Annotated in this window: 380 protein-coding genes and 1 pseudogene (1 of these 381 running past the window's edge); 156 read left to right on the top strand and 225 right to left on the bottom strand. The window is 48.9% G+C overall.

The features are described 5' to 3' along the window. From recA to BUQ78_RS06915, 13 genes are all read right to left on the bottom strand, one after another. Window positions 1-1,146, bottom strand: a complete 1,146-nt coding sequence (gene recA / locus BUQ78_RS06975; RefSeq protein WP_074199743.1) for a recombinase RecA — start codon at window positions 1,144-1,146, stop codon at window positions 1-3. A gap of 3 nt (window positions 1,147-1,149) precedes the next feature. Then, window positions 1,150-1,758, bottom strand: a complete 609-nt coding sequence (thpR, locus tag BUQ78_RS06970) for an RNA 2',3'-cyclic phosphodiesterase (protein WP_074199742.1) — start codon at window positions 1,756-1,758, stop codon at window positions 1,150-1,152. Continuing rightward, window positions 1,721-2,971, bottom strand: coding sequence for a nicotinamide-nucleotide amidohydrolase family protein (locus BUQ78_RS06965; protein WP_074199741.1), 1,251 nt, complete (start codon window positions 2,969-2,971; stop codon window positions 1,721-1,723). Before BUQ78_RS06965 ends, thpR begins: the two co-directional genes overlap by 38 nt. Before the next feature lie 29 nt (window positions 2,972-3,000). Next, a complete protein-coding gene (locus BUQ78_RS06960) occupies window positions 3,001-3,462 on the bottom strand; it encodes a phosphatidylglycerophosphatase A family protein (RefSeq protein ID WP_074199740.1) in 462 nt (153 codons plus the stop codon). Next, window positions 3,452-4,759: a 30S ribosomal protein S12 methylthiotransferase RimO gene (gene rimO / locus BUQ78_RS06955; protein WP_074199739.1), complete on the bottom strand. Its 1,308-nt coding sequence runs from the start codon at window positions 4,757-4,759 to the stop codon at window positions 3,452-3,454. Before rimO ends, BUQ78_RS06960 begins: the two co-directional genes overlap by 11 nt. Continuing rightward, a complete protein-coding gene (locus BUQ78_RS06950; RefSeq protein ID WP_074199738.1) occupies window positions 4,759-5,613 on the bottom strand; it encodes a helix-turn-helix domain-containing protein in 855 nt (284 codons plus the stop codon). Before BUQ78_RS06950 ends, rimO begins: the two co-directional genes overlap by 1 nt. 3 nt (window positions 5,614-5,616) lie before the next feature. Beyond that, window positions 5,617-6,309 carry a ribulose-phosphate 3-epimerase gene (rpe, locus tag BUQ78_RS06945; RefSeq protein WP_143228351.1) on the bottom strand — a complete coding sequence of 231 codons (693 nt, stop codon included), beginning with the start codon at window positions 6,307-6,309 and terminating at the stop codon, window positions 5,617-5,619. After that, complete coding sequence (locus tag BUQ78_RS06940) at window positions 6,288-7,406, bottom strand: PASTA domain-containing protein (protein ID WP_074199737.1); 1,119 nt, start codon at window positions 7,404-7,406, stop codon at window positions 6,288-6,290. Before BUQ78_RS06940 ends, rpe begins: the two co-directional genes overlap by 22 nt. 12 nt (window positions 7,407-7,418) lie before the next feature. Continuing rightward, window positions 7,419-8,735 carry an RsmB/NOP family class I SAM-dependent RNA methyltransferase gene (locus BUQ78_RS06935; RefSeq protein ID WP_074199736.1) on the bottom strand — a complete coding sequence of 439 codons (1,317 nt, stop codon included), beginning with the start codon at window positions 8,733-8,735 and terminating at the stop codon, window positions 7,419-7,421. Further along, window positions 8,732-9,430: a DUF6391 domain-containing protein gene (locus BUQ78_RS06930; protein ID WP_014807596.1), complete on the bottom strand. Its 699-nt coding sequence runs from the start codon at window positions 9,428-9,430 to the stop codon at window positions 8,732-8,734. Before BUQ78_RS06930 ends, BUQ78_RS06935 begins: the two co-directional genes overlap by 4 nt. Before the next feature lie 95 nt (window positions 9,431-9,525). Beyond that, on the bottom strand, window positions 9,526-10,221 hold the full coding sequence (locus tag BUQ78_RS06925) for a zinc metallopeptidase (RefSeq protein ID WP_041459815.1): 696 nt from the start codon (window positions 10,219-10,221) through the stop codon (window positions 9,526-9,528). Window positions 10,222-10,276: 55 nt separating this feature from the next. Further along, window positions 10,277-11,404 carry a DegT/DnrJ/EryC1/StrS family aminotransferase gene (locus tag BUQ78_RS06920; RefSeq protein WP_014807598.1) on the bottom strand — a complete coding sequence of 376 codons (1,128 nt, stop codon included), beginning with the start codon at window positions 11,402-11,404 and terminating at the stop codon, window positions 10,277-10,279. 39 nt (window positions 11,405-11,443) lie between these two features. Further along, window positions 11,444-12,109 carry a GntR family transcriptional regulator gene (locus tag BUQ78_RS06915; protein WP_014807599.1) on the bottom strand — a complete coding sequence of 222 codons (666 nt, stop codon included), beginning with the start codon at window positions 12,107-12,109 and terminating at the stop codon, window positions 11,444-11,446. Window positions 12,110-12,271: 162 nt separating this feature from the next. On the opposite strand from BUQ78_RS06915, the gene BUQ78_RS09995 reads away from it, so the two are divergent. Next, a complete protein-coding gene (locus BUQ78_RS09995; protein ID WP_074199735.1) occupies window positions 12,272-12,481 on the top strand; it encodes a hypothetical protein in 210 nt (69 codons plus the stop codon). On the opposite strand, the gene BUQ78_RS06905 is transcribed toward BUQ78_RS09995, so the two are convergent. After that, the gene (locus BUQ78_RS06905) at window positions 12,431-13,795 is read right to left on the bottom strand and encodes an aminotransferase-like domain-containing protein (RefSeq protein WP_074199734.1); all 1,365 of its coding nucleotides are present in this window, start codon (window positions 13,793-13,795) and stop codon (window positions 12,431-12,433) included. The genes BUQ78_RS09995 and BUQ78_RS06905 overlap by 51 nt on opposite strands. A 120-nt stretch (window positions 13,796-13,915) precedes the next feature. Here BUQ78_RS06905 and BUQ78_RS06900 point away from each other — a divergent pair, with 120 nt between their 5' ends. Further along, window positions 13,916-14,761 carry an HAD family hydrolase gene (locus BUQ78_RS06900; protein WP_074199733.1) on the top strand — a complete coding sequence of 282 codons (846 nt, stop codon included), beginning with the start codon at window positions 13,916-13,918 and terminating at the stop codon, window positions 14,759-14,761. Here BUQ78_RS06900 and BUQ78_RS06895 read toward each other — a convergent pair. The 8 genes from BUQ78_RS06895 to BUQ78_RS06860 form a co-directional block, all read right to left on the bottom strand. Next, on the bottom strand, window positions 14,735-15,736 hold the full coding sequence (locus tag BUQ78_RS06895) for a bifunctional heptose 7-phosphate kinase/heptose 1-phosphate adenyltransferase (RefSeq protein WP_074199732.1): 1,002 nt from the start codon (window positions 15,734-15,736) through the stop codon (window positions 14,735-14,737). The two genes, BUQ78_RS06900 and BUQ78_RS06895, sit on opposite strands and share 27 nt — an antisense overlap. Window positions 15,737-15,744: 8 nt before the next feature. Beyond that, the gene (locus tag BUQ78_RS06890; protein ID WP_074199731.1) at window positions 15,745-17,220 is read right to left on the bottom strand and encodes an AMP-binding protein; all 1,476 of its coding nucleotides are present in this window, start codon (window positions 17,218-17,220) and stop codon (window positions 15,745-15,747) included. Then, on the bottom strand, window positions 17,213-18,415 hold the full coding sequence (locus BUQ78_RS06885) for a M20 metallopeptidase family protein (protein WP_074200196.1): 1,203 nt from the start codon (window positions 18,413-18,415) through the stop codon (window positions 17,213-17,215). The genes BUQ78_RS06890 and BUQ78_RS06885 overlap by 8 nt, the downstream gene beginning before the upstream one ends. A 43-nt stretch (window positions 18,416-18,458) precedes the next feature. Next, window positions 18,459-19,829 (bottom strand): hydrogenobyrinic acid a,c-diamide synthase, encoded by a 1,371-nt coding sequence (locus tag BUQ78_RS06880; protein ID WP_074199730.1) that lies wholly within the window; start codon window positions 19,827-19,829, stop codon window positions 18,459-18,461. A 448-nt stretch (window positions 19,830-20,277) separates the two neighbouring features. Next, window positions 20,278-21,198, bottom strand: coding sequence for an RluA family pseudouridine synthase (locus tag BUQ78_RS06875; protein WP_074199729.1), 921 nt, complete (start codon window positions 21,196-21,198; stop codon window positions 20,278-20,280). Beyond that, entirely contained in the window at window positions 21,173-22,966 is a 1,794-nt protein-coding gene (locus BUQ78_RS06870) for a PEP/pyruvate-binding domain-containing protein (RefSeq protein WP_084532281.1), read from the bottom strand. The genes BUQ78_RS06875 and BUQ78_RS06870 overlap by 26 nt, the downstream gene beginning before the upstream one ends. Before the next feature lie 15 nt (window positions 22,967-22,981). Next, window positions 22,982-24,682, bottom strand: a complete 1,701-nt coding sequence (locus BUQ78_RS06865; RefSeq protein ID WP_014807610.1) for a PEP/pyruvate-binding domain-containing protein — start codon at window positions 24,680-24,682, stop codon at window positions 22,982-22,984. A 6-nt stretch (window positions 24,683-24,688) separates the two neighbouring features. After that, a complete protein-coding gene (locus tag BUQ78_RS06860) occupies window positions 24,689-25,906 on the bottom strand; it encodes a 2,3-bisphosphoglycerate-independent phosphoglycerate mutase (RefSeq protein ID WP_074199728.1) in 1,218 nt (405 codons plus the stop codon). Between the two features lie 183 nt (window positions 25,907-26,089). Here BUQ78_RS06860 and BUQ78_RS06855 point away from each other — a divergent pair, with 183 nt between their 5' ends. Together BUQ78_RS06855 and mnmE are read left to right on the top strand one after the other, a co-directional pair. Beyond that, window positions 26,090-27,301, top strand: coding sequence for an aminotransferase-like domain-containing protein (locus BUQ78_RS06855; RefSeq protein WP_074199727.1), 1,212 nt, complete (start codon window positions 26,090-26,092; stop codon window positions 27,299-27,301). A gap of 84 nt (window positions 27,302-27,385) precedes the next feature. Beyond that, the gene (mnmE, locus tag BUQ78_RS06850; protein WP_074199726.1) at window positions 27,386-28,774 is read left to right on the top strand and encodes a tRNA uridine-5-carboxymethylaminomethyl(34) synthesis GTPase MnmE; all 1,389 of its coding nucleotides are present in this window, start codon (window positions 27,386-27,388) and stop codon (window positions 28,772-28,774) included. Window positions 28,775-28,794: 20 nt separating this feature from the next. On the opposite strand, the gene BUQ78_RS06845 is transcribed toward mnmE, so the two are convergent. Then, entirely contained in the window at window positions 28,795-29,325 is a 531-nt protein-coding gene (locus BUQ78_RS06845) for a flavoprotein (RefSeq protein ID WP_074199725.1), read from the bottom strand. 25 nt (window positions 29,326-29,350) lie between these two features. After that, window positions 29,351-30,574, bottom strand: a complete 1,224-nt coding sequence (locus BUQ78_RS06840; protein ID WP_318259555.1) for an MFS transporter — start codon at window positions 30,572-30,574, stop codon at window positions 29,351-29,353. Window positions 30,575-30,945: 371 nt separating this feature from the next. On the opposite strand from BUQ78_RS06840, the gene BUQ78_RS06835 reads away from it, so the two are divergent. From BUQ78_RS06835 to trpA, 6 genes are read left to right on the top strand one after another with little or no spacing between them, the layout of a single operon-like run. Beyond that, a complete protein-coding gene (locus BUQ78_RS06835) occupies window positions 30,946-32,331 on the top strand; it encodes an anthranilate synthase component I family protein (RefSeq protein WP_074199723.1) in 1,386 nt (461 codons plus the stop codon). Further along, window positions 32,324-33,349, top strand: coding sequence for an anthranilate phosphoribosyltransferase (gene trpD, locus BUQ78_RS06830; RefSeq protein ID WP_074199722.1), 1,026 nt, complete (start codon window positions 32,324-32,326; stop codon window positions 33,347-33,349). Before BUQ78_RS06835 ends, trpD begins: the two co-directional genes overlap by 8 nt. Next, on the top strand, window positions 33,346-34,095 hold the full coding sequence (gene trpC / locus BUQ78_RS06825) for an indole-3-glycerol phosphate synthase TrpC (RefSeq protein ID WP_074199721.1): 750 nt from the start codon (window positions 33,346-33,348) through the stop codon (window positions 34,093-34,095). The genes trpD and trpC overlap by 4 nt, the downstream gene beginning before the upstream one ends. Next, on the top strand, window positions 34,092-34,718 hold the full coding sequence (locus tag BUQ78_RS06820) for a phosphoribosylanthranilate isomerase (protein WP_074199720.1): 627 nt from the start codon (window positions 34,092-34,094) through the stop codon (window positions 34,716-34,718). Before trpC ends, BUQ78_RS06820 begins: the two co-directional genes overlap by 4 nt. A 23-nt stretch (window positions 34,719-34,741) precedes the next feature. Next, entirely contained in the window at window positions 34,742-35,926 is a 1,185-nt protein-coding gene (trpB, locus tag BUQ78_RS06815; RefSeq protein WP_074199719.1) for a tryptophan synthase subunit beta, read from the top strand. A gap of 2 nt (window positions 35,927-35,928) precedes the next feature. After that, window positions 35,929-36,717, top strand: a complete 789-nt coding sequence (trpA, locus tag BUQ78_RS06810) for a tryptophan synthase subunit alpha (protein ID WP_074199718.1) — start codon at window positions 35,929-35,931, stop codon at window positions 36,715-36,717. Window positions 36,718-36,754: 37 nt separating this feature from the next. On the opposite strand, the gene BUQ78_RS06805 is transcribed toward trpA, so the two are convergent. From BUQ78_RS06805 to BUQ78_RS06765, 9 genes are all read right to left on the bottom strand, one after another. Then, window positions 36,755-37,552: a putative hydro-lyase gene (locus tag BUQ78_RS06805; RefSeq protein ID WP_014807622.1), complete on the bottom strand. Its 798-nt coding sequence runs from the start codon at window positions 37,550-37,552 to the stop codon at window positions 36,755-36,757. Beyond that, complete coding sequence (locus tag BUQ78_RS06800; protein ID WP_074199717.1) at window positions 37,549-38,322, bottom strand: LamB/YcsF family protein; 774 nt, start codon at window positions 38,320-38,322, stop codon at window positions 37,549-37,551. Before BUQ78_RS06800 ends, BUQ78_RS06805 begins: the two co-directional genes overlap by 4 nt. Before the next feature lie 19 nt (window positions 38,323-38,341). After that, on the bottom strand, window positions 38,342-39,409 hold the full coding sequence (locus BUQ78_RS06795) for a 5-oxoprolinase subunit C family protein (RefSeq protein ID WP_074199716.1): 1,068 nt from the start codon (window positions 39,407-39,409) through the stop codon (window positions 38,342-38,344). A 66-nt stretch (window positions 39,410-39,475) separates the two neighbouring features. Beyond that, complete coding sequence (gene pxpB / locus BUQ78_RS06790) at window positions 39,476-40,156, bottom strand: 5-oxoprolinase subunit PxpB (protein ID WP_318259553.1); 681 nt, start codon at window positions 40,154-40,156, stop codon at window positions 39,476-39,478. A gap of 69 nt (window positions 40,157-40,225) precedes the next feature. Further along, window positions 40,226-41,458 (bottom strand): NRAMP family divalent metal transporter, encoded by a 1,233-nt coding sequence (locus BUQ78_RS06785; protein ID WP_084532279.1) that lies wholly within the window; start codon window positions 41,456-41,458, stop codon window positions 40,226-40,228. 25 nt (window positions 41,459-41,483) lie between these two features. Then, entirely contained in the window at window positions 41,484-42,029 is a 546-nt protein-coding gene (locus BUQ78_RS06780; protein WP_074199715.1) for a macro domain-containing protein, read from the bottom strand. Between the two features lie 151 nt (window positions 42,030-42,180). After that, complete coding sequence (proS, locus tag BUQ78_RS06775; protein WP_074199714.1) at window positions 42,181-43,620, bottom strand: proline--tRNA ligase; 1,440 nt, start codon at window positions 43,618-43,620, stop codon at window positions 42,181-42,183. 23 nt (window positions 43,621-43,643) lie between these two features. Next, the gene (locus BUQ78_RS06770) at window positions 43,644-43,892 is read right to left on the bottom strand and encodes a glutaredoxin family protein (protein ID WP_014807629.1); all 249 of its coding nucleotides are present in this window, start codon (window positions 43,890-43,892) and stop codon (window positions 43,644-43,646) included. 28 nt (window positions 43,893-43,920) lie between these two features. Continuing rightward, on the bottom strand, window positions 43,921-44,838 hold the full coding sequence (locus BUQ78_RS06765) for an AEC family transporter (protein ID WP_074199713.1): 918 nt from the start codon (window positions 44,836-44,838) through the stop codon (window positions 43,921-43,923). 121 nt (window positions 44,839-44,959) lie between these two features. Between BUQ78_RS06765 and BUQ78_RS06760 the strand changes: the two genes are divergently transcribed. Together BUQ78_RS06760 and BUQ78_RS06755 are read left to right on the top strand one after the other, a co-directional pair. Further along, on the top strand, window positions 44,960-47,233 hold the full coding sequence (locus BUQ78_RS06760; RefSeq protein ID WP_074199712.1) for a DEAD/DEAH box helicase: 2,274 nt from the start codon (window positions 44,960-44,962) through the stop codon (window positions 47,231-47,233). Further along, window positions 47,230-48,384: a ribonuclease H-like domain-containing protein gene (locus tag BUQ78_RS06755; RefSeq protein WP_074199711.1), complete on the top strand. Its 1,155-nt coding sequence runs from the start codon at window positions 47,230-47,232 to the stop codon at window positions 48,382-48,384. Before BUQ78_RS06760 ends, BUQ78_RS06755 begins: the two co-directional genes overlap by 4 nt. A gap of 72 nt (window positions 48,385-48,456) precedes the next feature. Here the strand turns inward: BUQ78_RS06755 and BUQ78_RS06750 are convergent, their stop codons facing one another. Together BUQ78_RS06750 and larA are read right to left on the bottom strand one after the other, a co-directional pair. After that, window positions 48,457-49,836: a sodium:solute symporter family protein gene (locus BUQ78_RS06750; RefSeq protein ID WP_318259552.1), complete on the bottom strand. Its 1,380-nt coding sequence runs from the start codon at window positions 49,834-49,836 to the stop codon at window positions 48,457-48,459. A gap of 4 nt (window positions 49,837-49,840) precedes the next feature. Further along, on the bottom strand, window positions 49,841-51,100 hold the full coding sequence (gene larA, locus BUQ78_RS06745; RefSeq protein WP_074199709.1) for a lactate racemase domain-containing protein: 1,260 nt from the start codon (window positions 51,098-51,100) through the stop codon (window positions 49,841-49,843). 156 nt (window positions 51,101-51,256) lie between these two features. Between larA and BUQ78_RS06740 the strand changes: the two genes are divergently transcribed. Next, on the top strand, window positions 51,257-51,739 hold the full coding sequence (locus BUQ78_RS06740; protein ID WP_074199708.1) for a ribonuclease H-like YkuK family protein: 483 nt from the start codon (window positions 51,257-51,259) through the stop codon (window positions 51,737-51,739). Here the strand turns inward: BUQ78_RS06740 and BUQ78_RS06735 are convergent. The 7 genes from BUQ78_RS06735 to BUQ78_RS06710 all read right to left on the bottom strand — a co-directional run bounded on the left by BUQ78_RS06735 (window position 51,736) and on the right by BUQ78_RS06710 (window position 58,303). Beyond that, window positions 51,736-51,936, bottom strand: a complete 201-nt coding sequence (locus BUQ78_RS06735; protein ID WP_014807643.1) for a heavy-metal-associated domain-containing protein — start codon at window positions 51,934-51,936, stop codon at window positions 51,736-51,738. The two genes, BUQ78_RS06740 and BUQ78_RS06735, sit on opposite strands and share 4 nt — an antisense overlap. 30 nt (window positions 51,937-51,966) lie before the next feature. Further along, window positions 51,967-53,778 (bottom strand): oligoendopeptidase F, encoded by a 1,812-nt coding sequence (gene pepF, locus BUQ78_RS06730; RefSeq protein ID WP_074199707.1) that lies wholly within the window; start codon window positions 53,776-53,778, stop codon window positions 51,967-51,969. Window positions 53,779-53,801: 23 nt separating this feature from the next. After that, window positions 53,802-55,961 (bottom strand): heavy metal translocating P-type ATPase, encoded by a 2,160-nt coding sequence (locus BUQ78_RS06725; protein WP_074199706.1) that lies wholly within the window; start codon window positions 55,959-55,961, stop codon window positions 53,802-53,804. Between the two features lie 127 nt (window positions 55,962-56,088). Continuing rightward, complete coding sequence (locus BUQ78_RS06720; RefSeq protein ID WP_014807646.1) at window positions 56,089-56,409, bottom strand: hypothetical protein; 321 nt, start codon at window positions 56,407-56,409, stop codon at window positions 56,089-56,091. A gap of 14 nt (window positions 56,410-56,423) precedes the next feature. Next, window positions 56,424-56,573: a hypothetical protein gene (locus BUQ78_RS10040; RefSeq protein ID WP_159432095.1), complete on the bottom strand. Its 150-nt coding sequence runs from the start codon at window positions 56,571-56,573 to the stop codon at window positions 56,424-56,426. A gap of 79 nt (window positions 56,574-56,652) precedes the next feature. After that, window positions 56,653-57,114 carry a hypothetical protein gene (locus tag BUQ78_RS06715; protein ID WP_074199705.1) on the bottom strand — a complete coding sequence of 154 codons (462 nt, stop codon included), beginning with the start codon at window positions 57,112-57,114 and terminating at the stop codon, window positions 56,653-56,655. Window positions 57,115-57,262: 148 nt separating this feature from the next. Further along, window positions 57,263-58,303 (bottom strand): homoserine dehydrogenase, encoded by a 1,041-nt coding sequence (locus BUQ78_RS06710; protein WP_318259649.1) that lies wholly within the window; start codon window positions 58,301-58,303, stop codon window positions 57,263-57,265. A 300-nt stretch (window positions 58,304-58,603) separates the two neighbouring features. Here BUQ78_RS06710 and BUQ78_RS06705 point away from each other — a divergent pair, with 300 nt between their 5' ends. From BUQ78_RS06705 to BUQ78_RS06675, 7 genes are all read left to right on the top strand, one after another. Next, complete coding sequence (locus tag BUQ78_RS06705; RefSeq protein WP_014807650.1) at window positions 58,604-59,269, top strand: bifunctional 4-hydroxy-2-oxoglutarate aldolase/2-dehydro-3-deoxy-phosphogluconate aldolase; 666 nt, start codon at window positions 58,604-58,606, stop codon at window positions 59,267-59,269. A gap of 17 nt (window positions 59,270-59,286) precedes the next feature. Beyond that, the gene (locus BUQ78_RS06700; protein WP_074199703.1) at window positions 59,287-60,315 is read left to right on the top strand and encodes a sugar kinase; all 1,029 of its coding nucleotides are present in this window, start codon (window positions 59,287-59,289) and stop codon (window positions 60,313-60,315) included. A gap of 21 nt (window positions 60,316-60,336) precedes the next feature. Next, a complete protein-coding gene (gene uxaC / locus BUQ78_RS06695) occupies window positions 60,337-61,770 on the top strand; it encodes a glucuronate isomerase (RefSeq protein ID WP_074199702.1) in 1,434 nt (477 codons plus the stop codon). Window positions 61,771-61,799: 29 nt separating this feature from the next. Beyond that, on the top strand, window positions 61,800-62,792 hold the full coding sequence (locus BUQ78_RS06690; protein WP_074200193.1) for a TRAP transporter substrate-binding protein: 993 nt from the start codon (window positions 61,800-61,802) through the stop codon (window positions 62,790-62,792). A 157-nt stretch (window positions 62,793-62,949) separates the two neighbouring features. Then, entirely contained in the window at window positions 62,950-63,435 is a 486-nt protein-coding gene (locus tag BUQ78_RS06685; RefSeq protein ID WP_074199701.1) for a TRAP transporter small permease, read from the top strand. Beyond that, window positions 63,435-64,733: a TRAP transporter large permease gene (locus tag BUQ78_RS06680; RefSeq protein WP_074199700.1), complete on the top strand. Its 1,299-nt coding sequence runs from the start codon at window positions 63,435-63,437 to the stop codon at window positions 64,731-64,733. Before BUQ78_RS06685 ends, BUQ78_RS06680 begins: the two co-directional genes overlap by 1 nt. Before the next feature lie 27 nt (window positions 64,734-64,760). Further along, window positions 64,761-66,284, top strand: coding sequence for a tagaturonate reductase (locus tag BUQ78_RS06675; protein WP_074199699.1), 1,524 nt, complete (start codon window positions 64,761-64,763; stop codon window positions 66,282-66,284). Window positions 66,285-66,334: 50 nt separating this feature from the next. Here BUQ78_RS06675 and BUQ78_RS06670 read toward each other — a convergent pair whose 3' ends face one another. The 6 genes from BUQ78_RS06670 to cysE all read right to left on the bottom strand — a co-directional run bounded on the left by BUQ78_RS06670 (window position 66,335) and on the right by cysE (window position 73,249). Beyond that, window positions 66,335-67,834: a UxaA family hydrolase gene (locus BUQ78_RS06670; RefSeq protein WP_074199698.1), complete on the bottom strand. Its 1,500-nt coding sequence runs from the start codon at window positions 67,832-67,834 to the stop codon at window positions 66,335-66,337. Between the two features lie 13 nt (window positions 67,835-67,847). Beyond that, on the bottom strand, window positions 67,848-68,615 hold the full coding sequence (locus BUQ78_RS06665; protein WP_074199697.1) for an IclR family transcriptional regulator: 768 nt from the start codon (window positions 68,613-68,615) through the stop codon (window positions 67,848-67,850). A 95-nt stretch (window positions 68,616-68,710) separates the two neighbouring features. After that, a complete protein-coding gene (locus BUQ78_RS06660; protein ID WP_084532273.1) occupies window positions 68,711-70,075 on the bottom strand; it encodes a sodium-dependent transporter in 1,365 nt (454 codons plus the stop codon). A gap of 108 nt (window positions 70,076-70,183) precedes the next feature. After that, a complete protein-coding gene (gene brnQ, locus BUQ78_RS06655; protein WP_074199695.1) occupies window positions 70,184-71,497 on the bottom strand; it encodes a branched-chain amino acid transport system II carrier protein in 1,314 nt (437 codons plus the stop codon). 142 nt (window positions 71,498-71,639) lie between these two features. Then, complete coding sequence (gene cysK, locus BUQ78_RS06650; RefSeq protein ID WP_074199694.1) at window positions 71,640-72,557, bottom strand: cysteine synthase A; 918 nt, start codon at window positions 72,555-72,557, stop codon at window positions 71,640-71,642. Further along, window positions 72,557-73,249, bottom strand: coding sequence for a serine O-acetyltransferase (gene cysE, locus BUQ78_RS06645; RefSeq protein WP_074199693.1), 693 nt, complete (start codon window positions 73,247-73,249; stop codon window positions 72,557-72,559). Before cysE ends, cysK begins: the two co-directional genes overlap by 1 nt. A 377-nt stretch (window positions 73,250-73,626) precedes the next feature. Between cysE and tpx the strand changes: the two genes are divergently transcribed. After that, a complete protein-coding gene (tpx, locus tag BUQ78_RS06640) occupies window positions 73,627-74,142 on the top strand; it encodes a thiol peroxidase (protein ID WP_074199692.1) in 516 nt (171 codons plus the stop codon). Window positions 74,143-74,223: 81 nt separating this feature from the next. Here tpx and BUQ78_RS06635 read toward each other — a convergent pair whose 3' ends face one another. From BUQ78_RS06635 to ilvE, 6 genes are all read right to left on the bottom strand, one after another. Continuing rightward, window positions 74,224-74,679, bottom strand: a complete 456-nt coding sequence (locus tag BUQ78_RS06635; protein ID WP_074199691.1) for a hypothetical protein — start codon at window positions 74,677-74,679, stop codon at window positions 74,224-74,226. A 28-nt stretch (window positions 74,680-74,707) separates the two neighbouring features. After that, entirely contained in the window at window positions 74,708-75,787 is a 1,080-nt protein-coding gene (gene buk, locus BUQ78_RS06630) for a butyrate kinase (protein ID WP_074199690.1), read from the bottom strand. A gap of 14 nt (window positions 75,788-75,801) precedes the next feature. After that, a complete protein-coding gene (locus tag BUQ78_RS06625; RefSeq protein ID WP_014807666.1) occupies window positions 75,802-76,725 on the bottom strand; it encodes a phosphate butyryltransferase in 924 nt (307 codons plus the stop codon). Window positions 76,726-76,748: 23 nt separating this feature from the next. Beyond that, complete coding sequence (locus BUQ78_RS06620) at window positions 76,749-77,654, bottom strand: bifunctional enoyl-CoA hydratase/phosphate acetyltransferase (protein WP_074199689.1); 906 nt, start codon at window positions 77,652-77,654, stop codon at window positions 76,749-76,751. Continuing rightward, on the bottom strand, window positions 77,654-78,760 hold the full coding sequence (gene buk / locus BUQ78_RS06615) for a butyrate kinase (protein WP_200779699.1): 1,107 nt from the start codon (window positions 78,758-78,760) through the stop codon (window positions 77,654-77,656). Before buk (BUQ78_RS06615) ends, BUQ78_RS06620 begins: the two co-directional genes overlap by 1 nt. A 73-nt stretch (window positions 78,761-78,833) precedes the next feature. Continuing rightward, window positions 78,834-79,709: a branched-chain-amino-acid transaminase gene (gene ilvE, locus BUQ78_RS06610; RefSeq protein ID WP_014807669.1), complete on the bottom strand. Its 876-nt coding sequence runs from the start codon at window positions 79,707-79,709 to the stop codon at window positions 78,834-78,836. Between the two features lie 194 nt (window positions 79,710-79,903). On the opposite strand from ilvE, the gene BUQ78_RS06605 reads away from it, so the two are divergent. Beyond that, window positions 79,904-80,725, top strand: a complete 822-nt coding sequence (locus tag BUQ78_RS06605) for an aminotransferase class IV (protein WP_074199687.1) — start codon at window positions 79,904-79,906, stop codon at window positions 80,723-80,725. Between the two features lie 10 nt (window positions 80,726-80,735). Continuing rightward, window positions 80,736-81,344, top strand: coding sequence for a DedA family protein (locus tag BUQ78_RS06600; RefSeq protein WP_074199686.1), 609 nt, complete (start codon window positions 80,736-80,738; stop codon window positions 81,342-81,344). A 140-nt stretch (window positions 81,345-81,484) separates the two neighbouring features. Here the strand turns inward: BUQ78_RS06600 and BUQ78_RS06595 are convergent, their stop codons facing one another. Next, window positions 81,485-82,087, bottom strand: a complete 603-nt coding sequence (locus tag BUQ78_RS06595; RefSeq protein ID WP_074199685.1) for an AAA family ATPase — start codon at window positions 82,085-82,087, stop codon at window positions 81,485-81,487. A 309-nt stretch (window positions 82,088-82,396) separates the two neighbouring features. On the opposite strand from BUQ78_RS06595, the gene BUQ78_RS06590 reads away from it, so the two are divergent. From BUQ78_RS06590 to BUQ78_RS06570, 5 genes are all read left to right on the top strand, one after another. Beyond that, on the top strand, window positions 82,397-83,458 hold the full coding sequence (locus tag BUQ78_RS06590) for a D-alanine--D-alanine ligase family protein (RefSeq protein WP_074199684.1): 1,062 nt from the start codon (window positions 82,397-82,399) through the stop codon (window positions 83,456-83,458). A 6-nt stretch (window positions 83,459-83,464) separates the two neighbouring features. Further along, window positions 83,465-84,499 (top strand): D-alanine--D-alanine ligase family protein, encoded by a 1,035-nt coding sequence (locus tag BUQ78_RS06585; protein WP_074199683.1) that lies wholly within the window; start codon window positions 83,465-83,467, stop codon window positions 84,497-84,499. Beyond that, window positions 84,444-84,953, top strand: a complete 510-nt coding sequence (locus BUQ78_RS06580) for a GNAT family N-acetyltransferase (RefSeq protein WP_014807675.1) — start codon at window positions 84,444-84,446, stop codon at window positions 84,951-84,953. Before BUQ78_RS06585 ends, BUQ78_RS06580 begins: the two co-directional genes overlap by 56 nt. Then, window positions 84,940-86,256 carry a lysine 2,3-aminomutase gene (gene kamA, locus BUQ78_RS06575; protein ID WP_074199682.1) on the top strand — a complete coding sequence of 439 codons (1,317 nt, stop codon included), beginning with the start codon at window positions 84,940-84,942 and terminating at the stop codon, window positions 86,254-86,256. The genes BUQ78_RS06580 and kamA overlap by 14 nt, the downstream gene beginning before the upstream one ends. A gap of 84 nt (window positions 86,257-86,340) precedes the next feature. Continuing rightward, window positions 86,341-87,309, top strand: a complete 969-nt coding sequence (locus BUQ78_RS06570; RefSeq protein ID WP_074199681.1) for an ADP-ribosylglycohydrolase family protein — start codon at window positions 86,341-86,343, stop codon at window positions 87,307-87,309. 55 nt (window positions 87,310-87,364) lie between these two features. Here the strand turns inward: BUQ78_RS06570 and BUQ78_RS06565 are convergent, their stop codons facing one another. Then, window positions 87,365-88,294: a LysR family transcriptional regulator gene (locus BUQ78_RS06565; protein ID WP_074199680.1), complete on the bottom strand. Its 930-nt coding sequence runs from the start codon at window positions 88,292-88,294 to the stop codon at window positions 87,365-87,367. Between the two features lie 165 nt (window positions 88,295-88,459). Here BUQ78_RS06565 and BUQ78_RS06560 point away from each other — a divergent pair, with 165 nt between their 5' ends. Genes BUQ78_RS06560 through BUQ78_RS06545 form a run of 4 tightly spaced genes read left to right on the top strand, consistent with a single transcriptional unit; the run spans window position 88,460 to window position 93,472 of the window. Next, window positions 88,460-90,409 carry an aconitate hydratase gene (locus BUQ78_RS06560; RefSeq protein ID WP_074199679.1) on the top strand — a complete coding sequence of 650 codons (1,950 nt, stop codon included), beginning with the start codon at window positions 88,460-88,462 and terminating at the stop codon, window positions 90,407-90,409. Window positions 90,410-90,413: 4 nt separating this feature from the next. Next, window positions 90,414-91,457 carry a lactonase family protein gene (locus BUQ78_RS06555; protein ID WP_074199678.1) on the top strand — a complete coding sequence of 348 codons (1,044 nt, stop codon included), beginning with the start codon at window positions 90,414-90,416 and terminating at the stop codon, window positions 91,455-91,457. Window positions 91,458-91,487: 30 nt separating this feature from the next. After that, complete coding sequence (locus BUQ78_RS06550; protein ID WP_074199677.1) at window positions 91,488-92,753, top strand: SLC13 family permease; 1,266 nt, start codon at window positions 91,488-91,490, stop codon at window positions 92,751-92,753. 14 nt (window positions 92,754-92,767) lie between these two features. Then, window positions 92,768-93,472, top strand: a complete 705-nt coding sequence (locus BUQ78_RS06545) for an RraA family protein (RefSeq protein ID WP_074199676.1) — start codon at window positions 92,768-92,770, stop codon at window positions 93,470-93,472. A gap of 64 nt (window positions 93,473-93,536) precedes the next feature. Here the strand turns inward: BUQ78_RS06545 and BUQ78_RS06540 are convergent, their stop codons facing one another. From BUQ78_RS06540 to BUQ78_RS06485, 12 genes are all read right to left on the bottom strand, one after another. Further along, a complete protein-coding gene (locus BUQ78_RS06540) occupies window positions 93,537-93,968 on the bottom strand; it encodes a pyrimidine dimer DNA glycosylase/endonuclease V (protein WP_074199675.1) in 432 nt (143 codons plus the stop codon). 127 nt (window positions 93,969-94,095) lie between these two features. Continuing rightward, window positions 94,096-95,859, bottom strand: coding sequence for a GmrSD restriction endonuclease domain-containing protein (locus BUQ78_RS06535; RefSeq protein ID WP_074199674.1), 1,764 nt, complete (start codon window positions 95,857-95,859; stop codon window positions 94,096-94,098). A 29-nt stretch (window positions 95,860-95,888) separates the two neighbouring features. Continuing rightward, window positions 95,889-96,668: a hypothetical protein gene (locus tag BUQ78_RS06530; RefSeq protein ID WP_074199673.1), complete on the bottom strand. Its 780-nt coding sequence runs from the start codon at window positions 96,666-96,668 to the stop codon at window positions 95,889-95,891. A gap of 31 nt (window positions 96,669-96,699) precedes the next feature. Further along, window positions 96,700-98,694, bottom strand: a complete 1,995-nt coding sequence (gene pglZ / locus BUQ78_RS06525; protein WP_074199672.1) for a BREX-3 system phosphatase PglZ — start codon at window positions 98,692-98,694, stop codon at window positions 96,700-96,702. Further along, complete coding sequence (locus BUQ78_RS06520) at window positions 98,687-101,488, bottom strand: DEAD/DEAH box helicase (RefSeq protein WP_074199671.1); 2,802 nt, start codon at window positions 101,486-101,488, stop codon at window positions 98,687-98,689. The genes pglZ and BUQ78_RS06520 overlap by 8 nt, the downstream gene beginning before the upstream one ends. Then, entirely contained in the window at window positions 101,479-102,807 is a 1,329-nt protein-coding gene (locus BUQ78_RS06515; protein WP_143228349.1) for a YopA family protein, read from the bottom strand. Before BUQ78_RS06515 ends, BUQ78_RS06520 begins: the two co-directional genes overlap by 10 nt. Before the next feature lie 3 nt (window positions 102,808-102,810). Further along, window positions 102,811-105,930, bottom strand: coding sequence for a DNA methyltransferase (locus BUQ78_RS06510; RefSeq protein WP_084532269.1), 3,120 nt, complete (start codon window positions 105,928-105,930; stop codon window positions 102,811-102,813). A gap of 45 nt (window positions 105,931-105,975) precedes the next feature. Then, entirely contained in the window at window positions 105,976-109,773 is a 3,798-nt protein-coding gene (locus tag BUQ78_RS06505) for a DUF6079 family protein (protein WP_074199669.1), read from the bottom strand. A 46-nt stretch (window positions 109,774-109,819) separates the two neighbouring features. Next, window positions 109,820-110,263: a BREX-3 system P-loop-containing protein BrxF gene (brxF, locus tag BUQ78_RS06500; protein WP_318259648.1), complete on the bottom strand. Its 444-nt coding sequence runs from the start codon at window positions 110,261-110,263 to the stop codon at window positions 109,820-109,822. Between the two features lie 464 nt (window positions 110,264-110,727). Next, the gene (locus BUQ78_RS06495; protein ID WP_074199667.1) at window positions 110,728-112,707 is read right to left on the bottom strand and encodes a trypsin-like peptidase domain-containing protein; all 1,980 of its coding nucleotides are present in this window, start codon (window positions 112,705-112,707) and stop codon (window positions 110,728-110,730) included. Between the two features lie 113 nt (window positions 112,708-112,820). Further along, window positions 112,821-114,191, bottom strand: coding sequence for a sensor histidine kinase (locus tag BUQ78_RS06490; protein WP_074199666.1), 1,371 nt, complete (start codon window positions 114,189-114,191; stop codon window positions 112,821-112,823). Then, a complete protein-coding gene (locus BUQ78_RS06485; RefSeq protein WP_245529552.1) occupies window positions 114,188-114,871 on the bottom strand; it encodes a response regulator transcription factor in 684 nt (227 codons plus the stop codon). Before BUQ78_RS06485 ends, BUQ78_RS06490 begins: the two co-directional genes overlap by 4 nt. Before the next feature lie 370 nt (window positions 114,872-115,241). On the opposite strand from BUQ78_RS06485, the gene BUQ78_RS06480 reads away from it, so the two are divergent. The 13 genes from BUQ78_RS06480 (at window position 115,242) to BUQ78_RS06420 (ending at window position 129,551) form a co-directional block, all read left to right on the top strand. Beyond that, window positions 115,242-117,842 carry a glycosyltransferase family 39 protein gene (locus tag BUQ78_RS06480; RefSeq protein ID WP_074199665.1) on the top strand — a complete coding sequence of 867 codons (2,601 nt, stop codon included), beginning with the start codon at window positions 115,242-115,244 and terminating at the stop codon, window positions 117,840-117,842. A gap of 11 nt (window positions 117,843-117,853) precedes the next feature. Then, entirely contained in the window at window positions 117,854-118,873 is a 1,020-nt protein-coding gene (locus tag BUQ78_RS06475) for a GHMP family kinase ATP-binding protein (RefSeq protein WP_074200191.1), read from the top strand. A gap of 2 nt (window positions 118,874-118,875) precedes the next feature. Beyond that, on the top strand, window positions 118,876-119,877 hold the full coding sequence (locus BUQ78_RS06470; protein ID WP_074200190.1) for a GDP-mannose 4,6-dehydratase: 1,002 nt from the start codon (window positions 118,876-118,878) through the stop codon (window positions 119,875-119,877). A gap of 114 nt (window positions 119,878-119,991) precedes the next feature. Continuing rightward, the gene (locus BUQ78_RS06465; protein ID WP_084532265.1) at window positions 119,992-120,732 is read left to right on the top strand and encodes a glycosyltransferase family 2 protein; all 741 of its coding nucleotides are present in this window, start codon (window positions 119,992-119,994) and stop codon (window positions 120,730-120,732) included. A gap of 17 nt (window positions 120,733-120,749) precedes the next feature. Continuing rightward, on the top strand, window positions 120,750-121,022 hold the full coding sequence (locus BUQ78_RS06460; RefSeq protein ID WP_245529553.1) for a lipid-A-disaccharide synthase N-terminal domain-containing protein: 273 nt from the start codon (window positions 120,750-120,752) through the stop codon (window positions 121,020-121,022). Next, a complete protein-coding gene (locus tag BUQ78_RS06455) occupies window positions 121,006-122,493 on the top strand; it encodes a glycosyltransferase family 39 protein (RefSeq protein WP_074199664.1) in 1,488 nt (495 codons plus the stop codon). The genes BUQ78_RS06460 and BUQ78_RS06455 overlap by 17 nt, the downstream gene beginning before the upstream one ends. Window positions 122,494-122,676: 183 nt before the next feature. Next, window positions 122,677-123,450, top strand: a complete 774-nt coding sequence (locus BUQ78_RS06450) for a DeoR/GlpR family DNA-binding transcription regulator (protein WP_074199663.1) — start codon at window positions 122,677-122,679, stop codon at window positions 123,448-123,450. Beyond that, complete coding sequence (gene pfkB / locus BUQ78_RS06445) at window positions 123,447-124,391, top strand: 1-phosphofructokinase (protein WP_074199662.1); 945 nt, start codon at window positions 123,447-123,449, stop codon at window positions 124,389-124,391. Before BUQ78_RS06450 ends, pfkB begins: the two co-directional genes overlap by 4 nt. Continuing rightward, window positions 124,388-124,852, top strand: a complete 465-nt coding sequence (locus BUQ78_RS06440) for a PTS sugar transporter subunit IIA (protein ID WP_074199661.1) — start codon at window positions 124,388-124,390, stop codon at window positions 124,850-124,852. The genes pfkB and BUQ78_RS06440 overlap by 4 nt, the downstream gene beginning before the upstream one ends. A 19-nt stretch (window positions 124,853-124,871) precedes the next feature. After that, entirely contained in the window at window positions 124,872-126,263 is a 1,392-nt protein-coding gene (locus tag BUQ78_RS06435; protein WP_074199660.1) for a fructose-specific PTS transporter subunit EIIC, read from the top strand. Between the two features lie 269 nt (window positions 126,264-126,532). After that, window positions 126,533-127,564, top strand: coding sequence for an ABC transporter substrate-binding protein (locus tag BUQ78_RS06430; RefSeq protein ID WP_074199659.1), 1,032 nt, complete (start codon window positions 126,533-126,535; stop codon window positions 127,562-127,564). A gap of 205 nt (window positions 127,565-127,769) precedes the next feature. Further along, a complete protein-coding gene (locus BUQ78_RS06425) occupies window positions 127,770-128,684 on the top strand; it encodes an ATP-binding cassette domain-containing protein (RefSeq protein ID WP_318259547.1) in 915 nt (304 codons plus the stop codon). 18 nt (window positions 128,685-128,702) lie between these two features. Next, window positions 128,703-129,551, top strand: a complete 849-nt coding sequence (locus BUQ78_RS06420) for an ABC transporter permease (RefSeq protein ID WP_074199657.1) — start codon at window positions 128,703-128,705, stop codon at window positions 129,549-129,551. Window positions 129,552-129,692: 141 nt separating this feature from the next. Here the strand turns inward: BUQ78_RS06420 and hydA are convergent, their stop codons facing one another. Beyond that, complete coding sequence (gene hydA, locus BUQ78_RS06415) at window positions 129,693-131,051, bottom strand: dihydropyrimidinase (protein WP_014807703.1); 1,359 nt, start codon at window positions 131,049-131,051, stop codon at window positions 129,693-129,695. A 102-nt stretch (window positions 131,052-131,153) separates the two neighbouring features. Here hydA and BUQ78_RS06410 point away from each other — a divergent pair, with 102 nt between their 5' ends. From BUQ78_RS06410 to BUQ78_RS06395, 4 genes are read left to right on the top strand one after another with little or no spacing between them, the layout of a single operon-like run. Beyond that, window positions 131,154-132,314 carry a metallophosphoesterase gene (locus BUQ78_RS06410; RefSeq protein ID WP_074199656.1) on the top strand — a complete coding sequence of 387 codons (1,161 nt, stop codon included), beginning with the start codon at window positions 131,154-131,156 and terminating at the stop codon, window positions 132,312-132,314. A 23-nt stretch (window positions 132,315-132,337) separates the two neighbouring features. Next, window positions 132,338-133,126: an exodeoxyribonuclease III gene (gene xth / locus BUQ78_RS06405; protein WP_074199655.1), complete on the top strand. Its 789-nt coding sequence runs from the start codon at window positions 132,338-132,340 to the stop codon at window positions 133,124-133,126. Between the two features lie 35 nt (window positions 133,127-133,161). After that, window positions 133,162-134,055, top strand: coding sequence for a DMT family transporter (locus BUQ78_RS06400; protein ID WP_318259546.1), 894 nt, complete (start codon window positions 133,162-133,164; stop codon window positions 134,053-134,055). A gap of 44 nt (window positions 134,056-134,099) precedes the next feature. Then, window positions 134,100-134,468: a hypothetical protein gene (locus BUQ78_RS06395; protein ID WP_014807707.1), complete on the top strand. Its 369-nt coding sequence runs from the start codon at window positions 134,100-134,102 to the stop codon at window positions 134,466-134,468. Window positions 134,469-134,521: 53 nt separating this feature from the next. Here BUQ78_RS06395 and lpdA read toward each other — a convergent pair whose 3' ends face one another. The 16 genes from lpdA to BUQ78_RS06315 form a co-directional block, all read right to left on the bottom strand. Beyond that, complete coding sequence (gene lpdA / locus BUQ78_RS06390) at window positions 134,522-135,919, bottom strand: dihydrolipoyl dehydrogenase (protein ID WP_074199653.1); 1,398 nt, start codon at window positions 135,917-135,919, stop codon at window positions 134,522-134,524. An 87-nt stretch (window positions 135,920-136,006) separates the two neighbouring features. Beyond that, entirely contained in the window at window positions 136,007-137,464 is a 1,458-nt protein-coding gene (gcvPB, locus tag BUQ78_RS06385; RefSeq protein ID WP_074199652.1) for an aminomethyl-transferring glycine dehydrogenase subunit GcvPB, read from the bottom strand. Next, window positions 137,461-138,804, bottom strand: coding sequence for an aminomethyl-transferring glycine dehydrogenase subunit GcvPA (gene gcvPA, locus BUQ78_RS06380; RefSeq protein WP_074199651.1), 1,344 nt, complete (start codon window positions 138,802-138,804; stop codon window positions 137,461-137,463). The genes gcvPB and gcvPA overlap by 4 nt, the downstream gene beginning before the upstream one ends. Beyond that, window positions 138,804-139,199: a glycine cleavage system protein GcvH gene (gene gcvH, locus BUQ78_RS06375; protein WP_074199650.1), complete on the bottom strand. Its 396-nt coding sequence runs from the start codon at window positions 139,197-139,199 to the stop codon at window positions 138,804-138,806. Before gcvH ends, gcvPA begins: the two co-directional genes overlap by 1 nt. A 29-nt stretch (window positions 139,200-139,228) precedes the next feature. Then, window positions 139,229-140,326 (bottom strand): glycine cleavage system aminomethyltransferase GcvT, encoded by a 1,098-nt coding sequence (gcvT, locus tag BUQ78_RS06370; protein WP_074199649.1) that lies wholly within the window; start codon window positions 140,324-140,326, stop codon window positions 139,229-139,231. A 166-nt stretch (window positions 140,327-140,492) separates the two neighbouring features. After that, the gene (locus tag BUQ78_RS06365; RefSeq protein ID WP_074199648.1) at window positions 140,493-141,863 is read right to left on the bottom strand and encodes a V-type ATP synthase subunit B; all 1,371 of its coding nucleotides are present in this window, start codon (window positions 141,861-141,863) and stop codon (window positions 140,493-140,495) included. Between the two features lie 5 nt (window positions 141,864-141,868). Further along, complete coding sequence (locus BUQ78_RS06360; protein WP_074199647.1) at window positions 141,869-143,647, bottom strand: V-type ATP synthase subunit A; 1,779 nt, start codon at window positions 143,645-143,647, stop codon at window positions 141,869-141,871. Window positions 143,648-143,660: 13 nt separating this feature from the next. Next, entirely contained in the window at window positions 143,661-144,278 is a 618-nt protein-coding gene (locus BUQ78_RS06355) for an ATPase (RefSeq protein ID WP_014807715.1), read from the bottom strand. After that, the gene (locus tag BUQ78_RS06350) at window positions 144,275-144,586 is read right to left on the bottom strand and encodes a V-type ATP synthase subunit F (RefSeq protein WP_074199646.1); all 312 of its coding nucleotides are present in this window, start codon (window positions 144,584-144,586) and stop codon (window positions 144,275-144,277) included. Before BUQ78_RS06350 ends, BUQ78_RS06355 begins: the two co-directional genes overlap by 4 nt. A 1-nt stretch (window position 144,587) precedes the next feature. After that, complete coding sequence (locus tag BUQ78_RS06345; RefSeq protein WP_074199645.1) at window positions 144,588-144,992, bottom strand: ATP synthase subunit C; 405 nt, start codon at window positions 144,990-144,992, stop codon at window positions 144,588-144,590. 24 nt (window positions 144,993-145,016) lie between these two features. Continuing rightward, entirely contained in the window at window positions 145,017-146,972 is a 1,956-nt protein-coding gene (locus BUQ78_RS06340) for a V-type ATP synthase subunit I (RefSeq protein WP_318259647.1), read from the bottom strand. Continuing rightward, the gene (locus tag BUQ78_RS06335) at window positions 146,972-148,066 is read right to left on the bottom strand and encodes a V-type ATPase subunit (RefSeq protein ID WP_074199643.1); all 1,095 of its coding nucleotides are present in this window, start codon (window positions 148,064-148,066) and stop codon (window positions 146,972-146,974) included. Before BUQ78_RS06335 ends, BUQ78_RS06340 begins: the two co-directional genes overlap by 1 nt. Beyond that, window positions 148,063-148,407 (bottom strand): ATPase, encoded by a 345-nt coding sequence (locus BUQ78_RS06330; RefSeq protein ID WP_074199642.1) that lies wholly within the window; start codon window positions 148,405-148,407, stop codon window positions 148,063-148,065. Before BUQ78_RS06330 ends, BUQ78_RS06335 begins: the two co-directional genes overlap by 4 nt. An 18-nt stretch (window positions 148,408-148,425) precedes the next feature. Next, a complete protein-coding gene (locus BUQ78_RS06325; RefSeq protein ID WP_074199641.1) occupies window positions 148,426-149,049 on the bottom strand; it encodes a V-type ATP synthase subunit D in 624 nt (207 codons plus the stop codon). Between the two features lie 34 nt (window positions 149,050-149,083). Next, window positions 149,084-151,279: an FAD-dependent oxidoreductase gene (locus BUQ78_RS06320; protein WP_074199640.1), complete on the bottom strand. Its 2,196-nt coding sequence runs from the start codon at window positions 151,277-151,279 to the stop codon at window positions 149,084-149,086. 28 nt (window positions 151,280-151,307) lie between these two features. After that, the gene (locus BUQ78_RS06315) at window positions 151,308-152,321 is read right to left on the bottom strand and encodes an alpha-hydroxy-acid oxidizing protein (RefSeq protein ID WP_084532261.1); all 1,014 of its coding nucleotides are present in this window, start codon (window positions 152,319-152,321) and stop codon (window positions 151,308-151,310) included. A 75-nt stretch (window positions 152,322-152,396) separates the two neighbouring features. On the opposite strand from BUQ78_RS06315, the gene ade reads away from it, so the two are divergent. Then, a complete protein-coding gene (gene ade / locus BUQ78_RS06310; protein ID WP_074199639.1) occupies window positions 152,397-154,190 on the top strand; it encodes an adenine deaminase in 1,794 nt (597 codons plus the stop codon). A 72-nt stretch (window positions 154,191-154,262) separates the two neighbouring features. On the opposite strand, the gene BUQ78_RS06305 is transcribed toward ade, so the two are convergent. From BUQ78_RS06305 to BUQ78_RS06270, 9 genes are all read right to left on the bottom strand, one after another. Then, on the bottom strand, window positions 154,263-155,246 hold the full coding sequence (locus BUQ78_RS06305) for an ornithine cyclodeaminase family protein (RefSeq protein WP_084532259.1): 984 nt from the start codon (window positions 155,244-155,246) through the stop codon (window positions 154,263-154,265). A gap of 15 nt (window positions 155,247-155,261) precedes the next feature. Beyond that, entirely contained in the window at window positions 155,262-156,203 is a 942-nt protein-coding gene (locus tag BUQ78_RS06300) for an MBL fold metallo-hydrolase (RefSeq protein ID WP_074200186.1), read from the bottom strand. 114 nt (window positions 156,204-156,317) lie between these two features. Next, the gene (locus tag BUQ78_RS06295) at window positions 156,318-157,475 is read right to left on the bottom strand and encodes an NAD(P)/FAD-dependent oxidoreductase (RefSeq protein ID WP_074199638.1); all 1,158 of its coding nucleotides are present in this window, start codon (window positions 157,473-157,475) and stop codon (window positions 156,318-156,320) included. A gap of 1 nt (window position 157,476) precedes the next feature. Beyond that, window positions 157,477-157,764, bottom strand: a complete 288-nt coding sequence (locus tag BUQ78_RS06290) for a (2Fe-2S)-binding protein (RefSeq protein ID WP_014807728.1) — start codon at window positions 157,762-157,764, stop codon at window positions 157,477-157,479. Then, entirely contained in the window at window positions 157,761-158,276 is a 516-nt protein-coding gene (locus BUQ78_RS06285; protein WP_074199637.1) for a 4Fe-4S dicluster domain-containing protein, read from the bottom strand. The genes BUQ78_RS06290 and BUQ78_RS06285 overlap by 4 nt, the downstream gene beginning before the upstream one ends. Continuing rightward, a complete protein-coding gene (locus BUQ78_RS06280; RefSeq protein WP_074199636.1) occupies window positions 158,273-159,382 on the bottom strand; it encodes an NAD(P)/FAD-dependent oxidoreductase in 1,110 nt (369 codons plus the stop codon). Before BUQ78_RS06280 ends, BUQ78_RS06285 begins: the two co-directional genes overlap by 4 nt. Continuing rightward, the gene (locus BUQ78_RS06275; RefSeq protein ID WP_014807731.1) at window positions 159,379-159,711 is read right to left on the bottom strand and encodes a (2Fe-2S)-binding protein; all 333 of its coding nucleotides are present in this window, start codon (window positions 159,709-159,711) and stop codon (window positions 159,379-159,381) included. Before BUQ78_RS06275 ends, BUQ78_RS06280 begins: the two co-directional genes overlap by 4 nt. An 82-nt stretch (window positions 159,712-159,793) precedes the next feature. Beyond that, window positions 159,794-159,910, bottom strand: a complete 117-nt coding sequence (locus BUQ78_RS09990; protein ID WP_143228347.1) for a MetS family NSS transporter small subunit — start codon at window positions 159,908-159,910, stop codon at window positions 159,794-159,796. After that, complete coding sequence (locus tag BUQ78_RS06270) at window positions 159,907-161,406, bottom strand: sodium-dependent transporter (protein ID WP_074199635.1); 1,500 nt, start codon at window positions 161,404-161,406, stop codon at window positions 159,907-159,909. Before BUQ78_RS06270 ends, BUQ78_RS09990 begins: the two co-directional genes overlap by 4 nt. Before the next feature lie 434 nt (window positions 161,407-161,840). Between BUQ78_RS06270 and BUQ78_RS06265 the strand changes: the two genes are divergently transcribed. Next, on the top strand, window positions 161,841-162,848 hold the full coding sequence (locus BUQ78_RS06265; protein ID WP_074199634.1) for a proline racemase family protein: 1,008 nt from the start codon (window positions 161,841-161,843) through the stop codon (window positions 162,846-162,848). 80 nt (window positions 162,849-162,928) lie between these two features. On the opposite strand, the gene BUQ78_RS06260 is transcribed toward BUQ78_RS06265, so the two are convergent. From BUQ78_RS06260 to BUQ78_RS06250, 3 genes are all read right to left on the bottom strand, one after another. Then, a complete protein-coding gene (locus tag BUQ78_RS06260; RefSeq protein WP_074199633.1) occupies window positions 162,929-163,846 on the bottom strand; it encodes a glycyl-radical enzyme activating protein in 918 nt (305 codons plus the stop codon). A gap of 22 nt (window positions 163,847-163,868) precedes the next feature. Further along, window positions 163,869-166,295 carry a trans-4-hydroxy-L-proline dehydratase gene (gene hypD / locus BUQ78_RS06255; protein ID WP_074199632.1) on the bottom strand — a complete coding sequence of 809 codons (2,427 nt, stop codon included), beginning with the start codon at window positions 166,293-166,295 and terminating at the stop codon, window positions 163,869-163,871. 102 nt (window positions 166,296-166,397) lie between these two features. Continuing rightward, on the bottom strand, window positions 166,398-167,693 hold the full coding sequence (locus BUQ78_RS06250) for a dicarboxylate/amino acid:cation symporter (protein ID WP_074199631.1): 1,296 nt from the start codon (window positions 167,691-167,693) through the stop codon (window positions 166,398-166,400). A gap of 223 nt (window positions 167,694-167,916) precedes the next feature. Between BUQ78_RS06250 and corA the strand changes: the two genes are divergently transcribed. The 3 genes from corA to BUQ78_RS06235 all read left to right on the top strand — a co-directional run bounded on the left by corA (window position 167,917) and on the right by BUQ78_RS06235 (window position 171,038). Next, window positions 167,917-168,975 carry a magnesium/cobalt transporter CorA gene (gene corA / locus BUQ78_RS06245; RefSeq protein ID WP_014807759.1) on the top strand — a complete coding sequence of 353 codons (1,059 nt, stop codon included), beginning with the start codon at window positions 167,917-167,919 and terminating at the stop codon, window positions 168,973-168,975. A 60-nt stretch (window positions 168,976-169,035) separates the two neighbouring features. Beyond that, a complete protein-coding gene (locus tag BUQ78_RS06240; protein WP_074199630.1) occupies window positions 169,036-170,589 on the top strand; it encodes an L-serine ammonia-lyase, iron-sulfur-dependent, subunit alpha in 1,554 nt (517 codons plus the stop codon). A 77-nt stretch (window positions 170,590-170,666) separates the two neighbouring features. Continuing rightward, a complete protein-coding gene (locus BUQ78_RS06235; RefSeq protein ID WP_318259544.1) occupies window positions 170,667-171,038 on the top strand; it encodes a radical SAM protein in 372 nt (123 codons plus the stop codon). Window positions 171,039-171,065: 27 nt separating this feature from the next. Here BUQ78_RS06235 and BUQ78_RS06230 read toward each other — a convergent pair whose 3' ends face one another. From BUQ78_RS06230 to BUQ78_RS06215, 4 genes are all read right to left on the bottom strand, one after another. Beyond that, window positions 171,066-172,754: a recombinase family protein gene (locus BUQ78_RS06230; RefSeq protein ID WP_200779698.1), complete on the bottom strand. Its 1,689-nt coding sequence runs from the start codon at window positions 172,752-172,754 to the stop codon at window positions 171,066-171,068. Window positions 172,755-172,773: 19 nt separating this feature from the next. Continuing rightward, on the bottom strand, window positions 172,774-173,442 hold the full coding sequence (locus BUQ78_RS06225) for a recombinase family protein (protein ID WP_074199629.1): 669 nt from the start codon (window positions 173,440-173,442) through the stop codon (window positions 172,774-172,776). Window positions 173,443-173,775: 333 nt separating this feature from the next. Then, on the bottom strand, window positions 173,776-173,943 hold the full coding sequence (locus BUQ78_RS10035) for a hypothetical protein (protein ID WP_159432094.1): 168 nt from the start codon (window positions 173,941-173,943) through the stop codon (window positions 173,776-173,778). A 450-nt stretch (window positions 173,944-174,393) separates the two neighbouring features. After that, window positions 174,394-175,908, bottom strand: a complete 1,515-nt coding sequence (locus BUQ78_RS06215) for an ISLre2 family transposase (RefSeq protein ID WP_084532255.1) — start codon at window positions 175,906-175,908, stop codon at window positions 174,394-174,396. Between the two features lie 397 nt (window positions 175,909-176,305). On the opposite strand from BUQ78_RS06215, the gene BUQ78_RS06210 reads away from it, so the two are divergent. From BUQ78_RS06210 to BUQ78_RS10185, 4 genes are read left to right on the top strand one after another with little or no spacing between them, the layout of a single operon-like run. After that, entirely contained in the window at window positions 176,306-179,407 is a 3,102-nt protein-coding gene (locus BUQ78_RS06210; RefSeq protein WP_074199628.1) for a site-specific DNA-methyltransferase, read from the top strand. 2 nt (window positions 179,408-179,409) lie between these two features. Then, the gene (locus tag BUQ78_RS06205; protein WP_074199627.1) at window positions 179,410-181,173 is read left to right on the top strand and encodes a GmrSD restriction endonuclease domain-containing protein; all 1,764 of its coding nucleotides are present in this window, start codon (window positions 179,410-179,412) and stop codon (window positions 181,171-181,173) included. Further along, complete coding sequence (locus BUQ78_RS06200; protein ID WP_074199626.1) at window positions 181,170-184,361, top strand: DEAD/DEAH box helicase family protein; 3,192 nt, start codon at window positions 181,170-181,172, stop codon at window positions 184,359-184,361. The genes BUQ78_RS06205 and BUQ78_RS06200 overlap by 4 nt, the downstream gene beginning before the upstream one ends. A gap of 2 nt (window positions 184,362-184,363) precedes the next feature. Further along, window positions 184,364-184,450, top strand: coding sequence for a M48 family metalloprotease (locus tag BUQ78_RS10185; protein WP_404792230.1), 87 nt, complete (start codon window positions 184,364-184,366; stop codon window positions 184,448-184,450). 59 nt (window positions 184,451-184,509) lie between these two features. Here BUQ78_RS10185 and BUQ78_RS06190 read toward each other — a convergent pair whose 3' ends face one another. Together BUQ78_RS06190 and BUQ78_RS06185 are read right to left on the bottom strand one after the other, a co-directional pair. Next, window positions 184,510-185,109, bottom strand: coding sequence for a tyrosine-type recombinase/integrase (locus tag BUQ78_RS06190; RefSeq protein WP_159432092.1), 600 nt, complete (start codon window positions 185,107-185,109; stop codon window positions 184,510-184,512). 918 nt (window positions 185,110-186,027) lie between these two features. Then, window positions 186,028-186,861, bottom strand: coding sequence for a helix-turn-helix domain-containing protein (locus tag BUQ78_RS06185; RefSeq protein ID WP_074199623.1), 834 nt, complete (start codon window positions 186,859-186,861; stop codon window positions 186,028-186,030). 288 nt (window positions 186,862-187,149) lie between these two features. Here BUQ78_RS06185 and BUQ78_RS06180 point away from each other — a divergent pair, with 288 nt between their 5' ends. Then, window positions 187,150-187,617, top strand: a complete 468-nt coding sequence (locus BUQ78_RS06180; RefSeq protein ID WP_318259543.1) for a radical SAM protein — start codon at window positions 187,150-187,152, stop codon at window positions 187,615-187,617. A 276-nt stretch (window positions 187,618-187,893) separates the two neighbouring features. On the opposite strand, the gene BUQ78_RS06175 is transcribed toward BUQ78_RS06180, so the two are convergent. The 11 genes from BUQ78_RS06175 to BUQ78_RS06125 form a co-directional block, all read right to left on the bottom strand. Continuing rightward, window positions 187,894-189,522, bottom strand: coding sequence for an N-acyl-D-amino-acid deacylase family protein (locus tag BUQ78_RS06175; RefSeq protein ID WP_074199622.1), 1,629 nt, complete (start codon window positions 189,520-189,522; stop codon window positions 187,894-187,896). 82 nt (window positions 189,523-189,604) lie between these two features. Next, the gene (locus tag BUQ78_RS06170) at window positions 189,605-190,342 is read right to left on the bottom strand and encodes a gamma-glutamyl-gamma-aminobutyrate hydrolase family protein (protein WP_074199621.1); all 738 of its coding nucleotides are present in this window, start codon (window positions 190,340-190,342) and stop codon (window positions 189,605-189,607) included. Window positions 190,343-190,378: 36 nt separating this feature from the next. Next, complete coding sequence (locus BUQ78_RS06165) at window positions 190,379-191,260, bottom strand: ABC transporter permease (protein WP_014807764.1); 882 nt, start codon at window positions 191,258-191,260, stop codon at window positions 190,379-190,381. A 30-nt stretch (window positions 191,261-191,290) separates the two neighbouring features. Then, on the bottom strand, window positions 191,291-192,211 hold the full coding sequence (locus tag BUQ78_RS06160) for an ABC transporter permease (protein WP_074199620.1): 921 nt from the start codon (window positions 192,209-192,211) through the stop codon (window positions 191,291-191,293). Window positions 192,212-192,294: 83 nt separating this feature from the next. After that, window positions 192,295-193,872 carry an ABC transporter substrate-binding protein gene (locus BUQ78_RS06155; RefSeq protein WP_074199619.1) on the bottom strand — a complete coding sequence of 526 codons (1,578 nt, stop codon included), beginning with the start codon at window positions 193,870-193,872 and terminating at the stop codon, window positions 192,295-192,297. A gap of 51 nt (window positions 193,873-193,923) precedes the next feature. Next, complete coding sequence (locus BUQ78_RS06150) at window positions 193,924-194,889, bottom strand: ABC transporter ATP-binding protein (protein WP_074199618.1); 966 nt, start codon at window positions 194,887-194,889, stop codon at window positions 193,924-193,926. Between the two features lie 20 nt (window positions 194,890-194,909). After that, a complete protein-coding gene (locus BUQ78_RS06145; protein WP_074200184.1) occupies window positions 194,910-195,875 on the bottom strand; it encodes an ABC transporter ATP-binding protein in 966 nt (321 codons plus the stop codon). 279 nt (window positions 195,876-196,154) lie between these two features. Further along, window positions 196,155-197,504 carry an SH3 domain-containing C40 family peptidase gene (locus BUQ78_RS06140; protein ID WP_074199617.1) on the bottom strand — a complete coding sequence of 450 codons (1,350 nt, stop codon included), beginning with the start codon at window positions 197,502-197,504 and terminating at the stop codon, window positions 196,155-196,157. A gap of 7 nt (window positions 197,505-197,511) precedes the next feature. After that, the gene (locus tag BUQ78_RS06135; protein ID WP_074199616.1) at window positions 197,512-198,867 is read right to left on the bottom strand and encodes an APC family permease; all 1,356 of its coding nucleotides are present in this window, start codon (window positions 198,865-198,867) and stop codon (window positions 197,512-197,514) included. Between the two features lie 5 nt (window positions 198,868-198,872). Beyond that, entirely contained in the window at window positions 198,873-200,777 is a 1,905-nt protein-coding gene (locus BUQ78_RS06130; RefSeq protein ID WP_074199615.1) for an aldehyde ferredoxin oxidoreductase family protein, read from the bottom strand. Window positions 200,778-200,787: 10 nt separating this feature from the next. Beyond that, window positions 200,788-201,498: a TIGR04076 family protein gene (locus BUQ78_RS06125; RefSeq protein ID WP_318259542.1), complete on the bottom strand. Its 711-nt coding sequence runs from the start codon at window positions 201,496-201,498 to the stop codon at window positions 200,788-200,790. A 404-nt stretch (window positions 201,499-201,902) separates the two neighbouring features. Here BUQ78_RS06125 and BUQ78_RS06120 point away from each other — a divergent pair, with 404 nt between their 5' ends. From BUQ78_RS06120 to aroB, 10 genes are all read left to right on the top strand, one after another. Beyond that, window positions 201,903-202,937 carry a TRAP transporter substrate-binding protein gene (locus BUQ78_RS06120; protein WP_074199614.1) on the top strand — a complete coding sequence of 345 codons (1,035 nt, stop codon included), beginning with the start codon at window positions 201,903-201,905 and terminating at the stop codon, window positions 202,935-202,937. 13 nt (window positions 202,938-202,950) lie between these two features. Then, window positions 202,951-203,436 (top strand): TRAP transporter small permease, encoded by a 486-nt coding sequence (locus BUQ78_RS06115; protein WP_074199613.1) that lies wholly within the window; start codon window positions 202,951-202,953, stop codon window positions 203,434-203,436. Beyond that, window positions 203,433-204,722 carry a TRAP transporter large permease gene (locus tag BUQ78_RS06110; protein ID WP_074199612.1) on the top strand — a complete coding sequence of 430 codons (1,290 nt, stop codon included), beginning with the start codon at window positions 203,433-203,435 and terminating at the stop codon, window positions 204,720-204,722. The genes BUQ78_RS06115 and BUQ78_RS06110 overlap by 4 nt, the downstream gene beginning before the upstream one ends. A 30-nt stretch (window positions 204,723-204,752) precedes the next feature. Next, on the top strand, window positions 204,753-205,493 hold the full coding sequence (locus tag BUQ78_RS06105; RefSeq protein WP_074199611.1) for a M15 family metallopeptidase: 741 nt from the start codon (window positions 204,753-204,755) through the stop codon (window positions 205,491-205,493). A gap of 129 nt (window positions 205,494-205,622) precedes the next feature. Then, window positions 205,623-205,805 (top strand): hypothetical protein, encoded by a 183-nt coding sequence (locus BUQ78_RS06100; RefSeq protein WP_074199610.1) that lies wholly within the window; start codon window positions 205,623-205,625, stop codon window positions 205,803-205,805. An 85-nt stretch (window positions 205,806-205,890) separates the two neighbouring features. Then, window positions 205,891-206,934: a 3-deoxy-7-phosphoheptulonate synthase gene (gene aroF, locus BUQ78_RS06095; RefSeq protein ID WP_074199609.1), complete on the top strand. Its 1,044-nt coding sequence runs from the start codon at window positions 205,891-205,893 to the stop codon at window positions 206,932-206,934. Beyond that, window positions 206,916-207,785 carry a prephenate dehydrogenase gene (locus BUQ78_RS06090; RefSeq protein WP_074199608.1) on the top strand — a complete coding sequence of 290 codons (870 nt, stop codon included), beginning with the start codon at window positions 206,916-206,918 and terminating at the stop codon, window positions 207,783-207,785. The genes aroF and BUQ78_RS06090 overlap by 19 nt, the downstream gene beginning before the upstream one ends. Further along, window positions 207,772-209,079 carry a 3-phosphoshikimate 1-carboxyvinyltransferase gene (gene aroA / locus BUQ78_RS06085; RefSeq protein ID WP_074199607.1) on the top strand — a complete coding sequence of 436 codons (1,308 nt, stop codon included), beginning with the start codon at window positions 207,772-207,774 and terminating at the stop codon, window positions 209,077-209,079. Before BUQ78_RS06090 ends, aroA begins: the two co-directional genes overlap by 14 nt. Beyond that, a complete protein-coding gene (aroC, locus tag BUQ78_RS06080) occupies window positions 209,076-210,245 on the top strand; it encodes a chorismate synthase (RefSeq protein ID WP_084532251.1) in 1,170 nt (389 codons plus the stop codon). The genes aroA and aroC overlap by 4 nt, the downstream gene beginning before the upstream one ends. Then, complete coding sequence (gene aroB / locus BUQ78_RS06075) at window positions 210,238-211,905, top strand: 3-dehydroquinate synthase (RefSeq protein WP_074199606.1); 1,668 nt, start codon at window positions 210,238-210,240, stop codon at window positions 211,903-211,905. Before aroC ends, aroB begins: the two co-directional genes overlap by 8 nt. A gap of 14 nt (window positions 211,906-211,919) precedes the next feature. Here aroB and pheA read toward each other — a convergent pair whose 3' ends face one another. From pheA to BUQ78_RS05915, 32 genes are all read right to left on the bottom strand, one after another. After that, on the bottom strand, window positions 211,920-212,996 hold the full coding sequence (gene pheA, locus BUQ78_RS06070) for a prephenate dehydratase (RefSeq protein ID WP_074199605.1): 1,077 nt from the start codon (window positions 212,994-212,996) through the stop codon (window positions 211,920-211,922). A 31-nt stretch (window positions 212,997-213,027) separates the two neighbouring features. Further along, on the bottom strand, window positions 213,028-213,984 hold the full coding sequence (gene pilM, locus BUQ78_RS06065; RefSeq protein ID WP_074199604.1) for a type IV pilus biogenesis protein PilM: 957 nt from the start codon (window positions 213,982-213,984) through the stop codon (window positions 213,028-213,030). A 193-nt stretch (window positions 213,985-214,177) separates the two neighbouring features. Beyond that, window positions 214,178-214,552 (bottom strand): hypothetical protein, encoded by a 375-nt coding sequence (locus BUQ78_RS06060; RefSeq protein WP_074199603.1) that lies wholly within the window; start codon window positions 214,550-214,552, stop codon window positions 214,178-214,180. A gap of 6 nt (window positions 214,553-214,558) precedes the next feature. Next, entirely contained in the window at window positions 214,559-215,446 is an 888-nt protein-coding gene (locus tag BUQ78_RS06055) for an Mrp/NBP35 family ATP-binding protein (RefSeq protein WP_074199602.1), read from the bottom strand. A 15-nt stretch (window positions 215,447-215,461) separates the two neighbouring features. Beyond that, window positions 215,462-216,571, bottom strand: a complete 1,110-nt coding sequence (locus tag BUQ78_RS06050; protein ID WP_074199601.1) for a DUF362 domain-containing protein — start codon at window positions 216,569-216,571, stop codon at window positions 215,462-215,464. 4 nt (window positions 216,572-216,575) lie between these two features. Beyond that, entirely contained in the window at window positions 216,576-217,997 is a 1,422-nt protein-coding gene (locus BUQ78_RS06045) for a DUF362 domain-containing protein (RefSeq protein ID WP_074199600.1), read from the bottom strand. Between the two features lie 228 nt (window positions 217,998-218,225). Beyond that, window positions 218,226-220,049 carry a secretin N-terminal domain-containing protein gene (locus BUQ78_RS06040; protein WP_074199599.1) on the bottom strand — a complete coding sequence of 608 codons (1,824 nt, stop codon included), beginning with the start codon at window positions 220,047-220,049 and terminating at the stop codon, window positions 218,226-218,228. Continuing rightward, window positions 220,016-220,621 carry a hypothetical protein gene (locus tag BUQ78_RS06035; protein WP_074199598.1) on the bottom strand — a complete coding sequence of 202 codons (606 nt, stop codon included), beginning with the start codon at window positions 220,619-220,621 and terminating at the stop codon, window positions 220,016-220,018. The genes BUQ78_RS06040 and BUQ78_RS06035 overlap by 34 nt, the downstream gene beginning before the upstream one ends. Before the next feature lie 6 nt (window positions 220,622-220,627). Then, window positions 220,628-221,137 (bottom strand): hypothetical protein, encoded by a 510-nt coding sequence (locus BUQ78_RS06030; RefSeq protein ID WP_074199597.1) that lies wholly within the window; start codon window positions 221,135-221,137, stop codon window positions 220,628-220,630. Further along, window positions 221,121-221,732: a PilN domain-containing protein gene (locus BUQ78_RS06025; RefSeq protein WP_318259538.1), complete on the bottom strand. Its 612-nt coding sequence runs from the start codon at window positions 221,730-221,732 to the stop codon at window positions 221,121-221,123. Before BUQ78_RS06025 ends, BUQ78_RS06030 begins: the two co-directional genes overlap by 17 nt. Before the next feature lie 5 nt (window positions 221,733-221,737). Further along, window positions 221,738-222,118: a hypothetical protein gene (locus tag BUQ78_RS10140; protein WP_318259536.1), complete on the bottom strand. Its 381-nt coding sequence runs from the start codon at window positions 222,116-222,118 to the stop codon at window positions 221,738-221,740. A gap of 197 nt (window positions 222,119-222,315) precedes the next feature. Next, window positions 222,316-223,275, bottom strand: a complete 960-nt coding sequence (locus BUQ78_RS06015; protein WP_074199594.1) for a PilW family protein — start codon at window positions 223,273-223,275, stop codon at window positions 222,316-222,318. Beyond that, window positions 223,253-223,609, bottom strand: coding sequence for a type IV pilus modification PilV family protein (locus BUQ78_RS06010; protein ID WP_074199593.1), 357 nt, complete (start codon window positions 223,607-223,609; stop codon window positions 223,253-223,255). The genes BUQ78_RS06015 and BUQ78_RS06010 overlap by 23 nt, the downstream gene beginning before the upstream one ends. A gap of 15 nt (window positions 223,610-223,624) precedes the next feature. Next, window positions 223,625-224,140, bottom strand: a complete 516-nt coding sequence (locus tag BUQ78_RS06005) for a type II secretion system protein (RefSeq protein WP_074199592.1) — start codon at window positions 224,138-224,140, stop codon at window positions 223,625-223,627. A 149-nt stretch (window positions 224,141-224,289) separates the two neighbouring features. Continuing rightward, a complete protein-coding gene (locus tag BUQ78_RS06000) occupies window positions 224,290-225,510 on the bottom strand; it encodes a type II secretion system F family protein (RefSeq protein ID WP_074199591.1) in 1,221 nt (406 codons plus the stop codon). A gap of 14 nt (window positions 225,511-225,524) precedes the next feature. Continuing rightward, window positions 225,525-226,601 carry a type IV pilus twitching motility protein PilT gene (locus tag BUQ78_RS05995; RefSeq protein WP_074199590.1) on the bottom strand — a complete coding sequence of 359 codons (1,077 nt, stop codon included), beginning with the start codon at window positions 226,599-226,601 and terminating at the stop codon, window positions 225,525-225,527. Window positions 226,602-226,614: 13 nt separating this feature from the next. Further along, window positions 226,615-228,312 carry a GspE/PulE family protein gene (locus BUQ78_RS05990; protein ID WP_074199589.1) on the bottom strand — a complete coding sequence of 566 codons (1,698 nt, stop codon included), beginning with the start codon at window positions 228,310-228,312 and terminating at the stop codon, window positions 226,615-226,617. A gap of 369 nt (window positions 228,313-228,681) precedes the next feature. Continuing rightward, complete coding sequence (locus BUQ78_RS05985) at window positions 228,682-230,439, bottom strand: NfrA family protein (RefSeq protein ID WP_074199588.1); 1,758 nt, start codon at window positions 230,437-230,439, stop codon at window positions 228,682-228,684. A gap of 19 nt (window positions 230,440-230,458) precedes the next feature. Further along, window positions 230,459-231,106: a cyclic di-GMP-binding domain-containing protein, MshE-related gene (locus BUQ78_RS05980; protein ID WP_143228343.1), complete on the bottom strand. Its 648-nt coding sequence runs from the start codon at window positions 231,104-231,106 to the stop codon at window positions 230,459-230,461. Between the two features lie 32 nt (window positions 231,107-231,138). Further along, the gene (locus tag BUQ78_RS05975; protein ID WP_074199586.1) at window positions 231,139-232,308 is read right to left on the bottom strand and encodes a glycosyltransferase family 2 protein; all 1,170 of its coding nucleotides are present in this window, start codon (window positions 232,306-232,308) and stop codon (window positions 231,139-231,141) included. A 310-nt stretch (window positions 232,309-232,618) separates the two neighbouring features. Then, window positions 232,619-233,341 carry an ABC transporter ATP-binding protein gene (locus BUQ78_RS05970; protein WP_074199585.1) on the bottom strand — a complete coding sequence of 241 codons (723 nt, stop codon included), beginning with the start codon at window positions 233,339-233,341 and terminating at the stop codon, window positions 232,619-232,621. 2 nt (window positions 233,342-233,343) lie between these two features. Beyond that, window positions 233,344-234,105 carry an ABC transporter ATP-binding protein gene (locus BUQ78_RS05965; RefSeq protein WP_074199584.1) on the bottom strand — a complete coding sequence of 254 codons (762 nt, stop codon included), beginning with the start codon at window positions 234,103-234,105 and terminating at the stop codon, window positions 233,344-233,346. Window positions 234,106-234,110: 5 nt separating this feature from the next. Then, a complete protein-coding gene (locus tag BUQ78_RS05960; RefSeq protein WP_074199583.1) occupies window positions 234,111-234,944 on the bottom strand; it encodes a branched-chain amino acid ABC transporter permease in 834 nt (277 codons plus the stop codon). A gap of 13 nt (window positions 234,945-234,957) precedes the next feature. Next, window positions 234,958-235,839, bottom strand: coding sequence for a branched-chain amino acid ABC transporter permease (locus tag BUQ78_RS05955; protein WP_074199582.1), 882 nt, complete (start codon window positions 235,837-235,839; stop codon window positions 234,958-234,960). Between the two features lie 85 nt (window positions 235,840-235,924). Further along, window positions 235,925-237,076 (bottom strand): ABC transporter substrate-binding protein, encoded by a 1,152-nt coding sequence (locus tag BUQ78_RS05950; protein WP_074199581.1) that lies wholly within the window; start codon window positions 237,074-237,076, stop codon window positions 235,925-235,927. Between the two features lie 99 nt (window positions 237,077-237,175). Beyond that, entirely contained in the window at window positions 237,176-237,562 is a 387-nt protein-coding gene (locus tag BUQ78_RS05945; protein ID WP_074200182.1) for a secondary thiamine-phosphate synthase enzyme YjbQ, read from the bottom strand. Between the two features lie 42 nt (window positions 237,563-237,604). After that, complete coding sequence (locus BUQ78_RS05940; protein ID WP_200779696.1) at window positions 237,605-237,997, bottom strand: type II toxin-antitoxin system PemK/MazF family toxin; 393 nt, start codon at window positions 237,995-237,997, stop codon at window positions 237,605-237,607. Further along, complete coding sequence (locus tag BUQ78_RS05935) at window positions 237,961-238,194, bottom strand: hypothetical protein (protein ID WP_014807823.1); 234 nt, start codon at window positions 238,192-238,194, stop codon at window positions 237,961-237,963. Before BUQ78_RS05935 ends, BUQ78_RS05940 begins: the two co-directional genes overlap by 37 nt. A gap of 104 nt (window positions 238,195-238,298) precedes the next feature. Continuing rightward, entirely contained in the window at window positions 238,299-239,528 is a 1,230-nt protein-coding gene (locus BUQ78_RS05930; protein WP_074199579.1) for an ABC transporter permease, read from the bottom strand. Next, a complete protein-coding gene (locus BUQ78_RS05925) occupies window positions 239,525-240,238 on the bottom strand; it encodes an ABC transporter ATP-binding protein (protein WP_074199578.1) in 714 nt (237 codons plus the stop codon). The genes BUQ78_RS05930 and BUQ78_RS05925 overlap by 4 nt, the downstream gene beginning before the upstream one ends. A 33-nt stretch (window positions 240,239-240,271) precedes the next feature. Next, entirely contained in the window at window positions 240,272-241,441 is a 1,170-nt protein-coding gene (locus tag BUQ78_RS05920) for an efflux RND transporter periplasmic adaptor subunit (RefSeq protein ID WP_084532247.1), read from the bottom strand. After that, on the bottom strand, window positions 241,438-242,730 hold the full coding sequence (locus BUQ78_RS05915) for a TolC family protein (protein WP_074199577.1): 1,293 nt from the start codon (window positions 242,728-242,730) through the stop codon (window positions 241,438-241,440). The genes BUQ78_RS05920 and BUQ78_RS05915 overlap by 4 nt, the downstream gene beginning before the upstream one ends. Before the next feature lie 136 nt (window positions 242,731-242,866). Between BUQ78_RS05915 and BUQ78_RS05910 the strand changes: the two genes are divergently transcribed. The 4 genes from BUQ78_RS05910 (at window position 242,867) to BUQ78_RS05895 (ending at window position 247,542) form a co-directional block, all read left to right on the top strand. Next, window positions 242,867-244,090 (top strand): aminotransferase-like domain-containing protein, encoded by a 1,224-nt coding sequence (locus BUQ78_RS05910; protein ID WP_074199576.1) that lies wholly within the window; start codon window positions 242,867-242,869, stop codon window positions 244,088-244,090. Window positions 244,091-244,240: 150 nt separating this feature from the next. Beyond that, complete coding sequence (gene fbp / locus BUQ78_RS05905; RefSeq protein WP_074199575.1) at window positions 244,241-245,341, top strand: fructose-1,6-bisphosphate aldolase/phosphatase; 1,101 nt, start codon at window positions 244,241-244,243, stop codon at window positions 245,339-245,341. A 66-nt stretch (window positions 245,342-245,407) separates the two neighbouring features. After that, the gene (gene panB / locus BUQ78_RS05900; RefSeq protein ID WP_074199574.1) at window positions 245,408-246,265 is read left to right on the top strand and encodes a 3-methyl-2-oxobutanoate hydroxymethyltransferase; all 858 of its coding nucleotides are present in this window, start codon (window positions 245,408-245,410) and stop codon (window positions 246,263-246,265) included. A gap of 14 nt (window positions 246,266-246,279) precedes the next feature. After that, on the top strand, window positions 246,280-247,542 hold the full coding sequence (locus BUQ78_RS05895; RefSeq protein ID WP_074199573.1) for a hypothetical protein: 1,263 nt from the start codon (window positions 246,280-246,282) through the stop codon (window positions 247,540-247,542). A gap of 98 nt (window positions 247,543-247,640) precedes the next feature. Here BUQ78_RS05895 and BUQ78_RS05890 read toward each other — a convergent pair whose 3' ends face one another. The 9 genes from BUQ78_RS05890 to BUQ78_RS05850 form a co-directional block, all read right to left on the bottom strand. Further along, complete coding sequence (locus BUQ78_RS05890; RefSeq protein ID WP_041459828.1) at window positions 247,641-248,210, bottom strand: Fe-S-containing hydro-lyase; 570 nt, start codon at window positions 248,208-248,210, stop codon at window positions 247,641-247,643. Between the two features lie 16 nt (window positions 248,211-248,226). Further along, window positions 248,227-249,072, bottom strand: a complete 846-nt coding sequence (locus tag BUQ78_RS05885; protein ID WP_074199572.1) for a fumarate hydratase — start codon at window positions 249,070-249,072, stop codon at window positions 248,227-248,229. Window positions 249,073-249,172: 100 nt separating this feature from the next. Further along, the gene (locus tag BUQ78_RS05880) at window positions 249,173-250,294 is read right to left on the bottom strand and encodes a sodium ion-translocating decarboxylase subunit beta (protein WP_074199571.1); all 1,122 of its coding nucleotides are present in this window, start codon (window positions 250,292-250,294) and stop codon (window positions 249,173-249,175) included. Window positions 250,295-250,320: 26 nt separating this feature from the next. Next, complete coding sequence (locus BUQ78_RS05875) at window positions 250,321-250,782, bottom strand: biotin/lipoyl-containing protein (protein ID WP_014807843.1); 462 nt, start codon at window positions 250,780-250,782, stop codon at window positions 250,321-250,323. A 30-nt stretch (window positions 250,783-250,812) separates the two neighbouring features. Next, window positions 250,813-251,229, bottom strand: a complete 417-nt coding sequence (locus BUQ78_RS05870) for an OadG family transporter subunit (protein WP_074199570.1) — start codon at window positions 251,227-251,229, stop codon at window positions 250,813-250,815. A 13-nt stretch (window positions 251,230-251,242) separates the two neighbouring features. Further along, window positions 251,243-252,802: an acyl-CoA carboxylase subunit beta gene (locus BUQ78_RS05865; protein WP_014807845.1), complete on the bottom strand. Its 1,560-nt coding sequence runs from the start codon at window positions 252,800-252,802 to the stop codon at window positions 251,243-251,245. Between the two features lie 21 nt (window positions 252,803-252,823). After that, complete coding sequence (mce, locus tag BUQ78_RS05860) at window positions 252,824-253,225, bottom strand: methylmalonyl-CoA epimerase (protein WP_041460049.1); 402 nt, start codon at window positions 253,223-253,225, stop codon at window positions 252,824-252,826. Between the two features lie 48 nt (window positions 253,226-253,273). Beyond that, window positions 253,274-253,693: a coenzyme B12-dependent isobutyryl CoA mutase small subunit gene (locus BUQ78_RS05855; RefSeq protein WP_014807847.1), complete on the bottom strand. Its 420-nt coding sequence runs from the start codon at window positions 253,691-253,693 to the stop codon at window positions 253,274-253,276. Window positions 253,694-253,712: 19 nt separating this feature from the next. Then, complete coding sequence (locus tag BUQ78_RS05850) at window positions 253,713-255,395, bottom strand: acyl-CoA mutase large subunit family protein (protein ID WP_074199569.1); 1,683 nt, start codon at window positions 255,393-255,395, stop codon at window positions 253,713-253,715. Window positions 255,396-255,671: 276 nt separating this feature from the next. Between BUQ78_RS05850 and BUQ78_RS05845 the strand changes: the two genes are divergently transcribed. Continuing rightward, window positions 255,672-256,058 carry a hypothetical protein gene (locus tag BUQ78_RS05845; RefSeq protein ID WP_074199568.1) on the top strand — a complete coding sequence of 129 codons (387 nt, stop codon included), beginning with the start codon at window positions 255,672-255,674 and terminating at the stop codon, window positions 256,056-256,058. Between the two features lie 48 nt (window positions 256,059-256,106). On the opposite strand, the gene BUQ78_RS05840 is transcribed toward BUQ78_RS05845, so the two are convergent. Then, window positions 256,107-257,309: an FprA family A-type flavoprotein gene (locus tag BUQ78_RS05840; protein WP_074199567.1), complete on the bottom strand. Its 1,203-nt coding sequence runs from the start codon at window positions 257,307-257,309 to the stop codon at window positions 256,107-256,109. Window positions 257,310-257,339: 30 nt separating this feature from the next. Beyond that, a complete protein-coding gene (locus tag BUQ78_RS05835; protein ID WP_084532245.1) occupies window positions 257,340-257,978 on the bottom strand; it encodes an HAD family hydrolase in 639 nt (212 codons plus the stop codon). A 206-nt stretch (window positions 257,979-258,184) separates the two neighbouring features. On the opposite strand from BUQ78_RS05835, the gene BUQ78_RS05830 reads away from it, so the two are divergent. Continuing rightward, entirely contained in the window at window positions 258,185-259,462 is a 1,278-nt protein-coding gene (locus tag BUQ78_RS05830) for a Glu/Leu/Phe/Val family dehydrogenase (RefSeq protein WP_041459829.1), read from the top strand. 101 nt (window positions 259,463-259,563) lie between these two features. Then, window positions 259,564-260,193, top strand: a complete 630-nt coding sequence (locus tag BUQ78_RS05825) for a TenA family protein (protein ID WP_014807853.1) — start codon at window positions 259,564-259,566, stop codon at window positions 260,191-260,193. Here BUQ78_RS05825 and BUQ78_RS05820 read toward each other — a convergent pair. From BUQ78_RS05820 to BUQ78_RS05795, 6 genes are all read right to left on the bottom strand, one after another. Then, window positions 260,190-260,771, bottom strand: a complete 582-nt coding sequence (locus BUQ78_RS05820) for a uracil-DNA glycosylase (RefSeq protein ID WP_014807854.1) — start codon at window positions 260,769-260,771, stop codon at window positions 260,190-260,192. The two genes, BUQ78_RS05825 and BUQ78_RS05820, sit on opposite strands and share 4 nt — an antisense overlap. 47 nt (window positions 260,772-260,818) lie before the next feature. Next, entirely contained in the window at window positions 260,819-261,997 is a 1,179-nt protein-coding gene (gene sfsA / locus BUQ78_RS05815) for a DNA/RNA nuclease SfsA (RefSeq protein WP_014807855.1), read from the bottom strand. 427 nt (window positions 261,998-262,424) lie between these two features. Beyond that, a complete protein-coding gene (locus BUQ78_RS05810) occupies window positions 262,425-263,354 on the bottom strand; it encodes an ABC transporter permease (protein ID WP_014807856.1) in 930 nt (309 codons plus the stop codon). A 6-nt stretch (window positions 263,355-263,360) separates the two neighbouring features. Beyond that, window positions 263,361-264,425, bottom strand: a complete 1,065-nt coding sequence (locus BUQ78_RS05805) for an ABC transporter permease (RefSeq protein WP_014807857.1) — start codon at window positions 264,423-264,425, stop codon at window positions 263,361-263,363. Between the two features lie 15 nt (window positions 264,426-264,440). Further along, window positions 264,441-265,946, bottom strand: coding sequence for an ABC transporter ATP-binding protein (locus tag BUQ78_RS05800; protein ID WP_074200179.1), 1,506 nt, complete (start codon window positions 265,944-265,946; stop codon window positions 264,441-264,443). Between the two features lie 91 nt (window positions 265,947-266,037). After that, the gene (locus BUQ78_RS05795) at window positions 266,038-267,120 is read right to left on the bottom strand and encodes a BMP family ABC transporter substrate-binding protein (protein ID WP_014807859.1); all 1,083 of its coding nucleotides are present in this window, start codon (window positions 267,118-267,120) and stop codon (window positions 266,038-266,040) included. A gap of 202 nt (window positions 267,121-267,322) precedes the next feature. Here BUQ78_RS05795 and gpt point away from each other — a divergent pair, with 202 nt between their 5' ends. Next, window positions 267,323-267,811 (top strand): xanthine phosphoribosyltransferase, encoded by a 489-nt coding sequence (gene gpt, locus BUQ78_RS05790; protein ID WP_014807860.1) that lies wholly within the window; start codon window positions 267,323-267,325, stop codon window positions 267,809-267,811. A gap of 22 nt (window positions 267,812-267,833) precedes the next feature. Here gpt and BUQ78_RS05785 read toward each other — a convergent pair whose 3' ends face one another. From BUQ78_RS05785 to BUQ78_RS05775, 3 genes are read right to left on the bottom strand one after another with little or no spacing between them, the layout of a single operon-like run. Next, window positions 267,834-268,406 (bottom strand): biotin transporter BioY, encoded by a 573-nt coding sequence (locus BUQ78_RS05785; protein ID WP_014807861.1) that lies wholly within the window; start codon window positions 268,404-268,406, stop codon window positions 267,834-267,836. Between the two features lie 32 nt (window positions 268,407-268,438). Then, entirely contained in the window at window positions 268,439-269,068 is a 630-nt protein-coding gene (locus tag BUQ78_RS05780) for an IMPACT family protein (RefSeq protein ID WP_074199566.1), read from the bottom strand. Window position 269,069: 1 nt separating this feature from the next. Continuing rightward, a complete protein-coding gene (locus BUQ78_RS05775; protein ID WP_074199565.1) occupies window positions 269,070-269,555 on the bottom strand; it encodes an HIT family protein in 486 nt (161 codons plus the stop codon). A gap of 123 nt (window positions 269,556-269,678) precedes the next feature. Here BUQ78_RS05775 and BUQ78_RS05770 point away from each other — a divergent pair, with 123 nt between their 5' ends. The 5 genes from BUQ78_RS05770 (at window position 269,679) to BUQ78_RS05750 (ending at window position 272,941) form a co-directional block, all read left to right on the top strand. Beyond that, complete coding sequence (locus BUQ78_RS05770) at window positions 269,679-270,158, top strand: Fur family transcriptional regulator (protein WP_014807864.1); 480 nt, start codon at window positions 269,679-269,681, stop codon at window positions 270,156-270,158. Beyond that, complete coding sequence (locus BUQ78_RS05765; protein ID WP_074199564.1) at window positions 270,155-270,997, top strand: metal ABC transporter solute-binding protein, Zn/Mn family; 843 nt, start codon at window positions 270,155-270,157, stop codon at window positions 270,995-270,997. Before BUQ78_RS05770 ends, BUQ78_RS05765 begins: the two co-directional genes overlap by 4 nt. Continuing rightward, window positions 270,998-271,783, top strand: coding sequence for a metal ABC transporter ATP-binding protein (locus BUQ78_RS05760; protein ID WP_074199563.1), 786 nt, complete (start codon window positions 270,998-271,000; stop codon window positions 271,781-271,783). After that, entirely contained in the window at window positions 271,731-272,588 is an 858-nt protein-coding gene (locus tag BUQ78_RS05755; protein ID WP_318259533.1) for a metal ABC transporter permease, read from the top strand. Before BUQ78_RS05760 ends, BUQ78_RS05755 begins: the two co-directional genes overlap by 53 nt. Window positions 272,589-272,698: 110 nt before the next feature. Beyond that, entirely contained in the window at window positions 272,699-272,941 is a 243-nt protein-coding gene (locus tag BUQ78_RS05750; RefSeq protein ID WP_074199562.1) for a thioredoxin family protein, read from the top strand. Between the two features lie 111 nt (window positions 272,942-273,052). On the opposite strand, the gene BUQ78_RS05745 is transcribed toward BUQ78_RS05750, so the two are convergent. After that, window positions 273,053-274,213, bottom strand: a complete 1,161-nt coding sequence (locus tag BUQ78_RS05745; RefSeq protein ID WP_074199561.1) for a permease — start codon at window positions 274,211-274,213, stop codon at window positions 273,053-273,055. A gap of 33 nt (window positions 274,214-274,246) precedes the next feature. Then, on the bottom strand, window positions 274,247-274,588 hold the full coding sequence (locus BUQ78_RS05740; protein WP_074199560.1) for an ArsR/SmtB family transcription factor: 342 nt from the start codon (window positions 274,586-274,588) through the stop codon (window positions 274,247-274,249). A 215-nt stretch (window positions 274,589-274,803) separates the two neighbouring features. On the opposite strand from BUQ78_RS05740, the gene BUQ78_RS05735 reads away from it, so the two are divergent. From BUQ78_RS05735 to BUQ78_RS05700, 8 genes are all read left to right on the top strand, one after another. Then, the gene (locus BUQ78_RS05735; protein WP_014807872.1) at window positions 274,804-275,721 is read left to right on the top strand and encodes an ABC transporter permease; all 918 of its coding nucleotides are present in this window, start codon (window positions 274,804-274,806) and stop codon (window positions 275,719-275,721) included. After that, window positions 275,714-276,571, top strand: coding sequence for an ABC transporter permease (locus tag BUQ78_RS05730; RefSeq protein ID WP_074199559.1), 858 nt, complete (start codon window positions 275,714-275,716; stop codon window positions 276,569-276,571). Before BUQ78_RS05735 ends, BUQ78_RS05730 begins: the two co-directional genes overlap by 8 nt. Window positions 276,572-276,577: 6 nt before the next feature. Further along, on the top strand, window positions 276,578-277,546 hold the full coding sequence (locus BUQ78_RS05725; protein WP_014807874.1) for an ABC transporter ATP-binding protein: 969 nt from the start codon (window positions 276,578-276,580) through the stop codon (window positions 277,544-277,546). Further along, window positions 277,530-278,501, top strand: a complete 972-nt coding sequence (locus BUQ78_RS05720; RefSeq protein ID WP_014807875.1) for an ABC transporter ATP-binding protein — start codon at window positions 277,530-277,532, stop codon at window positions 278,499-278,501. The genes BUQ78_RS05725 and BUQ78_RS05720 overlap by 17 nt, the downstream gene beginning before the upstream one ends. A 27-nt stretch (window positions 278,502-278,528) precedes the next feature. Beyond that, window positions 278,529-279,638, top strand: coding sequence for a beta-aspartyl-peptidase (gene iadA / locus BUQ78_RS05715; RefSeq protein WP_014807876.1), 1,110 nt, complete (start codon window positions 278,529-278,531; stop codon window positions 279,636-279,638). Between the two features lie 34 nt (window positions 279,639-279,672). Then, window positions 279,673-281,232 carry a glutathione ABC transporter substrate-binding protein gene (locus tag BUQ78_RS05710; RefSeq protein ID WP_014807877.1) on the top strand — a complete coding sequence of 520 codons (1,560 nt, stop codon included), beginning with the start codon at window positions 279,673-279,675 and terminating at the stop codon, window positions 281,230-281,232. Window positions 281,233-281,699: 467 nt separating this feature from the next. Next, entirely contained in the window at window positions 281,700-283,334 is a 1,635-nt protein-coding gene (gene serA / locus BUQ78_RS05705) for a phosphoglycerate dehydrogenase (RefSeq protein ID WP_014807878.1), read from the top strand. After that, window positions 283,331-283,972, top strand: a complete 642-nt coding sequence (locus BUQ78_RS05700; protein WP_318259532.1) for a histidine phosphatase family protein — start codon at window positions 283,331-283,333, stop codon at window positions 283,970-283,972. The genes serA and BUQ78_RS05700 overlap by 4 nt, the downstream gene beginning before the upstream one ends. Window positions 283,973-283,992: 20 nt before the next feature. On the opposite strand, the gene BUQ78_RS05695 is transcribed toward BUQ78_RS05700, so the two are convergent. Genes BUQ78_RS05695 through rsmG form a run of 5 tightly spaced genes read right to left on the bottom strand, consistent with a single transcriptional unit; the run spans window position 283,993 to window position 287,353 of the window. Continuing rightward, a complete protein-coding gene (locus tag BUQ78_RS05695) occupies window positions 283,993-284,784 on the bottom strand; it encodes an SDR family oxidoreductase (RefSeq protein ID WP_074199557.1) in 792 nt (263 codons plus the stop codon). 20 nt (window positions 284,785-284,804) lie between these two features. After that, a complete protein-coding gene (locus tag BUQ78_RS05690) occupies window positions 284,805-285,035 on the bottom strand; it encodes an AtpZ/AtpI family protein (RefSeq protein ID WP_014807881.1) in 231 nt (76 codons plus the stop codon). Next, window positions 285,025-285,906 carry a ParB/RepB/Spo0J family partition protein gene (locus BUQ78_RS05685; RefSeq protein WP_014807882.1) on the bottom strand — a complete coding sequence of 294 codons (882 nt, stop codon included), beginning with the start codon at window positions 285,904-285,906 and terminating at the stop codon, window positions 285,025-285,027. The genes BUQ78_RS05690 and BUQ78_RS05685 overlap by 11 nt, the downstream gene beginning before the upstream one ends. Further along, the gene (locus BUQ78_RS05680; protein ID WP_014807883.1) at window positions 285,882-286,655 is read right to left on the bottom strand and encodes a ParA family protein; all 774 of its coding nucleotides are present in this window, start codon (window positions 286,653-286,655) and stop codon (window positions 285,882-285,884) included. The genes BUQ78_RS05685 and BUQ78_RS05680 overlap by 25 nt, the downstream gene beginning before the upstream one ends. A gap of 5 nt (window positions 286,656-286,660) precedes the next feature. After that, on the bottom strand, window positions 286,661-287,353 hold the full coding sequence (rsmG, locus tag BUQ78_RS05675; RefSeq protein WP_014807884.1) for a 16S rRNA (guanine(527)-N(7))-methyltransferase RsmG: 693 nt from the start codon (window positions 287,351-287,353) through the stop codon (window positions 286,661-286,663). Window positions 287,354-287,414: 61 nt separating this feature from the next. Between rsmG and BUQ78_RS05670 the strand changes: the two genes are divergently transcribed. From BUQ78_RS05670 to BUQ78_RS05650, 5 genes are all read left to right on the top strand, one after another. Next, window positions 287,415-288,152 (top strand): Rossmann-like domain-containing protein, encoded by a 738-nt coding sequence (locus BUQ78_RS05670; RefSeq protein ID WP_014807885.1) that lies wholly within the window; start codon window positions 287,415-287,417, stop codon window positions 288,150-288,152. Window positions 288,153-288,219: 67 nt separating this feature from the next. Beyond that, window positions 288,220-288,663 (top strand): PPC domain-containing DNA-binding protein, encoded by a 444-nt coding sequence (locus tag BUQ78_RS05665; RefSeq protein ID WP_014807886.1) that lies wholly within the window; start codon window positions 288,220-288,222, stop codon window positions 288,661-288,663. Between the two features lie 54 nt (window positions 288,664-288,717). Beyond that, window positions 288,718-289,506 carry a thermonuclease family protein gene (locus tag BUQ78_RS05660; RefSeq protein ID WP_318259530.1) on the top strand — a complete coding sequence of 263 codons (789 nt, stop codon included), beginning with the start codon at window positions 288,718-288,720 and terminating at the stop codon, window positions 289,504-289,506. A 61-nt stretch (window positions 289,507-289,567) separates the two neighbouring features. Further along, window positions 289,568-290,044, top strand: coding sequence for a hypothetical protein (locus BUQ78_RS05655; RefSeq protein ID WP_014807888.1), 477 nt, complete (start codon window positions 289,568-289,570; stop codon window positions 290,042-290,044). Window positions 290,045-290,087: 43 nt separating this feature from the next. After that, window positions 290,088-293,405, top strand: a complete 3,318-nt coding sequence (locus BUQ78_RS05650; RefSeq protein ID WP_074199555.1) for a translocation/assembly module TamB domain-containing protein — start codon at window positions 290,088-290,090, stop codon at window positions 293,403-293,405. Window positions 293,406-293,450: 45 nt separating this feature from the next. On the opposite strand, the gene BUQ78_RS05645 is transcribed toward BUQ78_RS05650, so the two are convergent. The 11 genes from BUQ78_RS05645 to larE all read right to left on the bottom strand — a co-directional run bounded on the left by BUQ78_RS05645 (window position 293,451) and on the right by larE (window position 305,132). Beyond that, a complete protein-coding gene (locus BUQ78_RS05645; protein WP_074199554.1) occupies window positions 293,451-295,043 on the bottom strand; it encodes an MBL fold metallo-hydrolase RNA specificity domain-containing protein in 1,593 nt (530 codons plus the stop codon). A gap of 22 nt (window positions 295,044-295,065) precedes the next feature. Further along, on the bottom strand, window positions 295,066-295,743 hold the full coding sequence (locus BUQ78_RS05640; protein WP_074199553.1) for a nitroreductase family protein: 678 nt from the start codon (window positions 295,741-295,743) through the stop codon (window positions 295,066-295,068). A 97-nt stretch (window positions 295,744-295,840) separates the two neighbouring features. Beyond that, window positions 295,841-296,359, bottom strand: a complete 519-nt coding sequence (locus BUQ78_RS05635; RefSeq protein ID WP_074199552.1) for a TlpA family protein disulfide reductase — start codon at window positions 296,357-296,359, stop codon at window positions 295,841-295,843. A gap of 4 nt (window positions 296,360-296,363) precedes the next feature. Beyond that, complete coding sequence (locus BUQ78_RS05630; protein WP_084532239.1) at window positions 296,364-297,068, bottom strand: cytochrome c biogenesis CcdA family protein; 705 nt, start codon at window positions 297,066-297,068, stop codon at window positions 296,364-296,366. 108 nt (window positions 297,069-297,176) lie between these two features. Beyond that, the gene (locus BUQ78_RS05625; protein ID WP_074199551.1) at window positions 297,177-298,154 is read right to left on the bottom strand and encodes an ABC transporter ATP-binding protein; all 978 of its coding nucleotides are present in this window, start codon (window positions 298,152-298,154) and stop codon (window positions 297,177-297,179) included. After that, entirely contained in the window at window positions 298,151-299,143 is a 993-nt protein-coding gene (locus tag BUQ78_RS05620) for an ABC transporter ATP-binding protein (RefSeq protein WP_041459832.1), read from the bottom strand. Before BUQ78_RS05620 ends, BUQ78_RS05625 begins: the two co-directional genes overlap by 4 nt. Window positions 299,144-299,152: 9 nt before the next feature. Then, window positions 299,153-300,034, bottom strand: a complete 882-nt coding sequence (locus BUQ78_RS05615; RefSeq protein WP_074199550.1) for an ABC transporter permease — start codon at window positions 300,032-300,034, stop codon at window positions 299,153-299,155. 12 nt (window positions 300,035-300,046) lie between these two features. Continuing rightward, entirely contained in the window at window positions 300,047-300,973 is a 927-nt protein-coding gene (locus tag BUQ78_RS05610; RefSeq protein ID WP_014807897.1) for an ABC transporter permease, read from the bottom strand. 53 nt (window positions 300,974-301,026) lie between these two features. Beyond that, on the bottom strand, window positions 301,027-302,658 hold the full coding sequence (locus tag BUQ78_RS05605) for an ABC transporter substrate-binding protein (protein WP_074199549.1): 1,632 nt from the start codon (window positions 302,656-302,658) through the stop codon (window positions 301,027-301,029). 553 nt (window positions 302,659-303,211) lie between these two features. Then, window positions 303,212-304,327 carry a nickel pincer cofactor biosynthesis protein LarC gene (gene larC / locus BUQ78_RS05600; protein WP_074199548.1) on the bottom strand — a complete coding sequence of 372 codons (1,116 nt, stop codon included), beginning with the start codon at window positions 304,325-304,327 and terminating at the stop codon, window positions 303,212-303,214. Beyond that, window positions 304,314-305,132, bottom strand: coding sequence for an ATP-dependent sacrificial sulfur transferase LarE (gene larE, locus BUQ78_RS05595; protein ID WP_074199547.1), 819 nt, complete (start codon window positions 305,130-305,132; stop codon window positions 304,314-304,316). Before larE ends, larC begins: the two co-directional genes overlap by 14 nt. Window positions 305,133-305,267: 135 nt before the next feature. On the opposite strand from larE, the gene BUQ78_RS05590 reads away from it, so the two are divergent. Beyond that, window positions 305,268-308,879, top strand: coding sequence for an AsmA family protein (locus tag BUQ78_RS05590; RefSeq protein ID WP_074199546.1), 3,612 nt, complete (start codon window positions 305,268-305,270; stop codon window positions 308,877-308,879). Between the two features lie 19 nt (window positions 308,880-308,898). Here the strand turns inward: BUQ78_RS05590 and BUQ78_RS05585 are convergent, their stop codons facing one another. Then, window positions 308,899-309,873 carry a threonine ammonia-lyase gene (locus BUQ78_RS05585; protein WP_014807902.1) on the bottom strand — a complete coding sequence of 325 codons (975 nt, stop codon included), beginning with the start codon at window positions 309,871-309,873 and terminating at the stop codon, window positions 308,899-308,901. 149 nt (window positions 309,874-310,022) lie between these two features. On the opposite strand from BUQ78_RS05585, the gene BUQ78_RS05580 reads away from it, so the two are divergent. The 5 genes from BUQ78_RS05580 to BUQ78_RS05560 all read left to right on the top strand — a co-directional run bounded on the left by BUQ78_RS05580 (window position 310,023) and on the right by BUQ78_RS05560 (window position 314,406). After that, window positions 310,023-311,108, top strand: coding sequence for an HD-GYP domain-containing protein (locus BUQ78_RS05580; protein WP_014807903.1), 1,086 nt, complete (start codon window positions 310,023-310,025; stop codon window positions 311,106-311,108). 35 nt (window positions 311,109-311,143) lie between these two features. Next, entirely contained in the window at window positions 311,144-312,142 is a 999-nt protein-coding gene (gene cobT / locus BUQ78_RS05575; protein ID WP_014807904.1) for a nicotinate mononucleotide-dependent phosphoribosyltransferase CobT, read from the top strand. Then, complete coding sequence (cobU, locus tag BUQ78_RS05570; protein ID WP_014807905.1) at window positions 312,139-312,696, top strand: bifunctional adenosylcobinamide kinase/adenosylcobinamide-phosphate guanylyltransferase; 558 nt, start codon at window positions 312,139-312,141, stop codon at window positions 312,694-312,696. Before cobT ends, cobU begins: the two co-directional genes overlap by 4 nt. 94 nt (window positions 312,697-312,790) lie before the next feature. Next, window positions 312,791-313,537, top strand: coding sequence for an adenosylcobinamide-GDP ribazoletransferase (locus BUQ78_RS05565; protein WP_014807906.1), 747 nt, complete (start codon window positions 312,791-312,793; stop codon window positions 313,535-313,537). A 59-nt stretch (window positions 313,538-313,596) separates the two neighbouring features. Further along, complete coding sequence (locus BUQ78_RS05560; RefSeq protein ID WP_014807907.1) at window positions 313,597-314,406, top strand: Cof-type HAD-IIB family hydrolase; 810 nt, start codon at window positions 313,597-313,599, stop codon at window positions 314,404-314,406. On the opposite strand, the gene BUQ78_RS05555 is transcribed toward BUQ78_RS05560, so the two are convergent. The 3 genes from BUQ78_RS05555 to BUQ78_RS05545 are packed head-to-tail and all read right to left on the bottom strand — an operon-like array spanning window position 314,387 to window position 317,735. Beyond that, entirely contained in the window at window positions 314,387-315,559 is a 1,173-nt protein-coding gene (locus BUQ78_RS05555) for an aminotransferase class V-fold PLP-dependent enzyme (RefSeq protein WP_014807908.1), read from the bottom strand. The two genes, BUQ78_RS05560 and BUQ78_RS05555, sit on opposite strands and share 20 nt — an antisense overlap. A gap of 31 nt (window positions 315,560-315,590) precedes the next feature. Next, window positions 315,591-316,712 carry an MGDG synthase family glycosyltransferase gene (locus BUQ78_RS05550; RefSeq protein ID WP_014807909.1) on the bottom strand — a complete coding sequence of 374 codons (1,122 nt, stop codon included), beginning with the start codon at window positions 316,710-316,712 and terminating at the stop codon, window positions 315,591-315,593. A gap of 15 nt (window positions 316,713-316,727) precedes the next feature. Next, window positions 316,728-317,735 (bottom strand): DHH family phosphoesterase, encoded by a 1,008-nt coding sequence (locus BUQ78_RS05545; RefSeq protein ID WP_014807910.1) that lies wholly within the window; start codon window positions 317,733-317,735, stop codon window positions 316,728-316,730. Window positions 317,736-317,774: 39 nt separating this feature from the next. Between BUQ78_RS05545 and BUQ78_RS05540 the strand changes: the two genes are divergently transcribed. The 8 genes from BUQ78_RS05540 to BUQ78_RS05505 all read left to right on the top strand — a co-directional run bounded on the left by BUQ78_RS05540 (window position 317,775) and on the right by BUQ78_RS05505 (window position 326,293). Further along, complete coding sequence (locus tag BUQ78_RS05540) at window positions 317,775-318,578, top strand: metallophosphoesterase family protein (protein ID WP_074199545.1); 804 nt, start codon at window positions 317,775-317,777, stop codon at window positions 318,576-318,578. 326 nt (window positions 318,579-318,904) lie between these two features. Beyond that, on the top strand, window positions 318,905-320,242 hold the full coding sequence (gene dnaA / locus BUQ78_RS05535; protein ID WP_143228341.1) for a chromosomal replication initiator protein DnaA: 1,338 nt from the start codon (window positions 318,905-318,907) through the stop codon (window positions 320,240-320,242). 206 nt (window positions 320,243-320,448) lie between these two features. After that, window positions 320,449-321,606: a DNA polymerase III subunit beta gene (gene dnaN, locus BUQ78_RS05530; RefSeq protein WP_074199544.1), complete on the top strand. Its 1,158-nt coding sequence runs from the start codon at window positions 320,449-320,451 to the stop codon at window positions 321,604-321,606. Further along, the gene (gene recF, locus BUQ78_RS05525; protein WP_014805917.1) at window positions 321,596-322,657 is read left to right on the top strand and encodes a DNA replication/repair protein RecF; all 1,062 of its coding nucleotides are present in this window, start codon (window positions 321,596-321,598) and stop codon (window positions 322,655-322,657) included. The genes dnaN and recF overlap by 11 nt, the downstream gene beginning before the upstream one ends. Beyond that, window positions 322,658-324,547 (top strand): tRNA uridine-5-carboxymethylaminomethyl(34) synthesis enzyme MnmG, encoded by a 1,890-nt coding sequence (gene mnmG, locus BUQ78_RS05520; RefSeq protein WP_014805918.1) that lies wholly within the window; start codon window positions 322,658-322,660, stop codon window positions 324,545-324,547. Beyond that, window positions 324,544-325,029 carry a DciA family protein gene (locus BUQ78_RS05515; RefSeq protein ID WP_014805919.1) on the top strand — a complete coding sequence of 162 codons (486 nt, stop codon included), beginning with the start codon at window positions 324,544-324,546 and terminating at the stop codon, window positions 325,027-325,029. The genes mnmG and BUQ78_RS05515 overlap by 4 nt, the downstream gene beginning before the upstream one ends. A 31-nt stretch (window positions 325,030-325,060) precedes the next feature. Next, window positions 325,061-325,843, top strand: coding sequence for a cell division protein FtsL (locus tag BUQ78_RS05510; protein WP_074199543.1), 783 nt, complete (start codon window positions 325,061-325,063; stop codon window positions 325,841-325,843). Between the two features lie 57 nt (window positions 325,844-325,900). Further along, window positions 325,901-326,293, top strand: a complete 393-nt coding sequence (locus BUQ78_RS05505) for a class II SORL domain-containing protein (protein WP_014805921.1) — start codon at window positions 325,901-325,903, stop codon at window positions 326,291-326,293. 63 nt (window positions 326,294-326,356) lie between these two features. Here BUQ78_RS05505 and BUQ78_RS05500 read toward each other — a convergent pair whose 3' ends face one another. From BUQ78_RS05500 to pstC, 7 genes are all read right to left on the bottom strand, one after another. Further along, window positions 326,357-327,058, bottom strand: coding sequence for a transglycosylase SLT domain-containing protein (locus tag BUQ78_RS05500; RefSeq protein ID WP_014805922.1), 702 nt, complete (start codon window positions 327,056-327,058; stop codon window positions 326,357-326,359). A gap of 185 nt (window positions 327,059-327,243) precedes the next feature. Then, a complete protein-coding gene (locus BUQ78_RS05495; RefSeq protein ID WP_074199542.1) occupies window positions 327,244-329,010 on the bottom strand; it encodes a sensor histidine kinase in 1,767 nt (588 codons plus the stop codon). A gap of 6 nt (window positions 329,011-329,016) precedes the next feature. Next, window positions 329,017-329,706 (bottom strand): response regulator transcription factor, encoded by a 690-nt coding sequence (locus BUQ78_RS05490; RefSeq protein WP_074199541.1) that lies wholly within the window; start codon window positions 329,704-329,706, stop codon window positions 329,017-329,019. Continuing rightward, complete coding sequence (gene phoU, locus BUQ78_RS05485) at window positions 329,703-330,395, bottom strand: phosphate signaling complex protein PhoU (RefSeq protein WP_014805925.1); 693 nt, start codon at window positions 330,393-330,395, stop codon at window positions 329,703-329,705. Before phoU (BUQ78_RS05485) ends, BUQ78_RS05490 begins: the two co-directional genes overlap by 4 nt. Before the next feature lie 36 nt (window positions 330,396-330,431). Continuing rightward, on the bottom strand, window positions 330,432-331,205 hold the full coding sequence (gene pstB, locus BUQ78_RS05480; protein ID WP_074199540.1) for a phosphate ABC transporter ATP-binding protein PstB: 774 nt from the start codon (window positions 331,203-331,205) through the stop codon (window positions 330,432-330,434). A 16-nt stretch (window positions 331,206-331,221) separates the two neighbouring features. Continuing rightward, the gene (gene pstA / locus BUQ78_RS05475; RefSeq protein ID WP_014805927.1) at window positions 331,222-332,085 is read right to left on the bottom strand and encodes a phosphate ABC transporter permease PstA; all 864 of its coding nucleotides are present in this window, start codon (window positions 332,083-332,085) and stop codon (window positions 331,222-331,224) included. Next, window positions 332,076-332,954 carry a phosphate ABC transporter permease subunit PstC gene (gene pstC / locus BUQ78_RS05470; RefSeq protein ID WP_074199539.1) on the bottom strand — a complete coding sequence of 293 codons (879 nt, stop codon included), beginning with the start codon at window positions 332,952-332,954 and terminating at the stop codon, window positions 332,076-332,078. The genes pstA and pstC overlap by 10 nt, the downstream gene beginning before the upstream one ends. Before the next feature lie 183 nt (window positions 332,955-333,137). Here pstC and BUQ78_RS05465 point away from each other — a divergent pair, with 183 nt between their 5' ends. Next, window positions 333,138-334,586 carry a leucyl aminopeptidase gene (locus BUQ78_RS05465; protein ID WP_074199538.1) on the top strand — a complete coding sequence of 483 codons (1,449 nt, stop codon included), beginning with the start codon at window positions 333,138-333,140 and terminating at the stop codon, window positions 334,584-334,586. 41 nt (window positions 334,587-334,627) lie between these two features. On the opposite strand, the gene BUQ78_RS05460 is transcribed toward BUQ78_RS05465, so the two are convergent. The 3 genes from BUQ78_RS05460 to BUQ78_RS05450 all read right to left on the bottom strand — a co-directional run bounded on the left by BUQ78_RS05460 (window position 334,628) and on the right by BUQ78_RS05450 (window position 336,624). Continuing rightward, entirely contained in the window at window positions 334,628-335,263 is a 636-nt protein-coding gene (locus BUQ78_RS05460; RefSeq protein WP_074199537.1) for a M48 family metallopeptidase, read from the bottom strand. A 173-nt stretch (window positions 335,264-335,436) separates the two neighbouring features. Beyond that, the gene (locus BUQ78_RS05455) at window positions 335,437-336,240 is read right to left on the bottom strand and encodes a family 1 encapsulin nanocompartment shell protein (RefSeq protein WP_014805931.1); all 804 of its coding nucleotides are present in this window, start codon (window positions 336,238-336,240) and stop codon (window positions 335,437-335,439) included. Between the two features lie 21 nt (window positions 336,241-336,261). Beyond that, window positions 336,262-336,624 (bottom strand): encapsulin-associated ferritin-like protein, encoded by a 363-nt coding sequence (locus BUQ78_RS05450; protein ID WP_014805932.1) that lies wholly within the window; start codon window positions 336,622-336,624, stop codon window positions 336,262-336,264. A 148-nt stretch (window positions 336,625-336,772) separates the two neighbouring features. Here BUQ78_RS05450 and BUQ78_RS05445 point away from each other — a divergent pair, with 148 nt between their 5' ends. After that, window positions 336,773-337,675, top strand: coding sequence for a DMT family transporter (locus BUQ78_RS05445; RefSeq protein ID WP_074199536.1), 903 nt, complete (start codon window positions 336,773-336,775; stop codon window positions 337,673-337,675). A 114-nt stretch (window positions 337,676-337,789) separates the two neighbouring features. Further along, window positions 337,790-338,926: a M20 family metallopeptidase gene (locus tag BUQ78_RS05440; RefSeq protein WP_074199535.1), complete on the top strand. Its 1,137-nt coding sequence runs from the start codon at window positions 337,790-337,792 to the stop codon at window positions 338,924-338,926. 67 nt (window positions 338,927-338,993) lie between these two features. On the opposite strand, the gene BUQ78_RS05435 is transcribed toward BUQ78_RS05440, so the two are convergent. After that, the gene (locus BUQ78_RS05435) at window positions 338,994-339,494 is read right to left on the bottom strand and encodes a GNAT family N-acetyltransferase (protein ID WP_084532237.1); all 501 of its coding nucleotides are present in this window, start codon (window positions 339,492-339,494) and stop codon (window positions 338,994-338,996) included. A gap of 16 nt (window positions 339,495-339,510) precedes the next feature. Next, entirely contained in the window at window positions 339,511-340,467 is a 957-nt protein-coding gene (gene murB, locus BUQ78_RS05430) for a UDP-N-acetylmuramate dehydrogenase (protein ID WP_074199534.1), read from the bottom strand. A gap of 215 nt (window positions 340,468-340,682) precedes the next feature. Here murB and nuoE (BUQ78_RS05425) point away from each other — a divergent pair, with 215 nt between their 5' ends. The 4 genes from nuoE (BUQ78_RS05425) to BUQ78_RS05410 are packed head-to-tail and all read left to right on the top strand — an operon-like array spanning window position 340,683 to window position 346,448. Further along, window positions 340,683-341,162 carry an NADH-quinone oxidoreductase subunit NuoE gene (gene nuoE, locus BUQ78_RS05425; RefSeq protein WP_074199533.1) on the top strand — a complete coding sequence of 160 codons (480 nt, stop codon included), beginning with the start codon at window positions 340,683-340,685 and terminating at the stop codon, window positions 341,160-341,162. A gap of 10 nt (window positions 341,163-341,172) precedes the next feature. Continuing rightward, a complete protein-coding gene (locus tag BUQ78_RS05420; protein ID WP_074199532.1) occupies window positions 341,173-341,574 on the top strand; it encodes a thioredoxin domain-containing protein in 402 nt (133 codons plus the stop codon). Between the two features lie 26 nt (window positions 341,575-341,600). Then, window positions 341,601-344,735 (top strand): FAD-dependent oxidoreductase, encoded by a 3,135-nt coding sequence (locus BUQ78_RS05415; protein ID WP_074199531.1) that lies wholly within the window; start codon window positions 341,601-341,603, stop codon window positions 344,733-344,735. 12 nt (window positions 344,736-344,747) lie between these two features. Beyond that, entirely contained in the window at window positions 344,748-346,448 is a 1,701-nt protein-coding gene (locus tag BUQ78_RS05410; RefSeq protein WP_074199530.1) for a 2Fe-2S iron-sulfur cluster-binding protein, read from the top strand. 151 nt (window positions 346,449-346,599) lie between these two features. Here the strand turns inward: BUQ78_RS05410 and BUQ78_RS10065 are convergent, their stop codons facing one another. Further along, complete coding sequence (locus BUQ78_RS10065) at window positions 346,600-346,758, bottom strand: hypothetical protein (protein WP_014805941.1); 159 nt, start codon at window positions 346,756-346,758, stop codon at window positions 346,600-346,602. Between the two features lie 333 nt (window positions 346,759-347,091). Here BUQ78_RS10065 and BUQ78_RS05405 point away from each other — a divergent pair, with 333 nt between their 5' ends. From BUQ78_RS05405 to BUQ78_RS05375, 7 genes are all read left to right on the top strand, one after another. Beyond that, complete coding sequence (locus BUQ78_RS05405; protein WP_014805942.1) at window positions 347,092-347,298, top strand: hypothetical protein; 207 nt, start codon at window positions 347,092-347,094, stop codon at window positions 347,296-347,298. After that, window positions 347,295-349,232, top strand: a complete 1,938-nt coding sequence (gene gyrB / locus BUQ78_RS05400) for a DNA topoisomerase (ATP-hydrolyzing) subunit B (RefSeq protein ID WP_143228337.1) — start codon at window positions 347,295-347,297, stop codon at window positions 349,230-349,232. The genes BUQ78_RS05405 and gyrB overlap by 4 nt, the downstream gene beginning before the upstream one ends. A 64-nt stretch (window positions 349,233-349,296) precedes the next feature. Continuing rightward, a complete protein-coding gene (locus tag BUQ78_RS05395) occupies window positions 349,297-351,468 on the top strand; it encodes a methyl-accepting chemotaxis protein (protein ID WP_014805944.1) in 2,172 nt (723 codons plus the stop codon). 99 nt (window positions 351,469-351,567) lie between these two features. Beyond that, window positions 351,568-352,767 (top strand): M20 family metallopeptidase, encoded by a 1,200-nt coding sequence (locus BUQ78_RS05390; RefSeq protein WP_074199529.1) that lies wholly within the window; start codon window positions 351,568-351,570, stop codon window positions 352,765-352,767. A gap of 28 nt (window positions 352,768-352,795) precedes the next feature. Continuing rightward, window positions 352,796-353,764, top strand: coding sequence for a threonine ammonia-lyase (locus BUQ78_RS05385; RefSeq protein WP_074199528.1), 969 nt, complete (start codon window positions 352,796-352,798; stop codon window positions 353,762-353,764). Next, entirely contained in the window at window positions 353,734-354,249 is a 516-nt protein-coding gene (locus BUQ78_RS05380; protein WP_074199527.1) for a 2-thiouracil desulfurase family protein, read from the top strand. The genes BUQ78_RS05385 and BUQ78_RS05380 overlap by 31 nt, the downstream gene beginning before the upstream one ends. A 66-nt stretch (window positions 354,250-354,315) precedes the next feature. Next, entirely contained in the window at window positions 354,316-354,936 is a 621-nt protein-coding gene (locus BUQ78_RS05375; RefSeq protein WP_074199526.1) for a nitroreductase family protein, read from the top strand. A gap of 46 nt (window positions 354,937-354,982) precedes the next feature. On the opposite strand, the gene BUQ78_RS05370 is transcribed toward BUQ78_RS05375, so the two are convergent. Further along, the gene (locus tag BUQ78_RS05370; RefSeq protein ID WP_143228335.1) at window positions 354,983-355,867 is read right to left on the bottom strand and encodes a VIT1/CCC1 transporter family protein; all 885 of its coding nucleotides are present in this window, start codon (window positions 355,865-355,867) and stop codon (window positions 354,983-354,985) included. Window positions 355,868-355,948: 81 nt separating this feature from the next. On the opposite strand from BUQ78_RS05370, the gene BUQ78_RS05365 reads away from it, so the two are divergent. Next, on the top strand, window positions 355,949-356,707 hold the full coding sequence (locus BUQ78_RS05365; RefSeq protein WP_074199525.1) for a fumarylacetoacetate hydrolase family protein: 759 nt from the start codon (window positions 355,949-355,951) through the stop codon (window positions 356,705-356,707). A 110-nt stretch (window positions 356,708-356,817) separates the two neighbouring features. On the opposite strand, the gene BUQ78_RS05360 is transcribed toward BUQ78_RS05365, so the two are convergent. Beyond that, entirely contained in the window at window positions 356,818-358,050 is a 1,233-nt protein-coding gene (locus tag BUQ78_RS05360; RefSeq protein WP_074199524.1) for a dicarboxylate/amino acid:cation symporter, read from the bottom strand. Between the two features lie 4 nt (window positions 358,051-358,054). Beyond that, window positions 358,055-358,897 carry a diaminopimelate epimerase gene (gene dapF / locus BUQ78_RS05355; RefSeq protein WP_084532235.1) on the bottom strand — a complete coding sequence of 281 codons (843 nt, stop codon included), beginning with the start codon at window positions 358,895-358,897 and terminating at the stop codon, window positions 358,055-358,057. Window positions 358,898-358,995: 98 nt separating this feature from the next. Between dapF and BUQ78_RS05350 the strand changes: the two genes are divergently transcribed. After that, a complete protein-coding gene (locus BUQ78_RS05350; protein ID WP_074199523.1) occupies window positions 358,996-360,768 on the top strand; it encodes a methyl-accepting chemotaxis protein in 1,773 nt (590 codons plus the stop codon). Here the strand turns inward: BUQ78_RS05350 and BUQ78_RS05345 are convergent. The 3 genes from BUQ78_RS05345 to BUQ78_RS05335 form a co-directional block, all read right to left on the bottom strand. Next, complete coding sequence (locus tag BUQ78_RS05345; protein ID WP_074199522.1) at window positions 360,765-361,775, bottom strand: HD domain-containing phosphohydrolase; 1,011 nt, start codon at window positions 361,773-361,775, stop codon at window positions 360,765-360,767. The two genes, BUQ78_RS05350 and BUQ78_RS05345, sit on opposite strands and share 4 nt — an antisense overlap. Window positions 361,776-361,959: 184 nt before the next feature. Next, window positions 361,960-365,574, bottom strand: coding sequence for a UvrD-helicase domain-containing protein (locus BUQ78_RS05340; RefSeq protein WP_074199521.1), 3,615 nt, complete (start codon window positions 365,572-365,574; stop codon window positions 361,960-361,962). After that, entirely contained in the window at window positions 365,564-368,443 is a 2,880-nt protein-coding gene (locus BUQ78_RS05335; RefSeq protein WP_074199520.1) for a PD-(D/E)XK nuclease family protein, read from the bottom strand. Before BUQ78_RS05335 ends, BUQ78_RS05340 begins: the two co-directional genes overlap by 11 nt. Window positions 368,444-368,650: 207 nt before the next feature. On the opposite strand from BUQ78_RS05335, the gene BUQ78_RS05330 reads away from it, so the two are divergent. The 8 genes from BUQ78_RS05330 to BUQ78_RS09950 all read left to right on the top strand — a co-directional run bounded on the left by BUQ78_RS05330 (window position 368,651) and on the right by BUQ78_RS09950 (window position 375,153). Then, a complete protein-coding gene (locus BUQ78_RS05330) occupies window positions 368,651-369,541 on the top strand; it encodes a YitT family protein (RefSeq protein WP_014805957.1) in 891 nt (296 codons plus the stop codon). Window positions 369,542-369,617: 76 nt separating this feature from the next. After that, window positions 369,618-371,183, top strand: coding sequence for a Na/Pi symporter (locus BUQ78_RS05325; protein ID WP_318259524.1), 1,566 nt, complete (start codon window positions 369,618-369,620; stop codon window positions 371,181-371,183). Next, window positions 371,180-371,914: a phosphate signaling complex protein PhoU gene (phoU, locus tag BUQ78_RS05320; protein WP_014805959.1), complete on the top strand. Its 735-nt coding sequence runs from the start codon at window positions 371,180-371,182 to the stop codon at window positions 371,912-371,914. The genes BUQ78_RS05325 and phoU (BUQ78_RS05320) overlap by 4 nt, the downstream gene beginning before the upstream one ends. Before the next feature lie 4 nt (window positions 371,915-371,918). Next, complete coding sequence (locus tag BUQ78_RS05315; protein WP_014805960.1) at window positions 371,919-372,620, top strand: 4Fe-4S double cluster binding domain-containing protein; 702 nt, start codon at window positions 371,919-371,921, stop codon at window positions 372,618-372,620. 6 nt (window positions 372,621-372,626) lie between these two features. After that, window positions 372,627-373,544, top strand: a complete 918-nt coding sequence (locus BUQ78_RS05310) for a dihydrodipicolinate synthase family protein (protein WP_074199518.1) — start codon at window positions 372,627-372,629, stop codon at window positions 373,542-373,544. A 27-nt stretch (window positions 373,545-373,571) separates the two neighbouring features. Beyond that, window positions 373,572-373,922, top strand: a complete 351-nt coding sequence (locus BUQ78_RS05305; RefSeq protein ID WP_074199517.1) for a P-II family nitrogen regulator — start codon at window positions 373,572-373,574, stop codon at window positions 373,920-373,922. A 47-nt stretch (window positions 373,923-373,969) separates the two neighbouring features. After that, the gene (locus tag BUQ78_RS05300) at window positions 373,970-374,869 is read left to right on the top strand and encodes a cation:proton antiporter (protein WP_084532233.1); all 900 of its coding nucleotides are present in this window, start codon (window positions 373,970-373,972) and stop codon (window positions 374,867-374,869) included. A 17-nt stretch (window positions 374,870-374,886) separates the two neighbouring features. Beyond that, window positions 374,887-375,153, top strand: a complete 267-nt coding sequence (locus BUQ78_RS09950) for a cation:proton antiporter (protein WP_143228333.1) — start codon at window positions 374,887-374,889, stop codon at window positions 375,151-375,153. 75 nt (window positions 375,154-375,228) lie between these two features. Here the strand turns inward: BUQ78_RS09950 and BUQ78_RS05295 are convergent, their stop codons facing one another. Next, window positions 375,229-376,110: a DMT family transporter gene (locus BUQ78_RS05295; protein ID WP_074199516.1), complete on the bottom strand. Its 882-nt coding sequence runs from the start codon at window positions 376,108-376,110 to the stop codon at window positions 375,229-375,231. A gap of 123 nt (window positions 376,111-376,233) precedes the next feature. Further along, window positions 376,234-376,788, bottom strand: a complete 555-nt coding sequence (locus BUQ78_RS05290) for a rubrerythrin family protein (protein WP_014805963.1) — start codon at window positions 376,786-376,788, stop codon at window positions 376,234-376,236. 163 nt (window positions 376,789-376,951) lie between these two features. On the opposite strand from BUQ78_RS05290, the gene BUQ78_RS05285 reads away from it, so the two are divergent. Beyond that, window positions 376,952-378,139, top strand: a complete 1,188-nt coding sequence (locus BUQ78_RS05285) for an MFS transporter (RefSeq protein ID WP_074199515.1) — start codon at window positions 376,952-376,954, stop codon at window positions 378,137-378,139. On the opposite strand, the gene BUQ78_RS05280 is transcribed toward BUQ78_RS05285, so the two are convergent. The 6 genes from BUQ78_RS05280 to BUQ78_RS05255 all read right to left on the bottom strand — a co-directional run bounded on the left by BUQ78_RS05280 (window position 378,111) and on the right by BUQ78_RS05255 (window position 384,794). Next, the gene (locus BUQ78_RS05280; protein WP_404792005.1) at window positions 378,111-379,055 is read right to left on the bottom strand and encodes an oligopeptide/dipeptide ABC transporter ATP-binding protein; all 945 of its coding nucleotides are present in this window, start codon (window positions 379,053-379,055) and stop codon (window positions 378,111-378,113) included. The two genes, BUQ78_RS05285 and BUQ78_RS05280, sit on opposite strands and share 29 nt — an antisense overlap. Beyond that, window positions 379,052-379,816 (bottom strand): ABC transporter ATP-binding protein, encoded by a 765-nt coding sequence (locus tag BUQ78_RS05275; RefSeq protein ID WP_074199514.1) that lies wholly within the window; start codon window positions 379,814-379,816, stop codon window positions 379,052-379,054. The genes BUQ78_RS05280 and BUQ78_RS05275 overlap by 4 nt, the downstream gene beginning before the upstream one ends. After that, entirely contained in the window at window positions 379,813-380,991 is a 1,179-nt protein-coding gene (locus BUQ78_RS05270; RefSeq protein WP_074199513.1) for an ABC transporter permease, read from the bottom strand. Before BUQ78_RS05270 ends, BUQ78_RS05275 begins: the two co-directional genes overlap by 4 nt. Further along, on the bottom strand, window positions 380,991-381,971 hold the full coding sequence (locus BUQ78_RS05265; RefSeq protein ID WP_014805968.1) for an ABC transporter permease: 981 nt from the start codon (window positions 381,969-381,971) through the stop codon (window positions 380,991-380,993). Before BUQ78_RS05265 ends, BUQ78_RS05270 begins: the two co-directional genes overlap by 1 nt. A gap of 5 nt (window positions 381,972-381,976) precedes the next feature. Continuing rightward, window positions 381,977-383,575: an ABC transporter substrate-binding protein gene (locus tag BUQ78_RS05260; protein ID WP_074199512.1), complete on the bottom strand. Its 1,599-nt coding sequence runs from the start codon at window positions 383,573-383,575 to the stop codon at window positions 381,977-381,979. A 64-nt stretch (window positions 383,576-383,639) separates the two neighbouring features. Further along, window positions 383,640-384,794: an oxidoreductase gene (locus BUQ78_RS05255; RefSeq protein ID WP_074199511.1), complete on the bottom strand. Its 1,155-nt coding sequence runs from the start codon at window positions 384,792-384,794 to the stop codon at window positions 383,640-383,642. A 125-nt stretch (window positions 384,795-384,919) separates the two neighbouring features. On the opposite strand from BUQ78_RS05255, the gene BUQ78_RS05250 reads away from it, so the two are divergent. From BUQ78_RS05250 to BUQ78_RS05235, 4 genes are all read left to right on the top strand, one after another. Further along, window positions 384,920-389,467: an acyl-CoA dehydratase activase-related protein gene (locus BUQ78_RS05250; protein WP_074199510.1), complete on the top strand. Its 4,548-nt coding sequence runs from the start codon at window positions 384,920-384,922 to the stop codon at window positions 389,465-389,467. A gap of 121 nt (window positions 389,468-389,588) precedes the next feature. After that, entirely contained in the window at window positions 389,589-390,098 is a 510-nt protein-coding gene (locus BUQ78_RS05245) for a transcription repressor NadR (protein WP_074199509.1), read from the top strand. Window positions 390,099-390,122: 24 nt separating this feature from the next. Beyond that, on the top strand, window positions 390,123-390,305 hold the full coding sequence (locus BUQ78_RS05240) for a hypothetical protein (protein WP_074199508.1): 183 nt from the start codon (window positions 390,123-390,125) through the stop codon (window positions 390,303-390,305). 2 nt (window positions 390,306-390,307) lie between these two features. Further along, window positions 390,308-391,759 (top strand): sodium:solute symporter family protein, encoded by a 1,452-nt coding sequence (locus BUQ78_RS05235; protein ID WP_074199507.1) that lies wholly within the window; start codon window positions 390,308-390,310, stop codon window positions 391,757-391,759. 2 nt (window positions 391,760-391,761) lie between these two features. Here BUQ78_RS05235 and proC read toward each other — a convergent pair whose 3' ends face one another. Beyond that, window positions 391,762-392,589 carry a pyrroline-5-carboxylate reductase gene (gene proC / locus BUQ78_RS05230; RefSeq protein ID WP_074199506.1) on the bottom strand — a complete coding sequence of 276 codons (828 nt, stop codon included), beginning with the start codon at window positions 392,587-392,589 and terminating at the stop codon, window positions 391,762-391,764. Window positions 392,590-392,736: 147 nt separating this feature from the next. Between proC and BUQ78_RS05225 the strand changes: the two genes are divergently transcribed. The 6 genes from BUQ78_RS05225 (at window position 392,737) to BUQ78_RS05200 (ending at window position 396,489) form a co-directional block, all read left to right on the top strand. Further along, window positions 392,737-393,012, top strand: a complete 276-nt coding sequence (locus tag BUQ78_RS05225) for an acylphosphatase (protein WP_074199505.1) — start codon at window positions 392,737-392,739, stop codon at window positions 393,010-393,012. Between the two features lie 8 nt (window positions 393,013-393,020). Further along, window positions 393,021-394,031, top strand: a complete 1,011-nt coding sequence (locus BUQ78_RS05220; protein WP_074199504.1) for an NAD(P)H-dependent glycerol-3-phosphate dehydrogenase — start codon at window positions 393,021-393,023, stop codon at window positions 394,029-394,031. 60 nt (window positions 394,032-394,091) lie between these two features. Continuing rightward, on the top strand, window positions 394,092-394,265 hold the full coding sequence (locus BUQ78_RS05215; RefSeq protein ID WP_014805978.1) for a 4Fe-4S binding protein: 174 nt from the start codon (window positions 394,092-394,094) through the stop codon (window positions 394,263-394,265). A gap of 62 nt (window positions 394,266-394,327) precedes the next feature. After that, window positions 394,328-395,623, top strand: coding sequence for a CCA tRNA nucleotidyltransferase (locus BUQ78_RS05210; RefSeq protein WP_074199503.1), 1,296 nt, complete (start codon window positions 394,328-394,330; stop codon window positions 395,621-395,623). 96 nt (window positions 395,624-395,719) lie between these two features. Beyond that, entirely contained in the window at window positions 395,720-396,073 is a 354-nt protein-coding gene (locus BUQ78_RS05205) for a carboxymuconolactone decarboxylase family protein (RefSeq protein WP_014805980.1), read from the top strand. Window positions 396,074-396,276: 203 nt separating this feature from the next. Continuing rightward, a complete protein-coding gene (locus tag BUQ78_RS05200; RefSeq protein WP_074199502.1) occupies window positions 396,277-396,489 on the top strand; it encodes a trimethylamine--corrinoid methyltransferase in 213 nt (70 codons plus the stop codon). A gap of 47 nt (window positions 396,490-396,536) precedes the next feature. Here BUQ78_RS05200 and BUQ78_RS05195 read toward each other — a convergent pair whose 3' ends face one another. Together BUQ78_RS05195 and polX are read right to left on the bottom strand one after the other, a co-directional pair. Next, on the bottom strand, window positions 396,537-398,267 hold the full coding sequence (locus BUQ78_RS05195) for a putative bifunctional diguanylate cyclase/phosphodiesterase (RefSeq protein WP_074199501.1): 1,731 nt from the start codon (window positions 398,265-398,267) through the stop codon (window positions 396,537-396,539). Between the two features lie 10 nt (window positions 398,268-398,277). After that, window positions 398,278-400,020 carry a DNA polymerase/3'-5' exonuclease PolX gene (gene polX / locus BUQ78_RS05190; protein ID WP_074199500.1) on the bottom strand — a complete coding sequence of 581 codons (1,743 nt, stop codon included), beginning with the start codon at window positions 400,018-400,020 and terminating at the stop codon, window positions 398,278-398,280. 132 nt (window positions 400,021-400,152) lie between these two features. Between polX and BUQ78_RS05185 the strand changes: the two genes are divergently transcribed. The 7 genes from BUQ78_RS05185 (at window position 400,153) to BUQ78_RS05155 (ending at window position 407,737) form a co-directional block, all read left to right on the top strand. Continuing rightward, a complete protein-coding gene (locus BUQ78_RS05185) occupies window positions 400,153-401,040 on the top strand; it encodes a DMT family transporter (RefSeq protein WP_074199499.1) in 888 nt (295 codons plus the stop codon). Between the two features lie 124 nt (window positions 401,041-401,164). After that, window positions 401,165-401,680, top strand: coding sequence for an NADH-quinone oxidoreductase subunit NuoE (gene nuoE / locus BUQ78_RS05180; protein ID WP_318259523.1), 516 nt, complete (start codon window positions 401,165-401,167; stop codon window positions 401,678-401,680). Beyond that, on the top strand, window positions 401,655-403,523 hold the full coding sequence (locus tag BUQ78_RS05175; protein WP_074199498.1) for an NADH-ubiquinone oxidoreductase-F iron-sulfur binding region domain-containing protein: 1,869 nt from the start codon (window positions 401,655-401,657) through the stop codon (window positions 403,521-403,523). Before nuoE (BUQ78_RS05180) ends, BUQ78_RS05175 begins: the two co-directional genes overlap by 26 nt. Further along, entirely contained in the window at window positions 403,516-404,259 is a 744-nt protein-coding gene (locus BUQ78_RS05170) for a 2Fe-2S iron-sulfur cluster-binding protein (protein WP_074199497.1), read from the top strand. Before BUQ78_RS05175 ends, BUQ78_RS05170 begins: the two co-directional genes overlap by 8 nt. An 82-nt stretch (window positions 404,260-404,341) precedes the next feature. Beyond that, window positions 404,342-404,818 (top strand): 4Fe-4S dicluster domain-containing protein, encoded by a 477-nt coding sequence (locus tag BUQ78_RS05165; protein WP_014805988.1) that lies wholly within the window; start codon window positions 404,342-404,344, stop codon window positions 404,816-404,818. Continuing rightward, window positions 404,818-406,632, top strand: a complete 1,815-nt coding sequence (locus BUQ78_RS05160) for an aldehyde ferredoxin oxidoreductase family protein (protein ID WP_074199496.1) — start codon at window positions 404,818-404,820, stop codon at window positions 406,630-406,632. Before BUQ78_RS05165 ends, BUQ78_RS05160 begins: the two co-directional genes overlap by 1 nt. 127 nt (window positions 406,633-406,759) lie before the next feature. After that, window positions 406,760-407,737: a cation diffusion facilitator family transporter gene (locus BUQ78_RS05155; RefSeq protein WP_074199495.1), complete on the top strand. Its 978-nt coding sequence runs from the start codon at window positions 406,760-406,762 to the stop codon at window positions 407,735-407,737. On the opposite strand, the gene BUQ78_RS05150 is transcribed toward BUQ78_RS05155, so the two are convergent. The 3 genes from BUQ78_RS05150 to BUQ78_RS05140 all read right to left on the bottom strand — a co-directional run bounded on the left by BUQ78_RS05150 (window position 407,734) and on the right by BUQ78_RS05140 (window position 410,030). Continuing rightward, the gene (locus BUQ78_RS05150; protein ID WP_014805991.1) at window positions 407,734-408,243 is read right to left on the bottom strand and encodes a ferritin family protein; all 510 of its coding nucleotides are present in this window, start codon (window positions 408,241-408,243) and stop codon (window positions 407,734-407,736) included. The genes BUQ78_RS05155 and BUQ78_RS05150 overlap by 4 nt on opposite strands. 79 nt (window positions 408,244-408,322) lie before the next feature. Continuing rightward, on the bottom strand, window positions 408,323-408,589 hold the full coding sequence (locus BUQ78_RS05145) for a MoaD-like domain-containing protein (protein WP_074199494.1): 267 nt from the start codon (window positions 408,587-408,589) through the stop codon (window positions 408,323-408,325). 37 nt (window positions 408,590-408,626) lie between these two features. Next, window positions 408,627-410,030: a sensor domain-containing diguanylate cyclase gene (locus BUQ78_RS05140; RefSeq protein ID WP_074199493.1), complete on the bottom strand. Its 1,404-nt coding sequence runs from the start codon at window positions 410,028-410,030 to the stop codon at window positions 408,627-408,629. A 165-nt stretch (window positions 410,031-410,195) separates the two neighbouring features. Here BUQ78_RS05140 and BUQ78_RS05135 point away from each other — a divergent pair, with 165 nt between their 5' ends. Continuing rightward, the gene (locus BUQ78_RS05135) at window positions 410,196-410,396 is read left to right on the top strand and encodes a hypothetical protein (protein ID WP_014805994.1); all 201 of its coding nucleotides are present in this window, start codon (window positions 410,196-410,198) and stop codon (window positions 410,394-410,396) included. Window positions 410,397-410,426: 30 nt separating this feature from the next. On the opposite strand, the gene BUQ78_RS05130 is transcribed toward BUQ78_RS05135, so the two are convergent. Continuing rightward, window positions 410,427-411,485 carry a homoserine dehydrogenase gene (locus tag BUQ78_RS05130; protein ID WP_318259522.1) on the bottom strand — a complete coding sequence of 353 codons (1,059 nt, stop codon included), beginning with the start codon at window positions 411,483-411,485 and terminating at the stop codon, window positions 410,427-410,429. 174 nt (window positions 411,486-411,659) lie between these two features. Further along, a complete protein-coding gene (locus tag BUQ78_RS05125) occupies window positions 411,660-412,145 on the bottom strand; it encodes a ferritin-like domain-containing protein (protein ID WP_014806001.1) in 486 nt (161 codons plus the stop codon). Window positions 412,146-412,393: 248 nt separating this feature from the next. Between BUQ78_RS05125 and ppdK the strand changes: the two genes are divergently transcribed. Then, window positions 412,394-415,057, top strand: a complete 2,664-nt coding sequence (gene ppdK, locus BUQ78_RS05120) for a pyruvate, phosphate dikinase (protein ID WP_074199491.1) — start codon at window positions 412,394-412,396, stop codon at window positions 415,055-415,057. On the opposite strand, the gene tsaA is transcribed toward ppdK, so the two are convergent. Together tsaA and BUQ78_RS05110 are read right to left on the bottom strand one after the other, a co-directional pair. Then, a complete protein-coding gene (gene tsaA, locus BUQ78_RS05115; RefSeq protein WP_074199490.1) occupies window positions 415,058-415,483 on the bottom strand; it encodes a tRNA (N6-threonylcarbamoyladenosine(37)-N6)-methyltransferase TrmO in 426 nt (141 codons plus the stop codon). Beyond that, window positions 415,480-415,959: a methylglyoxal synthase gene (locus BUQ78_RS05110; protein ID WP_074199489.1), complete on the bottom strand. Its 480-nt coding sequence runs from the start codon at window positions 415,957-415,959 to the stop codon at window positions 415,480-415,482. Before BUQ78_RS05110 ends, tsaA begins: the two co-directional genes overlap by 4 nt. An 84-nt stretch (window positions 415,960-416,043) precedes the next feature. Here BUQ78_RS05110 and BUQ78_RS05105 point away from each other — a divergent pair, with 84 nt between their 5' ends. The 3 genes and pseudogenes from BUQ78_RS05105 to BUQ78_RS05095 all read left to right on the top strand — a co-directional run. Further along, a complete protein-coding gene (locus BUQ78_RS05105; protein ID WP_074199488.1) occupies window positions 416,044-417,396 on the top strand; it encodes a chloride channel protein in 1,353 nt (450 codons plus the stop codon). A 66-nt stretch (window positions 417,397-417,462) separates the two neighbouring features. Beyond that, window positions 417,463-418,749 carry a diaminopimelate decarboxylase gene (lysA, locus tag BUQ78_RS05100; protein WP_200779694.1) on the top strand — a complete coding sequence of 429 codons (1,287 nt, stop codon included), beginning with the start codon at window positions 417,463-417,465 and terminating at the stop codon, window positions 418,747-418,749. Continuing rightward, window positions 418,733-419,726, top strand: a pseudogene (locus BUQ78_RS05095) (aldehyde ferredoxin oxidoreductase family protein); it runs 920 nt beyond the window's last position. The gene lysA and the pseudogene BUQ78_RS05095 overlap by 17 nt, the downstream one beginning before the upstream one ends.

Genomic DNA, 419,726 nt, shown 5'->3' with positions numbered 1-419,726 from the left:
CTAGGCGTCTTCGGGGCTCTCTACATCTAATTCCAGAACTTCTTCATCGTCCAACGGCGCCTCTTCCGCTTCTTTAACCTGGCCTTCGATAACTTCGTCTTCTGCGCCCCTAGGTGGCAGCAAGTTTACCAGCCCGGCGTTCTCGGCAACGATCGTCTTAACCTCACGAGATATCTCCTCCATGAGCTCGGGTTGTTCTTCTAGCAATTGGGCTACCTTATCCTTGCCCTGCCCCAAGGTTTCGCCCTTGTACGCAAGCCATGAACCCTTCTTCTTGATGACATCCATATCTATTGCCATATCCAAGACTGCCATTGCCTTAGGAATTCCCTTGCCATATATTAGGGACGCATGGGCAACCCTGAAGGGGGGAGCTTGTTTGTTTTTGACCACCTTGATCCACAGTTCATGTCCAATTATACTTTCCCCCCTTGTAATAGACTTTCCCCGCCTAACCTCTATACGAACTGAACTGTAAAATTTCAGCGCCCTTCCACCGGTCGTAGTCTCCTGAGCTCCGCCATATCCTGACATTCCTATCTGCGCTCTCAATTGATTTATGAAGACCACGATGCATCTGCTCTTGGAGATGGAGCCCGCAAGTCTTCTTAGGGCATAGGACATCAGCCGGGCCTGTAAGCCCACCTGGGTCTCTCCGATCTTACCGTCTATCTCAGCCTGCGGAGTCAGTGCAGCAACTGAATCCACGACAATGATATCTACCGCACCACTTCTAACTAGGGAATCCAAAATATACAAAGCCTGTTCACCGCTATCCGGCTGAGATATGAACAGGCTTTTAGCATCAACACCAACGGAGATGGCTAGAGACGGATCGAGGGCATGTTCTGCATCGATAAAGGCAGCAACTCCTCCAAGTTTTTGTGCTTCCGCTACGGGATGGAGAGCCAACGTGGTCTTACCCGATCCCTCCGGCCCAAAGATTTCAATGATCCGTCCGCGGGGCAGTCCCCCTGTTCCCAAAGCGATATCAAGTGGCAATATACCAGTCGGAATGACGTCAACTGACGAGACGTTGCCGTCACCTAGTCGCATTATGGCTCCGTCTCCGAATTTGCTCTTAATATCGGAAATAGCTTGTTGAAGTATGTCCTCTCTCGTCTTTGAACCTTCCTTTTTAGCCATATCTTATACGGCACCTCCCAAATAATACCGTGCCAAGGGAGTATAAATAGCTCCCTTAGGCGTTAGATCGCTTTTCATAAAAGTCAACGTCTTAACCTGCCAGGGAAGACTGGGAAATTCCATCGAAGAAATAAAGTTTAAAAGCGAGGCGGTTACATCGGATGGTCGCTTTACTCTGGCTAAAGTTAGATGTGGAGAAAAAGATTTGTCGTCCTTGCGAATTTCCCTAAAAGTGGAACACACCTCTTCCGCTAACAATTGAACTTTTAAGAGGGAAGATACATCCCCCGAGACGCCTAACCATAAAACCCTAGGACGTTTTAAGCTCGGAAAACCTCCTACGCCCGACAGCTCAAGCAAAAACGGTGCAATTTGACAATGCTCCAGTCGGTCTTGCAATTGCTGGGATAGAAGCTCTACTGTCGACATGGACAAGTTTCCACAAAATTTGAGAGTTAGATGAAGCGCCTCTCTGCTCACCCAGCTTAAGTTAGGCGCAAAGGTTTTGAGCTTTTCAACTAATATACCAATCCTATCCTTTAATGAATCATCTAATTCAATACATATGAAACATCTAATTTGACCCTTCGTTTCTTCCGCTTTTTTCGGCAAGGTCCTTTAACTCCCTCCAAACAGCTTCTAAGGCTATGTTGTTGCTCCAAAGACGTATGGTCTCCCTGTCTCCCTGAAGATGCCTCGTCCATGATTTGCACCTTTGAAAGCACGTCACTGCAAAACATACAGTACCGACGGGCTTGCGTTCGCTACCCCCCGAAGGACCAGCGATACCCGTAACAGACGCCGAGCAGTTCGCTTTAAAGATATTGGCCGCTCCACGGGCCATCGCAACTGCGCACTCCTCGCTAACAGCTCCAAATTGCTCTATAACTTCCCTAGGAACGCCCAAGACAGCCTCCTTGGCCTCATTGCTATAGCAAACGGCACTACCCGCAAATACCGACGAAGCCCCAGGTATTCTCGTAACGGATTCTCCTACCATGCCCCCCGTGCAGGATTCCGCAAAGGCCAAGCTGATGTTCAATTTAGAGGCAAGTTTAACAACGGCATCTTCCAAGGAGGAAGCATTTTCTGGCAAGATGTCACCCTTCATAAGTTTCATTAATTTACCCTGCAATGTCGCAACTATGTGCTTTGGTCCTTTAATCGCCACTGTGACAATATTGGGCTCGGGTAAAAACATAACATTGGCAGGAAATTCTCTAATAATGTTGGCTATATGGTCTTTTAATTTGATTTCCGGCCACCCCACCACTTTACACAGGCCTACACATACCTCATCATCTTTTTTAAAGAAATCCAACACAACGCGAGCCATCTCCCTGAACTCCTGAGGCACTCCAGGAAGGGCAAAGATCTTTGTACCTTTGAAATCTATCGAAAATCCAAGGGCAGAACCTAAAGGATTTAAGATTGGTTGTGCACCACTTGGTATGTAAGCTTGCCTTTCGCCTGACCTTTCAAGGGACTCTTTTAACTCAGCTGGATATCTGGAGATGATCCGATCATAAACATCTTTTTCTGCCACTAGCGGTAAACCCAAAAACTTAGCAATGGCCTCTCTTGTGCGGTCATCATGAGTAGGGCCTAATCCCCCCGAAATCACAATCAGCGCAACCCTTCCGGCCCATCTATCTAGCATATCCACTAAAACTTCTTCTTGATCAGGTATTACTTCCATTGCAACGACATCTTGACCGCGGAGCATCAGTTCGGCAGATAGCCAAGAGATGTTGGCTTCTTTTTTAAGCCCAGCGATCAGTTCGTCGCCTACGGCAATTAAGACTACATTATTTCCTTTGAGCATTAAGCTACCTCTTTTTCATTTATTATTTTTTACCCTGCAAATATAGCCACAAAGCCCCCTTTAAAGTAAAGCCAGTCCACCGCGAACAAAATAAAATTTGCCATCATGCCTCCTACAACATCGTCTGCCATTATGCCCCATCCTCCCGGGGCTTTTTCGCTCCACGAGATTGGGAAGGGCTTAAATATATCCAATATCCTAAATAAAAACAAACCCGCGATTATATAGCTGGGGGGGTATCCATATAGGGCTATCCAAGTTCCCACGACTTCATCGATGACAACTTCCTTCGGGTCTATCTCGCCCCTATTTTTTGAGTATACATCCGATACGTAAATTCCACTCAACATGACAAGTATTATTGCCCATAAAGGGATATGAACGAAAAACAAGGGGATCGCGGCCACACAAGATCCCAACGTACCCGGCATGGATGAAATTCGACCGATTCCCCACAAAGTCGCCATCTCTGTAAATGCATTACCCTTCATCAAAAATGACCTCAGCTTCCATATCATGTTCAGAAACGGAGACAACTTTCGCGTTTACAAAAGACCCAGGAACAAGGTTATTGGCATTTTTAATTACAATTACACCGTCAACCTCGGGTGCTTCCCTGTAGGATCTCCCTAAAGCATAACCATCATTACTGTGATTTTCCTCCACCAGGACTTTGAGGGTCCTATTCAGAAAACGCTCCTGACGTCGAAGTGACAAGAAGGCTTGCAATTCCATCAACGTATCATATCTCTCTTGTTTGATCCTTTCAGGAACTTGTCTCCCTAAGGTCGCTGCTTCGGTCCCATCCTCGGGCGAGTATAGAAATGCACCAACTCTATCTATCTCCATATCTTCAAGGAAGCGCAAGACCTTTTCAAACTTGCCTTCGTCCTCACCCGGAAAGCCAATTATGATAGTGGTCCTCAAGGTAAAATCTGGGTCTATACTCCTTGCGTATGAAAATATCTTTCTCAAATCCTTCTCGGTGACCTTGCGATTCATGGAAGAAAGGATTTCATCGTCGACATGTTGGATCGGAATATCGAGGTACCTTAAAACCTTTCTGCATGAAGATATAAAATCAAGCATCTTTTCATCGATATGAGCGGGATGGAGATATAAAAGCCTTATCCATAAATCTGACGGCAGGTCTTTATCTAGAATGTCAAGCAATTCGGTCAAATGAGATTGACCATCAATCTCCATGCCGTAAGCAGCGAGATCTTGCCCAACCAGACAAAGTTCCTTCGCCCCCTGAGAGGCTAAGAACTGGGCCTCTTCTACAATCTCTTTAATCGGTCTACTCCTTAAAGGACCGCGAATTTCAGGTATGGTACAGTAACTGCAACGATTGTTACACCCTTCTGCAATCTTGATATAACGACTCCACTTGACGGTTTCAGGGATAAAGCCACGTACACAGGACGTGCTTGGCTTATCCTTTCCCAAATAGGCCAATACCTTATCCCACTCTTCGGCCTTCGCCCAAATATCCACAGTAGGGAATTCTTTTTTTAGGTCATCCCCGTAGCGATTCAAAAGACATCCCAAGACCCCGATCTTTTTCGCTTTCCCTGAAGCTTTTAGCTCTTCAAGCCCCAACAGAGCGTCTATACTTTCCTTGACTGCCGGCTCTATGAAGGCACAGGTATTTACTAAAACTATGTCAGCAGCATCCAAAGAATCAACTATCTCAAACCCTTGAGAGGTCATCATGCCGGCAAGCTTCTCGCTATCGACCTGATTTTTAGCGCATCCTAAACTTAGGATAAATACCTTATCTCCCATTAATCGACCTTCACGACCTTCCCATCGATTTGATAAATGAGCATAGCAGGAACAGGGCCTTTGATCTTATCCGACATTTCTGGCGTCTTGCCCATCCATTTTATATCCACCGCAGGGAAATTTCCAAAGCGAACTTTCAGGGGTTCATCTTTAGTTTCAAAGGTCTTGGTCTCATCGCGCTTGATGGTCCCTTCGAATACTTTCTTGTCTCCCTTGAGCACTCGAACCCAACAGTTCCCCCTTGTGGCTTTAATTTCCAAGATCTTTGCAGGTTCCTCTACGGGTTTCTGCGCTCCTTCATCTTTTGGCAAAGACGGCAAAGGCAAGTCCTTTGATTCTACTGTCGAGGGCAGGCCACCTTGAATCAGCTCTCGAGGCATCTCAGTGGCCTGCTTTGTCGAATCATCGGACGACACTACTTGATCTTGATGCTTCATGGCATCAAGCACATGTTCCTTTCGGGCATAAAGAAGTCCAATGCTCGTTATCAAAAGAACTATAAGAATAGCGTAAACCCACCACTTTGAGGCAGCCCTGAACCCCTTGGGAGGTGGTGTATAGGTGCCCAATACTTGCGAGATCTCCACGTTCTCGCCTAAAGCGATGAGCGCATCGTAGCGCGGCCAAAGCTCCTTCAGACCAATGTAGTTGAGGTATTCCTTAATAAAGTATCTGGCAAACACCTTTCCAGGAAGTTTCTCTATGTCGCCGCTTTCAATGGCCAAAATATGACCGCGAGGAATTTTAGTGTCCTTGACAACCTCCTCTACCGATAGGCCTTTGCTTTCTCTGGTGCGACGTAAAATCTCGCCCAGCTCGACCAGGTCTTTGCCTTGAAGGTCATCCTCACCCATAGTTTATTGGAACACCTCCATTACACTTTCTCGCATACTTTTTAAGGCCCGAGCAGGATCGCTGCTGCCAAACACTGCACTGCCAGCAACAATTACATCGCATCCATAGTTCACGACAGTCGCCACATTATCTATTCCAAGGCCTCCATCCATCTCGATCAAAAAATCAAGGCCATTTACCACCCTTTCCCTATAAAGCCATTCTACTTTCTTGAGAACCTGGGGGATGAACATTTGTCCCCCAAATCCGGGATTTACGGACATGACTAAAACCATATCGACAAAAGAAAGGATGGGTTCAACCCACTCTATCGGAGTACCAGGATTTACGGCAATGCCACATTTCGCTCCTCCATCCCTGATGCGCTGTAACACTCTGTGAACGTGAGGAGTGGATTCGATCTGTATGGTTAAATAATCTACCCCCAAGGGTAGGAACAGATCGATAAAGTTCTCCGGGGGTTCGACCATCAAATGCACATCGATGGGCCACTTTATCTCCTTTTTAGCCTTGAGGGCAGCCACAAGCGACGGCCCATAAGAGAGATTAGGGACAAAATGTCCATCCATGACGTCAACGTGCAACCAGTCGCATTCGCCCTTTAGCCTCTCGATATCAAGAGCTATATTTAAAGGATCGGCAGATAGAAGGGATGGCGCTAATATCACCTTTCTCAAAAGTACCTCTCCTCCCAAACAAATTCTCCTCCCAAATAAACAGTAACTACCAACTGATCCGTATAGGGTATATTAAGGGTTATGTATTCGCCGCCTTTTACATCTTTACTGAAAACCGTCCGCTCGCCCTGCTTGTCTGTAGCTTTAATTTCTAACTTTAGAGGTCGCGACAGCGGCGGTACTGGATAGCGTACTTTAGCTTGCTTGTTCTCCTTTTGTTCGCCTGTTTCTTTATCTTGAGGTGCTTGAGGTAACGGCTGAACCGGTTTAGCAGGTTTCGCCTGCTCTTTTTGTGCTGCACTATTTTCCTGCTTTGGCTGCTCGGATTCCTGCACCGCAACAGGCTTAGACACAGCAGGTGCCTTCTCCTGCTGTGCAACTGCTATCTGCCTTTGAGGCGCCCTGCCGCTTGATACAACCAGAGTAACTTGGCTTCCCCCCGTAACCTGGGATCCCCCTTTAGGCTTAGTCGCCATGACAATATCTCGCTCAGTAGAGGTGGTATCAACGTACTCGACGTTCTTCGCAAATAACCCCGCCTCGCTCAAGACCTTCTTTGCCTCATTTACGTTCATCCCTGCCACATCAGGCAAAGGAAATACATTACCCTTTCCCACATTTGGTCCAAGGCTCACAAGGACATTGACCCTGGTCTTCATGGGCACTAAAGAAGGTGCTGCAGGGCTTTGGGCTATCACCACTCCAGGCGGAACATCCTTGTCGTAAATGCGAACTACATCTCCCGCGACAAAGCCGGCCTCTTCAATTTTTTTTAGAGCGCTTTCGTATTGCATTCCCCTTATATCTGGAAGCGCAAATCGCTCGCCGCTGCTGCTAACCTTCAATATGGCTATCCTGCCACGCTTAACTTTCTCTCCTGCCTTGGGCAACTGCTCCAGTACTACTCCAGGTTCCCCATAGGAATCGACCTCTTCTACCTTCGGCAGTAATCCCAGCTGCTGCAAGCGCTCCATAGCCACGATGGCACTCTCTCCCGTAAGATCTGGCATCATTACCGAGCTGCCACCGAAGAAGACAAAATACAGGATCGTCAAGCCACTGCATATTAACACCAGTAAGACTGCCAATAGCGAGAGGCTAATCCAGCGCCTCATCTTTTTCCCTCCTCAGCGTTTCATCAAAATGCACAGAAAGAAACCATCCATCCAAGGACTGCTTGGCCATATATAGTAACCGAAGGGTCGTCCCCTTTGCAACGGGAAGCTCTTGCCATCTATTTCAATCTCGATGACTTCAGGTGCGGAACACAGGACTTCCCCTACGACCATCTCGTTTTCCTCCCTGAACATACTGCAGGTACTGTAAACTACAATCCCGCCCGATGCAAGGAGGTCAATAGCGCGTTTAAGCAAATCTTTTTGAAGACGAGAATACCCGGCCAATTTACCTGAGGAAAGCTTCCACTTTCCCTCGGGATGCCTGTTCCATGTTCCGCTTCCAGAACATGGGGCATCTAGCAATACGAGGTCTGGGATTGCATCCGGTACAAGAGACAAGGAGTCTCCGGCTTTCCATATGGAACGCTCAAGCACGCCCAACCTTTTTAATTCCCTTCGTCCGGCATTGACTTTATTTTTAGATATATCCCATGCTTCGACAATGGTATTTTGTGTCCTTTCCAGTATATGGCCTGTCTTTATACCACGACCGGCACACATGTCCAAGATCAGCCTTTTACCGGCACTCAACAAAACTGCCTGTTCAGATATGAAGACGGAGGATTCAGTTTGTGGAGTCCATAGCCCTTCGTCATATCCGACAATGGAAGGAGGAAGCCCAAAAGACGCACTCCTCAATACATAAGAAAAATACGGCGATGGCCAGCTTCTAATCCCCACTTTCAAGAGCCGCGAAACCATTTCTTCAGCCGATATATCGGGCGATAATCTAAAGGATAGATAGGGTTTAACGACCTGCGACACAAACAACTTTTTAGCGAGTTCCTGCCCCCAGGTTTCCGCCCACCGGCGTGCCACCCATGGGGGCAAACCCCAGAGCAACGCTTGATCAAGTAAGTTTTGGCTGCTCTTCAATTCCTCGATCCTGCGCCCTCCGTCAGCAAGAACCCTTCTAAGCACCGCATTGACCAGTCCTACATCATTAGGCTTTTTTTTCTTCACTGCTTCTACAAAGGCGTTTACCAATGCCTGCGGGAAAAAATGCTTGATTTCCAACAAACCGGCACATCCCAATATCAAGGCATCTCCAGTTAGTGGAAATAACGATTCAAACGGCCTGTGCAGAAAAGATTTAATTATATCCACCCATAAGCTGTAGCGACGCATGGCACTATAGACCAAGGTAGAGGCTAACCTTCGTTCCCCTTCCGATAAATCCGTACTGTAATTTCTTAAAGCCTGCGAGAGAAACATGCCGCGTCGCGATTCCTCCCATATGGCAAGAGCTGCCTCAACGCCCTTCACGGATCTATCACCTCAACGCTCACACCCTCACCCGGCTGTCTAGTCAATATGAAGAGCTCTGAGGGCATCATGAATTTTATTCCAAAGAAGCTTGCGGGATTTGATCTTACCTCTATGCCCTCTATCGTCATTCCCTTTACATCCTGGCTTGTGGTAATGTAATATTGTGCGATTTTACTAAAAGACACACCAAATAGGTGAGCGCACAATATGGCAAGCAATATATAAACTAAACTCAAATGTTTAGTCGCTATCAGCAAACCCACAAACACTATGGCAGCCAACGTATTGGTGACAACTATCGTCGTGCCACACCTGGGATGGACGGCTAGTTTCCTTTCACCCTGGCTCAACCTTAGCAACCCTTCGCGGGCAGCTGCCAATACCAGATAGGGGTCCATTATCCCTTTCAAGGTAAAGCCGTTATCGTATGCCATTCCAGCTATATTTGTGGGTCCGTAACGCTCTTCTATGACGTTAACTGTGGCATGTTCCAAAGCATGGTTACGTCTAACTTTCTTGTTGAACAATATACGCACCAGCTGCCCTGGACCTAAAATTAACCAAACGAACGACTGAGCGGCAAATCCAAGAGGAACGAAGACCAACAGAAATATCAACAAAAAGAGCAGCACAAACCCTAAAGCCCAAGGAGCAAAAAATAGCAAAAGCAGAAACAATATAACGACTGGCATAGTTAATCCTCCGCAGATAATATAAGGGGTGACAATCACCCCTTATATTATCACAAACATTTTAAAAAATAGCCTCGATATATGGACGTGAGCCGTCATCTTCTGTCAACCATATCCCTAAAGGCAAGCAGACGCAAAAGCTGAGCTACTGCCATAACTGTCGCGGCAACATAGGTCAGCGCCGCAGCATTCAAAACCGCCCTGGCGCCTCCGATTTCATCTTGAGCCAGCAAACCAGTATCCGTAAGATAACGCAGCGCCCTTGCGCTGGCGTCAAACTCCACGGGTAAGGTTACCAAGTGAAACACTATTACGGCGACGAAAAATAAAATGCCAACATTCATCAAAACAGGAGCCCTGAAGATCAACCCTATAAAGAAGAGAGGAAAGGCCAAAGTTGTGCCTAAATTGGCTGCCGGGACGATAGCATTACGCACCTTTAAGGGCTTGTAATCATAGGCATCCTGTATGGCATGCCCAACTTCATGTGCAGCAACGCCTATTGCTGCTATGCTAGGGCTTGCATACACGCTTTCGGACAATCGCAGGACCTTGGACCTGGGATCGTAGTGATCCGTAAGTGATCCATGTATCCTCTCTATCGGGACATTAGACAAACCAAAGCGATCCAACAAAACGCGGGCAGCCTCGTAAGCCCTGACTCCCCTTCGCGAATAAACCCTCGAAAATTGGCTAAATGTTCCCTGCACCTTTATCTGGGCCCATATGGCCAATAGCAGGGCTGGAATCAAAATTATGAACGTCGGATCAAAGAACAACGGAAAATACATCATTTTCACCTCCTGTCACTTGCTTGAACCCTCTTCATTTCATTGACAATGCTTGCTATCTATAAAATTTGGCAATTGTTTTTACCACATACTCCTGTTCGTCGGGCGTCAATTCAGGGTACATGGGCAAAGCCAAACTATCCTGGCTAAGTTTCTCGGCTTCCGGAAAATCACCCCTTCGGTAGTCAAGATATTTAAACACCGGCTGTAGATGCAACGGCAAAGGATAGTAGACCCTGGTGCCAATTCCGTTCTCATCAAGATATTTCGACAAATCGTCTCTTCTTTCACAGCGGACAACATACTGGTGATAGACGTGATAACTGCCCTCGTCTTCACTGGGAGCCTTGACGAATTCCGAAATTTTATAAACATTGAATAAAAGGCGATAGCGCTCTGCAATTATCCTGCGTTTCCTGTTCCAATCGTCGACATGCCGCAACCTGCATCGCAGTACGGCAGCCTGAATAGCATCCAAACGGCTGTTCATGCCTAACTCCTCATGAATATATTCGCCCGAACAACCGTGCGCTCTAAGCCTTTTGATCCGTTCCGCCAACGAACTTAAGTTAGTGGTCACCAGGCCTCCGTCTCCATATCCCCCCAAATTTTTAGTGGGATAAAATGAGAAACAACCAAAAGTACCTATAGTGCCGCAACGTCTTATCTTGCCGTCGATCTTGCGCCAGGCCCCAAAGGATTGGGCACAATCCTCTATTAAATGAATGCCTTTATCCTTTAACAAAGGCTCCAGCTTCTCCACCGGCGTCATCAACCCAAATAAATGAACGACGATTACTGCCTTCGTACGAGGCGTAATATATTCAACAACTTTATCTGTATCTATATTATAGGTCAAAGGATCGATATCGACGAATACAGGCTTCGCCCCTAATTTTGCTATTGAACTAGCAGTGGCAAAAAACGTATAAGGCGTAGTAATGACTTCATCTCCTTCTTTTATGTCCAAAGACATCAGAGAAAGGAAGAGAGCATCCGTCCCAGAACCGCAACCAACGGCATGAGCCACCTCCAGATAAGAGGAAACCTCTTTCTCGAACTTTTCGACCTCTTCGCCCAATATGAACCTTTGCGATTCCAATACTCTATCCAGAGCTTCTTTTATCTCATCTTTCATTGACTCGTAATTTCTTTTTAAATCGAAAGCCGAAACGTATTTCATAAAGGTATTATCCCCTTTCAGTTTCCATCGAAATTAGAATTAGCGGTTCTTTTTGTCGTACAGCAATAAGGAATTAAGAGTATTTATGATATGTTCCTCCATGGTCTTCTCGGCGCGATTGACGTCTCTTTCTTTAATAGCGTTTAATATTTCCTTATGTTCCGCCAAGCTCGTCCGTATTATTTCTTCTACAGGAGGCTCAGTAAACACGGTATAAATGCTAATGCGCGCTATGCAATTCTTTATAAAGTCCTCCAGGACGTTATTGCCGCTCAATTGAGCGATAATGCGATGAAACTCCTCATTAACTCCCAAGTACTCTTCAAAATCACCACTTCGAAGGGCCTGCTCTTCCTGCTTAATGGCCTCCTCCATCTCGGCTAAATAAGTGGGATTGATATTTTTAACAGCCAGTCTTACGGCCATTGTTTCTAAAGCATTGCGCACCATGAACGTATCCTCGAGGTCTTTTTGTGTAGGCGATACGACTTTAGCCCCTACGTTTGGGATAACCTCGAGCAACCCTTGGCTTGCCAACCGACGCAAAGCTTCCCTAACTGGCGTCCTGCTTACGCCCAAGCTAACCGCAATATTTACCTCTGCCAAGTGCTCGCCAGGTTTGATCTGCCTCATCAATATCTTATGAAGCAATTCATCGTAAACATAATCCGCTGACGTAGTGTAAAGTTTTTCTTCTCTTAACATGCATATTCCTCCCACCATTGTAAATTGCATCCATTAAAAAGAAACATCCTTATGATCCTTCATGACCATTTAATGTATAATACAATACAAATTCTCGATCGCATGTATTGTATCAGAGAATCTAAATGTACACAACTACGTAAATTTACCGGAGAAGAGAAGATGGTACAAACATTAGTATTGATCTTATCGATATCGACAGTGGTATTCATCGGTTACGCCGTTGCAGGAATCAGCAGTTTTTTCTACGGTGTTGGGAGATTGGACTTAATAGCCTTGGGCTTAATTGGCGGCCTAAGTTCTGGTGCGTGTGCTTTGCTTTTATGGCTTAAATTCATGCTCCCACGATCTACGAAGACGGGAAAGGACTGAGGATATATCACTTGGCTTTAATGCGCTAACGGAAAGCCTAACGGCTTCTATATCTTCGCTGTTTACAGAAAAAACACGACCTGGCACTATCGAAATTCCTTGGGCCTCGGCCTTGCTGGCTGCCTGGCTTCCCTTAATACCTGGCAGGCGAACCCATAAATATATTCCCCCCAGGGGCATTTCAAAAGTAGCTATAGGAATGTTTCTGCTTAGCTGTTCGCAAAACAGCCGCATACGCAAAGAAATTTGGTTTCGTACAAAATCAAGCGCTTCATATAGACCTCCTTCATTTAGAAACACGAGCGCGAGACATTGAACCAGGGATGACACCGAGCCGTAAAAGATCCTCTTTGCCACAAGACACCTATCCATGAGCCATTTGGGCAATAGCAGATAGCTAATCCTAAATCCGGGGAAAAGTGCTTGGCTAAACGAACCCAAATAGGCTACGTTTTTTGTGTCCTCCATGGCCTTAAGTGCCGGTACGCTTTCCTTGCCGTACCTCAGCTCTCCATATGTATCGTCCTCTATTATCACCAAGGACGTTCTTCGAGCCTGTTTGAGGATAGAATCCCTCTGTTCGAGAGAAAGTGTGCGCCCTGTAGGATTGTGGAAACTTGGGATCAAATAAACTGCATCGCCTTCAGAAGCGTTTTTCAACGAAGAAACCGGATCATCCAAGCGCATTGGACATATCTCCAAGTTATTCTTTGACGCCAATTCCAAGACCAACGGGTAGGTGAGCTCCTCCACGTAAATTTTCCTCGCACCACTATCCTTGATGGCAGCCATAAGGAGAGAAAGCGCTTCTAGCCCTCCGGCTGTGACCAATACCTCGTCTGGACGAGCCGGAATTCCCCTCAAAGCAGCATGCTTGACCAGCGCCTCTCTAAGTTCTGGTAATCCGGCCAAAGGTGGCGGCAACAGCAAATTTTCTCCGGCTATAGAGGACAATTCTCGCAGGGGCTTGCACAGAAACTGCACTGGCAATAAACTCTCATCTGGAAGCCCAGAAGATAAGTCCGCTATTGTCCTTTGGGTCATGGGATTGTTTTTGTCCGATGGCTTGCTGCTGTTGCGACAAACGTAACAACCACTTTTTCCGACTGTCGTAATGTATCCTTCCTTTTCCAGAAGGATCATGGCTTCGTTGACAGTCGTCCTGCTCACTCCTAAATCAGTTGCCAATTGCCTGGTACCTGGCAGTTTGTATCCTTCGGGCAAGCTCCCGCTTGCTATCATGCGCTGCAGGTGTAGGGCAATCTGGCGATAGAGAGGGACCTCGGAACTTCGATCTAACGGTATCTCCAACATGATGAATAACCAACCCCCAAAGTGCATAAGGTCTTTCATTGTATATTATCAAACGTGACGTAATGGTAAAATAACGGATGCATGAGAAGCAACCTATGTTGTATAAGGACGTGATGTAATATGTATAAATCGGCACAAAACTATGATGCATTGATCTTCGATATGGATGGGGTACTCATCGATACTACCTATTCTTATCCCATGGTGATAAGAATAGCCGTTCAATGGAGTTGGCGCTATTTACTTGGCAGGGATGTTGACTGCACTGCCTTTTCTTACGATCACTTCTATGCCAGCAAAACGCATCCTGCATTCAACGATGATTACGATATAGCATGGGCACTTTTATCAATAGCTGCTTCCAAGAAAACCAAATCGCTGAAAGAGGCATTCCCGACAATAGAACATTGGAAAGAAATACTTCGAAGCATTCAGGGCGACGAAGTAATTTCATGGGTATACGCAAATTTTCAACGATCTATCCCTAGGGAAGTCGTGAGGCAATTATGCGAGGAAATTTATTTTGGAAGAGATGAATACATTGCAATGAATGGCAAATCACCAATATACTACAGCGGCAGAGGGCTTTGGCGACGAGAAAAACCCATGGTCGGCAATCATTGGAGGAACTTGCATCTGCCCGTCTGCATCTTCACGGGAAGACCGTGGAAGGAATGTTTACTTGGGCTACGGTTGCTTGGATGGGAAGATATGCCCAGGGAAAGAATATTTACATTGGACGATGGAATGCCGAAGCCTTCGCCCGAAGGTTTGATCATGCTGTCTACTAGGGTAAACGCAATAAATCCGATAATCTTTGGAGATACAAAGAGCGACTTGGAAGCTGCCAGGAGGTATGGCAAGGGGAAATTCATTCATATTGGAATAAGCAAACTTCCAGATGAATTAACCGCAAATTTTGAGGACGTAAAATCAGCTTTACGTGAGCTTGGGCTTGTCAGCTAGATCGACATCTGCGGCAAAATAGGCTTTCAATCTCTGCCATTCAGGCGTAGCTTCAACCTCTTCCGGCGTTACCACGGCAGTGCCCATCTTCTGAACGACGAGGCCTGCAGTTAAAGTCGCAAATTCACAAGCGACACGCCATGGCAACCCCAAACCACGGGCAACGGCCACAGAGGCAACGACAGTATCGCCTGCTCCGGAAACATCGTAGACTTCTCTTGCACGGGCAGAGAAGTAAATTGTTTCGTCTCGACTTGCAAGCACCATGCCTTCATCTCCAAGCGTAACGATTACAGCTTCCATGGCAAGGGTTTCTCGCAACATTCGAGCACCATCTCCCGGGGTGAACCTCTCGTCAAACTTTCGGCCCAACAATAACTCAGCTTCAGCTTTATTGGGCGTCATCGCGGTGGCGCCTATGTAACGCTCTTTATGCTGAGGTTTTGGGTCGACTATAATAGGGATACCCCTTTCAATGGCCCACTTAATGCATGTCTTAGCGATCGTTTCGCTGACTATGCCCTTTGCATAGTCGGAGAGGACCAGCACGTCTGCATCCAGCGACGGCAAAACGCTCAGTAACTTTGATGAGATATCGCAATAACGATCATCGACGTAGCTATCCCAATCTACCCTCACTATCTGCTGAGAACGTGCCAGAATACGCGTCTTTCGTATAGTGGGGATATCAAGCGCCAATGGCGTGCACATGTTCACATTAAATCGACCAAGAAGAGATTCAAGCATGCTCCAATAGACATCTGCTCCCTTTGGCGTTATAAGTAAGGCATCATGCCCAAGGGCAGCAACGTTAGCTGCCACATTGGCCGCTCCTCCGGGCCTATATTCCTCCTCAACGACCTCTACAACTGGCACTGGCGCCTCCGGAGAAAGCCTGCTGGCACGCCCTATTATGTAATGATCTATCATCACATCTCCAATTATCGCTACCTTGCACCTCTTGGCCTTAACCAACTACACCACTAACCTTCCCGCAAGACTGATCTCTTGGCCTTTCCAAGGGCAGTTTTAGGCAAATCGTTCACGAATTCGATTACCTTCGGTATTTTATATGAAGCCAACATCTTCCTGCAATGAGACCAGATATCCCTTTTAGAGGGCAATTTATCTATATAGGGCACTATAAAGGCCTTGACCAGCTGTCCGCTCATGCTTTGGTTTATTCCTACGACGGCCGCTTCCTTAACCGAAGGATGCCTTAAAAGCACCTCTTCTACTTCCTCCGGGAACACCTTAAAGCCACCGACCATGATGACATCGCTCTCTCGAGAATGCAGTTTTATATAGCCGTCGGAATCGATGGAAACTATATCTCCCGTGTTAAACCAGCCATCTTTAAATGACAGATTGGTCAAAAGCTCGTCACTAAAATAGCTACGAGCAACGGATATGCCACGAATCCAAAGAACGCCCTCATGACCTGGTGGCAATTCATTACCATCAGGGTCGCATACCTTTGTTTCTACTATAGGTAAGGCCGGGCCTACCGTGCCAAGCTTTCTGGTAGGATAAGACCGGTTGACCGCCACTACAGGGGATGCCTCGGTTAAACCGTAGCCTTCCAAAACCCCTATCCCCAAATATCTCTCGAGGGCTTCATCTAAATCAACTGGGAACTTATCGCCACCAGAAATTGCGACTTTAATACGCCTTGGTAAACTGGCACCCTGAAACACTGCCGATACAATGAACTGATACATCATGGGCACCCCAACCAATACATTGGTCTCAGAGTTTCTGATCGATTCCAAGACGTTTTTGACGGGCATGAAGCTCGGGAGCATGCATTGAGATAAGTTCAGCAATAACGGCAACAAGCCGCAAATGGAAAATCCAAGAACGTGAGAATCAGGCAACGCATTCAATAAAGTGTCGCCTTCTTCTATGGGCTCAACCTGTTCCATACAGGTCATGGTGTTGGCATATAAGCTTTGATGGCTCAAGGGAACGGCCTTTGGCTTGCCACCAGTCCCGGAAGTGTAAAATATCACCGCGGTATCCTCCTCTCCGGGACGTAAGGCAAGGACATCCACAGATGTCTTATAGGGAGAATCAGAAGGGGCTACTGCCCATGGTATAGCAATATGGTCAAGCGCTGGCATTATGTCTGTTCGCTTGTCCGATATAACTACCAAGGAAGCCTTTACATGCTCCAGTGCATTTGTTATTAGGCTTGCCGACTCACGCATGTTATAAGGTACAATTGCCCCTCCAAGACGCCATGCTGCCAATGTATGAGCCCAAAAGGAAGGGGTGTTTGGCATCACTAGTGCAAGATGCATTTTTGGTCCAAATCCGCTATCGTGAAGCTTTTCAGTCGTAGCTTCCACAAGTTCCCAAAACGCCCTTCTAGACCACCACACTCCATTAAACCATATAGCTTTATCCCACGGAAATCTGCGACATATCAATTCTATTTCTTTATCTAGCCTATCCAATCTGTCCTTCCTCCGCAATGCCCATAGTGGATAGACGAAAAGCAAGATAAGCTTCCCAACCAGAGGCAAGGGAAAGCAATTCTTCGGGCACATCATATTTTGGATGATGCAACCAATATTTGCTGCCTGTACCAAAGAGCATGAAACAAGACGGCACTATCTGGGCGTAAAATGCGAAGTCTTCCCCTGACATCAAAGGTTTTTCTAGAATCTCTACGTTATCCTTGTCCATGTACTCAAAGGCTATGCTCAAAACTATATCAGTCAAATCTTTATCGTTCACAACCTGAGGATAGTTCCTATGATATTTTATAGTTCCAAGGCCTCTAAAGGTTCGTGCCAAAAGAGGAACGATATCCTCCAACCTGCTTTGCAAAAAGTCGCGCACCTCAGGATTTAAGGCACGTAGTGAACCCCACATATCCACCTGCCCTGGAATGACGTTATAAGCATCGCCCGCTTCTAATCGCCCAAAGGAGATTACGGCGCTTTCCGTCGGGTCTATTTCCCTGCCTATTAGACCTTGAACCGCAAATATCAGATGTGCTACGATTGTCCAAGGATCTACGGCAAGATGCGGCGCAGCCACATGACCTCCTACGCCCTGCACTGATACATGAAACCTGTCAGAAAGTGCGGTCATAACTCCATGTCTCAACAACAACTTACCATAGCCATACTTTGGCCAAAAGTGAAATCCTAAGGCATGTTTTATTTTGTATGTATCCAATAAACCGGCCTCTACCAGCCGCCTCGCTCCGCCACCAAGGCCCTCTTCAGCCGGTTGGAAGACAAACACAATTGGCCTGACGAGCATGTCCCTGTGATTTGATAACAATTTCACTGCGCCAAGCAAAGCCGCCATGTGAGCGTCGTGTCCGCAGCCATGCATTACTCCCGGGATGCACGAAGCAAAGGGAAGGTCCGTTTCTTCCTGTAGAGACAGCGCATCCATGGCCGATCTGAGCATCACCGCGTTATCGTCGATCTTTCCCCTGATCTTTCCAACCACAGCTGTGGTATCTCCAAAACCTCGAGTCACCTCAACTCCCGGGGTGCTCTCCAGAATTTGGATTATTCTCGAAGATGTCACCCTCTCCTCGAAGGCAAGCTCAGGAAAGACATGAAAGCCCCGTCTCCATTCGACCAACTGATCGAATAATTGTATAGCCTCTTCTGAAAAATGCTGTTTCATCCTTGTTCCTTCATTTTCTTCTTGCATATCCATCCTCGCCAGATTACGAATTTAGCAGTTCAACGGTCGCTTCAGGGTTGCTCCAAAACTCAGCCCTCACCGATAAAATAAGGGCACCCCTTGTTTTCCAGCAATCTTCAGTTGGGGCTTGCGCTCCTTCCTGCCTGATCATCCAAAGAGGCACTCCATCAAAATCCCTTATGTTTAAGCCATACCATGACGGACGATACCCCCTAAACGATCTTCCTGGACGCCCCTCAGAAGGTGCACTTTCGATCCGAACTTTATAGCATATATTGGAGTAATCCTCATAGTGACCTTCATAGGAAAAGAAGGAAAGCCCGCTCATCACGCTTTCGTTTGGAAAGCGGAAGGCCTTTCCGAATATCGGCGACGAACCTCCCTCTACGATCAACTTACCCTTAAAAACAGACGCAGCAAGCGCCTTAACAAGTGAAACATTATCTGCAATATCCTTCAGGAACAGATAACCGACACCATGAGGAACATATACGAAATCGAAGTCATTATAAGCTATTTTGTCTTTAAAATCGAGAGAAATCACGTCAAAACCACATGCACCTAACAGCTTTTCGTTGTTATCGCCTCCTAAAACAAGGGCCGGATGACGGATTACCCCAACTCTACGAGGTCGCCCAATTGTCGCAAATTTTTGGACATCTACATTGAATTGAGGACAGCACTTCGCATGGGCTATGATGACTCCCCAATCGATTTGTCTTTCCATCGCGGCTAAACGAGCGGCTGCCGTTTTAATCGGGAACAAAGACTGCAAACCATAAGCTTGATCAAGAAAGGAGGTCAACTTGGGCCTTTCCTTTAAGATAAAGCTTGGAACATATCCCAAAGCAGTCCAGGGGAGATCTCTGCCCATGGAAAGCTCGAGCAACTGATATTCTCTGGGGTTTGGAACAGAAGTAAATGCAATCGCATTAATCAATGAATAGGCGGATTTAGGTAGATCGCGAGAAAACCTTACTACCCTTCTAGCCGTGAAGGCTGAGGACCCTTTCGAAATGAATATCGGGATCACCGGACAATCTAATTGTTCGGCTATCGTCAAGAGGTTTTGATCGATCGCAATATTTTCATCCTGAGGTTCGCCAAGGGAGGCAAACAAAACATTAAGGCTACTGGCATCTGCTGTAGCGACAAAAAGTTCCCTCAGTCGTGCGGGACTATCAACTAAAAAGGTGTCCAGTACGGTCACAGGCTCACCTAACAGGCTATGCAAAAGGGCCACAAGATATTCATCTATGCCCACTACAAATGGCTTTATCCTGTAGCCCTTTTGCTGCAAAGCACAAGCGATGATAACGCTAGGGATCATTGCCTCATCTTTTTCATTGGCCAATATTATTCTAGGTATATAAACGCCTTTACTTTCGCTCATGCTTAAAGTCTATCACATGTGCATCAATTTTAGTGCGCCCGCCAGGAAAGCTTGTTGCCTTTGATAATCTAACTAAATGTCAGCGGAACAACTAGATGCTGGCAATGCAACGGATTTTACCAGCAGTCTTGATCCCCATATTGAACGCAACACATCGACATCTATCTTGTCGTCCTGGAATTGCATTCCCCTTGGGACCCATAGCACCAAATCCCCATCGGCCACTTGAATGTAATCCTCAATATTTTGAGGCTTTCCGCCCTCAACGAGGGCAGCATAGTAAGCCGATCAGCCTCGCCCAACTCTTTGAATGGAGATGTAGCCTTCGTTGCCAAGTTCCGAAAACTTTTTGCGGGCTGCCTCGGATAAGGAAATAACTAACTTTCCAGTATCTTCCATGTCATTCACCCCCATGTAATAATTGCCGTCAACTAATTATAACATATACCTAGTATGGTATATTAGGGTCAATTTGAAAAAGCTTCAAAGTTTCCGTCATATCTTTGGGGACGTGAGCGGTGAACTTTTTCCCAGACAAATAGTCCAAATCGCTATCGTGCATCAAAAACTCAAGGACGTGAGCATGTAACATAGGCCTCTTTACGCCCTCCTTATAACCGCCATACTTAATGTCCCCTATGATGGGATGTCCGATGTACGATAGATGTGCCCTTAATTGATGAGGTCTTCCCGTAAGCAACTCCAACTCGACCAAAGAAGCTCTTTCGCCTGCATATAAACTTTTATACATCGTAATTGACTTCTTGCCATCACCCTCGCAGGCCACCGACTTTAGGAAGCGTTCGTCCTTTTTTAACGAGACGTCAATTTCGCCCTCCCCAATCAAAGTGCCCTTCACTATAGCCAGATATTTTTTAATGACCTTTCTATCTCTAAACAGCTTCGTCAAAGCCCTTAACGATGGAAGATTTAGAGCGAGCACCATAACGCCGGACACATTCCTGTCCAATCGATGGACGGGGGTAGGGGCAAATTCGCCTTTATGCCTATTTATTAAGCCAATGGCCCTGTTTACCACGGAATCTTCACCCCTAGATGCCGGTTGACTTAAAAGACCGCAAGGTTTGTTTATAACCATGATATTCTCATTCATATACACAACATCCAAAGCCCCCTTGCTAGGGCCTAAGGAGGCCTTTTGGGGCACATGATCCTCAAAGGGCACATGAACCCGATCTTTTTCGCCTAGACGATAGGAGGGGATAGCCTTGCTTCCGTTAACCCTAACCTCCCCCGTTCTAATTGCACGCATGATGGCACCCAAAGGGATATGGGGATAATTTCTTCGCAAAAACCTGTCTAACCTTACGCCATCAAAGTTCTCATCTATTATCCACGTCTTTCCCATTACGCCCATCTTCCTCCGCGACAACGACACCAACGTTTTTGGCACAACTCATGTAAACGTCGAATTTGCCCTTATATATCCTGATGCCCAAGCCCGGCAGCCTTTCGCAGGGAGTCGATTCGAACCAATCTTCATTAAATACATTGTCCTTCTCTCCGGCAAAGACGGGCATATAGAGAACATTGTCCACTTCCAAGTCTGAATAAAAATGCGTTCCGTAGGATAGTTCAGGCATAAACCCTAGGGTGGGGATGCCCACTTCTACAATACACTTGCAGTTCGTCAGTTCGTTGTATTGAATGGGAACCCCCAGAGCTGGGTTGCTGGATCCAACCCTACCTGGAGCTACTAATATATATTGATTTGGACCAAGTTTTTTATTTATTTCACCTATTATCCTGGCTATTTCATATTTGTTTGTCGCAGTGACATATATCTTATGATCCACGTAAATCAGATACGGGATGCCCTTGGCCTGTCCATCGGTAACCATTCTATCGGCTTTAAGGATGATCTTCTTTCCGATCAAATTAGCATCGTCCAGGTTAACAGTCTGGGATTCGACCCACAGCGGTCTGGCTTGAAGAAGCTCCAACTTTTTGGCCTTGGGTTCGTAAGCAAACTCCACATCTACCGGAGCTCCAATGGAATGTTCTAAGCAACCCAGAAGCTTTCGCATTCTCTTGAAGAAATCGTAGTTGTGCTTTGTAAACCTCTCAAAGGTAATGCAGACCTTGCTCGTGTCGTCGACATTATATTTACTGTACGTTAAATCGAGATTCTCCCAATAACCTTTCTCATCTTCTTCTCGATATACCTGAACGTATTCTCCAAGTTCTTTGCCGTAATATTTCCAAAGATAGTCGAGCACCCCGGGGTCGTTAATGTTATAGGTTACGACATCGCCTTTTATGCCGTCGATCATCTGAAAGCATTCCTGGGCATGTCTCATGACGTTGTAGGGATTATGGCCCTCAGGCCTGAGGCAGGGATTGGTAAGGGAAAATATTCTAGCGTAACCGCGCCTGGTGCTCATCGTGCCCAAACCGAAGACAAGCCTTATTAATCCGTCTTCAGCCTTTAAGCGAGTGCTCCATCTTCTTAAATTGAGAGAATATCCCACCCCAGCTGTCGTTGGGAAATAATATCGACCCCTCCATTCTCCGGCTGCCCGCATGAGTATGATACCCATCTTGTCCTCACCAAGTCCGTGTTTGCATCGATATTCGACGGCAGTAGGGAAAAACGTCCTGGCGTATATGCGCTTTATTTCGTTTTCCACGAGCAAAGTTCGCCTGGCTAAATCTCCCTCTGCATGCAACAGCCTAGATCTATATTTACCGGCAAAGGAGTATTTGAGAGAATCCTCCAGCAACGAGGATGACCGTACCGCAACGGGGAAATTAACTTCTGACAAAAAATAAGCCAAGCGCTGCCTTACGTAAGGAGGAAGTTCATAGGCGAGAAACACCTTTTCTATCTCATCGGGATCGCTTTTTATGATATCGTTTAAATTTTTTATCTGCTCCAAAAACTCCTCAAAAACCTCGACACTTATGAAAATGGATTCCGGCATTTCGACGCTAGCCAATTCCTCATCTCCGCTATCGCGAAGCACTTTCATACCAAAAAGAAGCGATCTTCCCTTTCCTCCTATGTGGCCCTCACCTACTACAGAGCCTGAAAACCTTGCGTCCTTTAAGGGATCCCACGAAAAGTAGCGAGCTAATTTATCCTCTTGCACTCTATCTGAAGCTCCAAGCTCCACAACTTTATACCTCCTTTAGGTCTCATCGACGACGATCCCCACCTCTTGTTCACCATTTAGGTAAACCCCAAAACTACCCTCGTAAATTCTGACTGCCCCATGTCTTTCGCTTATAAAGGGATGGCTGTTTAGCCATTCCACATTATATATGTTGCCCTCTTCTCCGCAGAAAATCGGTAAATATAGAATTTTATCGGTATCCAGGTCGAGGAAAAAGTGAGAACCGTAAGACAACTCGGGCATAATGCCTGCATTTGGAACGCTTAATTCAACAATACAACCACAACCGGATATCTCTCCGTATGTAACGGGGACGCCGAGCAATGGATTAGTGCTTCCCCATCTTCCAGGACCCACCAATATGTACCTTTCGCCTGACAACTTTGCGTTGATCTCGCCTATGGCTCTTGCCACTTGAAAGTAGTCCCCTGAGGACATGTAAAGCTCCGGGGCTACAAATACCAAATGACGGATGCCGGTCAATTTGCCATTGGATATCATCCTATTGCCCCGTAATACGATCCTTTCTTGCGACACCTTTGGTATCTCTACGTTTTCCCACTCCTCAAAGGTGGCCAAGGGTCTCATCTGAACGAGGGCTAAATGATCGTCTTCCGTATCGTATGTAAACTCCAAATCTACTGGTAATCCTGCCCTTTCTTCCATGACCTTCAACAACGAGCGTATTCTCACAAAAAACCTTGAGAAACGCCTAGGAAATCCAGAAAAGGTCATGACCGGCCGTAATCCATTTACATCTGTCGCCCCATGTAACCAGTAAAACATTTCCCCATCGCTCAACTCCAAAAAAGCGGAGGCGTTCTTATGATGGGATTTGATGTGATCCAGTGCGAGATCTATCTTGCGGGTGGAAAAAAATCCCTTTTTCATGTCGATATAGTCGAACTCATCTTGAGCGTGAGCTATGACATCGCTTGTTTTGCTTCCCTCAACCTTGAGCCCAAGGAAGCTTAAGTAAAAGACCTTTGCATTGGCCCTGGCAACCGCTTTGGTCCCCAAGCCGAAACAGAGACGCAGTAGGCCGTCATCCTTCTTTACCCTGGGGCTGGGACGACGATATACCTTGGAAAAGGCGACACCCGCTAACTCCGGATAATACAATTCCTCACGTACTTTTCCTACTATGGGCTGTATTATCACAGCCATCCGTTCCTGTGCCAACTTAATCCCGTGTTTCCTGCGATATTCCTTTGCGGAAGGGTTAAATGTAGATGCATAGACCAACTTAATGGCCCTCTCAAACCTGTGTAACCCGTATTCCTTATCTCCGCTGTTTCCAAAAAACCTGGTCGAATATTTTCCCGCAAACGAATATGCCAAATCGTCCTCCAAAACGGAGGAAGATCTAACCGCTATCGGAGTCCTTATGTCGGACAATATCAACGTAAGGGTATCTCGCAAACTATTCGGGAAGCTGGCAGCTTCAAAGGCCCTCTCGATCTCCTCGAATGTTTGAGCCCCCCTTACTATGGGCTCCAAATTGTTGCGCACCATAAAGTCATTGAATGCCTCTGTAGTTAAGACGTAAGTTATCTCAGGGAAACGCACCTGGTCTTTCAAGGGACTTGACTGCAAAGTCTCAACTGCAAAGGCCACGCCCTTGGCCTTGCCGCCCACTTCTCCGTCTCCTATCAGCCAATTCCTGGAACGATAGAATTCCTTGCCGTCATAACTTGCATATGGTGCGCCGCTCATCTTGACTCATGCTCCATATTTGGCCAACCTCAATCCATGGGCTAACATCAAACCCATAAGATGGTATGCAGGCATTATCCCAAGCGTACCGCTAGCACATGTTCTTTCGCCAAAGGCCGCACCACCGCTGGGTCGAACAAAGGGGCTGGACAGCAACACCGGCACGGGATGCCACGAATGGCTCTTCAGTCGACTGGGAGTGCTGTGATCCCCCGTAACCACCAAGACGTCAGGCTTTAGCTCCAACGCCTTAGGAAGCAGCGAATCGAACCTCTCGATGATTTCCCTTTTGGCATCGTAATTGCCATCCTCACCGTAACTATCGGCGTATTTAACATGCACGTAAAAGAAATCATATTTGTCCCATTGCGACGACAAAGCCTCAAAAAGGCCTTCGAGGCTATGCTCCCTATCTACCACATCGACTACATCCATGCCGACTAAACGTGCTATGCCCTTATACATGGGATACGTAGCAATGGCAACCGGCTTGATCTTATACAATTGGCTTAGCATTGGCATATGGGGCGCTTGAGAGAACCCCCTGAGCAGGCATCCGTTAGCATGCTCCTCTTTTGCCAACAATTCTCTGACCCTCTTGATGAACTCGTTAGCTATAGTGGCCATCAAGTTTCCCCTGGCAGAGGAGGGATTTGCCCACCTCATGGGAAGGCCATTCTTTTGGGGATCGGCATCTTCCACCTCTTCGGACAAATTATCTCCCGAAAACACGACGACGAACCTATGCTCTTCACCGGGATATAGCCTCACCTTGACCCCGCGTATCTCTTTTATGTTTTCTGCTAGGAAGGATATTAGCTCTTTGTTCTTTTCTGTCGATATACGACCTGCCCTTCTGTCCAAGACAACATCGCCAGGTCCCCAGGTGGCAAAGTTTCCCCTTGCACACACTTCCTGAGGGGCAACATGAGCCCCCACCCCCAAGGCCTCAAGTATCCCCCGCCCAATACGAAACTCAAGGGGGTCATATCCGAAGAGCGCTAAATGTCCGGGACCGCTTCCTGGCGTAATGCCCGCCTCAATCATCTGCAACAACCCGGTTTCGCTTTTAGCGGCCAACTTGTCCAAGTTTGGCGTAGAGGCCGCTTCAAGCTCGGTCTTACCGTCCTTGCCAGGCAAGCCGCCAAGTCCATCTATCACAAACAGCACTAACTTCGTCTGATTTTCCAGGACCAACTCGCTAAGCAGATCCATTCTTTTCATCGGTTTACAAGCACCTCCTGAGGTTTGAGTGTTTATGATATTTTACACCATTTTGGGCACGGCAAAATACTTCGACTGCCTACTAGATTGCATGCTATAAAAATTGCATGTTATAATATTAAGTGATTTCCCAATATTGGTTAAGTTAGGGTTGATCCATAATAATTCTAGGAGGCGAAAGTTATGAGCGCTTGGGAAAAGTTGTACAGCAAACGGATAAGCACTTTGAGGCCTTCTCCGATAAGAGAAATGTTGCATGTGATAAGGCAACCTGGGATGATCTCCTTCGCGGGGGGCAACCCCGATCCCCAATCCTTCCCCGTTGACCTGTTTTATGAGTGCGCCAGCATCCTTAAGGAACAGGGCAAAGATGTGCTTCAATACGGTACAACCGAGGGATATGCTCCATTGAAGGAATTTCTCTGCTCATGGTTGGCACCTAGGATGGGTCGATCACTTTCGCAAGACGAACTGTTGATAACGACCGGATCAACCCAGGTAGTGGACTTGCTTTGCTGGGCTCTAATCGACAAGGGAGACCTGGTGATAACGGAAGAACCCACCTTTGTGGGAACTACTTTGACCATGCACAATCATGGCGCTCATTTTCTGACCGTTCCATGCGATGCCGAAGGCATGTTGGTAGACCAGCTACCGAACAAGATAGAGGAGGCCCTATCCCAGGGAAAACACGTAAAGTTCATCTATACCATACCCAACTTTCACAACCCGCTCGGCTGCACGATGTCCTTAGAGAAACGGAAAAAACTGGTCGAGATAGCCCAAAAATATGGAATCGCCATACTGGAAGACGATCCTTACGCATACATCCGATTCGAAGGAGAAGATCTGCCTACGCTGTTTTCATTGGATGACTCCGGACTAGTCATACACGCCTGTACCTTCTCGAAGATACTTGCTCCCGGAACGCGAGTGGCATGGGCGGTGGGCAACAAGGATATCATCAGAAAGATGGCCATCTTTAAGCAGGGCACCGATCTGTGCACAAGCGTCGTAGCTCAGGCTTTGGTTTACGAGTATTGCAAGAGGGGATACATCGACGAGTATCTGCCTCACATAGTAGATCATTACCGCAAGAAGAGAGATAACATGGAAGAATGCCTCAGGAAACACCTGCCGCTGGAAGAAGTTTCGTGGGTAACCCCCGGAGGAGGCTTCTTCTATTGGCTTCAGATGAAGACGATAAAGACCGCAGATCTGTATCCCAAGGCATTGGAGAAAAAGGTCGCCTTCGTGCCAGGAGAATCGTTCTATCCTAACCAAAATGGCGGAGAGCATGAGTTGCGCATGTGCTTTACCTTTGCATCCCCGAAGGATATGGACGAAGGGATAAAACGCCTTGGGGAAGCAATGAGGGAGCTTTTGAAGAAATAGCATATTACCCAAGGTTTATTGCTGACTTTAAAACATGCGGTATAATCGTTAGGAAAAATCTTCCGAGCGAAAAGGGTATATCGGTTGTCTAAAAGCAGCTTCTTTGATTATAACGATACAATTGCTTCCATATCTACCGCCTGGGGGGAGGCCGGAATAGCGATAGTGCGCCTTTCCGGCCCCCAGTCCTTAGATTTGGCAGAGAAGGTCTTCAAGGGAATTAAGCCCCTAAAGGATACTCCCCCAAGATACATGAGAAACGGTTTTTTGATTGACGAAAACGGCGATTGCTTGGACGAGGTGTTGGGGGTTTGGTTTAGGGCTCCCAAAAGCTACACCGCCGAAGATGTGGTCGAAATACACTGCCATGGCGGGTTGCTAGTTGCATCAAAGTGCCTCGACATGCTCCTATCCCATGGAGCTCGCCTCGCCGAGCCCGGCGAATTCACCCAAAGGGCCTTCTTGAACGGAAGGATAGATCTGACACAGGCCGAGGCCGTGCTAGGCATAATAAAGGCCAAAAGCGACGAGGCGCTTCGTGCCGCCGCAAGGACCCTTCGCGGGGAGCTGTCAAAACGCATAGAGGTCGTTTACGACTCTCTGCTCGATCTATCGGCTAACCTTGAAGCTAACCTCGATTTCCCCGAGGAGGACATACCCTATCTATCACCTGACGAGGTTTTAAAAAGGCTGAACGAAATATCCGCAAGCCTTAGGGATTTGGCATCACGCTGCAAGGTGGGCAGGACGTTAAGAGACGGCATAAAAGTTGCGATCGTGGGGCGCCCGAACGTAGGCAAATCCTCCATATTCAATGCCTTGCTTGACGAGACACGGGCGATCGTAACGCCGATTCCAGGAACAACCAGGGACATCGTAGAAGGCATGATAGTTCACAGGGGCATCCCCATAACCTTCATGGATACTGCCGGATTAAGGGTCACTGACGATATCGTGGAATCCATCGGAGTGGGCATGGCACAAAGGGCCCTCAAGGAAGCGGATTTGAAGCTATGGATCATTGACGGCAGCGAATCGCTTATGCAGGAAGATTTAAATTTGGCCGATGAGATAAAAAACCATCCCCACATAGTAGCCATCAACAAGGCAGATATACCACAGGCGATATCGCAAGAAGACTTGGTGGCCATCCTCCCCGATAGCGAGATAGTGGTTCTTTCTGCCTTCGACAAAAATGCCATCGTAGAACTCAAAGAGCGCATTGTAAGAAAGCTGATCAAAGACTCTGCCATAAATGAAGGTTTTAACGCAACTGCAAGACAAATAGACATGCTAAAAAATGTCCAAGCCTGCGTTGACAATGCAATAGCTTCTCTTCATGCAGGAGAGCCTGAAGAATTAATAGCTTCAAATTTGCTTGAGGCCAAATATTATCTGGACAGGCTTCTTGGAAGAAGCTTCGACGAAGACCTGATTCATGCCATATTCAGTCAGTTCTGCGTCGGCAAGTAAATCGTTTTAAATCAAAGGAATTATAAAATATAAATTTCCAAGCTAGATCTCAGTTTCTCAACGTCATCTACCACCGTAACCCCCGGAAATTCCTTAAGCATACTTACGTTTCGCATGTCTATCGGCCTCGGATATACCATTATCCTTTTGCCCGAAGGGGTCACGGACTCTATCTCGCAGGATACGTCACTTGGCAATACGACTATGGGCACCTTAGATTTACCCGCTTGAGCAAACAGGTTAGTGGGTAGGGAATCGGCTATGCCCAATGCACACTTTGCCACCGTGTTTGAAGTAGCAGGCGCTATGACTAACACGCTGTATCTACCCGCAGCAAAGGCACCACAGCTTGCAGAGGATGCGCTCTGATCATTTACTATATCAATACTTTCTCTGAGCAGGTGATCGTATAATCCATACACCTTGATTACTTCCAGACCTGCTCTAGAGACAAAAAGGTTTATGTCGCTTTTATATTCGGCTATAACGTCAATGCACTCCCTTAAAAAGTGCCCCGCGCCCGTGACAACCCATGCTACCCTCTTTATCAAGATAATACCTCCCCCGTGAACTTGCTCACTTAGCCGTCTCCCGTGCAAAGATGTGAAAGATGCAAGCAATAGATATCACGAATGCTGCATTTATGAGGATTGGCCTTATAAATCCCCCGATATCGGCTAACCAACCCAAAGTGACAGGGCCTACCACAAACCCAATGTCACTGATTGCCCTATATAATCCCATCCCGATGCCGTATTCGTCGCGAGACAAAGTATCGGCGACGTAAGCAGATATGACAGGACCTGCCATCCCTATCCCTACCCCCATAACCATGGCGCTAATCAGCAAATAGCTGTAATTCTTACTAAAGGCGACCAAGACCAGCCCAATGCCCAAAAGGATGCATCCAGGCGTTATCAAGGTCTTCCTTGGCAACCTGACAGAAAGTTTGCCCACGATAAACAAGGCTATAAACTGAAAAATTGTGACGATCGTGAGGACTGTCCCTATTAGGGAAGCCGAAAGGCCAATCCTGTCGGCACCAAGCAAGGGGATGAGCTGATTTTGCGTCCCGGTGCGAGTAAAAAATATGCTAAAGGTCACAAGTGAGCCAAGCAGAAATTCCCTTTTCTTAAAGAGCTTTATTATGCCTTTAAGGATGGTCGCTTGTTGTTTTACATCGTCTTCTTTATCGTTAATCTCAATATCATCATTAGATATTGCCTTTGCTGCCTTGGGCGACTTCGTCTCAGGCAGCTTCACGTAAGCCCAAATGGTCGCCAAAGCAGCCATAAATGAATATACGATAAACGGGGCCCTAATTCCCCATGCATCGGCTATATAACCGCCTACCGTTGGACCTAATCCCGCCCCGATAAGGATTGCTCCCTGATAAAAGCTCATCATGGGTCCCCGTGTCCTTACATTGCTAATATCGGCGAGCATGACCATCGCGGCAGTCGTATATAAACCCGATCCCAATCCCTGCAGGAACCTAAAACATAAAAGCTGTAAGTAGCTTCTTGCCATGCTACAGCAGAAGGATGCGACCCCCAATAAGGCAGGCCCCAGCACCAACATGGATCGTCTGCCAAAGATCTCAACCAGGGAACCGGCAGGTACGTCAATCGCTATTCTTGCCAGACCGAAAACCGTTATCAATAGGCCGACCATGGTTATATTGACGCCAAACGATCTGGCATAGTGAGGCAATATGGGGCTTACAATGCCGATGCCTATCATCATGATCATGGCTATGGTACACAACACCAACAATATCTCTTTTCTTTTGCGCAACACTACACCTCCAACGCAAAATAAAAAAATAACACTGCATAATTCGTCATGAATTACGCTTGAAAACAAATTTGGCCTTGACAAATATAACGGGACCATGATAAATTTTACCCAACCTGACGAAAGGGGCAATAGCAAATATGTCCATGATCGATAGTTTTAATAAAAAGAACAATAATTGGTGGTGGCAGGCTCACTGAGTCTGCCACCCGCGGCCTAAATAGATTTTAAGAGGGCCAGGGAGGCAGATCCCTAAAGGATCGGTCTTCTTGGCCCTCTGTTTATACCCAAAGTTCGATAACCGGAGGGCTCGTCTAAAGGACCCTCCGGTTTTATTTTTAGACAAAAATTTGGCAAATAAGGAGTGACGATTGATGCAGACGCAAAATGCAAAGAAAGAAAAGATCGAAACGACCTGCTCATGCAGTTTAGGATCAACAAGAGCTGTAAGCCTTTACAGGACATTGAGAGGCAACGGACCTTCTTTTCTCATGGAGTTAGGCGATTTCGCGCTTTTGGGGGCCAAACCTAAAAAGATATTTCAGGTAGAAGGCGATGTGACCATCGTAACGGATCAAGATGGCCATACAAGAAAACTGCCTAAGGAGGATTTCTTTGAAGCAGTCGACAATTACATGCAGGAACACAAAGTTGCGGATGACGAGCTTTTGCCCTTTAACGGTGGTCTTTTAGGCTACATAGGTTACGACATCGCATCTAATGCCCACCTATCTGCCTATCCTGGCGCTTTTTTGTTCGAGCCTTCCGTTTATTGCGTTTTAGAGAGATCCACCGGAAGGATAATCCACTGCAACCAAACCGGCTTATTCGATGACGCTCCCGTTGAACCGCTGCAGGCAGGCGATAAATCCGCAAATGCTCTTCTTACCGGCCAGCTTGACGGCAAGAGCCCTGTGGAGATCGAGTCTTTCCCACCCAAGGACGATTTCACATCCATGGTTGCAAAAGCGCTTAAGCGCATTGGAGATGGCGAGGCAACGCAGGTAGTCCTGTCCAGGCAGATTAGGACGAAGGAGTACGTAAACCCCATGACGTTATATGAGGCCTTAAGGCAAGTCAACCCCTCTCCATACATGTTCATCATGGAATTCGACGGAAAATGTCTAGTAGGCTCATCTCCCGAGCTTCTTCTAGGGGTAAGGGATGGCCAAGCTCTTACCAGGCCCATTGCCGGCACGAGGCGTCGCGGAAAGGACCAGGGCGAGGACGATTTTTTTGAGATGGAGATGCTCTTCGACGACAAGGAACGCCAAGAACATTTGCTTTTACTTGAGCTTTCCATGAAGGAGTTCGAAAATATGTGCTCGCCTGAAAGCATCAAAGTATCTAAATATTTCGAAGTGGAAAGGTACAGCAATGTCATGCACCTGGTATCTCAAGTCGAGGGAAGGCTCATGCCAAACGTTACGGCAACGCAGGCGTTAAAGGCGTCCTTCCCCGCCGGCACAGTAACGGGAACCCCTAAGGATGCGGCCATGAAGATCATCGACGAAATGGAGTTTATTCCAAGAGGCCCTTACGGTGGAGCTATAGGCTACATCGGATTTAACGGCAATTTGGAGATGAGCATCCTGATCAGGACCTTCATGCAAAACGACGAAGGTTTGACAATTCAGGCCGGAGCAGGGATAGTCGCCGGCTCCAATCCGGAAAGGGAATTTATGGAAACTCAAAACAAGGCTAGAGCCTTGATACAAGCCTTAAAAGTCGCAAAAAACAGGAGGGATAACAATGCTTAGGGGCTATATAGAAAAACTTGCGGCAAGACAAGATTTATCTTACGAGGAAATGCACGAGGCCATGATGGAGATCTTAGAGGGGACCGCCACGGAGATAGAGGCGGCAGGCTTTTTGGTGGCGCTCAAAAGCAAGAAAGAGACCGTCGAGGAAATCACTGCCGCAGCAAACGTCATGCGACAAAAGGCAATCAAGGTCAAGGCACCTTCGACGGCCATAGATACTTGCGGTACGGGCGGAGACGGGGTGGGGACGTTTAATATATCCACTATAGCCTCCCTGGTTGTCGCAGGCGCAGGAATACCGGTGGCAAAACACGGCAATCGCTCCATATCGAGCAAAAGCGGCAGCGCCGATCTAATGGAGGCCTTGGGAGTAAGGATCTTGTCGTCTCCCGAGGAGGCAAATGCATCTCTATCACATGTCAATTTCGGTTTTCTCTTTGCGCCGCACTTTCATAAGGCCATGAAAAACGTGGCAAGGACCAGAAAGGAGCTGGGCGTAAGGACGCTTTTTAACCTGCTTGGGCCTTTAAGCAACCCCGCCTTCGTCAATTACCAAATAATGGGCGTATATGACGACTCCCTGATAAGGCCTCTTGCAGAGGTGCTGATGAACCTCGGCCTGAAGAGCGCCATGGTACTGCATGGTCACGGAGGATTGGACGAGCTTTCCTTGAGTGGGCCTAATCACGTCGTATTCTTCAAGGAAGGAGAAATGCAGGAGTTCTACATATCGCCCGAAGACGTCGGCTTAAGGCAAGCCCCAATATCCAGCCTGCTTGCAGGCTCGCCGCAGGAAAACGCGAAGATCGCCCTGGAGATAGTAAACGGAAAAGAAAAAGGGCCAAAAAGGGACGTAGTGGCCTTAAATGCAGGAGCTGCATTCCTGGTCGTTGGAGCGGCGAAAGACTTGGCCGAAGGGGTCAAACTTGCCCTTCGCGTCATCGAAGAAGGCCTTGCCGCTGACGCCCTTTATAGAATTGTTAAGTTCACAAATGGTATAGGTGAAGCGGCATGATACTGGATCAAATAGTAAGCAAAAAATACGAGGAGCTAATGAACATCAAGGCCCCAAAAAGGTCCCTCTACGACGCTTTGTCTTGTGACGACATCTCGATAATCGCAGAGATAAAAAGGGCTTCCCCAAGTGCCGGTGCAATAGCCGAAGACGTAGATGCGGCAAATAGGGCAAGGCAGTACGAAGCAGGCGGAGCCAGGGCCATATCGGTTGTGACGGAGAGGCATTTCTTTAAAGGGGACCTGAAGATGCTTCAATTGGCAAAGGAAAGCTCCAACCTTCCGATACTGCGAAAGGACTTCATGTTTGATGAGCTTCAGATATACGAAAGCCTCTTTGCCGGAGCCGACGCCGTGCTTTTTATAGTTTCCATCTTGAAGGGCAATAAGTTATGCGACTTAGTTAAGCTTGCTCAAGACCTGGGCATGGAAACCTTAGTAGAAGTGCATGACGAAGATGAGCTTACAGAGGCACTGAAAAGCGATGCAAAGGCCATAGGTTTCAACAACAGAGATTTAAAGACCATGACCGTCGATATGGGAAGGTGTGAATCCCTGATAAAGGCCTTTCACTTGCTAGAACCGGGAAGCGAAAGGAAGCTGGTCGCCGAAAGCGGGGTAAGGACCAAAGAGGACGTAAAAAGGCTGCAGGAGTTGGGCTTCGATGGAATTCTCATCGGCGAGACGCTCATGCGTTCATCTAATCCGACAAGTCTGCTAAAGGAATTATTAGGTGATACTAGATGAGGTTAAGGGTGAAAATATGCGGACTGACCAGAGAAAGGGATGTAACAGCGGCAGTAATGGCAGGAGCTGATGCCGTGGGCTTCGTTTTGGCTCCCAGCCCCAGGAGGGTTGACGTTGACAGGGCAAAAAAGCTTGCAAGTTCCGTTCCTCCCTTGGTTGTCGTCGTGGCAGTGGTAAGTGACCCTTCCTTCGAACTAATGGATGAAATAATAAGTAGCAAAGCGTTTGACTTGATCCAATTTCATGGCAAAGAAGAACCAGGCTTCATATCGAACTGTCCTTTAAGGTCCATAAAGGCAATTGCCATAGAGGGAGAGGAAGACCTGAAGCTCATTAGTCGCTACGAAGAAGTTGCAAATTTCATAATGCTTGACGCTAAACGGGGAAAGCTAAGAGGGGGCACAGGTACTACCTTCAACTGGCAGTTGATAAGGAATTTTAACTTCAAAAAGCCCTTCATCTTGGCCGGCGGGATCGGCCCGGAAAACGTCGAGCAGGCGGTAAAGCTTTTAAGTCCAAGCGCAATAGATGTAAACAGCTCGCTTGAGGTATCGCCAGGAGTAAAAGATGAATCAAAGATAGTGGACTTAATGAAAAAAGTTAGAAAACTCAACGAATTTTAAAACAGAAACGGGAGGGATATAAATTGAAAGTTAAGGGATATTTTGGCAAATTCGGCGGGAGATTCGTGCCCGAAACTTTAATGCCGGCACTGGAAGAACTGGAAAAGGCTTACCTGGAGGCGAAAGACGACCCGTCCTTTATATCACAGTATAACTATTTATTGAAGGAATACTCAGGAAGACCGACGCCGCTTTACTATGCCGATCGCCTTTCCACCTGCCTTGGGGGCATAAAGCTTTACCTGAAGCGTGAGGACTTAAATCATACTGGCGCACATAAGATCAATAATGTGATCGGCCAGATACTCCTTGCCATGCGCATGGGCAAAAAGAGGATCATAGCCGAGACTGGGGCGGGCCAGCACGGTTTAGCCACCGCCACTGCTGCGGCCAAGTTTGGATTGGAATGCCACATCTACATGGGAGTCGAGGACATACACAGGCAGGCCTTAAACGTATATAAGATGAGGACGCTGGGGGCAGAGGTAATACCCGTCGCCTCAGGCAGCATGACGCTTAAGGATGCCACCAATGAGGCCATAAGGGACTGGGTGACCAACGTATCGACCACCCATTACGTGATAGGCTCGGTCGTTGGCCCCCATCCGTACCCAATGATGGTGCGCGATTTCCAGCGCATCATAGGCGATGAGACGAAGGAACAAATCCTTGAGAAGGAAGGCCGTCTTCCCGACATGTTGGTGGCCTGCGTGGGCGGAGGGAGCAACTCCATGGGCATGTTTTATCCCTTCGTTGACGACAAAGAGGTGAAGATGGTGGGCGTAGAGGCAGCAGGATACGGCATAGAGACGGGCAAGCACGCCGCAGCACTTACGGGAGGAAGCATAGGCGTGTTGCATGGATCCAAATCCTACATCCTCCAGGACGAATACGGCCAGATAGTGCCTGCCGTATCCATATCGGCGGGGCTTGACTACCCAGGCGTTGGGCCTGAGCACAGCTTCTATCACGAGACTGGTAGAGTGTATTACACCTACGCCTCAGACGACGAAGCCATAGAGGCCTTCAAGCTCCTATGCGAGACTGAAGGCATAATCCCGGCACTTGAAAGCGCTCATGCCCTTGCTTACCTGATGCGCGAGCATAGGAACATCAAGCCAGGTTCGTTGGTCGTCTTGTGTCTTTCGGGAAGGGGAGACAAGGATATGGAGGCATTGAAGGGAAAACTTTTTAAGGAGGAAGAGTAACCATGAGGACGATAGCCGAAGCTTTTGATAGTGGTAAACTTCTCATCCCTTACATCTGTGCCGGCGACCCAAACCTTCACACGACGGCACAGATCATAAAGGAGCTTGATAAACTCGGAGCAGGGATAATAGAGGTAGGCATGCCCTTTTCTGACCCCTTGGCAGACGGTCCCGTCATTCAGGCGGCATCCCAACGGGCCCTAGCCAGCGGAACGACCATGCCGAAGATATTCAAGATGCTGAGCGAAATAAAGGGCCTCAGCGCACCTATCGTGTTAATGGGATATATTAACCCAATAATGAAATACGGTGAAAGCTCATTTGTAAGAGACGCACTGGCCTGCAATGTTTCTGGCGTCCTCATACCGGATCTCCCCTTCGACGAAGGCAAGGAATTTTACGATATGTGTGCAAGCGAAGGTTTATGTCCGATCTACATGGTCACGCCCAACACGGACGACGAAAGGCTGGGTCAAATCGGAAGGGTAGCCAAAGGTTTCTTGTACTGCGTATCCCTCCTTGGCATAACGGGAGATGCGAGAGGGCCCATCGATGAAATAAAGTCGTACATGGAAAGCGTCAGGACGCACACATCCGTCCCGCTTGCCCTTGGCTTTGGGATAGATAGCCCAGAAAAAGTAAAGGCCGTAAAACCTTACGTAGACGGCATAGTCGTCGGAAGCGCGATCGTAAAGATAATTGCCGAAAAATCAGCCCTTGGGGAAAGGGCAATTAAAGACGAGGTATCCACCTTCGTGTCAAGTTTTTTAAGGGCCCTAAGGGAACAGTAAAAGCAAAGGCGAGGGTTTCCCCTCGCCTTTAAAATCATCAAAATATGGCGTAGTCTGAGTCCTTGGGGTCGCATACGAACATATGGCCCGGCGCATGGGTTATCGCGAAGGGTGGCTTGCTTGCCATCAAGGCTGCCTGCGGCGTCACCCCACAGGCCCAAAACACCGGGACTTCGCCATCATTAATTGGAACGGAATCGCCGAAATCCGGTTTATTGACGTCCTTGATGCCTATGATCGACGGATCTCCGATGTGCACGGGAGAGCCGTGCACTGCTGGAAATCGTCCCGTCGTCAATACGGCCTTGGGCACCTGACAAGCAGGGATTGGCCTCATGCTCACCACCATGGGGCCGGAAAGCCTTCCAGCCGGAATGCATTGAATGTTAGTTATGTACATGGGGACGTTGCAACCGCATTCGATATGACGAACGGGTATCCCGGCATCGAGCAATGCGGATTCAAAGGTAAAGGAACACCCCAGCAAAAAGGCCACAAGGTCATCGCGCCAGTAAGAGACTATATCCGTAGGCTCATCTATAAGCTCGCCGTCTTTCCAAACTCTGTACTTGGGCAGGTCGGTGCGAAGGTCAGCCCCCCTGGCCACAAGCCTAGGCTCGGGGTCCCCCGGTTCCGTTATATCAAGCACTGGACAAGGCTTCGGATTGCGCTGCGCAAACACCAGAAAATCGTAAGCCCAATCTTTGGGCAATATGACCAAATTTGCCTGCACGTGGCCCTTGGCCATACCTGCGGTAGGGCCTTTCCACTCCTTATTCCTTATTGCCAGCCTTACCTCCTGAGGGGTCCTTTGAGCGTAATCTACGGCCCTCATTGTTTTATCACCTCTGATATGGGCACTATCTTTATACCTGCTGCTTGCAAGCCCTTTCTGATTTCGGTGGCCATCTGAACAGCTTTGGGAGAATCGCCGTGCAGACAGATGGAATGCGGCTTGAGATCTATGATCTTACCATCAATGGTCTCGACTTTGCCTTCCTTAACCATGCGAACCACCCTGGCCACTGCCAAGCTGACGTCATGTATCATGGAACCTTGGACCTTACGCGGGACTAACGTACCATCCGCCTGGTAAGCCCTGTCGGCAAAGGCCTCCGCAGCGTAAGGCACACCAACTTCAGCCGCAGCTTTGTCGAACTCAGAATTTGCCAACCCCAGCAGGATCAAACCTTGGCCGGCATCCTTTACGGCCTGTGCAATTGCTACAGCCAAGGCGTGATTTTTGGCAGCCTGGTTATAAAGGGCCCCGTGAGCTTTGACGTGCTGGAGCTTAACTCCCACTGCATTGCATGCCGCCTGCATTGCCCCTATCTGATATAGCGTGTAGGCATAAGCTTCGTCAGGCGTCACATCCATGTTCCTTCTGCCAAAACCCATTAAGTCGGGATAACCGGGATGGGCTCCTACGGCCACTCCCTTTTCCTTGGCCGCCCTTACAGTGGCAAGCATGACCATCGGATCGCCGGCATGAAATCCACAGGCTACGTTGGCAGAGCTCACAAAGTCCAATACAGCTTCATCATTTCCCATCTTCCATGCGCCAAAGCTTTCACCTAAATCGCTGTTCAAATCTATGAAATACATCGAAAACACCTCCTTAATTTTAGTCGAGTTCCTCCACGATCACATCGTAGGTTCTCCCGTCCACCCTTAATGCCCAGCGTTCGCTAACCCTGGGCTTTGGCGACCCTACGGGAACAACCCGGCGGGACCTGTAAGAGGCACGTAACCTTAGCAACTCTTCAATTTGCTCTCTTTCTGCCTTTGTCGCAGCGATGGACTCCTCCAGGGATATGGCCTTAAATCGTACGGTCTGCCCTGGAATGCGCTGGGCAAGGACGGCTATATCGGGCGTGCTAAGGACCGCTATCTTGGTATAGCCTCCAGTAGTTTGCCTGTCGGCCAACATGCATATGGGCTTGCCATGGCCGGGTACCTGAACGGCGCCCAAGGGTATGGCATCGGAAATGATATCTGCTCCTGCTTTGTGTTCTATCACCGGCCCCTCAAGCCTGTAGCCCATCCTGTCAGCCTCATTAGTTATCGTATATTCAGATTCAAGAAACGTCTTTAATCCCTTCTCGGTAAAGGCGTCGTCCTGGGGGCCTAACACCACCCGCAAAGGCAGTTCTAATTCCCTCTTGGGCCTTAAGCGCTCAGGGCAGGCAAGGCCTACTGAAAGCCATGTCAACGGTTTAAGCGGTCCTGTAGAGATGCGATCTCCAGCCTTGAGTGCCCTACCGTTAAACCCTCCTACCCCCGCTCTCAAATACGTCGACTTACTTCCCATCACTATCGGCACGTCCAGACTTCCTGAAACGCACAAATAGGCCCTACACCCATGCCCCTTTGGAGCAGACAGCGCAATGGTATCTCCGGCTTGCACCTTAACAGATTGCCACAGCGGCGCTTCAACATCATTTATGGTAAAATTTATTTCTGCTCCAGTCACGGCAATGAGCCCTTCGCCCTCGAGCACTGCTAGGGTCGGGCCCATTAAAGTTATCTCAAAGGCCGCTTCACCGGGATCATTTCCCACCAATATATTGCCTATCTTTAAAGCCTGAGGATCCATAGCTCCCGCCACGGGCATGCCCTTGCCCTGGTAACCCCAGCGGCCCAGGTCCTGAACGGTCGTAAGGAGCCCTGCGGATAAAACTTCAAAGATCACTTGGCATCACCGCTTTTCGTCAAGATTTCCGGCTTATATGTTCTGGCGGCAACCTGCGATGCTATTTCATCGTATTCCTTGCGGTCTATACTCCGAAAGCGCACCCACATTCCCGCGTCGATCAAAAAGGGGGGGCTGACCTTCCGGATCAAAGAGCTTCAAGGGCGTTCGGCCTATCAGCTGCCAACCGCCCGGGCTATCTATGGGATATATGCCGGTTTGTTTTCCCGCTATGCCAACGCTTCCAGCGGGTATTACCTTTCGAGGCTCCTTCAACCTTGGCGTGGCAAGGCTCTCATCCATCCCGCCCAAGTAGGAAAAACCGGGCGTAAAACCCAACATGTAGCAATAGTAATCCACCGCGGTATGACGCTTTATTATTTCCTCTTCAGAAAGCCCCGTGTGGTCGATCACGTTTTGCATATCGGGGCCAAATTCGCCGCCATAGCATACGGGGATTACTATGATCAGCCCACCCTTGGGGACCTCTCCTTTGGTGTCTGCCGCTAATTTTTTAAGCCTTTCAAAGAAAGGAGCTACATCTCCTACCCTAACGGGGTCAAAATAAACCGTTAAGGAGCGATAGGTGGGGACCAGTTCCACAACACCGTTAAACTGTCCGCGGTCTATGAACTGACGAAGCTGTTGTACTCTTGCGTTGACCTTTATATCTATACTGTCACCAAACTCTATGGTCACAGCGCTATCGCCAGCATACAAGACCTTAGGTTCTAGATATTCAGCCAATTTACACACCCCTTACTTCATCAAATAGGGGTAAGGAGGCGTTTATAACATCCCTTACCCCTAAACATTTTACTTAAACATAGTAAATATCTTCCCGAGCGATATAATGCCCATCCATAGAGTAATTGCCACCATGAAATATCCGGTAATAGTGAGCCAGATGGGATGCTTGTAATCTCCTACGACCTCTTTTTTATGTGCCGCCAGCAGGATGGACAGAAGGGCCAAGGGAAGTATAAGCCCATTTACCGAGCCGGCGAAGATGAGCAAAGTAACAGGCTGGCCGATCGTGATCAGGATTGCCGTAGAAATTATGATGAACCCGATGATCCACCATCGGTTATTTCTTTGAATATGCTTAAACAGGGTTTGCAAGAAGGATATGGACGTAAATGAAGCACCAACAACCGATGTTATAGCGGCAGCCCACAATATAACGCCAAATATCCTATATCCGATCTCTCCAGCACCAAGCCTAAAGGCAGAAGCAGGAGGGTTTGAAGGGTCTAGGGAATGGCCTGCCCACACAACGCCCAGGATGGCCAGGAAAAGAAGTATACGCATAACTCCCGTTATGATGACACCGTTCATTGCTCCGCGTGTGACGTCTTTGACCTGTTCTGGACCACAAATTCCGGCGTCCAAAAGCCTATGGGCTCCGGAAAAGGTGATGTAACCTCCGACCGTACCCCCTATCAAAGTTATGATAACCATCCAATCTATCTGAGACGGTATGAAGGCTTCCTTTACGGCTACGCCGACAGGGGGCTTGGTGACAATGGCCGTGTATAAGACCAGGGCTATCATGATAAAGCCAAGTATTTTAGTGAACTGATCCATCGCCCGACCCATTTCCTTATATAGGAACAAAATAATGGCTATGAGCGCGCTAATGATAGCGCCCCACGTTATTGGTATGCCGGCTATCACCTTTAAGCCCATAGCCGCCCCGCCAACGTTGCCGATGTTAAACACCAATCCTCCGATGGCGACTAAAAAGGCGATGAAATATCCTAGGCCAGGGAAGACTTTATTGGCCACATCTTGAGCACGCATCTTTGAAACGGCCAATATCCGCCAAACGTTCAATTGAACGATCAAGCTCACGATAATCGAAAGCAAAATCGCGAAGGCAAATGAGGCCTTCAGCTTTTCGGTAAAAACGGCTGTCTGCGTCAAAAAGCCAGGCCCTATCGAAGATGTAGCCATCAAAAACGCTGCTCCTAGCAAGACGCTTAACGTTTCTTTTCTGCTCTTCTGCTCCTTACTGGTCATGCTATTCCTAGATTCCTGCTTAGACACAAGATCCACCTCCTGCAGATTTCGATCACGCCTTCTTGGCAACAATTTGCTCAAGAACACGTCCAAACGATCGAAGGGCATCGTCGTCGTATAAGTAAATGACTATTTCTTTCAAGGACGTGTCTTCCTCCTCGATGTAGTAGAATATCTCCTCCAACATCGCTAATGCACATGCATCATAGGGAATCGATCCGGCACCTGTGCCGAGGGCAGGAAAGGCAATGCGCTCTATCTTTAACTCATCGCATCGCATCAAAGCACTTTGGGTCGCTTCCCTAATCATCTTCTCGCTGGTCTTGAGATCCTGACCCATCACGACCGCATGGATGACGTAATCGACATCCAGCTTTCCGGCACCCGTCACTACGGCTTCTCCCACTTTGACAGGGCCAATCGACATCGCTTCCTTTTCTATCTCGTCACCTCCTTTCTTTTTTATGGCCCCAGCCACGCCGGAACCCATCCAGAGATGGTTATTGGCAGCGTTGACGATCGCATCGCCATCATAGGTGGTTATATCACCCTTATAAAGCTTTATTGTAACTCCCTTAAGCTTAGCCTCCGTTATCATGCTTCTATCCCTCCCCAAGGGAAACAAACTATTCTTCGTGCTATCAAGACGCTACCATGCATATATATATATGATAGTGCATTTCGAAGGAACAGCGTAGGCGAATCAGGTTTTAGCCAAATTTAGCCAACCAAGTTTGACGTGTGTTAACCTAATATGCCTTGGCAAATATGGCGAGCCTGCCTCCGGGCTTTTTCGTGTAAAAGCAAGTCCCTTCGCTTGAATCGTCCAATAAAAAGCATCGAACGGTAGCCGTCGTGGCCTCCTTGATTGCCCTTTCGTCCTCCGGAGTTCCGGCAAAATAGGCCTTTATGAAGCCTCCCTTTTTATTTAATACTTCCTTAAACTCATCAAAGGAACTTACCTGATATGTATTGCTCTCGCGGAAAGCTTTTGCCCTTTCAAATAATGACCGCTGAATTTCGTCTAAAAGCTTGGGCACTTCGCGCTCCACGGCATCGAATGATATATTTAGGACCTCTGCCGTATCCCGCCTGACGGCGCGAAGACACGAAGAGCTCATCTCGGCCTCGCCCAGCTCTAACCGTAGAGGCACGCCCCTCTGTAAATGATAAAAGAACCTATCGCCCGGCCTCATATGAAATTGTGTATCCAGTATGACCCGGTTTCTCCCCAATAAAGCTGTCAGCTTGTCTACGATCTTTTGAGCCTCCGGCAACATGATATCTTGCAATCGATTTTGATCGGGGCTCATTGGTATGACGACCACCTTTATCGGTGCAACATTGGGAGGGAGCACAAGGCCGTCGTTATCGGCGTGAGTCATTATGATGGCACCTATCAGGCGAGTCGATGCCCCCCAGCTTGTCGTCCATGCGTATTCAAGCTCTCCGTCTCTATTTTGAAACTTTATGTCGAAAGCCTTAGCAAAGTTTTGGCCCAAGAAATGGCTAGTGCCGGCCTGTAGGGCACGCTTATCGGTCATCATCGCCTCACAGGTATATGTGTTTTCGGCACCAGGAAATCTTTCTCCTTCCGACTTTTCTCCAACTACCACGGGGAGGGCTAACACCTCTTCCATGAAGGATCGATATACCTCAAGCATCCTGAGAGTCTCTTCCATGGCCTCTTCTCTAGTGGCATGGGCTGTGTGGCCTTCCTGCCAAAGGAACTCCGATGTCCTTAAGAACAGCCTGGGCCTCTTCTCCCAACGCAGCACATTACACCATTGGTTAATTAATATAGGAAGATCTCTCCAGGACTGAACCCATTTGCTGTACATGTAGCCTATTACCGTTTCCGAGGTGGGCCTTATAACCAATGGTTCTTCCAGTTCTTCGCCTCCCGCATGGGTAACAACGGCACATTCCGGCGAAAAACCCTCGACGTGTTTTGCTTCCTTTTCCAGAAAGGAGCTTGGGATCAATAGCGGAAAGTAGGCATTCACATGTCCAGTTGCTTTAAAACGTTCGTCGAGCTGGCTTTGTATCGATTCCCAAATGGCATATCCGGTGGGGCGAATGACCATGCACCCGCGTACGGGGGCATAGTCGGCCATCTCGGCAGCCTTTATCACATCCAAATACCACTGCGAATAATCCTTTTCGCGGGGCGTTATATTTCGTGCCATCTCCATCCCTCCGTAATTTAGCGCTATAGACTTGCGATTCCCTCGTCCTCCAAAAGGTCGATGAGGCGTTCCTTGTTAAATCCGACTACAAACCTATCTCCCACCTGAACTACGGGAACGCTCAATTGATGGGTACGCCTGACCAATTCCATGGCTGCCTCTCTATCGCGGCTTATATCAACAACCTGATACTCAATTCCTTTTTCCGATAAGATTTCCTTGACCTTCTCGCAGGCAGGACATGTCGGACTGGTGTAAACCTTGACATGCATTGCAAAATCACTCCTCGTTTTTATTGTCCTAAAATAAAATGTAAACCCATATGGGAACTACCAATATGGAGATAAATGTACTTGTAGCAATAAGTTCTGCTGCGTACTTATGATCCATACCCATCCCCTTGGCTACGATAAACGTATTAACAGCCACGGGCATGGCAGAAACTAGTATAACAGCGTTTCGGACGTTATGGGCAACCGGCCACACAAAAAACAACGACATTACCAAAAGCGGATAAACAGCCACCTTCATCAGCACATCTACCCAAGTATATTTTATGGATGTCACCATCTCTCCCAATTGTATGCCCGCACCCAATGCTATTAACGCAAGCCCCGTGGCGGCCTCGCTCAACATCTTAAGCGATTCATCCACCCATAACGGCAATTTAATTTGTAGCACTTCGGCACAAAATAAAGCAAGGATGCTTGAAATTATAAGGGGATTTTTCGACAGCTCTTTAAGCGTCCCAAAAAGAGTATCGAGATTTAATTTCCTGTAAAAACCTATTTGCCCAAAGGCAACTGACAAAATATGGTAGCCAACTAGCGACAGGCCAAGATATTTGGACACAGCCGTAACGCCCACGTCTCCCATTGTTAAAGAAACAACCGGAATGCCCATGTAAATGTTGTTAGATCTCATGCAGGTGAGGAGAGAAACCCCAAGCCTTGCTGGATTTTTTTTCCACGGAGACGCTACAAAAGATATGAAAGGCATTATCAAAAAGGACAGATATACAGCATATATCAAATTAACATCTTCTTTAGCAAATCCCCCTGAATAAAATATGCTCCTGAAGATAAGGGCTGGCAAAACTACCCAGTAAAGCATGCCCTCCAGGTTGCTGTTGTCGCCCTTGATGACTCTAAGGCGGCGCAAAGTCCATCCTACGCCCATGATGACGATCAAAGGTAAAACGACAGTCACGTATTGCATGCAATATCGTCTCCTCTCAAGTACAAATAAGGCTCACGTTAGAAATTATAGTGTACCTTTGCGAAATAAATTTAATCAATCGCCAACTAATGCTAAACTTCTATAAGGGGGTGGAAGCATTTTGGAGGCTTTGTTCCGTAAGAAAGATTTAGCGGCATTCCTAGAAACGTTAAAAACCTTTCCGGGCGAGATCACCAGTTGCGTGACTTTGTCCGCAAAACAAGCCAAATTTGACTCGTGGCCAGCCGTAAACCCTAAATTAGTCGCGACATTAAACGAGCTTGGCATCGAAAAGCCTTACTCTCATCAGGCCAGAGCGATAAACCTTGCCCTATCGGGGAAAAACGTAGTCGTGGTCACTCCCACGGCATCCGGCAAAACCCTATGTTATAACGTGCCGGTGATAAATTCGATCATGGAAGATAACTCTTGCAGAGCGCTTTACATATTTCCCACAAAGGCGCTAAGCCAGGACCAATTGACTGAAATTAGCGCAATAACCAATAAACTGGGCGTGCCCATATCCACTTTTACCTACGATGGCGATACGCCACCACAGGAGCGTGCAAAGGTCAGGGCCGCGGGACATGTCGTCGTGACCAATCCCGACATGTTGCACACGGGCATCTTGCCACACCATACGAAGTGGATAAAGTTGTTCGAGAACTTGCGGTATATAGTCATAGATGAGCTTCATACCTACAAAGGTATATTTGGGTCGCATCTATCAAACGTCATAAGGAGGCTCAAGAGGATATGTTCCTTTTACGGTTCCAGCCCCACATTCATATTGTGTTCTGCAACCATCTCAAACCCTTTAGAGCTGGCCGAAGCCCTCATAGAAGAACATGTCGAGCTGGTTGCGGAAGATGGTGCGCCTAGGGCTGAAAAACAGGTATTAATTTACAATCCTCCTCTCATCAGCAAAGAACTCGGCATAAGAGGTTCTTCCTTATTGGCCACGGCAGAGATCGCAGCGCAAGCAATAACAAATGGCATCAGCACTATAGTCTTTACCAGGTCAAGGCTTAACGTGGAGCTCCTGCTGACATACATCAGAAACAACTTAAGGGACCTACGTATGGACGAGAACCTTGTAAGTGGCTATCGCGGGGGCTACCTCCCCAATGAGCGCAGGAAAATTGAGAAAGACCTTAAAAACGGGAACATCCTCGGCGTAGTGAGCACAAGTGCCCTAGAGCTGGGGATAGACATAGGAAGCCTGTCTTTGGCCGTCATACACGGATATCCTGGCAGCATATCGTCGGCTTGGCAACAGATCGGAAGAGCAGGCAGGCGCTCTGGAGGTTCGGCTGCAATTTTAGTCGCCTCATCCAATCCCCTTGACCAATTCATAGCTGCAAAGCCGGACTACTTCTTTGGAGGCTCTCCCGAATTGGCCAGGATCAACCCCAACAACCTCTACATATACGTTGATCACGTCAAATGTTCAGCCTTTGAGCTAAACTTCGCCCAAGATGAACCGTTTGGGAAGACCAACCCCAGAGAAGTCCTTGAATACCTTACACAATATGACGTCTTGCATTTTGCCGGATCGCGATACTTTTGGCAGTCGGATTCATTCCCCGCGCAAGGGATATCGCTACGAAGCGCCACGAACGAAAATTACACAGTGATAGACGTGACTGAAAACCACAAGCCCAAAGTCATCGGGGAGGTCGATAGACCTAGTGCTCCCATGTTAATACACCCCGAGGCTATATACTTTCATGACGGCAAGCCGTATCAGGTCATCGAGCTGGACACCAAGGGTTTGCGCTGTTATGTAAAGCAAGTCTCTGTAGATTACTATACTGATGCAGATTTGGCAGTCCGATTGCAAGTCTTGGATGTCTTCAAGGAAGAGGACCAATGGGGATTGGGCGAGGTATTGCTAAGCTTTCGTCCAACGGTGTATAAAAAGATCAAGCTCATGACGCATGAGAATGTGGGATACGGCCAAATCCATATGGACGAAGAGGAGATGCACACCACGGCCTGCTGGCTCAAGTTGGAAAAACAATACAGCGAGGCATTAGGAGAGGAAAATTTAAGCTCTGGTTTACTTGGGGTATCCCATCTATTTAGGGCGATCGCGCCGCTTTTTCTAATGTGTGACCGAGGCGATATTAGCGTCCATCACATGGTGCGCGACCCGATGTTCGAGAAACCGGTCATTTACATAGCAGATAACGTCCCCGGTGGCGTTGGGCTTGCCGAAGGAGCATTTATGCTAAGGCAAAAACTGATAAATGCTGCCCTTGAGGCCATAGAAAGCTGCCCTTGTGAGAACGGCTGCCCTGCTTGTACGGGTGCATTGGGTGCAACGATCAGGGCGAAAACCCCAACAAAAACCTTACTAAATATCTTAAGATCGCAGGCTGATGTCAAATGAACGCGAGTAAGCCATTTAACCTTGAAGAAATATTTGCCAGGTTAAAGGTCAATAAAAGGGATGAACCGAAAGAAGTATTAAATCTTCCTCCCGGTCGCTTCCTAGATGAAGGCGTATATCTTTGCGAGGCAATACACGATACTACTAGCATAGTTGACGAATGCGAACGGAAAAGATGCATAGAAACGCTATCTTCATGGGGAGGCGGAGAACCTTTGGTCTTTTTTGACCTGGAGACCACGGGGTTATCCGGAGGAACAGGGACTTATGCCTTTTTGGCAGGCATAGGAATTTACCAAGAGGACAGCTTCATTGTACGTCAACTGTTCCTGTGCTCACCAAAATATGAGCAGGCTTGGCTCTCGAGGTTGCTGGACATAATTCCCAATAAACCGGCCTTCGTTACATACAACGGGAAAAACTTTGACCTCCCGTTGATCAACACCAGGCTTTTGTTATCTAGGATGAAACCCTTTGAAGAGACAAAACATCTGGATCTGCTTTATCTTGTAAGAAGGCTTTGGAAGAGACGCATAGGTTCCTGTTCCCTCTCCAACGTCGAAAGGCAAATCTTAAATATCGGACGAGAAAGCGACGATATTCCAGGTCGCTTTATACCGGATCTCTACATGACATTTCTCAAGACGGGCGATGCTACCATGCTTAACGGTGTCTTTTACCACAACGAGATGGATATACTCTCCTTGTGTAATTTATTTTACAAGGTTGCCTTTGTCCTTTCCGGGCAAAGCCATGACCCCTATGAGGTAAATTGCGCTGGAGATGCCTGGTACCGCCATAATCTAGACCAGGCAAAATTACTTTGGGCAAAAGCAGCACAGCTGGAGCCTCCGGCTACGGAGGCCCTTTGGAAATTAGCCATGGAAAATAAAAGACGGAACAATTATCATGAGGCACTATCATTACTCACGAAGCTCTACGGCATGGGTTATAGAAAGATAGACGTAGCCGTGGAGATCTCAAAGATATACGAACATCAACTGAAGGACGCAAAGGCAGCCCTATCGTGGGCCGACAAGGCTATGATGGATTTCCTCCAATATCGTCCCCTTGCTCTGACATGGCAAAATAGACTGCCTGATCTCTCAAAGCGCCTAGAGCGCTTGAAAAGGAGACTGGGTGCGTCTTGATTAGATGAACTAGAATCACAAAAAATAAGAGACCCCAAAAATGGGGCCTCTCCTCTTTTAGTGCATCAAGATCTATTTACTTTTTGTGATCAAGGAAACCACCACAAATATCACGAGGGATATAAGTGCCGCGAATATCTCGACGGGAGCTCCAAAAAGCGAAACTCCGCTAAGAATTCCCCACAAAGCCACTATCGATCCAATTATAAGAGATGCAAAAGCCCCTGTGCGTGTAGCCCCCTTCCACAAGAATCCCCCGATGACGGGGACGAATACACCAGCAGTATACATCGTATAGGAGTATATCAAGGCATCAATGATGCCCGGAACTATAAGCGCAATGATAAGCGCCAAAACACCAATGACAAAGGTAAATATGCGCGATACCCTGAGAAGCTCTTTCTCATGGTCCACTTCACTAAGATGAAATATTTCTATCCAAAAATCTTTAACTATATGAGACGTCGCCGCAGACAGGAGCGAATCGGCCGTAGACATTATTGCCGCCAAGATAGCTGCTAAAATTAACCCTCCAAGAAGTGGACCCATCAAATTTTGAAGGACCCATGGAACTGCCATAGAGGGATCCTCTAAATTCGCCAGGGCCCTCGCGCCCATGCCCATAAGGGCTGGGAAGAAGCTTACTATCACCAGAACGATGCCGCCAACCAAAGACGAAACCTTGGCTGTTTTACCATCCTTAGCAGCAAACAACCTTTGATAAAAATCCTGCCCAATTAAAGTGTACATTACTGTCGGCAGGAGTAACCACATAATGCCTGCCGTCCCCATGCCCCAGAAGCTCATGTATTCCGGCCCAACTGCCTTCGCCTGAAGAAGCGCTTTTAACCCCTCATATCCTCCAGTATGGCCAAGAACCATGTTTGAAGCGAGTATCACGCCCACAGCTGCCCAAGTCATCTGTATTAAATCAGTTAAAGTCACGGCCCAAAGTCCGCCGGAAGTCGTGTAAATTATAAAGACAAGAGTCGCCACAACAGCACCGGTGTTTCCGGTTATTCCCAAAATGCCCAAGGCCCCTCTTGCCGATAGGACTTGGGCAGCCAATATGCCAACTAAAGCGACTAATGAAAGAAGCGATCCCAAGACACGAATCGTCTTTCCGCCATAGCGTCTCTCTAAATAATCGGGGACAGTATAGAAGGCAAGATCTCGAAATCTCCTTGCAGTCACTAAACCAAGGATGATCAAGCCTATGCCGCAAGAAACGCCGTACCACGCACCTGACAGGCCATACTTAAAACCATACTCTCCACCGCCCATCACCGCACCGCCACCAAAATGAGTAGCCGCAAGTGTGGCCGAGCATAAAATAACACCAAGCCTCCTACCGGCCAGCAAGAAATCGGTCATTCCCTTTACGTAAAACTTGCCAGCCCACCAACCAACCAACAACATCAAGGCCATATAAGCGATGACTATCAATAGCACAATCTCACACCTCCTTTATTTTTACATGGACCGCGTTCCCCGTTGGAACAAATAAAGCCTTTCCCTCAAAATTCGTTCCCGCAACATGCCTTAAAGCCTCTTTTACGTCGTTCGTAATGAGCCCCGGAAATGCAACGTCTTTGTTTTGGGTAACTAAGGCACATTTTCTGTTTTTAAGTTCGTAAACGGTCTTTGTGGCTATATAAGCAGGTATCGTGAAATCCTCCTCGAGTTCATCTATGGCTGCATCGAAGTTATCCATGGCAAGACGCATGAAACGGTCAAATACGGGCGTTCCCATTCCTTCTTCTAGGCCGGCTACAAGAACTATTCCCCCGCTTTGTCTTAAGCCATCGTAAACCGCAGTCAAAGCCTTGGTCGCCTGATAGAGATCCAGGTCGTAGGGATACCCTCCGCAGGACACGATAGCGACATCTGCAAGCTCGTCGATCCATATCGTTTGAAGAGCTTCCGCCTCCCTGACACCCCTTTCCCACGCTTTAAACGCATCTCCTGTCACGTATGAATAGGGCCTTCCCATTGCATCCGTTACAACGTTTAAAAGAAATGATTTTTTGTCAGCCAAAAAAATCCTGGCATACTCCTCCATATCCAACGCTACAGGATTTTCTTCCAACTCGCCAACTTTAACCTTCTCGTGAAACCTTTTTTCAACCAATCCCAACCTATGATTGGCTTGCACGGACTCCCTTGCGCTTACGCCTGGAATTATAATTTTTCTGCCGCCCGCAAAGCCTGCCAAATCATGATAGCAAATGCCCCCCAACAGGACTACAAGGTCCGCCTCAAAGACATGTCTTTCTACCTTTACGGGGGTACCTCGACTTGTGATTTTTCCCGTATCAACGATATTTTCCCTAGATACGTGGCAAAAGACATTATCGTTTGGCCTTCTGCCCTTGCCTAAGACTGTCTCTTCTTCCGCTACGGACATCTTCCTGTGCTGGCCGGCAGCGATGACCCATGTCACCTTATCTATCCCTGTCTCTTCAAGACCTTTCCGAATGGCACTACACATGGCAGGTATATCCTGCCATGATCTAGTTATATCCGGCACTAATATAGCAACATTATCAGCATCTTCTGCAAGCTCTTTAAGGTCTAAAGAACCTGTGGGACAATTCAGTGCATCGCTAGCGCTAACCGCTCTTATTTCTCCTGCTAAAGTTGCGGTTTTAAGCAATTGGATAGGGCACTCCCACGAAATCTCCTCCCTACCAGTTTTTAAATTCAACGTCGTCATGTTCGTTCACCTCCGAGCACTATTAGATTAACATAAAAAGGGCCGTCTGCATATTTTGTAAGACCGTTGTCCCTGGTTGATGTCATCCAACTCATCGAGGTGCGTTTAAGGTATAATTAATGGCCGAGAGGAACAAATCAAAGGAGATGGGTAAGATTGTTCATCAGCCCTACTTATGGCCCCCTCAAAATAGAGCAGGTAATACAGCGCATTTGCACATTTATGGCAAAGGAGGGATCGTATCGCATAATTGTAGGGACAGACTCTCAACCTTTATCGGAAGGAACGCTCTTTGTCTCTGCCATCGTTGTTCACCGAATTGGTCGAGGTGGCATTTACTTTTATCGAAAAACCTACGAACAAAGGCCTTACTCCGTCAAGGAGCGCATTTTAACAGAGACTTCCATGAGCTTAACTTTGGCAAGCGAAGTCTTGCATCTTCTTTCGCAGGACGTGGTGCTTTTTGAGCACTACAGACAGCTTCTAGAGATCCATCTCGACGTGGGAGAAAAGGGACTTACGAGGGAAATTCTCAACATGGTTGTGGGCATGGTGAAAGGAAGCGGCTATATAGCCCATATTAAGCCAGAGGCATTCGCCGCTTCCTGCGTGGCAGACAAACATACAAAAAGCGGTTAGCGTTTTAGCGTAGCCTTATAGCCCACCTCATCTAAGGCTCTTATGACGCTTTCGATGTCGTCCGTTTCTACGAGTACCTCTTTGTTGTCAAGGTCCACCCTAAATTTGGAAATGCCAAGCTCTTCCAGCGCCCCAGATATGCGTTTAACGCAATGCTGACAGGACATGTCCGGGACATTCAACGCAAATTGTGCCATGATTCAACGCTCCTCTTTTTAATAAAATTATTAGCCTATAAGGCCCATTAAAACATCCAGATCTTCCTCGAACTTTTTGCACGTCAACTCTAGCGGCCTAGGCGACGTCATGTCCACTCCTGCAACTTTTAGGGCATCCACGGGGTCCATGGAATCCCCCAAAGAAAGAAACCGCAAGTACCTGTCCACGGCAGGCTTTCCCTCTGACAATATGGCAGTAGCTATTGCTCTGGCAGCCGAATAGCCCGTAGCATACTGATAGACGTAGTAAGCGGTGTAAAAGTGTGGTATCCTGGCCCATTCAAGCGGCAATTCCTCATCAATAAACAGCGTATCGCCGTAATGTTTTTCATACAAACTCTTCCATATAGCGCTAAAATCCTCGCTTGTAAGAGGATTACCCTTCTCGATGCGTTTATGCACTTCAAGCTCAAATTCGGCAAACAGCAGCTGTCGATACACGGTCGTGCGCACCTGTTCCAAGCCATAGTTTACGAGGTAGGCCTTTTCGGCCTTATCCGCTGCCCTTTTTATGAGATGTTCAAGAAGCAATATCTCGTTGGTCGTCGAAGCTACCTCCGCCGTAAATATGCTGACCCCGGAATATACGTAAGGCTGGCTTTTAAAGGTAAAATGCGAATGCATGGCATGCCCCATCTCGTGACCTAGGGTAAATACATCTCTTAAGGTACCATTGAAGTTCAAAAGCACGTAAGGGTGCACACCATAAACCCCCCACGAATAAGCCCCGCTCCTCTTGCCTTTATTTTCGTAGACGTCTATCCACCTGTTCTCGAATGCCTCAAGAAGCACCCGGCTGTATTCTTCACCCAAGGGGGCAAGTCCCTCGATGATGATGCTTTTGGCATCATCATAGCTAAAGTGGGCCTTCGGTTCCGGCAAAAGCTGCACGTAGAGGTCGTAAAAGTGCATCGCATCTAAGTTTAAGGCCTTCCTCTTAAATGTCACATATCTGCGCAAGGGATCAAGCCACTGGTTTATCGTTTCTATTGCTTTTTCGTAGACTACTATAGGGATGTTTTGAGGATACAAAGAAGCCTGGAGAGTATTTTCGTATTTCCTGGCCTTGGAGTAAAATACGTCCTTCTTCAAACTGCCCAGGTAAGTGGCCGATAATGTGTTTTTAACATTCCCGTAACTTGAAAAAAGGCCTTTAAAGGCGTCGCGACGAACGCGCCTGTCGCTGCTGTGCAAAAAGTAAGAATATCTTTCCTCGGACAGCTCCACTTCTTCGCCCTTTTCATCCTTGATCTTAGGAAACTTCATATCGGCATTAGTGAGCAATGAAAATACCTTTTCCGGCACTTCGCCAACGTCCACCGACATTGCAAGAAGCTTTTCACCCTCGTATGACAGGATGTGTTCCTTTAACCGCATTATCCTCTCAATCTCGACCCTGTAAAGCTCGAGTCCGCTTTCTTCCTTCATAAACTCGTCTATTCCCTCTTTGCCCAACTCCAATATGCTGGGCACAAATGACGAGACTGCCTCCGCAAAATGAAGGTACACAGTCGATGCCCGCTGCACCATGGCCTGGGCCTCGAGATTCCGTGCGTCTTCATGGCTTTTAAAGGAAGCATAGGCATAAAGCCTACCAAGCCTTTCAGCTATTTCATCCCTCGTTTGCAATCCTCTCAAAAGGGATTGCGCAGAAGACGTCAAGGCTGTACCCATCTCCTTTAAATTTTCGATAGCACTTTCTAGACAACGCGCCTCCTCGCCCCATGCATCATTATCGGGATATAAATCTTCCAATCTCCACTTGTACTTTTCTTCTATCTCATTTCTTTCCGGTACCGTAACGCTTCTTTTCTCGCTCATTGCTATGCCCCTTTCCTTCGATGCTACTTAATCCTCAGGGAATTAATTATCACGGATATGGAACTTAAAGCCATAGCTCCTTCGGCAATTATCGGATGAAGCAAGCCCGACATGGCTAAAGGTATAGCCACTACATTATATCCAAAGGCCCATTTAAGGTTTTGCCTGATAACCCTAAACGTCTCCTTAGAGATCTCGATAAGGCTCACGACTTTGGCTGCACCGCCCTGCAATATCACTACGTCGGCACTATCGATGGCAAGGTCGGTCCCGCTTCCCATGGCCACGCCGACATCCGCAGCCTTCAAAGCTGCAGCGTCGTTCATGCCATCTCCTGTCATCATGACCTTCTTGCCGGTTGCCTGATAATCTCTTACGATGCTCATCTTATCTTCGGGGCGAACGCCCCAATGGACCTCATCTATGCCCAACGCCTTTGCCACCGTTTTGGCGGTGATCTCATTATCCCCCGTCACCAGGACCACTTCGATGCCCATGTCCTTTAGACATTTTACCGCCTCGAAGGAATCCTCCCTAATGGGATCGAAAATAGCTATATATCCCATTATAAAGCCATCCCTTTTAACCTCGACGACAATATAGCCCTTTTCGAGCAAAGCCTCATAGACGCTTGCATCTGCGGGCCTGCCCACTTCGTAAACACGACCGTCAACCTTGCCTTTTACGCCCTCGCCAACTATCTCTTCAAATTCCTCAATTTTTACGTCGAACTTTTTAAGTTCCGAAATGGCCTTGCCCAGAGGATGGTTGGACAAGGACTCCAAAGCTCCTGCGATGTTGGCCGCTTCATCCTCTAGGTTATGGTCTACCACCTTCGGGGACCCCAACGTGAGAGTGCCCGTCTTATCGAACATGACTATGCCGATGTCTTTAGTCGTCTGTATGGCCTCACCATTGCGTATTACAAGGCCATGACGCATGGCCTTGCTGGTGCCCGTTACCAATGCCATAGGAGTGGCAAGTCCCAGGGCGCAAGGGCAGGCAATTACTATCGTCGTAACGAATACGAATACGCCAAAGGATAAAGGATCATCTACCCTGGTAACCCAGGGCAAAATTTGACGTGCCATATCCAAAAAGCCAGCCCACTTATCCATATTAAATGCCCATAATACGCTGGATATGACGGCAAGCATCACCACTACCGGTACAAACACATTTGTGACCCTGTCCGCAAAGGCTTGAATCGGGACTTTAGAACCCTGTGCCTCCTGAATCAGCGATATCATCTGCGACAAAAAAGTGTCTTCTCCTACCCGATCAACTCGTACCTTAAGCAAGCCCGAAAGGTTAAGCGATCCCGAAATCAACCTGTCGCCAGACCTTTTTAATGCGGGGACGGGTTCCCCGGTTATCATTGACTCATCGACCGAAGAGATGCCGTCTACAATCTCCCCATCCACAGGTACGCGTTCGCCAGGTTTCACCAATACGAAAGACCCCTCTTTAACCGCCTCAATCGGAACTGTAATTTCGCTTCCATCGTCGGTCAACAACAGTGCTTCCTGTGCCTTAAGCTTGAGCAATGACTTTATTTCCTTAGTCGCCCTGTCCCTCAGGCGCGATTCTATGTAACGTCCCGTAAGATGAATGGACATGATCATTGCACCTACGCTTCCAAAGGAGACTTCAAACAGCCCTGCCATAGCTAGCAATGCAGTTAGAAAAGACATGACGGATCCCAAAAATACAAGCACGTCCATGTTGGCATGAAAATGAGTCAAGGCGATCCATGCTCCCTTGATGGTTCTCCGCCCGGCAACGAATACCACCAAAGCCGAAGCCAACACCTCAATGAAGGAAAACCATGGCATGTGGTGGCCGGCCATGTGCAAAAACATGAGCATCATCAATGGCGCTGTCAGCGACCAAGCCAAGATTACGCTTCGTTTAAAGGCTAAAAAACGGCGAACTTCAAAGTCCTCCCGAGATTCGTAGGAAACGCCGTAACCTGCTTTCTTGACGGCTTCCTCTAAAATTACCTGAGGTACATCTTTTTCAAGGATCACGAACGCCGTCTCAGTAGCAAGGTTGACGGCGGCAAATTTGACACCGTCGACCTTCATCAGCGCCCTTTCGACTATCATCGCGCATGTGGCGCAGGTCATGCCAGTTATGCGGAAGCTCCTCTTTTTTTCTTCGGTCGATGTTGTCGATATCATCGAAAGATACCTCCAATTAGTATTTAAAGTTTATAGGATAGTTTAACATTATTAGATATGCCTAACTATTCATCAGATTTTAAGGCAAGCTTGGATCTCTTTCAAGCTTGCCTTCCTTGAGAAAACCTTAAGAAAGAGGCTCTACGTTTTTTATTAATATGTACATCTTTCCGCTTCCAAGGGAAGATCGTGCCTCCCCCTCAACATAAATTGGAGCACCATCCTCAAGAGAGCATAAAATTTCTTCTATCCTCGGATCATAAGTGCGAAGAAGAAGGTAGTCATGTCTAGGCTCGCCGTTAATGTCGATGAAATCCCTTCTGATGGAACATTGAAAATACCTGCCACACCGATTTTCTTTGATTGATTCGCCGCTGAGGAAATGCAAATACCCCGATATTTTGACCTCATTTACGTCCATTTTTTCCTTGAGCGTTAAATTCTCCACCTTTAACCCCTCCTTCATGATAAAAAATTGGAGAGGGCAATCGTCTGCCCTCTCCATGCACACACATCTACCTTTGTATTTCCTAAGGCGCTACCAACGCCCTTGCATCCGCTCCTCTTGGATGCGTTAAAAGCTTTTTTAAACGTCAGTAACGCCTCCTTCATTCAAACGCCTCCTAAGGTAACCTCTGACAATATAGTAACCTAGATTCGGAAATTATCCAAGTACCTTAATTATAATCCTTTATTGAGCTTTGCTACCGCTTGAAGTCGATTTCTTCTGCCATTCATCTATTTGTTTTAGCCACTGTTCAAATTGCCACCTTGAAATGTCCGTCCTAAGGGAAATCATCTTCTCGTGGAGCTCCTTGGCTTTCTTTTGGTCGACCTTGTCTTCCAAGAAGAGCATCCTCAGCTCCAGTTGAGCACGCTCAAGGTCGCGCATCTTCTGAGCAATCTCCGCCGGAACTTCTACCCTCGATGGAAACTTCCTAAATTCGCCTTTAGGACCCACATTGCCATCCCCATACCAACCGGGACCTTCAAACATGTAACCCGGCCCGGCGCACCAGCCATCCCACATCATCGGTCCTCCCCAACCGGCACCCCACATATGCCTTGGCCCAGAACCATAGAAAGCGAAAGCCGAGCTTCCAACCAATACCAGAAGCAAAGCCCCCATCACGGGAATCCAAAATCTCTTCACGATCCAACACCTCCGTTTAATCGATCTTTAATTGTCCGCTTATATGATAGCAACTGTGTCTCGGGAGGCCTCAGCATTATGCGGTATACCCTACCTGGTAAAAATACTTAATGGATTGCCTGCCGTTATATGATAACGTATTTAAGTACTACGCATTTTTAAACCTGTGTATTGCCAGCATATCGGATAAAAGGGCTTGCCCCGTCTCGATCCTTCCCGCTCCGGGACCGATTATCGTCACTTCCCCCAAATGGTCAGTGGCTATCGTCAAGGCATTTGTAGGCCCCATTACGTTGCCCAACGGATGCGTCATGGGAATAAGGTGCGGAGAAACGCTGGCTATGACATCGTTACCTTGTCTTTTCACTTCTGCAATCAACTTAATTCTCTTGCCCTCATTTTTCGCTTTCAATACGTCTTCCCTCGTGATCTTGGTTATGCCCTGTCTTGAGACATCCGTGATCTTAATCTTGGCTCCAAAAAAGAGATTGGCCATTATGGCTGCTTTTACGGCAGAATCCCACCCCTCCACATCGGAAGTAGGATCGGCTTCAGCATATCCAAGCTTTTGCGCCTCCACCAGGGCTTCGGGATAATCGTATCCCTCTTCCATCTTGCTCAGGATGAAATTTGTCGTACCGTTTACTATCCCGGCAACCGATTTTACATCACATCCACTCATGCATTCCATGACCATATTTATGCAAGGCGTCCCGGAAAGCACTACGGCTTCGTACCTTAGGTAAACGTTATTGTTTTTGGCAATCTGCTCCAACTCATCTACTGCCAACGCTATTGGGCCCTTGTTTGACGTCACGACGTGGGACCCGACGGATAACGCCTTTCGTATATGAGATAATCCTGGTTCTCCCGTCTCAAGATTGGTGATTGTCGCCTCGGCAACAATATCCGCTTTTGCCAACTCTATCAATTCCAAGGTGCCCTTGTCTGTAAACTCGGGTCTATTCTTCAATGACCCCTTTTGGGCCATTTCTTTCAAGATGGCATCTAAGTCTAACCCCTCTTCATTGTATAGCGAACCTCGAACGGGATCGGCTATGAAACTTACGATGAATTCGAAGTCGTATCGTCGTTTAAGGATCTCTTTCTTGCGATTCAATATATGAGCCAAACCTTGGCCCACGTTTCCAAATCCTATGATCCCGATCTTCCAAAGCAAAGCACGCACCCCCTGCACTCGAAACTTAATGATAACTAACATTATTGTTTATATTAACTCAAGAAACACAATAAAAGCAAAATAAATGGCGATGATTTCGTCGACCAACCTCCCCAAAGCATTTTGCGACATCTCAGCTCCTATGCCTCATCGCTCAATGGCTCCACATAACTTCTATTTGGGATCATTTATCTAATACCCTATTTAGCTTGACATATATAGTAAATTTATTTATCATGATGTTGTTTCATGATAAGGTTTTATGTACCATAGTATGAAATATCGTAAAAAATTAAGGAGGTATTTAAATTGTTCATCAAGAAATATACTATTTTGGAAAAAATTCATGAGAAGGGCATAGTGGCCATTGTGCGTGCAAGGAATGGCGAAGAGGGCTTGAAACTAGCCAACGCCATATTTGAAGCAGGTATCCCTGCAATAGAGATAACAATGACAGTCCCAAACGCCATCGATATCATGCGGGACCTCGCCAAAGAATATGGCACGAAGGGGCTAATATTGGGTGCAGGTACTGTCCTGGATCCCGAAACAGCTCGCGCCTGCATACTAGCTGGAGCCGAGTACATCGTGGCTCCCAACCTCAATGAAGATCTCATAAAGCTTTGCAACCGCTATTCTGTGCCCTGCATGCCCGGCGTGGGAAGCGTCACGGAAATGTTAAGAGCCATGGAGCTTGGGGTAGACGTAGTAAAACTGTTCCCGGGAGAAGTGCTGGGGCCAGATTTTATAAAGGCTGTATTGGGACCAATCCCCAACGCCAAAATTATGCCGACCGGCGGCGTAAGCATCGACAATTTAGAAAAATGGTTTAGCGCTGGTGCTTTTGCGGTTGGCATGGGATCAGGCATTACCAAGCCTTTTGGGGTCGAGGGCGATTATGAAGCCGTAAAGCGAGTGGCAAAGGAAGTTGTGGAAAAAATAGCCGAGATCAGAAAGAAAAAAAATAAATCTTAAGGAGGGCAGCACATATTATGAAAAAAATAGTCACCTTCGGCGAGATAATGCTTCGCCTATCACCTCCAGATCATGAAGTTTTGCTGCAAAGTCCCGTTTTAGAAGCTACCTTTGGCGGAGCAGAGGCAAACGTTGCAGTATCCTTAGCTAACTACGGCGAATGTACGAGCTTTGTAACGGCATTGCCGAGTAACCCCATCGGACGGGCCGCCGTCATGAATTTGCGCTCCTTCGGTGTCGACACGTCTCACATAATATTCAAGGGCGAAAGGATAGGCATATATTACGCACAAAAGGGATCATGCTTTAGACCGTCGCAAGTCATCTACGATCGCGCCCATTCCGCATTTTCCGAAATCAAGAGCGAAGACCTGAATTGGGATGTTATATTCAAAGATGCCGACTGGTTTCACGTTACGGGCATCACTCCAGCCGTCTCAGAAGGCGCAGCCCAAGCCACATTGGATGCCGTAAAAAAGGCAAAGGAAATGGGCATAACTGTTTCATGCGATCTAAACTACAGGAAAAAACTATGGAAATGGGGCAAACAGGCACCCGAAGTCATGAGGGAGTTGTCTAAGTACCTTGACGTCATGATAGCTAACGAGGAGGACTGTCAACTGGCCCTTGGGCTCGATGCCCATATCGATGTCACAAAAGGTGCTCTGGATCCCGAGGCCTACAAGGGGATAATAAATACGGTCTTCGAGCTATACCCTCAACTCAGCTACATGGCTACGACACTACGCGAAAGCGTAAGTGCTGACCATAACAACTGGTCTGCGATCCTTGCGACAAAAAATTCCTTCCTGGTGAGCCGCAAATACCAAATCACGGACATCGTAGATAGAGTTGGAGGCGGTGACTCCTTTGGCGCTGGGCTCATATACGGGCTAAGACATTTCAAGGAACCTAAGGATGCCCTGGAATTTGCGGTGGCAGCTTCAGCCCTGAAGCATACCATACCTGGCGATTTCAACAGGGTTACCAAGGAAGAAGTATTCAGCCTCATGGGCGGAGACGTTAGCGGAAGGGTGCAAAGATAAGAAAAGAGGTAGAAGGCTGACATGACAAGCAAAATTTTCATTAACGAAGATTTCTTGCTGGAAACAAAGGCGGCACGAAAGCTTTATCATGAGTATGCAGAGTCAATGCCGATCATCGATTATCACTGCCACCTCCCAGCCGAGGACATCGCAACTGACAGAACATTTGAAAGCATCACTCATGTATGGTTAGGCGGCGATCACTATAAGTGGCGAGCGATGAGAACGTGCGGCATCAATGAAAAATATATAACGGGAGATGCCTCTGACGAGGAAAAGTTTAAAGCCTGGGCTACAGTGGTTCCCAAGCTCATACGCAATCCACTATATCATTGGACCCATCTCGAATTAAAACGAATATTTGGCATCGACGAATTGCTCAATCCAGATACAGCTCCCAACATCTACAGGCAGTGCAACGAATTATTACGCCAAAAAGTTTTTTCAACGCGGTCTATCCTGGAAAGGTTCAGAGTTGAAGCACTGTGTACTACAAATTTTCCAACCGAGGATTTGAAACACCATAAGACCATTCGAGATACTCATTGTAAGACTATGGTGCTTCCATGCTTTAGACCTGACAAGGCCTTAAACGCCGATTGTCCAAAGGAGTTCAATGATCTCGTGGACTCCTTAGAGAGATTGACAAACCTTTCCATCAACTCCTTCGAAAGTTTTATCGAATCGCTTTGGAAGAGGCACCAATTTTTCCACGAGAATGGCTGTCGAATATCCGATTACGGCATAGAAACAGTGTACTCTGCTAATTGGACCCAGGATGAGGTAAATAAAGCCTTCACCCACGTTCGATCTGGTCACCCGTTAGAGGGAGAGACTCTTCTGAAATTTCGTTCCGCGGTGCTCTATGAGCTTCTTTTGATGGATTATGAACAAGGATGGGTACAACAACTTCACCTTGGAGCAATGCGAAATAATAACTCGAAAATGATGACCCTGCTTGGCCCTGATAGTGGATACGATTCTATTGGGGATTTCGAACAGGGGACGCCTCTGGTTCGCCTATTAGACAAGCTTGAGAAATCGGGCCATCTTGGCAAAACCATAATCTACTGCTTGAACCCGAGGGATAACGATCTCATTGCATCGATAATCGGATGTTTTCAAGATGGCATCACGCCAGGCAAAATTCAAATGGGATCAGCATGGTGGTTCAATGATCACAAAGATGGCATGACCAAGCAGATAGAAGCCCTCTCCTCTATCGGCGTCTTGTCAACCTTTGTTGGAATGCTGACCGACTCCCGTAGTTTTTTGTCATATCCAAGGCATGAATATTTCAGGCGAATATTGTGTAATATTTTGGGGAAAGAGATGACTTCAGGTGAACTGCCGGAGGACTATGAACATATTGGGAGTATAGTACAAGATATATGTTATTTCAATGCAAAAAGATATTTTCAGTTGCATGAAGCATATAATACCATAAAAAAATAAAAAAATATAAGATAGGAGGGATTGTTATGATGAAAAAGTTTGTTATATTTGGTGTCGCAATAGCGATAGTGGCCCTTGTATTCAGTTGCAGTCCAGCATTGGCAGCTCAAAAGCAGATCGTAATGCGCCTTGCAGAAACACACGCCCCTGATTATCCCACCACAAAGGCCGACTATGAATTTGCTCGCTTAGTTGAAGAAAGGACTGGAGGCAGGATCAAGATCGAGGTTTATCCAAGTGCTCAGCTAGGTGAGGAAAAGGCCGCAATAGAGGCAGTACAATTTGGCGCCATAGATTTCAATCGCACTAGCATATCACCCCTTTCAGCTTTTGCTCCAAATTTAATCGCTCTTCAAATGCCCTACCTGTACAGAGATGACGAGCATATGTGGAAAGTTCTCAACGGGCCAATTGGAGAGAATTTCTTGAAATCATTAGATGCATTCAATTTAATCGGGCTTGGATGGTATGACGGAGGCACAAGACATTTCTACAACTCCAAGAAAGAGATTAAGTCTGTGTCAGATTTGAAGGGAATGAAGATTCGCGTTCAGGAAAGTAAGTTGATGACCGATCTGGTTTCCTTCCTTGGGGCCGTCCCTACGCCTATGCCATTCGGTGAGGTATATAGTGCGTTGCAAACAGGGGTAATAGACGGTGCCGAGAACAATATACCGAGCTACTATTCCACCAGCCATTACGAAGTTGCAAAATATATAACTTTAGACGGTCACAGCCGAATTCCGGAAATAATAATAGCGAGCAAATCCTCCTGGAATAAGCTTTCGAAAGAAGACCAGGAGATAATCCGACAGGCTGCTAAGGATTCCACTCAATATCAAATCAAGCTATGGAAGGAATTTGAGAAGACGGCACAAGAAAAGACAAAGAAAGCAGGAAGCATCTACACTGTATTGACCCCTGAAGCCCTTGCGGGATTTCAGAAGGCCGTACAACCAATGTATGATAAATTAAGCCCCGAGGTAAAAGAAGTAATATCCCAGATCAAGAACGTTAAATAACCGAATAAACGAAAGACTTCCAGAGCAAATCTCTTGTCATGATAGACGAGAGATTTGCTCTGGAGTGCCGGACAAGTAGTCACATAAAGTGAATGATGCAACCATCAAGAGGGTTTTATGGACACCATGTCAAAATCAGGGAGGTTAGCATCGATAAATGGATAAAGTCAGTAAGATATTCGGGTTTGTTGATAACATATTAATATTATTAGCTAAGATCCTGCTTGCCTTCATGGTTGTAATCGTCTCCATAAATGTTTTTATGCGGTATGCCTTAAATACAGGAATAAGGTGGACAGAGGAAATATCATTAGTTTCCGTGGTCTGGTTTACTTTTATCGCTTTGGCTCATGGCGTTAAAGAAAAACTGCATATTAACATGAATTTGCTGCCTTCTCGCATAGCAAAAAAATATGAAGCACTTCTCAACAAGTTCACTGACATTGTAATTTTATTTGTAGGATATGTGATGCTTTATTATGGGATAAAGTTGGTAGAAGTCACTTCCCATTCAATACTTCCTGCGTCAAATTTGCCTGCAGCGATACTTTATTTCCCATTAATCATATCTGGGATATTAGTTATCCTGAACTGCCTACTCGATATTTTAGGCCTTAATAAACCAGAGGGAGGTCGCAACTAATGCCAGAATTGACAATAGCCGCGTGGATTTTACTCGGGTCCTTCGCATTATTGTTGATCCTCAGAGTTCCTATTACATTTGCCCTTGCTGCATCATCTATCTTTACAGCTATATATCTTAAGATCCCCCTTATGGCAATTATCCAACAGATGGTACAAGGTGTTAACTCCTTTTCGCTCCTTGCAATTCCATTTTTCATAATATCGGGAGAGATCATGGGTGAAGGCGGTATCTCTCAACGCTTGATCAACTTTGCAAATCTCATTGTTGGAAGATTTCGGGGAGGACTGGCGCTGGTCAATGTATTAGCGAGTATGTTCTTTGGTGGAATTTCTGGATCAGCTGTAGCCGATGTATCCTCTATAGGAGCTATTCTCATACCAATGATGAAAAAAGAAGGATATGACTCCGACTACTCTGTCGCGGTCACAGTCACTGGAGCATGCCAGGGCATTCTAATCCCACCAAGCCATAATATGATAATATATTCACTTGCTGCTGGCGGCGTGTCTGTAGGGCGTCTATTTTTAGGTGGATTTATCCCTGGAATAACATTAGGGATAGTTCTGATGATTCTAAGTTACATAATAGCTGTCAGACGCAATTATCCTACCGGAAGAACCTATTCCTTTAAGGAAGCGATTTTAGTCACCAAGGATGCTTTGCTTGGCATATTTACGGCTGTTATCATACTTGGCGGCGTCATTTCTGGCATCTTCACGGCGACGGAATCGGCAGCTATCGCCTGCGTATATGCCTTTATAATCACATTCTTCGTATATAGGGAAATACCCATATCGCGAATGAGCAAAATACTTTACTCTTCCTTGAGAACGCTTGCCATGGTTATGAGCCTTATTGCTTCAGCAAAAGCCTTTGGATGGTTGCTGGCATATTTAAAAATTCCAGCCCTTGTTACCGCATCTCTATTGAACATAACTTCCAATCCAATTCTACTATTGCTACTTATCAATGGACTGCTGTTGCTATTAGGATGCATAATGGATATGGCTCCTCTTATATTAATTACAACTCCAATTTTATATCCAATAGTGGTAAATAGTTTGGGGATGGATCCGGTGCAATTCGGGATAATGATGATGCTTAACTTGGCAATAGGCCTTTGTACTCCACCGGTGGGCTCTGCTCTTTTTGTCGGTTGCGCCATTGGTAAAATCCCCATTGAACGGGCCACAATAGCGATGCTGCCCTTTTATTTAGGCATGATTGTGGTTTTAATGTTCGTCACATTTATGCCGGCCATGAGCATGTTTATCCCAAACCTGCTCATGCCATAATTGCCATAATTTATACGGAGGATAAAGATGCATAAGCTTACACGTAACCTATTAAAAAGCATACATTCTGATGAAATAATTTTACCCGATGAAAAAACTCTCAATTTGCCAGTAAAGGTCTTACAATTCGGCACAGGCAATTTCTTAAGGGCATTTGTCGATTCGCTTCTACAAATTGCAAACAACAAAGGCTTATTCAACGGCCGTGTTGTCGTAATTCAATCCACATCTGAAGGCAGGGCGGATCTGTTAAATGAGGCAAATGGCCTTTTTACACACATAGCCCGCGGCATATATAAGGGACAACCAAAAGAGGAGATAAGGATCGTAGGAACTATCGACAAGGTCCTCAAATCAAATGACGAATGGGACAAAGTCCTTCATGTAATTAAGGATCCCAACATCGGCATTGTGGTATCAAATACCACCGAAGCTGGCATAAGCATATCGCCCGATGATCGCTTTGACGATGATCCGCCCTGTTCATTCCCCGCCAAGGTAACAAGGTTACTTTATGAACGATATAAGGCGTTAGGAAAAGATAAGGCTAAACTTATTTTTATCCCCTGCGAGCTTATAGACCGCAATGGCGACATCCTAAAACAATGCGTATTGAAGTTGTGTCACATCTTCGGATTAGAAAGAGAGTTTATCGATTGGGTCAGCACTGAATGCATTTTCTGCTGTTCGCTGGTAGACAGGATTGTAACGGGTTATCCAAAGGATGAGATAGAGGACCTCGAAAAACGACTAGGGTATGAGGACAAGAACCTTGTGGTATCCGAATTATTTCACCTTTGGGTCATAGAAGGGCCAAGTTATCTAAAGGAAATTCTTCCCTTAGATAGGGTAGGGTTAAACGTCGTCTTCACCGACGATATTGCTCCCTACAGAACGAGGAAAGTCCGAATCTTAAATGGGGGACACACATCCACCGTTACTTTAGCCTATCTTGCCGGATTAAACTACGTAAAGGAAATGGTAGAACATCCCATTATAGGCAAATATTTGAAAGACCTGCTTTTCGAAGAGGTTGTACCCACGATACCCGGCGATAGATCGGAGATCATGGAATTCACACACGAAGTGCTAGAAAGGTTTAAAAATCCCTTCATAAAGCATGCCTTGATCGACATTACCCTAAACTCTACTAGCAAGCTAACCGTTAGAATTCTACCGAGCATCATCGATTTTTACTCCATGCGCAAAAAATTACCCAACCGCCTTCTCTTGTCAATTGCTGGGTATTTGCGCTTTTATAAAATAACCAGGGCGGACGGAAAGGCCTTTTTCGGCAGGCGCGACAACGGCGAGGAGTATCCCATCAGGGACGATCGTGAGATACTGGAGCATATGAAGAATACATGGGGCAAATATGATGGATCGTTAACTTTAGATCAGTGCCTCTCTCTCACAAAAGAAGCTTTGTCCCATCCAAAACTAGAAGCTCAACATTTGCTGGAAATACCCTCGGCTGCTGAGAAAATCGCCACATATCTACACAACCTTTTAACTAAAGGGGCAATAAGCACGATCCTCGATATTGATTAAAACTAGAGGCGGGAGAATATTGCATCTCCCGCCTTCCATTTTCTCCCCAACTATAACGTTACTCCATCCTTCCAAATGGCTATTTGCTTGAAGCCATTTTCTTCGCTTTTTGTCCTCTCTCCACTTGCAATATCTATCACCTTACGAAGAAAATCGCGCAAAAGTTCCTCCATCGCAACCCCTTCCAAAAGTGATCCCGCGTTAAAGTCTATCCATCTTTCTTTTCTGCGGTATAGATCGCTGTTGGTGGATACCTTGACGGTAGGCACAAATGTACCGAAAGGCGTACCTCTGCCTGTCGAAAAAAGGATCATATGACATCCTGCAGCGCCAAGAGCCGTTGAAGATACAAGGTCATTTCCAGGACTTTCAAGCAGGTTTAATCCATTCTTTTTAACGCGATCACCATAAAATAGTACGTCCACGACAGGCGCTCTGCCGCCCTTTTGGACGCAACCCAAGGATTTTTCTTCCAAGGTCGTTATGCCTCCTGCTTTATTGCCGGGAGATGGGTTTTCGTAAACAGGCTGCCCATGGGAGATGAAATATTCTTTAAATCCGTTGATCAGCTTGACGATCTTTTGAAAGACCTCCTCGCTTTCCGCCCTTTCCATCAAAAGCCTTTCGGCGCCAAACATCTCCGGAACTTCCGTAAGGACAGAGCTACCGCCTGAGCAGATGAGGAGATCAGAAAACGCTCCAAGCAAAGGGTTGGCGGTTATGCCCGAAAATCCGTCAGAGCCACCACATTTTAATCCTACAACTAAAGACGAAAGTGGTACATCTTCACGCTTGTCTGAATACGCCTTCTCGACAAGCTCACAAATGATCGCAGCGCCAGCATCAACTTCATCGTCTACTTCCTGTGCTATAAGGAAACGAACTCGTTCCTCGTCAATACCATTTAGGTGTTCCGAAAAGGACTCCAGGGTATTGTTCTCACATCCCAATCCTAATACCAAAACTCCGCCTGCATTTGGATGCTTAACAATTGATGAAAGTATCTTTTGCGTTTTTTCTAAATCTCCACCCAGCTGCGAACAACCAAAGGGATGAGCCATTACATTAAAATCATCGAGCAAGCTTGCATAGGGGCTCCCTTTAAGACGGCGTTTGGCTTCGTTCAGGATGAGATGACCTACTTCATTTATGCAACCGACCGTTGGTACTATACATATCTCGTTTCTTATTCCTATACAACCGTTTTTACGAATGAAAGCTTTAAAATTTGGTGTAGCAAAAGAGTCGGGACAATGTAAATATTGTTTTGGTTCATAGACATATTCTTCTACGCCTTCCAGGTTGGTCTTAAGATTATGGGTATGAACATGTTTCCCCGGCTGGATCTCCTGCGTCGCCCTTCCAATGGAAAATCCGTACTTGATGACGTCTTCGCCCTGCCTTATGAGCTTGATGGCCACCTTATGAGCAGGGGGTATCTCATCTTTGATAAGGAGGCTTTGCCCGTCGATCTCGACGACGTCATCGATGTTCAACCCTTTCAATGCAACTGCGACATTATCATTTCCAGTGATTCGCAATACTGACATTGTCATCCACCTTTTAACGAATGCTTGGGATCGAGCTCAACGCCTCCGAGACCTTTGCCGCCACTTCCTGGACCTTCCTTCCGGCTTCAAGCATCTTTTCCGCGGTGAATCTGTAAGCCGGGGCGGAAACGCTTATGGCTCCCACTGGGCGCCCGTTTTGTAATACGGCTGCACCAACGCAACAAATCCCCTCTTCATTTTCCTGCAGGTCCTTGGCAAATCCTTCCTGCCGGATCTTAGACAACTCCTCGAGCAACCTTTCCTTGTCGACAATGGTATTGGGAGTTCTAGGAACGAGAGTTACTTTATTCAAATATTCGTCAATCTCTTCCTTGGTCAAGGCGGACAAAATTGCCTTGCCTGCTGCGGTGCTATAAAGGATTAAGTGAGCCCCTATGCGAGAATGCATTCTGACAGGATGAGGCGTATCCAATTTTTCTATGTAGTAAGCCTCTTCTCCGTCGAAGGATATAAGATGCACCGTCTCCCTCGTGAAGTCCCAAAGTTCCACTAAATAAGGCTTAGCCATCTCAAGCAGCACATTTTGCGCCTTATAGGCGCTCGCCCAAAAGAGCACGGCAGGCCCGATTGCGTATTGGCCGTTGTAGCGAACCACCAAGGAATGTCCTTCCAAGGTGTTCAAGATCCGAAAGACGGTGGTCTTAGGCAGGGAGATCCTATCGACAATATCCGACAGGCCGACAGGTTGTCCGATATCGGCAAGACAGTTCATGACATCCACTGCTCGGTCCAAGACTCGTATGTTGACAACGCCAGGCATTTAGATTCCTCCACATGGAAAATTATTTCATTTATGATATAGTTATATAATATCCCACACGGCAAATATCATCAATAGCGGAAATAAGTCCGGCCTTAGCCCACCCTGAAAAATTGATAATAACCCATCACGAATATAAAAAGGATCGCGAAGGGCAATACATGGGTCATGTAGCCCCTAAGAGTCTCTGGAAACTTTGGCCCTATGCCAATGTTGGCCTCCCTAATAAAGTTATGCCATCCCCATCCTCGCTTAAGTGTGCAAAACAATACAAATATGAGGGACCCCAACGGAAGCAGGTTGAAACCGACAATGAAGTCCTCCAGATCAAGTATTCCCGTATTGCCGCCAAGTGGGTGAAATCCGCTCCAAGGCCCGAATCCCAAGACGCAAGGCAATGAGGCGATGAACAGGACCACGATGCCCACGTAAGAGGCCTTCTTCCTGCTCCACTTCCACTCGTCCATGGCGAAGGCTATGAGGTGCTCAAATACTGCTATCACAGTGGTCAACGAGGCAAAGGATAAGAAGATGAAAAAGAGCGTCCCCCACAACCTTCCTCCCACCATCGAGTTGAACACGTTGGGAAGTGTCACGAATATCAATCCAGGCCCTGCCCCGGCGTCCACTCCAAAGGCAAAACAGGCAGGAAAGATCACTAAGCCAGACATCAGGGCCGATAGGGCTCCAAAAAATATGACGTATATCGATTCGCCCATAAGGGCACGATCCTTGCTCAGATAACTTCCGAAAATCGTCATGCTTCCTATCCCTAAGCTCAGGGAGAAGAACGCCTGGCTCATCGCTGCATAGACCGCTTCCCAATTCAGCTTGGAAAAATCCGGCTTAAGATAAAAAGCCAGTCCTTTTTCTGCGCCTGGCAGCGTAACAGAACGCACAATGAGAACTATCAAGAGCAGGAAAAGGCCTGACATCAATACTTTGCTTGCCCGCTCTACTCCTGCCTGCAATCCTATCGAACACACCATAAAACCCAATACCACCGTCAAGGCCATCCAGATGGTCACTTCCGGGACATTTGAGATAAAGGAATTAAAGAAGGCTCCTACCTCCTGCGGTGTGAGCCCTGAAAGACGGCCTGCGGCTGAATAATAGATATAAGCCATACCCCATCCCGAAACAGTCGTATAAAACATCATCAAGATTAAATTGCCCAAAACGCCCACGTAGCCATAGATATGCCACTTTGTACCTGCAGGCTCAAGTGTCAGCATTGCTCCAGCCAAGTTCCTTCTGCTTGCCCGTCCCATTGAATACTCGCACACCATGATTGGAAGCCCCATGACCATGAGAAAGATGACGTAAAAAAGCACGAATATCGCCCCGCCGTAACGACCCGTAATGTAGGGAAACCTCCATACGTTACCCAAGCCAACCGCACAACCAGCAGACACGAGGATGAAACCCAACCTTGTTGCCAACTGCTCCCTTTCAGCCAAAAAACTCACTCCTTACTTTAGAGATACTTATCTCCACTCACAAACAAACCCCCAAAGATTCTATCCTTGGGAGTTTGTTTGTGAGTGGCTATTCAATTTTTCGGCATTTTAGGCACAGCTTTCGGAACCTTTTATGGCCAAGACAATCCTGTCTATGATCAAGCCTATCGAAAATCCTAACGTAGCGGATACCAACCAACCGAATCCATCACCCACAAGAGGTATCAGGGAAATCATGTCTTCCCAGAAGGAGAAGTTAACGCCTATCGCAGAAAGGCCGTCATGCAGGCTTACCAGCAAGGTGCCAGCCAGGGCAGCGATATAGGCATATCTGCAGGAGTCGTTAAACACTGGAGAAAGCAGGTTCATGAACAACAATACTATGACGATGGGATATACAACCACTAGAATTGGCACAGCGAACTTTATTATCCCGTCTACTCCTATGCCGGCAAATAAAGCACTAAAAATTGTAGACATGATTACCACCTGAAGGTAGGTTACCCTATTTCCCGACAGCTTGCTGAAAAACTCGCCAGTTGCAGCAGTCAACCCCACGGCCGTCGTCAAGCAGGCAAGAGCTACAACTATGCCCAAAGCCACCAGCCCAAAATCGCCCGCAATTTCAGCCACTATCGTGATAAGTAAGGTAGTCCTGGATACATCCTTGGGCATAAAGGACACAGTCGCTCCAAGGTACATCAATCCGCCATATACTACTAAAAGTCCCAAAGCTGCTATCATGCCCGATAAGATAGTGATCTTGGTGGATGAACCGACGCCATAGCCTTTTGCCTTTATGCTTTGTACTATGATTCCCGCAAATATGACAGCTGCCAGGGCGTCCATAGTTTGGTATCCTTCGACGAAACAAGAGGTGAACGGGTTATTCAAAACTTTAGGAGACAAAGGTGCGCTTATGGGGTGAAGAACTCCTGCAATTATGATGAAAAGCAATAAAATGAGCAGGCCAGGTGTCAGTATCTTTCCTATTACATCTATAACCGAGGACTGCCTCATGGAGAAATAAAACGTCAATGCAAAATAACCAATGATCGGAATATAGGGATTTATGCCGGGGAAAAATGGTTTTATGGCGATCTCAAAGGTAGTCGCGCCGGTACGTGGAATGGCAAGAAGCGGGCCGATGCAGAGGACCACCAAGCTTCCCAGCAAGAGACTAAACATCTTGCCGCCTTTGCCCGCAAACTTTTCGAAGGAACCATCGTATTGCGACATGACCATGACTCCCAATAAGGGAAGACCTATGCCAGTGATGCAGAAGCCCAACATCGCAATCATCCACTTTGTCCCGTATAAAGACCCGAGATACGGCGGAAAGATGAGGTTACCCGCCCCAAAAAACATGGCAAACAAGGCAAAGCCGGTCACGATTACGTCTCTCATTTTGATTCTCTCCATTTACCATAAGACCCCCTTGTAGAAAAATTAATTTCAATTGACCGAAAGGCATGAATTGTATATACATGCATACTGCACTCAATATAACAAATATATATTCCCCGTGCAAGTGAAACGCATATTTTAGTGCAACCTAATTATTTCATCCCCTATACGCGGGAGTGCTCAAATACTTGTCGCCTCTATCGGGTGCAACGGTCGCCACAATAGAACCTTCCTTCAGACCTTTTAAGACCTCCATTGCCGCCCAGACATTTGCACCGCTGGAGATGCCCAAAAACAGGCCTTTGCTTCGCGCTAAATATCTCGTCATCTCCAAGGCATCCTCATCTGAAACCTTTATGACCCTATCAACTAGAGAGAGGTCCAGATTTTTAGGCACGAAGCCGGCTCCTATGCCCTGTATTAAGTGAGGACCGCTGCAACCTCCGCTTAGTACAGAGGATCCGGCGGGTTCTACGGCAATGACCTGCATGTCAGGAAATACCTTCTTTAGTACCTTGCCGATACCCGTCAAAGTGCCTCCCGTCCCTACTCCAGCGACAAAGGCCGCTATCTCCCGGCCCTCCGTTTCCATGATTATTTCCGGCGCGGTCGTAACCATGTGGGCCCAGGGATTGCCGGGATTTGAGAACTGGTCGAGCATGACTGCGCCGGGAAGTTCTTTCACTATCTCTTCGGCCCTCCTTATGGCTCCTGCCATGCCCTCTGACGCAGGCGTCAGCTCTAGTTTTGCTCCGTAGGCGGCTAAAGTTGCCCTCCTTTCCAGGGACATGGATTCAGGCATGGTCAGTATGACTTGGAGGTTCAAGGCAGCTCCAAACATAGCCAGGGCGATACCTGTATTGCCCGAGGTTGGTTCAACGATGACGGCATTTTCTTTCAGTTTCCCGGAACGCTCAAAATGCTTGAGCATTCCCCATACAGCCCTGTCCTTTATGGACCCTCCCACGTTGCTGCCCTCAAGCTTCAAAAGTACATTCCCCTTGACGTGTGATAATTTAACTGAAGGGGTGCGGCCGATTAACTTTCTAAAGAAAACATCATCCACTGATATCATCATGCAACCTCCTGTTTATTTTGTATGCTGAGCTGATCTTGCACATTTCTAAGCTCCTCTTTCAACAGCTTCAGCTCCTGTTCCATCTCCTCTATTCGCCTCAAAATGGTATTCGCCAACTGGACATTAGCCGTGGCTTCGCGCAGCTTAAATCCCTTATGCTTGACCATGAAGGCAGGAATTCCAACGACAGTGCTGTCCGGCGGAACATCCTTTACGACCACGCTGCCGGCACCGATCTTGGAATTTTTGCCGATAGTTATATTCCCAAGTATTTTAGCTCCCGCACCTATGAAGGCTCCCTCCTCGACGGTGGGGTGGCGTTTCCCCTTTTCCTTGCCGGTACCGCCCAGCGTTACTCCATGAAATAACGTTACGTTGTCCTTCACGATGGCGGTCTCGCCTATCACCACTCCCATGCCATGGTCTATAAATACCCCTTTACCTATTTGTGCTCCCGGATGTATCTCTATTCCGGTCCACCAGCGAACGATCAACCCCAAAAACCTGGGCAAGATGGGTATGCGAAGCCTTGTATGTAAAAAATGTATTAACCTATGCGCAAGTATCGCCTGAAAGCCCGGCGTGCACAAGATAACCTCAAAGAATCCTCTAAGTCCGTCGGGTATGGCGGGGTCTCTATCCTTAACAGCCTGAAAATCAGATTTTACGGTTTGCCATATCTTCCCCATCGTCTATCAATACCTCCTGCAAACTCAAAAATTAAGAGGGCTTTCGCTATGGCGCGAAAGCCCTCTTATACAGGTCTATCTATCTTTGTAATATAATTAAAGCTTGTCTTCGGCTTTGGCCACAGCGCTCATATTGCCGCGGCCACCACGCCGCGGTAGATCAGGAAGCGATCCACCGACAACAACAAACGCCGAAAAACAAGCTATTCTTACCCATTTCTATCTCCCTTGCTCCTAAGCTTAATTCTGAGTTTAAATTTAACTTAAGTCCTGCGCTTTCGTCAAGTGGGTATGCAAGAAATTTGCCTGGACCATTTAATTAAAAACCTTTATAATTTAACTTGAATTGGAATTCACATAACGTGGAGGTGATTCAATTGGAGAGAAGGGGAATAGTCACCATGCACGGCAATCCCGTGACCTTGATAGGTCCCGAATTAAAGGTTGGGGATAAAGCCCCGGATTTTGTTGTCTTGGATCAAGACATGCGAGAGGTCAAAAAATCGGACTTTGCAAACAAGATCAAGGTCATATCCGTCACGCCTTCGTTGGATACTCCGGTATGCGACATGCAGGCCCACAAGTTTGAAGACGAGGCCACGTCACTGCCAGAAGACGTAGTGGTATTAAACATATCCATGGACTTACCCTTTGCGATAAAGAGGTTCTGCACCAGCGGCAACATAAAGAAGGTCATCGCGCTATCCGATCATCGGGATGCCTCCTTTGGGACCAATTGGGGGGTTTTGATGAAAGAGCTCAGGCTCCTCGCAAGGGCCGTGTTCATAGTGGACAAGGACGATACCATACGCTACCTACAGATAGTGCCAGAAGCGACACATCAGCCGGACTACGATGCTGCCTTAAACGTCCTAAAAAGCTTGATAAAATAAACATTTTTGCGACAAACAAACAGCGATAAAAGAGCGACGTAAGCCCACGGATCAAATGTGGAGCTTACGTCGCTTTCTAGTTTAAAGGGTAATCCGTACCAGCCAGCCAAAAAGTGTATCCAAAAATCGCGGGTTAATGATGAATTCCGCAAGTAACCCCATCGGAATTATCGACCTTAAGGCAACCCAAAGGTCTATCGCTTCTTCTTTTCTGGCAATATAGCCAAGCGCTCCCTCTCCACAGATGAAGCCCAACCCCATATAAGCCCATCCATGCAGCTCCGATTGCGTCGAGTATTCGAAGATCTTATATGCAACCCATGCAGACCAGGAAGATTGAATGAACACCTCAAATACAAACAGCAACCCCAGCAAGAACTTTTGATACGTCACAGCCCACTTTACATCCGCAGGCACTTCGTCATAAAAGTGCTTTTTAAGCCAAAGGACGCTTCGTGGGATCACGGCAACGTAGGCCTTTGGAAATATAAAGGAATACATCAACATCACGGCCAAAAACTTCACCATGGCTGGCATGGCCCAGCCCTCCTAAGTATTTTCAGCACTAGTAGGCATACTCTTTCGCTTCTTCCTCGCCCGTCAATACCCTTAAAGCTCCTTGTGCCAAGGCGAGCATCTCGTCCTCGCCCGGATACACGAATATAGGAGCTATAAAGCTCACGCGCCTGGTTACCAGGTCCACGAAGCGATCGCTGTAGGCGATGCTTCCGGTTATGACTATCGCGTCTACCTGCCCCGAGAGCACTGCTGAGTACTCTGCTATAGCCTTAGCAACTTGGTATGCCATGGCATTATAGACCAACTCGGCCTTTTTGTCTCCGGCAGCTATCCTTTTTTCCACCTCGCGCACGTCGTTAGTGCCGAGATGAGCGACCATGCCCCCCTGGCCCACCAATTTCTTCAGCATCTCATCCAACGTTACCTTGCCGCTGTAACAGTAATTCACCAACTGACCGGCAGGCAGCGTTCCAGAGCGCTCGGGCGAAAAAGGACCCTCGCCATCTAAGGCGTTATTTACATCGACCACTTTGCCGTACAGGTGTGCACCTACAGAGATGCCACCGCCCATATGGGCGACTACAAGCCTAAGCTCCTCGTACTTTTTCCCCAGCTCCTTGGCTACCCTTCTGGCGGTAGCCTTTTGGTTCAGGGCATGGAATATGGATTTCCTCTCTATCTCGGGAAAACCCGATATCCTGGCCTCATCGCACAGCTCATCGACCACGACAGGGTCAACTATGAAGCAGGGCTTTCCACCGGCTTCTTTGGCTAACCTGTGGGCAAGTATTGCCCCTAAGTTACTGGCATGGACGCCGTATTTGCAGGCGCGCATCTCCTCTAGCATGAGATCGTTAATGCGATACGTCCCCGCAGGAATGGGGTGTAGCAGGCCGCCACGCCCCACAAAGGCGTCTATATCCTCGAGCTTGGTGCCGTGCGCACGAAGCGCTCTCTTTATCTCCTCTAACCTAAAGCCTTCCTGCTCTATTATGTTGCTAAAATTTTTCAACACATCTATGTCATATCTCTGGGTATCACGCCAGCACTCCCTATCTCCTTCGAAGTATGCAATTTTAGTGCTCGTCGACCCCGGGTTGATGGCCAATATCCTAGGCAATCCCATCACGTCACGTCCCCCTATTTTCGACCTTTATAGGCAGCCAATGCCACAGCAGAGGCTATGGACAACAGCTTCGTCTCAGCGCTGTCGGCACGGCTTGTAAGCACTATCGGCGCTTTGGCTCCCAGGACCAAGCCTGCCGTCCTGTTCTTCGTCAGGTAAACTATCCCCTTTGCGAAGATATTGCCCGCCTCGATGTCGGGAACCAATAAGACTTCGGCATGCCCTGCCACCTCCGAGACAATACCCTTGTGCTTCGCCGCCTCTACGCTCAAGGCATTATCGAGCGCCAAAGGACCGTCTATGATGCATCCCTTTATCTGGTTTCGCCTGTTCATCTGAACCAACGCTGCAGCGTCCAAGGTGCAGGGCATGTCGGGGTTGACCACCTCGACGGCGGCCAATGCCGCGACCTTGGGAGTTTCTACTCCAAAGGACTTGGCCAACTCCACGGTGTTTTCGACGATCTTGACCTTGGCGTTAAGGTCGGGAGCTATGTTGAATGCCGGGTCGCAAACAAAAAGAATGCGATCCAGACCTTCAACCTCATGGATATAAACGTGCGAAAGCAGTGAGCCGGTCCTCAATCCCTTTTCCTTGTTCAACACGCCTCTTAAGAAATTGGCAGTCGATATCATGCCCTTCATGAGTATATCGGCCTTGCCTGATGAAACTATCTCCACTGCCGCAAGGGCAACACTTTCTTCGCTGCCGCGAACGTCTTCCAGCTGGAACTTAGAAAGGTCGACCCCAATCTCTTCGGCAATGCTCTTCATCTTGTCGGTATTTCCGACAAGTATGCAATCCGCGATGCCCTCTTTGCGGGCATGATCGACAGCCTCCAAGACCTCGCTGTCCTCGGCCAAAGCAACACTTACCCTTTTGGGACCTACTTCCCTCGCATAGGACAAAAGCTCTGTTAGAGAACGTAACTGTTTCAACTCGACAAACCCCCTATTTATGCTTAATTTTTAGCCAAGACCGCACCCAAGGCTATTGACAGCGCCTTCGTCCTGGCAGTATCTCCACGGCTGGTCAGCACCACCGGAACCTTTGCGCCCAACACGACGCCCGCACCCGCACCGTTTGCCATGAACAAGATTACCTTTCCAAGGAGATTGCCGGCCTCTATATCCGGAACAAGCAGTATGTCTGGGGAGCCTGCCACCTCCGAGACAATACCCTTGTGCTTCGCCGCCTCTACGCTCAAGGCATTATCCAGCGCCAAAGGACCGTCTATGATGCATCCCTTTATCTGGTTTCGCCTGTTCATCTGAACCAACGCTGCGGCGTCCAAGGTGCAGGGCATGTCGGGGTTGACCACTTCGACGGCGGCCAATGCCGCGACCTTGGGAGTGTCAACCCCCAAGGCATGATAACAGGAAACCGCGTTGTTCACTATGGCTAGCTTTTCCTGAAGCCCCGGATAAGTGTTTAGCCCACCATCCGTCAATCCTATAACTTTGCCTAGCCTTGGTACCTCAAACAAGAACAGGTGAGACAGCAAATTGCCGGTCCTAAGGCCCCACTCCTTGTTCAAGACCGCTTTAAGAAGGGTAGACGTCTTTATGAATCCCTTCATCAATAGATCTCCCTTGCCGGAGGATACGGCCTGAACTGCTTTCATCGCCGCTTCTTCATCGTTTGTAGCCGGAATGACCTCAAAGGAGGAGACGTCGATGTTCCTGCTTTTGGCAACTTCGGATATTTTATTGGGATCACCGACCAATACCGCGTCGACGATTCCTTCGCTGCTGGCCTGCTTGACGGCCTCCAACACCTCACCGTCTTCGGCAGCAGCGATGACAATCTTCATCACCTTGCCACTTTGAGCCCTTTCGAACAAAAAGTTCAGATCTTTAAACGACATTAGACCACCTCCTTCTTGCTGTAATTTTCCACAACTTGAGCGTAGGAGGCAGCTTTTTCTTCGCCCCTTAAGACCCTTAGGGCATTTTCAGCCAATGACTTCATCTCGTTTTCCCCCGGGTATACCAGTACTGGCGCTATCCACTGAACTCTTTCGGTGACCATGGCTACGAAGTCCTCATCGTAAGCTACGCCCCCGGTCAGGATGATGGCGTCCACCTTGCCCTCAAGCACAGCAGAATAAGAAGCGATCTCCTTGGAGACCTGCCATGCCATGGCCCGAAAAATTAGGCTGGCCCTTTCGTCGCCTTGGGCGATGAATTTTTTGACCTCTCGGACATCGTTGGTCCCTAAATACCCCACAAATCCCGAGCCTCCGGCTAATTTTCTGCGAAGCTCCTTCACGTTGTACTTGCCGCTATAGCACAGCCTTACCAGATCACCTGTCGGTACCGTTCCGGCACGTTCAGGTGAAAAGGGTCCGTTTTCGTTTGCATTATTCAAGTCAACCATCCTGCCGTCCTTATGGGCGCATATGGTAAAGCCTCCGCCCAAATGGGCAACTATAAATCGAAATTTTCGCCAATCGCCGCCCAATTCCTTGGCCGCCTTGCGCGCAACGGACTTGACATTCAAGGTATGAGCCAACGAATACTTGGGAAGCTCAGGCAAGCCGGTAATCCGGGCGATATCGTCAAGTTCATCGGTCGCCACGGAATCCGCTATGAAGGCAGGAATTTTCCTTGGCCGCGCTATAGCGCTCGCCATAAGGCCGCCAAGGTTGGAGGCGTGTTCCCAGGGCTTACACCGCCTCAAGTACTCTATCAATACATCGTCAACCTCGTAAACTCCTCCCGGCATGGGTGGATCCACTATGCCTCCACGCCCTATCACGGCATCGAGATTGTCGTAGGAATACCCCATTTCTGTGACGGCCTTTTCAACGGCATCCAACCTATAATCCAGCTGTTGTATCACATTCTCAAAGCGGGATAGCTCTTCGGGACGGTGGGATATGCTCTTTCTCCATACTTCCAAATCATCCTCATACCAGGCTATCTTCGTGCTAGTGGACCCAGGATTTATTACTAATATATTGAAGGCCAAAACCATCCCCCTCTCTCGCCAAAAAGGCAAGGCCACCCGGCGGGGAGCCTTGCCTGCTTTAAGCGCCTACGGTTTATTTGTATATGGGATATCCTTCCGAGAGCACCAGTTTGCGAAATTCCTCTCTGAGCTTTTCGGTAACAGGCCCGGGTTTGCCGTCGCCGATCTTTCTGCCGTCAACCTCGACTACGGCGACCATTTCTGCAGCGGTTCCGGTCACAAAGGCCTCGTCGGCAGTGTAGACGTCATATCTCGTAAGGAAGGTCTCTTCGACGGGATAGCCCAACTTCTTCGCCAGCTCTATGATGGCATTCCTCGTGACGCCTATCAATATTCCCGTCGCCGGATGAGGCGTCTTTACAACGCCCTTTTTGACCAAAAAGACGTTGTCGCCGGAGCCTTCTGTCAAATATCCTTCGCGGCTCATGCAGAAGCACTCCTGTGCGCCGGCAACTACGGACTCTATCTTGGCCATTATGTTAGGCAGGTAGTTGCAGGTCTTAACTTGAGGAGGAAGCACCTCGCCATAGTTTTTTCTAGTCGCGGCTGTCGCGGCTTTGAGGCCTTTCTTGTAAAACTCCTCGGGATAAAGGGCAATCTGATCGGCTATGCATACTATAGTGGTCTTTTTACAATTTCTAGGATCCAGTCCCAGGTCTCCTACGCCCCTGCTCACGACTAGCCTTATATAGGCATCCTTGAGCTGGTTTCTCCTGCAGGTCTCGGCACAGACTTCCATCATTTCCTTTTTTGATATGGGGATGTCCAACCATATTGCCTTTGCCGAATCGTACAACCTGTCGATGTGTTCCTCCAGCCTGAATATCCGACCGGCATAAGCCCTTATGCCCTCAAACACTCCATCACCATACAAAAATCCATGGTCAAATACGGATACCTTGGCTTCTTCTTTGGGCAAAAACTCGCCATTTACATAAACTACGGTCATTTCTCTGCTCCCTCCTTCAAATTTGGTAGAATCAAAGGAACTACGATCTATATATTATAATAAAGTTTGCTAAAAAAGTCGCCAGATGCTCCAAATCATGACCTTTTGGCGATGTTCAAAAGGGCCGTTATTAGCTACAATAGCCTTTGGCAAGGATAACCTAATTATATCGCATGCAAAAGAGGGGAATCGAATTGAAGCTGTGTTATTACAATGACGAATTTAAATCCATTGAAGAAATGAGTTTGCCAGTGAGCGACTTGATGATACAGAGGGGAGTCGGAGTTTTCGACACAATAAGGACATACAGAAAAAGGCCGCATGCCTTGTCGATCCACTTGAAAAGGTTAGAGGAGTCCGCCAAATCCATAGGTATCGAACTGCCCGTGGGCAAGAAGCGACTTGCCGAGATTATCCGCGAGGGCATAGACAGGATGGAAGGCGAGGTTCAAATGCGGGTGTATGTCACCGGCGGAGATGTCTTTGCTGACGGCATATTCCCGCACCCAAGGTATTTCATAATATTTGAGCCCTTGGAGAAAGCCCCAAAGGAAGATTACGTCAATGGAGTGGTGTTACATCCTATCGACATGGAAAGGCCGTTCCCGCACATTAAAAGCATATTCTACCTGCCCGCCTACATAGGACGAAGACAGGACAAGGATGCCATGGAGGCCTTATACTGCCCCGCGGGAGAAATAACGGAGTCCTCAAGCAGCAGCTTTTTCATGGTGATCGACGGCAAGATAGTCACCGCTCCGACAGAAAGGGTTTTAGACGGTGTGATGCGCCAAATCGTAATAAAGCTTGCCAGGGAAGCGGGATTAGCCGTCGAGATGCGTTGCCCGCTGCTTTCGGAGGTCCCAATGGCTCAGGAGGCGTTCATAACGGGCAGCATCAAGGAAATACTTCCCGTAAGAAGGATCGGCAGCCAGCGAATATCCCAGGTGAACGGGCCCATTAGCCAATACCTACAACATCTTTACGCCCAAAGGATCGAGGATTACCTCGAATGAGGTAAGGGGAATGCTTGAGTCCATCGTCAACTTCTTGGTAAATACCATAGGTCATCTCGGCTATCCCGGAATAATAGCCCTGATGTTCTTGGAGTCATCCTTTTTCCCCTTTCCAAGCGAGGTCGTGATACCGCCGGCAGGATATCTAGCCGCGGAAGGGAAGATGTCGCTTATAGCAGTGATCGCATGTGGCATCCTTGGAAGCTTGCTGGGGGCGATCTTCAACTACTATTTTGCCCTTAAGGTGGGAAGGTATTTCTTCATAAAATACGGCAAGTACTTCTTCGTGAGCGAAAAAAGCTTGTCCAAAGCCGAACGCTTCTTCAAGCGACACGGAGCCATTAGCACCTTTGTCGGGAGGTTACTGCCCGGCATCAGGCAATATATATCCCTTCCTGCCGGCATAGCGAGAATGAGGATAGACGTGTTTTGCCTTTATACGTCACTAGGGGCCGGCATATGGGTGATAATCCTTGCGCTTCTAGGATACTACATAGGCAACAACAAGGAGGTATTAAACGAGGCGCTTCATTCAGTCTCGATTGGTTTGATATTATTCTGCAGCACAATAATAGTAATATATGCATTAAGATACAGGGCAAAAAACAGAAAAAGCTAAGATCTGAAAAACTACACCATGAGGCAGGCATGTATTTGCCCCGCAAACTCTCAAGCTTTACCTTTTCTTTGTAAAGGTCAACTACCTTTTGGCTATGATGGGCCCCAAACCTGATTCTACATTATGCTTTATCGCGTTGTTCAAGACCTTTGAAAGGCCTGGTCGCCTGCTTTTGGCACTTTCTGTCTTATGATCACGATGGCGTCAAACTCGTCTCGTCTTGGAAATTCGACCTTGCTGAAGCAGCTTATGACCACGTGGTCAGGGATGGCTAAGGCCTTATCCGGCCTGTTTTTATGTCTATGTAAGATCTCTTCCAACGGCAGCGCAAAAAATATGGCCACGTTGAACCTTGAAGGCAGGATGAAGTCGGCCCTGGACAGGCTCGTTAAGTTCATCCTATCCACGTAAACTACGTGCTTGGTGCTTGACTTTAACATCTCTATGGCCTTACTTCGAACATGAGGTTCCTTCGGCTTAAGGGCTTCGTATATCTTATCGAAGCCAACGTCGCCCACTTGCGGGTACAGCTCGCGAAACATGGCCTTTCTAATCTCGTCTTGGGAAATTACCTCATAATCGCGAAGCCTGCAAGCCAGATACAGCCCAAGGGTGGTCTTTCCACACCCCTGAGGACCTATGGGCAACAAGGCGACAGGTTTTGACGAAGCTATGGCAAAGGCCTTCGTCGCAACTGCCACATCGAAGAACGATCTTACCTTTATTATCCTCGATTCTTCCATAAAATCCTCCCATAAACCCGTTGCAAATTTTGAAGATAGGTTCTATAATTCTCGCTGAAAAACAAATATATCGCTAAATACGGCATGTTCCCTCAAAAGCGAGGGAATTTTTTACTTGAGATTCGCCTTGTATATTTTAACATCTTTTATTATAATTTCGTTTCAAAGAAATTATTCATAAAACCGACGAAGGAGGCGATCTTAAAAAGGAACAGTTTCATAAAACTTTACAATAATGAGATCTCAAGCTTTTTAGCAGTCCCTTTAAGGGGCTGTACCTTAAACCTCAAGAAGAGGTGAATTTAAAGGATGGATGATAAAGAATCGAGTCAAGAGGTACCCCTACCAGTTAGGGTCATCGGCATTATCTTCAATTTAAGAAAACCTACCTCCGAAGGTGATCCCGATGATCTATACGAAGAGTACGACTCTCAGAGCACCGTAGATGCCCTGGCTAGCGAAATTGAGAGCTTTGGTTTTAAGACGACCCTCTTTGAGCAAAATGAAGAATTGTTTCGTAAGCTAACTACAAATAGGCCTGATTTTGTCTTCAACATCGCCGAAGGAACCGGTGTCGGCAGAGGAAGAGAATCTCAGATTCCCTGTCTCCTTGAATCCCTTGGCATTCCCTACAGCGGATCAGACCCCGTATCCCTTGGCATATCGCTCGACAAATACCTTACAAACCTCGTATTGAAGCACGAGGGCGTTCCCGTGCCATCTGTGGCGCTTTTCCGCGACGAAGCCGATCTGGATAAGGCAGATCACTTATTTCAAAGGGATGGCCAAATCTACATAGCGAAGCCGCGATGGGAAGGCTCATCCAAAGGCGTGTTCAAGGACTCTCTGTGCAGGAACACAGAGGAGCTACGCAAAAACGTCTTAAGGATATTTGAGCGATACAAACAGCCAGCTGTCGCTGAGGCCTTTCTACCCGGCGTTGAGATAACCGTTGGAGTTATCGGTAACGGTAGCGATGCCCGTGCCATCGGCATGATGAAGATAACCGAACGCAAGCCTTCAAATGATGGTATTTTTCTGTATTCGCTGGAGCACAAAAGGGATTGGCAGGAAAAGATACTCTACGAAGGACCGGAGGCCATCGACGAGAACGTCCGCAAACAGGCTGCTTCCGTCGCGATCGATGCATTTCGCGCACTGGAGCTTCGGGATGTCGCTCGCATAGACATGCGCATGGATGAATCAGGCATCCTTCGAGTCATCGATATCAATCCTTTGCCGGGCCTTTCCCCCTACTACAGCGACCTACCCATACTTTATTCGTTAAGCGGGGGCAACTATCACGACCTCGTATCGAAAATCCTGGAGGCTGCTTTTAAGCGCTACCGACTCTTTCATGAGGGAGCGTGAGGTGTGATGAGAGTGTTGATTGTTACGGCCAAAGAAGATACAGACAGGCCAGATGTGTTGGATACGCTCAGGTGTAGGGACTCGGTGGCTGGTGCTTTAGCATCCAACGGCTACATCGTCGATACTCTGGAGATCACCAAAGAAGATTTTGGCGATCCGGACAAACTTGAAAGAAAGATATTACGCCATGGCCCGGACTGCATATTCAACCTGTTTGAAGGATTTTCCGACGACAGCATGAAGGAAGTCTCCTTTGCCATGTTTTTGGAATCTTTAAACATTCCCTTTACCGGCAACGGCTCGACCGCCCTTTATTCGTCCTTGGACAAATTCCTGGCAAAGCAGCTCTTGGCAAGCGAAGGCGTGCCCGTACCGCGAGGCAAGTGCATAAAGTCAATCCTTTACGACTTAGATAAGTTGCCCTGCCCTGCTTTTGTTAAGCCGCGCTTTGAAGACGGTAGCGTTGGCATTGACGACAATTCGCTGATCGTCTCCAGGGAACAGTTTGCTGAGGTCCTGCCGCACAAATTGTCGGCCTTTCCTGCCGGCGTGATAGTCGAAGAGTTTTTGGAAGGACGCGAATTTAACGTTGGATTGGTAGGACACCCGCCATACGAAGTGCTGGGCATATCGATGATAGATTACAAGGACTATCCGGGAATCATGCCTTTTTTGGACTACAGATCCAAGTGGGATGAGTCAAGCCAAAGCTACAAGATCACCCCTGAAAACCCGAAGTTCATCACAGAAGAGATGAGGCAGCATCTGATTTGGATCGCCAGGCGTGCAGGTATTGCGCTTTCATGCAAGGGCTATTTCAGGGTCGACATGAGGGAAAAGGACGGGCGCATTTGCATCATCGACGTAAACCCCAACCCCGATTTAAACATCGACAGTGGCCTTGCGAATCAATGCAAAAGAAGCGGCTTGCCTTACGACGCCCTCGTCTCCTACATAGTCGATATAGCATTAAGGGAGGATAATCATGGACTCGCAAGAGAGACGGTATGCGAAGTACTTAGAGATAGCGCGGGCTACTAAGGCATTCAACGAGGCAGAGATAGGAGTGCTAGAAGAGGTGCTTCAAGACTGCCTCGTCGAGCAAAGCGAGGAAGGCTATATACTGCTTGCCGAACAGGATAAGGGGGAAGACGTCGCCTTTTTGATATACGGCAAAACGCCTATGACCGAGTTCACTTATGACCTTTATTGGATCGTCGTATCCCCTTCATATCAGGGCAAGGGAATCGGCAGACGCTTGGTGAACAGAATGGAATCTCTGATCCTGGCAAAAAGGGAGAAGGCAAACATAAGGCTGGAGACCTCGGGCAGCAAGGCTTATAGCGGCCAAAGGTCCTTTTATGAGGCCTTGGGTTTCCGCGTATGCGGTCGCATCCCTTCCTTTTACAGGGAAGGCGATGATTTAGTAACTTTCTATAAATTTATATCAAAAAATAATCCTTCGGGAGGCAAAGAAGGCAATGAGAGACTATAGGGAAATATCCCTGTGGAAGAACGTAACGCCGGAAGAGTGGAACGATTGGCATTGGCAGCTCTCCAACCGCATCACCGATATTGAGGCTTTAAGCGAGATCATCACCCTTACACCTGAGGAGAAAAAGGCCCTAAACGACGACCTTTTGGAACTGCGAATGGCGATCACCCCCTACTATGCCACCCTGATGGATCCAAACGACGTCAACTGCCCCATCCGCATGCAGGCCGTCCCGACTTCCAAGGAAAGATACACCGCGGAAGAGGACTTCTACGACCCCTTGGCGGAAGACAGATACGCGCCGGTCCCTGGGTTCGTGCACAGATATCCTGATAGGGGAATACTTTTGGTGACCGACCAGTGCTCCATGTACTGCAGGTTCTGCACCAGGAGGCGATTTGCGGGCGAGGTGGACAGGCCGAAAAGCCGGGAGGAAATTCAGGCAGCCATAGATTACATCGAAAGGACCCCCGTGCTTAGAGATATACTGATCACCGGCGGAGATCCTCTGACCATGGAAGACGAAAACCTGGAGTGGCTTTTGATGAGCTTGCGCCGAATACCTCACGTCGAGATCATAAGGATAGGGACGCGTGTTCCGGCAGTGATGCCCCAGAGGATCACGAGGTCTTTGGTCTCCATGTTAAGGCAGTTTCATCCGCTGTGGATCAACGTCCACTTCAACCATCCTAAGGAAATTACGCCCTATTCGACCAGAGCCTTAAACATGCTCGCCGACGCAGGTATACCGCTTGGCAACCAATCCGTGCTGCTTCGTGGCATCAACGACTGCCCATACATCTTCAAGGAGCTGTTTCACAAGCTTTTGGTGAACAGGGTTCGTCCATACTACATTTACCAATGCGATTTGTCTCGAGGAATATCTCATTTTCGCACCTCCGTCGGCAAGGGCATCGAGATCATAGAATTCCTGCGCGGACATACGACAGGCATGGCCGTTCCCACCTTCGTTGTAGATGCCCCCGGGGGAGGCGGCAAGATACCGCTCATGCCAAACTACCTGCTGGCCCAGGGCGAGCGAAGGGTTGTGCTCAGGAACTTCGAAGGGACCATCACGGTATATACCGAGCCGGAAGACGCCAGCTCCCACTGCCATGGCTGCAAGGAGATATGCATGAGGCAGTCGATGTCTTCAGGCGGAGGCGTCTCGGAGTTGCTCGAAGGAAGCAGGCTGCAGCTTGAGCCGCAAGTACTCAAGAGGGAGGAACGGAGGCATCAGTGGATGGAGGAAAAGAAAGATCAGTCCCTTAACACCTCTAAGCCAGAATGCCCGTTCCTTTAGATCAATAAACAACACTAGGCCAGGTTAAGTCTTCCACCTCGAAGACTACCCTGGCCTTTATCATAAATTAGGAAGTGAGCATCCATGAAAAAAGATAAGGTCATAGGCGGTTTGCTTGGATTATGCATCGGAGATGCTTTAGGCGTGCCCGTGGAGTTTCAATCAAGGGAAAAGCTTAGAAGAAATCCCGTCAAAGACATGATGGGATACGGAACTCACAACCAGCCGCCGGGCACGTGGTCAGACGACAGCTCTCTTACCTTTTGTTTGGCCGAATCGCTTTGCAATGGCTTTGACCTTCGAGATATCGCTGACAAATTCGTCAAATGGATGTATGAAGGTTACTGGACACCATGGGGCGAGGCCTTTGATATTGGAGGTACAACTCAAATCGCCATCTCACGCTTAAAGAAAGGAGTTGATCCCCTAGAAGCTGGACCTACGGATGAACGCAGCAACGGCAACGGGTCGCTCATGAGAATTTTGCCGTTGATATTTTATGTAGAGAAAATGGATGAAGAAGAGCAATTTGAAATCACTCACCAGGTCTCGCGCATAACACACGGACATATAAGATCGCAAATGGCATGCGGAATATACGTTCAATTCGGGATCAATTTGTTTAATGGCGACGCTCCTGAAGCAGCTTACGAGAAGATGAAAGATGCCGTTTTGAAATATTATTCTAAAGAGCCATACATTGAGGAGTTGAGTCATTTTAGCAGAATCCTTGCATCCGATATTTCATCTCTGCCGATTGATTCCATAAAATCAAGCGGTTATGTCGTAGATTCACTGGAGGCCTGTCTATGGTGCTTCCTAAATAACGATTCCTACAGAGACACTGTCATAACGGCAGTAAATCTCGGTGGAGATACGGACACCATTGGCGCCCTTGCCGGCGGATTGGCCGGAATATACTACGGCTATGAAGGCATCCCCAAGGAATGGATAGAGAAGATCGCCAAAGTCGATGAAATAATTCGGCTGGGAGAAAGGCTGTATGAGGCGATTTATAGTAGTACATATAGTAAAGGGTGGCAAGAAAACTAAAGCCCGTAAACTAGGTCATGAAAGTCTTTCACTCACAGTTATTTTTTGACCTCCGTCATTTCAAGTTCTTATTCGTGCTAACCTTATTGCCTATGCTTTGAACAACTTTACTTACAAGATTCTTGTCAAGGTATCCTTCCTTATAGGCAATGCCGATGTCTCGTTTACTAAGTTTAGATTTCAGCGGATAGAAACTAACTTCTGATTTTTCGATATTAATGCTTTGGAATATAGTGCTAGGCAAAAAAGCAACCCCATAATTATGTGTTACCAACGAATAGATAGTATCCAGGTTTTCGGACTCTAAGATAGCTTTTGGCTTAAAACCATACGATGTACAAATTTTATCCGCCAATACCCTCAACTTTAGACCTTCCTTAAGTAATATAAATGGAAATTCTTTATATAAAAATAAATTAATATATTTCCCATCAAAAGCATTAGGTAACAAGGAAAATGCATCTTTATTTCTCTTATTAAAAGTAAATAATATTTTTTCTATGTATATAGGAGTAAAATGAACTGATTTATTGTAAATAGGAGCTGGAAATATCCCAAAATCTAATTTTCCTTGATCAATAAGGTTTTCAAGAAATTTTGACTCACCTTCAATAATTTTAATTCGATAAGATGGTAAGTTTTGCTTTAAACCATCTATAAGGAAATAAAGGAAATGCTTGCCGTAAAATTGGGAAACACCTATGCTAATTGTATCTTGTGGGTTTGCTCTAAAATGTTTTATTTGGCGTTTCAAATTATCCACCTGTTTTAGTATCTCCCTGGCCCCTTCCACGAAGATGACTCCGGCAGGCGTGAGCACGACCTTTGTGCGATCCCTATAAAACAGTTCCACCTCAAGTTCACATTCCAATCTTTTTATGGCTTGACTAAGGGCGGGTTGGCTGACATAAAGCTGTTCGGCAGCCTGGGTGAAACTCTTTGTTTTTGCAATGGCCAAAACATATTGAAGCACTTTCTCATCCATCTTTGTTATTTAACCCTCTTTATCGTACTGCAATTACAATATATTGATATTGCTCCTTCAATAATAACATTTTCTTATAAGATAATTATAACTTAATATTATAAAAAAACAATATTTCCTGTTAAGATGCAAAAGACCAAACAAACAAGGAGGATGATAGCTAACATGAAACAGAACATGGCACAAAAGTTAATTACTTCACATCTGTGCAGACCAGCAGATTTGATTATTGGACAGGAGCTATTGCTGAAAGTTGACCAAACGCTTACGCACGATATAAATGCCGTCATGACCTATCTGGCTTTTGAATCCCTGGATTTGCCAAGGGTGCGAACTAAACTATCCGTCAGCTACATCGATCATAACTTACTTCAAATCGATAATAAGACCCCGGATGATCACATCTATTTACAATCTGTCGCCAAAAAGTTTGGAGTATACCTTTCGAAGGCAGGTAATGGCATTTGCCATACTATCCATTACACCCGACTTGGCAAACCTGGTGAGTTTCTTTTAGGAGGAGATAGTCACACTCCTAGCTGTGGGGCTTTAGGAATGTTGGCTATAGGCGTAGGGGGGATGGACATCACCACAGCCATGGCAGGGTTCCCTTTTAGACTAGAGATGCCGGCAATAGTTAAGGTTAACCTAGAGGGCAACCTTAATCCAGGCGTTTCGGCTAAGGATGTAATTTTAGAAATGCTCAGAAGGCTTACCGTCAAAGGCGGAATAGGTAAGATATTTGAGTTTACTGGCGACGGCGTCAAAACACTTTCCGTCCCGGAGCGCGTGACCATAGCCAACATGAGTGCAGAATTGGGCGCAACCACAGCCATTTTCCCGGCAGACGAAACAGTAAGGGAATTCCTGAAAGCACAGAAAAGGGAAACCGACTATAAAGAAATATTGCCCGATAGTGGTTGCAAGTACGATGAGGAGATAACCATCGATTTAAGGGCCCTTGTACCCCTTGTGGCCTGCCCTCATCTTCCAGATAATGTAAAAACTGTCCGCGAAGCGGAGAAAAAACCCGTTCAACAGGTATTTATAGGGAGTTGTACGAATGGCTCATATAGTGACTTCAAGAAAGCTGCACTGGTATTGAGAGAGGAAAAGGTCGACGAAAACGTCAGCCTGGTCTTCGGCATAACTTCCCGTCAGATTTACTTAAAGTTGCTGGAGGATGGATACATATCAGAATTGCTGAACGCAGGGGCTCGTTTCACAGAATTTGCCTGTGGCCCCTGTTGCGGTATAGGCATAGCGCCTCCATCCAAGGGAATCTCCGTCAGGACATGTAATCGTAACTTCAAGGGTCGAAGTGGCACCTCCGACGCAGAGCTATATTTGGTAAGCCCGGAGGTGGCTGCAGCTACAGCTATTAAGGGAACACTTGCTACCCCGGACGAGGTTATGGGAGATCTTTCTGTTCTTGCATATGTACATGAACCGAACGAATACCCCGTTAACGATAATTTGCTGATTCCTTTTGCGAAAGATGGAAGTGAAGTTGAAATTACGCGCGGTCCAAACATTAAGCCTCTTCCGGTCAATACCCCACCCAGCAATAACCTTACCTGCAAGGTTAGCCTAAAAGCTGGCGATAATGTCTCCACGGATGACATAACCCCAGCAAGTGCCGAGTTTTCGTCAATGCGCTCAAACATACCGGCCCTGGCAGAGTTCGCCTTTAACAGATATGCTCCTGACTTTGTATCACGCGCTAAAGCTTATGGACAAAGCATTATAGTCGGTGGCGTCAACTACGGACAGGGATCGTCGCGTGAACACGCTGCCATCACCTGTATGTTTTTGGGTGTCAAGATGGTCATTGCAAAATCCTTCGCGCGAATTCATAAAAGCAATCTCATAAATCATGGCGTTATTCCGACTGTTTTTGAAGATCCAAGTGATTATGATTTTATAGACCAAGAAGATGAATTAAATATTGAAAATTTGCTACAACAGATAAAAAATAAAAAAATTACAATTAACAATCTGACAAAGAGAAGGAATTTTGCTGTAAATTTAGATATATCAGATTATTATGTAGATATTTTGCTACACGGTGGCTTACTGTTGTTCATAAAGGCTCAATTGCGCGAGGGGGAGTAATTCCATGAAATATGTGTATGTCGGTTGCAGGACTACTAAGACTCGTAATGCCAGAGGAAGGGGCATTTCGCTATATCAAGTTCAAGATAACAAGACCTGGAAGCTGGTAGAGATCACTCCAATTTTGGAAAATCCTTCCTATTTAACTATGGATAAGACTAAAAATTATCTTTACACGGTCCATGGAGACCTTAATGCAGTAAGTGCCTTTAAAATAGACAATGAAGGTAAATTACAATACATTAATACAGTTAGCTCTCAAGGCAAGAATCCCGTATTCATAACGCCGAACAGAACAAACAAATTTCTTTTTGTAGCTACCCTCCAAGGTGGCACAGTGACTAGCTTACCGATAAACAGTGATGGTAGCTTGGGAGAGGCTGTATACGTAGAACATTTGCAAGGCCTTACCGAAACGAGCGTTTCGCATGCTCATCAGTGTTTATTAGATAAAAGCGAGAGATTTCTTTTCGTACCTACCCAGGGGCGTAATGTTGGGTTCGAACGGCTTTGGGTTTTTGAAGTAAATGATGAAACTGGAAGATTATCTCCTGTTTGCTTTATAGATGCCAGAAAGTTCTCGGAACCCAGACATGTTGCTATCCACTCTGATAATACAAAAGTTTATCTAATCAATGAAAAAGGAAACTCAGTCACTTACTACGATTTCGACGACAAATCAAGGAAAATCGAGCCACTACAAATTATTACATCACTGCCGGAAACATACACCGGAGAAGGACAGGCAAGTGCTATATTGGTTCATCCTAACGGAAAATTTCTTTACGCTTCCAACAGGATTCACGACAGCGTTGTATGTTACAGAATCAACAGACAGACTGGGTTTCTTGCAACTATTCATTTCACACCCACCCTAGGCAAGACACCGCGCTTCATGACCTTCAACGAGGACGGCAACAAATTGCTTGTTGCAAATGAGGACAGCGATACGATCAGGATATTCGATGTTAACTCAAAAACAGGGGAACTAGTTTACACTGGCCATTCAATTGCCACCGGAAGCCCTACGTGTATCGTTTTTAAATAGAATAATACCGCAATGAAGGAGGAGTTGTTTATGAATGTGGGATTGCTTTCGATAGTTTTGCTGTGTGCGGCTATTGTTATTGGCTTCGTTCGTAAAGTTAACATCGGGTTGGTTGCGTTACTATTTGCCTTAGCCTTAAGCAAATATGCCGGCATACCAGAAAAAACAGTAATTCAAGGGTTTAATGTCAACTTATTTATCACATTGATGGGCCTGACTTTACTATTTAGCATACTCAAGACAAACGGAACTATCGACATAATGGCTAAAAAGATCGTATCGCTTGCTGGTAATAACAAATATTTAATCCCAGTTATGGTCTACTTGGTGGGTTTTATACTTACAACCATAGGTCCAGGCGCCATTCCCATGTTGGCCATTATGCCAGCTTTTTCCATTCCCATAGCCATCGCTAAGGGGTATAACCCGGTAATGCTTGCGCTGATCGGCTCATTTGGCATATTCAGCGGCCGCATGTCTACAATCACTCCTGAAGGCATTTTGGTATATAATTTGCTTTCAAGTCAAGGCATAGACATTACACAGGCAATAAAGCCGATGTATATGAACATGATTATTACTGGTATTGTTTTATACATAATAGCTTTTATTTACTACAAAGGATTTAGTGTAAAAATTTTGCGTGAGGACAATGATAAAGAACAAGAACAAAAGCTTAATAAACAACAATTTTTATCATTGGTTGGACTAATAGTAATGGTTATTCTGGTAATTTTTGGAAAGTGGAACGCGGGACTAACTTCATTTGCAGTTTCTGCGGTGCTACTTACCTTAAAAGCTGGTGGCGAAAAAGAAAGCGTAGGTGGTATTCCCTGGGGCACCCTTCTTATGATTTCGGGGGTTAGTTCGATGATGGGTATGGTTGTAGAAACTGGCGGAATTAAGACTCTAACAACAGCTTTGGCTGCCATAATGACCCCAAACACATCTCCTGCAATTATGGGAGCTACAGCGGGAATCATGTCGTGGTTTTCTTCAGGATTAGGTGTCGTTTTCCCAACACTTATTCCAACGGTCACCAACGTAGCACAAGTAGTAGGCAATGTTAATCCCATTGAGCTGGCCTCTATGGTGGTAATTGGGGGTACAGTAACAGGGGTAAGCCCTTTGTCAACAACAGGAGCCCTTATCATTGCTATGATGCTGGCGCTTGATGAAAAGGTCGGCAAATTCGATAATATGAAGCTTTTTATCGAACTATTTGCATGGTCTGTTGTAGCGCTTGTGGTTCTGGTCATCCTTGCCCTGTTAGGGGTTTATAAAATTTTTCTGTAGGAGGCAGATATATAATGTTAAAGGTAAAAAATTTCGGTGAACCGTTAGAGCATGATATATTAAATCGATTAAACATACTCTCTACTGCTGAAATTTGCGATGGAATGTCTGAATTTAATGTGACTCGTTGCGGAAGTATAGACGCAGGTATTACACCTGTCAGCAAGAATAGACACTTCGTTGGCGTTGCTTATACGGTAAGAGCCGTTGGCGGAAACACATTTCCAGTGCAATATGCCATTTATAATGGCAAACCTGGATATGTACTATTAGTGGATACGGGGGAATATCGAGATGGTCCTTATCTGGGTGAACTTATGGCCACCGTTGCAAAAAACATTGGCCTTGTCGCCGTAGTGATAGACGGTTTCATAAGAGATTCTGATGCGATTATGCAAATGGATTACACAGTGTTCTGCAGAGGATTTATGCCATGCAAACCATCGAAGTTCGATGATGGCGAGATTAATGCTGCCATATCATGCGGCGGCATTGACGTGGCCCCGGGCGACGTCTTGGTGGGAGATTGTGATGGCGTCGTAGCAATACCAAGGATTAAATTAAAAGAAGTTTTAATGGCATCTGAAAAGAAACACCTTGCTGACAGCGAACGCAAAAGGAAAATATATGACTTTTTTGCAGATAATCAATTTAATCGAAAAGGCTTAGATGTAAGACTTATAATGCCTGAAGAGGTAAGAAAATTGGTTAGAAAATAGCTTATCATATTGTCTTACTTATAATTGTCACAGGATGACTCAATAGGTCACACATTTTGCCAATTCACCTTATCGCTTCCCAGGGTTCAACGGGACCGGGAACGACCTTCATCAAAGGGTGAACGTCAGGAACTTTTATTGAACAAAGCAAGCTATACCGACTTATAACTCTTGTCTTGAGCTTGGCCAACAAATGCTTCCATTCGTAGCAAATCTGCCCGTCGGTCACGGAAATTAGCTGACATCTTTCGACGGGCAACAGCTTATTCTCGTCGAAGCAATAGTTTCGCGCACGACCCTCAAGGAGCACGAAATGTAAATAGGCATTTATAGCGCCCACAGGATCCGGTTGAGCGCGAAAACGTGCAAGCTGGGGATGATGGACGTAACCGCGAGTCTTTCCTTCCAATACCGCCTTGGCGAGCAGCCCCTCCCGCCACAGCGCCACCAGCCCTTTGCTGTCAAGATAACGAGGATGCAGCGACCAGATTCTCATGGATGATTACCTATTAGACGGGCATGTAGGTATGCATTTAAATTAGCATGAGATATCGCCAAATTCATTGTCTTGTATCCATTTTATGGCATCCCCTATAGAGTAAAAAGCCCCTCTAGAGCATTGCTTATATATTTTCTTTCAATTTCATAAATCCCCTGCGAATGATATCAGCCATTAATTTTCTACGCTCATTTAAGAAGGTCGTATGTTCCATTTCATACCATCTTTCGGGCAGCGCATGCAACGTATACATTTTTTGCAGTTCTTCACCGGTAAATCTGGCCTCAATTTGAGGCACATAATCCTTGGGTGCTTTATCCGATATGGCTATATTGTCACGCCATTCCACCAAGGCGTAGTTAGCCGTCTGATAAATAAGACGCTTCTCTCGAATGCCAATTTTCTGCAAATATCGCCGAGGAAACAGATGATGACGTTCCAGGGCTTTCTTTTTACTTTTAATGGTTGGATCCAACAATTCAGAGACCTTCATCTTAGAGTACAACACATTGGCATCAAGAAGGCAAAGCGCTGCATAAAAGGCAAATTGGCCAGTACTGCGAGCGGCAGCTGTCTCTAATTCGTTAGGCAGGGTCACTTCCCAATAGTCTCTTGTAAAAATGGCATTTATTTGTTGATCCAGCACTTTCACAAACCCTTCAGCTGTATCGATCGCCCGTAAGAGCGCTAAATCCTGCTCCATACGACTTTCTGGAGAGCCGGTGTAACGTCCCGTAAGAGCTACCATAAAAAACCAGCGAGCCATAACTTCTCTCAGGTAATAAGGGTCTACGCAATAATCCATCTTACCGATCAACCACATTGCATATGTATAGACTATTGCCATTTCGGAGGAGATGAGCTTACCGCTTTGATAACCGGCACGCTTTAGCACCTTAAAGAAATCGTGCCAATTTTGGAGGTTCAAAACACAATCCTGAGCTTCTCTCAATGTATCAAATTGTTTTTCTCTCTGCTCTACAGAAAACTGCTGAGTTTGCAAATCCTTCCCGCGCAGTAGCGAATATACGTGCTCTAACCTTGCTCGACGAAAACCAAGGGCAACACTAGGCCTTAACAACTGATCAGGGCTAGGAGTAAGGTAATGGTTATATGGTGATGGACGATTATCAACTGGTGGTTTTTTAGCCTGACGGCAAAACTCCTCCAACTGTTTTCGACCATCATCCCAAAACACCGACATAAGTGTAAGAATAAAATCAGCCTGATTAAGCGGTGTACCCTTGCTATTGATGCGAACAAATATTTCTGCAACTCTATCTTCATCAACAGAAGAAGATATTTCCAACGCAGTAAGGGGATAATCTAAGAGCTTTTCTAACCGTGTGATTGAATTTGCTATTTTTGTTCTTTCTTCATCGGCAATTTCACGATTTGCTCCAAGACGATAAAAGAATTTATTTATAAACGTATAACTGCTCATTTCCGGTTTCCATATCTCGCTTATATCGGAAATCCATTTCACATCACTTTCAATGACAGGGTTTGTAACTTCAAATCTTTCTTCTATGGGGTTAAAGGCAATACGAATACGAGCATGACGAAAATCTTTACTTACAATAGGAACTGCCTTAGTTACTGTGTATAATGAAGCCAATCGTTGTTGGCCGTCTACTATTAACAAACGAGGGGCTTTTTGCTTTTGGCCAGTCCCTATGACCTTATGCTCACCGGGGAAGCCATTCTCCCAAAATAAAAAATAACCTATCGGATAACCACGATACATTGAGTCAAACAAGTCCCGCACTTTGCTGCTTGGCCAAACAAACGGTCTTTGGATATCGGGTAGCCCAATCTCTCCTATATCAATATCCTCCACAAGCTTCTTGAGGGTATAATCGACCTTTTTAAAAACAACATCCGGCATATTGACACATCCTTTATTTATTAATTTTGCTAGTTAGCCTTGCCTATTACCAAAAAATCTTGACCAATTCCAACTGAGAAAGCATCGAGGCGCCCTGAGGCCTTGACCAATTGACCAGCTGACACTGGGTTAATAAGAAAGGGAAATAAACTTGGTGAGTTAAGTATGGTATCCAACATCAACGGGCCCCCTTGGTGGACATGCAAAAAAGCCTCGACCAGCCAAGCAATAACCCTTATGTCATTAATGGCAAATGAAAGTCCTGGGACATAAATCCCCCTATTTGCAGTTCTACTAAGCAGACCCCAATCGGCAAGGCTAAGAAATATCTTTTGTACAGCCAGAGATACTGCACCTCGTTCTCCATATTGCTCGCTAATGCGACGTTGCACTTGGCCGACTGACGTTGTACCTTGAAGTCTCAGCTGCCTTCCTATATGCATTGCCACAGCACTCCAAAAAGGATATGCTGCCATGGTCATACCCCAATGAATTATTACATGCTCTTCACGTGGGATATGCGATAAAATTTCCAGGCCATCGTCTCTAAGACAAATCAGATGGATGGGAGGACGAACCCATACTTTCCTTAAAATAGCAATTGTTTTTTCCCTACTGCCACCTTTAACGTTTTTACCACCATAGAGCTTATTGTCTAGTAACCTTTGAAGGGCATCATAAATGGATGACTCGTCGTTTCCGGCAAGGACTAAATTAGCTGTTCTTTCCAGCCACTCTAGGCGTATCAGCCTACTAAAACCAATTTGTGAAAATCTTTTTTGTGACGTTAGCTGGCCGTTATGTGGCACAAACTCACCCCCATGAAAGGATCCGCTCGTTTTATGCTCGTTCAACCTCGATAAATGGGGCTATAACTTCCTCGATGCTAATGCCGCCATGACTTACAATCACATCGTCTTTACGAATAAAGGCCGCCCTGCTTGGTGCAATTAAAGCATAATAATCTTCTGGGAGGCCAATAGACGGCCATTCCAGTGAATCGGGAAATGACATTTTGCACTTTGTTCTTAAACTTAGATCGGAATATATACGAACACGCTCTCCCCGCAATTCTGCAGTTACCCCTTCATTAGGACAACCAATTCCCTTGGCCTCGATGTTCCCATGATCTGATGTAATATATACTTTAAAATCATTATCTATTAAAATGCTTAAAAGGTCTCTCATGAATCCCTGCTTAGTCCATTGCCAAATCTGATTATGCATGCCAGCAGTACCTAACTCCATTCCATGCATTATACGATCAATCTTATCTACGACCAAACCAGCTATTCGTAATCGATCTTGTTTTAGAACCTCATAATGTTTATTAGATATTTCATTACCTAACCCTCTGATGTAAGCTGTATCATTGGCACTAAGTCCTTGCTCTGCCCAGAATTGAGCCCAAAGATTCGATTCCCTATCAGTCGTTCGAATGTTTGTCGGAAAGAACATGGGAGGTTTCCCAGCAAATGCCGCTTGTCGAGATACTGACGTTAAAGTTGGTATCCACGCAAAAACCGCAGACTCTCTAAACTGCAATCTTGAATCCAACTCTTTTAAGACATTACGTAATGTTATCCATTGATCTAAAGCAAGGCCATCAATTAACAAAAGGGCTATTTTAGTGCGCTTATCCCCTGCTAGATTTCGCGCAAGGAATCTAGGAATATGATGTAACATTACTGGAGATGCCGGCGAAAGATTTATAAGGCTCGCATAACGCTTCAAAATCCAATCTTGAAACATTCCATCGATCTTTGATTTTAGTGCATCCATGCGTTCTTTACACGTATCAGGTAAACCAAAGTCTGATGTAAATTCTAAGGCTAAAAGTTCAGCCCATTTATAGGCAAAGTGAAGCCACATCTCATGCCGCATATTATCCTTTAAGTTTTCTTCGACGGAATCCATCAATCCAACAATGCGACGATAATAGCTTTCTTCAGGGTCAATTGTTACGCCAAATTTTATCCAGTGTTCTTTAGGTAATTGCGCTTCTCTGCAAGGAACAGGATGAAGTAAGCCTTCAAGAAATAGGTCATCAATATAAACGCGAATTTCCTCATGATCAAATGGCAAAAGGGCCGGGCCCGAAAACCTTAATCCATATCTTGAAGGATCTTCACAAACTTCATTGCCTTTTAATGCTAGTGTATTTAAAAATATAGGCCATCGTTCTTGAAGAAATGCAAAAAAGGCCTGCCTATCCGAAACGATAATATCTAAAGGCCAATCTTTGAACATCTCATTCTGCTGAAGAAACTGAATAAGGTACTCATCAACGATCGGCGGAATTCTCATGCCGAGGTAATGTCGACGAAGCAACACCAAAAGCAGATCCTTAGGCTCTTTAATAAACTCCGGGATTATTTCAAATACGTAGCGAAGTATGAAACTTTTAGTAGCGTTATCCCCCAATCGTCCTGGCGAAAACTTATCTTGAGCTTGGAATAAAGCATCAAGGTAAATGAAATCAAGTGTCGCAACAACTGGATAGCTTAAATTTGGGAAAATATCAGCCAAGGAAATCGAAACCTTGCGTCCAGCTTGTAGTAAGTCATATGGCAATAAATCTAGTTCATTTGAAGTCAACCTAAGAACAGCCATTGAATCGGTCTCTTCACCATTGTCCCAACGAGAACGGAACTTGGATTCATAAATGTACCTAAATGCAACATTATCATCAAAAGGTATCAGATCAAAACCCCTTGCGCGCATTTCTTCAAAGATGTCCTCTTCAAGCAACAAATCATCAGGATCTGCAACTAATGTTAGGCGTGCGATTTGAGGCTGAAACTCACTAAGGATTATATCACGCCAACTAGCCATCGGCGGTTTCTCCTTCTATGCGAGCCATTAGCACAGGAACCATTTCCGGCATAACCTTTGCTTTAAGTTTAAGCTCCTCATGGAAATATCGTTCCTCTCGTTCCAAGATCTTCAGGCGGTGATTACGTACCTGTTTTAGACCAATTCGCATTATTATCCTACGTCGTGCATCAAAGGCATACTCGCCCTTTTCTTGCTCCCAGATAAGATGTCTTTTATGGGCCTGGAGCAGTTCATCATAGATAAACTTGCCTTGTTGTTCTCCTGCCTTCCAAAGTTGCTCAAAAACCAGGCGAGAACTGTCAACATCCATGTGACAAATTATCCGGGGATATGTGCTTAATAATTGATCCCAAATATGCCTGGCGGTGGGAATAAATATCTGACCACCATCAGCTAAGAATAAGGGCATGACCCTATAACGATTCCAGTCAGCAGTAGAGATTGAAATTCGCCATAGCGACCAAAAACCAACTATCTCCAATGGAAGGCCTTGAACAGCAATTATCGGTATTGGTTGCCCTGGCACAAATGGCGGAAGATTCATGGTCAGAGCTCTTATCTTGGGGTCCTCAAAGGTGAGATAGTATTTTGACGGATTTTTTATCATTTCTTCTTTGTCAAATACAACATTAGCCATTTTCTCATTGTCTGGCCAAGTTAGATCCCATGCGCCATCTTTTTTCTCAGCCATGCCACCATTGGCCAAAATATAGTTTATCGTCATTTGTTCTACCCAATATGGAAAGGGATGAGCCAACAACTGTTGTGCCTCCCGAGGGTTTAAATCTTCAGCAGATCCAAGCAAAGAGGCACTCTGTTTTGACTCCATAGCCTGTTGTCGAATGCTTTTTACCACCTCGTCAACCTTGGTCTCCACATTTTCTGGATTCAGTATGGCTTCGACGTAAAGATCATCGAACATCTGGCCTGCTTGGGCAGAATCAAGTACATCAGCAGTCTTGTCTATGCCAAATTCTTGAAATATGACATCCAGCTTTTCTTCCAACACCTCCCGAACTCGCTTTTCCACGGAGTCATCAAATACAAAATTAAAAGCTCTAACCATACGCGACTGGCCGATGCGATCTACCCTGCCAATACGCTGTTCCAAGCGCATTGGGTTCCAGGGGATATCGTAATTTATCACCACGTGACAAAATTGGAGATTAAGGCCCTCGCCACCAGCGTCCGTCGAAATTAGAACACGCACATCTTCCGCAAAAGCTTTTTGCACTCGAACACGCTCGTCCATATCCATAGAGCCATTAAGGCAGGCCGCAGAGATGCCCCTCTCCGTTAAAAACTCGTAAAGCATCTCCTGAGTTGGCACAAACTCTGTAAAAACCAGCACTTTAAGACCAGGATCACCTTCATCAGCCTGAAGTCGGTAAATCCAGCTAACAAGCGCTTCAGCCTTAGCATCGTAACTTTGGCTTTCACAATCTTTGGCTAAATCTAAAAGACGGCTTACCTCCGTCTTTTCATCCTTTAAAGCTTCGGACCGAAGTCTAATGGCTATATCTATTTGCTCCTGACCATCCAAATCGGCCCAATCTTCCTCTATAATAACTGGGGATAATGATAACTGTTCAAGCGGCTCTTCAAGCACTTCGAGACGCCTTTCAAGCGACGTGCGAATAGCTCGCGTACTCGATACTACCAATCGTTGCATTAAAATCATTAGAAATCCAATATAATTGCGCTTTTCAAGCTTCGCTCTGTTATAGCCTTTGCGGACATATTTAGTTACTTCTTCATAAAGCAATTTTTGCTGCCTGTGACAATTTTCCCAAGAAACTGACACTAAATGTGTATATCGCGGCTTGAATAGCGGCTGACCTTGCACATCTATGGCTTTACGCTTCTCCGTTCGAATTACATACGGCTGCACCCGATCTTTAGATACGCTATTTACATCGGGAAATGCTTGGGCATCTAGGAGCGAAAGCAGCCTATGGAAAGCATCCGTCTTACCTTGATGCGGCGTAGCGGAGAGCAAAAGCAAATAAGGAGCAGCTTTCGAAAGTCCCAAACCAAGTTTATAACGAGCCACCTGATCCGTGCTGCCGCTTAAACGGTGTGCCTCGTCTACTATGACCAGATCCCATCCGGCAGAGATCAGATTCTCGAAGCGTTCTTTATTATACTCAGCAACCTGTTCCATCGACCATCCGCGTCGGTTATCTAAGGGTTTCACTGAATCCATTGAACAGATCACTTGAGGATGAATTTGCCACAGGTTTTCTTGACTAGCTATTCGTCGATAAGCAGAAAAGTCGCTTGGTATGATAAAACGAAACTCTTCTTTAAAATGAAAGCGCATCTCGGCTATCCATTGGGCTACTAACCCTTTAGGTACAACAACCAAAGTGCGCTTAACTAAGCCACGGAGCTTTAACTCACGCATTATGAGCCCTGCTTCAATGGTCTTGCCAAGCCCAACTTCGTCCGCCAAAAGGTAGCGAACCCAATTCGAGGAAACAGCTTTAGACAGGGCTTTAACTTGGTGAGGCAATGGGATGACCTGTGATTCTATTGGCGCAAGCAAAACATCTTGAGTCAAAGCATCGACAACCTTCGCTGCGAAAGCAAGATAGGCTATCCGGTGTTTATTATCGATTGTAATTTCACTTAACGGTTTAAGCTGTGAAGCTGATATACGAACAACAGCATTTTTATTAGGCATCCAGACACGGCAAATAGTCTCGCCCCAAAGCGTCTGGGTTTCAATTACACGGCAAAGGCCGTTATAATCCGAGTTGTAGTACCATTCTGTATTGTTTATTTCCATGGCACATCCTCAATTTCTCCAACCCAACGTTGTTTTAATCTGTTTCCATAGGTGCTTGTATAATTACAAATTGCCAAAATGCTCATCTCTAGGTACCACAAGCCTAAATTCCACGCTTCATAGTAAGCAGTATCATAACGGCCTCGATGTTTATGTTCTGGATGAACAAGTGAGTTCCTAATCTCCGTAAGAGCATGAGGAGCGTCTAACCATTTTATCTGTTTTGAAAGAGAAAAACATTGCAAATTATGAGCTTCAACTGGTATATCAAGAGGTATCCTTAAACTCGAAAACAACAAGCGCAACTTATCCGATGCCCAAATATTTTTAAAACCATCTACTGACAGAAGTTTTTTGTCCTTCACCACATATTCATAGGATAGCCTTTCAAGAGCTGCTTGGGTTAAAATGATACCTGCATCCACTCCTCGAGATGGGTTATTGGCGTTCAGGTACCAATAAACAACTTCGCGTAATGCTTCTTGCCAGCTGTCATCAGCCCATCTTTTCATAAAATTAGGAAACAACTCGACCAACTGATAAGAATTATATGGATCAAACCAAGTCACTGGTACAACCCACGGCTCTTTGGGGGAAGACCACAATTCCCAAACTCGATTCCCAGCATTGTCAAATCCTACAGCACATATAGGCTCGCACCATCCCCCCTTAGCAAAGGAAAGAAAAAATCGAAGTGCATATAAAAACTCTTTTGCCATTTTTCCCGTAAATTGAGCATCATTGGTTCTCGTAATGCAGCCAATGTGAGTTAAACGATATCCCCCTCCTTCTCTAAGCAACTTAATGTTCTCATTTGTAGAAATAAGAGATTTCAATTCAACTTTCCAATCATCACAAAATAAATCCATACGTTGAATCAAGTAACCTTTTTCTTCGCTTTGTTCTACGGTTTTCCTGTTACCAATTAAGTCAACAAAATTAAATAAATGAAATAAAATCCATTTTATTTGGGTCGAGTCATTTCCGATACAGTTTATGGGCTCTAACTTCGGACAACACTTTACGTTGAATTCATCAGATGTTAAATTTAAATCTCCTGAAAGCTTTAAACACTCAACTTTGATGTTATTAATGGTAAAAAATGAAATTTCTTTTAATCTATCTTCAAATGGTACATTATGAAAATGGCCATAGAAGTTAACGCTAGCTTTCGGCAAAAAGTCCAAACGAACTTCACCATCACCTACATAGATATTCCCATCAATACATATCTCAACCCGCCCACAATATAACTGTATGCTATGCACATCAGCGTTAAAATCATACGCAGGTTCTAGTGTTGGTATGTTAGTGTTCATCAATCATTCAACTCCAAAGCGCATGCGCGCTTGATCGTACCACATCAACAATTTTGGGTCTTCTTGAAGTGCACTTTCTGGGATTTTGCGCGCTATGGCGATGATGGTTGCGTAATCGCGTTCTTGCCAAGCCTTCTTGAAGCCGGCACGAACAGCTTCGAGTCTAAATACCCTAAGTCGTTTCTGTTTGGAATCTCTGTATTCCTCAAATTCGCGCAATAAGGCACGCTCACGAAGCCTCTCTAAATCGCTCGCTTTATTTGGATCGGGGACATACCAACGATCCTTTGCACGTTTTATAAGCTCTTGGTTTTCAGTGTATAATTGGCCATTTTCTTCCCTCGAACTACCTCTTGCTAGCTCTTCTTGTATGATTTTGCGCAAATCAGCGCTTTGTTTCATCCAAGAAACTATTTGCGCAGGAATTGGCCCTTTCCCGTCATAGCGAAGAAAGTTCTGTTCCAAAATTTCCAAAAGTTCAAGCGGTTTTTCGTGTTTTTGCCAGCCGCCAATCTCCTTTATGAACTGCGGATGTAGTTCCTGGAAACTTTGCGGCTTTCTGTTGAGATTTATCTTAAGCCATTGAATTGCAGAGGATTCATCGGTAACGGCAAGCTCAAGCTGCATAACCTCTTTGATTTTCATGCGTTTTTTGTCATATTCCACTACCTGGTCAGGCAAGAAATACATGCCATCACGTTCCGGAAATCGTTGGGCAAGGCCTTCGTAAAACTCGGCTGCAGAAAGTGGTACAGTAACTCCACGCTGGACATGAAAAGCCACCATTCTGTCGAAGAGTAAATAGTTTTGACGCTCGGCAATGACCTCTGCCTTGCCGTCCTTGGAGATGAATACCGGAAGCTTTTTTAAATGCATGCGGACGAAGTCCCAGACACCTTCTTCGCTGCCAGCCTCAATTTTGAAACGTTCTTCCAAACCTTCGTTAGGTTTATAACATGAAATTATGATATCTTGCTTCACTGAACCTGTTTGCGTTACCTGATTAAAAGAGCCTTGTTTTTTGTCAAGTGTGCGAACATCTGCAACCACAAACCCAGCCACTTGTAAGGCTTCTTGAATGGCGTTCCATACGCTGTTTTTAGAGTTATGAAATTCCACCGTCATCCAACGACCAGGCTTAAGCACCCGATAATATTCTTTGAAGCACTCCGTCATAAGTCGTTGGTATTCCGGTAGTCCCTTTCCTTGAACCTTATTTTCGATGGCCTCTGGTTTGTTGTTGGTGAAAACTCTGAGCCATGCTTCCCACAAGAAATTAAGCTCTGAATACATCAAATTTCCACCAAAAGGAGGGTCAGTGAAAATATAATCTATATATTGATCTTTTATTATCAAAGTTGAAGATGAATGAGTTGCCAAAATATTAATATGTGCTTTTGTTTCAGATAGGGCACATGCTTGCTTCCTTCTTTTTGCTTCAAAAAAATAAAGAGGGTTATTTTCTCTAGATAGTGCAGGAATATATAAAGTGCCTGACAATACGCTCATTGGAAAAGACCAATTACCATGTTTCACACGTTTACCTAACCCATGATCAAGAGAATTAAGCCAATAATGTAAAGATAAGGTACTAATCATATTAACTCGATGCCGTAAGGCCCCCAGCACCCACAAATTTCGCTTCGTATAGAAATGATGCACGTGGGTAATACCAATACGAAGTGGCTCGCCAGTTTTGTCGCCTTTAGGGATTGGGTCTGTAGGGAACCAATAGGGAATATCGAGCTGTTCGATCTTGTCAATAAGCGCTATATCAAAGTCATCGGGCGCTTTCTCGTAGCGCTTTTTGCCCACCCTATAATTTATGAGCACCGGAACTTGCTTTGCCTGGCGGATGGTCTTGCCAATGGCGCTATCATATTTGGTCACCCAGGCACGATCCATGTTGCGCTTGGTGAGCAAAGCACCGCAATGTGGACAAGGAAACTCATTGTAGACTTTGCCGGCATTTTTGTCCACGGCAGATTCCCAGAAAACGACTTCCTTTGTACATTCTGGACATATAAACACGTCAGACCAAACCGTATAGTTGATCTGTCCCAGGTTTGGGATTGCACGAATTAGTTTTCTGGCTTCATCGGCGGTTTTACACATTTTAAGCTCATCAGCCCAAATTTCTGCTTTGTCAGTCTCCCCCTGAGGCAATGTAGCGTACATCCAGCCGCATTCTTCTTCAACTTCACGTAGAATACGTTTAGCTTCACGCTCAAAGGCTTTGACGTCTACCGGAGTGTTATAGTTATAAGCTATGAATGTAGCAGCTGGCGACAGATCATTTAACACTGCGTATCTAGCGCCAAGTTTAGAAAAAGGTTTCCACGCGCTTTTTCCGTTATCCTCTGTTTCCTGTTGGTACACTATCCCCTGATCGTCCACCATATAACCAAGAGATTCCACTGTGTTGCGGTCACCGCAAAGTTGAGCCGCCACGCCGGTCATTCCCGTGCCGCAAAAACCATCAAAGACAATATCGCCCGGTTCAGTGTAGTGCAGTATATATCGCATGATTGCTTTATGTGGCACCTTTGTGTGATAGGAGTGAGCGTTATAGATCGGGTCATTTTTGCCCTCGCTTACATCGGCTGCGAAGGGCTCGCGATGGTAATTACTGCTTTGCGGATCATATGATTTGCCATGACATCTGATGAAATCCTCGATGAATGGATTAGGGCAGGCCGTATAATAAGGCGGGTCGGAAAGGCGCAAGATATCCTCGATCTTGCCGCGAGGGAAGCCAACCTCGTCTTTATAAAGCGTTAAAAGATCCACATCCCGGCTTCCGCGGCGGGAAATTCGTGCCGCTTCGGCCATGCAAAGGGCAAGTTTATTTATGCAATCATCGTCGCCAACGGACCAATGTTCGAGCGACTTCAAACGAGATATGGTGTCATCTAACGTAGTAAAAGGAACGCCTTTAAGCTTGGCATTTAATTCTTCCAGTCCTTTGTGAAGCAGATCAAGGAAGTATTCCCGCCGCTTTTCGTCATTTTCAAATGTAATACCCAGGCAACTTATAGAGGCACCTAAGTCCACCTTGCCAGAGGGCATAGATTCTAAATCAAACAAGATCTGTTGACGATGTTGTCTTGTTTTTTCGCTCACTTAAATCATGCCACCTTCCATGAAAAGTCATATAACTTATAGACTTTACTCTAATACTATCCTAACCTTGTTGGGCTCTTTACCCCTGGCGAGCTCTGTCAAATAGGCTTCAAAACGTTTCTTCATTTCATCCAACGTCACCGGCGAACCGCCTGCAAGGAGGGCTTGGTGCAAATCTTCTATCTTGACTTCGATTTTCACAAGACCTGACAAAACTTCCTGTATGGCGCGAATAAAATCCTTGCCCAGCACGTCGGGCAATCGTCTTTCTTCCATAAATTTCTCAATTTGTTTTCGATCCTCCGGTTTCAGCAAATCGAGGTTATTCTGAACTGTTGGGTCTTCTAGGTTGGTTAGCAACGTAACAGTCCATTCGTTAAACAAATTATCTAGTCTCTCATCTAGGGATTCAAGCTCAATAGCTGCAGATCTGAGGGGCGTCTCTACCGCCGGCCGGAAGGAACAATATGGACATTCCGGCTTTACGACAAGATCATGTTCGGTAAGCTTAAAGCAGCTTTTTAAGCTGATCAAACGTCCTTCAAGCTCTATCAGTTGAGATTGTGGCATGAGATCTATGCTGGCTAAGTCACGTAGTGCTTTTAACCGCTCGTCATTATTCATCAGCTCTTTTTTTCTTCTGTCCTCGTTCACGCCCAATCTAGCCTTGGTGTGCATATCTAGATAAGCATTGATGTAGGATTCTTTAAGGTTGGTCAAATCTCGCCATAGCTTTGGCAATAAATCACCACTCCCACAATTCAGCCTATCGCCTACTGCATCCATCCATTTACTCTTAATCGAAGTTATTGTTTGGGCTCGAATTTCTCTTGCCTTCTTGTTCCATTCGTGGTCCTTTGGCATAAGCTTTTCGGCATTAGATAGATATGAAACTATATCTTTCAGATCGTTTAGTAAATCCCGCAAAAATTCGACCTGCAAAAGAGATTTTAAATTATCCTCGTAACGTTTAATTTCTTGCACTTCGTCGTAATGAAAGTTTTTGAGCTTGCCAGACGTATTAAAAGCTCGTAAGCTTTCCAAAAAACTTTTCATTTGTTCAAGTGCCGAGGAGTATTCCCGTTGTGCCGATTCGTCTAAAATATATTCACCCCAAAAGGTAATGCCTTGACGTAATGTTTGTTGGGCTAAAACAATCCGCTCCAAATACTCGTTTACCTTTTTTTGCATTTCGACAACCGGATCATCTTTGCCCAGAGCGATGAGTCGAACCATGCCCGGCGTCAGATCTAGCAATTCAAATAAGGCTCCAAGGGCCGGCAAGTTCCACTCCTTTGGTCTTTCTATGTGTTTAAAATTGACCAGTTCGCTTATTGGTTCAGCGGCCAATTCGGACAAAGCTGTCGCATCAAATTTCCTGCCGGGGATCGAAAGGACAATATCTCCGGAGTAAACCAAAGCGGCCAAAAGCACTACGACCCATTCGGGTTCTAAGCGATAACCTTTATCCAGGGCAAAATACTCCACATCGTTAAAACTCTGGATAAGCTCTGAACGGTTTACCACCTGGCCATGGCCTTTTTTACCAAGGATATCCAAGATGTGCTTTGCATATCTGGATTTGGCCGGATCAAGCCTTTCGCCATCTAACAACTCTAGGGCATCTAGCACCGCAGTTGCTTGCTTGGTGCGTTGCCCAGCTATCGCGCGCAGAGCGTCTTGTACCGCCCGTTCTCGGTTTTGACTTGTGATCGGTACGCTAAATCTTGGATACTCTGGGGCTTGATCTAGAAAATGCGCAGATAACATAGTGCCAGCAACGACATTAACCAAGTCGCGAAAGCCAAAACTGGAGGTATCAGGCGTTTGCAAATAATGTGCAACCTGGTGAGCTCTCGCCCCTAATTCGCTTGAGGCATTGGAGACATAGCGTAATGCCTCATCAAAGCTTTTGGTACTACCGCGGTAAACTACGCTGAAGACATTGATGGCATTTTTTTGTAGCCACATGACAATCTCTTTCCAAAATCCTAAGGCCTTGGATTTATAGATATTTACGGCATTGCCGCTGGATATGGAGGCCAGATCCAAAGCTGCAGCATATCTAGCTAACATTACCTTAAAGTTTTCATCCACGTTAGTCAAACGGAAAAATATTTCGTCTGCCTTCTTTTCGTCTTTAAAGTATGGCGGATCAAATGGTTGAATGAAGTAAATGTAAAAATCACGCGGCGGCACAGCAGTCGAGCGTTCATTGGGAGCTCCAAAGAAAAGATAACCCTTCCTCGCGACATTTCGCTCGGGCCACAACAGCTCATGTTCCCATATTTTATACCCAGTCACGTAGGTAGGATTGTCTGTCTTCTCCATCAAGTTCTTAAGGGCATCGTAGTAGCCCCGATCCAAAGCATTATCATCTATGCTCTCAGATCTCCTTTCAATGATCGCATCGTAGTCCTCTGATTTCTTAAGGTCGAGATACCATTGATTGTTATCTTTGTTAAATGAGATGAACTGACCGCTGACAGTCTTTTTAATTTCGTTAAGTATCATTTTAATGTGAGTTAATAAGTCGTCCGCTGGCTCTCCTCCTAGTTCTTCTATACCTGGCTGATAGAGGCAAAGCGTATCGCGCAGTTCCTCGGCGGTGGCACCCAAAGGTGCGTAAATGTCGCCAGTCGTTAGTCGATGAACGGAAAGAGCGTGGATTATCTTAATGGCCAATGGTCTATATTGTGGGCGCGTGAAGGCCTGTTCTACCCTGGACTCCAAAGTTTGACTAACATCGATAACTTCCCTAACATCTGGTATAGCACGAAAGGACGGATCGCTTTTAATGGTAGCCCAATAGCTGTCGTACGCTATAATTCCCGGTCGGTCCGTAGGTACTTCTTCTGCAATAAGATTCTTTATGGTATAAGACAAAGTCTTAAGGATTTGCCGCTTCTCTATTATCCTAATTTGTTCAAATACATCTATATAATCCGGATGAATAGGGAAAAGGCGCACGAATTCATCCATCCGCTCGTTCATGCGGCCATAAAATTTTGCGAAAGGTGTAAGATAACTGCGTATCCGTACCTGCTGTTCTGCCGTTTTTTTAAGTAATCGTTCAGCCACGACAAACTTAATATCCTTTCGAAATATGACTATTTGTTCAAAACGACTCTTTACCCAACTAAGTTGTTCAGCCACATTAGCGAAACGAGGGTTATCAAAAATTGCTTCCTGCACGCCAGCTATAAAACGAAAACGCAAATATTTGCATACCTCGCCAATTTCGCGTAAAAAGCTCAGATCTGAAATCAATTCTTGGTCCCTTCTGGTACGTAAATAATCTAAAAGCTCATCTACAACTAAAAGAAGGCCATGGTCCGGAAACACCGTTTGGAACGAAGCCATCATTTCCTCGAAAGCTTGTTTGTTGGTTGGTATTTGGCTAGCATCTGGGAATGTATATGTAATGCCCATATCCTTTAGAGCGTCCTCTAAATAGAATGTGACAATATCTCGCAAAGACATCTTGGTCGATCCTATCTCTCTGCGAACCACTTTGAATTTACCGGCTATGGTTTGCGCCGATGTCGCAACTTTTTCGTTGTTTAAAGCAGAAAGAAGGGTTTCATGCTCGGCAATACTGGATATTACTGACATCAAATGAGATTTGCCAGTACCGTAATTGCCTACAATCAACAAAGCTTTGTTATCCGAAGGGCTATCGAATTGTAGTTGGGGAAACACAATGTTCGTAAGCTTTTCTGCCATCTCATCTGATATGACGTACGTACTGACTAATTGCCGGGCCTTCGTAAATTCGTTGGCATCACGCAACTGAATCACAGTTTCGATGGGCTCAAATTGAATTAGGTCTCTATATTTCATTTCCAATTGCCCCCTAAAACTCGTTTTTATTTTTAATTACATCATGTTATCTCATATTGACTACTAGAAAGCTTTCAATAGGATAACGATGATATTCCGGATGGCCAGGGCTAGCATAAATCAGATGACCACTTGTAATCGATCCATTCCATGTGGACACAACAGTGACATTTCGAGATATCCCTTGAAGTAAACGTAGAGGGTCATGCTTCAAGTGAACATCAAAGAGAAGCTCTATATTATCAAGCAAAACTAAATCTCCGTTAGTTAGATCTATTATTTCACTAATAAAATCCGGTAATTTGAGGATACGCTTTCGTTCGGAGAGATCAAGTAACCGGCGAGATAGGCTAAAGTTTACATTTATAAGCGGGGAGGATTTATTTATAGAAATTTGTTTCATAATATTTGTCTTGCCACTACCTGCGGGACCTACTAATAGGATTAAGCGATAATAGAGCTGATGAACTTCGTCAATCTTTGATAGGATTTGACTCGTTATTGATTCTATCGCCCTTCACTCCTTTATAGCATACGTTATTACATATTGTTGTAGGCGCCTATAGTTAGCGAGCTAAGTTCACAATATCCAGAAACTGCATAATTTCCCTGAATGCAAACAAATCTTCCTTCAATAATTCCTTGCACTGCTATACACACTTGATTGTAATTTACAATCACCTACATCCAATGTCAAGATGATAGAAAAAAGCAATAACTGAACATTAGAATTGAATTTTATCTTGTGCGTGCAGTGGGATCTGTTCCTGCCAAATATTTTTATGGCTTTTCGGTCCACCTCGCATAATGACTGATGGTGTATCTATGTAATCAAATAACCACCCGACTTTATCAGTCAACCCCAAAATTTTCTCATCGCTACGGAATTGTTAAATCCATAACGTGCGAAGTTGTTCTTGTCCCTTCGGTGATGGCAGCCTGATTAGGCGCAATTTATTGTTGTTTCTGCGCTTTTATGACATTTATTATCCCTGCCAAGGCATCGAGGCGAGCCAGAGGGTCTTGTATCGTTTGAGCGACCTTTAGGCTCGCGTCAAACTGTCCTGCCCGGGCCATAGTCATTGCTACCTCGGATAACGTATTTGACCTAACGCTGGCGTCTGCAATCCTTTGAGCTGCTTGCAGCGCCTGATCGTACTGCCCGGCCGATGCCATCGCTTCTGCAAGGAGGAAAAACACATAATTCCCGGATTGTTCGCTTTTGTTTTCGTTAACGATACCTTCTGCTATTTGTAAGGCCTTGTCGAACTGTTTGGCCTGTGCAAAGGCCTGAGCAGCAATGGAAAACGAAAAATTGCGTTCATATCCGGCTTTTATGCCCTGTGCCGTTTGCAAGGCCAGGGTATATATTTGTTCTGCAGGTTCCCGCTGTCCGGCCATTGCCATGGCTGCCGCAACGCACGAAAGCCCTTGGCAACGTTTGTACGGGTCTTTGATTTCCTGGGAAACCTTTATGGCTTGGTCGAATTGCCCTGCTTTCGCCATCTCCTTGATAATGTTCAAAAGCGCTGATTCACGCCAACGCACGTCCTTGGTCCCCTTGGCAGTTTGCAGAGCTCTGTCGAACTGTCCGTCCTTTGCCATTTCCTCGGCAATCCAGGCAAGGTACTTGTTATCACCGCCTTTGGCTACTTGCAATGCCTTATCAAAATCGCCTGATTTTGCCATGACTCTGGCAACTTCGCCGATCCACCCCGAACGTTCATCTTTATCTTTTAGGCTTTTGGCCACCTGCAGGGCTTGATCTGCAATATGCTTGGCGCGCTCCCTTTGTCCGGCTTCAACCATGACTCCAGCGATGCCCACAAGGCCATAACAGCGATAGAGTAAGTCGCTGACCTCCTGGACAACCTGTAACCCTTGGTCAAGCTGCCCAGCTTTAGCCATCGATATGCCAATTTCAGCCATTGCATAGGAACGACGATCAACATGAGGTGAGATCGAAATTCCTTTGGCAACCTGCAAGGCCTTGTCGAACTGCCCTGCCCTCGCTAAGCTTTTGGCAATCTCCATTACCGCCCATGACTGGGATTCCTTGTCGCCAATTTTTTGAGAAAAATCCATAGCTTTGCTGAAAGTTCCGAGGGCACTATCGGTCTGTCCCGCCCTTGCCATCGCCTCAGCAATCCTCAAAAGTGCTATCACTAGATTGTCTTCACCAGGTTGAGGCGTTTGGATGGCCTCTTTGTAAGTCTTATACAGCTCGGTCTGGGCGGTGGCAAGCGCAAAGGGCGCAAAGGAATCCCCTGACAAGGGTTGCACCTCTGCCTTGGCTCCTTTTAAAAGCTCCTTTGCGACGTTAGAAGGAATGGCTATGCTTACGACCTGCCCTCCCTCTAGGGGGCAAAAGGAGGCGATACCTATGATCTCTGCCTTCTTGTTAAAGACCGGTGCACCGATGCTTTCTTTGGTAACGGGTGTGGTGATTTGTAACGTTTTAAGTCCGCTCTTTAACTCTCGAAAGGCACTTACGACTCCGGTGCTTATCTGGCCTGCCGCAGACGGCATTGAAGAGATGACACAAATTGCCTCTCCCAACTTGACCTTATCGGAATCGCCAAGGGATATAAAGGGCAAATTGTTCCCCTCTGCCTGAAGTATTATCAAACCCTTGTCGGCATCGGCTGCAATAAAGCCTTTAACGGTCAAAAAGGACCCGTCGCTGCGTCGTACCAACAGATTCCTTTTGCCGGCGATAGCATTAAAGCTGGTCACTACCTTGCCGTCTCCGCTTATGATGAAACCTGAGCTTAGAGGCGTGTTTTCTGCCCCCTCTTCGCCGGCGGACATGACAGTTACGATTGCAGGCAACGCCTTATCCGTAAGCTCTGACCAATCCGTTATCTCCTGTGCCGCTGACATGCCGGTAAAGATTGCAACAATTAAAATCCCCAAGGCCATCAACCGTTTCATAGAAACGCCTCCTCGATCCTATTTAAGGTCTAAATTCTTTCCATTGAAAAACTCGAACCTTGGTCTTTATCTTCGCGCCTTGACATCACATCAAGCAAAGCAATCAGTAACCATTATCTCGCATTATATCCGGGCAGTCGAACAATAACGCGCGTCCTTACACCTGGTTTGCTTTCAATATCGACCTTTCCCCTATGAAGCTCAACGATCCTTTTTACAATGGGCAATCCCAAACCAGATCCTCCATAATCTAAGGATCTCGATTTCTCGACCCTGTAAAACTGATCAAACACCTTGGGCAGATCTTCTTCCGGCACTCCCGGCCCGGTATTTTCAATAATTACTACCGTCTCTGCGACCTCCCGTTCAGCCCTTATCGCTATCTGTCCGCCATCCTCGTTATATTTAATTGCGTTGTCTAAAAGATTTGAGAAGGCACGACGTAATTTTTCCTCGTCGCCTTTGACCCACAGATTTTCCGGGAGATTGACCTCCATCGTGATGCTGCGTGCGTCAGATAAAAGTTGGTAATCCTCTATTAAAGCCGAAAGCAATTCGGTTAAATGTACCGGCTTTAGATCGAGGCCGGAAAGGGTTTCCAGTGATGACATGTCAAGAAGATCCTTGACTAACCGCTCCATTCGCAACACTTGATGGTTCAATCTGAGAAGGTTATCCCTTATCGAAGGAGAAAGGCTGTCAATATCCGAAGAGCAGATTTCGCCGATGGCCAATCTTATGGTAGCAAGCGGGGTTTTAAGCTCATGAGATGTATCGAAAAGAAAGTTTCTCTGTCTCATGAAAGAATACTGCAATCGGTCAAGCATCTGATTTATCGTCAGCGCCAGTTCGTTAAACTCATCCCCTTGCTCATTTACGGGAAGCCGCTGTTCTAGATTCTTCTCGCTTATATCTCGTGCCAAATCTTTCATTTGACCTATGGGTTTTAGTATTTTGCCCGTTACAAAGTGACTGATGAGGATCAAAATTAAAACAGAAAAAATGAGGCCAAGTGGGATACCCCAAACCAGCTCTCTTATCTCTTCCTCAACCTTTCCCAAGGAACGACCGACTTGAACGATGTAATCTTTATCGCCTAAGAAAATCGGAAAGGCCCTAAGCCTGAACGCTTCGACCTTGCTTTTACCGTAGGCATCGTTTACGACTACATCTCTTATGGTGACAGCAGAGTTTGGTTTTACCGAAGGAAGCCTGACGAAGTCTGCCAGGTTTGAGCGAAAGATGACTTTGCTGCTTTGTCGGTCGTAAATCACGATCCAGTACCCGTCATCTATATGCAAATTGGGCTGTCCTTTTTCGTGTTTCAACAACTCTATAACCTTATAAGCTTCCTCCTCAAGCATGGAATCTAAAAGCCTGAACGATTGCTCTACAAGCTCATAAAACACCACGCCGGAGAAGAGAAAGCCTGACACCAAACCTGTTCCGACGATGAGAAGCATAATCCTTCTTCTTACGGTCATTGTTCACCATCTTCGATCATATAACCAACGCTGCGTACGGTCTGAATGATTTTATCGTTCCCGGCATCACCGAGTTTACGGCGCAAATTTTTAATATGAACATCTATGAAATTAGACATGGTAAAGGGATCAAAGGCGTCCCCCCATACATGTTCAGCCAAACTGAAACGTGATACGACCCTATTTTTGTTGTAAAGCAAAAATTCTAAGATTAAAAACTCTTTTTGGGTGAGATCTATCGGCTCTCCATCTTTCGTGACCTTACGGCTTACCGTGTCTAACCTCAGTCCTTTGGCATCCAAAATCGCACTATGCCGGCCTTCGGATCTCCTCAATAAAGCGCGAACGCGCGCAAGCAATTCGTCGATAGAAAAAGGTTTTGCCAGATAGTCATCAGCTCCGAGATTAAGCCCTTTGACCTTGTCCTCCACGTCCCCCTTTGCCGTAAGCATTAACACCGGAATATTGATCCCACCTTTTCGCATTTGCTCAAGCAAACTCAACCCATCTATATGGGGCATCATGACGTCCAGTATCACCAAATCGAAGACGGCATCATAAAGCTTATCCATGGCCTCGATTCCGTTGCTTGCAGTATCTACCGTGTAGCGCTCGCTGGCCAAGATCTCTCGAAGTTGTTCGAGGAGAGAGGTATCGTCGTCTGCTATCAAAACCCTCATCATGTCACTCTCCTGGAGTAATGTTAACGTTAATTATATACCAACGACTTGCCAGGTAATTTTGCCCAATTCGCAACCGCAACTTCATAAAATTCGATCTTATCGGTCGGCCTTTTAGCATCCGCATCGTTATGAGGGTTACCGAAAAAATGACAAGGGGAGCCATCCTTCCATATTTATATCAACGGCAACCCGATTGAACGAAGCGCGCAATGCAACGAAAGCACCCTGACACAGGAATTTTCATGGGCTCAAGGCGTCAAGATAACCGTTTTGCGATCCCTCAAAGGCAATCTTCACGAAAACTTCATCATCGGGCAGTTAAAATCAGCTTCGTATTTTTTGGAATAAATATTTGGAGGGATTGAATTTGTCTAAGGTATCGGTCATCGTTCCCACCATAAATGAGGTCGGAAATATCGATGATCTCCTTTGCCGCATTTTCGCGCTTAAGGATAAGATTTCATACGACCTTGAAATATTGGTAGTAGACGACGGTTCTACCGACGGCACGCGCGAACACGTCCTGAAATGGCAAGAACATCGCCCCGTACGCCTCATTGCCCGCGACGACGACAAAGGCGTGGCCAAATCGGTAATAGCGGGAGCCCGTGCAGCCACCGGTGATATCCTGGTGGTCATGGACGCCGACTTGAGCCATCCGCCAGAGGCCATACCCGACCTGGTCAAGCCCTTATTGGAAGGCACATGCGATATGACCATAGCAAGCCGTTACATAAAGGGAGGATCCACGCCCGGATGGCCCTTCTGCAGGAGGCTGGCGTCCTTTATCGCCACTGCCATAGCAAGGATCTTCGTCGACGTATGTGACCCCATGTCCGGCTTTTTTGCCGTACGTCCCCAACTGCTTCGCTCGCTCGATCCTGAGAAAGCTTGCTTTAAGGTGTGCATGGAGGCGCTCATAGCAGGAGGTCCATCCTTAAGGGTAATTGAGGTTCCCATAACTTTCAAGGACAGGGCAAGCGGATATTCAAAGATCAATCTCATAAAGATGGGATGGTCTTATCTGTGTCGGCTGACTGCCTTAGCCGGAGGCAACATGTCGGCAAAAAGCGGCATTCGCTTTGGGATTGTAGGCCTTCTTGCCATGGTCCTCGATCTTTTTGTATTTTCTGTTCTTATCGCCTTAAAATTTCCCATTGGACAATCTCACGTGATTAGCTTTTTTGCCTCGACTGTATTTAACTTCACGTGCAACGCCAGATGGTCCTTTGCGCAAGACAATACACAAAGGCTTTCTTTCGCCGGCTTCGGACGTTTCCTGCTTTTGGCCTTGGCGTCTCTGTTTTTGCGGGGAGGAGTGCTTGCTACCTTAAATCAATTGTTGGGATGGCCACCCTTATTAGCCGTGATTGGAGGGATCTTTGCTGCCGCCGTCTCAAATTGCGTGGGGAATGCCTTCTTCGTGTTTCCTCTGAAACCTAAACATAAAGGGCTTCGCTGGCGGGCTGTATCTGTCATATTTCTGATTTATGCCATAGTGTTGCGCCTGTTTTATATGGGAGTGATGGAGCTGATTTATGAGGAAGCATACTACTGGAATTACGCTCAGCACCTGGACATAGGCTACCTCGACCACCCTCCCATGGTGGCCTGGATCATAGCCCTTTTTACGTCCGTCTTCGGCAACGCTGAATTTGCCGTAAGGATAGGAGCACTCCTTTCCTGGGCAGTCATGGGGACGTTCGTCTTTGCCCTCACGCGAAAACTCTACGGTAGGGGAATTGCCTTCGTCTCTCTCTTCTTAGTGGCAGGACTCCCCTTTTTCTTTGGGATAGGCATGCTTATGACGCCTGACGCTCCCCTTGCTGCCTGCTGGGCGGGGACGCTTTACTTCTTGGCCAAGGCATTTTTTGACAAACGACGTTCATCCTGGTGGGGCGTCGGCATTTGTGGCGGGCTGGGACTGCTTTCCAAATACACCATCGTCCTTCTGGCACCGGCAAGTTTGTTGTTCATGGCCATAGACCCGATGTCTCGCCAATGGTTAAAGAAAAAGGAGCCGTATTTAGCTGCCATCCTTGCTCTTTTGATCTTTTCGCCTGTCATCGTCTGGAACGCCAAACATGGATGGGCATCTTTCGTCTATCAGGGATCTGGCAGGTTTAACGGTTCCTTTAGGTTCTGTCTGCTCCAATTTCTGGGTTACGTAGCCGCGCTCCTTACGCCTGTCGGTTTGGTCGCTGTTTCTGGCACCTTTTTGGGCAAAAAGGGCGACCGAAGATCTCGGTTTTGCATGATAATGGCGCTCTTTCCTTCATGTTTCTTTTTGACCTTCAGTTTGTTTCGAGAAGTCAGGCTGAACTGGACGGGACCTGCCTGGATTTGCCTAATTCCTTTAATGGCATACCAGATTATGGAAAGTGATACTCCATCTCGAATTATTAATTTTCTAAGAAAGGCCTGGATCCCTACCATCGTAGTTGTCTACCTTATCTTTGGAGCAGCTTTGCACTACTTCGTTTTAGGTCTACCCTTTGCTGCTTACCCCCGTGATCTGCCCTTACTTGGATGGAGCGATCTGGCCAGGCAGGTTGAGGCCATAGAAGACGAGCTTGAGCTGTCTACGGGACACGAGCCCCTGGTGTTGGGCATGGACAAGCACAAGATTGCAAGCGAACTTTCCTTTTACAGGACGAAGTTGGCAGGCAAAAGCCGTGACCGCGGTGAGGGCGTAAGATACACGGCCGGTCCCAACTTCTTCGGGCACGAAAGCCTGATGTTCAAATACTGGTTTCCCAAAGACAAAGGTTTACGTGCTTATAGTGACGTGATTGTGCTGGTCGGTCCGGATCCCAAGAGTCTATGTTTGGATGAATTGGTCGAAGATGGCTGGAACGTAGGAAGCGTAAAAGAGCTGATCGTACGAAAAAACGGCATTCCTGCTGGATGGTACTACTATGCCATAGCACGATCGACGAGCGCTAATTTTATAGGTGCTTTAAAGTGAGGCTGGAAGACATGTTGATAAGATCAAGGGTTCCTTTGAGGATAAGCTTTGGCGGCGGAGGGACTGACGTCTCCCCGTACTGCGAGAGACGCGGAGGCGTTGTCATGAATGCCACTATCGATCGATACGCTACCGTGAGCCTGTCTCCGCTCGTCGATAAGACCATAGAGATAGAAAGCATAGATTACGATGCGGCCCTGAAATACGACGTGGATCAATTTTTGGCTTACGACGGACATCTCGACTTGATAAAGGGCGTAGTTAACTTCATGAGAAAAGCTTACAACGTCAGCCATGGTTTTAGGTTAAGGATACATAACGATGCTCCTCCCGGTTCAGGTTTGGGATCATCTTCTGCTGTTTGCGTCGCAGTCGTCGGGGCATTTAGACATTGGCTCAACCTTCCCATGACGCCCTACGAGGTAGCTGAGATGGCTTACCAAATCGAAAGACATGAACTGGGCATTAAAGGCGGCAGGCAGGACCAATACGCTGCTGCCTTCGGCGGCTTTAACTTCATAGAGTTCAACGGCACGAAGACGATAGTCAACCCCTTGAGGCTGCGAAATGACGTGGTCTGCGAGCTCAATCATAGGCTGATCCTGGCCTACGTGGGAGGCTCTCACGATTCGTCGAAGATCCTGAGTTCTCAGATAAAGGATATGGCCTCGGGCAACGAGGAGACATTAAAATCACTTGACAGAGCCAAAGAGCTTGCCATAGCCATGAAGGCTGCGCTGCTCACTGATAATCTCGACGATTTCGGCCTTCTCTTAGATGAGGCATGGGAATCAAAGAAACGTTTTACCGCAGGCATAACGACCCCGAAGATCGACGCCATCTACGAAAAGGCCAAATCGGCCGGTGCTTTGGGAGGAAAAGTCTCGGGAGCTGGTGGCGGCGGGTTCATGTTCTTTTTCGCCAAACCGGACAAGAGATATGCAATAACTAAAGCGCTTCAGGATGAAGGGGTAAAAACAGTCAATTATTCCTTCACTGATATGGGATTATACAGCTGGGAGGTGCGATGATCTTGATCTTAATAACAGGAGCCGGCGGAATGATAGGAAGTCATCTCATAGACAGGCTCTCTTGCCTTGTGGGAAAAGACAATATCATAGCTTCTTATTACAAACCTACGATTGATATGAAAGAAATCGAGGGTAAGGCCATATTTGTGGAGACGGACGTACGCTACTTCGAGGATCTCTACAGAATTGTCGAACGATATAGGCCAAATTTCATATATCATCTGGCAGCCCAAAGCTTCCCTGCCCTCTCGTGGGACAGGCCGCAAGAGACCTTGGAGACAAACGTCATAGGCACTGCAAATTTATTCGAGGCGATAAAGCTCATACGAGCCAAAGATTTCTACGACCCTACTGTGGTCGTGGCATGCTCCAGCGCCGCTTACGGCTACGTAAGCGAGCAAGAAGTCCCAATAAAGGAAGATCACGCCTTACTTCCCCTGCATCCGTACGGAGTAAGCAAGGCCGCCCAAGATCTCCTTACATATCAATATTGGGCCACATATGGCATCAAAGGCATAAGGGCCAGGATATTTAACACAACGGGTCCGAGAAAGACAGGCGACGTATGTTCAGATCTTACCTTTAGAGCAGTCCAAATAGAAAAGGGCAGCATCCCACCCATGCTTCGGGCAGGAAACACAAAAAGCCGCAGGGCCATACTTGACGTCAGGGACTTGGTTTCCGCCCTTATCCTGCTTGCCCAAAGGGGCATGCCCGGCGAAGCTTACAACATCAGTGCCCAGAAAGCATATGGAGTTGATGAGATTATAGAAATCATTGAGAAAGAGCTGAATGCTTCCTTCGATGTGCAAATAGACTCGACGCTGCTGCGGCCTAAAGACGAACCCATAATACTGGGGGATTCGTCAAAGCTCATATTAGCCACAGGCTGGAGGCCCAAACATGACCTTGCCGCCACTGTAAGGGATATGCTTCAGTATTGGCGCCAAAAGCTACAGGCGGGCCTTGACAGCAACAAATTAAAGCCTGTGCTTGCACATTAAGGGAACCATGGTTAAGCTCTCCTCAAATTTGTTGGTACATTTAGTATATTCGGTATATAATGTTTTTCCTTAAAAGTGCTCCAACTATAATTGGTATCAGGAGATAGATGTGCTGTGACAAACGACAAGAAAGTTTGGGGTAATTTAATATCGATCGTCATCCCCATAAAGGACGAGGAGCCTAACATCCTGCCCCTGGCCGATGAGATCGAAGAGGTGTTTAGCGACGTAAAGTGGAACTGGGAATGCCTGTGGGTAGATGACGGCTCGGTGGATGGAAGTGTTCAAGTCTTAAGAAAATTGTCCAACGACAGGCCGCGCCATCGCGTCATATCCTTCGCAGCAAATGCTGGACAATCTGCTGCCCTTTGGTGCGGATGCCGTGCAGCAAAGGGAGACATAATAGCCACCTTAGACGGCGACGGACAAAACGATCCCCACGACATACCAAAGTTGGTGGCGTTAGTGGCAAGCGGCAAATGCGACATGGCAAACGGCTACAGGCAAAACAGGAAGGACAATTGGGTCAGGCGCATATCGTCCCGCATAGCCAACGGCTTTCGAAATGCAATGACGGGAAAGACCGTAAGAGACGTCGGCTGCTCTACGAGGGCGTTCAGAAAAGAGTGTGTTCCGTATTTCCTCCCCTTCAAGGGGATGCATCGTTTTATACCCACCCTTGCGATGATTTATGGTTTTACTATCGCCGAAGTGCCGGTAAATCATCGCCCCAGGACGAGGGGAAAGACGAAGTACTCCATATGGAACAGGTTATGGGTGGGGATATTCGACACTTTTGGGATTTTGTGGATAAGAAAGCGCGCATTTAGGGTTAAATTACGAGAAGACAAGTAAGGTGATAGTTAATGCACATGAACGGTCTGTTGATCCTGGGCTTCGTCGCCCAGGGGCTTTTCGGGGCAAGGTTTTTCGTGCAGTGGCTTGCAAGCGAGAAGGAAAAACGAAGCGTCGTTCCCTTTTCCTTTTGGATATTGAGCCTCGTAGGGGGGATATTGCTTTTCATATATGCTGCAGCAAGGCATGACCCCGTTTTCATGGTTGGGCAGGCCAGTGGGGTATTCATCTACATACGAAACATATACTTCATCCTAAGAGAACGTAAAGAAATTGTCCACGCAAAGTAAAACTTCCTCACGCAGGCAATTCCTCTTCGTAGTCCTTTTGGCATTGCTTGCCTCCATAGCCTTTCAGGGAAGCAGAGGCTTATACGAGACCACCGAAGGAAGGTACGCTGAAGTGGCCCGCGAGATGTTGCGCAGCGGAAATTACCTTGAGCCGACACTGCTTGGCCTTCCGCACTGGAGTAAGCCTCCGCTGACCTATTGGGCCATAGCTCTCGGGTTGAAGATCTTTGGCGTCAATACCTGGGGCGCGCGCTTTTACCTGGTCATCTCATTCGTATTGACTGTTATATGCGTATGGAAGATAGCGCAAACCTTGTGGGATAAAAAAAGCGCTTACTTGAGCGCACTGGTATATACAAGCAGCTTAATGCCCCTGGTCTCCTCAAACGTCGTCTCTACGGATACGCTGCTTGCCCTGTGGGAAGCTTTAGCGATCTTCGCCTTTTGGAAGGCCGTTAGGACTCAAAGCAAAAGATGGACCGTCCTGGTATGGCTTTTTTTGGGAATGTCCTTTATGACCAAGGGTTATCCGGGACTTCTTCCGCTTTTGGGAATGATTCCTACACAAATTTACCTTAGGAAGACTAGGGGCGCCCAAGTCCCTCGTCTTCTGATCGCAAGTGGAATGCTCACTTTCATAGCGGTTGGGTTAGGATGGTATATCTTTGAAGCCATAAAGCACCCATACCTGGTGCCCTATTGGTTGGGCTACGAAGTGGTCGGTCGTTTTTCCGAAGAAAGTGAATTTCATAATCCTCACTTTTACCAGGCCTTTGAGATATACATTCCCACGTTGATATTCGGCACTTTGCCATGGAGCGCGTTGTTAGCATGTAAATTTAAGGCCACAAAGGACATCGTTAAATCGGCACTGTCGAAAAATGCATTGTTCAAAAATCCTCAAAACCTGTTTCTTTTTTCTTACCCGCTGCTGTCGCTGGTCCTGTTTTTCATGGCTAAGTCCAAGCTTCAGCTTTACATATTGCCGCTTTTTCTTCCCCTGTCCTTGACCATGGGACGGGCACTGGCGGCTTTTTTAGATCTCAACGTGATAAAAAAAAGAAGCACAATACGAATCCTTGCCATATCCGGTTGCATCTTCATCGTGGCGCTCAAGGCCCTTTCGGGCACTTCCGTCGTCTCCTCACCCCACGACATGAAAAGGCTTAGCGCGTGCATTGATGAAGCCGTCGCCGCCAGGAGTTTTCAGCTTCTTGTAGTCTACGATAAAAAACTGAACGGCCTTGCCTTCTATAGAGATGAGATATTGGATCACATAAACCCCGGCATGTCGGAGCAGCTGTCAGAAAAGGTCATTGCAGCGTTTCGCAATGGCAAAACGCCGGCAGTGTTGCTTCGGGCAGACAATGTAGACTTGGTATCGGATGCATTGAGGCGATCGGGAATACCCGTTACCGTAAAGGACCTGTATGGAGGTTGGATGCTCATCACATGTGAGCAACGATCGTAATCGAGCAATAACGAAACTACCATTAATTAAAACGCTAAAAGCAGGACAGACGATACTTAAGACATCTGTCCTGCTTTTTATTTTTCATCAACTTTCTATAAAAGGGTATTGCCTTTTTGAAAGAGGCGTAATATAATGATCACAAACGATCATAAATAATCAAAAACAATCAAGGTGATGGCGATGTTCGCAGAGGAAAGAAGGGCCGCCATAGTAAGCAAGATCAAATCGGGTGCTCCAATATACGTGGCAGACCTGGTTCAAGAGTTCGGCGTCTCCGAGGCCACGATACGCAGGGACCTGGCAGTGCTCGAGAAGATGAACCTGCTCAAGCGAACTCACGGCGGGGCCGCTCCTCCCAATTACAGCCTTGAACCCACCTTTCAAGAGAAGGAAATACAAAACCTCAATCTTAAGGCCGCCATCGGCAAGCTGGCCGCTTCCCTGGTGAAAGACGGAGAAACCATATTGCTTGATGCTGGCACCACCACCCTGCAGCTCGCCTCAAACCTTCGCGGACGAAGGATAACCGTGGCCACCAACTGCATAGACGTGGCAAATGTATTTTTAGACGACCCACACGTAGAGGTCTGGCTGCTTGGGGGAATACTTCGAAAGGGACCTCGTTCCCTTGTAGGTTTTTTGACGAATGAGTCGCTGCACAAGTTGCGCTTCGACAAGGCCTTTCTGGCCGCAAACGCCGTTGACATCGAGTTCGGCGTGACCACGCCCAACATGACAGAAGCCGAGACAAAACGACAGATGCTACTTGCCGGCAAGGAAAAGATCCTTGTGGTAGATCACTCAAAACTAGACATGCAGGGCCTGTGTAAGATATGCGACTTAAACGAGCTTGACCTGCTCATAACCGATGCAGGGGCAGAGGAAAGGCAAATAGAGCAACTCAAGAAAAAGGTAAGGGTAATGATCGCTTTCGAAGGAGGTGACAGGAGGTGACATCGATTGTAACGGTTACCCCGAATCCGGCCATAGACCATACGATATTCATCCCCAACTTCACTGCCGGGAAGGTCAACAGGGTCAAGAATGAACGAATGGACGTCGGAGGCAAGGGATTTAACGTGGCCTCCTTCCTCAAGGACTACGGCATCGACGACGTGGTAGCCACAGGCTTCTTGGGAAAGGAAAACAGTGATTTCTTCGAAGGATTCCTAGCGGAAAGGCAGATCGAGGCAGATTTTGTGTACCTCGACGGGAAGACGCGCACCAACATCAAGATCGTGGACGAAGAAAAGCAGGAGATAACCGACATCAATTTCCCTGGCCTATTTTGCAACAGACAAAGCGGCGATGCCCTAAAGCGCATGCTTGGAAAGCTTGCTCTCACCAATCAATGGTTCGTCTTGTGCGGCAGCCTTCCGCCAGGCCTTCCAGACGACTACTTTGCCCACACTGTAAGCATGCTTAAATCCATGGGCAAATTTGTGGCTCTGGATACCAGCGGCCAGGCCTTAAAGGAGGCCATCGAGGCAAAGCCTGATCTCATAAAGCCCAACATTTCAGAATTTTGCGAGATTTTGGGCTTACAAAATCCTTCCTTCGACGAGATAGTTCAAGGATTAATGGCATTGGCATCTTCGGGCATCAAGACGGTCTGCCTGTCCGCCGGAGAAAGGGGTGCGCTTTTTGCTGAAGACGGCAAAGTCATTTTGGCAAGGCCGCCAAAGATTGACGTCTTAAGCACCGTAGGGGCAGGAGATGCCATGGTGGCAGGCCTCATAGCAGGAGCGCTGTCGGGGCAATCCTTGACGGAACGGGCAAAGCTGTCTACGGCCTTTTCCGCCTGCGCGCTGACCAAAATGGGACCCGGGCGCACCACGCGGGAACGGGTCAGCTCGATCATGAAGGACATAACGATAGAGGAGGTAAGGATATGAACATAAAGGATTTATTGTCAGAAAAAAGGATATTGCTTGGTTTAAATGCCGGCACGAAGGAAGAGGTCTGGAAGGCTATGGCCGAAAGGATGCACGAAGAAGGCATAGTGGAGGACGTGCAGGCTTACCTGGATGATGTGGCCTCAAGGGAAAAGCAGGGGACAACCGGCGTTGGCTTTGGCGTGGCCATCCCCCATGCAAAATCTGATGCCGTAAGGCAAGCAGGTCTTGCGATGGCAAGGACGACAAAGGGCATAGACGTCGGGTCTTTGGACGGAACGCTTGCCGATGTATTTTTCCTGATCGCTGCCCCAAAGGACGCCGACAAAATTTACCTTCAGACGCTTTCAAAGCTAGCAAGGCTGCTTATGCACGAAGAGTTCAGGGAATCTTTAAGGAAGGCCCAGGACTCCGGGGAAGTAATCGACACCATCGAAAAGATGGAAGAAAAAATAAGTTAGCCCAAAGGAGGGACATGACATGGCAAAGATAGTAGCCGTGACGGCTTGCCCCACGGGGATTGCCCATACCTACATGGCGGCCGAATCGCTGAAGGTGGGAGCGCAAAAGTTGGGACACGAGATAAAGATCGAGACGATGGGCTCTGCGGGCGTCGAAAACAGGCTGACCGATGACGACATAAGCCAGGCAGATGTTGTCATCATAGCGGCAGACACGAACGTGGATACGGATAGGTTCGCAGGAAAGCCCATATATATGACGTCTACGGGATTGGCCATAAAGGACGGCGGCGCCGTCATCAACGAGGCCTTAAGCAAAGCTAAGGTTACCGTAGCAAAGGAAGTAGCCAAGATAGAGGAGATAAAGGCCCAAAGATCGGCGCAAAGGTCAGGCGTGTACAAGCACCTCATGACGGGCGTTTCCTACATAATACCCGTCGTGGTGGCGGGAGGTTTGTGCATCGCCTTGTCGTTTGCCTTTGGAATACATGCCGCAGAGCAGGAAGGCAGCTTGGCAGCTGCGCTCATGAGGATAGGCGGCGGAGCGGCGTTTGCCCTCATGGTCCCGGTCCTTGCCGGTTATATCGCCTACTCCATAGCCGATAGGCCAGGTCTTACTCCGGGCCTCATAGGCGGTATGCTCGCAAGCCAGATAGGAGCCGGGTTTTTGGGCGGGATCATTGCTGGATTCATAGCAGGTTACGTAGCGCTTGGCCTGAAGAAATCCATAAAGCTTCCAAAAAGCCTCGAAGGGTTGATGCCCGTCTTAGTCCTGCCGCTTATTTCTTCCTTAATAACCGGACTTTTGATGATTTACGTGATAGGAACTCCCGTAAAGGGCATCATGGACTGGCTGACCTTTAGGTTAAACACCATGAGCACGACCAACGCCGCGATATTGGGGTTGGCATTGGGAGCGATGATGGCCGTTGACATGGGAGGGCCGGTCAACAAGGTGGCTTACGCCTTCGCCGTTGGATTGCTTGGAAGCAACACCTTTGAGCCCATGGCCGCCGTAATGGCTGCAGGCATGACGCCTCCCTTGGGGATAGCCTTATCCACCTTCATCGCGAAGAACAAATACACAAAGGAGGAAAGAGAGGCAGGCAAGGCCGCATTGGTCTTGGGGATGTCCTTCATAACTGAGGGTGCCATTCCCTTTGCGGCAGCCGACCCCTTGAGGGTAATACCTTCCATAATAGCCGGCTCGACCGTAGCGGGAGCTTTGTCCATGTCCTTTCACTGCGCCTTGAGGGCTCCCCACGGGGGTATATTCGTCCTTCCCATCCCTAACGCCGTCGAAAACCTCGGGTTTTACATCATAGCCATACTTGCCGGCTCGATCGTAACGGCCTTGCTTGTAAGCTTGTTAAAGCCCAATAAGAACGTTAACGTCGTAAATGCAAAGTAAAAAGCGCGAGGTTACGTAGCATACTTCTTACAATAGGTGGCCTCTGAATAGAAGGCCACCTATTGTGTACGATTAACTTGACAAATATTGATATTATTGTATTTTAAAATGTGTGATCACAATCAAATCCACTTTCAATTGAATCTGGTCAGTCATAAACCGCATATATTACAGTGAACGTAATAAAAATCCAATTATCGGCAATTTTTTATCCGTCACTTCTTAATTAAAGAACATAAACTTTTGTCATGAATTAAGGGGGTATTTGCATGTCAAAAAAGGCCGTTGCCGTACTAGCTCTAGTGGCGATGTGCTTTTTCTTTGTTCTCTCTTTTCCGGCAACATCGCCTGCCAAAACGAAGAGCATTACCTTTGGCGATTTTAGCTGGGATAGCGTGCAAATTCATAATCGCATTGCCGGTTATGTATTGGAAAAGGCCTATGGATACCGCGTTTCCTATAGCTTTGGCGAAAGTCTTCCCCTGTTGCTTGGAATGGCACGAGGCGATGTGGATGTATCCATGGAAATATGGTCGGACAATATTGAGGCATGGGGCAAATATGTGGAAAGCGGCGAATGTTTGGATTTAGGTCCGACCTATCCGGATGCCGGCCAGGGTTGGTATGTGCCCACATATGTCATTAAGGGCGATCCCGAAAGAGGCATAGAGCCAATGGCACCGGACCTAAAAAGCATTGAGGATCTTTCGAAATATTGGGAACTTTTCAAGGATCCGGAAAATCCTGATAAAGGTAGGTTTTACAATGGCCCCACAGGTTGGGTGGTTAGCTCTATAAATATAAAAAAACTGCAATCATATGGATTGGACAAGTATTATCAATCTTTTGAGCCAGGCTCCGACGCAGCTCTCTCCACTGCAATATTAAGCGCCTATAGAAAAGGTGAGCCCATATTCTTCTACTATTGGGAGCCTACTCCGATCCTTGGCCTTTTTGACATGACTAAAATCGAGGAACCGCCATATGATATCAAGTTATGGAACGAAAAAAACGGCTACAGATGCGACTTTCCCCAATCGAAAGTACATGTAGGAGCGAGTGCAAAATTATTGCAGAAAGATCCCTTCGTCATATCGTTTTTAGCAAATTATGAAGCGACGATCGAACAGACAAACGAAGCACTTGCCTACATGTGGCAGAATGAGCTGCAACCTAAGGATGCTGCCATATGGTTTTTGAAAAAGTTTCCCGAGCAATGGGAGCAGTGGTTTCCGATTTCTGGTGATCCTCATATAGACAAGCTGAAAGAGGCATTGGACAAAGAGATCGTTAAGGAATAGATCTTAAAATTCGTTGATCGAGCTAGATTTTAGTTTATGAACTTAAATTCCCGTCGTAAGAGGCGGATTTGATAGCTCAATACAATATGAAAATATTATAAAGATACTTGGGTGGTTTGGGTGGGATAAAGTTTGATCGGTTATTTTGATCAAATTTTATCCCTATTTGTTTTTTTGAAAGTCCACGAAAATGGGAGGGATGTGGATGAACAAGATTAAATCTATAAATGCCATTTCTCCGGTCCTTGAAGTAAAAAACCTGTGGAAGGTGTTTCCCAAAGGACAACGTTCAAAGGGGAAGAAGACATTAAACATCGACGTTCACGATCACGTTACGATTTCGCAGATGGAAAAAGACGGCAAACTTGTGGTGGCCGTGAGGGATGTCTCTTTCGAAATATATCCTGGAGAGATTTTCATCGTCATGGGGTTGTCCGGCAGCGGAAAGTCAACCCTCATACGCTGCCTAATGAGATTGATAGAAGTCACGGCAGGTACAGTTAAAATTAATGGCCTGGATGTAACTTCCTTAAGCAAAAAAGAACTGGTGAAACACAGAAGGTATCAAGCCGCCATGGTTTTTCAGCACTACGGTTTGCTTCCCCACAAGACAGTGCTGGATAACGTTGCCTTCGGCTTAAAGCTTCGAGGCGAACTGAAAGAGGAGAGATATCGAAAGGCCAAAGCTGCAATAGAAAGAGTGGGCTTGGAGGGATGGGAGAATTATTATCCTGCCGCATTGTCTGGAGGAATGCAGCAAAGGGTAGGAATAGCCCGCGCACTGGTCATGGATGCCCCTGTCCTGCTGATGGACGAGCCCTTTAGCGGTTTAGATCCTCTTATCAGCAGGCAATTGCAGGACGAACTGTTGAGGCTGCAGGAGGAAATGAAAAAAAGCATAATGTTTGTTACCCATGATTTGTCCGAAGCTTTGAGGTTGGGCAACAGAATGGCCATCATGAGAAAGGGAAGCATAGTTCAAATCGGGACGCCCGATGAGATCGTTTCAAATCCGGCTGATGATTACGTAGCTGCCTTCGTTGCCGACGAAAGACGGACGCTGGAAAAGACTAAATTGAGCCTGGGAAGCAAATTGGCAAGTGCGCCTGCAAGCTCGTGACGAGGAGGTGAAGATAATATGTTTCCTGAGCATTTTACTTTTCATGTAGCGGAACAGGTCAATAATTTCGTAGATTGGCTGTTAGACTCATACGCACCTGTCTTTGACGCCATTTCTACCGGTATCCTCACTATGTTGCTAAGGATAAACGAAATACTGCTGATGGTCCCTTGGTGGCTGTACATGGTCATAGTTTTCGTGGTGCTCTTTACGGCCACAAGAAAGGTTGTTGCTTCGTTGACCCTGGCCATCTTGCCTTTGTTGATTGGTGCCTTCGGATTATGGGCATTGGCGATGGAATCTCTGTCCGTCGTGCTGACGGCGGTCATAATTTCACTGCTGATAGGCGTCCCCGTGGGGATACTGATGGCGGAGATCGACTGCTTTGCAGTTATTCTCAGGCCGATCTTGGACGGCATGCAGACTATGCCAAGCTTTGTGTACTTAATACCGGCCATGATGCTCTTTGGCCTTGGCAAGGTGCCTGCGGTATTGGCCACCTTGATATATTCGCTTCCACCGGTCATAAGGCTGACGAATATGGGTTTGAGGCACGTACCTAAAAACATTGAAGAGGCTGCGTTGGCTTATGGCGCAACGAAGTGGCAACTGCTCAAGGAAGTGAGAATTCCATTGGCCATGCCCTCCATACTAACTGGAGTTAACCAAACAACGATGATGGCTTTAGCCATGGTTGTCGTTGCCTCGATGATTGGAGCCAGGGGATTGGGGCAGGAGGTGTTACTCTCCATAAACAGGATAGACATAGGCAGAGGATTTGAAGCGGGACTATCAGTTGTCGTTATGGCTATAGTCATCGATAGGGTGACTCAGTCCATCGCGAAGAAATGGGAGCCGCCCAGATAAAACCATGAATGGAAGAGCAAATAGGGGCAGAATCGCGATTGTTGCGCAAGCAATCTACTGACGCGCCTGCTTTGGGGAAAGGGCCTTTTGGGTACTTCTTTGAAGCCCTCGATCACGAACTGCCCCTTTGCAATTTACGTTTCAAACGCGCCTTGCCAAAAACCTTCCCCTTCCTTCGGTTCCGGTAAAAACGCCGTCGTTGTAGATTACCTCTCCACGCGACAGGGTCGTGCGCACCTTGCCCTTTACGGCCATGCCCTCGTAGGGACAAAAATCGACGTTCATGTGGAGGTTGTCAACGCTCATGGTCCACTCCTCGTCGGGATCAAATATGACTACATCCGCGTCGGAACCTATATGAAGCGCTCCCTTCTGAGGGAAAAGCCCGTATATCTTGGCCGGGTTTTCTGCAAAAAGCCTGACTAAGGCATCGACCGAAAGGCCCCTTTTCGATACCCCCTCGCTAAAGATCAGGGGCAACGCCGTCTCCACTCCGGGCAACCCGTAGGGCAAATCGGTAAATCTACCCTTCCAGGCCTTTTGCTCCCTGGTGAACGGGCAGTGGTCCGTCGCTATCATGGAAATTTCTTCCTCTATCAAGGCATCCCAAAGGACCTGCGTGTCGTGCGATGATCTCAAGGCCGGAGAGGCAGAATAGAGGTAGCCGTCAACACCGTCATAGACGTCCTTGGTGAGCAGCAGATATTGGGGGCAAGTTTCTGCCGTCGCATTTCGATAAAAGCTTTTTGCCCTCCTAAGGGCTTCCAAGCCTAGAGCTGAAGAAAGGTGCACGATATGTACCCTTGCCCCCGCCTTTTCGGCCAAATAGACCACGTCGCTTACGGCCGTCGCCTCACAAAGAGGTGGCCTCGCCTTCGCCAGAGTAGCCATATCGCTAAATTCATCGTCCCGGAGGGAGCTCATGATGCAGTTGATGATCTCTTCGTCCTCGGCGTGCACGATGGCCAAAGCACCAAGCTCTCCGATCACCTGAAATGCCTCAAAGAGCGCCCCTCTGTCGGTCCTCCTGCCGGAAGAGCCGTAGGCGGTGAAAAACTTGAAGCTCGTGACGCCCAATTGGATCGCCTTGAGCATCTCCCATGCCCTCGACTTTCGCCAACCGATGACCTCGGCATGAAGGGCATAATCTATGTAAGATCTCTTTGCATCGACGAGCCTTCTTTCTATATCCTCCGGTATGGAAGACTGACTGCTGCCGACGGTGAAATCAATGACAGTGGTCACGCCGCCGCAGGCTGCGGCCTTGGTGCCCGAGGCAAAGGTGTCGCTTGAACGGGTACCGGAGACGGGAAGCTCCATGTGAACATGGGCATCTATGGCACCCGGCAGGACGAGCATTCCCGAGGCGTCGATCACGCGCTTGCCCTTTAAGTCCTGCCCTATTGCTGCAACCCTTTCGCCGCTTATGGCTAGGTCTGCCTTGGATGTCCCCATCGGCCCTCCTACTATTAGACCCCCCTTTATCACCACGTCATACATTTCAAAACCTCCATTCGTTGACTAAAGCAGATGCTTAATAGTTTTAATGCCGCTGCTTATCTTTCTTATTGGCATTATACTATCACGTAAAGGGGGAGTTACATGGGGCTTGGTTTAATATTTTTTATCACTGTGGTGCTTTCGATTTACTCTTTAACGAACTACTATATTTTCATCCATATCGCCCCTTTATGCCATACTCCTGCCGGCAAGGCGGTTGCCGTGCTATTGATTTTGCATATTATCGCATATCCTTGTAGCCGCATACTTCAGGCTATAGGATCGACGGGGGCTTTGACTGAGATATCTGCAGGACTTACGGCGATCGGCTCCTACTACCTCGCCTTCATGACCTATGCCTTCTTCCTGGCCTTATTTGAGGATATCTACAGATTCTTTGCATCGCTATTCTCATTTCTTCCCTTGCTGGACAGTACGTCAAGGGCCGCCCTTTGGAAGTTTGGCATCTGCATAATAATTACACTCGTGGTCTTTGGCGGCATAAATGCCAAAAGGCCAAGGGTCGTCACGCTAGATATCGAAATGCCATGTAACGGCACAAGCTCAAGATCTCTTCGCGCAGTGGCGGTATCCGACATGCATGTGGGGCCCTTCATGAGAAATTCCAGGATCAGGGAACTGGTGGACAGGATAAATTCGCTGTCCCCCGACGTGGTCTTTTTTGTGGGAGACATAGTGGACGAAAGCGTATCGGCAGCCATTGAGGAGGGGCTCGCCGATGAGCTTAGAAATATAAAAGCTCCCTTGGGAGTTTACGCTTCTGCCGGCAATCACGACCATTACGCCGGAATTGATGCCGTAGAAAAGGCGCTAGGACAAGCAGGAGCAAGAATGCTCAGGGATGAATTTTCCGTAGTGGGAAATGCGTTTTTGCTCGTGGGCCGCGAAGATGCCACGGCGAGCAGATTTGACGGCAGCACGCGCCAGCCGCTTTCGAGCATCCTAAAAAACGCCCCAAAGGATTATCCCGTAATCGTCTTGGACCACACCCCCGTTGGCTTAGATGAGGCGGCCTCTTTAAATGTGGCCCTGCAGCTTTCGGGCCATACGCACAATGGCCAGATTTGGCCCTTTAACCTCATCACGGGATTGGTATTTGAAAAAAGTTGGGGTATTTTACGTAAAGGCAACACCATTTTTTATGTATCATGCGGTTATGGTACATGGGGACCTCCAGTGCGCCTGGGATCCGTGCCGGAAATCATATTGCTAAACTTGAAGTTCGGCCTAAGGGACCGGTAAAAACTAGATAAGGAGGTAATAAGATGTCCTTTTTTACGATTGCTACGTTTAATGTGAATTCCATCAGAAGCAGGCTTCACATATTGGAAAGGTGGCTTCAAAAAAATCCGGTAAACGTGCTTTGCCTTCAGGAAACCAAGGTGACCGACGATCAATTTCCCGTAGGGGCCTTCGATTCTTGGGGATACAACGTGTTTTTTAGGGGCAGGAAGGCATATGCAGGCGTTGCCATAGCATGCCAGGACGAGCCCAGCGAGGTTATCTACGGCTTTCCCGATGGCCACGACGGCAAAGACGACGATCGGCTGATCATGGCCCGCTTCGATGACCTGTGGGTCATAAACACCTACGTTCCGCAGGGGAAATCCATAGACCACCCCGATTATCAGTACAAAAAAAATTTCTTCAGGCGATTCCTGGACATGTTAGAATCCGGTTTCAAGGACGACGACAAGATACTTTGGGTAGGCGATATGAACGTAGCTCCCGAGGACAAGGACGTGACCAACCCCGAGACCAAGAGAAATCACGTCTGTTTCCACGAGGAGATCAGAGACCTCTTCGACACTGTCAAATCATGGGGTTTCGTAGACGTATTTAGGAAACATCATCCCGAGGAAGGACAGTTCACCTTCTGGGACTATCGCGTTAAAAATGCCCTGGAGCGAAACATAGGATGGCGCGTAGATCACATATTGGCCACAAATCCCGTTGCCGAGCGATCGGTAGACTGCTACATAGACAGGGAACCACGCGGTTGGGAAAGGCCGTCGGATCATACCTTCCTCGTGGGCATCTTTGATATTCAATAAAACACGTTAATGCCATGAAGAACACATCAAGCCCCATGCATGGAGTACTTTTGGTCCTTGGTGCAACGCTCATATGGGGAACGAACGGCCCCGTCATTCGTTTCATTAACAGCTTCGGGGTTGGTCCCCTTTTGATCACGCTTTTTCGCATCACCGTAAGCACTTGCATAATCATGTCGATCTGCCCCAGGCCGCGTGCCCAGCTTATAATTCCGCGCAGGGAGGAGATCACCAAGCCCCTGTTTTGGCTGAGCTCTCTGGGACTGATCAGCTCAAATCTTGGCTTGAGCATGGCTTTCTTAAGGATATCCGTCGGCTTAACTTTGATCCTATACTATACTGCCCCAATTTGGGCCATGATAGGAGCCTGGATCATAGCTCGGGAACGTCCCACCGTGGTCCAAATTCTGGCCTTAATCACATCTTTATCGGGAGTCTGCTTCGCCGTCTGGGACCCTGGGGAGGGATTGAGATTCGACCTCATGGGTATAGCCTGTGCCCTTGCAGCCGGAGCGGGGTATGCCCTGTACTTGCTCAACGGCAGGTTCGGATTGGGAAAAGTGTCGCCCTTTAAGGCCTATTTGCAAAACTTCATGTGGGCTTCCGTAATTTGCTGGATCGCAGCGATCTGCTCAGGAGAGGTATCGACATTGTTTAAAGCCCCCTTAAAGGCCTACATTGGCCTTCTGTACATGGCGCTTTGCACCTCAACGCTGGCCTTCGGGATGGTCTCAAGGGCCCTTAAGTACATGTCCAGCTCCATAGCGTCTGTCATATCCATGAGCGAGGTCCCGCTGTCCATGATGTGGGCCTTTATATTGCTAGGCGAGAGGCCAGAAAAAAGCGCCATTTTTGGCGGCATCTTCATATGCATTGCCGTCATATTGCTGTCGCTAGAGCCTTTATTTTATTGCAGGGATAATCGATAAATGTTATATTATATGTAACTTCGAGTGCAAAAGAGGTGAGGGATATGGGACACTACTGGAAGATCAAATGTCCGGTTTGCGGAGCCGAGACCATGTCCTCAAAGGAGGAAGGGCTCAAAGTCGAATGTTCCCACTTTGGCAGATTTGTGCCTGAGCAGTCGCTCGTCATTTACTACAACGATCTTGGGGAGGAAATCCCGGTAAGGCTCGACGACGTAGGCCAAGCTTGCTATAAATTTACGTGTCCTATTTGCAGTGAGAACATCGAGGCCTGCGCCACCATGGGAGCACATCAATATTACGTGAAGACCAATTGCACTCATTTCATAACGCTGAGGCGAGGCGAAAACGACAAGATCACGGCCATCTTTTACGACTCCTTCAACAACGCATATCCCGTGGAGGTCGGATAGCGCTTTACAGTTAATCCCTCCTCGACTTCATGTGAGGAGGGATTAACTGCCCTTTAACGCTTCTTGGGCAACTGATGAATGGCCTCTTCGTTTAATGCCATGACCGCTTCGTGAAAGACCTCCGCCAAAGTGGGGTGGGCATGAATGCAGGAGATAAGCTCCTCCACCGAAACGCCGGCATGCATAGCAATGGCAGCCTCGTGAATTAAATCGCTTGCGTGAGGGCCAACGATGTGAACGCCGGCCAAATGTCCATCGTCATAAGCCAGCACTTTGACCAAGCCCTCCTCCTCGCCCATGGCGACAGCCTTGCCGTTACCTCCAAAGAGAAACTTGCTGACCTTATAGCTAACCTTTTCCCCTTGAAGCTCCTCCTCGGTCTTTCCTGCTGTGGCCACTTCAGGGATGGTAAACACTGCCGCCGGTATAACGCCGTAGTTGACCTTGCCTGGCCTGCCAAAGATGGCCTCAACGGCAGCCTTGCCCTCCTCCGAGGCCACATGGGCGAGGTAGGGCGGCCCAATTACGTCACCTATGGCATACACCCCTTCAGCCGAGGTCCTGTAGAACTCATCGACGACTATGCCCTTGGGCCCAGTCTTGACTCCTGCCTCTTCCAAGCCAAGGCCGTCCGTATTCGGGACGTTTCCCGTGGCGACGAGCACAAGGTCGGCATCTAAGGTCACGGCCTCCTCGCCTTTCAAGGCGTGGACCGTCAAGCCCTTTTCGCCCTCCTCGATGCGATCGAGGAGGGTTCCCTCGTAGAAGGTTATGCCCCTTTTCTTCAAAAGCAGCGTCAAGCGCTTCGATATCTCGCCGTCCATGAGGCGAAGCACCTTGCTTCTTACCATGACCGTAACTTTAGACCCCAGGGCATTGTAAATGCTTGCAAATTCCATGGCTATGTAACCACCGCCGTATACCAAAAGCCTGCCGGGGAGGCCCTCGTAGCCCAATAACTCCTTGCTGGTCATGACGCCCTTCAAGTTTATACCGCAAACTTCAGGAACGGCTTGCTTCGAACCTGTAGCTATTAGGACGTTTTTGGACTCAAGCTCAAGCGACTCTCCGTCATTGCGCTTCACGATGACCTTACCATTGCCCGCAAGCCTTGCCCTGCCGTTTACGACGTTTATCTTGTAGCCTTTAAGCAGTTGGCTGACCCCGCCGGTAAGCTTGTCGACAGCCCTGCGCTTCCAGGAATGTACCTTTGCCATGTCTATTGCAGGCTTGCCCGCAACTACGCCAAAGTCCTCCATTCTGGCCGCCAAAAGCGCGGTGGCAGCGCTTTGATACAATGCCTTCGTGGGAATGCAGCCGTAATTAAGACAGGTACCGCCAACTTTGTCTTCCTCGATGACGGTAACCCTTGCTCCAAGCTGAGCGGCCCTGATGGCCGCCACATACCCCCCGGGGCCGCTTCCGATCACGATGAGATCGTTTTCTGCCATTGAGATAATCTCCTTTCATTTAAAAACGCAAAGCGTTCGCCCGTAAAACCAAGAAACGGCGAACGCTTTGCAAATAGTTACGTATTATTACTTATCGAAATCCCACTTTACGATGGGCCTCTTTGCCGCCGTGACCTCGTCCAGGCGGCTGATGGGCGTGGTCTTCGGCGAATCCTTTACGACCTCAGGAGCTTCTTCTGCTTCCTTCGCTATCTTGATCATGCACTCCGCGAAGGCATCCAGTGTCTCAAGGCTTTCCGTCTCCGTGGGTTCCACCATCATCGCCTCGGGGACGATGAGCGGGAAGTACACAGTAGGCGGATGGAAGCCGTAATCTATCAGCCTCTTGACCATGTCAAGCGTAGTGACGCCTGTGGCCTTCTTCTGTTTATTGCCGGAGATGACGAACTCATGCTTGCACCAGCGATCGAAGGGTAAGTCGAAGTAATCGCGAAGGCGTTTCATTAGGTAATTGGCGTTAAGCACGGCGCATTCTGCCGCTTCTTTCAAGCCCTCGGGACCCATGGTCAGTATGTAGGCGTAGGCCTTTACCATCACGTTGAAGTTTCCGTAGAAGGACCTCACCTTTCCTATGGAAAGTGGCCTATCGTAATCCAGGTAGTAGCGATCGCCATCCCGTTCTACCACGGGGACGGGCAGGAAGGGTACAAGCTCTTTCTTGACGGCGATGGGGCCAGACCCCGGGCCTCCGCCTCCGTGAGGGGTGCTGAAGGTCTTATGGAGGTTCAAGTGCACCACGTCAAATCCCATGTCGCCCGGACGCGCCTTGCCCAGATTTGCGTTGAGGTTGGCGCCATCGTAGTACAAAAGCCCGCCTGCGTCATGTATTATCCTTGCGATCTCCGTTATCCTTTCCTCGAACAACCCCAGGGTGTTGGGGTTCGTCAACATGATGCCGGCTACTTCGTCGCTCATGAGCTTCTTCAAGTCCTCCACGTCGACGTTGCCGCGCTCGTCGGACTTGACTTCCAGCACCTCGAAGCCGACCATGCTGGCTGAAGCCGGGTTCGTGCCGTGGGCGGAATCAGGTATTATGATCTTGTTTCTCTTGCCCTCGCCTCTGTGCTCGAGGGCAGCCTTTATGATCATCAAGCCCGTCATCTCGCCGTGCGCACCGGCGGCGGGCTGCAGCGTGGCCCTATCCATTCCGGTGATCTCGCACAACATCCCTTCCAGGTCGTAGATGAGCTTCAGGGCCCCCTGGACGCTTTCTTCAGGCTGATAAGGATGTAGCTTGAGGAAACCCGGCAGGCGCGAGACGGATTCGTTCACCTTCGGGTTATACTTCATCGTACACGACCCGAGCGGGTAAAAGCCTAAGTCGACGGCGTAGTTGAGCTGAGACAGCCTGGTGAAATGTCGAACCACGTCTACCTCAAATACTTCGGGCAACCTCGCGTCGACCTTCCTCGCAAACTTTTCCGGGATCTTTTCGTCGGCTTCAGGCACATCGCAAGCGGGAAGAGAGTAGGCCTTTCTGCCTGCTTTGGAGAGTTCGAATATGAGCTCTACGGGCTTTTTCATAGCGCTTCACCCCCTGCGATATCCACAAACCTGTCTATCTCTTCCTTCGTCCTGCGCTCCGTAACCGCGATAAGCCATCCTTGACCGATCTCCGGGTAATGACACGACAGGTCGTAACCTCCGATGAACCCCTGCTTTAGGAGCGCGTCGTTAAGCTCCTTCACGGGCTTAGGCGAAAGGACGACGAATTCCTTAAAAAACGGCGCGCTAAAGGCTCGCTTAAACCCGCGCTTGACAAGCCCTTCCATGGTGTAGTGGGCTTTATTGTAGCAAAGGCTTGCCACTTCCTTCAGGCCCTCTTTGCCCATCGCCACCATGTAGACGGCGCCCATGAGGGCACACAGGCTCTGGTTGGTGCATATGTTAGAAGTCGCCTTCTCGCGGCGTATGTGCTGTTCCCTCGCCTGCAAGGTCAAAACGAAGCCGCGGCGACCCTGGGTGTCCACGGTCTGCCCGACGATTCTTCCCGGCATCCTGCGAAGCAGCTTTTCCGTCGCAGCCAAAAAGCCGAAATGGGGCCCTCCAAAGGACGGCTGGTTGCCCAGGGCCTGGCCTTCGCCGGTGACGATGTCGGCACCTAAATGGCCAGGAGCCTCAAGCATGGCAAGGGAAATGGGGTCTGCGCTCACGATCATCATGGCACCTTTGGAGTGGGCTGCCTCGGCTATGCGGGCTATGTCCTCGATTACTCCAAAGAAGTTGGGGCTTTGTATCATGACGGCAGCTATTTCGTCGCCCAATTTGCCTTCGAGGTCCTTAATGTCTACCTGTCCGTCTTCGTAGCCGAACTCTTCTACTTGGACGCCCCTAAAGCGGGTGTAAGTCCTTAGCACCGCCCTGTATTCCGGATTCACCGCCTTAGAGCAAAGCACCTTTTCTCTCTTGGTGGCAGTGCAGGCCATGAAGGCCGACTCTGCAAATGCCGAAGCTCCGTCGTACATGGAGGCGTTTGTGACGTACATGCCCGTGAGCTCGCATATCATGGATTGATATTCGAAGATGGCCTGCAAGGTTCCTTGGCTAATCTCGGGCTGGTAGGGGGTGTAGGCCGTGTAGAACTCTCCCCTTGACGCTACGGCATCGACCACTGACGGAACGAAGTGATCGTAGACGCCCGCTCCCAAAAAACAGGCGCAGCTGTCGAGGTTCAAATTCTTGCCGGCCAAACCCTCCATGTGCTTTACCAGCTCATCTTCTGACATGGGGCCGGGAATGTCGTAGATGCCCTTCATCCGTACTTCCTTGGGTATATCTTCAAAGAGCTCGTCAACGGACTTGACGCCCAATGCCTCGAGCATCTTTTGTTTATCTTCCGGCGTATGGGGAATGTAATTCCACATTAGGCCATCGCCTCCTTCTCTTGCTCGCAATGCTTGGCGTAGCTTTCGGCGTCAAGAAGTGCGTCCACCTCCTCGGGGTTGGCCATTTCGATTAAGGCGATCCAGTTTTTGTAGGGGTCCTGGTTGAGCAATCCCGGTTCCTCTTCCAAGGACTCGTTGGCATCTACCACCTTGCCAGAGACCGGCGAATAAACGTCAGAGGCTGCCTTGACTGACTCGATGGAACACAGCGCGTCTCCGACTTCCACATCCGAGCCGACCTCGGGAAGCTCGACGTAAACTATGTCTCCCAAGTGCCTTTGGGCGAAATCGGTTATGCCGACGTAAGCGTTTTTGCCCTCTACCCTAACCCACTCGTGCGTCTTCGTATACTTCAGATCCTTCGGAATGTTCATTTCCCATGACACCTCCTGTTTAAATTTTGCTAGCGTTTGTAGCGTCTCTTATAGAAAGGAGTTTCCACTACTTTGGCAAGCTTTTCCTTTCCCCTTATATCCACATAAACCTCTTGGCCGATCTCCGTATAGCCCATGTCAAGTAAGGCCAAGGCCAGATATTTTTCGAGGTAAGGAGCAAACGATCCGGAAGTGATGGTGCCTATCCTTTTACCCTGCAATCTCACCTCGTAACCATGCCTTGGTACTCCCTTTTCGACCATCTCAAGGCCTGCAATCTTGCGCTTCAAGCCCTTTTCCTTCTGCTCAAGCAGCTTGGCCTTCCCTATGAAATCCTCCTTTGTCAATTTGACGAAAAAGCCCAGCCCGGCTTCAAGCGGCGTTATCTCCTCGGACAACTCCTGCCCGTAAAGCGGCAGGCAGGCCTCAAAGCGCAACGTATCCCTGGCGCCAAGTCCCGCCGGAAGCAGGCCTTCGTCCTTGCCCGCCTCAAGCAACTTGTCCCAAATGCTGCAGGCATCGGCTGGAGAGAGATAAAGCTCAAATCCGTCCTCGCCCGTGTACCCGGTTCGCGAAAGCAAAAGCCTTGCGCCACCGACTGAGGCGTTATCCTTAAAGGTGTAAAACTTCATGTCGCTCAAAGGAACATCCGTCAGCTTTTGTAAAATGGCTTCTGCCTTGGGCCCCTGCAGGGCAATTTGAGCGTAGCTGTCCGATACGTCTTCGACCTTTACGTCGAACTTCTTCGATTTGTCCAAGATCCACTGATAATCCTTGTCCTTGTTGGCTGCGTTCACCACCAATAGAAAGTGGCTTTCGTCGTGCATGTATATCAGCAAGTCGTCTACTGCTCCCCCATGTTCGTAGCACATGGGGGAATACATGACCTTCTGTGGCACTAACTTAGTCACATCGTTGGTAACCAGGTAATCGATGAACTTCAAGGCATCTTTGCCCTCGACCGTTATTTCGCCCATGTGGGATACATCAAATAGGCCGGCGGCGTTTCTGGTGGCCAGATGTTCCTCGACTATTCCGCTGTACTGCACCGGAAGAGCCCAGCCGGAGAAATCGACGATTCGACCGCCCAGTGCGACATGCTTATCATAAAGAGGCGTCTTTCTCATTTTTCCGTTCCCCTCCTACCCTCCATATTTGGCCTTCCCCAGTTCCTGCATCATTTGAAGATCTCTTAATTATTATAACAAAGCAAAATCACATTTTTAACGACTACACAGAGATTCCTCGCCTTACGGCACCAACAACGGGCATATAATAAGGGATGGCAAACCCTTACCGCGACAATCTTTCCTCGACTTCCTTTACGGTTACCCTCGTCAGCTCGCTTCGAGGAAGCATCTTGAGCAGCTTCCATCCTATATCCAGAGATTCGCCTATATCCCTGTCCTCATCGTAGCTTTGTTTTATAAAGGTATTCTCGAAGGACTTCCCAAAGTCCATGTAGGAGATGTCTATTTGGCTAAGCTCATCTTCCCCGATGACGCTTGCCAAGGCCCTGACGTCTTGGACCCTGCTGTAGGAAGCATACAGCTGGCTTGCAAGGTTGGGGTGATCTTCCCTGGTGTAGCCCTTTCCTATGCCGTCCTTCATGAGCCGCGAAAGGCTGGCTAAGACGTCTATTGGCGGATATATGCCCCTGGAATCGAGCTCCCTCGACAAAACTATCTGACCTTCCGTTATGAAGCCCGTGAGGTCCGGTATGGGGTGCGTGATGTCGTCGTTGGGCATCGTGAGGATCGGAATTTGTGTCAGGCTTCCCTGGATCCCACGCAGGACTCCGGCCCTTTCATAGAGCGATGCCAGGTCGCTATACATGTAGCCAGGATAGCCCTTACGGCTTGGCACCTCGCCTTTGGCGACGCCTACCTCCCTTAAGGCCTCACAGTAATTCGTGATGTCGGTCATTATCACCAATACGTGCATATTGAGCTCAAAGGCCAGATACTCTCCCACTGTCAGGGCAAAGCGCGGCGTGGCTATTCGCTCTATGACGGGGTCGTCGGCCAAGTTCAAGAAGACCACCATGTTTTTGGCGCGGCCCTTCTCGAAGAGCTCCTCCATGAAGTAGGCGGCATCGTCTCGTTTCACCCCTATTCCCGCAAAGACGACGGCGAAATTCTCCTCGCCCACCAGTTGGGACTGGTTTGCAATCTGCACGGCAAGCCTGTTGTGCGGCAACCCGTTTCCGGAAAAGATGGGAAGCTTTTGGCCTCTGATCAAGGTGGCCAATACGTCTATGGCCGATATGCCCGTCTGGATGAAGTTTCTGGGATATATCCTTGCCATGGGGTTTAGGGGAGAGCCGTTCACATCTCTGCTAAGGGAAGAATAAACGGGCCCGCAACCGTCCCTGGGCTCCCCAAGTCCCGAAAAAACCCTCCCGATGATAGAGGGAGACAGCTTCATCTCAAGCGGCATCCCCAAGAAGCGCACGGCCGTGCTTTCTGGCACAAGGTCAGAAGTGCCGCTGAAGACCTGCACGAGGGTCGCATCTTCGCTGGTCAAGACGACCTGGCCCAACCTAAAGCTGCCGTTTCCCATCCTGATTTGGGCCAGCTCCCCGAAGCCCACGTCTGTCGCCCCTTTTAGCAGGACAAATGGCCCGTATATTTGGTCCACTCCTATATGATCTATAAAGGGCATCTGTATCACCTTCCCCTCGCTGCAAGACGTTCGCTGCCGGTCTTTTCCAAAAATGTATCCAGGTCCTGTCGTATCTTGGGCAACTGAACTTCCAGCTCCTCCGCAGACAGTTCCTTGAGGTGCACGAGGTTGGTGACCACATCTCCGCTTCGCAATAGCGAGAAGGGAACTCCCTGCCTCACCAAAGCCAAGGCCTTATCGTAGAAGTACATGATCAAGGAAAGGATGGCAAAGCCCTTGGAGGGCGGTGAATAGGAATCAGGACCAAAGGCGCCCTGCTGCAGGTAGCCGTTTTTTATCAAATAGGCCGTAAAGGTTATGAGCCTTTCGCCGTCCGGCAGGACGTCTTCTCCCACGAGGCGCACCACCTGCTGGATCCTTTCGTCCTCTGCCAACAGCTCCTTTGCCCTGTTTCGAAGCGCGCCCCAACCGGAATCCACGTTCAACGAAAACCAATCCTCGACTTCGCCTACGTATTCGCTATAGGAATCCACCCAGTTGATCGCTGGGAAATGCCTGGCGTTTGCCAAACTCTTATCCAATGCCCAGAAGCATCTTACGAATCTCTTCGTGTGCCTGGTAACGGGCTCAGTGAAGTCGCCTCCAGGAGGCGATACGGCACCAATTATAGTTACGCTTCCCATGTCACCGTTCAATGTCACGACCCTACCGGCACGCTCATAAAATTCGGCAAGTCGGCTGGGTAAATAGGCCGGAAACCCCTCCTCTGCCGGTATTTCTTCCATCCTTCCGGAGATCTCCCTCAGGGCTTCTGCCCATCTGGAAGTAGAATCGGCCATGACTGCGACGTCATAGCCCATGTCCCTGTAATATTCAGCCAAGGTAATTCCCGTGTAGATCGACGCTTCCCTGGCTGCCACAGGCATGTTGGACGTATTTGCCACCAAGATGGTCCTCTCCATCAATGGCCTGCCCGAGCGAGGGTCCTCCAGCTCCGGAAATTCCTCCAGGACTTCGGTCATCTCGTTGCCCCGTTCTCCGCAACCTATGTACACCACGACCGTAGCCTCGCTCCACTTGGCCAATTGGTGCTGGGTAACGGTCTTTCCCGTGCCAAAGCCTCCGGGAATCGCGGCAACGCCGCCCTTTGCGATCGGGAAAAATCCGTCTATGACGCGCTGTCCGGTTATCAAAGGCTCCTTAGGCGTCAAGTGCTCCCTGCAGGGCCGTGGGACCCTGACGGGCCAACGCTGAACCATTGTGATCTCGATCTCCTGACCTCGGTTATCCCTGACCTTGGCCACGACAACATCGGCCTTATAGGTGCCCTTGGGCAACACAAAGGTAAATTCCCCCTCGACGGCAGGCGGTACCATGATCTTGTGGACGACCAAAGGCGTTTCCTTAACGGTAGCCACGACCGTACCCGGCGTTGCTACATCTCCTATCTTGACGGCAGGTTCCAACTCCCATAATTTATCCGGATCTATTTGGGGCACCTTTATCCCCCTGGGGATAAAAATGCCGCCCTTTTCATAAACGGCTCCCAGTGGCCTTCCCACTCCATCAAAGATATTGCCGAGCAATCCCGGCCCCAAGGCGATGGAAAGCGGTTCTCCCCTGCCAAATACCGGTTCAGCCACCTTAAGTCCCTGAGTATCCTCGTAAACCTGTATGGTCGCTTCGTCTTCATCTATGCGTATGATCTCGCCCATCAATCGCAAGTCGCCGACGTAAACCATCTCGTGCATGGCGAACTCTCGCATGCCCCTGGCCGTAACCACAGGACCGTTTATTAAGGTAATTACGCCCTGTTTTTCCAATTTTGTTCCTCCCCTATTGCCAAATTGCCATCAGCCTTTCGGTCAACGTATCGCTTAGCTCCGCGACCTTCGTTTGCCAGTCGGAGTTGACCTGCCTTTTTCCTATATCGTCGATCAACCAAAGTCCTCCCAGGATGGGAGCCGGCGCAGGATCGAACTTCATGTCGATGTGAGGTCGAAGCTCATGGCTTTTTGCCACGATCGTCTCTCCAAGCGGAGAGTCGATCGCTGCAAGCTTTAGGGAGCCTTGTTTGAGATCGACAATCGCCTCCTGTGCCTCAAAAAGGAGGCCTAAAAGTATCATCCAATGATCCTCCCTGGACCTTAAAGCCACAAGCTCGTCCAAGAACATGGCCCTGGCCTGAGTTATCAACCTGTTTTGAAGGCGCAGCCTTTCTCTGGAGACCTCCCTTTCGGCAGCCAACAACTCGCGACGCCTTATCTCTTCGGCCCTACGGCGTGCGTCGTTTATTATCAGATCTACTTCCTGCTCTATCTTGACCAGCTCTTGGGAAAGCCACTCGTCAGCTTCCTGCTGGGCCTTTTGTGTGATCTTCATGGCCTCGGCTTCAGCTTTGTCCAAGATGAGGTCCCTTAAAGCGCTCAACTTTTGCGTGTCGACTTCGCTCACTCTATCTTCACCCCGATCGCCTCATGGAGGTATTTGGTTAGAAAATCGGCCTCTCTCGTCGTTCCGTGCCTATCGGGGATCTCGACCACAAGCGGAAGCTTTGCCTTTTCCCTTAGGTCTCTTATCAGATCGGGTATGGTCGCCGCTGCCTTTTCGGTGATGAGAAGTATGCCCACATCTTCCATCTGCAGCGCTTCCTGTACTGCCCTTGCAGTCTCTTCGGGCCCGTGAGCTTCCTCACCTGCCACTCCGGCCAAGCGCATCCCGACGAGGGAGTCGTGATTGTCGCTGATCAAATGCGCCCTCATTTCACATCCTTCCCAATATGAGCAGGGCGATGATAAGCCCGTAAATGGCAATCCCTTCTGCCAGTCCCAAGAAGATCAAGGTTGAGCCAAGCATTTCCGGCTTCTCGCCGACCACGCCCAAGGCCGAGGAGCCCACGATGGCCACTGCAATGCCTGCCCCCAGACATCCAAGGCCGGCTGACAGAGCAGCTCCAAGATACCCCCACCCTGAAACGCTCGCTGCATCACCCTGGGCGTAGCTTACCGCCGGAAATATGGTCAAACAAAAGCCAATGCCCATGGCCAATGCCGTCAAAAATACGAAAGCCCTCAAAAGCCCTTTGCTATTCCTTGCCTTTCTTTTGCCCATGATTGCTCCTGTGCAGACCAAAAGGACAACCGCCATAACGACCAACTTAACTCCCATAACGTTCATCCCCTTCTTGAAAGATTACATTTGACTACGGCTGACAGACTCGCCGGTCTTTTCCCATCTGACGGGCTTGAAAGAAACGCCGCCACCCTTATAGAACTTGCTGAAGAACTCGTAGTATTCCAACCTCAAAGTCTGAATGAACACGATAAGTCCTTCCAGGCCAATTATCACGACGTTGCCTATAACCAATATGGCTATCTTTGCAAAGAATCCTCCCGGCAATGCAGTAACCATATCGGACAGCATGAACACGGCCAGCGACAACCCCACGTGGTTCAAGGCAAAGGCGGCCAAACGCAAAAAGGAAATGGTATTGCTCAAAAAACTGAGCAAGTTGTGAAATACCTCGAATATGTACAACCCCCCGCGCTCGTTCTCCGAAGCCGATACCCTTTCCTTGAGCAGGATCCTTGCCAGCAAATCTCTCAATACCATACATCCAAGCAAGATGCAAAGAAGAAGCGCTAACAACCAGCCGGGAACCGGCAATGGCTTATGAGTCATCACCGCATATATGGCCCAGGCAGCGGTCAAATAAAAAAACAACCCCGCCATGCCCCTTCCGTCGAAGAGCATTCGGCCAAAGTCGCGCTGTCTGTAACAAACTATCATGTTTAATATCATCCCGAAGGTAACTATTGAAACCCCTATTATCAAAGAAAGCGAAAGCATCTTCCCCATATCCTTCATTGGAGACATCCAGATGGCCGGTATTATGTCCTCGAAGCCAAAAATGCTTCCGTAAAGGAAGCCGAACAACACCGAACTGCAGCCGGCAGCCTTGAGCACGGTAGCCAAGGACTTGCTCATCTTGCGCTTCTTTTGAAGCAGATGGGCAACCAAACCCAGCACCAAGCCATGGCCCACATCCCCGAACATGAAGCCGAAAAACAAACAGAAGGTAACGGCAACGAAGAAGGAGGGGTCGATCTCGCCGTAGGAGGGCAAACTGTACATGGCCACAACGTGCTGAAAGGCCCTTACCAAGGGCAGGTTTCGCAGATACGTAGGGACCCTGATCTCGCTATAGGGAAGGTTCTTTTCCTCCTCGATCATTATCGTCGTCTTCGGAGCCTGATGCTCGATCAAGCCTTTAAGCTGCGCTAACATGTCCTCGGGAATCCATCCCGAGAGCACGTAAATATCGCCTATCTCTCCCCTTCCCCTACATAGGTCATATATACGCTGCATGGTATAAACGGAGGAGTAAAGCCTTTCGAGCTCCTTCCTCTGTTCGTCCAGGAATTTTTTTGCTGCCATCGATAAACCTTCTATGGCCTTGAGCTTGTTTCCTATCCTTCTTTGCAGGGCCTCCATTGGGTTGTCCGAAATAGTCTTTAGCACTTCCTCGATGGAATAACCCTTGAAGTATACGGAGTCCAAGAGCTTTTCGGCCCCTTCCCTGTATTCGGGTATGGCGAAGGCCAACATCCACGTCTCCTGGTGCCAACTGTCAAGCTTCATGACTAACATGGGAACGGATTGTATGCTTTCTTCAAGGCGCTTGAAGTTGTCGTCGGACAACTTGCCAAAATACATGATTAAATTTTCCGTATCCAGAAGCTCTTTGGGGTCCATCTTGTTCTTGACCAAAGCATCGGCACAGACCAATATTGCCCTGAGCTTGTCCACTTCCTCCTGAAGGGAAGATTTGCGCTCTGCCCAGAGGCGCAGCTTTTCGGTTACCCTGCGCACTTCTGCCCTCATCTTCTCGTATGTCTGTTCCTTAGTCACGGGAACAGGATACGGTTCAGGCAAGCTTTCGCCGGCAGCTTGCCAGACGTATCCCATCTCTGACAGCAGCTCGTCGTAGGGATTGTCGGTAGCTGTCTTGACCTTGGACCTCAGGGTCCTATCGCCCAAAATGAGGTCAAGCGACAGGGGCTGAAAACCGCCTAGTAAGATCATCTGGTTGGCTACATACTCCATTTCGTCCTTGGGACCGATGAGAGTCACGGCCAACATCTTCATTATCGCCAAGACAAAGCACCTCCCGGTATCAGAGGGCGCGTTAAAAAGGCTGCAGCAATTCGCCTGTTATAATCGTATCTCACGTCCTCGATGATGGTGATGATATCCCTCACCTCAAATTCCAGCAACATCAAATAGGCGATCACGGTATGAAAAGAAGGAGATCCCTTGCGAAAGGTGGATAAAGCCCTTTCGCGCAAGAACCTCTTCATATCCCTTTCCAAGGCAAGCTCGTCGTTGGGCGGCTCCGTGCCGAACGCTCGCAAGTAATTAGTAGTAGATAAGACGGACCAAAAGGCCTCCATGTCGTCGCAGGAAGCAAGCCTGTTTATGGTCGGCCCCTTAACCTTGAAGCGCACCGGCAGCAAACGGTTTACGATCTCCTCGCGACTCATGGCGTAAAAGCGCTTAGCCCTGTAACAAAAGTAAACGTTAAGCACATCGACCATGCTTCCAAGCAAATTTAAGACCTCCGGCCGCTCGAGCATCGGCAAGCTTAAGGCCGAGCGATAGATGTTAGATATAACGTAAGCATCTATGGCCGTCTCGCATGAATATAGGTTTCCTCTTCCCTTTAGCAGCCAGTCTACGGGCTCCCTCAAGACCGCATAATACTTCGTGCCCCTTAACGTCTTTATGAATTCCTCGAAATCCTTGCAGGAGATCAAGGCCTCAAAGGGCAAGGTCACGAAGGGTAACCCCTCATAGCCGGATCTGAGCGATTCCCTCTCGCCTCGACCGGCAAAGAGCCATCGCATGACCTGCTTTAACAAACCTGCCTGAAACCTCTCCACCCATGCCCTCAGAAATCTTTTTCTTGCGCCCCCATAGTAGGGCAAAAATGAAGCTACAGCGTAGAGAGGAACGGCAAGTAAGGCATGCTCAAGCTCTGCCCTATGCACGGTGGCAGCCATAACTGCCTCGAGATACTTGGCATACCCTTCCGTCCTCTTGAGGTACCCCGCTATCTCCTGTGGAGAATCACACTCAAGCAAAGCCCAAAAATCGTTGTCATCCAACATCCTGCCAAACAACACATGGGCCTTCGCTCCGGTGGATACGCATTCGCCAGCGGATATGGGGGAGTAGCTCATTTACCGGTCGCCTTCTGCAGGTATTTATTCACCAATTCAGCCACGAGGCCCTGTATTATGGCCGGAGCGTTCTCGTTAAATCTGCTTTCCATACGTTCCAGCTCCTGACGTCCCAAAGCCTCGATCTGTTGGGCTTCCGCTTGAGCGGATGCTCTGGCGGAATCGACTATGGCCTTTGCCTGCTCCTTAGCTGCCTTTAACCTTGTCTCCCTCTCGGAAGCCCCTTTTCGCTTGGCCTCGCCCACTATTTCTTCAGCCCTTTTTTTAGCTTCCTCTATTACGTTTTTCGCCTCAGCGTCTGCGCCTAAAAGTATCGCCAAAGCTTCCTGTATAGAAGCCATCTTTCATGCTCCCTTCCCTCACCGTTTCTCTCCCAAGTTTTCCTTTGCCTTTTTCATTCGTACAATATCTTCCCTTTCCCCTTCCTCCAACACATTTTCTATATACGCGATGGAGGATTTGTAGAAGGGTATGGCCACCTTTTCCAGGGCGTTCACCCTCTTGTGGGTCTTTTTGATTTGCACCGCCAACCTGTACACGCTTGTCTCCACGGCAGCCAGGCGGGAGATGAGCTCCAGCACCCTTCTAAAGGCACTATAGGCGATGTCCAGCGACCCGGTCGTGCCGTAGAATGAATAGCTTGGTTTTAAGCCGGCGTTGATGGGATCGATTTCGGGAATCTCTACCCCCATGATCGATTTGAGCCTTATTATGAAGTCCTTCTCCTCGGGCACGGCCATGGCAATATCCTCGACGACATCTATGCCCATGGATATGTTCGCCTTCCCCAGGGCCTTATAGGCATCGGAAAACACTGATGCCATCTCCTTTTGCAGTTCCTTGGCATCGTCGATGTGTTTGACCAACTCCATCATGAGGATTTGCCTTTTTCTTTCAAGCAGATCGTGCCCCTTCTCTGCCAAGGCTGCGGCACGAACCATTCTCATCAAAACGCCCCTGGTGGGCGCCACCTTAGAAGCCATCGTCTATCCCGCTCCTTTAACTACCTTACCACTCTTACCAGCCCGTCAAAGCCCTCATCGCTATCTCTAAGGCCTCTCCCCTTGTAATCGCTCCGGTCGGATCACCACACGGGTCCTTCAAAAACGGGGATAGCTTCCTGTAAGCCCAAGCTATCTTTTCCTTATCGGTGGTGATGGGTTTGGGAGCTTCCGAGGGATAAAGGGCTTCGGACAAAGCAAGTATAAACTTTCCTCTGGGGATCGGTTCATCGCTCATACCACTGTGTAAAACGACCTTGCGCTGACTGCCTAGGTCATCCAGTATATCACTAATCATTCCGTTTGCAACTCTCCAGCTCAAGGGTTCATCCACTCCAAATATGCCCTTGGTCCTGCCTTTCTTTGAGGCCTGCAGCATATCATTGTAGTTATCGACCCTTTGCGCGGCAAAGGTGGGCAAATTTTTTGGCTCCATCCAACCCCTTATAGTTGCCAACTGAACGGCAGCCCAAAAGGGGTGATCGGACGGGACGTCTTTGTAAACGCATAAGGCCAACCTGTCCCCCGATTCCAGAAGCAATCTCTGCACCTTTAATACGCTCACATCCCTGGGTTGGACGCCTTCCTTGACGGCCAGGGCCGCTATCGTGCCCACGGCCTGCCCTGTAAGCATGGTTATCGGCTGCAGCCTAAGCGCACCTGAGGCCAAACGGCTCATCGACAGGTTCTTTTCGGCCACTAAAAATCCGTCCAGCTTTTGAGGTATGAAAATTTCAAAAGGCACCTGAAAGGGGCCCAGGGGTTTATTTTTTGCTATTGATTCCTTGGTCTCGCCAAATTCGGCCTCAAACTGTTCCGTTTCGTCTGCTCCATGTAGATCCAACACGTAACGGCCCACCGCCACAGAGTTGCGCAACTCCCTGCCCTCGTTTCTTATGTAGCTCTCGGAGTTTTCCCGCAACTCCCGAGATGTCAAAGTCTTAACTCCTATGAGCCTTCTGCTTTCCCGCACGTAAGGGCGAGGCGGAAAATGCCTGACGATAGAAGCATATTCCAAGGGAACGTAGTCCTTTAGCCCCTGATATGTTTCGTCTGACTCAAAGATGTCCGATGCCACGGACCAATCGCAACCAAGCTCATTTTGTAGGTAGTAAATGAAGCCAATCGTCACCAGCATCGCCTTGGCATCGGCTTGTTTCCTGAAAGTAGGGTCTTCAAGATATGCAACCGGAAGGCCGCTTTTTCCCTTGTAACCTGCCTTTCCGGGATAGTCGTTGGCCCAATTGACCTCGGTCTTAGTGAGTAATAACCAACTAAATGGGCTTGATGCATCTGCGTTTCCCGGTGCCGAACTGTCGGGCAAACCTCTATAGGCATGATGTGTGGGCAGATCTACCGGAAACTTGAGGGGGTATTTCTTGAACGTAAAGCCGTCCCTTGCCACGTAGGACTTGAAGGTCTCCCTCATGTCATTGTAGCCTGGAGGAGGGGTCTTTACTTTAAGCTCATCCGGAACGCCACCGGGGTAGTGTTTGATCACGGCTACCCATGTGATGTCCTGCACCCTGGCGTCTTCGTCAAGTTTGCTAAACTCACCGTCGACGACGTTACGGCCAACCCTGTAGCCAGCGCCTGCAAGGGGAAGCAGATCGCCGTATTCGGTCGCATCTATCAATATCTTACTGTTGCACACAACCTTTTTGCCATTGACGTCAGCCACAATGCCCGTAACGCTTTTGCCGTCGCTTGATTTGAGCACTTTTTGTACCTTTGCCTTGAAGAACACATCTAACCGGCCCGGCTTGCCGTCGCGGGTTGTCTTGCCATCTCGAACATCTTTTATCATCTGAGCTAAGACGTAGTCTGCAACTGTGGGCTCGAAGGCCACAGTTATGGGCGTCCAGTAGCACGTACCCACCGATTTGCCCAAGGAAGCGTAATGTTTTAATATGGCATCCAGAAACTCGCCGTAAATTCCCCACCTAACGCCGTACATGTCATCCATAGTGGAGACAGCGGAGGCCACCATTTGGCCGCCAAGGACGTTCGTTTCCTCAAACAAGGCCACCCTTGCCCCCAATCGACCCGCCTGAACCGCTGCTGCTACACCCCCGGTACCTGCGCCTACCACTATGACATCGTAGTCTCCCTCCTCTGCGGCCTGGGCCATATACGGGCAATTTGCCACAAGGGCCATAATGACCGCGAACAGGGCAAATCTCATAAAAAAGCACCAACGCTTCATAACCATGACGGCATCAGTCCTCCAGTTTTAATCTTCAGTTTCCCGATATACAATGAGAGACTTCCCTTACGCTTGGACAGGATGTTAGCATCATCGCGACGGACAGCTCCTGTGCCAATCTCTCGTAAAGGAGCCTGACTCCTTCCTTGCCACCTCCAAAGACACCCCAAACGACTGGGCGTCCCACCAACACTGCGCTGGCCCCACAGGCCAAAAATTTCAACACATCGGACCCAGTCCTTACGCCTCCATCGGCCAATACGATACATCGACCCCTAACCCTTGAGGCTATTCCGGGAAGAACGGATATCGTGCCCGGCAGGTCGTCTAATACCCTTCCGCCATGGTTGGACACCACTATGGCGCTGGCACCTGCATCGCAAGCCATCACAGCTTCCTCTTCGGCCATTATGCCCTTAACTATCACCGGCAGATTTGAACTTTCGCATATCCTTTTAAGGATGTTCGGATTTAAAGGACGAACCAACTCGCCCGATCTCCTCATGTTGACCAACCCGGCTGCATCTACATCGATGCCCACGGCCAAAGCTCCCGCTTCTTCAGCCATCTTGATTCGTCTCATTATTTCGTCAAATTCCCTTGGCTTTATTATGGCAATGCCTTTACCTGCTTCCCTTAAGGCCGCTATGGTATCGTCATAAAGATCTCCCGGGCCGTCTCCTATCATGGCGATCGTGCCCGCCTCCATGGCACCAACCAGTTGAGCCTGCGCGAACTCCTTTTCGGCTATCTTGGCGGCGAAGTTGACCTTGGCGCCGGCGACGGCCGCCCCAATGACCGGCAACGCCAATTTTTGTCCAAAAAGCTCAACTCCCATATCGGGCTTGTCAACGTCATGAAGCAGCTTCATCTTAAACTTTAGCCCTCGAAGTGCCTCGTAATTGTTCTTCGCGCTGCTTCCAGTGCCTATGCCGCCTATGCCCGGCACTTTTCCGGCACAGGCCTTCATATCACAGACGGGACACAGATGACATATCCCCTTCAACGATTCCCTGGCCCTTTCTAAGACATCTTCCCATCTCAACAAAAATCACCGTGCCTTCTGCTTGTCTTATAATAGTATTAATTATTTTAAACTAAGGAACCGAAAAGGGGTGACAATATGCCGAGGTTTTTGGGAAGAAATGCTCTTTACGAGGTTACACGCGACCTAACGCTTGCAGCCCAAGGCAAAATAAAGGCAGATACCGTGATAAAGGGAGGACTTGTGGTAAATGTCTTCACAAAGGAGATATTGCCTGCAGACGTAGCCATATACAAAGGGCGCATCGTCCTCGTCGGGAACGCGGATCACACGATCGGCCCAAATACGAACATTATAGATGCTTCTGGATTTTATTTGACGCCGGGACTTCTTGACGGCCATATGCATGTAGAGTCCAGCATGGTCACGGTGACGCAGTTTGCCAGGGCAGCGCTTCCTTGCGGGACTACCACCATCTTCATGGATCCCCACGAGATAGCAAACGTCTTGGGATTAAGGGGCGTCAAGCTGATGGTGGACGAGGGCAAAAATTTGCCGCTAAAGGTGTTTGCCACCATGCCATCGTGCGTGCCGTCCGCTCCCGGATTCGAGGATGCCGGAGCCGTCATCACGCCAAGGGAGATAGCCGAGGCCATGAAGTGGGACGAGATAATAGGCTTGGGCGAGATGATGAACTTTCCCGGCGTGTTAGCGGGCGACGAAAATGTGCACGAGATGCTTAAAATAACGATGCAGTCAGGAAAGATCGTAACCGGGCATTACTCCATACCCGAAACGGAAATAGGCTTACAGGCTTACGCGGCCTCCGGCGTGGCATCTTGCCATGAAGGGACAAGGAAAGAAGATGCCTTGGCCAGGATGCGCCTGGGCATGTATAACAAGATGCGAGAGGGATCGGCCTGGCAGGACATAAAGGCCACTATCAAGAGCTTGACCGAGACCTTCGTAGACGACAGAAGGGCATTGCTCGTCACCGACGACACTCACCCTCACACCATACTGACGCTTGGCCACATGAACCACGTAGTAAAAAGGGCCATCGAAGAGGGCATGAACCCCATTAGCGCCATACAGATGGCCACTATAAACACCGCCGAGTGCTTCCGCGTAAGCCACGAAATAGGAGCAATAGCTCCAGGAAGATGTGCAGATATTCTTTTCCTTAGAGACTTGGCCGATTTTAACCCAGAGATAGTCATGACGGACGGAGAGATTGTTGCCCGGGAGGGCAAGTTGACGACGGAACTAAAAGCTCCAAACTATCCCGATTGGGCGCTTAACTCGGTACATCTAAAATATGAGCTTTCAGCAAGCGACTTCGAGATCAAATACGGTGGGCCTGAAAAGGAAGTAACTGTCAGGGTAATCCAAGTGGTCGAGGCAAGGGTAAATACCTTTCACAGAACTACGAAGCTTAAGGTTCATGACCAAAGGATAGAAGCCGATCCTTCCCAAGACCTGGCCAAGGTCGCCGTTGTAGAGCGTCACGGCGGACCCGGCAACATGGGGATTGGCTTCGTCAGCGGGTTTAGCTTGAAGCGGGGGGCAGTGGCTTCCACCGTGGCACATGACAGCCATAACCTTTTGATCATGGGCACAAACGACGCCGACATGGCCTTTGCGGGAAACGTCCTGCGCAAGTGCGGCGGCGGTATGGTCGCCGTATGCGACGGCAAAGTGCTGGCCTTGGTCGAACTTCCCATAGCAGGCTTGATGTCAGACAAACCCGTGGAAGAGGTGGATGCCCATGTCAAGGCCTTGGATGAGGCATGGCGCAAACTAGGATGCACCATGGTGTCACCCTTCATGACCATGGCTCTGCTTTCGCTTCCCGTAATTCCTGAGCTTCGAATAACCAACAGGGGATTGGTCGATACCTTGAACTTCAAGTTCGTAGATCTGATCGTCTAGTCAATAAGCCGCGGCGAAGGCTTAACATATATTTTAGCCCTCGCCGCACGTAAATTATAATTTAATATTTTACTATATCTCAATCCACTGGCCGATGCCCTTGTCTAAAGCCTTTTCATAGGCCAATTGGGCTGTCATCACGTCGTGACTTGCGATGCCCATGAGCACGGCGCCGCGACGGCCTTTTCTCACCGGAGTTTTCAAGCCGGCACAAAGCTCGCCCATGTCCGCGTAGATCTTATCCTTTGTCGGATAGCCGTCCTGGAAGTAAACTCCCTGCTCCTGTGTCCAAAGGTATTGGCCGGTATCGTCGCACACGAATACGTCTGCCTCCGCCATTACGGGAGCGCAAAAGGACGAGTCGTAGTCCACGGCAATGGCCAGCACATCTTCCTTGAGACATTCGGCGCGAATGTATCTCTTGGGGCATTCGACGATCGGGGTACAGGTGACGACCACGTCGGCATCCGCAACTGCTTCTTTGGGACTGTCGCAGGCGACGAATTGGCATTGCTTAAACAATGGGGACATGTCCTTGATATAACGTTCTATTTGCGAGGGAAACACGTCATATACCCTGACCTGCCTTACTTCTTTAAACACCTCCATCAAGGCCATGAGGTTCATCCTTCCCTGCACACCTAGACCTATCACCGCGATCACCTTTGAGTCGGGGTCGCCCAGGTATTTAGCACACACGGCAGAGGCGGCCCCTGTGCGATAGGCTGTTATCCAAGACGCGTCCATTATGGCCTTTACCAGCCCCGTATCGCTTTCGTTCAAGCACATGATGCCGCTTATATAGGGAAGCCCCTTCTCTTGGTTGGACGGATAGCCTGCTACCCACTTGATGCCTGAAGCATCTACCTCCCCTCCTATGTAGCACGGCATGGCATGGATAAAACAATCCTTTCTGGGATGTATGCCTATCTTCGCAGGCATGCTCACCTTGCCTTCTCCCTTCAGCCTAAACCCGCGCTCCACGGCTTCTATGATATCGGCCATCCTTATGTTCAGCTCCTCAAGGGAACTCCTAGATAGCATTAAAGACCTCAACCCAATTCCCTCCCCTTATATTGTTTTGGACAGATAATCCAAAAAGCCATTGATTGAAGAAAGGATGTTGCCCATTTCTCGAATTTTGATGTCCTCAGGCAAATGTGAGAAATCGCTCAAAAGAGGATCCCGTTCAATTAAATAACACGCCACATCCTCCGGGTCGACAGGCAATCCCTGATGGTCGGATAAGTAGTCGCAAATCAAATCGTTCCAATGCAGGAGTTGCCTTTCCTCCAAATCGAGGAACTTATTTACCTCATCAGTATAACCAAAGTGAGCATAGCACATAATGCCTGCGTCCAAAGCCTTTAACTCCTTTATGCTTGAAAGAGCGCTGTCAAGGTAAAATTTCGGCGGCGTCGCCGGGCGCAATATAAACGTGCCGTCGCTAACTCCAGGGTAGGCGAATCCCCTTTTGTAATACGTTCCTGCGGCTTCTCCTGCGAAGAGGACCTTTAATCCAAGATCGCAAAGAAACGAATAGTGATGGGATGCATGACCTGACGTTTCAATCTTAGTTATGCGATCCAATCCGACATCTTCCGGCAAAAAGCAGGACTCGTTTACGGCAATGGGCCTTCCGTAAGCCAAAGCTACGTCACCTAACACATCAACGCTTGATTTCCAAAGACGATCGGGGTTTACCAAGTGCTTCTTTCCTTTTGGATGTACCAAAACCCTGGCAGAGCCAAAAACTTCAAGCAGCTGTCCTAGCCCTCCCGAGTGATCGAGATGCACGTGCGTCAGTAAAATCAAATCCAGCTTCGATATGCCGAGTCCCTCGATATTCTTCATCAAAACAGGCACAGTCGAAGCCGGACCAACGTCGACTAACGAGACTCTATCCAAAGTTTTGTCCACGATGAGCCAGCTGCTTAAGAAATGATGAAATCCCGCTAGGTTGTCGATGGGCAGATCTATCAAGGTGATATTTACGCCTTCTCCAATGTTCAACGTAAACCTGTCGTGCACAAGCTTTTCGTCGGCTATTTCAAGTCATCCTTTCTGCGTATAAAATTTAGGGATATCATGATTTAGATTTTCATGATATCCCCTTATTTTACGCCCTTACACTACGGCGGGCTCCTCTATCAATTCGCCCTTCTCGAAGCGATCATAATTCAATACATCGATCGGTATGGAGGTCGTTCCCGTGACGATAAGCTCGGCAAGGAGCTTGCCTGAAATGGGACCGAACATGAACCCATGCCCCGAAAAGCCCGCTGAGATGTAAAATCCCTTCACTTCTTTGGATTCCCCAATGACGGGCTGCTTGTCAGGCGACATGTTGTACATGCCGGACCACTGCCTTACGACCCTTACTCCTCCAAGCTTTGGCAGCAGTTTGACTATCACCCTCGACATATGCTCCAGGAAGTTCCACGTGTTTCCAAGGGAGTAATCCTCAGGGTGCCCCTCAGGGCTGCAGCCGCCTATTATTGAACCTATAGGCCTTTGTTGTATGTAATAATTGCCGGAAAAGCTCATGAGCATGCAGGGGCAAACTCCGAATTCAACGGGCTCCGTGACCAATATCTCATGTCTTTCGGAATAGAAGGGAAGCTTAATGCCTGCCATGGCAGCGATATGCTGCGAGTAAGGGCCGGCCGCATCCACGACTACCGGGGCATCTATCTCTCCCCTTGTCGTAACGACACCTTTGACCTCACCGTCTTTCACCTTTATGCCCGTACATTCGGTGAACTTATAAAACCTCACACCTCTCTCGCTTGCAGCCTTGTGGTAGGCTATGGTCGTAAGGAAGGGATCGGCATGGCCGTCTCTGTGGTGATAGGTAAACCCAACGGCATCTTCTGCCGAGAGGGTCGGGCATATCTCGTATGCCTCTTCTTTGCTCACAACCCTTGAGGTGATGCCTAAGCTGTTTTGAAGTGCCACATTTTTCTTTAACTGCTCAAATTCGCTTTCTTTATAGGCAACCATGAGGTAGCCACCCTGATGAAGGCCTATGTCCATTCCGAGCTCTTCATGGAGGTTTTCTAATATCTCGAGGGAGGCTAATCCCAACTGACAGTTCATCTTCGTTCCCCACTGAGCCCTAATGCCGGCAGCACACCTTCCCGTCGAACCTGCCGTTGGAGTATCCTTTTCGAGAACCACGACATCTTTCATGCCCAACTTGGCCAAGTTGTAAGCTATTGAACACCCCTGAATTCCGGCGCCAATCACTACGACATTTGCCGTGTTCTTCCATTCTTCGGGCATCTTATTTGTCCACCTCCTCGGCTAAAAGCTCAAGTTTAACCGGCTTGGAAGGCGGACGAAAGGTTCCGGGATCAACCTGACTTACCGGGACGTTTTTCATCTTGGCTATCTCCCTCAAGATTATCTCCCTGCATCCTCTGCCCTGACAGGGACCCATACCTACACGCAGGATGTGTTTGAGCTCGTCGAAGGTGTCGTATCCTCTTGCGATCCAGTCCCGTATTTCCCCCATGGTTATCTCTTCGCATCTGCATACGATTACGTTTCTTTCCTTTTCTTCTTCTGTCATCTGCTCCTCACCACCCTTATGGCCCTTATCTCCATCACAAGGGATTTGGGCACTGCCACGTGTACGACCTTGGTCTTATCCTTCCAGGGCTCCATGATCTTCAAGACCTTCCCCTTAGAAACGACCTTGCCCTCGCGGTTTAGGCATTCGACCTCTTCCCCTTCGTCAGGCAACGGCAACATCTCATAGGGCAGCTTAAGTAGGGCCTCTTCATCGCCACCGTAAGTAAGATCTGCGACGAAACAGGCAAGTCCGGGACATTTAGCGACGCACATAGCGCATCCTGTGCACTTTTCGTAGTCAATCTGCGGCGTATCGTTTATGTCGGCAAACTCCTTTATCGCACCGGTGGGACATCCCGTATGGCAGGGGTTGCAGGGAATCCTTTGGGGGCATTCCACGATAACTAGGCCGTTTTTCTTCTTCTCCCATAGATCCTTAGGAGGCTGGTGTTTGCCATACATCTCCGGAGGAAGCACTCCGCTGTTGAAAAGCCTTTCACCCTGGTTCATCTTTCATTACCTCCGAAATCATCCGTTAAAACTTGAGCGATGCCTTCTCTAATCTTGACGCCAGTCTCGCCGTTTCTTAAGGCATTTAGCCTTTCCCAGTAAACGTCAAGTTTCTCCAGGTATTCTTCTTCCTTAGCGTAACCAAGGTCGTAAGCCATGCTGAGGCCCGCGATGCGACCTTCCACCATGGCGCTTGAGGCCTCTTCTATTCCAGCGGCGTCGCCCGCCACCCATACGTTTGGGTTGCTCGTGCGCATGGATCTATCTCGAAGAGCCACGTGCCCGCAAAGCTGAGGGACGTATTTCATCTCGCATCCCGCTTGCCACAAAAGCTCGCATGTGGGATTTAAACCGACTGCCATGCATATGACGTCGCAATCGACGTGAATTTCCTCCCCTATAAAGCCACATCCTGGGCTTATCTGCTGTATTATGGCACCTTCTACTACGTCTTTACCCAAGGCCTCTTTGATGGAGTGCTCCAGTAGGATGGGAACGCCAAGCCTTCTGACCTTGGCCGCATGCACCCAGTATCCCCCTATCCTTGGCATCGCTTCGACTATGGCCGCTACCTCTACCCCCGCTTGAAGCAGCTGGTAACTTACTATGAGTCCTATGTTTCCCGCTCCAACCATGAGCACCCTTTTGCCCGGCACCACACCGTAGACGTTCATTAAGGTCTGCACCGCCCCCGCACCGTACACGCCGGGGAGGTCATTGTTTGGGAAGGGTATCAGGCGTTCTTGTGCTCCCGTGGCCACCAAGATCTTCTTGGGCAAAACCTTAAAGTAATTTTCCTCGCCCTCCATGCAGTTGACCACGCCATCGTCCTTGTAGTAGCCCAGGGCCGTGCAATTGGAGTAAGTCTCGACCCTATTGCCGTATCCTTTAAGTTCGTCTAGCAGTATATCGGATATGACAAACCCCCGTGTGCCTGCTCGCTCGAATGCGGAACCGAAGAACTTGTGCGTCTGTTTTATCAGTTGGCCTCCAAGCCTTAGATCGCTATCTACGATCATGACATGAGCGCCGTAGGATGCCGCCTCGGCAGCTGCCGATAACCCAGCAGGTCCCCCGCCTATCACTAAAACCTCGGTGTTTTTCACTTCAGATCACCTTCGTGATTGAGCTTAATCTTGCCCTTCCCCCGCTGCACTTCGATTCGCATGCCCTCTTTAAGGGGCGTTATGCAGGTTCGCACGTTAGGCACTCCGTCCACGACCATAAAGCAGGAAGAGCACTTGCCTATGGCGCAAAAAAAGCCGCGAGGCCTCTTCATCTCGGGCGTCTCGCGGTATACCTTAATCCCGTTGGCATGAAGGGCCATGGCTATAGGCTCTCCCTCGAACCCCTCCATCTCCTTGCCCTCGAAGGTAAACCTGACCAACCTGCCATGGCGAAACTCCAGTACCGGGTGTTCCCTGATCAGTTCCAAGCTTGCCACCTCCTGATTATACGAAGCATTTATAAATTAATTCGTTTGGTCGCCTTGTTTTATATAAATATACACCAATATATCATTTAGTTTGAGCCTTCTTGCGCTCGCTGGAAAAAGCCACATTCATAAAATACAAAGTTCCTCCCCATACCAATCCCAATATCACTATCATGGTAATAAGGCTGCCCGTGCTCATGATCTTGCTCCCCCTTTAATAGGCTCTCCCATGACCTCCACTTTAACGACCTCATCATTATTTATAATGGCTTTCGCTAAAGTATTGTTGAACAGCATAAAAATCACTATTACCAATGCCCACTGCAGGAACATCGTTCCTGGGCTATAGGTCTCAAAGGGGTTCCACCACGTCGCAGGATACCAAGTAAATTGCTGATACGTCCACCAACCGCATACGATGGTAAACATCGCTGGGAAGCAAAGGATGCACCAATTCCACCATTTCCCCACGTACAGCTCTGAAACGGGGTTGATGATTTCCTTCCTGACCTTTTCTACTCCATATTTCATCATGGCTATGGCGACAAAAAGACCGCTTACCAGAAGTCCAACTCCCCACACCTGGTCTTGGTTATTCAGGAACTCCACATTTATGGCCGACGGCAAGCCTCCCAAAAAACATAAGGCCACTACCACAGATGCAGCCTTTCTCCTGGACCATCCTGCATCTATAAAGTAGCTTTTTATGCCAACTTCGTACATAGCATAAAGCGAGGTTACCGCAGCAAAGGTCATGGCGAGGAAAAATAAGGCAGACACTAATGTTCCGGCAGGCATCGTGGGAAGAAGCCTCGCCAACCATATAAACGTAAGGCCGGTATTGCCTGCACCTATGGCTTCATATAGATTTTCAGGAGCAAGGGCATATATGGTGGGTATCACCGTCATGCCGGCCAATAAAGCAGCAGATGTATCAGCCAAGCCTACCATAAATGCATTGCAGGCAATGTCTTCCTTTTCACGGCTGTAAGCAGCATAGGTAGTCATGAAACCCCATCCGGCTCCGGTGGACCAGGCCGCTTGCGTAAATGCCTCAAGCCACACCCTACCGTTTAATAACTTGCTAAAGTTTGGGTTAAACAGGTAATTTAAGCCACCAGCAGCACCAGGAAGTGTCAAAGCCCTTATCATTGCTATTATCAACAATACAAATAAAGTCGGTATCATAAGCTTGGAGGCCAATTCTATGCCCTTGTTGACGCCTCTAAAAACTACCACCGCAGCAATAGCTACAGATATGGCATGGTAAAAAATGCCCTGCCAAGGAGAAGAGATAAAGCTATTCCACACCAATTCCGTATCCACGCCAGGCCTCAGGGTCGTTATGCTCAATACGAAGTATTTAATTGCCCATCCCATCGTGACGGAATAATAAGCCCCCAGGGCAAGACATACAAATGCATGCCATCCGCCCATCCATGTGTACTTCTTGCCCATGAAATCCCGAAAGGCGCCTACAGATCCTTTTCTAGTGTGCATTCCAAGGCTCATTTCCGCCATGAGCAAAGGCACGGCCCACACAAAGACTGCAATCACATAGGCCACCATGAAAGGTCCACCGCCATTAGCTGTAGCAACCCTTGGAAATCGCCATATATTGCCTGTCCCTATGGCTTGCCCCATGGCCGCCGTGACAAATCCCAACCTCGTCATAAAGGCATCCTTATCGCTCATTTAGCATCCCCCTCTCTTGTCTCTTCGGCTAAATAATGCCTTCCCCCATAAATATGCCTAGCGATATCCCAGCGAACTTACCTCGATCTATCCCCCCTTTATTCGCTCTTCTAATAAAAGCTTGAATGTCAGCATACTTTATTGGCCGTTGCTTTGTAATGTTATTTCGACGAGATAAGGAGTTAAATTGAATAACTATAGAGCAAGCTCTTATTCATCTGTCAGGGTTGCAATGAGTGATACATATTCTAGGTACATGGGGAAAATCTTCGACTTCCGATTGACGCTGTCCAAAATAGGTCGGAATATTCATACTAATCGCACAATAAAAAATATACTATAATGTATTTATTGCTCAATATAATCCTGCCCAATCCAACTGTCAAGACCAATAGAGGACCGAGAGAAAACCCAATTAGAGGAGGATTGAGCTGATGAAGATTTCCCGTTCAATAATTGCGGTCGATTCCCACACCATGGGAGAACCGACAAGGGTGATCATCGGAGGCATTCCAAACATTCCCGGTAAAACCATGTCCGAAAAAAGGGAATACATGGCATCCAACCTGGACTATTTGAGGACCGCCTTGCTCCTTGAACCGAGGGGTCATAGCGATATGTTCGGAGCGATAATGACCTCTCCAACGACACCTGATGCGGATTTCGGTGTGATATTCATGGAAAGCGGCGGATACGTGAATATGTGCGGACATGGAACCATAGGTGTATGTACGGTCGCAGTCGAGATGGGAATGGTAACGCCAATTGAGCCCATTACAAACATAACATTAGATACACCTGCAGGTATCGTCAAAGCCGGGGTTGCAGTCTCAAATGGCAGGACAAAGGGAGTGACCTTTGAAAATGTCCCTGCATTCTTATACAAAAAGGACGTATTAGTAAATACACCGTCATTTGGCGAAATAAAGATGGATATCGCGTTTGGAGGAAACTTTTTTGCCCTGATCTCAGCCGAACGGTTAGGCCTGAAGATCGAAAAGCCATATGCCCAAAGGCTGATCGATGCTGGGATGGAGATACTGGAATGTGTAAATAATTCCATCCAAGTCGGGCACCCTGAAAAACCGCATATAAACACGATCGATCTGGTAGAGATATTCGAAAAAGTGCCACAAGAAGGCGTGCATTACAGGAACGCCGTAATTTTTGGCGAGAAGTCGCTCGACCGCTCCCCCTGCGGTACGGGAACCTGTGCTAAGATGGCCTCCCTTTTTGCCCGCGGGGAACTCAAAATTGGCCAGGAATTCATAAACGAAAGCATACTGGGCACACAATTCATAGGAAGGTTAAAGGGAACGACAAAGGTCGCAGGCCTAGATGCAGTGATCCCTGAAATCACAGGTAGGGCCTTTGTGACCGGCGTAAGCCATTACATGATAGACGACGAAGATCCACTAAAATATGGGTTTACCTTGCGATAGACAGATCGTGCAAACCGTTAAAAATAAGGCCTCAATGCCGGTTAACAGCTTTGAGGCCTTATTTTCTTTAATCTTTAAATTTAAAGCTTAACGTACAGACCTATGTCCTCGAACTTCCTTTTGATCTCCATTAACCTTTCCCGCGAAGGGGATTTGTGAACCGTCATCTTGTAGTCCTTATCGAGCCTGTTGTACTTTTCGCTTACGTCATGGTAGGGAAGGAGGTCTACTTCCCTTAAGCCCTTTAGAGTCGAGATAAATTCGACCATATCCTCTACATTGTCAGGCGTGTCGTTTATCCCTGGGATCACAGGAAAACGGAGTATTATGTCCTTTGCCCTGCCGTAGTTCACCAAAAAGCGCAAGTTTTCCTTGATCTGAGCGTTCGATACGCCCGTGTATTTGATATGTTCCTTTTCGTCGATTAGCTTAAGGTCATACAGAAAAAGGTCCACGTAATCCATGACCAAAGCTAAAACTTCCTGCGGCGCAAATCCAGACGTATCAAGCGTCCTATGAATGCCCATTTTCTTGCATTCCTTCAACACCTCAAGCAAAAACTCATGCTGATACAACGGCTCGCCGCCAGAAAAGGTAACTCCACCGCTTGAATTATCAAAGTAGAGGACGTCTCTTTCTATCTCCTTCATGAGCTCGCCCACGGTGTACTCCCTTCCCACAAGCCTTAGGGCGTCACTCGGGCAAGCAGCAGAGCAGTTACCGCACGCTATGCATAGATGTCTGCTAACTCTGGGGCTTTCGTCGAACTCGATTGCCCCCATAGGACACACTTCAGCACAGGTGCCACAGTGCATGCACTTATACTCGAAGTACATCAACTCCTTGCCAGAGTCTATTCCCTCAGGATTATGACACCACCAGCACTTCAAAGGACATCCCTTGAAGAACACTGTCGTCCTTATGCCGGGTCCATCGTGTATGGAGTACCTTTGAACGTCGAATATCAATCCAAGACAACTGTTCTTTACTTCATTCATTTGTCGTAGTTTTCTCCTTTGTTTAAACCTGCTCGTATTCAGTCCTCGCTATTATCTCTTCCTGCAAGCCCTTGGGCAAATTGACGAAGTAATCGCTGTAGCCGGCGACTCTCACCATGAGGTCCTGGAAGTCCTTGGGCCTTCTTTGTGCTTCCTTGAGCAGTTCGGTGCTTACGACGTTAAACTGCACGTGGTGTCCGCCCATCATGAAAAAGGTCCTGATCAACTGGGCCAGCTTCTTAACGTTTTCTTCCCCTTCGAGCAGATCGGGGCTAAGCCGTTGGTTCAGCAAGGCACCGCCTGTCTTATCCCAATCGCATTTTGAGACGGACCTGAAAACGGCTGCAATGCCCTTCCTGTCGCTTCCCTGTACGGGCGATATGCCTTCAGACACCGGGAAGCCTGCCTTTCTGCCGTCAGGGGTAGCGCCTGTGACTTTGCCAAAATAGACGTGAGCAGTGGTAGGCAGAAAGTACGCCCTCTTTGACGCCCTCCTCATGGGCGAGGGAGGATAGCTTTCGATCATGCTGACGACCTGGTCCACCAGGTCTTTGGCTATCTTGTCGGCATAATCGTCATCTTCGCCGTATTTGGGAGTTTTGTTCAATATGACCTGTCGCAACATCTCGTATCTGCCGGCAAAGTCGGACTTCAAGGCGTCGAGCAGTTCGCCCATCTGCACAGCCCCTTTGTCGAAGACGTGATATTTGACAGAGGTCAGGCTATAAGCAATGGTGCCGAGGCCCACCACCTGGAGGTACTGGGTATTGTAGCGTGTGCCGCCGCAGTTGTAGTCCTTTGCCTTTTCCACGCAATCGCAGATCCAAAGGGACATGAAGGGAACGGGAAAATGCTTGGCAAATATGGACTCTATGATGTCATTTCCCTTCATCTTGATGTCCATAAAATACTTAACCTGCTTCATGAAGGCATCCCACAGATCATCAAAGGTCTTAAAGTTTCGGGGATCTCCAGTGCTTAAGCCCAGCCTTTTGCCCGTTCGGGGATCGATGCCGTCGTTTAGGGTGATCTCAAGTATTTTGGGCAAGTTGAAGTATCCGGTTAAAATGTACGATTCCTTTCCGAAGGCTCCGGTCTCCACGCATCCGCTTACGCCTGCTGTGCGGGCATCCTCCAAGGATTTGCCCTGCCTTAACATCTTAACGATGACGCCATCGAAGTTGAAAAATGGAGGTTCGCCAAATCCAGGCCCCACCACCTTTAGCGCCTTTGTGACGAAACGTTCCGGATTTCTGACGCTCACCTGGACAGCGGTATTTGGCTGCAACGTCCTCATCTCGTCTAAAACTTCAAGCAATAAATAGGAAACTTCGTTGACGCCGTCGGAGCCGTCCTCTTTAAGACCTCCTATGTTTATCTTCGTGAAGTCGTTATAGGTAAAGCTTTCCTCTGCCGTGACGCGCACCTTTGGCACTGCCGGCTGATTGTTGATCTTTATCCAGAATGCCTCGAGCAGCTCCTTTGCCTGATCCCTGGTAAGCGTCCCATCGGCAACTTCCCTCTCATAAAAGGGATATAGGTGCTGATCCAGCCTTCCGGGGTTGAAGGAATCCCAGGGATTTGTCTCGTACACTATGCCCACATGGACGAACCAATAATGCTGCAAGGCCTCCCAAAAGGTCCTTGGCGCATGGGCAGGCACGTGATCGCAAATTTGGGCCATCTTCTCAAGCTCGGCCTTTCTTTTGGCGTCTCTTTCTAATTTGGCCAACTCTCGTAGTCTTTCGGCATACCTTTTAGCATAGATCAATATGGCGTCAGCTGCGATGTCCATGGCCTTTAGCTCTTCCATTTTATCGTAGTAAGCTGGGTCTGCTGGGTTTAGTGCGTTCATCTGTCTTTTTATATCTTCTTTTATGTCCAAGACGCCCGACGTGAATATCTTTTCTCCGCCGGCGCTGTGACCGGGCGCCCTCTGTTCCATGAACTCGGTCCATATGCCAGCCTCGTAAGCTTCGATCCATTCCTTGGGGAGGCTGCTAAAGATTATCTCTCTGGTCGTCTTGCCCTTCCAAAAAGGTATGATCTCCTCCTCATATATCTTTTTTGTATCCTCGTCGACCCTGTAGGGCATGTTTTCCCTTGTGTCCAAAACTTCCAGATCCTCGAGGTCGTGGGTACATATCTCTGGGTATGTCGGCACCTCCTGAGGTCCTGTGCCACGAAGGCCTACTATGAGCTGCCCGTCTTCCACGGGAAGGCTTACTCGCTCCATCAGATACTTGAAGGCTAGGGCGCGTCTAACGGGTTCGGACTTGCCGTCAGCTTGACCGCTTTTGTAAAACTCGGTAACAAGCCTGGCCCGTTCGCTTGATATCTTTACAGGAGCGCTGACGCTTTCTTCCCTGAGCTTCGCAATGCGCTCGCTTATAGGCCTTATCGCTGCCCTTCTTTTTGCCATTTCCATTTCCACTCTTACTTCGGACATTTTACATGCCTCCTGATTATCTATAAAATGAACTAATTATATAGTAATTTGTAAATTTTATAATCATTTCTAATTTGGTTATATTATACGCCCCCTTAACCCCTACTTCCACTTTTCCCAATCGATCAGACCTTCGCTTTTGGCGACTATTGTGGTTCCAGCAAGGTCGCCTGTGACGTTTATGCAGGTCCTGCCCATGTCTAGAATCACGTCTATCCCAAGAACTAGGGCAAAAGCTGCTGCAGCTACCGTACCCGGCTCAGGATTAATTCCCAACATATTCATCGCCGCCAACAACATTACAGGGCCTGATCCTGCAATCCCTGCCGTACCTGTTGTACCAATAGTTACTACTATAGCAAGCAATACTTGCTGCGCCAATGTAAAATGAATTCCCATCGCATTGGCCACGAAAAATATGGAAAGCACCTGGTAGTAAGCTTCCCCGTCAAGATTTATCTGCGATCCCAAAGGCAGGGTAAAACCACACACTGATCTGGATATTCCCATCTTTTCTTCTGCCGTCTTTATCGATAGCGGCAAAGTTGCACTGCTGCTTCGCGTGGCGAATGCCATTAGCATGGGGTCCTTAACCTTGGCAAAGAATTTGCGCAAGTCCACTTTAAACAACATCAAGAAGAAACCATAAACTACGAGAACCTGAAAGAGGTAGCCAGAGTAACAGGCAGTGATCAACTTCCCAAGGCCACCTATGATATTTAGGCCCCTTTGTGCAAATAGAACGGCTATTAAGGCAAAGACGCCTACTGGGGTATACTCCAGAACACCTTGCGTAATTTTAATCATGATCTCGGCTCCGCCTTCACAAAAGGTGTAGACTGCCCTCACGGCATCCCTCACCCTGGTGTCCTTGCTATCCCTGAGGCATGAGATCGCAAGGCCAAAGAAAATGGCGAAGATCAAAACTTGCAAATATGACCCTTTCGCAAAAGAAGCTATTACATTATCGGGAAATAAATTTAAAAACACATCACTTATCGACGTATCCCCAAGTTTTGTGCTGTTATTTGCTACAGACTCACCAACTGCAAAGGTCATGCCCAACCCCGGCTTAAAGACATGAGCCAGGAGCAGGCCAAATGTCGCTGCAAGTAAAGTGGTAAACAGATAATAACAAAAGATCTTTTTCGCTATATTGCCTATCTCAAAGATAGACGTAGACCCGAAACCTACAACGATTGCAAAAAAGATCAGAGGAAGCACGACCATCTGCAGCAACTTAAGCATCAGGTTTCCCAAGGGTTCAACCACGGTGATGCTCGGCCCTATGATCAGCCCCGCAAAAATGCCCAACGCAAAGCCGGCTAAAATCCTCCACACCACCGGTACCCTGAAGTACCAACCCAGAAATCTCTTCTTCTTTCCCGCATCATCCATTTTGACTCCATGCCCCCCAATCATTTAGTACATCATGTATACTGTGTATTATATTACAGTCACCTATCGTCCTGTGTCAATATAAAATTACAGGTTCGTTGTGGGTTAAAATAAAGGGCGTAGAGTATTTGCCGACAACCGCATCACCAGCTCTTGTCTTAGAATAGCAGTATGATGAACTTATATATTGCATCATTTTATTGTAACAAATGGAGGTATCGATGTGAAAAGATCCAAAAAGGAGATCGGCAAAAAGGTCGGGACTCCACCGGGAACGCTCATATACACTGGCGACAAAAGGGAAGAGTTCGAGATAACTGCGATAGACTACAATGCCAGTGGATACAGAAAAATAAAGGTCAAGGATATAGACGAGTGTGCATCATTTAAAGATCCTTCTACTGTCACATGGATAGATGTTGTGGGGCTGCACAGGGTAGATGCCGTAGAAAAGATCGGCAAAATTTACAACCTGCATCCCCTTGTGTTAGAGGATATCCTAAATATTCATCAGCGATCCAAAATAGAGTACTTCGAAGATTACATCTTCATTGTCCTCAAGATGTTGAACTACGACGACAAATCGCACGAGATCGAAAGCGAGCAGGTCAGCATGGTGTTGGGAGACAGCTTTGTCTTTACCTTTCGGGAAAGAAAACTGGACATCTTTGACCCTATACGCGAAAGGATAGAAAACGACAAGGGAGCTATCAGAAAGAGGGGCGCCGATTATCTCCTCCATGCCTTAATCGATATCATCGTCGATCACTACTATATAATCCTCGAAAAGCTGGGAGAAGAGATTGAAGGCCTGGAAAGCGAAGTGATCACAAACCCCTCCCAAGATACCGTACAGGCAATACATAAGTTTAAAAGTAATTTAATTAACATGAGAAGGTCTGCATGGCCCTTGAGGGAGGTTTTAAGCCAGCTGTCGAAGGGAGATTCACATTTAATCACTGAAGCACTCATATACTTTAGAGATGTATACGACCATACCATTCAGGCAATAGACACCGTTGAAATGTTTCGGGATATGACAAGCAGTTTGCTTGACATATATCTTTCGAGCATAAGCAATAAAACTAACGAGATCATGAAGGTTTTGACCATAATAGCCACGATATTCATCCCTTTGACCCTGATTGCGGGCATTTACGGCATGAACTTCAAATACATGCCGGAGCTGGAATGGAGATACGGTTATCCCATGGTGCTAATCGCGATGTTGGTCATCGGCATAGGGATGGTGGTGTATTTTAAAAGAAAAAAGTGGATGTAATAGATTTCTTCCTAACATAAGGCTTATGTCCGAAATATGATTCAAATCGGAGGCAATCAAATGAAGAAGCGCGTAAGCATCCTTAATGACGTAATTGGCCCGATAATGAGGGGGCCGTCCAGCTCGCACACGGCAGGGCCCTGGAGGATCGGCAGGATAGTAAGAGACTTATTGGGGGAAAATCCTGGTGAAGTCATTTTCTGCTTTCATCCAGCAAGCTCAATGGCCGTATGCTACCACGACCAAGGCAGCGATTTGGCTTTCATAGCCGGCATATTGAACCGCGATTTAACTGATCCAGACTTTCCGCGCATGCTTGAAATAGCTCAATCGGAAAACATAAAAGTTTCTTTTAAGCTCAAAGCCTTTCCTGAAGCAGACCACCCCAACAGCACCCTGATCGAGGCAACAGGGGAGAATGGAAAGAAGTTAACTGCGCATGCCCGTTCAATAGGAGGAGGCTCAATAGAAATAGCTTCTATAAACGGGATACCCGTAAAGATCACCGGAGATCGCTACGAGATGATATTGATACTAGGCCTTTCCATCAAAGGGGAGGACGAAGAAAAACTTGTAACTGCTCTAAAATCTTGGGACAAAGAGGCAAAAAAGATCGTCGCGGCCTCCAATATAGCGCTTTATGCAAGCTCACCCCTTGAGCCTCCTGCCGGCATATCCGACAATACTGGCGTAATTTCTTCATACCTTGCCAAACCTATTCTTTTCCCCTTAAAGGGCAAAGAGGCATTTAAAGACACCTTCGAACTTTTAAACCTGGCAGAACGAGAAAAATTGACCTTAGGGGAAGCAGCTCTTTTTTACGAGGAGTCGCTCTTGCAAATGCCGGCAACCCTACTAAACGAAGAAATGGATGCGAGGCTAAGGGTGATGCTAGAGTCAGCGCAAGTTGGGCTTACCAGCAAGGATTTGCCGATGAAGCTGCTGACTCCAACGGCGTGGAAGGTGTACGAATCGGAAAAGGAGGGCAAACTTTTTGTCGGTGGAATCCATTCCCACGCTGCCACAAGGGCTCTCGCCGCCATGCACGTTAACTCATCCGGAGGCGTAGTGTGCGCATGTCCGACAGGTGGCTCGGCAGGCGTAATACCGGCAATATTATCAACTCTCATAGAAGACTTTGGATTAGACAAAAAGAAAGTTTTAGATGCGCTTTGGGCTGCCGGAGCGGTGGGGTTGGCTTTGGCCAGGCGCAGCACGTTTGCTGCTGAGGTTGCCGGTTGTCAGGTGGAGATCGGCGCAGCAGGTGCCATGGGCGCTGCAGCAGTAATCGAAGCAGCAGGCGGCACGGCCAAGCAAGCCTGCGATGCCGCCGCAATAGTGTTTCAAAACATCATGGGCTCTGTCTGCGATTTGGTCCAGGGCATCGTGGAAATCCCCTGCCACACCAGAAACGCAGCCCTTGCCTCACAAGCTCTTTTGTGTGCCGACCTGATACTTGGAGGTTACGAGAACTTCATTCCTTTGGACGAGACCATCGACGCCGTCCACAGTGTTGGAGAAATGCTTCCTGCAGAACTGCGCTGCACGTCCCGGGGCGGGCTTGCATGCTGTCCTTCGGCACAAAAGCTTATACGGAAAGACCGCAACGCTTAAATATTCATTTAGTATAATTTGACCAACTATAGCATACAAGGAGCAGAAATTTAGCTCCTTTATTTGAGGTGCTTTGCATGAAGCAGGACAAAAAATTTCTAAAAGAGCTACCGGAACGCTTGGAAATGGCTTTGGAAATTTTGTCGAACTGTGAACTGTGCCCCAGGAAGTGCCACGTAAATCGCTTAAAAAGCGATAAGGGCTTTTGCAAGACGGGAAGAAATGCCGTCGTAAGCAGCTACGGACCTCATTTCGGCGAAGAAAAAGTTTTAGTAGGAAGATTTGGCTCAGGCACGATATTTTTCACACACTGCAACATGGCATGCGTGTTTTGTCAAAATTACGACATCAGTCAACTTGGCAAGGGCAATGAGGTCTCCGCCCAAGAATTGGCTGACATCATGCTTGAGCTTCAAGGGACGGGTTGCCACAATATTAAAATATTATAAACGGTTTTAAGCATAAACGGTTTTATGCTATTCGCTCAGTTCTGCATGGTTCTTTAGGTATAGCACCCGGAGGTCTCGGCTTCCCCGAAACTTAATTCGCACCTTGTCAATATATTTGCTTTTCATAATCTTAACAATGCCGGGTTCTTCGGTTTCCTGTATTTCCTGATAAGGTTCCTGAAGCGGATAAATTTTAATCCATTCAATAGATTTCTGAATCTGCTGGCGCAAGCGCAAGCGTAGTTCAATTCGCTCTGTCTCACCTTGGGCGGAATTTAATAACTGATATATTTCTTTAGCCTGTTCAATGTCTTTTTCCAGCCCGGCCTTTTGTTGCCGTAATTCCGTTATTTCCCGTTCAAATTTCTTATTCTCGCTCTCTAACCTTTCTTTATCATCAAAGGCCTGGGATAGCTTCTTTTCAAGCTGTTCCCTGATTCTGCTGTCCTTTGTTCGTCCGATGGTGTCGGAGAAGTTCTCCACTTTACTGTCAATTTCAAGCAGCCTCTGCCTATTAACTGTTAGAAGTTTTTCTAACTCATTTATTCTGGCCTGGGTTTCATCTTCCCCCGGTATTAGCTGGCTGATGTCCAGTTCCTCGAAGTTATCAAAAAATAATTGCTCAAATTCCTCATATCGAATAGGTTTAGCAGTACAGGTTTTCAACCGCCTAGAAGCATCACAGACTAGGTATTTCCTGCTTTTTGGCGGTTTGCCTTTGTTTATAAAATGCATGGGATAACCGCATAAACCGCATTTAATGACATGGGTGAAAAGGTTTGAGACTTTACCCGTCCTGCCTCCAGCATTGCCTTTTTTCTCTGCATTAGCTTGTAATTGAGCCTGCACCTGGTAAAACAATTCCTTATCAATGACTGGTGGAAAATAATCCGGTATTGGGTCGCCTATGGGTTGCCTCTTGCCATCAACTAATTTATGTGGCTGGAATTCCCCAATAACAGCCTTGGTCCTTAGAATTTTAGTGATGTAGCTTTTTCTCCAGCCCCCGGTTTTATTACGGCCTGTTTTCGGTGGTTTCCAGACATTTGGGTCTTCGTTAAGCTCTCTCTCAATTCTTCCCGTCCCTTTACCGGCCAGTTTCTTACGGTAAATCAATTCAACTGCTTTGGCTGCTTCAGGGATTAAGATAAATTTAGTTCTGTCTTGAGAAAGTTTTAGCCACGCTGGGGCTTTTGCGGTCAGCTTTTTGCCTCCATTGCCGGCTTTACTCCTTTTGTTCTCCCAAACGGCTGATATACGTTTAGACTTGGTTTCTGATTCATCGTGTGCCCGGGCCATATAAGTGATAGAAATTATAAGCTGTGCCCAGTTCTGATTAATGCTTTCCTGGTCATATTCCATCCCGTCTTGCAGTGTTACGATTTTAATTCCTGCTTTAATGATACTTGTAAACTGATTAAGTGCATCAAGGATTTGCTCCCTAGAAAGCCTGTCCAGGTTTTCTACTAGCAGAACCGAACCTGGAGGGATTTTCCCTTCTTCCACCAATCTGAGGAATTCCCCTAATGCCCCTTTAGTGCGATGATGCCCTTTATAAGCAGATAGTCCTTTATCAGTTAGTTTTAATGTATCGTCTAGGATAAGGCCATGCTGTTTGCAGTATTCTTCGGATAACTGAATTTGACGCCGTAAGGAATCACCTTTTTCTTGCTCTGGAGAGGAGAAACGGATATAACTGAAAGCCCGTGGTTGCACCGTTATTTTCCCTCCTTCCTTACGGTGTAGGCGTCAATTTGTCCAGGCCGTGCCTCTTCAGCCAGTTAGTCAGGGTAGCCGGGGTAACGCCATAGCGTTCTGCTATGAAAATCTTTTTTGAGCCGTTCTTTAGCAATGCAACGATTTCCGGCTTGAACTTATCCAGCTTTGACTTGCCAGGGCCTTTGGGCCTGCCTAGCCGTTTTCCAGATGCTTTAGCTGCGGCCAGTCCTTCCTTTGTCCTTGCAGATATTAAATCCCTTTCTATTTCAGCAAACAGACCTAACATTGTCCGCATAACTTTTGATTGTATATCGTCCCCGTTTAGCTGGAAGTTTTCTTTGACAGAAAAAACTTTAACTCCTTTATCCTTTAATTCGTTTAAGACTTCTAAAACCTCAACTAGGGAACGTCCTAGCCTGGACAATTCAGGGACAATAAGGATGTCACCCTCTGACATTGATTCTACCAAATCTTTCAACTTTCTTTTTTTCCAGGATTTTAAGCCTGAGATTTTCTCCTCCACAAATTCAACCTGCCCCAAGAATCCCTTTGAATTGGCAAAGGATAATATATCAGCCTTATTTTTTTCCGTGTCCTGGTCAATCGTTGAAACTCTTAAGTAGCCGTAAATTCTAAATTGCCTTAGCCTCGGGTGAGCCTTCGTCTTAATCTTGGTAGTAGGCATATTAACCCCCCTTTCATCTTCCTTTTTTGACATAATTAGGATTTTTTAATTTAATTATAAAGGAAAAGAAAGAGAAAGTCAAGCCTTTTTTCAGTAATAGATTCAATAATTTATATGATCGTTTTGTTCAAAACGTTTTCGGCTAGTACAAAGTACAATTTGGTAGTATAAATAGGGGCAAGGTTCTTTCCAATTCATTTCTCCCAGTTTTCATATCTCTCACGACTAACTTGTGATGTCTGGAATGAATCTCAATTCGCTTTGAGGTAGGATTTTCGTAAACCTGAATTGGCTGGTTTTGATTTTGTTTCTCTTCCATTGCCCTCCTTCCTTTCATTCGGGTATTCGTTTTGGACAAGGTTCTTCGTTGTAGCGGTATTTTTTAGGTTTTGTCCCGAATTCTGCGCAGGTAGCATAATCCAAGGCGTTCTTGCAATACGCACACTGCGACATTTCAGCTATGACCTCGCCTTTCTTCCATCTGAATTTATCCTCGGGCATTGTATCACCTCGTTCAACTTTTCGCTTTCTAACTATATTATACCTTTTCTTGTCCGCCTCCTTTAATGGAGGCACCTACTCCAGGTGGAGTAGGTGCTTTTTCCATGCTATTCACACTCTTTCATTTCATTAATGTCCAAATACTGCATTTGCCGCCTCCGGGTGGGCAGCTGAAACTATTTCCCGTAGCCGGGCCTGGCTGTAATGTTTTGCAACTTCCGGTAAGGGTAACGTTTCGCCACAAACCTTCTTCCGTGTAGCGGATTTCTTTGCCCAATCCTGGATTATCTCTTTTTCTTCCTCATACTGCCGCCAGGCATCGTCAAGGTTAGGGTCATTTCCCCGAATGTAGGTTTTTACTTTACCCTGCCGGCAAAGGTTTAGCCACTCTTCCACGCTATGCGTACGCGTCAAGCTTTAGTAGGCGAGAGACCTCGCCACAATTGGTGTTCATAAAGCTGTGCTGAAGCCGCTGAGGTTCCGTAGAGCTATCACCCAGGGTTTCGTAGAGTACCCTAAGCTAGGCATTGCTACTCTCAGCCATTCACCTGGTGCTTCATGGCCGCTAGTTATCACTTGCTGGCGCAACCTGGGAACAGGATTAAGAACATCATTCTCGGGATGACGGTCTAGCCATTGGAATAGTTGATCGTTGCTGCGAAGCATTAGCAGCGATGCCATTGCACAAGCGCCAATACGGCTCCACAGCATGCCTCGTTTCTTCATGCGGTTTGCTACCTTCTTGTCAACCATTGTTTCTGCTGCACCCATCCCGTGAAGCCTTATTCCCTCATACTCATTGCCTAGGCGGTGACGGTAGTCCAACAAATGCTCTGGATACTTCTTAAATAGATTGAGTAGTTTCCCGTAAACCTCTCGACGTTTTTCCGGAATCCTCGGAGCCATCGCCTCAAGAGTATCTACGAATACGGTTACATCTCCCCTATCTAGTTGTGCCAACAAATCATTAGCAGCCTTTTGACCTACCGCAAGACGAAGGTCCCTGATGAGATGGTACCTATCAAGTTGGACTATAGCATCAGCAAAATAATCCTTAGCTGTCTTCTGTATCCAGTCCGCTCCATCTCCGTTAATAACAATCTGAGTATCCGTTAGGTCGTATGTTTTCATCAGCTGTGCTGTAACCGTCTCCCAAAAATCGTCTCCACCATTAAACAGGCCTATCACAGTTGTCGCTTTCTTTAACTTGCGCCGCTTACCCAATTCTTCCCAGCCCTCATGAATCGCAGCCAGTTTCAGTTCTAGTTTCGTGGTGTCTGCGCCCTGACAGTTAACTATAATGCCATCTGCTTCAATGAACAGCACGGGCACCTTTCTTAGCTCGACGTTCTCCACTCTCTGACCAGCTACAAATAACAGCTCTTTTGATTGCTGCAGCACTTGGCTTTGTAATTCACCATATCGGCGAACCTCATTGTGAATGGTGGTATGGCTAATCCTTGGGAAACCGGCTTCCTCGAGCATCTCCGATACTTCTCGAAAACTTAGGCGCGTAGCAGCCGACACTATAAGTCGCAATAATCCGTGGGTTACACGCCGGCGAGGTTGGATATTCAGTCTCTCGTTCAGCAGAAAACGAGCTTTACTGCCTTTCTTCTTGCCTCGCTTCTTTGAGGCATGAACGTATAGGCGACGGTGTATCACAATGTCTCCTATCAGTGTGGAAAGCGTCCTACGCCTCTTACCCACGCATTTGTAGTGTTTGGGTTTTTGCGCCAATAAGGCGTCATCAAGGGCCTCTATCAATGCAACAAACAAATGGCGTGCTACAGCCAAACAGGCTTGCTCCAAAGTCTTGATATCCTCTACAAAATCCAGTACACTAGGGTTGAGGGCGATGTCTACGCCTCGCTCTTCATGAGACCTCGCTCCTTTCTGTCTATCTGTTGGTGCGAGGTCTCTATTTTTATCTCCACACGCGTTTTTCCTGCCACCGCCTACCAAAACTTTACGCTAACGACAAAGTTAGACAAGGGATTGCACATGCTGCTGCTCTTCATTCTATTCTTTGGAATGAAATTGAATATCGATGTAGAATATTATAACGAGCATATTGGTAACGACGATGTTACAGCTATAAATGGAAATGGTAATAGTTAAAGGCCTGATGCGGTTTCTTCCCCGAGAGAGTAAGGGGAAAAACATAGGGGGGTAAGTAAGACACGTATTGGTAATGCAGCCATCCTATTGGTCTTGATAATGACTATTGAGGGTAAGGCTACGGGCAGGATGCTTTGAAAATCGTCTAAATAGGTTTTCGTTGTGCCCATCATCCCGGGCCTGGTGGAGAAAGGCCGGGAGAAGTCAAGAAAAGGAAGAAGGAAAGGCAAGGTGAACAGCGATGAGCACTCCTCAGACAAAATTCCAACAACTTCTGCGTGAGCTATTTCAATTTGATTGCGCTGACCTGGATTTTGGCATCTATCGCATCATGAACTTCAAGCGGGCAATCATCGAGCGCTTTATCTCCGAGGACCTGCCGCGCTTGGTGAACGATGAGCTAAACAAGGGGGCACTGGCTGCGCAAAGTCAAGCTACACAAGAGCTGGATGCTGCCCGGAAAAAGGTGCTGGAAGCGCTGGGCGAAGATGCCCTCGATGCTGATGGCAACTTAGCCGAGAAATACCGTGAGACAAAGGCAGGAAGAGAATATCTTGTTGCGCAGGAACGGGCTAGATACGCAAAGGGCCGTCATGCTCTGGAGACGGCTATCTACAACCATCTTTATTCCTTTTTCAGCCGCTACTGGCAGGACGGCGACTTCATTTCCAAGCGCCGTTACTCCAAAAAGGAACGCTATGCCATTCCCTACAATGGTGAGGAAGTCTATCTCTACTGGGCCAACCACGACCAGTATTACGTCAAGACCGGTGAGCACTTCACAGATTATACATGGAAGGCTCCCAATGGCGTGACTGTACACTTCAAGCTAAAGACTGCCGACGTGGAACAGAATAACATCAAGGGTGAAAAGCGCTTCTTTCTACCGAGATTGGACGAAATCACCTGGGACGCCAGCGCAAGCACCCTTACCATTCCCTTCGAGTTCCGCCCGCTTAACCAGGAAGAGCAGAATACCTACGGCAAGAGGAACCAGCAGGAGGCCATTATTGCCGAAGCGCTGGAAAAGATTTCAAAGCGTCTGCTCAAGAACGCCCCTGAGGCTTTGGCAGCATTGATTGCCGAAAAGCACCGCACCGACGGGACGGCAGTAACCCTGCTGGAACACCACCTGCGCCAGTACACCCGGCGCAACACCAGCGACTTTTTCATCCACAAGGATTTAAAAGGCTTCTTATCGCGGGAACTGGACTTTTACCTGAAAAACGAGGTGCTCAACTTGGAGGAGATGGAAGCCGCGGGCGAGGGGCTGGCCGAGGGTTGGTTCCAACTCATGCGTCTGATCAAGCGCATCGGCCTAATCATCATTGAGTTCCTGGCACAGATAGAAAACTTCCAGAAAATGCTCTGGGAAAAGAAGAAATTCATCACCGAGACTTTTTGCGTCGTCGCCGTGGGCAATATTCCGGAAGCGTTCTATGAAGAGATTGCCGTCTGTGACGCCCAGTGGAAGGAATGGGAGGAGATGCTGCGGTTGGATGCCCTGCCCCAGGACATGTTTTCAGGGGACCGGGTAACACCGGAGGGCAGAGTGGTGTTCCTGAAGACCCATCCTTCCCTGCCGCTGGATACCCGTCACTTTACTCCAGATTTCACCAACCGCCTGTTGGCGAGTTTTGACGATTTGGATGAGATGACTGATGGTCTCTTGGTACACTCCGAAAACTGGCAGGCGCTCAACCTGCTCCAGGAGAAGTATCGTGAGCAGGTGAAGTGTATTCATATTGATCCACCGTACAATACCGCGACGAGTGGATTCCTCTACAAGAATGATTATCAGCACTCAAGTTGGTTGGCAATGATGTGGGATCGGCTATCAATTGCTAGCACGCTGTTGACGGATGAAGGTCATTTTCTCTGCCATATTGATGAAAATGAGTTTGAACGGCTTGGGCTTCTCTTTGATTGTTCTGGAATTCCTGACGCTGGTACGGTTATTTGGGACAAACGCAATCCGATGACTGCAGGACGTGGCATTGCTACTCAACATGAATACATTATCTGGAGATCCGCAATCAATAGATCCATTTATCAGCGAAATGTCAGCATCCAAGCAATGCTGCGCACAGCACAATCAATCATCGCGAAGCATGGTGGAGTCACAGACGAAGCTCGCCGGGAATATACAGAGTGGGTGCGGAAGAATCCAAGACTTACTGGTGGTGAAAAAGCCTATTGCTACCTTGATGAGCAGGGAAGGATTTACCAAAGTGTAAGCTTGAGAGCACCAGAGCCTCGTACAGACCCTAAGTTTTTTCAACCACTAATTCATCCAATTACAGGTAAGCCGTGTCCGGTTCCTCCCAATGGGTTCTCCCGCACACCAGAAACCCTCCGGGCAATGGTCGAACGAGGAGAAATACTCTTTGGCCCGGATGAGACAACCCAGCCTCGACAAAAACGCTTCTTAACTCAGGATTCCCAGATGCAGATGCGCTCGGTTATACAGGATGCAAAGAGAGGAAAAGGAGACTTGGAACCCCTGGGGCTAGATTTCCCTTATTGCCATCCTGTCTCTCTTTATGAAGAACTGGTAGCTGCAGCAGCCCCTGAAGATAGTGACCTAATCCTCGACTACTTCGCCGGCTCCGGCACCACCGGCCACGCGGTCATCAATCTTAACCGCGAGGACGGCGGGCGGCGCAAGTTCATCCTGGTGGAGATGGCGGATTACTTTGATACCGTTCTACTGCCGCGCTTAAAGAAAGTCACCTTCTCGCCGGAATGGAAGGACGGCAAGCCCAAACGCGTGGCTACGGCAGAAGAAGCCGAGCGGGGTCCGCGTATCATCAAGGTAATACGCCTGGAATCTTACGAAGACGCCCTCAACAATCTATCCTTCGACGAAAGCGGTGGGCAGGTGGCAATGCGATTCGAGGACTACCTGCTGAAGTACATGCTTCGTTGGGAGGCACGCAAAAGCGAAACCCTGCTGAATGTGGAAAAAATTAGCAAGCCCTTTGACTACTGCTTGCACATATACCGCGATGGCGAGACTCGTGTCCAGAAAGTGGACCTTCCCGAGACCTTCAACTATCTCATCGGGCTGGACGTGGCAAAGCGGCAGTTGCTGGACAATAACGGCCGTTACTACCTGATTTATCGCGGCGCGACGCGCGAGGGCAAGCGCACCGTGGTCATCTGGCGCGAAACCGCAGGTTGGACAGAGGAAGATTACAAACGCGACCGTGACTTTGTGGCCAAGCACAAATTTACCGAGGGTGCGGACGTTATCTATGTCAACGGCGATTCGCTCATCCCCGGTGCTCAGGCGCTGGAAGGTGTGTTCAAGGCAAAAATGTTTGCAGGCGTGGAGGGATAGGTATGGCAGAAGTACTCTTCAAGAAGGTTGATTATATCCTTAAGAAACTGGTTGAAGATATATCTATGGGAGAAATCGGGCTTCCTGATATTCAGCGTCCCTTTGTTTGGCCGATGACCCAGGTACGCGATTTGTTTGACTCGATGTATCGCGGCTTTCCCATTGGTTATCTTCTCTTCTGGGAAAATGGTTGTTCTGATACCCACCGAACGATTGGTGCTGCTCCAAAACAAAAGGTGGCGCGTCTGCTCATCGTAGATGGCCAGCAAAGGTTGACCTCATTATACGCAGTTATGAAAGCCGTACCCGTGATTACAAAAGACTTCAAGTCCCAGCGGATAAAAATAGCTTTTCATCCGCTGAGTGAGAAATTTGAAGTCTCTAATGCAGCGATTGAGAAGGATGTAGAGTGGATTCCTGACATTAGCATTTTATGGCAACCCGATACGAAACCGCATGCTTTCAAGAGAAAATTCCTTGAGAAATTAGGAAAACGGCGCCCCTTGACCGTCGAAGAAGAAGATATAATTCATGAGAGAATTGACCGACTGATCAAACTGGAAGAATATCCACTCACCGCGCTGGAGATCTCCTCTTCCGTTGACGAAGACAAGGTTTCAGAGATCTTTGTGCGTATCAATAGTAAAGGGACACCTCTAAATCAGGCCAATTTTATTCTTACCTTGATGTCCGTATTCTGGGACGAGGGTCGCAAAGAGCTGGAAGAATTTTGTCGGCGCAGCAAAGCACCCTCCCCGGATGGCAGTCCTTCACCTTTTAATCATTATTTACGCCCAAATCCTGACCAGCTGCTGCGCGTAAGCGTGGCACTGGGGTTTCGCCGCGCTCGCTTAGAGCATGTTTATTCCCTGCTTCGAGGGAAGGACCTGGAAACGCGGCAATTCTCCGATGAACAGCGCGTAAAGCAGTTTGCCTTATTGCAAGAGGCTCAGGCATATGTTTTGGACCTTCAAAACTGGCATGAGTTTTTCAAGGTGCTGAAAAGGGCAGGATACCCCTCCGATCAACTCATCTCCTCGCAAATGGCTGTTCTTTACACTTACGCATTGTGGCTTATAGGGAAGCGGGACTTCAAAGTAGATTTGTACCGTTTGCGTGAAGTGATGGCACGCTGGTTCTTTATGGCAACGCTCACGGGGCGTTATACAAGTTCGCCCGAAGCGCGGTTTGAACAGGATATGGCCTTACTGCGCAGCGCAAACACAGCCGACGACTTTGTCCGCATTCTAGATGAGCAGATTAGCGCCGTCTTGACAAAAGACTATTGGGAAGTAACCTTGCCCAACGAATTGGAAACCGCTGCTGCCAGGAATACTGCGCAATTTGCCTACTATGCCGCGCTTTGTCTGTTGGAAGCGCGGGTCTTGTATTCGAAGATGAAGGTGTCCGAGTTGCTAGATCCTACCACGAAGGCCAAAAAGACTGCTTTGGAACGTCATCATCTCTTCCCCCGCAAATACTTGCAACGAATAGGGGTTCGAGAAAAGCGTCTCATTAACCAGGTAGCAAACTATGCTTTGGTGGAATGGAGCGACAATATCAAGATTTCCGACAGAGCTCCCAGGGACTATGTGCCGGAACTAGAAAAACGCTTCGCTTCCGATGAACTTCAACAGATGTATGATTGGCATGGATTGCCTTCAAACTGGTACGAACTTGATTACGAGGATTTCCTTAAGGAACGAAGGAGACGAATTGCTCTTATTATAAAATTCGGTTTTGAGAGGTTGGTGGTTGGCGCATGAGCAACGGGTCAACCCAATACCAAAAACTCGAAAACCGCCTCCTCCTGCTTTCCTGGCTCAACAGCCTGTTGGGTTATGAGAAAAACCGTGAACTGCTGGAGGACATGAAACAGGCTGAGGAAGGTTTTGATGCGCAGGGGCGCAGCCATATTTACTACCGCCTCATCTCGCGCGGCAGCAAGCTCAAAATCTCTGCCGATGACCTTGCACGCTATGACGACAATATTCGCGCGCACCTAGCAGTCATTAACGCCTGCCGCACCCAGCCCATTACCCTCCGCTATTTTCAATACCTGGCAGCGCTGTACACGGAAATCGTCCTCGACCGCCTGTTCAACCACAAAGCGCAACTCCTGGCTGATCTGAACGCCTTTGTGTGCCAGCGCAACGCAAAGAAATTGCCCAGCGAGCCGCAGGACGAGCCCTTCACCGAAACCGACCTGACCAAGCTGGCTTACTGGATGGCTACAGGTAGCGGCAAGACGCTGATTCTGCATCTTAACTACTATCAATTCCTGCACTACAACAAGGAGCCGCTCGATAACATCCTTCTGGTCACGCCCAACGAGGGCCTGAGTGAGCAGCACCTGGCCGAACTTGCCGCTTCCGGTATTCCCGCCCGCCGCTTCGATCTCAACCACGGCGGCTTGTGGAGCGACAGTAAACACACCGTGCAGGTTATCGAAATCACTAAACTTGTTGAAGAAAAGCGCGGTGGTGGGGTTAGCGTGCCGGTAGAGGCATTCGAGGGCCGTAATCTGATCTTTGTGGACGAAGGGCACAAAGGCTCCGGCGGCGAAGCTTGGCGCAAGTACCGCGATGCACTTGGCGAAACAGGTTTCACCTTTGAATACAGCGCAACCTTTGGGCAAGCTCTCTCGGCGGCGCGCAACGATCCGCTTACTGCCGAATACGGCAAGGCCATCGTCTTTGATTACTCCTACCGGTACTTTTACGGGGATGGCTACGGCAAGGACTTTCGTATCCTCAACCTGCAGGATGAGACCGACGAGGCCAAAACCGATCTGCTCCTTCTGGGCAACCTGCTCTCCTTCTATGAGCAACAGTGCCTGTTTGATGAACAAGCCGAGATCCTGCGTCCATACAATTTGGAAAAGCCGCTCTGGGTGTTTGTCGGTAGCACGGTCAACGCTGTCTATAGCGAGAACAAACAGAAGCGCAGCGATGTGCTAACTGTGGTGCGTTTTCTCCATCGAGTGCTGGCAAACCGCGACTGGGCGGTCAAAGGCATCGAAGAACTCCTGGCGGGAAAAAGCGGTCTCGTTACGCCAGATGGGATAGACCTGTTCGCCGGGCGCTTCCCGTACGTGCGTGAAACTGGCCTTACCGCCGAAGCCCTATACGATGACATCCTGCGGCGGGTCTTTCACTCCCCGGCCGGTGGCGGTCTGCACGTGTGCGACATTAAAAGTGCCGCTGGCGAGCTGGGGTTAAGGGCATCCGGCGCCGAGGAGTATTTCGGTCTCATCTACATTGGCGACACCGCGGAATTCAAAAAACTGGTGGAAGCCGATGGCGCCGGCATCACACTGGAGGAAGACGCTATCGCCTCCTCGCTCTTTACGGATATCAACCACCCCGACACGCCGGTTAATATTCTTATTGGTGCCAAGAAATTCATGGAAGGCTGGAATTCCTGGCGCGTCTCCAACATGGGACTTCTCAACATTGGACGACGGGAAGGTTCACAAATCATCCAACTCTTCGGGCGCGGTGTACGCTTGCGCGGGAAAAACCATTCTCTAAAGCGTAGTGCTGCCCTTCCGGGCAATCATCCACCGTATATCAAACTGCTGGAGACACTCAACATCTTTGCTGTGCGCGCTAATTATATGGCTCAATTCCGTGATTATCTTGAACGAGAAGGGGTAGAGACCGAGCCGCTGGTTGAACTACCGCTCCCTATATGGACCAACGAACAGATGCTTCAGCGCGGGCTGGTGCTACCGCGTCCTGAGAGCGGCCGTGACTTTGCTACCGAGACGATACTCCTGCTCACCCCTGATGAAAACATCCGCCTGAGGGTGGATTTATCGGTCAAAGTGCAGGTACTGGAAAGCGGCGCGGTGGGCCTGCAGGACGCTCGCGCCCAAAGCGAATATAAGGCGACCACTATCCCGTCAGAAAGTCTGACATTGGTGGATTGGGAACAGGCCTACCTCGAGCTGCTAGACTACAAGGCGCGCAAGGGCTGGAGCAACCTGGTCATTCGTCCCGAAACCCTGCGCGCTATCCTAGAAAAAGTTCCCTATACTCTGAAGGCAAGTGAAGCCGTGTTCCGTCCTCGTACCTTCACTGACCGCACCCGTTTGCAAGAAGCGGTCACAGCCATTCTGCGCAAGTACCTGGACACCTTCTACCGCCGAGCTCACGAGCGCTGGGACAGCCAAAACTTGATCTATCGCCCCCTTGACCTTGATGATCCCAACTTGGCTCTCAAACGTCCGAGTGTGCAGGAAAAAAGAGCCGCCTACATCGTGCGCGTACCCCATTCACACAGAGACATAGTTACCGCCATCGAAAGACTATGCGAAGATATGGATAAACTTATTAAAGAAGAAAACAGTGGCTTGCCACGCCTCTACTTCGACCGGAGCATCTATCTGCCTCTGCTTCTCAAAAAAGGCAGTGTGCTCACCGCTGACCCACCGCTGCTGGAAGAGAGTGAAGAACGCTTCGTCCGTGACCTGAAGGACTACTGGGAGGCTGAAAAGGATAAGTCGCTGGCGGGAAAGGAAATCTTCCTCCTGCGAAACTTGAGCAGAGGAAAGGGCGTGGGTTTCTTTGAAGAGAGCGGTTTCTACCCTGACTTTATCTTGTGGATTGTGGATGAGAAAAAACAGCGCATCGTCTTTATCGAGCCGCACGGCATGTTACACGCTAAGGCTTACGAGCACGATGAAAAAGCCAGTCTGTGGGAGCGCTTACGCGAGCTAGGAAAGGAGGTAGGGCGAAGAAGCGGTCGACAGGATATTACGCTAGATTCATTCATTATCTCAGCTACGCCCTACGATGACTTATACAAGCGCTACGATGATGGTAGTTGGGACAGAGACAAGTTTGCCCAACATCATATCTTGTTCCAGGAACGGAATCAGGACTACGACTATCTCCGTAAGATCTTCCATGGCTATTGCATCAACCAGCAGATTTCAGGGCTGAAGTAATTGTGCATGAACTGCTGCACCTTAAAGTGCCAAACCATAACCTGTTATTCAAAGCTCTTCTTAAAGCGTACTTAGACAGATATCGGTAGTATAAAAGGCCCTTGGGAAATACTCCCTGGGCCTTTTACTATTAAGTGGAGATTAATGCTTATGACTTTTTGGTTGAGCCTCTTTTGCCAGGCCTTATACTTCGTCTGACCAGTTTGATTACAGGTGAAGCAATCTTATGCTGGTTTTCTATATCCATTTGTGCTAGTTTTACATAACGCGACGTCATAGCCATCGTACTATGTCCCATTTCGTACTTTAGGGCAAACTGGTTACCGCCGTTTCTAAGAAACATGATGGCAAATGTATGGCGTAGAGAATATGGTGTCACTTTAACGCCTATCTTTTTGCTGTACATGTATAACCGTTTAGTCCACATATGGGTTGTCATTGGAAGGCCGGTAGTGAAGTAGAATATCATATTGCCCCATTCTTCGGGAGTCATGTTAATCACTTCGCCTATGGCAGCAGCCGTAACAGGGGATATTGGAAGAATCCTCGCTTTCTTCACTTTGGAATACTCTTTGCGGACGTGCACAATCAACTTATCCAGATCTACGTCATCAACCGTGAGGCTAAGTGCTTCCTTGGGTCGTATACCCGTATCGAGAGTAAGAAGAATAAGGGCATAATCACGCAACCCTGTATAGGTCTTCTTGTCTATAGCTTTAAGCAGTTTTTCGAGGGTAGACTCATCCACATGGCGTACAGTTTCACCATCGTCTTTGCGTTTTTTGAGGCCAAGGTCTTTGAGTGGGTTGGATCTTAAATACGACTGTGCGACACAGAATTCAAAGAACGCATGGAGGTTAGAATAAGGTCGGTTGTAGGTAGCCGGCTGCTTATCCGCTTTAGACTTGAAGTATTCGATGAGAGCATCGTATAGCTTAGGATTCGTGATAACCAGGTTAACACAAAAATAAGCCATCAAATTTGCTCTATTTTGCTCTATAGGCTGTGGGGAATACCTTTTATATGGGGAAGGCTTTTCAGCGGCTTAAAATGGCAAAAAATTGGCAGTAAATCGGTGCATAGGCGGGGGCGATGCATAGCCGGGCCGGGGTCAATGCATAGCTAGGCCGGCGCAGGACTGTCGGAGCCTTTATATGGGACTGGCCGGGCTGCTGAAAGCAGGATGGCGGAACCCACTAATATTTTTCATGGAAAGAATATTTTTGTTTGTAATGGGCCGAACTGCTAAAAGCAGTAATGGCTGAATACATTTATTTATTGGAGGAACCTATATAAATCTTTATTGGAGGAAACTTTGTAAATCTTTAATTGGAGGAATTTGATTTAATTAATCATCCATTGAATTTTAGTTCAATGCATAAATAAATTCTAATTTAATTCTAAATAAACTTTGTAAATCTTTAGTGAAGGAATACTATCTTTTCTTTAATGGAGGAATACTATCTTTTCTTTAATAGAAGAATCTCACATTCTTTGAACTTTCCAAGTTCAAAGCCTAATAATTCTAATAAATTCTAATTTAATTCTAAATAAATATTCTATATATATGGTTAAGTTTTAATAGGGCAACCCTTAAATTTTAATAGGGCAACCCTAAAATTTTAATAGGGCAACCCGTAATTTTTAATAAGGCAACCGTTAAGTTTTAATAGGCGATTTTAGACGTTAAGGTTTTGTGTCTTAACAGACGTCCAGGTTTTAGATAAACTTTCGTCCATTCTCCAACCCTCTCAATCAATTTATATCGTTCTAGTTCCTCCAATATTGGGGTTAGATTCGTACGTTCAATTTTAACTAGCTTACAGAGTTTAGAAAGGGAAATATCGCAGACGTCCCATTTACGGTTGCGGATATAATCATCGTAGTTAACCCCGTTCCAATCCCCACCGTAATTCTCCCCTTCGATAACAGAATATAGTTCAAGATCCTGCTTCGCGACAGCACGCAGGGTCAAATAAAGAACCTTCGCCCTTGGTTTTAGCTCAGCCCATATTCCGTTATCAATAATGCAGTTATAAAAATAGATTGCATCCCCACGTTGTTCGTTTGCTTCTAGCTCAGGCCTACGATAAAAGGTCACTTTATAGACGTAGAAGTGGCGGGGGCCATCTGTAACCTTTTCTTTTGTTAGCAGTCCGGCGTTCTCCAATTCCTTCAAGGCATTGCGGACGCTGTTCTCGCTCACTCCTGCAAAGCGGGCAATATTTTTCTGCGATATTTGGAAGGCTTCATCCTTCTCAAAATCGGCCTCACAGCAGAGCACCGGATAAACAGCCAGGGCCGCTTTCGATAAGCCTAGCTCTTGTATCACGCTTTTAGGAATAGCCCGGAAGCTATTCATATTTATATCCTCCTTGTCTATGAACTTCGCCTCTTTCGTAGCATTGTACCGCTGGTTGAACACCTCCTTTTGGAGTTGCTTTCTTTTTGCTTCCTGGTTCCTAATGTCCCGAATGACTTTCCCTTTCATAGATTTCATATTTCGTCTCCCTTTCTGTCTCCCTATTTTTGAAATTGTTGCCGGGGAAGCGGGGAGACTTCGCTTGTCAGCCAGTTTGCAAGGCTGGCCTATCCCCGGCAAAAATTTTATTCTTCCTATTGCGTTTTTACGCTTCGGGCGATATAAAGCCTTAACCTTATTATACAGTCCTATTCATTTTCGCTTAAGGCTTTATACTATAAAACCATATATAACATTAACTTGGTATCTCCCACGCACTGCGTCGCCCAAATATTGGAAGCCCTTCTTATCGCCTTCGAGGAGGGTTTGAAAATTCCCATCGTCTACAACACGGGCGGCTACGATTCCGTCGATACTTTGAAGTTGCTCGATGGGATCGTCAACATATACATGCCGGACATAAAATACGGCGACGACGAGACGGGCAATCGGTACTCCCAGGTCCCCAATTACTTCACAGTTGCGAAGAAAGCTGTCAAGGAAATGCACCGACAGGTGGGAGATTTAAAGACGGACGATAGTGGAATTGCCGTAAAAGGGCTTTTGGCGAGGCACTTGGTGCTTCCAGGCGACCTTGCCGGCACGGAAAAGGTGATGGAATTTTTGGCCACCGAAATTTCTACCGAAACCTTCGTAAACATAATGGACCAGTACCGCCCTTTATACATGGCTAGACAGTATCCCGAGCTTTCAAAGTCCATCAATCGCGCTGAGTTTCAAAGGGCAGTGAAGATAGCGCAAAGATACGGTATTCGTCGTATATGCGAAAGATGAAGCTTCCTTGACCATGGACTGGAAAGCTCAGAAGCAATAATGAATTTTACCCCTATAAATCTATACTTAAAAGGCTTTTTACATTAACTTTGATTTATTAAGTATTTTTCTTTATTTTGCTCCACTTTTAACCTTAAACTTGAGCTTTAAAAGGGCCATCGATTTCGAGGCGATGATGTCAAGGAATTCAGCCATAAAATAATTGCTCTTTCCGGACTCGTGGCACCGCCATGCTTCTTACGATAAGTCGTGCCTCAATTCCAGGCATCCCACGCTTCAACCTGTTTTTTTCTGAAGGACCACACCCGGCAATCGTCCGGTATGAGCATCTCGATTTATGACTACTTTGCCGTTTACGATGACATGCTCGATGCCCTGAGGGTACTGGTGAGGGTTTTTAAAGGTAGCGGTATCGATAATTTTGTCCTGGTCAAATATGGTTATGTCGGCAAAATAACCCTCTTTAACCGCTCCGCGCCTGTGTATGTGAAATCTTTCAGCCGGTAGTGAGGTGGATTTTTTAACGGCCTCTTCCAAAGTTAGCACTTTCTTTTCTCTTACGTAGCGCCCAAATATCCTCGGATATGTGCCGTAATAACGCGGATGCACAGAACCCTTGCTCAATTCGCCATAGGTTGCGCATGCCCTTCCGTCGGTTCCAAAGCATGCCCTACAGTGTCGCATGATGTTAATCAAATCCTCTTCGCACATGGCGAAATATATGCACTTTACGGCCGCATCTTCATCGATCAACAGTTGGATTACGGCTTCGTAAGGAGAGCATTGCATGTCTTTGGCAATCTCTTTTATGGTCATACCTTCATACTTTTTATTCTTCTCGCTCTTTAACAACGCAATTTTGACACATTCATCCCAATCGTCGCAGATCATTATCGTTTCCCAATCTTTTATCCCGTCTTTCATATCCATAACGGCCCTTCGCCTCGCCTTTTCGTCCTTGAGCAAGTTCACCATTTCCTTGGGGCCATCTTTTTTCGCCCACGGCGGGACTAAGTCGATCAGCCCACTGCCAAAGGCCGTATAGGGGTAGACGTCAAATCCCACATCCAAACCATCGTTGTAGGCATCGTCAATCAATGCTATTGCTTCGTTAACTTTGCCCCAATTGGGTTTATAGGTGGCTTTCAAGTGGGATATCTGAATCCTCGCCCGGGTTTTTCTGGCTATTGCTATGGCATGTTTGACGCAGGGGATTAAATCTTTGCCTTCATCTCGCATGTGAATGGTATATATACCATCATACTCCTTAACCAACTTGCACAACTCTGCTATTTCATCCATTTCCATGAAATTTCCTGGTTCATATTGAAATGCCGTGGATAAACCATAAAAGCCATTATCCAGCTCGTGCTTGAGGAGGGCTTTCATCCTATCCATTTCGTCATGCGTTGGCCTTCTCTGTTCAAACCCCATTACGCCGACACGAATCATTCCATGGCCCACCAGGGGGGCTAAATTGAAGGACATCCCATTTCTCGAGGAATAATCCAAAAAACTTTTTTGACTTTCCCAATTCCATTTTTCCCTCATCTCATCGCTCAAAACTATGGTATTCGCTAAATATTGGAGTTGGTCGTCCTTATGTTCTGCCGTGATTGGCCCGGCGGTAAACCCGCAATTTCCAACCACCTCAGTAGTTATGCCCTGCCTTATTTTGCTCTCTCCGAAGTTGTTTATGAAAATAGTAAAGTCAGAGTGGCCATGGGCATCAATAAAACCTGGAGATACTATAAATCCTTTAGCATCAATATATTCTTTGGCCTCATCTTTAATTTCGTCATGAATTTTACATATGTACTCGCCTTTAATCCCGACATCGGCAACGTACCCCTTTTTACCCGTTCCATCTATGATCGTACCGTTTTTTATAACTATATCGAGCATTTTATCCCTTCCCAAGAAAGTCAAAATATTGACTCATGTATTTAGTTCGATGCTACAGGTTGCTTGTCTGCTAATTACGACGCTATCGTGATTGTTTATAAGTTTGAGCTTTTTTTATGAAAAAATCGATGATCCTTTTTGCCAACTCGCTGGATAAACGCATTTCTTCGGGATGAAATTGAGTCCCCCAAACAAAGGGATCAACAGTCGATTCGATCATCTCGATCACTCCGTCATCTGAGATCCCGCTTGCTACAAACCCTTCAGGCACAAAATCTATACATTGGACATGAAAGCTGTTGACCATCATGCTGTCGACCTGTACAACTTGTCTAGCTTTGGTATTATCCATAATCTTTATGCTATGCGTAGGGCGATCGCCAGGCTCTTTTTGCCGATGGCCCTGCAAAAAGCAAGAATAATTCATCTTTCCCCCGAACACTTCAGCGATCATCTGGCAACCGCGACATATCCCGAATATGGGCATCCCTTTCTCGCGGGCATGGAGCAATAACTCTTTCTCAAATTGGTATCGTATTGGCTGCTGTTCGATCAGTGTCGGTCGCGTTGGTTTCGAGGGCATCCCCACTACGCTACCTCCCCCGCTTAGCAACAACCCATCAATGACTGATACGATGTCCATTGCCACTGCTTTTAGGATTTCTTCATTGCTGACGATGGGAAGAACAAAAGGCACGCCCCCAGAATCCAAAACAGCATCGACATATTCCTTTCCAACGTATAGGTAACCATCTTGGCTCTCGTCGGAAGACCACGTCTCTACAGACCATGCGCAGCTTACTCCGATTAAAGGCTTCAATCTAATCTATACACTCCTTATAGTTATTATCTATATCTAGTTTCGAAGCCTTGGATCTAGCGTATCTCGCAAGGCATCCCCAAAGAGATTAAAGCCCATAACCACCAAAATGATCATCACTCCCGGGAATACCGTTATCCATGGGGCATCGAAAAGAAAAGAGCGACCAGAACTCATGATTGAACCCCAACTAGGCAGAGGGGGCTGTATCCCTAAACCAAGGAAGCTGAGCGTTGCCTCAACTATTATTGCCTTAGGCACTTCAAGGGTCGTTAAAACTACCAATGGGGCCAACGAATTGGGCAGTATGTGACGGAATATAATTCGCACATCCGAGTAACCCAGGATCTTGGCGGCCTCTACAAATTCTTGGTTTTTTAAAGACAGGAACTGACCTCTGACAATTCGGGCAAAGGACCCCCAAGACGAAAGCGCGATTGCCAAGCAGACGTTAAACAGCCCCGGACCAAGTATCGCTATTATGGCAATGGCCAACAATGTCATGGGAAATGCCAGGGCTATATCGATCAATGCGCATATGACGCTATCAAGTGTCCTACCGTAATAACCGGCGACGCTTCCCAATACTAAACCTGCCAGCAGCGAAATTCCAACTGCCAAAAAACCCACTTCCAAGGATACTCTGGAGCCATAAACTATCCTGCTATAAATATCGCGTCCGAATTCATCGGTACCAAATATATGGGCCTTCGATGGGGGCTGTAACATCGATGGAAGATCCTGCTTGGCAAAATCGTATGTAGCTAACATTGGGGCAAACAGAGCGCATAAAAACATTAATGCTATGATAATGAGCCCAAAAACAGCAGCTTTGTTTCGAAACAATCGCTTCATCAGGCCATAAAGGGCGCTATCGTTCTCAGCAGGTCTACTGGTATTTACGATTTCTTCAGCCATATGATCGCCACCTTAATCCTCATGGGGACTTCATCTTAGCTTTATTCTGGGATCTACGATAGCATACAAAACATCCGCGAAGAGGTTCCCCAGTATTATGCATGTCGTCAAAACAATCATTGTTCCCTGCACGACAGGGTAATCGCGAGCCAATATGGAGTCTACCATCAACCTTCCCAATCCTGGTCTTGCAAAGACGATCTCCACTACAACGGACCCGCCAACTACCCATCCGATGCGCAACCCAAACAGGGTAATGATCGGAATGAGAGCGTTTCTCAAGGCATGTTTGTTAATCACTACTCTTTCAGCTAGCCCTTTGCTTCGAGCAGTACGTATATAATCCTGACGAATGACCTCGAGCATGCTCGATCGCACCATTCGCGCAACCAAAGCGGCATCAGTTATACCTATCGTTAACGCCGGCAAAATAAGATGCTTCCACGTCCCGTAACCAGAAATGGGGAAAAGCCTCAACTTGAAAGCCACTATATAAAGGAGCATGAGCCCAAACCAAAATGTTGGCATTGAAATGCCAATTAAAGAAACTGCCATGAGCGAATAATCTGTAATCGTATTTCTCTTCAATGCGGCTTTGATACCTATTGGTATTGCGATCAAAAAGGATATCACTAAAGCCGTTATGCTTAATTCCAATGTTACAAAAAATCTCTCAGCTATCAGCTCTGAGACCGGCTTATGCTGAATTATCGATTCTCCAAGATCTCCATGCAATAGGGATTTCATGAAGCCAAAATACTGAACTACCAGGGGCTCATCCAAACCATATTGGTGACGTATATTTTCCCTAACCTCTGGCGTAACATTGGGGCCGACGATCAAATCTATCGGATCTCCAGGAGCCAGATGAAGCATGGAAAATATTATGATCGTCATGCCCAACAAGGTTAAAACAAGAAACGTCATACGCCTAGCAAAATAGCGCAACATTATGACCACTCCTGTTGCTTTCACTGGAGGAAGGAGATGGCACGTGATCTCCCTCCTCCAGTGAACCGAATTTAAAACAAGGTCTATTTCGTCTTAATGTCGATGCCGTCGCTATATTGAATCATCCATGGATGAATCTTGAAGTTTATCACTTCTTTACGCACAGCCAACATCATATCCGGGATATAGATGGGACACCATACTGCCTGCTCGATGAGATGTCTTTGTACTTCCTTATACCCTTGCGCCCGTTTTTCCCATGTAGGAGCAGACGCTGCAGAGTTGATCAATTCATCCGTCTTTGGGTCGCACCAGCGAGAGTGGTTCGGGTATGGAAATTGCGACGACAACAAGAACCAGTCTAGAATATCCGCATTAGGCCAACTATATAGACGAATGAACAAATCCTGTTGACCTGCCTTCAACATGGCCACATAGCTTGCGCTGTCATATAGCTGGATCTTGGCCTTGATGCCCACATCGGCTAGTTGTGCCTGAAGTACCTCGGCGAGCCTTTTCGATGTGGAGTCATTCTCTGCAGACAGGGTCGTCTCAAAGCCTTTAGAGAATCCTGCCTCTGCAAGCAGGGCTTTTGCCTTAGCGGGATCGTATTTATAACCCAATTTTTCGCTTTCAGCAAGATATTCGTCCTTTAGGGCCGGGGGAAGATAGCCATATGCCGGCGTTGCGTGGCCATTGAAGATGTATTTCACTATCGTATCCCTATCGACAGCATGGTTAATGGCCCTCCTCACAAGGACGTTATCGAAGGGCTTCTTGTCGCATGCATATGCAAGATATCCCAGCCTCGTTGACTGTTCAGTAAAAATATTTATCTCGGGATTGTTTTTTAGTTTATCAACCTGGAGCGGAGGCACATCGCGGAGGACATGAACGCCACCGGTCACCAATTCCATGATGCGCGAACTTTCTTCCGGGATCGTTCGAATGACCAGCTCATCGAAGAGAGGTGGCCCTTGATTTGACATCCATTCGGGACCCCAATGGTAGTTAGGATTCTTAACGAGAACTATCCTGTCCCCACGCACCCACTCCTTGAACATGAAGGGCCCCGTTCCTATGACTACTTTTATGCCGTAATCATCTCCGTACTTGTCATAACAACCAGCCTTCTGTATTCCTGATGCTGTGTTTGATAGATTGAAGAGCAAATTCGGGAAAGGATATTTTAAGAAGACTTGCACAGTATAATCGTCGACAATTTTGACCTTGTCGATCGCCTTCAGATCGCCTGCGAAAGGAGATGCGGTCTTGGGATCCTTTATTGTATCGATCGTCCACTTCACGTCCTTGGCAGTAAATGGAGTCCCATCATGGAAAGTGACACCTTGACGCAGGTGAAAGGTCCATACCAATCCATCCCCAGATACATCCCAACTTGTCGCGAGGCCCGGACGGTACCCAAAATTGTAATCCCTCGACACAAGGCGATCGTGTAAATAGATCAATGCATCGGAATACCACGCCGCTTTTATAGTATCCAGAATGTCAGGATCTCGGTCCATGGCTTGAACGATCACCTTTTTTTCAGCCGCCATCGTGGGTGGCCCCATGAGCATCATGCCAAAAACCCCAAAAAGCAAGATCAACATAGAAGCTACAAAAACAGGTACCCTTAAAAACCCCTTCATCTTACCCATATTCTCCTGCCTCCTTCCTTTTCTGACACCAGTTTTACTTGCCCCTAAAAGTTAAGCATAATGACAAGCTACAAAATGATTATCTCCCTTCTCTATCAGAGGCGGCTCATCAATTGCGCATTTTTCCTTGGCCTTAAAACACCTAGGATGAAATCGACACCCCTCGGGAGGCGATAAAGGACTTGGGACATCTCCCTCAAGAATTTTGCGCCTACCCCTCATCTCCGTTAAGATATCTGGAATTGAATCCAGTAATGCATCTGTATATGGATGAAGAGGGCTTTCAAACAACCTATCGGTCTCCGCGATTTCAACAATTTTCCCAAGGTACATGACGGCAACTCGTGTGCTTATGTGTCTCACAACGCTCATGTCATGAGATATGAACAAATAGGTCAAGTTAAACCTTCTTTGAAGATCCTCGAATAGGTTTATAATTTGAGCCCTGATGGAGACGTCCAACGCCGAAACCGGTTCGTCACAGACGAGAAACTCGGGATCTATGGCCAAAGCCCTGGCGATGACAACCCTCTGTCTTTGTCCTCCGCTTAATTCGTGAGGGTATCTAGATCGGAAATGGGCTGGTAATCCAACCGCATCCATAAGCCTGATGACTTTATTCTTTCTTTCAGATTTGGTCGCTTTTTCGTGAACGATTAACACCTCTTCTATCGTTTCCCCAACCGTCAACCTTGGGTTAAGGGAACCAAAGGGATCCTGAAAGACCATCTGGGCCTTTTTACGATACCCCTTAAGTTGCCTTTTATCGTAGGAAAGTATGTTATCGCCACGATAAAATATCTTGCTATCCCTTTCAGCTTCCACCAGCCTCACAATGGACCGACCCAGGGTAGATTTGCCGCAGCCGCTCTCACCAACTAGGCCTAATACCTCGCCTGCCATAATTTCCAAATTGATGCCATCGACGGCTTTTACATATTGCTTCTTTCCAAATAGGCCACTTGATGCCGAGAAGTAAACTCTCAAATCTTGCAACTTGAGCAAACTATCGAGCATAACATCAGCCCTTTCTCATTTCATGGGATGCTATGACATCGCACAAGTCGATCATCAATATTTACAAGGGGAGGTTCGACGTTTTTGCAATCACATCCTGCATAATCGCAACGCGGGGCAAACTTGCAACCCGAAGCTATTTCTTGAGGTGACGGAACTGTACCTTTAATTGGCTTGAGCGGCCTTCTGGGTCCCCTGATGGTGGGCAAAGAAGCCAAAAGCCCTTTTGTATAGGGATGAAGCGGATGCCTTAGAACATCTTTCGTCTTCCCATACTCTACGATACGTCCACAATACATTACGGCCACGTTATCGGCGACTTCATTGATCACCCCAAGGTCGTGTGTAATGAACAACACGGCCGTGCCCATTTTTTCTTGAAGGTCCAGTATGAGTTCGAGAATTTGGGCTTGAACCGTTACATCTAATGCAGTTGTAGGTTCATCGGCTATCAATAAACTTGGATTGCAGGCTAAGGCCATGGCGATCATGACGCGTTGTCTCATGCCACCGCTTAGCTCGTGTGGATATTGATGCAGTCGCTTTCTGGGGAGAGAGACTTTGCAAAGGTGCAACAGGTGTTCGCTTTTCTCTAACGCTTCTTTCTTGGATGCTCCCTGATGAAGCATAATTGCTTCAGAAATCTGAGCTCCAACTGTAAGAACGGGATTTAAGGAGGTCATCGGTTCCTGAAAAATCATGGAGATCTCGTTTCCACGGATCTTCCTCATCTCATCCTCACTCTTAAGCATGAGGTCTTCGCCTTTAAATAAAATCTCTCCATCGATTATCTTTGCAGGGGGTTGGGGGATTAAACGCATTATCGAAAGGGCTGTAACGCTCTTGCCTGACCCTGATTCTCCCACTATTCCTAAAGTTTCGCCAGGCTGAACGACGAAACTTACAGAATCCACCGCTGGAATGACAACATCTTCAATGTAAAAATAGGTCTTTAGGTTCCTAACGTCCAACAGCGGCATTTCCATGCAGGGACACCCCCAAATTAACGGATATATATATCCGTTCTCGGAAATCATACATCTGAATATCCTCCATGTCAAGCAAAAAGGAGAATCAACAACAATTAGTTCATACTGTTGCTATAATAATATCTTAACTTTAAGGTTTAATGTTATTCTTCCAGGAGCAGCGAGCTCTTCATGAGCCAACTCTTTGGAAGCTGATGATATTCGTTAAAAATTACGAAGATTTACTTCATATCATAATACTAACGCGGCATCTGTTCTTCTAGTAGAGATGAACGCTTACAGTATACCCGCCAATCCCGTTATGTTGTTGATCAAGAGGTCCTCCGATCTGATGTCCGGAAAATCATTTCCGATATCCAGGGTGCTGAATATAGAACGGCCTATGACGTAACGGCCCTCCTTGCCCTTGACTTGCGTCTTAAGCCCCCAAAGGTTATGAAAAACTACGACCTTTCCCCTGTAGGTGCCGACATAAAGCATGATATGGCCAGGCTTGTAGAGCAAGCTCGCAAAGGGGGTCCCCCTCTCGATTATGAGCCTTTCCTTTTGAAGGGCCGTCAACCCCTCAAGGGAGATAAACACCCCGCTTTCTGCCTGCGCCTTTGAGTTCCTGGGCAACCACACGCCGAAGGGCAAGAAGAAATCTCTGGTAGTGGCCGAGCAGTCCCTTTTGCCGGACAAACCACCCCAGCCGTAGCTTTCTCCGATCATCTCGTTTATGATCGCGGCAGCGTTCCACTGCGTAAACTCCAGAGGCCACCTCCTTACTGTTTCCCTTGGCAAGCGAACGCAGTCGAACTTGGCAAATCCCCTTTCATCCCTGCCTGTCGGCACAAGCACTTCAAGCTCATATAGCAACTCCTTATTTAGCGGGAAAAGGGCACCTATTTTGACGTTAAAAAGAAAACGGCCGTTTTCGCTTACCGCTTCGTTATCCTTTACCACTGCCGCCATCGGCATCGACAAACACCCTTCGATTGCTTCCCTGCTTACAAGAGCAATCTTTTCGGCGTCGACCCAACCTGCGGCAAAGGAAGTTTCAACGTATGCCCAGGAGTTGTCAGCGGAAAAATGCGAGATCCTGATCGGCTCTCCTCCGTTTACATGAGATACCTGCCCATAGTCGAAGGGATATCCTTCGCCGGGAAGCTCGGGCGACAAGAAAATCGGCTCATACGTAGGAAATAGCCTAAGGTCGACCTCCGCAAGCGTTATGCCTGGGGCGTCTACGCCGCCAAAGGCTTCGACCTTGACCTTGTCGTATAATTCGTCAAACCACCCTTTTTGGCGCAAAATTCCGGCTTCATCGTAAACCCCTCCGGGCAGGTAAGCTCTAAAGGGCCAAAGCAGGTCTTCTTTTAAGTGCCTAAAGCCTCCTTCCGTCCAGGGAAGAAAAAACCTGCCTCTTGCACGGTCAGCCCGCATTGCCTGCTCAAGGCTCGGCAATATGGGCTGACCAAAGTCGTCGTTTAGATAATAAAAGGGGTTCTGCGAGACCTTGGGCGACAAACCTTCAAGACCTTCGAGCTCAGAAGGACAGAATAAGAAGCTTAAAAGCAAGGCGACTGCAACTATCGCGCAATGCCAATAGGTCAGCCATTTCACGCCAAGCCTATCGTTTGCCATTATGATATCAGCTCTTTTCGGCTCCCTTTAAAACCCTTTCGCCGCGAAAATTCCTTGCCATGCCATATATGAACACTCCCGTCCCGACGACGGCGCAAAGCAGGATCAACGGCCACGTCTGGATGAGCATCTTATAGCTGAAAGCTATCATACAACAAACGGAAAATAAACCACATACCACGATCAGAAGTCTCCTTGGGCGGAAGAGGGCGCTATCGTAAAGTTTTTTGTTTATGAAGGGAAGGGCTATCAAGGCCACGCCATGAATGATGTAAAGTATGAAGATGGATTGCAGGGTGACGGCAAGGATGTAGTCCAAGGTCTTGGTCAAAAGGAGGGCCAGCGCGACAAGCGTGCTTATGGTAAGGGCAACGTGGGGGGTATGAAACTTCGGGTGCACCCTGGATAAAACAGGAGGTATTACGCCGTCTTCGGCAAGCACCAAGAGGACCCTGGGCGGAGCCATGAGGGTGGCATTAATGGACGTGGTAAATGCCATGAGGGCCCCCAAGGCCACTATGCCGGCCGCGCCAAAGGGAAGGTATGTGGCAGCCACGTCGGCCATTGCCGATTTAGATTTGGCAAGCTCACCGTAAGGCAGCACCCCAAAGGCAACGAAGGCCATTATCACGTATATCGCCACGGTCAGGCTTATGCCCTTGAAAAACACCATCGGTAGGGTTTTTCTTGCTTCCCTCGTCTCTCCGGCAGCCTGGGCCAACGCTTCAAAGCCCGCATAGGACATGAAAAGCGGCGCCAAAGAGCCCAGAAAACCCTTTAACCCAAAGGGGAAAAGCGGCCTGTAGTTTGAAATTTTTACGTGAAACAGCCCGGGCACGACCAGGATGACGATGGAGACGAGCAAGACGAAGCACATGATCGTCTGAACATTTCCGTAGTACCTGACTCCGACCAAATTTACCAGGTAAAACAAGAGCAGTATTCCGCATGCTACGGCAACGGGGTTTGCTTTCTTGACGAAGAACGTGGCATATTCCCCAAAGGACAGCGACAGCACCCCCAAAGCCCCCATAAAGGCAATCCACTGAAACCATACGGCCATGAAGGCAGGATAGGTCTTCCCGAAGGTCTCCTGTATGTGCAGGTAAGCGCCTCCCGGCCTTTCCCCCAAGGGCGTGCTCAAAAACACCATGTAGGCCATGGCCGTCGACAGTATCACAGGATAAAGGGCCAAAAAAGACAGCGGCACGGATGGCCCTGTCATGCCTCCGGCCGTACCTATCACCACAAATATGCCCGAACCTATCAATACGCCTATCAACGTGGCGTATCCCTGCAGTTTGCCAAGCTCCCTAACAAGCGCTCCCGAACCGTTCAAGACTTCCTTTTTGCTGTTTTCCACGTCAATTACCTCCTTAAAACCAAGCTTTCGTCTAAGACGCCGTTGACCAAATGCAGAATGCCCAGCCTCTTCAAGGTGCTTTCCTTGGGGATGCCGCTATTTATGTCCCATCCCCTTGATTCGTAATACTCGTCAAGCATGGGATCGAGCTCTACCACGCTTCCCGCAGAAGGGCCGCTTTCTTCCGGCAGCGGTTCTTCGGTAAACCTTTTAGGCAATGTATCGTCGGCACGCGTAACGCCGTGCGAGACAAGATACATCCTTTCAAGGTTCACGATCCTTTCGCCGATAAGCCTTATCTCTTCCGGATCTAGCTTTATCCCGGTAGCCGCATGAAGAAGCGTCGACATCCTGTCGTAGGACAGTATCTCCATGTTCACCAGCGTGTTTTTGCATGCATTAAGGCAGTCGGCGATGGCGCAACGTTCTTCGTAGTCCTTGACCACCCTGCCCTTGCCTTTGTACCTGAGCCTGAAGGCAGCATCTTCCGTCCCGTACAACTTTCTGGCGGCTTCCGCGTCCTCGCTGAACTCAAATGACGGCTCAGACCTCAAGTGGTCTCCCCCGCGGCTTGCCACGGCAAGGCCAAGGGCGTAACCCTTAAGCCCTCTAGGGTCTGCCTTGAATATCTCCAAGCCCTTCACGTGCATAACCAGCTCTTCTCCCACGCCCAACTTTCGGGCCGCCTCGACCGCACCGTCGCCCAGCAAATCTCCTATGCCTTCCCTGCGAGCGATCTTTTCGATCAATGCATATACCGCTTGCATGTTTCCAAAGGAAAGATCCAGGCCGTCTACATCGGAGCTTGATATTTCGCTCCTCTCATAGAGCTCCATCAAAAAGGCGATGGCCTCTGACGTGGTGATCACGTCCATCCCCATGCGGTTACACATATCTACGGCGATAAGCCCTTCTTTGAGGTCGGGGTTCCCGACCTTGGACGTAAAGGCAGCAAGCCCCTCGAATTCCGGGCCCTCGCTTGCCAGAATCGTCTTGCCTTTTTCATCGATTCGAACATATCTGCTGCAGGGAATGATGCAGGAAAAGCAGGCCTTTCCCTTGATTTTTAGGGTATCGGCAAGCCTTTCCCCACTGACCTGATGGATGGCCTCAAACCTTCCCGTACGATAATGGCGAGTACACAAACATCCCAGCTGGTTCAATGAGGACATCAATGCCGTCGTGCCCAGGTAAATTCTGCCCTTGTACTGAGGATGAACCAATATCTCCCTTTTTATTTCGGCAATCAGATCGTCGAACATGTCGGGCAAGGCGACCTCTACCGGAATCGTTCCCCGCACGGCTATGGCCTTGACGTTTTTTGACGCAAGCACCGTTCCCATGCCCGTCCTGGCGGCAGCGCGCACCAGATTGCAAAAGATTCCGGCGAACTTAACCCCCCTTTCGGCTGCGGGGCCTACGGCTGCCACCTGCACGCGGCTGTCGCCCAGCTCTTCTATGATGGCCTTTTGGGTATCGGGGATATCCTTTCCCCACAGGTTTGAGGCGTCACGAAACTCACAAGCTTCATCGTGGATGAAAAGATACACGGGCTTTGAAGCCCTGCCTCGCAATACCACCTGATCGAAGCCCGCATACTTAAGCTCGGGCCCAAAGAAACCGCCAGCGTTTGAGTCGCCTAGCAACCCCGTCTGGGGAGATCTCGCGGTAAAGTTAACCCTGCAGCTTCCGGGAAAGGAAGTCCCCTCCAACGGACCTATGCCGATATAAAGCGCGTTTTCGGGGCCCAAGGGATCGACATCGCGAGGCACTTCCTCAAAAAACCTCCTGACGTTAAACCCCCTACCCCCGAGAAACGTTTCGATCAAGATCTCCGAAAGTGGCTCCACCTTCGCCGTTCCGCTAGTAAGGTCCACGTCCAAAACTTTGTTTCTGTATGAACCCTTCACTGTTCGTCACCTACCTCTCCCGTACTTCCAGGGCTTTAGCCACACACTCTTTGACGCATTTGGGATCTCCTCCGCAAAGGTCGCATATCATGGGAAGGCCGCTTTCGGGATGAAACCTTATTGCCCCAAAGGGACACGCCTTGGCGCAGCCTTTGCACCTTATGCACTTATCGCCGTCGACCTCTACCGCCCCTGTAGCGGCGTTTCTTTTAAGCGCTCCCACGGGACATGCCAGTACGCACCGTGCCGTGCCGCACTGATGACAGGCTATGGGCTCGTCTTTGCCCGTCAACTCGTCCTTTTCCACCCTTATGCGCGACATGTCGGGACAATAAACTCCTTCATGGACAAAGCTGCATGTCAGTTCGCAGACCCTGCATCCCACACACTTTGAGGGATCAGCCACTATGCGAAGGGGCAGATCTTGTGTTTCCGACTTTGGATGCGAATTAGCCCCCAGCGGCTCAATGCGATACACCACTCCCCCCTTGGGGTCGGGGCAAATGATTTTGTTCGTATGGGGAACCCAATCGTTGTCCTCGACGATATTCCTTTGTTTCAGCGGCAAAAGGGGCATAAGGCTTTGAAGCGCCCACAGGCAAACCTTTCCCCCTTCCGGTATAACTATCGCTCCTCCCCTTACTTCGAAGTAATCTCCGGGCTTCATCGGCAGATCGCAAAAGCCCCTGACTTCTTCCACGACAACCTTTAGATCGACCATTGCTACATTCCCCCCCTTAAAAAAAATTAAGAGGGCCATTTTCATGGCCCTCTTAACGTCAGCTTAAAATAAACTAAGGGCCACGTAAGCGAACTTTATCGCCCCGTGGCCCCAAAAAGAGCTACGGCGGCGGCTTTAACGCCACCACCAATCTCCAAATATTCTTTTTACTTCCACATGACGACACATACTGTCTAAAATCATCTAAATTCTCCTGACCCTAAATTCGAACACTATGCCAAACGGTTAGTTTAGAATATATCAGTGCCAAAGGGAAAATACAAGGGGGAAACCTTAAAAAATTTGTGGCAAGTTTTGGCCTCCATTGACCGGCATTGCATAAATTCATTATAATGATTTTAAACTTGCTCACGTTACAAAAATACATAAGAGGAGTGGTAGAAATGAAGCGTGTTGTTATCTGTTTACTCGCCGTCCTGTCTATGTTAGCAATATCGGGGTCTGCTACGGCAAAGACGCTGACGATCAAGATGTCTTACAACGGCCCGCCCGACGAGGTAAATAACGCCGTCCACTATTACGCAGTCAACTTCAAAAAGCTCGTAGAGGACAAGCTTGGGGGCAAGATCAAGATCGAGCTTTACCCCGACAGCCAGCTGGGCACTGAAGAGGAACGCATGCAGCTTTTGACAAAGAGCGGGCTTAACCAACCCATCATAAACGTTGCGTCATACGCCGGCATAGCTCCCGTATTGCCTGAAGCCTACGCAGCATCGATTCCCTTCATGTTCGACAGCTACAAGGCGGCCCACCGATTCTTCGACTCCGGCAAGTATTGGTCAAAGGTAAAAGAGGAGTTCAAAAAACGCACTGGCGCCGTCCTGCTTGAGGCAGTGGAAGAAGGAGGATTTCTTGCCTTTACCAACTCAAAGCGCGAGATTAAAAGCCCCGACGACTTCAAGGGGCTTAAGTTCAGGGCAATGGACGAAGGCCAAGTGACGCTTTATAAGGCCTTTGGCGCAAGCGGCATACCCATCCCCTGGACGGAGCTGTACATGGCCTTAAAAACAGGCATAGTCGACGGTCAGATGAACCCCGCCACCTACATCATCATAGGAAGCCTTTACGAGGTGCAAAAATACATGACCTTGGCCAACATTCAGTATTCAGACCAATTTTTGGTGGTAAACGGCGATCTTTTTGACGGACTGCCCGAAGCCGACCAAAAGGCGATAGCCGAAGCAGCCCATAAGGCCAACGTGATGACCAGACAAATGGTCGAGTCCCAAGACGCTAAACAGATAAAGTTCCTCGAGGAAAAGGGAATGAAAGTTTATGCCCCGAACGAAAAGGAAATGAACGCCTTTAGGTCAAAGGGGCAGCCGGCTTACATAGAATGGCTAAAGGCCACCGTGGACGAAAAGTGGCTAAATATGGCGCTGGAAGACGCGAAGACCGCAAATGAGGCCGTAAAGTAAGGATCCAGCGGATATGACGAAGGACATTTTGCCTAAGCTGTCTGCGGCCATAGAGCGAGCATGCGCTTACATCTCGTGCTCGCTCTTGGCCTTAAATATATGTGACATCCTCATGGGCGTCGTCTCAAGGTACCTATTTCACACTTCCTTTATATGGACGGAGGAGTTGGCGCGATACACATTGATATGGATGGTCATGGTGGGGGCAAGCTGCGCACACGTTCGAGGAGATATGATGGCCATAGATTTCATCCTGCCCAGGCTTCCCGTGAAGCTGCAGCGCATCTTCAACGTGCTTAAGTTCATCATAGGCGTTATCGTGCTGATGCTGATCGTTTATTTCGGAGCCCATAACGCAATTGGAACCTGGAACATGAGGACGATGGGCTTAAAGATCCCCAAAACCATACCGCTTCTTTCCCTGCCGGTGGGCCTTGGAATACTGCTCGTGGAGTTTGTCATCTATAGAAAAGAAGTCGTGGGAGGGGACGAGAGATGAGTCTGCTTCTTTTGCTGCTGTTCTTCTTTTTTCTCATGTTAATCGGCCTTCCTCTTTACCTTGCGCTGCTGTCGGTCGCCTTTGCAGGGATAGCGGTATTGGGTGACGCATCACTTCTTCCCGTAGTAAGCCAGCAGCTCTTTGGCGGGATGGATTCCTTTACCCTGATGGCCATCCCCTTTTTCGTCCTGGCTGGATCTTTGATGAACAGATCGGGCCTGACAGATAAGCTCATAGACTTTTCCAAGCTTCTGGTGGGCTCCATACGCGGCGGGCTGGGATACGTAAACATAGTTGCAGGCATAATACTGGCAGGCGTAAACGGGTCAGCAGCTGCAGATGCTTCTGCCCTCTCTTCGATCTTGATTCCGGCCATGAAAAAGGAAGGCTACAACCAAGGTTACGCTGCAGGCCTTACCGCCGCAAGCTCTCTCATAGGCCCCATAATACCTCCTTCGATCTTCATGATCATTTACGCCTCCATGACCAACACGTCCATCGGCGGCTTATTTGCTGCCGGCATCGTTCCGGGGTTACTCTTGGGTTTGGCTTATGCGGTCATGAATTACTTTTATTCCTTCAGATATGGCGCCCCAGTCTCGAGCGGCGAAGAAAGATCGCAGGCCAAGAATATATTAACTCAATCCATAACCGGTCTACTTGCGCCGATAATCATCATCGGCGGAATCGTCACAGGCGTCGTGACCCCTACGGAATCGGGGGCATTGGCCGCCGCTTACTGCCTCCTGATAGGGCTGTTTCATACCAAAAAGCTCGACAAAGGGGCAATTTTCGGGGCCCTTTACGAGACGGTGCGCACGACCAGCTCCATATTTCTAATCATGGGCGCAGCCCAGGCGGTAGGATGGCTGCTCAAATGGGAAAGAATACCGCAGCATTTTGCCGGGCTACTTGCCGGAGCCGGACTTGCCTCGAGTCCCATTTTACTCATGTTGACCTTCAGCGCCATCATATTCGTGGTGGGTTGCTTCATGGAAGAAGTGGCAACCCTGACACTTCTTACGCCCATATTTTATCCGCTGGCCATGCAGGCAGGCATTGACCCGCTGCATTTTGGCATCGTCATGACGCTAAACGTCACCATCGCCCTGGTAACCCCTCCGATGGGTGCGTGCAACTACATAGTCTCGGCCGTGGGCAAGGTGCCTTTAAGCGAGGTATTGAAGTTCATATGGCCCTTCATAGCTGTCTCTCTCATTGTCCTCGTTTTAATCATACTATTTCCCGTTATAACTATATATATACCTAAAGCTCTGGGGCTTTGATACTAGGTGCTCCGAAGGAGAAGATGATACATGCACGAAGCTGCTATTCCAATCGTTGATAGCATCAAATGGCAGGAGATATGGAAAATCCCCATAATGGAATCGGGGGAAAAATTGATCCCGGCCAGCTACATCCCGGAGAAAATTTTATGCCGGCCCCAGTACTTCGTTCAGGGCATAGATGGCGCAGTACCGGAATGCTTTATGAGGGAGGGAGCTTTCGCTGCCCTTCGTAAAGCTGCAACCCTATTGCCAAAGGGGTATCGTTTGGTAATTTACGATGCCTGGAGACCCTTTAAGGTCCAGCAATCCTTGTTTCTTAAGTTTTCCGAGGAGCTCAGGAAAGAATGCCCAAGCGATACAGATGACGAGTCTATATTCGATATGGCCTCCCGCTTCGTTTCTCCCCCAAAAAACGACCCCGATAAAGTATCTCCCCACATGACGGGGGGAGCCGTCGACGTTGGCCTTGTCGACGAATGTGGGCTTTCATGTCCCATGGGAAGCGAATTTGACGAGACTTCCAAGCGCTCCGTCACGCATTACTTTGAAGAAAAGCTAAGAAATGAGGAGCTGATGCCCGAGGAGCGGGAATATCTGTTCAACAGGAGAATTTTGTATAATGCCATGATAGAATCCAACTTTATAAACTATGCAGATGAATGGTGGCATTATGACTACGGCAATCAGAACTGGGCAGCGTCAAAGGGGGCAAGCTTCGCCTTTTACGGCAAAATTTCATTAGAGTTCAGGTGGTCAAAATTTGATTAAGGCCCTTAACAGGCCGATCTCAATTGCAAAACATGCATGACATTTCAAAATCCTTGTTGACAAACTATGACATGTCGTATAACATAATTGTCAACCTAAAACTTTGCGAAATGGAGGAGGCGCTAAATGATGATAGGTGAACGTTTCCTAGCGGCATCAGGGCAATGTGTCAGTGCCATCAGTAGCATGTGCGCCTCCATATCCGGCGGTTATTACTTTAGCGACGGCCAGTGGCGTTATTATTACGCTTCTGGCCAATTTTCTTATGGAGACCGACCGCCGGGCGGGAAGCAGTATCGTAATATAGTATAGTAAAGTATCATATTAGCAAGACAATCCGGGGTTCGGTCTCAAGGCCGAACCCCGGATTTTTTATTTCAAGAAGGAGGGAAAAGAAATGACAGCAACAAGGGCGATCATAACGACGAAAAGAGGGGCATCCGCAGGAAGGCTGCTCATGAGATTAGACGAGGCAGGCATCGGGGCGCGCATAATCAAAGATGGCTGTGAAGCCATAGTGCTGGCCGAGGGCTTGATAAACGAAGGCAAGCTGCAGGAGATGCCGGAGGTAGCCAATTTCACCATAGCAAAATCCCAGTTCCCGCTGGCAAGCCGCGAATGGCTGCAGGAAGAAAGCACCGTAGAAATAGCCCCCGGAGTGGTCATAGGTGGCGGAAATGCCCTGGTCATAGCGGGACCCTGTGCCGTCGAAGACAGGGAACAGATCGTTAAAACGGCACAGGCCATTAAGAAATCTGGTGCGATGGCCCTCAGGGGTGGCGCCTACAAGCCGAGGACTAACCCCTACTCCTTCCAGGGCCTGGGCGTCGAAGGTTTGAACCTTCTTTCAGAGGCAAAAAGGATTACGGGCCTTCCCATAGTCACGGAAGTCATGACCCCCGAGGACATCGACCTGATGCTTCCCCATGCCGACATACTGCAGGTCGGCTCGCGCAACATGCAGAACTTCTCCCTGCTAAAGGCCCTGGGCAAGGTCGACAAGCCCGTCCTCCTTAAGCGCGGGATGATGGCCACCGTGGACGAATGGCTGCAGGCTGCAGAATACATACTCTCCGGCGGGAATTTCAACGTCATACTGTGCGAACGCGGGATAAGGAGCTTTGAAAAAAGGACGCGCAACACCCTGGACTTAAACGCCGTGCCCTTGATAAAGAGCCTTAGCCACCTTCCGATCATAGTCGACCCTAGCCACGGCACGGGCGACAGGGCCTTGGTCCCGAGCATGAGCCTGGCTGCAATGGCTGCAGGAGCAGACGGCCTCATCGTAGAGGTACACCCCAACCCCAAGGAGGCCGTAAGCGACGGAGACCAATCGCTGGACCTCGAGGAGTTTGACGACCTCATGAGATCCATAAAGAGGCTGCTTTCTGCCATTTCGGGCAAATCTCTGGAGTGTTCAAAGTGCAGTGTAGCAGCGTAGGGATCATCGGCCTTGGCCTCATCGGAGGCTCAATTGGGAAACGCCTTCATCAATGCGACTGGGCAGAACATGTGCTTGGCTGGGACAGGGACGAACATGTCGTAGGACGCGCCCTTGCCTCCGGGGCGATCACCGAAGCATGCAGGCCGGAGGAAATGGTCCAAGAGGTCGATCTTTTGATTCTTGCCACGCCGCCAAGCCAAATGGTCAATTTAAGCCAAAGGATCGCTCCCTGCGCTGATGAGAAGCTTAAAGCGGTAACTGATACCGCGAGCACCAAGCATTCGTTGTCAAGGGAATTATCCGTCATCTGGAAGGAAAGATACGTAGGGCTTCATCCTATGGCAGGCAAGGAAAAGGGCGGCATAGACAACGCATCTGCGGATCTTTTTGCAGGCGCCGTGTGCGCATTGGTGCCTACCGCTTCGTCAAGCAATAAAGCCGTAGAGCTGGCTAAAGACCTAATTTGCGCCTTAGGCTCGCATCCTGTAATCGTAAGCTCCGAGGAACACGACGAGATAGTGGCAGTAACGAGCCACCTCCCCATGTTTTTAGCCACAGCCCTTGCGGCACTTGCGGGCACAAGGGCGTCTCAACAGGAAGAGCTTCCAAAATTCGTAGCCGGCGGCTTCAGAGACACGACCAGGGTGGCTTCATGTCCCCCCTGGCTCATCGCTGACGTATGGGAGACGAACAAAGGCTTTATAAGCCAGGCGATAAAGGACTTCATGGACATTTTGTCGGAGATGTCGAAGATGGACCCAAAGGAACTGCTTAAGTTTGCAGCCAATGCAAAAGAGTCGAGAGATGCGCTATTAGCGCAACGAGGTGAGATGAATGATAGAAATTAACCCCACCAGCCGAATCAATGGCGAAATTCACGTGCCCGGCGACAAGTCCATATCGCACAGGGCGGCCTTCCTTGGTGCCCTGACGAGGGACGGCGTAGAGGTATCCAATTTCTCCCCCGGACAGGACTGCGCCAGCACGCTGGCATGCCTTGAGGCGATGGGATGCGCCGTTGAGCAGGACAAGGCACTTAACACGGTAAAAATAAAGGCACCGGCAGGTCTCAAGGAACCGAAGGACGTGCTCGACGCCAAAAATTCCGGCACCACGGCCCGCCTTTTGCTAGGCCTTCTGTCGGGCATCCCGAATTTATTTGCCGTCGTGACGGGAGACGAAAGCCTGAAAAGACGACCCATGGGGAGAGTGGTAAAACCTTTGGTCGCCATGGGGGCAAAAATCGACGGCCGCGAGTTTGGCGAAAGGCTTCCCCTGGCGGTCAGGGGAAGAAAGCTTAGCGGCGGCGTTCACGCCCTTCAGGTGGCAAGCGCTCAGGTAAAGACGGCCATACTGCTTGCCGGTCTGGGCGCACAGGGCGCAACGACAGTCATTGAACCTTCCCCCACGAGGGACCATACCGAGATAATGCTTGAATACTTAGGTGTCCCAGTACTTAAAGACGGCCTCAAGGTCACGGTGTATCCTACAAGCTCCATTCCGGGCGGAAGCTGGAGGATACCGGGAGATTTCTCGGCGGCAGCCTTTTGGATAGTCGCCGCCGCAATAACTGCAGAAAGCGAGCTTCGCATAAAGGAGGTCAACGTAAATCCCACCAGGACAGGGCTTCTGAAAGTGCTTGAGAGGATGGGGCTTGATCACGCCATCGAGGACGAGACCTTGAGCGGAGGGGAAAGGACGGCCACCGTAGCCGTAAGATCCTCCCGGCTTAAAGGCACGACCGTCTCGCCCGAAGAGGTCCCCTCTCTCATCGACGAGCTTCCCGTGCTGGCCGTGGCCGCCACCCAGGCCGAAGGGATAACCGAGATAAGGGGAGCAAGGGAACTGCGGGTAAAGGAAAGCGACAGGATACATGCCATGGCCATAAACCTAAAAGCCCTTGGAGCCCAGATACAGGAGACGGATGACGGATGGATCATCAAAGGAAGAACTGCCCTTTTGGGCGGCAGGGCAAAAAGCTTTGGCGATCATCGCGTAGCAATGGCCATGGCCGTCGCCGGCCTTGTCGCGACAGGACCGGTTTGCATCGAAGATGAGGAATGCGTCAGCATATCCTACCCGGGCTTCTTCGACGACCTGACCGAACTTACGCAAACATGCCTTAAGGAGGTTTCATCATGAGCCTGCGCATCTTGACCTGCGGTGAATCTCACGGGAAGGGATATCTCATCATCCTTGAGGGAATGCCCTGCGGCCTTGCAATATCAAAGGAGCTTATCGAGCAGGACCTCGCCCGCAGGAGGCGCGGATATGGGCGCGGGGAGCGCATGAAGCTTGAAAAGGACGAATTCGAATTTTTCGGAGGCGTCAGGGGAGGACATACAACGGGAAACCCGATCGGGGTCGTCCTTCGAAACAGCGAATGGGAAAAGTGGATAGGCGCCATGGACCCCTTCAAAGTTGACAAGGAAGAAGCGGCACAAAAGGCCGTGACGCGACCGAGGCCCGGACATGCCGACTTTGCGGGCATGGCAAAGTTCGGATTTGAAGAGGCAAGAAATGTCTTAGAGAGGGCAAGCGCAAGGGCGACAGCTGCCTGGACCGTGGCAGGCGCGATCTGCAAAATCTTTTTAATCGAACTTGGAATCACCGTAAGAAGTGCCGTTACGTCCATAGGAACGGAAATCGCAGATTTGCCGGAAAGCGACGAAAAATGGGCCGAGGCATACAGCTCAGACATGGGAGTTGCAGGACGCAATGTGGAAGCCCGACTTAGAAGGGCAATAGATGAGGCTGAACAAAGCGGCGACTCCCTTGGCGGAACCTTTGCGGTCGTCGTAAAAAACGTCCCGGCAGGCATAGGCTCCTACGGCGAATGGGACAGGCGCTTGGACGGCCGGCTGACCCAGGCTTTGATGGCAATCCCTTCGGCCAAGGGCGTGGAGATCGGGGGAGGTTTCGAGCTTTCAAAGAAGCCCGGAAGCGAGGTGCACGATGAATTTGTCCTCTTATCGGACCAATGGGGGCGAAGCACGAACAACGCCGGCGGCATCGAAGGTGGCGTAACAAACGGTCAGGACATCCTAGTTCGCGTGGCCTTAAAGCCCATCCCCACGCTTAAAAAGCCACTTCACACCTTTGACGTCCAAACCAAGCAGGGCGCCACTGCCCACGTGGAAAGAGGAGATGTCTGCGTCGTGCCGGCTGCCTGCGTCGTAGGAGAGGCCATGACGTCGCTGGCGCTTGCGCAAGCCATATGCGAGCAGTTTGGCGGCGACAGGATGGAAGACCTGAAAGGTCGTCTCAAAGAACATATAGAACGGACAAGGAGGATGCTTCATGCATAATGTGACGGCAACCCAAACGGTTGAAACGATAAAAAAAGATAAACCGGATCTAAAGGGGACTTCATTCAGGTTGTACCTCGGGGGATTCATGGCCGCCGGCAAGACCTCCGTGGGAAGCAAGCTATCGGAGCTAACGGGATTGCCCTTCCTGGACACCGACGACCTGATAGAGGCCATGGCAGGCATGAGTATTGCAGAAATATTTGCCACCTGCGGCGAAGGCCATTTTCGCGAGCTTGAAAGGCGCGTGCTCGACGAGACCTTTAAGCTCAAAAACGTCATAGTAGGCCTGGGCGGAGGCGTGCTCGTCAACCCCGAGAACAAGGCAAAGATAATGGCAAACGGCACCCTGATAATGCTGGATGCAGCCGTGAACACCATAATAAAGCGCGCATCAAACCAACCGGGCAAAAGGCCGCTTTTAAGGGAAGACAACGTAGCCGAGCTGTTGAACAAGCGGCGCGATGCCTACAAGGACGCGCACTTTCGCGTGTCGACCGACGAGATCTTAGTCGACGAGGTGGCTTCGCTCATAGTACAGGGCCTCGGCCTTGATGTGGCCAAAGACATGCCAAAGACAAGATGTGAGACCTTGCAGGTAAAGACGAAGGGCGCGAGCTATCCCGTGATCGTTGGAAGAGGAATACTCACCTCGGATAAGGCCTTAAATGACACCCTTGAGGCATTCCTTGGCATTCACAGCGGAAAGCCCTTCATAATAAGCGATCCCATTACGTTTACGATGTTTGCAAGGAAGATCAAAGAGGCTTCGGGCTTTCACCTCCTCCCCCGAGGCGAGGAAGGAAAGACCCTGCGCCAGGTTTCGGCCATCTACGAAAAGTTGAGCCAGTGCGGAGTGGACAGGAAGGGCTTAATTCTTGCCGTAGGCGGAGGCTGCGTGGGAGATGCGGCGGGCTTTGCCGCCTCCACATGGATGCGGGGCATAGATATCGTACATATCCCCACCACCCTCATCGCGCAGGTGGACAGCTCCATCGGGGGAAAGACGGCCGTAAACCTGCCTGAGGGCAAAAACCTCGTAGGCACGTTTCATCAGCCCTGCTGCGTCATCGTCGACGTCAATTGCCTCCTGAGCCTCCCCGACGAGGAGTTCAGGCAGGGGATGGCAGAAGTCATAAAATACGGCCTCGGAGAGGACCGCGAGTTTTTCCGCTGGCTTTCGGATAACAGAAGATCGATCCTTGAAAGGGATCCGGATACATTGCTTGAAATGGTAAAACGATGTATCGAGCTCAAGGCCTCGATCGTCAAAGAAGACGAAAAGGAAACATCCGGTGCAAGGACGCGCCTGAACTTGGGCCATACCGTGGCCCACGGCTTGGAGGCATCTTCGGGCTACAGCGAAATAAAGCACGGAGACGCCGTGGCCATCGGATTGGTCGTCGCCGCTCGCATGGCCGTCATGCTCAACCTATGCCGCGACGAGACCTTAGCCGAGCTGCTCGAACTGCTCGAGTTCTTCGGCCTGCCAGTCAGGCCCGACAGGCCCTTCGATGAAGTCGTCGCCTATCTGATGAAGGACAAAAAATTCGTGGGCGGAAGGCCCACGATGGTACTTCCCACTGAAGGCGGAAAATGTAAGGTCCTTCAAACCTCGTTAGAGCTTTTAGGGGACGCCTACCGCGCAACGACGTGCTAAACCAAGAGGGCAGCTTACACCCTTTTGATCTGCGGATAGGAGCCCAACACCCGCAGGCGCTCGACCCTTGACTTCATGATATTGAGGGCTTCTTTGACGTTTTGGCTTTCGATGTCGCCCTCGAAGTCCACGAAGAAGAAGTACTCGAAGGGGTTTCCGGGAAGCGGGTGCGACTGTATGAGCGTAAGGTTAAGGCCTGCCAGGTATAACGGCTCCAAGGCCTGAAACAGTGTGCCGGGCTTGTGGGCGACGTTAAAAAGTATCGATGTCTTGCTCCTCTCGGAGGGCCTGGCAACGGCGTGCCCGATGAGCCAAAACCTCGTGGCGTTGTAGGGCTGGTCTTCTATGCCCTCCTCTAAGACCTTCAATCCGCTTAGCTCCGCCGCAAGCCTTCCGCATATGGCAGCGCTTTTCTTGGTTGTTCTTGCCAGGTTCGCCGCAAAGCTGGTGCTAGACGTGGGTATTTGCCGCGCCCCGGGCAAGTTTTTGTAAAGCCAGTTCCTGCATTGACCGAAGGGCTGAGGATGGGAGTAGACTTCTTCGATATTTGCCATGTCCTCTTCCATGCTTGCCAGGACAAGCCTTATGGGGATCTGCCCCTCGCCCATCACGGAAATGCCGGGCTCGGCCGCGGCAAAGGCGTCCAGCGTGGAATAGACAGTGCCCTCCGTGGTGTTTTCCACGGGGACAACCCCAATGCCGGCCTTATCCTTCGATACATAGTCAAACACCTCGGCAGGATTTTCGACGAAAACCACGTCCACGAACCTGCCCAAAAATGAGATCACGGCCTCGTGGGAAAAGGAGCCCTCAGGGCCCATGCAGGCCACCCTGGTCGGCTTTTGTACGGACCTGCAAAAGGATATGACTTCCCTGAACAGCAAGCTCACAAACCTGGGGTCCAGGCCTTCGGCCAAACGGCAAAGCCGCTCTATCACCTCGGTCTCCCTCACGGGATCGTAGATGCAATCTCCGCCCTTGACCTTGCCTATCTCCTTGGCCAACTTCACGCGCTCCTCCAGAAGGCGAAGCATCCCCTCGTCCACTGATTCTATCCTCTGCCTTAGTGCATATAGGTCCTCATTCGACACGACAATGCCACCTCACCGGTATTTCATGCAATTATACAATATCTCTGAGGGCCAAGCCCAGCGAGGCCTCCCAGCCGCTTCCCTTGGGCCGCTCGTGGTAAGAAAACGTCCCCCAAGGATCGAGCAAGGATACCTCAAATCTAAGGGCAGACCTTAAGGCATCGAGCAAGATAAGGTCTCTTTTGGCAGATGAGACCAAAAACAATTTATTTATCTCAAAATGGGGATAGCATCCGCTAAGGTAATCCACGGTAAAGTTGATCTCCTTTGCGGCGTTTTGGACCAAATCCTCGAAGGCCATTTGGCGGCCTACCATTACAGGCCTGAAAAATATCTCGTTTCCTCTGTAGCCGAGCGCTATCAATGATATTGTCCCTCCAGGGAAAAAACATAGCTGCCATTCATCCTTAGATACGGCTGAAGCGTCGTCTTTGTCCTTAAATTGAGCAAAGGCGCTCCTAAAAAGCGCCACCGATACGGGCTCCAAGGCCGTCGGGAAAAAGCCGGCTTTAGTCGTAGCTTTCATGATATTGTCTACAAATGATTTGCTGGATGCCACAACAAGATACTTCTTAAGCGGTCCTTTATCATATAAATCGCCACCGTAGGGAAAACCCACTTCCGCCGCATCGTAGTAAGCTTCTTCGCCGGAAAGGGGAAAGTGTTCCTCAAGTCGCCAACGAAGCGATTTTTTGACATCATCGAAGATCATGTCGCCGGGAAAATCCAAGAAGCAGGCGTAGCTATCCCTCATCGGGATCCCGAATGCAGCCCTGATTTTGCCAAACCTTCCTATCTTTCGCTTCAATTTTTTAAGCGCAGTATAAAGGAAATCTACATCGGCAACGCTTTCGGTGCATATGGCCTTTTTTGAGAGGTAAACCTTGGCCCGCGAACTGCACCAGACCGAGGTGCCTTGCCTTTGGAGCTCCACATAGCGAAGCCCTTCCCCTGTGATGGATATGCCGCAGTGGAGGCAGCTTTTCATGAGATCACTCCTGTTCGAAGATGCTGGGTAGATCATAACATCACATGGCATATCCAGTCATCAGGTCTTTTGTATACTTAGTACAAATTTTTACCGCATATCGATTGACGAACCCTACAAAAAGCCGCAAAGATAAGCTTCCACTATGTTATGGAAGCTTCGTCTTTACCGGCAAATTACCTGAAGGCAGGCATCACAGCTTTATGCCACAATATTTTTCTAGCGTTAAAAGATAATCCCGAAGTTCGCGGAAATCCTCGTGGAAGGCGGTTATCCCGTAGAGCTCGAACTGATTGTAGGCATCGCTTTCAAGGGAGCTTATGAGCCATAAAATCTGCCTGGCTACGTCGAAGGCCCGCTCGTCCCCCTCGTCGTAAGCCCAATATTCGGCCAATAGATCGGCGGCGTTGAGCGAGGCCATCCCCTCGACGAACTGGTCCAACGTGATCTCGTCGGTGTTCAGGCGATAAAGCAGCTTCAGCGCTTCCTTGCCCATCCCCATTACGGAACGGATGAAATCGCTGTCGTTTCCCTTTTCCCCTTCGCTTGCATCATTAACGTAGCCCATGACACATCAATTCTCTCCAAGGGATTCCATCAATTTCGATACGATCTTGTCCATGGCCTTGCTGAAATCGGAGTCGGGCTTTTCGTCGACAAAGGGGACACCCTCGTCGACGCATTCCCCCATCTCAAGCTCTATGGGTATCTTTCCCCAAAAGGGTATCTCCATGAGGCGGGCAAGCTTTTCTCCCTGCCCCTTGCCGAAGGGATACATCTCCGTGGCACAGGACGGGCATTTGAGCCAGCTCATGTTTTCCACCAGGCCAAGCAAAGGAACCTCCAGCTCCCTGGCGGCGCTTATGGCCCTGGTGCAGACCATGGTGGAAAGCCCCTGCGGGGTCGTCACCACTATCATGCCATCCAGCTTGGGTATGGACCTCATGACCGTCTGGACCTCGTCTCCCGTTCCCGGTGGAAGGTCTACCAAAAGGAAGTCAGCCCTTCCCCAGTTGACCGATGCGATGAGCTGCCGTATGGCGCGCATCTTGTGGGCTCCCTTCCACATTATGGGCTGATCCTGCGATGCCCACATGGAGGCCACCGAAACGACCTTTATGCCGTTGGACGACAATAAGGGATTAAAGCGAAGGTCATGATGGCCGGGGTGATCGTGTTCGCTTACCACGTCCATCCTGCCGTACAGCCCCAACGCCTTGGGCACGGCAGGCCCGTGAAGGTCGGCGTCGAAGATGCAGACTTCGTAACCCTTTTTCTTCAAGGCCGAGGCCAGGTTAACGGTGACGACGGTCTTGCCCACGCCGCCCTTGCCGCTAAGTATTGCTATTTTATGACGAATGTCCTTCAAGGCCATCGCCATTGGGCCTTTGGCCTTAAGGGCCTCTTCCCTCACCTTCGATTTCATGGCCTCAAACTGTTCTCTTTCGATGTCGGCGTTCATGATCACACCCCCGCTTTACGCCTTACGGATCTCAAAGCTGTCGCTTCCCATGCCCAACTTTTTAGCATAGGCGATCATAGATGTCGGGTCAACCCCGGTTATGCGAAGCAGCTTGTCATCGCTCGAACCCAGGCTTTCGCTTTCCTCGGCAATGCTGCCCCGAATGCCGGAAGATTCGTCCAAGACATTCAAGGTGGCGCTGTCGAGGGCCACGGGGTCATGGGACATCAAAATTCCCCTGTCCGAGACGAAGGGGACGTCCGAAAAGGGATAGCAATCCGGGTAGGGACACACGTCCATCAGGATGTTTACATAATAGACCTTACCCTGCAATGCCCCTGTGACGGCCAAGGCGGAATCGACGACGCGCCTTTGAAAGCGCCTGGCCGACCGGCCGTCTATGACGACTGCGCCTACGGGGCATGCGGCCGTGCAGTAGTAGGCGCAGCCTTTGCACCTTTTGTCGTCCAGGGAAGGCCTGTCGTCCTTCAAGCGCACTGCATCGTGCGGGCAATGTTTTTCGCACTGCCCGCACCCGTCACAGCGATCCTGCACAAATAGAGGGCGCAAGGGAGCATGGATCCTTTCCTTTCCCCTCAAAGACGCACAACCCACTCCGCAGGAAACCAGCGCCCCGGACAGGCCGGCAAAGGGATGGGCAGTAACGTGAGAGATTACGACGAGCGCCTGCGATTCCGCAACGGCCCTGGCTATCTCCACCCCACCGAGCTCCTCGCCGTCGACCTGGACAAGCATCTCCTCCTCGCCCGTATATCCGTCGGCCAGCATGGGGCTTTTGCCCAGGCTTGTCACGTCAAAGCCGTGCAGCACCACCGCCTCAAGCCACCTGCGGCCCACTTCCGAGGCCTTTGAGCCCATGCTCAAGGTATCGACCAACAGCGGCTGTCCTCCCAGGGAGTAAACCACGTCGACCACTGCCTTGACGAGCAAGGGCCTCACATATCTGAGGTTATCCCTTTCACCGGCCTCGAACTTAACGGCAACCAGCTCGCCTTGGGAAAATAGGCCCTGAAGCTCGCCTTTTTTCAAGGTTCCCTTGAAGCGCTCGAGCAGCCTTGAAGAGCTGCACCGCTCCCTTGCGCCCACAAAATTCACGACAGACATGTGGTTAGTCCTTTCCTACGGCGTCAGCCCATTCCTTGACGGGAAGTTTCTTCAGATATTCCTTCCTGTCGCCTGCCTTGAACTCCTCATGGCTCGGCTTCTCCTCAAAGGGAACCCTCTTATAGGGCGCAGCCTCGAGCACGAAGTCGCGCTTCTTCCACATCTCCCGCTGGATGAGGGTCGTAGGCGTCGGCCTGATCTGCCACTTTGCGATGTGCTCTTCGTTGTAGGGAGGCGTGTAGGGCACGATCTCGTATTCCATCTTGCCCAATCCGTTTTTGACTCCTGCGGTAAGCTGGTATCTTGGAGACGTGCCTTGAGTGATCGCGAACTTGTCCTGTCCCTGTTTGTAGCCGCCCTGGACGTTTTCGAGGGCCTTGTTGGCACCGCCGGGATAGGCGGGAGCGGCATCGATCATGTCAAGTATGGCGGCATCTATGGCTACGGGGTCCTTGGAGGCGAACACGCCGATGTCGGGAACAACTGGAAGCGTAGCCCAGGGGATGCAGTCGCAGTTGGGATCCACGTCTATGCAGTAGGCCATATGTCCGACCTTGCCCTCCTCGAAGGTGAGCATGACGCCCTTGGCCGCATCCGCCATGGCTATCTGCGCATAGGGGAAGTAATCGGGGGTGAAGACCATGCACTCATGCCCCGTGAACATGCACGTTATCTGACAGGAATAGCACAGCCAGCACTTTTCCGCATCGAAGTGATGTCCCTTTTCGTCGATGTGATATGCTCCCCTGGGGCAGGAATCCTCGCACAGCTTGTGGAAGGGACAATCCAGGCCAAGGCATTTCTCGGGGTGCCTTGCGGGCCATCCCAGGAAGTCCTCGGGGCTTCCCCAGTGGGCTAAGTGTTCGTGATACTTGCCCCGTTTGGACTGACCGCCTATGCCGATGTTCTTGATGCATCCGCCGAAGGAAGCGACGGGGTGCCCCTTTGCGTGGGCCAGGTTTATCATGGCGTCAGCATGCGCTATGGCTGCAGCGACGTAAGCCTCTTTGAGCAGGACGCCCGTCGGGACCTCCACCCTCACGTCGTCATCTCCCGAAAAGCCGTCGGCCACCACGACGGGGCAGCCCATGGAGGCCTCGGTAAATCCGTGCCTTGCGGCTGTCTCAAGCGCGAGGTTTCCGATGAACCTGGAGCTGTAGGGATGATAGGTAAGCGTAGTCGTGTCGCATACGAAGGGCCTTCCACCGCAGGCCTTGACCTCCTCGACTATGGCTGCAACCAGCTCGGGACGCAGGCACCTTGTCCTGTTCCATTCGCCGAAGTGTATCTTTATGGCTACGCTGTCTCCTTTTTCGATGCATTCGTTGAGCTTGGCTTCGTAAAAGAGGTCCTTTGCCTTTGCGACGAGAGACTCCACCCAGTTTGCCGCGTTGGCGTCGGCAAACCACACCTTCTCCTTTGCCATTTCCAATCCCCCCTCAGAAAAGGCATGAAAATGTAATTTCTGTTCATTTATTTTAACACCAATTTATATCCAGGTAAACTATGATACTGGCAAAAGAACGATGCGGTCTTATGCAGCCATTTCATTTGGATATCAATCGTCATCACAAAGCCTTTAGATACGAAAAAGGCCCCCTGCCTATCGGCAAAGGGCCTCTTGCAAACAACCTGCTTCATCAAGGGAGCAACGTCACTTCTTTGTGACACCCGGGCTCAAGCTTCCAAGCTCGCTCATCTCTATGGCGGTATCCGGAACGTCAAGGATGTATGGCACCACGACAGTGACGACCTCAGATTCCTCGTCGCGCTTCGTGCGGGTCTTAAATATCTCCCCCAGCAGAGGAATATCGGACAGTACAGGAACTCTGGAAACCGTGTCGGTCTTTTTCTTGTCGAAAAGGCCGCCAATCACGAAGGGCTCGCCATTTTTCACCCTGACCATGGTGGTGACGTCGCGGGAGCTCGTGACGGGGACTTCCTCTCCCATGCCTCCCGACCTCCACTCCACCACTTCGCCGGTCGAGATGGTTACGTTTATGGTGACCGTGTTGTCCCTGCCCACGACGGGAGTAAAATCGAGCTTAGGACCAACTCGCTCCTCGTTGTATATCGGGTTACCAGCATCGTCGCGTTCGGATATGTATTTGACGTTGGTGGTCAACGCGATCGAGGCCTTCTGCCCGTCCACGGTAACGACCGAAGGGCTTGCCAAAATATCTGCCTTGTTGGATTCGACCAGGTTTCTTATGCCAACATCCAAAAGCCTGAGCGTGCCGTTGGTTATGTCAACGAGGCCTACGTCCTGAGGCGAGGTCGGCCTGTCGTCGTCGGGATCGAACTTGTCGGGTTCGCTCGCATTGGCATAGCCTATGGAGCCGCCGCCCGCCCCGTAGGAAAACCACCAGTGCTTGTAGACGGCATCGATGATGCTTTCAAGCTCCTTCCTGCCTGTGTCCCTCACTTCAATAAGGCGAGCCTGAAGCATGACCTGACGTCCGGGATGGTCTATCCTTTGAAGCAAATATTCGGCATCCCGCAAGTTGTCCGGCCTTCCCGTCACGTACACGGTCCTGAGCCTCTCGTCAACTGTAACGTTAGTGGCCCCGACCATGCTTTGAAGGATCGTTGGGACTTGCTTAGGATCGGCATAGGCGATCTTAAAGGACCTCGTCTGCTCCATCCCCAGCGACTTGCCAAGGCTTTCGGGGGTACCAAAGATCACAGTGTTTCCCATGACGGCGTAATTCAAGTTGTTCATCCGCATGACGTAGGACAGGACCTCGCGAAGCGGAGCGTCCTTTACGCTCAGCGTGACGGTGTTTGGCGGCACGGACGGATCTATTATCACGTTCAATTTCATGAACTTCGCAAGCAGCCTCAAGAGGTCCTTAAGCTCCGTATCCCTAAGCTCAAGCGTCACCGGCGACGTGATGGACATGGGATCCTTCGGGCCTGTCTGGAGCGCCAAGGGAAAGGGATTTTCCTCTTTCTTGGGAAGCTCGCTCACTTCCTGGCCGGGAACCCTAAGCTGCAACCTGTAAAGAGGCGCAGGAGGCGTGCCCGTCATCTCCTTCACCTCGAGAAGCTGGGTGGTAAAAAGCCGCAGCTCAAGCCCGCCTTCCACGTTGACCACTTCAACCCCGTTTAAAAGGGGAAATGCGTAGCTTCTCGTCCACCTCTCGGCCGGTATGGAAGCTCCCTCGAAGAAAAATACCATGTGGCCCGAGTCGGAAGTCGTTATCTTCGGAGCGGGCAAATTGACCCCCTTTATCTCGATCAAAAGCAAATTCGACCCTGCCTGATGGATCACGATTCCTCCAAATACAGCCGCATTTTCGGCAAGCTTCCCGTTTTTATCGTCGGCTGCAGTCGTGCTCGAGGACGTTTGGGCAAAGGCCTGCCCTGACATGAAGCTAGCGACAGCAAAACAGAAAAGCATGGCAGCGACTATCAGAGCAATTTTTTTCATCATCATAACGCCTATAACCCCAATTCCATGCTCGTTCCTGCCCATAATACCACCACCTTCGTCTGGGTAATGCTCACTACCCTGCCCCGTCCGTCTCCGAACCTGTAACCCGGCGAGACTATAAGGCCGTCGCCCTCGCCCTCGATGTTCATCAGCGCCATCGGCCTTTTATCCAATATCATGATGGCGCGAACTTCCATGTGGGGAGGCAAATACACTTGCTCCACCGCCAAAGAAGGAGCCTTATCCCTTTGCGCAGCCTCCTTTACCACCGCCTCTTGCACTACCGGCATCGGAGGCTCGCTAAAGGCATGCCTGGTCAGTGTTGAAGCTAAATCAGCCATACCCAAGTTTATTGATCGTATATCTGCAATTTCCTCAAAACCCTTAACAAGATCTACATGCTTTTGATCCAGCTCAATCGCTGATTTGGCAATCGGTATCTCGATAAAGGTCAAGCGAGAAGGCCAGACAATTTGTTTGTAGAGATATATTGACCATCCAATTCCTGCGACGAAGCAAATGGCCAAAAGGATGCGCAAAAAGCGCATGCCCTCGCCCCCATAAAGAAGCTCTTGCCACAAAGAATAGAGACCATCTTTCCAGGCTCCTCTCACAACCTTTCACTTCCTATGTATAATGGTTTCTATCAATATATCTGCCCTTACGCAATCCTTGTCTTTTTCAGTTATTTCCAAAGAAGAAAGACGCATGATCATCTTGCTATTCCGCATTCGGGAAATAGCATCTAGTAACTCGTAGCAATCACCCTCGCATGTCACTCTAACTGCCGTCACGTAATCAGCGCAAGACCGACTAATGGGATTTATTGCTATAATCTTTAGGCTGCTGCTTGCCATAATCCCCTCTAATGCGGCGAAAAAAGCAACATTGTCTGTCGGAAAAGAAAACTGGAACGTTCCTACTTTTTGAACAACATCTTTATAGGCAATAAGCAAAGCATACTTTCGCGATATAGCCTCTCTTAAGGTTGCCTTTTCTTTAGATAGACTTGCTATGGCCGCCTTTTTTATTATGATGTTTGAACATAAAGCATATTGAAACCATAAAAAACTTCCAATTAAAAGGCAAAAGACGAAAATGATGAGCGTTTTTTTAGTGCTTATCTTCATCGCCTTCAGCTCCCTTGACAGGATCCTGAATTGAAACAAGGTCTTCTAAAATGCAAGAAAAGTTGAACTTTACTGTAGTATGCCCTTGAACTTCTAAGTTCCTCTCTTCCCCCTTTGAAGTCACCAAGGGACTTATAGATCTAACTACATTTACATTAAGAAGCTTTAAAGCAAAGGCAGCTATATCGTTTTCGGCAAAGGCATAACCATTTACGTCAGCTCTTCCCGAAACAACTTTCAAACCTGTAAGCCATACATTATCTGGCAATGCAGCCACAAGAGCAGTAAGAAATTCAATGGAAAGGATATCTTCTTTCAGCAGAGTCAGAGCGTTCTCATAAAGGTCCAACTGTGCGTCAACTTCCGCTAGATAGCTATCCAACTTCTTATTCTCGAGGATCAGCTTTTTTGTATCGGCTTCAAGGATTTGCCTTTCCGTTGCAAGTCTCTTCATAATAAAAAAGTCATAGATGATTACAAAACACGATACGACCACAAATACAACAATTAACGTCAAAGCAATAACCCTTGAAAGGTCAATCTTCTTTCCTTCGACCACCTTGATTTCGTTCGGCCTTAGATCGACATTTACCATCACGACTACTCCCTTATTGTAAATGCCTGTTCAATGGTGCAAGTTCTTTCTTTATATGTAGCGGTACATCGTATAAGATAAATCCCTACATTGTTTTTAGTAATATATTTGTCCATCCATTTTTTGTCCTCACTCTCGAAGACATCATCACCTTCCTCGACCTGCGGGCGAATACGCGGGGGAAATCCCTTTTCATAGGCCAAGTCCAAAGCGGGCTCGTAGGCCAGGTCGTAAACTACCACACATTTCTTGATCCCGTATTCGGTCGTGATGTTAAGAATTCCTCTATCCGTTGATCCAACCTTGGCTATAAGCGCTTCGTAAACATGAGCAGCGTCGTCAGGTTTATCGTTTGACGAAAGCAATCCGTCACCATTTTTGTCCACCCAGCGAGGAAATCTTCCTGACTTCACGTTTGAATTAACCCATCCTTTCCCTTCCTCAATGCCGTTCACTGCGGCATTATAAAGAAGATTGCCCATCATCATCTGGTTAGCGCTTAAATAATAGTTTCCAACAATATAAAAACACGCTGCCACTAAAACGCTTGTTAAAGAGAATGCTATCAAAACCAGAGGTAAAACTACTGCCTTTCTTCGAGCCAGTTTCTAACCCTCCAGGAGGCAGCCATAGCAATCAATCTATAATGCCTATCCTCATCAGTTATAGTGTCATTAATAGGCCAACCGCTGACATCGCCCTGTGTGATCTGCCTCGAAAATCTATGATTTCCTCTGATTAACAAATAAACCGACAATATCTTGCTATACTCATCAAAAGAAAAAAGCACTTGAGATATGCTGTCTGCTATGGGTTGTGCAGAACCACGCGTTACATCCTGGAGGCAAAAACTTGGAGATGCCCCGCCGGGGAAATCAACATAGGCACACAAAGCCCGGACATATTGAAGCTCCGAGAAAAGTGGTATCAAATCTCTACGGGACGCCATAACGGTTAAGCTTTTATTAACATTATTTATGGCCTTAATGAGATAGGGTGTCTCGCAACCTGAAAATGTAACCCAGCAGTCAGTGCCTATCAAAGTGGTTGCTGCCCTCAATTGATCACCTGGACATGGTGAGGACAATTTAAGGGAAACCTCTTGTCCCGCCTCAACATCGCGTTCGGTCAATATTCCGATGCTCGAATCTAAAGAGTAAACGATGCCCATTTTTTTGAAATATTTTGTCTCCTTCCCATCAACTGCTTCACATAAAAAGACAGGCTTGTTCCAGCCTACAACGACCTTTTGCAGGGCGCCTTTAACCAAATCCATCGAACCAACTTTAAATGTTGAGATAAAGACATCAGGAGTATTTGGCATGAACAAACCTGCACGAAGCACAGGTAGCTCCAATTGAGATAAAATCATTTCTCCGCGTTGACGAGCCGTTACAAGGTCTGTTACCTGATCTAGCTGTTTGAGAAAGAGCGAAACAAGCTCCGCTACAGAGATGCCAACAATAGACGCAATGACGATAGACGCAAGTACTTCAACTAGCACAAAACCCTTGCGCAATCTAAGTTGAGATGTTGTCTGCACCAGTACTCACCTGTCTTATGATCTCAAGCTTGCTATGCCCATCGTCCCAGGTAATAGTAAGCTTGACTTCCCTAAGTCCATGTAGTGGATTTCCAATAGTCCAGGTCATGTTATAGCAATCCACTATTTGAGATCCGCCGAATAACTCGGTTGACCTTTCTGCCTCAAGCTCATCTAACTTTTGCAAGGCAAGCAACATGGCTCGTTCCCTAGCGGCCGAAGTTGTATAAAGCTTATTTATTGCTGCAGACATGGCTGTCATTGGTATCAGCGCGACAAGGATAAAGATCATCGCCACCAAAGCTTCTATCAGCGAAAAACCGCGCCGTGTCATATCAATTCACAATAGCTATTGGACAATTACATAGATCACTTTGTTGCTATCATCCCCACCTTTGAAGGTAGCAAGCGACTGAGCGTTATTGGTCTCAACTTTTTCAAATAGACCCACAGATTCCGCTTGCTCAGCTAACTTCTTTATCACGCCCTCTCTTACGCCAGATAAGTTATATCCTAATAACCAAACATCCCTATCATTGAGCGTAATTGTTTCAAATTTATAATTATCGTTAGTAGATATCGGTTTATCAAGATATCTATCGAGATAGGTATGAGCTTCACTCTTCCAAGTATTGACGTTAGCTCCATTTGGATCATCAACGACCCACATCATAGCTGCCACCTTTGCATTTTTAAGATCACTCGCTATTCTCGTTGCTTCGGCAATATCTCTGCTTCCTCCAGCTACTAGAGCCATCCCACTAGCTAATATTCCAATGATTATCATGACAACCAAAATTTCAACAAGAGTAAAACCTTCTTTTGATCTGCTTTTTTTAAACTTTCTTATGACATTGCTGTTCAATTAAATCATCCTTTCTCAAGAAAATATTAAATATTGTTATACAATAATATAATAATCATTTATATACTGAATAGATTGATATTATATTATATATGTTGTAAATAATATTATATGTCTTAAAATATTTTTTATATAGGATATATTATCAACTAAAAACCATTTAGTAAACCCTGAATTGAACCAATTATGGGCATGAATACGGCAAACACAACCAAGGCCACCACTCCGCCTACAGAGACTATAAGCAGGGGTTCAAGTATAGACGTAAGCCATTTAATCTTTTCATCAAGCTCAAACTCAAACCAATCAGCCACCTTATCCACCATTATCTCAAGCCTGCCCGTCTGCTCGCCTATGGCCATCATGTAGGTGGGTAGTGGGGGTATAATTGCTATCTTTTTTGCCGCTTCACCAAGAGAAACACCTCTTTTTGCCTGGTCGGCCAGTTGTGCAAAGGCATCTTCGACGAGGACACTTCCCGAAACACCTCCCGTCATTTCTAAGGCCGAAAGAATAGGAACACCTGCTTGGACAAGGGCAGCAAATGTCCTAAACGTCCTGACTAGTACTGTCTTTTTCCATATATCACCGAAAAGGGGTAGCCCTAGCCTTAAAGCATCGAGCCTTGCCTTAGTCTCTTTTCTTCTCGAAAGGATGTATATTCCCAAAACCAAAAACAAAACTATAAATAGAGGCAAATACCAGTAACAGCTCAACCATATGGAAAAACCCAAAATAACCTTGGAGGGCAAGGGGAGCTGGACGTTTAAGTTCGCAAGGACACTGGCGAACTTCGGCATTATCACCGTGACTAACAACAATACGACGAAAAGGGCAAAGCACATAACCACAGCCGGATAGATCGAGGCAGACAGGATCTTTTTCCTCAGCTCATCCTGGCGTTCTAGGAAGGTTGCAAGCCTGTCTAAGCTTGACTCTAATATCCCCCCCTCCTCCCCGGCCCTAGCTATAGCAATCATGAGATTTGAAAATTCCTTTCTTGTGGCCATAGCAACGTGTAGGGATGCGCCCTTGTCGACCATTATCTTTATATCCCTTATGGCTTGGGATAAGCGATAGTTTTGAGTCTGTTTTGCTATCATGTCCAAGGCGCTGCCCAAGGTAATGCCTGCCTGAAGCATAGTGGCCAACTGTCGAAAAAATATGGCCTTATCCTTCAGCCTTACAGGTGGCATGATTTGCAGGCTATCCCTTAGAATCTTACCCCTTGATGTCCTAATCTTCACGATTTCTATGGGATAAAATGATCTTTCTTTCAACCACTGAATAACTTCAACTTCGGAACAGGCTTCAAGATTTCCCCTAATTATCTTTCCTTCTTTACTCCTTGCTCTGTAGCTGTAAGCCATATCGCTTGACCTTTCTATAAATAAAGCATCCTGTTAAATTCCTTCCGCTCCAAGGCGTAAGAAGCAGCAAGATCTTTGGGCAGTTTGCCCTCTTTTACCAAACGGATTAGGTCCTGGTCCATGGTGTGCATGCCCTGGTCCAGCCCTGTTTGTATGATGTTTTTTATGCCATGGATCTTCCTTTCCCTTATGCAATTGCACACTGCCGGTACAGCCCACATCAACTCCGTCGCCACTATTCTGCCGCCTTCCAAAAGTGGAATGAGTTGTTGTGAACAGACTCCTATCAAGATGTTAGCCAGCTGCAGCTTAACCTGGTCCTGCTGATAAGCCGGGAAAATGTCCAAAATCCTGTCAATGCTTTGGGAACTATCGGGGGTATGAAGCGTGCTCAATACCAGATGTCCTGTTTCGGCTGCCGTTATGGCGGCCCTTGTCGTATCCAGGTCTCTCATCTCCCCTATCATTATGACATCCGGGTCCTGACGCAAGGTCCTTTTTAGTGCTTCTGCAAAGCTTGCAGCGTCCACTTCTATTTCCCTCTGATGTATCAGTGATTTCACCGAGGTAAACATATATTCGATTGGGTCTTCTATGGTTACTATATGGCAGTTCCTTGTTAAATTTATCTCCTGTATTATGGCCGCAAGGCTGGTAGATTTACCGTGTCCCGATGGGCCCGTGACGAGGAAAAGACCTCGGCGTTTTTTCGCCACTTCCTGAATTTGAGATGGAAGGAGGAGATTTTTTATGAGGCGAATCTCTTGTGGGATGAGCCTTAAGACAATAGCAATATTGCCTCTCTCAAAGAAACAATTTCCCCTAAAGCGAATGGTTTCTCCATTGCCTAAAGGAAAATTAAAGCTGAAATCGAGTTCCTTTTCGCTGTAAAAACGCTTAAACTGAAGATCAGAGATCAGCCTGGATAATATCATCTTGACATCCTCAACCGACAACGGAGGATGATCGATGCGACGTAGCTGTTCGTCTACACGAAATATAGGAGGAACATTTACGGATATATGAATATCGCTCGCATTTCTCCTTGAGGCTTCTGAGAACAGGTCTTGGATTTCAAACCGTAGTGACATTATAATACCTCTGTCATCTCAATGTTATCGACAGTACTTCATGAGGGCTAGTTATTCCCTGTATTACCTTTCTTGTGCCTGAAGCGCGCAATGTGGTTATGCCTTCTTCTATGGCAATCATGCCGAGCTCATCTGAAGAAGTGTTCTTCATTACGGCATGCTTCAGCCTTTCTGACATTTTCATTATCTCAAAGATCGCCGTCCTTCCCCTGTAGCCCGTGCCGCGGCATTCATCACAGCCCACGGGCTTGTAGACGGTCGTGAAGCCGTCAAGACCCAGGCTTTCGGCCACGTCCTGCGGCAGCTCGTAGGGCGCCTTGCAGCGGGGGCATAGCTTTCTGACCAGCCTCTGCGCCATCACGGCGACCACGGAAGAGGACACGAGGAAGGGGGGAATTCCCATGTCTACCATCCTTATGATGGAGCTTGGGGCGTCGTTGGTGTGAAGCGTCGACAGCACCAAGTGTCCCGTGAGGGCCGCCCTCACTGCTAATTGGGCCGTCTCGGTATCACGCATTTCACCTACCAATATTATGTCTGGATCCTGACGTAAAATGGACCTTAAGACAGTATCGTAGGTAAGGCCCGCCTTTTCGTTTATCTGCACCTGGTTGACCCCCGCAATGGTGTACTCGACGGGGTCCTCCACCGTCGTGATGTTCACGTCGTAGGAGTTAAGGGTCTGCAGTATTGAATAAAGGGTGGTCGACTTTCCGCTCCCCGTCGGCCCCGTTACCAATATGATGCCGTAAGGTGCCCCTATGATCTTGTCCAGGACCACTCTCTCCTCGGGATCCAGCCCGAGCTTTTCCAGGCCCACCATGGCCGTGGCCTGATCGAGCAAGCGCATGACCAGCTTTTCGCCGTAAATGGCGGGAAGGCTCGAGACCCTTATGTCGATGCGCCTGCCCGCTGCGCGAAGGAACATTCTCCCGTCTTGAGGATGGCGCTTCTCAGCAATGTCCATGCCAGACATTATTTTTATGCGCGACGAAACAGAGGCGTGAAGATGTCTGGGAAAGGTTAGCATATCAAATAAAACTCCATCTACCCTATATCTGACCCGTGTCTCAGCTTCGAAGGGTTCCATGTGGACATCGGATGCGCCTGCTTCGACAGCCTGCCCCAATACGGTGTTAACAAGCTTTACCACGGGAGCATCGTCGATAGAACCTGCTTCTTGATCCTTCGACAGATCGAACTCCGTTTTTACTTCTTCGACGACCTCGATCAAAGCTTGCTCGACGCTAGACTTGACGCTGTAAAAACAATCTATCGCACGTTTGATATCGGAAAGGGTGGCTATCATTATGTCAACATCCATTCCTGTTGTCATCCTTATCTCATCAAGAGCCAATATATTGAAAGGATCTGAAACAGCCAAGACTATCCTGCGAGAATTTTCGTCAATATAGAGAGGAACTAATTCAAGCCTCCTTGCCATATTTTCGGGAATGGCATCAACTGCCTCTTTCATAGGATGAAACATGGATAGAGAGACAAAGGGCAAGTCCGTCTGTTTTGAGATGGCCTCGATCAAATTTTTCTCCGTAATCCATCCATTTTTGACGAGAATTTCGCCAAGGCGGAGATTAGTAACACTTTGCTCCTTAAGGGCCATTTCAAGTTGTTCTGCATGAATACAATCTTGCTCGATCAATATTTGGCCTAATTGGAGTTTTTTATGCCATAGTGTACTTTCGTGAGTCATTATAAGTACAAAATCCCCTTTCGAGGTTTAGATGCAAAATATATACCAAATATTTGGCATCGTGGCAAGTAATTTATGGCTCTATTTCAATTCCTGCAGGGGAATTTTAGGGGAAGAAGCCAATATCATATATTTTGTGTAATATCAATATATAATATCGTCTTATAGCTTGTAAAAAGCAATAACTAGCAATAGAAAAGATTATATCAAATATGATGAAGCTACCATAATCCAGTGAAATAGTTCTGGCCTCAGAAAAATTATCTACATCTATGAAAATGAAATTAGGAGGTATGATAATGATTAAGTACAATATATTTTTAAAGAGATTTTATTTTAAGGAAGGATTTATGATAAAATTTTAAACCATCAAAAGGCATTGGTTATCCTGATGGATAGGCCTTCAGCCCTATCCGCATCGCTTAGCTTGAAACGGTATTGAAAGATGATGTCGAGGTACGAACGTGGCGCATGATAATCGTCTTCCCTGTACCATATCCTCCACATCAAGCCCGGGCCAATGCTCAAGGCCCATTCCTCATCGGATGAATCGATGCCCTCGAAGGCAATAGGATCGCTGTCGTAATCGCCGCGGAAAAAGAGGTGAGGCGTAAAGACGGCCTTTCCCCTTTCCCCTCCCAAACGCGTGCTTCTGCCAGCCCTACACTCTACCACCCCAAAGGTCCGCCCTTCATCCAACAGGTGGGCTACCTCGCCGTAATAAAAAAGATAATCCCAACTGGGATCCGTCACGTTCAAATCGGACCCTTTGTCCCATGAATAGCCCATGCGGACCTGCCAGTCGTTAGGCTCGTCCTGCTTCCAGTGCCTTTCCAAGGCGATGTTCAAGTTTGCGTCGCCCATAGGCTTGTACCTGATGCCCAGAACGTACATCCCCGTATCCCAACCTTCATTGTCGTTTTCGGCGCTCAAGGTCAACCCGTAAGACACATACATGGACAACTGCCTGCCATTGTCGTTTATCATCTGATAGTAGATCTCCTGCCACATCTGTTGAGTTTCGCCTCCGGAGACGGTCCTGCCCAAAATATAGCCGGGGTATCCGTTCTCCTGGTAAAAATAAGATGTGTACATGCCCCATCGTCGTTCCAAGTTGGAGTTCTCGCGCCGAAGGGAGTAAATCCAGCCCTTCGATTCCTCGTCATTTTCGCCGCGGTTTCTGTACGCTTTGATGCTCCTCGTAAAATAATGCATGCTCTTTCTGTTGTTGCCTGCGCCTTTGAAGGCGTAGGCGGCATCGGCCAAGGCTTCGGGAGACGCCCCGCAGTTATCGGACAAGGCCTCGTCGAAGAGCTTTGCAGCCATGTCGTCCTCGTCAAGGTCTACAAAGAGGTAGGCAAGCGAAAGCAGCCTGTACTGGGTAGCCGACCGGGGGTACAGGGACATGGCCTCCGACATCAGCTTCGCCGCGGCCTCAAGGTTGCCCTGAGCTTTTTCGTGTTCTCCAAGCGCCCATAGCACTTCCGCCCTCTGCGAATCCGATTGGGCCATGCTGGACAACCTGTCCATATAACTTCTTAACCCGCTGCCCGACACTGTGTTTGAGACGAGCCGTGCGACGCCGTAAAACACCTTCGGGTCGTCATGATTGGCCATATATTTTAACGCCTTACCGGCATCGTTAAGCTCGATGGAGAGGTTAACCAGGCTCAAGCGCACGTTTTCTCGAGCATCCTCGGAAAGGTCGTCAAACTCGAGGGCCCTTTCAAAATCCTCAAACGCCCCTTGCGGATCGCCCAGTTCAAGCGACAAATAGCCCCGCGTCGAATGGGTATAGCCGTTACGCAGGCCTCCCAAAATTGCCCTGGTGACCTGCTCTCTTGCCTCCAGGGGCTTTCCCTCTTTCCTCAGTATTTCCGCATAAAGCATTCTGAGGGAGTGGTTTTTGGGATCTTTCTTCAAAAGCTCTTCGGCAAGGCCCTTTGCTTCCTCTGTCCTGCCCGCTTCGTAAAGGTCATAGGCAGAAGGCGTGGAGGCATGTGCATGCGTAAAGATGTCGGGCAATAAAAAAAACAACGCAAAGGCAAAAACGGCAAGCAACCTCAGCATATCCTTGCCGTGAATGCAGATACATGGTGCAATAAGATGTCTTTCTGCCCTTCTCATGAATGGTATCATCCCTATATTAGTTTTGATTGCTCATTTCCATGTGAGCAAGATCACCCAGTATATTGAGCATATCGCTTTCCTTCATCAGGCAAAACTTTAGTGGCCCCGTCCAGTGCTTCTTTATTTCGTTCAGGCATTCCTGCGCAACAGCCCTGGTGACGGCAACCCGAAGCGTCCCATCCTTCTCGATCGAGGCCGGAAAGACGAGATAATCGGCGCATAACTTCTTGGGCAATACATCTGCTATCGCTGCCACATTGATCTCATGGGGGGATACCAACGGCAACCCCAACTGTTCGGAGAGCGCCTTAAAAAGGGTATCCTCGTCGATCAGCCTGTGCTTCATCAATATTTCTCCCAATAACTTGTTGCTTTCCCTTTGCTCATGCAATGCAGCCCGTAAGTCCTCTTCCCGCAAGGACTTCCACTGCAATAGGATATCGCCCAATTGTCTTCTGTAGGTGACGAGCTGTTCCTCGGTCGGGTAGACGTGCTGCGTTTTATCCCACACCAGGGGCTTACCCGATAAAAGATGCTCGCCGAAGAGCTTCAATGCCCTCAATGTAGCGCAAAAATTTATAAAGTTGACCACAAAAATTCGTGGTATGCTTAAAAGCGATTGCTTCCAACCGTAAAGCAAGAAGACAAACAATGCGCGGTGCAATAATCTGTTTGCCAGGAAAAATATGTTAAAGATCAATAATGTTCTAGGGATAGCATAGTTATATGAAGGCAAAAATTAAGCCTAAGACCAACAAACAAAAGCATGTAATTGATAAACAATATATTGGCCAGGAAATTAACGAAAGAGGTAAATAAGCCCTTACGGTCCCTGTACAGAAAGAACTTATCGAATATATCTCCACGCCAGCCGAACGTCTTGGCTCCCTGCAATGCAATGCCCAGTATCCAGCGACTTTTCTGCCTGACGGCCGTCCAAAAGGTGTCAGGGAAATACTCAGATACGGATACGAAAAGCTTCCTTGTCCTCCTTATGCCCTTCTTGCCCCGGACAGCGATTGGGAAATATAAGATAATGCCACCCATTCCCGCCTCCGCCAACGTCAATCCGACTGCGTAATCTTCTGTCAGAGAATCAGTGGGGAAAGGACTGCCTCCGTTTTTCTGTTTCAGAAAAGATATGGCGCGCCGGCTAAAACAGGTACCCACCCCAGCGCTTGGTATGGTCTTGGTCAGTCTTTCTCTGACTAAAAGGTCCTTCAAGTGCCACTCGCTGAATTCGTCCATGTAAGTGCACGCCACGAAATCCTTCCATGAGCGCTCCAGCGCCGTGACCGGAATTTGTATCATGTCCTTTCGAGGGAGCAGATAGTTGAAGAGCTTCAGCTCCAGGGGGTGGACTATGTCCTCGCTATCGTGCAAGACATATCCCGAAAAGCTTATTCCGTGCTGCACTTCATAGGAATGTATCTCACGGACGACGAAGTTAAGACAGTCCGCTTTGTTGGTAGGTCCCGGGTGAGCCACCGTGGCTTTGACGACCTTCTGACATTTTTCCGATATAAGATCAACTTCGCGCGAAGTCTCCGGGTCGTTTACATAGGTGCCGCAAAAAATGACGTAGCGATCGTAATCCAGATGTTTGACCGTCGTCTCAAGCATCTTGCCGATCACTCCGGCTTCCTGCCACGCCGGGACCATGATGGCAATCCACTGCTCTTCTTTTTTGTATAGATCCTCAACGGTCAGACGGGGATATTTGGTATATACAAAAAGCCTTCGGTAGATTTGCCTCGTCCAATAGAAGATGTCCACCAAGAGGTCTTCTATGCCCCAGATGAATATGAGATACAGGCATAAAATAAAGGCAGCATGAAGGATCCCGTAATAAAAACTTACAACCATAACTTCCGCCACACTCTCTTTCGCATTCAAGCTTCATAAAACAAAGGCCCCATTGCAGCGCTTGATTTAAAATCAGCGCCTCGATGGGGCCGGTCGCGCTACTCTCTCACCCTTCGCTCTTGCGCCCGTTTAGGTAGATGCAAAGGGATCATCGTTTCCCCATATAATCGCCCATAGTTTCGTGTTAGGTGATATTAACACTATGTATACTTATTTGCAATGGGCAAAATTAAAAAAATTCTAAATAAATAATCCTTCATTTAGCATAAAGTATCAACACATATCGGACAACGCGTGGTTCCTACGTCCGCTATTTCTTGAGCTTGCCCAGGTAGGCGGCCGTTACGTCGGGGTTTACCAGCAGGTCCTGAGAGCGGCCCTGAAGCACGATTCGACCCGTCTGCAGGACGTATCCCCTGTTGGAAAGCATGAGGGCCTGCCTGGCGTTCTGCTCGACCAAGAGTATGGTCACTCCCTCCCCGTTGATGCGCTTTAACTCCTTGAATATATCCCTTATCAGGATGGGGGCAAGGCCCAGGGAGGGCTCATCCAAGAGAAGCAAACGGGGGCGCGACATCAAGGCCCTCCCGATGGCGAGCATCTGCTGCTCTCCGCCGGAAAGGGTGCCCGCGTACTGGTCCTTTCTTTCCTGAAGCCTTGGGAAAAGGCCGTACACCCATTCTAGGTCTTCTTCAATTTGACGCATGTCCTTCCGCGGAAAGGCCCCTATCATCAAGTTTTCCTGGACGGTGAGGGGGCTGAATATCCGCCTGCCCTCCGGCACCAGCGATACGCCTTGGGCCACGACCTGATAGCTCCTTTTGGCAAGGGGCTTGCCGTCGAAGATCGCCTCTCCTGATTCCCGGCGCACCACTCCCATGATGGCGTTAAGCAGGGTCGATTTGCCTGCTCCGTTGGCGCCAATGACGCATACTATCTCGCCCCTGTAGACTTCCATCGAGACGCCGTGAAGCGCCCTGATGGCCCCGTATGTGACGGAAAGGTTTTGAACGGACAAAAGGGGTTCGGCCATGTCTATACCTCCTCCCCCAGGTAAGCGGCAAGCACTTCCGGGTGGCTCTGTATCTCGGCGGGGCTTCCCTCGGCGATCTTCGCCCCGAAGTTCATGCACACTATCCTCGGGCATATCTCCATGACGAGCTCCATGTGATGTTCTATCACTATGATGGTTATCCCAAGCTCCTCGGAGATGCGCCGTATCAGGGCGTTGAGCTCGTCAACCTCCTCGGGGTTCATGCCCGCCGCAGGCTCGTCCAAGAGCAAAAGCTCCGGCTCCAGGGCTAGGGCTCGAGCTATCTCGAGCTTTCTCTGGTGGCCATATGGAAGGGTGCCTGCAGCCTGGTGGGCCCTGTCGGCTATGCCTACCAGTTTCAAAAGCTCCATGGCCCGTTCCATGGCCCTTTGCTCGCAGTGCCTCCATCTGCCGAGGTGGGTCAAGGCTTCAAGGAAGGAGTAGGATTCCTTTCTGCATGCCGTCATGACGTTTTCAACGCTTGAGGCCCTGGGAAAAAGGCGCAGGTTCTGGAAGGTGCGGGCAATCCCTTTGGGGATTATCTCGTGGGGCTTCATCTGTGATATGTCTTCCCCCTTGAAGGCTATCCTTCCCCCGTCCAGGGGATAAAGGCCCGTGATCAGGTTGAATACGGTGGTCTTTCCGGCCCCGTTTGGCCCTATCAACCCAAGGGTCTCGCCCTTTTCAATCGAAAAAGACAGGCGATCGACGGCCTTAACGCCTCCAAAGAACTTGCTTACGTCTGAAAGTTCAAGCAAAGCCACCGACGTCACCTCTTTCTCCGCAGGTTCCACAGCTCTTTGGATCCCATGATGCCCTCGGGCCTCAACACCATGATGGCCACGAGCACCCCGCCGTAGATGAGCATACGGTACTGCGATATGGGACGAAAGAGCTCGGTGACGAGCGTAATGATGACGGAAGCCAAAAGCGTTCCGCTCAAGGAGCCCAAACCTCCAAAGACAACCATGGACGTAAGCTCCGTCGACTTCATCATGTCAAACATCACGGGCTGAATGAAGGACATAAATCCGGCAAGAAGCGCCCCGGCAACTCCGCAGTAAAACCCGGAAACAGCCAGGCTCAAGACCCTATAGCGGGCCGTGTTGTACCCCAGAAGGGAGGCGGCCAGGTAATCGTCGCGACAGGCCTTGAAGGCCCTGCCGTAACGGCTGTTTATCAGGTGTACCATGACGATGGCCATCACCAAAAAGAAGGCCACCGCCACAGGCAGGGTGGTGAAGCCCTCAATGCCGGGGTAACCTCTGGCACCGCGAGTCACCGACTGCCAGTTTTCCAGGATAAGCCTGATGGACTCAACCAGGCCAATGGAGGCTATGGCGTAGTAGTCGCCCATCAGCTTCAAGGTCGGTATGCCTATGAGGTAGGCCACGACCATGGCAAGAAGCCCCCCCGCAAGTATCGCCAAAAACCAGTGGACGCCGTGTTCGACGGTCAGTATGCCGGCCGTGTAGGCACCGAGGGCCATGTAGGCGGCATGTCCAAGGCTAAATATGCCCGTAAAGCCCGTGAGCAGCGATACGCCCATGACCGCTATGGAGTTTATGCACAGAAGGATGATTATTCCGCCAATGTAGCCCATACATCCATCCTCCTCAGACCTTTTCCGTGGGCTTTTTGCCGAAAAGCCCGGTAGGCTTTACCAGAAGCGTTATCACCAAAAGGGAGAAGACGACCAGGTCTCGAAGCTGGCTTGATATGAACCCTGCCGTCAGCATCTCGGCAAGCCCGAGAATCAGGCTTCCGACGACCGCCCCGGGAAGGGACCCAAGGCCCCCCACCACGGCTGCCACGAAGGCCTTTATGGTGATGCCGCCGAGCTGCGGATAGAGGGTGTAGCGTACGGACAAAAATATGCCGCCCACCGCCGCCAGCACTCCCGCCACGAAAAACACGATGGATATGAGCATATTCACGTTTATCCCCATGAGGCCTGCCGTTTTGAGGTCAAAGGCCGCTGCCCTTATGGCAAGCCCCCATTTGCTCTTTACTATGAAAAGCTGAAGCCCCGTCAAGAATACGAAGGCCACGACCAAGGAAAGCAGATCGAAGGCGCTGGTGGTGGTTAGCCCAAAGAGGTGCACGGGGTTGGTGGGTATGACGGGCGGAAGGGCCCTGAAGCGCCCGCCCGCGACTATGACGAATATGTTTTCAATCACTATGCTCATGCCAAGCGACGCTATGAGAAGATAGAGGGTAATATTGGTGCGCTCCCGTATGGGCTTGTAGGCTATCCGTTCGGTCAGGACGGCCGCTATGCCTGCGCCAAGCAAAGAAAGGCCGCCTGCCACCCAGATGTTGTTTCCCAGAGCCGTCAAGGTGTAATAGCATATGTAGCCGCCGATGACCAAAAAACCGCCGTGGGCAAAGTTGGAAAAAAGGAGTATGGAGTATACTAATGAGTACCCCACGGCTATCAGTGCATATACGGAACCCAGAGATATCCCGTTAATGAGCTGTTGGGCCAGCGTTCCCAAAGGCCTTCACCTCGTCTCAGTCTTTTTAAAAAGAGGGGCGAGGAGCATTCGACCCCGCCCCGGTAAGGCAGTTTCAGCGATCTTATTATTGCGGCCTGATCTTCTTGAAGAACCTGGCCTTGCCGTCCTTGCAAACGAGTATGACGGCGTCCTTGTCCTTGGGGTTGTGGTCCGTAGGGTCGACGGTAAGCACGGCGTGATGGAGCTGAAGGTTAGTGGTGTTTTCAAGGGCGTCCCTGATGGCCTTGCTGTCGGCCTTGCCGGCCCTCTTTATGGCGTCGGCCAGCCAGTACACGGAGTCGTAGGCCAGGACGCCGTTTACGAACTCCTTGCATTCGTCGTTGTACTTTTTCTTGTAGGCCTCAAAGAAGGGCTGCATGGCGGGGTCCTCGGGGGCCACGTGGTTGACCCAATAGGTGCCCTCCATGGCATCGCCGGCTATGTCCCACATGAACTCGGCATATCCGTCGCCGCCGATGATCAACAGGTCCTTCATGCCCAATTCCCTAGCCTGCTTGATTATTAGCGCCATCTCCTTGCCCATGTTGGGAAGCACCAGGACGTCAGCTCCGGAGTTCCTGATCTCCGTCAGCTGTGCCCTGAAATCGACGTCAACGCCGCCGCGGAATCCCTGATCGCTGACGGTCTGGCCGCCATATTCCTTGAAGTACTTCATGAAGAACTCGCGAAGGCCCTGAGAGTATTCATTTCCCACGTCGTAGAGTATGGCTGCCTTTTTCTTGCCCATCTCCTTGGCCGCAAGGTAGGCCAGAACAGTTCCCTGATAGGGGTCGGTGAAGCATATCCTGAAGGAATAGGGACGCACCTTGCCGTTGTTGTCCACCGTCACCAGGGGGTTGGTCGAAACGGTGCCGATCTGAGACACCCCTGCTCGGTTTACCACCGGTGCCGTGGCGATGTTTATGCCGCTTCCGTTGGCCCCTATTATGGCGAGCACCTTATCCTGCTCTATCATCCTGCGCACGGCGTTCACGGCATCCTCCGCCCTGGTCCTGAAGTCGTAGGGCACTATCTCGAGCTTCTTTCCCAACACGCCTCCCTTGGCATTGATCTCCTCTGCCGCCAATTGGGCCGATTTCAGCTCCGTCTGCCCGTAAGCGGCCCAGTCGCCCGTGAGCGCGGCCAGATAACCTATCTTGATGGTATCCTGAGCCATCGCCGCAGAGGCACCGAACATCAATGCAGCCATCACCAAACCCGCTATGATCCTCCTCACACAATCACCCCCGTATTCTTGATCATTTCATGATGAATCGGAATAGGGAATCCTTTTACTATTGTAAGAATTTATAGCCCACCAGGTCAACAAGCAATCTCAAGTTAGGGTCACATAAAAGCTCCTGTTTCTTGGACCGTCGAACTCGCAGAAAAATATGCCCTGCCAGGTGCCAAGCATTAAACGACCATCATGGATGGGTATGACCTGCGAGGCGCCGATGAGGCTGGACTTTATGTGGGCGTCGGAGTTGCCCTCGAGGTGGGAGTAGTCACAATCCTTGGGAACCAATACCTTAAGCTGCTTTAATATGTCCTGCCTGACGTCGGGATCGGCGTGCTCGTTTACCGTAACGGCCGCCGTCGTATGGGGGACGTAAACCACACATAAGCCCTCCTTTATGCCTGAAGACCTCACGTCCTCCTCCACCGTACGCGTAATGTCTATCAGCTCCTCGCGGGCCTTTGTGCGCAAGGTATGGGTCATAAACACCTAAAACACCTCCGTAAAAATGTTTCATACCGCAGCCTATACATCCAGGCCAAAGACGACCTTTAGGGCCTCGTCGATCTTTGACATCGCGTCCTCTTCAAGCTCGCCGCGCACCCTGACAAGGCGCTCGGCGTAATCGACGGGCCTGGTCTGCAGGCAGTCAGCGACGGATTTTTTGGTCAGCCCGTTTCGGGGGGTCGGATCTATTTCAACGTTTGTGATGATCCTGGCCTTCTTTTCGCTCCAGGCCGTTATGGGCACCACCTGAATAACGGGAACGCGCTCGTTGTAAACGTCGTTGGTAACGACCACGCAGGGACGAACTTTCCCCGTCTCGGAGCCCTTCGTGGGATCAAGGTCGATGTCTATCACCATCCCCCGTTTTAACACGCTCATGACGGCCACTCCGCGGTGTTTGCCTTCATCCATTCTCGGGTCTCGGCGTCCTCTTCGTAAACTTGGGCGTAAAGGGCCGCCGATTCGCGCAAACGTCGATTGGCCATATCCTTCACATATAGATCCAGGGCAAAACGAACCATTTCGCTTTTGTCCTTGAATCCGAAGCGCTTGAACTGTTCAAGCAATCTGACGTGCGATTCATCGAGTCCAACCTTGACCTGTTTCATGTGAACCCTCCTTTAGGCCCTATAATTAGGCCCAATAAATAGTGCCATTTGTAATTGTTATTATAGGGTCTAGGAAATCGAGGGTCAAGCCGGCACCACGCATATCATTCGTACCGAAGTGCCTCTATGGGGTTTAAAAGCGAGGCCTTGTAGGCTGGATACAGGCCGAAGACGATGCCGACCATGGCGGAAAAGCCGAATGACAAGGCCACGGAGCCAGGAAGCACCACGGTCTGCCAGCCGAAGGCGTGTGACAGCACGTAGGACAGCAGCGCCCCCAAAAAGACCCCCACCGCTCCGCCGGTCATGGAAAGCATCCCCGATTCCACCAGAAACTGAAGCATTATGTCCCTTGAAGTTGCACCTACGGCCATGCGTATGCCTATCTCCCTGGTGCGCTCGGTGACCGAAACGAGCATTACGTTCATTATGCCGATGCCGCCCACCAACAGCGATACCGACGCTATGGAGCCCAAAAGCAGCGACATAACCTTCATGGACTCTTGGGCTGCCTCCATGGCCTGCTGCATGTTTCTCACGGTGAAGTCGTCGTCCTGTGGATTTGATATCTTATGGCGCTGCCTCAAAAGAAACGTCACCTCTTCCTGCGCCTTGGACATCAGATCCTCGGACCTCACCTTGACCGTTATGGAGGAGACCATGTCTGGCCTTGGCATGCCAAAAAGCCTCTTCTGCGCCGTCGTGACGGGAACCATGACTACGTCGTCCTGATCCCTGCCCCAGCTCGACTCGCCCTTGGACTCGAGCACCCCTATCACCTGAAAGGGTATGTTTTTTATCCTGATCGTCTCGCCGACGGGGTCGGAATAGCCAAAAAGCTCTTCCGCCACGGTCGACCCCAGTATGGCCACCTTGGCAGCGCTTCTCATGTCCTGATTCATGAAGGGGCGCCCCGACTTCAGCTGCCAGTCGTTGACCACAAATACTCCTTCGGTGACGCCTGAAATTTGGGTTGACCAGTTTTGGTTTCCGTAGACTACCTGTGCCGTGCCTGAGTACTGGGCCAGGACCTCTTCCACGGAGGGACATTCCTCCCTTATGGCCATGGCGTCGCTAAGCGTCAGCGAAGGGATGCTGCCGGCGCCCATACGGATGCCGCCCGAGGTAACGGTGCCGGGCCGTATTACGAGCAAGTTGCTTCCCATGCTCGACATGACGTTTTTTATCTGCATCGTGGCTCCCGCACCCAGGGCAAGCATCGCTATCACTGCGCCCACCCCTATTACAATGCCAAGCATCGCGAGGCCCGAGCGCATCTTGTTTGAAACTATGGCCCTAAAGGACACCCTGGACGTTTCGATCAAAGATATCATCGCAGGGCCACCTGCTTTTCTTCCTTTTCCTCCGATTCGTCGCTCGATATGAGGCCGTCAAGGACCCGTATGATCCTCTTGCCGTATTTGGCTATGTTGCTGTCGTGGGTCACCAAGACTACGGTTATGCCCCTGGTTTCGTTTAAGCTTTGAAGCATCTCCATGACCTGGGCGCCGGTCTTCGAGTCCAGGCTTCCCGTGGGCTCGTCGGCCAAAAGAAGCGGGGCGTCGTTTACCAGGGCGCGGGCTATGGCAACCCGCTGCTGCTGACCTCCAGACATCTGATTTGGCCTGTGGTAGGCCCATTCAAGCAGCCCGACCAGCTCCAAGGCCTGATTGGCCTTTGCCTTTCTTTCCTTGGGGGACACGCCCGCATAAAGCATGGGCAGCTCCACGTTTTCCATGGCGTTCATCCTTGGAAGCAGGTTAAAGCCCTGAAACACGAAGCCAATGTTCCTGTTTCTCACATGGGCCAACTCGTCCCTCGTCATGTTGGCTATCTCCTTGCCGTCCAGGGCATACCTTCCCGAAGTGGGGACGTCCAATGCGCCAAGTATGTGCATGATGGTCGACTTTCCTGACCCCGAAGGGCCCATGATTATGACGAACTCGCCCTTATCCACCGTGAAGGAAACGCCCTTTAGGGCCTCGAACTCCACGCCGTCCATCCTGTAAACCTTTCGTACGTCTTCGACTTCTATCAATGGCATCTCAATCTTTCCTCGCTGTCGTCCTTCTTTGACCTAAAAAGGAGGCCTCATACCGTTCGACTTCTTCGCCGAAGCCGATGAGGAGTTTGTCGATTCGCCTATCACGATGAGGTCGGTCTCCTTCAGATCGCCGCCTGTTATCTCCACATAGGAGCCGTCGGTTATGCCGGTATTTACGTTTTTGGGAACGGGACTGCCGCCTTCAAGCACCCATACGACCTTGCCGCGCAGGGTCTCGCCCGTGTAATTTGACGGCCTGTACCTGAATGCCGAGCTTGGGACCGTTAAGGCGTCATCCTTTTTCTCTGTGATTATGGTGACGTTTGCGGTCATCCCGGGCTTGAGCATCAGGTCGGGGTTTGCCACGTCGATTATGACGGGATAGGTCACCACGTTTTCTTCCACGCTTGAGGCTATCCTTACCTGCCTTATGGTGCCCGAAAATAGGGCGTCAGGGTAGGCATCGACCGTAAAGGTGGCATCTTGGCCTTCCCTTACGTTCCCTATGTCGGCTTCATCGACGCTCGTCTCTATCTGCATCTTGGTCAAATCCTGGGCAATGGTAAAGAGCGTAGGCGTCTGATAGCTTGCCGCCACAGTTTGACCAACATCCACCTCGCGGGAGACCACGATACCGTTAACGGGTGAACATATCCTGGTATAGCCCAGGTCTGTCTCGGCCTTCTTTAAGGCGGCCTGCGTCTGGTATACGTTGGCCTCCGCCTCGCTCACTCCCGCAACTGCCAGGTCGTAGTCGGTCTGGGCGGAATCGAGATCGCTTCTTGCTATTAAGTCCCTATCCCAGAGCATCTTCTGGCGGTCTAGGTTTCTTTTCGCGTCATCAAGGGTGGCCTTGGCCTTCTGAAGCGATGCCTTGGCCTGCATGAGGTTGGCCCTGGCCTGCTCGACCTGGGCCTCAAAGGTAGAAGGGTCTATCAGCGCTATGAGCTGCCCCTTTTTGACGACGGAGTTGTAATCCACGTAAATTTCCTTTATGGTGCCCGACACCTGCGTTCCTACGTCCACGGTGGTTACGGCCGAAACCGTTCCGCTTGCGGTGACGTGGGCCTCTATGGCGCGCCTCTCCGCTGACACCGTCTCGTAGGACAGCTTTTCACCCTTGTCGAACATGTTGCGGCCAAAAACAGCAAAGCACACGACCGCCGCTGCCAATGCGATAGATATGGTCCTCTTTTTCTTCAAGGCATCTTCTCTCCCATCGCGCTTTTAAGCGTAATCTCCGCCATCCTGTAGTCGTAAAGGGCCTGTATGTAGCTTTTTTTGGCGTCGCTTAAGGCCACAGTGGCATCGGTAACTTCTATGGGGCTTCCCACTCCTGCCTGATATCTGCCCAGGGCAAGGTCCAAGTTTTCCTGCGCCTGCTTCACGGCCAGCTTTGCGACTTCCACGCTTTCGCCGTACTCCACCAGGGAAAGATAGCCCTGCTCGACCTCGAGGGAGATGTCGTTTTTCATGGACTCGGTGGCCAAGTTGGCCTGCTCCAGGTTTGCCTGAGCTTCCTTGACCTTATACTCTACAAGGTGGCCGTCAAAAAGAGGTATGTCCATGGTTATGCCGAAGTTCCAACCCTCGTCCAGGGGAAATTCCCTGCCCTCGAAGTTGTAGGCCGCATAGGCCGAAAGGGATGGCGACAACCCCTTGGCGGCAAGCTTAAGGGATTGCTGCGCGGATACAGCGCTGTGCTCCTGGGCCTTGAGGTCGGGCCTGTTTGAGAAGGCCTTCTGCAGGGCATCGCCTTTCGTAATCTCGTAGACCTTGAAGTCCATGTCGTCGGCTATGTCGTAAGGGGGAACGTCCATAAGGCCCATGGCGTTGCTCAGGCTCTTCCAGGCAATCTGAAGCGACGACCTGGCCTTTATCAGCTCAAGGCGAGCGTTGCTCAAATCCACCTGCGCCTTCGTGACGTCAAAGCGGGGTGCTGTGCCCGCCTCGTAAAACCCTTGGGCTTGCTTTAAGTGCTCCTCGAACTGCTTTACCGTCTCTTCTGCCACGGCCACGTTTCTTTTGGCGGCAAGCACGCCGTAGTAGGCCTCGCATACCCCGTAGACTACGGTTCTTTGCTTGTCGCCGGCCTCAAACTCGGTCACCGTAACGTTTTCCTTCTCCAAGCCTATTTGCGTTTCCCTCTTTCCGAAGTCGGTTATGACCTGGGATACCGACACGTCGCTTGAGTAGTCGGAGTAAGTGCTTGATCCTGCGGGGGAGCTCCTCGAGTAATTCGTCGAGGCAGAGAGGGTGGGATAGTTCTGCGAAGAGACCTGCCCCACTACGCTTTGTTGTGCTTCGACCTTCTTTTGGGCACCTATGACGTCCGGGTGTGCCTGAAGAGCTATGTCGATGCACTGCTCCAAGCTCAAGGTATCGCCTTCCCGGATGAGCGCGTCCTGCCCCAACATGCCTTGAGGCTTGCCAACGAGCAGGGCAAATGCTGCGACCGCTGCCAGTAGATACTTATTTAAGCCCTTCAACATCGTTGCTCCTTTCTTTCTATCTTTTTCCGTAATTTTATTTTAATATTTATATGACGTAATCCGCAGTTCAACTTACGTCGAAATTGGCCGATAAAGCGTATGCCGGCGGCAATTTTACACGAAGGAGTGAGGCGAATTGGACATCAGGTCATTGCTTGGCAAAAGAGTGACGGAGAGGATCAAACCTTCTGCCATCACGGAGATGATGATACTCGTAAAGAAACACAACGCAATCTCGCTGACGGCGGGAGAGCCCTCAAGCGACGTATATCCGGTGGACCTTCTGAGGGAAAGTATCGAAAAAGCTTTGAGGGACCCCGGAATCCTCAGCTACTATCCCCTTTCCACGGGCATAACGGAGCTTAGGGAGTGGATAGCCGAATGGATGAAGGAAGACGAACTTTTGCCGCAAAGCTACGGCGGGGAAAATGTGATAATGACCAACGGGTCGCAGGACGGGCTTAACCTGGTTTCCGAGGCCTTTGTAGAGCCGGGCGACACCGTGCTGGTCGAAAATCCCACCTATCCGGAGGCCCTTCTTGCCTTCGGCAAGGAGGGCGCAAACTTCGCAAGCGTTCCCGTGGACAAGGACGGCCCTATTGTCGAGGAGATGGAAAAAGTCCTTTCCAAAGGCAGGGTCAAGATGTTTTACACCATAGTCAACTTTCAAAACCCGTCGGGGTGCGTAACTTGCGATGAACGAAAGAGACAAATATTGGAGCTGGCTCGCCGATACGGCTTTTTGATCATAGAAGACGACCCCTACAGATACCTGAGATACGAAGGAAATCACGAAGGAAGCTACATAAAGATGGCCCAAGACGAGGACATGGTCATTTACCTGGGCAGCTTTTCAAAGATAATAGCGCCCGGCATAAGGTGCGGCTTCATGGTCGTGCCATCAAAGATCGCATCTCAAATGGGAGAACTTGTGCTTGCAACGAAGCTGTCCCTTCCGGCATTCCTGCAAAGAGCAGTTTTCGAGCTGCTTTCATCCCTTGACATGAAGGCTCACCTTGCGCATTTGAGGGAAACCTACGTGGCAAGAAGAAACGCCCTGGACGCCTCCCTGGCGGATAACGCAGTACCTCAGGGCATGACCTACGACCTTCCCATGGGAGGGTTTTTCATATGGGCCCGTGTGCCGTGGCTGAAGGACTGCTTCGACTTTGCCAAATATGCGGTGCTTGAAGAACATGTAGGCGTCGTTCCGGGGGCTGCCTTTTTCCCCAACACTACAAGCGCGGACAGCTCGACCCTTCGGCTGTCCTTTGCGAAGACGCCGCCCGAGATCGCGCGCGAGGCCGGACTGCGGCTGGGCAGGGCTTTGGAGAAATACAGGGCAAAATGTGAATATTAAAGCTATTTAGCTTGCCCTATCGGTTTCAGTGAACCTTGCCTTTAAACTGCCTTCAAGATTTGCGCAATTTAGTATAGAATGATTGCGTAAAGCTTTCGCATGACCTTAGCTTTGCGTCTTGATCACAAAATCGAAAAGGGGGAGAGCACATTGAGAGTAACCCTAACAGCGATCAAGGCCGACATAGGAAGCATTGGAGGGCACATTCGCCCCAGTGCTTCGCTGCTCAAGGAAGTGGAAAGGTCTCTTCAGCCTCATCTGGGCAGCGATTTCATCGATTTCCGCCTTTCCTACACGGGAGACGACATCGCCATATTGATGACCCACACTCACGGCACGGACAACCCACTCATCCACCAGATAGCCTGGGACGCCTTCAAGGCTGCCGCCGACGTGGCAAAGAAAGAGGGCCTCTATGGTGCGGGACAGGACCTGCTAAAGGACGCCTTCTCCGGCAACATAAGGGGGCTTGGGCCCGGCATCGCCGAGATGGAGTTCGAGGAAAGAAAAAGCGAGCCTTTCCTGCTTTTTGCCGCCGATAAGACCGATCCCGGTGCATTCAACCTGCCGCTTTACCTTGCCTTTTGCGATCCCATGTACTGCAGCGGGCTGCTTCTTTCGCCGAACATGTTCAAGGGGTTTAAGTTTGAGATCATGGACGTCGCATATACCGAGGGCGACAAAGTAATAGCTCTCTTCGCTCCTGAGGAGCTCTACGACATCGCGGCGCTGCTTCGAGATCCTGAGCGCTACGTGATAAAAGCCGTCTACTCCAGGACGACCGGGGAAATAGCGGCCGTCGCCAGCACTACAAGGCTTCACAACATAGCGGGCAAATACGTGGGAAAAGACGATCCAATACTTCTAGTCAGGGCACAGGGCAGTTTTCCCGCCACGGGAGAGATACTTGAGCCCTACGCTCTCGTTCCCTACGTGGGCGGATTTATGAGGGGAAGCCACCAAGGGCCTCTCATGCCCGTCAAGCGAAACAGCTCCGTGTCCTTCTTCGACGGTCCGCCAATCGTAAGCTGCACCGCCTACTGCGTAAAGGATGGCAAGCTGTCCGAGGAGGCCGACGCCTTTGACCATCCCTTCTGGGATTACGTGAGGGAGATAGCCTCAAAAAAGGCGATAGAGCTGCGCAGGCAAGGATTTTACGGAAACGCCATGCTGCCCTACGGGGAACTTGAATACGGCGGCATAGTCGAAAGGCTCAAGGCCTTGGAAGGCAAGTTCGAGATCAGGCATTAACTGCAATCCGGGCGGGAGAAGGCCTCCCGTCCGGATAATTTTAATTAATAGAGGAGGAGAAGGGTTATGTCAAAGAAATCACGTTTGGACTTTATGAGGATGAAGGAAAAGGGCGAACCTGCCGCATGGATAACTGCTTACGACTTTCCCACGGCATCCTTTGCCGAGCAGGCAGGGATGGACATGATCTTGGTAGGAGACAGCTTGGGGATGGTATTGCTGGGCTACAAGGGAACCGTGCCCGTGACGATGGAGGAATGCATCACCTGCTGCAAGGCAGTGCGAAGGGGCGCACCCAATACATTTTGCATAGGGGATATGCCCTTCATGTCATACCAGATATCCGACGAGGACGCCGTGTATAACGCCGGAAGGTTTTTGAAGGAAGCCGACATGGACGCCGTTAAGCTCGAAGGCGGAAGAAGGGTCATTACGAGGATAAAGGCCATTGCCGACGCAGGGATCTTGGTCATGGGACATATAGGCTTAACCCCTCAAAGCTCAGGTGTCCTTGGGGGATTCAAGGCCCAGGGCAGGGACCCCAAAAGCGCCAGAGACCTAATAATGGACGCCCGAGCCATAGAGGAAGCTGGGGCCTTCGCCCTACTTCTTGAGGCGGTGCCGCCGGAGCTGACCGAATTCATAGCCAAGGACCTTTCCATACCCGTTTACTCCATAGGAGCGGGAGCTCCCTGCGACGGACAGCTTCTCATATGCGGAGATATGTTAGGTTTGTTTCAGGCCTTCACTCCCAAGTTCGTAAAGAAGTACGCAAACGTCGCGGAAGTTGAGACAAACGCCTTCAAGGCCTTCATAGAGGACGTAAAGAAGGGCAAATTCCCGGAGGATCAGCACTGCTACCACATACTGCCCGAGACGGCCGAGGAATATCAGAAGATGCTTGAAGAGTTGAAGAGAAGGTAAGGAGGGTTAAAGCCATGAGTTGCGGAGGAATTTTTTGTGAGGAGGCTTTAAGGAGCTTAAACTGCTACCTCGCTGACCCAAACAGCAAGCTGGTAAGGGACATATCTAACGTCATCAAGAAGTATGGATCCCCTTCTGAGATAAACGAAAGGGCCTGCGAGGCAAGAAAGGTGCCGAATTTGCTCCAGCGCTTGAGCAGGATCAACTCGCCCTACCTAAAGGACCTGGAATGGTTGATGGAACAAAAAGACCGCAGGGCCTTCGTATCTCTAAGCGAGTTTCGGGCAAAGGTGTTGGGCGAAAAGGCCTCATCGATGCAGTTCGACGAGTCAACTGCCGTCACCCTTGAGATCAGCGCCCTTCAATACTTCCCCTGGTTCATAAGCGAGGCAAAAAGGGCCATAGAGAAGCGCGAGCTCATGCCCGGACGCTACATAAGGGTAAGGAACATGAAGGAGCAGGAGCACGATAACGGCGACATCATGGCCGTCGCGGCCGCCACTCAGATCGCCGGCGCAAGCTGGGTCGAGACGTTAGATACCAAGGGAACCGACGGATCGAACATTCACCTGGGAGGACCGCAGACGCTCACGGGATATTTCACGGGCGTCGGACAGCCCAACGATCATCCTGTTCAATGGGTGGACGAATACCTATATTACGCTACCAACTACGGCGTGCGTGAGGTCTTAAACGTCAACCCCGGCTCGGTCCTTGCGGGGATGATGCTCTACCGGCTTGGGGTCGACATCAAGTTTAAGATATCGGTCTTCATGGGCACCGATAACCTTTACTATCTCTTTATAATATTTGCCCTGGCCAAGATGCTTGCCCGCGAGGACGGCTCTACGGCGCTGTCAGGGATAAACGTGTCCAACTCGGTAAATGCCAAGACACTCCTTGCCATGGCGCAGATGCGCAGGGACTTGGGGCTGGAAGATAAGGTCAGGATAGAGCACCACATAACGGAGGCCTACAAGAGCATAGTAATACAGCCTTACTGCCGAAGAGACGACCTGCTTTTGGCAGTAGAACACGGCATACCCAACATCTCGGCAAAACACGAGGGAGGCGACCCGGAAGACGAGGTCAAACTGGACCATCCTTCCGACATACTCGACTACTTCAGGGCCAAGGCCGAGGTTGAGGAGGCCGGAGACCTCGAAAAGTTGGAGCAAAACTACATCTACAAGCACATCGCCCTGAACCGCACGGCCGAAGAGCTCACCAAGAGAGGATTTTCCTTCGTAGCCGCAACGGGATTGCACTCGAGGTAATTCAGCAAGACTTCAGGCGCCGCATTCCTTCAAAGGTGCGGCGCCTTTTAAAGGGAACGGAACCTATGAGATAACACGAGATCAAGACAATCGCAGGCCTAAACATCCTCGCCTCCCGCGGAAAACCACCTTTTGGGCCCAATGGAGTACAAGTCGTTGCCCTCGCAATCGATCACCACTATGAGGGGGAAGTCCTCCACCAGCAACTCGTAAATCGCCTCAGGCCCCAGGTCTTTGTAAGCAACGGCTCTGGAGGCCTTTACCCTTTTGGCAAGAAGGACCGCAGCTCCTCCCGTGGCGCCGAAATACACGGCCTTGTTGGCCTTTATCGCAGCTATCACCTCTTGGCTTCTCTTTCCCTTGCCGATCATGCCCTTCAGGCCCATGCTAAGCAACGTCGGTGTGTACCTGTCCATACGCCCGCTTGTCGTAGGCCCTATTGAACCTATCGGGGTCCCGGGCTTAGCTGGGGCAGGGCCTGCGTAGTAGATGACCTGACCCTTGATGTCGATGGGAAGTCCTTCGCCGCTGCGCAAGGCTTCCGTCATCCTTTTGTGGGCAGCGTCGCGAGCGGTGTAAATATAGCCCGACAAAAACACCCTTTCTCCCATTCGTAAATGCCTTAAGACGTCATCTCTCAGAGGGGTTTGGATCCTTTTTGCTTCCATCGTGTACACACCGTCCTTACAGGCGACCGACTGCGTGTCGCAAGGCGTTGCATGAAACGTTCACGGCCACAGGCAAACCTGCGATATGGGTCGGCATATATTCGACGTGGACGTCAAGGGCCGTTATTTTTCCTCCATATCCTCCGGGCCCCAGGCCCAAGCCGTTAACTTCCCCAAGGAGCCTTTCTTCCAGTCTTGCGTAACGGGGATCTTCGTTTCTGCTCCCAATCGGCCGAAGCAAAGACCTTTTTGCCAAAAGGGGAGCACTTTCGAAATTGCCGCCTATGCCCACTCCTATGATAAGCGGGGGGCAGGCATTTTGTCCCTTTTGGGCTATGACGCTTGTTACGAAGTTGACCACCCCCTCTTCCCCATCAGCGGGAGATAGCATAGCCAATGCAGAGGCGTTTTCGCTTCCCATGCCCTTAGGAACAACCGTAATTTCGACTTCGCTTCCCTGAACCAGCCTGAGGTGTACTATTGCAGGCGTGTTATCACCCGTGTTTTTTCTATCATACAAGGGATCGTTCACGACGGACTTCCTAAGATAACCCTCTACGTATGCCCTGCTCACCCCTTCATCGATCGATTCCTGCAGGCTGCCGTCTACCAAAACTGCCTCCTGTCCCCAATCCACAAATACCACAGCCATGCCGCAGTCCTGGCATAAGGGCATCTTTTCATCTTGCGCCAGTTTGATGTTTTCAAGCAAATCTTGCAAGACGGCCAACCCGTAGGGCGAAGCTTCCAAGGCCTCAGCACCCCGCAGGCTTTCCTCAAGGTCAATGGGGGCATAAAGGTTTGCTTCGATCGAAAGCCTCTTTACTAACTCGGCAACCTCCTTAGAGCTTATCCTTCTCAAAAGTCAACTCTCCCTTTTAAAAACACCCGGAAAGAAACGGCCTTTCCGGGTGTTTTTGATAATTTACTGTGCGATCAGCTTTCTAAATAAGTATTAAATTTTAAGAAAGCAGCGTAATCATGACTCCGGCAGCCACAGCTGTGCCTATTACTCCTGCTACGTTAGGCCCCATGGCATGCATCAACAAGAAGTTGCCCGGGTCTTCTTTCTGGGAAATTCGCTGAACGACCCTGGCTGCCATGGGAACAGCTGAAACCCCTGCAGCTCCTATCATGGGGTTTATCTTCCCGCCGGACAGCACCTTCATTATCTGTCCGAACAACACACCGCCGGCCGTACTGGATGCGAATGCTACCAACCCCAAGAGAATTATCTTTATGGTGGCAGGCGTCAGAAATACTGCCGCTTCCATAGTGGCTCCCACGCTAATCCCCAAAAAGATGGTGGTAGCGTTAAGGATCTCGTTTTGGGCGGCTAAGGACAGCCTGTCGGTGACGCCACATTCCCTGAGCAGGTTGCCGAACATCAACATGCCTATGAGCGGAACCGATGCGGGAAGAATCAGGCCAGCTATGATTGTCGTGATCAAGGGAAACAATATGCGCTCGCGCTTGGATACAGGCCTAAGCTGCTCCATCCTGATGCACCTGTCCTTCTTGGTGGTGAGCAAGCGAATCACGGGCGGCTGTATTATAGGAACCAAGGACATATAGCTGTAAGCGGCAACCGCACAGGCCCCCAGCAAATGTGGAGCCAATTTGGCGGCCACATAGATCGTGGTAGGGCCATCCGCTCCGCCGATGATGCCTATGGGCGCTGCCTCTTTGACCGTAAAGCCCAAAGCCACGGCTCCAAGCAGCGCGATAAAGACGCCCAACTGAGCAGCAGCGCCAAGCAAAAACGTCACGGGATTTGCAATGAGGGGACCAAAATCCGTGAGGGCACCTATACCCATGAATATTATTATCGGAAATATCTCGTGCTCAATGCCAAAAGAAGTGTACCTTAAAAATCCACCTTCGCTGGTAATGCCTGACAGCGGCAAATTTGCCAGCAAACATCCGATCGATATCGGGACCAGCAAGAGCGGTTCAAAGTCCTTGCCTATGGCAAGATAGAGCAAGATCGCCGAAACGCCGATCATTATGACGTTTCCCCACGTTAACCCCACAAAGCCGGATTGGTTGAAGATGCCTAATAACGCCTTTAAATATACTTCCATCTTTTATTGACCCCCCCTTAAAAGGGCTAACCCAGCACTACCATAGGATCGCCGGTATTGACATTGTCACCTTCTTTGACTCTTACCTCCTTGATCACGCCGTCGGAGGGGGCCAATATCTCGTTTTCCATCTTCATGGCCTCCAACACGAGCATATTAAACCCTTTCTTAACCTGCATGCCCGGCTGCACGAAGACCTTTAAGATTTTCCCTGGCATGGGCGCTGAGATCAAGGTGCCTCCTGCGGGAGGTGTAGGAGCAGCAGGTGACGGTTTAGGGGCAGGAGCACTCGGCTGTACGCTCGGAGCCGGGGCCGCAGCCACAGGTACCGGCATTGGAGCAGCTGCGACCGGCTGAGAAGGAACTGCAGCAACGGGTGCGGGAGCCGGTGAAGCTTGAGGATAATTTGGCGCCATCGATGCTCCAAGCTCTTCTACTTCCACTTCATATACCCTGCCATTCACGATTATCCTGTATTTTTTCTGCATCTGTTCTTCCCCCTAAAGTTTAATGCTGATTTATTCTATTCCCTCAAGGCTTTCGAAGAATGAAGCCTTTCGCCATAGCCCTGTCCGCGGCGGAATTACCCTTCTTACGGACTTGATCTCGAAGGGAGCCGAGCTGTATGCTGCTATGGCAGCGCTTATGGCAGCGATCTCTTCTTCCTCTATACCTCCTATCACCTGCGGCTCGGTTGCAGTCGGCCATTCGGTCGACACAGCCTGCATGACAGGAGCGGAAGTCTCACTTGAAGCCCCTTCTCCGCCGGAGTACACAACTTCGCCCTTTTTGCCCGATCCCCTGTCGGAGCTGCCGACAAACTTGATGGCCACTATTAGAAGGGTCAATCCACCCAATACGATAAATACCACGCTGAAAGCTATGATGGAAAGCAACAATCCTCCGTACAATCCGTTTTCAAAAGCCGATGTCATCGGTCTCACCGCCTTAGTTCGGCATTATGCCGTGCTTTCGCTTGGGACGAAGTTCCCTCTTGGTCTCGCTGATCAACAAGGCCCTGTAGATCTCCCTGCGGGTCTCCTCGGGGAATATGACGCGATCCACGAAACCCCTGGAGGCCGCAACGTAGGGATTGGCAAAGGCTTCCTGGTATTCCTCTATTTTTTGGCGCCTCACCGCTTCCTTGTCCTCAGCCTGTTCTATTTCCTTCTTAAAGACTATGTTGGCCGCACCCTCGGCACCCATAACAGCGATCTCGGCTTGGGGCCAGGCCAAAACAACATCGGCGCCCAAGTCCTTGCTGCACATGCCAAGGTAAGAGCCGCCGTAAGCCTTTCTTAAGATCACGGTTATCTTTGGCACCGTCGCCTCTGAGTAGGCATAAAGCATCTTTGCTCCGTGGCGTATAATGCCACCGAGCTCCTGAGTCTTGCCAGGCAAATAGCCGGGAACGTCGACGAAATTGACGACGGGTATGTTATAGGCATCACATATCCTGATGAATCTGCTTGCCTTGTCGGAGGCATCTATATCCAGACACCCCGCCAGGTGACGTGCCTGATTGGCAATTATCCCTATGACCCTTCCGCCTATCCTCGCAAAGCCGGTAACTATGTTTTGTGCCCAGTAGGGCTGGACCTCAAGGAACTCGGCGTTATCGACGACACGTCCTATGACGTCTTTAACGTCGTAGCCCTTGTTCGGATTGGTCGGCACGATCTCCCTCAAGCCCATGTCTATCCTTTCGGGGTCGTCGCCGGTATCGACGAAGGGGGGTTCTTCCATGTTGTTGCTGGGAAGATAGGATAAGAGCTTTCTGACCTGAAGGAAGCAGTCGTCCTCGTTAGGGGCAAAGAAGTGGGCAACCCCTGATTTTTGGTTATGCGTCATGGCACCGCCTATCTCTTCGCTGGTGACGTCTTCGCCCGTCACGGCCTTTATGACGGCAGGCCCCGTGATGTGCATGATGCCAATTTTATCGACCATGAAGATGAAATCCATCAAGGCAGGGCTATAAACGGCACCGCCGGCGCTGGGTCCGGCAATTATGGATATCTGAGGTATTATGCCGCTAGCCTTTACGTTCCTGAAGAAGATGTTTCCGTAACCAGAGAGGGAATCGACTCCCTCCTGGATTCGCGCGCCGCCCGAGTCGTTTATACCGATCACCGGCGCTCCGTTAAGCAGGGCCATATCCAGGACCTTGCAGATCTTCTTGGCGTGCATCTCGCCAAGTGAGCCGCCCATGACCATGAAGTCCTGGCTGAAGACGTAAACGGGGCGGCCCTCAATGGTGCCGTACCCCGTAACGACCCCGTCTCCGGGGATCTTTCGGCCTTCCATCCCAAAAAGCGAGCAGCGATGTTCCACATGCTCGTCGAATTCCACGAATGAGCCGGGGTCGAGCAATTTGTCTATCCTTTCCCTGGCAGTCAGTTTGCCCCGTTTATGCTGCCTTTCGACGGCTTCCTTGCCCTCGGGGTAAAGCACCCTTTCCTTTCTAGCCATGAGTTCCTCGCAAAGCTGGTCTATCGTCTTTTCGGCCATCGCTGTGCCCTCCTTATAGATCTAACGCTGGGATATCTCGAGCAAAATGCCGCCCGTGGCCTTGGGGTGAACGAAGGCGATCCTTGCGCCACCAGCCCCGCAACGAGGCTTCTCGTCTATGAGACGAAGGCCCTTGTCCTTCAGTTCCTTCAAAGCCGTCTCTATGTCCTCCACTCGCAGGGCTAGGTGATGTATGCCTTCGCCTCTGTTTTCTATGAACTTTGAGATGGGGCTGTCGGGCGAAGTGGGCTCCAACAGCTCGATCTCCGTACCGCCGAGGGGCAAAAAGGCCGTGATGACCTTTTGTTCTTCGACCTCCTCCCTGCCGGTACATTTGATGCCCAAAGCATCCTCCCAAAACTTCAAAGCCTCGTCAATGGATTTAACCGCTATCCCTATGTGGTCCACGCCTACTACTTTCATCTCGCGATCCACTCTCCTTCCCGGCACGTCCATCATGAGCTGATGCAACTAAACGCGTTCCCTGGATCTTCTTTCCTGGACTGCACTTTGAAGCCATTCTATTATCTCGGACGTCGGGGTCCCCGGTCCGAAGACAGCCTTTACCCCCATCTCCTTGAGAATGGGCACATCGTCATCGGGGATCACGCCGCCGCCGAAGACTATGATGTCATCGGCTCCCCTTTCCTTAAGAAGTCGTATCACTTCTCTAAAATAATGTTCATGCGCTCCGGACAGTATGCTCAGGCCAATAGCATCTGCGTCCTCCTGTATGGCCGTGGCGACGATCTGCTCGGGGGTCTGTCGCAAACCGGTATAGATGACCTCCATGCCTGCGTCCCTTAGGGCCCTCGCCACCACCTTGGCTCCCCTGTCGTGTCCGTCAAGTCCCGGTTTTGCCACTATTACGCGTATCTTTTTGTCTTCCATCGTCCCTGCCTCCATATATTTAGAGGATTATGCTTTCTTTATATTCTCCGAATTCTTCCCGCAGTACGTTGCATATCTCGCCCAAGGTGGCGTAAGCCTTAACGGCCTCCAATATCTTGGGCATGAGGTTTTGCGATTCGTCCCGGGCAGCCTTCCTGATCTCCTCAAGCACATCGCCAACTTTGACGTTATCCCTGCGCTCCTTGAGCGCCTTGAGCCTTGCGATCTGCTTTTCGGCCACGGAAGGATCTACCCTCAATATCTTGCGGGATTTGCCCTCTTCCTCGATCTGGAATTTGTTGACGCCGACGACGATCTGTTCGCCCTTCTCAATAGCCCGCTGATAGGCATAGGCAGAATCCTGAATCTGCTGCTGCACGTAACCTCTTTCGATGGCGACCAGCATGCCGCCCATCTCGTCGATCTTGCTTATGTATTCCTGGGCCCTTCTTTCTATCTCGTCAGTGAGCCACTCCAGGTAATAGCTTCCCGCAAGGGGGTCTATGGTGTTCGTCACGCCCGATTCGTAGGCGATGATCTGCTGCGTCCTTAGCGCTATGCGAACGCTGTCCTCCGAGGGCAACGCCAGGGCTTCATCGAAGCTGTTGGTGTGAAGCGACTGCGTTCCGCCCAACACGGCCGCCAAGGCCTGGATGGTAACTCGTATTATGTTGTTTTCCGGTTGCTGAGCGGTGAGGGTACTGCCAGCCGTCTGGGTGTGGAAACGCAACTTTTGCGCATCGGGGTGAGTCACGTCAAACCTTTCCTTCATTATCTTGGCCCAAAGCCTCCTGGCGGCCCTGAATTTGGCTATCTCCTCCAGGAAGTCGTTGTGGGAATTGAAGAAAAAGGATAGCCTTCGTCCGAAGACGTTGGGATCCAAGCCCTTCTTGACGGCAGCTTCGACGTAGGCTATTCCGTCAGCAAGCGTAAAGGCGACTTCTTGAACTGCCGTCGAACCTGCTTCCCTTATGTGGTATCCGGAGATGGAAATGGTGTTCCACTTGGGCACGTGTTTGCTGCAAAACTCGAAGATATCGGTGATCAGGCGCATGGAAGGCTTAGGCGGGAATATATAGGTTCCCCTTGCTATGTATTCTTTCAAGATATCGTTTTGGATCGTGCCCGACAGTTTATCGATGGGGACGTTCTGTTTTTCGCCGACGGCGATGTACATGGCAAGCAGTATCGAAGCGGGCGCGTTGATTGTCATGGACGTAGAGACCTTATCCAGGGGTATGCCGTCGAACAGGGTCTCCATGTCCTCGAGGCTGTCTATGGCCACGCCCACCTTGCCCACCTCGCCCTGTGCCATGGGGTGGTCAGAATCGTATCCTATTTGCGTCGGCAGGTCGAAGGCCACGGAAAGGCCCGTCTGGCCCTGCTGCAGAAGATATTTATATCTCTCATTGGACTCCTCGGCGGAAGCATAGCCGGCGTACTGGCGCATGGTCCAAAAGCGACCCCTGTACATCGTGGGCTGAACGCCTCTGGTATAGGGATATTCTCCGGGAAAATTGAGATCCTCAAGGTAATCCATGTCTTTGATGTTTTCCGGCGTATAAAGCCTCTCTACCGGTATCCCGCCACAGGTGGAAAATGTGCCCTTGCGCTCGGGGTATTTTTGAGTGACCTTTTTTACTTCTTCCTCGTATTTAAGACGAGTTTCAGATATCTTTTTCAGTTCCTCTTCCTTGAACATTAAGTCCACCCTCCCAAGAGATTTCGCCATTACACAATTTACGCATTTGTATCTATTATTCCGCACATTTTCGCCCTTTGCAACATTTAGGAAATATTAAGACAATTCTGACTTCTATTTGTAATCGAAAGTTCAGGTGCCGCAAAAACGATGCTATCATATAAACACTGGTAAGTCCACATTTTACCCAGTGTCAAGGCTTACCAAGTAATTGGTCAATTAATGTGATTAGATGACATTGCTTGTGAAAATAGAGATAAAGGAGGAGTTATTAACATGTCCGTAATCGAATGTTACCTCTGCGGTAAGGGTTTCGTCACGACCGGACCGAAGATATGTCCCGCCTGCATGAAGCGCTTGGATGCTCTTTACATGGAAGTCAGGGACTACATCAGGGATAATCCTCATCTGAGGCTAAACGTAAGGGAGCTTGCAGATGCCATGGACGCCGACCCCCGAGACATCCAGGCCCTGGTCGACATGGGACGCCTTGAGCTTGAGGGAGAGGGAAGCGACAGCGAACTGCTCTCCGAAAAAGAAAGGCTGCTTAAAGAGCTGGAAAAACACCTGAAAGAGGATAAGGGCAGAAAAACCGCGAGGATCAAATATGCTGCCGAAAAATATGGCAAGAAGGAAAATAAAAAGGAGAAAGACGATCAGTAGGATCATATAAAATAAAAGCCGCTCGCTCAAGGGCGAGCGGCAAAAGCCTTACTGACACGCCTTTAGCCGCTGGGCCATATTCTTTCCCAGCTCCGCGGCCTTGGCGTAATCCTCGTCCTTAGGCGAGGACTGAATCACCACTTCCGGAGAAAGCAGCCCCCACTTCCCCGACGTTTGAGCAAAATCCTTCAGCCTCTTCATGATGCCGGGACTCCAGGTGTAATTGCCCATGATGCCTATGAGGCGATTTTTCATCTTCTTGTTCTCAAGGTGTGCCATCAAGTCCGCTATGGGGGGAAAGGGCATCGTATTGTACGTGCAGGAGGCCAGAATCAGGCCTCTGTAACGCCATATGTCGCGAATGATGAAAGAGACATGATCCCTGGCTGCATCGTGCACTATAATGTGATTTATTTCCTCCCTTGCAAGCTCCCTGGCAGCAGCGTTTGCCAATTTTGCAGTGTTTCCGTACATCGATCCGTAAACTATCACCGCTCCACATTCCGTCTCATGGCGGCTCCATCTGTCGTAAAGCCTGATTATGTGCTCAGGCTTGCTCCTGTGTATGGGGCCGTGGGAAGGGGCAACTATCTTGATATCCACGCCGCCCAATTTGGCGATAGCTGCCTGCACCTGGTCGGAGTAACGACCCACTATGTTCGAAAAATATCTCAATATCTCTCCCTCATAATAAGACATGTCGACCTCATCGTCGAAGATGCCGCCTTCCAGGCAGCCGAAACCGCCGAAGGCGTCGCAGGAAAACAATGTCTTGGTGGCCTTATCGTAGGTCATCATGGTCTCCGGCCAATGGACCATGGGGGTCAAAAAGAACTTTAGCACATGCCCTCCTAAGTCGATCTCCTCCCCGTCCTTGATCTGGACGATATCGTCGGTCACCGAGTAAAAGTTTTCCAGCATCTTTACCGTCTGACCGTTGCAGATGATCTTAAGGCCGGGATATAAGGTCTTCAAGATCTTTATGGATCCCGAGTGATCGGGCTCCATATGATTTACCACAAGGTAATCTATGGGCTTGTCCTCTCCAAGAAGGCGCTTGACCTTGGAAACAAGGTCGGTGAGAAAGAAAGCCTTAACGGTATCTATGAGCGCAACCTTTTCGCCAGTGACCAGATAGGAATTGTAGGCAACCCCTCTTGGAAGAGGCCACAACGCCTCGAACAGGTCCGTCTCTTTGTCATTAACCCCCACCCAGTAAATGCCCTTTGCGACCTCTACTGCGTTATTCATTCGAGATCATCCTCCTCTCTTAAGGCCTATCTAGCATATCACCTTGCCCTCAAGCTCAGGCAAGCGGGAGCAAAGCTCCTTTAGGAAACTGTCCTTATCGACGTAAAGGATGCCCCTTATGCCCAACCTTTCGGCCAATTTAATATTTTCATCTTTGTCATCCACGAAAATTATACGATCCGGATCGACCTGCAAAACTTTCAAAACATCATCAAATATGCTACCGTCGCGCTTGCACTTGCCTAATCTGTAGCTGTTAAAGACATGATCGAACCTGTCGTAGAAGGGCGTCTCTTCGTTTACCTCTTCCACCCAATTTGTCTGGTCCGTGAGCAATACCGCTTTAAAGCCGTCATCACGAAGCCTTTGGATCAATTCCAGCATCCAATCCCTCAAAACGAACCTCTTCAAGACCTCGTTTCGCAAATCTTCGTCGGATACCTCGCCAAGGCTAAATCTCCTTTTGAAGGCAGCCCAAAATACTGCCTCCGGCACTCTGCCACAGATGTATCCCGATTCGTAGAGTATATCGGTGGCGGTATCAAGCACACCTTCAGGATCCAGACCGTATTTCCCGGCAATTGCCTTCATACCCTCTATGAATCCCTCCTCGGCAACGACGCCGCCGAAGTCAAACATTGCGACAGAATATTCTTTATTGTCACGCAAATTTCAACACCTCTTGGTTTTTTTGTTGTATTAGTTATAATTGTAACTGATGTCATCGCATGCATAAACGAATAACGATCAGGCAGACGTGATAGTGATAACATTTACCATCGCATCAAGTCCATTTTTTATTTTACAATAGGGCTACAATGGGCAAATTGCCCGTTTGTGTCTATATATTACACACATAACAGGAGGGGTCAATGATGGCCGTAAAAAGGCGTAGCTCGCATGATGTCCTTCTTTCCACAGCCCTTGAGAACTTTTACAACGCAGCAGAGGAGATGGGGCTGGAGGACGATTTGATCGAGATACTCAGCCGTTCGGAAAGAAGGGTTTGCGTATCCATACCGGTGGAGATGGATGACGGTACAGTCAGGGTCTTCGACGGATATCGCGTAGTCCACTCAAGCGCCCTCGGACCTGCAAAGGGCGGCATTCGCTTTCATCCTCAGGTGTCCTTGGATGAGACCGAGGCATTGGCTTTCATGATGACATGGAAGTGCTCCCTGGCCGGCATACCTTACGGCGGAGGCAAGGGCGGAGTATGCTGCGACCCGCTTGAGCTATCCCTAAAGGAAAAGGAAAGGATCACCAGGACCTTTGCAGCTAGGATTGAGCCCTTCGTCGGTGCCTGGAGCGACGTTCCTGCTCCCGACGTAAACACAGGGCCTCAGGAAATGGTGTGGTTCATGGACACGATAAGCAAGATAAGGGGGCATCTCGATCCGGCCGTATTCACGGGGAAGCCCGTCTCTCTGTGGGGATCCAAGGGCAGAAATGCCGCTACAGGCCTTGGCGTTGCCACATGTGCATTGGAGCTGCTTCGCGTCATGGGCAAGGACCCCAAAACAGCCACGGCAGCCGTCCAGGGCTTCGGAAACGTGGGCAGCTTTACGGCCAAATTCCTCCACGATGCCGGTGTCAAAGTCGTTGCCATCTGCGATATAACCGGAACTTACTACTGCAAGGACGGCATTGACGTGAACAAGGCCATGGCCCACACCCAAAGCAATCCCAAAAAGCTGCTTGAAGGCTACACCCAGCCCGGCCTTGAGAAAAGAGGCCCCGAGGAAGTGCTCTTCCTGGACGTCGACGTACTGCTTCCCTGCGCCATGGAGGGAACCCTCAACAAGACGAACGCCGACAAGGTCAAGGCCAAATACATCGTCGAGGGAGCAAACGGCCCGCTTACGCCTGAGGCCGACGAGATACTCAAGTCAAAGGGCATACCCATCGTGCCCGACTTCTTGGCCAACAGCGGCGGCGTAATAGGGTCTTACTTCGAGTGGTGCCAGAACCTGGCAGGATTCTTCTGGAGCGAAGAGGAATACAACCAGAGACTGGTGACCATAATGAAGTCCAACTTCCAGAGGGTATGGGAATATTCCAAGGAAAAGAACGTCCTGATGCGTCGCGCTGCCTTCATGGTCGCCATAAAACGCGTAGCGGATGCCGTTAAGATGAGGGGAGTATTTCTGTAATACTTAACTTCCCATTGGTTATCTGATTGCGAAAGCCCCATCCCTTTGTTATAAAATGGATGGGGCTTTTATGTAATTACCAGTTAAAGGGGGAACAAGAGGTGCCCGAAGGACTCTCCAAGACGCTTTGGGAAGAAAACATGGATATTGCCATGTCATGCTTAAACCATCCCTTTGTCCGAGGGATAGCTTCAGGCAATTTGCCCAAGGATAGGTTCAACTGGTACGTGGGACAGGATTACTTTTACCTTCAGGCCTTCGCGAAGGCCTTCTGCCTCGCCGTGGTCAAGGCACCCGACGTGGAGGGAATGAAGGCATTTCACGAGCTGGCCGGAGGAGCATTGGGCGAGATGAGCCTTCATATAGGATTTGAAGAAAAATTGGGCGCCAACGTCAAAGCGGTCATCCCAAGCAGGGCGACGCGCATGTATACCGACTTTTTGCTGGCCACGGCATGGGAAAGGGATGCCGGCTTAATTGCTGCGGCCACTACGCCCTGTAACCGCCTATATGCATGGCTGGGCCAAAACCTCATGAAGGGCGCAAACAAGGACAACCCCTACATCGACTGGATATTGACTTATTCAAGCAAATCCTTCGAGGAGCTTGCCCAAAAGACGGAGATGCTCATCGACCGCTACGCCAAGGACGACGACATAACGCGCTCCATCTATCGCTACGCCATGATATGTGAGTATGAGTTTTTCGACGCAGCATGGAAGCATGACTAATTAAGCTCATGTAACAAAAATTCGCCAAACCCCTCGAACAAGTCCACCGTCGGATTCCAGAGGGTGGACCTGTATATGAGAGATGCCGGATGGGGAAGGGGAAAGATAATGTAATCTTCCACATACAACGGTTTCCCGAACATTTGAGGGATCATGGAGTTCTTTTCGGGTCTGGGGATGCCAAAAAGGTGCATAATGCCCTTTGTGGCCCATTTGCCCAGAGGCACTATGATCCCGGGCCTTACCAAGCGAAGCTCCTCTTTGAGGTAGGGAAGGCAGGCATATACTTGACGCCACTTCGGCCTTCCGTAACGGGGCAGAGGGCATTTTAGCAAATTCGTCCGCCAGCAGTCGTAAAACTTGACCCCTCCCCTTCCAAGAAGATAGCGCAAAAAAGACCCCGTCACCCCCCAGAAGGGCCTGCCGTTTATCTGCTCCGCATCGAAGGGGGCCTGCCCTACTAAAAGGATGCGGGCACCTGTCGGCCCCTCCCCGGGAACGGCACCCTTTCGGTTTAAGGCCAAATCGCACCTGTTGCAGCTTTTTATCATAGACGCCAAAACTTCGACATCACACATGTTCGACAATGCCCTAAATTTATCCCATTGCTCCTTCGCGTAAAACTTTATCCCTGTCCTTGGGCCTTTATTTTATCCCAAAGCCTGTCGAAGCGGAAATATATGAGCATATCCATAAACTTCGACGTCCTTAGGGGGTGGATCGGAAAATAAAAAAGATGGGACCTGCAGCTGCAGTCGCTTGAGCCAAAAGCTTCCACGGCGCAGCTTGATATTGCCGACAAACGGGATGCCAGCGCGCATTCTACGTCATCCTGCGTCCTCACGGGAAGGCTCAACACGGACTTGGCAACCTCGCACATGAAGTCCACGTGCCAGTGATGGGCCTTCGTCTTCCTGGAATGCCTGTTGACCCTGGCCGTCAGGTTTCTGGCAGCCGAGCCCACGTAGGCGTAAAAGCCGGGTCGCAACTTGATCTTTCCCAAAGAGCCGACCTCGATATCGTGAAATTCGTCGAACTCAAATATGGTTATGTAGGCTCCCTCATCTTTGGCTTCACCTTTCAAAAAATCCCAGGGAACCAAAATATCCTCCGACAACAAGCGAGGCGTCATGTCATCGTTCCAGCTTAAGCCTATAGGTATCACATCTATTGCGTCGCGATGTGCGATCAAAGAACGGGCAAATTCCAGGTCCGTATGATAATCAGGGACGAACGCCTCCGGCTTGGCGGAATTTATCAAAAAAAGTATTGCTGCCTTCCGGCCTTGCCCTGCCAGCGTGGCCAACTCTTCAACGTGTTTTTTGCCCCTTGCGGTCACAGCGTCAGGAAAGGCCGCCACGTGACGTCCGAAAAGCGTACAGGACTTAACTTCAAGAAAAACCTCTTCTCCCCTCATCTTCAGCAGGAAGTCTATGCGACTCCTGCCAAGGGCGACTTCCCTTTTTACGATTTCCGCACCGGCAAACCTGGATATAAAGCCCTTGCGCAGCAGATGCTCGACCACGTCGTTTGCCAAATGGGTATGGAGCAAGACCCAATCGCCCAAGCGCCTGGCAGCCATAACGGTATAGGGCAACTCCCCTTTCGAGGGGACAAGCAGCAAGGACGTTCCGGGCAAAAGTATCTCCCACAGCCTTCCCGGGTTGGGCAGGTAGGCAAAGGTGGTACAACCCTCCATATCCACCTGGACCACGAAGCGATTCCGTCTATTCAAGAAACGTCCCGTTATCAGAGGATCTTCGCAAACTTTAAACCCTCCATTTATTAAAGCTTTCGATCCCATCGATCCGCCCTCCTCATTAGGTCAATATTGATCAACTATTTCTTACGCTTTATACGGCAAAATTTGCCAAGAAATTCTCCAAAACGTCACGAGCCATCATATACCCTTAAGCTAATCAAGGCCTTGATCCATGGGCATGCTGCGCAGGATAAGAATACCAAGGGCATATGGAAATCTTTAATTATACAGTGCCATGTTTGTCGTTGATAAGGATGGCACATTAGCATTTATACAGGCGAAAGAGCAAAAATGAGATCTAGGCCATTTGATCCGTGATTGGAAAAGACATATAAAGCGTAAAAAGAAACTGACCAATGTTGACTTTTTAAGGCCACAAACCCAGAATAACCATAATAACTGAACAAAATACGAAGATGGCGCCGCCCGATAGAGCGAAGCGGCGCCATCCGATCTTCCACGATAAGGGCTATTCCCTCTCTTCCCTGTAAAAGGGCAAGCCCAACGCCCCGGGAGCGCCCAAAAACCTGCCCTTTCCCTTTGAGATCGATATGATTACCAGCACGGCTATGGTGAGAATGTAGGGAAGCATCATCAGCAGAGGTGCAGGAATAGTAGTACCCCCAGCCTGTATCCTCATCTGAAGGGCCTCTACCCCACCAAAGAGGTATGAACCCAAAGCGGCCCTAAAGGGATGCCAGATGGCAAATATGACCAGAGCAACGGCTATCCAACCCCTTCCTGCTGTCATGAGGTCCACCCACATGTGGCTGTAAACGACGGACATATAGGCCCCGCCTAAGGAAACGAACCCTCCTCCAAGAAGGGTCGCAATATATCTTACTGCCGAGACCGAAATGCCGGCAGCTTCCGCAGAAAGCGGGCTGTCGCCTACCGCCCTGATCATGAGGCCAAACTTCGTCCTGAAGATCAAAAACCATACGACAAACACCATTATGTAGGAAAGATAGACCATCACGTCCTGGCTAAACAGCACAGGCCCCAACAGGGGAATGGACGACAGTCCCGGCAACGCCAAGACGTTAATTCCCTCTATGGTCTCTCCCACGTAACCCCTCCCGAGCAAGGAGCTTACCCCCGTTCCGAACATGGTCATGGCAAGGCCGGATATGACCTGGTTTGCCTTCAGCGATATACATAAAAAGGCATGTATGAGGTTAACCAGGATGCCCACCAAAAATGCGACCATCAGGCCGTAAAGGCAAGAGCCCGTATCGTACGTCACGATGAATCCCGTAAAGGCACCTATGAGCATTACCCCCTCCAACCCAAGGTTTAACACGCCCGATTTTTCGGTAATTATCTCGCCAAGGGTCGCGTATAGTATCGGGGTGCCGCTTCTAACGGCAGCTGCCAAAATTGGGACGATCAACTCCATCGCTGATCACCTCTTCTTGAAAGTAAGGCTTATTCTGTAGTTCCTGAAGAACTCCCCTCCCAGCAGGAAAAACAATATTAATCCCTGGAGTATCTGGACGCTCGAAAGGGGAAGGCGCATGGCAATTTGCAGGTTCTCTCCGCCAACGAAGAGGGCTCCAAACAAAAAGGAGACGAAAATTATCGTGACGGGATGAAGCCTTGCAAGCCAGGCAATTATTATGGCCGTGTATCCGTAGCCGATCGCAAATCCGGGCTGCAAACGCCTGTGCAGACCCGCCATTTCGGCCATTCCGGCAAGCCCGGCTATGGCACCGGATATGAACATCACCAACATAACGTTTCGTGCAGACCTTATGCCGGCATAATCTGCTGCCTTAGGATTTTGTCCGCTGACCCTTATTTCGTAGCCCCATACGCCTTTCCTTACGACCACCCAAATGAGAACTGCAAGGACTAGAGCAAAAAATATGCCGGCATGGATTCGAGTACCGAAAAATTGCGGAAGGCGGGCGCCCTCAGGGAAAAGGGGCGTCATGGGAAAACCCAGGCTGGTCGGATCTCGCCACGACCCGTAGACGAAATACTGGAGCAAAAGTATGGCGATATAGTTCATCATCAAGGTCGTTATGATCTCGTTGACGTTCCACTTGGCCTTTAAAAACCCCGCAAAGCCGCCCCAGAGCCCCCCTGCAATGGAAGCGACGATCCCCATGGCCGCCAACATTATCAAGGGATTATCGATATCCATGTACCTGACCAAGGCCGTACAGGCCAAAGCCCCCAAGACGAATTGACCCTCGGCTCCTATGTTCCAGACCACCATGGTAAAGGAAAGTGCAACGGCAAGGGAGCACATGGTAAGGGGAATGGTCTTTGCCACCGTCTCGCTGATCCCGTAAAAGTCACTTAGCGACCCCTTTATCATCATCCCGTAGGCCTCAAGGGGGGAGACGCCCAAGAAGTGCAACACCACTGCTCCACTGAAGAAGGCAAGGACGATCGATGCCGAAATTATAAGGGTCTCTTGCCATTTGGTTATATAAAAGCGCTTTTCGATCTTTATCCTCATCGAACAACTTCCCCCTCAAGAGTTGGATGAAATGCCTGCCATCATAAGCCCAATCCTTTCAATGTCCCCTGCCCCGGGTCCTTCCAGGATGCCCATGATCTTTCCCCGGTAGATAACAGCAAGTTCGTCGCTTAAGGCCAGAAGCTCGTCGAGGTCCTCCGATATGAGCAATACCGCTGCGCCCTCGGCCCTGGCCGACATGAGCTTTTCCCTCACGAAGGCCGTGGCCTTGACGTCCAGTCCCCATGTGGGTTGCATGGCAACAAGCAGCCTAAGGTTATCGGAGAGCTCCCTTGCCAAAATCAGCTTCTGTTGGTTGCCCCCCGACAGCATTCTCACGGGCACGTCAAGCCCGGGCGTAAGTATTTCATAGCTTTCCACCAACGACTTGCTGTGCCTATGAACCTCATCCCAATCTATAAAAAAGCCCTTGCTGTAAGGGGAATGCCAATATTTTCTAAGGGCCACATTTTCAGCCACGTTCATGTTCGGGACCAGTCCAACACCCTTTCGATCGGCCGGAACGTATTTGACACCCAGATCTACCATGTGCCTCGCGGAGGCCGAAGTCACATCCTCGGTCACCAAATATAGCTTCCCACTCTCGATCCTTCGCATGCCTGCCAATGCTTCTGCAAGCTCTCCCTGGCCATTACCGCTGACGCCTGCTATGCCGAATATTTGCCCCTCCCTTAAGGTAAAAGAAACTCCGTCGACGGCAACTAGCCCCTTGTCATTTCTGACGACTAAACCTTCCGCTATCAAGATGGGCTTACCCTTCGTTGCGGGGCTCTTTTTTGTCCTTGGGATCTCGCCCGTATCGGATGAGCCAACCATCATCTCCGCCAACATTTCCGGAGTGGCTTCCCGGGCATTCAGGGAGCCGACGACCTTCCCTCTTCGCAACACGGTTATCCTGTCGGAGATCTCGAAAACTTCCCTTAACTTATGGGAGATGAAAATTATGCCGTAGCCTTCTTTCTTCATGTGTTTAATTGTTGAAAATAGATGTTCGATCTCCTGGGGGGTAAGCACCGAGGTCGGCTCGTCCAGGATCAATATCTTGGCTTCATGATAGAGCATGCGCAATATGGCCACCCGTTGCTGTTCGCCTATGGAAAGGGTCCATATCGGCGCACTGGGGTCAACATCAAGACCGTAGCGCTGCGAGAGGTCCTTGATCCTCTCGCAAATGGCGTCTTCGTTGACTACAAAGGGCAGATCCTTGCTTCCCAATACCAAGTTTTCCCACACGGTAAGGCTTGGGACCAACATGAAATGCTGATGTACTATGCCGATACCTCTTGATATGGCGTCTCGCGGAGAGCGAAATTCGACCCTTTGGCCTTCCACCTCTATGGTCCCCTCGTCGGGGTGATACAATCCGCACAGCACGCTCATGAGCGTGCTTTTGCCGGCTCCGTTTTCCCCAAGAAGGGCGTGGACCTCTCCGCCCCTTAGATCGAAATCGACGCAGTCATTTGCCTTCATCCCATAAAAGGATTTGGTAATTCCGCGCATCTTCACTAAATATTTGTCCTCCACCCGTAACACCAACCTTAAGGGGCATGCAAAAAAGCTGCATGCCCCTTTTAGATTTTTGAACTATTTATTATTTAGGAAGTTCACCTTCAACGCCCTCGACAAGCCAGTTCATGGAAAGCAAATCCTGATCCGTCAACCTCTCGCCCTGCTTTACCCTGAGCTTGCCCTGGTTGTCCTTGATGGGCCCTTCAAATACGTCCCACTTGCCGGAGATTATGCGCTGTCTTTCGCTTTCTACGAGCTTTTTGGCGCTGTCGGGAACGTCCTTGCTGTAGGGGGCAAGGCCGACCATGCCTTTATCCAGGCCCCACCATATGTTCTCGGGCTTCCAGGTTCCTTTGATGACCTTATCTATGGTGTACTTATATACGACGCCCCAGTTCCAGACGGGAGCCGTGAGGTGTTTGGTGGGGGCATATCTCGACATGTCGTTGTTGTAGCCCACCACATAGACGCCGGCTTCTTCCGCTGCCTGGGGAACGGAGCCGGTGTTAGCATGCATCGCAAGCACATCCGCCCCGGCATCGACCAAGGCCTTGGCTGCTTCCTTCTCCTTGCCGGGATCTATCCACGAGAAGAGCCACACTACCTTTATCTTGGCATTAGGGTTGGCCTTGCGCACTCCCAGGGCAAAGGCGTTAAGCCCCCTCACCACTTCAGGGATGGGGTGTGCGGCCACAAAACCGATCACGTTTTTCTTCGTCATGCTTCCGGCTATGAGTCCGGACAGATATCTAGCCTGATACATGCGGCCGAAGTAGACGCCCACGTTATCGGCCATCTTGAATCCGGAGCAGTGCATGAAGATCACGTCGGGATGTCGGGAAGCAACCTCCTGGACGTAATCCATGTAGCCGAAGGAAGTGGCAAAGATGACCTTGGCACCGTTCCTGATGAAGTTTTCCATGGCCCTTACGGAGTCGGGCCCCTCGGGCACGGACTCGACGTACATGGTCTTGACCTGAGGAAAGGCCTTTTCTACATCAAGCCTTCCAAGGTCGTGCATGTAAGTCCATCCGCCGTCGCCTATGGGACCGTTATAAAGCCATGCCGCTTTGAGCTTGTCGGCAGGTACGGCCTCAAAGGCCATGAGGGGGGCGCAAAATAGGATGACTGCCAGAAGAGCAATTGCCGGGAAAAACCTCTTCATCATTCCTCAACCTCCTGTTGTGAATTATGTTATAATCTTTATGCTAAAATTTTACCGTCTTTTTTGGCTCTATTCAATTAAGTAAATCCTTTAATAACACTATACCAAAAGCTTGCGTATATAGCATGTTTCTTCGATCGCCTTGAATGTCAACAGGGTATACATTGCTTTTTAAAAGAAAAAAGTTAAGAGGGGATGCAACATGGCTGACAAAAATCGCTACAGAAGAACCTATCCAGTTTCTTGGGATCAGCTTCACAGGGACAGCCGGGCGCTCGCTTGGCGACTCATAGACAGCGGCAGGTCGTGGGACAAGATAATCGCCGTCGTTAGGGGCGGTTTGGTGCCGGCTGCGATAATAGCCAGGGAATTGGACATACATTACGTAGATACCATATGCGTATCGAGCTACACGCTAAGACAGCAGGGAGAGCTCAAGATAATAAAGAGCATTGAGGGCATAAACGGAGAAAATGCCCTCATCATTGACGACCTTGTCGATACGGGAAAGACCGCCAGGATCGTAAGGCAGATGCTCCCCGATGCCCATTTTGCCACAGTTTACGCCAAGCCCGACGGAAAGCCATACGTTGATACATATATCACCGAGGTAAGCCAGGATACGTGGATACTCTTTCCTTGGGACTCCGAGATCCAGTTCGTAGAACCCCTGATCCAGCAAAAGCCATAAGGGAACCCTGCAGGCTAAGGCTTCAAGCCTTGCCTTTAGCTTCCGCACCAGCCTTTATCCTTGAAAGCTGCGGCACCACCCGATAGGCCACTATGGTCGCCGCAGCTGCCTTTAACCCGTCAGCAAGAAGGAAGGGAAGCACCCCTATTTTAACTGCTCCGATGAAGGATATGTCTTTTCCCACTATGAAATTCAAGTTAAGGAACAAGCCGATCGTCCCGCAGGCATATATGGCCAAAAGGCCCACCACGGAAGAGCCAAGGAGCCCAAGGAGGCTTGTCCTTTCTTTTGATACCTTACCCGCTGCGTAGGAAGCCAGAATAAAGCCCGCCAAATAGCCAAAGGTGGGCGAAAACAATATATGCGGACCGCTTGCGCCGGCAAAGACCGGCAGGCCCATCAATCCCATTAGCAGATAGGCAGCCTGCGACATGGCACCCAATTTTGGCCCCAGGCACATGCCGGAAAGCAATACGAAAAGTACCTGGAGAGTCATGGGAACCAAGGGAAAGGGAATACGAATCCAGGCTCCTATTGCCGTCAGACATACGAACAAAGCTGCCGACACCAGGGACCTTGTCTTTAAATCGGACATAAAGCCATTCACCTCCGAACAAATCGGGAAACTTAATCGTCAAGCCATTTCCAGGTAAATATGATGCCCTGCCCCGCCAGGCTCAAAAGCAACCGCTCTGCTTCTTCGACGTTAGGCAGAGAAATCTCGCCGCATAGGCGGACATTTTCTCCATAAGAAACCCGCCATGCGGCATCTTCTGCTGCAAGCGACTTAAATTTGAAGCGAATGAGGCCTTCTTTGTCATATGGGAGCTCTATCAATAGAACTTTGCTCTTGAATCTGCGAACCGCTCCCGCCGCCTCTATGGCCATCCTCGCCGTTTGGCCGTAAGCCTCTATGAGACCCCTGACTCCAAGCTTTATCCCTCCAAAGTACCGCGTGACGACGACCACAACATTTGTCAATCCTGCTCGCTCTATTTCGCCCAATATGGGCTTCCCCGCAGTTCCGGAGGGCTCTCCGGCGTCAGAGCAATGTCTTTGTGGCACATCCGCTCCAACCCTGTAGGCCCAGCAGTTGTGCGTCGCATCCAAATACTTCATCGATATTTCCCTTACGATCTCTTTGGCCTGCTCCACGGATCTGGCAAGCCTGGCGTGGCCTATGAAATGCGATCTTTTGATCGTAAACCTTACCTCGCTGTCCTTTTTAGGTTCGAGATAGACGTAACTTTCTCCCACCTTACCCTTCCCACGCCTCTTTTAGCTTTCTGTAAGTCACGTCTAAGGCCTCAGGTATTACCTTCGTCTCCCCAATCACGGGCATGAAGTTCGTATCGCCTTCCCATCGGGGAACGATATGCACGTGAACGTGTCCTTCAAAGCCTGCACCTGCTACCTTACCCATGTTTATCCCTATGTTAAAACCATGTGGCGCCATGACCTTCTTCAGCAGCTTTATGCACCTTTGGACAAGCTCGTTTATCTCCAGAAGCTCTTCCCCATCAAGGTCATCGTAGTCTCCGCAGTGGCGGTATGGGGCGACCATCAAATGGCCCGTGTTATAGGGAAAGGCGTTCATCATGACAAAAGCCCTTTTGCCGCGATATAGGATGAGCCTCTTTTCGTCGTTGTCCTCCTTGGTGAAGGCGCAGAAAATACAATCTATCTTCTCGGAACTCGACTGATTTATGTAGGCCATACGCCAAGGTGCATGAAGTACGTACATAGTCCTTACCCTCCCTTAAATGTTTCACGTGAAACATTTTTGTCTAAAGCAATCTAAGCCCGACTGGATTATAACACGTTCAAAGCTACATTACCGCCAGGGCGACTCCCACAGAAGGCATGTTTGCAAATCCTTTGCAAACTATATAAAATTAAGGACATGGAAGACGGGGAAGTTTTGCGCATCTTGGAAGAAAAGGGCTTACCGGTTACGAGGCAGCGCCTGGCCATATTAAAAAAGATCCTGGAGATGGGGTGTCACTTCACTGCAAGGGATCTTCATATCGCACTGGATGAGTCAGCGAAGGCCGTTGATCTTGCTACCGTATACCGTACCTTAAAGGCCTTTGAAGAGGCCGGCTTGGTGACATGCGTAGCAGAGATGGGCAACTGCCGTTATTACAGCGGGACGCATGCCGGAGTCATTCCCCATGCGCACTTTTGCTGTAAGGGATGTGGCAGGCTCTTTTGTCTGCCACCGCTTGAGGTGACGGCTTCCAGGGAGATAAGGTCCTTGGAGAAGATGGGATTTGAGGTACATCAATTGGTCGTCACCATAGAAGGTTTGTGCGCGCAGTGCAGAAGAAGGGAGGAAGGAAAATGAAACTAAAATTACAGATTGATATGTTGCTGTCCATTATCGCCATCATTCTTGTGGCGTCCCTTGCGCCGGCAGCGGAAGGGCAACCCCAGCTTATGGCATTCACATCGGTACCGCCCATTGCCTATTGCATAGAACGCATAGGCGAGGGAAGGGTTCAGGTATACTCCATGATAAGCCCGAGCGACGATCCCCATACCTTTGAGCCCAAGCCGAAGCAGATGGCAAGCTTGTCTAAGGCAGGCATATATTTTTCGACGGATTTTCCGTTTGAAAGGGTCATCTTGCCCAAGATCAAGTCCTCCAACCCGAATTTAGCAGTAGTAGATGTCGGATACGGATTGCCCGGCTACGGGAACGAACAGGACCCGCATATATGGACGTCGCCGCTTGCCATGCTAAAGATAGCAGACAACGTATACCGCGGAATTATATCAGCAGACCCGAAGGGCGCAGAAGTCTACAGAAAAAACTTCCAGGATTTCTTGGGGGATATCGTCGCCTTAGACATCAAGATATGGGATACGCTGAAGGGTGTCAGGGGCAAGAAATTCGTGGTCTTTCATCCTTCGTGGGGACGTTTCGCCAAAGATTACGGACTTACGCAAGTTCCAATCGAGGTAGAAGGAAAGGAACCGAAGGGTGCCGATCTGGCCCGCCTCATAGAAGAAGCGAAGGCCGAAGGGGTTAAAGCCATATTCGTATCGCCACAACATTCGAAGAAGGGCGCCAAAGCGGTCGCCGACGCGATAGGAGCCAGGTTGACAGAGATAGATCCTCTGTCAAAGGATTGGGCCAACAATCTATTGTCGGTTGCAAATACCTTTGCGAGGGTGTTGTAGATGGGCCTTCAAGTTGCTTCGCCCTATGATATCCTCTTTGATGACGTTTGGTTTTCCTACAATAACTCCCCAGTCCTGCGAAGCGTGTCGTTTTCGGTTCCCCAAAGGGAGTTTTTGGTCATAATAGGGCCAAACGGGGGAGGCAAAACCACCCTGCTAAAGCTAATCCTGGGACTTTACGTCCCCCAAAGGGGCAGCGTAAGGCTTTTGGGAGGATTGGAGCCGACGCAGTGCTCGTACCTTCTGGGATATATCCCCCAAAACGCAAACATCAACCTGGACTTCCCCGTAAGGGTGTTGGACGTAGTGTTAATGGGCAGGCTTCGGGGATTAAAGTGCTTTTACACCAAGGAAGACAGAAGGATGGCACAGGAAGCCCTGGAGATGATGGGCATGAATGAGTACGCCCATGCCAGGATGAGCGAGCTTTCCCAGGGGCAGCGCCAGCGCGTGCTCATAGCGAGGGCGCTAGTTTCCAAGCCCAAGATCCTGCTTTTGGACGAACCGACGGCCAGCGTCGACGTGGAGGCACAAAGGATCCTCTATGATAAGCTGAAAGAACTAAACAAGGGCATCACCATAGTGCTCGTAAGCCACGACATGACGGTCATCACAAGCTACGCCACGGCCGTGGCCTGCGTCAACGGCACGGTTTACTATCACGATTCAAACGAGATAACCGCGGAGATGTTACAGATGGCCTACGGTTCCTGTCCCGTCGAGCTGGTGGCCCATGGCATACCCCACAGGGTGTTGGCAAAACACGACGGTGATCACGATGCTTGAGGCCTTGCAATACGACTTCATGCGCTATGCGGTGATTGCCGCCGTGCTTGCGAGCGTCATATGCGGGATAACCGGCACGATCGTGGTGAGCAAACGCCTGGTCTCCATGGCCGGAGGAGTGGCCCACTCCGCTTATGGTGGCATCGGCATGGCCTTGTTCTTCGGTTTCTCGCCGCAACTTGGAGCCTTAGGTTTTGCCCTGGTTTCTTCCTGCTTCATGGCATGGATTACGCTTCGGGCAAAATCGCGGGCCGACACCATAATAAGCATCATATGGGCGGTAGGCATGGCGATCGGCGTGATATTTTCAGACCTCACGCCCGGCTACGGAGCAGACCTGATGAGCTACCTATTTGGGAGCATATTGATGGTCACTAAGGGCGACATAATATCGATGGGCTTGCTGTGTCTTATCCTCTCTGCCTTCGTGCCTACATTTTACGGCCAGCTATTGGCCTACTCTTACGACGAGGAATACGCACGCACAAGGGGCATACCCGTCACTTTTCTGCACTTTGCCGTAATAGTGCTGATATCGTTTTCCGTCGTGCTGATAATCCGCATAGTAGGCCTTATCTTGGTCATTGCGCTTCTTTCCATTCCGCCCTACATAGCCGAAAGGTTTTGTCGTTCCCTGGCCGGAATGATGATAACTTCGACCTTACTAAGCCTCATCTTTTCGGTGTCCGGCTTGATGGTGGCATACAAATTTAACCTAACGTCAGGCGCAGCGATAATCGTGATCGCAGCGATTTGCTACTTTGCGACTGAGGTGGCATCTAGACGCAGGAGAGGGCAACAGTGAAGCGCAATATCCGAATGCCGTGGATTGTGTATTGACTAGCCAGGATCATCATGTAGATAATATGTGATATAATTGTCACATATCTAACGGACAAGGGAGTTGATTGCAAGTTGAAAATACAAGTGCTTGGCACGGGGTGCCCTAAATGTAAGAAGCTTGCCGATATGGCCGAAAAGGTTGCAAGAGAACTTAATCTCGACTACGAGCTCGAGAAGGTTACGGACATTAACAAAATAGTATCCTTCGGTGTCATGATCACCCCAGCCTTAGCGGTTGACGGCAAGGTCGTTATTGCAGGAAAAGTTCCGTCGGAAGAGGCATTAAAAGAGACATTAAAAAATATTTGTGGGTAATTAGATGATCTATAAGCATATTGTATAGATGAGCCTGCCTTTTGTTGCGTTAAATTCCTTTATCAGGGCAGGCTCATCGACATATAGAATATATTTGTTTAAAAATTCCGCTTATTCAAGGCTGCCATAAATCATTCCAGCCAGCGAAGAAAGCAGCACCACAAGGGCTACGTACGTAAGGGTCTTTTTGGTCCCCAGTACTGTTTTTATTACCAGCATGCTTGGCAATGATAGAGCAGGGCCGGCTAAAAGAAGGGCAAGTGCCGGTCCTTTGCCCATTCCTGCGCCCAAAAGACCCTGTAATATCGGCACTTCCGTTAGCGTGGCAAAATACATTAAGGCCCCAACGATCGAGGCAAAAAAATTAGAGAAGATCGAGTTGCCACCCACCAGATAAGAGACGTAAGCGCTCGGGATGATGCCTTCCCGTCCGGGACGTCCGAAAAGAAAGCCTGCGATCAGTACGCCGGCAAAAAGCAATGGCAATACCTGAAGCGCATATCCCCAAGTTGCTCTGAACCAATCAGATATTTCCTCTTTGAACCATTTTCCCGCCGCAAACACTACATAGGATAGGCTGATCAATGCTGCTGTCCATTTAACGCTATGAAGTTGCGCCCAAAAACCTGCATCCACCTTAGGAGCTGCAATGTTTGCGAATATCAAGAAGCAAATCATGCCGGCCATAACTGATGCCGGCTGCCACAAAGGACGAGATGCACTGTCTTCGACTGAAACAGCGAAAATTTCCCTTCTTTGTTCTTCGTCCTTTCTAAATATAAATGACATCGCCAGCCCAATTACTATGCTGAAAGAAATCGCACCGATAGCTCTGGCCAAGCCCATCTCGAAGCCCAACACCCTCGCCGTTAAAATTATGGCCAACACATTGATAGCAGGTCCGGAGTAAAGAAATGTGGAAGCAGGGCCTATTCCGGCCCCCCTGGCGTAAATTCCTGCAAACAGAGGAAGAACGGTGCAGGAACATACGGCTAAAATCGTGCCCGATACTGCTGCAACCGAATAGGACACGAACTTGTTCGCACCGCTTCCAAGATATTTCATGACGGACTGTTGGCTGATGAAAACGGAAATGGCACCCGCTATGAAAAAAGCAGGAACTAAGCAAAGCAGGACATGTTCCCTGGCATATTCATGAAGCATCGCCAGCGCCTCCGAAGCTGCGGCCGATACCCTGGGTGAATCTGCCGGTATAAAGTAAAAGAAAAGAAATGCGAACAGTATCAATGCGAATTTTTTTCTGTCGCTCATCGAAATATCCCCTTTACCGCCCGTTTATCCTTGTTAAATTTCGTTGCCGTCCTTGGAGCATGAACATTTGGAACAAAATTGAATTTCAACCGGATCGCCCAAAATGGCATGTTCAATGCATTGAAGCATGGGAATCAAGCAAGGCAATTTAAGACTGTAATAGATGTATAATCCGTCCCGCCTTTGCTCTATAATTCCCAAATCTTTCAGGATGGCCAAGTGTTTGCTGACAGTAGTTCTGTCGTAATCAAATAGGCTTGCAATTTCGCAGGCACACATCTCCCTTTCGCCCAACATTTCGATGATTTCGATGCGAATGGGATGCCCCATGGCCTTTAAGAGCATGGCCTTTTTGCGTTGGGTTTCGATTTCCACAGTTAATCCCTCCCGATAAATATGTGGCAATATTATCACATATAATGCAAGTGCGCAATTGGCATTCGAACCAAGACAGCGTCAATTTCACCATGTTTTTAAAACTCTTCGTGCATACTCTTGCTTGCCGGCGTTATTCTCTAGTTGCCTTTAACGACCATATCGGCCTATAATTAAACGACGTTAAAGCAATAAGTTGAGACAGGGGGACTTATATGATAAAGTTCATCGTCAGAAGACTTATACTTCTCATCCCGGTCTTAATTGGCGTCTCCGTCATCGCTTTCCTCATGTTGCACTTGGCACCTGGAGATCCGGCGAAGTTACTCGCCGGGCTTGAAGCTTCCGCTGAAGACGTTGCAGCCCTACGGGTGCGTTTTGGCCTGGACAAGCCACTTTTCGTCCAATACTTCATGTTCTTGAAGGGCATCTTCGATGGCAGCCTCATATCGCTCAAGTACGAGATGCCCGTAGTTAACGTCATAGCTCCGAGGATTTTAAATACCCTAAAACTTTCTTGTGCAAGTATTTTAGTGGCCCTAACCGTCGGGATGATAGCCGGCATACTTTCAGCAGTCCGTCGGCATTCCATCGTGGACTATATCGCTACAACTATGGCCCTTCTGGGCGTATCGATGCCCGTGTTTTGGTGGGGACTCATCTTGATAATGATATTTTCGGTGTATTTGATGTGGCTTCCATCCGGCGGCATGGGCGACCTAAGACATTTGATACTGCCGGCGATCGTGCTTGGTACCTCTTCCGCCGGAGTTATAGCTCGCATGACCCGTTCCAGCATGATGGATATCCTAAAGCAGGACTACATAACGGCGGCCAAAGCGAAAGGATTGCCCTCAAGAATAGTGGTCTATCGCCACGCCCTGAGGAATGCGCTGATACCGACGGTTACCGTAGTGGGGCTTGAATTCGGATATATGCTTGCTGGAGCTGTGCTCACGGAGACCGTATTTTCCTGGCCTGGGATAGGACGCTTGATAGTCGATTCCATCATGGCCAGAGATTACCCCGTGGTACAGGCTTCCCTCGTTTTGGTGGCCGGCCTTTTCGTCATGGTCAACTTAGGCGTAGATATTCTTTATGCCTTTCTGGATCCGAGGATTCGCTATGACTGAGAAGAAGATCAAACACCCCGCGTTTGCCATATGGAACCAACTGAAGAAGAACAAAATAGCCGTGATAGGGCTTATCATAGTGTCCCTTTATGTATTTTGTGCCATCTTTGCTCCCTACATATCCCCTTACGACCCGACCAAGCAAAACCTCGCCGAAAGCTTTCAGTCGCCAAACGTCAGGCATTTACTCGGTTGCGACGATTTTGGCAGGGATATATTGTCCCGCATCATCTGGGGAGCGCGTATATCGCTACTGATACAGTTAAGCTCTGTCGTCCTGGCACTTATTATCGGGATATTGCTCGGTGCCCTTGGAGGATATTACGGCGGAAAGATCGACGAGGTAATCATGCGATTTATGGACATACTACTCGCATTCCCAGGAATGCTTTTGGCGTTGGCCATTGTGGCCATGCTCGGGCCCAGCTTGAGGAACCTCATCATTGCCATCGGCGTTTATTCCGTCCCGCAATTTGCGCGCATCACAAGAGGAGCAGTGCTGGCTGTGAGAGCGAACGAATACATCGTTGGAGCAAAGGCAATTGGCGAAAGCGATGCCGCGATAATTCTCCGATACGTCTTGCCAAACGCCCTTTCCCCTATTATCGTTCAAACTACGCTTCGCATGGCTACAGTATTGCTCACGGCCTCTGGCCTTGGCTTCCTTGGCCTTGGGGTACAGCCACCGAATCCGGAGTGGGGCACAATGCTTTCAAGCGCCAGGATGTATCTGCGAGCGGCTCCCCACGTGGCCATTTTCCCAGGCCTTGCCATCATGATCACGGTGTTGGGATTTAATTTCCTCGGAGACGGCCTGCAGGACGCCCTAAATCCGAGGCTCAAGGAGTAGAAGCAAATGGAACCGTTGCTTGAAGTGAGAGATCTTGCTACGTACTTTTATACCGACGAGGGTACGGTTAAAGCTCTTGACGGGGTCTCTTTTTCGATCGGGCAAGGAGAGATATTGGGCCTCGTAGGGGAGACGGGCTGCGGAAAGTCGGTCACGGCTACATCGATAATGGGACTTATTCCTTCTCCACCAGGCAAAATTGTACAAGGAAGCATTCTTTTCAATGGCAGAGAGTTGCTCTCCTTGTCGGAACAGCAAATGCGCCATATTAGGGGCAAGGACATCGCCATGATCTTTCAAGATCCGGCAAGTAGCTTAAACCCAGTATTAAGGGTGGGATTCCAAGTGGCCGAAGCTATATGGGCACATACTGGCACCCCCATTCGAAAGGGAATCTTAAGGGCAGCAGAGCTTTTCGGTCTGGTCAACATCCCGGACCCTCAGAAGACGGTCAACCGCTATCCCCATCAGCTCTCCGGGGGCATGAAACAGCGCGTCATGATAGCGATGGCCCTTTCGCTAAATCCAAAACTTTTAATAGCCGACGAACCAACCACGGCATTGGATGTCTCAATTCAGGCCCAAATCTTGAGCCTGATAAAGAGATTACAGCGGGATTACGGAAGCAGCGTCCTTTTGATCTCCCACGATTTAGGGGTCATTTCCACAATGGCTCACAGGGTAGCAGTCATGTATTCTGGTTTGATCGTCGAGCAGGGTAGGGTGGAAGATCTTTTTCAAGATCCCCTGCATCCCTATACGAAGGGGTTGCTGGCAGCTATTCCAAGGGTTGACGAGGATAAAGACGAGCTTGCCGTCATCGAAGGGACATTGCCGAACCCTACCGATCCACCTTCCGGATGTCGTTTTCATCCGCGCTGCTCCCTTGCGACGGATGCGTGCAAAATAGAAAGGCCTCCCTTAAAAGCCGTGAAGCCTGCCCATGAGGTTGCGTGCCATGTCTACGCTCGTTAGCACTGAGGGCTTGTGCAAGTACTTTCCAATAGGGAGGGGAATCGTACGATCAAAGCCTATTGGATGGGTGAGGGCCGTCGACGGCGTTTCCTTTTCCATAGATGCCGGCAAGACATTGGGCCTGGTAGGCGAATCAGGCAGCGGCAAGTCTACCACGGGATTGCTACTTTTAGGACTCCTTGAACCCTCGGCAGGCAGCATCATATTCGATGGCAGGCCGATTGACGAATTTTTAAAAGACAACCCTAAACAGTTCAGGAGACGAGTCCAGGTGGTCTTTCAAAATCCCTTTGCTTCGCTAAATCCACGCATGACCGTAAGGGACATCGTAGGTAGAGGAATGAAGCTCCATGGCTTGGCAGAAAGTGAAAAAGAGCTCACAGAAAAGGTGGCTGCTTTACTTGTCGAGGTAGGGCTGAGAGAGGAACATTTAAATCGCTACCCCCATGAATTTTCCGGCGGTCAAAGACAGCGCATAGCCATCGCCAGGGCACTTGCCTTAAATCCCGAGTTTATCGTCCTGGACGAACCCACCAGCGCCCTAGATGTGTCAGTACAAGCCCAGATATTGAACCTGCTTAAAAAGCTCCAGCGATTGCGAGGGCTCACTTACCTCTTCATATCCCATAACTTGGCCGTGGTGAGACACATAAGCAACAACGTGGCCGTCATGTATTTGGGTAAGATCATGGAAAGCTCGCCCAAGGGAGAGCTTTTCTCACAGCCCCTGCATCCCTACACTCAGGCGCTTTTAAGCAGTATCCCCAAGATTTCCTTTCCCCCTGAGGACATAGAGACAAAAGTCATCGAGGGAGACATACCAAGCCCGGTAAGCCCTCCATCCGGCTGTCCCTTTAACCCTCGCTGCCGCAAGGCAGCTGACATTTGCAGGGAAATAATGCCGGATTTTAGGGAAGTGAAGGCAGGTCATTGGGTAGCCTGCCATTTAGTCTAAAATCTTAAAGAAGAAGGTGGAAAAGTCATGCTGTTGTTGAAGAATGCCCGTGTCTTTGCGCCTCAGGATATGGGAGATGTCGATATATTTACTGGCGGCGGCAAGGTGTTGGCCCTGGGAAGCAACATCACCTCTGTACCTGCCGAGACGAAGACCATGGATCTTTCGGGCTTCATCGTTACTCCAGGCCTGATAGATCTTCATGTGCACTTCGCAGGCGCAGGCGGGGAAGGCGGCCCTATCTTCAGGGCAGAACCTTTGAGCTTATCTTCGCTTCTTGAATCCGGCATAACTACCGCTGTAGGCTTGCTGGGAACGGACGGATACGCCAGAAGCGTCATGGAGGTGTTGCAGAAAGCTTACGCTTTGGAAATGCAGGGCATATCGACGTATATATTTACCGGTTCATACAAAATTCCACCGGTAACCATCACAGGAGATGTCGCCACAGACATCATCGCCATAGAAAAGGTCCTGGGTTTAAAAGCTGCCATAGCAGATCATCGCTCTTCACACCCAACAGTAGAGGAGTTCATCCGCCTTGCCTCTCAAGTACGCGTGGCCGGAATCTTGAGCGGCAAGGTTGGGATATTTCATCTGCACGTCGGGACATATCCCGACCCCCTTTACATCGTCCGCGAGACCAATAAAAGGACATCGATCCCGCTGTATCACTTTCTGCCGACTCACATGAACAGAAACGAGACAGTCCTTGGCGAAGCGCTAAAATTTGCACTCGATGGAGGGAATGTTGATTTTACGGCTACAAGTGACATGGAACATCCTCAGGCTTGTGAAGCCATAATTCATCTTGTGGAGGCAGGAGTGCCCTTGGATCGCATTACTGTGAGCTCGGATGCTGGCGGAAGTTCGCCGCTTTTCGATGCGGAAGGGCATCTGCTGGATGTAAAGATAACTACGCCCGAGGACTTCCTGAAACAGTTCTTGCACTTGGTCGACTTAATGGGACCTGAAAAGGCTATTTCCGTATTCTCCACAAATCCGGCACAAAGGTTGGGACTTGGCAAGAAGGGCAAAATTGCCGTGGACCTTGACGCAGACTTACTGATATTTGACAGCGAATGGAACCTAAAGGGAGTGATAGCTAAGGGCAGACCAATTTGGAGTAAAATATAAAATTAATAGTTTAGTTAAAAAGGAGGGGGTAGAAATGAAGCGTTATTTAATTGTGTTGCTATGTTTGACCTTCGCTATATTTTTAATGGTCTCACCTGCAACAGCTGCAATGAAGCTTACAATAGGACAAGGCGTCGAACCAGTCGCGTTAGATCCTGCCAACGTGACGGATAATCCTTCGGAGGAGGTTTGCCACCATATCTACGAGGGGCTTGTCGGGTTTGACGAAGACATGAACATAATTCCCAAGCTAGCCACGGATTGGAGCGTTTCCCAAGACGGCAAGACATGGACCTTTCATTTGAAAAAGGGCGTCAAATTCCACTCCGGTGCTGCCTTTAATGCCCAGGCCGTCAAAAAAAGCTTCGACAGGATACTTGCCGGCGGATTGAAAAGGAGTTCCCTTTATCAACCAGTCATCAGCAAGGTAAACGCAGTGGATGAATACACCGTACAGTTCGTGTTGCCCCAACCCTTCGGTCCTTTCCTTCACACCTTATGCCATACGGCAGGGTTGATAGTAGACCCGACACTGATCGATGCCAAGGCGGACATAGGACGAAAGCCCTCGGGCACTGGCCCCTTTAAGTTCAAAGATTGGGCCGTGGGCGATCAGATAAGGCTAACTGCTTTCGACGGCTACCATGGAGGCAGGCCAAAGCTCGATGAGCTTGTCTTTAAGGTAGTGCCTGAAGACACCTCTCGCACCATGATGCTGGAGACGGGAGAGTTGGATGTTGCCGAGAGGCTTTCTCCCTTCGACATAGAACGCCTCAAGGCCAATAAAGATATAGTGGTTAAGATAGCCCCATCCTTGCGCGTCATCTACATAGGCATGAACTGCCAGAAGGGCGTCACAAAGGACGTTTTGGTACGCCGTGCATTCAACTATGCCGTAGATAAAAAGGCCATATGCGATAACATCCTAAAGGGCATGGGAGTGCCTCTGGATACGCCTCTGGCCCCAAAGACCAATGGCTACGCCGAGGTCAAGGGTTATTCTTACAATCCACAAAAAGCCAAAGAGCTCCTAGCGGAGGCAGGCTGGAAAGATACGAACGGCGACGGGATCCTTGACAAAAACGGGAAAAAGCTTTCCGTCAATTTGATGACTCCCCACGGGCGCTACCTGATGGACTATAAGGTTGCGGAGGCAGTGCAGGCATATCTGAAGGATATCGGCGTGGATGCAAAGCTTGTCACCATGGAGTGGGGTTCCTACCTCGCAACGCTTTCCAAACCTCTTGAGGAAAATAACGTTGATATGTACTTGTTAGGCTGGTCACCGTCTACCGGAGATGCGGATTGGGTGCTGCGCCCACTCTTCCATTCCTCAAACTGGTCTCCTAACGATAACAACAACTTCTACAAAAACCCCGAGGTCGATAAACTGATAGAAGAAGGAATGAGCGCCGTAGATCCGGAAAAACGCAAGGAGATTTACAGGAAGGCGCAGGAATTGATAGTTCAAGACGCTTCATGGATCACCTTATACTGGATGAATAACGTGACTGGCTACCGTAATTACGTCAAGGGCTTAAAGATCATTCCGCTCGAGATGACCTTCGCACATCAAGCCTATATCGAACGCTAAAAACTCATGAGGTATGGGAAACGAGGCTTGCAACTGCCTTGTTTCCCATACTATACATATGAAATGGATGGGCACGAATGAGCTAGCATTCCAGCATTAAAGGAGGGATGCGACATGCTCAAGGAAGAAGATGTGATCCATGTCGATCCTTAAGATCGGAAATTCCTTAGCGCCGAGTAGGTAAACTTAAGACCCCTTGACAACTTTTAGCAAGAGTATTATAAAAACATAAATCTCAATACGATGGCAGGTCGTAGCTATGATGATGAATCGAAATGCAGTTTGCGGATCATGCGGCGGCAGTTGTTCCCGATCTTGGTCTTCCAGCCAAGATAGAGAAGGGTGTTGCTTTTGGCCGCGTGATCAGGTGTAGCGTAATTTAAAGTTTAAGCTAAGCTGTTAAAAGGGCCGGAGGCGATACCTTCCGGCCCTTTTCTTATTCTTCCACAAGGAAGGTGGCAAAGGCGATGCATAGGGTATTGATCACGGAGCACATCCACGAAGAGGGCTTAAGGGACTTATACGAAGCGCCGAACATTGAGACGATCGTTAGACTCGACTTATCTAAAGAGGAGCTTTATGAGGCCGTCAAGGACGCAGACGCATTGATTACGAGAAGCGGCACGGCCGTCGATGCAAAGTTGCTCGATGCAGGTAAAAACCTAAAGGTCGTTGCCAGGGTAGGAGTGGGAGTTGACAACATCGACTTGGAAGCTGCCAGCAAAAGAGGTGTAATAGTGCTGAACTCTCCGACGGGAAACACGCTGGCCGCCACAGAACTGACGATGGGCATGATTATCGCCGTGGCAAGAAAGATCCCCCAGGCAAATAACTCCCTGCGGAAAGGGGAGTGGAGGAGGGAGAATTTTCTTGGGACGCAGCTTTACGGCAAGACGCTTCTAATAATAGGGCTGGGGAGGATAGGTTCTTCCGTGGCCACGAGGGCAAAGGCCTTGGGAATGGAAGTCTTTTGCTACGACCCTTACATAAACGCGAAGAAGGTAGAAAACCTTGGGGTAAGGCGCTTAGATGACTTACATGGTGCTTTGGCGCTTGCAGACTTCGTAACCATTCACGTGCCTTTAACGGGCGAGACCAAAAACATGATAGACGACGAAGCCCTGAGATCGATCAAAAAGGGAGCTTACCTGATCAACTGCGCAAGGGGAGGGATTGTGGACGAAAGGGCATGTGCAGAGGCGCTGAAGGAAGGTAGGCTGGCAGGAGCGGCCTTCGACGTTCACGCAGTCGAACCCCCAAAGGGAAGCCCGCTTTTTGACCCCGAGATAGCCGCCAAGGTGGTGCTAACCCCCCACATAGGGGCCAACACCAAGGAAGCCCAACAGGCTGTTGCAGAGATAGTGGTAAAAAATTTGATCAAGGCGCTAAACGGCGAACCTTACGAGAACGCCGTGAACATCCCCTACATGGAAAACAGGATGACGCTACAGGAAAGGGAATTTCTGTCCCTTGCAAGGAGGATGGGCATGATCGCCGCCTGCGTGGTCAAGGAGCACATAGCCAAAATGACCGTTACCATGGCGGGCCCCTTATTTGAGGAATTCGAGCTGAATCTGCCCTTTGAGCTGCCCTACAGATACATGCCCTTTACCACGGCCGCACTGAAGGGGTTGCTCGAGGTCAGGCTTGGCCCTGAGGTAAATGCCATGTCGGCACCGCTTTTGGCCAAGGAGCAGGGCGTCAGTATCTTTGAAAGCCGCACCGAGGCAAGGACGTACAAAAACATCCTCTCCGTGGAGATCAAGTCTCAAAACAAGGCGTTTTCCATGGACGGCACGGTGACCGAGGAGGGCAAGAAGCGAATAGTTCGCGTTGACGGTTACGAGATAGACTTCGTGCCGGAAGGTTGGATACTGCTTTTCTCGAACCACGACAGGCCTGGCGTCATAGGAAAGATAGGAACGCTGCTAGGAGACTATAATGTTAACATAGCGAATTTCGCCCTGGGCAGAAAGAACGGAAGCGGGCTTGCCATAGCAGCCCTGCAGCTGGACAGCAGCGCACCCAGGGAGATAATGGAAAAGATCCAGAAGGATGCTGATTTGTTGTGGGCACATCTCATAAACCTGAACGGGGAGTGAGGAAGTTGCGATATTATCTGATACGACATGGAGAGACGACCTGGAACGCCAGGGAAATATTTCAGGGAAAGCAAGATGCGCCATTGAGCGAGAAGGGCCTGATGCAGGCACAGCTTACATCAAACATTGCCACAAAGATAGGAAAAGCCACCGTATGGTGCAGCTCGCTTTTGAGGGCCAGACAAACAGCCAAGCCCCTGGCAGAAAGGGGCGGATACGAGATCCTCATCGATGATGGCTTGATGGAGATAGACCACGGCGAGTGGGAATGCCTGCACGTCGAAGAAGTAAAGCGCCTCTATCCGGAGCTTTTTGACCTGTGGCTCAGGCAGCCCGACAAGGTCTTGATGCCTGGGGGCGAGAGCCTGAAAGACGTGCAGGGACGTGCCGTAAAGGTGCTGGACAGGATAAGGCAACGAGGCGAAGTACAAGCCATCATCGTAACCCATGACGCAGTCATAAAATGCCTGCTGTGCCATTGGCTCGAGCTTCCCTTGTCGGGCTTTTGGCGTTTTAGGCTTGCCAACTGCAGCGTATCCATAGTAGAGGAAGAAGATGGAAGGGCCACCGTTCCGCTCCTTGGAGATATATGCCATCTGGAAAGCGGCTGGAGGTGGTCTAAGCAAAGATCGCTATGAGGCCGTCGCTTGGCATTTTCCTACGGAACCGCCCTGAGCATCCCTCCGTCGGCGACGATGGTCTGTCCCGTTATATAGCTGTTCGCCTCGGAACAAAGGAATGCGCACAATCGACCGTACTCCGATGGATCCCCATATCTTCCCATGGGGATTTGGCTTACCATGGCGGCACGGACTTGCTCCAAGGGCAGTTTTTTCTGCTCTGCCACCGCCCTGTCAAGCTGCTCTATGCGATCCGTTTGAAACCTTCCTGGGCCCACGGCGTTCACCAATATGTTGTATTGGGCAACTTCCCGAGCAAGCGTCTTAGTCATGCCTATGACGCCCAGGCGAAATGTGTTTGATAGCATCAAGTTGTCTATAACCTCTCGCACTGACGAAGACGTTGAGTTTACTATCCTGCCCCAACGCATCCTCTTCATGTGGGGCAAGACTTGCCTTATGGCCCTCACATAGCTTAAGAGGTTCAGCTCAAAGGCCCTTTGCCAGACGTCATCGCCAAAGTCCTCGAACTTTCCGGGGGGCGGACCGCCGGCGTTGTTGACCAATATATGGACGGTACCGTAGCGTTCTATGACAAAACTAACCAGATTCTCGATGTCACGAGCTTTGGTAACGTCGCACACGTAATGCAGCGGCTCGTTTCCGGTGCGCTCTTTTATGTCCATCCTGGCAGCGATCAGCTTGTTTTCGTTGGTAGAGGTTATCACTACCTTTGCCTTTTCCCCTGCAAGCTCCGTGGCGATCGCCTTGCCCAAGCCGGAACTTGATGCCAATACAAGGGCTACCTTTCCTTCAAGTCCAAGATCCATCCGACATCCCACCTTTTCTTTTACTTTGATCTTTTGACCTGGTCTATAACGGATTTGACCATTGCCCAGCACTGCTGAAACCCCAACGCTGCACCAATCAAAGCCCCCAAAAGGGGAAGCGATTCGCTCAGACCGTACTTTTCTGCGATACGAAGCCCAAGATAATAGCCGAGCAATATGAAGCCTGCGATCAAAAGCCCGGAGGAGACTATCTTGGCAAATATCGCTATGTCCCTGAAGTCAATCTTCATCAAATAACGTCTCCAGGTGGTTTTTAAGCAGATCTATCAGCTTATTTGCCTTACTGTCGTCGAGACCTCCTATGATCAACCTTGTCTCGTCGTTAGACCTTTTAAGCACCACATGAAGCCCCAGGCTTTCGCCAATGGGCAGCTTCACCGATGATGATCTTTTTTGCTTGGTCATTCCATTTTGTTTTAGCTTCCCGATCTCTTCTTCCAACCTTCGAACGGACCAGGACATCTCTGCTGCCCTTTTTGCAAGCAGTATCTGGTCATCGCTTGAGTCAATCACCAAAAGGACCCTGGCATGACCTTCGGACAGCTCTCCCTTGTCAAGCATGTCCTGGACTTGCGAAGGCAGGTCGAGGAGGCGAAGCTTGTTGGTCACGGCAGGACGACTCCAGCCCAAACGGGAAGCCATCTCCTCATGGGTCAAACCGAAACGTCTTGTCAATTCAAAAAGCGAGCGAGCTACTTCAACGGGAGAGAGGTCCTCCCTCTGCAGGTTTTCCACCAACGCCACTTCAAGCGATTCGCTGTCGCTTAAATCGACAATCACGACGGGCACTTCCGCCAGGCCTGCAAGCTTAGCAGCCCTCCACCGCCTTTCTCCAGCGACTATCTCGTAGCGGTCGTTTATGCGCCTTACTATGATGGGCTGAAGCAGGCCGTGTTCCCTTATCGAGTCGGCCAGGGACAACAAACTTTCGTCCTTGATATTTTGCCGAGGCTGAAATGAGGAAGGGACCAGCTCATCGACGGAAAGAAGCGTATTTTTTCCTGTCTCGCCTTCCTCTTTTTCAATGGTCGGTTTAATGTCCCCGGAGGAGGCAAATAATGCCTCCAATCCCTTTCCTAAGGCCTTTTTTTGTTTAGCCATCTTTCTTCCACCTCCTCGGCCAAGGACATGTAAGCCATGGCACCGATGCACTGAGGGTCGTAGTAAATTACGGGCTGACCGAAGCTTGGGGCCTCCGAAAGCCTGACGTTTCTAGGGATGACGGTCGAAAATACGAGATCGGGAAATTGCCTTCGAACCTCGTCTGCCACCTCCTTGGAGAGGTTGGTCCGGCCGTCGTACATGGTCAGGATCACTCCGCCAATGCGTAGCTTTTCGTTAAGATGGCGCTTAACGAGCTCTATAGTCCCAACGAGCTGAGATAGCCCTTCGAGGGCGTAGTACTCACACTGTATGGGAACGATCACCGATTCCGCGGCCACAAGGGCATTTACCGTCAAAAGGCCAAGCGAAGGAGGACAATCCACAAGTGCCAGGTCAAAGCCGTCAATCTTCGATAAGGCCTTGGCCAATCTGCTCTCACGACTCAGCAATCCCACAAGCTCCACCTCGGCCCCCGCAAGCTCGAGCCTGGCAGGCAGGACGAAGACTCCCTTCCACTGTGTGGGGAAAACTGCCCTTTCAGGGCTTAAGTCATTTATGAGGACATCATAGACGCTGCAAGATAAAGTGCCCTTATCAATCCCCAGTCCGCTGGTGCTGTGACCCTGCGGATCCATATCCACGATAAGGACTTGCCTCCCCCTGTAGCCTAAGGCAGCAGCTATATTCACGCACGATGTGGTCTTGCCCACGCCACCCTTTTGATTCGCAACGGCTATAATCCGCAAAAACCTCACCTCCACCATGGCCTTTTTTCGGGAATCCCAACCCTTCGAGGCAATTTCATCTCCGCATCACGGCTCTTTTGCCACGTAAAGATAAAAAGCTCCCTTTCGTCCAGGTCGTACTTCCAAACCTCAAGGCCGGACCATCCAAGCTTTCCTTCCCTGCCGTAAAACTCCCTAAGCTCCTCGAAGGCACGCGGGCCCTTGAAGGCCAGGCACCTCCCCCCCTTTTTTACGAGGGGGGAAAAATATTCGAGCAAAATCCCGAGATGCGACACCCCGCGCGCGGCAGCGACATCGTAACGTTCAAAGTTTGAGAGGGCAAACTCCTCGACCCTGCCGCAGCATACCTGAACGTTTTTAAGCCCCAGATGCTGGATCATATCGCTTAACAGCTCGCATTTTTTCCGTATGCTGTCTAAAAGCACCACCGAAAGGTCGTTCCTGCATATGGCCCAGACAATTCCAGGCAATCCCCCTCCTGTCCCCACGTCCACGACCCAGGCATTACCGGGCAAAAGGGGCAGGGCCATGGCACAATCCATAACGTGAACATCAAATATCTCAATTGGGTCGTCGGAGCCGGTCAGCCTTGCCCGTGCGTTGGCCTTGGCCAGGATATGGGCGTAATACATGAGTTTTTCCTTGTTTTCATCTATGAGGTTTGCTACGATGCCTGAGTCTATCTCCTTTAACTTCATCTCCACTATACCTTTCACCTCATATCGATAATATAATATTTTGCAAAAAGGAGGTATAGGATTGCGAATATTCGATGCAATCCTAAGGGGGCTCAAGGATTTTCCCGACGGAAACGTGAGCGATATCGTCCTTGGATGGTATGGGAGCGTCGTCGTGCTCAAAGACGGTCGTTATGGCCTGGGCTCCGTGCCTTCCGCCAAACATCTTGAGACCTTTGAGATTTCTTCCCTTCAGACTCGACATCTCCTACGGCTGTCCGCCCAGGAGCTGGCCGAGCTTCTGGTCTCTCCCTACCCGCAGGAATTCGCCATAGCAAGCGCAGCAGCATCGGCACTGGCATCCATAAAGGTCCCGGGCATACCTCTGGAGGACTTCCTGGAGAGCTTGAACTCCAAGAAGCTATACATAATAGGATACGAGCGGCCGCTTGTCCTCCTATTTAATAATCTCAATTTAAAGCCCTGCGTCTTGGATGATTTGTCTCGAAAGCCCGGCGTACTGCCATCTTGGGTGGGACCTCACCTCCTAAACGACGCCGATTGGCTATGGATAACCTGTCAAGCTCTGAGAGACAGGCAAATGTTATCGCTGGAAAAGTTGATAAAAAACACGAAAAAAGTAGTCCTCCTGGGCCCCGGCGTGCCATGGTTGCCCGATGTCCTGAGGGCCATGGGGATCAACTTCGTAGCGCAACCTCGTCCATTGCAGGATAAGGCCAGAGAGATATTTAACTACATAGCAGCGGGCGGCAACTACTGGGATCATGAGCTTTTCTCATGGGAAGTCCATCGACTATAGTGCCACGAATTTTGTGATAGCATAGAAATAGGAGAGGAAGATTAACGTTTGGAAAGGGGATGTTGCCATGTCCGGCAAAAGCATCTACGTGCGCAACGACAATTATCTTATAGTGCGACTCAGAGACGGCGACGACTTTTTTGAAAGGCTTACTGCCGTCCTGGAGGAGGAGAAGATCAGGTCTGCAATTTTGGTATCGGCAGTGGGGATGATGAGGGACGTCGAAATAGGGTGGTTTGGGGGCGAAGAATATCAAAAAAGAACCATGAGTGAGCCGATGGAGCTTCTTTCAATGACGGGATCGGTCAACGCGAAGGAAGATGGGAGCTTATTTATGCACCTCCATGTCGTGCTTGGCAGTTCGGAACTTAACACCGTTGGAGGACACCTCTTTCGTGCCACCGTGCACCAGACTAATGAATTGGTGTTTCTGCTCCCGAGGGGCATAACCTTGAAGCGCCTCAAGGAAGGCGAAGGGTTGTTGCGACTATTTCCCGAGCTTAAACGATAACTGAGATTCTAGAACATGGGTAGGGCGCGCAAGGCAACAAAGGCGAGAGGCAGGATGAGGTTTGACCGAAAGGCGCTTCTCGCCTTCTTGTTCATCTGTCTTTTACTGCTTTTCAATGACCTGGGCGAGGATCAGGCGCTTGTGGTCGATGTCATCGACGGCGATACCATAGTGGCACTGACCGATCGGGGACAAAGGGAAACGATAAGGTATCTGCTCATAGATACTCCGGAACTCCACCATCCAAATCGAGGCAGGGAAGAGCTGGGGGAGGAGGCCAAAGGCTTTAACGCATCGCTCGTATTAAATAACAAAGTTAGGATAGAGTTGGACAAACAGGAAAGGGACAAATACGACAGGCTGCTTGCCTACGTATGGGTAGATACGAGCCAGGGGGAAAGGATGGTCAACGAAGCGCTCGTGGAGGAGGGGCTTGCCTTGCCCTACATCATCCCGCCAAACGGAAAATATTTAAACGCCATCATGGAGGCGACCAAGCGTGCGCGAAGCAGAAACGTGGGGCTTTGGAAGAGGGCACAGGGCAGGATATTTACCCCCGATCAGATTTACTCCGAATTGCCCTACCTGGCAGGCAGCTTCGTTACGATAAAAATTAAAATCGATAAGATCGAAAAGTCAGGCTCAAGGTGGATATTATCGCAGGGGAAATCCAAATGCCGCCTGGTCATCTACGACAACAATGAATATCTGCTTCCCGTCAAAGACTCCCTGATCGGAAGAGAGGTTAAGGTCGTTGGCAAGGTAGCGGCTTCTCATGCGGGAGCTGAGATAGTCATATCAGATCCTGCCCAAATTATCTCGAAAAGCCCTGCAGGTGAGTAAAATTACGGTATCCAATCAACGGGCTGTACATGGTAAGATAGCATTATGGAGGCGATTAAAAATGTTTAAACTGATTAGCAGTAAAAAAGGTGTTGTCCTGTGGGTATTTCTTTTTTGCATACTGTCGCTGCTGGCGCCCGATATAAGCCTATCTGCAAATTTCTTCAGCGAACTTGACATCGACGAAGTATCATTGAAGGGGCATAAGCTTCACATTAAAGGGCATACCGACCTGCCTCCGGGGTCCAACCTTCATATAAAGGTCTCCATTCCCAATTTGGACGACAACAAGGGAAAGGATCACGACGTAAAGGTCCATATCACGCCGGGGAACTTCTTCGTAATGATAGACCTGCCAAAGGAATGGAATGGGGGCGGCATTAAGTTTTTGACCCTAAAGGCAATCTTCGATCCCCATGAACAGCCCAAAAACGTCAAGGCTCAGGTAGGCAAGAATGGGGAAAACCTGAAAGGTCCCAAGGTGAAGGCAGAAAATGGCAAGAAGATAATGATAGCATTTAAAAACGTAATTTTTTGATGAGCCGATAAGGACCTGCCCTATATTGAGGTGATAATTTGTCATGAAAACCAGAAATAAATACCTATTGATCGCATTGGCAGCTGTCATAGCCATCGTTGCGCTAGCTGTGGCTGGTGTTAACATGGGCACCGGTATCGTCAAGGAAATGGCGCCAAAGGCAGCAAAGGACGCTTTAGGCATCGATTTGACCTTGAAGGCCGTCTCCGGCAACCCCATAAAGGGCTATTCCCTTAAAGGAATTGTCCTATCGAAAGGATCCGAGGAGATATTGTCGATCGATCAAGTTGGAGCCAGGCCCAGCCTCACCTCCCTGATCAAGGGAAAGGTGTACCTGGCCTCCCTAACCTTAAACGGAGCCCATTTCGATTTCGATAAAACTCTTAAACTTGCAAAGAGCTTTAAACCATCTGGGGCCGGCGAGGGGTTGCCCCTGGGCTCGATTTTCATAAAATCCAGCGAGATAAAGGGGCCCTTTGGCACCATTGATTTAAAGGATGTCGAGATAACGCCCCATTTAAACGTGATCAAGGCCAAGCTTGACGCCTCGTACAACGGTCTGTCCGCCAAGGGCAACGCCGCGTTATCGATCATAGATGGGGTAAAAATTGAAGAGCTTAACCTCAAAATAGCAGAGGGTGAAATTTCTCTCTCGGGACCTGTGGGTCCTGAGCTAGGAGTAGAGGGGACGATCAAAAACCTCGACATTGAGAGAATAAAGGACATCTGGGCACCCCTAAAAGATCAGAAGCTGGCGGGAAAGCTTGGAGGGCACATCAAACTAACGGGCAAAATACCCGACATACGGGGAACCGGCGATATAACCTTTAATGACGGCATGCTGGTTGGCATCCCCGTGAAGCGGGCAAGCGCCAACTGGAAATACGAGGGGGAATCCATTTCCTTCAGCGACATAAGCGCTGACGTCTTAAACGGCACGGTCAGCGGGGGGCTTGCCATGTCATTGAGAAACCTTCCTCCCCATTTGAACTTAAATCTCCAGGCCAAGGGGATAGATTTAGATACCATAGCAAAAAGCTATCCGCAGGTTTCGGGCATGCTTTCAGGAACACTTGACTCCGTGGCGACAAACCTATCCGGGATGCCCATGACGCTTTCCGGCAGCGCCTCCCTGATCGCAAGCAATCTCACCGTTAAGGGCCAGCCCCTGAAAGACGTTAAGGCTACCCTGCAAATCAAAGAGGGCAAAAGGATAAATATCAATGCTTCTTCGCGCTGGAACGATGCCCCCATAAAGGCAGTCGGTTATGTAGACCTTCCCGGGGGACCTTCTGTGGACCTGACCCTGTCATGGCAAAGGGCATCGATCGAAAGGATAAAAGCCCTTTTGCCGGCCTTAAAGCAATTGCCCATAAAGGGATACCCGTCGGGCGAAATTGCGGTAAGAGGATCGCTTAAGGACATGTCCTTACTTGCAATTTCCGGCAAGGTCTGGTCCGACAGCCTTACGGTTGCAAAGGAGGAGATCAAGTCGCCTGTAGCAAACTTTAGGTTTAAGGGCAACGAATTAAACATCGATGCTTTTTCCGCCTCCTGGCGTAAGGCAAGCATAAAGGGCAAAGGCGTAATTTCCGGTTTGCCTAAGGCCGCCACCTTGAACGTTGAGGGAAACGTCCACGGATTGAACGTATCCGACCTGGATCAATTCGTACCTCAACTATCTCAATACAACATCTCCGGAGTCATTTCGTCGCAATGGACGTTAAAGGGGCCCTTAAACTCCCCCGAACTTTCGTTGGACTTCAATTCCGACAGGCTATCCCTTTCAGGGATAACCGTGAAGGGTATCACCGGCAGCACGAGCTTGAAACCACTCGCTAAACCAATTGCAGGCATAAGTGCTTCCATAAGGGCTTCGTCCTTAGGGACCCCTTCCTTTGCGTTGCTGCAAGACCTATCAGTCTCCATAGACGCAAGCGCCGACAAGATAAACATCGGCCAAGCCAAGGGAAACCTTTTGGGCGGCGAGCTTCAAGCCTCCGGCCAAGTGACGATGCCGGCCGGCAAAAGTCCGCAAATCACCCTGACAGCCACGGCAAACAAAATCAAGCTGTCGCACGTCAAGGACCTTGGTTTCGCCTTTCCCCTGGAAGGAATGACCGACGTGAAGGCCAACATTACGGGCTCAATACCTGACCTCTTGATATCGGCAGAAGCCTCTTCCCCGGAGCTGACCATAGCCGGCTTTGTCCTATCAAACGTGGCTGCAACTGTGGAAGGCTCTCAAAAAGCTCTACAGATTAAGTCGTTAACCGCTAAGGCAGGAGGAGGCAGTTTGACGGCGAGCGGAAGCGTCAACTACGACAAGGCCGTAAATTTGAAGCTCGATTTAACCGGCAACGGATTGGATCTGAAGGAGCTATCTAAAAAGATCGATGAGAAGGACAAATATAAGATAAACGGGACTATGGACATAACGGCCTCCGTGACCTACGACGAAAAGGGCCTTAAGGGACATGGGGAAGCTAAATCTCCTCAAGCCGGCATTTATGGGCTTAAGGCTACCGACATAAAGGTGCCCTTCTCATTGGCAGATAACAAGCTGACATGTCAGAACATAAGCGCCAGCTTCTACGAGGGCTCAGTGGCGGGAGTAGGTTCCATCTCCCTGGCAAGCACCAAGTGGGACGCCTCGGCAACCGTTACGGGCACAAACCTAGACTTGCTTTTGCACGACCTCTTCCCCCTGGAGGGGCATATAACCGGAAAGGCGAAGATCCAATTTAAGGGCAACGGGCTTTTGGGCAAACACCTTGACGGCAGCGGCTCGTTCAGCGTCAGCGAAGGGCATGTTTCTGATTTTAAGATTGTAAAGACGATAGCCAAGGCTTACGGCAAGAGCACCATAGACTACAGGTCCATTGAAGGAAGATATACGCTAAATTCCCTGGCACTGACGCTGCTTCCGGGCACTCAGGCTTACGCTCCCAAGGGAGATCCCATGTATACCTACTTTGGGGCTGACGGCACCGTCAAATACGACGGCAAGCTCAACCTATCCTGCTATGGCAACCTTAACGTCCAGGCGATCAACGCCATCGTGGGCGGCATAAAAGGCGGAGTGCTCGCAGCAGAAAGCCTGGAGTCCGCCCTGGAGGGGTTCTTAAGCGGTTTGTTGCAGGCAGGACAAAAATCCGATTACAGAGACGTAGCCTTTAAGCTGACAGGTACGATCAAATCTCCAAAGATATCGAACTTCAACGTCTCAAGGCCCGAAGGCGAAACGGAAAGCTCACAGGACATCACATCCATACAGGGTGAGACGCCTGGCGAAACGAAACAGGAAAGCCCTGAAGACGTGATCAAAAAGACGATACTTGAAAAGATATTCAACCAGTAAAGCTAAGGGGCCTGTGGCGGGGGATATGTCCAAGGCCCCTTAGCTTTACTGCTTTACCTCAGATGCCGCCCTTCGGTTAGCTATCTCCAGCAACACCTTGGCCGACAAAAGCAGCGACTTTACCTCTTCCGAGGCCTCCGCTTCTCTCAGGGCATCGTTTAGGCTCGCCAACAAAAGGTCCATCTCCTTGACCATCTCCTGCAGATCCGGGGTCCTTTCTGAAGGCGCCTCCGTCCTTCTTTCAACGGTAGGTCTTCCTCGGGTAAGCAACATCTCATAGCCCATTTGCGGGACTATGACTTCGTAACCTAGCTTTCTAATTTCACTTGCCAGGGAGTTCGAGGCGTTCCTTTCGCCGTGGGTCACTATGAATATGGGCTTCGTCTTAAAGTTCGACGCCCAGGCAATGAGGTCGTCCTTCCCCGCATGGGCCGAAAAACCGCCAATAGTATGCACTTTACATTTAACTGCGACCTCCTCGCCAGCCACCTTCACGAACCTGGCCCCATCTATGATCAGACGCCCCAGGGTACCAGAGGCCTGATATCCAACGAATATCAGGTGGCTTCGCGGGTTCCAGAGGTTATGTTTGAGGTGATGGACTATCCTTCCTCCATTTGCCATCCCGCTTCCCGCGAGAACAATGGCGAACGAAACGTCGTTGATCATCTTGGACTCCTCAGGCGTCGTCACTTCCCTAAGGCCCTTGGGGCTAAAGGGGTCGGTATTTTTCAAAAGCCTTTCCTGGATTTCAGCCGAAAGCAGGGAAGAATATTTTCTGTAGACATCCGTGGTCTTGACGCCCATGGGAGAGTCAAAATAGATTGGTATATCCTCCTTTAATATGCCTGTCTCCTGGAGGACGACAAACTCGTAAAGCAGCCTTTGCACCCTGTCAACCACGAAGGTCGGTATCAAGATCTTCGAGCGATCCTTTAGGGACTCCTCGATGATAGAGGCAAATTCCCTCCTCGTGTCCTCGAGGTTTTTGTGGTTTCGGTCCCCATAGGTGGACTCTATTATCACGTAGTCGGCGTCGTTGATGACGGCAGGGTTCCTGTCCAATACCGTGACCTGTTGTCCCAGGTCACCGGAAAAGACCAGCTTGACGCTTTCCTCACCTATCCAAACTTCGATCATAGAGCTACCCAAGATATGGCCAGCGTCCCTGAAGCGGGCCTTGACCTTGGGAGCAACCTCGTATATATCATCATAAGAAAGAGGGGCAAAGTACTCCATCGCCCTATCAATGTCTTTCTCCGTAAACAGCGGAGATACGGAAGGAAGCCCCTTTCTCCTGTTTTTGCGCGTCTTCCATTCGGCTTCCTCGCGCATTAAACGTGCAGAATCCCGCCATAAGATCTCGCACAGCTCAAGGGTGGGCGTCGTCGCGTAAATCTTTCCCTTAAAGCCCCGCTTTACAAGAAGGGGGATGCGGCCCGAATGATCCAAATGGGCATGGGTAAGCAAAACAGCGTCAACGGTGGTCGGGTCAAAGGGGAAGGGTTCACTGTTTCTTCTATCTTCATCTCGACCCTGAAAGATCCCGCAATCCACCAGCAGTTTGCTTCCATCATGCTCAATGAGATAATTAGATCCGGTCACCTCTCCGGCGGATCCGTAAATGCCAAGTCGCATCTTTATGTCCCCCTTTCAGACATCAATCGTTGAAGAAATTTGCGTATCTTTCAAGGGAGACGACCTCGTCAAAGGGCTTGCGCGGCCTGGGCTTTGGATCCTCTGCAGGGTAGCCAAGGGTTACCAAGGTCAAGATCGTCATGTCCTTAGGGATGCCGAGGTCTAGGCGAACCTCGTCATAAAGCTCCCTGTTTATTGCCGTAACCTCATTGGCAAAGGCACCCACGATGCAGCTGCCGACGCCTTCGTGTCTGGCCTGGAGTATCATGAAGGCAATTGCCAAGGAGATCTGTTCATACAGCCTGGCGATCAGCACCTCTTCGCCCCTCAAAAGGGGGTTATAGGCGGGATCATTTAAGGACCTTTTTACCCTCTCCTCGTCGAAGCTTTGACCCAGAGCCTCAGACAGGGCCTTCATCTGCCTTATCCTCTGCTCCCTGGACCATGCGCTGCGATCACCGCAACAAACGATCACCGTGTCAGCCGTCTCGACGAAGCGCTGTCCTACCGCCAATTGGCGCAGCTTCGACTTCATCGTCTTATCCCTTACTGCAATGAAATGCCATGGCTGCACGTTAGACCAGCTTGGAGCACGCCTTGCCGCATCCAGGATCCTTTTGAGCACGTCATTTGGAATGGGGCGTTGCTCGTACCTCCTGATACTCGCCCATCTGGCTATCTCCGGAATAAGCTCGCTCATTGGCCTCATCATCTCCTCATCTAAACTAAACCTTACAATAAAAGTATAACACAGGGAGGAGTGCTGACTTGGGTCATTGATATATTATGTATACATATCAATCAACTTCAAACTTTTTGACCATATCCTCGAACTTCAAAGGGCCTACGTGCATATCCTTCACCACCAGATTCTCGTCGAGAAAGTAACTGGTAGGGATGTAACGCACCAGATACGTTTCGGCCACAGAGCCCTCAACGTCCAGGTAAATCGGGAAGGTCAGGCCTTGCTTCTTCACGAACTCCTTGACGGCATCCTTGGACTTTTCCGAAAGGGTAAGGTTAATTGCGACGATATGCACCTGTTTGCCATATTCCTCAAAGAATCGCTCAAACTCCGGAAGCTCCGACTTGCATGGAGGACACCACGTGGCCCAAAAGTTGAGCAATACCGGCTTTCCCTTTAAATCGGAAAGCTTAAAGGGATTGCCGTTTAAGTCGACCACTTCAAAATTGGGCGCCACACGCCCCTTCTGGACAAGTGACGAAGCGCTAGCTTCATAGACAAAGCATATAGCGAACAGCAACGAAAAAAGCAATACAGATATCGATAGATTAACCGCTCTTATGGCCTTCATGACATCAACCCCCTGTAAAATAAACGGCATACCTGGAAAAGAAATCGAGGTACATCAAGGCTCCAACGGCGACCAGCATCGCGCCAGCGATCTTTTTGACGTATATCAGCTTTGTCGTATGCCTTTTTATGAAACCTTCAAACCAATCCACAAATAGGGCCACTACCAAAAATGGCAATCCAAGCCCCAAGGAATAGGCAAGCAACAGCAACATGCCTACCGAAACCGTATCGCTGCTGCTTGCCATGATCAGTATGGAAGCCAGTATGGGGCCGACGCAGGGAGTCCAGCCGGCAGAAAAGGCCATGCCCATCAAAAACGCCTTGACCCAAGAAACCTTTGGCAGCTTTATCCCTACAGATCGCTGCCGATCCAGCGACAACAGGTCAAACAGGCCCATCATGTAAAGGCCCAGAAGAACGATGAAGGCGGCGCCGACTTTTCTTATCAAAAGCTGGTTTTTGATCAAAAGCCTTCCCAAGGCCGTGGCAGAGGCTCCAAAGAGGACGAACACGACGGAAAAGCCTGCGACGAAAAGGAGGGCATGGGAAAAGGCCTTAAGCCTTCTTGCGCCTTCTCGCCGGCCAGAAACTTCAAAGGAGTCTCCGGCCAAGTAGGCGATGTAAATAGGTATCATGGGCAAAAGACATGGCGACATGAAGGACAACAATCCGGCCACAAAGGCAATCCCAAAAGACAGGTTTGACACTGCTTCATCCTCCTATACCTAGGATAGGTATATTATAACATTTAAAAAAGAGCCAGGGCTTCGGCTCTTTTTTAAAATTTTTAATATCGTTTGCTCCCCGTCCGGGGCTTATCTGCAATGCAAAAAGCAGGCCACAAAATGACCATTTCCAACATCCACTAAGGAAGGTTCTTCTTTTCTGCATTTTTCCATGGCATGCTTGCACCTGGGGTTAAACCTGCAGCCCGATGGAGGATTTGCCGGCGACGGAACGTCTCCTTCCAGGATGATGCGTTGACGTTGACGTTTGGGATCGGGAACCGGTATAGCAGAAAGCAAGGCGTGAGAGTAGGGATGCAAGGGGTTGTCGAAAAACTCCACCTTAGATGCCATCTCCACGATCTTTCCCAGGTACATGACGGCAATACGATCGGATATGTGCCTTACCACGGCTAAATCGTGGGATATGAACAGATAGGTCAGCTTAAGCTGTTCCTGAAGATCCTTTAGTAAATTCAATATTTGGCTTCTTATTGAGACATCCAGAGCTGATACCGGCTCGTCGCAGACGATAAACTTCGGCTTCAAAGCCAAGGCTCGCGCGATGCTGATCCTTTGGCGTTGTCCTCCAGAAAATTCATGGGGATACCTGAAGCGATGTTCCGGGAGCAATCCGCATCTCGACAAAACTTCAGCTATATAATCATCGAGTTCCTTTCTGGAACATAGGCCATAATACCTTACCGCTTCGCCAACTATCTCGTTTACGGTCATTCGGGGGTTTAAGCTGCCGTAGGGGTCCTGAAAGATGATTTGCATTTTCTGCCTGACGTCACGAGGATCATGGCGCAATTTAACGCCGATTTCCTCACCCATGAAAAAGGCCTCACCGCCTGTCGGTTCGAGCAAGTGAAGTATAGTTCTTCCCATAGTGGTCTTTCCGCAGCCGGATTCTCCAACCAACCCCAAGGTCTCCTGGTCGTCAATATGGAAGGAAACATCATCTACGGCACGAACGTACCCAACTGTCCTCCTGAATACTCCCCTTTTAATGGGAAAGTATTGCCTTAAGTTCTTAACCTCCAAGAAATGAATCCCTTGGGTCATCGCGAGGCACCTCTGTCGGTAGATTTTGATTCGTACAAAAAGCATCTCACCGCACGCCCGTCCTTAAATACATAAAGCGGAGGCATTTCCTCGGAACATTTTGATAAGGCCCTGTCGCAACGGTTATGAAAACGACATCCTTTGGGAAATTCAAATGGGCTGGGCACAAAACCCGGTATCACGTGGAGTTTATCAAGGTCTTTATCAACTCTCGGAATTGAGGAAAGCAGCCCCCGGGTGTAAGGATGTAGCGGTTCGTAGAAAAGAGGAACTACGGGCGCTTCTTCCACTATCAGCCCTGCGTACATGACGACCACCCGTTGGGCCATCTCAGCTATGACGCCAAGATCATGGGTTATCAACATTATGGCCGTGTCGAACTCCCTCTGCAGATCGTTCATAAGGTCCAAGATTTGGGCCTGAATCGTAACGTCCAAAGCGGTGGTCGGTTCATCGGCGATGAGCAGTTCAGGCCTGCAGGCCAAAGCCATGGCTATCATGGCCCTTTGACGCTGTCCTCCTGAAAGTTGATGGGGGTATTCGTCAACCCTGCGACCCGGATCGGGCATGCCAACAAGCTGCAGCATCTCGATTGCCTTGGCCTTGGCCTCCCTGCTGCTCATGCCTTGGTGAAGCATTAAGGGTTCCATTATCTGATAACCAACCGTCAACACCGGATTCAGGCTCGTCATGGGCTCCTGAAATATCATCGAGATCTTGTTACCCCTTATTTGCCGCATCCTGTCTTCCGTGGCGTCAGTTAGATCTTCCCCCTTGAAGATGATCTTCCCGCCAGCTATCCTGCCTACAGGCTTAGGAAGAAGCTTCATTACCGATAGGGCTGTCACGCTTTTGCCGCATCCCGACTCTCCCACTACGCCAACGGTCTCTCCAGGATCAATGTTAAAGGTCACTCCTTCGACGGCCTTCACAAGACCTCTGTCCGTATCGAAATACGTCTTAAGATCCTTGATCTCCAGCAAGCTCAACGACCTCACCTACCTTTTGAGCCTGACGTCCAAGGCGTCCCGCAACCCGTCTCCAAGGAAGTTGAAGGCAAGCACAGTGTAAATTATCGCAAGGCCCGGAAATATGGCCCACCACCACTTGCCAACGCTCAGATATTTTTGGCCCTCGGAAATCATGAGGCCCCAACTTGGAGTCGGAGGCTGTGCACCAAAGCCCAAAAAGGCCAAGCCGGCTTCGGTTATGATGATGCTGCCCATGCCCAGCGTTGCCTGCACTATAACGGGAGCGATCGCGTTGGGAAGGATATGTTTAAATATTATGGTCCTGCGCGGCAGACCCAAAGCCTTAGCGGCCTCAACAAATTCCCTATCTCGCAAGGATATGAACTGCGCCCTGACAACCCTAGCTATGCCAACCCAATTTACTAAACCTATGGCAATATAGACGACCCTGAGACTGGGACTTTGAAAGACCGCTATCACGGCCAAGACGAATAGCAAAAAGGGAAAGGCGAACACGACGTTGATAAGCCATGATATCAGATCGTCGACCCACTTGCCTATATACCCCGCCATTGCCCCCAATGGCACGCCTATTAGAAGCGAAACTACGGTAGCAAATATGCCTATCTGAAGGGAGATCCTCGACCCGTATATTATCCTGCTTAGTATATCGCGACCATATATATCGGTACCCATCAAATGGCGCAGGCTCGGAGGGGCAAGCCTCGCTTGTGCGCCCTCGCTCCATATCAGCTGCTCTATGGGATCGTATGGTGCGATAAGGGGAGCAAAAATTGCCACCAAGATGACCGATAGGGCCATGACCAAACCCACCATGGCCAATTTATTCCTCTTAAACCTTAGCCATGCCTCATACCAAAGACCGCCTGATTTGCTCTTTTTAGTCATGTTAAAATCACCTTAGTCGTAACGTATCCTGGGATCTATGAACCCATAGGAGATGTCGACGATCAAGTTGGCCACCAAAAATATGACGGCCATAAAGATGACAGTGCCCCTTATCATCGGAAAATCTCGCGCCACCAAGGCTTCGACTGCCAGCCTCCCCACTCCAGGCCAAGCAAATATGGTCTCGGTCAAGACCGCCCCGGAGAGCAAATCGGCCACCTCGGTGCCAACTATTGTCACTACGGGAATGAGGGCGTTCTTCAGGGCATGCCGCATGACCACAGCTCTTTCGTGCAACCCCTTCGCCCTTGCCGTACGAATGTAGTCCTGGGTCATCACTTCGAGCATGCACGATCTAGTCAGCCTTGCGATGAGGGCCGCAGGTCTAACGCCTAGCGTGATGACCGGAAGTATAAAATATCGCCAATCCCCAGGAACGTATCCGACTCCCGGTATCAAATGAAGCGTATAGGCAAAGATCAATAAAAGCAGCAACCCTACCCAAAAGACGGGTGCACTGATGCCGGATATGGCGATGAACATAGCCGAATAGTCAAATATGGAATACTGCTTGACGGCAGATATTATCCCGGCAAGTATCCCTAATATGGAGGCCAATATCATGGCCCAAAAAGCCAACTTCAGCGTAGCTCCGAAACGCGTCATTAAAGCATCAACAACCTTTTCATTATTTCGGTAAGATACGCCAAGGTCACCTCTCGCTAAATCCTTTAAAAATCTTACGTATTGCTTATGGATGGGAAGGTCCAATCCCAAATCCGCCCTGATACGGGCCAACGTCTCCGGATCACCCCTTTGTCCCATCATTAGCCTTGCCGGATCTCCGGGCACGATGGCCATAAGAATGAACACAATGGTAACGACGCCCCATATGACGGGAACTGCATATAACAGCTTTCTAACTACGTAAGAGAACATTCGCCTGCCCCCTATCTCGATTAGAGGCGGGCTAGCCCGCCTCTAATCCGTCCTTATTTCGCGATCCAAACCACGTCAAGCGGAGTGCTGTAGTCTCCAAAGGCCGGAAGGTGCACGTTCTTCAGCCGTTCTTGGGCAAGTAAGCTGGTAGTGTAATGGAACAAGAACAACCAAGGCGCATCGTTAACAATAATCTGCTCAGCCTCCTGGTAGAGCTTCATTCTCTTGTCCCAATTTGTCTCGACTCGCGCCTGGGCAAGTAGCTCATCTACCTTTGGATTGCTGTAGAACGAGTAATTCCCCTTGGATCCATGGTTGGAGGAGTGCAATAGGACGTAAAGGAAGTTATCCGGATCGGCATAATCGGCAACCCATCCCATCCTAAACATATGGGTCTCACCACGCTCACACAAATCCAAATGCACTCCCCAGTCTAAGACCTTTATGTTGATGTTGATGCCAACTTGCTTCAGCTGTGCCTGGATTGCCTCCGATATGAGGGTATGTCGAGGATCGTTGTTGACGTTCAAGTCTACGGTTATTCCCTTGGGGTATCCTGCCTCCGCCAGCAATTGCTTTGCTTTCTTGGGATCGTATTCATATCCCTTCAGGTTAGGGTTGTATCCGGGCATTCCCGGCGGAAGGATACCCTTGGCCGGAAAATAACGGCCATGTATGACTAGCTCGTTTATGGCCTGCCTGTCAACGGCATAGTTGAAAGCCTGTCTTAGCTTTAGGTTGTCCTTAAAGGGAGGTTTGGCATTGTTGAAGCCATAATAATATGTCCCAAGCTCAGGACGTTCTTGGAGAAGATGTGGATATTTGGCCTTTATTTCCTCGTAATACTCATCAGGGGGTGCAGGAAGGACGTCTATGTTTCCTTTTTTAAACTCTTCGTAAGCTATGGTGTTGTCCGGAATTATGACGACCTCCACGCCGTCAAGATAGGGAAGTTGTCTGCCGGCAGAGTCCTTCTTCCAATAATCAGGGTTTTTCTTGTATACTAGTCGTTGATCGTGATCCCAGCGTTGAAGTATAAAAGCTCCGGTGCCGACAGGATGGAAGTTAAACTCCTTTCCCCATTTTTCTGCATCCTCTTTAGGTACGACCACAAAGGTATTGTATGCCAGAACGCTTAAAAAGGGAGAAAAGGGGTAATCCAGATCGAACTGGAGGGTGTAATCGTCTATGACCTTGATGCCCGTCCACTCCTTGGCCTTGCCGTCCACGAAGTCTTTGTACCCCTTTACCATGTCGATGAAATAAGCACGGGGAGAATTGACCTTAACCAGTCTCTCGAAGGAGTACTTCCAATCTTGAGCCTTTACCTCGCGTCCGCCGTTCAAGGTCGGTTTGCCCATCGATTCCCTGTGGAATTTGACACCCTTCCTTAGGTGAAACGTCCAAGTTTTGCCGTCGGGACTGGCTTCCCAACTTTCAGCCAGTCTAGGAACGATCCTTTTGCCGTCGGGATCATTATCGACCAGCATGTCGAACATAAGATATACATTTCTAGAAGAACTAGTATCCGTCGACATTGCTGGGTCGAGTTTCGGCGGATCGCTGACCTCACGCCACCTTAATACGCCACCATACTTGGGTTCCTGAGCCACGGCCCCCGAAACCAAGAAGGCCACCGAAAGACAGACTGCGGCTACCAACAACAACGCTAACCGCTTTCTCATAAAGCTTCGCCACCTTCCTTTTATGTTTAAAGCCTATTGCGTTAAAACTCTTTAAATAAGCCAGGGCGGCATATTTATCACGGCATTGGATATTGGCCCTCTAGCAATTCGCCAATCCAGCTCCATGAGCAGTGGACTTAAGTAACGCTCAGCGCTATATAGGCAGGCAGGATCTCGATATGAAAAAGAACTAACAATATGTTCGGATGTTGATACGTCGAATTGCACGACATTTCAATTGAAATAATGTATTACTGCATGTATCTATTGAGGTTGTAAGTAATCTTAAGGGCTTTTATTTAAATTTAACTAACTTAGACTATGAGCTTATAATATTAAGCCTGAATAGAAAAGTCAATATATTTTGAACAATGAATGTTGCAACGTTATTTTTACCACTATAAAGAGCATTTTTAAAAATCGTCTAAATGTTCAGTGCTTGTCAGAAAACAAGCATGCATATTACATATAACTAATGATATGATTAATCATAATCAAATTACCGTTATGGTAAAAATTATTGAAATATCGACCAAATCTGGCCGATTACGGCCTACTTTTGGTCGCCGTACGGCAAATCGTCGAAGTCTATCTTCTCCTTTTGAAGGTCTCCGTGGCGCGAGACCTTGACCCGCACGAAGCCCTCACCGTGCGGTATTTCCTTAATGGATCGATCCATTTTCACCCTGGAGACCGGCCAGTACCTTACCCCGATCGTAGTGGTATGTTCGAACAAAGCCTTAACTGCCTGATCAATTTTTCCGGCATCCACTAAAAGCCTTAGCACAAACACGGGCCTGTTCTTTTTGCCCAATCCCTGAAGCAGATGAACCTCCATTGATAACTCCTGCAGCTTCCCTATGGCATAACCGATCTCTTCGCCCGTTATATCATCCATGGTGGTCTCGATCAGGACCGTCTCCTCAAAGCTCTTATCTTCGACGAGGGTGGCCCTCAAGACGTTTGCCACCTCAAAGTCCCTGCTTCCGGCACCATATCCGACCTTTTGCGGCACCATGGACGGAAGGGCCTTGCAAAAATCAGCGGATACGGCAAGAAGGGACACCCCCGTAGGCGTCGCCACCTCCCCTTCTGCCATGCTTCCGACTAAGGGAATCCCCTTATCGGATGCGATGGCAGTCACGGCAGGAACGGGCACGGGAAGAAGGCCGTGACAGGTATTTACGGTTCCGCTTCCGACACAAACGGGGGTGGAAAACACCTTTTGGGCTCCAAGGCTTTCAAGGAGCATAAAGTACCCCAAGCAGTCTATGATGGTATCGAAACTTCCCGCCTCGTGCAGATGAACCTCATCAACATCCTCACCGTGTACCCTCGCCTCGGCTTCGAGCAGGCATAAGACCGCTTCTTTTGCCTTTTGCCTGGCCCAGCTTGAGGCGCCTACCTCCTTTGACGTTCGATCTAAGATGTCGAACATCTCGTGTCCGTGCCTAGCATGAAAGTGTTCGTCGAGCTCTATCTCTACCCTCGTGGACGCTATGGCCCTCTTTTTTACCCTTTCTTTTCTGATAGATATGCCCGCAAGCCCTTCGACATCTTTCACATGCGCGAAGCGCTCAAGCAAAGAAAAATCCCCGCCCAAGTCCACAAGTGCACCCAAAAGCATGTCTCCGCTTACTCCCGATAGGTGAGGTTCAAACACTATCATGCCTAACGCCTCCCATTAAAAGATCCATTTTGCCGCTTTTATGGCCATCAAGGTCAAGCGCGACTACAGAAAAGCCCACACTGAATAACGCATTTTTAATATTATCCTTCAATGCCCACGCCTTTTCCATATCGTCCGGCGCTACCTCAACTACGGCCACACCGGAATGGTAACTTCTGACGCGCACGTTGCTGAGCCCCATAGACATCAAACAGCTTTCCGCTTCCGCTATCCTGGCTATCTCATCTTCGTCCAACGTCGTAAGATATGGAAACCTGGTGGCCAAACAGGGCGATGAGGGTTTATCCCAAAAGGGCAGTCCGAACTCCTGGGCCAATCTCCTTATCTCCCATTTTTCAAGGCCAACCTCCTTCAAGGGGTGTAAAACCCCGTCTTCTTCCGCTGCCTCTAGGCCCGGCCTGTATTCGCCCACATCTGAGGCCGTTACACCGTCCATTACTACGAACTTTTCAGGCTCTAAATTCTTGAGCCAACTTTTCACCAACTCGTCCCTGTGCCTTCTGCAAAAATAGCATCGCCTCGGATGGTTTTGCCTTATCTCCGTCACATTCAAGTCGTCAGAATCGATTATGTGATGGGGTACGCCGAAGGCCCTTGCGACCTTTGATGCAGCATCCACCTCTTCCTTGGAAACCAGCATGGAGGAAAAAGTTACGGCTATTACGTTGGTCTTGGCCTTAGTGCAGGCGTAGGTTAAAAAGGAGCTATCCGTGCCACCCGATAACAATACGACGGTGTTGCTGAAATTGCTTATGTAATCCAATAAACAAACCCATTTAGACATCCCTACATCCCTCTTTTTCGTTGCGGGAATTACTTTAGATTGTATTATACATTTCCAGTATAATGATGAATATAATAGGGTCCGTGATGGGTCCAAATATTTTAGGCCGACCTGCCCGGCCAAGGGTTGTTTTGAATGTTGAAAATCAGGCTTCAGGGAAAATTCATTAAAATACTTGCTGTCCTTATTTGCATTCTAGTGCTTTATTTTGGCTTCGCTGCTATGGAATTGTGGAAACAAAGGGGCGACTTGGGGGCATCCTTCGTTGCCCAGCAATTTCAAAACGCAGTCAAAGCTTCAACAGGCGCAGATCTTCTTTTTGCGTCATTTTCCGGAAACCCCTTCACGGGTTTCGTGGCCAAGGACGTAAAATTTAAGCTGGACGACAGGACGCTCGATCTGGCTGAGTCCATAAGCATAAGGTTTTCGCTTAAATCTTTGATAACCGGAAAGCCCTCGATAGGCAACATCACGGTAAGCTCCGCAAAGGTCGCCACCGACGATTTCGTCAAGTTGCTTGACTTGTTTTCCGCAAACGATGAAGCCAAGCGAAAGATATCGGTCGACGAAGTGGCTTTAAACGACGTGCAGATATTTGGCAAAAGAAGGATTCACATCGAAAGTGCACATCTTAAGCTGAAAAGTAGCCCGATGGCCTTCGACCTTCGAGGTAAGGTCGACTTATTGGGTTTATATGCCAAGGGTAATCTCCTAATTACTGATGGACATGCATACTTGAGGGACTGCGCAATTCAGACCGGGCACGGAGGCAGGCTTTCCTTGGAGGGGGAAATAGCTCCGTCGTTTGAATTAGAGGGAAACCTTAGAAATGTAAGCACTGACGAAATAGTGGCCATACTTCCCAAGTTCGCTTCAGCCAAACCCAAGGGCAACATCTCAGGACGAGCAAAGTTCACCTCAAACGAAGGACGCCTTAAAGTAGAGGGACATTTCGACGTACCCTCAGGAGAAATCGTGGGCATTCCGATAAATGACGCCTCATTTTTTCTGGTCTATGCCGATAAAGTCCTTGACGTTAAGGTGCTTCAAGATCGCTCCTTCGATTCCGACTTGGCGGGAAAGATTGTGGTGCGCTTTAACCCCACAAGGCTAATGCTGCAATTGAACTCCAAGGAGGCATCGATAGAGTCGTGGAAAAAACGCTTCAACTGGCTTTCTTCCCTCAATGGAGTCGTTAAAGATGTCACCCTGTCCTTGGAAGGCCCGCCCAAGGAGTTGTCCGGCAAGGTTGCCTTTAAATCTTCGAGCCTGAAAGCATTAGACTACACCTTGTCAAATGCCGAAGTCATAGCCGAGATCTCGAGCAATGCCATCGGTTTTAAAGGGAAGGGCATCTGGCAGGATATGCCCATAAAGCTTCAGGGAACGACCTCGAAGGGTGATTCGTTAGAACTCAACGCCCTGATAGAGGCCAAGGATGTGGACGCAAACAGGCTTAAAAGCTTCGTCAAGCTTGATGAGGCCATTGAGCTGCAGGGACGCCTCGACGTGTCTTTAAAGCTACAGGGCAAGCCCGATAGACATGACATAAGCGGCGCCGTGCAGTCCGGCAACCTGAAGATCAATGGCACCGAATTAAAGGACCTCAAGGCCGATTTTGAATCGAAAAAGGATAGATCCCTGGTCATATCGTCTTTGCGGGCAAAGGTATATGATGCACTACTAAATGGCAAGGGCAGCATCAGCCTTACATCCTCCGAAGCGGTCATAGATATATCCGGCGCCCTTGCAAATTTGGATGCGGGCAGGATCATCGATGAAGGAGAGCCAAGGATCTCCGGAAACCTGACGGCAAAATGGCAAGTGCTAAAAAAGGGTGGCGCCATGCTCGTGTCTGCACACGTCGAAGCCCCGGTACTCAAGGTTGGTGATCTTTTGGCTTTAAGTGACTTATCGGCCGACTTAAAGTCTGCCGACGATGGCTTTGACATCTCGGGCCAAGGCAGTATGCTTTCGGGCAAGGTCGACTTTTCCGGAAGGATGAGGAGGATCAACAAGATCCCCTCCGTGGACATATCCGGAAGATTTGACGACGTGAGGCTTTCGTCAAAAAGATTTCCGCTGGAAGGGTCGCTAAACGGGCCGTTTCACATAATGGGACAAGGGGGAAAGTTTACGCTTTCAACAAGCTTTGCAAGCGATAAGGTTGAGATGAAAGGCATCCCGCTGAAAGGCCTAAAGGGTCAAATCGAGGTAGATGGCTCCCATATGGTCATAAAGTCGCTATCCTTTGGCCTCTACGACGGGCAAGTGGAATTAGCGGGAACCATGCAGAAGGATTCCCTGGATCTGGAAGGAAATTTCAACGCCGTAAACCTGGCACACCTTCCCCTTCCTCCTGAATGGTTTTCCCAAGGTATGACCGCCGGGACGGTAAGTATAAAGGGCAGCTTAGATCATCCTCAAATAGCAGCGAAGGGCATCATCAGGGAGGCGGCGATTGACGGTTTTTCCTTTGAGAGGGTCAATTTTTCGGCAAAAAGCGATTTGACCAATTTCGAGGTGGAAGAAATAGAGGCATACGATCAGGGAGGAGTTTTAAAGGCAAAGCTTCGAGGCCTTTTCCGACCCCGGCCAAGTTTTGAATTTGAGATACATGGAGACAACATACCGGCAGATTTGCTGGCATGTGCCTTTTCTTACAATCTAAAAGGCAGTTTTAAGGGCATGACCCACTTGCATCTTTCCGGCAGTTACGACAACGGCTTAAAATTGCATGGCGAAGTTAAGGCAGGCAAATTATCTCTTCTTGGCATCGAGCTCGAAGATCTAAATGTGCCCATACGTTTATCGAACGATGCATGCCAGATCGACACGCTGAAGGCAAACATATCGGGCGGAACGTTACAGATGCGCGTTAACGCCAAGAGGAGCAAGCCGCTGCGTTGGGAGGCGGCAATTTCCGCAAAAAATATCCCCCTCGAACCCCTGGTTTGCGGCATCCTGGGAAATTCCTTTGCAGCAAAGGGCAATGCGACCATTTCGCTCGACCTCAAAGGCGAGGGCACAAGATCGGTAAACGTCTCAGGCTTGGGCAAGATGGAAATTACCGACGGCCAGATCGCTGGGCTTCGAGAGACAAACAATAAGGTATTAAAAGACCTGGGCCTGGACAGTTTCAAGTTTCAGCGATTCTCCCTGGATTTCAACGTCAACGGACCTTCTTTCTACATTTTACCGGGAAGCATGATAACGTCCATGCCCAATGACTCCCTGTACCGATATATATCCTTTGACGGCGTCATAACCACGGGCGGCAAAATAGATCTGTACTGCCTCGGAAATATAAACGTGAAGGCGCTGAACGCCCTGACACAGGCGTTAAAGAGGGTAGCTACCCTGGAAAATCCGTCGGAACAAAGGGTGGCACAAAACTTGCTCGAGGGCTTCATTGGCGGTTACTCTGCAAAGGACTTCAAGGACATATCATTACGCGTGAACGGCACATGGCCTTCTTTGACACTTGCACAATTGCGCGTGGACGAACCCTTGACGAGCAAGAATTCCTCTCCCCGTTTTGTGGACGATGACGAGGATGAAAAAAGCATCAGGCTCTTTTTTACCTTCCCGACCGGCAAGGGTAAATCTCCTAACTATGACTTCGGGGATCAGTTCATATCGCAATTGCTGCAGGGGCTTTTAGGCCAACTCTTCTCCCCCGATACACAGGCAAACGAAAAGAAGGGCACTTTCACGACGGCCGATGATTTAAAGGTGGAACACTAACATCGGCCGCCATGCGAAGTTAAAGGGTGACTTTCTCCAGTATATTCATCAGGACCTCATGGTCAATATTGCCACCCGATATAACCACGCCGACACGTCGCCCTTTAGCAGAAACACGACCCGACAGCAAGGCCGCAACACCCACGGCGCCGGCACCCTCTACGATTTGATGATGCCTGCGGTGAAGAAAGGCTATGGCCTTGGCTATATCGTCTTCCGTAACGGCCATGAAATCGTCCACCCTGACCCTGGCCAAATCCAACAGGGATTGAGGGATGGAACCGGTGAGACCATCGGCAAGGGAGTCCGAGTAAGTAACATCTATGACCCTGCCCGATTGCCATGAGACCACCCACGGCATGGAGGCCACTGACTGCACCCCTACAATCCTGATACCGGGAGATAGGGCCTTGGCGATCGTGGCTATGCCGGAAATCAACCCTCCCCCTCCGGCGGGAACCACCAGCATATCGAGGTCCGGCACATCGAGCAACATCTCCAGCCCCACCGTTCCTGCACCACAGATTATATGGTGATCTTCGTAGGAAGACACATAAGTCAGCCCTTCACTCCTTGCCAGCTGTCTGGCGGCCTGTTCGGCATCGTCGTAGAGGTGCCCTACGACACGAAGGTCTACGACATCGCCTCCCAAGCGCTTGATAGCCCTCTGTTTGTTCGCGGGGCACACGCCAGGTACGAAGATCACGGCCTTGACGTTGAGCATCCTTGCAGCTATGGCAACGCCCTGCGCATGATTGCCGCTAGAAGCCGTAACCACTCCCCGCTCGCGCTCTTCCTCGGACATATGAAACATCTTATTGAGAGCTCCCCTTATCTTAAAGGAACCGCAGGGCTGCAGGTTCTCCCACTTCAAATAGACAGAACCGCCAGCTATGTCGCTCAAATCCAGGGATTTCTCAATTGGAGTATGCCTAACCTTTTCCCTTAAAAATTGCGCAGCCAACAATATATCCGTAGCCTTTGGCCAGATCATCTTTTTCCTTTTCTCCTCTTAATTTATAATATGTATGAAGGTTTTTTCGACAGTTCATGATAATATTATATTAATCATAATCCTATGTCAAAACTATAAACTACAATCGATTATATCCGATCTTCAGGGACAGAGGTGATCCCTATTTAATGAAGCTGGTAAGTTCCGATAAACTTAAAGCAGGAATGGTGGTCGCAAGGCCAATAATTTCCGACACGGGTACCCTTCTTTTAAACAGCGGCATCACCCTCAACGAGCGGCTAATAGAGCTGATCAAAAGGAGGGGCATCCCCTTTTTGTACATAAAGGACGAGAGGGTAGACGTAAAAGCAGAGCCCCTCATATCTCCCGAGGACATGGCGAGGGCAACACATACGATAAAGAAGGCCTTTGAGGCAGCATTGCAAAATAACGTCAAAAGATCTCTACCCTTCGACCTCGAGGACATTAAAAACCTGGTCTTTAATATCGTCGACGTGATACTGAAACAAAACGATCTGGTGGTCCACCTCATCGACATCAAGAACGCCGATTCCTACACCTTCCAGCACAGCCTTCAGGTCATGACGATATCATTGATGATCGGGAAAAAAATGAATTTGACGAAGAGCCAGCTTCATAACCTTGGTATGGGCGCAGTCCTGCACGACATAGGAAAGGTCGCAATCCCGAAAAATATTTTGAACAAAGAAGGGCCATTAACTCCTGACGAGGTGGAAATATTAAAGGCGCACCCTCGCATCGGTTTTGAGCTGTTGCAGGACAACTCCAAAGTCTGGCCGACCGCCAAGGCAGTCGTGTTACAGCACCACGAGAAGTGGAACGGCACGGGCTATCCTAAAGGCTTGGCCGGAGAGGAAATACATCTGTACTCCCGAATAGCCGCCCCTGTGAACGTCTACGACGCATTGGTATCGAAAAGGCCATACACGAAGTCGCTTCCTCCCCATGAGGCTTACGCCTATGTCAGAGAAAACATGGGGGTATTATTCGATCCCGAGGTATGTAAGCAATTTCTCGATATAGTGGCGCCATACCCGATCGGAACATGGGTGAGGCTGTCCAGTGGTTATACCGGACTGGTGGTATCGGTCAAGCAGGGGATGGTGCAATATCCCGATGTTACCGTGTTTTACGATGAGAACATGAAGCCCCTTAAGGAACCGGTAACCATATCGTTGGCAGAGAACGCTATCCTGTCCATACAAGAGGTAGTCGAAGAGCCAACCCCATGATTTAATCATAAATTTCATCAAAAGGAGACTTTGCAATGTTCTTATTGTGCATCGCCAATACCGATCTGAGCAAGATACCTAACCTTTCTGCAGCGGGAGCAAACCCAGAGGCCATAAAGTACACGGTACCCTGTGATGCCGAATTCCTGTTTTGGGGAAAATGCCTTTCCACCTCGGCACTGCCCGTGGACCCCGAAGGTCATCCGACACCTGCCATTTTTTCCAGGGCAGCCCGCGAAGAGGCAAATTTTCCGGTCATGGTGTTAAGGGCCGGAAGTTTCCTGCCACCCAAATGTCCCTACGTCGAGATGGGTTCAAAACCAGGGTCAAACCCGCTGGAAAATCCCGCAGTGGATGAAGTGGAAAAGATATACTCATGGGCCAAGGAGCTGGGCAATGTTTTGGCCTCCACTAACCCACTGCTCGTGATAGGAGAGTCCATTCCCGGTGGCACAACTTCCGCTTTCCTGGTCTTAAAGGCCCTTGGTTACGACGGGATGGTGTCCTCCGCAAGTCCCCATAATCCCTCAAACTTGAAGCTCGAGGTTTGGGAAAAATGCTGTAGCAAATATGGGATAAAAGAGGGCGGTTTTAGGGGAAGAGGCCTAGAGGCTGTGGCGCTTTTAGGCGACCCGATGCAGGCAGCAGTCTCGGGGCTGGCAATGGGCTCATATGCCAAATCAAGGTTGATACTTGCGGGCGGAACGCAGATGCTTGCCATTGCTGCCGTATTGAGAAATGAGGGATACGATGGCATGATAGAGCTTGCCACCACGAAATATGTGGCCTCTGACAGTTCGGCCAACTTCGCCAAATTGGCCGAAGAACTGGGCGTAAAAGCTCACGTGGTCTCCATGGACCTATCGCAGTCGCCCTTCAGGGGGCTTTCGGATTACGAGAAGGGATACGTAAAGGAAGGAGTAGGGGCTGGCGGTGCTTTATGGTATGCTAATTACTTGGGAGTCCCCCTAGAAAGGGTCCTAAGAAGAGCGGAACAGATATACGGAGATTTAATGGAAGGCATGACATCATGAGGTTAACGCTTGTACTTGGCGGAGCAAGGAGCGGCAAGAGCAGCTTCGCAAAGAAGCTTATGGAGGGCTACAAAGGCCCGGTGACCTTTTTTGCAACAGCGCGCGCTAAGGATGAAGAGATGAAGCGACGCATATCGCTACACAAAAAGGAAAGGCCGGCATCGTGGGATACCTGGGAGGGAAACCCCGGCGATCTGATAGAACATCTAAATGCAGTAAAGGGGGCTGCTCTGATTGATTGCCTTACTACATGGCTGTCAGAATTCATGTTCGATAGATGCGACATGGAGAATCTGTCGGAAGATGATTGGGATGAGGTGCAAGGAGAGCTTCTCTCAAACGTCGAGATGCTATGTAAGACAAAGGGGCCTGAACTTTTGGTCGTGGTGAGTAACGAGATCGGCAGTGGGGTAGTACCTGCATCGTTAATGGGACGGAGGTTCAGAGACCTCCAGGGAAGGGCTAACCAGATAACAGCGCTTTATGCCGATGACGTAGTCATGATGATAGCAGGGCTTCCGTTATGGTTAAAGGGAGGAATGCCATCTAGCTAAAATAGGGAAGTTACTTAAAGCCCCATGTAGCCGGCGACCTGAGAGCTTATTGCAAAGCAATTTATTAAAATATCTTCTGAAAGGAGGTCCAACCTTGCGTTTCGTAGAAATTCTGGCGGCTTCATTCTCGTTCTTCAGCAGGATTCCGGTCCCTGCAATTTTGCTGCCCGAAGGGGAACCACCTTATGGCATGATGCTTGCCTTATCCCCCATAGTGGGCGGAGTGCTTGGTGCGCTTTGGGGAGGTCTAGGAGTGCTTCTTAGCCTAAAATTTGCGGCCCTGGGCGCTGCATGGTCATCGGCCTTGATATATATATTGCTGGGCTGGGGGCTACACCTGGACGGCCTAAGCGATATAGCGGACGGCTGGGGAAGCGGAAGGAGCGGTTCGGCCCTAAAGGAGGTAATTAAGGACAGCAGCTGCGGACCCTACGGGGCAATGGCGCTGATTGTAGCTTTGGGACTGTGGACATCGCTTCTTTTTGCCTTTCCCTCATGGCGTTGGATAACGATCGGCATAATAGTCGGGGCATCTGGCAGGTGGGCAATGTGTTGCGCGTCCTTCTTTGGTCACTATCCGTGGAAAAACGGGATGGGCCTTCCCTTTGTAGAGGGATTTTCCGTAAGAGAGCTTGCCTACTCCTTTGTGTGTTTTGCTATATTTTTTCTGATCGGACCGTGGCTGTGGATATTATCGTTCCTATCGACATCCATCGTCAGTGCACTTTTGACCATATGGGCACACGAAAAAATAGGAGGAGTAAGCGGAGATGTCCTGGGTACAATTGAAGTGTTGGCCGAGCTTTTTGCCCTTGCCACGATAGCTCTGTTTACATCTTAATTATGCCCTGCATAATAAAATACGGATTTTTTAAAATTATCATAAAGAAGTGAAGCAGGATGAAAAGGATAAAACTTGTGGCGATCGACCTGGACGGATCGCTTTTAACATCTCAGGATACGATAACGGAAAGGACCGTTCAGGCTGTAAGGGACTTAATTTCTCGCGGCATCATCCTGGTTGTGGCAACGGGAAGGATGTTCTGCTCAGCTAAAAAGTTCGCGCTGCTCTTTGGACCACATACCCCCGTCATCGCCTACAACGGTGCATGGATAAGTTATGCCCAAGGTGAGCTGCTTTCACACAAACCTATCCCCTTAGACCTTGCAAGAGAAACGTTGAACTTCTTCAAAGAGAGAGATTGGTACGTTCAAAGCTACATCGATGACGTGCTTTACGTCAGGGAGCTGAACGATAAGGCCATAACTTACGCCAGACATTCCGATGTCACGCCAGTCGTAGCAGGAGATAAACTTTATAATCCCAAAAAGGAACCGACGAAGCTCCTCGCCGTCGCCGACGACGTAAGCGAAACGGAGAGGATGAGGGATGAGATCAAGTCGCATTTTAACGATCGCCTTTTTGTGGCAATCTCATCACCCCTATACATAGATATGGGAAATCCAGAGACCAACAAGGGAAAAGCCCTAACATTTCTTGCCGGCCACTTTGGGATAACAAGAGACGAGATATGCGTCATAGGCGACTCGGAAAACGACATAAACATGTTTGAAGCAGCAGGGATTTCCATAGCTATGGGCAACGCCAGGGAGGAAGTGAAGGCCAAGGCCACCTTTGTCACGGCATCAAACGACGAAGACGGCGTCGCCGTAGCCATAAAAGATATAATTATCCCCGACTTTCTCTAACCAGGGTCGACAGGGCATCTAACAATACGTCTATATCGTCGTTCGTATTGAAGGGACCTATGGATACCCTGAGGGCACCCTCCGGAAACGTCCCAAGCGTCATATGGGCACGGGGAGCGCAGTGTAATCCCGGACGTGTTTCTATGCCCCAACGCTCGTCGAGGTCCAGGGCAAGCTTTGCGTTGTCGATTCCCTTGACGTTCAATGCGAAAACGGGCAACCTATCCGCCATATTCATTGGTCCGTAAAGGATGACCTCATCTATGTGCATCAAGCCTTTCAAAAGCCTTTCTCCCAGTTCGTTCAGCTTCTCGGCCAACTTATCCCTGCCTTCATTGTCTGCCCACAGTAAGGCTGCCTGCAGCCCTGCTATGCCCGGTAAATTGGGGGTGCCGGCCTCGAACTTGTCGGGCAATCTTTTAGGTTGTATCTCCTCGTGAGAAAAGCTTCCCGTGCCACCCTCTATAAGAGGCATCACGCGATCGGCAAAGTCCGGCCTCCATACCACCCCGCCAATGCCTTGGGGGCCTAAAAGGCCTTTGTGGCCGGTAAAACAGAGAGCAGCTATGTCGTTTTCGGATACCGATATGGGGATGTGTCCCGCCGTCTGGGCTGCGTCCACCACTATGGGGACGCCCTTATCGCGGCAGATCCTACATAAGGCTTTTAAGTCCTGCAAGGTCCCGCAGACGTTGCTTGCGTGATTCAATACGACCAGATCGGGCATATGCTTTTTTAGCTCATCCTCGAAGATTTCCTCATGCATGTACCCTTTTTCGTCGCATTGGACGACCACGAGGTTTACGCCGTCTCTTTCCAGGTGCCTCAAGGGTCGCATGACAGCGTTATGCTCCATGGAAGATGTCAAGACCGTCATGCCCGGCCTCAAAAAACCCTTGATCACCAAGTTTAGCGCCTCCGTGACGTTCGATGTAAAAGTCACATACCGGGGATCGTGATCGCAATATCCGCCAAAAAGGCTAGCTATATTGGCTCGACAATCTGTCACCATGTCAAGTGTCTTTATATCCCTACAGGAAGAACTTCCCCTAGCTAAGTTTGCGCCGGCCTTCAGTATGAAATTCGCCATGCTTTCCGCCACAACCCTCGGCTTTGGCCAACTGGTTGCGGCATTGTTGAGATATACTCCCATATCGATCACTTTCCTTCGAGCTTAAGCTTTGTCATGAAATAGATTCCAAGATCTTGTTAGCGATGAATTCGCCTGCCCTGGGCTTTGCCAATCGCTTTGCCGAACTTAGCAACCTGTTTCGCTCTTTATCGTCTTGAAGGACGCTTAATAGCGTGTTGGCAGCTTTCCTAGGTTCGAAAATTATCTTTGCGGCTCCACGATCAAGCAAATAGTCGCTGTTTCTCTGTTCCTGTCCCGGGATCACCCCACACAAAAAGAAGGGGCGCTCCATGCATAGGACCTCCGACGTGGATAACCCCCCCGGTTTCATCACTATTGCATCGGAGGCAGCATATACATATTCCATTCCCCTGACGAATCCGAAAATCCTAACCTTTTCGTTGTCGGAAAACCTCTCCTCCATGGATTCCCTTAATTCCTCGTTGTTGCCGCATAAGGTCAATACCGTTGCATTGTCTATTTGAGAGAGGGAATCGACGACATCCTCAAGGGGACCAACGCCTATGCCACCGCCCATGACTAGAAGGACGGCGTCATCCTGTGGCAGCTCCAGCGTTTCCCTGGCTAAGGCCTTGCGAGGAGGGGAAACAAAGGAAGGCTTAATCGGAATCCCGGATATGTGGACATTTTTTACATCGATTCCATCCGCTTCGTACTGCAGCAAGGCCTCCTCTGAGGCTATGAACCAACCGTCGTAGACTTCCCGGTCTCGATGGAAGACGTGGCTTAAAAAATCTGTATTCACCAGAAAGATGGGGGCCTTTCCTTTATACTCCTGTGAGACCGCCGAGGCGGCGAAAAAATGGGTAAAGATGATGACGTCAGGAGAAAAGTCGGCCAAGACCTTGAGCAACTTCCTGGCGTTGAGCTTCACCGTAAGCTCATGAAGCCCCGCGAGAAACCCGATGCTTGCCTCGGGCGAATCGGTCGACTCATAAAAATAGCCCCAGATCTGAGGGGCTTTGCGTACCATCTCCAGGTAGGATCGGGCATAAATTCCCCTAATTATGGGGTTCACGTACGCCAACGCGTCAAGGCATATCGTATCCACGTTTACCTTGGAAAACCACTCGCATAAGGCGTACGCAGCCGTCTTGTGTCCCGTGCCAATAGATGAATATATCACAGCTGCCCTTTTCTTTCGATCAGTCATGGCTAATTAACTCTCCTAATCCTTCTTTAATTTGCCCTTCAATATGTCGCCCAGGGTCATCGATATCGGGCTTTCCTGCTCTGAAACCAATTTTATCGCCGACAGGATCGAATCACATATCTGTTCCAGGGAATAATGCGGAGGAAAGTATAACGCCGCTGCATCCCCATGTCCGCCTCCGCGTACCTTCCTGCCATCACGCAACATCCCGGTAATTTTACCGGCCAATCCCGACCTGCTTCTAAGCGACACGGCCCACTCCCCCGTTACTTTCTTGTTGGCCACCGCCACCACCTTTGGCGGATTTTCGGTCCTATCTAAGATTAAGCCACAGAAATCCGACACGTCTCCAAATTCAAGCAACTCCGGCCCAATCGCCATCAGGTCGTCGCCGTAACGTTTGACCTTTTCAAGGGCCTCCGCAAAACGCGCCTCCTGATCATGGACAAATTCGGTCGTTGCTTCATATTCTCCATCGGAGAGAGAGGAAGAAGGATTGGCAACAAGCCTGCAGAAGACGCTCCAGGGACCACACATGGTGATAAGCGCCTGCCAGAGCCTGCTTTCCGGTTTTTGTCCCAGCCACAGGTCCCTGTCGTTGGCTACTTCAACAATGTCGGATAAGATAATCAAACGCTGTCTTGCGCTGTCAGGCAAGTCCTGCGACATGAGCCAGCTGTAATATACCTTGGCAGCACAACAGGAGGTATCGATCTTAAGCCAAGGCCTGTTGCCCCAATTTTGCAACGTCGTCTCGTGATGATCGAAACAAATTGGGCATCCGCCCTCAAAGTAGCTGTCGATGAGATCTATCGTCTCCCTCCTTTGACAAAAAAGATCGAGTATTAAAGGTTTCCTGTCCGATTGAAGGGTCTCCAGGATCGCATTGTCAATTTCTCCATACCCCAGCAGATTAATCTGAAGCGGTGCGCTTTCAGGATAAAGCGCATACCAGGCAACTGCAGCGGCCACTACGCCGTCCAGATCGGTATGGCTTATTATATTAATTAAAGGTCTTTTCAAGACAACTTACACCTCCAAACCATGAAGGGGTGATCATGCATGAGCTTGCGAAAGCTTTTAATCAAAAGCACCGAGATCAACATAAGGCTTCCTTTTCGTCGCGATAATATGGTAGAAAGAGACGCAGACAGCCCTTTAGTAATTATAGGAGATCTTCACGGCGAACGCGATTCCCTAAAGGACATTATAGACGTTGTCGGAGATGAAAGGGATAGCTTATTCCTATTTTTAGGAGACTACGTGGACAGGGGATCGGATTGTATAGGACTGCTCGAGGACATCCTGACCTTCCAGGCAAGAAACCAAGACAGGGTCATACTGCTCAGGGGCAATCACGAAGACTGGAACATGAACGTCCGTTATTCCTTCGCAGGTGAATTACTGGCAAAAGGTTACGAGGACATGATCGAAGACATCCTGGCCTGGTACGAATCTCTGCCGTTGATCGCCCTTTTGGACAGTATTGTGGCCCTCCATGGAGGAGTGCCCAAGCCCGTCCCCAAAGACCTAAAAGAACTTGCCGGGGCACAGGCTTTTGATCCGGTCGGCCTTCAGATTTTATGGAACGATCCCTTGGACGAACAATATTGGCCTCGAGGCGGGGGAACCAAGGCCTTTACAGCAGATGACCTATCCGCCTTTTTAAATCTTACAGGCACAAAACTGCTCATCAGGGGACACCAATATGTTCCAGGCAGAGGCTATAAACTCAACTTCGACAACCAGTGCGTGACCATATTTTCCGCAAGTTACGGTTACGGCTGGCCCAGGTGTTTCGCTTATTTTCCGCATCCTAGTGAAATTTCCCCCGAAAACGTAGAAAGATACATCATAAGGCTGTAAGCTTCATTCCCGATCATCTTGCACATCATGAAGTGCATATTACAGGCTGAAGATGATCTTATTAGATCGAGAAGTGTGGAGAACTTTACAGGGAGTTATTCACAATATGTAGATAACATGTGGATAACTCCGCCACGCTGCTTGCCCACTACATGTTATAATGTTCACTAAATTCGTTTCAATTTAAGAACCCCCATGGTTGCCGTTAGCCTCCAGTAAAAGTTATTCACACCCATGGTAGATAACTGGTGAATATGTGGATAACTTTTGTGGAAATTCTGTGGTAATATTGAGTATAGTTTGTGGATAACTTAGGGGGGCTTTTCGTGAACGACAAGTTAAACGAGATGTGGAAAGAAGTTTTATCGATGGCTCGTGAAAAACTCCCTCAAGGAGCTACGGAGATATGGCTTAAGACATGCCTGCCCATATCGCTGGAGGGTGGAATTCTAACCTTGGATGTGCCCAACGTGTTCGTGAAGGAACAGATTCAATCGCGCTTCCTAGGCGGCCTAAGAGAACTGGTCACGGGCAGAGGATTGGCCAGAGAAGTAGAGCTAGTCGTGGGCACCGAGATGAGAGACGGAGAGCAAAAAAGGGCCGAAACCGCTGCAAGACAGGCCCCGCCGCCACCTGATGGCCTTAACCCGAACTACTACTTCGACACCTTTGTCGTAGGAAAATCAAACAGGCTTGCTCATGCAGCAAGCTTAGCTGTAGCCGAATCTCCCGGAGTAGCCTACAATCCGCTCTTCATATGGGGAGGCGTTGGATTGGGCAAGACGCATCTCATGCACGCCATAGGACATTACATATTAGAACATCTCCCGGGAGCACGTGTAGTATACGCCAGTTCCGAGAAGTTCACCAACGAGCTGATATCGGCCATACAGAACAATAAGACTCAAGAGTTCAAGGCAAAATTTAGGAACGTCGATATACTCCTTATCGACGACATTCAGTTTTTGGCCAACAAGGAAAGCACTCAGGAGGAATTTTTCCATACCTTTAACAGCCTTCACAATGCAAAGCGCCAAATCGTATTGAGCTCGGATAGACCCCCAAAGGAGATACAGAGCATCGAGCAGAGATTGGTCTCCAGGTTCGAGTGGGGGTTGGTGACCGATATCCAGCCACCTGACCTGGAGACCAGAATAGCTATACTACAGAAAAAGGCCGAATTTAAGGGATATACCATCCCGGAAGATGTCGTGTACTTTTTAGCTCAAAACATACCGAGCAACATCAGGGAGCTGGAAGGAGCATTAAATCGCATCATAGCATGTTCCCAGCTAAATATGGAGCCCATAACCATAGAAAACGCTGCTGAATGGCTTAAGGACATAATAAAGATGCAAAAAGTCGGTCCGGTGTCCATAGAGATGATTCAGGACATCGTGGCATCTCACTTCGGCTTTGATGTGGAAGACTTAAAGAGCTCCAAGAGGACTGCGGATTTAGCCTTGGCAAGACAGGTAGCCATGTATTTAGCCAGGGAGTTGACCGAGTCCAGCTTGCAGCAAATAGGAATGGCATTCAATAAAAAGGATCATACTACAGTTCTTCACGCCTGCAGAAAGATTGAGGAAATGTTAAAAGAGGATGTAAAGATGAAAAAGATTGTGGATAACTTGGCGGACAACGTACGATCATCCCGTGAATAAGTATGTATAATCCACACCCCTGCTTCAAAGGTGGAAATTTTCGTACAAAGTGTGGATAATTTTTCGAGCTTTGCACATACTTATCCACGGTGGAAAAGTATTGCTCCCAGACATAAAGACCGACTTATCCACAGCATCCACTGCACCTATTACTATTACTGCTTTTTACTTATTAATATAAAAGTAATAACAGGAGGAACTACGGCATGAGGATAAAAATAGACGACCAAGCACTGGTAAGAAACTGGCAAATAGCAGAAAGGACATCAAAGGGACCTAAATCCATGGCAGTGCTTTCAAGCATATATGTTAAAGCATACAACGATGTAATAACATTAATGGCCACAGACCTCAAGACATCGATAAAATGTTCAATACATGAAGCAAAGATTGAGGAGGAAGGAGAATGCGTCTTTCCCACTAAGGGCGTTGGGGAGATCATTAAAAAGTTGTCCACAGGATACCTGATTGAGACAACGGATAGAAAGGTAATTATAAAGGACGACAGAAACCAATTCACCTTTACCACCTATCCGACAGACGAGTTTCCAAAACTGCCCACATCTGCCTCAGCTACACTTGCATGTCACATTGAGGCAAGAGAGCTATCGAGGATCATTTCCGAAGGCTCTTTTACAGGCTCCAGTACTGAGGAATTTCCACCATACCTATCGAGTGCTCTCTTGGAGTTCAAGGAGGATTCCATTAAGCTGATAGCCACGGATGGCAAGCGACTATCTTTATCCGAGGCCATTTTATCAGAAACGGATCATGAAAGGACAGAAAGCTTACTTATTCCAATAAGGGGAATTAATGAATTGGATAGGATATTATCTACGTTAAGTGAGGATACGGTCGTTGAAATTTTGTATGACGATTCGCAGTGCTATTTTAGAACCGAAGACATTGAATTGGCCATAAGGAGAGTTGAATCCGTATTTCCTCCTTACGAGAAGATAATCTTATCGGATAAGACCACCTGGATGATCGTAGATCGACAGCAGCTAATAGATGCTCTTGAAAAGGTCGAAATAGTTGTACGCGATTTTAATAAGGTCGTCATCTTAAATCTAAAGCCGGCAGGAAACCTCCTGATATCCGCCTGTGCCCAAAACGTAGGAGAGGCCTTCGTTCATGTTGACGCAGATATTGACGGAGAGCCGCTCAAGGTTGGATTTAACGTATCCTACCTGCTGCAGGGGCTTAAGGCAATCGGAGATCCCATCGTGCGAATGAGCTTTAACGGAACACACGGACAGATGAGGTTGCAAAAGCTTGGGGATGACAAGTTCCTCTACATCCTTATGCCGGTCATATTGCCCGAGGAAATGGTAAAAGAAGAAGGAGAAACGGATGAAATTTAGCCAAACATATTGGCTGAATTATAAAAACTTGAAACCGGAACGGGTCTGTTGGTATGAAGGTCTAAACTTAATAGTCGGCCCAAATGCCTCCGGCAAGACCAATACGCTTGAGGCTCTGTCCATGCTTTGCGGTTGGTGGGGGTCTCGACGCAAAAAACTTAAGGACCTTGTAAACTGGCAATTGCAAGGTCGTGGTGTAGCAAGGCTTCACTCCAAGTTTTGCGGAGAGGAAGAGCTTGCAGTATCGATGACAATCGATGAGAAGCGTGTTATCGAGATATCTGGTAAACAGGGTAATGCTTCAATATTACGAGCGTTCATCCCCTGTTTATCCTTCTGGAGCGACGATGTATATTTAGTAGATGGACCACCATACGTGCGACGAAACTTCTTGAATCAGCTGTGTGCTCTTATAGTACCTTTATATGCCAGAAGATTATACGATTATAATAAGCTTTTGCGACATAGAAATCACAGCTTAAAAAGGGGGCAATATGACTCTGTCATAATAAAGACGATGGCCCCCCTCGCAGCGTGGATTTGGTCCTATAGGAGAACGATAGTAGATCTCTTAAAGATAAGCTTTAAAGAGATATCTCCTTCGTTGCTTGATTTTGATGTCGAAATTGACATGAAGGAGGGCAGCTGTGACTTATTTGAGGATCCCTTGGAGGGGTTCTATAAGTCTATAGCGGCCTTTAAAAATGACGAGATGGCTAGGCGAGTATCGCTTGCTGGTCCCCATAGAGATGACTTAAGCATGACGATAACAGGCAGACCTGCCAGTGAGGCGTTAAGCCGGGGTCAGAGGAGAAAGCTCGCCGTGACGTTGATGCTCTCTGCTGCGAAGGTTGTGGAATTCAAGATGAGAAAAAGACCTATAATATTGTTGGACGAAATTACGGCGGAGCTCGATAGCGAGGCAAAATCTAGTTTGATCAACGCGCTTTTTAACAGCGGTTGCCAGGTGATTGCGGCTACCGCTGACGACAGGATAGGCGAATTTCCTGGAAAAGTCTGGCATATTGATCAAGGGGGATTATCAGTTTAAATGTCTTCTGTACGAGATGAAAATACCTTCGATGTAATAGTGGTTGGAGCTGGGCATGCAGGATGTGAAGCTGCGTTGGTTTCTGCACGGATGGGCGCCCGTACTCTTTTACTTAATCTCTATCTCGATAATACGGCCCTGATGCCCTGCAATCCCTCCATTGGAGGACCTGCCAAGGGTCACATAACTCGTGAGATAGATGCCTTGGGCGGAGAACAAGCCAGGGCCACGGACGCTTCGACCCTTCATATAAGATGGCTTAATACATCGAAGGGACCGGCTGTAAGGGCACTTAGAGCTCAGTGCGACCCATCCGATTACCATAGGCACATGATAGGAACACTGGAGACTACAGATAACCTGTACGTCCACCAGGCTATGGCAACAGACCTGCTTACAGAAGATGGACGTGTAGTAGGGGTTAAAACTTTGTTGGGCCAAATCTATAACGCCTCCTGCGTCATAATAACGACTGGACCTTATACGAACGGGAAGGTTTTCATAGGTCAGGTTAGCTTTCCTTCCGGACCTTTGGGTCAAATGCCATCGCTTAAATTATCATCTTCGCTAAGGCAAATTGGATTCGAGGTGGACAGGCTTAGGACCGATACGACGCCGAGGCTTCATGCCGACACGATAGATTTTAAATCTTTAAAAGCACAGCAGTCTGCAGCTGAACCGCTGTGCTTCAGCCATTGGGGAGAACCTCGCGTTTATGGGGGTTTTTCCTGTTATCTAACGAGATCTACTCCAAGGACCCATGAGATCATAAGGTCTTCTTTATCTCGATCCCCTTTGGCGAGAGGCGACTTGGAAAGTCCAGGCCCCCGTTACTGTCCGTCCATAGAGGATAAGGTCATCAGGTTTCCCGACAAGGAATCTCACCCGATATTCTTAGAGCCGACGTCACGCTACACTAAGGAGATATATATGCAAAACTTCTCGACGAGCCTGCCCTACGACGTCCAGGTCGAGATGGTAAGGAGCATCCCGGGGTGTGAAAGGGCACATATCCTTAAACCTGGTTATGCCATTGAATACGATTATTTTCCACCAACCCAGCTTCATCCATGGCTTGAGACCAAGTTGGTGGAGGGACTGTTTTTTGCCGGACAGATAAACGGTACTTCCGGTTACGAGGAAGCTGCAGCACAAGGGCTGATTGCAGGCATCAACGCCGTTTTGAAGTTAAGAGGCGAAGAGCCCCTTGTGCTGGGCAGGCACGAGGCCTACATAGGAGTATTGATAGATGACCTAGTTACCAAGGGAACACGTGAACCGTACAGGATGCTTACAAGCAGGTGTGAATACAGATTGCTATTGCGTCACGATAACGCAGACAGGAGGCTTGCCCCCATAGGCAGGCGTTTGGGCCTGATCGACGATGTGCGTTGGAATGTGTTGACCAGAAAATGGAAGGCTATCGATGATGAAATAGACCGCCTTAAAAGCGTGAGGGTTTACCCGTCGCAAGCTGTCAACGACTTGCTCTTTTCTTTGGGCCAAAAGCCCATAGATGAGCCGATCCTAGCCTACGATTTGTTGAAGAGGCCTGGTATAGACCATAAATTTATCTGTAAGATCGTCCCTCCGCCACAGCCCCTTGACGATGAGGTAAAATCAAGAGTAGAGATAGAGGTTAAGTATTCCGGTTACATACAGAAAGAAAATGCCTTGGCAGCTAAAATGCAGAGGATAGAGCAGCTTCGCATTCCCCGTGATATGGATTATGACGATGTCTTTGGCTTATCGTCGGAGGGAAGGGAGAAGTTAAAAAAGATAATGCCAGGCACTTTAGGCCAGGCTGGCCGAATATCAGGCGTTACGCCGTCGGACTTACAGGTTTTATGGATGTATCTGGAGACGAAGGAGAGATGTAAGAGGTCATGAAGTTTAGGATGAAAGAAGCTCCAGAGCACGTGTCTAAGGTGCTTGAAAGGGAATTGTCTAAGGAACTTAAGGATCTGTTAGATTTTTACAGGATCAAAAAAACATGGGCAGAATTGGTTGGCATGGCATCAAATAAGTCGAAGCCAATCCAAATTCAGGGGAGGAAGCTTCAGGTAATAGCTGCATCACCTCTGATAGCTCAGGAAATAAATATGAGGAGTGGACAGATAATCTCCCGTGCCCTATCCTTGGGCATAAATATAGATTCCATATCGGTATATGTGGGAAATGTTCTCGATAAGGATGAGATGTCTCATTCAAGCACTGTTCCCCGATTAAAACCTTTAAGTGAAGAAGATATTGCCCAAGAGGTTGAAAGGGCAAAGGAAAGGTTTAAGGGTAAAAACCTGTCTGACGATATGATAGAGAGGTTGTCTAGGTTGTATGTAGTTTATAATAAAAGGTTTAATTCGTTTAGTTAAATGGCTAGACATAGATAAGGAGATGGCGAACATGAAAAAATATCTAAGTTTCGTCGTTAAAGGGATAGTTTTGGTCGTAATATTTGCCTTTTTGTCCCTTTGTCTTACGCAGCCTTCCTATGGAACGGAGTTCGAGGACCTCGTTTCTTTATACGAGAGCAAGGAAGCCGGAGAAAGCGACGGTTTAAAGCTGCAAGAGCGCCTATTACAGCAGGCCCCTAAGGATATGTCTCAATATGATATGTGGGAATCATTATTTAACAAGGATTTAAACGACGAAAAAAGAGCCTCAATTGCATTGAGACTGATCAGTGAACTATTTCCACAGGGAGATCCGGCCCTCTGGAGTTCGATAGAGGGTCTATGGATACCTCAAATGGTCCCAAAACCACTGGCTGCCTTAGATGCCGTGTATGTGGCTATAGGTTCGTTGCTGTCGATGGACGAAAAGGGCGCTCCCTGGCTTGCAAGGAGTTTATTTTTGCGCCTTTACGAATCAAGAGAAGCTAGGATCTATGGCATACGGACCGCTCCGGTTGAGGTGGCAAACATCATAGAAAAGATAAAGACTAAAGCTCCTCTGGCTCCCCTTGGGGGCTGGCCTACTCCCAATATGGTCGGAAATCTTCCCTTTGCGTGCAAGATATATGGCTATATCAGCGTGGATACCGCTCTTTCATATAATATGACGTTTCTTGATTCTATGGGAAGGCCACGCGGTGGATCGGGCCTTTACGCGTGGGATAGGGCAAGGGGTAGAATATATATTGTAAGAAGCGGACCTTCGGAAGATGAGATATGGTCTCCTTTTTAAAATGTGTTAAAATAAAAATGCATTTAAAAAGGACGTTTAAAAAGGAGGGGGTTGGATATGAAGTTTGAGGCCTTAATGCAGTCAGGCGATTGGAAGGGTGAAAAGCATATCCCGGTCATTGAGTCTCCCGATGAGGTCGCTTCCGGCGAAGCGTTCGTTATTACGGTTAGCGTGGGCAAGGAAATACCTCACCCCAATACGACGGAACATCATATCAGATGGATAAAGTTATTCTTTAAGGGGGAGGATGAAAAGTTCCCCTTTGAGATTGGTTCTTACGAATTTACGGCTCACGGAGAGCATGTTGGCGGTCCCAATACTGGCCCAGCTTACAGCGAGCCCTGCGTAACCGCCAAGGTTAAGCTTAACAAATCCGGTACGCTTTTGGCCATGTCCTATTGCAACATACATGGATTATGGGAAAGTTCTAAGGAGATAAAGGTAAAGTAAACGGCATAAGCGGTTAGTCGCCAATACACCCCTAAGCTAATTTTTAGCTTAGGGGTGTATCTTTTATAGAAAACTTTCAAGTGCCATCATGTTTTTGTTGATCATATTTTTGTACCTTACGGATGCCGTTCCGTAATATCGATCTAATGCCTTATGCTCCGATCCGTAAGCCCTAATATAACGAGACAGCAACAATGCACCGGCGGCTATTCCAAGCTCGGGGTCGTTTAGGTGGTTTTTTGACGTTATTCCGTTGGCTGAAAGTAGAGCAGAGTGCGTATCCCACACTACCTGCATGACTCCAACGGCACCTTTGGAGCTGGTCGCCTTGGGATCGAAGTGGCTTTCAGCCTTGGCAACGGCGATGAGGAGCTCCTTGGGAACGCCATATTTTTTAGAGTAGTATGCGAAAGCACAGGCTTCCCTCCATAACGTCTTGGATGCGATTTTGGGGTTGACCTTTCTGATGTACTTGGCGAGGGATGCTATCATTTCCTGCTCATCTGGAAGCATTTCGCTTAAAAACCTAAGCGTGGAGGTGGGGCATTCTTTTTGCCAGCGAATTATATCTTCAGGAGAATTGCCTGTTTCTGCCAATGTTTGAATGATCTTATCGTGAAAAACGATATTTTCTTTTGATTTTTCGTCATTTATCTCACCAATTCCGGGAGTAGCGATGGATAGTATGGTAGAGAAAAATAAAAATATCGTTACTATCTTTGCCATGATATAGTATCTCGCGCGAAGCGATTTCTTCAATATCATCGCAACCTCCTTTTGTAAGAGTTTAAATCCCTTACCACCTACCTCTATGAAATAAGTATTTTTACCTAGCCGCAGGTGCCAAAAAACACAATAGACCGCCCTTAAGGCGATCTATTGTATACTAATGACGGCACAATTTCAATTACAATCCTGATTGTACATCCTTTTTTGGGATTTGAAAACCCCTAATCCCGATTTTTTTCGGGCAATTTGGGCAGGCTTATCGTAAATGTGGTAGGTTCTGCCTTAGACGTGAGCTCTATTAAACCACCATGGGCCTCTATTATGTTTTTTGTGATGGCGAGTCCAAGCCCATAACCGATCGTTTTCCTTCGTCCCTTTAGCGAAACTGATCCCCTTTGGAACCTCTCGTATATGCCTTCGGTCATATCCTCCGATATGCCAACGCCGTTGTCCGATATCTGTATACGCCAATGAGTATGCCCATCTATGAGCGATACGGATATGAAACCTCCGTCTTCGTCCTCATATTTCTGTCGGGTGAATTTAAGGGCGTTATCGATGACGTTTCCTATTGCCTTCTTTAGTTCCTCGGGTGAAGCTAAGATATTAGCGCTTTCTGGTTCTATGACTACATTCCAGCTTATTTTCCGAGCCTGTGGGTAGTCTCTATATTCATCAACGATTTCTCTGAGCAATTGAGCCAAATCTACGATCTGTCTTTTTTGCATCATCGATTTGTTTGGTTGTGCTTCTAGCTTGGCAAGATATAGCAAATCGTCTACTAATTTGGATAGGCGTTCCTGCTGGTTTACGATCTTCTTGAGCAGCTCCCTTTGTTCTTCCTGTGGTAATTCAGGATTATCCATTATGATCTCGGCAGAGGCCCTTATCACCGTAAGTGGAGTCTGAAACTCGTGGCTGGCGTCGGCCATGAAATTTCTTCTGGCCAATTCGAGCTGCCTTTGTTCGGTCATGTCCGTGATTAAGAGCAAGAATCCCTTGCTTATCCTTCTACCCTTACAGTTAAGATATTTATTTTTTGAGGTTGTAATTTCAACGGATGCCTCAGGTGATATCCTCAAGGTGTCGTAAAGTTCCATGAGCTTAGATATCCCCGCAACACCGATGAAGGGTTTGCCCGTATAATCGCCCTGCGGCATATCCAATGAATTGATGGCGCTCTCGTTTATGTAACGCACGCGTCCTTCGTTGTCAATGAGGATTACGCCTGCCGGCAGTAAGTCTATAAGTTGTTTTAGGTCGTTTCTTTGTTGGCTCAAGTTCTCCAAGGCGTGCTGTAAGTTCTCGGCCATTTCCTTTAAGGATCTCGCCAAATTGGAAATTTCAGGAGGACCTACCAGCGAAAACCTCGCCGGTTTGCCCAAGGCTAAATTCTCAGCTACCGAGCTAAGCTCGCCCAAGGGATGTAAAATCCGTCTTACGATGAGATGGCCGAAGAAGGTGGCCAAACATAAGACGAAAAGCATCAGCATGAAAAAGTAAAGGCTTAACTTTTGTCGAACCGCGCTGATTTCTCCCAACGTCCTGGATAGCGTAATCACTACGTCTCCGTCTTGCAATGCAATCTTCTTAAAAAAGTTAACAGTATAATATCCACTGTTTTCGTTATAAATGTATTTGGTAACTTCCGTTCCCCTTAAGGCTTCTTGGAACTCCAGATTCCCGAACAAATACTCTATCTTCGCTTCGTCAGGCTTGCTGTCCCACATGGCTCTGCCGGTCGTGTCGTACAGCAATATTCTATCTTCGATCAACCCCTTATTTTTAGATAGGAACGATATGGCCTCTGGCATCTTCAGCTCCTTTAACGCTTCCTCCAAAGAGTTAGCCAGCTTGCCCTGATCATCGATAGAGCGTCTTAATAGCAAGTCCTCAGATGTCTTAGATGCCAAATACCACGACGAACCGACAGATATCAAGACGAGAAGAATCGTAAATAATATGATTCGTCCTTTAATGCTTCTCATCGTTCGTTATACCGCTATTCTATAACCGCGATGCCTTATGGTCACGATCAAGGAAGGATTAATGCCCAATTCCTTGATTTTTGCCCTCAGCCTGCATATATGGGCATCAAGGGTTCGCGTTTCCCCCAAAGACGTACCCCAGACCTTGACAAGGAGCTGCTCCCTGGATACTACCTTTGGCGCGTTTTCAATGAGGACCTTCAATATCTCGGTCTCGATAGGCGTTAAACTTATGCTCTTGTCCTCGTACGTCAATTCGCCAGTATCTGCGTTTAACTCCATCTCGCCTACCTTTATTAATTCACCAGATCTCGAAGTGGAAGATCTTCTCCTTAATATTGATTTAATCCGGGCATGCAGTTCGCTCAAAGAAAATGGTTTTTTGATGTAATCGTCGGCTCCAAGCTCAAGGCCTTCTATTACGTCCCTCTCGTCGCGCCTGGCCGTGAGCATGATGATCGGTATATCCGCTGTGGCGGGATCCTTTTTGAGCCTGCGGCATACTTCCCAGCCGTCCATGGTGGGCAACATCAAATCCAATATGACCAGCTGGGGCAGCGCTTCGTAACATATGGAAAGCGCCTTATCCCCATCATCTGCAACGATGACATCGTATCCCTTCATGGCGAGATACTGTTTTATCAGTGATGCTATGGATTTCTCGTCTTCAACCACGAGGATCTTTTCTTCCCTCAAATGACCTCCCCCTTGGGCCTCCTTATTTGCGAAGCCGATACCTTCTTGCCTGTTACCATATATATGACCCTTTCTGCCAGGTTTGTGGCGTGGTCTCCGGCCCTCTCAAGCGTCCTAGATATCAGCAAAAGCTCCGTGGCCTGTTCTATGACGTTTGGCCTTTCGATCATTATGAGCAACAGCTCCCTAAAGATCTGCTGATCCAGGTCGTCCACCTCGTCGTCCATGCGGCATACCTCTTCGGCCTTTTTTACGTCCCGCTCCATGAGGGCCTCTAAGGCCTTGTCAACCATTTTCCTTATGTCGTTTTCCATTCGCGGTATGTCCAAGAGAGGTTTTATATGCGGGCGATCAGACAGCCTTATAGCCCTCTTGGCAATGCTGGATCCGTAGTCTCCTATGCGCTCAAGATCGACCGCCATATGCATGATGGCAGAGACGGTCCGCAGGTCTTGTCCCAAAGGTTGAAACCTAGCCATGAACCTCAAGCAGCTCATATCTATGTCTTCTGCCAGTTCGTCGAGCAAGTTGTCTCCCTTTATGACCTCTCTGGCCTTGGCTACGTCCTGTTCCTTCAAGGCCGTCACGGCTTGTGATATGGCGTCTACCGCCAATTTGCCCAACTTCAAGAGTTTTTCTTCCAATTTCTTCAATTCCACGTCTATGTGTTCTCTGACGTTTATCTCCATCTCTCTTTCACCTTCTTTTAAGTCTTTATAATAATTTTATCCGAATCTTCCCGTGATGTAATCAGCTGTTCGAGGATCTTCTGGAGCGGTGAATATCTTTTCCGTGGGTCCTGCTTCTATCAATTCGCCCATGAGAAAGAAGGCCGTCACGTCGGATATCCTGGCCGCCTGCTGCATGTTGTGCGTCACGATCACGATCGTAAATTTGCTTTTCAGGTTTCTGATGAGCTGTTCTATGCGAGCCGTTGCCAGGGGATCCAAGGCCGATGTGGGTTCGTCCATCAAAAGTACCTCGGGATTTACGGCTATTGCCCTTGCCACGCACAGGCGCTGCTGCTGTCCGCCGGACAAAGAAAGGGCAGATCTCGTCAGGATATCCTTAACTTCATCCCACAAAGCGGCAGCTTTAAGGCTATTTTCCACTATTTCGTCCAGCTTTTCCCTTCTGGTTATGCCATGAAGTCTGGGGCCGAAGGCCACGTTATCGTAGATCGACATGGGAAAGGGGTTTGGTCGCTGAAACACCATGCCGACCCGTTTCCTTAGCTCTATCAAATCCATTTCCGGCGAATATATATCAATGCCATCTAATAGAACGGTACCTTCCACCTTAGTATTGGGCAGGAAATCGTTCATCCTGTTGAGACACCTCAAAAAGCTGCTTTTACCGCATCCTGAGGGTCCTATCAGTGCAGTGACGTTTTGGCCCTGTATATCCATGCTTATGTTTTTTAGAGCCATGACGTTGCCGTAATATAACCTCAGGTTTTCGACGCTTATCTTCGGATTGTCCGTCGAATGCCTAATCATCTTAATCCTTCCTCCGCTACATCAAATAGCGCCTGCGATTCAATCTCGCACGCAATATTATACCGACCAAAGTGATGCCCAATACCAATGTCATTAAGACTAGGATGGCTCCATACTGTAGAGGGCGAGTTTTATCTATGAAGGTGCCGGAGGTCGCCAGCACATATACGTGAAAGGGCAGGGCCATCACTTCGTCGAATAAACTTTTGGCGAGCCCCGGAGTGAAAAAGGCCGCTCCGGTGAACATTATTGGCGCCGTTTCGCCGGCCACTCGCCCAACGGAGAGTATAGCTCCGGTAAGTATTGATGGCATGGCGCTTGGTATGACGACCTTCCTTATCGTTTGCCACTTTGATGCACCCAAGGCGTAAGCAGCATCCCGAAGGCTTTGGGGGACGGCAAGCAAAGCCGTCTCCGAGGCTCCGACTATGAGCGGCAGGGCAAGGCAGCCCAAGGTCAATCCCGCCGAAAGGAGAGAGGGCCCGAACTTCAACAGTATACAAAAGAACGAAAGGCCGAAAAGCCCGTAAACTATCGATGGAATGCCCGCCAAGCTCCTTATGGCCAACCTCAATGTTGCCGTAAGGAAGTCATCCCTGGCATATTCGACCAGGTAAATGGCGGTGCATATCCCTATGGGGAGGGAAAAGGCCATGGATACTATGATGAGCTGTAAGGTTCCAATAAGGGGAGTCAATATGCCACCCTCGGTCATGGAGTTGCGAGGGGGTTGGGTCAGAAATTCGATCGATATGGCGCCTATTCCCTGGGTTGCTATGAACGCCAATATGCCAAAGAGGACCAAGATGACAAAAAACATAGAAGCCCATAGAAGGCATGTGAGCAACCTGTCCTTAAGTTTTCTCCTGTTCAACGCCACTGCCACCTCCAACGCCTCTCGATCCAAATGGTCGCAAAGTTTAAGATCAATGTCATAAGCAGAAGTAGCAACCCGGCAAAAAACAGGGCATGGTAATGCGGAGAGCCTATGGGTGTCTCGCCCATCTCAGCTGCTATCGTGGAAGTAAGCGGTCTGATCGGATCGAACAGGCTTTTGGGAATTATGGCAGCTCCACCTGCTGCCATCAGTACCACCATGGTCTCGCCGATGCCCCTCATCATCCCAAGCAAACATGCCTGAAGGATTCCGGGCAGCGCGGCAGGTAAAACCACCCGCGTTATGGTCTCCTGCCTTGTGGCGCCCAATGCGATGGCGGCATCCCTGATATCCGACGGCACCGATGATATTGCATCGTCAGCAAGCGATCCCGTTATGGGTATTATTAGCAAGCCCAGAAGAAGCGAAGCGTTGAACAAATTTAATCCGGTGACTAGGTCAAAGGCATTCTGAAGCCACGGAGCAAGCATCACCATTCCGATGAATCCCAACACCACGGACGGTAAAAACCCCAGTATCTCAAGCATCGGCTTCATGAAGTTCCTCATAGCCCTAGGGCATACCTCCGATAGAAATATGGAGACCATTACGCTCAAAGGGAGCGCGATCAAGGAGGACACCAAGGTTACGGCTAGAGATCCGACTATGAGCGGCAACATGCCGAATTCGGGAGGAGAATAGGTTGGATACCAGTAAAGGCCGAATAGCAATTCCTTTAACGTAACGCTCTTTAGGACCGGGAAGCTTTCCTTCATCAAGAACATGAGGGTAAAGATCAGTATGAATATGCCTATCATTGCTACTGCGCTAATCGTAAGCTTTGCTAGCCTGTCCTTTTGCTTCAGGTCCATTGGCTTATAACGTCTCCTTTCTTTGGAGATGCGCGCATTCGATTAAATTTTATCATGGTTAATGTAACGATAACCTTACGACGTCGTAAAGGTACTGTTACATGTGTTTTCTGATAACATAAATGAAGTGCACTGATCATAAAAAATTTTATGAGTTGACTAAATCTTTTGGAGGTGTTCTTTGTGAGAGTTTCAAGGGCTGATATTAGTCTAAATGAGCTGAAGGGTAAAGCCGTCAGCATCTTTGTCTTTGAGGACGAACTGGCTGACACGGTAAAGTTTATAGGTGATTTAAGCGAGTCGGTTAAAAGGCAGGCACAACTTGAAGGCTACTTTGGCAAAAGGGAGAAGGTGCTCAAGGTCACGCTCCCTGGTGAGCGCATACAAATCGTGTTTCTGGTTGGGCTAGGCTTGAAGTCCAAGGTCAGGTTAGATGACTATAGGACTGCTTCGGCATTGGCTATAAGGGCAGCTCGGGAGTCCAATGTGGACGATCTGTATGTCCTTTCACCGGAGATGGATCATTTCATATCTCAGGCGATAGCTGAGGGCGGCTTGCTTGGTGCTTATGATTTCGATAGATACAAGGGCAAAGCCAATGGGGGGCAAAAAATACAAAACCTTTACCTAATCGGCGGTGACGAGAATGCGATAGAGAAGGGCACGCTTTTTGCCTGCGGGCAAAATTATGCCAGAGATTTGGCGAATGAACCGCCCAACGTGATCAATCCCATTTCGTTAGCGGATATAGCGCGCAACCTTTCCGACGACATGGGGCTCGATTGCAGGATATACGATGAGAAGGAGCTGGCAGATATGGGCATGAACGCCTTGCTTGCTGTTGGCAGGGGATCTGTGAATCCCCCCAGGCTTATCCACCTTACGTTTAAACGAAATAGCAATACAAGGCTTAAGGTGGCGCTCGTGGGAAAGGGATTAACTTTCGATAGCGGTGGACTTGACATTAAGACCCCGGATAACATGAGGACAATGAAGGGAGATAAGACCGGAGCTTGCATTGTCCTGGGGGCCATAAGGACCTTGGCCAAGTTGAATTTGGATCTCGAGGTGCACGTCCTCATAGGAGCGGTCGAGAACATGCCCGGCGGTTCTTCCTACAAGCCCGACGACATAATCAAGGCATACAACGGAAAGACCATAGAGATAGATAACACCGACGCTGAAGGACGTGTTACCATGGCCGACGTCTTAAGCTTCACGTCAAAGCTTAAACCCTCTTACATCATAGACATAGCCACGCTTACCGGTGCTTGCGCCGTGGCCTTGGGGCCCTATACGGCCGGACTATTTTCAAACGATCAAGCTTTGTGCAATGATTTGCTGGAGGTATCAGCCTTCACGGGGGAACGTTTCTGGCAGCTTCCCATTGACGATGAGCGCTTGAGAAAGCGTTTGGAATCCCCCTTTGCGGACTTGCTTAACTCGGCGGGAAGATATGGCGGCGCCATAACTGCCGCGATGTTCTTGCGCGAGTTTGTGGACGAAGGCATATCTTGGGCTCACATGGATATCGCCGGGGTCAATTATTACAGGGAGTCATTCGGTTACTATCCGAAGGGTTCGTCGGCATTCGGCATAAGGACAATTCTCGAGTGGCTTTCAAGGTTATAGTGATAATCAAGCCGAACGGGTAACCCGTTCGGCTTGATTATTTAGCTGCGGGCTGCCACCTCCTGGGCTTTGGCCCTTACATGCTGGAGCCTTCTTTCGGTGGGCGGATGGGAATTAAAACCGCTGGGGCTGGTGGTATATCCTGCCTTTGCCATCTTTTCCAAGGCACTGACCAATCCCCATGGGTCGTAACCTGCCTTGGCGGACAGTTCTATGCCATAGTCATCGGCTTCAACCTCCTGTTCCCTGCTGAAGCCGGATTCAGCTAGGGCATAACCCAGATCTAGGGGGTCAATTCTGCTCGAGGAATTTCCGACAGCTCGAAAAATCAAGCTCCAGAGAACACTTCGTGTCACTGTCCTGCCATAATGATTGAGCTTTATATGTCCAATTTCATGGGCCAGAACGCCGGCAAGTTCATCTTCGCTGTCGAGCAAGTCTAACATTCCCTTAGTCACGGTTATGGAGTACTTGTTGAGTGAAAAGGTAACCCAGGCGTTGGGTTCCTTCTGGTCTACTACTGTAATAGGCGCAGAGGGATCCAATCCGGCGGCCTTGGCCAGCCTTTGCCATACGTCCTTTACGGCTGCCGGTTGTAGCGATGCCTCGGACGTACCGGCGATGAAGACGACCAGTAAAATTACAGCGATAAGTGAGCGCCTTATCACTTTGTCCACTATAATCACCCCCCCTTTAATATAATGACGGGGTAGACAACATATGCTATAAACATATTTTATTCGTTTCAACTCAATTGTAATGCTATATTTTAGGATTGGAAATACTGATTTTACGCAGACTGACAGGGGGATAAAAAATAGGCTGAGCCTTGAGCTCAGCCTATTTTCGCTCAATCGACCAACTTTAGCGGTACGGCTGCCTCAGGGGTTACCACATTGAATGTGAAGGTCTCGGTGAAGTAAAGTGATACCATGCCTTCCCTATGCTCCTTATAACCTATGGAGATGTCCTTGCCAAGTATAAGCTCAAAATCTCCGCCCCTCAGGGAGATCACAATGCCATCGTTTACGTTAGGCGAGAAGACTACTTTTCCGCCATCCAATATGTCGGCGATCTTTTTGTATAAGGGGTAAGTCTCCCCTAAGGAGTATATCCTGCTCCAAAGGACTGGACCAGCCACTAGGGCATAAGGACCTTCAATGCCCCACTGGGTGAAGTTAAGCTTGACCTGGGTCAAGCTGGTAAGCAAATCCGTCGGGTTTTGTATTGGCAGTTCTATTGAATATTGCTGCGATGCGTTAAAAAATCCTTCTATGCAAGCATCGTCCAACCCGTAAAAGATTGCCTTATCCTCGAAGGCAGCGACTTTTCTTGCCGCCTCTTCGAGGTTCGTTAGATCCGGCGACTTTAAGCCCCTCTGTACATTGTCGAGCTCGCATATGGAAAGGTCAAAGGGTACGTATACCTCTACCAAAGGCAAGCTTAAACGGGTGGCGTAGCATATATCCTTGGAGGTGCTGCCCTTCTTTATCCTTCCGGTGGGGTAGGCGGCGTAATCCCAACCGAAGGGTCCCAGTACGTCCACAATCTTCCTGGCCGACAGGTTCGGGATTAATACCTCTTTGGCCCTTTTGGTTATCTCATTCCACGCGCTTTCGTTTACCGGTGCCAATTCCTTCTTTAAAAAATCCATCTTCATCCCTCCTTTGCCTTTTTATTCTTTAAGGGAACCTATGTTTAAGCTAAGATCGCTTCCTTCGCCCTTCGAGGACCCCTCGCCCGATGCAGCTAAAGCTTCGATCTCCGTGATCGGAGCTTCGGTGAAAAGATATGTCCTCAAGGCCTCATCCCAACCCGGCATGTTACGCCTTAGCCATTCAAGGAGCATTGCGGCGTGCTCCATCTCCTCGTTCCTGTTATGCTCTATGACGGCCTTGATCGTAGGGTCCTGTGTCGTTGCCGCCCTGTCGTTATACCACATGACCGCTTCGACTTCTTCCTTGAGGCTGGCAAGAGCTCGATGGAAATCTCTATCCTTTGCGGAGATCTCTTCCACGGGTTCATGATATTCGGCCATTGGCAAATCCCCCCTTAATTTAGTATGATTTTCAAAATTCATTATACTTCATATATGAGCTAAAATGTAAGTCGAGGTTCTTAACAGAGATCATTCTGTTTCCGATCATGGAAGCCGCGGATACGAGGGGAAAGCGAAGAAAGACGAAATGAACGCTAGAGAGCCAAAGTTTGCCGAAGCCGAAATTGGATTAAAGGAATCTGTAGATTGGCCCAGCCTGATAGCTCTAATGGTGACATTGCTGGTTTGGTCATCGGCCTTTGCTGCCATAAAGGCGGGGTTATCGTTTTATTCTCCGCTTCATTTGGCAGTTCTACGTTTCATCACATCATCGATAATTCTGCTTCCCTTCCTGCTATTTAAGTTTGGATTGCCGGATCTTAGTGATCTGCCCTTCATATTTTTCCTCGCCGCTACTGGCATGCTTCTTTATCATATACCTCTTTGCATTGGAGAGCAGACCGTCTCTGCCGGATCGTCCAGCCTCTTGATCTCCACTGCGCCCGTGTTCACGGCCATCATAGCGGTCATCGGGTTGAAAGAAAAGATGACCTTTCTGGGGTGGATCGGCATAGCCGTGAGTTTCGCCGGTGCCGCCCTTATTGCAGTGGGGGAAAGCGGAATCAGGATATCCCTTGGAGCCCTATGGATATTGTGTGCAGCCTTTATGGAATCCTTTTATTTCGTATTTCAGAAGAAGCTTTTGCCTAAATATGGTGCCTTCAGGCTTACCTCCTACGTGATAATAGCCGGTACCATTTTGATGATGCCCTTTGGAAAGGGCCTCTTTGACGCCGTTGCAGCAGCTCCTCTATCGGCTACCCTCACCGTCGTATATCTTGCGATATTTCCTACCTGCATCGGATATGCAGGTTGGGCCTATGCTTCGTCAAGAAATCCGGCTTCGCTGGTAGCGAGCAGCTTATTTTTAAATCCCGTGCTGGCCATATTTATAGCCTGGGTGTGGCTCGAAGAGATTCCATCCCTTTTATCCGTCATCGGCGGCTCTGTTGCAATATTGGGGGTATGGATATTACAAAGGACCAGATGAGCCGAAGTTATGCCTCCATTTTATGTTATAATAATTAAAACCTCTAAGTTGCTCTTTTTAAAAAGATGTTCGCGGAGGTGATTTGGAAGCGGGAGCTTCAAGGGGGTGTTTTTAATGAAAGACGATCGCTTTGATCGGCTTGCAGATGAGCTTGTAAGGCTCATCGAAATTCCCAGTTCGAGCGGTAACGAAGGCCCCATTCTTCAATACCTGGAAGACAGGCTGCAATTTTTAGGAGTCCCTACCGAGCGACAGAGCACTTCCGGAAAAAACGGAAATTTAATCTTCAACCCGGGTTCAAAGTTGTTGTTCGATCTTCATGTCGATACAGTCCCAGAAGTAATGGATGGCGAAAGATGCCGTACTTGCCTGGACGGCGACTTGGTTTACGGCAGAGGCGCGGCAGATGTTAAGGGTTCCATAGCCTCCTTGATAATTGCATTAGAGGATTATGTGGACCAGTCAGGACCCGACTACGAGCTTCCTGTAAGCATAGTCTTTACGGTGGATGAGGAACAGGGCGGCAGCGGAGCCTACAAGGCAGTGGACTTAAGCCCGGAAGAGGTTGTCGTCTTTGAGCCGACGGAGCTTGATATATGCACCTCCGAAGCTGGAGCAATTGGGGCTAGGCTCAATTTTTCTGGTCAGCCTGCTCATGGAAGCGATTTTGAGGCCGGCAAAAATGCCATTTCGAAGGCCGTCGATTTTATGTTTAAGTTGGGAAAGTTGCCTTTTCTCGCTGGTAAGCACCCATACATCGGTGAGGCAGGATTCAACGTTCAGTCCTTAAGCGGAGGTTCGCCCAAAGAGCTCATCGTGCCAGGCAAGTGCGAAATGTACGTCGACTTCAGGCTATTGCCCCATGTGGATCACAGGGAGGCCGAAAGACAATTGAGGGAGTTTTTTGAAGGCGAGGGCATAGAATACGAGATAGATGACGTCTCTCCTCCCTTCATGCTGGATGAAGACGTTCCAATCGCAAAAAAACTTAATGATGCTGCCTCTACGGCGCTCGGGGTAAACCTGCGTATGGGAGCCTTTAAGAGTTGGAGCGATGCGGAGCCCTTTGTTACCGCGGGTGCCTCAGCGGTCGTCTTTGGTCCGGGAAAGCTTTCGGTTGCCCATACCTACTTTGAGCATATTTCAGTCAAGGAAATGGACTTGGCCAGCAAGATACTGACAGCCTTTTTGTTGAACAATTCATGCCCTCTGGGGCGCGAAAAAAGCTATATAAAGCTAGCGGATCTTTAAAAATTACAGTGAAAGGACGGATAGTCCCGATAACCATTGGCTGTCCGTCCTTTTTAAAATGGACCGCTTAAAGTTCCTTGATGAACCTGACCCATCTTCCCTTCTTTTCCATCTCGACAAAGCCTTGACTTTTATAGAAGTTTCGTGCCCGTAAGTTCTTTTCGCCGGCCCACAGCTCTACGATCTTTGCTCCTTTTTGAGCAAGAAGCTTTACGGCCTCTTCAAGAAGCAGCTTTCCTATGCCGTGACCCTGATAATCAGGGTCTATCACTATCTCGTGTATCTCTCCCACAATGTGTCCATCCGGGGAAACCCATTTATGATCCGTCGATACGAAACCCACGATCCGTGAACCGTCAAAGGCGACTAAAAAGCCACCCTCTGCCCGCCTGTAAAGCCATTTTAAATACTTCTTTATCGTTTCCGGATCCGTGTCAGCATATTCCTCTAGGCCTTTATATGCGCGTTCGTAAAGCTCCGTTAGTTCCTCTTCAAAATCCACCGGATTTATGCATTGGATCTTTACGGGACCTGATATATTGTCGGGTTCAAAACCCCATGGCCTCACCACCTCCTTTGCGTGACTAAAGAAATTTATGCAATGGAGCTATATCTCCATTTGGCGTTACGTACCTGACCTCGCATTCCAGCCAATAGCCGATTCGGCAGTAAATTACATCTCGAATTTTGGATATCAGCTCAAAGACGTCCTTCGACGTGCCACCACCCAGGTTGACTATGAAATTTGCATGGACGGTGCTGACCATTACGTTACCCACGCGAAGGCCCTTCAGTCCGGCGTCCTCTATGATCTTCCCGGGAGGGCCTGCTAGCTCATATACCTCGGGCTTGTTGGTGAATACCGAACCACAGTTCGGCTGCTTCAAGGGAAACTTGTGCTTTCTTTCTGCCAGTACGTTAAGGATTCGTTTTCTTATATCCCTGGGGTCGCCTGGAGTTCCCCTAAGATGTGCCCTTAAAATTATTAGATTCCTATGTTGAAATACAGAGCTTCGGTAGGAAAACTCGCAATCCTCGGCCGACATCTCTATGACATTGCAATTTTCGTCCAGTGCCCATACGCGCTTGGTCATGTCGCCGATGGATTGCCGTAAACTACCTCCATTCATGTATATCAGTCCGCCCAATGTGCCGGGAATTCCGCTGGCATGCTCTAATCCGGCTATACCCCTTGAAGCGGCAAGCCTGGCAAGACGAGGGAGCCATATCCCCGCATCGGCAATTATATCCTGCCCGTCTATCCTTGCAGTTGCAAAGGACTTACCAAATTTTGCCACAATGCCCCTGAAGCCGTCATCGGAAAAGAGGATATTGCTGCCCCTTCCGATGACGATCAGGGGAATGTCGTCTTCTCTTGCCAAGGCCACCAATTTTTGCAGCGACGTCGTGTCGGTTATATGCACCAAGATGTCAGAGGGTCCACCTATCTTCCAAGTGGAATGCATGGCCAAGGGCTCATCCAATCTCACTTCGCTAACGCCAATTGCAAGTAGTTTGCTTGCTAACTTCCTCGGTTCCAATTCAAACCCCTCGTCTCGTTTTGTAACTTGTAATAGGATATCAAACTTTTGGCATATGTATAGGGGCGATTTGCAGGAATGGGTAGCAAAGCTTGCAGCCGTACAGATTAATATAATGCAATATACAACTATGTGGCTACTATAATGGAATTATAATATAGTAGAATATACAAATATATGTGATTAGTTATACTTGTCACGAGAGGAGGAGAGTAGTGACGGAAGAAGAATGCAGGGGTGGGCACGATTTTGCAGTTATTGAGGCGATTGCGGCCAAGGCTAAAGAGGAGAACTTGGGGTTGATACCCATTCTTCAAAGGACACAAGAGGCGATAGGCTATTTGCCTAAGGAGGCATTGAGGACCTTGGCGGAGCTATTGCATGTGCCATACAGCAAGGTCTTTGGAGTTGCGACCTTTTACGCACAGTTTCATTTGACGCCAAGGGGTCGACATATCATTCAACAGTGCGATGGCACCGCCTGTCACGTAAAAGGCGGCCCGCGAATAAGGCGAGTCATAGAAGAAGCCCTAGGCATCCCGCCCGGGGAGACTACTTCAGATCTTAAAGCCACATACGAAATTGTATATTGCCTTGGGTCCTGCGGGCTGGCTCCGGCCGCGATGGTGGACGGCAAGGTGGTCGGTAGGCTAACTCAAGACAAGATGAAAAGAATTTTAGCTTCTATGGAATGAGGGGTGTGAAATGTGTGCCTCTAAACTCACTAGTCCCGAGGATCTTCAAAGGCTGGCGGAAGAGACAAGAAAGGAATTAGCCATCAGGGAAGGGGCCGGAGTGACGATAAAGGTTTTCGTAAGTCCTCTTGATCCCAAGGGAGCGTCGAGGTTGGTTGCCAGGACGTTTATGGAAGAGACAAGAAAGGCAAATATCGCAGCTAAAGTTATCATAGCCGAAGGCGAAGGAGCCTCGAGCTTTGAGCCCGTCGTAGAGATCGAAACACCAAGAGATGGCGTGGCAGTTTACAGGAATATAACACCGGATAAAGTGCCCATCCTGGTCAAAGAGCATCTCGTCGGAGGAAGGGTTGTCTTTGAATGGCTAATCTCCCAAAGGCGCAGCCAGCACGTGTTGTTTAGCTGGCAATGATTTTTTGAGCATCAAGGAGGTCTACCATGACCAACTCTTTTAGGGCAAATGTCTTATGTTGTCGCGGCACGAGTTGTACGGCGGGGGGCTCGCGTGAAATATTGGAGGCCTTCGAGGAGGAGGTAAGAAAGCATAATTTGGAGAAGGAGGTCTTGGTGACCTTCTCCGGCTGCCATGGTTTATGTTCGATCGGGCCCGTCGTTGTGATATATCCCGAGGACATCTTTTACTGTCAGGTAGAACCAAGAGACGTACCCGAGATAGTTGAGAAGACCTTACTTAGGGGAATGCTAGTGGAAAGGCTTTTGTACAGGGATCCAATCACTGAGGAAGTAGTGCCCCGTTACCATCAAATACCCTTTTATATGAATCAGACAAGAATTTTGTTGAGAAACTGTGGCTTGATTAACCCTGAGCACATCGAGGAATACGTCGCCCGGGAGGGATATCAGGCCTTGGCCAAATCGCTTTACAAGATGTCTCCGCAACACGTCATAGAAGAGATAAAAAGCTCTGGCCTTAGGGGGCGTGGAGGAGGAGGCTTCCCGACGGGGCTTAAGTGGGAGTTGACCAGGAAAAATCCCGAGGAACCAAAATACGTAGTTTGCAACGCCGATGAGGGAGATCCTGGTGCCTTTATGGATCGAAGCTTGATAGAGGGAGATCCTCATGCGTTGGTCGAAGGGATGGCTATCGCGGGATATGCTATAGGCTCAAAGAAGGGCTTTATCTACTGTAGAGCGGAATATCCTTTGGCCATCAGCAGGCTCAGGACTGCGATCGCCCAGGCAAAGGAGTACGGCCTGCTGGGGGAGAAGATCCTTGGCTCCGATTTCAGTTTCGATATAGAGATAAAGGAGGGAGCGGGCGCTTTCGTATGCGGCGAAGAGACGGCCCTGATGGCCTCCATAGAGGGACGACGAGGGGAGCCTAGGCCTCGTCCCCCCTTCCCTGCCGAAAGGGGCCTTTGGGGAAAGCCCACCAACATAAACAACGTAAAAAGTTATGCCATTGTTCCCCAGATAATCCTCAAAGGAAGCGAATGGTTTTCCTCCATCGGAACGGAAAAAAGCAAAGGTACGGCCGTCTTTGCCCTGACGGGCAAGGTCAAAAACACCGGCTTACTCGAGATCCCAATGGGAACCTCGTTGGGCGAGATAGTCTTCGATGTCGGTGGCGGGGTGGCAAAGGACAGGAAGTTCAAGGCCGTTCAGACCGGTGGGCCATTGGGTGGATGCCTTCCGACGGAATCTTTAAATCTTACTGTCGATTTCGACTCTCTGACTGCAGCAGGGGCCTTGATGGGCTCGGGCGGCATGATAGTCGTGGATGAGACGACCTGCATGGTCGAACTGGCCAGATTTTTCTTGCAATTTGTAGTGGCGGAATCATGCGGGCAGTGTGCACCCTGCCGCATAGGCGGGAGCAAGATGCTCGAGATCCTAACCCGCATAACCAAGGGGCAGGGCAAGATGGAAGATTTGAGTATGCTTGAAGATATAGCCAATTTCATGAAGGAGGCCTCGCTATGTGCCCTGGGTCAAGGCGCACCCAATCCAGTTTTGTCTACCCTTCGATATTTTAAAGACGAATATGAGAGGCATATCCTGGATCTACGTTGTTCCGCAGGGGTTTGCACGACGCTTGCCCCATCCCCTTGTCAAAGCGCTTGCCCTGCCGAGGTTAAAATCCCCATTTACGTATCTTTGATATCTCAGGGAAATTACGATGAGGCGTTGGCTGTTCACAGAAAATCCAATCCCTTCCCTTCCGTCTGTGGACGGGTCTGTCCTTCCTTCTGCGAGGATAAATGCCGTAGGGGGGAGGTGGATGAACCGGTAGCCATTAGGGATCTAAAGCGCTTCATGACGACGCGAGAGACCGGCGAATGGGTTCCTGAAGTCCATGAACCGGACAAGGGTAAAAGCGTTGGCGTTGTGGGCGGCGGGCCAGGCGGTCTTACCGCTGCGCTAAGGTTAGCTCAACTTGGCTATCATGTTTGTATTTACGAGTCCAACCCCGAACTTGGCGGAATGATGAGGTGGGGAATTCCCGATTACAGGTTGCCCAAGGACGTATTGAAGAGCGAGATAAAATCGATATTGAATGTAGGGAAAATTGACGTGAAGCTTAACGTCACAGTGGGTCGCGACCTCCAAATGGGCGATTTGTTTCAAGCTCATGATGCCTTATTGCTTGCGATGGGCGCTCAAGGCTCACAGGCACTGGGTATCCCCGGATTTGAATTGTCGGGAGTCGAAAGTGGCATTTCCCTGCTCAGAAAGCTCAATATGGGCGAAGACCTTTCCTTTGTCAAGGGCAAAAGGGTGGTCGTCGTCGGCGGTGGAAACGTAGCGATGGACGCTGCTCGTTCGCTTCTGCGGCTTGGAGCGAAGGAGGTGCATTTGGTCTACAGGAGGGAACGCAAGGATATGCCGGCCTTAGTCGAAGAGGTCGAGGCAACGGAAGAAGAAGGAATACATTTCAACCTCAGTACCCGCAGGTGGCGTAGGAGGAGGATATCGGCCGAGGAGGAGAGGGTCATATTTCATTATTTGACCGCTCCGCTTCAGGTCATTGGAAGTGAAGGAAAGGTCGTAGGGTTGCTTTGCCAAAGGCTAAGGCTTCAAGATGAAAGGGGCAAAAGCCTATTCGATGTCTCCGCGAGGAAAGCTTCATTCCCAATAGAGGGCAGCGAGTTCATTTTAGATGCGGATATAGTCGTCGCCGCGATAGGACAAAAGGTGGATCAATCCTCTTTGGACCAATGGGGCGTAAGACAACATCGTAACGGCACGATCGAAGTCAACCCAAGGAGCTTCATGACGTCGCGAGAGGGTGTATTTGCCGTGGGAGATGTGGTGTTAGGTCCGGCAAGCATCGTTGAGGCGGTTGGTCAGGCCAATAAGGCTGCGCGAGCCATAGACAGGTTTTTGAAAGGTTTACCGCTTCCGGAACCTCCATCGCTCATGGAGCGTCCTGAAGCGCAAAAGTATGAAATAAGCGATGAAGACGCGGAGCGCCCAAGGGCAAAGGCATCGATCCTTTCGCCGGAGACGCGCGTCTATGACTTCAGGGAAGTTAACCTCGGGTTTCCAAATGAGCACGTCGCGAAGGCCGAGGCCAAGAGATGCCTTCGCTGCGACCTGGAAGAACGGTGAGGGGGAAGGGCCATGTCTACCGTTACCTTGGAGATAAACGGCAGAAAGGTTCAGGGAAATTTAGGGGACACAATCCTAGATGTCTGTAATAAAAATGGCATCCGCATTCCTACGTTATGTCACTTTGAAGGGCTAACGGACGTGGGGATTTGTCGGATGTGCTTGGTCGAGGTCAGAGAAGCCAGGGGACTGTTACCTGCTTGCGTTACAAAGGCTACGAATGGCATGGTGGTCACGACTGAAAACGAAAGGATTAACGCTCTCAGGCGGTCTAACCTGGAGATGCTATTTTCGGAGAGAAATCATTTTTGCATGTTCTGCGAGAAAAGCGGGGATTGCGAACTTCAAAAGCTCGCCTACGAATATGGGCTGGACCACGTGCGTTACGGATTTTTCTGGCCGAGTTTGTCCATGGATATGAGCAGGAAGTATTTCTTGTACGATCAAAATCGATGCATCTTATGCAGGAGATGTGTGCGCGCATGTGAGGAGGTAGCAGGACATACCGTGCTCACCGTTCGGGACAGGGGCCCTAAAAGCATGATCTGTCCCGACGACGATCTGCCCTTCAATGAATCTACATGCGTCTCCTGTGGCACCTGTCTTCAGGTTTGCCCCACAGGCGCCCTATCCGATCGTAAAGGCACTTACGTGGGCAGGCAAGCCGATATGACGAGGACCGGGAGCACATGTACGTTTTGCAGCATCGGCTGTGAGATTGAAATTTTGTCTCGCGACGGCGAACCTTTAAGGGTAGAAGGGGTGTTTGGCAAAGGTCCGACCGAAGGGGTGCTGTGTTCAAGCGGGCGATTTGAACCGCTCTTTGAAGGAAAAGCCAGGCGTAAAGGTGCGCTTATATGCAAAGAGGGGAATGTAAAACCTGCAGGTTTGACGGAAGCTTTGGCTTATGTTGCAGACAAGATCAGGGATTTGGGCATGGATTCTTTTGCCGGGCTGATATCGTCCAGGGCTACAAACGAGACAGCGTTCCAATTTAAAAAGTTATTCGGCAATAATGCCTTCTTGATAGATCCCCCAGGCACACCACTGGGGAATGCCCATATCACGGATATCGACGACGCAGATTGTATTGCCGTGGTTGGGACAAACCTGGACGAAGAATTTAAAGCGGTAAGCTCCTTCGTAAAAAGGGCTGCCAATAGGGGGGCGAAGCTCGTAGTCGTAGGTTCGTCTGGAAGGAGGGTGGACTTGCGCGCATCTTGTCATCTCCAGGAAGACGATGCATGCAGTTTGGGCAAGATCCTTGAAGGAGCGTCCAAACCCATCGTAATTTACGGACCTCATACAGGCAGTTCAATGATGGAGTTTCTGTGGAAGCTTCGTCCGGGAGTAAGGCAATTAGGGTTAGCCTCCGGCAGCAATGGCCGAGGCATTGAAAAGTTGGGCATAAAACCTTGGGAGGGCGACAAAAAATATGAGGGCGTTTATGTATTGCTGGCCGATCTTGCCATGCCCGTGACAATATCGAAATTACTGCCAAATGTCGACTTCATAGCGATTCAATCATGTTACGAGGACGAAGGGGCAGTGTCCGCTGATGTGTTCCTTCCTTCGAGGACATGGTACGAACGTACAGGCACTTACGTCAATACGGAAGATAGAGTCGGGCAGCTCGAGCAGATCCCCCAAGAGGCTCCTAACGTGCCTTCTGATGAAGAGATAATTACATGTTTAAATAATTTGTTAAATTAGGATATCTATAGAATTTGGACGTCAATTTTCATGGTTGAGGTTTGCAAATAGGATTACCGGTCATCTTTAAAAATAATAAAAGGGGATACATATCCCCTTTTATTATTTATATTTAAATTTTTATTATATTTAAATTAAATACTAAATAAATTTAAGCGATCAAAGAAAGGTTCTTTATTTCTAAGGGTTCCATTTCTTGAAACCAATCTCCCTCGTCGCTCTTGGTCCATGTTCCGGTGTTATTCAACGTTCCCGCAAAGAGGGTGTCCTGCAATACGAACCAATTTCCCTGTTTATCTTTTAACCACATATCAGTAAACCTCCCAACCAGGATTTTTAAGACCTAGCCTTGCCCTTCTCTTATTTGAAAGTCCCCTACAAACGTCTTATTCGTCCTGGTCTTTGGAAGAATCCGTTCATCCTGAAATCCTCCCCACGATGATTACTCTGCGTTCTTGGGGTAATTTATATCACGCTTAAAAAAAGTTGTCAACTATAGTTTAGGACAAAACATAAAAAATTATATTAAGTTTATGCAATCGATTGCACAAAGGCAGTCCCTGACTGAATTAGCGGCAAAATTCTTTTTTTGATATAATATACACAGTTCGATCGATCGCGAATGCCGAATGGAGGCCCTGCCTTGAACAGCGTATCCACGGGTGAGGATTTGATGCCTTTAGGCAATGTTGTGGCCTTAGTAGGGGCCGAAAATAAAACGCTGATCTACATGCGAAACGGCGATATTCGCGTGATCGGCAGAAACATCAGGAGCGTGGTAAGAAAGTATCAGGAGCTGCGCATCTTCCTGCAAGATGCATCGATCATAAAAGAAAGGTCCATGTTATGAAAAAGGGAAGTGATGTAACGATGGGGGCAACTATTGCTGAAGCCAAGCAATATACAGCAAATGACATACAGATCCTGGAAGGGCTGGAGGCCGTTCGTCGAAGGCCCAGCATGTACATTGGGGATACGGGCATGCGTGGCCTGCATCATTTGGTCTATGAGGTCGTCGACAACGCCATAGACGAGGCTATGGCAGGTTACTGCGACCACATTGTGGTTACCCTCTATGCGGACGGAAGCGTTTCCGTGGAGGACAACGGCCGAGGCATACCGGTCGATATGCACCCAAAGGTAAACAAACCAGCCGCCGAGGTGGTGCTTACGACGCTTCATGCCGGAGGCAAGTTCGACAACAAGGCCTATCAGGTTTCGGGAGGCCTACATGGTGTAGGAGTTTCCGTCGTCAATGCCCTGTCTTCGTGGCTTGAGCTTACCGTGTGGCGTGACGGCATAGAATGGCATCAACGCTATTCTAGGGGTGTGCCCCAGAGCGAACTGAAGGCGGTGGGCAAAGCTGAACGCACCGGCACCAAGGTGCATTTCATGCCTGACGACGCCATATTCGAGGAAAGGGATTTTTCCTTCGACGTATTGAGCGCCAGGCTTCGGGAAATTGCCTTCCTGGTGCCAGGCATAATGATAGAGTTGAAGGACTTAAAAAGCAATAAGTCCATGACCTTCAGATACGAAGGTGGAGTGGTCTCCTTCGTTAAGTATTTAAATAGGGATAAAATTGCCTTATTCGCCGAGCCAATTTACATATCCGGCGAGAAGGACGGCGTATTGGTGGAGGTGGCCCTGCAGTACAACGATTCCTTCCAGGAGCGGGTCTTTGCCTTTGCTAACCTGATCCACACCGTGGAGGGCGGAACTCACGTGATAGGCTTCAGGACGGCGTTGACCAGGGCCATAAATGAGATGGCGAGAAGACAAAAGCTTTTGAAGGATAAAGATCCGAACCTTTCAGGAGACGACTTGAAGGAAGGGCTTACCGCCATCATCTCCATCAAGCTTAAGGAGCCCCAATTTGAGGGCCAGACGAAGACCAGGCTTGGAAACAGCGATGTCAGAGGTATAGTGGACTCCATCGTCTACGACGAGTTGATGGCGACTCTTGAGGAAAAGCCGGACTACCTCAGGCCGATCGTGGAAAAGGCCATCAAGGCAAGACAAGCTCGTGATGCGGCCAAGAAAGCACGAGAGCTGGTCAGGCGCAAATCGGCCTTCGGAGGGCTCGATTTGCCCGGTAAATTGGCAGATTGCTCCAGTAAAGACCCAGAGGAGTGCGAGATATATATCGTTGAGGGCGATTCAGCCGGAGGCAGCGCTAAACAGGGAAGGAACAGGACCTTTCAGGCCATATTGCCTCTGCGGGGAAAGATATTGAACGTGGAGAAGGCACGCCTTGATAAGGTGTTGTCCAACGCCGAGATAAGGACGATAATTCAAGCCCTGGGCTGCGGTATAGGAGAGGATTTTGACATCAGCAAATTGCGTTACCACAGGGTCATAATCATGACGGATGCCGACGTGGACGGCGCGCACATAAGGACGCTCCTCCTTGCCTTCTTCTACAGGTTCATGCCGAGGATCATCGAGGAAGGGCATCTATATATAGCTCAGCCCCCCCTTTACAGGGTGCAGGTCGGAAAGAAGGAGTACTACTGCTATTCCGATAAGGAGCTTCGCAACTTGATGGAACGCTTATCTGATAAGAAGGCGACCGTGCAGCGCTATAAGGGTTTGGGAGAGATGAACCCCGAGCAGCTTTGGAAGACGACAATGGACCCAAACGAGAGGATATTGAAGAGGGTGGACATAGAAGACGCCTTGGCTGCAGATGAATATTTTACTATATTAATGGGAGATAAGGTTGAGCCCAGGAGAGAATTTATAGAGGCCCATGCTAACGAAGTAAGAAATTTGGATATATAGCTTTATAGTCTGCTATAATCGTGACAGTTGAGTGTGAAACTATATATCCAAGGGGGGCTTTATCGTGTCCAATTCTTCTACCGGTGGAGGCGTTTCCTTAAGGTATAAAATCCTTTTAGCTTCCGGTGTGATAACTTTGGCCGTCGTGGTGGCCGTGTTTTGCGGTAGCTACTTCGCCGCCAAAGGCAGGCTGGTTCGCAGCATGAGCGAGCAGATGGACAGTTTTTCAAAGAGCTTGAGGGATACCATAGACCTCGAGCTCACTTTATTTCAAGACAGATGCCTGTCAAATTTGTCCGTTGCCATGAGCCAGTTGCCAGGCGATAGGATCATGGAGTCCGTAAATAAGGTCAAAATAGGCGAGCGTGAGTTGCCGACCCTCTTTATCATGGGAATTGGAAGCGGATTAAAACAGATTACGGGGTCAAACGATATCGTGGATCAATTGGCCGAGCAGTTGAACGGGCAATTCTTGATATATCAAATTTACAAAGATGAAAGCGGTGAAAAGGCCTGTCTGGTATCGACCACCTTTAAGGACTCCAAGGAGCTGGTCCTGGGTGCCGAGATGGACCCTAACTCACCAATATATCAGACGGCTATAAGGGCCGAAGGCATTTATCGTGGATTTCAAAGCATAGACGGCGTCCAATATTATGTTTCGTACAGGCAAATCAAAGACGCGGGTGGGACGCCTTTGCTTTTGCTTGGCACTGCCGTATCCGTTGAACCCGTCATGGATTACGTTAAAAAGGTCGCCTTTACTCAGGGAAGCTTCGCCTTTGCCATAGACGACGAGGGAAAGATCATCGTGCATCCCAGCATAGAAAGCGGTACGCCTGCTTCTCAGGCTTTGCCGGGGTTCTGGGAATCCTACAGCAAGGTGAGTCAGAGTCTGTCGAAGGAGGCAGGACATTTAAACTTTAAATATGCATTGCCGTCGGGGGAAAGCTACCTGGTATCCCTTTTTGAGGTCGGAGGATTGGGCTGGAAAGTTGCGCTAAATGTGCCGGGGTCTTACGTCTTGGCTCCCGTTGCTGCGATGAGGAATGCAATGATCATGTACGGATTGCCCGTCCTTGTGGCCGGATTGCTGCTAATGGTCTTTTTGCTGGGCAAGTTGCTAGCTCCCTTTAGGACTATGTTGGGTGTAGCAAACTCAATAGCTGGCGGAGACCTTTCGGTGGCGGTTAAGGGCGACATGGACAGCAAAGACGAAGTTACAGCGATCATGGGCGCCTTCGAGCGCATAAGACAATCCTTCAAAGATCTCGTCGAAAGGTGTAACGAGCTTTACAGCAGGCTCGAGGAAAGGGATAAGGACCTAAGGCAGATAGAAAGCAAGATTGAGGTCTCGAGCAACAACAGCTTGGAAGCCTCCAGGGAGATAGTCTCGGTCATAGCGTCGGTATCCTCAGCAGTCGAGGAGACCAATGCCGGAGTGGAGGAAGTGGCCTCCGGAGCTCAAAATACGGCCAAGATAACTACGGAATTGAGCGAAAGGTCAAGCGCCGTAAATGAAAGCGTAAGGGCAGGAAGTGAAGCTGTATTTGAAACCGTTGCCAAGATCAACGGATTGGGCGAATCAGGAGAACGTATAAAGGAAGCCATCTCCTCTCTTGATTCCGCCATAAGGGGCATAACCCAGTTCGTCGATACCATAACCAGCATTGCCGATCAGACGAACTTGCTCGCGCTCAATGCCGCCATAGAGGCGGCCAGGGCAGGCGAGGCCGGAAGGGGTTTTGCCGTCGTTGCCGAGGAGGTCAGAAAGTTAGCCGAAGCCTCAGCCGAGGCTGCTAAGAAGGTTCAAGATGTGATCGGAGATATAGAACAAAGGGCCAAGGATGCAAATAGGGAGGTCAACGAAACAGTAGGCCTTATAGAGGAGGCTGTGGCCTCGTCGCAGGAGACCAGTGCCCAGATCCAAAGCATTACCGAACAGGTCAAGGGCATAAGCGAGGGTATTCAGTCAATTGCGGCAGTCGCGGAAGAACAGGCTGCTTCAGCCGAGGAAATCGCCTCCGCCATGGAGGATATACTCAACAAAGTTACTCGGGGACAGATGCAGGCCGAGGAAGTCGAGAGATCTTCCAAGGAGTTGATGGAACAAATAACCATGTTGTCGAGGATAAGGGAGGAACAAACGGAGTTGATGGAAGACCTCAAAAAAGCGCTGGCCTTTTACAAATTAAACGAAACATCTCAAAAAGCCGGTTTGGTGCCCCTGCAATGAGGTCGATTCCCGTTAGAAATTGAGCTCCTAATGTGATAAAAATAGAAGGGAAAAGCGCTTTTCCCTTCTATTTATTTTTGCCCTAAAGGAGGATGTGTCATGAACGATTTATACGGGCAGATTGTATCCGAGATAGATAGGGCTATAGAAAGGCATTCAAGAGAAGCCATCGAGCTAAGCGACCATTTGGCGCGTAACCCCGAAATTTCAGGGCAGGAGTTTGAATCGAGCAAAAAGCACGTGGAGCTTCTTTCCCGCTACGGCTTCGAGGTTAAGTACCCCTTCTTGGACATCCCCACGGCCTTCTGTGCTAGGAAATCCAACGGCAAAGGGGCTAGAGTTGCCCTTTTGGTCGAATACGATGCCCTGCCGGAGATAGGCCATGCCTGCGGGCATTGTCTCCATGGGGCCATGTCGACGCTTGCTGCCATCGGCCTTGCTTCGGTTTTCGATAAGTTAAAAGGCGAGCTGCTCGTCATAGGAACTCCTGCAGAAGAGACGAACGGAGCCAAGGTCACCATGGCAGAAAAGGGCGTTTTCGACGACCTGGACCTTGCGATTATGATTCATTCCTCCGGGAATAAAAGCTACGTCAGCTACAGAAGCCTTGCCATGGATGCCTTGGAGTTCACTTACAAGGGCAGGCCTGCTCATGCTGCGGCCTCCCCTTGGGATGGGCGCAACGCCCTTAATGGCGTTCAGCTTTTCTTTCATGCCATCGACATGTTGCGCCAACACGTGGAACCTGACGTGCGGATGCACGGCATAATTTATAAGGGTGGGGATGCTCCAAACATAGTTCCCGAAGAGGCAATCTGCAGGTTTTACTTTAGGTTTCCCACCAGGGCCTATTTGAACCGATTGGTAGAACGCGCAAGAAATATAGCTTCAGGAGCAGCCATTGCCACCGAAACCGAGGTTACAGTGAATAACTTTGAGCTCAGCTTCGATAACATGTTAGCAAACGTCACTGCGGAGAGAAAGATGGCGGAGATAATGGAGGAATTAGGCGTTGAGGTGAGCGAACCTGAGGGCTACGAGGGTTCTTCCGATATGGGCAACGTAAGCCACAGCTGTCCTGCTCTACAGCCGAAGCTTGCCATAAGCGATGTGCCGCTTGTGACCCACAGCCGAGAGTTCGCAAAGGCCGTTATAACGCCTAAGGCACATGAAGCTCTGATAACGGGCAGCAAAGCCCTTGCCAGGATGGCCATAGCTGTATTTTTAGACGAAAATTTGAGGAAGGCGATCAGAGAAGATTTTAAAAGAGCAAAGAAAGAGGAAGGACATTTAGGTTAGACTGTAGTCTTTATGGAGGTGAATCGTTATGATCTCGCTTGATGACATAAGGCAGGCGCGGGAGCGCATAGGCAGTTGGATTCACAGGACGCCCATATTTTCTTCGGCCACCTTTAGCCGTATGGTAGGTAACGAGGTTTACCTAAAGGCGGAAAATTTGCAAAAAAGCGGGGCCTTTAAGTTTCGCGGGGCCATGAACTTCATGCTTTCCATGAGCGATGACGAAAGGAAAAGGGGGGTCGTAACGGGATCCTCCGGAAATCACGGGCAAGCCCTGGCGTGCGCAGCAAAGCTTTTGGGCGTGAAGGCTGTCGTGGTGGTGCCACTTGGTGCCTCACCCGCCAAGGTGGCTGCCATCGAAGGATACGGAGCAAAGGTCGAAAGGTGCGGGCATTCTTCGACAGAACGTATAGCTAAAGCCATGGAGATAGCAGAGAATTTAGGCATGACCTTTGTGCCCCCCTTCGATCACCCATGGATAATGGCGGGACAAGGTACCGCCGGGCTTGAGATCGCAGAAGACATGCAGGATGTGGACGCCGTGCTGGTGCCATGCGGCGGTTGCGGCTTGATATCGGGCGTGGCGACGGCTTTGAAGGAGTCGCTTAAGGGCGTCAAGGTCTATGGGGTAGAGCCCGAGACCAGCAACAGCACCTATCTGTCGTTTAAGGCCGGTCGCATAATGGAATTGCACGATATCCACACGATAGCCGACGGCCTTAGGACGGCAAGCCCTGGCAGTATAACTTTCCCCGTGGTTCAAAGATACGTGGACGACATACTTTTGGTGTCGGAAGAGGAGATAAAAAAGGCCATGGTATTGCTATTAGAGAGGGCCAAGCTGTTGGTCGAACCCTCCGGGGCCGTGCCGGCAGCAGCGCTACTTTACGGCAAGGTGCCCCTGAAGGGCAAAAGGGTCGTCGCCTTATTATCGGGCGGCAATGTCGATCTCGCGGCTCTTTGCAAATGGATAGAGGAAGTAAGGACTGGAAATTAAAACTGCTTGTCAGTGCCTGTTTAGCTGGATGTTGCTGCAGGTACAATGGGAAGGCTTACGGCAATGAGCCTTTAAGGTCCTTGGCAAGACAGGGTCTTATAGAAGTGGCATGCCCCGAGACATTAGGGGGTCTTCCTGTCCCAAGGCCGAGGGCTGAAATCGTCGGAGGTACGGGAGACGACGTATTGTTGGGCCGTGCCTGCGTCTTAAACGAATATGGCAAAGATGTGACCGACATATTCTTAAGAGGGGCTTTTTATGTGCTTGAGATAGTTCAAAGGGAAGGCATAAAGCATGCAATCTTAAAGGACAAAAGCCCCTCCTGCGGGGTTTACCGCGTATATGACGGCTCTTTCAAAGGCATGTTGCGCAAGGGCAGAGGCGTAACCTCTGCCCTTCTATATAGGCATGGCGTAACTCTTTTTTCCGAGGATGAAGTATGGGGAAAGCATTTCCTGGAGTTACTTTCAATTGACGATCGTTGATAATATATATAAATTCATTTAAAATTAATATGTTAGCTTTATCTAATTTTGTGGAGGTGAGAAAATATGGATGTGCTAGAGGCGATAAAAAGAAGACGAGCTATAAATTTCTTCGATCCCACTAAGGAGATATCTGACGAAACTATAAAGAAGTTGCTCGAACTTGGAACTATGGCTCCTTCGTCGTTTAATTTGCAACCCTGGGAAGTTATAGTGGTCAAAAGCCAGGATAAAAAGAAGGCACTTAGACGCTGTGCGTCCAATCAAAAAAAGGTGGAAGATGCCTCTGCCGTTTTAATATTCATTGCCGATCCGGAGGCTGTCGAAAAGAACTTAGATAGGGTGCTCGACAAGAACATCGAGCTCGGTTACATGAAGCCGGAAGGCCGCGAGGCGACCGTGAATGCCGTCTATGGACTGTACGGTCCCAAGGACAGCATTAAAAGAAAGATCTTTGCAGCAAAAAACACCGCCTTTTTCGCCATGACCGTCATGCTTGCCGCTCAAGGATTGGGCCTTGAGACGCATCCGATGGACGGCTTTGATGAGGAGGCCATAAAGAAGGAATTTGGCATCTCCGAGGACAAGATAATTCCCTGCATAGTAGCCCTTGGCTACTTGCAGCCCGGAGTCACGCTGCTTCCGAGGTTCCGTTTTCCCGTTGATGAGATGACCAAGTTCGTCTAGCTTTAAGTTTAGGAGGAAGGATAGTTTCTTCCTCCTCTTTTTTTGTTTACGAGGACATCCCGAGCAGCTTATTGGCAAGAGAGCCTATTATAAAGGAAATGGTTGCTACTCCGAAGCTCACCGTCACCATCTCCGAGAACATCGGCTTAAAGTCAGTCGACCTTACTATTGAAACGAAGAAAGTGAAAATGGCAATTATGAGCAAGGCGTTCGACATGCTCCATATTAATGCAATATATGGAGAATGGACGAAGAAAAAGGGAAATATGAGCATTGCTACTGTTATTACGTAAGCTATGCCAGTATACATTGACGCCTTTAGAGGCTGTGTATCCGACCCTTCCGATTTTTGGGACAAATATTCCGATGCTGCCATGGATAAAGACGCAGCAATTCCAGTTATTAGACCCGCAAGGCCTACGAGCCTGCTATTTGCCAGGGCAAAGGTCAGCCCTGCCAATGTGCCTGTAAGCTCGACCAATGCGTCGTTCAACCCCAGGACTATGGAACTTGTGTACTTCAGCCTTTCTTCGTCTATTAAGTCAATTAAGGCTTGTTCGTGCTCTTCTTCTTCCTCGAGGACCTTCTGGGCCTCAGGTAGGGAGGTCAGCCAATGCCTGTACTTCCTTTGTGCCTTGTCCTCGTTTGTCTCCATCAGCTTCAACGTAAAGGTTATGCCAAACAGCATGTATATTAGAGTATAAATGACGACCAAGAGCCTGCTCGGTTTCACTTCTCTTTGGGTATATTTCTTCCATATGGAAGCGTGTCGGGCCTCGTCCTGCGAGATGCGTTCGAGGATCTCGGCGTTTTTGTCCTTATGTCTTTTAGCGAGCTTCCCGTATATGACATGCTCGGTAGTCTCGGTCCTTTGTGTCTTCAGGATTGCCTGTAACATGGCATCATCAAGCTTAAAGTCAGCGTCGCGCAATGAAGATCCCCCCGTTGTTGGTGTTATTATATAGTATTAAGATAAGTCTCCGTTCATTTTACACCATGGGAGGGGTTTAATTTGAGGATAGCGCGTTTCATGGACGGAAAGGGCATAGTGCGTTGGGGCATCGTAGAAGAGGAAGAGATCAAAGAAACCGAGGGCTTAAAAGGACCCTATACGGGTGAAAAATATCCGCTTAAGGGCGTGCGGCTTTTAGCTCCCGCCGAACCGACGAAGATCGTATGCGTCGGCAAAAACTACGTAGACCATATCGAGGAGATGGATGGAGAGGTTGATCAGTTGCCCAAAGAGCCCGGGCTCTTCTTAAAAGCTCCCAATGCCTTGGCAGATCCAGGCGAAGTGATACCCTATCCGCATTTCACCAACGAGTTTCATTACGAGGGAGAACTTGCCGTGGTAATAGCAAAGCCGATGAAGATGGTCTCAGACGAGGAAGCTTTAAATTACGTGCTCGGATATACATGTGCCTTCGACCTAACGGCCAGGGACGCACAGCGTAAGGATTTACAGTGGATCAGGGCAAAGTCGGCCGATAAATTTTGCCCCCTTGGTCCATGGATCGAGACCGACCTGGATCCGACGGACCTGGGAATTAAGACCGAGGTAAACGGCCAAGTAAGACAAAACAGCCGAACTTCCTTGATGATATTTTCATTGAAAAAGATTTTGAGCTTTACGTCTTCCTTCATGACGCTTTTGCCCGGAGATGTAGTGTTGACGGGAACGCCAAGCGGAGTTGGCGAGCTTCATGTAGGAGATGTGGCTGCGGTGACCATAGAGGGGATAGGTACGCTACAGATATCCGTTGGGCATTGATGGGTTTGGTCTATAGGCCGCGAAAGGATCAAAAAGCCACAATGCCAGGTCATCTCAGATGTCTTATTTGGCATTGTGGCTTTAAGGGGACATCGTTAACAATTTCTTTTTTACGTTTTTTGAAACCAACCCTTTCCCTCTATTATCCTTGCCACGAGCATTGCGGAGGCCGTATCTCCCGTGGCATTGACCATCGTTGCCGCCGGGTCTACCAAAAATCCTATGGTAGCTATGACGGGAAAGGCCTCCGGAGGAAATCCGTACAGACTGACGATCAGCATCTCGCCGACGAGTCCGCCTCCCGGGATGCCTGAAAGCACGACCCCGCTTAGGACCGCAATGGCAATGGCCGTGGCAAAGGTGCTGAGCCCGGCAAATTTAAGCCCGTACAGACCAAAGAGGAAGGAAATTTTAAGTATCCCGCTCAGACAGGATCCCTCCATGTGAATCGTAGCTCCCAGTGGCAGCACCATGTTTCTTATGTCTTCTGGTACGCCTATGTTTTTTGCAGCCTCCAGATTTACCGGTAAAGTGGCATTGCTGCTCCCGGTAGCCAAGGCGGTAATGGCAGGGGTTATTATGTTTTTCCAGAAGGTACCAATCCCGCGGCCGTCAGTTGAAATGTAAGCATATAAAGTAAAGGCAATGAAGAAGTAACCAAAAGTTATGATGTGGTATATTACCATTGCCCTTGCGTATGAGCCTAAAAGTTGTGGCCCAAAGTCGCCAACCAGCGTGGCGAAGTAGGCTCCCAGCCCTATGGGGGCATAGTACATCACTATCTTGACCAAATGTAACATTGCATCGGACATGACGGACAGCAGGTCCACGACGATCCGTGCCCTTTCGCCTAGGGCGTTTAAGCTAACGCCAAGCAAAATGGAAAATACGATAAGGGGCAATATATGACGCCTTGACAGCAGATCCCCGAAATCCTCAACGGTGAAGGCCTTCACTATCTGTTCGGCAGTGTTCAGTGGCTCAAATTGCTGGGGAGTGACGCCCTCGATGACGATGTCCTTGGCCGGGGGAAAGGAGACTACAGCTAAAAGCATGATAACTGCTGCGATAATTCCCGTAACGATAAAAATTGTTATCGTAGTCCCCAGGACCTTCCCTAACCGCTTCAGCGATGACATGCTTGCCACCGCATTCGTGATGGTACAAAACACCAGTGGCACCACTATCATGAACATGAGGTTGATGAAGACATCGCCCAAAGGCTTAAATATCAGGGCATTTTTGCCCATAAAGGCACCCAGGGCCGAGCCTATCCCAATAGAAATGAGCAGTATTATTGGAAAGACGTAGTTCTTCAACGCACTTGAACGATTTTTGCCCATCTTTTCACCTCCAGTGATAATCAGCCATCAAGGCTTCTTCGGTCAAATTTCCAGTAGCCACTACGAGAGCTTTGCCGGTCAACGAGGCTTCTGCCGTGTCGTTAGGCGCTATTTCAAGTGTTACCCTGTTTATGCCCCCGGGATTTTTGACGTCGATGGATAAGGGAGTGCCGCAGAGCAAATGCGAGGCCAGACTGCAAGCTATGGCTCCGGTTCCGCAGGAAAGGGTAAAATCCTCCACGCCCCGTTCGTAAGTCATGGCTATCAGGTGGTTTTCTTTTACTTCTACGAAATTGACGTTGGCTCCCTCGTCGAAGACTACTCCTTCCTTGCGCAAGCTGCGGGCTAACTGTAAAAGCTCATCTCGCGATATGTTGTAAAACCCGTCCATGAACAGCACGCAGTGCGGCACGCCTACATGAAGGGCTATATAGGTCACGTCCCTCTCGAAGGCCTTTATCTTGGCCCTTTTGACGCGCTTCAAATCGATCTTTCCCATTCCTATCGTCACGAAGGGAGGGCTTACCTGAGCGCTTACGGGTCCTGCCTTTGTCTCGAAGGTCATGTCACTTTTTGCGTGTCCCCTTTCGAAGGCATACCTTGCTATGCACCTTGCCCCATTGCCGCACATTTCGCCTTCCGAGCCGTCGGCGTTAAAGAGCCTCATGGAAAAATCGAAATCCTTTGAACTTCCAAGCACCAGCAACCCGTCGGCGCCTAAAGAGACCCTTCTGCGACAGACCTTTCTGGCCAAATCGACGAGTTCAAGATCGTCGTATCTGCCATCTTCATCTTCTATTATGATAAAATCGTTACCGTTACCGTGAGCCTTTACAAAAGGTATCACTAAAAGATCACTCCTTTCCCGAGGTCGTTAACGTAATTTTACACGATACGGAGTGCTTAGGAAAATTAGGGCCAAGCCCAAGGATGGAGGTGTTTTGATTGATTGGAAGTACTTTTTTGCGATCTGTCAAAATCAGATCTCGGCTGTTTGTCCTTTTGATCGTGTTGATCGTAGCAAATGTGGGGACTTCATGGTATTTGTTGGAATCCATGAGAGGGCAAAAGGGCAGCATAGAGCTTTTAAGACAAAGCGGCGCAAGCATAAGATATGCGGCAGAAGCAAGCGTAAACATCGTCGGTGCCGTAAGCAACGTGTACAGGGTAATAAATGCCCCCCAGGCCACATGGTCTTTGGAATCGATGAACATTGAAAGCCTGCTTCAAAACGCAAAATTAGCCTTTGATGGATACGGGAAATCCCTGTCCACTGATGAAGAAAAGGAGAAATACAGTGCAACGGCGGAAGTTTTTAATCGCTGGTTTAACGCCATGACCTCTATAAGTAAAATGATATCAGAAGGAGCTTCCCAGTCGGAAGTGCTTGAAGAGATGGATAAAATTTACCTCGATACCAACATGCTTACAGGAAGCATTAATGAAGCTTTTGCTTATGCTGCCCTGGATATGGATTCCACTGCCGATGCCGTTGCCGGAGCCATAGATTCTGCCACTAGAAGCTCAATAACCATAGTAATTGCAGTAGCAATCTTAGCTTTAACCTTCGGCTTCATGTTAACCCGTTCTATCAGCTTACCCTTGAAAGATATGGTCGACATGGTCAACCTAATGGCTGATAATCTCGATTTGACAATGAAAATCAAAAATGTCGGCAATGATGAAATCGGGGATGTTCTAAGAGCCATAGAAAAGCTGATTGGGAGGTTTAAAGATGCCCTGAATGAAGTTATAAATGCCAGCCGTAAGGTTACCCATTCTTCTGAAGAATTTTTAACCTCTACTGAAGAGGCAAATCATATCATGGAAGGCGCGAAGAAGGAAGTGGATGGAGCGCGCGAGGAAGTGGCATTCTTTGCATCTGCCGTGGAGGAAATAAGCGCAAGCTCGCAGGAGGTAGCAGCAGGAGCGCAGTCGGCTGCCAAGCGAAGTACCGACGTGGCAGAACAGGTCGAAAGGGCCAGACAGTCGGCAGCCGATGGAATAACGGCCGTTAAAAAAGCAGTTACTTCTTCCGTCGAAGTGTCCAAAAGTGCTGACAACTCGGTCGCGGTCGTAAGTGCCCTGAGCTCGAGAGCAAGACAAATTCAGAACTTTGTGGAAATAATAGGGCAAATTGCCGATCAAACTAACTTGCTCGCCCTTAACGCGGCCATTGAGGCTGCGCGAGCCGGCGAGCATGGCAGGGGCTTCGCTGTGGTTGCCGAAGAAGTGAGGAAGTTGGCCGAACAATCCAATAATGCGGCAGAGCAGATAACCAAGTTAGCCGAAACTATTGTTGACGATTTAGAAAAGGTCGTCGTCATCACCCAAGAAAATGCCAGCATGACGGAGCATGCTAAACAGGAAGCTGGTAATGCCGAAAAGGCTATCGAGAACATAATGCATTCCCTCGATGTCATTGCAGGTGCCGCTCAAGACATGGCTGCCGTAGCGGAAGAACAGGCTGCCTCGGCAGAAGAGATAGCAAGCACTGTGCAAAACCTAAGCACGAGGTCCTCTGTGCTAAATAAGTCAGTTGAAAATTTGTTGTATAGCATAGCCAATGTTTCAGATGTAATCTCAAGCGTAAGCGAAGGATCCAAGGCGTTGGCCTCTCTGGCAGCCAACCTGGAGGCTCAGGTTAGAGCCTTCAAGATTGCAAGTGAAGAGGAAGCAAAAAGCGACATACTGGCTATGGGTGAGGGGGAAAATTAATCGTCAAAGGTGAAGACATCGAGCTCGAACAAAGATACGCAGGCCTCTACCACGTCGGGATCAAAGTGTTTTCCCTTTAGGGCTTTAATTTCCTGCATGGCAACTTCCGCGGGTCGGCCCTTTCTGTACGGGCGGTCCGACATTATTGCTTCCACGACATCGGCGACGGCGATCACGCGGGCTAGGCGGTGAATTTCTTCACCCCTTAGCCCGCGCGGATATCCGCTTCCGTCCAGTCGTTCATGATGTTGGTATACTATCTCTGCTATCGGCCAGGGGAATTCTATCTCGCTCAAGATATCGAAACCTACCTTGGGGTGAGTCTTGACTAGCATGTATTCCTCGGGCATAAGAGAGGCCGGTTTAGACAGGATCTCTGCGGGGATCTTGATCTTTCCAATGTCGTGGACAAGCGAGGCCATATATATTGCCTGAACGTCTTCCTTGGTAAGATTTAAGCGAGTTGCAATGGCCCTTGCAAGCTTTGCCACCCTTCGTTGATGGCCAGCTGTAAAGAGATCCCTTTTTTCCAGCGCTGATCCCAAGGCCGATATGGTCTGAATCCAGACTCTTTTCAGGTAATCGACGTATTCCCGTATCTTTCTTTCTGCCCTCTTTTTGTCTGAGATGTCGCGGTAGATCGTATAGATGCCAAGAAATTTGTCTTTAAAGATGACGGGAACGGCAGTTATAGCCACTTCAAATAAAGTGCCGTCCTTTTTTCTCCTCATGGACTCGACGTCGACCATGCTTCCGGATGAAACCTTGTAGCTTATGTCAGTTGCCTCTTCATAAAAATGCGTTCCGATTGCCACAAGTTCATCTATATGCTTGCCGACCGACTCATCTTTGCTGTAACCGAATGTCCTGCAAAAAGATTCGTTTACTTCTATGACGTGATTGTTTCGATCTGCCAATACGATGGCCTCCGGGTTGTTATGAAACAAACAACCTAAAAAGGCCTGCTCCTTTTCAAGTGCTTCCTGAGTCTTTAATCGGTCATTCATATCGCACCATGTATTGCTTCATAATAGAAGTCTCCTGTATCCCATATCTTTATTGTTCACCATCGAGCAAAAACCTTGGTTCTCTCAGAGACCGAAGTTCCGACTTCAACAGATCATTTTATGAAATGTTACTTTAGTCTGAAACTAAAGTCATATTATAATATTTATTATAATTATACAACATTTAGGGGCAAAGCTGCCTTGAGCATAGGTTCTTCCAGGGACAGGAGTGGCACATATTGTCATTGCCCTCAAAGGGTCCGTTAACCACTCTAAAGGATATATCGTTTATCTGTCTTTCCACGTCGTCAAAGGATAGGCCTTTCATGTCAACGGCGACGGCTCTCTTTTCCCTAAGCATGTAAAGCCCCATCTCGAGAGCTTGACGTGGAAATTGGCGCCTCGCGACATATCCGTAAAATTTAAGCTGGTTGTAGTACAGGTCCATGAAGGAATTTTCCCTTGTGTCCGATTCTTCCGTTATCTTGTAGTCCCAGATGTAAACCTTTGATTCGTCGTAGTATAGCAGATCTATCTGGCCAACCAGGCGTGTGCCAAAGTCCATCTTTATGTTGAAGGGGGCCTCCCTTAAAATTTGGCCTTTTCTTGATGCAAGTAATCCCTTGATCTTAGCCCCAAGGGGGCTTTCGGCAAAGCTTGAAAGCCAATCCTGCAGCGTGTCCCAATGGGCCTTGTCCTTTAGCGCGGGGCGCATCCCCGTGGGCAACAAGCGCAGCACTTCTTCCAGGCCTTCGTCATTTTGCGGGAAAAACCTAGGCAAGCTTTCTTTTCTTAAATCCCAGTGTGCCAATATCCAGTGCATCAGGCTTCCGACGTCGGGTCCTCCGTAGTCCTCAGATCTTGGCAGCTCCCATTTTAAAGGTAACCCCTGTTTGTAGCCCAACCTGTACGCTCGAGGGCACCATGAGAATATCGCATATTCGGTGGCGCTCAACCTGTCGATCGGTGAAGGCTTCACTTTCAAAGATATCTTCTTTAGTGAAACGGGCTTTGACGGCTCCCTTTTGATTTTGGTTTTTCTTTTTTCTCGATAGTTAGCGCCGATCTCGCCGGACAACTTTTCGGAAATGTCAAAGTTTTTTTCTTCTTGCCATGCAAGCAATGACTTTAGCCAAAGGCCGTTTTTGCCCGATGGGTTTCTTTCTTTGTCGACCGAACAACTGCCGCACAGGATGAGCCTTTTTTTGGCTCGGGTGCAGGCGACGTAAAATAGCCGCAATTTTTCCTCATCTTGCGCCATGCCCTCCAGGTAATCGTGGACTATCTTTGAAGGCGGGCTTTCCTTTTGCATGAATGGATCGGGATAGGAGCTCAAAACGGCCCCCGTGAAGATCGAAGGCACTAAGGACGAACCGCTTCGCGGATGACGGCGATGTTCCAGCCCAAAGACGGCCACGATGGGAAATTCCAATCCCTTGGCGGCATGAACCGTCATGACCCTTACGACGTCTTCATCCTCGCCCAAGGGGGTGGTCTCCTCGTAGGGGATGTTGAGCTTGGTCGTTTCTTTCAGATACCAGGCAGCTCCAACGACATCCTTGCCGAAGGCGTCCTCGTAGGTCTTCAGCAGGTGCACTAGATGTCTTACGTTGGAAAAGGCGCTTATCCTCTTGTATGGCGGAAGGGACATCATCCATAGGGGCTCTTCGAGCAGATAGTTAAGCGCATCGGCAGGACCCCGCAAGAAGGCTCTACGTCTAAGATCTTCAATTTTGCGCGCAACGTTGGAAAGATTGGTCTTAACGTAATTCCATGCCCGTCCTCGATCATTCTCTTTTCTCAGAGAGGCTAAGGCCTTCAGTGCCGCTTCCTGCGATAGCCTAAGAAATGGTGACGACAGCAAGCCTATCATGGCAAAATCGTCCTCCGGATCGTTTAGGGCGAGCAAGAAAGCGGTTGCGTCTATCGTCTCGGCCCTCGAGAAAAAGCTTTTTTGTTCCACGAATACCGCAGGAATCTCAAGCCTTTGAAATGCCTCTTCAAGGGCCTCATAGTAGCTTCGCGCAGGGACCAATACGACCATGTCGTTCCATGGAGCTCCTTTCTCGTGAATTGCACTGAAAAGGCCAGCCAACTTAAGTGCCAATGAGCTTTTCCTCGATGTACCGTTGACCTTGTTTCCGTCCTTGTCCTCGCCAGCTGCTTCAATCACGATCTGTAAGCTTTCTGTCTCGTCATGTGTCGTCTCTAAATCCTTGTCTTCCTTTTTGAGGATTTCAGGGTAGATGAGAGGTTCATAGGGGTATTTCAACGAAGAGCTCATACCGTCGCGCCACAGATGGCCAAAAAGGTCGTTGATATTTTTCAAAAGCCCTTCGCTCATCCTAAAAGATTCACCAAGAGCTATGTAATGTCCTTCTCCGCCTTGGGCCCTTCTTATGTAGTCCGCGAATATCTCCAGATTGGCGTGGCGAAACCTGTATATGGATTGCTTCAAGTCGCCCACGACGAAAAGCTTGATCGTTTGATCTTGCCTTGCAGCTTTGATCGACTCGATCAACATGCACTGTACGCCGTTGGTGTCCTGAAACTCGTCTACGAGGATGTGCCTATATTTCCCTGCCGCCTCCGGGTGCGAAGCGACCAAATCCTTTGCCCTGATCAGGAGGTCGTCGAAGGAGAGAATGCCATGTCTTTTTTTGTGCTCTTCCCAGATAGCCCAAAGCATGCCCGAAAATTTAAGCAATATCTCGCGCAGCGGCCTATCCTTCGATGCCTCTATCGCCCATCTTGCCAAGGCGATATCGCATGATAGCGCTTCACGATGTGCCTTGAGGCCTTCGTGGCCAAAGCGTTCGCTCAAGACAGATTCCAGGCATTTCTTAAACTCTCCTCCGCTTCTTATATCTGAAAACACCTTGTCGTTAAGGTCAACCAGAAAATGCGCCCATTCTATGTAAGATTTCGGTCGCCTTTCCTTCCAGTTGCCTTGAAGGACCCTGACGCTTAGCGACAATTTGTCCTTCTCATAATCCTTTGCCCTTGCCTCTTCGATCCAGAAATCGTACAGGGAGTCGTAAAAGCCTCCTTGGTCAGACCTTAAAGCAGAGATCAGGTCCATGGTCCTGGAGTCCAAGTCTTCAAGGCGTGTAGCCCCTTCAAAAAGTCCTTCAGGGTCAAGGCCTCTGCTTCCAAAGAGCGCGCAAGCCTGTCTTGCCAGGTCGACGAAAGCTCTCGGGCCATAGAAATTTAATGACTCCTTAAAGGTGTCATTCGAAAAGAGAGCTTTGATTCTTTCCTGCCATTCAGGCGCGGCGCCTTGAACAAACCAATCTTCATCGAGCAAATCTAAGGCGTTAACGGCGGATCCGTAAAATTGGTCTTCCTGAGGAGGGCTGACGATGTCAAAGTTAGGGCTTGTGTCCAAAAAATGGCTGAAGGACTTGAGCAGGTTCATGGCAAAGCTATGAATGGTCGAAATTTGTGCTTCGTCAAAGCGCTCACATGCCCGCTTCAGGTTGCGGCTTACCGTATCTTTTTGCTTGAAAGTCAAGCTTGACCCCTCGAGGATCTGGAGCCATTCCTTCAATGTCGATAAGATTCTGTCCTCCATCTCCTGGGCGGCCTTTTCGGTGTAGGTGATGGTGAGCACCTCATCGTGCCTCGCTGATCCCGTCGCAACAAGCCAGGCAAACCTCCAGGACAGCGTGCGGGTCTTGCCGCTGCCGGCGCCAGCGCTTATGACGATTAAGCCATCCTTCGACACGACTGCTTCACGCTGCTTTGGCGTGGCCTTGGCCAGAAAAAGATCAGCTAGCGTAGCTTCATCAATTTCCATTATCTTCCGTTTCCTCTCTTTCGATCTCGTTTCTTCGGCAAAAACCCTTATATTGGCATTCCTTGCAGGCTTTATCGTAGTGTGGCTCAAAGGATCCCGACGACAAGTCCTTTGCCCATTCGATGAGATGGCCTTCAGCCCTATTTACCGCCTCATCAAGATGTTCGCGCTTAATCTTAAAATTTCCGGCATAATCCTTTGGAACTAATTTTCTCACGAAGTCCTTGGAGGCACTGGAGCCGTGGCCAATGCATGTGCTGTTTTCGTGGCACAGGTAAAGGGAGGCGGCCACATGTTTGCCCTCTTTCATCAGCGCTAGGGCGTAAGCTGCAAGCTGTAAGGCGTTTTCGTAACTGTTTGAGCTGCCGGTCTTATAATCCCATATTATTTGGCCATTTCCTTCAATGTGATCTATCCTGTCGGCTCTACCTGCAAAGGAGACTTTATCGATATTCAATGGGGTTAACGTAACCTCGGATTTTGAGAGAATAAAGACGCCCTTTAAGTTTTTTAAGATCTCCTCCTGTACCACGGCCATCCGTCTGGCTTGTCCATATAGCCTGTCGTAATGACGACGCATCCTTTCATTGTCCAAGAGCTGAGGGTAGGTGGATTTCACTGTTTCTTCCCAAAGCTCTTCTACGCAGCGCAGTAAATTTATATTTTCATGAGCTGAACGCTTTTCCCATGCCCTTTGCCACAGACGGTGCAGCATCATACCGCAAATTTGAGGATTAAAGCCCACATCTGCGGGCGGGTAAAGGTTAAATATGCTTTTGTATGCATAAAGGGCAGGACACTGAATCCATGCGTCTATGTCGCTCAAATATCCTTCATACCGCGGGTCTGTGCGAACGATTGGCTTTTTCCTTGGCCTGGAGAACTTGTCCTGCGGCACCTCTGCGCCCCTTAGATAAGCCTCTTCCTTGGGGAGCAACCTGCTCAGCGGCCTTTCGGTCCTTCCGTCTTCCTTGCAAAGCCTGTCGTTTAGGGCATTTTCCAGGAAGGGAGAGATCTTTTTGGGCCTGCCCTGCACATCCACGGCAGAGCAGGTGATCCAGGTCATATCCGTTGCGGTACATAGACGCCTTCTAAAAAGCGCCTCTAGCTGTTGTCTTCTTTCGTGTCGAAGCGGCAGGTGTATGCCGGCCAGGCCAATGTTCTCGTGAATTGTCATCCTGGCTTGGTCGTTTAAAAGGGGAGGTTCCGCAATCTTTCCCGGCCATTTTTCAGATGTGGCGTTCACGAGAATGTATAAGCTGTGAGAGGCAAGGACCGGTGAGCTGTCAACGTAAAGGGTAATGGAGTTTAGAGGCCTTTTTGGGGGAAGCAATCTGGTTTCCTCGGCAAAGCGACGCAGGTATTCCCATGCCTCCGATTCGAAAAGGATATCCCTTTGAGCCGGACCCAATTTTGGCAGAGATTCCTTTAAAAATAAGGCCTTCTTTTCTATGGCTTCTATAAATTTAGAGACCTCGAATAAAACTTCGTCAGGGGCCAAATCTGCAGCGAAGCGTCGGATTCTTTCCTGTAGCTTCATGTCGTCAAGCAGCTTGAAAAGCCTTTCAAACAATTTTTCTGCGCTAATCCCTGTCCTTACGACGTTAAAAAATGTATCGCAGGCCCGAAATATCTCGAGCAAATCCTTCAGGTTGTTTTGTTTCAGCCAGGCCGCCCATTGGCTGATACCAGATGGCATATCCTCTTTCAGAGACATCAATTGTTGTTCTGTTAAATTAAATCCCAAAGTTGGATCAGACAGGAAGCGAAGGACCGACAGAAAGGGCCAATCCTCATCCTTGATGGCCTTCAGGCGCATCAGCAGATCCCAACTAAAGGTTTCGTTTAAAGGCTTGCCCACGTTTGAAGCCCACGGGATTCGGTAAACGCTGAATACGTCTTCAAGGATCCTTTGATATGACGCCGGTATCTCTACGGCAATGTCTTTGAAAGAGATTCGATCTTTTTGTATCTCAAACCATATATTTCGAGCGCACGTCTCAAGCTCTTGTCTTGAGTCGCCGCAGGCGATCAAATGAGATCTTACGGGTTCGTTTTGAGTTGAGATGCTGTTGATCGTGGCCTCTTTGGCGAATTGTTGCTCTACGTCGTAAAAATTATCGCCCATGGCGGGGTCTGGCTTATATATGTCTATAGCTATATCCAACTCATTGAGGGCTCGCAAGAACTCATATTGTGACCTCATGAAGCTCATAAACCCGACAAGCACAAAGGCATGTCTTCGTAGATACCCTGCAAGTTTCCGTATTTGCAGCAAATTTCTTGCTAAAATTGGGATCAGGGCGCTGTCTGCCAGCTCGTTTTTGTCCAAGTAGCTTAGATATTGGCCGTAGATATGGCATAAAAACCCGGTAGGCTTTGTAAGATTTTGGCATTGCCCAACGCAGGATCCATTGTCCTTGCCAGCATTGCAGCTCAAGGCGTAAGCCAGATCTTCTCGGGAAATATCCTCGCCAATTAGCTCATGCAGTTGTGTGCCTATGGTCTCTATAAATCCTGATTGTCCGATTGCCGGGATGGCCTGTCTTATATGGCTTGATGACTCTAGGGCATTTCGGACCAAGTGCCTTACTACCAACCAGTGATCTGGGGGGTCCAGCTGTCTTTTGAGGGGGGTTTTTATGCCCAACCTTCGAAGGACATCCGCAAGCCCGCCGTACAAATCTCCCCATCGCCATATGGTCGGAAATCCTGCCGCCAACCCCTCGACGGAGAGCATTTCAAGCAGTAGTCTTTTATCATCCTGTGATGGCACCATGAAAATGAGATCTTTGTGTTCGTCGTAAAGCTCTTTCAGGGGTTTTTGCAATTCCTTTGCAAACCTGTAGGCGTGAATCGTGATGCTCAAGCTAAGACCACCTTATTAAGACTTTATGATATATTAAAATCGGCAAAAACCCTTATTGGACGCCAATTTTAACCAACCTTATAATATCATATGTTGCGTTTCCCCTGAGATTGGACAATTATGTGATTTATATTTAGCTTGAAATCGATGTACTATATCATAAAGCAAGTATTACAAATGAGTCAAAAAGATAGGTGATGATTCAAGATGAACCCGAGCAAGCTCCATAGGATGTTGTTGCGTTTATTCGTTGTCTTAAAACAAGAAAAAGATAGCTTTATCACGATAACGTTTGGCACGACCATCTCAGCAATAGCCACCTTGACGCTGATAATGCCATACAAATTCCCGGATGCCGGACTCACTGGTTTGGCCGTACTTTCGTCGTACGTCTTTCACATCTCTCCCTCTTGGTTGTATGCGATAGGAAACGCAGCTTTGCTAATTTGGGGCTGGAAGGAGCTGTCTCCTCGGTTTGTGGTGCTGACGATCTACGGGGTCAGTTTATTTTCTTTGCTCCTTAAGGTCTTGGAGTTCATCCCTGCACCATCTTTGAACGACCTGTTTATGATAGCCGTATTTGCAGGGGTTATAAAGGGCATAGGAGGAGGCCTGGTCTTCAGATCTGGCGCATCGCTTGGTGGAACGGACATAGTGGTAGTGGCCTTGCGCAACAGGTACGGAATAGAAGTTGGGAAGTACAGCTTTTACATTAATCTGGCAGTCCTTTTGATATCTGTTCCGATAATTGGACTGGAGAGGGCTATCTACGGCCTAGTTGCCATTTACATAAGCGGCATAGCAATAGATGGAGTTTTGCGCTCCTTTGATAGGAGAAGGCAGGTCTTCGTCATATCTCAAAAATACGAAGAGGTGAGGGATTTCGTCATAAAAGAGCTTGGACGGGGCGTGACCTTCCTTCACGGAGAGGGTGGATTTACCGGCAAAAGCCAAAAGGTCATAATGTGCCTTTTGACTCCCAGGCAAACCATGGAATTGAAAAGGTTTCTTGCCATCGCCGACAAGAGTGCGTTCATGGTGGTTACCGAGGCGTCCGAAGTGGTTGGAAAGGGCTTTAAATCGTGGAAGGAATTGTAACCTATAATCCACGTTGGGGTTGGTGATGCTTGTGGTTCCCTTTTACGGCCTACTGCTCCTCTTGGGAGGAGTAGGTTTGTTTTTATACGCCCTAGGTACATGTCCGGATAACATAAAAAGATACCTTGGCAAGGGCGGCAAGGCCTTTTTGTTCGGCCTTGGAGCCAAGAAGAGCACCTCTTTGCTCTTTGGCTTGTTTCTTTCCATCATGATGCAAAGCAGCGCCGCGGCATCTTCCTTTGTCGTCGGGCTGGTCGAAGTTGGATTGCTTGCCTCGGAACGCGCCCTTTTGGTCATAATGGGTGCAAGCGTAGGCACCGGTTTGGTCGTTTACTTCCTGAGCTTGGATGTCATTCTTTTTAGCCCTCTCGTCTTTGCCGTCATAGTGTTTTGGGGACGCTTTGCAAGAGGGCATTTGAGGGAATACCTGAAGATATGCGAAGGTATTGCCATGGTGTTTTTCGGTATGGCCCTGATTAAATTTGGATCTTATCCGTTGGTCAATTCAGATTTTGTAAAAAACCTCCTATATATCCTGACGGGATCTTCTGTGCTCATGGCCATCACGGCTTACGTCATAACGTCAATAGTTCAAAGCAGCACAGCTACACTGGCCATCGCCATAGGCATGGCAAGCTCAGGATTACTGCCGTTCAATTCGATTTTGCCGCTTATACTGGGAGCTTATGTCGGGTCTTCCACTTCCGCACTCCTTGCGGCTTTGGGGAAAAAAAGAAGATCACAGGGTTTGGCATGGAGCGCCTTTTTATACAGGGCCTTAGGCATAATTCCAATGATCCCATTGGGCCTCCTTTATCTGAGGCTGTGCAGGAATTTACCTGTAACCATAGATGATCACATAGCAATATTGCAGATCCTGCTCGTTTCGGTGAACATGATAGTCTTTCTGCCCTTTTCCCTTGAATTGTCGAGGATGGGGGAAAGGCTTGCCAGCCTGAGCGGAAGGGAGTCCATAGAACCTCTGTACTTGGACTGGTCCTTTGTGGACATGACGCCTATTGCCGTTTCGCTTCTTTCCAAGGAAATAGTGCGAACGTCCAATTTTCTGGAGGAGTTTCTGTACGGCCTTTTTTACGGCGAGGTCAAAAGTGACCGTCTACACTTGCTGCGTACGAGCTTGCCCGACTTAGTAAATGCCTGCGTTTTTTATCGCTCGGCCATAACATTGAGATCAAACGAAGATCCTTTTCTTGCCAGAGAACTGATTACTACATCCTATTCCTTGAACGCCCTTAACAATATGGTCACGCTTGCTGTTGAGAGGCTTTTCCCTTTGATGGAAGATGGTGCGAATCGCGATCATTTTCCAGCCCTTGACGAATGGGATATCGTAGTAAGCCTTTTTTTAAATATCCTAAAGAGCAGTTTAGGTGCCTATGCGTTGGACGATACATATTTCGCTAACAGGGCTTTCAAGTTGTATGGTCAACTTTCGGATATGCTTGGGAAGATAAGGAACAAATTGATGTTGTCCCACTATGCCATCAAAAATGGAACGGATATTCTCAACTTATTGACCTTACTCGATGCCTTTTCGAAGGAGTCATTGGAATTTGCACGTTCAGCAAGGCGGCATAATGCAGAGGGTTTTGTTGCCCTCGAAGGGGGAGATCAAGATTGATCTTTAGAAAGGAAAGCGAAAGGGGCGAGAAGGTAGGCGGCCTCTTTGAGCGCGACAGAAAGTGGCTTTTCGAAAGGCTGTATGCCATGGTCGATTCCGTTGAACGGGCTTTGGACGGTGCCATGCAAGCCATGATCCAAAAGAGCGATGACCTTGCCCTTGAGGTAATTGAAAACGACGATGTGGTAGATCTGATAGAGGTGGAGGTGGAGCAGGAATGTTTGCGTTTGCTGGCCATGCGACAGCCCGTTAGGGAAGACTTGCGGTTTGTATTCACCATAATAAAGATAATTACCGAGCTGGAGCGCATTGGAGATCAGGCAGTGAACATTGCCGAAAGGGCCTTGGAGCTCAATAGGGAAGGACTGCTTAAACCTTTAATTGACATACCAAGGATGTCTGAGATAGTAAAGGAAATGGTTGGGGGAGCCGTTAAGGCCTTTGAGGCAAAGGACGTCGACAGATTGATAGAGGTTTATGAGCGCGATGATGAGGTGGATGCCTTAAACAGGTCCATATTTGCCGAGATGGTTCAAATAATGGCCTCCACTAGGTTGGACGATCCCTATTCTGTCAAAAAGGCAACGGATTTGCTCTCGGTATCAAGGTACTTGGAAAGGGCCGGGGATCATGCCACCAATATAGCCGAGCGCGCCTTTTTTAGCGTTACTGGGGAGAGAATTAAGGAGAAGCTCTCGAGAGCTACAAAGAGCATCAAAAAGGAGATGTGATAGCGTGACTTTTTCAGAGGAATTGAGGAAAAGGTTGATTCGTGAGGGGGCCTCCCTTGTGGGGTTTGCCGATTTGGCGGGGATCTCACCTGAAGCGGACATGCCCTTCGGCATATCGATAGCCTATGCATTGGACCCAAAGGTCATCTCGCAGATTGTCTCAGGGCCGACGAGCGAATATGCAGCTCTTTACCATAGGGCGAACGATATGCTTAACAAATTAGGGGAGATGGCCGAAGGGATGATCGCCTCTAAGGGATATAAAGCGAAACGTATACCCTCCACCATCAAGGTTGACCCGAATAAGCTTTTTACCCCCCTGCCACATAAGACCACTGCCACCAGGGCAGGGCTTGGTTGGATAGGCAAATGCGCTCTTTTGGTCACAAAACCCTTCGGTTCGGCCGTACGTCTTGCGTCGGTCTTGACCGATATGGAACTTCCCGTAGGAGTGCCCATCGAAAGCTCCAAGTGCGGAAGCTGCGCCTCATGTGTTAAGGCCTGCCCGGTCAATGCCCCGACGGGCAAGGAATGGGATGTTAGGCTCAAAAGGGAGGATTTTTTCAAAGTCGAGCTATGTTACGGTGAGACCGCAAAGAACGCAAATCGCCCCGAAATTGGAGCCATGATATGCGGCATGTGCATAGCGGCCTGCCCCTGGACAAAGGCTTACATTGCGGGCGGTAATTTTGAAGATCGAAGGTGACGATCATTGAATAAAATAGAAGGCATATTTGCGCCCATAGCTACCATCTTTGACGCCTCAGGCGATCTGGACATAGTGCGGTTTGGCGAAAACGTAAAGAAGTTCAACGAAACCGGGCTGTCAGGGTTAGTGGTCCTTGGAAGTAACGGCGAATTTGCACTGCTTACCCATGGGGAAAAGGTAAGGCTGCTAGAGGCCGCAAGGGAAAATATCTCAAAAGATAAGTTACTTATAGCCGGCACGGGATGCGAATCCTTACGTGAGACGATAGAGCTTACAAAGGAGTGTGCCGGCATTGGGGTCGACGGCGTATTGGTCGTAACGCCCAGTTATTATAAAAGCGACATAACCAATAAGGCATTAGAGCTTTATTTCAGGTCAGTGGCGGACGAATCTCCTGTGCCGCTCTTGCTTTACAACATGCCCAGAAATACGGGGATAAACATGGGCCCAGACCTTGTGGCCAGCCTGGCGGAACACCCAAACATCGTCGGCATCAAGGACAGCTCCGGAAACATCTCCCAAATCGCAGAGATCATAGCAAAATGCCCTAGCGACTTTGCCGTCTTTGCCGGTTCGGGGAGCTTCCTTTTGCCCACGTTGGCGCTTGGGGGAGTGGGCGGCACCTTGGCTGTGGCAAACGTCATTCCGGACTATTGCGTTGCCATTTATAAGCTTTACAAATGTGGCCAAATGGAGAAGGCAAGAAAGCTGCAGCTTGGTCTGCTTGAACTCAACGCTGCCGTCACAACGCTTTACGGCATAGGCGGAATGAAGGCAGCCATGGAAATGGTGGGATTTCATGGAGGATTGCCAAGGCTGCCGATACTACCTGCGACGGATGAGGTCAAAAGAAGAATATCGGGTATGGTCGATGCGGCCCTAAAGCTTTTTCATGAAGTTTGTGACAATATTTGTCTTTAAAATAAAAATAGCGAAGGAAGAATGCCCATGAAGTTGCTGGTAATAGTCACTAATGAAAGAGAGAAAGTAGGAGAGATCTTTAAGGAGTTCGTTGAGATAGGCGTAGGAGGGGCCACCGCTATAGATACACAAGGGATGGCTCGCATTTTGTATGATAAAAATGTGGACAATATTCCCCTCTTTGGTTCGCTTAAGATGCTTATCGACGATAAATATCCGTTTAATAAAACCATTTTTGTTGTCCTTAATGATGAGCTCGTCAAACCAGCGATACAAGCTGTTAAAAGGGCTTTAGGCGATATGAATAAACCAAATGTGGGTATTCTCTTCGTTTTGCCGGTGGAATATGTAGAAGGTGGTTCTTTAAGTAGTAGTTAACCTAATTTTTTAAGCTTAAATAATATAATTAAGGAGTAGATAAAACGGTGCATCCCTTATATTATCTTTCTTTAATTCTTCTAGCCGGGCTTTTTCTCGCAAGGGTTGTAAATATTTTTAAATTGCCCAACGTGACAGGATATATTTTAGCAGGCATGCTCATTGGGCCCTCATTTTTAGGCATCATCCTGCGGGAAGCTGTTTCTTCGTTTAATATAATTTCAGAGGTGGCTCTTGGATTTATCGCCTATAGCATAGGTGGAGAGCTAAACATTAAACATTTGCGAAGAATGGGCTCTTCGGTGCTTGTGATCACGCTTACAGAGTCACTGGGTGCCGTTTTGGTCGTTATAGCTGCGATGGCTTTGATCTTCAGGCAGCCGCTAACATTTAGCTTTATAATTGGCTCAATTGCAGCTGCAACGGCTCCCGCCGCAACAATTATGGTAATTAGACAATATAATGCCAAGGGTCCTCTTGTGGATACCCTTTTCCCCGTGGTTGCGCTCGATGATGCCGTTGCTATCATGGTCTTTGGCATAGCTGTTGGCATTTCTCACTCCTTACCCACGGCCAGCACGGGAGTCATAGCTACGGTTGTGCTAGCCGGAAGGCTCGTGCTCGAAATTGTCATAGCCCTTGGATTGGGATTTTGCGTAGGCTTATTTCTCTCGGTGGTCTCAAGATACCTGAGAGGCCATGACACACTTCTGTCTTTTGTTATTGCTTGCATCCTCTTAACAATTGGAGTGGCGTACTACTTTAACGTGTCATCCCTTCTTTCCTGCCTGGCTCTTGGTGCTACGGTAACTAATTTAGTGTATCGTAGCGATCGGGTATTATCCGTTGTCGATCGGTTCACGCCGCCAATATTCGTGAGTTTTTTGCTATTTCAGGAGCGGATTTGCAGATTTCGGTTCTGCGCGAGGTTGGGTTGCTCGCAATAGGATATGTGATTTTCCGAATGATAGGAAAAGTTTTAGGAGCTTATTTGGGAGCCAAGTGGACGAATGCTCCTGCCGTTGTTCAAAAATATCTGGGCTTGGCACTTGCCCCTCAGGCTGGAGTGGCGATAGGGCTTTCGCTGGTAGCCGAAAAGGTCCTTCCGGGCACAGGAACAGTGCTCAGGAATATAGTTCTTGGCTCCACAGTTATTTATGAATTAATAGGCCCCGTCATAGCAAAGCAAGCACTTGTGATGGCAGGGGAAATACCTTCTGACAGACAGTAAATTAAATGGCGATCATTGATGAAAATGGGCTTAATTTTTTGATCGCTTAATCAAAAATATACTTACGAGGGTGAGTCATATGATGCTCTTCTTGTTTACCAGCCAAAGCCCCAGGGCGACCAAGGATGCGCCGACTATGTCCCTAGGCGATAAAGTCTCTCCCAGAAAGGCAATGGCCGTAGCCGTTGCCGTTAGGGGGTTAAGATACATGAAGACGCCCACCTGGGATGCAGGAAGGGCATGCAAGGCGTCGTACCAAAATATGTAGGCTATGCCTGAACAGAATATGCCCAAAAAAGCCAGGCTTATCCAGGCCTGCCAAGACATTGCGAAATACAACCCTGAGGGCAATACGAAGGCATTAGAAAAGGCCCAACCGAAGAGCATGACGTAAAAAAGCGAAACCGTCTGATCTTTGTCCCCTAGGAACTTTCTTGATATCACGGTAAAGGCGGCCCAATTGACCGCGCTTAAGGAGATCAGCAGATCACCTTTGGTTATGCCCTGGGGAAGGAGCGAACTTCCCTTCCCCAAGACCATTAACACCCCTAAAGCGGCCGAGAGTATGCCGATCAACTTTTTCTTTGTCACTTCTTCCTTCAGGAAAGCCCATCCGAGCAGAGCGATGATTATGGGGGTAGTCGATACTATCCAGGCGGATGTCGCCGCCTGTGCAGTCTTTAAACCTTCGGCTTGAATCCAGTTATGAAATGTCACTCCCATAAGCCCGAGCAATGCCATGTAGACCAGCTCTTTAAAGGACCTGGAAAGATTGTGGTGCTTACCGACCATGAGCGATATAAATAGTACCCCGACGCCCATGAGAGATCGGATCCACACCATCGTGGACGGAGTAGCCTCCCTTACGGCAATCTTCATGGCCACAAAGGAAGCCCCCCAAAACATCGTTGCCAACGTTGCCTCGATGAAGGCTCGATTTCTCTGGCTCATGCTCATTTTTTTCGATTTTCTCCTTTGACCTTTTTCTTTTGAGACGATGAATTTCAGGTAACAAAAAAGGACGCTCGATTAGATTTTACAACCGAGCGTCCTTCGTTGCATTATTACGATCTTCCAAGATTAAAATTCTTTGTAGATGTCCTTTTTGGCTCCACATACGGGACACTGATCGGGAAGTTCGTCCAAGACGGTATGTCCGCAGACGGGGCAGATGTAAACCTTCTTAAATTCGAAATCCTTGCCCTGATCTGCTGCTTCTTTGGCCTTTTTATAAAGTTCGGCATGTATCTTTTCTGCCTCTAAGGCAAAGGTGAAGGATCTGACGGCTTCCTTTTCCCCCTGCATCTTAGCCACTTCCAAATAGGCAGGGTACATTTGTTCCACCTCGTGCTCCTCTCCCATGATGCCCCCAAGCAGGTTTTCTGAGGTCTTTTTAACTCCGAACACTCCGCCGGCAGTTACCGGATGATCGCCAATATCCCCATCCAGGACATTGAAATGATTCCCGGCATGGACCTGTTCGGCATAGGCTATAGCCTTAAAAAGGCGGGCTATATTTGGAAAACCTTCCTTTTGTGCAATCTCGCTCCAATGCAGATACCTCATATGGGCCATGCTCTCGCCACCGTAAGCTGAGCGCAGGAATTCTGCTGTCATAGCGTTTTTTACTGCCATTTCAATCCCTCCCTCGAATCCTTATTTTCAGCTTGTCCTATATTATTTAAAATAAATTTAACTTGATTGTCAAGAAATGGCATCCTCCATATCCTTGGATCGTCTTTATTGTAGTTTTCCGGGCTATAATACAGCCAATAACAAACCGCAAGGGGGGCATAATATGAGTGACAATAAAGTGGCCGACAGCATAGGGAAAGCTTCCATGCGCTTCATACTGATGATGGGCTTGGTCAGCTTGTGCGGAGACATGGCCTACGAAGGCGCCAGAAGCTCCACGGGCGCATTCATGGCTACGCTTGGGGCAAGTGCCGGGGTCGTTGGGTTTGTAGCAGGTTTTGGAGAGCTTTTGGGCTATGTGGTGCGCATATTTTCAGGGCACCTCGCCGATCGCACCAAGGCTTACTGGCCTTTGGTGTTTCTGGGCTACGGGCTCATATTAAGCGTCCCCTTACTGGCCTTGGCTCCAAACTGGCAGATAGCCGCCATTTTCATATTGGCCGAAAGGCTTGGGAAAGCCATAAGAAGCCCCGCAAGGGATGCCTTGTTGTCCTACGCCACCAAAAACGTAGGCAGAGGTTGGGGGTTTGGAATTCATGAGGCCATGGATCAAGTAGGCGCAATAGCAGGCCCTTTGATAATGTCGCTTGCCCTGTACCTTGGCCTTGGTTTTAGAGGTGGCTTTTCCTTCCTCTTCGTTCCGGCCGCCGTCCTTTTGCTGATCCTAAATTTCGCAAAGAAGACCACGCCGGCCCCTCAAAGCTTCGAAGCAGAGGAAAAGACCACACTGCAGGGCGACGACGAAAAGTTACCACCGGTCTTCTGGCGATATATGCTCTTCATCTGCCTTGCCGCAGTGGGATTGGTGCCCTTTCAGATAATGGCCTACCACATGAAGGCCAATTCAATTGTATCCGACATCAGCATACCCATATACTATGCCATAGCCATGGGGATTGACGGCCTTTTTGCCCTGGTAATAGGCAAGCTCTACGATAGCGTGGGCTTAAGAAGCCTTATTTTCATTCCCATATTTACGCTTCCCATCCCGCTTTTTGCCCTTTCAAGGGATCCCATATCCATCGGCATAGGCGTTGGCCTTTGGGGGTTGGCCATGGCCGTACACGAGACGATAATGCGGGCAGCCATTGCCGACATCGTCCCGCCTGCCCGCAGGGGCACGGCTTACGGCATATTCAATGCAGGTTACGGAATTGCCGTTTTTTGCGGGAGCATGCTCATAGGGTGGCTTTACGACATATCGCTGGCTTACGTGATACTCTTCGTCTTAGCGTCGGTGCTGATGACGTTTATGGGATTTGTCATGTTCCTTGGGAGGTATCGCCCATGAAGCAGGCCACGCTTCTTGCATCGGACAATTGTTTCATGGGAGGAAGGTCCTTGCACCTGTCAAAGCCGTAGGGACATAGGGCAAGGTAAGGACATCCTTTAAAACCGACTGGCAGGGGCCTTCTTTTTACCTTGACCTCGATGGGCTTTCCAAGCTTAGGCAAGGCCGATACGAGCGCCTTTGTATAGGGATGCAAGGGGTCCCGCAAGAGGAGATGGGTAGGTCCCGTCTCGCACATGCGACCCCTGTAAAGAACGATCCCCCTTAGTGTCATGGCCTTGGCGAGCAGCAAGTCATGCGTCACGAAAATCATGGACATTCCATTTTTAAGGTAAACTTTTAGCAAGTTTATCAGGTCCATTCTGGTCGATACGTCCTGCATCGATGTGGGTTCGTCGGCAAGGAGAAGCTTTGGATCGGTGATGAGGGCCCTTGCAAGCATTATCCTCTGACGCTGTCCGCCGGAAAATCCCTGAACGAGCTTTCTGTTCCAAAGGGCTTCCTCTATGCCAAGGTCTGACAAAAGCTCCTTTGCCTTATTCGTGCCCTCATATTTCAGGTTTGGCCTCGTTACGATCAAAGGTTCTACCACGGCTTGAAGGGGGCTAAGCGTAGGGGGAAGGCCACCGAAGGGATCCTGTGGGATGTAGCTGCATTTGCGTCTGATGCGACGGAGCTCTTCTCCGTCTACATCATCAAGGGGTTGGCCAAATAGGCGCACCTTTCCCCTGGTTGGCCTCAAAAGGCCAAGCAGCAGCCGTAGCAGGGAGGTCTTACCGCTTCCGGATTCGCCTACCAGGGCGAGGCTTTCTCCTTCGTTTAGACAAAAAGATACGTCAGCTAAGGCTGGTGCATCGATTTTGTCAAATGTCAGCGTCAAGCTCTCAACGGAAGCAACTTCTTCAGTCAACGTCATTCCTCCATCATCGACAACGACCTTACAAGGGCTATAGTATGGGGCTGTTTAGGGCTTTTTATTATTATGTCGCTTCTTTCCGTCTCTATTGTACAGCCCTGGTACATCACGCATATCTCGTCTGCAGTTGAGCTGGCCAAGGCCAGATCATGGGTGACCATGAGGATGCCCATGTTGCGCCTTTTAGCGATCCCCTTTAGGAGGTTCATTATCTCTGCCTGCGTGATGACGTCCAAGGCCGTGGTCGGTTCATCCGCCAAAAGGTAATCAGGGTCACAGCAAAGGGCCATGGCTATGGCGCACCGTTGTTTTTGGCCACCCGACATCTCGTGAGGGTATCTTGCAAGGAAGTTGCCCTCCAGCCCGACTTCCTCCAGGAGTTCGACGGCCTTGGCCGTAGCTTCACCGGGCGTTAGGCTCAAGTGTTCTTCCATGGCCTCCAGGAACTGCCTTTTGATCGTAAGCACGGGCGTAAAGGAGCTCATCGTGCCCTGAAGGACCAGCGAGACCTTTTTCCATCTTATCTTTCTTTGGCCTTCTTTGGGAAGGGCAAAAAACTCGATGTCATCGAAAAACACCTTGCCCGACACACTTGAGCCTTTGGGCAATAAACCTAAGGAAGCGTAAATGAGGGTGCTTTTGCCGCTTCCGGATTCGCCTACCAGCGCAAGAATTTCTCCCGAAGAGAGCTTTAAGTCCGCCTTTTTTACGGCGTTAAACCCGTTAGGGTAAGTTGCGCTTAAAGAGCTGATCCTCATCATCGTTCGGCCATCTCCCTCAGCCTTGGGTCCGCCATCTCCTCAAACCTTCTTCCTACGCTGATAAAGGCGAGGCATATGCTCGCTATGCCAAGCCCGGGCGGAAAGATGAGCCACCAGGCTCCGCTGGTGAAGGCCCCAAATACCTGTGCCTCGTGTAACATCCTTCCCCACGAGGACATCAGCGGGTCGGACAATCCCAGGAAGGATAACCCCGCCTCGGCCAGTATGGCTCCAGGCACCCCCAAAGCCATTTGGGCAAGCAGTAACGGCATCGCCTCGGGTATGAAATGTCGTGCCAAAATGTAACCTGTAGGTGCCCCCAGGGCACGCAGGCCTTCCACGTAAGGAGCTTCCCTTAGAGATAACGTCAGGGATCGCACCACCCTGGCAGTTCCCATCCAGGAAAATATGGACAGCACGAAGACTATCTGCCAAAGCCCCCTTCCCCATACGCCGGATATTACGACGAGTATCGGCAGAGTCGGTATGGCAAGAAGCACATCTACGCCTCTCATTATCGACGAATCTGCCAGCCCCCCAAGGTAGCCTGCGAAGAGTCCCAGCCCCATTCCAAGGGTCGACGCGATGAGGGTGGCGAATATGCCTACCAACAGGGATATCCTGATGCCCGCCAAAGTTAAACGAAATACATCCCTGCCGCGTTGATCTGTCCCAAAGATGCCCCATTTTCCGGTGTAGATGTTGAGGTTTAGGTCTAAGTGGGCTTTTACGTCCGATGCGATGAATAAGCTGTAAGCGCCTCTTTCGGAAAATATGACGCTCGAGACGTCGACAAAGGGGCTTAAGCCGAGGAAAAGCTTTAAGGGCACGTCTCGGGAATCGATATCGACGTCAAAATTCCTGTAGCCCGCAAGATCCACGAGCTTGTATGTCTTGCTTGGGCCTGCGAGCAAAAGAGCGGCACTTTTAGGTACGCCTTCAAATGTTACCGTGCCCTTTACCGAAAAGGTCTTAGGGGGCTTGCTTTCCCATGTAAACGATAAGGAGTTGTCCTTCGCATTTAAGGACAAAGGTTTACCAGACTCATGGTCAAGCCACAGGGGCTTGCAAAAGGGTGGAGCCACGGCTTCGTTTACAGGTCCAAGCAAAGGCGTTAGGAGTGCCAACAAACTAAGAAACGCCAGAAACAGGGTATCGAGGCGCCAAAATGACATCACCGAAGCCTCCTAAAGCTTATTCTGGGGTCTACGAAGGTGTAGACGACGTCGGCAAGAAGGTTGCATATGACAGTTACAAGCGACATCAGGTAAAAGGCTGCGCCGGCTGCCGGGTAGTCATGTCCCAAGACGGAATCCAGCAAAAATTTTCCTATGCCGTGCAGGGAAAAGACGGTCTCGGTTATGACTGCCCCCGATATGACCCCTGGGAGGGAGAGAAAAAATATGGTCACGATGGGCGGAAGAGCAGTCCTGAAGGCGTGCCCCCAAAGGACCTCGTTTTCCCTTAGGCCCTTTGCCCTGGCAAGCAGTATGAAGTCCTCGCCCAAGACCTTCACCATGAGGTTTCTCACGTAAAGCGCCCAGGAGCCGAATCCAAGAAGTACCAGGGAAGCTATGGGCAGCGCCATATGCCAGGCTCTGTCTACTACTAGATTCCAAAAGCCGGTAGGAGGTGGCACGGATAAGCTTCCGCGGAGGGGAAAGATCGGGAATGCGTGCGCCAAGAGCAAAAGCAGCACGAGCTGCACGAAAAACGAAGGAAAGGAAAAGGATATCGCCCCGGATAGCAACACCGCCTTTTCCGTTAGCCTGCCCCTTCCTTTGGCGGCCGCCACGCCAAGCAGGGTCCCTAAGACTGCAGAAAGAAGGAGTGCCGGGAAAAGAAGAAGCAAGGTATTGGGGAGCCTTTCAGCCAACTCCTGCCATACCGGCCTTTGCGACATGAAGGAAATGCCAAACCTGAACGTGAGCATCTGCTTTACGTACATGAAAAACTGCTGCGACAAGGGTTTGTCCAGACCGTAAGACTTCAACAGCTCCTGTTTTGCCTCGGGTGAAAATCGAGGGTCCAACAAGCTGCCCGTGGGGTCACCGGGCATCAATCTAAAGAGGAAGAAGTTCAGCGACAATACCACCGCTATGACCAAAAGGCTTGACAGCACTCTACGAAGCCAATAGTTATTTAATGTATTCAATGAATTTACTTCCTCCAATATAGCTCGTTTTTGTCGAGCTTGACGTATTCTCCAGGCTTGTACTTCGAAAAGGAAAAAGGCCCTGTTCCGATGATATCTTCTTCCGGCAATCTCCTCCAGTCCTTCAGGCTCGACAAGACGCCAGCCGAAAGCATCGGAAGTCCGCCTATCTGATGCAAGTACCAATAGCTTTTTCCACTGAAGGTAATCGTGAGGGTGTTGTCAGCTGCTTCCACCCTTTCCACGTCCTTCACTGAGTCAAAATACCTCGGGATGGCGGATTTCTTCAGGAATTCTATGGTCGCCTTGACGTCTGAGGCTCCAAAGGGACTGCCGTCCTGCCATTTCACGCCTTCCCTAATCTTGAAGGTTATGCGAGTTTTTTCTTTGCCCCCTTCGGAAACGGTATCGAGCCTCCAGCTCTCTGCAAGCCAGGGGACGTCTTCCAGCGTGAAGGGATCCACGGCAAGCAGCGACTCGTATATGACGGAAAGCACCTGCCATTCGTAGGCACTTGAGGCAGAAAGGGGGTTCAGGTTACGGGGTTCCTCGGCCAGGCACCAATAAAATGCCTTCTTGTTCTCGTGTCTCAATGAAAGAAGGGAATAGGCGTTATCGGGTGTCATATAAAGCGATGCAATTGCGCCTTGCCATTCGTTTTGCAGAGCTGCTATGTGATATCTTGAATATATTGGCACCTGCGGAATATATTCGTAAAGCAAGGTTTGGACTTTTTCTGCGGCCAGTCGTGCTTCTGCTTCGTTTGCCGCATATTTTAGCGATTCAAGCGCCTCGTCGAGGTCAGGCTTTCTTATCCCGCTTATGTTGTAACCGCCCGGTACATCCATGGACGAGTGATAAAAGGCGTATAAGCTGTCAGGGTCTCTGGACAACTCCCAGGCAATTACGTAAGCGTCGAAATCTCGACGATCCAAGCGAGCCACCATCATGGAAAAGTCCATGGGTTCCGTCTCGATCGGTATGCCCAGGCTTCGCATGGACTCACAAATCCTTTCCGCTATTTCAGCGGTTGTGGGAGCCACCTGGGCTGTTGGAGTCAAAAGCTTCATCTTCGGCAATGGCTTGTCTTCTCCCGGGCAGATCAGCACCCCCCTTTTGCTCCATCGCCAGCCCTTCTGCCTGAGCCTTTCCCTTGCTGCCTTCATATTAAAATCCGAGGTTGAGGCGACAAGCGTGTATGGCGAGGCCGGCGGCAAAAAGGAAAAGAGGGGCAACGCATATCCTCCAAAGACGTCTCGAACGATCTGTCTTCTGTTTACTGCCTCCCATAGGGACTGTCTTAGTTCTGCCCTATCCCATGGGGATCTCCTCAAGTTCAGACCGAGAAAAAAGGCATGATAGCCCTCCGCCAGGTAGAGCTTCACGCGCTCGTCGTCGCTTAGCCTTTTTATATCAGAAAAGCGGGCGATGTCTCCCAGGAGGTCAATCTGACCCCCCTCTAGCGCCAAAAGCTGCGCGTCGTTATCCCTGATGATCAGAAAATAAAGTTCGTCTATGCTGGGCCGTCTCAATTCGTCCAAAGGGGCCGCCTTGCCCTCCGCGGGTAAGAGCAAAGATACCGCCAGAAGCAAGGCAAGCCCCATCAAATGCCTCTTTGAAGTCCTTTTTACACGGAAGTTCACGGTTACCCGCTCGTTTCCTTGAAAGCTAACACTCCGGCGGCGGTGCCCAGGTGCCTTCGGCGGCGTCGCGCATGACGGGACAGTAAACCAATCCTGTCTTTATCAACCTGGAGCAGGCGTTGCAGGATATGCACTCCGATGACTCCCTATCGCCGCTAGCCCAACGGTTGACCAAGTCGGGCTCGGCTATGAGAGGCCTAGAAAGCCCAAAGCCGTCGGCTACGCCTTTCTCGTAGAAATTGCCCATTGTTTGAAGGGAACGCAACCCTCCCACCAATATCACGTTCGCGTGCGTTTTGATCTTTTCCTTTATGGCCCTTGCCTCTTCGGCAAAATAACCCTCGTTTTGGCCGGCAATTATGCCCGTCCTGGAGGGTTTTAAGGCATCATCTCCGTAAAACGTGCCGCCCGATACCTCTATGGCGTCTGCCTTCATCTTGGCCAGTTCCTCGGCCAACCTGATGCCATCAAGGCTATCATAACCGCCTTCTATGCCTTCCGTCACCGATATCTTTACCCAGATGGGAAGTTCACCCACGCGATAGCGCAGCTCTTCCAGCAACTCAAATACAATCCGTGCTCTTTTTATGATGTCGTCTCCACCGTAGGCATCTTTGCGTTTATTCAAGATGGGCGACAGAAATTGATTTAAAAGAAAGCCATGAGCCAAATGCACCTGAATGCCATCGGCATTAGCGGCCTTGGCGCGCTTTGCCGCCTTTGCGAAGTCGTCGATCGTCGAATGGATCTCCGATACGGTCATAGCTCTGCAATGTATGCCTTTGTTTGGGTCTTTAAGATCTGACGGGCCCAGTGCGAGCTCTCCTTCCTTTTTCATGGCGACCGCACCGGCATGGGATATCTGAAAAATTATGGGACAGCCGAATTCATGCACGGCTTCGACTAGCTTGGCAAGCTCAGGGACATTTTCGTCGGAGATTATGGAGACCTGGCGGGGTGAGGCCTGGCCTTGCGGGCTTACGTAGAGATGTCCCGTGATTATGAGGCCCACGCCGCCCACAGCCAATTCCTTATACCTTCCGATAAGCTTATCGGTAGGCTTTCCGGTCTTTTCCTCTGCACCAGATAGCATTGTGGCCGATCTTACGATTCTATTTTTTAAATTGAGCTTCCCCAATGTAGCCTGTCTAAGCAATGTATCGATGTAGGACACTTTCATCCCCCCTTTGAATGGACCTCCTGTCTCAATTATATGCCATTCGGCAACCTCTTGAGGTAGAATATATGCTTGAAAGCGATAGGAAAATGACCTCGAGATCATCGCGTTAAAAAGAGGAGATAAATATGAAGCGTTATTTTGTAGGCATCGATATTGGTTCCTCTGCGATTCACAGTGCAATCCTGGACGAGTCTGGCGGCATTGCTTATGTTTCACCCAGTTTGCCGCATTTTGGAACTCCCTTTGAGAGGCTTGCAGAGGTATGGAAGGACTTGTCAGAGAACGCTGCAGAGGGCAGGATCGTATCTACGGCCTTCACGGGCATAGGGGCGCAGTATTTTGGCGAGGTATTCCCCAAGCTGCTTTTTGACTACGAAAGCGTGACGATCCCTAAGGGCGTTTCGCTGCTCTGTCCCGATGCGGTCTACATCTTTCACATGGGAGCCAAGGATTCCTATTTTTTTAAAATAGGACACCTGGGACAGGAGGTAAATATGCTCGAATGGTCGGCCAACAGCAAATGCGGTGGCGGCTCGGGCATATTGATAGAAAAGCAATTGCGGCGCTTGTACTTAAGAGAAGACAAACAACTGTTTGGCTTAAATGAGGCCCGCAAAAAGGACGAGCTGATGCAAAACCTGTATCAGTTGGCGGAAAGCGACCTGGCCGAGCATGGTACAGCGCAGGGCTTTAACGCGAGGTGCGGAGTCGTAATCCAATCTGATCTGATACACGAACAAAATGAAGGCGCGAAACGTGCCTACTTAGTGTCTCGCCTCTACGCCACAGTAGCGCGAAACTATAATAATGACGTCGTCGGCGCAAGGGACCTCGAGAGAAACGTCCTATCAGTGGCGACGGGCGGCGTTTTTTCGAGCGACTATTTGCTTGAGCGGGTCCGCGAACTGCTTGGAATATCCCTTATACGTCCGCCCCACCATAGGGCAGTTGCGGCCATTGGCGTAGCGTTGGAGGCCATGGAGAAGGGCAACTCTTTCGTGATGGACTTCTCAAAGCTAGACGAGGTCACCTCCTTCGTCAGAAGCAAGCGACCTTGTGCGCCTCCTCTTAATGCCTCATTAGACAAGGTTCACGTCTACGATGGGAAGATAAAGGACATTGACGGAGACGAGGTAAGAAAGGTGACCATAGGCGTGGACGGCGGTTCTACCACCACGAAGGCAGCGGTGGTGGACGTCGCTTCAGGTGAACTGCTCGATAAGATCTATATAAGCACTCACGGGGACCCGGAAGGTGCCTTAAAGGAAATCTTCAGGTATCTATCCAGAAAAGCCAAGAACTACGATGTCTTGGGCGTATGTACGACCGGGTCGGCGAGAAAACTTTACGAGCGCATACTGGTAAGCCACACCAAGAAGAAAAACTTAGAGGCGGAAGGGTACGCCGTGCTTGACGGTGCAGTCGACGAGATCACATGTCATGCCGTGGGGATAAAGTTTCATGACCCCGAGATAGACACGATCTTTGAAATAGGCGGCCAGGACATGAAGTTTACGACCTTCAAGGTGAAAGACGGCGTCGCGACCGACGAGATACAGGAGGCCCGCATGAATTACTCCTGCCAGGCGGGAGCGGGGCAGACGTTGGAGAACATGGCCCAACTCCTGGACCTTGACGTCAAGTCGAGCTTACAGGAGGCGGCATTAAAGGCCGATGTAGTGCCTTTGATCGACTCCACATGTGGCGTCTTCATGGAGATGGAGGAAAACAGGCTCATATCCGAGGGCTTTACGAAGGAGCAGATCGCTGCGGCGATCGTCAGGGCTACGGCTGCTAGCTACTTTAACAAGTTCGTGGGAGGCCCGCAGCACGTCAAAAATAAATGCTCCTGTCAGGGGGGGCCTTCTTTGGGCGTGGCCTTTCTTGCCGCCATGGCCCAAGTTACGGGCAAGGACATCTATGCCTATCCCCATAGAGAGTTATTTGGCGCTTGGGGAGCAGGGCTGTTTTTGCGCGACCAGATCCTGCAGCTTCAAAGGGAAGGCCGTGAAGTCAAGTCCGCCTTCAGGGGATTTGAAGTGGTGGACATGGTCTTTGAAAAGCGCGACGTGATGTGTGCCGACCATTTCGGCAAGCTGTCCTGCGGCATGCGCAACTGCAAATTGAAGATCTTTTCCATCGGTGGAGAAGAGGTCATAACGGGAGGATTTTGCCCAAGGGGAAACAGCGAAGGAACGGGCCAAAGCAGGAAGGATTACGTGGAGATCTATCATAGATTGCTTGAGAAGCACTTCGATGGCGTGTTATATGAAAAATTAAACGAGGTTGAAAGCGCCCTTCCAACGATCGGGATCCATAGAAGCGGAGTCACGCTTGGAGATCTGGGGGTTTGGTCGTCAGCGCTCTTTAAAAAATTAGGTTTTCTTCCTGTGTTAACGCCTGAGTCCAACGATGAGATAGCTCAGGTGGGCATAAACATAGCTCCTACGGAATTTTGCATAGCCATGAAGCTCGTCATAGGGCACGCCGCCCTACTTTTCCAGGACAAAAGGATCAAACACCTCTTCAATCCTTGTTTCATCGAGGAGGTCAGGCCCATTAAGCCCAACAGGAAATTTTGCATCTACACGGAAGCTGAAGGCTATCTGCTTCAAGACATATTGGGAATCGAGCCGGAAAGGGAGTTTTTAAGCGTCCTTTACCTTAAAGACGACGAAAAGACAGCCAAGGCATTGTTTGATGAATTTCACAGGCTGGGATATGACATTTCCCTGGATGACATCTTAAAAGCCATAGCCTATGCCAATGAAAGGTTAAAGGCCTTCAAGGAGGAGCTTTACCGTTACGGAGACGAATTCTTAAAGGAGCTCGATAAAACCGGAGAAGCTGGGTATGTAGGTTTAGGTAGGGATTACGTCATACTCGATCCTCAGGCTTCCTCTAATTCTGGGTCGATGTTTTCTAAACAGCGGGGCATGCGCTACATCCCCCAAAGCTTCTTGGAAGAGCATTTCAAGGATGTCCCGATAGATGAGCTTTCTTACAACGAATATTGGTATCAAAATGCCCATATACTCCAAGCTGCCATATTTACGGCTATGCATCCCAGGTTATTTCCCATAAGACAGATGAACTTCGCCTGTGGACCGGATTCCATGAAGTTCTATCACGAAAGCGAGATATTTAGAAGAGCGGAAAAGCCCTTTTTGCACCTGGTGACCGATGCCCAGACGAACAATGCTCCCTTCGTGACGCGTGCAGAGGCCCACGAGCGGGTCGTACAAAGGGCAAAGCCCAAGACAAACTTGACCTTTTCCGACTTCGTCCTCTTTCCTCGCGATAGCGAAAAAGAAAAGCTAAGCTTGGGATCGCGAATATGGCTTATACCCTATATGGGTGAGGCAAGCAGACTGGGCGCGGCGGTGTTGCGCCACTACGGCGTCAGTGCCATGGCCATGCCCACGGCGACCATGGCCTCAAAGGACGCCGCGAGCCGCTTTATAACGACGGAGACGTGTTTTCCCTTGAGGGGCGTGGTCGGAGATGTCATGGCGTCCATAGAGGAGCTTGCGAAGGAGCGCGGCAAGGAATGGATAAGGGACAACATTGTGATATTTTTGCCCACTACCTCAGGCCCTTGCAGGTTCGGGAAGTATGGAGAGGTGCTTAGGATATTTTTGCGACAGGAAGGTTTGGACTGCGTTCCAATAGTGAGCCCCTCCACGGATACCAGCTACATCGATATTGAAGCACCAGAGCAGTTCGGCGGAACATTGAGCAAAGTCAACGCCTTGCTAAACGTGTTCAGGGCCATCAAGATGGCGGACATGGCAGACGACATGATCCGCAGGTTCAGGCCCTACAGCAGCGATAAAAAGGCCTTTGACGAGATGTGTGCACAGCGCATGGATCTCCTTGAAAGGTTACTGGTCGAGCGGGGGGCGCCATACTCGGTCCTTAGAGACTGGACGAAGGAGACCATAAGGCTTTTCATGAAAGAGGCGCCGGAGGCCGAAAGCCGAAGCCTGCCACTCGTCCTTTATATCGGAGAGATATACACCAGGCAGCACGATCCCTACACGGAATACGTGATAAAGCGCCTCGAGGAAGAGGGGCTTGAAGTCGTGAGGGGAAGCATTACCGAGTGGCTTGAATACATAAATTACCTCACCATAAGGGATGATCCCAAGCTGGCCTATAAATTTGCCCAGTTCTACATGGAATACGCCGACTGGCGATTCAGACGGATCTTTGGAGGGCTGACCAAGGACCGCGAGGTCTTGCCAAAGCCCAATGTGATAATAGAAGAGCTTCAAAGGAGCCGACGATATCACAGCGACATCACGGGAGAATCTCCTCTGGTGATAGGCATATTTCTGAAGTTCATGCGAGGAGAGCTTCCCGGTAACGGTCAAAGGGTATGCGGAATATTTCATGTCGGCCCATTTACGTGCATGCAGGAAGGTGTAGCCATGGCCAAGATGGATGCCATGCTGAAGGAAGAATCCAAGCGCGACCCAGACCTCATAGTTCCCATGGTGCATGCCTTCTTTGGAGATTCGGCAAACACCAACCTCGAAGCAGAGATTGCCGCCTTTAGGGAACAATGTAGGCTAAAGGCGAAGATAAACCATTCCCTGGGATACGACAGGAAAAAGGCAACTCAAGGCCTAAGGAGGAATCTTGCGGTCGAGGGGGAAAGCTCTCGCTAGGTTATCCCTTAGATAAACTGCTGCCCACGACGTTAGCAGAGGAGCGTCGTGGGCTTATTTTATTGACATATATGCTATAAGCTGCTAGTATCAGCTACAAACAACTGGGGGTAAGGGCAACATGACTCGCGCAGAAAGGTTAGATGCGATAAAAGAAATCCTGGAAAATGCGACTGCGCCTGTGAGCGGCTCCTATTTGGCAGAAAGGTTTGGAGTAAGTCGTCAGGCGATTGTTCAAGACGTTGCTTTGCTAAGAAACCAGGGCCTTGAAATCATTTCGACGCCTGCGGGATATATTTTGGAAAGGGTAAAAAGGTTGCGCAAGATCATCGCAGTACGTCACGGCAAGGATGAAATATTCGATGAGCTGCTTGCGGTAGTTGAGGCCGGAGGGCGTGTGCTTGACGTCATGGTAGATCATCCCATTTATGGGGAGATCAAAGGAACCATCGGTGTCGGCTCGCAGGAAGACGTTACGCGCTTTGTTAGCATGCTTGAAAGTTCGGGGCAAGAGCCCCTGCTCTCCCTCACCAGGGGCTTTCATCTGCACACTATAGAGGCGGACAGCGAAGAGACGTTGAAAAAGATCGAGGATGCCCTTAGAAGGCAGGGCTTTCTCTTTGTTGGTTAAAATTTACAAAAGGACGTGATCATCTTGATCAAAAAGGAAAAGCTGTTGGCGATCTTTGCGGTTGTTTTAGGCCTTTGTTATGTCGTCGTGCCTTATTGCTTTTTTCGCGAAAAGGGCTCCTTTCTTTTTTGGGTTTTGACCACCCTTTTAGTGCTGGTGACGGGCACCATCTATACGAGAGACTGGAATAGGGAAGAAAGGATCTAACCATGAGCGCCTCGATTTTGATGTTCAGCATAGGCATCTGGTTTGTGGCAGGCTCCTACATTTCCTACACGTCGCGCATGAGCGGAAAGGTTGACCTGGCGGAGTACTTTTTGGGAAGCAGGCGGATCGATGGATTCATCTCGGCGATGACGTATAGCGCCACGACGTACAGCGCCTTCATGATGGTTGGCCTTGTTGGATTGACCTACCGTTACGGGGTGGCTGCTTTAGGCTTCGAACTGATGTACCTGGTGGGAACGGTCTTTTTGCTGATCCTGTTTGCTCCAAGATACTGGATAGCGGGTAAGAAGTACAACCTCATCAGTCCCTCGGAGTTGCTGAGCTTTCGATACGAAAACAAGGCCGTCGGTGCGGTTAACACTATGCTTTGCCTCGTGATGTTGGTGCCCTACGCCTCGGTACAGCTGATGGGGGCAGGATATCTGGTCGAAACGTTATCCGATGGGGCTTTAAGCTACACTACGGGGACCATCATCGCAGCGATCGTGACATTCGTATTTTGTTGGTGGGCGGGATTGCGCTCCGTGGCCCGTACGGATGCACTTCAAGCCATAATAATGCTCGTTGCAAGCATTGCCCTGATAGGTTACTTGACCTCTAAGTTTAGCGATGCTGGCGGATTTCGCCAAATGCTGGTCGCAAATAAAGGCGAGCTTCTTCGCATAAATTGGTCGCCGTCATTTTTTATAGGCCTTACATTGCCTTGGACGTTTTTTGCCGTTACAAATCCTCAGGTGGTTCAGCGCCTCTTTATACCCAAGGACAGGTCAAGCATCAGAAAGATGATATTGGGATTTTCCTATTTCGGGTTTGTCTATACGGTCATATGCTGTCTTTTGGGGTTGATGGCTGCCCTGCTAATACCTGGATTAAGCCTTCCCGACAACGCCATGCCCATGTTACTGAAGCGGGTCCCTGTCTCAGTATCGGTCATAGTCTTTGTCAGCATATTAGCCGCCGCTGTGTCAACGATGAACTCCATTGTGCTTACATTGAGCAACATGTTTGGGCGAGACCTGCTTAAAGCACTTCTTCCAAGCATCTCGGAAGAGAGCGAACTGAGGGCCTCGAAGATGATCATGATCGTCATCATGATCGCCTGTCTCTTGTTTGCCCAGTTAAGGCTGGATCTAATAGTGGTGCTGTCTTCTCTGGCATCAGGAGGGTTGTTGGTACAGCTGCCAGCAGTCTTGGGGGCTTTCTTCTGGAAGAGGGCAACCGCGAAGGGCGCTATAGCGAGCATATTGCTCGGCGGGCTTACGGTTGGCTATATGTCCGTCACTAACCTAAAGTTTTTGGGTCAGTGGCCAGCCGTGTGGGGGCTTTTGGTGGCAGCCTTTAGCTTTATCCTGGTGAGCCTCCATACAAAGGTGCCCGACACGGCCAACCAATTTATAGATGAGCTTAAAGACGAAATATCCGTGAGGTTTTAATATTAATTATCAGATTTGAGCTGCCTTTCGGCTTCGTCACAAGCCTCCCTTGCGAGCTGCTGGGCTTTAAGGGAGGCGTCTCTTATGGCCTTCATGAAGGCCGTCCTGACCTTGCCGTCCTCCAGGGCATATATAGCATCTATAGTTACACCCCCGGGGGTGACAACCATATCTTTGAGCTCGGCCGGGTGTTTCCCCGAGCTTAAAAGCAGGTGCGATGCCCCTATCACCGACCAGGCGGCTGCCCTAAGCGCCAAATCTCGGGGCAGTCCTACATGGAGAGCGCCGTAAATCATTGCTTCCACCACGGTATAAAGGTAAGCCGGGCTAGATCCTGCCATTGCAGTTAAGACGTCCAGGTATCGTTCGTCAACCTCCTCGTATTCTCCCATGTCGGCGAAGATCTTGGATATGACGCTTTTGTCCTCGTCAGATACGTTTTCCCCATAGGAGTACACGGTATATCCTTCTCTGACCTGTACGGCTATGTTGGTCATCGCCCTTACCACGCGCGATCGAGGGATGACCCTCTGAATCAGGTCGATGTTGATCGATGCTGCAAAGGATATTACCAGCTTATCGGCGAGGTTTTCCGATAAACTTTTTAGCAAGGGCACGACCTGATAGGGTTTAACGGAAACTATTACCACGTCGGCTTGCGAGACGGCTTCCTCGTTCTTGGTGGTGACCTTTATGCCCCTTTCCGCAAGGGCTGACAACCTTTCCAGCCTGCGTCTGGTCGCAATGACTTCAAAGTCATCGCTTATGGCTGAAGCTATCGCTCCTCCTATGACCCCGGCACCCAAAACAGCGACCTTTTCTTTTTCCATCTGATGTCGTAACCTCCATTTAGCGTCGTGTTCGCGAAGTTGTGCCCGTTATTATAACAATCAAATTCATTTTGTACATACTTCCGTGATGTTTCCGTCAACTATGGTAAGATATTTGGCGAGAGTAAAAGGAAGGGAGGGTCTTGTTTGCCCCTGTGCGCGCATCTTTGGCTCTCGGGTAGAGTGCAGGGAGTGGCCTTCAGGTATTATGCTGCGGTTAAGGCTAAAGAGCTAGGGGTTTCTGGTTACATAAGAAACCTCGATGACGGAAGGGTAGAGATACTGGTTCAGGGCGAACCTAAAGCAGTGGACGACATGATCAAATGGTGCAGAAAGGGGCCGCCCTACGCCATAGTTAAAGACGTGGTGCTCATCTACGAAGAGCCCGACCCAAAGTTAGCGACATTTCAGGTAAAAGGATGAGTGGACAAATGGAAAACGTATCTGTCTTCGGTGCCGGCAGTTGGGGAACGGCTCTGGCAAGCTTGCTCGGCCAAAACGGCCATAACGTGACATTGTGGTGCAGAAGAGCGGATCAGGCGCGGGCCATTAACGTGACGGGCGAAAACCCAAATTATTTGAGGGGACATCCTATATCTTCTAACGTCACAGCTACAAACAAAATAGAGGAAGCCGTGAGGTCTCCCTTATGGGTCATTGCGTTGCCCACTCAAGCCATAAGGGGCTTTTTGACTGATGTGGCACAAATGACTTCTGTTCGACCATATATATGCAACGTCGCCAAAGGCATAGAAATCAAGTCCTCATCCACAGTTAGCGGGATAGTAAGGGATGTCATGGGAGACGTCTCCTACTCCGTGTTGTCCGGTCCAAGCCATGCCGAAGAGGTGATCCAGGACTTGCCCACGGCGGTGGTAGTGGCTTCCTTAAACTGCGAGGTGGCAGAAAGGTGGCAGGCGATGTTTTCCAGGCCGAACTTTAGGGTGTATACGTCAAGCGACGTCATGGGCGTTGAGATAGGCGGTGCAGTGAAAAACGTGATTGCCATAGCAGCCGGCATTGCCAAAGCAATGGGCCTGGGGGATAATGCTTTGGCTGCCCTTGTAAGTCGCGGTTTGGCAGAGATCATGCGACTCGGTGCCAAGATGGGCGCAAATCCGTTGACCCTTGCCGGTCTTGCCGGAGTGGGAGATTTGATCGTGACATGCTTCAGCGCTCATTCGAGGAATTTGCGTCTGGGCCTTGCCATAGGAAAGGGCAAGTCTATGGCAGAAGCCATAAGCGAATTGGGACAGGTAGCAGAGGGCGCCTATACCGTAAAAGCCCTCAAGGAAATGGGCAGGAAGGTGTGCGAAGAACTGCCCATCGTCGACGCGGTTTATGATATGTTATATAACGACCTTGCGCCTGAAGAAGCCTTAAATACCTTGCTTTTAAGAGACCTCAAACCGGAGTTGCCTCCGGCAATGCAATGGATGTAGAATGTAGCGTAGCGTTGTTTTTAAATTAATTTCTGATAACTAAATTAGGAGGGGTTACCAATGGCAAAAGCTGTAGTTGACAGGGACACGTGTATAGGGTGTGAGGCTTGTGTGGGAGTTTGCCCGGCAGAGGCAATCAGCATTGTGGACGGGAAAGCCCAGGTAAATCCGGATAGCTGCATCGAATGTGGAGCCTGCGTATCCACCTGTCCCGTCTCGGCAATATCCCAGTAAGGAGTTTGTTAGTCGGTCAGGGCCTAGGCGACTAGGCCCTTTTTTGATATCCGGAGATGATCATGAATAAGTTATCGGCTTCCCTTGAAATCCTGCATATCTTAGAAACTAACGGCTTCGAGGCTTATATCGTCGGTGGAACCGTTAGAGACCTGGCGTTGGGGCTACACTTTAACGACGTTGATATCGCCACCTCTGCGAGTCCAGGGGAAATTTTGAGCCTATTTGCTGAGGCCAAGATCATAGGCGACGGACAGCTGTGCACGGTCGTCATTCCTCAAGAGAAAGGGTGGGCCGTAGAGGTGACGCCCTTCCAAGGAGCAGGTCTGCTTGATGACTTAGGCAGAAGGGACTTCACCATAAATGCCATGGCGATGAATAGGTTCGGAGAGCTAATTGATCCCTTCGGAGGCCTTTTGGACCTCACGAGGAGAGTGGTTCGCTTCAATGGCCGTCCCGAAGACAGGATTAAAGAAGATCCCATACGGTGCATCAGGCTGTTTCGTTTTGCTGCAACCTTGAGAGGGTTCGTCATAGATGATCTTGCTTGGAAGGCAACCCTTGAAAACTTACCTCTCTTTCAAGAAGTACCGTACGAACGCATTGGGAAGGAGATATATAAGGCTTTGGGCGGCAACTTTTATTCTTTCATGGAAGCTTTAGAGGTTGCCGGCTATTTGCCCCTGATCTTGCCGGAAATTTATGCCCTTAAAGGCGTCCCTCAAGATCCGGGTTTTCATCCGGAGGGTGATGTATACGAACACACGAAGCTCTGCGTCAAAAACGCAGAAGCCTTGACGAGCTTAAGCGAAATCAAGGCCGCAGCGATGTTTCATGATATAGGAAAACCCCTTGCCCTGAAGGAAGACGATGGTCGCATAAGGTTCATGGGACATGAAAAGCTTGGGGGAAGCTTGTCTATCGAGATAATGAAGCGGTGGGCGTGGCCAAGCCCCTTCGTCAAGGCCGTCTCGAGCTTAGTGAGGTGGCACATGATCCCCTTGATTTCCTTGGCACCCAGGCGAATACCGAAACTCTATTTGGAGTACGGCAAACGCTGGCTTGACGGGCTCTTTTTGCTCTCCTATATAGATATAGCATCAAGCAACGGGGATTATTCGTCTTGGACAAAAAATAGGGAAATAGCCCTTTCGTGCATGTTTAAATTTTCGGGCAAGGAAAAGCTCATCTCCGGGAAGGACGTCATGGATATCCTAAAAATCGAGCAGGGTCCGCGGGTGGGCTTGATCCTTTCTGAAATTCAGGGTTTGATCGCCGAAGGCAAGATAAAGGATCGCAGTGAGGCCATCAATTTCCTTAAGGCCAAGAGGGAAATGATGAACGATGAGAGAAATTAGGCCAAAATTGTTAGGTTAAGCCATTGATCGAGCGTAGCTGTCTGCAAGTATTTTTGATAAAATAAAATAAACTAACAAAAAGTGAGGTGAGCACATATGGCTTGGAATCCTAAAGAAATAATGAAAGAGCTTCAGCAGAACATGAAAGAAGTTGGCGAGGTTAGGCCGGAAGTCCAAGCTTTCGTCGAGTTCACGGGCAAGCTCATGACACCAAGGGCGTTGGACTTAAAGACGAAGGAACTGTTGTGCGTGGCCATCGCTGTCTACACCAAATGCGAATACTGCATTGTGACGCACGTTTATAACGCCTTGAAGGCCGGGGCAACCAAGGACGAGATCATGGAAGCAGCTCTGGTTGCGACGGAATTCGGCGGTGGTCCTGCGGTAAGCCATTGTGTCACCCTGGTAAATGAAACTATCAAGGAATTCGCCCATGAATTTAAAAAGTAGAATGTTAACCAATATTAGCATTTAGGGAAATTTTAACACCGCCCTTTAAAGGGCGGTGTTAAAATTTATTTAAGGCTAAAAGGGGGGATTTGGTTATGGGTAACAATAAGATAAAGATAACTTCACAGTATTGGCTTGAAAGGGTGAGATCTCATGGCGGGCACTTCATGATATTGATGCGCACAAATATAGCCGGCTGATGAATGGCTTATCATGGTCCGTCGGGCCTGATAGGTCGCCCTGCAAGGGGAGAAGAGAAAGATTTTATCCCTTATGAAGTCGAGGGAGTTGGCGATATAACCTGCTGGATACACAAAGACGCCCTGGAACACCTAAAGAACGTCTCTCCCACTAGGGAAGGCGATTATTTGCTTGCCTGCGAAGAGGCAGGAAGGATAAGGTTCAAGCTCCTATAAGTCATGGGGAGTAAGCTTCTGTGAAGAAATGTTTGGTCGCTAGTTTTTTATGAAGGAAGCGTCAAGTTATGCGATGTGCAAAATGCTTGAAACTCTTCTTCGTATAGGGGAGGGCTGAATATATACCCTTGTATGTAGTTTACGCCCAGGTCCTGAAGTATCCTCAGTTGTTCTTTATTTTCTACGCCCTCGGCGATGATTGCCATGTCCATAATTTCGCCAATTCTCACTATGCCCCTGACTATTGCCCGATCCCTTTCATCGTATTCCAAATTGTCTATGAAGGATTTATCTATCTTTAACACATTGATAGGAAAATCCTTTAAGTAGGCAAGGGAGGAATAACCGGTGCCGAAGTCGTCAATTGCGATGCCTATACCTGATGTCTTAAACCTCTTAAAAAGGTCCTTAATCTTTTCTTTATCTTCCATCAGAGCTCCTTCGGTGATCTCAAGCATTACCTTTCGAGGATCTAACTTTGATTCTGCGATTATTTTAAGTACATTTTCGTAAAAATTAGCATCGCGACATTGTGATGCGGAGACATTGACTGAGATTTTTTCAAGCTTGAGACCCATTCGGGACCAACTTGAAAGGGTTTGACAGCATTTCTTTAATGTCCAGTAACCTATTTCGGTGATCATCCCCATCTCCTCGGCAACTGGGATGAACTCGCTGGGCGGTATATCAACCCCGTTGTGGTGCCATCTAAGCAGTACTTCAGCGCCAAAGACCTTGACTGACGTCAGATCCACCTGCGGCTGAAAGGCCAGGCGAAATTCCTCCCTTTCGATTGCAAAAAGAAGGGCGTTTTCGAGGCGAAGGCGGGTTCTGTAGGCCTTCTCAAAACCCTCATCGTAAAAGGTAAAACGGTTGCCTCCGCTGGCCTTTGCCTCGTTTAATGCAATTTCAGCCTTCCTCAGCAAATCTCCCTCTTCGGTCCCATCGGCAGGAACCACTACAATGCCCATGCTTGCCCTAACGTGTATGGGGCCTCGCTCGCTTACCAGCGGTTCCTGCAAGGCCTCGATGATGCGTTTGCCCAAACGCCTTATCTCAATGGGGCTACTTGCCTTAGCCAGGATGGCATATTCGTCCTCTCCAAGGCGGTAGAGAGCCATATGCCTGCCGTCCCTGTCCTTTTCGTTAAGCGATAAGCGCTTTGCGATCAGGCGTAATATGTGGTCTCCAAATACGTAACCGAAGGTGCTATTTATTAATTTAAATCGATCCAAATCTATCAAATATACGCCAAGATATCCTTTTGTGTTTATGACATCCATCGTCATTGATTTAAGGTCCTTCAGGAAATGATTTTTATTTGCAAGTCCTGTCAGAGCGTCGGTGTAGATGTAGCTTTGCAGTTGTTGGTCTTTGGCCTTTATCTCAGTTAGGTCCGTGAAGATGCTTACGAAAAACTTCGTAACGCCCAGTTTGTCTTTTAGGGCGTATATGGAGATCCATTCCGGATAGACTTCCCCCGATTTGCGCCTGTTCCATATCTCGCTTTCCCAAAAGCCGATAGTGAATATGGATTCCCAAAGGTTCTTGTAGAAGGACTGGTCGTGATAGTTGGATTTCAATATCCTTGGGTTGTGTCCCAATGCCTCACTGGCACTATAACCAGTTATTGAAGTGAATGCGGGATTTACCCAAATGATTGTGCCGGAAGTATCCGTTACCACCACGCCTTCATGTATCTTGTTCGCTATTATCTCGAGCATAGAGGAATAAAGCTCAATGTTTATGTGGGTCAATTTCTCGTCAGCAGTTTCCATGCGGAAGAGATCACCTCTTGAGTTGTGCCATGAATTCTTTTAGTGGCAATGTGTTTACGATGTCCCTTGCTTCGAGCCATGCTCGCCTAGCCTGCGATACCCCGAATATCATGTAATCCTCCTCGTGCAGGTCGTGGGCGTCTGTGCTGACCACGAACCTGCAGCCTAAGGCGTGAGCCTGTCTTATATGCCTTTCCGATAGGTCGAGCCTGCTTGGGTGAGCATTTATCTCAAGAAACGTCTTACACGAGGCGGCTGCGTTGAATATTATGTCCCAATCGGCATTTGCCCCTTCGCGCACGCCAAAAAGCCTCCCCGTGGGATGGGCGAGAATGTGGACCAATGGATGTGTTACGGCTTTGAGATATCGCTCGGTCAGGCGGTCTTTGTCCTGTCTAAGGCTTGAATGGATTGATGCTACGACCACGTCGAGCTGCCCTAGTACATCATCGGGATAATCTAGCGTTCCATCGGCCTTCACTTCCACCTCGGCGCCCTTGAGTATGACCAATTTGCCCTCGAATTCCTCGTTCAGTTTGTCTATCTCGCGCCATTGGTTCCTTAATCTTTCAATGCTTAAGCCCCTTGCGACGCCCAACCCTTGGGAGTGATCTGTGACGAGTATGTAACTTCGTCCTAGTAGAAGGGCTTTTTCGGCCATCTCCCTTATTGAACGTCTCCCGTCGCTGTAAGTCGAATGCATTTGCAGGTCACCTTTTATGTCGCCTAGCTCCACCAGCCGCGGAAGGCCGTCTTTCAGCGCCAGCTTTATCTCGATGGTGCCTTCCCTAATTTCAGGAGGTATCCAGCTCATTCCAAGTATTCTATACACCTCTTCCTCGCTTGCGCAAACTATTTCCCTGCCGCTAGCCTTATCTGTTATTGCATATTCGCTAAGGCTTAAGTTATTTTTCAGCGCCACTTCCCTTAAAAGTACGTTATGCTGCTGGCTACCGGTGAAATACTGCAGGGCCGTCCCCCACCTCGATGGCTCGACTATCCTCAAATCGCACTGAAGGTCGTCCTTGAACCTGACGCTCGTCTTGGTTGGCCCGGAAAGCATAACCTCTTCGACCATGTCCAACTCGGTAAATGCCCTTATAACTTCGTCCGCGGCTTCAGTTTTGGCTGCGACCAATATATCCAAGTCGCCTATGGTATCCTTCATGCGCCTAAGAGAACCGGCAGGAGACGACATTACGACACCATTACACCTGCTTAATCTGCCCGTTACTAGCTCGGATAACTTCCATCCCTCTCCTAGAGGAAACCTCCTGTTCAGGCGTCTTTCTTTGATCGCTAAGATGGCATCGAGTATCTTTTGTTCGACCTTAGGCCCAAATCCAGGCAGATCCCGAAGCTTTCCCTGACGTGCCGCCTGCTCGAGTTTATCTACCGAATCTATGCCCAGTTTTTCCCAGACTGTCTTAATGCGCTTCGGGCCCATCTCAGGGACCTCACGCAGATATATCAGCTTTTCGGGAATTTCTGAGGTCAGCCTTTGATAAAATTCCAGTTTGCCGCTCTCCAATATTTCGGAGATCTTTTGTGCAATGGCCTTACCCACACCGGGTATCTCCATGAGCTTTCCTTCCCTGTAAAGCTCAAATATATCCCTGGTCTCTTTTTCCAAGCTTTCAGCGACTCGCCTGTAGGCGTTTATCTTAAATCTGTCTTCGCCTTTTATCTCAAGCAATATGGCTATACGATTGAACAAGTCGGCCAAGAAGTTGGCGTCAATTTCTTCATGCATATACAGATTTCCCCCCGGGAATTGACGGTCTTGCCGTGTTGCCTTGAAGCATGACTAACAATACCATATACTTGATTAAGTATACCATTTATCCTACGTAAAGCGCAGGGGCAGGCGAGGAAATTGCGCGATATGAAAAGGGAAACGGAAGAAAGGCCTCTGTTTTTGCCGATAGTTGTCCTACTCATAGGCGTTGTGGCCGTCTCTACGGGAGCTACGATAATTCGTCTTGCCGACGCCCCCGCCTTGGTGATTTCGGCTTATCGAGTTGGATTGGCAAGCCTCATCTTGATACCTGCAGCTTTATTGTTTGCAAGGAAGGAAATAATGTCGCTTTCCTTTGCCGATATCAAAATAGCCATTGCTTCAGGTGCTTTTTTAAGCCTTCATTTTGCCGCCTGGATTTCTTCGCTTGATTATACTACCGTTGCCAGCAGCGTAGTGCTGGTCAACACGAATCCGATATGGGTTGCTCTGCTCACGCCTTTTCTGAGCAGCGATAGACTGACCAGGATGTCAATTTTGGGAGTGGTCTTTAGCGTCATAGGAAGTGCCATAATAAGCGCAGGAGATTTTGCCCTTGGCGGGAAAGCCTTGCTAGGGGATTTGCTGGCGATCGCAGGAAGCTGGGCTGCAGCCTTTTACCTCCTGTTTGGTCGCAGGTTGAGGCAAAGGATGTCGCTTCTTTCATACATAACCATATGTTACGCTACCGCAGCAATTATACTCTTTGCCATTGTGATAGGTTTAGGTTATCCATTGCATGGTTATCCTGCAAGGACATGGCTCTGTCTTTGGGGACTTGCCGTCTTTCCCCAAATTATCGGACACAGCAGCTACAATTGGTCTCTTAAATATTTCTCCGCGAGCTTTGTGGCCATAGCCTTACTGGGCGAACCAGTGGTAAGCCCTATCTTGGCTTATTTCATATTGAAGGAAGCGATAATGCCCGTGACTGTTTTGGGCGGTTTGTTGGTCCTTGTCGGAATCGCCCTGGCTGCACTTGGAGAAAGCAGATGAACTTATGGAGAATAATTTGAATATATTATATTATTAATGGCAAGATATGTATTTTTTTGACGATCTCTTCACATTTCGCCAATAAAGTGCTATTATACTCAAACAAGGGGATTGTTATAGGGGATTGGAGAAAAAGGGGGAATTTTCAGTGTTAAGCGCTACATCAGACGTAGCGATAAGTGATATCTTATGTCGCTACGAAAAAAATCCACGTTTTTTGCTGCAAGTGCTTTTAGACGTTCAAGAAAAGTTTCGATATTTACCTACCGATGCAATGCGTTCCGTTGCCGAGTATTTTGAGATTCCCGAAAGCAGGGTATTTGCCGTAGCAACCTTTTATAAGGTCTTGAGCCTGGTTCCGAAGGGGGAAAAGACTATAAAGGTCTGCCAGGGAACTGCCTGTCATCTTCGTGGAGGATCTCAGATCTTAAACGCCATTAGCGAGAGGTTAAAGATAAGGGCGGGCGAGACCACTAAGGACGGCATCTTCACTTTGGAGACCGTCAATTGTCTTGGATGCTGTGCCATGGCGCCCGTCATGATGGTCGGCGATAAGGTATACGGCAAACTGTCCGTCGCTGACGTTGCAAGGATACTGGAGGCGGAGAAAGAAGATGCCATTATTTCTAAAGCCAGATGACCTTCGAAATTATCGGCTAAAACTGAAGGATGACTTAAAGAGGGCAAGCCTACTTCCCGTAGTGCGCGTTTGCTGTGGGACAGGATGCGTTTCTAACGGCAGCATGGAAGTTTTAAGTGCCCTAGAGGAAGCCTTAAAAGGGATTGGCAAGGTCGAACCTGTGGTGAAATTCACCGGCTGTCACGGCTTTTGCGAAAGGGGACCGATAGTGATCGTCTCCCCCGGCGAGATATTTTATCAAAACGTAAAGACGAAAGACGTCCCTGAAATCGTGCAAAAGACCATCTTAGATGGCGAAGTGATAGAGCGCCTGCTTTACCGTGACCCTGTCACCAAGAAAACTTACAGAAGCGACCACGAAATTCCGTTTTACGCCAATCAGCAAAGGTTGGTGCTTCGAAGGTCGGGACACATTGACCCCACCTCCATCGAGGATTACATAGCAACGGACGGGTATGAGGCGTTGAGCCTTGCCTTCAAGCTTGGCCCCGATGAGATAATAAAACAGATCACGGATTCCTACCTTCGCGGACGCGGGGGCGGAGGCTTTAGGACCGGGTATAAATGGAAGTCCTGCAGGGAGGTAGATGATTTTCCAAAATACGTGATAGCCAACGGCGACGAAGGGGACCCCGGTGCCTTCATGGACAGGAGCCTGATGGAAGGAGATCCCCATAGCGTAATAGAAGGAATGATAATAGGGGCTTATGCCATAGGTGCCAACGAAGGTTACATTTACGTGAGAAATGAATATCCCTTAGCAGTGAGAAGACTGCAGATCGCCATTGAAAGGGCCCGGGAGTACGGATTGCTGGGCAAGAGCATATTGGGCTCTGGGTTTGATTTCGATATACAGATATGTAAAGGTGGTGGCGCTTTCGTGTGCGGCGAGTCCTCTGCTTTGATGCGCTCCATCGAAGGCTATCCGGGCGTTCCAAGGGTGAAGTACATTCATGCCACCGAACAGGGCCTTTGGGATAAGCCGACTGTGCTTAACAACGTAGAAACCTGGGCCAATGTCCCCATCATCTTGATGAACGGCGTCGAGTGGTACAAATCGCTTGGCACTGAACGCAACAGCGGCACCAAGATCTTTGCTTTGGTGGGCAAGGTGAAGAACACCGGCTTGGTTGAAGTGCCGATGGGAGTGACCCTGCGCAAGATAATATACGAGATCGGTGGTGGAACGCTGAAGGACAAGGCTTTCAAGGCCGTTCAGACGGGAGGTCCTTCTGGGGGGTGCATTCCCGCTTCGCTACTTGATTTGTCGGTAGATTTTGACACTTTGGTAAAAGCCGGATCGATGATGGGCTCTGGCGGCATGATAGTGATGGACGAACGATCCTGCATGGTCGACGTGGCGAAGTACTTCATCGACTTCCTCGTCGAGGAGTCCTGCGGCAAATGTACTCCCTGTCGGGAGGGGCTAAAGGTATTGCAAAAGCTGCTTCATGATTTAACTGAAGGCAAGGGTAGCCTACAGGATGTAGGGCTTTTAGAGGATACGGCACATGAGCTGGGTAAAACCGCTTTGTGCGGTTTAGGCAAGACGGCAGCAAATCCTGTCCTTTCCACTTTAAAGTACTTTCATGAAGAGTACGAGGAGCACGTCGAAGGCTACTGTCGCGCCGGGGTATGTACCGGACTTTTTGCTGCAAAAATAGACAAGGACAGCTGCATAGGCTGCGGGCAATGCGCCAGGACATGTCCTGTGAAGGCCATTTCGGGCGAGGCTAGAGGACCTCATGTAGTCGATGCGTTAAAATGCATAGGCTGCGGGCAATGCATGGACGTTTGTCCTACTAACTCGATAGCCTCCTCAAGGAGGGTTAAAAATGCGTGATCCTATCGATATCGTAATAGATGGCGTAAGCCTGTCGGTTCCCATGGAGACGACCGTTTTGGAGGCTGCCCAGATGGCGGGCGTAGAGATCCCAACGCTCTGTCATCATCCGGCATTACCGCCTGACGGTAACTGCAGGCTGTGTATGGTTGAGATCCTTAGACCCGGCAGAAGGGGCGAGCTTGCCATATCCTGCATGTATCCCATACGTGCTCAGATTGAAGTAAATACGAAAAGCGATGAGGTCATAAGGGCACGAAAATTCGTCTTAAAGCTTTTGCTGAATCGGGCGCCCAAGTCGGCCAGGTTAAACGCCTTAGCCAATGAATATGGCGTGAGCGTCGAATCAAGGTTTTCCTTTGATCCCGACGAGTGCGTGAGGTGCGACAGGTGTGTCAGGGCTTGCGAGACCCTTGGTCCCAGTGCCATAGGGCCGGCATGGAGGGGATTTAACAAGAGGATAGTTCCGCCTTTCATGGAGCCGCCAAGGCAGTGCATAGGTTGCGGTGCTTGCGCCGACGTATGTCCTACCGGATATATTGAGTGCGTCGATGAAGGCGATGAAAGGACCATATGGGATCGCAAATTTACTTTAATACGATGCCCAATTTGTGGCCAAACATATACCACGGAAGAAGCATTGAAATTTGCGGGAATAGAGGATCCGGATGCCAGGTTATGCCCTAGGTGTAGGAAACGCGAGTATGCGTCGAAGTTTCGGATTTTCGTACATTAACACATTTTATGAATTGGTTTTGGGCCTGCCCAAGGGGGGAAGCGGGCCTGTTTAAAAAACTTATTTATAGGGGGGATTGGAAATGGAGAAGGTACTTGTCATTTCTCCGGAGAAGTGCGTAGGCTGTGGCAGTTGCGAGTTGGCCTGCTCTCTGGAAAAGGAGGGAGAGTGTAGGCCATCTTTGGCGCGGGTCACTGTCTACAGGTTTGAGGCGGGGGCTAACGTACCAATGACATGTCAGCAGTGCGATGATGCTCCATGCATCAGCGTATGCAAGGCGGGTGCCCTGGCTCGGGATGAAAAAAACGTCGTTCAAGTCGATTCATCTAAATGTATAGGGTGTAGGATGTGCGTGATGGCCTGCCCCTTTGGCAATATGTCCTACCATTGGGAACAGAGCACTGCCATCAAATGCGATCAGTGCAACGGCAGTCCCTACTGCGTGGAGTTTTGCCCGACCAAGGCATTGGATTACGTTCCTGCAGATGCCATAAGCCTCCAAAAGAAAAAGGAGTTTTCGGCGAGGTTTGCCAAAATTGCCCAGGAGGTGAGCGAGTGATGTTTGGCTACATGGGAAAGGTTTTGCGCGTAAATTTATCGACCAAGAACATAACTCTTGAGCCTCTGAGGATGGATTGGGCTAAGGACTTTTTGGGAGCCAGAGGCTTGGGAAGCAGATACCTGGTCGAAGAGGTCGACCCCAATGTAGATCCCTTTAGCCCGGATAATAAACTGATTTTTGCAACCGGTCCTGTCACCGGGACTCTTGCCACCTCTGCCGGAAGGTTCAATGTGGTTACAAAGGGGCCCTTGACCGGGACGATAGCTGCTTCGAATTCCGGTGGTTACTTTGGTCCCGAGCTGAAGTACGCAGGATACGACATGATAATTTTCGAAGGTAAATCTGCAAACCCGGTGTATTTGTGGATCTACAACGATCACGTAGAGCTGCGGGATGCATCTCACGTTTGGGGAAAGGATAGCTATGAGACCACAGACGCTCTTCTGTCCGAGACCGACCCTGAGGCGAAGGTTGCCTGTATTGGTCCGGCGGGAGAGAGGTTGGTGCTTTTTGCCTGCGTGATGAACGATAAGCATAGGGCAGCAGGCAGGACAGGCGTTGGTGCCGTTATGGGTTCCAAAAACCTCAAGGCCGTCGTCGTCAGGGGAACCGGAGGAATAAAGCTCGCAGATAAGGAAGCCTTTTTGGAAGCGCTTCGAAAGGCGCGCAAAAAAATTGCCGAACATCCCGTCACGGGTGGAGGATTGCCTGCCTATGGAACTAACGTCCTAGTAAACGTCATAAACGCTGCCGGGGCCTTGCCGACGAGAAACTTTAAGGAGGCATGGTTCGAAGGAGCCGACAAAATTTCTGGAGAGACCATGGCCGAAACCATACTTCTTAAAAACAAGGCATGTGCCAGCTGCGCATCCGCTTGCGGCAGGGTCACCAAGGCCATGGGGGAGATCGGCGAGGGTCCAGAATACGAAGCCGTTTGGGCATATGGAGCGCAGTGCGGCGTGGATAATCTGGAGGCCATCTGTAAGGCCAACTTCATTTGCAATAAGCTTGGCATGGACCCGATAACCATGGGAAGCACCATAGGATGCGCCATGGAGTTGGCCGAGCTTGGCTTGATTGACGAAAAAAAGGCGGGCGTATCCCTGCATTGGGGAAACGCTGAGGCGATCGTAAAGCTAACAGAGGATACGGGCTACAAGCGTGGCTTTGGCGAGGAGCTAGCTCTTGGGTCTTACAGGCTCGGCGAGAAGTATGGGCATCCCGAGCTTTCCATGTCGGCCAAAAAGCAGGAAATGCCCGCTTACGATCCAAGGGCTTTGCAGGGCATGGGATTGGAGTATGCTACCAGCAACAGAGGCGGATGTCACGTAAGGGGTTACTTAACTTCGCCGGAAGTGCTGGGCATACCCGAGAAGTTGGATCCGACAGATATCGCATCTAAGCCGCAGTGGACCAAGACCTTCCAGGATTTGACCGCTGCCGTCGACTCTTTGGGCTTCTGCCTGTTTTTGACCTTTGCGTTGGATGCCGGAGACCTTGCTGCCCAGGTTGCTCCAATTATCGGCAAAAAGGTCACTGCAGAAGAACTGCTTCTTGCCGGCGAGAGGATATGGAACTTGGAGAGGTTATTCAACTTGAAGGCCGGCATATCGCCAAAGGAGGACACGCTACCGCCACGATTGCTTAACGAACCTATCCCGGCAGGCCCATCTAAGGGCAGGGTAAATAAGCTTCATGAAATGCTTCCCAAGTACTATGAGCTGCGTGGATGGGGCAAAAATGGGATACCTACTAAGGAAAGGCTGGAAAGCCTGGGATTGCTGGACATCGCAGCGAAATATTCCCTTTAACACTTAAGATATATAAAAAGGCAGGTAAGGGTAACCCTTTCCTGCCTTTTTGCCCTCTGTGCCTAGGCTTGGTTTTTCAGGCTATTGGTCTATAATTGGACGTAAAATCTAACAGGGGAGCCTGTTCATGGTGGATCAATACGACTTAGAGATCAGGGCAAGATATGCGCGCAAGGTCATATTAATAGGCTTGACGTGTAATCTGCTGTTGATGGTTTTTAAGTTAATGGTGGGAATATGGGCCAAAAGCAGCGCCCTCGTGGCCGATGCCATCAACTCGTTGTCCGATTCCATCACCGACGGAGTTGCATTGTTCAGCTTCTATGTGACCGGCAAGCCCAAAGATGCAACGCACGACTTTGGCCATGCGAAGTTTGAAACGTTATCGACCTTGGTAATTGGCATCTTTTTGATGGTGGCTGCGGGTTTTATACTATGGCGCAGCGCGGGCAAGATAGTTTCCGCCATGAAAGGAGTTCCTATCGAGGGGATAAGCGTCATAGCCCTAATTCCGGCTGCCTTTACCATGATAGTCAAGGAGTTGTTGTATGTATATACGAATGGAATGGCAAAAAGGTTAGATAGCAGCTCCTTGAAGCTAAAGGCCTGGGATCACAGAAGCGACGTATTCCTCGCGGGAGGGACGTTTTTAGGGATAGCGGGAGCCGTATTGTGCGGCGATAAATGGCGCGTGCTCGATCCTCTTACTGCGCTTATCTTGGGAATCATCATATTAAAATTGGCGATGCCCTTGGCACTGGAGAGCTTGAATGAACTTCTTGAGGCTTCCCTGCCCGAAAAGGAAGAAGAAGAGATTCTGAGGCTTATATGGGCAATACCGGGCATAAAGGGCATACATGACCTCAGGACTCGCCGTTTGGGTCCTCATATCGCCGTGAGCGTCCATATCATGATGGAACAAGACATGCCCCTTAGCGAAGCACACGATATTACCATTCAGCTGGAAAAGCGCTTTAAGGAACGCTTTGGACCCCACAGCATAATAACTGTTCACATGGAGCCGGCTGATCCCGAGAGATTATCTAAGAGCTACCCCAAACCCAAGGAGGGCATAAACCCTCCTTGGGGAAGTTTTGGCATTTAAAACGGCTCGAAGCCCATTTCTGCCATGAAATCTCTGTGCATCTCCTTTATCTGTTCATCGATAATTCTCATGTGTTCCGCTTCCCAACCGGCCAGCTTATTCAACACCTTTTTCCCGTCCGGCTGATCTATCTTTTGAGAGGCTTTTGTATAGAAATTGTTGAAGTCGCGCTCCAGCGACAAGGCCATGCGAAGGACGCTTATATCGGAGACGTCTGCAATTAGCGACGTCTGAAGCTCCTCTTCTACCCAAGGTTTTCTTAATATTTCCTGAGCCGTTTCCTCGTCCATTTCCGTCGCTGCATAGGTATCCCATTTGCCGGTGCTCTTAATTTTGTTAAGCTGATCTTCGATGAACTTGCAATGGGATAACTCCCAATCTGCTAAATAATCAATGAGCAACTTAGTGTTTGGATTGCTAACCCTATTCTTAGCGCTAAGATAAAAATCTCTGGCCTCTTTTTCCATCTTCAGGGCAAATTCCAAAATTTTTCTCTCCAATTCCATTACGACCCCTCCTAATTTGTAAAGTCATTTTAATTTTATTATATATCCTGAAGCGGGAAAGTTCATGTATTATCGGTGTTTAACCGCCTGCTCTCAAGAAGCGCAACCTGAAGGCCTTCATGAAATCCTCGAATTGTTCTTCTTCGACCAATATTCTCACGTAAACGACCGGAAAGTCCATGGCGCCCAATTTGACCTTCGATGTCTCGCCTATGTACGCTTTCCAAGAGAGGCCCTCAAAAAAACCGTCATCTCCTTCAATGCCACCTATTTGGCGAAACCAATTTAGAAATTCATCCCTTTTTATGGTCCTCATTTCCAGAAGAACTTCTTTGTAGGCCTTCATGTTATGACACCTCATAGCATATATTTTCCCTTCTAACTTATTCAATTACATATGCCTGATCCTTGCCCAAGCTTTTTGCTTTATATAAAGCTTCATCGGCTCGTCTAAAGATGTCTTCGAGAGGCTCCTTTGGTCTGGCGATTGTTAATCCCATGCTGATTGTTACTGGCAAGCCTTCCGATAAAAATTCTTCCTTGATGATACGACGTAACCTTTCGGCCAAGTGTAGAGTTTGATCTATTGAGTTTTGACAGAATATCAAAAATTCATCCCCACCCCAACGAACGAAAAGATCAGTCTTGCGTAAAGATTTTTTGACGACCTCGCCCACTTTGGAAAGAACAGCGTCGCCCATCAGGTGTCCGTAGGAGTCATTGATCATTTTAAAATTATCCAAATCGAGTAAGATTATAGAGTATGTTTCATTTGTGGCTGAAGACAAGCTGCGACTGATGAGAGCCTCTCCTGTCCATCTGGCCATAGCACCGGTGAGGTTATCGATAGCCGCTAAGGTGTATAGGTCGTTGATCAGCTGTTTTTGATGTAAAACTTCATTTTTATAATGTGTAATGTCAACAAAGACGCCCGCGAGCTTTGTCGTCTCGCCTGAATCAAAATCCTTCTCGATGGGCTTTGTCTTGCTCTCGAGCCATATGTAAGTTCCGTCTGGTTTTTTGATCCTGAACTGTAAACTGAAGACGTCATTTTTTAACAGTCCGGAATGAAGATCCGATAGGAATTTTTTCTTATCATCAGGATGAATTAAATCAATAAATTGCTCTAATGTGTTAATATCATCCAGAATTTCATAGCCTAAAAGCCTTAACCCATATTCGCTGATGTTTATATTGTTCGTTAGCAAGTCATGTTCCCAATAGGCTATATTTCCAATTTCAAGCGCCAGGTTTAAGCGGTTTTTTTCTGCCATGAGCTTCTCTTGTGCTTGTTTTAGTTCGGTTATATCAATGATAATGCCTACTATGCCAAGCAGTTTCCCGGAAGGGTCTTTGATTGCCCTCTTGCGCTCTATCGCGTAATGCCTTTTGCCGTTAATCATCCTTGCCCTCTCATAGCTGACATAAGCCGGCCCATCAGTTTCAAATAGAGGTTTTTCACTTTCCGCACATGTCTTAGCGTCTTCCGCAGGCAAGATATCGAATATATTTTTGCCTATGATTTGTTCCTTTGGCGTATTTAAAAAGCGCACTAAAGCTTCATTGCAAAGCAATATGATGCCACTGCTGTCCTTGAAGTATATGGGTTCCGGCAGTAGCTCTATTAAAGTGAGCAAAAACACTTCACTGTATATGGAATCGGACGATGGGATCTCGTGTTGTTTTTTATGATGATAAATTAGCAATAATACAATACCAATAGATATGCCGAAAAGGCATATAACGGATCTTTCGGACGAATTGAATAAACTTTCTATGGCATTCATTATAAAGACAATGAGCTCCTTTCAAAATACGAACTTAATTGATAACCAAAACCCGCCCAAGTCAACTTAAGTGAGTTCAACGGCCTTATTTTTACTATGTAGAAAAGTTATAATAAATTTACAGTAGGTAGGACAATCGTAAGATAACTAAAGGAGGGTTGTGAAATGGCACGCATGGCTGAAGCTAAATTTGCGATGCCCCATGTTGGTCACGAGGAACACCTTTGTTATCTGGAAAACATCAGGTTCATCGATGCCAATTTGGAAGAGTACAAAAAGCTAGTCAGAGACCCTAAGTACGTTTGCCGTAGGTGCGGTAGAGCAGCTGCGAAGGCCGAAAACCTTTGTGAACCGGAAGCGTTGTAGTTTTAGATTATACAAATAAGGCGGGCAAGTTTAGCCCGCCTTATTTGTATGCAAGCTAATGTGATCTTTAACCTCAAAAAGGTCGTTTATTATGCCATAAGCCGTATCGGGTAAGGTTGGGTCGGTTTGTGATACCACAAATGGTGCCATTATATCTGTATAAATTTTTAACATAGCCCCCTGACCTTTTACAGTTGAAAATATGTCTCGAGCTTCTACCTCAGTTACCTTAACTTCTGCCCTAGGAGAGCTTTCGTCAAGTTTGGCCTTGCAGATCAACTTTAAATGCTTGCCGGCTCTGAGGGCATTTTGGACCTGATCTGACGTTATATCGGTTATGCCGTTTCTATCCACCTCGAAAGGCGTAATTTTGGCGTTGCAGAGGGCGTTGACGAGGACGCACAGCTTAACCGTCGAATCCCACCCTTCTAGATCGTACATGGGATTTTTCTCGGCAATTCCCATTTTTTGAGCTTGGGATATCGCTTGGTCCATAGACATCCCGGATTCCATCATGGAAAGGACGTAGTTGCTGGTCGAGTTGAGGATGCCTTCTAACGACGTTACCCTTGTCCCACGAAGGCAGTGTCGTGCCATGTTAAACAAGGGCGTTCCGTCCATGACTGTGGCTTCATGCAAGAGCAAAACACCTTTGTCCTTTGCGATGGCCATCAATTCGCTGTAAGCGAAGGCCACAGGTCCTTTGTTGGCCGTAATGACGTTGCAATTGCGCGATAAAGCCTCGCGAACGTAAGTTACAGCTGGTTCTCCTTTGCCTTCGATCGATAGGGGAGATGTCTCAATCATGACGTCATACTCAAGCTCTTTTACGGCATTTAACGCGTCTAGATCGCATCGATCAGGATTTGCCGCAGCAAAGTTTCCCTTTTCGAACTCCGATAGAGCCCTTATCAAATCTATGCCCCTCGAGTTGACCAAATTGCCGTGATTTTTTGTTATAATTCCTATTATGCTTACATTCAAGTCCTTTAATTTACAATACTGACCACCATCCGATAATATCTCAACTAAAGTCCTTCCAACATTTCCGAATCCGATCAACAAAGCCTTCATAAAATTTTTTGGCATTAAACCCCTTACTGCACGCCGCATGTGGGGACTTTTAGCCACCCTCCCCCGTTATTATAAATGGCAGTTAACAGCTTCCTTTGTACATTATTTTACATCATGTTCGATGAAATGAAAAAGCCAAGAAATGGTTAACCATTTCTTGGCTTTTTCATTTTGTCTATGCTTTAGGGTCTAGATGCCCAACAAGGTCTCCACTTCTTCTTCGTGATGCATTTCCTCTCCCATTATGTGACGAATGACATGGAAGGTTATGGGATCTTTGGCCTCTGTCTGCAGGAACTTGATGATATTGGCATATACCTCTATGGCTCCCTGCTCAGCAATGTGTACCCCCTTCAGTATTCCAACGTAGTCTGATCTGTCCTTGGGGATATCCACCTTGGGGTAGTTCGCCATCTTGGTTATGGCATCCCAATCATCGATGGGCTCCCCTCCAAGCTGGATAATGCGTTCAGCCAGCTCTTCGGAGTGTTCCAGCTCCTCCTTGGCTATCTCCTCCAGTTGGTCGGCAACAGTTTTAGCATGGATGCCCTTTACCAACATAGCTGCCGTTTTGTAGTAGAAATAGGCAATCAGCTCGTCTGCATAAGCCTTATTCAGCAGTTCTATCAGCTTGTCGACATGTGCCCCTACAAGTTCCCTCGTCTTTTGTGCCATTGCGATCTCCTCCTTTGAAATTTAATGTTTGCAGCTTTTATAAAATAATTTTAACTTAAATGTCCTATTTCTTCAATTTGCCCCGTCATGGTGACTGCTGATAGCAAAAAGGAAGTTTTTACAGGGACCTACATAAAGTCGAAATATAGTGGTATACTTGTAAAAAACGTAAATTAGACGATGAGAGATTTGAGAGATAAATCGTCAATGCGATATGCAGATCAGCAATCTGCAGGGAGGTCAGTAAAATGAGTGTAGTAAGGACCGAAGTCAAGTACGTATATCGCTTTGACGAGGGAAGTGCGGCTATGGTGTCCCTTTTGGGTGGCAAGGGTGCCAACCTGGCCGAGATGAAGAGGCTGGGTTTTCCCGTGCCCAACGGTTTCATCATCTCCACAGAAGCCTGTCGCGCTTATATGAAAGAAGGCCCACAGTGGTTGGATAGCCTGTGGCCTGCCGTAGTGGAGCACATGCATTTTCTCGAGCGCGCGACGGGAAAGACCTTTGGAGGTCGTGAGAATCCGCTTCTGGTGTCTGTTCGCTCAGGTGCCCCGATTTCCATGCCGGGCATGATGGATACCATATTGAATCTGGGACTAAACGACGAGACGACCGAGGCTTTGGCTGAAATTTCGAAAGACCTCCGTTTTGCTTACGACTGCTACAGAAGGTTTATCCAAATGTTTGCAGACGTTGTCTTGGGCATAGAGCTCAACTTGTTTGAAGGCGTCCTATCAGAGGTCAAGCAGAAGCTAAACGTCAAATACGATTATGAGATCCCCGCAGATGTCCTTCGTGACGTAGTGGATCAATTTAAGAACATCGTTAGATCAAAAATTGATCAGGCCTTTCCGCAGGACCCATGGATACAGCTTAAGATGGCCATTGAAGCAGTTTTCAAGAGCTGGAACAACAAGCGAGCCATTACCTATCGAAGGATCAGCAATATACCTGACGACCTCGGGACTGCTGTAACAGTGATGGAAATGGTCTTTGGGAACTTGGGGGAAGACTGTGGTACGGGGGTTGTCTTCACGCGCAATCCGTCAACTGGAGAAAAAGAGCTTTTTGGAGAGTTTCTTGTCAACGCTCAGGGAGAAGATGTGGTTGCCGGCATAAGGACGCCGCAGCCCATAGCGTTGCTCAGGGAGACTAATCCTAAAGTCTATGGCGAGCTTCTGAAGGTGGCCGAATCACTTGAGAGGCATTTTAGGGATATGCAGGACATAGAGTTCACGGTGGAAAGGGGAAAGCTTTACATCCTTCAGACCAGGAGCGGCAAGCGTTCTGCCAAAGCCGCCGTGAGGATTGCCTCAGAAATGGTGGCCGAAGGCATAATCGACGAGCGGACGGCTGTAAGCAGGGTAACCCCTAAGGAAGTAGAACAGCTGCTTCACAGGCAAATAGATCCATCAGTGCAGATATCCCCAATTGCGACCGGCATCGCTGCATCGCCAGGTGCCGCCGTCGGCAAGGTCGTATTCGATGTGGACGAGGCGGAAGAGCGCGGTAAAAACGGCGAATCGATCATACTCGTTCGGCCCGAGACTACCCCTGAAGACATTCACGGCCTTTCTATGGCTGCGGGGTTGCTCACCAGCAGAGGCGGTCAGACAAGCCATGCCGCCCTGGTTGCCCGCTCCCTTGGGATACCATGCGTGGTCGGATGTGAGGCAGTAAACATAGATTTTGCCAATGAGGCGTTTACCGTCGGTGAAGTTGCGGTTAAAAAAGATGATGTAATAACCATTGACGGGACAAGCGGAAACGTTTACCTCGGTGCGGTGCCCCTGGTCGATCCTTCCCTGCGCGAAAAAAACCTTACCAACTTGTTGGGTATGGCTGACAAATTTGCAAGGCTGCAAGTTTGGGCCAATTGCGATACTCCAAGTGAGGCAAGGCAGGCGCGCGAACTTGGGGCAAAAGGGATAGGATTGTGCAGGACTGAGCACATGTTCAGGGAGGCAAACAGGTTGCCCATAATGCAACAGGTCATTGTGGCAGATAGCAAGGATGAGAGGTTGCATGCCCTAGAGAAGCTCGTTACATTACAGAAAGGCGATTTCTTGGAAATCTTCAAGGTCATGGCAGGTTTGCCTGTGGTGATCAGGCTGCTCGATCCTCCTTTGAACGAATTTTTGCCCAAAGAACAAGATGTGACTAAAAAATTATTCCAGCTTAGATCTAATGGCGGCTCCGAGGGGGAAATCAAGCGTTTGGAGGCCCTTTTGAGGAGGATAGAGGCTCTCAAGGAAAATAACCCCATGTTGGGCTTCAGGGGTTGTCGCATCGGAGTTCTGTATCCGGAGATATATGAGGCTCAAGTAAGGGCCATCGTTGAAGCTGCCTGCGAACTCATGATGCAAGGTATCGACGTCAACGTTAAGATAATGGTTCCCTTAGTGGCAACCGGACAGGAGATGTGCATGCTTCGTTCCAACATAGAAAAGGTCGCAACTGCAACGGCTGGCAAGTATGGAGTTAATCTGCCTTGCAAAGTTGGGACCATGATAGAGCTTCCAAGGGCAGCGATAGTTGCCGACGAAATAGCCGAGTATGCCGATTTCTTCAGCTTTGGTACGAACGACCTCACTCAGACGACGCTTGGAGTGTCTCGAGACGATGCCGAGGGAAAGTTTTTGGCTGCTTACGTGAGGCTGGGCATATACATGGAAGACCCCTTCCACTCCCTGGATCGCAAGGGCGTCGGCACGTTGATGAAGATGGCCGTGGAAAGGGGCAAGGGTACCAACAAAGATTTGGAGCTTGGCATATGCGGCGAGCATGGCGGAGATCCATCTAGCATCGCCTTTTGCCATTCCATCGGCTTAGATTACGTCAGCTGCTCGGCCATGCGGGTTCCGGTAGCTCGCCTTTCTGCTGCCCATGCAGCGTTAGGCCTGTTAAACTAATTAAAGTAAGTCGTAGCGAGGATCCAGGCACGAGAAAGGTTTTACGTCGATGACAGGGGTGCCGTCGATCGCTTCAAGTCCAAGGAGGTGTATCTTTGGGCCATCGAGGGCGATAAGACGGCACCTGCTTGTTCCTAATCCATTAGGCCTCGCGGGCGAACAGGTAGCAAATACGCCGCGTAAGGGTGCGGAAATATCCCCTCGCGGATGTACCAAAAGATGTGCATTGTCGATATTCAAATGAAACAAAAATATGACCAATACTTCATCTTTTCCCTGCAGTCCAAGCAATCCTTCCTCGAATTCGGGATATATCTCTATGGTGCTCCTTAGATTGTAAAAAAGCTCGGTGCTTGCGGGCTCCTTGATGGAAGAGATTACTTTACCTATGGGGCGTATATTCCAGCTGTAAATTTTGGATGTCAATCTCTGTCACCCTTGATTGAACTTATCTGTTCCAAGAACTGCACATTGCGCCTTTGCTGATATTCTTCCGGATTGAACTTGCGCTTTGGGACGTAAGTCTCTTTCAGCAGAGGAGAAGAAATTAAATAGTCGGCCGTGGACCTGTTGCAGGCTGTGGGTATGTTGTAAACAACGGATATTCGAAGCAACGCCCTTACATCAGGGTCATGGGGTTGTACGTTTAATGGGTCCCAAAAGAAGATCAATATATCGATTAAACCCTCGGCAATGCGAGCCCCCAGTTGTTGATCTCCTCCCAGGGGGCCGGATTTGAATTTATGTACAGGTACTCCCAGCTCCTTTTCGACCAAGAATCCCGTTGTGCCTGTAGAGTAAAGTTCATGTTCTTTAAGAGTGCCTTTATTGTAAAGTGCCCACTCGATCAGGTCGCTTTTCATGCTATCGTGAGCTACCAGGGCTATGCGTTTTCTGTTCATTAGAAGTCATCTCCCTATTTCATTGCTTTAATATAAAATGTCAAGTGGTCATAAAATGCTATAATCACCATTGGGTGATGTCAAGTGCCAGATAACCTTAGGGAAAAAATCGATGAGACCTTTGTCCTTTTGTATTCTACGGCCAAATGGGGAATACTTTCCGTCATGGCAGGACTCGTTGTTGGTGGAGCTGCCTCGCTTTTTCTTTACCTTCTGGAAAAATCCATCTCCTTTGTGGCCGAATTGCCGTCGTGGCGATTTTTACTTCTGCCGCTTGGGCTTTTTTTGAGTGCCTTTTTGATCAGAGCGTTGGCTCCGGAAGCCAAGGGTCATGGCACCGAGAAGGTTATCGAGGCCGTCCATTTTAAGGAAGGGATAATTCCTCTGAGAGTTGTGCCGGTGAAGTTGGTTGCTACCATAATCACATTGGCCTCCGGGGGATCGGCCGGCAAGGAAGGTCCCTGTGCGCATATCGGTGGAGGATTGATGTCCTGGATGGCCCAAATATTCCGCCTTGACGTCGAAGACAGGAAAAAGCTAGTGGTTTGCGGCATCTCTGCCGGTTTTTCTGCGGTGTTTGGGACCCCCATTTCGGGCGCTGTGTTTGGAGTGGAAGTGCTTTATATAGGACAAATGCTTTACGATGTATTGTTGCCCTCCTTCATAAGCGGTATTATCGCTCGCATAGTTGCTTCAAGTTTCGGTATTTCAAGTTTAGCGGGGACAACTGTCTCCATATCACTTGATTGGAAGTACGTTGCCATGGCTATATTTGGCGGAGTTTTCTTCGGTTTGGTTTCCATTATGCACATAGAGATGTTAAATTACATCGAAGATAAATTTGCGAACCTTCGCGTCTCCTGGTGGAAGAAGCCGATTTACGGCGGGTTTATCCTCTTGGCGGTAGCCTTGATCTTTGGTACCAGGTATCTTGGACTTGGAATGGATACGGTCTACGATGCCCTGTCGGGAGACCGAATTCCATTGTTGGCGTTTGCGATTAAGTCCTTTGCTATGGCCATAACGCTTTCCTGCGGAGGAAGCGGGGGAGTGCTTACTCCTACCTTTTTTGTCGGGGCGACGGCGGGGGCTGCTTTGGCCCGCCTATTTAACGCTAGTCCCGCATTGTTCAGCGCTATGGGTTTGACGGCGGTGTTGGCAGGCTCGGCGAATACCCCCATAACCGCCAGCATCATGGCAATGGAGCTGATAGGTCCGCAGGCTACTCCACTGGCTGCTCTGGCTTGTGTCGTATCGTTTGTTGTAAGCGGTCACAGGAGCATATATTCGACCCAGATTTTGGCCAGACCCAAATCAAAAGCCTTTGAGATATCACCACTTCCCGACGGGAAAAATATCTTTAAAGTAAAACTTATGTCTTCCAAGGTGACGGTGATAAGATATATAAATATCTTTAAACAAAGATGTAAGCGCTGACATTAAATCGCAGTGCAATTTCATGTCGTATTAGCCATACTGGAAGTAAGGAGGATGAATTTAAGGGTGAGTAACAATTTGAACTTGGACGGATGCGATTTGGTAAAGCTCGCACTAAAGTACGGCACTCCATTGTACGTTTTTTCTCAGGGCATGATCGAGAGGCGTTGCAGGGAGATTAAAGAGCAGTTTTTGAATCGTCACGAAGGGTCTCATGCTTACTATGCCAGCAAGGCCTTTTTAACGCTTGCCATGTGCCAGATAATAGAAAAAGAAGGGCTTGGCCTTGACGTCGTTTCGGGTGGAGAGCTTCATCTGGCGCTGAAGGCCTCCTTTCCTGCAGAGAGAATCGTCCTGCACGGAAACAATAAATTGCGCCAAGAGATAGAAATGGCCGTTGAAAGTGGTGTAGGCAGGATCGTTGTAGATTGGGAGGGCGAGATAGACATCATCGATGAAGTCTCCAAAATAAAGGGGCAAAAGACGCCGATCCTGTTGCGGGTTACCCCAGAAGTCAAGGCTATGACCCATAAATACATCCAGACCGGCCACAGGGGATCGAAGTTTGGCATCCCGTTGGAGCGCATACCATATGTGGTTAAAAAAACCATATCTTTGTCGAACGTGGAGTTAAAAGGATTTCACTTTCATTTGGGATCCCAGATTGACGACTACAGAACATATCTCGAAGCCGTTGATGTGATAACTAAGCTAATGAGTGATTTGCGCGAAGGACTTGGATATACCACCGAAGAGCTGGATATAGGTGGCGGTTTCGGAATAGGAAACGGAGAGGGGAGCTTGACAAAGCCAATCTCCTATTTTACGGATCCGGCAATGGAAAGAATTAAAGCCAGATGTTTGACCTTTGGCTTGCCCTTGCCTTCGGTTGCCATTGAACCCGGAAGGTGGATAACAGGCGAGGCCGGGATCACTTTATATACTGTTGGCGCCATAAAAGAAATTCCAGGATCGTGCACCTACGTCAGCGTTGATGGAGGAATGGCCGATAACATCAGGCCCGCTTTATATGGTGCGAGGTATCGCGCAGAAGTGGCCAATAAGATGGGACGTGATAAGGATAAGATCGTTACGGTCGCGGGAAGGTGCTGCGAAAGTGGCGACATTTTGATAGAAGACCTTCCCGTTCCCGGGGATATCGAGCCAGGTGACATCTTGGCAGTCTTTAACACCGGGGCTTATAGCTACTCCATGGCAAGCAACTATAACATGTTGCCCAAACCTGCAGTCGTTTTTGTGGATAAGGGGGAAGATATATTGGTTGTAGAGAGGGAAACCTACGACAACTTACTTGTTAAACAAAGGGGGATTAGGAGTGCCCTTCGGGTATAACGGCAAAATACTGCATCTCGACCTTTCATCGGGGTCGATAGATGTTGAAAGCTTACGAGAAGAGTTTTATCGCACCTATATGGGTGGTTCGGGTCTTATTGGGTATTACCTGCTAAAGATGCTTAAACCCGGAACGGATCCCTTTAGTCCGGATAACGTATTGGTCTTCGCTCCGGGCGTGATGACGGGGGCTCCCCTGGGCGGAATGTGCAGGTTTGCAGTTGGCGCCAAATCTCCCTTGACCAATGCCTTTGGCCAATCTGAAGCAGGAGGGTTTTGGGGGCCCGAGCTCAAGCGTGCCGGCTTTGATGCCATCGTCATCAAGGGAAAGGCTGACAAGCCTGTATACATCTACATAGATGATGGGGACGTGAAGATCTGTGGTGCAGGTCATCTTTGGGGCAAAAAGACCGGGGAAGTTCAGGATATCATAAGGGCCGAGCATGACGACCCGGCAATACGTGTCGCGCAAATTGGCCCCGGAGGGGAAAACCTCGTCAGATTTGCCTGCATAACGAATGAGCTCAAGCACTTTAACGGCAGGAACGGCTTAGGTGCAGTCATGGGTTCCAAAAATTTGAAGGCTATAGCGGTTCGCGGTAAAAGACAGATCCCTGTAGCAGATCGCAAGCTCATGTCCGAGATATCAAAGAAATTTGGAACGTCAGTGATGGAAAACCCGCTGACAAGGGGACTTTACGAAAATGGCACGGCAGCGAGCGTTTTGGGAAACAACGCTGCAGGAATCTTGCCGACCAAGAACTTTCACTACGGCGAGTTTGACCGTGCAGACTTGATCTCCGCCAAGGCGATGAACGAAAAGATACTGGTCGCACGTGAAGGATGCTATGCCTGTCCCGTAAGATGTAAGCGGGCGGTTAAATCCGAACGCTTCTCCGTCGAACCACGATTTGGGGGGCCGGAATACGAGACCCTTGCCTCCTTTGGGTAGCTTTGCATGATAGATGACGTAGAAG

It is taken from the genome of Acetomicrobium flavidum (assembly GCF_900129645.1).
GTDB lineage: Bacteria > Synergistota > Synergistia > Synergistales > Acetomicrobiaceae > Acetomicrobium > Acetomicrobium flavidum.
The sequence above is the reverse complement of the archived record's forward strand: the minus strand, read 5'-3'. Positions and strand labels throughout refer to the sequence as shown.

What these genes read in the sequence shown, in the direction of transcription:
- recA (WP_074199743.1), bottom strand. Translation starts at nt 1,146, where the DNA reads ATGGCTAAAAAGGAAGGTTCAAAGACGAGAGAGGACATACTTCAACAA.
- BUQ78_RS06965 (WP_074199741.1), bottom strand. Translation starts at nt 2,971, where the DNA reads ATGCTCAAAGGAAATAATGTAGTCTTAATTGCCGTAGGCGACGAACTG.
- BUQ78_RS06960 (WP_074199740.1), bottom strand. Translation starts at nt 3,462, where the DNA reads ATGAAGGGTAATGCATTTACAGAGATGGCGACTTTGTGGGGAATCGGT.
- rimO (WP_074199739.1), bottom strand. Translation starts at nt 4,759, where the DNA reads ATGGGAGATAAGGTATTTATCCTAAGTTTAGGATGCGCTAAAAATCAG.
- BUQ78_RS06950 (WP_074199738.1), bottom strand. Translation starts at nt 5,613, where the DNA reads ATGGGTGAGGATGACCTTCAAGGCAAAGACCTGGTCGAGCTGGGCGAG.
- BUQ78_RS06940 (WP_074199737.1), bottom strand. Translation starts at nt 7,406, where the DNA reads ATGAGGCGCTGGATTAGCCTCTCGCTATTGGCAGTCTTACTGGTGTTA.
- BUQ78_RS06930 (WP_014807596.1), bottom strand. Translation starts at nt 9,430, where the DNA reads ATGCCAGTCGTTATATTGTTTCTGCTTTTGCTATTTTTTGCTCCTTGG.
- BUQ78_RS06925 (WP_041459815.1), bottom strand. Translation starts at nt 10,221, where the DNA reads ATGTATTTTCCGTTGTTCTTTGATCCGACGTTCATAATTTTGATTCCA.
- BUQ78_RS06920 (WP_014807598.1), bottom strand. Translation starts at nt 11,404, where the DNA reads ATGAAATACGTTTCGGCTTTCGATTTAAAAAGAAATTACGAGTCAATG.
- BUQ78_RS06915 (WP_014807599.1), bottom strand. Translation starts at nt 12,109, where the DNA reads ATGTTAAGAGAAGAAAAACTTTACACTACGTCAGCGGATTATGTTTAC.
- BUQ78_RS09995 (WP_074199735.1), top strand. Translation starts at nt 12,272, where the DNA reads ATGGTACAAACATTAGTATTGATCTTATCGATATCGACAGTGGTATTC.
- BUQ78_RS06905 (WP_074199734.1), bottom strand. Translation starts at nt 13,795, where the DNA reads ATGTTGGAGATACCGTTAGATCGAAGTTCCGAGGTCCCTCTCTATCGC.
- BUQ78_RS06900 (WP_074199733.1), top strand. Translation starts at nt 13,916, where the DNA reads ATGTATAAATCGGCACAAAACTATGATGCATTGATCTTCGATATGGAT.
- BUQ78_RS06885 (WP_074200196.1), bottom strand. Translation starts at nt 18,415, where the DNA reads ATGAAACAGCATTTTTCAGAAGAGGCTATACAATTATTCGATCAGTTG.
- BUQ78_RS06880 (WP_074199730.1), bottom strand. Translation starts at nt 19,829, where the DNA reads ATGAGCGAAAGTAAAGGCGTTTATATACCTAGAATAATATTGGCCAAT.
- BUQ78_RS06875 (WP_074199729.1), bottom strand. Translation starts at nt 21,198, where the DNA reads ATGGGAAAGACGTGGATAATAGATGAGAACTTTGATGGCGTAAGGTTA.
- BUQ78_RS06865 (WP_014807610.1), bottom strand. Translation starts at nt 24,682, where the DNA reads ATGAGCGGCGCACCATATGCAAGTTATGACGGCAAGGAATTCTATCGT.
- BUQ78_RS06860 (WP_074199728.1), bottom strand. Translation starts at nt 25,906, where the DNA reads ATGAAAAGAATGGATCTGCTTAGCGAGTTGGTCCTGGAAAATCAGACG.
- BUQ78_RS06855 (WP_074199727.1), top strand. Translation starts at nt 26,090, where the DNA reads ATGAGCGCTTGGGAAAAGTTGTACAGCAAACGGATAAGCACTTTGAGG.
- BUQ78_RS06835 (WP_074199723.1), top strand. Translation starts at nt 30,946, where the DNA reads ATGCAGACGCAAAATGCAAAGAAAGAAAAGATCGAAACGACCTGCTCA.
- trpD (WP_074199722.1), top strand. Translation starts at nt 32,324, where the DNA reads ATGCTTAGGGGCTATATAGAAAAACTTGCGGCAAGACAAGATTTATCT.
- trpC (WP_074199721.1), top strand. Translation starts at nt 33,346, where the DNA reads ATGATACTGGATCAAATAGTAAGCAAAAAATACGAGGAGCTAATGAAC.
- BUQ78_RS06820 (WP_074199720.1), top strand. Translation starts at nt 34,092, where the DNA reads ATGAGGTTAAGGGTGAAAATATGCGGACTGACCAGAGAAAGGGATGTA.
- trpA (WP_074199718.1), top strand. Translation starts at nt 35,929, where the DNA reads ATGAGGACGATAGCCGAAGCTTTTGATAGTGGTAAACTTCTCATCCCT.
- BUQ78_RS06805 (WP_014807622.1), bottom strand. Translation starts at nt 37,552, where the DNA reads ATGAGGGCCGTAGATTACGCTCAAAGGACCCCTCAGGAGGTAAGGCTG.
- BUQ78_RS06800 (WP_074199717.1), bottom strand. Translation starts at nt 38,322, where the DNA reads ATGTATTTCATAGATTTGAACAGCGATTTAGGTGAAAGCTTTGGCGCA.
- BUQ78_RS06780 (WP_074199715.1), bottom strand. Translation starts at nt 42,029, where the DNA reads ATGATAACGGAGGCTAAGCTTAAGGGAGTTACAATAAAGCTTTATAAG.
- proS (WP_074199714.1), bottom strand. Translation starts at nt 43,620, where the DNA reads ATGGCACGAAATATAACGCCCCGCGAAAAGGATTATTCGCAGTGGTAT.
- BUQ78_RS06770 (WP_014807629.1), bottom strand. Translation starts at nt 43,892, where the DNA reads ATGCATGTCAAGGTTTACACCAGTCCGACATGTCCTGCCTGCGAGAAG.
- BUQ78_RS06765 (WP_074199713.1), bottom strand. Translation starts at nt 44,838, where the DNA reads ATGCAATACGTGACTGTCGTTTTACCTTTGATCGTCATCATGGGCGTA.
- BUQ78_RS06755 (WP_074199711.1), top strand. Translation starts at nt 47,230, where the DNA reads ATGAACGCGAGTAAGCCATTTAACCTTGAAGAAATATTTGCCAGGTTA.
- larA (WP_074199709.1), bottom strand. Translation starts at nt 51,100, where the DNA reads ATGACGACGTTGAATTTAAAAACTGGTAGGGAGGAGATTTCGTGGGAG.
- BUQ78_RS06735 (WP_014807643.1), bottom strand. Translation starts at nt 51,936, where the DNA reads ATGGCACAATTTGCGTTGAATGTCCCGGACATGTCCTGTCAGCATTGC.
- pepF (WP_074199707.1), bottom strand. Translation starts at nt 53,778, where the DNA reads ATGAGCGAGAAAAGAAGCGTTACGGTACCGGAAAGAAATGAGATAGAA.
- BUQ78_RS06725 (WP_074199706.1), bottom strand. Translation starts at nt 55,961, where the DNA reads ATGATATCGACAACATCGACCGAAGAAAAAAAGAGGAGCTTCCGCATA.
- BUQ78_RS10040 (WP_159432095.1), bottom strand. Translation starts at nt 56,573, where the DNA reads ATGAAGGAGGCGTTACTGACGTTTAAAAAAGCTTTTAACGCATCCAAG.
- BUQ78_RS06700 (WP_074199703.1), top strand. Translation starts at nt 59,287, where the DNA reads ATGAAAAAAATAGTCACCTTCGGCGAGATAATGCTTCGCCTATCACCT.
- uxaC (WP_074199702.1), top strand. Translation starts at nt 60,337, where the DNA reads ATGACAAGCAAAATTTTCATTAACGAAGATTTCTTGCTGGAAACAAAG.
- BUQ78_RS06690 (WP_074200193.1), top strand. Translation starts at nt 61,800, where the DNA reads ATGAAAAAGTTTGTTATATTTGGTGTCGCAATAGCGATAGTGGCCCTT.
- BUQ78_RS06685 (WP_074199701.1), top strand. Translation starts at nt 62,950, where the DNA reads ATGGATAAAGTCAGTAAGATATTCGGGTTTGTTGATAACATATTAATA.
- BUQ78_RS06680 (WP_074199700.1), top strand. Translation starts at nt 63,435, where the DNA reads ATGCCAGAATTGACAATAGCCGCGTGGATTTTACTCGGGTCCTTCGCA.
- BUQ78_RS06675 (WP_074199699.1), top strand. Translation starts at nt 64,761, where the DNA reads ATGCATAAGCTTACACGTAACCTATTAAAAAGCATACATTCTGATGAA.
- BUQ78_RS06670 (WP_074199698.1), bottom strand. Translation starts at nt 67,834, where the DNA reads ATGTCAGTATTGCGAATCACTGGAAATGATAATGTCGCAGTTGCATTG.
- BUQ78_RS06665 (WP_074199697.1), bottom strand. Translation starts at nt 68,615, where the DNA reads ATGCCTGGCGTTGTCAACATACGAGTCTTGGACCGAGCAGTGGATGTC.
- brnQ (WP_074199695.1), bottom strand. Translation starts at nt 71,497, where the DNA reads ATGGAGAGAATCAAAATGAGAGACGTAATCGTGACCGGCTTTGCCTTG.
- cysK (WP_074199694.1), bottom strand. Translation starts at nt 72,557, where the DNA reads ATGATATCAGTGGATGATGTTTTCTTTAGAAAGTTAATCGGCCGCACC.
- cysE (WP_074199693.1), bottom strand. Translation starts at nt 73,249, where the DNA reads ATGGGGAAGATATGGCAAACCGTAAAATCTGATTTTCAGGCTGTTAAG.
- BUQ78_RS06635 (WP_074199691.1), bottom strand. Translation starts at nt 74,679, where the DNA reads ATGCCAGCCATGGTGAAGTTTTTGGCCGTGATGTTGATGTATTCCTTT.
- buk (WP_074199690.1), bottom strand. Translation starts at nt 75,787, where the DNA reads ATGGGATTGCCTAGGATATTGGCCATCAACCCGGGGTCGACGAGCACT.
- BUQ78_RS06620 (WP_074199689.1), bottom strand. Translation starts at nt 77,654, where the DNA reads ATGTCGTTTAAAGATCTGAACTTTTTGTTCGAAAGGGCTCAAAGTGGC.
- ilvE (WP_014807669.1), bottom strand. Translation starts at nt 79,709, where the DNA reads ATGACCGTAGTTTATGTAAATGGCGAGTTTTTGCCCAAAGAAGAAGCC.
- BUQ78_RS06600 (WP_074199686.1), top strand. Translation starts at nt 80,736, where the DNA reads ATGCTTGAGTCCATCGTCAACTTCTTGGTAAATACCATAGGTCATCTC.
- BUQ78_RS06595 (WP_074199685.1), bottom strand. Translation starts at nt 82,087, where the DNA reads ATGGAAGAATCGAGGATAATAAAGGTAAGATCGTTCTTCGATGTGGCA.
- BUQ78_RS06590 (WP_074199684.1), top strand. Translation starts at nt 82,397, where the DNA reads ATGGATGATAAAGAATCGAGTCAAGAGGTACCCCTACCAGTTAGGGTC.
- BUQ78_RS06585 (WP_074199683.1), top strand. Translation starts at nt 83,465, where the DNA reads ATGAGAGTGTTGATTGTTACGGCCAAAGAAGATACAGACAGGCCAGAT.
- BUQ78_RS06580 (WP_014807675.1), top strand. Translation starts at nt 84,444, where the DNA reads ATGGACTCGCAAGAGAGACGGTATGCGAAGTACTTAGAGATAGCGCGG.
- kamA (WP_074199682.1), top strand. Translation starts at nt 84,940, where the DNA reads ATGAGAGACTATAGGGAAATATCCCTGTGGAAGAACGTAACGCCGGAA.
- BUQ78_RS06570 (WP_074199681.1), top strand. Translation starts at nt 86,341, where the DNA reads ATGAAAAAAGATAAGGTCATAGGCGGTTTGCTTGGATTATGCATCGGA.
- BUQ78_RS06565 (WP_074199680.1), bottom strand. Translation starts at nt 88,294, where the DNA reads ATGGATGAGAAAGTGCTTCAATATGTTTTGGCCATTGCAAAAACAAAG.
- BUQ78_RS06560 (WP_074199679.1), top strand. Translation starts at nt 88,460, where the DNA reads ATGAAACAGAACATGGCACAAAAGTTAATTACTTCACATCTGTGCAGA.
- BUQ78_RS06555 (WP_074199678.1), top strand. Translation starts at nt 90,414, where the DNA reads ATGAAATATGTGTATGTCGGTTGCAGGACTACTAAGACTCGTAATGCC.
- BUQ78_RS06550 (WP_074199677.1), top strand. Translation starts at nt 91,488, where the DNA reads ATGAATGTGGGATTGCTTTCGATAGTTTTGCTGTGTGCGGCTATTGTT.
- BUQ78_RS06545 (WP_074199676.1), top strand. Translation starts at nt 92,768, where the DNA reads ATGTTAAAGGTAAAAAATTTCGGTGAACCGTTAGAGCATGATATATTA.
- BUQ78_RS06540 (WP_074199675.1), bottom strand. Translation starts at nt 93,968, where the DNA reads ATGAGAATCTGGTCGCTGCATCCTCGTTATCTTGACAGCAAAGGGCTG.
- BUQ78_RS06535 (WP_074199674.1), bottom strand. Translation starts at nt 95,859, where the DNA reads ATGCCGGATGTTGTTTTTAAAAAGGTCGATTATACCCTCAAGAAGCTT.
- pglZ (WP_074199672.1), bottom strand. Translation starts at nt 98,694, where the DNA reads ATGGCTAGTTGGCGTGATATAATCCTTAGTGAGTTTCAGCCTCAAATC.
- BUQ78_RS06520 (WP_074199671.1), bottom strand. Translation starts at nt 101,488, where the DNA reads ATGGAAATAAACAATACAGAATGGTACTACAACTCGGATTATAACGGC.
- BUQ78_RS06515 (WP_143228349.1), bottom strand. Translation starts at nt 102,807, where the DNA reads ATGAACACTAACATACCAACACTAGAACCTGCGTATGATTTTAACGCT.
- BUQ78_RS06505 (WP_074199669.1), bottom strand. Translation starts at nt 109,773, where the DNA reads ATGAAATATAGAGACCTAATTCAATTTGAGCCCATCGAAACTGTGATT.
- BUQ78_RS06495 (WP_074199667.1), bottom strand. Translation starts at nt 112,707, where the DNA reads ATGAAACGGTTGATGGCCTTGGGGATTTTAATTGTTGCAATCTTTACC.
- BUQ78_RS06490 (WP_074199666.1), bottom strand. Translation starts at nt 114,191, where the DNA reads ATGACCGTAAGAAGAAGGATTATGCTTCTCATCGTCGGAACAGGTTTG.
- BUQ78_RS06485 (WP_245529552.1), bottom strand. Translation starts at nt 114,871, where the DNA reads ATGAGGGTTTTGATAGCAGACGACGATACCTCTCTCCTCGAACAACTT.
- BUQ78_RS06475 (WP_074200191.1), top strand. Translation starts at nt 117,854, where the DNA reads ATGTTGATAAGATCAAGGGTTCCTTTGAGGATAAGCTTTGGCGGCGGA.
- BUQ78_RS06460 (WP_245529553.1), top strand. Translation starts at nt 120,750, where the DNA reads ATGAACGGTCTGTTGATCCTGGGCTTCGTCGCCCAGGGGCTTTTCGGG.
- BUQ78_RS06450 (WP_074199663.1), top strand. Translation starts at nt 122,677, where the DNA reads ATGTTCGCAGAGGAAAGAAGGGCCGCCATAGTAAGCAAGATCAAATCG.
- BUQ78_RS06440 (WP_074199661.1), top strand. Translation starts at nt 124,388, where the DNA reads ATGAACATAAAGGATTTATTGTCAGAAAAAAGGATATTGCTTGGTTTA.
- BUQ78_RS06435 (WP_074199660.1), top strand. Translation starts at nt 124,872, where the DNA reads ATGGCAAAGATAGTAGCCGTGACGGCTTGCCCCACGGGGATTGCCCAT.
- BUQ78_RS06430 (WP_074199659.1), top strand. Translation starts at nt 126,533, where the DNA reads ATGTCAAAAAAGGCCGTTGCCGTACTAGCTCTAGTGGCGATGTGCTTT.
- BUQ78_RS06425 (WP_318259547.1), top strand. Translation starts at nt 127,770, where the DNA reads ATGAACAAGATTAAATCTATAAATGCCATTTCTCCGGTCCTTGAAGTA.
- BUQ78_RS06420 (WP_074199657.1), top strand. Translation starts at nt 128,703, where the DNA reads ATGTTTCCTGAGCATTTTACTTTTCATGTAGCGGAACAGGTCAATAAT.
- hydA (WP_014807703.1), bottom strand. Translation starts at nt 131,051, where the DNA reads ATGTATGACGTGGTGATAAAGGGGGGTCTAATAGTAGGAGGGCCGATG.
- BUQ78_RS06410 (WP_074199656.1), top strand. Translation starts at nt 131,154, where the DNA reads ATGGGGCTTGGTTTAATATTTTTTATCACTGTGGTGCTTTCGATTTAC.
- xth (WP_074199655.1), top strand. Translation starts at nt 132,338, where the DNA reads ATGTCCTTTTTTACGATTGCTACGTTTAATGTGAATTCCATCAGAAGC.
- BUQ78_RS06400 (WP_318259546.1), top strand. Translation starts at nt 133,162, where the DNA reads ATGCATGGAGTACTTTTGGTCCTTGGTGCAACGCTCATATGGGGAACG.
- BUQ78_RS06395 (WP_014807707.1), top strand. Translation starts at nt 134,100, where the DNA reads ATGGGACACTACTGGAAGATCAAATGTCCGGTTTGCGGAGCCGAGACC.
- lpdA (WP_074199653.1), bottom strand. Translation starts at nt 135,919, where the DNA reads ATGGCAGAAAACGATCTCATCGTGATCGGAAGCGGCCCCGGGGGGTAT.
- gcvPB (WP_074199652.1), bottom strand. Translation starts at nt 137,464, where the DNA reads ATGAAAAAGCCCGTAGAGCTCATATTCGAACTCTCCAAAGCAGGCAGA.
- gcvPA (WP_074199651.1), bottom strand. Translation starts at nt 138,804, where the DNA reads ATGTGGAATTACATTCCCCATACGCCGGAAGATAAACAAAAGATGCTC.
- gcvH (WP_074199650.1), bottom strand. Translation starts at nt 139,199, where the DNA reads ATGAACATTCCGAAGGATCTGAAGTATACGAAGACGCACGAGTGGGTT.
- gcvT (WP_074199649.1), bottom strand. Translation starts at nt 140,326, where the DNA reads ATGAGAAAGACGCCTCTTTATGATAAGCATGTCGCACTGGGCGGTCGA.
- BUQ78_RS06365 (WP_074199648.1), bottom strand. Translation starts at nt 141,863, where the DNA reads ATGCCCTTTATAGATCATATAGGAGTGGACCAAATATACGGGCCATTT.
- BUQ78_RS06350 (WP_074199646.1), bottom strand. Translation starts at nt 144,586, where the DNA reads ATGAGGGCGCATTTGATCAGCGACAATCACGACTCCCTCGTCGGGATG.
- BUQ78_RS06345 (WP_074199645.1), bottom strand. Translation starts at nt 144,992, where the DNA reads ATGGGAGTTAAGTTGGTCGTTATGGCGGTTGTCCTTTTGGTCTGCACA.
- BUQ78_RS06340 (WP_318259647.1), bottom strand. Translation starts at nt 146,972, where the DNA reads ATGAAGATGTTGGCCGTGACTCTCATCGGTCCCAAGGACGAAATGGAG.
- BUQ78_RS06335 (WP_074199643.1), bottom strand. Translation starts at nt 148,066, where the DNA reads ATGAGCTACTCCCCCATATCCGCTGGCGAATGCGTATCCACCGGAGCG.
- BUQ78_RS06330 (WP_074199642.1), bottom strand. Translation starts at nt 148,407, where the DNA reads ATGGCTTCTATACAGGAAGCTTTGGCGATACTTTTAGGCGCAGACGCT.
- BUQ78_RS06325 (WP_074199641.1), bottom strand. Translation starts at nt 149,049, where the DNA reads ATGGCTTCTAAGGTGGCGCCCACCAGGGGCGTTTTGATGAGAATGGTT.
- BUQ78_RS06320 (WP_074199640.1), bottom strand. Translation starts at nt 151,279, where the DNA reads ATGGTTATGAAGCGTTGGTGCTTTTTTATGAGATTTGCCCTGTTCGCG.
- ade (WP_074199639.1), top strand. Translation starts at nt 152,397, where the DNA reads ATGCCGAGGTTTTTGGGAAGAAATGCTCTTTACGAGGTTACACGCGAC.
- BUQ78_RS06295 (WP_074199638.1), bottom strand. Translation starts at nt 157,475, where the DNA reads ATGCCCGAAGAATGGAAGAACACGGCAAATGTCGTAGTGATTGGCGCC.
- BUQ78_RS06290 (WP_014807728.1), bottom strand. Translation starts at nt 157,764, where the DNA reads ATGACAGAAGAAGAAAAGGAAAGAAACGTAATCGTATGCAGATGCGAA.
- BUQ78_RS06285 (WP_074199637.1), bottom strand. Translation starts at nt 158,276, where the DNA reads ATGAACCAGGGTGAAAGGCTTTTCAACAGCGGAGTGCTTCCTCCGGAG.
- BUQ78_RS09990 (WP_143228347.1), bottom strand. Translation starts at nt 159,910, where the DNA reads ATGAGCACGGGCAGCCTTATTACCATGATAGTGATATTGGGATTGGTA.
- BUQ78_RS06270 (WP_074199635.1), bottom strand. Translation starts at nt 161,406, where the DNA reads ATGAGCGATAAGGATGCCTTTATGACGAGGTTGGGATTTGTCACGGCG.
- BUQ78_RS06265 (WP_074199634.1), top strand. Translation starts at nt 161,841, where the DNA reads ATGAAGATTTCCCGTTCAATAATTGCGGTCGATTCCCACACCATGGGA.
- BUQ78_RS06260 (WP_074199633.1), bottom strand. Translation starts at nt 163,846, where the DNA reads ATGAATGAAGTAAAGAACAGTTGTCTTGGATTGATATTCGACGTTCAA.
- hypD (WP_074199632.1), bottom strand. Translation starts at nt 166,295, where the DNA reads ATGTCCGAAGTAAGAGTGGAAATGGAAATGGCAAAAAGAAGGGCAGCG.
- BUQ78_RS06250 (WP_074199631.1), bottom strand. Translation starts at nt 167,693, where the DNA reads ATGGATGATGCGGGAAAGAAGAAGAGATTTCTGGGTTGGTACTTCAGG.
- BUQ78_RS06240 (WP_074199630.1), top strand. Translation starts at nt 169,036, where the DNA reads ATGAAGAAGCGCGTAAGCATCCTTAATGACGTAATTGGCCCGATAATG.
- BUQ78_RS06235 (WP_318259544.1), top strand. Translation starts at nt 170,667, where the DNA reads ATGAAGCAGGACAAAAAATTTCTAAAAGAGCTACCGGAACGCTTGGAA.
- BUQ78_RS06225 (WP_074199629.1), bottom strand. Translation starts at nt 173,442, where the DNA reads ATGCCTACTACCAAGATTAAGACGAAGGCTCACCCGAGGCTAAGGCAA.
- BUQ78_RS10035 (WP_159432094.1), bottom strand. Translation starts at nt 173,943, where the DNA reads ATGCCCGAGGATAAATTCAGATGGAAGAAAGGCGAGGTCATAGCTGAA.
- BUQ78_RS06210 (WP_074199628.1), top strand. Translation starts at nt 176,306, where the DNA reads ATGAGCACTCCTCAGACAAAATTCCAACAACTTCTGCGTGAGCTATTT.
- BUQ78_RS06205 (WP_074199627.1), top strand. Translation starts at nt 179,410, where the DNA reads ATGGCAGAAGTACTCTTCAAGAAGGTTGATTATATCCTTAAGAAACTG.
- BUQ78_RS06200 (WP_074199626.1), top strand. Translation starts at nt 181,170, where the DNA reads ATGAGCAACGGGTCAACCCAATACCAAAAACTCGAAAACCGCCTCCTC.
- BUQ78_RS06185 (WP_074199623.1), bottom strand. Translation starts at nt 186,861, where the DNA reads ATGAAATCTATGAAAGGGAAAGTCATTCGGGACATTAGGAACCAGGAA.
- BUQ78_RS06175 (WP_074199622.1), bottom strand. Translation starts at nt 189,522, where the DNA reads ATGCTCGATATAGTTATAAAAAACGGTACGATCATAGATGGAACGGGT.
- BUQ78_RS06165 (WP_014807764.1), bottom strand. Translation starts at nt 191,260, where the DNA reads ATGGCTGAAGAAATCGTAAATACCAGTAGACCTGCTGAGAACGATAGC.
- BUQ78_RS06160 (WP_074199620.1), bottom strand. Translation starts at nt 192,211, where the DNA reads ATGTTGCGCTATTTTGCTAGGCGTATGACGTTTCTTGTTTTAACCTTG.
- BUQ78_RS06155 (WP_074199619.1), bottom strand. Translation starts at nt 193,872, where the DNA reads ATGGGTAAGATGAAGGGGTTTTTAAGGGTACCTGTTTTTGTAGCTTCT.
- BUQ78_RS06150 (WP_074199618.1), bottom strand. Translation starts at nt 194,889, where the DNA reads ATGCTCGATAGTTTGCTCAAGTTGCAAGATTTGAGAGTTTACTTCTCG.
- BUQ78_RS06145 (WP_074200184.1), bottom strand. Translation starts at nt 195,875, where the DNA reads ATGGAAATGCCGCTGTTGGACGTTAGGAACCTAAAGACCTATTTTTAC.
- BUQ78_RS06140 (WP_074199617.1), bottom strand. Translation starts at nt 197,504, where the DNA reads ATGGCAAACGATAGGCTTGGCGTGAAATGGCTGACCTATTGGCATTGC.
- BUQ78_RS06125 (WP_318259542.1), bottom strand. Translation starts at nt 201,498, where the DNA reads ATGGTCGATCTAAAGGTTGTCGTGGAAGAAGTCAGGGGCTTTTGCGAT.
- BUQ78_RS06120 (WP_074199614.1), top strand. Translation starts at nt 201,903, where the DNA reads ATGAAGCGTGTTGTTATCTGTTTACTCGCCGTCCTGTCTATGTTAGCA.
- BUQ78_RS06115 (WP_074199613.1), top strand. Translation starts at nt 202,951, where the DNA reads ATGACGAAGGACATTTTGCCTAAGCTGTCTGCGGCCATAGAGCGAGCA.
- BUQ78_RS06110 (WP_074199612.1), top strand. Translation starts at nt 203,433, where the DNA reads ATGAGTCTGCTTCTTTTGCTGCTGTTCTTCTTTTTTCTCATGTTAATC.
- BUQ78_RS06105 (WP_074199611.1), top strand. Translation starts at nt 204,753, where the DNA reads ATGCACGAAGCTGCTATTCCAATCGTTGATAGCATCAAATGGCAGGAG.
- BUQ78_RS06100 (WP_074199610.1), top strand. Translation starts at nt 205,623, where the DNA reads ATGATAGGTGAACGTTTCCTAGCGGCATCAGGGCAATGTGTCAGTGCC.
- aroF (WP_074199609.1), top strand. Translation starts at nt 205,891, where the DNA reads ATGACAGCAACAAGGGCGATCATAACGACGAAAAGAGGGGCATCCGCA.
- aroA (WP_074199607.1), top strand. Translation starts at nt 207,772, where the DNA reads ATGATAGAAATTAACCCCACCAGCCGAATCAATGGCGAAATTCACGTG.
- aroC (WP_084532251.1), top strand. Translation starts at nt 209,076, where the DNA reads ATGAGCCTGCGCATCTTGACCTGCGGTGAATCTCACGGGAAGGGATAT.
- aroB (WP_074199606.1), top strand. Translation starts at nt 210,238, where the DNA reads ATGCATAATGTGACGGCAACCCAAACGGTTGAAACGATAAAAAAAGAT.
- pilM (WP_074199604.1), bottom strand. Translation starts at nt 213,984, where the DNA reads ATGAAAAGCTGCCTCCACTGCGGCATATCCATCACAGGGGAAGGGCTT.
- BUQ78_RS06060 (WP_074199603.1), bottom strand. Translation starts at nt 214,552, where the DNA reads ATGGGCTACGTTAATGATGCAAGCGAAGGGGAAAAGGGAAACGACAGC.
- BUQ78_RS06055 (WP_074199602.1), bottom strand. Translation starts at nt 215,446, where the DNA reads ATGAACGCCGACATCGAAAGAGAACAGTTTGAGGCCATGAAATCGAAG.
- BUQ78_RS06050 (WP_074199601.1), bottom strand. Translation starts at nt 216,571, where the DNA reads ATGTCTGTCGTGAATTTTGTGGGCGCAAGGGAGCGGTGCAGCTCTTCA.
- BUQ78_RS06045 (WP_074199600.1), bottom strand. Translation starts at nt 217,997, where the DNA reads ATGGCAAAGGAGAAGGTGTGGTTTGCCGACGCCAACGCGGCAAACTGG.
- BUQ78_RS06040 (WP_074199599.1), bottom strand. Translation starts at nt 220,049, where the DNA reads ATGGGCAGGAACGAGCATGGAATTGGGGTTATAGGCGTTATGATGATG.
- BUQ78_RS06030 (WP_074199597.1), bottom strand. Translation starts at nt 221,137, where the DNA reads ATGAAGATAAGCACTAAAAAAACGCTCATCATTTTCGTCTTTTGCCTT.
- BUQ78_RS06025 (WP_318259538.1), bottom strand. Translation starts at nt 221,732, where the DNA reads ATGGTAAATGTCGATCTAAGGCCGAACGAAATCAAGGTGGTCGAAGGA.
- BUQ78_RS06010 (WP_074199593.1), bottom strand. Translation starts at nt 223,609, where the DNA reads ATGACACGGCGCGGTTTTTCGCTGATAGAAGCTTTGGTGGCGATGATC.
- BUQ78_RS06000 (WP_074199591.1), bottom strand. Translation starts at nt 225,510, where the DNA reads ATGGCTTACAGCTACAGAGCAAGGAGTAAAGAAGGAAAGATAATTAGG.
- BUQ78_RS05995 (WP_074199590.1), bottom strand. Translation starts at nt 226,601, where the DNA reads ATGTCACTACGGTTTGAAATCCAAGACCTGTTCTCAGAAGCCTCAAGG.
- BUQ78_RS05990 (WP_074199589.1), bottom strand. Translation starts at nt 228,312, where the DNA reads ATGACTCACGAAAGTACACTATGGCATAAAAAACTCCAATTAGGCCAA.
- BUQ78_RS05985 (WP_074199588.1), bottom strand. Translation starts at nt 230,439, where the DNA reads ATGAGAAGGGCAGAAAGACATCTTATTGCACCATGTATCTGCATTCAC.
- BUQ78_RS05975 (WP_074199586.1), bottom strand. Translation starts at nt 232,308, where the DNA reads ATGGTTGTAAGTTTTTATTACGGGATCCTTCATGCTGCCTTTATTTTA.
- BUQ78_RS05970 (WP_074199585.1), bottom strand. Translation starts at nt 233,341, where the DNA reads ATGGCCGAACCCCTTTTGTCCGTTCAAAACCTTTCCGTCACATACGGG.
- BUQ78_RS05960 (WP_074199583.1), bottom strand. Translation starts at nt 234,944, where the DNA reads ATGGGCTACATTGGCGGAATAATCATCCTTCTGTGCATAAACTCCATA.
- BUQ78_RS05945 (WP_074200182.1), bottom strand. Translation starts at nt 237,562, where the DNA reads ATGACCCATACCTTGCGCACAAAGGCCCGCGAGGAGCTGATAGACATT.
- BUQ78_RS05940 (WP_200779696.1), bottom strand. Translation starts at nt 237,997, where the DNA reads ATGGATGAAGGCAAACACCGCGGAGTGGCCGTCATGAGCGTGTTAAAA.
- BUQ78_RS05935 (WP_014807823.1), bottom strand. Translation starts at nt 238,194, where the DNA reads ATGAAACAGGTCAAGGTTGGACTCGATGAATCGCACGTCAGATTGCTT.
- BUQ78_RS05930 (WP_074199579.1), bottom strand. Translation starts at nt 239,528, where the DNA reads ATGATATCTTTGATCGAAACGTCCAGGGTGTCCTTTAGGGCCATAGTT.
- BUQ78_RS05925 (WP_074199578.1), bottom strand. Translation starts at nt 240,238, where the DNA reads ATGCCATTGATAGAAGTCGAAGACGTACGAAAGGTTTACAGGATGGAC.
- BUQ78_RS05915 (WP_074199577.1), bottom strand. Translation starts at nt 242,730, where the DNA reads ATGTTGAAGGGCTTAAATAAGTATCTACTGGCAGCGGTCGCAGCATTT.
- panB (WP_074199574.1), top strand. Translation starts at nt 245,408, where the DNA reads ATGTCAAAGAAATCACGTTTGGACTTTATGAGGATGAAGGAAAAGGGC.
- BUQ78_RS05895 (WP_074199573.1), top strand. Translation starts at nt 246,280, where the DNA reads ATGAGTTGCGGAGGAATTTTTTGTGAGGAGGCTTTAAGGAGCTTAAAC.
- BUQ78_RS05890 (WP_041459828.1), bottom strand. Translation starts at nt 248,210, where the DNA reads ATGGAAGCAAAAAGGATCCAAACCCCTCTGAGAGATGACGTCTTAAGG.
- BUQ78_RS05880 (WP_074199571.1), bottom strand. Translation starts at nt 250,294, where the DNA reads ATGGAAGTATATTTAAAGGCGTTATTAGGCATCTTCAACCAATCCGGC.
- BUQ78_RS05875 (WP_014807843.1), bottom strand. Translation starts at nt 250,782, where the DNA reads ATGCAGAAAAAATACAGGATAATCGTGAATGGCAGGGTATATGAAGTG.
- BUQ78_RS05870 (WP_074199570.1), bottom strand. Translation starts at nt 251,229, where the DNA reads ATGACATCGGCTTTTGAAAACGGATTGTACGGAGGATTGTTGCTTTCC.
- BUQ78_RS05865 (WP_014807845.1), bottom strand. Translation starts at nt 252,802, where the DNA reads ATGGCCGAAAAGACGATAGACCAGCTTTGCGAGGAACTCATGGCTAGA.
- mce (WP_041460049.1), bottom strand. Translation starts at nt 253,225, where the DNA reads ATGAAAGTAGTAGGCGTGGACCACATAGGGATAGCGGTTAAATCCATT.
- BUQ78_RS05855 (WP_014807847.1), bottom strand. Translation starts at nt 253,693, where the DNA reads ATGGAAGACAAAAAGATACGCGTAATAGTGGCAAAACCGGGACTTGAC.
- BUQ78_RS05850 (WP_074199569.1), bottom strand. Translation starts at nt 255,395, where the DNA reads ATGTTCAAGGAAGAGGAACTGAAAAAGATATCTGAAACTCGTCTTAAA.
- BUQ78_RS05845 (WP_074199568.1), top strand. Translation starts at nt 255,672, where the DNA reads ATGTCCGTAATCGAATGTTACCTCTGCGGTAAGGGTTTCGTCACGACC.
- BUQ78_RS05840 (WP_074199567.1), bottom strand. Translation starts at nt 257,309, where the DNA reads ATGAATAACGCAGTAGAGGTCGCAAAGGGCATTTACTGGGTGGGGGTT.
- BUQ78_RS05830 (WP_041459829.1), top strand. Translation starts at nt 258,185, where the DNA reads ATGGCCGTAAAAAGGCGTAGCTCGCATGATGTCCTTCTTTCCACAGCC.
- BUQ78_RS05820 (WP_014807854.1), bottom strand. Translation starts at nt 260,771, where the DNA reads ATGTGTGATGTCGAAGTTTTGGCGTCTATGATAAAAAGCTGCAACAGG.
- sfsA (WP_014807855.1), bottom strand. Translation starts at nt 261,997, where the DNA reads ATGGGATCGAAAGCTTTAATAAATGGAGGGTTTAAAGTTTGCGAAGAT.
- BUQ78_RS05810 (WP_014807856.1), bottom strand. Translation starts at nt 263,354, where the DNA reads ATGGAGTTGATCGTCCCAATTTTGGCAGCTGCCGTTAGAAGCGGCACC.
- BUQ78_RS05805 (WP_014807857.1), bottom strand. Translation starts at nt 264,425, where the DNA reads ATGAGGATAAAGATCGAAAAGCGCTTTTATATAACCAAATGGCAAGAG.
- BUQ78_RS05800 (WP_074200179.1), bottom strand. Translation starts at nt 265,946, where the DNA reads ATGCGCGGAATTACCAAATCCTTTTATGGGATGAAGGCAAATGACTGC.
- BUQ78_RS05795 (WP_014807859.1), bottom strand. Translation starts at nt 267,120, where the DNA reads ATGAAGAGGTTTTTCCCGGCAATTGCTCTTCTGGCAGTCATCCTATTT.
- gpt (WP_014807860.1), top strand. Translation starts at nt 267,323, where the DNA reads ATGGCTGACAAAAATCGCTACAGAAGAACCTATCCAGTTTCTTGGGAT.
- BUQ78_RS05785 (WP_014807861.1), bottom strand. Translation starts at nt 268,406, where the DNA reads ATGTCCGATTTAAAGACAAGGTCCCTGGTGTCGGCAGCTTTGTTCGTA.
- BUQ78_RS05775 (WP_074199565.1), bottom strand. Translation starts at nt 269,555, where the DNA reads ATGTACGTACTTCATGCACCTTGGCGTATGGCCTACATAAATCAGTCG.
- BUQ78_RS05765 (WP_074199564.1), top strand. Translation starts at nt 270,155, where the DNA reads ATGAAACTAAAATTACAGATTGATATGTTGCTGTCCATTATCGCCATC.
- BUQ78_RS05760 (WP_074199563.1), top strand. Translation starts at nt 270,998, where the DNA reads ATGGGCCTTCAAGTTGCTTCGCCCTATGATATCCTCTTTGATGACGTT.
- BUQ78_RS05755 (WP_318259533.1), top strand. Translation starts at nt 271,731, where the DNA reads ATGGCATACCCCACAGGGTGTTGGCAAAACACGACGGTGATCACGATG.
- BUQ78_RS05745 (WP_074199561.1), bottom strand. Translation starts at nt 274,213, where the DNA reads ATGAGCGACAGAAAAAAATTCGCATTGATACTGTTCGCATTTCTTTTC.
- BUQ78_RS05735 (WP_014807872.1), top strand. Translation starts at nt 274,804, where the DNA reads ATGATAAAGTTCATCGTCAGAAGACTTATACTTCTCATCCCGGTCTTA.
- BUQ78_RS05730 (WP_074199559.1), top strand. Translation starts at nt 275,714, where the DNA reads ATGACTGAGAAGAAGATCAAACACCCCGCGTTTGCCATATGGAACCAA.
- BUQ78_RS05725 (WP_014807874.1), top strand. Translation starts at nt 276,578, where the DNA reads ATGGAACCGTTGCTTGAAGTGAGAGATCTTGCTACGTACTTTTATACC.
- BUQ78_RS05720 (WP_014807875.1), top strand. Translation starts at nt 277,530, where the DNA reads ATGTCTACGCTCGTTAGCACTGAGGGCTTGTGCAAGTACTTTCCAATA.
- iadA (WP_014807876.1), top strand. Translation starts at nt 278,529, where the DNA reads ATGCTGTTGTTGAAGAATGCCCGTGTCTTTGCGCCTCAGGATATGGGA.
- BUQ78_RS05710 (WP_014807877.1), top strand. Translation starts at nt 279,673, where the DNA reads ATGAAGCGTTATTTAATTGTGTTGCTATGTTTGACCTTCGCTATATTT.
- serA (WP_014807878.1), top strand. Translation starts at nt 281,700, where the DNA reads ATGCATAGGGTATTGATCACGGAGCACATCCACGAAGAGGGCTTAAGG.
- BUQ78_RS05695 (WP_074199557.1), bottom strand. Translation starts at nt 284,784, where the DNA reads ATGGATCTTGGACTTGAAGGAAAGGTAGCCCTTGTATTGGCATCAAGT.
- BUQ78_RS05690 (WP_014807881.1), bottom strand. Translation starts at nt 285,035, where the DNA reads ATGAAGATTGACTTCAGGGACATAGCGATATTTGCCAAGATAGTCTCC.
- BUQ78_RS05685 (WP_014807882.1), bottom strand. Translation starts at nt 285,906, where the DNA reads ATGGCTAAACAAAAAAAGGCCTTAGGAAAGGGATTGGAGGCATTATTT.
- rsmG (WP_014807884.1), bottom strand. Translation starts at nt 287,353, where the DNA reads ATGAAGTTAAAGGAGATAGACTCAGGCATCGTAGCAAACCTCATAGAT.
- BUQ78_RS05665 (WP_014807886.1), top strand. Translation starts at nt 288,220, where the DNA reads ATGTCCGGCAAAAGCATCTACGTGCGCAACGACAATTATCTTATAGTG.
- BUQ78_RS05660 (WP_318259530.1), top strand. Translation starts at nt 288,718, where the DNA reads ATGAGGTTTGACCGAAAGGCGCTTCTCGCCTTCTTGTTCATCTGTCTT.
- BUQ78_RS05655 (WP_014807888.1), top strand. Translation starts at nt 289,568, where the DNA reads ATGTTTAAACTGATTAGCAGTAAAAAAGGTGTTGTCCTGTGGGTATTT.
- BUQ78_RS05650 (WP_074199555.1), top strand. Translation starts at nt 290,088, where the DNA reads ATGAAAACCAGAAATAAATACCTATTGATCGCATTGGCAGCTGTCATA.
- BUQ78_RS05645 (WP_074199554.1), bottom strand. Translation starts at nt 295,043, where the DNA reads ATGCGACTTGGCATTTACGGATCCGCCGGAGAGGTGACCGGATCTAAT.
- BUQ78_RS05640 (WP_074199553.1), bottom strand. Translation starts at nt 295,743, where the DNA reads ATGAGCGAGCTTATTCCGGAGATAGCCAGATGGGCGAGTATCAGGAGG.
- BUQ78_RS05635 (WP_074199552.1), bottom strand. Translation starts at nt 296,359, where the DNA reads ATGAAGGCCATAAGAGCGGTTAATCTATCGATATCTGTATTGCTTTTT.
- BUQ78_RS05625 (WP_074199551.1), bottom strand. Translation starts at nt 298,154, where the DNA reads ATGACCCAAGGGATTCATTTCTTGGAGGTTAAGAACTTAAGGCAATAC.
- BUQ78_RS05615 (WP_074199550.1), bottom strand. Translation starts at nt 300,034, where the DNA reads ATGACTAAAAAGAGCAAATCAGGCGGTCTTTGGTATGAGGCATGGCTA.
- BUQ78_RS05610 (WP_014807897.1), bottom strand. Translation starts at nt 300,973, where the DNA reads ATGTTCTCTTACGTAGTTAGAAAGCTGTTATATGCAGTTCCCGTCATA.
- BUQ78_RS05605 (WP_074199549.1), bottom strand. Translation starts at nt 302,658, where the DNA reads ATGAGAAAGCGGTTAGCGTTGTTGTTGGTAGCCGCAGTCTGTCTTTCG.
- larC (WP_074199548.1), bottom strand. Translation starts at nt 304,327, where the DNA reads ATGATAGTGTTTGAACCTCACCTATCGGGAGTAAGCGGAGACATGCTT.
- larE (WP_074199547.1), bottom strand. Translation starts at nt 305,132, where the DNA reads ATGTCTAAATGGGTTTGTTTATTGGATTACATAAGCAATTTCAGCAAC.
- BUQ78_RS05590 (WP_074199546.1), top strand. Translation starts at nt 305,268, where the DNA reads ATGTTGAAAATCAGGCTTCAGGGAAAATTCATTAAAATACTTGCTGTC.
- BUQ78_RS05585 (WP_014807902.1), bottom strand. Translation starts at nt 309,873, where the DNA reads ATGATCTGGCCAAAGGCTACGGATATATTGTTGGCTGCGCAATTTTTA.
- BUQ78_RS05580 (WP_014807903.1), top strand. Translation starts at nt 310,023, where the DNA reads ATGAAGCTGGTAAGTTCCGATAAACTTAAAGCAGGAATGGTGGTCGCA.
- cobT (WP_014807904.1), top strand. Translation starts at nt 311,144, where the DNA reads ATGTTCTTATTGTGCATCGCCAATACCGATCTGAGCAAGATACCTAAC.
- cobU (WP_014807905.1), top strand. Translation starts at nt 312,139, where the DNA reads ATGAGGTTAACGCTTGTACTTGGCGGAGCAAGGAGCGGCAAGAGCAGC.
- BUQ78_RS05560 (WP_014807907.1), top strand. Translation starts at nt 313,597, where the DNA reads ATGAAAAGGATAAAACTTGTGGCGATCGACCTGGACGGATCGCTTTTA.
- BUQ78_RS05555 (WP_014807908.1), bottom strand. Translation starts at nt 315,559, where the DNA reads ATGGGAGTATATCTCAACAATGCCGCAACCAGTTGGCCAAAGCCGAGG.
- BUQ78_RS05550 (WP_014807909.1), bottom strand. Translation starts at nt 316,712, where the DNA reads ATGACTGATCGAAAGAAAAGGGCAGCTGTGATATATTCATCTATTGGC.
- BUQ78_RS05540 (WP_074199545.1), top strand. Translation starts at nt 317,775, where the DNA reads ATGAGCTTGCGAAAGCTTTTAATCAAAAGCACCGAGATCAACATAAGG.
- dnaN (WP_074199544.1), top strand. Translation starts at nt 320,449, where the DNA reads ATGAGGATAAAAATAGACGACCAAGCACTGGTAAGAAACTGGCAAATA.
- recF (WP_014805917.1), top strand. Translation starts at nt 321,596, where the DNA reads ATGAAATTTAGCCAAACATATTGGCTGAATTATAAAAACTTGAAACCG.
- mnmG (WP_014805918.1), top strand. Translation starts at nt 322,658, where the DNA reads ATGTCTTCTGTACGAGATGAAAATACCTTCGATGTAATAGTGGTTGGA.
- BUQ78_RS05515 (WP_014805919.1), top strand. Translation starts at nt 324,544, where the DNA reads ATGAAGTTTAGGATGAAAGAAGCTCCAGAGCACGTGTCTAAGGTGCTT.
- BUQ78_RS05510 (WP_074199543.1), top strand. Translation starts at nt 325,061, where the DNA reads ATGAAAAAATATCTAAGTTTCGTCGTTAAAGGGATAGTTTTGGTCGTA.
- BUQ78_RS05505 (WP_014805921.1), top strand. Translation starts at nt 325,901, where the DNA reads ATGAAGTTTGAGGCCTTAATGCAGTCAGGCGATTGGAAGGGTGAAAAG.
- BUQ78_RS05500 (WP_014805922.1), bottom strand. Translation starts at nt 327,058, where the DNA reads ATGATATTGAAGAAATCGCTTCGCGCGAGATACTATATCATGGCAAAG.
- BUQ78_RS05495 (WP_074199542.1), bottom strand. Translation starts at nt 329,010, where the DNA reads ATGAGAAGCATTAAAGGACGAATCATATTATTTACGATTCTTCTCGTC.
- phoU (WP_014805925.1), bottom strand. Translation starts at nt 330,395, where the DNA reads ATGGAGATAAACGTCAGAGAACACATAGACGTGGAATTGAAGAAATTG.
- pstB (WP_074199540.1), bottom strand. Translation starts at nt 331,205, where the DNA reads ATGATTAGGCATTCGACGGACAATCCGAAGATAAGCGTCGAAAACCTG.
- pstC (WP_074199539.1), bottom strand. Translation starts at nt 332,954, where the DNA reads ATGGACCTGAAGCAAAAGGACAGGCTAGCAAAGCTTACGATTAGCGCA.
- BUQ78_RS05455 (WP_014805931.1), bottom strand. Translation starts at nt 336,240, where the DNA reads ATGGATTTTTTAAAGAAGGAATTGGCACCGGTAAACGAAAGCGCGTGG.
- BUQ78_RS05450 (WP_014805932.1), bottom strand. Translation starts at nt 336,624, where the DNA reads ATGGCCGAATATCATGAACCCGTGGAAGAGATCTCCGCAAAGGATAGA.
- BUQ78_RS05445 (WP_074199536.1), top strand. Translation starts at nt 336,773, where the DNA reads ATGAACGCTAGAGAGCCAAAGTTTGCCGAAGCCGAAATTGGATTAAAG.
- BUQ78_RS05440 (WP_074199535.1), top strand. Translation starts at nt 337,790, where the DNA reads ATGAAAGACGATCGCTTTGATCGGCTTGCAGATGAGCTTGTAAGGCTC.
- BUQ78_RS05420 (WP_074199532.1), top strand. Translation starts at nt 341,173, where the DNA reads ATGTGTGCCTCTAAACTCACTAGTCCCGAGGATCTTCAAAGGCTGGCG.
- BUQ78_RS05415 (WP_074199531.1), top strand. Translation starts at nt 341,601, where the DNA reads ATGACCAACTCTTTTAGGGCAAATGTCTTATGTTGTCGCGGCACGAGT.
- BUQ78_RS05410 (WP_074199530.1), top strand. Translation starts at nt 344,748, where the DNA reads ATGTCTACCGTTACCTTGGAGATAAACGGCAGAAAGGTTCAGGGAAAT.
- BUQ78_RS10065 (WP_014805941.1), bottom strand. Translation starts at nt 346,758, where the DNA reads ATGTGGTTAAAAGATAAACAGGGAAATTGGTTCGTATTGCAGGACACC.
- gyrB (WP_143228337.1), top strand. Translation starts at nt 347,295, where the DNA reads ATGAAAAAGGGAAGTGATGTAACGATGGGGGCAACTATTGCTGAAGCC.
- BUQ78_RS05390 (WP_074199529.1), top strand. Translation starts at nt 351,568, where the DNA reads ATGAACGATTTATACGGGCAGATTGTATCCGAGATAGATAGGGCTATA.
- BUQ78_RS05385 (WP_074199528.1), top strand. Translation starts at nt 352,796, where the DNA reads ATGATCTCGCTTGATGACATAAGGCAGGCGCGGGAGCGCATAGGCAGT.
- BUQ78_RS05380 (WP_074199527.1), top strand. Translation starts at nt 353,734, where the DNA reads ATGGATAGAGGAAGTAAGGACTGGAAATTAAAACTGCTTGTCAGTGCC.
- BUQ78_RS05375 (WP_074199526.1), top strand. Translation starts at nt 354,316, where the DNA reads ATGGATGTGCTAGAGGCGATAAAAAGAAGACGAGCTATAAATTTCTTC.
- BUQ78_RS05360 (WP_074199524.1), bottom strand. Translation starts at nt 358,050, where the DNA reads ATGGGCAAAAATCGTTCAAGTGCGTTGAAGAACTACGTCTTTCCAATA.
- BUQ78_RS05345 (WP_074199522.1), bottom strand. Translation starts at nt 361,775, where the DNA reads ATGAATGACCGATTAAAGACTCAGGAAGCACTTGAAAAGGAGCAGGCC.
- BUQ78_RS05340 (WP_074199521.1), bottom strand. Translation starts at nt 365,574, where the DNA reads ATGGAAATTGATGAAGCTACGCTAGCTGATCTTTTTCTGGCCAAGGCC.
- BUQ78_RS05330 (WP_014805957.1), top strand. Translation starts at nt 368,651, where the DNA reads ATGAACCCGAGCAAGCTCCATAGGATGTTGTTGCGTTTATTCGTTGTC.
- BUQ78_RS05305 (WP_074199517.1), top strand. Translation starts at nt 373,572, where the DNA reads ATGAAGTTGCTGGTAATAGTCACTAATGAAAGAGAGAAAGTAGGAGAG.
- BUQ78_RS09950 (WP_143228333.1), top strand. Translation starts at nt 374,887, where the DNA reads ATGATAGGAAAAGTTTTAGGAGCTTATTTGGGAGCCAAGTGGACGAAT.
- BUQ78_RS05295 (WP_074199516.1), bottom strand. Translation starts at nt 376,110, where the DNA reads ATGAGCATGAGCCAGAGAAATCGAGCCTTCATCGAGGCAACGTTGGCA.
- BUQ78_RS05290 (WP_014805963.1), bottom strand. Translation starts at nt 376,788, where the DNA reads ATGGCAGTAAAAAACGCTATGACAGCAGAATTCCTGCGCTCAGCTTAC.
- BUQ78_RS05285 (WP_074199515.1), top strand. Translation starts at nt 376,952, where the DNA reads ATGAGTGACAATAAAGTGGCCGACAGCATAGGGAAAGCTTCCATGCGC.
- BUQ78_RS05280 (WP_404792005.1), bottom strand. Translation starts at nt 379,055, where the DNA reads ATGACGTTGACTGAAGAAGTTGCTTCCGTTGAGAGCTTGACGCTGACA.
- BUQ78_RS05275 (WP_074199514.1), bottom strand. Translation starts at nt 379,816, where the DNA reads ATGATGAGGATCAGCTCTTTAAGCGCAACTTACCCTAACGGGTTTAAC.
- BUQ78_RS05270 (WP_074199513.1), bottom strand. Translation starts at nt 380,991, where the DNA reads ATGTCATTTTGGCGCCTCGATACCCTGTTTCTGGCGTTTCTTAGTTTG.
- BUQ78_RS05260 (WP_074199512.1), bottom strand. Translation starts at nt 383,575, where the DNA reads ATGGGGCTTGCCTTGCTTCTGGCGGTATCTTTGCTCTTACCCGCGGAG.
- BUQ78_RS05255 (WP_074199511.1), bottom strand. Translation starts at nt 384,794, where the DNA reads ATGAAAGTGTCCTACATCGATACATTGCTTAGACAGGCTACATTGGGG.
- BUQ78_RS05250 (WP_074199510.1), top strand. Translation starts at nt 384,920, where the DNA reads ATGAAGCGTTATTTTGTAGGCATCGATATTGGTTCCTCTGCGATTCAC.
- BUQ78_RS05245 (WP_074199509.1), top strand. Translation starts at nt 389,589, where the DNA reads ATGACTCGCGCAGAAAGGTTAGATGCGATAAAAGAAATCCTGGAAAAT.
- BUQ78_RS05235 (WP_074199507.1), top strand. Translation starts at nt 390,308, where the DNA reads ATGAGCGCCTCGATTTTGATGTTCAGCATAGGCATCTGGTTTGTGGCA.
- proC (WP_074199506.1), bottom strand. Translation starts at nt 392,589, where the DNA reads ATGGAAAAAGAAAAGGTCGCTGTTTTGGGTGCCGGGGTCATAGGAGGA.
- BUQ78_RS05220 (WP_074199504.1), top strand. Translation starts at nt 393,021, where the DNA reads ATGGAAAACGTATCTGTCTTCGGTGCCGGCAGTTGGGGAACGGCTCTG.
- BUQ78_RS05215 (WP_014805978.1), top strand. Translation starts at nt 394,092, where the DNA reads ATGGCAAAAGCTGTAGTTGACAGGGACACGTGTATAGGGTGTGAGGCT.
- BUQ78_RS05210 (WP_074199503.1), top strand. Translation starts at nt 394,328, where the DNA reads ATGAATAAGTTATCGGCTTCCCTTGAAATCCTGCATATCTTAGAAACT.
- BUQ78_RS05205 (WP_014805980.1), top strand. Translation starts at nt 395,720, where the DNA reads ATGGCTTGGAATCCTAAAGAAATAATGAAAGAGCTTCAGCAGAACATG.
- BUQ78_RS05200 (WP_074199502.1), top strand. Translation starts at nt 396,277, where the DNA reads ATGGCTTATCATGGTCCGTCGGGCCTGATAGGTCGCCCTGCAAGGGGA.
- BUQ78_RS05195 (WP_074199501.1), bottom strand. Translation starts at nt 398,267, where the DNA reads ATGGAAACTGCTGACGAGAAATTGACCCACATAAACATTGAGCTTTAT.
- polX (WP_074199500.1), bottom strand. Translation starts at nt 400,020, where the DNA reads ATGCATGAAGAAATTGACGCCAACTTCTTGGCCGACTTGTTCAATCGT.
- BUQ78_RS05185 (WP_074199499.1), top strand. Translation starts at nt 400,153, where the DNA reads ATGAAAAGGGAAACGGAAGAAAGGCCTCTGTTTTTGCCGATAGTTGTC.
- BUQ78_RS05175 (WP_074199498.1), top strand. Translation starts at nt 401,655, where the DNA reads ATGCCATTATTTCTAAAGCCAGATGACCTTCGAAATTATCGGCTAAAA.
- BUQ78_RS05170 (WP_074199497.1), top strand. Translation starts at nt 403,516, where the DNA reads ATGCGTGATCCTATCGATATCGTAATAGATGGCGTAAGCCTGTCGGTT.
- BUQ78_RS05165 (WP_014805988.1), top strand. Translation starts at nt 404,342, where the DNA reads ATGGAGAAGGTACTTGTCATTTCTCCGGAGAAGTGCGTAGGCTGTGGC.
- BUQ78_RS05160 (WP_074199496.1), top strand. Translation starts at nt 404,818, where the DNA reads ATGTTTGGCTACATGGGAAAGGTTTTGCGCGTAAATTTATCGACCAAG.
- BUQ78_RS05155 (WP_074199495.1), top strand. Translation starts at nt 406,760, where the DNA reads ATGGTGGATCAATACGACTTAGAGATCAGGGCAAGATATGCGCGCAAG.
- BUQ78_RS05150 (WP_014805991.1), bottom strand. Translation starts at nt 408,243, where the DNA reads ATGGAATTGGAGAGAAAAATTTTGGAATTTGCCCTGAAGATGGAAAAA.
- BUQ78_RS05145 (WP_074199494.1), bottom strand. Translation starts at nt 408,589, where the DNA reads ATGAAGGCCTACAAAGAAGTTCTTCTGGAAATGAGGACCATAAAAAGG.
- BUQ78_RS05140 (WP_074199493.1), bottom strand. Translation starts at nt 410,030, where the DNA reads ATGAATGCCATAGAAAGTTTATTCAATTCGTCCGAAAGATCCGTTATA.
- BUQ78_RS05135 (WP_014805994.1), top strand. Translation starts at nt 410,196, where the DNA reads ATGGCACGCATGGCTGAAGCTAAATTTGCGATGCCCCATGTTGGTCAC.
- BUQ78_RS05130 (WP_318259522.1), bottom strand. Translation starts at nt 411,485, where the DNA reads ATGCCAAAAAATTTTATGAAGGCTTTGTTGATCGGATTCGGAAATGTT.
- BUQ78_RS05125 (WP_014806001.1), bottom strand. Translation starts at nt 412,145, where the DNA reads ATGGCACAAAAGACGAGGGAACTTGTAGGGGCACATGTCGACAAGCTG.
- ppdK (WP_074199491.1), top strand. Translation starts at nt 412,394, where the DNA reads ATGAGTGTAGTAAGGACCGAAGTCAAGTACGTATATCGCTTTGACGAG.
- BUQ78_RS05110 (WP_074199489.1), bottom strand. Translation starts at nt 415,959, where the DNA reads ATGAACAGAAAACGCATAGCCCTGGTAGCTCACGATAGCATGAAAAGC.